Source organism: Streptomyces sp. Inha503 (assembly GCF_047215865.1).
Taxonomy (GTDB): Bacteria; Actinomycetota; Actinomycetes; order Streptomycetales; family Streptomycetaceae; genus Streptomyces; species Streptomyces lycopersici.
Map to the genome: position 1 here is coordinate 10207090 of NZ_CP178360.1, position 461373 is coordinate 10668462.

A 461373-nucleotide genomic window follows, 5' to 3' on the forward strand; every position below is an offset into this window, starting at 1 on the left:
ACCCGGCCGGGCTCGACGTCCGGCACCTCGCCGCGGAGGATGTGCAGATCGGTGCCGCAGATGGTCGTGGTGTCGATCCGGACGATCGCGTCGGTGGCGGCCTCGAGTTCGGGGTCGGGCACCTCCTGCCAGGAGGACCGCTCCGGCCCGTGGAAGACGAGTGCTTTCATGGCCGTTTCCCTTTCTCTCGGGTTGGGCTCATCGCTGGGGCACGACCGCGACCGGGCAGGCGGCGTGGTGCGCCACGGCCTGGGTGACCGGCCCCAGCCGGGGGCCGAACCCCACCCGGCGCGGACCGCGGCCCACGACCATCAGCGCCGTACCCGCCGCCGCGGCCACCAGCCGCCGGGCCGGGCTGTCCGACGCGACCTCCTCGAAGACCCGCACCTCGGGGTGGGTGTCCCGCCACGGCGCCAGCACCTCGCCCAGCGCGTGCTCCGCCTCCTTGCGCGCATCGCTCAGCCCCACGTCCACCACCCAGGGGGCGTCGCCCCGGATGGCGGGGACCCGGTCGGCGTAGACGGCCCGCAGCACACCGTCGCGCCGGGCCGCGGCGTCGAAGGCGAAGTCCAGGATGTCGTCGCACGGCTCGCGCGGCTCCACGCCGACCACCACATCGCCGCGCCGCTCCTCGTGCCCGTCCGCCCGCACCAGGACCACGGGGGTCATGGAGCGCGCGGCGAGCTCCAGGCCGACCGAGCCGAGGAAGAAGCCCGCGACCACGCCGATCGAGCGGGACCCCACCACCAACAGCTGGGACCGCTCCGCCTCGGCCAGCAGGACGGGCGCGGGCAGGCCGGAGATCTGAGCGGTGAGGATCGTCGTCTCCGGGTGGTCGGCGTCCAGCTCGGCGTGTGCCGAGCGCAGGGCGCGCTCGGACCAGTACTGCCAGGCGGCCTCCCGGCCCGGGGTCAGATCCTTCTGCTCGGGCCCCGGCCACGCGTTCACCAGCCGCAGTGGCGCGCCGCGCGAACATGCCTCATGGGCCGCCCAGCCGGCGGCGGCCAGACTCTCGTCGGAACCATCCAGTCCGACGGTGACGGGGCGCGCCATCGCTGTCTCCTTCCCGGCAGGGACGTGCCCGAGGCGCGGCGCCGGGGGCGCCCACTTCTCGCGGGCCCTGATTGCGCGGTGCACGGCAGTGGGATCTCCGCTTCTCCGCGTCTGCCGGTTGCCCCCGGTGCCATCTCCAGCGGACCATGACCGGGCTCCCGCCGACAGGGCCGACCGGTCCCGGGGAGGCCCCGGGGACCAGGCCTTACGGCCCTTTCCGCGCCCGGGTCGCCCCGGCGCCACCTGGACATCGCTTGATGAAACAGTTGCGCCAGATCGAGTGTTTTTCACAAGGGGGTACCGGACCCGCAGTCCGGAGGGGGCTTCGGCCACCGAGCCCCGAAGCCGCCACCGGCCCAGCCCCCACCGGCCCGGCGGCCGGCGGCGAGGCCCGAGCCCCCGCCCCCTGCCCCGCTGCTCAAAGGCGCCGAAGGCGCGAAACGAAACCGCACTCAACAACCGGGCCGGTGCCTACTCGACCGGCACCAAACGCGAAACGAAACCCGCACTCGACAACCGACCGGTGTCTACTCGACCGGCACCAGCACCACCGGACAGTGCGCATGGTGCAGTGCCGCATGCGTGACGGGACCGAGCTGCATGCCGAGCCGGGGTGTCCGCCGGTGGACGGCCAGCACCAGGACGTCCGCCGCCCGCGACGCCTCCACCAGGGCCTGCGCGGGGGCGCTGTGGGTGGTGTGCTCCCGCACCCGGATGTGGCCGAACTCCTCGCGCAGCCCGGCCACCATCCCGTGCGCCACCGTCTGCTCCCGCTCGGCGCGCAGCGCCACCACCTCGCGTGCGGGCAGGGCGTGATCGCCCGCGAAGACCCTCGGCTTCGGCCAGGCGTAGAGCACCCGCAGCCGGGCCCGGCGCCGGGCGGCCTCCTCGAAGGCGAAGCGGGCCGCCGCCGCGTCCGCGCCGGTCTCCACCCCGACCAGCACCTTGCCGTGGCCCTCGGGCCCGTACGCCCTCGTGGACCCGCCGCGCACCACCAGCAGCGGACGCCGGGTGTGGGCGGCCAGCCGCAGCCCGACCGAGCCGAGCAGCAGCCCGGTGAAGCCGCCGAGCCCCCGGGTGCCGATGACGATCAGCGAGGCGTCCTCGCCGATCCGCAGCAGCTCGGGCACCGCGTCCTGGGCCGTCAGGGTGGGCACGATCCGCAGGTGCGGATCCTGCTCCTGGGCCCGCGACATGGCCAGCCGCAGCACGGTCCTGGCGACCTCCACCGCGGGCCGCCGCGGCTCGCTGTCCGGGTCGAAGGCCAGCGGGTCGGTCCGGGCCCACGGCCAGGCGTGCACGATCTCCAGCGTGGCGTCACGCCGCCGCGCCTCGGCGACCGCCCGGTCCAGCGCGGCCCAGGCGCTGTCGGAGCCGTCCAGGCCCACCACCACCCGGCCGTCCCGCGACGGCTTGCCGGCCGGGCGGGTCATCGCCGCGCACCTCCCCGGCCCGCGGAGTCGTCGACCCGGTAGCTGAGCCGGTCGACCACCGCCACCACACCGTCCACCTGCCCGGTCATCCGGACCGCGATGGGGATCTCGCTGTGCCGGTCCAGCCGCCCCTCCAGCCGTACGACCCCGTCGGTCACGGTGACCGCGACGGACTGCGGGCCGAGCCACAGCGACCGGACCAGCACCTCGTCGATCACCTCGGCGCGAATCTCGTCGTCCGGGCGGAGGAAGACCCGCAGCAGGTCCCGGCGGGTGACGATGCCGATCAACCGGTCCTCCTCGTCGACGACGGGCAGCCGCTCGACGCGATGGCGGTCCATCGCGCGGGCCGCGTCCACGATGCTGTTCTGGGGGCGCACGGTGACCGCGGGGCGCGACATCAGCTCTCCGGCCGTCCGGGCGGGCTCGCTGAGATCGGTCCCGGTGATCATGCCGATCACCTTGTCGTCCTCGTCCACCACGGGCAGCCCGTTGAAGCGGTGCCGGGAGAGCAGCGCGTCGACCTCGTCGAACGACGTCTTGGAGCTCACCCGGATGACGTCGTCGGTCATCACATTGCCGATCTTGCGGTGCTTCATCCATGCCTCCCCGGTCCGCTCCCAGCGTGGGACGGCGCTTCCGCCCCCTTCTTGGGCTGCCCGGGGTGCGCTCGGGACCGTTCGGCCCGAACGGGTGCCCTGGGCCGAACGACCCCTGACAGGGCCGAAACGCCCCTCGCGTGGAATCCCGCACGGGCACGAGGGTGAAGGCGTCGGGACGGGGGGCGAAGGCGTGCGGAAGGTGGTGGCCATGGTGGAGCTCCCCCTCGTGGTGGGCGTCGACGGTTCGCACCACAGCCTCCAGGCGGTGGACTGGGCGGTGGACGCCGCGGCCCGGCACGCGGTGCCGCTGCGGCTGGTCCACGCCTCGCTGTGGGAGCGGTACGAGGGCATCGCGCCCGCCGCCGACCCCGAGCGCCCCTGGGAGCGGATCGGGGCCGAGGAGATCGCCGCGTCGGCCGCGGAGCGCGCCCGCCGCCGTGGCCCCGATGTGAAGGTCGCCGCCGAGGTGCTGCCGGAGGACCCGGTGGACGCGCTGCTGCGCACCGGGCGGGAGGCCTCGGGAGTGGTCGTCGGCTCCCGCGGCCGCGGTGAACTCGCCGGGCTGCTGCTCGGCTCGGTGAGCCTCGCCGTCGCCGCCCGCGCCACCTGCCCGGTGACCGTCGTACGGGGCGGCGAGCCCAACCGGGGCGGCGCCTTCGGCCGGATCGTGCTCGGCGTGGGCGAGGCGGGCGAGCCCGGCGAGGCGGGCGGTCCATCGGCCGCGGCCCGGTTCGCCTTCCGCGAGGCCGAGGCGGGCGGTCGCACGCTGGAGGCCGTACGGGCCTGGCGCGCGCCCGCCGGTGAGGTGACGGATGATCTGCTGCTGGAGGGGGACCCGGTGCGTGCCCACTGGGCACGGGCGGAGCGGACGCTGGAGGACGCCCTGCGGGCCCTCCGACGGGACCACCCCGAGGTCAGCGTGGACCACGCGACGGTCGAGGGAACGGCCCGCAAGGCGCTCCTCCACGCGGCCGCCACCGCCGATCTGCTGATCCTCGGCGCCCGCCGCGGCCACGGTCGCACCGCCGGGCTCCAGCTCGGCCGCATCGCCCACGCGGCCCTGCACCACGCGCCCTGCCCGGTGGTGATCGTGCCGGAACGGGACTGAAACGCGCCGGACCGGGACTGAACGGCACACGCACCCGCACACGGCACCCGCACACGAACACACGGCACGACCGGCGGCACGACCGGCGGGTACACAACCGGACACCACGAGACCGGCACGTCACCACAGACCATGAGGGAGAGAGGTCCATGCCAGACGCACCGACCACGACGGGCTCGCCGGGCGGCGGGCTCGCCGACGACCGGATCCGCGCCCTGGACGCCCACTGGCGCGCCGCCAACTACCTCGCGGCGGGCCAGATCTATCTGCTGGCCAACCCGCTGCTGACCGAGCCGCTGCGCCCGGACCACATCAAGCCCCGGCTGCTGGGCCACTGGGGCACCTCACCCGGACTCAACCTCGTCCACACCCATCTCAACCGCGTCATCAAGGACCGCGACTTGGACGCCATCTGCGTCTGGGGCCCCGGCCACGGCGGCCCCGCGGTGCTCGCCGGCTCCTGGCTGGACGGCAGCTACTCCGAGGTCTACCCGGACGTCAGCCGGGACGCGGCGGGCATGGCCCGGCTCTTCCGGCAGTTCTCCTTCCCCGGCGGGGTGCCCAGCCATGTGGCCCCCGAGACCCCCGGCTCGATCCACGAGGGCGGTGAGCTCGGCTACTCCCTCGCCCACGCCTACGGGGCCGCGCTGGACAACCCCGGGCTGCTGGTCGCGTGCGTCATCGGCGACGGCGAGGCCGAGACCGGTCCGCTGGCCGGCTCCTGGCACGCCAACAAGTTCCTGGACCCGGTCCACGACGGCGCCGTGCTGCCGATCCTCCACCTCAACGGATACAAGATCGCCAACCCCACGGTGCTCGCCCGGCTGCCCGAGCCCGAACTCGACGAACTGCTGCGGGGGTACGGCCACGAGCCGATCCACGTCGCCGGGGACGAACCGCTCCAGGTGCACCGGTCCATGGCGCACGCCCTGGACGAGGCGCTGGACCGGATCGCCCTGCTCCAGCGCACCGCCCGCGAGGAGGGCATCGCCGAGCGGCCGCGCTGGCCCGTCATCGTGCTCCGTACGCCCAAGGGCTGGACCGGTCCCGAGGAGGTCGACGGGCTGCCGGTGGAGGGCACCTGGCGCGCCCACCAGGTCCCCCTGCCGGGCGTCCGGGAGAACCCGGAGCATCTGCGGCAGCTGGAGCGCTGGCTGCGTTCGTACCGCCCCGAGGAGCTCTTCGACGCCGACGGGCGGCCCCGGCCGGACCTCCTGGCCGAGGTCCCGGAGGGCGACCGCCGCCTGGGCGCCAATCCGCACGCCAACGGCGGACTGCTGCTGCGCTCGCTGCCCGTGCCCGACCTGGAGCGGTACGCGGTCCCCGTGGACAAGCCCGGCGCGACCCTGCACGAGCCGACCCGGGTCCTCGGCGGGCTGCTGGAGAAGGTCATGGAGGACACCGCCGACCGCCGCGACTTCAGGGTGGTCGGCCCCGACGAGACCGCCTCCAACCGGCTGGAGGCCCTCTACCGCGCCACCGGCAAGGCGTGGCAGGAGTCCATCCTGCCCACCGACGAGCACCTCGGCCGCGGTGGCCGGGTCATGGAGATCCTCTCCGAGCACCTCTGCCAGGGCTGGCTGGAGGGCTATCTGCTGACCGGGCGGCACGGCCTCTTCTCCTGCTACGAGGCATTCGTGCACATCGTGGACTCCATGGTCAACCAGCACATCAAATGGCTGAAGGTGTCCCGCTCACTGCCCTGGCGGCGCCCGGTGGCCTCCCTCAACTACCTGCTGACCTCCCATGTGTGGCGCCAGGACCACAACGGCTTCTCGCACCAGGACCCCGGCTTCGTCGACCATGTGCTCAACAAGAGCCCGGAGGTGGTGCGCGTCTATCTGCCGCCGGACTCCAACACCCTGCTCAGCGTGGCCGACCACGTCCTGCGCAGCCGCGACTACGTGAACGTGGTCGTCGCGGGCAAACAGCCCTGCTTCGACTGGCTCGATCTCGACCAGGCGCGCGCCCACTGCGCCCGCGGCGCCGGGACCTGGGACTGGGCCGGTACCGAGAACGGCGCGGGGGAGCCGGATGTGGTGCTGGCCGCCGCGGGCGACGTGCCCACCCAGGAGGTCATCGCGGCCGCCGGGATCCTCCGCCGCCATCTGCCCGATGTGGCCGTGCGGGTGGTCAATGTCGTCGACATGACCCGGCTGCTGCCGAAGGAGGAGCATCCGCACGGGATGACGGACCACGAGTTCGACGCCCTGTTCACCCGCGACCGGCCGGTCATCTTCGCCTACCACGGCTATCCGTGGCTGGTGCACCGGCTGTCCTACCGCCGGGCCGTCCACCCCAACCTCCATGTGCGCGGCTACAAGGAGATGGGCACCACCACCACGCCGTTCGACATGGTGGTCCGCAACGACCTGGACCGCTACCGGCTGGTGATGGACGTCATCGACCGGACCCCCGGGCTCGCTGTGCGCGCCACGGCCGTACGGCAGCGGATGCAGGACGCCCGCACCCGCCACCAGGCCTGGATCCGCGAGCACGGCACCGATATGCCCGAGGTCGCCGAATGGTCCTGGACCGGCTGAACACCGGCCGGTGCCGGTCTCACCCTGTGCTCTCACCCGGTGGGGAAGTAGCCCTCCAGATAGGCGTTGCGGAACTTCCCCGCCGGGTCGTACTCGGCCAGCAGCCGCGCGAAGTCGCCGGCCCGGTCGTACGAGGAGAGGATCCGCTCCGGCGCGGCCGTCGTCAGCTTGCCCCAGTGCGGCCGCGCCCCCAGCGGCAGCAGCGCCTCCTCCATCGCGGCCACCACCTCGATCACCGCGTCGTGATCGGGGACCCAGGTGAAGTGGAAGGCCACGCTGTCCCGGCCGTACGCGGGGCTCAGCCACAGCTCGTCCGCCGCGACCGTACGGACCTCGGACACCTGCACCACGGGCGCGATCCGGTCGCCGAGGCCGCGCAGCGCGGCGAATGCCGCCGAGGCCGCTTCGCGCGGCAGCAGCAGCTCCGACTGGAGCTCATCGCCATTGCTCGGGGTGAAGTCCGGACGGAAGTGCGGCAGCCGCTCATGCCACGGCCCCGGCGCGCCCAGCTGCTCGGTGCAGTGCAGCGGTGGCATCGCGGGCACCGGGTGGTGGTGGCGGTTGGCCGGGCGGGCCCCCAGCCACGGCTGCCCGGGGTCGGGGGGATCGGGCAGATCGGTGCGGCACTTCAGCCACACCACGCCCTCGCCCGAGCGCCAGTCGGTGAAGACGCTGACGCTGTAGGCGGCGCCGAAGATCTCCTCGAAGCTGTCGTCCAGCCGGTCCAGCGGCAGCCCGGTCCACACCCACTGGGCCACGTCGAAGGTGGGCTCGATGTCCAGCGTCATGGCGGTGACCACGCCAAGACCGCCGAGCCCGACCACGGCCCCGTTCAGCCGGTCCGGGTCCTGGTCCCGGTCGATCCGGGTCACCTCGCCGTCGGGGCCGACGATCTCAAGACCCGCGACCCCCGCCGCCAGACAGCGCTGGTCGCTCCCCGAGCCATGGGTGGCGGTGGTACAGGCCCCCGCGACCGTGATGTGCGGCAGCGAGGCGAGGTTGGCCAGCGCGAAGCCCTCCGTGTGCAGGGCCTGGGCCACATGGGCGTAGCGCATGCCCGCCGCGACGGTCGCGGTGCCCTTCCCGGGGTCTATCTCCACCCGGTGCGGCATCCGGTCCAGGTTCACCAGATCGCCCTCGGTGTCGGCGATGCGGTTGAAGGAGTGGCCGGTGCCCAGTACCCGTACCCGGTCGGCGGAGCTGACGATCCGCCGCAGTTCGTCGACGCTGTCCGGGTGGTGGAGCCGGGCGGCGGAGAAGATGATGTTCCCGGCCCAGTTCGTCGGGGCTTGGGTGGTCGGCATCCGTGTCGTCCTGTTCCGGCTGGAGGGCGATGGGTGAGGGGAGGGCGATGGGTGATGTTGTCAGCACCTTCGTACAGGTCCGCACCCTGATCCGTACAGACCCGGATTCGCCGTCCATGACCCCGTCCACGTCCACGCCCTCGTCCACGACCCCGTCCATGACCCGGACGGCCCAGCAGGACGGGCCGCCGTGCCGAAGCGCCCCGACGATGGGCCCATGACTGCCCCGAGACCACAACGCCCGAGGTCGGTACTGCTCGGCGAGCTCTGTGCGGAGTTCGCGGGCACCATGGTGCTGATCCTCTTCGGCTGCGGTGTGGTGGCGCAGGTCGTGGCGGGCGGCGACCTCACCAAGCCCCCGGGCGCACTCGGCGACCACGACTCCATCGCCTGGGCCTGGGGGCTGGGCGTCACCCTGGGTGTGTATGTGGCGGCGCGGCTCAGCGGGGCCCATATCAACCCGGCGGTCACCCTCTCCCTGGCGGCCTTCAAGGGCTTCCCCTGGAGCAAGGTCCTGCCGTACACCGTGGCGCAGACGGTCGGCGCGTTCGTCGGGGCCCTGCTGGTGCGCTGGAACTACACCGAGGCGCTGGGCCACGCCGACCCACGGCACACCTTCAAGACCCAGTTCGTCTTCTCCACCCTCCCCGGCAACGGAGTCCTGCCGGTGAGCGAATGGGGCGCGCTGCGCGACCAGATCATCGGCACCGCGATCCTGATGCTGCTCATCTTCGCCGTCACCGATGTGCTGAACTCGGCCCCGAAGGCCAATCTGGGGCCCTTCGTCATCGGGCTGATCGTGGTCGCGATCGGCATGGCGTGGGGGGCCGACGCGGGGTACGCCATCAACCCGGCCCGTGACTTCGGCCCCCGGCTGGCCAGCTTCATCACCGGATACCGCAGCGCGTGGCGGGACCAGTACGGGGATCTGTACTTCTGGGTGCCGATCGTGGGCCCGCTGATCGGCGGGCTCGTCGGCGCCGCCCTCTACAAGGTCCTGGTCAGCCCCTTCCTCCCGGCGGCCGAAACGGAGGTGGGCCGCACCCCGACCCCCGAGTAGCCGATCCGGACCGTACCCCACCCACGAGAGGCGGCAGCATGCCGGAATTCATCGGTGCGGTGGACCAGGGAACCACCAGCACCCGTTTCATGATCTTCAACCACGACGGTGACGAGGTGGCGCGGTACCAGCTGGAGCACCGCCAGATCCTGCCGCGCGCGGGGTGGGTCGAACACGACCCGGTGGAGATCTACGAGCGCACCAACTCGGTGATGCAGAACGCCCTCCGCGCGGGCGGGCTGTCCCCCGCCGACCTGGCCGCGATCGGCATCACCAATCAGCGCGAGACCACGGTGATCTGGGATCCGCGCAACGGCCGCCCGTACTACAACGCCATCGTCTGGCAGGACACCCGCACCGACACCATCGCGGCCGCGCTCGAACGGAACGGCCAGGGCGAGGTGATCCGCCGCAAGGCGGGGCTTCCGCCCGCCACCTACTTCTCCGGCGGCAAGATCAAGTGGATTCTGGACCACGTCGAGGGCGTCCGCGAGGCCGCGGAGGCCGGTCACGCGCTCTTCGGCAACACCGACGCCTGGGTGCTGTGGAACCTCACCGGCGGCCCCGGTGCCGGTATCCACGCCACCGATGTCACCAACGCCAGCCGCACCATGCTGATGGACCTGGAGACGCTGGACTGGGACGACGAACTGCTGGAGATCTTCGGCATCCCGCGGGCCATGCTGCCGACGATCAACCCCTCCTCCCACCCCGAGGCATACGGCCAGGCCCGCACCTCCCGCCCGCTGCGCACCGCCACCCCCATCACCGGCGTCCTCGGCGACCAGCAGGCGGCCACGGTCGGCCAGGTCTGCTTCGCCCCCGGCGAGGCCAAGAACACCTATGGCACCGGCAACTTCCTGCTGCTCAACACCGGAGCGGAGCTGATCCGCTCGGCCAGTGGGCTGCTCACCACCGTGGCGTACCAGTTCGGCGACAGCCCTGCCGTCTACGCCCTGGAGGGCTCGATCGCCGTCACCGGCTCGGCCGTCCAGTGGCTGCGCGACCAGATGAAGATGATCGACGACGCCCCGGGCAGCGAGCGGCTCGCCCTCACCGTCGAGGACAACGGCGGGGTGTACTTCGTGCCCGCCTTCTCCGGGCTCTTCGCCCCGTACTGGCGCTCCGACGCCCGTGGCGCGATCGTCGGGCTCACCCGCTTCAACACCAACGGCCACATCGCCCGCGCCACCCTGGAGGCCATCTGCTACCAGAGCCGGGACGTGGTCGAGGCCATGGAGCGGGACGCCGACATCCACCTGGACGTCCTGCGGGTGGACGGCGGGGTCACCGACAACGATCTGTGCATGCAGATCCAGGCCGATGTGCTGGGCGTACCGGTCAGCCGCCCGGTCATCGCCGAGACCACCGCCCTGGGCGCCGCCTACGCCGCGGGGCTGGCCACCGGGTTCTGGCGGGACACCGATGAGCTGCGCTCCCACTGGAGCGAGTCCAGGCGGTGGGAGCCCCAGTGGGACGAGAGGACCAGGAAGGAGGGGTACACGGGCTGGAAGAAGGCCGTCCAGCGCACCCTGGACTGGGTCACGGTCGAGTAGGCCCGGCGGGGCCCGGGGCGAAACGACCGCGCCGGACCCGGTTGCGCCGGGCGTCCCGTGGCGGTTCGCTGGAAGTACCCGGTGGTGGCCGAGACACCCTGGGAACGGGCGTGTCCGCCACCACCGCCGCTTGTCAGCGATCGACGCGGAGGTGATCCAGGTGAAAGCCGTCGTCTATGAGAAGCCCTACTCGGTGGCGGTGAGGGACGTCGACGATCCTCGGATCGAGCATCCGAACGATGTGATCGTGCGCGTCACCTCAAGCGCGATCTGCGGCTCCGATCTGCATATGTACGAGGGCCGGACGGCGGCCGAGCCCGGCATCGTCTTCGGGCACGAGAACCTCGGCGTGATCGAGGAGACCGGTTCCGGCGTCGTCTCGCTGTCCAAGGGCGACCGCGTGGTCATGCCCTTCAACGTGGCCTGCGGTTTCTGCAAGAACTGCCTCGCGGGCGACACCGGCTTCTGCCTCACCGTCAACCCCGGCTTCGCGGGCGGCGCCTACGGCTATGTGGCGATGGGCCCGTACAAGGGCGGCCAGGCGGATCGGCTACGGGTGCCCTTCGCCGACTTCAACTGCCTGAAGCTGCCCCAGGGCGATGAGCTCGAGACCGACTTCATCCTGCTCGCCGACATCTTCCCGACCGGCTACCACGGCTGTGAGCTGGCCCAGGTCTCCCCGGGCGAGAGCGTGGCCGTCTACGGCGCGGGCCCGGTGGGACTGATGGCCGCCTACTCCGCGCTGCTGCGCGGCGCCGCCACGGTGTTCGTGGTCGACCGGGTCCCCGAGCGGCTGGAGAAGGCCAGGGAGATCGGCGCCGTCCCCATCGACTTCAGCAAGGGCGACCCGGTGCCGCAGATCATGGACCGCACCGGTGGCGAGGGCACCGACAAGGGCATCGACGCGGTGGGCTACCAGGCCCAGGCGCACGACGCCAGCCATGAGGAGCCCGCGTCGGTGCTCAACTCGCTGGTCGACACGGTGCGGCCGACCGGGCGGCTCGGCGTGCCGGGGCTGTACGTCCCGTCCGACCCCGGCGGCCCCGATGAGCACGCCAAGCGCGGTCAGCTGCTGGTCTCCATCGGCCGGATGTTCGAGAAGGGGCAGCGCATGGGCACGGGCCAGTGCAACGTCAAGCGCTACAACCGCCAGCTGCGCGACCTGATCATCGCCGGGCGCGCCCGGCCCAGCTTCGTGGTCTCCCATGAACTGCCGCTGGACCAGGCCCCGCAGGCGTACGAGAAGTTCGACAAGCGGGTCGAGGGCTACACGAAAGTGGTGCTGCATCCGGCGCTCGCCGCCTGACACATCACTGAATAGGGTGATATGCACCATACTTGGTCCTGTGCACCCGAACGGCTTTCTCGTTCAGCTCCGGGAGGAGGAGCGATCATGAAGAACTCCCGGGTGGCACTGGCCTTCGCCAGTGGCTATCTCTTCGGGCGCGGCCACAGGGGGACCTTGGTCCTCGGCCTCGCCGGTCTCGCCGCGGGCAAGCGCCTCAGCTCCGGCATCAGCCCATCGGGCGCCCAGCAGCTGAAGTCCTCCGAGCTCGGCAGGCTCGGCCAGGACATCGGCAGCCGGCTGGTCTCCGCGGGCCGGGAAGCGGCCATGTCGGCGGCCAGTAACCGCATGGACGCCCTGAGCGACCGGCTGGAGCGGCGCGCCGCGACCCTGCGCACCGGTGGTGCGGGGGACCGGGAGCCGGAGGCCGGGGAGCACGAGGAACCGAAGGAGAACGAGGAACGCGGCGAGCGCGAGGAGCGCGGGAGCGGACGGTCCCGCGAGGGCGGGCAGCGCGAGCGCGCCGGCAGACAGCGCAGGCCGACCGACCGTCCGGCGCAGACCAGCAAGCGGACCGGCTCCGAAAGGCCCGCGCGGCGAAGCCAGAGGTGAGGGCCATGGCTGAGGAAACCAAGGGGCGGGCCGGAGAGCTCGCCCGGGACCTGCCCACCGACCGTCTGCTGAAGGAGGCGCAGGGCCTGCTGGCGGCGCTGGGCGAACGGGCCCTGGAATCGGTCACCCATATGGGCAACCCCGGGACGGGCGCGCTGAAGGGCGGTCTCGAGCAGGTCAGGGACAAGGTCGTCGACACGGCCAAGGATCAGATGAAGGACCAGGTCAAGGGGAAGGTCAAGGAGAAGGTCGTCGACAAGGCCAAGAGCATCATCCCGGGCCTCGGCGGCGGTGGCGGCGACGGCGGGGGCAAGGGCGGAAAGAAGCTCAAGGTCACCAACATCGTGGAGCAGATGGACGTCGGCGCGCCCCTCTCCCTCACCTACAACCTCTGGACGGAGTGGGAGAACTTCCCCTCGTACATGAAGAAGGTCGAGGACGTCGAGAACGAGGCCGACGAGGACCGCGAGGACGAGGCCGGGACGGAATCCGAATGGAAGGCCCAGGTCTTCTGGTCGCACCGCAAGTGGCGCGCCGAGGTCATCGAGCAGGTGCCGGACAAGCGCATCATCTGGAAGTCGCGGGCCGACAAGGGCCATGTGGACGGCACGATCACCTTCCATGAGCTGGCCCCCGACCTCACCCGCATCCTGTTCGTCCTGGAGTACTGGCCGCAGGGCTTCATGGAGCGCACCGGCAACCTCTGGCGCGCCCAGGGCCGCCGGGTGCGCCTGGAGATGAAGCACTTCCGCCGCCACCTCATGCGCGAGGTGCTGCTCGACCCCGACGAGGTCGTGGGCTGGCGCGGTGTGGTGCGCGACGGCGAGATCGTCGAGGACGACGAGCGAGAGGGACGGGAGGAGCCCGAGGAGGAAGAGCCCGAGGAGCCCGAGGAGCGCGAGGAGCCCGAGGAGGGCCACGAACGCTACGACGAATACGGGGACGAGGAGCCCGAGGAGTACGAGGACGAAGAGCCCCGTGACGAATACGAAGAGGAGTACGAGGACGAGGAGCCCGCCCGGCGCCGCGTGCGCCGCTGACGGACCCCGCCCCCGGAACGGGTGAGCGCGGTGACCGTAGCACGGCAGCAGCAGAGCCAGTATCTGGACCGGGCGAGTTCCAGCGCCCTGGTCGACGTGGTCGACCTGATCCTGGACAAGGGCCTGGTCATCGACGTGTATGTGCGGGTGTCCCTGGTGGGCATCGAGATCCTGACCATCGACGCCCGTATCGTCGTCGCCAGCGTGGACACGTATCTGCGGTTCGCGGAGGCGACCAACCGACTCGACCTCGCCCGCAGCGGCACCGAAACCCATGGTCTGCCCGGCCTCATGGACCAGATCCAGGAGAGCGGCGGCAAGAAGAAGACCAAGGGCGCCCTGGAGGGCGTCAAGGAATCGGTCTCGGATCTGCTGCGGGACGATGACGACGAGGACCGGGAACCCGAGGCCGAGGAGCGGGAGCAGCCCCGGCGCACCAGGGGTTCCCACAGCCACAGGGAGCGCGAGCGGTGATGGCCGAGGACGAACGTGCCTGCTACGTGTACGGGGTCGTCACGGACGACCGGCCCGATGAGTCGGTCAAGGACCTGCCCGCCGTCGGGGATCCGGAGGCCCCGGTGACCCTGGTCCGCCGGGGCGGCCAGGCCGCGGTGGTCAGCGAGGTGCCCGTCGACAAGCCGCTGGGCACCCCGGAGGATCTGCGCACCCACGCCAGGGTGCTGGACCACCTGGCCGCGCAGGGTTCACCGGTGCTGCCGTTCCGGTTCGGCACCGTGGTGCGCGACACCGCGGCGGTGACGGACGAGCTGCTGGTCGAGGGGCACGACGACTTCGCCCGCGGCCTCGACCGGCTCCGCGGCCGTACGCAGCTCACCGTCCGGGCCCGCTATGACCAGGACGCCGTGCTGCGCGAGGTGGTGACGGAACAGCCGGAGGCCAGACGGCTCCGCGACGAGTTGCGGGGGCTGCCCGAGGACGCGGGCTACGAGCAGCGGATCGAGCTCGGTCAGCTCGTCATGGACAGCATCGCCGCGAAGCGGAGCGTGGACGCGCTGGAGCTCGACCGGCGGCTGGCGCCGTACGCGCTGGGCTCGGTGTCGGAGGAGCCGGCGTCCTCCGAAGGGCTGGTCAACGCCTCGTTCCTGGTGGAGGACGCGAAACGGCAGGCGTTCGAGGAGGCGGCCGAGGAGCTTGCCGCGCACTGGCACGGCCGGGTCCGGATGCGGCTGCTCGGCCCGCTGGCGCCGTACGACTTCGTGGCCGACGCGACGGCCGACGCGACGTTCGAGGGGAAGGAAGGCGACGAGTAGCCATGGGACTGTTCACCGGCCTGGCCACGCTGCCGCTGGCCCCGGTGCGCGGCGTCGTCTGGATCGCCGAGCGGATCCATGACGAGGCCCATCGGCAGCTGTACGACCCCGAGGTGATCAAGCAGCGGCTGGAGGAGGTCGCGGAGGCCCGGGAGAGCGGGGAGCTCACCGAGGAGGAGGCGGGCCGGGAGGAGGACGAGCTGGTGCGCAGGCTGATGTCCCAGGGGCCGCCCGGCGGGGGCCTGGAGGTATGAGCCGTGCCCCGCGAACGGCCCCGCGAGGAACGCCACCGCGAGGAGCGCGACCGGCGCGAGCCCGAGCGCGACCGGCGCGAGCCCGAGCGGGACCGGCGCGAGCCCGAGCGGGACCGGCGCGAGCCCGAGCCGGACCGGCACGAGCCCGAGCCGGACCGGCGCGACGGCAAGCCGGAGCGGCGCGAGCCCGAGCGGGAGCGCCCCGGCCCCCACCCCCGGCGTCCCGCCCTCGTGGCCCGCGACGCCGCGCGCAGCGCGGCCCGCCATGTGCGGGGGCTCACCGGGCGGACCCCGGAGGGCGTCACCTCGCTGGAGCGCACGGAGGACGGCTGGACCATCGGCATCGAGGTCGTCGAGACCCACCGGATCCCGGACTCCACCGACCTCCTCGCCGAGTACCAGGTCGAGCTGGACGACCGCGGCGAACTCCTCTCCTACCGCCGCACCGAGCGCTACTACCGGGGCAGGGCGGAGAACCGGACATGAACCAGAGCTCCGACTGGAACCCCCCGGTCCGGCGCACCGGCGCCGGGCGCGAACCCGCCCGCGGGGGCGCCGAGCCGTCCAGCCTGGCCGACATCCTGGAGCGGGTGCTCGACAAGGGCATCGTCATCGCGGGCGACATCCAGATCAACCTGCTGGACATCGAACTGCTGACGATCAAGATCCGGCTGCTGGTCGCCTCCGTGGACCGGGCCAAGGAGATGGGCATCGACTGGTGGGAGCACGACCCCTCACTGTCCTCCGGCGCCCGGGACGTCCTCGAGGAGAACGAGCGGCTGCGGCGGCGCGTGGGCGAGCTGGAGGACGGCCGCGGCGCACGCCGGGAGGACGACCACGGGACCCACGGCGCGGAGCGGGAGGACGGACGGTGAACGGTTCCCTCGCCACCTGGCTGTACGCGGTGACGGCCGCCCCGGAGGAGGGCACCCCGCCGAGGGAGCTCACCGGTGTGGCGGACGAGCCGGTACGCCTGGTGGAGAGCGCGGGGCTGGCCGCCGTCGTGGGCTCCGTACCGCTGGCGGACTTCGGCGAGGACGCGCTGCGCGACCATCTGGAGGATCTGGAGTGGCTGGAGCGCACCGCCCGCGCCCACCACCGGGTGATCAACGGCGCGGCCCGCCACGGCCAGGTCATCCCGCTGCGCTTCGCCACGCTCTACCACGACGACGACCGGGTCCGGGCGATGCTCCAGGAGCGCCGGGACGACTTCACGGCCACGCTGCGACGGGTGGCGGACCGCACCGAGTGGGGCGTCAAGGCGTATGTCGACCCCAGGTCCTTCCTGCCCGACCCGGACGAGCCCACCGACGGCGAGGAGAGCCCCGGAACCGCCTATCTGCTGCGGCGGCGGGCCCAGCGCCAGGACCAGGAGACCGCGCATCTGCGCGCGACCGAGCGGGCGGAGGAGGTCCATGCCTCGCTCGCCGCGCTGGCGGTGGCCACGGCCGCCCATCCACCGCAGGACACCGCGCTGGCCGCGTACGAGGGCTGGATGGTGCTGAACAACTCCTATCTGGTGCCCGACGCCCTCGGCGAGGAGTTCACCGCCCTGGTGGCCGACCTGGGGGAGCGCTACCCCGCCATCACCCTGGAGGTCAGCGGCCCCTGGCCGCCGTACTCCTTCACCGCCCCGCCGAAACCGGTGGAAGAGGCCCACCCGGAGGAGACGCCGTCGTGACCCGGGCGATCGAACGGCGGGAGGTGGCGCTGGTCGACCTGCTCGACCGGGTGCTCGCCGGAGGCGTGGTGATCGCGGGGGAGATCACCCTGAGCATCGCCGACATCGACCTGGTACGGATCTCGCTGCGCGCCCTGATCGCCTCCGTACGGGTGGAGAACGAGGAGGGGTGGGAGGGGGACCGCCATGATCGCCATGATCGTCACCAAGGGGACCGCGATGACGGATGACCGCGCTCCCCGGCGGCCCGGCCGGCGGATCGAGGTGGACGAGGAGTCGGTCCGCAGGAGCCTCGCCGGTCTGGTGCTCACCATCGTCGAACTGCTGCGGCAGCTCATGGAGCGGCAGGCGCTGCGCCGCGTCGAGCAGGGCGGCATCAGCGATGAGCAGATCGAGGAGCTGGGGCTGACGCTGATGGCCCTGGAGCGGAACATGGCCGAGCTGCGGGAGCACTTCGGGCTGACCGAGGACGACCTCAACCTGGACCTGGGCCCGCTGGGCCCCCTGCTGCCCCGGGACCGCTGACCGGACGGGTCGGTTCCCGCGGCCGCCGAGTAATGTGCGGGTGTGGGGATCACGCTCAACCTCCAGCGCGCCCAGCCGGCCGACGTGCACGTCGGCCGGTCATCGCTGGCCGAGCTCATGTCGGTGCTGCACATCATGGCCGAGCCCGACCACCACCCCGAGGCCCAGCGCTGGACGCGCAGGCTCGGGACGGCGCTCGCCCCCTCCCTCGCCCATGAGATGAGCGCACTGTCCCCGCTGTGGGCCCGGCTCCGCTGCCGGCTGCTGTTCCCGCTGGAGCTCCCGCTGGACCAGCCCTTCGAGGACGAGCTGCGCCATCTGGAGAAGCTGCCGCTCGAGGAGTTCGTGGGCCTGTGCTCCCAGGGGGTGCTCGGCTTCCGTGAGGCCGTCCCCCCGGCCGGAAGCCTGCTCACCGACCCCGGGGCCGCCGAGCGCTATGTGGAGCAGTGCGAGCGGCGCTCCTTCCGGCGGGGCGAGCTGGCCCACGACCTGGTGGCCTCGCCCGAGGGGCTGCGCGACCGGCTCCTGTGCTTCCTGGAATCCTGCGCCGAGGCGTTCTTCGCCTCCGAGTGGCGCACGGTCCGCGACCGGCTGGAGTCGGCCGCCGCCCGGGTCCGCGCCGACATCCGGCGGCGCGGTCTGGCCGAGGTGCTGGCCGGGCTCAGCCCCACCGCGGTGGTCTCCCGGGGCGGCTCACGGGTGCGCTACGACAAGCTGGCCGTCGCCGAGATCGAGATCGGCCCCCGCCCGCTCTTCCTGCTCCCCTCCGTCCATGTCTGGCCGCATCTGACCGTCAAGGACGAGGAGTGCCACCCCGTGGTGCTCCAGTTCGCCGCCCAGGAGGGCGGCACGGCCGATCAGCTGACCCAGGCCGAGCTGCGGGCCCGGATGTCCGCGCTGGCGTCCCTGGGCCGGATGGAGCTGTGCCGCCATCTGCTGGGCGAGCCCATCACCACCTCCGAACTGGCCCAGCGGCTGGGGCTCGCCGATACGCAGGTCTCCCGCACCCTGCGCCAGCTCAGGGACGCCGGGCTCATCGAGTCCGAGCGCGAGGGCAAGTACGTCTACCACCGGCTGGCCACCAGCACCCTGCTCCGGCTGGGGCAGGACGTGCTGACGACGATCATGCGGTGACGGCCCTACGCCGGCCGCCCATCAGCCCGGTTGGGTCCACAGCAGCACCGCCGAGGGGTGGTCCGCGTCCATGTGGACGCGGTTGGTCGCCACCACCTTGCGGCGGCTCACCGCCTCCGGCACCCCCGTATTGGAGTTGACGTCGAACCGGGGGAAGTCGCTCGAGGAGATGTCCACCCGCAGCCGGTGCCCGGCCTCGAAGCGGTTGGCCGTGTCCGGCGCCGGGATCTCGATCTCGTAGACCTCGCCCGGCTCCAGCGGCTCCGGGCGCTCGAAGGACTTGTGGAAGCGGCAGCGGAAGATGCCCTCGGTGAGGTTCATCGCGAAGCCGTGCGGATAGTCCTCGTTCGGCGGATGCACATCGACCAGCTTCACCGTGAAGTCGGTGTCCGGCGCGGACGAGGAGATGAACAGCCGCGCGGTGACCGGCCCGGCCACCACCAGCGGCTCCTCCAGCGGCGGGGTGGCCAGCGAGATCACATCGGGCCGGGAGTTCAGCGGCAGATACGGCGGGCGGGCACCGTAGAACCGCTCGTCCGGCACCTGGTCGAAGGCGCCGCCGACCATCACCGGCTCACCCGAGGTGACCTGGCCGCCGAGCGTGGGCACCGGGTCGTTCGGGTCGAAGTCGTACTCCACCCAGGCCCGTGCCGCCGTCGGCCGCTCCGGGCTCAGCTCGCCCGAGGGGTGGCAGTAGTACGCGGTCTCTCGGGTCCCGGCCGGGGGCCACTGGGTGTCGGTGTGCCACCGGCCGCCGTGCCGCATCCGCCCGGCCTCGTCCCGCCGGCCGTCCCCGCCGCCCATCAGGAAGTACTGGACCCGCGGGATCGACTCCGGGTCGCCGCCCCCCAGCACCGCGTCGAACCACCGCCGCCGGAACGACAGATACGAGGCGTCCACATTGCCACTGAGGGTGGCGGCGGGCCCGAAGTCCACGTCACCGGCGAAGGTGACACAGCGCAGCCCGTGTTTCCACGGCCCCATCACCAGATACGCCGGGGACCGCTTGAGCCGGCCCATGGCGGTGAAGTTCTCGATGGTGGAGCGGACATACGGGTCGTACCAGCTCGACATGTGCAGCGTCGGCACGTCCGGGAAGCGGTCGTAGTGGCCGCGCCCGTAGATGGCCGGCTGGCGCCAGTACGCCCCGAAGGCGTCATGGCGCCACTGGTCCAGCAGATAGCGCTCGTAACTGTCCACCTGGCGCAGCGGTGAGACGCCGGTCCGCCACGGCAGTACGGTGAACCAGTCGCGCAGATCCGTCCCCGCGAACGCCTTGCGCACCAGCGGGTCCCGCTCCGCCTCGGGGCTCTCCTCACCGTGCCGGAAGGCCCAGGTGATCTGCTTGAGCTCGAAGGCGCCGCCCATCCGCATCCCGGCCTCGTAGGCGCTGGCGAAGCCGCCGGAGTCCATGAACATCGCGGACAGCCCGGCGGGGGACTCGGCCGCGGCGGCCGTCTGGGCGTGGGCCGAGTAGGACACGCCCATCATGGCCACCCGGCCGTCGCACCAGGGCTGGGCGGCGATCCAGTCGATGGTGTCCGCCCCGTCAGGACCCTCGCCGAGGTACTTCACGAAGGTGCCCTCGGAGTCCCCGCGGCCCCGGCAGTCCTGCCGCACCACGTGGTACCCCGCGCGGACGAAGAACGCCGAGGTCTCCTCGGGCGTGGGCACCGGCTCGTCGTGGCGGCTGCGGTCGGAGTCGCGCATCTGCCGGCGGCCGTAGGGGGTCCGCTCCAGGATGACCGGGCGGGGGCCCGGCCGCTCCCGGTCGGTGAAGAGATCGGCGGCCAGGACGATCCCGTCCCGCATCGGGACGCGCAGAGTGCGTCGCCACACCCGCTCGTCCAGCGGGCGGGCGGGCTCCTCCCGGGCCGCCCGCCCTCTGTCGCCGGTCGTTTCGGTCTGACTGGTTCGTGCCATGGAAGATCTCACTGGGTCTGGGATTGCTTGGAGCCGTTGAGGGCGATCTGGTCCCGGGTGACGGTGGACAGCGGCAGCCCCCACTGGCCGAAGAGCTTGGCGTAGGTGCCCGATTCGTACAGCTTCCGCAGCCCCTTGACGATCACGGGCGCGAGCCCGACGCCCTTCTTGGCCTGGATGCCGTAGATGGCCGTCGCGGCGGGCAGGTCCAGCATGTCCTTCAGCTCGAGCGTCTCGAAGCGGTCGTGCGAGTTCTGGCTCACCGAGGTGTTGGAGGCGCTGGGCGCGGCCACCGCCTCCACCCGCTTGCTCTGGAGAGCCAGCGAGGCGGCGGGCAGATCGGTGTAGAGCTTCACGTCCACCGACGGCTTGCCCTTCGCGGCACACCGCTTGTTCTGCGCCGCGAGCACGTTCTGCGTTCCGGCGCCCTTCTCGACGCCGACCTTGTGGCCGCAGACATCGAGGCCGTTCTTGGGGCGGAAGGGGCCGTCCGTGAGCACCATCATCGTCACACTGCTCTGCGCGAAGTCGGCGAAGTCCACCTCCTTCTGGCGTTCGGTGAAGTCACCGGAGGGCGCGCTGAGGTCGATCCGGCCGGACTTCAGCCCCGGGATGACCGCGTCGAAGTTGGTCCGCTCCACCTTGATCTTTATGTCGAGCAACGAGGAGAGCTGCGCGGCCAGGTCGGGGACCAGCCCGGTGATCTTCCCATCGGACTCGAAGGTGACATACGGCGCGTACTCGCTGACGCCCATGACCAGCGTCTTCTTGGTGTAAGCCGGGGGCACCTCGGCGGCCAGCGCGCTGTCCTTGGGCTCAGGGGCGAGCGTGACCGCCGGACGGCTCTTGCTGTCCTTGCCGTCCTCGGGGGTGTCGTCCACCGAACAGGCCGACAGGCTGAGGGTCAGACAGGCCAGCAGGGCGCATGCGGCGACATGGGGACGGTTGCGCATGGGTGCTCCATTCCGGGAAGTGGGGGGTGCGGAGGTACGGGACCGGTCAGCGGCCCCAGACGGTTTCGGCGACGCGCCGTACGTTGCCCCCGGCCAGCTTGGCCACGTCCGCTTCGGAGTAGCCGCGGTCGAACAGCCACCGGATCATATTGCCGACGGCCTCCGCGGGGTTCTCACAGCCCCGTACGTACTCGACCTCCTCGTGCGGCGGCAGTTCGGGGGCCTTGCCGTCGTGCGCGTCGTCCTTGCCGAAGAGCGGGGCGAACGTCCGGTGCCAGGCCGTGTGATCGCCGAAGTTGGTGTCCGGCCCGAAGGCCACATGGTCGATGCCGACCAGATCGATACAGCGCTCGATGTGCTCCATCACCGAGTCCAGATCGTGCCGGGGGTGCCGGGCGGTGACGGTCGTGTGCGGCGCCGCCTCGACGCCGATGAACCCGCCGGACCCGGCGCAGGCCCGGATCACATCGTCGGGCTTCATCCGCGGGGTCGGCCACAGCGCCCGGGACCCGGCATGGGTGATCACCACGGGGGCGGTGGAACGGCGCACGGCGTCCAGGGCCGTCGCGTCCCCGCTGTGCGAGACATCGACGATGATCCCGAGGTCGTTCATCCGGCGCAGCGCCCGGCGGCCGAGCAGGGTCAGACCGGTGTCCCCGGCGTCGGCGAGCCCCGACCCCAGCTGGTTGCTCTCGCTGTAGACCAGGCCGAGCAGCCGTACGCCCAGACCGTAGAGCAGATCGAGCCGGTCGACGTCATTGCCGATGGGGGAGGCGGACTCCAGGGTCAGCACCACCCCCACCTGGTGGCCGGCCCGCGCCCGGTCGGCGTCCTCGAGGGAGCGGACGGGCGCCACCAGCCGCTGATGGGCGAGGTCCGCCTGGCGCATGGCCAGATCGCTGACCGCGTCGTCCCAGTCCCAGGGGGCATGGGAGCGGATCATGCTCACCGCGGCCGGGCCGCCGTCGAAGAACAGGTCCACCCCCGAGTGGGCGATGCCCTCGTAGGGGATCGACTCCCGGCCCTGGCGGCGGTACGCGGCGAAGTCGCCCGGATCGGCGGGGCGCAGCGAGAGGTGGTCATGCGCGGAGACCACCAGATGGCGCTCCTCGAAGTCCCGCGCGCGGACCTCGACGTCCTCGCTCCACTCCAGCGCGGCCCCGGGGACCCGTCCGAGCGCGGGCGCCAGCTCGAAGGCGTGGTAGTCCTCCCCGGCCGCCAGGTACTGGTACGAGCGGTAGGAGTCCCACAGCTTCAGGCGCCGGGCGGTCTTGGTGGGCAGGGGGAGTTCGGTGCTCATGGGCTGACCTTCGACAGGAACATGCGGGTGCGGTCGTGTGAGGGAGCGCGCAGCAGCGCCTCCGGGGTGCCCTCCTCGACGATCCGGCCGTCGTCCATGAAGACGATCCGGTCGGCCACATCGGCGGCGAAGCGCATCTCGTGGGTGACGACGACCAGCGTCATACCGTCGCGGGCCAGATCCTTGATGACGCTGAGGACCTCCTGCACCATCTCGGGGTCCAGGGCGGAGGTCGGCTCGTCGAAGAGCATCACCTTGGGGCGCATCGCCAGGGCGCGGGCGATGGCCACCCGCTGCTGCTGGCCGCCGGAGAGCTTGTCCGGATAGCTGTCCAGCTTGTGGGCGAGCCCCACCCGGGTCATCAGCTCCTCGGCCCGCGCGTCGGCCGCGGCCTTGGAGAGCCCGAGTACCCGGCGCGGGGCCTCCACGATGTTCTCGCGGGCGGTGAGGTGCGGGAACAGATTGAAACTCTGGAACACCATGCCCATCGCCGAGCGCTGGGCGGCCAGTTCCCGGGCGCCGAGGTCATGCAGGGTGCGCCCGCGCAGCTGATAGCCGATCACGCTGCCGTCGACCACCACCACGCCCTGGTCGGGCACTTCGAGGTGGTTGACACAGCGCAGCAGTGTGCTCTTCCCGGATCCGGAGGGGCCGATCAGGCAGACCGTCTCACCTCGGTGGATATCCAGGGAGATGCCGTGCAGCACCTCGGTGCCGCGGAACGACTTGCGGATCCCGCGCAGGGAGACGATGGCCTGCGATTCCATTTGCGATGCCGCGGTCATACCGAGTGCTCGATCCTCTTCACTTTCCCGACCTTGTCGGCCGAAATCAGGGTGTGTCGTCCCAGACGTCGTTCCAGGCGCTGCTGAAGAAGAGTAATGGCGCCGGTGATGATCATGTACCAAATGGCTGCCACGATCAACAGTGGAACGGTCTGGAAGTTCTTGGCGTAAATCAGCTGGACCGAGTAGAGCAGGTCGGCCAGGGTGATCACGCTGACCAGGGAGGTGGCCTTGAGGAGAGATATCAGCTCATTTCCCATCGGGGGGACGATCACCCGCAGCGCCTGCGGGAGGGTGATGCGGAAGAAGATCTGAGTCGGTGTCAGCCCCAGTGCGGACGCCGCCTGACGCTGTCCATCCGGCACGGACAGCAGTCCGGACCGGATCAACTCCGCGATGTAGGCGGTTTCGTGGAGGGTCAGGCCGATGATCGCGGCGGTCAGCGGGCCGATGACGCTGTTCGAATCGAAGGTGACGAAACGCGGCCCCCAGGGAATTCCCAGGGAAAGCGTCGGAAAGAGGGCCGCGAGGTTGTACCAGAAAAGCAGCTGCACCAGCATCGGAATGGAGCGGAAAACCCAGATGAAGGCGGCCGCGGCCATGGACATGAGCCGGGAATTTCCCATGCGCATCAAGGCGACCACGGTGCCGCACACCAAAGAGAGAACCATGGTCGCTGCGGTCATTCCAATGCTGACCCCGATGCCCTTCATCACCCGGATCTCGAAGAAGTATTTGCCGACGGTTTCCCACTCGAAACGGGGGTTGGTGATTATCGTGGTCACCGCCATCGCGGCCAGTACCAGCACGATCGCATTGGCCACCAGAAGTCCGGGACGCCGTCGCTTCGCGCGTTTGAGCACGGACGGCTCGGGTAGTGCATCGACGTTCAGGACTTTGGTCATGGCATGCCTTCGGACGGTCGGGTCGCGGCAGAATTACCGCATCCTAAAACCGCACCCACGGGCGCCCGGCAACAGTTGACACAGAACCGTCAACCGTAAACGGGGGGAATGCGTCCGTCCGCCCGGAGCGGCCGGGCGGACGGACGGACACGCGTTGGCGGAGGGCGCCTCCGCCGGGCCTAGAGCCCCTTTTCGAACGGGAGCGGACCGATGCTCTCCGGATCGGCCGAGACATCGAACAGCGGGGTGTAGCCGGTGGCCAGATACAGCCCGCGCGCCTCCGGCTGGCGGGGCCCGGTGGTGAGGTAGATCCGGCGGTAACCGCGCTCGGCGGCCGACCGCTCCAGCTCCGCCACCACCCGGCGGGCCAGCCCGCGCCGCCGGTGGCCCGAGTGCGTCCAGATCCGCTTGAGCTCCGCCGTCCGCTCGTCGTACCGCCGGTACGCGCCCCCGGCGACCGGCTCACCGCCGTCCAGCAGCAGGAGCAGCTCCCCGTGTGGCGGGGCGAACTCCTCGGGCGGATAGCGGTTCAGCTCACCGTCGGCCGCCCTGCCGTAGCGGGTGGAGTACTCATGCGCCAGCTCGCGCAGCAGCGGCTCGACCCGCGGGTCGTCCACGGTCACCCGGACCACCGTCAGCTGGGGCTGGGGCTGGGGCTGGGGCTGGGGTTGTGGCTGTGACTGTGGGCGTGGCTGCGGCTCGGCCACGGAGGTCATCAGCGCACCGCCGCGAGGGTCTGCGGGCCCCGGGCCGCGCGCTCGGCGTCCCGCTTGGCGACCTCTTCGCGGACGATCGGGATGACATGGCGGCCGAAGTCGATCGCGTCGCCGAGCAGGTCGTAGCCGCGCGCGGAGAGGATGTCCACGCCCAGGTCGTAGTAGTCCAGCAGCGCCTGCGCCACCGTCTCCGGCGTGCCCACCAGGGCGTTGGAGTTGCCCGCGCCACCGGTGGCGGCGGCGGTCGGGGTCCACAGCGCCCGGTCGTAGCGCTCGCCCGCCTCGGCGATGGAGATCAGCCGCTGAGAACCGGTGTTTTGAGGTGACGCGGCCTCCGGGGTGCCCCTGCGGTGGTGGCGCACGGTCGTCGCCTCGCCCCGCTCCTTGCGGGCGCGGATGGTGGCCACCGTGCGGTGCGCCTTCTCCCAGGCCAGCTCCTCGGTCGGGGCGATGATCGGCCGGAACGCCACCTGGATCCTCGGCACATCGCTCCGCCCGGCCGCGGCGGCGGCCGCCTTCACCGCCTCGATCTGCTCGGCGGTCCGCTCCAGCGGCTCGCCCCACAGGCAGTAGATGTCGGCCTCGGCCCCACCGGCCGCGTAGGCCGCGGGGGAGGAGCCGCCGAAGGAGACGCCCGGCCGTGGCCGCTGGACCGGGAAGACATCGCTGACGAAGTCGTGGAAGCGGTAGTGCTCGCCCTCGTGGTCGAAGGGCTCATGGGTGGTCCAGATCTTCTTGACGATCCGTATGTACTCGCGGGTGCGCGCGTAGCGCTCGTCCTTGGTGAGGGTGTCGCCCTCACGCCGCTGCTCGTGGTCGTTGCCGCCGGTGATGAAGTGCACCGTCAGCCGGCCGTCGCTGATCTGGTCGAGCGTGGCGAACGTCTTGGCGGCGTACGTCGGATAGGAGACGTTGGGCCGGTGGGCCAGCAGGAGCTGGAGCCGGTCCAGCCTGGCCGCGATGTACGCGGCGGCGGGCGCGGGATCGGGCGAGCCGGAGCCGTAGGCGAACAGCACCCGGTCCCAGCCGTGGTCCTCATGGGCCCGGGCGAGCCGCAGGGTGTACTCCTTGTCGAAGGCCGCGCCGGAGCGCGGCCCGGTCTCGGAGCCGTCGTTGGTGGCGGCGATGCCGAGGAACTCCACGGGCATGGGGTGACCTTTCGGAAGGCGGAGAAGCCGAGGAAGGTGGGAATGCGGGAATGCGGAATGCGGTATGCGGGAATGCGGGAAGCGCCACGGACCCGGAAGGGGCGTTGGCCCACCGGGGGTGATGGCGCGTCGGGCGCGGGAGGCGATGGGCGAGGGGCCCGTGATGGATCAGAGGAGGGCGGCCGGTTCGGCGGCCCGCTGCCGGGTCAGCCGGAACAGGAGGCGGACCACACCCGACCGAAGTCGATGTGGTCGCGGGTGACCAGGGGCAGCTCAGTCCTCACTCGCATCATTCAGCACCGCGTGGGCTCGTTCCGTCAACCGCTGTCCACATGATGGCTCCTATGCGCTCCCGTCACGACAAAGCCGCCCGTATGGCCTCGCTGTGGTGTGGGCGGGCGGATCGTGACGCCTGCGGCGGGCTGTTCCCCTCCCCGCCCCTTCCCGAAACTGGGGCTCCACCCCAGCCCCCGCTCCTCAATCGCCGGAGGGGCTGGAATGCGGGGCTCGGCTCCAGGCCGTGCTCCTTAGGTGCGAGGGGCTGGAGGGTGGGGCTCGGCCTCAGGCCGTGCTTCTTGAGCGTCGGAGGGGCTGGAAGTGGACCTCGGCTCCAGGTCCTGCTCCGTAGGCGCGAGGGGCTGGAGGGTGGGGCTCGGCTCCAGGCCGTGCTCCTTGAGCGCCGGAAGGGTTGGAAGGTGGGGCTCGGCTCCAGGCCCTGCTTCTCACGCGCCGGAGGGGCTGGAAGATAGTGCTCCGCCCGCAGGCCCCGGGGCCTGCGGGCGGAGCGACTGTCGCGCGGCGGAGCCGCGTATCGATGTTGCGTGGAGGGGGAAGCCGCGGTGTGCGGTTCCGTTGCGTGCGGGGCTTCGCCCCAGACCCCCGGGGGTCCAGGGGCGGAGTCCTTGGTATCGGGAAGGGGCGGGGAGGGGAACGTATCGACCTGGGCCGTCGGTCAGCGGCCCGCCACCGGCTCCGGTGTGCCCGGCCGCTCCGAAGTGGCCGTGAGCCGGTCCGGACCGCGGCCCGGCAGCAGCGCGGCGACCGCGAGCGCCACCAGCGCGGCGCCGCCGCCGATCGCGAAGGCGGTGCGGAAGCCGTCCAGGGACGGCAGCTCGACGGGCCCGAACGCGGTGGTCATATGGGCGAGGACGACGCCGACCACCGCACTGGCGGTCGAGGTGCCGATGGACCGCATCAGGGTGTTGAGCCCGTTGGCCGCGCCCGTCTCGGACACCGGCACCGCCGACATGATCAGCGCGGGCATGGCGGAGTACGCGAGGCCGATCCCGGCGCCGATCACACACGAGATGACCACGATCTGCCACACGGCGTCCATCAGGAAGATGCCCATGCCGTAGCCGACGGCGATCACCCCGGCGCCGAGCATCAGCGAGGTCTTGGGGCCCGAGGTGGCCGTGATCCGCGCGGACAGCGGGGAGATCGCCATCATCACCAGACCGGACGGGCCCAGGCACAGACCGGCGGTCATCATCGACTGGCCCAGTCCGTACCCGGTGGCCTCGGGCATCTGGAGCAGCTGCGGCAGCACCAGCGACATCCCGAACATCGCGAAGCCGATGACGATGGAGGCCAGATTGGTCAGCAGCACCTGACGGCGCACGGTGGTGCGCAGATCCACCAGTGGCCCGCTCACCCGCAGCTCCCACCGGCTCCACAGCAGCAGCACGACCACCGCCGCGGCGAACAGCCCGGTGGTGACGCCGCTGGCCCAGCCCCAGTCGGCGCCCTTGGAGATGGCCAGCAGCAGACAGAGCAGCCCGGCCGACAGCCCGAGGGCGCCCACCAGGTCGAAGCGGCCGCCGCCGCGTACCGGGGACTCCGGTACGACCGTCAGCACCAGCGCGATCACCACCGCGCCCAGGCTCGCCGAGACCCAGAACAGCACATGCCAGTCGGCGTGTTCGGCCAGCGCCGCGGCGCCGGGCAGACCGAGCGCGCCGCCGACGCCCAGCGAGGAGCTCATCAGGGCCATCGCCGAGCCGAGCCGTTCGGCGGGCAGTTCATCGCGCATGATGCTGATGCCCAGCGGGATCACACCCGCCGAGAAGCCCTGGAGCGCACGGCCGACGATCATCGGCGCGAGCGTGTCGGAGAGCGCGCAGACCACCGATCCGACCACCAGCATCGTCAGGCTGAGCAGCAGCGTCCGCCGCTTGCCGTACATGTCGCCGAGTCGTCCCAGCACCGGGGTGGCCACGGCGCCGGCGAGCAGGGTGGCGGTGATCGCCCAGGAGGCGTCCGAGGCCGAGGTGTGCAGCAGCTCCGGGAGGTCCGGGACCAGCGGCACCACCAGGGTCTGCATCAGGGAGACGACGATCCCGCCGAAGGCCAGGACGGCTACCACCGGGCCGGAGCGCGGTGGGTGGGCGGTCATCGCCGCTTCGGGGGCATCGGGGGTCGGAGGTGAGGAAGTCACGGTGGTCCTTCGTCGGGGCATGGCCGATTCACATCAGTGCAGCAGTGTCGCATAATTTTGTGTAACTGGTACGTCAAATATGGCCGCCCCGATCACCGGTCGGCTCCTCGGCCATGTCCCGGTAGATCTCCCGCAGTTCACCGCGGTCCGTCGACGACCGCCGTCCTGGCGGGCAGCCGGACCGCGGCGGCGTTCAAGGCGCCGCACGGTCATGAGGGGTTCAGGGCCCCGTACGGCCACGAGCGGCGCCCGAGCGACCTTGCGTAGCCTTGGGGCCTGGTACGACGGGGGCGAGCGAAAGGACACCGGATGGCCGGGACCGCGGAGGGTACCGTCCGCAGAGGACGTGGGCGCCCGCCCCGTCTGTCGCGCGAGCAGATCGTCCGCAGCGCCGCGGAGCTCGCGGTCCGCGAACCGGAGACCGCGCTGACCGTCAAGAGGGTCGCCGAGGCGGTCGGCTCCGCCCCCATGGCGCTCTACCGCTACTTCCCCGACCGCGACGACCTCCTCCAGGCCGTGGCCGACCGCGTCCTGGCCGAGGCCCAGCACAAGGACCCGCCGGGGGACACCTGGCAGGAGCGGCTGCGGGCCTGGATGCACAACAGTCGCGACTATCTGCTGCCCTACCGCCAGCTGCTCCCCTATATGGCCGCCACCCAGCAGCCCGCCCGGATCTCCTCCCTGGTGACCCTCACCCGGATGCTGCGCCCCCTGAAGCTGACCGAGGACGATCTCGCGCTGGCCGTGACCCTCATCGGCTCCACCGTCATCGGCCACGCGGTCTACGAGACCCACCGCGGCCCCGTCTCAGCCCGCAAGCTCGATGCCCTGAGCGAGGCGCTGGCCCTCTACCCCCCGGACGAGCGGGAGGTGGTGGCCCCGCTGCTGGCGCGGCTGCCGCGGGCGCACAGCAGGCTGTACGACGCGGTGGTGGACCGTACGGTGGCCGCCGTCGAGGCGCTGGCGGCGGAATGACCCGCCCCGGGGACCCACGCCCCGGAACGGGTCAGGCCGCGGAGCGCTCAGCCGGTGCACTCCATGGACGCCGGGTCCGCCGCGTCGCGGATCAGCGCCTGATGGGCCTGGCGCAGCCGCTTCACATCGGGCTTGATCTCCTTGCGGTCATAGGTGAGCAGCCCGTTGAGCTCGCCCTCCACATCCGTGATCTGGGTGTAGACGGCCCCGCTGCTGCCGTTGCACGCGACCAGCCCGCGCACCTTGTCCAGCAGCTTCAGATACTCGTCGGTGTACTGGTCCTTGTCCACGCCGACATAGGTGTGCTGCACGGGCCAGGCATGCCCCGGTACGGCCAGACCGAGACCGCCGTACTCGCCGGTGACCCCCGCCCGTGAGGCGTCCGGGCGCGGATCGCCCGGTCCGGGGTAGGCGTGGATGTCGGCGAGGTCGCCGTTGCCGGTGTCGTTCCAGCCGCTGGCGCCGTTGATGAGCCGGCTGGGGTCCCAGCCCTTCGCGAGCGCCGGCACCTTCGGGCCGCCGTACTGGCCCCAGCCCTCGTTGAAGGTCACCCAGATGACGATCGACGGACTGCTGACGTGCTGGTCGATCATCCGCTTCATCTCGTGCTCGTACTGCGCCTGCGCCTTCTCGGACGGGGTGACGGTGTTCATCGCGGGCATGTCCTGCCACACCATCAGGCCCAGCCGGTCGGCCCAGTAGTACCAGCGGTCGGGTTCGACCTTGATGTGCTTGCGCACCGAGTTGAAGCCCATGCTCTTGTGCATCTTCAGGTCGTACGCGAGGGCCTCGTCGGTCGGCGCGGTGTGCAGTCCGTCGGGCCAGAACCCCTGGTCGAGGGTGGCCATGGAGAAGATCGGCTTTCCGTTGAGCACGGTGCGCTTCTTGCCGTCCACCTCCTTGACGGCGATGCTCCGCATGCCGAAGTAGCTCTCCACCCGGTCCGCCGAGGCGCCCCGCCCGACCGTCACCTTCAGCTGGTACAGATGCGGATCGTCGGGGGACCACAGATGCGGGGAGGGCACGGGGACGGTCAGCGGCTTTCCGGTGCGCCCGGTGGCGGTGCCGACCACGCGCCGTCCGTCGTAGGCGGTCGCGGTGACCGGGACGCCGTCCCGCACCCCGCGGACCTCGGTGGTGAGGGCCTTGCCGGGGACGTCCGGGGTGAGCTTGAGGGTGTCCACGTGGTCGGTGGCGACCGGTTCCATCCAGACGGTCTGCCAGATCCCGGAGGAGGGGGTGTAGAAGATGCCGCTCGGGTCGAGGCGCTGCTTGCCCATCGGCGGGTTCTCGCCGTCGGCCGCGTCCGTCGGGTCGTAGACGCCGACGATCAGCTCCTGGGTGCGGCCCGGCCGCAGGGCGTCGGTGACATCGGCGCTGAACCGGTCGTAGCCGCCGCGGTGGTCGGCCACCCGGGTGCCGTTCACATAGACCTCGGCCTGCCAGTCGACGGCGTCGAAGTTCAGCCGCAACCGCTTGCCGTCGCCGACCTTCCAGTCGGCCGGGACGGTGAAGGTCCGCCGGTACCACATGCGGTCCTCATGGCGCTCCACCCCGGAGAGCTTGGACTCCACCGGGTACGGCACCAGGATCCGCTCCTTGAGCTTCTGCCCGACCGGGGGCTTCTGGCCCTCCTTCGCCGCGGCGAACTCCCAGCTGCCGTTGAGGTTGCGCCACTGATCGCGGGTCAGCTGGGGGCGCGGGTACTCGGGGTGGGCGTTGTCCGGGCCGACGTCCTTGGCCCAGGGCGTGCTCAGCTGATACGTCGACTTGTTGCCGCCGAAGGAGACATACGGGTCGATGGCGCCGTCGCCGTCCTCCAGGCCGCCCTCGCCGTCGTAGCGCACGACGGCCTCGCCGCCGCGGCCGACCACCGGCTCCTTCAGGGAGAGCAGCAGCCGGGACGGATCGGCCGCGTCCAGCCGGGCGCGCCCGAGCGGCCACTGCGCGCCGCCGATGACGGCGGACAGATGCGACGTCAGATCGGCCGGGGGAGTGGTCAGGGGCCGGGCGAAGTCCAGCAGCAGCGTCCGGCCGTCGGGCTGGACGGCGCTGGCCACCGGGCCGTCGTAGTCGAAGTCGGCGGGCAGCCGGAAGGCGGACGCGGGCACCGGCGCCTTGGCCGCGCCCGGCGGGGTCCAGGACAGGTGGAAGTTGGAGCCGCCGTAGTGCTCGAAGTACTCGACCTTGATGTCATACGCCTTGCCCGCGGTGAGCTCGACGGGCTGGGAGGTCTGCTCCTTGTCCCAGTCGTCCACCCAGTGGTCGATGACCGGTTTGCCGTCGATCCACAGCCGGAAGCCGTTGTCGGCGGTGATCGAGAAGGTGTGCGCACCGGAGCGCTCCGGTGTGATCTGGCCGGTCCAGCGGACGCTGACGTCGTCGGACCGTCCGGTGGTGGCCTGTAGCCGCGGCTCCAGATTGCCGAAGTCGAGGGCGGGGTCGAGGCTGGTGGCCTTCAGCTCGTGGAAGTCGAAGGCCCCCGGGGCGGACTGGAGGTAGTAGTCGCCGCGGAGGCCATGGACGATCGAGGGGTCGTCGGAGCGGGTGTCGGCCGCGGCCGGACCGGGGGCGGTCAGCAGACCGAGCGCGCCAAGCGCCAGGGTCACGGTCGCGACCACGGATCTGGCGAAAGATGAACGAAAACGCACATGTCCTCCTTGCTGGAACAGCTTTTGTGGCTGCTGCTGGGACAAGTGGGGCGCCGCCATTGCGCCATCTCCAACAGAACCTGTCAATAGTGAACGCAAGGCAACAGCCCGGCTGTTGGGTGCCGAGCCTTGACGGGAATGCGCTTTCTTCCTAGCGTGCTTGTTCATAGATGTGACCAATATTCAACAAGCTGCACTGAGGAGGCCCGTGATGGGGCGACGGATCGTGGTGTCGGGCGGCGGTACCGGCATAGGACTGGCGACCGCGGAGACCTTCGCCGCCGAAGGCGACCGAGTGGTCATCCTCGGACGCCGCGCCGAGGTGCTGCGCGCCGCGGCGGACAAGCTGAACGCCGCTCACGGCGCCGGCCTGGTCACCTGGACCAGCGCGGACCTCAGCGACCCGGAGCAGACCCGGCGCGCCGCCGAGTTCATCACCGCGGACGGTGGGGGCGGCGCTGTCGATGTCCTCGTCACCAACGCCGGCGGCAATGTCGCCCCCTCCAACGACGGCACCCTCGAGGGCATCGCCGGTCAGTACCAGCGGAACTTCGAGGCCAACGTGCTGACCGCCGTGCTGCTCACCGAGGCGCTGCTGCCCCACCTCACCCGGCCCGGCGGCCGGATCGTCCACCTGTCCTCGGTCGCGGCGCTGCGCGGCCCGGGGTCGTACGGCGGCACCAAGGCCGCGCTGCACACCTACACCTTCGAGCTGGCCAGGCGGCTCGGCCCGGAGGGCGCCACCGCCAACGCGGTGGCCCCCGGCTATGTCGAGGACACCGAGTTCTTCGGCGAGCGCGGCACCCCCGAGTTCATCGCCCAGCAGATCGGGCAGACGCTCACCGGGCAGCCCGGGACGCCCGTCGAGATCGCGGCCGCCATCCGCTATCTGGCCTCCCCGGAGGCCGCGTATGTCACCGGCCAGGTGCTGCACATCAACGGCGGGGCGCAGTACGGCCGCTGACCCTAGCGCCGGGAGCGGGGAATCGGATTCGCGCTAGGGCCGTTCGGCCCTGGAGCAGGGGCCGCGCAGCCCTGCCGCCGCCTTCCGGCCATGGTCCACTCTGGTCCTCCACACAGGTGGGGGGAAGACGGACGGACGGCCGCACCGAAGGAGTCAGCTCGCTGACTCCAAACCATCTTCGGGCGCGGCCGCCCGTCCGTCCTGCGTTGGAGCCGGGGATATGACACAGGCGCCAACCGCTGCTTCACCACGCACCAACGCAAGGGGGGACTCATGTCCGCACACACCGCCCGCATCGGCGCGGCGCTCGCCGCCGGCTGCGCGATCGCCCTGCTGTACCCGGCCACACCCGCCGGGGCCGCAGGCTCCGTACACCTTTCCAAGATCTACTACGACTCGCCCGGCACGGACAACCGGAGCAACTCCAGCCTCAACGGCGAGTACGTCCAGATCAAGAACTCCACCTCGCGCGGGGTCAGCCTCAAGGGCTGGGTGCTCGTCGACTCGAGCAACCACAAGTACACCTTCCCCGGCTACACCCTCGGCGCGGGCAAGACGGTGACCGTCCGGACCGGCTCCGGCTCCGACACCTCGGCCACCAAGTACCAGGACCGCCGGGCGTACGTCTGGAACAACGACCGCGACAGGGCCACCCTCCGCAAGACCGGCGGCTCCACGGTCGACACCTGCTCGTACAACAACAGCCGGGTCGACTACACGAACTGCTGAGCCGCGCGCCGCGCGGGGGCGCGGCGCAGCCGGTGAAGCCCTCCGGCCCGGACCACAATGGGGGTGTCGAGGAGGAGAGCCGGTGAGCGGCCGTGTCGGACTGGGTGTGGGAGTACGAGGGCTACGAGCCCGGCGAGGAGCGGTTGCGGGAGTCGCTGTGCGCGCTCGGCAACGGCTATGTCGCCACCCGGGGCGCGGCCCCCGAGACGGCCGCCGATGACACCCACTACCCGGGCACCTATGTGGCCGGCTGCTACAACCGGCTGACCTCGGTGGTCGGCGGGCGCCAGGTCGAGAACGAGGACATGGTCAACCTGCCGAACTGGCTGCCGCTGCGCTACCGCGTCCGCGACCCGGACCGGTCCGCGGGCCCCGGCGGCTGGCTCACCCCCGACGGGGACGAGCTCACCGGCTACCGGCAGACCCTCGACCTCCGGCACGGCACCCTCACGCGGCGGCTGCGGTTCACCCACGGCCACGGCCGGGTGCTCCACGTCGAGCAGCAGCGCCTCGTCCACATGGGGGATCCGCATCTGGCGGCCCTGCGCACCACCTTCCGGGCCGAGGGCTGGTCCGGCACCGTCGAGCTGGAGTCGGGGCTCGACGGTGCCGTGGCCAACACCGGTGTGGCCCGCTACGACGCGCTGGCCGGCCGCCATCTCGTCGACCACCGCACCGGTGCCGCGGGCCCCGACACCGTATGGCTGAGCTGCCGCACCACCAGCTCCGAGGTGCGCGTGGCCATGGCCGCGCGCACCCTGGCCGTACGCGGCGGAACGCCCACCGGCACCGGGCAGCGGCTCACCCACGGCGCGGCGATGCGCACCCTGGCCGTGCCGCTCGCGCCGGACGCCCCCGCCACCGTCGAGAAGACCGTGGCGCTGTACACCTCCAAGGACCCCGCGATCAGCGATCCGGTCCAGACCGCCCTCGACGGCGTGGCCCGGGCGCCGGAGTTCGGGAAGCTGCTCGCCTCCCACCGCACCGCATGGGAACACCTGTGGCGCGAGGCGGCGTTGGAGGTCTCCGGCGAGCCGGGCCGCATCCTGCGGCTGCACCTGTTCCACATCCTCCAGACGCTCTCCCCGCACACCGCGGAGCTGGACGTGGGCGTCCCCGCCCGGGGCCTGCACGGCGAGGCGTACCGCGGCCATGTCTTCTGGGACGAGCTGTTCGTGCTGCCGTATCTGAACCTCCACTTCCCCGAGGTGTCCCGGGCCCTGCTGCACTACCGCCACCGGCGGCTGCCCCAGGCGTGCCGCGCCGCCGCGGACGCCGGGCGGGCCGGGGCGATGTACCCCTGGCAGAGCGGCAGCGACGGACGCGAGGAGACCCAGACCCTGCATCTGAACCCGCGCTCCGGGCGCTGGCTGCCGGACAACTCCCGGCTCCAGCACCATGTGGGCTCGGCGGTGGCGTACAACGTGTGGCAGTACTGCCAGGCGAGCGGCGACACCGAGTTCCTGCACACCAAGGGCGCGGAGATGCTGTTGCAGATCGCCCGCTTCTGGGCGGACACGGCCGTTCTCGATCCGGAGCGGGGGCGGTACCGCATCCGCGGGGTGGTCGGGCCCGACGAGTACCACGACGGCTACCCCGGCGCCGACCGTCCCGGGATCGACGACAACGCGTACACCAACGTCACCGCCGCCTGGGTGCTCGACCGGGCCCTGGAGCTCGCCCGCACCCTGCCCGAGCCGCGCCGCCGCGAACTGTTCGAGCGGGTGGGCCTGGACCGCGCGGAGCCGGAGCGCTGGGAGGACGTCTCACGGCGGCTGCTGGTCCCCTTCCACCAGGGCGTCATCAGCCAGTTCGACGGCTACGGGGAGCTGGCCGAGCTCGACTGGGACGGCTACCGCGCCCGCTACCACGACATCCGCCGGATGGACCGGATCCTGGAGTTCGAGGGCGACTCCGTCAACCGCTACCAGGTCTCCAAGCAGGCCGACGCGCTGATGCTCGGCTATCTCTTCGGCCCCGCCGAGCTGGCGGGCCTCTTCCGGCGGCTTGGCTACGCCCTGGACGACGACATCTGGCGGGCCACGGTGGAGTATTACCTGGCCCGGACCAGCCACGGTTCGACCCTCAGCGAGCTGGTGCACGGCTGGGTGCTGGTGCGGGCGCGCCGGACCGAGGCATGGCGGTACTGCCAGGAGGCGCTGCTCGGCGATGTGGCGGACGTCCAGGGCGGCACCACCGGCGAGGGCATCCACCTCGGGGCCATGGGCGGCACCCTCGATCTGGTGCAGCGCGGGCTGACCGGTCTTGAGACCCGCGAGGACGCCCTGTGGCTGGACCCGGTGCCGCTGCCCGAGCCGTCCGGGCTGCCAGGGTTGTCGGAGTACCGGTTCTCGATGCGCTATCGCGGCCACTGGGGCGTCGCCCTGCGGGTGCGGTCCGGGCGGCTGTGGATCAGCGTGCCGGACTCGGAGGAGCGCCCGATCGAGGTGCGGCTCGCCGACCGTTCGCTGACCGTGGCCCCGGGCGAGTCCCACTGGGTTCCGCTGCCACCGGGCTGAACTCGCCTTTCCGCCCGGCCGGTTGCCCGTCGGTCCGCTCAGCCGAGGCCGGGGACCACCATCGCCAGCCAGACGACCGGCGGCACCGCCACCACCATGATCCCGCCGTAGATCATCAGCTGCCGGAAGAACCGGTCCCGGTCCACATCCGGCGCGTTGGCCAGCACCAGCGCCCCGTTGGTGGAGAAGGGGCTGACGTCGACGACGGTCGCCGACACCGCGAGGGCCGCGATCATCCCCACCGCCCCGATGTCGCCCTGGGCGAGGAAGGGAACGGCGAGCGGGATCAGCGCGCCCATGATGCCCACCGAGGAGGCGAAGGCGGAGACGATCGCGCCGATGTAGCAGAGCAGCAGGGCGGCGAGCAACGGAATCCCGATGTCGCTGACCGCCTTGCCCGCGTAGTCGATGGTGCCCATCTCGTCCAGCACCCCGACATAGGTGAGCACACCGCAGATCAGCAGCACGGTGGGCCAGGTGACCTCGTTCACCGCCTTCTTGCCGTGGTCCGGCCAGAAGACGCTCAGGGCCACGGCGAGGCTGATCGCGGTGAGCCCGGCGTCCAGATCGAAGGCGAGCACCGCGACCACCAGCGCCACCAGCGCGGCCAGCGTGGCGATACGGGCCGGGGTGAGACGGCCCTCCGCATCGGCCGGTGCCCCCTCCGACCCGTCTTCCCGCTTCTCATCTTCCCGCTTCTCATCGGCGGCGACGGCGGTCCTGGGGAGCTTCAGCCCGCCGCAGACGACGAAGACGACGGCGGCGATGATCAGGTTGACCACCAGGCTCGTGAGGAACAGCGTGATCTCGTTGCCGGGGAGCTTCTCCCGGTCCACGATGCCGTTGACGATCGATCCGTAGATGCTGATCGGGGAGAAGCCGCCGCCCTGGGAACCGTGCACCACCATGGCACCCATCAGCAGTGGGCTGATCTGGTACCGGGCGGCGAAGGAGAGCGCGAGCGGGGCGACGATCGCCACCGCCGCCGGGCTCACCGCGCCGATCGCGGTCAGCGCCCCGCTGATCGCGAACATCACCCACGGGATCAGCGCGACCCGCCCGCCCACGAGCCGGATCGAGGCGTGCACCAGCCAGTCAGTGGTGCCGTTGGCCCGGGCGAGGGCGAACAGATACGTCACCCCCACCAGCACCACGAACAGATCGCCAGGGAACCCGGCGAAGATGTGGTCCGCGCTGAAGTCGGCGACCAGCTCGCCCACGCCGAAGGCGGCGGCGAAGGACAGGGCGCCCATGTTGATCGACCGGGTGGTGGCGATGACGAAGACCACCACCAGCACGAGTATCGAGATCAATTCGTCGGACATCGAGCGCTCCCGTCACGGGGACCCGGTCGGCGGACCGGGGACGGTCGGGCCAAGTGGCCTGCTGGCTGACTCACGTTGCGGGCCGGGCGGTTCGGCCGTCAAGACATCGGTGGCAGATTGGCTCAGCCAATTGACCAATGCTCCACCGGACCACACAACCATCACACCGCCCGGCCACCCGGTGCTACGCTGCGAATCGGGGCCATCACAAACCGCGATGGGGGGAGCCCGTATGGCCGAGGACGCGCTGCGCCCGATGAACCGTCAGCGCCTGTACGAGCAGGTGCTGGAGAGGCTGCGCGCCTACGTCGAGGAGGGCGGCCTGAAGGCGGGCGACCGGCTGCCCACCGAGCGCGAGCTGGCCCAGCGCCTCGGCATCAGCCGCGCCTCCGTCAAACAGGCCATCGTCGTCCTCGAGGTGCAGGGGCTCGTCGAGGTGCGCCAGGGCGGCGGGATGTGCCTGCTGCGCGACAGCCTCGACACCGAGTCCGTCGAGCGGCTGGTGGAGCGCCGCCGCCGGCTGCCCGATGTGCTCGACGCCCGCGAGGCGTTGGAGACCAAGCTGGCCGAACTCGCCGCCGAGCGCCGCACCGACGACGATCTCATCGCCCTCCAGCAGGCCCTGCACTGGATGGAGGACGAGATCGAGTCCGACCGCCACGGAGTCGAGGGCGACCGCCGCTTCCACGCCGCCGTCACCGCCGCCGCGCACAGCCCGCTGCTCGCCGAGTTCATGCGCTCGATCGCCGACCAGATCGCCGAGAGCCGCGAGGAGTCGCTGCGCCAACCGGGCCGCCCCAGGCGCTCGCTCGCCCAGCACCAGCGCATCCTGGACGCCATCGCCGAGCGCCGCCCCAAGGCCGCCGCCGCGGCCATGCGCCGCCATGTCCGCACGGTCGCCCAGGTCCGGCTTCTCAACTGGAATCCGGACGAAGCCACTTGAGCCCGCGGCGGCCCCCTGCCCGACCTCCTGCCCGACCGTGACCGATCACGGCTTTGGTCTGGACTTTCCCCGGTGGCTCGCTAGGCTCTGCGCGATCGACACGTGAAAGCGCTCTCACCTGCTGAGCAGAAGGGGAACTTCCATGAGACGGAAGCCCGTTGTCCGTGCCGGACTGTCCGCACTCCTCGTCCTCGGCGCCCTCTCGGGCGCCGGCGGGGCCTTCTCGACCGCCGCCGCGGCATCCGGCGCCGACGCCCCCGCGGCGAAGCCGGCCGCCGCGTCGGCGCCGTCCGCCACCCTCGTCCGCGCGCTCGGCCGGGACCTCGGCCTGACCGCGGATCAGGCGCGGGAACGGCTGGGCCAGGAGGCCGCCGCCATGCGGCTGGAGCCCAAGGCCAAGCGCGCCGCGGGCGCCTCCTACGGCGGCTCGTGGTTCGACACGGGCAGCGGGAAGCTGGTCGTCGGCGTCACCAGCGCCGAGCGGGCCGCGTCGGTACGAGCCACGGGCGCCACCACCCGGATCGTCGAGCACAGCGCCGACGCGCTCGACGCGGCCAAGGCGCGCCTCGATGAGAAGGCCCGGAAGCAGGCCGCCCCGGCCGGGGTGAGCAGCTGGAGCACCGACCCCCGCGCGGGCGCCGTCGTGGTCCGGGTCCGGCAGGGGAGCGAAGGCGACGCCGCCGTGCGCGCGTTCCTCCGCGAGGCGAAGCGCTCGGCCTCCGTCCCGGTCACCGTCGAGAAGGCCCCCGCCCAGGCGCCGACGACCTTCGCCGCGGGCACGGTCGGCGGCGACCCGTACTACACCGGCAACGTCCGCTGCTCCATAGGCTTCTCGGTCCAGGGCGGCTTCGTCACGGCCGGGCACTGCGGTCAGGCGGGGGGCTCCGTCAGCGGCTGGGACGGCTCGTACATCGGCAACTTCCAGGGCTCCTCCTTCCCCGGCAACGACTACGCCTACGTCAGCGTCGGCAGCGGCTGGTGGACCGTGCCGGTGGTGCTCGGCTGGGGCACCGTCCCCGACCAGCTGGTCCGCGGCTCCGCCGAGGCCCCGATCGGCGCCTCCATCTGCCGGTCCGGCTCCACCACCCACTGGCACTGCGGCACGGTCCTGGCCAAGAACGAGACGGTGAACTACAGCCAGGGCGCGGTGTACCAGATGACCAAGACCAGCGTGTGCGCCGAGGGCGGCGACTCCGGCGGCTCGTTCATCAGCGGCGACCAGGCCCAGGGCGTGACCTCGGGCGGCTGGGGCAACTGCTCCAGCGGCGGCGAGACCTGGTACCAGCCGGTCAACGAGATCCTTTCGGTGTACGGCCTGCGGCTGCACACCGCCTGACGGGGGAGGGCGGCGACAAGGCGACGGGGCGGGCCCGGCGGCCCGCCCCGTCGTGTCGCTCCGGCGGCTACCCCGGGCGGTGCGCCGACAGCCGGTGCGGGTCGTAGCCGGGGATGGTGCCATCGGCCTTGGCGACCAGGAACAGCCCGGCCATGCCCATGTCGGAGTGGCTCTGGACGTGGCAGTGGTACATCCAGGCGCCCGCGCCGACGTTCTCCCCGGCGATCACCTGGAAGCCGAAGGAGTCGGCGGGCCCGGTGATCTTGTTGTCGATGACCCGGCTCACATCGTCCGGGCCCTCCAGCAGTCCGGTGCGGTTGTCCGCCCACCGGTGCCCGTGCATATGGAAGGTGTGGTAGTACTCGCCGTGGGTGATCATGATGATCTCGACGCGGTCGCCCACCGTGGCGCGGAACTCGGGGGCGTCATGCCCCGCCTTGTTGTTGATCGTCATGTCGTTGAAGACGATCGTGAACTGCTTGTCCGGCAGGATGTCGCCCGCCCGCCGCACCACCACCGGCCCGTACAGCCCCTTCCGGAGGCCGCCGGTGCCGTGCGGAGTGCCCACCGCGTGGTCGTGGTAGTGCCAGTAGCCCGCGCTGCCCGGCCGCCAGGTGCCGTCGGCGCGCTTGCCCGGGGCGTGGGTGCGCCAGGTGTAGGTGCGGGTGGAGCCCGGCTCCACGGCGCTGCGGTTGAGCTGGGTGCCGTCGCTGGCGACGTCGTAGTCCAGCCCGTGCACATGGAGGCTGGCCGTGACGTCCATGGTGTTCTCGAACTCGATGTGCAGGGTGTCGCCCTCGGTCAGCTCGATCAGCGGACCGGGGATGCTGGCCTTGCCCTTCTCGAGCCCGTACCCCATCGATCCGTCCGGCAGCTTCTCCGCGTAGAGCTTGAGATGGCGGACCGTACCGCCCGCGGCCGCCGTCTTGACCCCGCCGGACGGGGCCTTCGGCGCCTTCGCGGCGGCGGGGGAGGTGAGGGCCAGCGGTCCGACGGCCGCGGCGGCCGCGCCGCCGGTGAAGAGCCGTCTGCTGAGACCGCGTCTGGTGGTGAAGCCGGGTGCGTCGCTCATCGTTCTCCCAAATCGCTGTGGATCCCCTGCCGTTGACGATGCGCAGATGCCCCGGGGTGCTTTCACGGTAGCCGGGGGATGCCCGTTCATCCACACTCAGGACAAAGTTCGTTGAGTTGCGGTCATAGCTATTGGCGACTTGCGAAAAGCCGTCTAGCTTCCTTCAGCGGTGTTATCGGTACGTGGGAGGGATGGGTGACCAATGCGGGACATACCGTACCAAATGCCCTCAAAAAGGAGAGGACTGACAGTCGGTCGGCTGCGAAGGAGACGCGCGGGGGTGGCGGCACTGCTCTTCGGCGCCCTCACCGCGACCCTGCTCGGCGGGACCCCCGCCAGCGCCCGGCCCGAGGATCGTGCGCCACTCACGCTGCCGTCGCCGCCCGGCGGTGACAACGTCCGGGTCCTGGTGTTCCACGGTTCGGCCGGGGACGAGCCGGCCACGGTGAACGCGGGCATCGAGGCCATCGAGCGGATCGGCAACCAGGGCCCCGCGGCGACCCGGTTCACCGTCGACGCCACCGCCGACGCCTCGGTCTTCACCAAGCCCCGGCTCGGCAAGTACAACGCCGTGGTCTTCCTGACCGGTTCCGGCGATGTGCTCGACTCCGAGCAGGAGGCGGGGCTCGAGGCGTACATGGAGGCGGGCGGCGGCTTCCTCGGCATCCATGACGCGGCCCGCAACGAGCCGTACTCCGACTGGTACAGCGGGTTGATCGGCGCCCGCCCGGCCGCCACCAGCCCGGCCACCGCCCAGCGGGCCGTGGTGGAGGTCGGCGACCGCGTCCACCCGGCCACCAAGGAGCTGCCGCTGGAGTGGAAGCGCACCGACACCTGGACCAACTGGAAGGCCAACCCCTCCGGCACCGTGCACACCGTGGCCCGGGTCCGCGAGTCCAGCTACCAGCCGGGCGCCGGCGCCAACGGCGCGGACCACCCGGTCTCCTGGTGCCGTGACTACGACGGCGGCCGCTCCTTCTACACCGGCATGGGCGGCACGGTGTCCACCTTCCAGGAGACCGACTTCCGCGCCCATCTGCGCGGCGCGCTGCTGTGGACCACCCGGCTCTCCCGCGCCGACTGCAAGGCCACCATCAACGCGAACTACAAGGCCGAGCGCGTCACCAAGCCCAATCAGCCGGGCCAGTCCGACCAGATCGGCGAGCCGCACGGCCTCGTCGTCGCCAAGGACGGCCGGGTGCTGTACATCGGCCGGGGCGGCGGCGACAACAGCGCGCCCGTGGTCACCGACTGGAACGACCCGGACATCGGCAAGGGCCAGGGACAGATCCATGTCTACGACCCGGCCACCGGCAAGGTGACGCTCGCGGGCGCCCTGACCGTCTTCGGCAACAAGGGCGGCGGCGATGAGCTGATCAAGGTCGAGGAGGGGCTGCTCGGCATCGAGCTGGACCCGGACTTCCTCACCAACGGCTGGGTGTATCTGCACTACACCCCGCACTCCCGGATCAACCGGGACACCCAGATGGCCGAGCGCCGCGTCTCCCGGTTCACCCTGGACCTGAAGACCAACAAGCTGGACCTGGGCTCGGAGAAGGTCCTGCTCTCCTGGCCGGTCCAGATCCACAGCTGCTGCCACGCGGGCGGCGGGATGAGCTGGGACTCCAAGGGCAACCTCTACATCGCCACCGGGGACAACAACTCCTCCCAGTTCAGCGACGGCTACTCGGGCAACAACCCACAGCCGAACTACAAGGGCGTCTCCTTCGCCGACGCCCGCCGCACCGCGGGCAACACCCACAACCTCAACGGCAAGATCCTGCGGATCCACCCCGAGGACGACGGCACCTACACCCTCCCCGAGGGCAATCTCTTCACCGGCAAGGAGCCCGACGAGGGCGGTGGCAAGACACGCGGCGAGATCTATGTGATGGGGGTGCGCAACCCGGCCCGGATCTTCGTGGACCAGAAGACCGACATCCTCTACGCGGGCTGGGTCGGCCCGGACGCGGGCGAGCCCAGCACCACCTGGGGCCCGGCCAAGTACGACACCTTCGCCGCCATCACCAAGGCGGGTAACCACGGCTGGCCGTTCTGCATGGGCAACAAGCAGCCCTACCGGGACCGCAATCTGCCCGATCCGAGCAAGCCCCTGGGCTGGTACGACTGCGATCACCCCAAGAACGAGTCGCCCAACAACGACGGTCTGGTGAACCTGCCGCCCATCACCGGGAACACCATCTGGTACTCGCCCCAGGGCGGCGCCCCCGACTATCCGCGGGACGCGAACGGCATCCCCAGCTACAAGACGTCGGAGGCCAAGTACCTGCTGCCATGGCTCAAGGGCGGCGGCCAGGCAACCATGAACGGCCCGGTCTACCGGTACGACGCGACCAGTGACAGCACCGCCAAATGGCCCCAGTACTGGGACGGCAAATGGTTCGTCGGCGACTTCTACGACGCCGACCAGCCGCGCCACGCCGTGCTGACCGACCCCAAGACCGTCGGCAAGGGCGGGCTGCCGGTGCACGCCGAATCCCTCAAGAAGATCATCCCGGTGGGCGCGGACGGCATCCGCAACCTCATGGACTGGAAGTTCGCCCCGGACGGCTCGCTCTACGTCCTCGACTACGGGCGCGGCTTCTTCACCTCCGACTCCAAGTCGGCGCTGTGGCACATCACGTACAACGGCGGCGAGCCCACTCCGCTCGCCCAGGATCTGGCCAGGAAGGCGGAGTGACCGTGAAACGAAGGCGCCCCAAACCCATCAGACCCTGGCTGCCACTGCTCGCCGCGCTGCTCATGGTCCTCGGGCTGAGCTCGGCGACGGCGTCGGTGGCCTACGGCCAGGACGACACCCGGCAGGCCGCCCAGCAGACCCTCACCTGGACCGCGGGTGACGACATCACCAAGTACGCCTCGGCGCCCACCACCGCGGTCGCCGGAAAGACCACCATCGTCTTCGAGAACAGCACGGCCACCGGCAACACCATGGGGATGCCGCACACCCTGACCTTCGATGTCTCCGACCCCGAGTACAACAACGACGTCCCGCTGAACATCCTCGCCAACCCCTCGGACGACAGCGGCGGCAAGCACACCGCCGAGGTCACCCTCAGCCCCGGCCGCTACCGCTACCACTGCACCATCCCCGGCCACGGCCAGATGCAGGGGATCCTGGTGGTCACCGACGGCGGCGGGGGCGAGGACACCACCGCGCCCGAGGCCACGGCGAAGGTCGAGGGCGAGAAGAACACGGACGGCGCGTACATCGGGATGGCCACCGTCAGCGTGTCCGCCACCGACGAGGGCTCCGGTGTGGACCGGATCGAGTTCGCCGAGGGCGACGGGGCGTTCCAGCCGTACACCGCCCCGGTGATGGTCCACCAGGTCGGGCAGCACACCATCCGCTACCGGGCGGTGGACAAGGCGGGGAACGTGTCGGAGGTGAAGTCGGTGGACTTCACGGTGGTTTCGCCGCCGACGGACGACTCCACACCTCCGGAGACCTCCGCCACCGTCTCCGGCGAGAAGGACCCGTCCGGCGCGTACATCGGCATGGCCACCGTGACCGTCACCGCCTCCGACACCGGCTCCGGGGTCAACCGGATCGACTACGCCCTGGGCCAGGGGGAGTTCCAGCCCTACACCGGTCCGGTGATGGTCCATGACGCGGGCGCGCACACGGTGCGCTTCCGGGCGGTGGACAAGGCGGGGAACGTGTCGGAGGTGAAGTCGGTGGACTTCACGGTGGTGGTCCCGCCGGCCGAGGACACCATCCCCCCGTCGACCTCCGCGCAGGTCGACGGCACGAAGAACTCCGACGGCGCCTATGTGGGCAGCGCCAAGGTCACGCTCACCGCCGCGGACGACGACTCCGGGGTGGAGAAGGTCGAGTACTCCCTGGACAGCGGCCCGTATCTCGCCTACACCACCCCCGTGGTGGTGGACCGGGTGGGCCGTCACACCGTGGCGTACCGCGCCACCGACAAGGCGGGCAACACCTCCGAGGCGCAGGCGATCGCCTTCACCGTGGCCGAGGGCGGCGGGGTGCCCGCACCCGCGTGTCCGGAGTGGGACGAGCGCCTCACGGTGATCGTCGGCACGGTGGACACCGGGGTTCCCAACCGCATCACCCGCAGCCGCTGCACCATCAATGAGCTGATCGAGGACGAGAAGGACTGGTCCTCACACGCCCTGTTCCTCAAGCACGTCACCGCCGTCACCGACAAGCTGCTCGCCGACGGCGTCATCGACCAGCGCGAGTACCGGGCGATCAACAAGGCGGCCAAGCGGTCCGGGATCGGCAAGCCCGGTCAGGACGAGGGCTACCGCCCGCTGTTCGACGGCACCAAGAAGTCCTTCGACAAGTGGCAGCACGTGGGCGGCGGGGCCTTCGGTCTCAATGACGACGGCAGCATGACCAGCGACACCTCGGTCGAGGGCATGGGCATGCTGTGGTTCCCGCAGCGGACCTACGACGACTTCTCGCTGAAGCTCCAGTTCCGCGATGACGCACCCGGGACGGGCAATGCCAACGGAGGTGTCTTCGTGCGCTTCCCGTACGTCCATGACCACCCCGAGGAGTCCCGCCCGGAGTGGGTCGCCATCAAGTACGGGCACGAGGTGCAGATCCTCGACCGCCCGGACGGCGATATGTACAAGACCGGATCGATCTACGGTTTCGACCGGGTCGGGCTGGCCGGGGCGGGGGTCACCCCCAAGGGCAGCTGGAACGACTATGAGATCCGGGTGGTCGGTCAGCACTTCTCGATCTACCGCAACGGTGTGCTGCTCAATGAGTTCGACAACACCGGTGGCCAGGAGTTCACCCCGCCGCGCTCGGACGACCCCGGCACGGACGGCCGTCGGTACGACTCCGGGTACATCGGTCTCCAGGTCCACAGCACCGATGATGTGATCTCGTACCGCGACATCCGCATCAAGGAGCTGTAGGAGAGCTGTAGGAACCGCCTCGTACGGCATGAGGAACGGCGCGAGGGTGAGTGGCCGCCGGAGCACCCCAGTCCCCGGCGGCCACGGACCATGGGTCACGGGCCCTGACGTTACCTCAGGTAACACTCATCGGTAACCCCTGTGCTCCAGACCTGCCAAACCCCCGCTCCCGGCTTGCGGAAGCGGGGGTTTGACGTACCGTCAGTAGGTTGGAGCGGTCAGGACGCCAGGGTGTCCAGAATCCCCTGCCCGTACTTCACCAGCTTGTTCTCGCCGACCCCGCTCACCGTGCCGAGCTCCTCGAGCGTGGCCGGGGCACGGGTCGCGATCTCGCGCAGGGTGGCGTCGTGGAAGACCACATACGCGGGGACGCCCTGCTCCTTCGCGGTCGCCGCCCGCCACGCGCGCAGCCGCTCGAAGACCGGCACGGCCTCCTCCGGCAGATCCACCGGGGCCTTCTTGGCCTTCCCCGAGGCCCCCGTCTTCGCCTTCGCGGTGCGCGACGCCTTCTCCGGCTCGCGCCGCAGCCTGACCTCGCGCCGCCGGTTCAGCACCTCCGCGCTCGCGTCGGTGAGCACCAGCGTGCCGTAGTCCCCCTCGACGCCGAGCACCCCCTGGGCCAGCAACTGCCGTACCACCCCGCGCCATTCGGCCTCGCGCAGCTCGGTCCCGATGCCGAACACCGACAGCGCGTCATGGTCGAACTGGATGACCTTGGCCGTCTTCTTGCCGAGCAGGATGTCGATGATCTGCCCCGCGCCGAACTTCTGGTTGCGCTCCCGCTTGAGCCGCACCACCGTGGACAGCAGCTTCTGCGCGGGGATGGTGCCGTCCCAGGACTCCGGGGGCGTGAGGCAGGTGTCGCAGTTGCCGCAGGGGGTGGACCGCTGGCCGAAGTACGCCAGCAGCCCCACCCGGCGGCACTCCACCGTCTCGCACAGCGCCAGCATCGCGTCGAGATGGGCGCCGAGGCGGCGCCGATGGGTGTCGTCGCCCTCGGAGGTGTCGATCATCTTCCGCTGCTGGACCACGTCCTGGAGCCCGTACGCCAGCCATGCGGTGGAGGGCTGTCCATCGCGTCCGGCCCGGCCCGTCTCCTGGTAGTAGCCCTCCACGGACTTGGGCAGGTCCAGATGGGCCACGAACCGCACATCGGGCTTGTCGATGCCCATGCCGAACGCGATCGTGGCCACCACGACCAGACCGTCCTCGCGCAGGAAGCGCGCCTGGTGCTCGGCGCGGGTCCGCGCGTCCAGCCCCGCGTGGTACGGCACCGCGTCGATGCCCTGGGCCACCAGGAACTCGGCCGTCTTCTCCACCGAGGAGCGGGACAGGCAGTACACGATCCCCGCCTCGCCCGGGTGCTCGGTGCGCAACAGCTCCAGCAACTGCTTCTTCGGCTCGTTCTTGGGGGCGATCCGGTACTGGATGTTCGGCCGGTCGAAGCTGGCCACGAAGTGCAGCGCGTCCTGGAGCTTCAGCCGGGACGCGATCTCGGTGTGGGTGGCCTCGGTGGCGGTCGCGGTCAGCGCGATCCTCGGCACGGTGGGCCAGCGCTCGTGCAGCTCGGACAGGGCCAGATAGTCGGGCCGGAAATCGTGCCCCCACTGCGCCACACAGTGCGCCTCGTCGATGGCGAACAGCGAGACCTGGCCCCGGTCCAGCAGCCGCAGCGTGTGCTCGACCCGCAGCCGCTCCGGGGCGAGATAGAGCAGATCCAGCTCGCCCGCGAGGAACTCGGCCTCGACCAGCCGCCGCTCGTCCAGGTCCTGGGTGGAGTTGAGGAACCCGGCCCGCACTCCGAGGTTCCGCAGCGCGTCGACCTGGTCCTGCATCAGTGCGATCAGGGGGGAGACGACGACGCCGACGCCCTTCCGCACCAGCGCCGGGATCTGGTAGCACAGCGATTTGCCACCGCCGGTCGGCATGAGGACGAGCGCGTCACCACCGGCCACCACATGGTCGATGATCTCCTGCTGCCCTCCCCGGAACGAGTCGTAGCCGAAGACGCGGTGCAGAACGCCGAGCGCCTCGCTCGTCTCGGGGCCGGGCGCGTCGCTCATGTCGGGGCCGGTGCCGGGGTCGGTGCCGGGGTCGGTGTCGGGGAGAGCCATCCGGCGATTCTAGGGTGCCGGGAGGTACTCGCGGTGACCGCCTGTGGACAACCGGCCGGATAGGAGAAGGTGGGTGGGCACAGTGGCCGATGAGACGGCGACATGCCATGCTCATGCCCACTTGCTCCGTCCGTCCTTCCCCCACGAGGAGGCCGATCGTGAGATCCAGCAAGTTCGTACGCGCCTTACCCGCCGCGGTGACAGCGGTGCTCGCCCTGACGGCCGGGCAGGCCGTGGCCGCCCCCGCCCCCGCCGCCCCGGCGGAGCACACCGCCGCCGCGCGGACGGTGACGTACGACGCCAGCGGGGCCGCCGAGTTCAAGGACGCCGTGGCCAAGGGCGCGGCGATCTGGAACGAGAGCGTGGTCAACGTCCAGCTGAAACCGGCCACGTCCGGGCAGCGGGCCAACGTCCGCATCATCGCGGACAACGGCTGGCCCCGCACCCTCTCGACCGGTCTGGGCAGCGGCACGATCTACTTCGGCCGTGAGGCCGTCGACGAGGGCTACAACACGGTGCGGATCTCCTCGCACGAGCTCGGCCATATCCTCGGTCTGCCGGACATGAAGCCGGGGCCGTGCTCGAGCCTGATGTCCGGCTCCACCGCCGGGGTCTCCTGCACCAACCCCAACCCGAACGCCGCCGAGAAGGCCGAGGTCGAGGACAGCTTCGGCCTCGTGGGCGCGGGCGCGACGGCCGCCGCGACGCCGCGGATGTACCGGGACTGACCCGAGCGGGCCGGGAGCCAGGCTCCCGGCCCGCTCACCCCGTCGCCGTGGTGGTGTGCCGTCAGACGGTGATCACTTCGGTGTCGGGCAGCGCCCGGAACGGGCCGAGCTGGTCATCGGTGGCGCCGCTGTCGGTGACCAGCGTCCACGGCCGGTCCAGCGGGGCCCAGGCGGTGAACGGGGACTGGCCCAGCTTGCTGCTGTCGGCCAGGACGTACACCTCCTTGCCGCGGTCGGCCATCATCTCCTTGAGCGAGGTCTGCTGGAGGCTCGCCTCGCAGATCCCCAGCCGCGCGTCCAGCCCGTCGGCGCCGAGGAACACCTTGTCGGCGGTCAGCCGGGACAGGGTCAGCTCGGCGAGCGGCCCGACGAAGCCCTGGCTGACATGGCGCAGGGTCCCGGCGAGGGTGATCAGCTCTATGCCGTCCGCCTCGGCCAGTTCGCGCAGCGCGGTGAGCCCGCAGGTGATCACGGTCAGATCGCCGCGGGCGCGCAGATGGTGGGCGAGCCGTCCGGTGGTGGTGCCGGCGTCGAGGATGACGGTGTCGCCCGGTACGATCCGCGCGGCCGCCCAGCGTCCTATGCGGTCCTTCTCGGCGACCGCCAGTCCGCTGCGTTGCCCCAGGGTGGGCTCGGCGGTGTGACCCGCGCTCATCGCGCCGCCGTAGGTGCGGGCGATGGTGCCCTGTTCGGTGAGGAGCGCGAGATCCCGGCGGATGGTGGAGGGCGTCACCTCCAGCGAGCGGGCCAGCTCCTCCACGACGACCGTGCCATCGGTCTGGATCATCCGGGCGATCAGTTCCCGGCGGTCCCCGGCGCGCAGCCGCCTGCGCTCCTCCGCCCCGACCTCCTGACGCATCGCGGCCCCCATCCTTCCGTAACTCTGCGCGACTCTGCGCAGCCCTGAGCAACCTTATCAGTCTGCGCATTTCGCGCTGTCTCTCCGCGAATGCCGGGGGACTCTTGCGTGTTACGTGCAATCATGCGAGCGTGCCGCTCACAACGCGCATGGAGCGAAGAGGCCGCAACTCGCCGAACACAACTCGCCGAAGGAGAGAAGCCGACAGCATGAACACTTCCCCCGCCGACTTCGCGGACCGGCTGCGCGCCCGCAGGCGGATCATCGGCTACTGGGTCGTCCTCGACAATCCCGTCGGCACCGAGCGCCTGGCCGGGCTCGGCTACGACTACATCTGCGTAGACGCCCAGCACGGCCTCCTCGACTACAAGGGCACCCTCGGCGCGATGACCGCCATCGACGCCCGTGGCACCGCCGCCGGTATGGTGCGCGTCCCGGGCAACGACGGCTTCTGGATCGGCCAGGCCCTCGACGCCGGCGCCCGCGGGGTGATCGTCCCCCTGGTCAACACCGCCGAGGAGGCGGCCGCCGCGGTGAGTTACTGCCGCTACCCCCCGCTCGGGGTGCGCTCCTACGGTCCGATGCGCTCGGGTCTGCGCGTCGGCCCCGCCCCGGCCGAGTCCAACCGGCAAGTGGCCTGCGTCGTCATGATCGAGACGGCCCAGGGGCTGGCCAACACCGCGGAGATCTGCGCCACCGACGGGCTTGACGGCGTCTACATCGGCCCCTCCGACCTCACCATCGCGCTCGGCGGCCGCACTTCGACGGACACCTCGGTGGCGGAGAAGTTCGAGGCGGCGCTGGCGAAGGTCGCCGAGGAGGCACGGACCGCGGGCATCGCCGCCGGTATCCACTGCCCTGACGGGGCCACCGCCGCGGGGCGCCTGGCCCAGGGCTTCACCTTCGCCACGGTCAGCAGCGATCTGGCCCACCTGGAGCAGGCGGCGGCCGCGCATCTGCGCGACGCGACCGGCTGAGCGCACCCTCCCGGACGCCGTCCCGGGTCAGCTCTCCACCCGCAGCGGCGGTTCCGTCAGGCCCCGGGCCCTCGGCAGCAGCACCGTCCGCAGGGCGACCGAAGGGGACAGCAGCCGGGACGGGCCCGCCGCCAGAAATGTGACATCGCGGAACGCCGCGCCGACCACCGGGTCGATCGCCGCCCGGCCCGCCAGCCGCCCGAAGTACCAGCTCCGCAGCCGCTCGGCCGCCCCCGGCGGTGTGGTGTCCGCGTCCGTGGCGTACGGGCGGTCCGCGCCGACGGCGGTCAGCCAGGCGGTGTCGCCCGCCCGTGCCACGGCGCGCTGTGCCGCGGCCGCGAAACCGGGCCGCAGGCCCCCCTCGGCCAGGCAGCCGCGCAGGGCCAGCCCGCTGAGGGCGGCCACCGCCATGCCCTGACCGTAGATCGGGTTGAAGGTGCAGGCGGCGTCCGAGACCGCGAGGAACCCCTCGGGCACCCCGCCCGGGGCGTCGTAGTGGCGGCGGCGGTTGGAGGTGTCGCGGAAGCCGTACGGCGGGGACACCGGCTCACAGGTCAGCAGATGCTCGTACAGCGCGGGCTCGCCCAGGGACTTGACGAAGCCGGGCACCTCCGAGCTCTCGGTCGGCGGATGGTGACCGCGCACACCGCCCAGCGTCAGCAGCCAGGAACCGCCCTCGACCGGGCACCAGGCCGCGCCTCGCGGACAGTCGGGGCGCGGCTGGACGACCATCGCCATGGCCAGCGGCTCGGCGGGCCGGAACTCCTGGGTGCAGTAGCCGATCCCGGCGTCGACGACCTCCTCGCGCGGCACCGGAGCGCCCAGCTCCGCCAGCCACTTGGGAGCGCGCGAGCCGCGCCCCGAGGCGTCCACGACCAGATCGGCGGGCAGCTCCCGCTCGGCGCGCCCGGCGCCCCGCGCCCGCACCCGTATGCCGGTGACCCGGTCCGCGCCGCCGAGCAGCCCGACGGCCTCGGTGCCCTGGAGCACCTCCACCCGGGTCCCGGACCCCTCGGCCTCGGCGAGCACCCGCGCCCGTACGGTGGCGTCGAACAGCGCCCGGGTGCAGCTGGTGGTGGCGTGTCTGCCCTCGTGGAAGCGGCGCCGCCAGCCGCTGGGGCCCTTGGTGATCACATCCCGCGGTTCCTCCAGGCGGTGCGCGCCCGCCGCCTCCAACTCGCCGTTCAGCCCGGGGAACAGCCGCTCCAGGGCGCGCCGCCCGCCACTGAGGAAGACATGCAGATGGCGGCCCTGGGGCACGCCCTTGCGGAAGGCGGGCTGGTCCGGGTAGCGGTCGCGCTCCACGAGGGTGACCGTGTCGACGTGGCCGAGAAGCGCGCCCGCCGCCAGCGTGCCCGCTAAACCCCCGCCCACCACCACCGCGTCGCCCTTGCCCATAGTGCCCGCCCCTCCCGCCGACCGTGATCGATAACGGCCCAAGCCTGGTACCCCGGGCTTGGGCCGTCAACCACACACGGTTATGGGACGACCACGATCTTCCGGCCGACTCCCGCCTTGAACTGGTCGAGCGCCTTGGGGTACTCCTCCAGCGGCATCCGGTGGCTGATGAAGATCTTCGGGTCCAGCACCCCGCTCGCGAACAGCCCGGCGGCACGCTCATAGCTGTGCAGCACGGCCATCGAGCCGGTGATGGTGATCTCCTGGTTGTAGATCTTGTACGGCTCGATGGTGGCCCGCGTCGCGTAGTCGGAGACACCGAACTGAAGGAAGGTTCCGGCCTTGGCCACCCGGCCCAGGCCGTCCTGAATGGCGGCCTGGTTGCCGGTGGCGTCGATGACCACGTCCCAGCCCCGCGGCTGGTCCAGCTCGTCCGCCGAGGCGGCGGACCGGGAGCAGCCGAGCGTGGTGGCGGTGGACAGCCGCTCCGAGTTGACATCGAGCATGTCCACGCTGGTGGCGCCGGTCCGCTTGGCCAGCTCCAGCATCATCAGCCCCATGGTGCCGGAGCCGTAGATGAGCACCTCGGCGCCCAGGTTGCCGTTGAGCACGTCATAGCCGCGCACCGCGCAGGACAGCGGCTCGATCAGGGCCGCGTCGGCCACGTCCACCTGCTCGGGCAGCTTGACGCAGTTGGCCACCGGGGCCACCGCGAACTCGGCGGCCCCGCCGGGGACGCTGACCCCGATCGCGTTCCAGTTGTCGCACAGATTGCCCCGGCCGATCCGGCAGTAGCGGCACTCATGGCAGTGCAGGGAGGGGTCCACGGCGACCCGGTCGCCCACCGCCAGCTCGGTGACGTCGCTGCCGAGACCGACGACCTCACCGGCGAACTCATGCCCGGGGACGATGGGCAGCGTGGGCGCGAACTCCCCCTGGAGGATGTGCAGATCGGTGCCGCACAGCCCGCAGGCCGCCACATCCACCACGACCTCACGGGGGCCCGGGGTGGGGTCCGCGACGGTGGCGACGGTGACCTTCCCGGGGGCTTCGATGACTGCGGCCCTCATTTGACTGCTCCTAGCGAAAGGCCCTGGACCAGCTTGTCCTGGGCGGCGAAACCTGCGGCGAGCACCGGCAGGGAAATGACCATCGACGCGGCGCACACCTTGGCCAGGAACAGTCCCTGGCTGGTCACGAAGGTGGTCAGGAACGCCGGGGCGGTCTGGGCGACCACACCGGTGAGCACTTGGGCGAAGAGCATCTCGTTCCAGCTGAAGATGAAGCAGATCAGCGAGGTGGCGGCGATGCCCGGCCCCGCGATCGGGGCCACGACCCGCCACAGGATGGTGGGCAGCCGAGCCCCGTCCATCTGGGCGGCCTCGATGATCGACACCGGGATGTCGGCGAGGAAGGACTGCATCATCCACACCGCGATCGGCAGGTTCATCGAGGTGTAGAGGATGACCAGCAGCCAGACGTTGTCCAGGAAGTTGATGTCCCTGGCGAACAGGAACACCGGCAGCAGTCCGGCCACCACCGGCAGCATCTTCGTGGACAGGAAGAAGAACATCACATCCGTCCACTTGCGCACCGGCCGGATCGACAGCGCGAACGCCGCCGGAAGCGCCAGCACCAGCACGAAGCAGGTGGAGAAGATCGATGTGCCCACCGAGTTGAGCAGCGCGGGCCAGGGGCTCGCCCCGCCGCCCACACCGAAGAAGTCCTTGTACCCGTCGAGGGTCAGCGGGGCGGCCAGCGACGGCGGGTTGGTGGCGGCGTCGGCCTCGGAGTGGAACGAGGTCAGCAGCATCCACAGCACGGGCAGTACGAAGACGATGCCGACGAACCAGGCCAGCACGCCGAGCGCGGCGCCGCGCCGCTTGGCCCGGCGGGTGGCTTCCGGAACGGAGGTGATGGGCACCGGGGTGCTCACGGCGGTCATGCGCGGGACGCCTCCTCACGGAAGAGGGACGACACCACGCGCAGCGCGAAGGTGGCGATGATGATCGTGCCGATCACCACCACGACTCCGGCCGCCGATGCCAGCCCGTACTCGTGGGCGTTGTAGAAGGTTTCGTAGATGGTGTAGGGGAGGTTCGCGGTGTCCAGGCCACCGCGGGTCATGGTGAAGACGGCGTCGAAGTTCTGCACGATGTAGATGGACCCCAGCAGGGTGCCGAGCTCCAGATAGCGGCGCAGATGCGGAAGCGTCAGAAAGCGGAAGATCTGCCAGTTGCCGGCCCCGTCCAGCCGGGCCGCCTCGACCATGTCCAGCGGCTTGCTCTGGAGCCCGGCCAGCAGGATGAGCATCATGAACGGCGTCCACTGCCAGATCAGCGACGCCTCCACCGCGATCAGCGGCGTATCGGTGAGCCATTCCGGCTGGGGCCCGCCCAGCCAGTTGAGCACGCCGTTGAACAGGCCGTACTCGGGGTTGTACAGCGCGTGCTTCCACAGCAGCGCCGAGGCCACCGGCACCAGCAGGAACGGTGCGATGAGCATGGTGCGGACCACGCCCCGGCCGCGGAACTTGCGGTCCAGCAGCAGCGCAAGCAGCAGCCCCAGCACCACACTGACGATCACCACGGAGGCGGTCAGCAGCACGGTGGTGACGATGGACTCGCGCAGCGACGCGTCGCTGAGCACCGTCTTGTAGTTCTCCAGCCCCGCGAACGCGCGGCGGTCGGGCCGGAAGGAGTTCCAGTCGAAGAGCGAGATCACCAGCGTGGCCACGAACGGAAGCTGGGTGACCACGATCAGGAAGATCAGCGCGGGCAGCAGCGGTGCCCGGGTGGCCCACTCCCGGGCCCGGTTCCGGGTCGCCTTGGGGCGCCCCGCGGAGGCGGGGGCCGCGCTCGGTGGCCGCTGGCCACTCACGGGTACTGCCGTCGTCGGATTACTCATCGGTACTCCTCGCCGACCTTCTCGGCCAGCTTCTGCGAATTCTTCAATGCCGTCTCGACGGACTGCTTTCCGGCGATTGCGGCGCTGATCTCCTGGGCGACCTTGGTGCCGAGATCGGCGAATTCGGGGATGTCGACGAACTGGATGCCGATGGTCGGCCGCGGCTGCACTCCCGGATCACGCGGCTTGGCGCTGAGGATCGCCTTACGGGTCTCCTCGGAGAAGCTGCCGGCGGTCTCCCGGTACTCCGGAGTGGTGTAGGTGGACGACCGCTTTCCCGCGGGCACATTGGCCCAGCCGAAGGTCTTGCCGACCAGGGACTCGTACTTCTTGCTGGATGCCCAGGAGATGAACTTCCACGCGTTGTCGGGGTGGCGCGAGGCCTTCTGGACACCCCACGCCCAGGTGTAGAGCCAGCCCGAGCTCTGGGTCTTCACCACCGGTGCCTGGACATATCCGATCTTGCCCTTGACCGGGGACTTGCTCGCCTCCAGCGACCCGGCGGCCGAGGTGGCGTCGTACCACATGGCGCTCTTGCCCTGAGTGAGGTTGTTCAGGCACTCGGCGAAGCCCGACTGGGCCGCACCGGCCTCACCGTGCTTGCGCACCAGGTCGACATAGAACTTGGTCGCCTTGGTGAATTCCGGCGAGTCCAGCTTCGCCTTCCAGTCCTTGGTGAACCAGGTGCCGCCGAAGGTGTTGACCACCGTGGTCAGCGGGGCCATCAGCTCGCCCCAGCCGGGCAGTCCGCGCAGGCAGATGCCGTTCATCCCCTTGCGGGAGCCGTCCACCTTGGCCGCGATGTCCGCGACCTGCTGCCAGGTGGGCCGCTCGGGCATCTTCAGATGCTTCTCGGCGAGGACGTCCTTGCGGTACATCAGGAACGACGACTCCCCGTAGAAGGGCTCGGCGTAGAGCTTGCCGTCCTCGGCGGTCAGCGACTGCCGCATCGAGGGGAGGACGTCCTTCTGGTCGAATGCCTTGTCCTTGGCGGCGTAGCCGTCGAGCGGCATCAGCCAGCCGTTCTTCGCGTAGAACGGCACCTCGAAATTACTGATGGTGGCCACGTCATACTGGCGCGCCTGATTGGCGAAGTCCTGACTGATCTTGTCGCGGACCTCGTTCTCGGGCATCAACGTGAAATCGACCCTGATGCCCGTTTCCTTGGTGAAATACTTCTTGGTGAGCTTTTGCAGGTCCACCATCTGCGGGTTGTTCACCATCAGGACGCGGATGGTCTTGTCGCCTGAGCTGCCGCCCCCCATACCGGCGCAACCGGTCAGGAGCGCGCCCGCGGTCAGGGCCACCACCGGTATCCGGGCAGCACGAAGAGTCAGGACTGGCATAACGGGTCCAATCGAAGGGACGTGGGGAAGGAAAAACAGCGGGGGAAGGGCGTCAGACCCTGACGATCTGGGGGCCCAGCAGCGAATAGCGGTGTGCCTCGGTCAGCGGTAGACCCGTGTCGGTCACGATCGTTTCGAAGTCCGAGACATCTGCGAACCGGCAGAAGCTGACGGCTCCGAATTTGGTGTGCACCCCGGAGAAGATCTTCCGCCGGGACACCCGCACCACCTGCGCCTTGACCTCGCTGACCGCCGGGTCCGGGGTGGTCAGGCCGTACTGGCGGGAGATGCCGTTGGCGCCGATGAACGCCAGGTCGATGACGAAGCCCGAGAGCATATGCGTCGCCCAGTGGTCGACGGTGGCCATCGTGCCCCCGCGCACCCGTCCGCCGAGGAGCAGCACGGTGGTGTTGTCACGGGTGGCGAGGCCGGTGGCGGTCGTGAGGGACGCGGTGATCACGGTGAGCGGCCGGTCCCTGGGCAGGGCCTCCGCGATCAGCTGCGGGGTGAATCCCTCGTCGATGAAGACCGTCTCGGCATCGCCCAGCAGATCGGCCGCCGCGGTCGCGATCCGCGACTTCTCCGGTACGTGCATGGTGGTGCGGAAGGCGAGGGTGGTCTCGAAACCGGCGCTCTCCACGGGGTAGGCGCCGCCATGGGTGCGCCGCACCAGTCCGTGCTGTTCAAGGACCCGCAGGTCGCGACGGACCGTCTCCTTGGACACCCCGAGGTCGGCGGCGAGCTTGCCGACGTCGACGACGCCGGCACGGCGAGCCGTGTCGAGGATCTCCCGACGGCGTTCCTCCGCGTCCACGCCGCACCTCCTGCCTAGGTCTTTCGGCTTGCGTGGCAGTTTTACAAGCGTGCAACAGGGGAAGCCAGTCTTGGCACCACAGAGATCGTGACCGTATGCGCCCGTTTCACAACCGTTATAAGAGCAGGTCATGGCGGATGAGGCAACGGACGGTGAGGAACCCGGATGCCTGGTTGTCCACCCGGCGGGCCCGTTTCTCGCCCGTTTGCCGAAAGAGGGCGTGAACGGAGCCCGTCCGGGCGGGTTCAGATACTGGGGAATGCCCGAACGGACATGTGCTAAGAGCCGGTCAGCGCCCCGGAGGCGTCGAGAATCCGGCCCGCGACCTTGACCGAGTCCACCAGCGGGTGGAGCGCCAGGGCCCGCAGGGCCGCACCGCGGGCGATGCCCGAATCGCTGCCCGCTTCGGTCGTGGCCGCCTCGATGGCCGAGCGCTCCACCGCCTTGAGCGACAGCATCAGGCCGAGCTGGTCCGGTGCCACCGCGCCGGTCGCCAGCGGCCGCGCGCCGCCCGCGTCCACCAGGCAGGGCACCTCCACCACGGCGTCCTCATCGAGACCGGGGACGGAGTTGCGGTTGCGTACGTTGAGGATCAGCGTGGCGCGCTCATCGCGGGCGATGGCCCGCATGATGGCCAGCGCGATCCGGTCGTAGCCGCCGCCGTCCAGATCGCAGGAGTCGCGCTCCCAGCCACCGGTGGCCTCGCGGCTCTCCGCCATGTACGTGGCCTCGCGCTCCAGCCGGGTGCGCTCCCATTCCCTGAGCGCCCCGGGCGCGCCCGAGCCCGCCGTCTGGTAGAACCGGGCCTGCTGGTCGCGGAGGAACTCGCCACGGGTGGCCGGGGCCTGCCGGATCGAGGCCACCGCCTCCCGGTTGAAGTAGTAGTAGTGCAGATACTCGTTGGGCAGCGCGCCCAGCGCCCGCAGCCACTCGGCGCCGAAGAGCCTGCCCTCCTCGAACGACTCCAGGGCGCCGGTGTCGCCGAGCAGTTCCGGCAGCCGGTCCCGGCCGTCCACCACCAACCGGCGCAGCCAGCCCAGATGGTTCAGGCCCACATAGTCGTACGTGGCCCGGTCCGGATCGGCGCCGACCGCCCGCGCGGCGCGGCGGCACAGGCCGACCGGGGAGTCGCAGATGCCGATCACCCGGTCGCCGAGCACCCGTTGCATCGCCTCGGTGACCATGCCCGCCGGGTTGGTGAAGTTGATGACCCAGGCGTCCGGGGCCACGGTGGCGATCCGCTCGGCGATCCGCAGCGCCACCGGCAGGGTGCGCAGCCCGTAGAGCACCCCGCCCGCGCCGACGGTCTCCTGCCCCAGCACCCCCTCGCCGAGCGGAATCCGCTCGTCGTTCGCCCGGCCCTCCAGACCGCCGACGCGAATGGCCGAGAAGACGAAGTCGGCGCCGCGCAGCGCCTGGTCGAGATCGGTGGTGGCCCGGACCGCGGGGGCGGTGGGCCGGCCCGTGGCCTGCTCGGCCAGGACCGCGCGGATCGCGTCCAGCCGGCGCTGGTCGGTGTCGTACAGCACCAGCTCGGTGCAGCGCCCCGCCGCGTCCCCGGTGTCATCGAGCAGCGCCCGGTACACCAGGGGCATACGGAACCCTCCGCCGCCCAGCACGGTCAGCCTCATACGGTCACTACCTCCACATCGCCCTCGCGGAACACGGCGAGCGTCGCCTGGTCGGACGTCTTGTTGGTGATCAGGGTGTCGATGCCCTCCGGTCCGCAGATCCGGGCCAGGCCCGTGTCACCGGGGAACTTCCCCGCGGTGACCAGCAGCACCACCTCCCGGGCCGCGCCGAGCATGGCCCGTTTGACCGGCACCTCCACATGGGTGCTGTCCAGCACGCTGCCGTCGGGGAGCACGCCGCTCGCGCCGAGGAAGAGCCGGCCGACCCGCAGCTGGCGGATGTTGGACTCGGTGAGGAAGCCGACCACGGAGCGGTAGTTGGCGCGCACCTGTCCGCCCAGCAGGATCAGGGTCACCCGCGGGTCGTCGCGCAGCTCGTCGTAGACCGCGAGATTGCTGGTCACCACGGTGACCGGACGGCCGCGCAGCAGCTTGGCGAGCTGGAGGGTGGTGGTGCCGATGTCCAGTAGCAGCACATCGCCGTCCGCCACCAGCTCGGCGGCGGCGCGGGCCACGGCCTCCTTGTCGGCCAGGTCGTCGACCACCACCTCGCTGAACGGGCGCTCCTCGTCCTGGGTGGGCGCCGCCACCGCGCCGCCGTAGACCCGGGTGAGCCGCCCCGCCCGGCCCAGCTCGGTGATGTCCCGCCGGGCCGTGGCCTCGCTGACGCCGAGACGCGTGGCGATCTCCCCGATGGGCAGCACGCCCTCCTCGCCGAGGATGCTCAGCAGCTTCTCGTGGCGGCTCTCTCGCAGCATGGTGGCAACGTACTCCAGGTGAGCGAGTGTGCGCGACTCTGATCGACCTCTTGCATTCACCCCGGGTGAGGTGCAAGGTGTCGCTCACGCCACCAGGTCCTGGGCGCGAACAGAACCTGCCACACAAGGCGCGAACAGGCCCCGCCGCACAAGGAAAGGCACGTCGGTGAGCACCACGGCCGGAACCCCCGATCCGATCCACCCGATCGACCCGCTCGCGGCGCTGCGCGCCTCCACGGACCCCGAGCACGACGTCTACCTCACCGGCACCGTGTTCCTGGACATCATCTTCACCGGGCTCGACCACGCCCCCGTCCGCGGCACCGAGTCCTGGGCCCGCGGCATGGGATCCAGCCCCGGCGGCATCGCCAACATGGCCACCGCCCTGGCCCGGCTGGGCCTGCACACCACGCTCGCCGCCGCCTTCGGCACCGATGTCTACGGCGACTACTGCTGGGAGAGCCTGGCCCTCGGCGAGGGTGTGGACCTCACCCCCTCCCGCCGCGTCCCCGGCTGGCACTCCCCGGTCACCGTCTCCATGGCGTACGAGGGCGAGCGCACCATGGTCACCCATGAGCACCCGGCCCCGCCGCCCGCCGTCCGGGGCGCGCCGCCCCGCTCCCGCGCCTGTGTGGCCACCTTCGAACCGGGGCGCCAGGAGGACTGGGTGGGCCGGGCGCACGCCCAGGGCAGCGAGATCTTCGCCGATGTCGGCTGGGACGAAACCGGCCGCTGGGACCCCGCCGCGCTCCCCGATCTGCACTACGCCCACGCCTTCCTGCCCAACGCCGCCGAGGCCCAGCGCTACACCCGCACCGACAGCCCCGAGCGGGCGGTGCGCGCCCTGGCGGAGCTGGTGCCGATCGCCGTCGTCACCCGGGGCGCCGAGGGCGCCGTGGCCATCGACTCGCTCACCGGGGAGCGCGCCGAGGTCCCGGGGCTGCCCGTGGACGCGCTGGACCCGACCGGAGCGGGCGATGTCTTCGTGGCCGGATTCATGACCGGCACGCTCGCGGGCTGGCCGCTCGCCGACCGGCTCGCCTTCGCCAACCTCACCGCCGCCCTCTCCGTCCAGCACTTCGGCGGCTCCCTGGCCGCGCCCGGCTGGCCGGAGGTGGCCGCCTGGTGGAACCGTGCGCGCCGGGCGGCCGACGGCGGGGCGGAGGCGTCCGGACTCGCCCGCCGCTACGCCTTCCTGGGCGATCTGATCCCGGACCGGGTGCACGGCTGCCCACGGCTGCGGGCCCTGCCCACCATCGGCTTCCGGGTGCATGACAGCGCCCAACGGTCCTGACGGCCCTGATCACCGCATCGAGGAGAACCCCATGGAACTCGCCCGTACCGGGGCGCGCCGGACACGCGGCAGAGCCGTCCCGGCCGCCCTCGCCATCGGCGTCGTCCTGCTCGCCGCGGGGTGTGTCCCCGGCACCGACGGCTCGGGGGCCGCCGGTGCCGGGACCGGCGCGGCCACCGCCATACCCGATCCGGCGAAGGCCGGAAAGACCACGCTGACCGTGTGGGACCAGGAGATACGCGGCGGGACCAACGGCGAGATACAGCAGCTGAACCGGGAGTTCGAGCGGAAGTACCCCAATGTGCGGATCAAGCGGGTCGCCCGGAGCTTCACCGATCTGAAGACCACCCTGAAGCTGGCCGTCTCCGGTAACCATCCGCCGGATGTCATCCAGGCCAACCAGGGCTACCCGGACATGGTGGCCTTCGTCCGGGCCGGGCTGCTCGCCCCGCTGGACAACTACGCCGGGATCTACGACTGGAACACCCGCTACCCCGCCACCCTGCTGAACCTCAACCGGGTCTCCGCCGACGGCGACGACTTCGGCAGGGGGCGGCTGTACGGCATCTCCCAGACCGGCGAGTACATCGGCCTCTACTACAACAAGGGCGTGCTGAAGAAGGCGGGGCTCCAACCGCCGCGCACCTGGGGCGAGTTCACCGACGGCCTGGCCCGGCTCAAGGACCGCGGCGAGCTGCCGATCCAGTTCGGCAACCTCGACAAGTACCCCGCCATCCACACCTTCGGGGTGCTGCACGACCAGCTCGGCGCCGCCGACGCCCGCGACACCGTCCTCGGCCGCGGCGACGGCTTCGACAACGCCGCCGCCAAGAACGCCGCGGCCACCCTCGCCGACTGGGCGAAGCGCGGCTATCTGCCCGGTGGCGCCAACGGCCTCGGGTACGACGACGCGGCCAAGAAGTTCGCCTCCGGTGACGGCGCGTACCTGCTGACCGGCACCTGGCAGCTGGCCGATCTGAAGAAGCCCATGGGGGACAAGCTGGGCATCATGCCGCCCCCGCCCGCCAAGGCCGGCGGCGACCCCGTCACCACCGGCGGCCAGGGCCTCGCCTGGTCCATCACCTCCCGCTCCCGCCACCCGGAGGTGGCCGCCGCCTATCTGGACTTCCTCACCGACGCACACGCCGCGGACGTGATGACCCGGCACGGAGTGCTGCCCGCCGTCCCCGCGAAGGCCGCGGCGGGGGTGAGCCCGGACAGCGCCGACGGCCAGATGATCGCCGGTTGGAAGCGGCTGAGCGCCGCCGATGGACTCGTCCCGTACCTCGACTACTCCACCCCCACCTTCTACGACACCCTCTCGGCCGCCCTCCAGGGCGTGGTCAGCGGCAAGACCTCCCCGGACGGCTTCGCCGCGACCCTCCAGAAGGACTACGGGGCCTTCATGAAGAAGCAGCGCGAGCAGCACACCTCGGCGGGGCCCCGATGAGGCTCGCCGCCCTGACCAGGGCATACCGCCGCCGCGCGCCCGGTGAGCCGCGCGCCATCGGCTACCTCTACATCCTGCCCGCGGTGATCGTGTACGCCGTGTTCCTGCTCTACCCCTTCGGGCAGTCGGTGTGGCTGTCCTTCGTGCACTGGGACGGGCTGACGGTCGCCACCCCCGCCGGATTCGACAACTACCGCGCGCTGTTCACCGATCCGAGCCTGCGCGCCCCCTTCCTCCACGCGCTGCTGCTGCTCGTCTTCTACGCCGCCCTGCCGGTGGCCATCGGGCTGCTGCTGGCCGCCGTGATGTCCCGGGCCCGGGTCCGGGGGATGACCTTCTTCCGTACGGTCCTGTTCCTGCCGCAGGTCCTGGCGCTGATCGTGGTCGGCGTGGCCTGGCGCTCGATCCTCGCCCCGGACGGGCTGCTCAACGACGCGCTCCGCGCCGTCGGCCTCGGCAGCCTCGCCCGCCCGTGGCTCGGCGACTACACCTGGGCGCTGCCCGCCGTCGGCGTCGTCGGCACCTGGGTCGGCACCGGGCTGTGCATGGTCCTCTTCCTCGCCGGCGCCCAGCGCATCCCGCGCGAGCTGTACGAGGCGGCGCGGATGGACGGCGCAGGGCCGCTGCGCGAGTTCCGCACCGTCACCCTGCCCGGACTGCGGCCGCAGATCGCGGTGGCGCTGACCCTGACCATCGTGGCGGGGCTGCGCAACTTCGACCTGATCTACATCACCACCAGCGGCGGCCCCGGAAACGCCACCTCAGTCCCCGCCTACGAGGTCTACCACCGGGCCTTCGAGACCAACCAGGTCGGCTCGGCCGCCGCCGTCGGCGTGGCCCTCACGGTCCTGATCTTCGTCCTGACCGTCACGGTCTCCCGGCTCGTGGAAGGGCGGCGGGCATGATCACACGCCTGGAACGCAACGTCACCTACGGCATCCTCGCCCTCTTCACCGTCCTCGCCCTCACCCCCGTGATCGGCATCCTCTCCACGGCCTTCGGCTCACAGAACTCCCTGGACACCGGCTTCTCACTGCCCAAGGACGGGCTCCACTGGAGCAACTTCGCCGACGCCTGGAGCCGGGGCCACTTCGGCACCTATCTGGGGAACTCGGTGCTGGTCACGGCGGTCGTGGTGGCCGCCACCACCGTGCTGGCCATCCTCGCCGCGTACGCCTTCGGGGTGATGCGCTTCCCCGGCTCCACGGTGCTGTTCCACCTCTTCGTGATCGGGCTGACGCTGCCCCAGGAGGCACTGGTCGTCCCGCTCTACTTCGATCTGCGCTACGCCGAACTCACCGACAGCTACTGGGCGTTGATCCTGCCGCAGACCGCGCAGTCCCTGGCCTTCGGGGTCTTCTGGATGCGCACGTACTTCCGCGGCAGCGCCCGGGCGGTCATCGAGGCGGCCCGGATCGACGGGGCGAACACCTGGACCACGCTGTGGCGGGTGCTGGTCCCGATGGGCCGCCCGGCGATCTCCACCATGGTCGTGATCACCTTCATGTGGACCTGGAACGAGTTCCTGATGGCCCTGGTGATGGTCAGCGACGAGGCCCACCGCACGGTCCCCCTCGGCCTCGCCTTCTTCCAGGGGCAGCACAGCTCCGACGCGGCGCTGCTCGCGGCCGCCTCGGTACTCATCGCCCTGCCGGTGGTCGTGGTCTATGTGGCGCTCCAGCGCCGGTTCATCGAGGGCATGCTGGGCGGGGCGGTGAAGGAGTGAGTCCGGCGGGCAGCGGGCTCAAGCCGAGGGGGTGCGGCTGACCGGGCGGCCGAGGCTGGCCACGGCGCGGGCGAAGACGGCCGCGTCGTGCACCGCAGCCCCGCCCGTGTCGTTGTTGAAGTACGCGTAGACCTCCGCGTCGGCAGGCCAGGCGTCCCCGACCCGCCGCGCCCAGGTGGTCAGCGCCTGTCGCCCGTAGCGCGGGGCCGGGCGGGCGAGGCCGCCGTGGAAGCGCAGATACCCCCACCCGGTGGTCCGCCACAGTGGGGTGACCGGCCGGGAGCCGGAGTCGGCCCAGCACAGCGCGGCCGAGCGGCGCTCCAGCACCGCGCGGATCTCCTCGGTCCACCAGGAGGTGTGCCGCGGTTCGACGGCCACCCGCGTCCCTGAGGGGAAGCAGCCCAGACAGCGGTCCAGCAGCTCGCCGTCGGCCCGCAGGGTGGGCGGCAGCTGCACCAGCACCGGGCCCAGCCGGTCGCCGAGCCCGGCCGCGTGGGACATCAGCCGCTCCACCGGCTCCTCCGGATCGCGCAGCCGCTTGATGTGGGTGAGGTAGCGGCTCGCCTTGAGGGCCATCACAAAGCCCTCCGGCAGCCGCTCCCGCCAGGTGGCGAACTGGTCGTACGACGGCAGCCGGTAGAAGGCGTTGTTGCTCTCCACCGTGGCGAAGGCGCGGGTGTACTCCTCCAGCCACAGCCGCTGCGGACAGCCCTCGGGGTAGAGATCGCCGCGCCAGTCCCGGTACTGCCATCCCGAGGTGCCGACCAGGGCGGTCATGCCTCGCCCGGATGCCAGGGCGGCCACTGCCCGGGCCGGTCCTCCCAGTGCACCTGGGCCGGGTCGTCCAGGTCGATATCGGGGAAGACCTGCCGGACGCGCGGCTCGAACTCCTCCCGTTCCAGCGGTTCGCACCCCAAGCCACGCAGCCGCACCAGCCGGTAGCGGCCGTCGGCCTCGATTGACTCGACGAAGACGGGGTAACCGGACTCGTCCGGGCCGGTGGTGTTCTCCATACCTCCAGAGTGCCGGGTCTCCGGTATCCGCGCGCCCCGGCCGGCGGCCGGGAACCGCCGGTTCGCTGATGGGCGGACCGCCGACTCGATGGATATCGGCTTGATACGTGGACGAGTCCTTCAGGAGCGGGGGTGAGTCATGATCTTCACCGACCGGACGGACGCCGGGCGGCGCCTCGGCGAGGCGCTGCGCCCCTTGGCGGATGAGAAACCGGTCGTACTCGGGCTGCCGCGGGGCGGGGTGCCGGTGGCCTTCGAGGCGGCCAGGGCGCTCCATGCGCCCCTGGACGTGATCATCGTCCGTAAGCTGGGCGTCCCCTACCACCGGGAGCTGGGGTTCGGCGCCATCGGCGAGGGCGATGTACGCGTCATCCATGAGGCGATCGTCCGGATGAGCCGGGCCGATGAGAAGGATCTCGCCGAGGTGGAGCGGACCGAGCGGGAGGAGCTGGCCGGCAAGGCGCGCCGGTTCCGGCAGGGCCGCTCGCGGATCCCGGCCGAGGGCCGCACCGTGATCATCGTGGACGACGGCATCGCGACCGGCGCCACGGCCCAGGCCGCCTGCCGGGTGGCACGGGCCCAGGGCGCCGCGCGGGTGGTCCTCGCCGTGCCGGTGGCGCCGCCGGACGCGGTCGCCGCGCTGCGCGAGGACGCCGACGAGGTGGTGGCCCTCTCCACCCCGTCGGACTTCGCGGCGGTGGGGGAGTGGTACGAGGACTTCTCGCAGACCTCGGACGACGAGGTGGTGGAGTTGCTGTCCCGGTCGACCGGAGAGGCCGGTGAGGCGCATCCTGGAAGGTGATGCAGGAGGTGAGCGCGATGGAGACGATCGTGGGATGCGACATTCAGATGGAGTTCCGTGAGATCGGTCCGCTGACCGAAGCGGTCGTCCGGCTGAGGATGCACGACGGTACGGAGATGCTGGCCCAGGGCCGTGCCAACCGCAACCCCGACGACCCGGCACAGCCGAGGGTCGGCGAGGAGATCGCGGCGGCGCGGGCACTGACCAACCTGGCGCACCGGCTGATCGGCAAGGCGGGCGGCGACATTGAGGAAGTCACCCACTCCAAGGCGCATTTGGTGATGTAAGGCCGTTGAGGCGAAGGAGCTTCCGGCCGCGGTGGTCCACCGCGGGCGGAGGCTCCTGTGCGTATGCGCTGCCCGTGTGCGCTGTCCGGGTACGGGCTCGTTCAGCGGTGGCCGAGGGTGAGCTGCTGGCCGGGCCGGATCAGATCCGGGTCGGCGCCGATGACCTGGCGGTTGATCTCGTAGAGCCGTTCCCAGCCGCCCGCCACTCTCTCCCGGTCCGCGATCCGGGAGAGGGTGTCGCCGCGGACGACGGTGTACGACCCGGGCCCGGGCTGGGCCTTGGCCGGTGGTTCGGGCACGGCCTTCGGGACGATGAGCAGCGGCTCGGCCCTCGTGGTCGTGACCGCCGAGACGGTGGTGGCGTTCGGGGTCGGCGAGGTGGGGGTGGGGGCTGAGGCGGCGTTCGCCTGGCCGATGCCGATGAGCGGCAGGGCGACGCCGGCACCGCCCGCGGTGATCGCGAGCGAGGTGCGCGAGACACGGTGGGGCCGGGGCCGGCGATGACGTCCGCGTGCGGCCATGGAGTCCTTCTTCCTGTCCTGGTACGGCAGTTGGCGAGTGCGATGGCTGCCGAACAGTAATCCCAGGGTTCTGGCGTGGACAAGGTGTTCGGATGTTTGCGGTAGAGAATCCAATGTGAGGAATTTGAGCCCCGACGCGATCAATGTGCCCCGGACATAAGAGCCCGCGCGCGGGGAAGGGAGTCCCAGGGGGAATGCACCGGAGGCATCGGGGCACCCGCCCTCGATGCCGGTGGCCCCCGGCAGACGGCTGACCTCGGGAGGTCGCTCATGAGTCAACGGAACGGTTCGGCTCCTCGGCGCAGGACCCGGCGCACGACGGCGGCGCGGTCCCGGCCGCCCGTCTTATGCGCCCTGCTGATCGGCGCGCTGGCCACGGTCACCGCGTGCGGCAGCGACACCGGGGACGGGGACTCCGCGCGGCGCGCCTCGTCCGTTACCTCCGCCTCCGCCGCGCCACCCTCTTCCCCTTCGGCCGCCTCCTCGGCCTCGTCCGAGAGCGGCTCCTCCCGGAACGAACGGCCCGCCTCGCGGACCGCGCAGTCCCCTCCGCCCTCGCGCCCGTCCTCCTCGCAGCCCGCCGCCGCGTCCGGGGTGCGCCGCGTCTGCTCCAAGGCGCGGCTGACGCTGGCGGTCGGCCGGATGGACATCGGCGCCGGCAATGTGTACCTGCCCCTGGTGTTCACCAACAAGTCCGCCACGACGTGCACGCTCACCGGATACCCCGGTGTCTCGCTGCTCGACTCCACCGGCGCGGTGATCGGCGACCCCGCCACCCGGCGCGGTCCCACGCGCTCCCCGGTCTCCCTGCCGCCCGGCGGCAGCGCCTCGAGCAGTCTGCACACGCTCAACGAGGGCATGAACGACACCCCGTGCCGGCGCACCGCCGCGCGGATCCGGGTCTATCCGCCGGATTCCTTCGACGCGATGGACGTCTCGGCCCGGTCGTTCCGGGTGTGCGGAGGCGTGTTCGAGGTCGAGGCGATGCAATCCGGAACCGGGGGATGACACCGGCATATCGGGGGGCTCCGGGGCGCGCGCAAGTGTCCGAAAATCTTGACAACGCAGGCGTCGACTGGCCGTGTTCACTCTTTCGCAATCATTAGGGGTAGGCCACCATAGGGATGCCTCATATGAGCCGTTAGGGAGCGTCCGGAGGGGGACGGTGTCATGGAGCGGGTCGCGACCGAGGTCGAGACAGAGCTGCTGGACCTTTCGGGGGCGACACTCGAAGACCTCGATCGGTACGAAGGGCTTTCCGCGGTGACGGAGCGGCTGCTCGACCTCGTCCAGCGCCCGCCGACGATCGGCAACTCGTCGACGTCGGAACCCTGTGTGAGTTAGGCGGCTATGACGTCCTCCGTCACGTGGGGCCTCAACCATCGTTTATCGGCGGGGGGTTTCGCCGAGTTGGCGCGGGGTTCGGGCGGCCCCTCGGCCGTGGCCGAACTGAGGTCGGGGCAGCGCAGCCGGGCCATGCTGCTGCTGCGCGCCCTGGTGGACATCGCCTCCGCGGACCCCGCCCCGCTCGGCCCCCTTCCCCCGCCCCGGGACGCCTGGCACCTGCTGGTTCGGGCCGAGCGCAGCTCCCCGGCGGCCGTGGACAGGCTGCTGCTGCACCCTCCCATGGGCGTGTGGCTCAACCGCTCCCTGCGCAGGCTGCGCGGTCTGGAATCGGGGGACGAGCCGCTGTGGAGTGCGGTGGGTTATCTGCACGCCATAGCCGTCTCGGCCGCTCTTCTCGCGGGAATCGACTTTCGCGGCACCGTTCCGGTGCGCGAGGGCGGGGTGATATTGCCGGCTCTGGGAATCGCCCGCATTCCGGACACGACCGATGTCGCCGAGGTCGTCAGGAGCGGGCAGAAGGCGGCGGTGTTATCCGGCCCGTATTCGGTGACGCTGCCGGCCGACTTCTCCGAGGACGCTCCCGGTTGGCACGGACTGCGGAGGCTGCGCGGAGAGCACGAGGGGATTGTGTGTGCCCCCCTTGTCGACGACCTCGACCCCTATCGTGACTTTCTCCGGATCCGGGCCCCGGAGCGGCTCGGCGACGAAGAGTGGCAGGGCTGGCAGGAGAGATTCGGCAATGCGTGGCGGCTGGTCTCGGAACAGCGTCAGGTGGACCCGCGGGGGATCGGCGCCTGCCTGTCCTCCGTCGTGCCCGTGCCGTACGCCGCCTGGCCCGAACCGTTCAGCGCCTCATCGCCGGAGGCCTACGGCTGTGTGCTGCTCAACGGGGCCACGGACCCGCTCACCCTCGCCGCCGCGCTGGTGCACGAGGCCCAGCACATCAAGCTCAGCGCCCTGATGGACCTGGTGCCCCTGATCGAAGGGGGCCTGGAGGAGATCCACTACGCGCCCTGGCGGCTGGACCCGCGACCGCTGCGCGGGCTCCTCCAGGGGGTGTACGCGTTCCTGGGCGTGACCGGATTCTGGTGGGACCGGCTGCGGCGCGCCGAGCCCGGCCCGGCCCGGGACACCGCCGCGTTCGAGTTCGCCCTGCGCCGGGCGCAGACCGCATCGGGGCTGCGCACGCTCCTCGCCCACGCCGAACTGACCGCCAGGGGCGAGGAGTTCCTCCACCGGCTGGAGGACCGGCTGACCCTGTGGCTCGCGCAGCGGGTGCCCTCCGTGCCGAAGGGGCTGGCCTCGGACCTGATCCACGATCACCGGCTCGTCCACCGCATGCGCCACCTGGCGGCGGACCCGGAGCCGACCGCTCGGTGGGCGCGGGCCTGGCGGGAGCGGACCGACCCTCCCGGGGAGCTGCCGGGCACCTCGGTCCGGCCGACCCGTCCCGAGGCGCCGGCGCGCCCCGCGCTCGCCCGGCTCCGGCTCGCGGATCCGGCGGGGTTCGCCCGGCTGTGCGAGGGCGGGGGAGCGGGGCTGCCCGGGGGCGGTGACGCCCCCGACCGGGCCGATCTCGACTGGGCCGCGGGGGACACCGCGGCCGCGCTGCGCGGCTACCGGGCCCGCTTGGAAGCGGACCCGGACGACATCGCGGCATGGGCGGGACTCGCGCTCGGCCTGCCGGACGGCGCGGCCAGGACGACGCTGCTGAACCACCCCGAACTGGTCCTGTCCGTCCACCGGGAGCTGCGCACCGCGCCGGGCACGGATCCCGATCCGGTGGCGCTGGCGCGGTGGATCGGGACCCGTACCCACGGGTGAACGGCGCGCGGCACGGGCCCCGCGAACGGCGACGCGGACGCCGGTTCAGATGGAGATCGACTCCACATCGCAGTCCGCCCGGATGCCCCGGGCCGCCGCGACCGTCGCCGGGTGGTTGGCCGTCAGCACCCGGCGCAGCCGGCCGAGCGCGTCCTGGTGCAGCTCCTCCGCCTGCCTGCCCTCGCCCAGCGCGCGCAGATCCCCCGACAGATTGACCGCACACGCGAGCGTGGTGGGGTGGTCCTCGCCGAGCCGGGACCGGCAGGCCGCCAGGGTCGCGGTGTCCAGGTCGTGGGCCTCCTGGTAGTCCGCGAGGGTGTAGTGGTCGCTGGCCGTGTTGATGGCGCACGCCAGTGTCGTGGGATGGTCGGCCCCCAGCCGCTCGACGAGCACCGGCAGCGTCTCCTTGTTCAGCGCGAGCGCCTCGTCCGTCTCGCCCAGCAGCCGCAGCGTCACGGCGAGGTCGACCGCCGCGCCCAGGGTCGCCGGATGCCGCTCCCCCAGCAGGACGCGCATATCGTCGAGGCACTTCCGGCCCAGCTCACGGGCGCCTTCCAGATCGGCGGTCTGCCGCAGATCCATCGAGAGGGCCAGGGCCGAGTTGGTGATGTGGAGGTTGGGCTCGGTGTAGCGCAGCCGGTAGCGCTCCAGCACCTCCCGGCTGAGGTCCAGCGCGCCCTCGTGGTCCCCCGCCTTGCGGCGCGCCACGGCGAGGTTGCGCAGGGCGTAGACCACGGTGGGTGTGTTCGGCGGGAACAATTGGCGGGCGCGGGCGCAGGTCTGCTCCAGCATGTCGCGGGCGGCCAGGTAGTCCCCGCCCTCGCGGACGTCGATGCTGAGGTTGGCCTCCACCAGGATGGTGAGCAGGGCGTCCTCGCCGAGCACCAGACCGGTGGTGCGCCGGGCGCTCTCGTCCAGCTGCCGGGCGCGCTCGTAGTCCCCCGCCGCGCGCAACGCCACGGCGTAGTCGTTCGTCGCGGCGCTGGAGTACGGGTCCTCGTCCCCGAACAGCCGCAGGGTCCTGGTCCAGCGGTCCTTCTCCAGCTCCACATAGCGGGCGTAGTCGCCCTGGTAGCGGGTGTCGACGGCGACCGCGCCCTGAGTCACCAGGGTGTTCTCGTGGTCGTCGCCCTCCCTGGCGCGCTGGAGCTCCAGCGTCCGGCGGTTGAGCTCCCGGGCCTCGTTGAAGTGGCCGAGCACGGTCAGGACATGGCCCAGGGTCCGGGAGACGGCCAGCGTCTCCGCACTGTCCTCGCCGAGCGTCTCCACCCACTGCCGGCGCACCTGGGTGGCGAGCTCAAGCGCGCCCTCGTGGTCGCCCCAGACGTGGAGGAAGCGAACCAGGTTCCGCACCATCTGCCGCACCCATTTGTCATCGCACTCCATCGCGCGCGACGCCCGGACGTGGGAGAGGAGGTCGGCGTACCGCCCCCAGTTCGCGGGAGCGACATCATTGGGGTCGCCGAAGGCCAGCAGCACATGGGCGCTGTGCCGCATGTCCGCCTGCTGCTGCGTGGACATCTGGCCGATCAGCACGGCCTGCACCAGCCGGTGCATCTCGATCGTGTTGCTGCGGTGATTGATCTTGATCAGGGCGTAGCGGTTGATCTCACGGATCGCGTGACCGAGCTTGATCGGGTCCTGTAGCACCTCCGAGAGCTCGGGGGAGAGGGACACCCCGCGCACCCCGGAGAAGAGCCGCCGGGAAACCGGCTCGGGCGCGAAGAACGAGCACATCTGGAGGAGCTGGAGCGCACCGGGATGGGTTTCGGCCAGCCGCCGCAGCGACATGTTCCAGGCGGCGGCGACCGGTTCGGGGTAGTCCACCGGAACGCCCGCCGCCAGCAGCTCATTGCGGCGGGTCGAGACATCGGCCCGCTCGTCCTCGAAGACCTGGAGATACTCGTCGACCGGCATCCCCGTCTCGGTGAGCCACGCGGCCGCCTGCTCGATGGCCAGCGGAAGGTCCCCCAGGGCGTCGGCGACCCGGTCCGCCTGTTCGCGCGGCAGCTCCGGCCCCCGGCGGCGCAGCAGCTCGATGCTCTCCTCCCGCTCGAAGACGTCCACTTCGACGGTGCGGGCGGCGCGCGACCACTGGGCGTTCCTCGAGGTGACCAGGATCCGGCCGGGGCCGCCCGCGGGGAAGAACGGCCGAACCGTCTCCAGCTCCTCGGCGTTGTCGAAGACCAGCAGCCAGTTGCGGCACGGGCGTCCGGTGCGCAGCGCGTCCAGCACGCTGGGCACGGCCGTGTTGGCCTCCATGCCCGCGTGCAGCCCGAGCCGGTCGGCGAGCTGGACCAGCGCCTGGCGGATCTGCTCGGGGCGCTCGGCCGGGATCCACCACACCGCGTCGTAGTCGGCGGCGTGCTGATGGACGTACTCCAGGGCGATCTGTGACTTGCCCACCCCGCCCAGCCCGTGCAGGGCCTCGGGCAGCACGGCGGCGGTGCCCTCGCTCTTCAGCCGCTCGTGGAGAGTGTCGAGCAGCCTCTGCCGACCGGTGAAGTTGTTGTTCCGGGGCGGTACATTTCCCCAAATGGACGGGGGTTCCCCGGGCTGGCGCTCCTCCACGGTGGGCAGGGTCCGGGCAGCGGTCACGGACACGAATGTTCCTCTCAGATGCTCCCCCGCCGGGCCCGGCGTGCCGGGCGCCGGCGGGGATGGTGAATCGTCGGCCTGGGACAGCGGGTCTGGTCGGGGAGTCATGGAGTCAGTCATGGCCGCAACCGCCTCGGAGACCACATATTTTCCCCTGTGTGATGCGTCTTCAACTGGATCGGGCGGGCTTTCCCCCGAGCGGACGAGCGCCTGATGGGCCAGGACAAGGGCGCGAAAGGAGCGCGCACCCTCCAGGTACGGCCCAGAAAGAGCCTGGTAGACCTGCTCCTGGAGGCGGATGTAGGGCAGCAGCCGCTCCGTCCTGGGAAGGTCCCCCACCGAGCCCGAGGGGTGGTTGAGCAGATCCCGCAGCATCAGCAGCGGTTTCCAGCGGCGGCCCAGCCGGTCCAGGACGCTGCCGAGGATGTACAGCGACTCGTCCCGCATCCCGGCCGACAGCAGCAGCTCGCGCACCCCGTCGTGGAACTCGTAGCCGATACCCGTCTCGTCCAGCGGGTCGGCGGTCCCCACCTTGCGCAGCAGCCCGCCCAGCAGGATCTCGGCCAGATCGCCCGGAGCGCCCTCCGGCTGGTGGATGCCCTGCACGAACTCCATCACGGGAATGTTCAACGGGGCCGCGGCCAGCCGGGACGCCAGCCGGAAGGCGCTCGGCGAGGCGGTGGCGCGGAACCGGAAGACGCGGTCCCAGGCGCTCGGTTCCGGTTCGGGATCCCAGCGCTCGGCGGGCGCCCCGGGCAGCAGCGCCATCGTGTCCTCGCCGCGCGCCGACGGGCGGGCCACCAGCCGCGCCCAGTTGGCCATCCACCGCGCCTCCAGCTCCAGCACCGGGACCGGCGGCGCGCCGCCCGGCCAGGAGCCGCCGTCCGCCCGCCGCCAGCTGCCGTTGGGGGCGCCCGGCTCGGGGATCCGCACCCGCACCCGCTCCGGCGCCACCCCGGTGTGATGCCAGCGGCCCTGACGTAAGACGTGCAGCACCGCGACCGACGCCTGCCGCGCCCAGCCGGCCAGCGCGCGCTGGGCGCTCTCATCGGCCCAGGCCGCACCGATGCCGTCGGTCAGCACCAGCACCGTACGCTTGCCGCGCGGCGCCATCCCCGCCACCGGCGACCGGTCCTCCTCGGGTAACGGATGGTCGGTGTTCACCCGGTGCACCCGCACATCCCGGAAGGCGCCGGTGCGTCGCAACACGGTGACCAGATGCGCGGCCGTCCGCCGCCACACCACCATCGAACTGCCGGAGTCCACCACCAGGACGGCGTCCATCCAGCGCTCGCGCACCGGCACCAGGTCGGGCACCCACAGCCCGTCGCGCGCCGCGCGCTCTGCCGTGGCCTCCTCGTCGACCTCCGTCTCGACCGGCGAGGGCGCGGTGCGCTTGAGCGGCCGCAGCGCCCGGGACAGGGCGCGCTCTGGCAGCGGCGGCCCGTCGGCGGACGGCCGGCGCGCCGGCACGAAGGCCTCCGCGACGGTCACCGGCTCCGCCTCGCCGGGCGGCGCGGACACGCCGGCCAGCTCCGCGGGGAGCGGCGGTTCCGGCACCGGGGGCGCCGCCTCGGGCCCGGACGGGGGGCGCTCCCCCCGCAGGTCCTGCCGCGGCTCGTCCGACGGCTCGTCACCGGGCGGCGGGGCGTCCGCCTCCGGTGTCCCGGGGAGGGGGCCGGGGTCCGGCGGTCCCGGGCCACGGTCCGTCTCGGCCTTGCAGACCGCCAGCCACAGGGCGTCGGCGAGCTGCCGCCAGTCGAGGCCCCGTGGGCCCGGCCCGGCGGACCTGCCGCCTGGGTCATGTGTCATGTCGAGCCCGCTGCGCTGTCCAGCCGATGCCAGACGGCCTGGAGTAGCTCCTCCCACTCGGGCCCCGGAACATGTGACTGGGACGTCACCAGATACACCGCGTTGAGCAACTGGTCGGCGGCCAGGCCGCCTTCGCGCTCGCTGCGCTCGAGGAACATCTGGATCAGCTCCCGCGCACGCGGATCGTCGGCCCGCCCCAGATGCGCGGCCACGATCGCGGCGAGCCGGTCCGCGTCCGGGTCGGGCAGCCGCAGCTGGAGACAGCGCCGCAGGAACGCGGGCGGGAACTCCCGCTCGCCGTTGCTGGTGATGACGACGACGGGGAAGGCGCGGCAGCGCACCCGCCCCGAGGCGATGACGGTACTGCGCTCCGGGTCGTCGGTGAGGACCGATACGGCCGGACGGCGTCTGCGGATGCGCACCAGCTCGGGGATGGCGTACTCGCCGGCCTCGAAGATGTCGAGGAGGTCATTGGGCAGATCGATATCGCTCTTGTCGAATTCGTCGATGAGCAGGACGCGCGGCAGGCGGTGCGGGAGCATCGCCGTGCCCAGCGGCCCGAGTTGGAGGAAGTCGCCGATGTCCTCCGGTCCGGGTTCGTGCGTGTCCCCCTCCGACGCCTGGCCGGCCGCGGCGGCGTGCACACGGCCGACGGCATCGTAGCCGTAAAGCCCGGACCGCAGTGTCGAACGCGTGGTGATCGGCCAGCGCAGCACCCGGCCCAGGCCCAGCTCCCGGCTGATGCGGTACGCCAGTGTGGACTTGCCGGTGCCCGGGCGGCCGGTCACCAGGAGGGGACGCCTGAGGATCAGCGCCGCGTTGACGAGATCGGCCTCCTCCGGGTCGGAGCGCACCCCGAGGGGGGCCGCGCCCAGCCGCCGGGCGGCGTCCTGCTCGTCCTCCGACGGCGCCGGGGCCTCGGTCGGGGCGTCGTCCGCGTCCGATAACGCGCCGGACCGGCCGTTGCCCTCGACCGGGCGGGCCGAGACCCCGCCGAAGGCGCGCCACGGGGGCGGCGGCGGAAGGATTTCCTCCAGGCTCACATCGTGCAGCGGACGCCCGGTTCCCTGGTAGATCCACCAGGGGCGCGGTATCCCGGACGGCAGGGCGGCCGAGGCGGAACCGGAATCCTGGTGGATCCGTCCGTTGTGGCGCCGCGCAGGCTCTTCGTCGCTCATCGACCACCCACCCCCTCGTCCGGCCCCGTAATGCGCCCTTGCGGTTCCACGGGACGGGTCGGGTCGTCCCAAACGAGCACCACATGCTGCCCCAGGTGATGCTCCCGCTCCGCGGAATCGATCGTATGGGCGTCCAGACGTAACTCTGTCACGGCTTCGCGGAGCCGTGCCAGGTTCCCGCTGGCGTCGGCCTGATTTTGTCTCAGCTGCTGGACGAAGCCGGGGGTCCGGGTCGCCCGGCCGTCCCAGGAGACCACCGGAATCCCGGCCCGCCAGGCGGTCAGCGCCTCCGAGGTGCCCTCGGGCGTCATGCCCGGGGGCGAGGTCAGAACCAGCGCGACCACCTGCGGATCGGCCTTGAGCCGGGCCAGCAGGGCGGTGGGGTCGCCGGAGCGCGGGCTGTCCGGGTCCTCGCCGTCCACGACGAGCTGTTTGGCGCGCTCGGGCTGCTGGTCGAGGAGGTTCCAGCGGTGCTTCCACTCCCGGTGCCAGCGCCTGGTCCGGCTGCGCTCCAGGCTCCGTACGACCACCGGGTAGTGCATGTACAGCGGGATGGGCAGCTCGCTGTCGAGCTCCAGACGCCAGCGGTGGACCGGCAGATTCAGGTCATCCGGGCCGAGCATGAACTCGATGTGGATCGCGCGGGCGTCGTCCCACTCCTCGGCCGCCTGGTACACCAGCGTCTGGACCGCCCGCTCCGCGGTCTCCGCGGTGACCTGGGTGACCGGGCCGCGGACCGGATGCCAGCCGGTGGGGTCGTACTGGTGCCAGGACGAGAGCTCATAGGCCCCGGCCTCCTCCCGCGGCAGCAACCGGATCACCAGATAGGCGTCCACCGGACCGGCCGGGGCGGCATGCCCCACCTGCTGCCGCAGCGACCGCAGCTGGGGCGTCAGGCCCAGCTCCCGCGCCTGCTCATCGGCCCAGTCGCGCAGCGCGTCGGCCCGCTGAAGCGGACGCGCCGCCGCCGCGAAGTACTCCACGAGGGCGAGCTGCGGCGGCAGCCCGCCCGGCTGCGCGTTCATCCGGCTGAGCACCTCGAAGGCGTGCCACGGGCCGGTGACCGCGGGGACGTCCTGAAGCGGGCCCGCCGCCGTACGGCACAACTGGCCCAGCTGCTCGATCTCCAGCTCCTCCAGCAGCGGCCGCAGCTTCGCGACGGCGGTCTCGGGCAGCGCCGGACGGGCCGTCATCTGCTCCATGACCGAGTCGAGCCGCTTGATCGCGTCCTCGTCCGCCGCCGCCATCACCGCGAGGGACGCGCGTAGCGCGTGCATGATCCGCACGTTTTCCAGGCATTCGCGGGCCAGCTCCACCAGGAAGTAGTCGGTCACCCGGTGGGCGCGCACGGGGACGCTGGTCATCTCCAGCTCCATGGCGACCAGATCCAGACACAGCGTGCGCAGATCCGGATCCGTCAGACAGCGGAACTCCTTCAACGCCGTGACGAGGTTGCCGACCGATTTCAGGCCACCTTCCCCCATGGCCGCCATGCCGTGCCCTCCCCCGAGGCCGCATCACCGGTCCCCGCCGCCGATGATCTCCGCCGGAGACCCTGCCACACGCGGGTGCCACCCGCCGGGACTCCGGGACAACTTGTATGCCCCGCAAGCCTCTCGTGACACCCCTGGCGAGTATGTCCGTGGCACCGTCCGCCGCGCCCGGGGCGGGCTCAGGGCACGCCCGGGACACCTCCCGGCGGTGGGCCGGGGAGCCCGCGCCCACGGCGGTCGCGAGGCGGAGGGCCGTCCTCCTCAGGGGCCCACCTGGACGGTTCCGCCGAGCTCGGGCGCGGGGTGCCCTCCCGGGGTGGCTCGGAGTGGGTGCGGGGGAGGGCGGCCCGGGGCCGTCGCCCGCGGGGATGGGAGGGTGAGGAGGGTCACTCCAATCCGAGTTCCGCGACGCGCCGGGCGAGTTCGGCGGCCGCCGGATCGTCCGGCGCGAGCACCGCGACCACCTCCACCAGTTCGCCCATCGCCCGCCGCGCCTCGCAGACGCGCAGCAGGGACAGAGCCTCCGCGCGGCTCGCCGACTGACGGCCCACCGCGGTGCCGACGGTGGGCAGTTCGTCGAGCAGCTGCTGCCAGCGCACGGGGGAGGTCATCCCGGGCACGGCCAGCAGGGTGTCCGCGAGTGCGCCGAGGTCACGGATGGTCAGCCTGCGCCGCCGGGGGCCCTTGGGCGGCGTACCGGCGGCGAGGGATCGCGTACCGGCGGCAAGGGGTGGCGTACCGGCGGCGGGCGGTTGCGTGCCGGCGGCGGGCGGTCGGATCGTTGTCGGGGCGTCCGCCGCGGCCGGGATGCGGCCGATCAGCTCGAAGGCGAAGGCGGCGGCGTTCCGGGAGGCCACCGGCTGCCAGTGCTCGTCGTGTGCCTCGCCCTTGTCCCCGAGCAGATCCGAGATGCCGCGGATCACCAGCGCGTCCAGCTGCTGGTTGACATACGCCCCGGCGAGGAAGCCGAAGCCCTCCATGTCCACCGCGAGGGCGTCACCCGCACTGGCCGCGAGCCTGAGCCCGACGTCCGAGCGGTGGTGCGCCACCACCCGGCCGCCCGCCGCGAGGGGCTTCACATGGGCACGGGGGCGCGGCGCGTCGTCCCCCGGGCGGATCCGCTGCTGCCAGGTGTCGGCCGCCGCCGCCAGCCGGGCCAGCTGCACCAGCCCGTACGCGGACTGATAGGTCTTCTGCCGGGGCAGAAAACCGGTCTCGGTGTCCTTGCCGGTCTCGTAGTCGTACACCGCGTCGGCGGCCACCACATCGCCCAGCGCGACATCCTTACGGCCGCCCGCAACCCCCACGAACAACACCGCCCGGGGCGCGAAGAGCGCCGCCGCCCGCTCGACCGAGGCCGCGGCACCCGGATTCCCCGGACCCGTCATATGGATGGCGACCGTCCGCTCCTCGGACTCCTCGCGGAAGACCCCCAGCTCGAACAGCGCGCCCCGCTCCGCCCGGACCGGACGTGGATCCTCCAGATGGGCGCGCACCGCCCGGTACTCGACCTCCAGCGCGGTCAGCACCACCACATCGGCCCGCACCGCACCGCCATCGCCCTCAGCGCCCACGGTTCCCCCCGATCCCCCTAGGACTGCCCTTGCCGACACCTTACGAGCCTGAACGAACCCCACGGGTCATCCCACATCACGGCCGGTGCAGATCCGCGTACAGCACGATCTGCACCGCCAGTACGGTGACCAGCGCCACCTCCGCCACCGACACCGCCAGCAGCACCGCCCGCACCGGCTCCGACGTCCAGTACACGATGAGCGCGGCGATCGGCGCCACCGTGAACAGCAGCAGGTCCGCCGCGAGCTGAAGCCGCTTGCGGGAGACCCGGCGGCCGTCGTCGCGATGGGCCCGCTCCCAGCCGAACACCGGCGGTCGGCCCGGGGCGAGCGCCGTCAGCCGGGGCCCCAGATCCTCCCGGACATACCGTCCGATGGCCGATATCTTCTCGTCGTTGACCAGATAAGCCCACCCCAGCAGCGCCGACGCCGGGGGCAGCAGCAACAGCAGCTCCGGGCGTCCATGGCTCTGGAGGGAGAAGGTGATGATGGCGGCCATCGCGGCAAGCGTCGCGTAGAGCAGATTGTCGCGGAACCCGATCCGCGCCCGCTGCTCCTCCTTCACCTGCTCGTACTCCAGGATCAGCAGCCTGCCCGTGACCGCCTCGCTCTCGGCGCTGTTGTCTCGCGTCACCGTGCCCCCTCCGCGGCCCATGACCGGCTCCGGTGTGACCGGCCCCCTGGTGACTGTTTCCGCCGCTACGCCTGGTCCATTCCGTACGCCCGCAACTTCCGGTACAACGTGGCCCGGCCGATGCCCAGGGACTCGGCGGCCCGCGCCTTGTTGTCCCCGTGCCGGCGCAGCGCCTCCAGGATCGCGGTGCGCTCCGCACGTTCGATACCGCTCAGCCGGCGGGTGGCCGGTGGCACCCGCAGCCCGTACGGCAACTCCTCGCGCCGCACCGGCCCGGTGGCCCGGCGGCGCTCGGCCACCTCCCGTACGACATGGGCGAGTTCGGCCACATTGCCCGGCCAGGTGTGCTGCTCCAGCGCCCGGCGGGCGTCCAGGCTCCAGGTCAGCGGGGGACGCCCGGGGGAGGGGCGCCGGGCGAGGCCCGCCAGCAGCGCCGGGATGTCCTCGACGCGTTCGCGCAGCGGCGGCAGCGTCACCGACCGGGCCGCGAGAATGTCCAGCAGTCGGCTCAGACACGGACCGGTGGGCGTGCCCGGGGTGTGCGTCGCCACCAGCGGAACCGCGGGCCGCTCGGCCAGCAGCGAGAGCAGCGCGGCCACATCGGACTGACCCAGCCGCTCGGCGTGGCGCAGGAGCAGCGGCGGCGCGCCGCCGTCCGCCTCCGCCGCTCTCTCCGCCTCTGCCTCCGACTCCGGGAGCTCCGCGAGCGCGTGACACCAGCGCGGGACCTCGCCGGGCACCTGCTCGGCGGCGTCGACGACACGCGGCGCGGCCGTGCCCCGCAGGCCGAGCAGGGCGCGGGCCAGCGCGGTCTTGCCCACGCCCGGCTCGCCGATCAGCAGCAGCGGCTCCGCGGCCCGCGCCAGCTCCGTCGCCCGGGAGACGGTCAGCCGCCAGGGCCGGGACGTGCCCATGAGCCCCGGGAGCCGGTCATGGCCCCGCCGCTTCGCCGACCGCGCCCGCCGGGCCGCCGTGCACACCGTGGCCATGGCCCCGATGACCTCGCCCTCGTGCACGAGGCGCGTCATCCTTACGGTGAGCCCGGCGCCGTCCGGTACGGGGATCTCGCCGTCCGGTACGGGGATCTCGCCGTCCGGTACGGGGATCTCCTCCGGTGCGTGCTCCTCCGATCCCGTCGCCGGTCCCATGGCCGATTCCGTGGCCGGTCCCATGGCCGGTCCCGTATCCGCGTCCCTGAGGAGGGCCGTGGCATGCCGCTCCAGCCGCGCCAGCGTCTCGTGCGACAGCAGCCGCGCGGCCTCCGGGCTGACGAGGCGGCTGTTGCCGTCGAGCGCCACCACCGCCGCCCCCTCGGCCCGCTGCCGCAGATACGCGTCCAGCAGCACCCGCTCCGGCGGGCGCGCCCGGCCCCGTAGCTCCGTCTCGATCGCGTGCGCGGTGGCCTCGGCGAGCGCCGCGCCCGGGTGGGCGGTGCGGCCCTCGCCCAGCGGGACCACCACGGTGACGGTGCCGGCCGGGCGGCCCGCCGGCGGCTCGTACAGCGGAACGCTGACCGCCGACACCTCCTGCCACAGGTCGAGGAAGTGCTCGGGGCCGTGGACCTCGGCCCGGCGCCCCGTGCGCAGCGCGAGCGCGGCGCTGTTGTGCCCGACCGCCCTCTCCGACAGATCGAGACCGGCCATCCCGTCGGGCGCGGGCGTACCGGCGTAACGGCCGCCGCCCGACCACAGCGCCCGGCAGCGGGAGTCGACCAGCAGCAGCCCCATCGCGCCGCTCAGCGTGGGCGCCACGCGGTCCAGTACGGGGCGCGCGGTGGCCAGCAGCGGTGAGTCCAGCGGCGGCCGCACCCTGGGCGGGGCCGCCAGATCGCGTGGTACGCCGAAGAACCGCGCCCGCCGCCAGGCTTGGGCGAGATCCTCGGGGATCCCGTCGCCCGGTGGCCGTCCGCTGAAAAACCGGTCGCGCGCCCGGCGCAGCGACGAGAGGGCCGGGTCGGCGGGGGTGTCGTCGGTGGTCGTCACAGCCCCTCCACCGTATACGTCGCCACTGTTTCGAAATGAGACACCTGGGAGTCCGGGTTCTGGAACAAGATCATCAATGGCCGGTCGTCGATCACCGATCGGGCCGCGGACCGGCCACCACGGTGGAGCCGGGAGACCGGCCGTGGGCAGCGGCCCGCCCGCTGCCCGGCGCGCTACGGAAGACCTCGGCCACGGCTGACATCCACCCCCCATGCGTCCGGAGCCCGACCTGGGGCTTCATCATGGACACGCCCCCATCCCCAGAGAAACCGTTAGTGAGATGACTGCAATGCCCCTCGCACTGCTCCGGCGCATGCGGACCAAGCGTCCGGACCGCGGATCAGGACTCAGCATCCCCCTGCCCGTGGGTGCCGGAGCCTTCAGCTGCGAGGTCCTGGACCCCGTCGGCCAGGCCCTGGGCGGTGTGGAGGTCACCGTCACCGAGACGCGTGGCGCCGCCCGTACGGTGGCCAAGGCCACCACCGATCCGCATGGACTGTTCCTCGCCACGCTCGAGCCGGGGCAGTACACGGTGCTGCTCACCGGAAGCGGCCTCCAGCCCAACCGCCTCACCGTCGACATCGCCCCCGGCCAGAGCGAACCTCCCCGCAGGGTGCAGATGGAGCCCTCCCAGCAGCTCGAGCTCCCCCCGCCCGGCACCTGGCTCTTCGACCCGCCGCACACCGCCATCCGCTTCATCGCCCGCCACGTCGGCATGGCCAATGTGCACGGCCGCTTCACCCGTTTCCGGGGCGGTATCCACATCGCCGAGCGGATGGAGGACTCCCGCGTCGAGGTCGTCATCGACGCCTCCAGCATCAACACCGGCAACAACACCCGCGACGCCCACCTGCGCTCGGCCGACTTCCTCGACGTCGAGAACTTCCCGGAGATCCACTTCTCCAGCAACCGCTTCACCTGGCGCAGCGGCCCCAAGTGGACCCTCCAGGGCCCCCTCACGATGCACGGCGTGAGCCGCTCGGTGACCCTCGACACCACGTACCTCGGCGCCGTCAACGGCGGCTACGAACAGGAACTGCGCTGCGCCGCCCTCGCCACGGCCGAACTCCACCGCGAGGACTACACCCTGAACTGGCGCAATATGCTCGCCCGCGGCATCGCCGTGGTCGGCCCCACGGTCAAGCTGGAACTCGACATCCAGGCGATGTACCGCAACCACGACACGCCGACCCCGCCGGAGTAGGCAACGGGTGCCATGCGTTCCGGACAGCCGCTTCCTCGTCCGGCCCGGCCGACGCCCCTGTCCGGGTCCTGACCCGGACAGGACCCGGACAGGACCGGGACGGGGCGCCGCGTCCCTGTCGGCGCGGACTGCTTCATGTCCCGGTGTTGTCGGTGCCCCCTCCTAGCATGGGTTCATCGGCGGGCGGCAGCATCAGGGGGCGACGTGCGCGGCGATCTCGTGTGGTTCCTGATACTCCGGCTCCTCGAAGACGAGCTGACCTCTCAGCAGGCAACGCACGGCCCATGGCCACTGGCCTGGCATGGGCAGACCCTCCAGGTCTGTCGACGCGGCGAGGGGGCCCCGGTCGTCGCCGAGTTCACCTACGCCATCCCTGCCGGCGAGCCGGAGGTGCACGAGGCCCGAGCGGAGTGCGACACCCGGGACGCCGAGCACATCGCCCGCCACCATCCGACTCGCGTCCTCGCCGAGATCGAGGCCAAGCGGCGCCTGATGGCCGAGGTGTTCTCCTACGAGGCGAAGATCGATGGCGAGTGGGGATGCGGTCACAGCGCCGATGACATCGCTGCCGGGCTGTGCCCGGAGACCGATCCCAGCGAGATCACGGCACTCCGTCTGCTCGCCTTGTGTTACGCCGACCACCCCGACCACCGCGACGAGTGGCGGCCCTAGCACCCTGAACTGGCGCAAGATGCTCGCTCGCGGCATCGCCGTGTCAGATCACCGGTAGAAGACGGCGACACCACCGTGATGCGAGCACGCGCCCTGGTGGTGGGCGGCGTAGGAGTAGGTGCCGTCGTTGCAGAGCGCCGTGGCTCCGCTGCTCGATCCTCCCGTGCTGCTGGACGACGACCCGCCGGAAGATCCGCCGGACGACGAGCCGCCGGAAGACGACCCGCCGCCTCCGGAGCTCGACGAGGACGTCCCGCCGGATGACGTGCCGCCACCGCCGGCGGAGGAGGACGAGTCGTCCGCACCGCTCTCCTTCGGCTTCGCGGCGGGTTTCGGCTTCGGCTTCGCGGTGACGGTCTTGGTGACCGTCACGGTGGGGGTCGGTTCGGCGGTGTCCTTCACCCGGGCGGGCTTGGCCGTGACGGTGACCGTCACCTTGGGCGTGGGCTTGTCGCCGTCGGACGACCTCGTGTCGTCGCCCTGGGCCGACCCTATGCCGACTCCGGCGAAGAGCAGGATGGCCGCGACCGGGACGGCGACGCGCTTGCGTGCCCATCCGGGCCGTCTCGGTGCCGGTGATGGCTGGTTATTCCAGGACATGGTCCCCCCTTGAGTGATACGCGAGGAACCGACCTTAGCCGCGCCGATTGAAAAGTGAAGAGGTTGTGTGTGCTCGGTGTTCATATTGTGGTCCGGCGTCACTGGCCCGGGAGCACATAGATTTGGGCTCACCCATCGAACGACGAAGGCGGTAGATCCCATGAGCCTGTACGACATCCCCCTGCGCACCCTCACCGGCGAGCCGACCTCGCTCGGTGAGCATCGGGGTGCGGCGCTGCTGGTGGTCAATGTGGCGTCCAAGTGCGGTCTGACCCCGCAGTACGAGGGGCTCGAGCGGCTGCAACAGCGCTATGCCGGGCGCGGGTTCACCGTGCTGGGGGTTCCGTGCAACCAGTTCGCGGGGCAGGAGCCGGGGACGAGCGAGGAGATCCAGACGTTCTGCTCGACGACCTACGGAGTGTCCTTCCCGCTGCTGGAGAAGACCGATGTCAACGGCGAGCAGCGGCATCCGCTCTACGCCGAGCTGACGGGGACGCCGGACGCGCAGGGCGAGGCGGGCGATGTGCAGTGGAACTTCGAGAAGTTCCTGATCTCGCCGGAGGGTGAGGTCGTGGGCCGGTTCCGGCCGCGGACCGAGCCGGAGGCGGACGACGTCGTCGCCGCGATCGAGGCGCAGCTGCCCCGGTGAGGCGAGGGGAAGCGGGTGGGGCGAGGGGCTGGGAGGCGGCCCCTCGCCCCGCCCCACCCGGTCAGCCGCGTTCCGCGGCGAACGCGGCCAGCCACGCCAGCGGCGCGTTCCAGTTGATCGCCACCTCGTTCGTGGAGTACGAGCCGATGTCGTCGACGTAGCACGCCGCGGGCGCGCAGCCCGGGAGCTTCTCCTGCGCCACCGGGTCCTGCAACCCCGAGTTCGCGCCGCCCGCGATCGATCCGGCGGGCGGGTTCGGCAGCGAGGCGTCGTACTGGTGCGCCCAGAAGCGGTGGTGCTGGTTCTGCGAGGCGTGCTCGCCGTAGCCGGTGACATACGACTGGCCGAGCGCGTTCCGGCCGAGCAGATAGTCCAGCGTCTCCAGCGCCCCGGTGCGGTACCGCCGCTGCTTGGTGAGTTCGTAGGCGACGGCCATGACGGTCCCGTTGTTGGCCACCTGGCCGTTGGAGCCCCATACGTAGCCGTCCGCCGGCAGCGGCACCGCGTAGCCCTGACCGGCCATCGTGCTCAAGCGGGCGTCGGCCGCGGAGACCACGGAGGCGCGGACGCGGGCGCGGTCGGTGGCGGGCAGGCCGTTGGGGACCGTGGCCAGGACGATCCGCCCGAGGGGCCCGGTGTCCTGCCAGTTGAAGCCACCCGGGGTGAACACATCGCTCGCGGTGTGGTACGGCGAGGAGGTGACCGCGTCCCGGTACCGCGCCTCCCCGGTGGTCGCGTACAGCTCCGCCGCCGCCCAGTAGAACTCGTCGCCCACCTCGCTGTCCTCGTACGCCCCGCCGCCGGTGGAGTCGGAGGCCGGTGCGAGCACATCGGGGTTGGCCCGCGCGGCGGCCCAGGCGCGGCGCGCGGAGTCCAGGCAGCGGGCGGCGAAGGCGGCGTCGTACGGCGCGTAGACGCGGGCGCACTGGGCCGCCGCGGCGGCCAGGTTGAGGGTGGCGGCGGTGGACGGCGCGTGCAGCTCACGCGGCTCGGCGTCCTGCTCCGGCCGGGTGGGCAGCCCGGTCCAGGCGGCGTCATGGACCTTGTGGAAGGCCATGCCCGCCCGCGGCTTTCCCTCCGGGATCTGCATGCGCATCAGGAACTCCAGCTCCCAGCGCGCCTCGTCGAGCACATCGGGGATCCGGTTGCCGCGTTCGGGGACGCGCAGCGTGGAATCCCCGAGCGCGGCCGCGTGCCCCGTACGCTTCGCGCGCTCGAAGGAGTTGACCAGCTGCCAGACCGCGAGTCCGCCGTTGACCACGTATTTGCCCTGATCACCGGCGTCGTACCAGCCGCCGCTGACATCCCGGGCGTAGTCGCACACCCCGCTGACGCAGGGTACGGCGGTGTCGCCCCGGTTGGGGGCGACGCCCAGGTGGCCCGCCGGGCGTGCGTACGCGGCGCCGGCCAGCGACGCCTCGATGGGGATACCGCTGCGCTGCTGGTAGAAGAAGGACATCGCGTCCGCGCGCAAGCCCTCGTAGAGGTTCGCGCGGATGTCGAAGGGGTGGCTGCTCCGCCCGTCCACGGTGAGCGTGTAGCCGGTGCCCGTCCCCTGGTACGAGGAGAAGTCCACCAGATGGGCCGACTGCCCGGAGGCGGCGTCCGCGCCCCGTACGGCGGTGGTGCCCGAGGCGGCCGTCCGCCCCGCGGCGTCGCGCAGCTGCCAGGGCAGGGCGGTGGTGCTCGCGCTGACGACGGTGGCGCGTTTGGGGCCGTCCGGCAGATATCCCAGCTGATTGACCTGAACGGCGGAGGGCGCGGCAGCCGCAGGAACCGTGGGGGAGTCAGCTCCGGCGGGCGCGGACTGGGCCGCGATCAGCAGCAGCGCACCGGTGAGCAGCGCGGTGGCGGTCCGCGTCGCACCGCGCGGACGGCGTAACAGGGGCAGGGACATGAGGGACCCTCCTGGGGAGTGGGAGGCATGGGAGCGCTCCCAACTTGTGTAATGATGTGATCGCAGCGCGTCAAGGGACTGGACGGGTGCACGGTCCATCCAGCCCCTCTGTCACATCGCACCCGGCCCATCCGTCAGCACGGTGTGGCCTGCGACGGTACGGTCCGGACAAGGGGATGTGACCGATGAACGAGAACCACCTTCTGGCGGAGGGCTTCGAGGCCCACCGCGGCCATCTGCGCGCGGTGGCCTACCGCATGCTCGGCTCGCTGAGCGAGGCGGACGACGCCGTCCAGGAGGCATGGCTGAGGCTCAGCCGCTCCGACACCGGCGCGGTGGAGAACCTGGGCGGCTGGCTGACCACCGTCGTCGGCCGGGTCTGCCTGGACATGCTGCGCTCGCGCACCGCCCGGCGCGAGGAGCCCCTGGGGGTGCGCCTCCCCGACCCGGTCATCAGCCGTGCGAGCGGGCCCGGCCCCGAGGACCAGGCGCTGCTCGCCGATTCGGTCGGCCTCGCCCTGCTGGTGGTCCTGGAGACGCTGGCCCCCGCCGAACGGCTGGCCTTCGTACTGCACGATCTGTTCGCCGTGCCGTTCGACGAGATCGCCCCCATCGTCGACCGCACCCCGGCCGCCGCCCGTCAGCTCGCCAGCCGCGCCCGCCGCCGGGTGCGGGGAGCGGCCCCGGTCCCCGACGCGGACCTCGCCCGGCAGCGCGAGGTCGTGGGCGCCTTCCTCGCCGCCGCGCGCGACGGCGACCTCGAGGGGCTGATCGCCGTGCTCGACCCGGATGTCGTGCTGCGCGCCGACTACGGCCCCGCGCCCGCCCGCGCCCCGCGCGAGGTGCACGGCGCCGCGGCCGTGGCGGACCAGGCGCTCACCTTCTCCCGCCTCAGCGGCCCGGGGCTCCACGCCCGGCCGGCGCTCGTCAACGGGGCCGTGGGCGTGGTCAGTTCGCGGGAGGGGCGGCCGTACTCGGTGCTGGCCTTCACGGTCGCGGACGGCAGGATCGTGGCGATCGACATCCTGGCCGACCCCGAGCGGCTGAGCGGGCTCGATCTGGCGGACCTGGACTGACGGGCCTGGCGTGACGGGCCTGGCGTGACGGGCCTGGGCCGACGGGCCCGGCCCGATGGGCCTGGGCCGACGAAACAGCAAAGGCAGGGAGATAGTTCTCCCTGCCACTATCAACCTATAGCGCACCGGGGGGCTTGCGGCAAGACCCGGGGGGTGGATCAGGATGGGCGGCCGATGCCAGGACCTGGGGAAACGTGGGGTTTGCGATATGCGTGTGGTGTTGTCGTCATGGGGGTCGCGCGGGGACGTCGAACCGCTGGCGGGACTCGCGGTGCGGCTGCGGGAACTCGGCGCGGAGGCGCGGGTGTGCGCACCGCCGGACGAGGAGTTCGCGGCGCTGCTCGCCGGTGTCGGCGTGGAGCTGGTGCCGCTCGGCCCGACGGTGCGCTCGGTGGTGACCGGCGAGCGTCCGCCGTCCGCGTTCCGACTCGCACCCGAGCTGGTCGCCGCGCGGTTCGACACCCTCACCGCGGCGGCCGGGGGAAGTGACGTACTCCTCGCGACCGGCCTGATGCCGGCCGGCGCCCGCTCGGTGGCCGAGAAGCTGGGCATCCGCTATGTGTTCGCGTGCTTCCATCCGTTCGGACTGCCCTCGCGGCACTTCCGTCCGGGAAGGCGGCCCGGCACGCCGTCCCCGAAGGAGGAGACCGACCTCAAGGTGCTGTGGGAGCAGGACGCCCAGCGCGTGAACGAGCTGTACGCCGAGGCGGAGAACCGCCACCGGGCGGCGATCGGCCTGCCGCCGGTGGACAACGTCCGCGACTACGTCTTCACCGACCGGGCGCTGCTGGCGGCGGACCCGGTCCTGGGCCCGTGGCAGGACATGACGGAACTCGACCTCGTACAGACCGGCGCGTGGATCCTGCCGGACCAACGTCCGCTCCCGGATGAGCTGGAGGCGTTCCTGGACGCCGGTGAACCTCCGGTGTACGTGGGCTTCGGCAGCATGGCCATGCACACCTCGACCGACCTCGCCCGGGTGGCCGTCGAGGCGGTCCGTGCGCGGGGCCGCCGTGTGCTCCTCGCCCGTGGCTGGGCCGGACTGGCCCCGATCGACGACCGGGACGACTGCCTCGCCGTCGGGGAGGTCAACCATCAGGCGTTGTTCGGCCGGGTGGCCGCCGTCGTCCACCACGGTGGCGCGGGCACCACGACGACGGCCGCCCGGGCGGGCGCGCCCCAGGTGGTGGTCCCCCAGGTCGCGGACCAGCCGCACTGGGCCGCCCGGGTGGCCGAGCTGGGCATCGGCGCGGCACACGACGGTCCGGCCCCGACCCTCGACTCCCTGTCGGCCGCGCTGAAAACGGCCCTGGCCCCCGAGACCCGGGCGCGGGCGAGGGCCGTGGCGGGCAGGATGCCCACCGACGGGACGACGGTGGCCGCGAAGCTGCTCCTCGACCCCGGGGCGTCGGACGGTCAGGCGCGCGAATAGACCACGCGCGCAAACAGACGGCCACGCGCGCAAACAGACGGTCCGGCGCGTGGACAGACGGTCACGCGCGCAGATAGGTGAGCACCGCGAGGACGCGCCGGTGTCCGTGGCCGTCCAGGCGGAGGTCGAGCTTCTGGAGGATGGAACTGACGTGCTTGTTGACCGCGGCCTCGGTGACATAGAGGTCGCGGGCGATCTCGGCATTGGAGCGCCCCTCGGCCATGAGGGAGAGGACTTCGCGCTCCCGGGGCGTGAGCCGCCGCAGGGGGTCCTGCCGCCGCCGCAGGAGCTGGCGCACCACCTCGGGGTCCATGACCGTCGCCCCGGCGGCCACCTGCTCGACCGCGCTCGCGAAGTGGGCGACGGCGCTGACCCGGTCCTTGAGCAGATAGCCGATGCCGCTCTCGCTGCCCAGGTCGAGCAGGTGGGTGGCGTAGGACTGCTCGATGTACTGGCTGAGCACCAGAATGGGCAGACCGGCGCGGTGGCCGCGCAGCGCGACCGCGGCGCGGAGGCCGTCGTCGGCGTTGCCCGGGGGCATCCGTACATCGGTGATGACGATGTCGGGGTCGTGCTCATGGGCCGCGGCGATCAGCGCGTCGGCGTCGCCGACGGCCGCCGACACCTGGTGGCCGAACCGGGTCAGCACGCTGACCAGGCCGTCCCGCAACAGCGGTGAGTCTTCGGCGAGCACGATGTTCAGCGGCACGGGAGCTCCACGCGCAGCAGTGTAGGGCCGCCCGCCGGGCTGGATATCCGCAGTCTGCCGTCCGCCGCGGCGACGCGGTCGGCCAGGCCGACGAGACCGGTGCCGGCGGCCGGGTCCGCCCCGCCGACGCCGTCGTCCCGGACCGTCAGCGTCAGGACGTCCGCGTCCAGCCGGGCGTGGACCTCGGCCCGGGTGGCCCGGCTGTGCTTGGTGGCGTTGGCCAGGGCCTCGGCGACGACGAAGTACCCCGTGCTCTCCACGGCGGCGGGCAAGCGGTACGGAAGCCGGATGTCGACGGTGACCGGCAGGGCGGAGCGGGTGGTGAGGTTGTCCACGGCCGCGGCGAGGCCGTGGTCGGTGAGGGCCTTGGGGTGCACACCCCGGCTGAGCTCACGCAACTCGTTCACGGCGAGGGTGACTTCGCCCTGGGCCAGCGCGAGTTGCCGGGCCACCGGCGAGCCCGGCTCCGCGTCGAGACCGGCCAGGCCGAGCATGACGTTGATGGAGACCAGCCGCTGCTGGGCGCCGTCGTGCAGGTCCCGTTCGATCCGTCGGCGCTCCGCGTCGAAGGCGTCCACCAGACGCGCCCGGGAGGCCCGGACCTCGGTGAGCTCCCGGCCCAGTTCACCGTCGCGCGGCGCCAGGATCAGACGGGTCAGCGCGGCGCGGGCGCCGGCCCAGGCGGTGATGGTGTACGGCGCCGCGGGCAGCAGACACAGGCCGATGACCAGCCACGGCCAGGCGCCGGGGTCGTCCATCGGCGACGTCATGAGCAGGACGGGCAGGGCGAGGGCGAAGGCCAGGACGAGCAGGTCCATCCACCACAGGGCGGTCATCGACACCGCCGTGAAGCTCAGCTCCCGCCAGGTCGCGGGCTCCCGCAGCCGGGTCTCCAGCCACCCGCGCAGCCCGGGGCGCTCGGGGGCCCGGTGCGGATCCGGCGCCGGGTCCGGGTCCACCAGCCGCAGCCGCCGGCGTTCGATCCGGGTGACGACGATGCCGGACAGCGCCACGGCGAGGAGGAGGACGGCGCCCACCCCCACGATCAGCGACACCAGCCCGGCCAGGGCCATGGTCAGGAGCGTGACCATGGCTATCGCGCCGAAGACGACCCCGGACAGCAGATAGGCCAACGCCCGCCAGGGCCAGGCCGAGGCCAGGAACCCCAACGGACGCTGAGCGAGAGCCTGCCAGGCTGTTCGAGAAGGCACCCGCAGAAGATATGCGAGCCGTCCGTCCCCGGTCGGTAGTGCGCGCACTACCTCTGATCTCGTACGCACACCAATGCGGTGCCCGCCCCGCCCCCGGTGGGATGAGCGCCATGCCGACCCATGGATACAGACGTCTCTTCCACCTGGCGATCGCCCTGCTCATCGCCGCGACGGCGTTGGGTTGCCCGGCGACCGCGCACGCCACCGTCCCCTCCCAACCCACGCTGAACGCCGCCTCGATCGACGCCTACGTCAACGCCTATATGGAGCGGACCGATCTGCCGGGCGCCGTGGTGGCGGTCACCCGGGGCGACCGGGTCGTCCACGCGGCCGGATACGGGCACACCGCGGCCGGGAAGGCCATGACCGCGCGGACACCGGTGCCGGTGGCCTCGCTCTCCAAGTCCATGACCGCGCTGGCCGTCATGCGGCTGGTCGAGGACGGCCGGGTCGACCTGGACACACCGGCCCATCGCTATCTGCCCGAGTTCACGATGGCCGACCGGCGGGCCGAGAAGATCACCGTACGGCAGCTGCTGAACCAGACCTCGGGCATGGCCGACTCCGCCTACCCCGACCTCACCCGGCCCCAGCCACATACGCTCACCGAGGCGGTCGCGGACATGCGCGGCGCCCGGCTCGCGGCGCGGCCGGGCACCGAGTGGAACTACCACAACCCCAACTACTTCGTCGCCGCCCGGCTGGTCGAGGTCGTCAGCGGGCGGCCCTTCGCGGACTACCTGGCCGCCAAGGTCTTCCGGCCGCTGGGCATGACCCACACCGAGTCGGTCAACACCACCGATGACATGCCCGATCACGCCCGGGGCTACGTCCGCGCCTACGGCATGATGTTCCCGCGCACCCACCCCCGCTGGTTCACGGCCGGCGGCCACGGCGTCGTCACCACGGCGGACGACCTCGCCCAGTGGCTGATCGCCCAGAACGACCAGGGCGTGTCCGCGGCGGGGCGGCGCGTCGTCTCCGCACGGAGCATCGACATCACGCACACCCCACCGAAGGGTCGCGAGTACGCCATGGGCTGGTCCGTGACCCCGCCCGGGGAACAGCCCCGGCAGATCCGGCACACCGGGGAACTCCTGACCCACAACGCCATCCAGACGCTGCTGCCCGACAGCCGGACCGGCATCGCGATCGTGGCCAACACCGGCATGATCTCCGGGGACGACGCCGCCGTCATGCTCGACGGGCTGGTCGACCTGGCCCAGGGCAAGTCGCCGGCGGTGCGCACTCCGTTCACGATGAAGGCCGACTACGTCCTGGCGGCGCTGACCCTGTCGGCGATCGCCCTGGGCGTGCTCGGAGCCGTTCGGGCACGCCGCTGGGCGCGGCGCACCGCGGACCGGCCGCTGTGGCGAGTGGGCCTGCGCATGCTGCCCTGCGCTGTCCCCATCGTCCTCTTCGCCCAACTCGCCGACCTGGTGGGCCTGTCCATGAACCGCGAGGGAACCCTGGCCCAGCTCGGCTACGTCTGGCCCGCCCTCGTCATCTGCTCGGCCGCGGCCGCCCTGGCCTCGACCGTGGTGATCACCGCGCGGTCGCTCGCGGTGCTCCTGACCCGGAGGAGCCGTGTTCTGGCGGCGCCCGGCGCCCAGGACGAGCGGGTGGACGCAGAGCAGGTATTCGTCGGTGAGGCCCGCCGGGGAAAGTGACTGAATCAACGCGCCCGGACCTCTTTCCGGACGCACCGCTCTGGCTCCGATCCGGTTCCGGCTGGCCATCGCCGCCTGACGGCTCGGTGGGGTCCGGTTTCCAATCGGCTTGAGAACCGGAACCCCTATATGTCATGAGAATCCTGCATATTGAGATTTGGGTCGGTAACGAGTGGCAGCGTGTGCACAGGCTGTCCGCTAACGGGGCGAATTTCGAGCCCCCTGAGCAGGGCAGCCATGAGGGTCACTTGGCGGAGGAGCTGGAGAAGTTCTTGAGCAAGGCGCCCGATGTCTTCTGGGCCGAGACGGACCAGGTGCCGGACGGCGTTCTGTTTGGCCAAGGGGCAGCGCGGTTGTTCCGCTTACGCTCTGCCGACTGGCCCTTGCGGTGCCGAGAGCCCCGGAGCCCGTCGTGGGGTCTCTGGGGCTCTCTCGTATGTGCGGCGGGCCGGCGCCCGGGGGAGCGGTCTCGTGTGCTCCGAGACCCCGCGGAAGCCCGGGACGGCCTACGAGGGCGGGCGCGACTGCGATCCCTCCCGCTGGGCTGCCTCCCTCCGGGCACGCTTCAACTCCTGTTACGCCTCCCAGGCGCGCCGGATGGGAGCAAAGAGTTCGGGCAACTGATCGATGACCCCTTGAGGGCGAAGAGCGCGATCGACAGAATGCCGAATGCGCCGAGGATGGCGAGAAGCCCTGCGTCCCAGCGTTGCGTAGGACATCCTCTGGGGATCCAACAGAGATCTTTCCACCTCTGAATACGTCCACGTTAGCGCACCGCCCTAAGACAGGGTGTCAAGGCACAACTGAGCCCCACCCCAAATGTGACCGGGGTGGGGCTCAGGCGCTGGTCAGGCGGAGTCCGGATTTCCAAGGAGGAGTTTGTCACCGGCGGGGAAGCGCGCCGCGCCCCCTTCCTCCCAGGTGACCACGACGGCTAACCCGCCCATCGGCCCTTGGGCGGTCGACGCCTCCTTGACCGTGCGCCACTCGCCGTGATAGCCGATCACGTCACCCGGGCCGATCAGGGCAGCGCACTTGGTGGGCAGGCTTAACCGTTCTTGTCGTCGGTGGGCCTGATGCGGTCCAAAGGGGCTTCCCACTCAAAGCCACCTCCCCTCGGTCGCATGTACGCCGTTTGGCTGAACAGCTTTCCGGTGCCCTTGACTCGCTCCTCGATCACGCCTTGCAGTTCGCCCGTCTGACCGGTCTCGGCGTCTTCGACGAGTGTGCCTTTTGGATACGGCAGATCGCCGTGGCTGAGCACCGTCGGCGGCTTCTGTTCTGTCTGTGTCATGATCCCTCGTCCCACTTGGGCATATGTAGCTCACACAAGAGAACTGCCGCTGTGCAAAGGGAACTTGCACACCTCTTGCACAAGGCGCAAGCGCGTGAGTGCTGAGAGTGAGAAGATGGATCAGAGGTAACGGTAGTCGAGCGGGGAAGACGCACACCATGAGCGTGACCAAGATTCCCGGACCCGGTGCGAATGTGGCCGTTTGTCGCAAGGCGCGCGGCTTCAGCCAGGTTGCCCTTGCCCGGCGTGCTGGCGTGTCGGTTTCGCTGCTCAGCAAGATCGAGGTAGGCGACCGCGCGCTGACCCAGGGTATTGCCGCCGCTCTCGCTCATGCCATGGGCTTGACGCTGGATGAGCTGCTGGGCACGGCCCCCGTAGAGCGCGCCGACGAGAACAGCCTTGCTGCCCTCAATTACGCCATTCGGCGGTTCGACATTCCCGATACGCCGCCGTCACACCCTGAGGACCTTCCGCGCGAGCTTGCCGAGCTGAACGAGCACCGGTACCGGACCGAGCTGTCGGCGGTGTTGCGGAAGCTCCCGGGCGTGCTGGCAGACGCGACGAACTACGCGCACGCCACCCAGTCGCCCGATGCCTGGACCCGTGTCGCCGACACGTACTCGGTGGTCTACTGGCTGGCCGCCCGACACCGCTGGATGCACCTCGCCGAGCTGGCCGTCATGAAGCAGCGGTTGGCCGCCGAGCGTGCGCACCCCATCGCGGCCACGGTGGCCGCCCGGGACGAGGCCGGAGCCTTCCTGAACTCCGGGGACTTCGCGGGCGGGTTGGCGATTGTGGACCGTGCCGTTGTTGAGGCCGAGTCGACCTTGCGAGGCCATGACCGCGCCTATGGCCTGGGCATCCTGCACCTGCGCGGGCTGACGCTGGCCGGTCGGATCAAGGACAAGGCAACCGCCCAACGGCACATCGCGGCAGCGTGGCAGGTGGCCGAGAAGTTCCCTGAGGACGTCGAGGACCATGGCATCCACTTCGGGCCCGAGAACACAGCTGTGCATGTCATTTCGACGGCCTCTGACATGGAGGACTACCGCGAGTCTCTCAACACGGCGGACGACCTGATCCGGGGCGGGGTGACGCTTCCGGCCACGCGCGTTGGCCCGCTGCACATGAACATCAGCCGGTCAAAGCTCGCCCTGGGGGACCGTGACGGGGCTCTCGAATCGCTCGAAGCGGCTTGGGACGTCGCCCCGGAGATGGCCCGTGTCCATCCGACCAGCCAAGAGCTGATGCGTGTGCTCACGTCGCTGCACCGACGCAGCAACCCGAGGCTTACGCGGCTGGCCAAGCGCGCTGGCGTGCCCTTCTGAGGTCAGCCGTCATCGAGAGCAGGCACCCACTCCGGTGACTCCCGTTATGCTGGTGTGAGTTGGCTTTATGTCAGCTGCTGTGAACGGGGGGCTGAAGATGGCGGACACCACAGACGACGATGACGGCATCCCTGAGTCCGGGATCTCTGGTGGGATGGTGCACGGTTCGGTGGTGCAGTCGGGCGTCATCAGCAACATCCACATCGGAAGTGTCAATAGCGGGCATGTTTATCAGGCTTCTCGCGATCTAAGCCTTCCCGAACGGCGACAGAAGTTCCACTTCGACTTCCTGAACCACACGCTGAAGCAGGCAGAGTGGACGTTCCGCCTGAGCGTGTTGTTCATGACTGGCGGCTCCTTAATCATCCTTGCGGGAGGAGTGCTGGCGCTGGTTCACGCCGGTAACCCTGACCTCAGCTACCTGCCGTTGGTGACGAGCCTGACGGGTGCACTGATCACGGTCGGCGGCGGTGCGCTGGCGCTCCACTCGAAGCGAACCATGGCCAACCTGACGAAGGCGGCCGAGGACAACGAGAAGAAGATCGACATCGATCACAAGCTCGAAATCGCGACGACGTTCATCGACCGGGTTGCAGACTCGAAGCAAAGGGACGATCTCAACTCTGCTGCCGCCATGAAAGCACTCGGCATGGACGCGGCCCCGGAAATGATGGTCAACCGGCTGCTTCCGGAGCAGCCGAAGAAGGAGATAGAGCCGGGCGGCTCGACGAACTGAAGGCCCGGGACGGCGTCATGTTGAGGCCCCGGGAGCTCGCTGGCCTTACTTCGCGTGATCGGCCTCCTCAATACTTCTCGTGACAGCCGCGGAGAAGGCCGGCGGCCCCTACGGACCGTGCGCCATACGCAAATTGTGCAGCGCTCGGCCTGCGTGCTCTCCTGGAAGTAGCCGGGTGGTACAGCCCTCGGCCAGGGCCCCGCTTCGGCGGTGCGGCCCCAGGTTCCCCGCCGTGTTCGGCACCCGACGCAACGCCGACGACGGGAACCCCCAATGCATGCACCCACATTCAGCCCTGACGCGTTGGGCCAGATCCGGCGCGAGCGTGGTGTGACTCAGCGGAAGCTCGCCGCCGCGATCGACCGCAACTTCACCTCGATCTCGATGTACGAGAATGGCCGGTCGACGCCCCCGGTCGACGTGCTGGCGGTCATCGCCGATCTCCTCGGCGCCCACATGGACGACTTCGTCCGGACGGCAGCCTAGCTGGGCATCGGCGCGGCACACGACGGTCCGGCCCCGACCCCCGACTCCCTGTCGGCCGCCCTGACAACGGCCCTGGCCCACGGGACCCGGGCCCGGGCCAGAGCCGTGGCGGGCAGGATGCGCACCGACGGGACGACGGTGGCAGCGAAGCTGCTGCTCGTCGCCGGGGCGTCGGATGGTCAGGCGTGGTCTCCGAGGGGCCGATAGGTGGCGATGATGATGCCGGTGGCCGTCGGGGTCGCGTCGGCGAGACCGAACGCGACGGGACCGAAGCCGTCGGCGAACAGACGGCGCCCGGCGCCCAGGACGAGCGGGTGGACGCAGAGCAGGTATTCGTCGATGAGGCCCAGCGGGGAAAGTGACTGGATCAACGCGCCGCTGCCCATGATGTGCAGGTCGTCGCCCGGGGTCCGCTTGAGCTCGGCGACGGCCGCGGGGATGTCGCCGCTGAGCAGCGTGGAATTGGGCCACGGCAGGGGCTCGGCCAGGGTGTTGGAGGCGACGTACTTGGGGGCGTTGTTGAGGGCGTCGCGGAACGGGCTGTCCTGGGTGTTCCAGTGGGCCAGAACGTCCTGGTAGGTGCGGCGCCCCAGGAGATACCCACTGCTCGCCGCCAGCCGTCGCCCCCACTCCCTCCCGACGGCCTCGTCCCCACCCCGCTCGGCGGCCCAGCCGCCGAGGGCGAACCCGTCGCGAGTGTCCTCATCGGCCCGGCCGGGCCCTTGTGTGACACCGTCCAGGGTGACGTGGTTGATGACGACGATCCTCATGGCACTCCCGTCTCGCGGTCTCGCGGTCCCGCTTCTTCGCTCGGTGCCTGTCTACGACTCCGGACCACGGCGAAACTCATCGGTTTCGGCCAGCCTGACGGTCTGGGCGGGTAGAGGGGGCAGCGCGCTGCGGCTCTGGGGCGGGGCGGAGCCCCGGTTTCGGGGAGGGGCGGGGTGGGGGAGCGGTCCTCAGTCCCCTCCGTGGCGGGCCAGGGTCCGGCGGGCGGTGGCCGCCATCGCCTCGTCCACCATCCGCCCCTCGAAGCGCACCGCCCCCGCCCCCTCCGCCTGCGCCCGCTCCACCGCCGCGATCAGCCGACGGCAGCGGGCCAGCTCCTCCGCGTCCGGTGAGAACACCTCGTTGACCACCGGCACGTGTGACGGGTGGATCACGGCCATCCCCTCGTACCCCAGCGCACGGTTCTGCTCGGCGAAGCGCCGTAGCCCCGCGAGGTCCGCCACGTCCGCCCACAGCCCGGCCACCGGATGGGGGCGGTCCGCGGCGCGGGCGTCGAGCAGCACCCGGGCCCGTAGCTCGCGGGTCTCCTCGCCCTCCGGGCTCCAGCGGTAGCCGACCGCCCGTTCCACGTCCCCGCCCGGCGCGGCCACCGCGCCCAGGTGGGCGATCCGGGCGGCGGCCCGGCCGATGGCGTACGCCTCGCGCAGCCCGCGTGCCGTCTCCAGCAGCGGCAGCAGGGCGAAATGCCCTTCGGGCAGGCCGTGTTCGCGCTCGCACCAGGCCAGCAGCCGGTCGGCGGTGGTCACGTCATCGGGGCCGCTCACCTTGGGCAGCACGATGCCGTAGAGCCCGGGGCGGGCGACCGCTCGCAGCTCGTCGGCGCCCTGCCAGCCCGCCGCGCGGTCCAGCGCGTTGATCCGTACGAGCAGCCGCATCGGGCCGGGGGGCGTCCCGGCCGCCCGGTCGACGGCCGCGGCCACGGCCTCGCGCGCCGCCGCTTTGCCGTCCTCCGGGACCGCGTCCTCCAGGTCGAGGATGGCCGCGTCGGCGCCCGCCGCCTCCGCCTTGGGCAGCCAGCCGGTCCGGCTGCCGGGCACGAAGAGCAGGGAGCGCAGGGGGATACGGGGAGTCGTCACGCCGTCAGATGACACCCTCTGCCTCCAGCTTCGCCAGCCGTCCGCCGTCGATGCCCAGCCACTCCCCGTAGACCAGCGCGTTGTCCGCGCCGAGCGCGGGGCCGGTCCGCCACACCGCGCCGGGGGAGCGGTGGAAGCGCGGGATCACCGACTGCATTCGCACCGGGCCGAGGTCGGGGTCGTCCACCGTGATGATGTCCTCGCGTTCGGCGTAGACCGGGTCGGCGACGATGTCGGCGGCGGTGAACACCCGCGAGGCCACCACCTCGGCCCGCTCGAACGCCGCCAGGCACTCGGCAGCCGGGCGCGCCGCCACCCACTCCCGCAGCGCCGCGTCGAGCCGCTCGCGCCCCGCGTGCTGCTGCTCCACGGTGGTGAACTCCTCGTCGGGCAGGCCCAGCAGCCGCACCACATTGCGCACCGACCGGGTGGTGGCGGAGGTGACGGTGAGCCAGTCGCCGTCGGCGCTGCGGTAGGTGTTGATGACGGCGGCCGGGGCGACGGCCAGCTGGTTGCCCGCCCGCTCGGGGGCCGTACCGAGCTGGTCGTACGCGATGATCTGCCACTCCACCAGGCGGTACAGCGGCTCGAACAGCGCCAGGTCGATCCACTCGCCGTCGAAGGAGTCCGGATCGGTGTCCCGGCGGTGCAGCGCGGCCAGGACCGCGAACGCGCCCATCAGCCCGGTGACCGCGTCCCCGTGCGAGAAGCCGGTGTGCACGGGCGGGCCTTCGGGGAAGCCGGTCAGATGGACCACCCCGCTGCGGGCCTCGCCCATCTTTCCGAAGCCGGGGGCGTCGGCCCGCGAGGAGGTGGCGCCGAAACCGGAGATCTGGAGCAGGATCGCGGTGGGGTTGAGCGCGTGGACGGCCTCCCAGTCCAGGCCCCAGGCGCGCAGCCGGCCCGCCCGGAGCGTCACGATCACCACATCGGCCCAGGCGATCAGCTCCCGGGCGACCTCCCTGCCCTCCTGGTGGTGCAGATCCAGGGTCACCGAGCGCTTGTTGCGGCCCGCCACCTTGAACCACAGCGGTACGCCGTCGCGCCGCGGGCCCATCGCCCGCGCCGCGTCACCGGAGCCCGGCGGCTCCACGTGGACGACGTCCGCGCCCTGGTCGGCGAGCATCCCCCCGGCGAGGGGGCCCGCCACCACATGCGCGAACTCCACCACCTTCAACCCTGTGAGCTGTCCCTGCCCTGTGCTGGTCTGGTCCTCCATGCGGCCAGGCTGCGGGGCGGGGAGTATGCGCGTCCAGCAATGAAGGGGGATCAATTCATGCGGATCTCGCAAGGATCGCCGGACCCCGCATGAGCCGGGGCGGTGCCCCCGGGTCTCACCGGTCCTCGCCCGCCTCCTCCCACACCACCCCCGCCGGCAACGCGTCCGCCGCGGAGCGGAACTCCTCCAGCTGCTCCAGGAAGCGGCGGGCCCCCGGCGGAAGCGTGCGGCGCGTCGGCAGGACGACGTACAGCCGGCGCTCCACCACCGGCCCCACCAGCGGGCGCCGCACCAGCCGGCCCGGCCCCACCAGGGGATGGACCAGGGCGGGCAGCGCGGAGACGCCGAGCCCGGCCGCCACGAGACCGCCCACCGTGGCCACGTTCGACGCCTCGGCCGTCGGGTTCGCCTCCATCCCGGCCTGGGCGAAGGCCGCGTCGGTCATCCGGCGCACGCTGGAGTCGGTACCCACCGCGAGGAACGGCTCCCGCCCCAGCTCCTCCCAGGTCACCTCCGCCCGCGCGGCCAGCGGATGGTGCTCCGGGAGCACCGCGTCGAAGCGGTCCCGCACCAGCGGCCGCAGCGTGATGCCCGGGGCGCGCCGGGCCACCGTGCTGACCGCGAAGTCGGCGTCCCCGTCGATCACCCGGTCCAGCACCGAGCGCTCCAGCCCGTCCAGCAGCCGTACGGTCGTCTCCGGGCGCCGGGCGCGGAAGGCGGAGATCACCGGCGGCAGCAGCACGGCCGCGACCGAGGGCAGGGTCGCCAGGGCCACCGCCCCGCGCTCACCGGCCCCGTAGCGCCCCAGCTGGGCCAGGCCCGCGCGGTGTGCGGAGAGGATCTGGTCGGCGATGCGCAGCGCCTCGGCGCCCGCCGGGGTGAGCCGCACATTGCGGGTGTCCCGCTCCAGCAGCCGCATCCCCAGCGTCCGTTCCAGATCGGCGACCGCACGGCTCAGCGACGACTGGGACACATGCAGTTCGGCGGCGGCCGCGGTGAAGCTCACGGCGCGTGCGACCGCGGCGTACGCGGTCAGCTGGCGCAGGGTGACGTCCATGGTCCGTGAGCGTAGGCGCGGCGGCCGGGCAGGGGAACTGTTGCGCGAAACGCATGGATAGATCTGTGTTCGATGCTGGACGCGGATCTTTCCCCGCTCGGAAACTCTTCGGCAGCACCCGACCGGACGAGGAAGCGAGCGGCCATGCTGGCAGCACTGGGGTTCTGCACGATCGGCGGCTTTCTGCTGCTTACCATGACCAAACGGGTCTCGGTGCTGGTGGCCCTCGTCCTCACGCCGGTGGCCACCGCGGTCATCGGCGGATACGGCGACGACTTGGGCCCGATGGCGCTCGACGGGCTGTCCAAGGTCGCCCCGACCGGCATCATGATCGCCTTCGCGGTGCTCTACTTCAGCCTGATGATCGACGCGGGCCTCTTCGAGCCGCTGATCCGCGGCATTCTGCGCGCCACCAGGAACGACCCGGTACGGATCACGGTCGGCACCGCCGTTCTGACCGTATGCGTCGGGCTCGACGGCGACGGCGCCTCCACCTTCCTCATCACCATCTCCGCGCTGCTCCCCGTGTATCAGCGGCTGGGGATGAGCCGGTTGGTGCTCGCCGGGGTGGTCGGCCTGGGCGCGGGCGTGATGAACATGATCCCGTGGGGCGGGCCGACGGCCCGCGCCGCGGCGGCCCTGAAGATCGACACCTCCGACATCATCACACCGCTGCTGCCCGCCCTCGCCGCCGGTATCGCCTGGGTGCTGCTCGCCGCGTATCTCATCGGACGCCGTGAGCGGCGGCGGCTCGGCGGCCTCGAGCCCGCGCCACCGGCCGAGGTGGCGGTCGGGGACGGCCCCGGCACACCCCGGGTCGCCGCCCGTGCCGGTGTCGCGCTCACCGTCTTCAACCTGCTGCTCACCGTGGCGCTGTTGGTCTGCCTGGTGCTGGAGGCCATGCCGCTGCCCGTGCTCTTCGTCTTCGCCTTCGTCCTCGCGCTGCTGGTCAACCACCCCCGCTGGGAGGACCAGCAGGAGCTGCTGGAGAGGCACGGCAGGAGCGTGGTGCTCGTCATCACCATGATCTTCGCGGCCGGGGTGTTCACCGGCATCCTCGGCGGCACCGGGATGATCGGGAAGATGGCCGAGGCGCTGGTCGACATCATCCCCGACGGGCTCGGCGGCCATCTTCCGGTGCTCGTGGCCGTCACCAGCATGCCCCTGAGCCTCGTCCTCACCCCGGACGCCTACTACTTCGGGGTGCTGCCGGTGCTCGCCGGGACCGCCGACGCCTTCGGCACCGACCACGCCGAGATCGCCCGCGCCGCCGTCCTCGGCCAGATGACCACGGGCTTCCCGCTGAGCCCGCTCACCGCCGCGACCTTCATCCTCCTGAGCATGAGCGGCGTACAGCTCGGGGAGCACCAGCGCTTCATCTTCCGCTGGGCCTTCGGGACGACGCTCGTGATGACCGCCGCCGCCCTCGCGACGGGCGCCCTGCCGCTCTGACCCGGAAGGGACCGCCAATGCCTCACGGAGGTTGTGCAATGTCTACCCTTCTCGGCAACCGTCGTGCGCCACGTGCGTCATCGATGCTGACGCCGGCTCTCGGCACAGGGCCGGCCGCCCCGTTGACTTTGTTGTCCTGCGGCTCCAACCGCTCAGGTCGTTCCTACGGGGTTGTCACCGCGGCAGGACGGGTGGGGACACGACCGACGGTTATGTGATGGGCCGTACGTCCGCCGAGACCGAGCGGCTCCAGCTTGAGGCGCATATTCTCGCTCCGCACAGCGCGTACCTGTTCCGCCTGGCTGGGATCACCTCGGGCATGCGGGTGCTGGACGTCGGCTGCGGCGCGGGCGACGTGAGCATGCTGCTCGCCGAGTTGGTCGGGCCGGACGGCGCGGTGATCGGCGTCGACATGAACCCGACCATCCTGGAGTCGGCCCGCGCCCGCGCCACCGACGCCGGCCTGACCAACGTGTCGTACCTCGAGGCGGACCTGACCGACCTGCGGCTGGACGAGCAGGTCGACGCGGTGGTCGGCAGGCTGATCCTGCTCCACCTCGAGAAGCCGGCCGCGGCCATACGACGCCCTGTCCCGACTGGTCCGCACGGGTGGCGTGGTGTCCTTCCAGGAGTGCAATCTCACCCGCACCCGCTCCGTGCCGCCGACCCCGGTGGTCACCAGGAGCATGGGCTGGATGATCGATGCGCTGCGCGCTGCCGGTCTCACGCCGGACCTCGGCGAGCAGACCGCGTCGATCCTGCGTGTGCCGGCCTGTCCGTAGAGGGTGCGGCCACCACCGGGTCGTTCACGGTCTGCCCGTCCCCTCCACGTGGTGCTCCGTCGCCGGTGTCAGAGCCGCTGGGTTCCGGAGGCAGGCTCACAACCGGTTATCGCGGAGCCCGAAGCGATGGCCGGCAAGGACAAGACGCGGATCTCAGACGGACGGGGTCGGCAGGGGAATGGCGCGGAACACCCCATGAGGGTCGAATCGGTGCTTCGCCGCGAGCAGCCGTTCGGTGTTCGGTCCGTAAGCGTGTGCGATCTGCTGCGTCTCGTCGGGCCCTAGCAGGTTGGGGTAACCGCCCGGCATCGCCTCGGATTCCAGCACTGCGGACACGTCACGTGCCCATGCGCGGTGTTCCGGCTCCCGGGGGTCGCCCGGTTCCCAGCGGGCGATGGTCTCCACCATGAGGTGGGGGGTGCGGTTTCCGAATGCCGTGTACGTCGCGGGTATCCGGGACGCGACGCCGTGCAGACTGTGCAGGGAGACGGCGGACAGCGGCGAAGTCAGAGTGTCACCTGCGTCGAGGAGGGCTGCCCGCACAGCGGAAGTGAGCGCGGGGACGGTCCGCGTGCGGATCTCGACGTGCTTGCCGTACGGGAACATCGCGTCGGTGCTCGCCAGCATGTCGTGACCGGTGGTGGGGCCGAGTTGAGCGACCAGAGGCTCACCAAGGGCGGTGAGCCGCGCCAGCGTTTCCTCGCCGGCCCGCGCGTCGTCGCCGCTCCACGTCGGCATGACGAACACGGCGGGCGCTCCGTCCGGGCCGGCGAGGACGCCGCACTGCACGGTCAGCTCGTCGGGCCCTTCGGGCACGAACTCCGCCAGCCGGGCCAGCACCGCGGAGGCCTGCGCCCAGGGGAACAGGATTTGGCCGGACAGGAGCGTCGGCGTCCGGTGGAGCTGGACGCGCATCGCGGTGACCAGGCCGAAATTGCCCCCGCCGCCGCGCAGCGCCCACAGCAACTCCGGCTCCCGCTCGGCGTCGGCCGTGACCAGTGAGCCGTCGGCGAGCACCACGTCCGCGGACAGCACGTTGTCCAGCGCGAGCCCGAACCGGCCGCTCAACGGCCCGTAGCCGCCGCCGAGGCTCAGGCCCGCCATGCCGACGGTGCCGACGGTGCCGGTCGCCGCGGTCAGGTCGAAGAGCCGGGCAGCGCGGGCGAGGTCGGCGCCGGTCGCTCCTCCGGCCACCTCGGCCACCGCTGTGTCCGGGTCCACCCGCACTGCGCGCATGCCGGACAGGTCAATGGTCAGGCCGCCGTCGGTCAGCGCGCGGCCGGCCCAGTCATGTCCGCCGCCGCGCACCGAGAGCGGGACGCCGTGCTCCCGGGCGGCCAGGACTGCCGCCCGGGCGTCGGCGGGGGTGGCGCAGCGGACGACCACGTCGGGGCGGTGTGCGACCGCGCCGTTCCACACGTTCACGTCGGCGTCGTAGGCGGACCCGGAGGTGACGACCTGGCCGTTGTCGATCGTGCGGCGAAGGGTGTCGGCCAGGCGGTCGATCCGTTTGTCCGTCGATGTGGTCACGAGCTGCCTTTGCCTCGGAGATGGGTAGTTGATGCGTTCAGAATATGACTCTGTTCATCAGAGTCAATCTCTGATGAACAACTGAACGCTCTGAACTCGGCTTAACCGCTATGCTCACCAGGCCATGACGTCATCGCCCACGAGCCGCCGAGCCGAGTACGCGGAAGCCACCCGTGCCGCCATCGTCGACGCCGCCCGCCAACTGTTCGCCCAGCAGGGATACTTCGCGACCACCGTCGAGGACATCGCCAAAACCGCCAGGGTCGCGCCCGCGACCGTCTACGCGGTCGGCGGCGGCAAGCAGGGGTTGATCAGCACGCTCGTCGACCTGTGGAGCCAGGCCCCGATCGTCGAGGAGACACGCCGCCGCTGGGCGGAACTCACAGACGCGGACGAGATTCTGCGGAACGCGGCCGCCACCGTGCGGGGCATGCGCGAGGAGTACGGGGACATCATGCGGGTGGTGCTGGCCACCGCCCCGCACCACGCCGCGGTCGCCGAGGGTCTGCGCGTCGCGACCGGGCGGTACCGGGATGCCGTCGCCGCCCTCGCCAGGCGGCTGGACGAGGTCGGCGGCCTGCACCCCGACTGCACGGTGGAGCAGGCGACCGACGTGCTGTGGTTCTACTTCGGCTACGCGGGCTTCTTCACGTTGGTCGATGACAGCGGCTGGACCTTCGACCAAGCCGAACACTGGCTCACCCGACAAGCCGGTGCGGCCCTGCGCGCGGAACCCTGAGACCACAGGTACCGGTCGCGCACCGACGACGCGGTTGGCCCGCCGTCGTAGACCATCCGGTCAGGCAGCCGGATTGGTCGTGTCCAGGGAGATCGCCCCGATCACCCCCGTCGGCCTCCACACCAGTGCAATCGAAATGGCAACTTGTCAGTCGGCTGATTCCGCGAGCAGATGCAGTGTCTCGTGCGACCGGCTGCCCGCCTCTGCGGAGTAGACCACCAGCTGCTGTCCCGGTGCGGAGGGCACGGGAAACCGTTCGAGATCGAGCGTGAGGGTACCGGCCCGTGGGTGGGCGATCGTCACCCTGCCAAGGGTGCGGCCCCCGACATCGTGCCGGGCCCAAAGACGTACGAATGACCAGATCAGACCCATGCCTTGAAAGGTAGGACCGCCCATGCCATCCGCCGGCCGCCTGCCCGCCCTGTCCCTGCCCCTGGCCCTCGCCCTCACCGCGGCCCTCGTCTCCCCGCTCGCCCACGCCGCCGACCGCACCCCGTCCGCCCGCTCGGCGCTTCCCTCGTTCATCAGCGAGCTGACCGAGCGGCGGTACGACGGGCGGAGCGACGATCTGCTCACCGCGGGGCTCGGCTTCGCGGGGCTGCGCGGGCCCATGCCACGGGCCGCCGACCCCGACCGTCCCACCGCCGCCGAGCTGCGCCGCCAGGCCGTCTGGGCCTCCGCCGGGCTGTCCGCCGGATCCGGCGGCGGCCTCGGGAGGCTCTACGGCCCCGATGTGGACCGGGGCCGCCGCGTGCCCGGCGACGGGAAGGTCGCGGGGGTGGAGTACCGGGCCGTGGCGGGCAGCGGCGCCCACAGCGTGAGTTTCGTCGTCCAGGTCCCGGACGACGTCGACCGCGCCCGGCCGTGTGTCGTCGCCGCGCCCGCCACCGGGCTCGGCGGGGTCTACAGCATGGTCGGCACCGCCGGGGCCTGGGGTCTGCACCACCGCTGCGCGGTCGCCTACACCGACAAGGGGATGGGCCCGGCCTTCGACGATCTGCACTCGGGCACCGTCATGGGCTACGACGGAACGACCGGTCCGCGCACCCGACTCCACGGCCGCACCGCCTTCGACGCCGGGCTGAGCGACGCCGAGCGCGCCCGCTTCGACGCGGAGCACCCGTACCGCGTCGCCTACAAGATGGCCCACTCGGGGATGAACCCGCAGGCCACCTGGGGGCGCGACGTGCTGCGCTCGATACGGCTCGCCCTCGCCGTGCTGAACCGCGACTGGCGCGCCGGAGCCCCCGGCGGCGGCTACACCCCGGCCTCCACCACGGTCCTGGCCACCGGTGTCTCCAACGGCGGGGGCGCGGCCGTCGCCGCGGGCGAGGACGACCGCGGCGGACTCGTCGACGCCGTCGTGGCCTCCGAACCGCAGCTGAACCTGGCCCCGCTGAACGGCGTCCGGGTCCGCCAGGGCGGGCGGGCCGTGCCCGCCGCGGGGCTGCCGCTGATCCGCTACAACGCGCTGGCCTCGCTGCTCCAGCCGTGCGCCGCGCTCACCGAGCCCACCGCACCCGGCTACGCCACGCTGGACGTGCCCGCCGCCCGCCGCCGCTGCGCCGCCCTCGTCGGGGACGACCCCCGACTGATCCCGCGCCGGGACGCCGAACGGGCGGGCCCGGACGGGCTGCCGCGCCTCGCCCAGAAGGCCCTGGTACGCGCCGGGTTCCAGCCCCAGTCGGGGTATCTCCAGGTCTCGCACTACGACCCGCAGACCCCCGCCTCCTACGCGATGAGCCTCGCCCGCGCCTCGGTCGCCGACGGGCTGTGCGGGTACGGCTGGGCCCGCACCGACTCCTCCGGTTCCCCGGCGCCGTACCGCACGGCGGAGCTGGCCGGGGCCTTCGGCACCAGCTCCGGCCGGGCGCCCGCCCCGGGCGTGCTGATCGACGAGAACTCACCCGGCGGGCCCGTGGCCGACGCCCGCTCCGTCGGACCCGGCGGTGAGCACGACTACAACCTGCGGGGAGAGCGTTGCGTCTACCGGCTCGCCTTCCCCCGGCCCGGGGCGCCGAGCGCCGAGCGGGACTGGGCCGGGCGGCTCGCCGAGGGCCTGGACGAGACCCGGCGCGACGGCGATCTGCACGGCAAACCGGCACTGATCGTGCAGGGCCGCGACGACACCAGGGTGCCGGTCAACCACAGCTCGCGGCCGTATCTGGGGCTCACCTCGCGCGCGGACCACGGGCCGGGCACCGTCAGCTACGCCGAGATCACCCACGCCCACCACAGCGACTCCCAGGCCGCCGGGTTCGACAACCGGTACGTCCCGCTCGGCTACTACTACCAGCAGGCCCTGGACCTGATGTGGGAGCGGCTCCAAGGGCGGGCCGAAATGCCGCCCAGCCAGGTCGTGCGCACGGTGCCGCGCGGTGGTGAGCCGGGGCACGCCCCCGAGCTGACCCCGGCCAATGTGCCCCCCATCGCGGCCGACCCGGCGGCGGGTGACCGGATCCGGGTGACGGGCGGGACGGTGTGGGTGCCGTAGGAACCGCGCCGAAGCGGCCCGTCAGCTCCGGGTCAGGGGCGGGCGGTGCGGTTCGATGACCGTGACGCCGCCCCTGCCGCCGGACGCCATCGTGGACAGCGCCTCCGGGGCCGCGTCCAGCCCGATCACATCGGTGACCAGCAAATCCGGCCGCAGCGAACCCGCCTCGACCATCTCCATCATCGGACCGTAGTCGTGGGCGGCCATGCCGTGGCTGCCCAGCAGCCGCAGCTCCAGCGCGATGACCCGGTCCATCGGGACCATCGGGGTCCCGGCGGCCGGGGGCAGCAGCCCGACCTGGACATGGCGGCCGTGGCGGCGCAGGCTCTTGATGGACGCCGCGCAGGTCCGCGGGGAGCCCAGCGCGTCGAGCGAGACATGGGCGCCGCCGCCCGTCGCGTCCGCGACCGCCTCCGCCACCGAGCCCAGGGTGGACGCCACGTCCACGCACACCGCCGCGCCGAACCGGGCGGCGAGGGCGAGCGCCTGCGGCGAGATGTCCACCGCCACCACCCGGGCCCCGGCCGCGGCGGCGATCATCACCGCGGAGAGCCCCACCCCACCGCAGCCGTGCACCGCGACCCACTCGCCCGGCGCCACCCGGCCCTGGGCGACGACGGCGCGGAAGGCGGTCGCGAAGCGGCAGCCCAGGCCGGCGGCGGTGGTGAACGACAGCTCGTTGCGTATTCCGACCAGGTTCACATCGGCGTGTCCGATTCCCACGTACTCGGCGAACGAGCCCCAGTGGGTGAACCCCGGCTGCGTCTGCCGCTCGCACACCTGCTGGGCGCCCTCCGCACAGGCGGCACAGCGCCCGCAGGCGCATACGAACGGCACGGTGACCCGCTGCCCCGGGCGCCAGTTGAGGACGTCGGGGCCGACCTCCTCGATCACCCCCGCCAGCTCATGGCCGGGGACGTGCGGCAGCCGGATGTCCGGGTCGTGCCCCATCCAGCCGTGCCAGTCGCTGCGGCACAGCCCGGTGGCCTCGACGCGGATCACCGCGCCGCGCGGGGAGGGAGCGGGGTCCTCGACGCTCCGGACCTCGGGCCGGCGCCCGAACTCGTCGAACACCACAGCACGCATGGACACCGCTCCCTCGCTCGACCACATCCCCCATGGCCCGTGTGTCCAGGCGGGCCATAGAACCTACACCACAACCGGCCGGTATCAGCCCTTGCGGGTGGCGCCCACCGACGGCGGTTCCGCACCCCGGCCGGTGCCCCAGGACGACGGCTCGGTGGACAGCCGGTGGGCCAGCTTCCCGCCGTGGGCCACCTGGTCCCAGTCCAGCCAAGTCCGCGCCACGTCACGGCCGTTCAGCGCCACACTCCGGACATACCGCTTGGCGTCGCTCGCGCCCGGCGCGGTGACCGTGAGCGTGCCGCCCTGCCGGGTGCCGTACGTCCCGATGCGGACCACGGCCGAGGAGAACTGCGGGCTGGACAGGGCGAGGAAGTCCCCGCCGCTCATCGTCGGGTACAGGCCCAGCGAGGAGAAGACGTACCAGGCCGACATGGTGCCGAGGTCGTCATTGCCGGTCATCCCGTCCGGCCCGGTGGTGAACAGGGTCATCGCCGCCCGCACCACGGTCGCCGCCTTCGCGGGCGCGCCCGCCCAAAGATACATGTACGGGGCGTGCAGATCGGGCTCGTTGTTGGGGTTGTAGGTGGGCTTGCCGTAGTAGTCGTACGGGGCGGAGATCCAGTCCTTACGGGCGGTGCCCGCCGGGTCGGTGAGCAGCTTGCCGTAGGCGAAGAAGTCGTCCAGCCGCTTCTCGGTGGCGCTCCTGCCGCCCATCAGCCCCACGAGCCCGGCCGGGTCCTGCGGCACCAGCCACTGGTACTGGTAGGCGCCGCCCTCGTGGAACTGCCGGCCCGCCTCCACCGGGTCGTACGGGGTCATCCACGCGCCGTCGGCCGTGCGCGGCCGGAACTGCCCGATCGAGGCGTCCCACAGCGTGCGGTAGGTCTGGCCGCGCTCGGCGAACATCCGGGCGTCGGCACGGTGTCCGAGCCCGCGCGCCATCAGGGCGAGCGCGGCGTCCGCGGCCGAGTACTCCAGGGTGGCCGAGGCGGGGTGGACACAGTCGTTGTCGCCGCCCTTGTCGGCGCAGTCGGTGCCGAGCTTCAGCCCCGAGGGGACGTAGCCCAGCTCGCGGTAGTAGTCCACTCCGGAGCGGCCGTTGTAGGGCGAGTCGGCGGGCGGGGTGCTGGTGGCGTTCTTCTTCAGCAGCGCGTATGCCTCGTCCTCGTGCCCGGCCAGCAGCCCCTTGGACCACGCCTCGACGAGGAAGGGGGTCACCGGGTCACCGGTCATGATGTTGGTCTCGCTGTTGGCCAGCGCCCAGCGCGGCAGCCAGCCGCCGTCCCGGCCGATGGCGACCACCGACAGCGCGACATCGCGGGCCACCCCCGGCTCCACCATCTCCAGCAGCTGGTTCTGCGGCCGGTAGGTGTCCCACAGCGAGAAGTTCTGGTACGGGGTGTAGCCGGAGGCGGTGTGGACCGCGCCGTCGAAGCCGGTGTAGCGGCCGTCCACGTCGCCCGCCACATTGGGGTGCAGCTGGGCGTGGTACAGCGCGGTGTAGAACGCCCGCTGCCGCTCCTCGGTGCCGCCGCCGACCCGGATCGCGTCGAGCTTCTTCCGCCAGGTGTCGTGCAGCGCGGCGCGGGTGGCGTCGAAGTCGTAGGAGCCGCCGGTCTCGGCCGTGAGGTTCTTGCGGGCGCCCTCGGGACCGGTGTACGACAGCCCGACCTTGACCACCACATCCCGGTCCTGGGTCGCGTCGAAGGTGGCCCAGGCGCCGTTGCCGCCCTCGCCGGCCGCCTCGCGGGAGCCGGGGGTGGGGGTGGTGCCGCGCCAGGTGCCGTAGGAGGCGAAGGGGCGGTCGAAGGTGGCGGTGAAGTAGACGGTGTGCCGGTCCTTTCCGGCGCAGAAGTTCCCGGCCTCCACCCGGCCCTCGACGGTCCGGTCGCCGACCACGCGGACCTCGGAGCCGAAGACCTTCTGGTTGGCCTTGCCGGTGTTGAACAGCACATTGGCCGCGCCGGTGGCCGGGAAGGTGTAGCGCTGCCAGCCGGTGCGCTGAGTGGCGGTCAGCTCGGCGTCGATGCCGTAGGACTTCAGGCCCACGCGGTAGTAGCCCGGGGTGGCCTCCTCGTCGTCATGGCTGTAGGTGGAGCGGTAGTGCTCCGGGTCGACGTCGCTGACCGCGCCGGTCGTCGGCATGATGGGCAGCTCGCCCGCCACCCCGCAGCCGACCCCGGACAGATGGGTCTGGCTGAAGCCGTGGATGGCGTTCTGGTCGTAGTCGTAGCCGCCCTGGCCGCCGGTGTCCGGGCTGACCTGGACCATGCCGAACGGTGCGCTCGCCCCGGGGAAGGTGTTGCCGAAGTTCTCGGTGCCCACGAAGGGGTGGACCAGCGAGGTGGGGTCGGCCGGAGGGGACGCGGCCGAGGGGGCCGCCGCGGCGCCCGGTGGCCCCAGCAGACCGCCGCCCAGCAGCGCCGCCGCCATCACGCCCGCGACCGTGCCCGCAGCGCGCGCACGGATTCCACCGATCAGCGACCGCATGGGACGCACCTCCGTCTGACAACGTTGTCGACCAGGGTCGCGAAACTTTGGCACGGGGGCTGGGCGGTGTCAATGACCCGTGCGCGGGCGGGTCATCGACGGACAGGCCGATGACACCGCCCGCGCACCGGGCCGTGGCGTGCGGGCGTGCGGGCGCGAGGGCGCGAGAGCGCGGGAGCGCGGGAGGCCAACGCTTGTCGCGCGCTGCCCGTCTGCGAGCTATCGCTTGTCGCGCTGCCCGTCGGCGAGCTGACGGGACGTCTCGCCGGCGCCCGCGCCCCGCTGGGCCCGCTCGGCGATGCTCGGGAACAGCCCGCCGATGGCGCTGCCCAGGCGCAGCTCCAGCGGGGCCACGTTCACCTCGGCACGGTTCCGCTCGATCGCCCGGATCGTCGCGGCCGCCACCCGCCGGGAGGAGATCGTACGGACCCCGGTGGGCAGGGACGTGCCCGCGTCGGCGAACATCCCGGCGTCGCCCACGAATCCGGGCTGCACCAGCGAGACCCCGACCCCCGTGCCGTGCAGGTCCTGCCGCAGCCCGAGGGTGAAGCCGCGCAGCCCGAACTTGGCCGCGTTGTAGAGTGCCGCGCCGGGGGAGGCCGTACGGCCCGACAGCGAGCCGATCATCACCAGATGGCCGGAGCCCGCCTCCACCATGCGCGGCGCCATCAGCCTCGACAGCAGGATCGGCGCGCGCAGATTGACATCGAGGGCACGGTCCAGCTCCTCGGGCCGGTAGTCAAGGACCGGGCCGCTGGAGGGCAGCGCGGCGTTGGCGATGAGGATCCGGGCGTTCGCCGCCTCCTCGACGAGCCGCTCCACATCGGACCGTTCGGCCAGATCGGCGACGATCACCCGGCCGCCCAGCCGCTCGGCCAGCGGCCGCAGCACCTCCTCACGGCGCCCGGTGAGCAGCAGCTTGGCACCCTTGGCCGCGAACGCGCGGGCCAGTGTCTGGCCGATGCCGCCGGTGGCCCCGGTGAGCAGGACGGTCGTGCCGGCGATCCGCATGCGATCTCCTCCGGTTACGGTCGAGTACGTTCCGGGCACGGTACTGCGTATGCGCTCCGCGCATGGCATGGGCCCGCCCCCGTACGCACGCGCCGGCCCGCGACGGCGTGTCCCCCGGCCCGTACGCGTCGGCGGCCGTGGGTCTCCGGGCCCCCGGGAGCGGGCCGTTCCGGTGAGGTGCCGCATCGGGGTGGCTGGGGGTGTCCGGCGGGCCACGCGGCGGGGCAGGGGCTTCGCCCCTGGACCCCGGGGTCTGGGGCGGAGCCCCAGTTGAGGGAAGGGGCGGGTAGGGGAACAGCCCGCCGCAGGCGTCACGAGCCGCCGGACGCCCCTTACCCCTCGCGGGCGGCCGGGGTGCCCAGGCCGTAGACGCGGCGGGCGTTGTCCGCGCCCAGCAGCGCGGCCACCCGGCGGGCGTCGCGGCGCGACCAGGCGCCCTCCGCCACCCAGTGGGTCAGCAGCCCGGTCAGCGCCTCCCGGAAGAGCCGGGCCCCCACCACATACAGTTCGGGCAGCCCGTAGGCGTCGGTCGAGAAGAGCACCTTGCCGAACGGGGCGAGCTCCAGCATCTCGGCGAGTACGGCCCCGGCCCGCGCCCCGGTGTGCGACAGGGCCAGCCCCACATCGGCGTACACATGCGGGAAGACGGCGGCCAGATAGGCGGCGCCGCGGTGGTACGGATAGCCGTGCAGCAGGATCAGCGTGCAGCCCGTGGGGCGCACGGCGCGGATGAAGTCGGTGAGGGCGAGCGGATCGCAGCGGTCCAGCCGCAGATCGGGATCGCCGAACCCGGTGTGCAGCTGGAGCGGCAGCCCGGTGTACGCGGCCGACCACAGCAGATGGCGCAGCAGCACGGGGTCGCTGACCCGCGCGGCGGCGGTGCCGCCCTGGGCGCGCCGGGCGAGCCAGTGTTCGGCGGCGGTGTGGACGGCGCCGGGGCCCGGCGGATCGGGCTCGAAGTCCAGGCCGTATCGGTAGGCGGCCACCGACTTGAAACCGGCCGCCGTACGGGCCGCCTCCCGGATCCCGTCCGCCATCCCCGTCAGGAAGTCATCGGCGGTCAGCGAGGTGTCCGCGATCCGCTCCGCCAGTTGCTCCAGACGGACGATCTCATGGGCGGTGCCGCCCGCCGCGAGGGCCAGCTCCTGAGGGGTGGTCAGATTGCCCGGCAGCCCGGTGTCCACCAGGAACTCGCTGATCCCGACGGCGCTCAGCAGCCGCCGGTTCACCTCCCGCGCGCCCAGCTCACGCCGCCGGGCGAGATAGGGGGCGGGCGGGCAGTGCGGTTCGAGGTCCAGCAGCGGCGGACACCAGCGGCGCACCGCGAACCCCAGCTGGCTGTCGAAGAAGGTGGTGCCGAGCGCGGCGGGCGCGTCGGATTCGGTCAGGAACGCCTCGAAGTCGGCCGAGCCCAGCTCGGCGCGGGCCACCCCGTGGCAGTGGTGGTCCACCAGGGGCGGCAGCGGCGGCTCGGTCGGATCCGTCTGCTCGGCGGCCTCCATCGGTCAGTACCGCCTCCGGGTCGCGATGGCGATCTCGCGCGGGGACGACTTCTCGAACAGGGCGGACTCCGCCCGGCGCACCGCGGCGATGGACTCGAAGAGCGGATCGCCCAGCGCCTCGCGCAGCACGGTCGAGTCCTCGAAGTGCTCCAGCGACGTCAGCAGCGAGGTGGGCAGCCGCCGCTCGCGCCCCTCGACGGCCGGGTCCCCGGAGACGGGTGGGGGCAGCGAGAGCCCGGAGTCCATCCCGCCGAGGCCCGCGGCGATGACCGCGCCCGCCACCAGGTAGGGGTTGGCCGCCGGGTCGAAGGACTTGATCTCGGCGTTGGATGCGCCCGGGTCGTCCGGCGCGCCCGTGATGAAGCGCACCGCGGCCTCCCGGTTCTCCAGGCCCCAGCACTGGTACGCCCCGGCCCAGCGGGAGGGTTCGAGCCGGAGGTAGCTCGCGGGGGTGGGGGCGCCGATGGCGAGCAGGGCGGGCAGCTCGCGCAGCACCCCGGCGAGGAACGCCTCGGCCGTCGCGGTCATGCCGTGGGGCCCGTCGCCGTCCCGGCACAGATTGCGGTCGCCCTGCCACAGGCTCAGATGGAGATGGGCGCCGTTGCCGACCCCGCCCGGGTCCACCACCGGGCCGAACATCGGGTTGAGCCCGGCGCGCCCGGAGCACGCCCGGATCGTCTCCCGTACCAGTACGGCCAGATCGGCGGCGCGGACCGGATCGGCGGGCGCCAGGGACACCTCGAACTGCCCGGGGGAGTACTCGGGGTGGAGCTGGTGCACCTCGGCCTGCTGCGCGTCCAGCGCGCCGAGCAGATCGGCGAGGTAGTCGGCGAGGTCGACCACCCGCGCCATGCCGTAGGCGGGGCCCGCGGTGGGGTACCGCGGCGGGTCCTGGTCCGGGTCGCCCGTGGTGACGACCCACTCGGTCTCGAACCCCATGCGCACGGTCAGCCCCCGCTCCCGCGCCCGCTCGGCCATCCGCCGGGCGAACAGCCGCTGGCAGACGGGGTGCGCCCGGCCCCGCTGGTCGTACCGGTCGACCGGGGCCCAGGCCCAGCCGGGCTGCGCGGCCAGCGGGGTGAGCCGGTCCAGGTCGGGGAGGAGCCGCAGATCCCCGTCCGGGCCGCCGACATGGCGGCTGGTGGTCATGGAGTCGTCCACGAGATAGACGTCGAAGACGGGGGACATCCCGACCCCGCGCCGGGCGGCATGGGGCAGCCGCGCGGTGGGCACGGACTTCACCCGGGTCAGACCGGCGTTGTCCACCCAGGTCAGCGCGATGGCCTGGACGCCGTTCGCGGTGAGCCGCTCGGCCTCCTGCCGTGCCCGTGCGTATGCCTGCTCGCGTTCCCCGGTCCCCATGGGCGCCTCCTCAGCCACGTCCTGTACGCCGAGACTATTGCCTGCGGACGGTCTTGTGGTGACGCGTTGTCCCGATCGCATACGGGGTGTGACGGTGGCTTATGCCGGTCGGTGGTTGACACGACCGACCGGGGCGTAGAGGGGGTCGGCCCACCCGCCGAGGCGTCCGGTTTCGGCCACGTAGCGGAGACCGCCTACGTCACCTGGCCCCCTCCCGGAGGGTGTCCCCGAGGGAGGCGAGATACATCTCGATGGCCTGCCCGAGCTCGCGCACCCGGCGGCCCGACGACTTTCCGATCTTCTCCAGCCGGTACGGCAGGGCGTTCCGGTGGATGTGCGGCCGTTCGGCGACCCGGACCGGCGACAGGCCGCCTTCCGCCCAGCCGATCAGCGTCTCCCGCGCCGTCAGCCGGGACACCGGCGCGGGACCCTCGTCCGCCCGGTCCGGGGCGCCCGCCGAGCGCGCCTCCAGCAGCAGCGCGCTCCGGGCCGGATCGAGTCAGGACCTTGGCGGGCACTGCGGATCCTGGTATTTCCTCCACTTTTGGACCGGTACGGAGTGTTCGTCAGTATTCAGGGTAGGCTTGGCGTGGACATGGCGCCCAATGAGGCGCCTTGACACCCAAGGAGGGCTAAGTGATCAGTCGCAGAACCCTGCTCACGAGCACACTGGGCATCACCGGCGGCCTTCTCCTCCCGACGGCGGGCGCCGACGCGGCGCCCGCCGACTGGTCCCGGGCGGTGGTGGACTCCACCATCGCCCGCAAACCGGACCCCACGACCCTCGGCGGCTGGGGCTACACCCAAGGGCTCTTCCTGCTGGGCGCCTACCGCGTCTACCAGCGGGTCAAGGAGCCCTCCTACCTGGCGTACATCAAGGGGTGGGTGGACAACTTCGTCGACGCCGACGGCCATATGAGCCGGACCTTCGACAACCTGGACGCGATGCAGTCCGGCAATCTGCTGCTGATCCTCCACCAGGAGACCGGCGATCCGCGCTATCGGACCGCCGCCGACCAGATCCGGGACCGGATCACCACCTATCCGCGCACCGCCGACGGCGGGATGTGGCACGCCACCGGCAAGACCAACGAGCTGTGGGGCGACGGGGTCTTCATGGCCCAGCCGTTCCTGCTGCGCTACGGCATCGCCTACGGCGACGAGGCGTTCGCGTACGAGGAGGTCACCAGGAACCTCTCGGTGTACTTCCGCCACCTCAAGGCGGCCAACGGGCTGATCTACCACGCCTACGACGCCGACGGCGACGCCCCCTGGAAGCCCGACCCCACCACCGGCACCTCCGCCCACTTCTGGGCACGGGCCATCGGCTGGACCGCGATGACCCATGTCGAGGTGCTGGAACTGCTCCCCGCGAAACACCCGCGCCGTGCCGAACTGATCGGCAACATAAGACACTTGGCGAAGGGCTTCGCGCGCTACCAGGACCCGGCCACCGGCCGCTGGTTCCAGGTCGTCGACAAGGCGAGCGACCCCGGCAACTGGACCGAGACCTCCGCCTCCAGCATGTACACCCTGATGCTGCACGCCGCCCTGGAGCACGGCTGGATCAGCGGCGGCGGCTACGCCTCGGCGGCCCGCAGGGGCTATCAGGGCGTGCTGAAGAAGGTGTCGGTCGGCTCCGACGGGCTGACGAACATCACCGACATCAGCGAGGGCACCAACGTCGGGGACCTGGCCTACTACCTCGGCCGCAAGCGCAATACGAACGACCTCCACGGTCTGGGCGCCTTCCTGCTGATGAACGAGCGGCTCGCGCACTGACCCGGGCGTACGGGCGCGGTCCGCGGACCGCGCCCGTACCCACCCGCGCCCGCGGAGGCGCTACTTCAACTCGACCTGGAAGACCTTGTCCGCGCCGTCCGGCTCCCCGCCGTTGTTGTCCGCGTTCGTCGTGGACAGCCACAGGGCGTTCTTGCCCGGTACGGTCTCCACGGTGCGCAGCCGCCCGTAGGAGCTGGTGTAGTACGCCTTCGGGGTGCCCGCGTTCGTGCCGTCCACCGGGATCCGCCACAGCCGCTCACCGCGCAGCGCGGCGAGGTACATCGCGCCGTCGGCGTAGGTGACCCCGCTGGGCGAGGCGTCGCCGGTCGCCCACTGGCGCTTGGGGCTGGTCATCCCCGAGGTGGAGCACTCGCCCTCGCAGATCGGCCAGCCGTAGTTCTTGCCCGGTTCGATGAGGTTGAGCTCGTCGTACTTGCTGTTGCCGAACTCGGCCTCCCACAGCCGGCCCTGCGGGTCCCAGGTGATGCCCTGCGGATTGCGGTGGCCGTAGGAGTAGACGAGCGTGCCGAACGGATTGCCGGGGGCGGGTTTGCCGTCCGTGGTCATCCGCAGGATCTTCCCGTTGAGGGAGTTCTTGTCCTGGGCGAGGTCGGGTGTCTGCGCCTCGCCGGTGGTGGCGTAGAGATAGCCGTCCGGGCCGAACTTGAGGCGTCCGCCGTTGTGGTACTTGTTCTTCTTGATGCCGGTGACGAGCGCCTTGTAGCCGCCGAGCGAGGAGCCGTCGTAGGTCATCCGGGCGATGCGGTTGCCGTCGGACGCGGTGTGCATCAGGTAGATGGCGTGGTCGGTGTTCCAGTTCGGGGAGACCGCGATGCCCAGCAGCCCGCCCTCACCGTTCGTGGTCACCACATTGGGCACCGTGCCGACCTGTGTCCTGGTGCCCGACTGGGTGAGCTTGTAGAGCTTGAAGGAGTCCCGCTCGGTGATCAGCGCCGAGCCGTCGGGCAGCCAGCTGAGCCCCCAGGGGATGCTCCAGCCGGACGAGATGGTCTTGATGTCCGAGGGAGCCGAATCGGCCCGCCCGGGGGCGGCGGTTCCGGTGCCGGCCGTCCCGATCAGCAGTCCGGCGGCGAGTGCGGTGGCGGCCGCCAGGGCGGCGGTGGTCCGGTACCTCTTCATCGCGTTCTCCTGTCTGATCCCCGTTCACATGCGGGGAACCGTAAAGAAGGTTTCCTAATGCGTAAACAGTTTCGACGGGAGGAGCCAGTGCATCGCGGAAGGTAGGAGGTGTCTTATGGAGCGTCAAGGATTGGTATGGGCCAGGATATTGGCCACGTGGTCGGTTTCGCCCGTCCTGGGCTGCCGCACCATCAGAGGTCGGATGACCTTTTTGATGCACGCTTCTTGACCGCACCCGGACAGCTGGTAACCCTGCAACAGAACGGAACATCACCACGCTCCATCCCTCCATCGGCATTCACAGCTCGGAGAAGGAGCCCTCATGGGCCGCAGATCGCGCCGCCGCCCCGGCGCCTGGCTGGCCGTCGTGCTGTCGGCCGTCGTCACCCTCGCACTCACCGGCCCCACCCCGGCGCGGGCCGAGATCACCAACCCCCGGCAGCAGTGGCTGCGCCAGTCCCAGGCGGGGCTCTTCCTGCACTGGGGCATGCGCACCTCGCCCGGCTACACCAGCTGCTCAGCCTGGGAGAAGGCGGTCACCGACGGTGGCTGGGACGCGGACTACTGGGTGGCCCAGGCCAAGAAGCTGCACGCCTCCTATCTGGTGCTCGCCTCCTTCCACAGCCGATTGGGCTATGCGCGGGCCTGGCCGTCCGCCATCCCGGGAAGCTGCTCCACCAAGCGGGACTTCCTCGGTGAGCTGATCGACGCGGCGAGCGCCCAGGGGCTGAAGGTCATGCTCTATATGACCGACGATCCCCAGTGGCATGCCGAGGGCGGCCACGAATGGCTCGACTCGGCCGCCTACTCGGCCCACAAGGGCCATGACGTCGACCTGACCACACGCGACGGCTTCGGCGAGTACTCCTACGACAACTTCGTGGAAGTGATGCGGAAGTACCCCGAGCTGTCCGGGTTCTGGATCGACAACGACAACGACTACTGGATCGACCACGGGCTCTACGAGAAGATCCGCGCCGACCGTCCCGGCTGGCTGCTGAGCAACAACAACGAAGACACGCCGATCATGGACACGGTCAGCAATGAGCAGAAGACCGGGATGACCCCGGCCTATGACTACCCCCAGGCCATCTGGACCCCGCAGCCCCGGCTCACCGAGGCCTGCTTCAAGCTGCCCAGCAGCGGGGCCTGGTGGTACAGCGGCACCGATTCGGCGGTGGACCACGGACTCACCCTCGGCCGGCTGATCAGCGACTCGGGGTCTTCCGTCAAATCCCTCATGGCCGAGACCGCCCAGGTGAACGGGCGCTTCCCCAGCAAACAGGAGGCGTTCAACAACTACGCCAAGACCTACCTCGACAAAATCTGGGGCTCGCTGGGCGGCACCGAGGGCGGTGGCTACTCCTACGGCGGGCTCCAGCCCGGCGCCTGGAACGACGGCGCCCACGGGGTGACCACGGTGAGCACGGCCGACCCCGACCGCCACTTCGTCCACGTCCTCACCCGGCCCTCGGGCTCCACGCTGACCGTGCGGGACAACGGCTACAAGGCGACCGGTGTCACCGACTACCGCACCGGGAAGAAGCTCGACTTCCGCCAGGGCGACGGCCGGATCACCATCTCCGGCATCACCGACTGGGATGCGTACGACACCGTCCTCGCGGTCCGCACCGACGGCCGCCAGGGCATCGTTCCGCCCGGTTCCCTCACCGCGAGCGCCGACGTCTCCGCGAGCGGCCACCCCGCCTCCGCCGTACTCGACGGCGATCCGCGGACGTACTGGGACAACGACACCACCCTGCCCGCCTCGGTCACCCTCGATCTGCGCTCCGCCAAGAGCGTCCGCTATCTGGCCGTGAACCAGCGGGAGTGGTCGGTCTCCTACGCCCGCTCCGACACCGAGCAGTCCGCCCGCATCCGCGACTACCAGGTGCACGTCTCCGACAACGGACGCGACTGGGGCAGCCCGGTCGCCTCCGGAACGCTGCCCAGCGCCCGCGGGGTGCGGTTCATCGACATCCCCGCCACCACCAAGCGCTACGTCCGGCTCACGGTGAACAGCACCTGGGCCGCGGCCACCGACACCAAGCACTATCGCAAGCTGCTGCTGGACGAGGTGCGGGTCGGGTCCGCCTACCCCGGGAGCGGCCGCACCACCACCGACGGCGGGGCACCGCGGATCCGGACCGCCCGCTGACGGCCCGTCCGCCCCGTCCCGTTGATTCATCCCCCACCGAGATGGAAGGCAGGCAGAAGCCATGAACGACACCACACCCCACACGGCGCCCGAGGCGGCGGACCGCACCCGTACGGAGGCCGGCGAGACCGCCTGGCAGACTCCCGACTACGTGGTCGTGGAGACCGCGCTGGAGGTCACCGCCTACTCGCTGAACGCCCGCTGAGCTCCCCGCCATGCGCGTGCGCGTGCTCGGCACCGCGGCGGGTGGCGGCGTACCCCAGTGGAACTGCGCGTGCCCCGGATGCTCCGGGGCACGCGCCCACCCGGGGTGGCGCCGCCGCCATGCCTCGCTCGCCGTCCAGGCCGACGAAGGCCGCTGGTATCTGGTCAACGCCACCCCCGACCTCGGCGACCAGGTCGAGGGCTGCCCCGAACTGCACCCCGGGCCCGAACCGCGCCGGACCCCGCTGGCCGGGGTGATCCTCACCGACGCCGAACTCGACCACACCCTCGGCATCGCCCGGCTGCGCGAGGCGGACGGCATCGAGATCGTGGCCACCGCCCCGGTGCGGCACGCCCTGCTGACCGGGCTCCACCTGGGCGAGATCCTCACCCCCTACGCCCGGCTGGACTGGCGCCCCCTCGGCCCCGGGGACCGGCCGCTCGCCGAGGGCTCGCCCATCGCCGTCGGCGCCGTCCCCGTCTCCGCCAAACGCCCCCGCTACGCGGCCGGACTCGATGCCCCGGACGACGACGCCTGGGTGGTCGCCCTCCGGCTGACCGACCGCGCCACCGGCCGCTCCCTCCTCTACGCCCCCGCGCTCGCCGTCTGGCCCGACACCTTCCAACTCGCCGCCGAAGAAGCCGACTGCGTGATCGTCGACGGCACCTTCTGGTCCGATGACGAACCCCTCACCAGCGGCTTCGGCTCGCGTACCGCCACCGCCATGGGCCATCTGCCGATCGAAGGACCGGACGGCACGGCGCACCGGCTCGCCGCGCTCGGAGCGCGCACCCTGTACACCCACCTCAACAACACCAACCCCCTCAACGACCCGGCCGCGCCCCAGCACTCGGGCTTGGCGAGGCTGGGCGTCGAGGTGGCCGCCGACGGGATGGTGATCGACCTGTGAGCAGCCCACGGACACGGCTCGAGGAGCGGTTGCGCGCGGTCGCGCAGGAGCGCTACCACGACCGCCACCCCTTCAACGTACGGATGCACGCGGGCGAGCTCACCCCCGCCGAGCTGCGCCGCTGGATCCTCAACCGCTTCCACTACCAGCGCCATATCCCCGTCAAGGACGCGCTGATCACCGCCAAGCTCGACACCTCGCGGCTGCGCCGGATGTGGCTGCGGCGCATCCAGGACCACGACGGCGCCACCGAGGGCGAGGGCGGCATCGAGCGATGGCTGCGGCTCGGCGAGGCCGCGGGGCTGCACCGGGACCGGCTGCTGTCGGGTGATGAGGTGGTGCCCGGGGTGCGGCTCGCGGTCGACGGCTATGTCAACTTCTGCCGGCTGCGCGGGCCCCTGGAAGCCGTCGCAGCCTCGCTCACCGAGCTGTCCGCGCCCGGCATCATGCTCACCCGGATCGACGCGTTCGAGCGGTACTACCCATGGATCGAGCGCGAGGGCCTGGCCTACTTCCGCAACCGGGTCGACCAGGGGCGCCGGGACAGCACCGAGGCCCTTGACCTGGTCCTGACCTGGGCACGGACCCCCGAGGACGAGGACCGCGCGGTGGCGGCGCTCACCTTCAAATGCGATGTGCTGTGGTCGCTGCTGGACGCGGTCGACCACGCCGACACCAAGGACGGGCCGGGAGCCGACACCGAGGACGGCACGGAAGCCGACACCAAGGACGGCCCGGGGGAGGGCACATGACGACCGGACCCGGCACCCCGCCCGCCCCGGCCGGATGGCGGCCCGCGCTGTCCCCCGCGGTGAGCCTGCGCCACGACCGGGTGCGGGACGCCGATCTGCTGGTGCTGCCCGAGCGGGTGGTGGTGCTGCGCGGCAGCGCCGCGAAGATCCTGCGGCTGTGCGACGGCGACCGCGACCTCGACGCCATCGTGGCGGAACTCCAGAGCCGCTTCCCCGGAGCGCCCGTCGCCGAGGACGTGCCCGCCTTCCTCAACCGGATGCGCGGGGAGGGCTGGGTCCGATGACCGCCGCGCCCCGCCCCTGGGCCCTGCTCGCCGAGCTCACCCACGGCTGCCCGCTGCACTGCCCCTACTGCTCCAACCCGCTGGAGCTGGTCCGCCGCTCCCGTGAGCTGTCCACCGCCGAGTGGGCGGAGGTGCTGCGCCAGGCGGGGGAGCTGGGCGTGGTGCACACCCATCTCTCCGGCGGGGAACCGCTGTTGCGCGGCGATCTCGCCGAGATCGTCACCGCCGCCGAGTCCGCCGGGATCTACACCCAGCTCGTCACCAGCGGAGTGGGCCTGGACGGTGCCCGGCTGGCCACGCTGACCGCCGCCGGGCTGCGCAGTGTCCAGCTGTCCGTGCAGCACGCCGACCCGGCCGCCTCCGACCGGATCGCCGGACACCGCTCGTACGCCGCCAAGGAACGGGCCGCCGCGCTGGTGCGCGCGGCCGGACTGCCGCTCGGGATCAACGTCGTCCTGCACCGCGACAACCTCGACGCGCTCGACGCCATCATCCGACGCGGCCTGGAGTGGGGCGCCGACCGGATCGAGCTGGCCAACACCCAGTTCTACGGCTGGGCGCTGCGCAACCGGGACGCCCTGCTCCCCACCCGCGACCAGCTCGGCCGGGCGCGGGACACGGTCCAGCGGTGGCGGGACCGGCTGGGCGGCGCCACCGACCTGGTGTGGGTCGTGCCCGACTACTTCGACGGCGTGGCCAAGCCCTGCATGGGCGGGTGGGGCGCGGTCTCGCTGACCGTCGCGCCCGACGGCACCGTGCTGCCCTGCCCCGCCGCCGCGAGCCTGCCGGACCTGGACCCGCCCAACGTCCGTGACCACCCCCTGGAGTGGATCTGGGACCACTCGGGCGCCTTCAGCCGTTACCGGGGCGAGGACTGGATGCGCGAGCCGTGCCGCACCTGCTCCCGCCGCGCGGAGGACTTCGGCGGCTGCCGCTGCCAGGCGTACGCCCTGACCGGCGACGCCGCCCGCACCGACCCGGCCTGTGCGCTCTCCCCCGACCACGGTGTGATCCGCGCGCTGACGACGGACCCCGGACACCCGGCCGGAGCGGGCACCCCGGCGCCGACCGGCGGCTACGCCTACCGCAAGCCCGGAGGGTGAGGCCGGGCGCGGTTTGGCGCATACGCTCCCGCTTCCGTAAAGTTTCGCCGTTGTCCAGGGGAACAGGCGAACCAGAAAGCGGCAGCGGCGATGACGGTGATTGACGAAGGCCGGGCCGAGCGTGCCCCGGCCGAGGAGCCGGGCATCGACCCGGAGCGGCTGGCGACCTGTCTGAGCGTCCTCGCGGAACTCGACCGGCTGCCGGTCGACCACCCCGACGCGATCATGGTCCGCCGGGCCACCTCCGGGATCTACCGCAGCGTCAAGCAGCGCAGGCGCCAGGAGCGGCGGGCCGCGAAGACCGCGAACGACAAGGCCGTGACCGAGGCCACCGCCACCGGGGCCGCCGACCGGATCGACGACGAGACCCTGGGCCGCGCGCTCACCAGCTCCGTCACCACGGAGATCGCCGGCATCCTGAAGCGCCCCCGTTCCTGTTATGTCTGCAAGACCCGGTATGTCGAGGTCGACGCCTTCTACCACCAGCTGTGCCGCGACTGCGCCGCCGAGAACCGGGCCCGCCGCGACGCCCGCACCGATCTCACCGGGCGCCGTGCCCTGCTCACCGGCGGCCGGGCGAAGATCGGCATGTATATCGCTCTGCGGCTGCTGCGCGACGGCGCGCACACCACCATCACCACCCGCTTCCCGGTCGACGCCATCCGCCGCTTCAAGGCCATGCCGGACAGCGGGGAGTGGCTGCACCGGCTCAAGGTCGTCGGCATCGATCTGCGCGACCCGGCCCAGGTCATCGGGCTCGCGGACGCGGTGAGCGCCGCGGGCCCGCTGGACATACTGATCAACAACGCCGCCCAGACCGTCCGCCGCACCCCGCAGGCGTACGCGGAGCTGATAGCGGGCGAGTCGGCGCCGCTCCCCGCCGGGGAACTCCCCGAGTCCATGGTCCTCGGCGCCTTCGGCAGCGGCGCCCAGGCGGCCCTGCCGGCGCCCCGCGCGCCCCGGGACGGCGCCCTCACCCCGCAGGATCTCACCGCCCTAGCTCTCACCAGCGGCTCCGCCTCACCGGCCCGGATCGAGGCCGGGACCGCGATCGACGCGGGCGGTCTTGTGCCGGACCTGGACCCGAGCAACACCTGGGTGCAGCGGGTCAACGAGGTGGACCCGGTCGAAATGCTCGAGGTCCAGCTGTGCAATGAGACGGCGCCGTTCATCCTGGTGAGCCGGTTGCGCCCGGCGATGGCCGCCTCGCCCGCCCGGCGCAAGTACGTGGTCAACGTCTCCGCGATGGAGGGGAAGTTCGGCCGGGGCTACAAGGGCGCGGGCCATCCGCACACCAATATGGCCAAGGCCGCGCTGAACATGCTGACCCGCACCAGCGCACGCGAGATGTTCGAGTCCGACGCCATCCTGATGACGAGCGTCGACACCGGGTGGATCACCGACGAGCGCCCGCACCCGGACAAGATGCGGCTGGCGGCCGAGGGCTTCCACGCCCCCCTCGACCTGGTGGACGGCGCGGCGCGGGTCTACGACCCGATCGTCCGGGGCGAGGGCGGCGAGGATCTCTTCGGCTGCTTCCTGAAGGACTACGCCCCCACGTCCTGGTAAGGATTTCCAGCCCGTCCGGCGATTGAGGACCGGGGTCCGGGGCGGAGCCCCGGTCGGGGGTGTGGGGGCGGAGCCCCCCGGCACCCCCCGACCGGCGTCAGGTCACGCGCTCGCCTTGCGGCCCGCCGCCGGGGCGCGGCGGCCGGGCGAGAGGCCGAAGCGGCGGGCCAGCCGCCGCAGGCGGGCGCGGGCGGCGGTCCGGTAGCGCTCCCAGAGGCGGGCGGACCGGCTCGCGCGCAGCTCCTCGAAGAGCTGGTCGTAGCGCCGGGCGATCGGCTCCGGGTCATAGATCCGGGAGCGCTCCAGGGCGGCCGCGCCCATCGTCCGCCGGGCCGGGGCGTCGCCCATCAGCTCCATCAGGGCGCTCGCCAGCGCGTGCTTGTCCCCGGTGGGGACGAGCCGCCCGGTGACCCCGTCCTTGATGATCTCGGCGGGGCCGAGCGGGCAGTCGGTGCTCACCACCGGCACCCCACAGCGCATGGCCTCCACGATCGTCATCCCGAACGACTCGGCGTCCGAGGCGACCGCGACCAGCGACGCCTTGGCGAACTCCGCCTCGATGGGGGAGCGGGACCCCATCAGCTCCGCGCTCCCGGACAGGCCCAGGCGCTCGATGTGCTCCGCGAGCCGCTCCTTCTCCGCGCCCCCGCCGTAGATCCGCAGCCGCCAGGCCGGGAACTTCGCCGAGATCTCCGCGAAGGCGTCGATCAGCAGGTCGAAGCGCTTGCCGCGGACCAGCCGCCCGGCCGCGGCGATCACCGGCTCGGTGCCCTCGGAGGGGGCCACGTCGGGCTCGGGGACGCTGTTGGGTATCGCCAGGGTCCGCACCCCCGGCATCGGCATCTTCTTGCGGTAGACCGCGGCGTCCGCCTCCGTCGTGGTGACCACGGCGTCCAGCGCCCGGTAGAACGGGGCCAGCTCCGCCCGCAGCTTCTTGCTGTGCGCCTCGTACCGCAGATGCTCCTGGGCGATGCGCAGGGCGCGACGCGGGGCGAAGCGGGAGATGTAGACGTTCACCCCCGGCCGGGTGCCGACGATCACATCGGCGTCGCAGCCGCGCAGATACCCCGCGGCCCGCGTGTCCATCAGCCGGTTGTACTGCTTGATCCGCTTCTCGGCGGCCGGAAAGTCCCGGCTGGCCTCGAAGAACAGCGGGTCCTTCGCGTCCGCGCTCTCCGGACGCGTGTCCACCAGGGGGACCAGCCGCACCCGCGGGTCGAGGGCGAAACGCGGCGTCTCGCGGTGCCGCATCATCGAGACGATCTCGACCTCATGGCGGTCGGCGAGCGCCGTCGCGAGGTTCATGGTCGTCCGGATCGTTCCGCCGATCCCGTAGGCGTTGTGCAGCAGGAATGCGATCTTCATGCGGTATTTTCTCCGGCCGGGTGCGTCCCCGGGGCGAGTTTCCCCCGGAAGCTGGTCGACACCTTGTCGAGGTCCGGTAAGTCCACCGCTTGAAGAAGGTGAGAGCGGGGTAAGAAGCCCCGCTCAGGACCCCGCCCGCCGCGGGCACCGCTGCGGCCTTGGCAGACTCGGGGTGTGACCAACACCGTGCTGCTCGCCGAGGACGACCGTGCCATCCGCCAGGCCCTGGAACGCGCCCTGACCCTGGAGGGGTACCGCGTCATCGCCGTACCCGACGGGATAGAGGCGCTGGCGGCCATCCACCGCGAGCGTCCGGACGTGGTCGTGCTGGACGTGATGATGCCGGGCGTGGACGGGCTCCAGGTGTGCCGGGTGCTGCGCGCCGAGGGGGACCGCACCCCCATCCTCATGCTCACCGCGCGGGTCGAGACCGCCGACCGCATCGAGGGTCTTGACGCCGGCGCGGACGACTACGTGGCCAAGCCCTTCGAGGTCGAGGAGGTCTTCGCCCGGCTGCGCGCGCTGCTGCGCCGCGCCGCCCCCGCCGAACCGGCCGAACCGGCCGCGCCGGATGACGCCGCCATCGACGGGGTGCTGGAGGTCGCCGATCTGCGCCTGGACTCCTCGGCCCGGCGGGTCTGGCGCGGCGGTACGGAGCTGGAGCTGACCCGCACCGAATTCGACCTGCTGGAGCTGCTGGCCCGCAACGCGGGCATCGTCCTGGACCACACCACCATCTACGCCCGCATCTGGGGCTACGACTTCGGCCCCGGCTCGAAGAACCTCGCCGTCTACATCGGCTATCTGCGCCGCAAGGTCGATCCGGAGGGGCGCGCCCCGCTGATCCACACCGTGCGCGGGGTCGGATACAGCCTGCGGGAGGAGTGATGGTGCGGCTCCCCGCGCTCCGCCGTGGTCGCCCCAGTCTGCGGACCACCTTCGCCCTGTCGTTCTCGGCGGCGGCCACCGTGGTCACCCTCCTGGTCGGCGGGCTCAGCTATGACGCGGCCGCCGGGCTGGTGCGGGTGGACCAGCAGTCGTCGTTCGACGACATCATCCGCGATCTGCGCAGCGAGGTCCGCAGCGAGAAGGTGATCCTGCGGCAGTACCCCACGGAGTCCGTCGTGCCCGTCCCGTACGACCTGCGGGACGATCTGCGGCGGATCAGCCGGATGGACGTCCAGGTGATCAACGGCCGGGGCACGGTCTACGACGTGGGCAAGCCCCCGCTGCCGGTCGTCGACGACGACCGGACGGCCGCCGCCTCCGCCACCGCGGGCACCGTCGTACGGCGCGAGATCGGCATCGGCGGGGAGCAGTACCGGATGGCCACGGTCGCCGTGGGCGACGGCACCGGCGCGATCCAGGTGGCCCAGCAGATCAGCGACACCGAGGATCTGCTGCGCGAGCTCCAGAAGCGCACCGCGCTGTTCGTGGTCGCCGTCATCCTGGCCGCCGGGCTGGCCGGCTGGTGGCTGGCCGGGCGGATCACCCGGCGGCTGGTGCGGCTGACCCGGGTCGCCGAGAGCGTGGCCGCCACCGGCCGGATGGAGGTGGCGGTGCCGGTCGCCGGGGACGACGAGGTGGGCCGCCTCGGCAGGGCCTTCGACGGCATGCTCGGACAGCTCGCGCGCTCCAAGGACGACCAGCGGCGGCTGGTCCAGGACGCCGGACACGAGCTGCGCACCCCGCTCACCTCGCTGCGCACCAACATCTCCCTGCTGCGCCGCTTCGAGGAGCTGCCGGGGCCCGCGCGCGAGGATCTGCTGGCCGATCTGGCGGGGGAGACCCGGGAGCTGACCGACCTCGTCAACGAACTGGTGGACCTGGCGGCCGGGCAGCGGGACGACGAACCCCGTACCGAGGTCTCGCTGGAGGAGGTGGCCACCACCGCCGTGACCCTCGCCCGGCGCCGGACCGGCCGGGAGATCACCGTACGGGCCGAGGGCGACACCCGGCTGACGGGCCACCCGGCCACCCTTCAGCGCGCGGTCTCCAACCTGGTGGAGAACGCCGCCAAGTTCGACCAGGGCGGCACCGAGCCCGTCGAGGTGGTGATCAGCGGCCGCCGGGTGGAGGTCCTCGACCGGGGCCCGGGCATAGCCGAGGAGGACCGCGAGCGGGTCTTCGACCGCTTCTACCGCGCGCCCGGCGCCCGCAGTCTGCCCGGTTCGGGGCTGGGCCTGGCCATCGTGCGCGAGGTCGCCCTCGCACACGGCGGCACCGTCTTCGCCCGGCCGCGCCCGGGCGGGGGCGCGATCCTGGGCTTCACGGTCGGCGATGCCACGGAGGCCCCGTAACACCTTCCCTGAACTGGGGCTCCGCCCCAGGCCCCACGCCGCGAAGCCTCGGCCGCCAGGGGGCGTCCGGCGGGCCACGCGGCGGAGCCGCATATCGATGCTTTCCCGCCGCAGGCGTTAAGGCTTGCGGGCCACTCCCGCCCACATGTTGATGTCCGCGCTGCGGATGTCCTCCGGCCGGTCCTCGGGGTCCGGATTCCAGTGGTGGGGCTCCGACACACCCGGCTCGATCAGCTCCAGACCGTCGAAGAAGGCCCCGACCTCGCTCTGCGAGCGAGTGGTGAAGGAGATCCCGCTCTCCTTGTAGACCCGGATGACGTTCCGCCAGGTCTCCTGGGAGAAGTCATGCGTGGAGTGGGTCAGCATCAGAAAGCTGCCCGGGACCAGCGGAGCCATCAGCTCGTGGATGATCTCGTACGGCTTGTCCTCCTCCGGAATGAAGTGGAAGAGCGCGTTCACGGAGATCGCCACCGGCTGGTCCAGGTCCAGCGTCTCATGCAGCTCGGGCGCGCTCATGATCCGCTGGGGATCGCGCACATCCGACTGCACATAGGCCGTACGGCCCTCGGGCGTGCCGACGAGCAGCGCCTGGGCGTAGGCCAGCACGATGGGGTCGTAGTCGGTGTAGACCACCCGGGCCTCCGGGGCGACCGACTGGGCCACCTGGTGGAGGTTGGGCTCGGTGGGTATGCCAGTGCCTATGTCGAGGAACTGCCGGATCCCGGCCTCCCGGGCCAGCCAGCGGGTGGCACGGTGGATGAAGGCCCGGTTGACGGTGGCGTTGAGCCGGACGGTCGGATAGACCTCCAGCACCCGCCCGGCGGCCTCCGCGTCGACCTCGTAGTGGTCCTTGCCGTTGAGGTAGAAGTCGTACATCCGAGCCGGGTGCGGCTTGGTGGTGTCGATCTGGTCAGGGGCGAGCCCGTTGTCGGTCACGCGGCCCTCCGTTCCGATGCGGTACCCGCCGAGGTGGTCAGGTTTTCTGGGCGTGTGAGCAGGAAGTCCGCGGCGCCGGCCTTGGCACCCTGGATGAACTTCTCGATTTCGTGGTGGGTGTAGATCAGGGCGGGACCGTCCGGATCGGTCGACTGACGCAGGGCCACCCGCCCGTCGTTCAGCCGCATGACCTCCACGCAGGCACCGCCGTTGGGGCCACTCCAGGGCTTGGCCCAGCCTTCGGTTCCCAGATGTTTGGCGGGCATGCCGTTGTACACGTGTACCTGATCCACAGTCAGAGCTCCTTGCGAATCCCACGGAGAAAGTTCTCCGTCCGCCGCGCCGGTGTGGCCTGGGTGCCCATGCGGTCCAGGGCTTCCAGATAGGCGACCACATCGGAACGTTGGTCGAGATAGCCGGCGCCGGTCAGGCCCTCGGCATAGACGATGTCCGGCAGTTCCGGGATCTGGAACCGGAAGAGCTGGAAGGGTCCGCCCATGCCCGGGTGGGGGCCGGCGGAGAACGGCACCACCTGAAGGGTGATGTTCGGTCTTTGCACCGCTTCGATCAGACGGTCGACCTGGGCGCGCATCACCGCGGGACTGCCGATGGACAGACGGAGCACCGTCTCGTCCATCACGACCCACAGATGCGGTGCGTCCGGGCGGCTGAGCAGCTCCTGACGCTCCATCCGCAGCGCCACCCGGCGCTCGATCTCCTGGTCGGACCCGTGCGGGAAGCCGATGGAGAGCAGCGCGCGGGCGTAGTCCTCGGTTTGCAGCAGTCCGGGGATGAAGTGCGGCTCATAGGCGCGGATCCGGCTCGCGGCGCCCTCGAGGCTCACATAGAGGCTGAACCAGTCCGGCAGCACATCGCGGAACCGGTGCCACCAGCCTGGCCGGTTGGCCTCCTCGGCGAGTGCGAGGAAGGAGTCGATCTCCTGCTGCTCGGCGCCGTAGGTCTGTAGCAGCTTCTCGACGTAGGGGAGTTTCAGGCCGACTTCGGCCTTCTCCATCCTGCGCACCGTGGTCTGGTTGACGTGCAGCGCCCTGGCAGCCACGTCGTAACTGACGCCGGCTTTTTCGCGAAGGTCCCTCAGCCGCATGCCGAGGACCATCTGCCCGACGGTCGGGGCAGATCGCGCTTCACCCACGTCGTACCTCCTGGGACGGTCTTGTCGGGATCAGTGTGCCACGGACGAGGTGAGGACAACAGAGTGCTCTGGCTATTCTGCATTTTGCAGATCGCGCCTTGCCAACTGATGCTCGCAGCAACGATAGTGACGGGTGTGACCAGTCCAACGTGGCTGCTGTGTCGCGCACTTGCGGCATTCACGTACGGCATTCACGCCCCACAGGTAGGACGGACGGAAGGCACATGGCCGTGGCATTGCGTCAGCGCTCGACGATGGCCCACCACCCGAGCTCCGGGAGCGTTGACTCCGCCCTCCGCCAGGAGAGGTTCCAGCTGCCCGCCAGAGGCGCCTCGGTCGCGATCGCCCGGCACCGGGTGCGGTCCCGGGCGCCGGAGTGGGGCTTCGCGGAGGATGTCTGCGAGGCCGCCGAGCTGGTGATGTCCGAGCTGTTCACCAATGCCCTGGTGCACACCGGAAGCGAGCAGATCCTCTGTGTACTGCGCGCCCATGAGCGGCGGATGCTCTATGTCGAGGTCGCCGACCAGGGCGGCGGACCAGCCGTCCCCACACCCCGGGAGGCCGGTCTGGAGGATGAGTGCGGGCGTGGACTCGCACTGGTCCGCGCCCTGGCCGACGCGTGGGGGGACCGGTCGGGCGTGAATGGCGGACGGGTGGTCTGGGCCCAGATGAGCGTGACCGTCGGCCGCTGACGCCGGGACCGGCCCCTCGGTCCGTCACACCGCCGTCGTCCGCCGCTTCCCCGGGGCGGCCGGGTCGTCGGAGCGGCCCCGGGAGAGGGCGGCGTCCCGGGTCTCCCGCATGGTGAGGTAGACGATGAGCGAGACCGCGGCACACGCCGAGACGTACCAGTAGAACCCGGACTCCACACCGCCCTTCTTGAACCACAGCGCCACATACTCGGCGGTGCCGCCGAACAGCGCGTTGGCCAGCGCGTACGGCAGGGCCACCCCGAGCGCCCGGACATGGGTGGGGAACAGCTCGGCCTTCACCACGGCGTTGATCGAGGTGTAGCCGGTGACGATGACCAGCGCCGCGAGCGAGAGCAGCAGCGCCCCGGCGAAGCTGTCGGCGTGCGAGAGCGCGGTCATGATGGGAACGGTGCAGAGCATCGAGCCGATGCCGAAGGTGATCAGCAGCGGGCGGCGCCCGATCCGGTCCGAGAGCGATCCGGCCAGCGGCTGCAACAGCATGAACAGGAACAGGGCGCAGAAGCTCACCAGCGAGGCGTCGGACTTGCTCATCCCGGCCGTGTTCGACAGGTATTTGGTGAGATAGGTGGTGTACGTGTAGTACGCGACCGTGCCGCCCATGGTCAGCGCGATGACCAGCGCCGCCTCCTTGCGGTGGCGCAGCAGCTCGGCGATCGTCCCCCGCTCCTGGTCCTGGCGGTCCTCCTCCTCGGTGTAGACCTCGGTCTCCAGCAGATTGCGCCGCAGCCAGAAGACCACGGCCGCGCCCACGGCGCCGACGACGAACGGAACGCGCCAGCCGTAGGAGTGCAGCGCGTCGTCGGACATGGTGTGCTGGAGCAGGATCTGAAGGCCGAGGCCGATCAGCTGACCCGCCGTCATCGACACGTACTGGAAGCTGGAGACGAAGCCGCGGCCGCCGGGCAGGGACGCCTCGGTGAGATAGGTGGCGCTGGCCGCGTACTCACCGCCCACCGACAGCCCTTGCAGCAGCCGCGCCACCAGCAGCACGAACGCGCCGAAGTAGCCGACCTGGTCATAGGTCGGGGCGATGGCGATGAGCAGCGCGCTGGCCGACATCAGCGTCACCGTCAGGGTGAGCGCCGCCTTGCGGCCGCGCCGGTCGGCGAACCGGCCCAGCAGCCAGCCGCCGACGGGACGCATGAAGAAGCCCACCGCGAAGATCCCGGCGGTGTTGAGGAGCTGCGCCGTGTCGTTGCCCTTGGGGAAGAAGGCTCCGGCGAAGTAGGTGGCGAAACTGGCGTAGACGAACCAGTCGTACCACTCGACGAGATTTCCGATCGAGCCGCCGAACACGGCTCGCCAGGGGGTGCGTGGTTGGCTCCGGGGAGCGCTGTCGGTCACGGGGCCTCCAAGTGAGCGGGGTGAACTCCACACCCCTACCCCGCGGAGGGCCGGTTGGAAAAGAGATTCCGCGGGGCAGTCAGCCCTGCTCCGCATCCTCCAGCGCCGCCATCCGCCGCTTGCCCCACGCGCCCAGCGGGCCCAGCGCCGTATTCAGCTCGTCGCCCAGCTCGGTCAGCGAATACTCCACCTTCGGCGGCTTCACGTCGTAGCTCTCCCGGTGGACGATCCCGTCCGCCTCCAACTCCCTCAGCTGCTGCGTCAGCACCTTCTCGGTCACACCCGGAACCAGCCGCCGCAGCTCCCCGAAACGGCACCGTTGGTGATTGAGCGCCCAGATGATCAGGACTTTCCACTTCCCGTCGATCACATCCACGGCCGCGTCCAGACCGCAGACATAAGGCTGCTTTCCCAAAGCCCCGCCCGCCCCCACTGACCTCAAGGTAAGTACGCACTATTTAGTGCGTACTTGCCCACACTACCGCCGGGGAACGAGCCTGTGATCGGCGCGCCGGACCCCTACGACCAAGCGGTATCGAAACCCCTGGAGCAACCGAAATGAGCGAATCCCCCGTGACGGTGCTGGGCCTCGGCGACATGGGCACCGCCCTGGCCCGCGCCCTTCTGCGGGCCGGGCACCGGACGACGGTGTGGAACCGTACGGCGGCCAAGGCCGAGGCGCTCGCCGCCGAGGGCGCGCTGACGGCCGCCACGGCCGGTGCGGCCGTCGCGGCGAGCCCCCTGGTGGTGGTCTGTCTGCTCGACTACGACTCCGTACGGCAGGTGCTGGATCCCCTCGGGGACGCCCTGTCCGGCAAGGCCGTCGTCAACCTCACCAACGGCACTCCGCGGCAGGCCCGTGAGCTGGCGGCGTGGGCGGCCGGACACGGTGCCCAGTACCTGGACGGCGGCATCATGGCCGTCCCGCCGATGATCGGGACACCCGCCGCCTTCCTCCTCTACAGCGGCTCGCCCGCCGCCTTCGCGGACCACCGGGGGGTGCTGGACCTCTTCGGCGAGAGCCACCACCTCGGCGAGGACCCCGGCCGTGCCCCGCTGTATGACATCGCCCTGCTCAGCGCGATGTACGGGATGTTCTCCGGTGTGCTGCACGCCTACGCCCTCGTACGGTCGGACGGTGTGGCGGCGGCCGATGTCGCCCCGCTGGTGGGGCGCTGGCTGACCGCCATGTCCGGGGCGGTGGACGGCTACGCCCGGCAGATCGACTCCGGTGACCACGCCACCGGGGTGGTCTCCAACCTCGCCATGCAGTCGGCGGCGTTCGTCAACTTCACCGGCTCCGCGCGGGACCAGGGCATCAGCCCCGAACTGATCGCCCCGATCGGCCACCTCATGGCCCGCCGGGTCGCCGGCGGACATGGCCATGAGGGCCTCTCGGGGCTGGTGGAACTGCTCGGCCAGGGGCGGCCCGGCGCCGCCTAGGCGTGGTGCTGAAGGACGGCCTCGCCGCAGTCGGGCAGGCGCGGGTCGGACAGGTGGGGGTCGGGCTCGTCGTCGCCGGTGGGCTGGCGGGGGATCGGGTGGGGGAGACGGAGCGAGGGGCCGGTCTCGGCGGGCACGTCGGGGCCGAGCGGCACCCCGTGCGGGCCGGGTCCGCCGGACCCCTCCGGCCCGCCGACTCCACCGGCTCCACCCGCGGCATCGTGCCCGTCGTGGCCGGGGACGTCCGGCTGCTCGATGACCGCGGCCTCGGCCTCCTTGGCGGCCGCTTCCGCCTCGGCCTCCGCCTCGGCGTTGTGCACCGTCAGCATCACCAGACCAGTGCTCGCGACGAGGGCCGCCACCAGGGCGAGCAGCGTGCCGGGCGCGCCGTGCCGGAAGTGCTCGCCCAGCGCGGCGAGGCCGACGGCGGTGGCGACCACGGGGTTGACCACGGTCGCCGTCGCCAGTGGCGAGGCCAGTCCGGCGCCCCGGTACGACGCCTGGGACAGCAGCACCCCGCCCGAGGCCAGCAGCCCGATCGTGACCAGGCCGGGCAGGGCGTCCTCCCACGCGTCCCAGGTCCACTCCACCGCCACGTTCTTGGTGACCACCGACGAGACACCGAAGGCCGTCCCCGCGGCCGCCGCCAGCAGCACACTTCGGATCCCGGGCGACCGCATCAGACGGGCCGCCCCGGTCAGGACGGCGATGGCGGAGACCGTGATCACGATCAGCCAGAAGCCGTCCCGCTCGGCCAGTGCCTGGGCCCGCGAGGAGCCGGTCAGCGAGAGCAGCCCGGCGAGCCCCACGGTGGCGAGCAGCGCGCCCCGCCAGCCGGCCGCGCCGACCCGGCGGCGGACGAACAGGGCCGCCATCGGCAGGGCGAAGACGATCGTGAGAGCCCCTAGGGGTTGCACCACGCTCAGCGGGCCGTAGGCCAGGGCGATCACATGGAGGACCGCGCCCGTCCCGTTGAGGGTCACCGCGGTCCACCAACTCCCGCGCCGCAGCGGAGCGGACGCGAGGCGCGGCGTCGTGGCCGCGACATGCTCCTGGAGTATGGCTCCGGCGGCGTAGCAGACCGCCGAGGCCAGGGCGAGCAGCACAGACAGCGCGAGGGAGGTCACGTCGCGGCCCCCTGGGCCGATCGGTCTTCGTCCATGCCCTCATCCTTGACGGTGGGGTGTGCCCTCGTCGTCGTCCTTGAGCACAGACTTGTGAGTACTACTTGCGTAGTAGGGCCCTCCACCGATGGGGTGCCTTCGCGGCCGCCGTACGGGCCCTTTGGAGCAGCTCGTTCTGCGGCTCGGCGGGGCGGTAGACGGTGAGCGCCCCCGGCCACTTGTCGATGAACAGCTGCTCGGCGGGGTCGGCGGCCACTTCTCCATCGTAGGCACGGCTGTCCACGCTGTGGAGGCCCGACAGGCGCAGTTGGCGCATTCGCCGCGTCGTATAGACATGTGACCGGCCGAGGGTGCCGGTGAGCGCCGCGATCAGCAGCCGGGTGCGGGCCAGCCGCTCCTCGCCGTCGATCGCCCGCACATCGAGCAGCCCGTCGTCGAGCTGCTGACGGTAGGTGGGCGCGAAACCCTCCGGGGAGTAGACGCCGTTGCCGGCGAACAGCATCCACAGCCGCCGCGGCCGCCCGTTGACCTCGACCTCCATGGGACGGGCGGTGCGCAGCACCCGGGTGAGCGCGACGGCGGCCGCGGGCCACTTGCCGAGCCGGCCTTGCAGGCTCTCCCGGATCCGCACCAGCTCCGGGTAGAAGCCGAGGCTGAAGGTGTTGACGAAGTGGCTGGTCCCGCCGCCGCCGACGAGGGGCGTGGCGCGGCCGAGGTCCACGGCCACGGCGTCGCCCTCGGTCACCGCGTGCGCGGTGTCCTCGAAGGCCGGTACGCCGAGGTCCAGCGCGAAGTGGTCGAGGGTGCCGCCGGGGAACACGGCGAGCGGCAGCCCGCGTTCGGCCGCGATCGTGGCGGCCGCGTTGACGCTGCCGTCCCCGCCGCAGATGCCCAGCGCCCCGGCCCGCTCGGCGGCGCGCTGGGCGGCCCGCCGGAGCAGGCCCATGAAGTCGTCGTCGGGCCCGCACTCCACGATGTCCGCGGCGGGCAGCAGCACCCGCAGCTGCTCGGCGACCGTGAATCCGCCGGTGGGGGTTCCCGTACCGGCCCGCTGGTTGACCATGACGACCAGACCGTCGCCCTTGGGCAGGGCGGGCGCCGAGATCCGCGGCCGGGCCTGCGCCGGGACCTCGGGGCGCGGCGGCCAGTAGCGGCAGGTCAGCGCGGCGGCCCCGGAGCCGAGGGCGATACCGGCCAGCACATCGCTGGGGTAGTGGACGCCCACGTACACCCGGGAGGCGGCGACGGCGGCCGCGAGCGGGGCGACCAGCAGGCCGTACCGGGAGGACTCCAGGGCCACCCCGGTGGCGAAGGCGGCGGCCGAGGCCGAGTGCCCGGAGGGGAAGGAGCTGGTCCACGGCTGCCGGCGCAGCCGGCGCACCAGGGGCACCGAGTCCAGGACCGGACGCTTGCGTTCCACGGTCCACTTGACCACGACGTTCGACACGAGTGAGGCGGCGGCGAGTGAGCCCACACCGCGCAGCGCGGCCCGCCGCGCGGTGCGGCCGCCGACCGTGGCGAGCACCCCGGCCGTGCCGAACCACAGCCGGCCGTGGTCGGCGGCTCGGCTGAGCCGGGGCAGCAGCGGATGGGCACCGCGGAGCCGGCTGTCCGCCACCCGCGCGAACAGCCGGCGGTCGAGGTCACTGATGTGTCTCATGCGTGATGGGTAACCCGGAACGGCGGTCGGCACGCGTCATCCGTCGGCGACCGGGGCCCGGCCGGGGGACCGCGGGCGCGGTTCGGGGCGCCGTTCGGGACGCGGTTCAGGACGCGGGGAGCCCCCAGCGCGGCGCAGGCTCGCCCGCCTCGACCGGGCGGACCGTCAGATCCGGGCGGTCGCCGCGAGCGGTGATGATCGCCTCCTGGCCCCTGGTGAGTGCGATCCGGATCGTGCCCGCGCCCACGGTCTCGTACGGCAGCCGCCGCCCGCGCCCGTCCCGCACCTCGATGGGCCCGTCCAGGGAGTGCCGTACCACACAGGGCGCGCCCGCCTCGCTGCGCAGCCGCACCCAGCGGGTGCGGCCGCCCTCGCGGGCGGCGCTCAGCAGGAAGGCGCCCTGGGTGCGGAAGTCGTGGACCATCAGCTCATCCCAGGCGGCGGGCAGCGCGGGGAAGACCCGGATCACCCCGCCCCAGCTCTGGCACACCATGTCGTGCAGCGACTGCGCGGCGGACAGCGGCGTCTCGATGACCGGGCCGGACTCCTTGTACATGGTGTTCGGCTGGATGAAGCGGCGCATCAGCTCGCCCAGGTACTTCAGCGCGTCCTCACCGCGCCCCATCTGCGCGGACATCGAGGCGGCGCCGGTGAAGGTGTAGCCCTGGAGCGCGCCCTCGAAGCCGACCCAGTGGTTGAGGGAGGTCTCGATCAGCTCGCGTTTGGCCGGGTCCTCCCAGGTGACCTCGTACAACGGATAGACGGCGAGCATATGGGAGTAGTGGCGGTGGGACTTGGCGAAGGGCACCCCCGCGCCGATCATGAAGCCGTTCTCGTCGACGGGGTACGGGGTGAGCTTGGCCAGCACCTCCCGCCAGCGCGGCGCGGAGGGGTCCTTGACGCCGAGGATCCGGGCCGAGTCCAGCAGGGTGGCGCAGCCCCAGCGCAGCAGCATCAGGTCGTAGTTGCAGTCGGGCGCGTTGACGCCGTACTCGGGCGAGAAGGTGGCGGGCAGGTGCAGCTTGCCGTCGCTGCCGGGGGTGAGGAAGTGGAGGTAGTAGGCGATGGCCTTGCGCAGCAGCGGATAGACCACATCGCGCAGCACCGACTCGTCCATGGTGTGGCGGTACGTCAGCCACACGTTGTGCAGCGCCCAGGTGAGGTTGCCGACCTCGGGGGTGGGCGGGTCCTGGCCGGGGATGCCGACCGCGAAGCCGCCGTTTGCCACCGCGCCGCCGTTGATCAGGTGGATGTCGGTGGTGCGGGGGATGCCCGCCGAGTCCTTGCGGTACGGGGCGTCGAGCTGGTTGGAGAGGTTGTCGCGGAATTCGCCGAGCGCCCGTGTCACCGCGTCGAGTTCGAGGTGGTTGGAGCCGTGGATCAGCCAGTACTCCAGCTGCACATTGAGGTTCCACCAGGTGGCGGGCCACGGGGTGGACTCCAGCCAGGGCCCCGAGGTGGCCATCACGGGGGCGTCGGCGCGTGCGGCCGCGGCCACCTTGTACAGCTGGATCCAGTAGAAGCGCTGGAGCCGGGCGTCGGGGAGGGAGAGGAAGCTCTTCCGGTAGTAGGCGTGCCACCAGGCGCGATGGGTGGGCGCGAGGGCGTCGTAGGGGAGCGCCGAGGCGGACTCGATGTCCTTGAGCGCACGGTCGCGCGCGGTGCGCCTGGGGTGGGAGTGGGCCACGGTGACGTACAGCGTCCGCCGCCCGGCGCGGGTCCGCTCCCGCCAGGCCGTCACATGCTGTCCGCCTGCGAGCAGCGGCTGTACGGCGGCCCGGACGCCGTGGTGGTCCTCGACGACGGCCGGGGGGTTGCCGGTGTAGCCGTCGGGCACCGGTTTGAAGTCGACCCGCGGGCTGATGGCCTCGGCGGGGTGGAACACCCAGCGGAACGCGGCCTCACCGGCGCTCGGGGTCACCTCGATGGCCATGACGGAGCGGGAGTTGTGCACCAGGGCGCGGAGGGCGAGCGTGCCCTTGTCGGTGGTGATGGTCCCGGTCAGCTCGGCGTCGCGCAGCCGCAGCCGCCAGTCGACGGCGGTGATGGCGCCGACCGGCTCCAGGGTGAAGTACCCGATGGGCAGCCGCGCGAGCCCGAAGAGGGAGCCGAACTCCGGCCGGTGGTCCTGGACCTCGCTGTGCTGCACATTGAAGCGCACCGCGTGTCCGTCGCCCGGCTCGGCGTAGATGCCCGAGCCGAGCAGTGCGTTCCCGAGGAAGGGGCCCTCGTACCAGGTCTGCGGCATCTTCTGCCACACCATGTCGGCGTCGGCGAGGACCGTGGCCCAGGGGTCCCCCGCGGGGCGGGTGGCCGCGGCGGGGGTCCGCGGCTCGGCGGCGTACGCGGTGGCCGGGCCGGCGAGTCCGGCGGCGGCGCCCGCGGCCATGGCGGTGCCGACGACGGTCCTTCTGGTGGGTGCGGATGACATGACGCTCCAGGGGTGTGAACCGGGGTGCGGGCGTGCTTCGGCGGGGGCGGCGGGGCGCGGCGGTCACGTACATGCCTGAGGTTCCTCGATCTGAACCCCTCGGGCATGATGCAGCCCCTGTGGCGGAACCGGAACCCCTCGGGCGGCATAAACATCGGATGGACGGCGGGCCCGGCAGGCGGAAATGACGCCCGTACCGGCGCGGGCGCGGCGAGACCTCGGATCTCCTGGCCCGGGGGGTGTCTGGGTGCGTCGGCGCATCCCTCGCCGTGTCGCCTGGGATGCCGTGCCGCGCTGTCCACCAAGTGAGACGTATTCGGTGGATCCCGTACGTACCAGCTCACCCCGGACGGCCCCCCGCGGCCACCGGGCGCGGAACGCGGTCCGGGCGGCGGTTCGTTGTCCACTCCCTGAGAATCGACGCGCGGAGCGTTCAGGCGCTGGTTAATCTGACGACAGATCCGGTTCAGCCGACACGAGGGAGTGTGCGGTGACCCCCGAACAAACGCAGAGCGACGACGCGCGCGCCGATAACAGCGGGCGGTTCGTGCAGGCCGCCGAGGTGGGCAGTCTGGAGGTATGGGCGCGTTCCGCGCCGATCCGGCTCGCCGGTTACGAGGACGACCTCGCCGAGCCGCACATCCTCCAGAGCGTGGACTGATGACCCGGCGCATGCGCTGAGAGCGAGGGAGGAGACCGGTCGCCCGGCCGCGGACGCTGGCAACAAGCGGACATCCCGGCCGTCGACCGGTCGCCTCCCTCGCCCGATGGATCACTCTTCTGGCTCAGCTACCAACTGGTAGTTAAGTCCTCCACCCCCGCGATCCGGCACCGGGCTGGTGTGTCCCGCGAGACACATGGCAGGATGCATCGCGCGGCGTCGTCCGCCTTAACCAACCGTGAGGGCGTGCGAGCCCGGGAGCAGCCGTGAGGGGGCGCAGATGGCAGCGGGTGGAGACAGGTCACCGGACGCGCCCGGCAGCCCGCTGGCGGACCGGCTCAACTACCTGTTCACCACCATGCACCCGCCGGGCGCGCCGTACACCAACGCGTATGTCGCCGAGGAGATCAGCGGCGGCGAGGAGTACGGCGGGGTGAGCCTGACCGAGCAGTATCTGTCGATGCTGCGCAACGGCAGGCGCACCAACCCCAGCCCGGATGTGCTGCGGGCGCTCGCCAAGTTCTTCGCCGTGCCCGTCGGGTATCTGCTGGGTGATCTGTCGCCTGCGCAGGCGGAGCGGGTCGAGGAGGAGGTTCGGTTCCTCGTCGCCATGCGCGACAAGCGGGTCCGCAGCATCGCGCTGCGCTCCGTGGGCCTCCCGCCAGAGGTCCAGGACAGTCTCACCACGATCATCTCCCAGTTCCGGCAGCAGATGAACCTTCCGCCCGAACCGCCCGGTACGAACGGCGCCGGAGAGGCGGACGGCTCGGGCGGCCCGGACGGCGGGGCGACGAATGGCCATCGATGACCCGGAACTGTTCTCCTCCTGGCGACGGACCGGAAACGAGGGTGGTACAGGCATGCGAGTGGGCCGGATTCGGCGGCGGTGCAAGCAGCTCATCAAGGAGCTCGGGCTGCCCGCCTCGACCGATCTGCCCGGTCTGTGCGACCTCGTGGCCCGCCGCGTCGGACGCCCCGTCCATCTGGTGCCGATGAGCCTGGGCGGTGTGGTCTCGGGCATGACCGCCTCCACCGACGAGGACTACTGGATCTTCTACGAGCTCAGGACGTCCCCCTGGCACCAGATCCATATCGTGCTGCATGAAATCGGCCATCTGCTGCTCGGCCACGAGCAGGACCCGGCGGTCACCGAGGACGCGCTGCGGATGTGGACGCCGTCGGTCGATGTGACCACCGCGATGCGCCGGCTGGGGATGACCCCGGACTTCGCCCGCCACCACGCTTACGACAACCTCACCGAGCGCGAGACCGAGGTGCTGGGCACCCTCCTGATGGAGCGTGTGGTGCCGACCTCGCCGGACCAGGGGCTGCCGCTCCGGGGCCGGGCGGCCGAACTCGCCGCGGCGCTGGGCCCGGCGCTGCGCCATGTGCGCACCGACGGGGTGGACCGTGCCGATGGCGTACGCGCCGACCGTACCGATGGCGTGCGTACCGACCGTACCGACGGCGTACCCGGTGAACCGGGCGGTGACGCCGGTGTTTGACCTGGTCTATCTGTGCTTCGGCGCCGCCGCCTGGGCGATGGCCGGTTACAAGGCCCGCGCCTGGTTCCGCGACCGCGCCAACGCCGATCTCGGCCTGGCGTGTGTGATGACCGCGGCCGTGGCGAACGTGTTCCTGCTCTCCGCGCCCAGCGTCTACCGCTGGTTCGACGGGCTGGTGGGCGTCGCCAATCTCGCCATGGTCTTCCTGTACTCCTCCGTCGTGGTGTTCGCCACCGGCGCCCTGGTACTGCTGCTGCGCTGGACCGGCTCCGCGGTGCCGCCCCGCGCGGTGGTCGCCGCCGTGGCGGTGGCGTGGACGGTGGCCGTCGTCGGCTTCGCGGTGGGCCGCCCGGACGCCGTGGAGCACCCCCGCGACTTCAGCACCGCCTACGCCGACGCCCCCGGAGTGGTCCTCTTCCTGGTGCTGTATCTGGCCATTTTCGGAGCCGGTCTGGCGGGGCTCGGCATCCTGTGCCCGCGCTATGCCGCCAGCCTGCGCGGCTCATGGCTGGCCCGGGGGCTGCGGGTGCTGGCCGCCGGATGCTGGCTGGGACTGGCGTACTGCGCCTGCAAGCTGATCGGTTTCGTCTTCTCCTGGGCGGGCCATGAGCTGTACTGGCTCTCCAACGGAGTGGCCCCGCTGACCGCGTCCGTCGCGGCGCTCCTGGTGCTGGCCGGTTTCGCCATCCCCGCCGTGGGCCCGCGGGCCTCCGCGTGGCGCCGCTTCCGGAGGCTGCGGCCGCTGTGGCGGGAGGTCACCGAGCAGGCCCCCGAGGTGTCCATGGGGCAGTCCCGCTGGACCGGCTGGTGGCCGTTCGCGGACCTGGAGTGGCGGGCCAACCGTCAGATGGCGGAGATCCGGGACGTCCAGCGCGGCGTACGGCGTCATGTGGAGGCCCGCGCGCTGGAGATTGCGCATGTCAAGGGCGGCGCGGCGCGACTCGACGATTGGCAACTTGCTGCCGTAGTGGAAGCAGCGGCGCTCAGACGCGGTTTGCTGAATCAAGCAGACGGACATGTGCCGGAGTCCGCGGCGGACAGCGTGGTGGTGACGACAGGGGCCGAACTGGTGGCGGAGCACGAGCATCTGGCCCGCGTCGCCGACGTCTACCACCTGCCGCTGGTGGACGAGGTGCTCGCGGAACTGAGAGAGGAGACCGCCGCCCAGCGGCGGTGAACGGGGGGATCACAGACGAGGTGGCCCTGGACGGGGGTCGGGGCCGCCCGTGGCACAGGCGGCGCCGGGGAGATTCAGCCCCGGCGCCGCCTCCCGGCCACCACCATTCACCACCGGCGTGCACATCGCCTGGACGGGCTGGAATGGCCCACCCGTCCAGGCACCGCGGACGCCACGGCCTAGAGTCGGGATCCATGCAGAACACCGCGAACGCCGCCGGAACGGACGGCCCGGAGCTCGTTGACACCGCCCCGCTGATCGAGGACCTCTACCCGGCCCTGGCCACGCTGCGCGAGGCCGGCCCGGTCCACCGGATCGCCGGCACCGACGGACGCCCCGCCTGGCTGGTGACCCGTTACGAGGATGTGCGGCGGCTGTTCGCCGATCCGCGCCTCGCCCTGGACAAGCGCCACGCCGCGCCGGGCAACTACAGCGGCTTCTCCCTGCCGCCCGCCCTCGACGCCAATCTGCTCAACATGGACCCGCCGGACCACACCCGGGTGCGCCGGCTGGTGGTCAAGGCGTTCACCCCCGGCCGCGTGGAGAAGATGCGCGAACCGGTCCGGCGGGTCGCCGAGGAACTGCTCGACGCGATCGAGCCCGACGGCCGCGCGGACCTCCTGGCCGCCTACGCCGGGCAGTTGCCCATCATCGTCATCTGCGATCTGCTCGGCGTCCCCCAGCGCGACCGGCGCGACTTCCGGGCCTGGAGCGATGCCCTGATCACGCCCGATCCGGCACGGCCGCGGGCGGCGAAGGAAGCGGTCGGCAGCATGCTGCGCTTCTACACCGAGCTGATCGCGAAGAAGCGCGCCGAGCCCGCGGACGATCTGCTCTCGGATCTGATCCGGGTCCGTGACGACGAGGCCGGCGACGGCGGCGGCGACGGCGGCAGGCTCAGCGAGGACGAGCTGACCTCGCTCGCCTTCCTCATCCTCCTCGCGGGCTATGAGAACACCGTCCATCTCATCGCCAATTCGGTGCTCACCCTGCTCGACCACCCCACGGTCCTCCAGGAGCTGAGCGAGGATCCGAGCGGTCTCGCGGCCGCGTTCGACGAGCTGGCGCGGTACGAGGGCCCGGCGGCGCTGGGGATCCGCCGCTTCCCGCTGGAGGACATCGAGATCGGCGGTGTGACCATTCCCGCCGGGGAGACCGTGCTGCTGTCGGTGGCCTCGGCCCACCGTGACCCGGCCCAGTTCAAGGATCCGGACGAGTTCAATCCACATCTTGGCCGGTCCGGTCACCTTGCGCTCGGCCATGGCATCCACTATTGCCTCGGCGCGCCGCTGGCCCGAATGGAGATGGAAACCGCTCTGGCCGCGCTGCTTCGCCGTTTCCCGGGGCTGCGGCTGGACGTTCCGAGGGAGCGGCTCCGGTGGCGGCCGACGATCCGCGCGCGTGGCCTGATCTCGCTGCCTGTCGCATGGTGATCGGGGGAAGCGAACAGGTTTTTGATGCATAACCCCCCGCCGATGCGGTAAAAAGGTCTTCGAGCCCGCCCGGTGTGCATCCCCCGTCGCACCGGGCGGGCCTCTGCGTGCCCGGGGTGCCATGCGGCGCCACCCATGAAATCCCTAGGGCTCACCCCTGAGATCACTAGAGAGTAAGCTCACAGCCCTAACCACTGCTCCGGCTTTAGCGGACCCCATTAGCCTCCTCCTATGACGGTCCTGCCCGACGGGCTTCCCCTAGCCGACGATTTCCCGGAAGTGACGCGAGAACAATGGCGCCACCTCGTCGAAGGCGTGCTGCGTAAAACCGGCACTTCGGACGCCGTGGGTGCCGAGGCCGAAGAGGCCCTCGCGACCGCACTCGAGGACGGAATCACCGTCCAGCCCCTCTACACCGCCGACGACGCCCCCGGGGACGCCGGTTTCCCCGGCTTCGCGCCCTTCGTGCGCGGCGGCCGGGCCGAGGGCTCCGCCGTATCCGGCTGGGACGTGCGCCAGCGCCACGCCCACCCCGATCCGGCGCGCACCAACCAGGCGATCCTCGCCGACCTGGAGAACGGCGCCGGTTCGGTCTGGCTCGCGGTCGGCGCGGCCGGAGTGCCCGTGGACGCCCTGCCCGAGGCGCTGAAGGGGGTCTACCTCGACCTCGCCACCGTCGCCCTCGACGCGGGCGCCGACTTCGAGGACGCCGCCCGCGCCCTGCTGCGGCTCTACGCGGGCCGCGAGGTGCCGCCCGGCGCCGCGCTCGGCAACCTCGGCGCGGACCCGCTGGGGCTCGCGGCCCGCACCGGACGCGACGAGGGCCTGGCCGGGCGGCTGGCCGCCGCCGCCGACCTCGCGCTGACCTGCGACCGCGACCACCCGGGGGTGCGGGCCTTCGCCGTGGACGCGCTGCCGTACCACGAGGCGGGCGCCGGGGCCGCCGAGGAGCTCGGCTGCTCCCTCGCCGCCGCCGTGGCGTATCTGCGCACCCTCACCGGGGAGGGGCTGAGCGTCGAAGCCGCCTGCGCGCAGCTGGAGTTCCGCTACGCGGCCACCGCGGACCAGTTCCTCACCATCGCCAAGCTCCGGGCCGCCCGGCGCCTGTGGGCGCGGGTGGCGCAGGCGTGCGGCGCGCCCTCCGAGGCGCGCGCCCAGCGCCAGCACGCGGTGACCTCGCCGGTGATGATGACCCGGCGCGACCCCTGGGTGAACATGCTGCGCACCACCGTGGCCACCCTCGCCGCGGGCGTGGGCGGCGCGGACGCGGTCACCGTGCTGCCCTTCGACAGCGCCATCGGACTCCCCGACGACTTCGCCCGGCGCATCGCCCGCAACACCTCCACGATCCTGCTGGAGGAGTCGCATCTGGCCCGGGTGATCGACCCGGCCGGCGGCTCCTGGTACGTCGAGAAGCTCACCGACGACGTCGCCCGCGCCGCCTGGGCCTGGTTCCAGGAGATCGAGCGCGCCGGGGGCATGGCCGCGGCCCTCGCCTCCGGGCTGGTCCGCGACCGGCTCGCGGAGACCTGGGCCCGCCGCGGCCGCGCCCTCGCCCGCCGCAAGGAGCCGATCACCGGCGTCAGCGAGTTCCCGAACCTCGCCGAGCCGCCCGTCGAGCGCGAGCGCGCGCCCGAGCAGCCTGGCGGCGGACTGCCGAGGGTCCGCCGCGACGAGGCGTACGAGGCGCTGCGCACCCGCTCCGACGCCCATCTGGCGGCCGAGGGCGGCCGGCCCAGGATCTTCCTGGCCGCGCTGGGCCCCGCCGCCGCGCACACCGCCCGCGCCTCCTTCGCCTCCAACCTCTTCCAGGCGGGCGGCATCGAGGCCGTTCACGAGCCGGTCACCGTGACCGCGGAGACGGTCGCCGAGGCGTTCACCGCCAGCGGCGCCCGCGTGGCCTGCCTGTGCTCCAGCGACAAGCTGTACGCGGAGGAGGCGGCCGCCGTGGCCGAGCGGCTGAAGGCGGCCGGGGCGACCCGGGTCTACCTGGCCGGACGGCCGGGGGCACAACAGGACGAGTACGAGCGGGCCGGAGTGGACGGATACGTCTTCGCGGGCTGCGACGCGGTCGAGGTGCTCACCTCGGCTCTGGACACCATGGGGGTGGCGTGATGACGGGCTCTCCGGTGGAGCCCGGGAAGATCCCGGACTTCTCGGCGGTCGATCTGGACGGACCGGCCGAAGGCCCGGTGCCCAGCTCCGGTGACTGGGCCGCCGCGTTCCAGAACGGCGTGGGCAAGGGCGTGGAGGACCTGGTGTGGGACACCCCCGAGGGCATCGGGGTCAAACCGCTCTACACCGCCGAGGACCTCGAGGGCGTCGACTTCCTGGGCACCTACCCCGGCGCCGCGCCCTATCTGCGCGGCCCGTACCCGACGATGTACGTCAACCAGCCCTGGACCATCCGGCAGTACGCGGGCTTCTCCACCGCCGAGGAGTCCAACGCCTTCTACCGCCGCAACCTCGCGGCCGGCCAGAAGGGCCTGTCGGTCGCCTTCGACCTGCCCACCCACCGGGGCTACGACAGCGACCACCCCCGGGTCACCGGTGACGTCGGCATGGCGGGTGTGGCCATCGACTCCATCTACGACATGCGGCAGCTCTTCGACGGCATCCCGCTGGACCGGATGAGCGTGTCGATGACGATGAACGGCGCGGTGCTGCCCGTGCTCGCGCTCTACATCGTGGCCGCCGAGGAACAGGGCGTACCGCCCGAGAAGCTGGCCGGGACCATTCAGAACGACATCCTCAAGGAGTTCATGGTCCGCAACACCTACATCTATCCGCCGCAGCCGTCGATGCGGATCATCTCCGACATCTTCGCCTTCACCTCGCAGCGGATGCCGCGCTACAACTCCATCTCCATCTCCGGCTACCACATCCAGGAGGCCGGGGCCACGGCCGATCTGGAGCTGGCCTACACCCTCGCCGACGGTGTGGAGTACCTGCGGGCCGGGATGGACGCCGGGATGGACGTGGACGCCTTCGCGCCCCGGCTGTCGTTCTTCTGGGCCATCGGCATGAACTTCTTCATGGAGGTCGCCAAGCTGCGGGCGGCGCGGCTGCTGTGGGCCAAGCTGGTCAAGCAGTTCGACCCGAAGAACCCCAAGTCGCTCAGCCTGCGCACCCATTCGCAGACCTCCGGCTGGTCGCTGACCGCCCAGGACGTCTACAACAACGTGGCGCGCACCTGTGTGGAGGCCATGGCCGCCACACAGGGCCACACCCAGTCGCTGCACACCAACGCCCTGGACGAGGCGCTGGCGCTGCCCACCGACTTCTCCGCGCGTATCGCCCGCAACACCCAGATCCTGCTCCAGCAGGAGTCGGGCACCACCCGGGTCATCGACCCCTGGGGCGGCAGCGCGTACGTCGAGAAGCTGACCTACGACCTGGCGCGGCGGGCCTGGCAGCACATCGAGGAGGTCGAGGCGGCCGGCGGTATGGCCAAGGCCATCGACGCGGGCATCCCCAAGCTGCGCGTCGAGGAGGCCGCGGCCCGCACCCAGGCGCGCATCGACTCCGGGCGCCAGCCGGTGATCGGCGTCAACAAGTATCGGGTGGACAGCGATGAGGCGATCGAGGTCCGCGCGGTCGACAACTCCGTGGTGCGCGCCCAGCAGATCGAGAAGCTGCGGCGGCTGCGCGCCGAGCGTGACGAGGCGGCCTGCCAGGACGCGCTGCGCGCCCTGACCGCGGCCGCCGAATCCGGTCCCGGCACCGGTCTTGAGGGCAATCTGCTGGCGCTGGCCGTGGACGCCGCCCGCGCCAAAGCCACCGTCGGCGAGATCTCCGACGCGCTGGAGAAGGTCTATGGCCGCCACTCCGGCCAGATCCGTACGATCTCCGGTGTGTACCGAGACGAGGCCGGACCGTCGTCCGGCGTGGACCGCACCCGTACGCTGGTCGAGGCGTTCGAGCGCGAGGAGGGCCGCCGCCCGCGCATCCTGGTCGCCAAGATGGGCCAGGACGGGCATGACCGCGGCCAGAAGGTGATCGCCACCGCCTTCGCCGACCTGGGCTTCGACGTCGACGTCGGCCCGCTGTTCCAGACCCCCGAGGAGGTCGCGCGGCAGGCGGTGGAGGCCGATGTGCACATCATCGGCGTGTCGTCGCTCGCGGCCGGCCACCTCACGCTGGTCCCCGCGCTGCGTGAGCAGCTGGCCGAGGCGGGGCGTGAGGACATCACGATCGTGGTCGGCGGGGTCATCCCGCCGCAGGACGTCCAGACCCTGCACGAGGCCGGCGCGGCCGCCGTCTTCCTGCCGGGCACGGTCATCCCGGACGCCGCCCACGACCTGGTGCGGAAGCTGGCCGCCGACCTCGGCCACGAGCTGTAATGCCACGGACGATCGACATCGAGGAGTACGCCAAGGGTGTACTCGACGGCAAGCGCGCGTACATCGCGCGTGCGATCACGCTCGTCGAGTCCACCCGCCCCGACCACCACGACCTCGCACAGCGGCTGCTGGTCGAGCTGCTTCCGCACACCGGCGGGGCCCGGCGGATCGGCATCAGCGGGGTCCCCGGTGTCGGCAAGTCCACCTTCATCGACGCCCTGGGCACCATGCTCACCGGGGTCGGCCACAAGGTCGCGGTCCTGGCCGTCGACCCATCGTCGACCCGCACCGGCGGCTCCATCCTGGGCGACAAGACCCGGATGGAGCGGCTGGCGGTCGATCCAGGCGCCTTCGTACGGCCCTCGCCCAGCGCCGGGACGCTGGGCGGGGTCGCCCGCGCCACCCGCGAGTCCATGGTCGTCATGGAGGCCGCGGGCTATGACGTGGTGCTCGTGGAGACCGTGGGCGTGGGCCAGTCCGAGACCGCGGTGGCCAACATGGTCGACTCCTTCCTGCTGCTCTCCCTGGCCCGCACCGGCGATCAGCTCCAGGGCATCAAGAAGGGCGTCCTGGAGCTGGCCGACGTGGTCACCATCAACAAGGCCGACGGACCGCACGCGCGGGACGCCAAGTCGGCCGCCCGTGAACTGGCGGGCGCGCTGCGGCTGTTGCAGCCGCCGGACGCGCCCTGGAACCCGCCGGTGCTCACATGCAGCGCCCGCGAGTCCACCGGGCTCGATGTGGTGTGGGAGCGCCTGGAGCAGCACCGGCGGGTGCTGGAGGCCACGGGCGCGCTGCACGCCAAGCGGCGCGACCAGCAGGTGGACTGGACCTGGTCGATGGTGCGCGACCAGCTGCTCGCGCGACTGCACGCCCACCCCGAGGTGCGGCGGCTCGGGCCCGAGCTGGAGCAGCGGGTCCGTGAGGGCGCGCTGACGGCCACGCTGGCGGCGGACCGGCTGCTGGCGGCGTTCCAGGGCCCGGCCGAGGGTGGATGAGGCGCCGCTGCCGGACGCGGCGCTGGTCGGACCGTTCTTCGCGCTGCGCACCGGCGGCGGCGATCCGAGCGCGGAGGGGTACGCGCGGATCGGCGAGGCCTACCGGCTGACCGGCACGGGCGCCGCGGGACCGGTGCTGCGCGCCCGTGTCGAGGCGGTCGCCGCGAGCCTGGGCACCGATGAGTCGAGGGTCGCGGCCTCGCTCGTCTTCCAGGGGCTCGCCGCCCGGGTGTGGTCGCTCGCGCTCGGCCCGGCGGCCCTCTCCGGCGCGGTGCCCCACCTCCGGCCCGACCGGCTGTGGTGGAACCCCGGGCGTGTCGCCCCCGACGACCTGTGGTGGCCCGGCGCGCCGTCCGTGATGGGCGAACCGGGAGGACTCGCCGGTCAGCTGGGCACCGCGGCGTTCGTCCATCTGATGCCGCTGCACCGCGCCGTCGAGCGGGCGTACCGGGTCTCGGGGCGGCTGCTGTGGGGCAACGCGGCCTCGGCGCTGACCGGTTCGCTGCGGGTGCTGCACGACTGGTGCCGGGCGCGCGGCCGCGCCGAGGCGGCGGACCGGGCCGTCGAGCTGGCGCGCGCCCAACTCGACCACCCGCCGCTGCGCGACGTCGGCGCCCTGAGCACCGCGCCCCTTGGCTATCGGCGCCGCACCTGCTGTCTCTACTACCGGGTGCCGGGCGGCGGGTTGTGCGGCGACTGCGTCTTGCGCGAGGCGCCGGGGCGGGGGAGTGGGCGCGGGACGCCGGGGTGAGGCGGACGCTCTCCCGATGGGTCGATACGGTGGGCGAATGCCGAAGAAGGAGAACGTGTTCTCATCCTGGCGGGGCTGGTGCGGACGTGTCACTTCCCGGCTGGTCCACCGTGGATGGCGCGCCGTACAGCGGGCCGGCGCGGTGACCGCCGAGCGCCCCGGCCCGTACCGCTTCGGCCGCATCGGCGTCGGCACCCGGCTGGCGTTCCCCCAGGGCACCCTCTTCGGCGAACCGTGGATCGAGCTCGGCGAGCACTGCGTCATCGGCGAGCAGGTGACCCTCACCGCCGGCATGATGCCCGATGTGGACCTCGGCCCCGAACCGGTGCTGCGCATCGGCAACGGCGTGGTGCTGGGCCGGGGCAGCCATGTGATCGCCTCCGTGCGCGTGGAGTTCGGCGACGATGTCTTCTGCGGCCCGTACGTCTATGTGACCAGCGACAACCACTCCTACGACGATCCCGACCAGCCCATCGGCCGTCAGTGGCCACGCTCCGCGCCCGTCCGCATCGGCCCCGGCAGCTGGCTGGGCGCGGGCGCGGTGATCCTGCCGGGGGCGCGGCTGGGCCGCAATGTGGTGGTCGCGGCGGGCGCGGTCGTACGGGGCGAGGTGCCCGACCACGCCGTGGTGGCCGGGGCGCCGGCCCGGATCATACGGCGCTGGGCCCCGGAAGAGGGCTGGCAGCCACCGCTGCGGACTCCGGCGCCGGTGCCGATCCCCGAGGACATGACCGTCGAGCAACTGCTCGCACTGGCCGAGCTGGAGCGCGAGCGCGAGCGGGAGCCGGGGGCCGGGGCGTCGTAGCAGGTCAGTAGAGTTTCGTGGACCGTCCCCAGAGTTTCGCGGACCGTCCCCGGCCCCGAAGCCGCCCCCGACCCCGAAGGTGACCACCGTGAGCCCGCCGCCTCCCCCCGTGACCGTCATCGGGATCGGCGCCGACGGCTGGGAGGGGCTCGGCCCCGCCGCCCGCGAGGCGCTGCGCACGGCCGAGGTGGTCATCGGCGGACGGCGCCATCTGGGCCTGCTGCCGCGGGAGTGCCCCGGTGAACGGGTGGCCTGGCCGTCCCCGCTGCGCCCCGCCGTCCCCGGGCTGTTCGCCGCGCACACCGGGCGGCGGATCTCCGTGCTGGCCAGCGGCGACCCCATGTTCTACGGCATCGGCCGCACCCTGGCCGAGCTGCTGGGCGCCGAGCGGCTGCGGGTGCTGCCCCATCCGTCATCCGTCTCCCTGGCCTGTGCGCGGCTCGGCTGGGCGCTGGAGGAGACCGAGGTGGTCAGCCTCGTCGGCCGCCCCCTGGCCACGCTGAACCGTGAGCTGTACGCCGGACGGCGGCTCCTCGTGCTCAGCGCGGGCGCGGACACCCCCGCCGAGGTGGCCGGGGCGCTCGGGGAGCGCGGCTTCGGCCCGAGCCGGATGCGGGTGCTGGAACAGCTGGGGAGCGCGGAGGAGCGCTGTGTGGAGGGCACGGCCGAGGCGTGGCCCCACCCGCCCGGCGACCCCCTCAACGTCATCGCCGTCGACTGCGCCCCGGCGGACGGCGCCGCCCGGCCGCCGGCGCTCACGCCGGGGCTGCCCGACGCGGCGTACGACCACGACGGCCAGCTGACCAAGCGCCATGTGCGGGCCGCCACCCTCGCCGCGCTCGCCCCGGCCCCCGGGGAGCTGCTGTGGGACGTCGGCGGCGGCTCGGGGTCCATCGCCGTGGAGTGGATGCGCGCCCACCGCACCTGCCGGGCGGTCTCGGTCGAACGCGACGCGGTGCGCGCCGAGCGCATCGGCCGCAACGCCGCCGCGCTCGGTGTGCCCGGGCTGACCGTCGTCACCGGCGCCGCCCCGGACGCGCTGGCCGGACTGCCCGCCCCCGACGCGGTCTTCGTCGGCGGCGGCCTGACCGCCCCCGGAGCGCTGGAGGCGTGCTGGGCGGCCCTGCCGCCGGGCGGCCGGATCGTGGCCAACACCGTGACCCTGGAATCCGAGGCGCTGCTCGCCGACTGGTACCGCCGCCACGGCGGCGACCTCGTCCGCCTCGCCGTCTCCCACGCCACCCCGGTCGGGGCGTTCACCGGCTGGCGGCAGGCGATGCCGGTCACCCAGTGGTCCGCCACCAAACCGCTCGCTTCCCGAGGCCCTGGCGGGGACGCCGCCGATCCCGGGGGATCCGTCGAAGCCGCACAAGGAGAAACACGATGACGGTGTACTTCATCGGCGCGGGCCCCGGCGCCGCCGACCTGATCACGGTGCGCGGCGCCCGGACCCTGGCCCGCTGCCGGGTGTGCCTGTACGCGGGCAGCCTGGTGCCCCGTGAACTCCTCGCCGAATGCCCGCCGGACGCCCGCCTCGTCGACACCGCCCAGCTCGACCTGGACCAGATCACCGCCGAGCTGGTCGCCGCCCACGAGGCGGGCCACGATGTGGCCCGCCTCCACTCCGGCGATCCGTCGGTCTTCAGCGCCGTCGCCGAGCAGATGCGCCGCCTGGACGCGGCCGGCGTTCCGTACGACGTGGTCCCGGGCGTCCCCGCCTTCGCCGCCGCGGCCGCCGCTCTGAAGCGCGAGCTGACGATCCCGACCGTCGGCCAGACCGTCATCCTCACCCGCATCGCCCAGCAGGCCACCCCCATGCCGGACGGCGAGGATCTGGCCACCCTGGGCCGCGGCGGCGCCCTGCTCGTCCTGCACCTCGCCGCCCGCTATGTGGACCGCGTCGTCGCCGAACTCCTGCCGCACTACGGCGCCGACTGCCCGGCCGCCGTGGTCGCCATGGCCAGCCGCCCCGACGAACTGGTCCTGCGCGGCACCCTGGACGACATAGCGGCCCAGGTGAAGGCGGCAGGCGTGGTCCGCACAGCGGTCATCATCGTCGGCCGAACCCTGGCCGCCGCCCAGTTCCCCGACAGCCACCTCTACTCCCCGGCCAGGACCCGCCCCTGCGTCCCCGGCTCCCGGCCCACCAGCTGAGCCTCTCGCTCCCGGCAGGCGCCCGTGCGCGGTTTCGGGTGTGCCGTGCCGCGCGTGGCGCGCCGTGTCCGCGACGGTGAGGGAATCAGCGCCGCGCGTGGCGGACCGCGGAGTGGGCGCGATCCGCGCTCCTGTGCGGCATAGGGGACCGGGTGCGACAGGCGCCCGGCCCGGTGGCGTGCGGCGGGCTCATGCAGGCCATGCTGCCGTTGGCACGCCATGGCTGCGGTGGCGATGGCGGCGACGTCATGCGCGACGGCCCGCGGGTGAGCTCGGTGACCACACCCCTCGGCGTACGGGCCGCGCCATGACCAGCGCGCGGCGGGCCGTGTGCGGCCTCGCGTGGGCGGGGCGGCGCGTGGCGTGTCGCGTCCGGGGGCGAAGGCAGCGGCGCCGTGTGCCGGGGGACGAGCGGTGGGTGCCGCGATCCGCACGCCCGGCCCGGGGCACTGGGCGAGGAGGGTATCCGCCCGCAGTGGCGCGTGGCGGGCGCCGTACGCTTCTCCGGCGTGTCGTGCCGACGGCCGGAGCCGTCGGCACCGGCGGGCGGGGCGTGTCGCGCCTTGGCTGACCGGCGGCGGTACCGTGCGGTGCCGTGTGACGTCGCGTTGGGGTGTGTCGGGCTGAGGGGGGCGGTACACCGCCGCACATGGCGCGGCGCGCCACGCGCGACGACGGGGTCAGCGGGCCCGGGGGCCGCGTGGGTCGGCGCGGCCCACGATCGTGCCGGTGCGGTCGATGCAGATGACGTCCACCGCCACCGGTGCCCCGCGCAGCACCCCGAGGGCCGTGTCGCGGGCCGCCGCCGCGACCAGGTCGCCGAGGGGGACGCCGCGGGCGGTGCAGAGCTGTACGGTCTCCAGGCCGGTGTTGGCCGTCGCCACCGCCTCCGCGAGCTCCTCGTCGGCCCCTCCCCGGCGGGCCAGTTCCGCGAGGAAGCCCTTGTCCACCTGGGACCGGGAGGAGTGCAGGTCCAGATGGCCCGCGGCCAGTTTGGAGAGCTTGGCGAAGCCGCCGGCGACCGTCAGCCGGTCCACCGGGTGGCGGCGCAGATACTTCAGGACCGCGCCCGCGAAGTCGCCCATGTCCAGCAGCGCGTCCTGCGGCAGCCCGTGCACGGCCACCGCCACCTTCTCGGACGTCGAGCCCGTACAGCCCGCGACATGCGTGCGCCCCGCCGCGCGGGCGACATCCACTCCGCGCCGGATGCTGTCGATCCAGGCCGAGCAGGAGTAGGGCACCACGATGCCCGTCGTGCCGAGGATGGACAGCCCGCCGAGGATGCCCAGGCGTGGATTCCAGGTGGAGCGGGCGATCTCCTCGCCGTGGTCCACCGAGATCTCGATCTCGACGTCGCCGGTTCCGCCGTGCCGGGCCGCGACCGAGCCGATGTGGTCGCGCATCATCTGGCGCGGGACGGGGTTGATGGCGGGTTCGCCCACGTCGAGCGGGAGTCCGGGCCGGGTCACCGTGCCAACGCCGGGACCGGCCCGGAAGACCACTCCGCTGCCGGGCGGCAGAACCCGTACCGTGGCCCTGACCAGCGCGCCGTGGGTCACATCCGGATCGTCCCCCGCGTCCTTGACGACCGCGGCCATAGCGCGGTCCGCCGTCAGTTCCTCGGCGGCGAGCGCGAACGCGGGCCGCTGGCCCTTGGGCAGTTCGATGGTCACCGGATCGGGGAACTCCGCGCCCAGCAGCGCGGTGTACGCGGCCGTGGTCGCGGCGGTGGCACACGCCCCGGTGGTCCAGCCGTGCCGCAGCCCCGACCGCTCCAGCTGCGCGCCCCGCCCCCCGGTCGCCTCGGCCGTCGTCTCCGCCTCGGCCGTCGTCTCCGCCTCAGCCATGGGTGGGCCGCCGCGCATACGATGACGGGCGCACGGACGACGAAAGGCACCCGATCCCGATGAACAGCGCACCGGCGCGCCATGTGCTCATCCTCGGCGGCACCACCGAGGCGCGCCGCCTCGCCGAGGAGCTCGCCGACACGCCCGCGCTGCGCGTCACCAGCTCCCTCGCGGGCCGGGTCGCCGCGCCGCGGCTGCCGGTGGGGCGGGTGCGGATCGGCGGGTTCGGCGGCGCCGAGGGCATGGCCCGCTGGCTCCGCGAGCACCAGGTCGACGCGGTCATCGACGCCACCCATCCTTTCGCCGACACGATCAGTTCCCACGCGGCTCGGGCGGCCGCAGACGTCCATGTTCCCCTGCTCGCCCTGCGCCGCCCCGGCTGGGTACCCGGCCCGGGCGACCGCTGGCATTCGGCGGGCTCGCTGGCCGAGGCCGCGCGGCTGCTGCCCGGCCTGGGGGAGCGGATCTTCCTCACCACGGGACGGATGGGCCTGGCCGCCTTCGCCCATCTGACGGGGCAGTGGTTCCTGGTCCGCTCGGTCGACGCGCCCGAGCCGCCGGTCCCGCCCCGGATGGAGGTGATCCTCGACCGCGGCCCGTTCACCCTCGAGGGCGAGGCGGAGCTGCTGCGCCGCCATCGCGTCGAGGTGCTGGTCACCAAGGACAGCGGCGCCCACGCCACCGCCCCCAAACTCGCCGCGGCCCGCGCCGCCGCCCTCCCGGTCGTCATCATCCGCCGCCCACCCGCTCCCCAGGGCATCCCGGTGGCCGAAACCCCGGCCGAAGCCGCCGCCTGGCTGTGGACGACCCTGGCCTGAGCCGGGGCGCTCCGCGCCAGAAGCACGCCGGACGCTACGACTCCGGGTAGCGGCGCGGGGTCCAGACGATGTCGGTGCCGTCGCCGCGGCGGACCGTGCGGGTCTGGGTGGAGCCCACCAGGAGGATCGTGCGCATGTCGACCTGGGCCGGGTCGAGGTCGGCCAGCCGGACGATCCGCACGCGTTCCCCGGGGCCGCCGATGTCGCGGCCCAGCACCACGGGCGTGTCGGGGGCGCGGTGCTCCAGCAGGAGTTCGCGCGCCTTGCCCACCTGCCAGACACGGCTGCGGGAGCCGGGGTTGTAGAGGGCGAGCACCAGGTCGGCCGCCGCGGCGGCGCGCAGCCGCTCGGCGATGACCTCCCAGGGCTTGAGCCGGTCGGAGAGTGAGATCACCGCGTAGTCGTGGCCGAGCGGGGCACCGGCCCGGGCGGCGGCCGCGTGGGCCGCCGTCATACCGGGGACGATCCGCACCGGGACCTCGCGGTAGGGGTCCTCGCAGGCGGCCTCCAGGACGGCGGTGGCCATGGCGAACACGCCCGGGTCGCCCGAGGAGACCACGGCGACACGCCGACCCCGCCGGGCGAGGTCGAGGGCGAACTCGGCGCGTACGGCCTCGACCTTGTTGTCGGATGCGTGACGCCGCTGGCCCGGCCGTACGGGCACTCGGTCCAGGTACGTGGTGTAGCCGACGAGATCCTCGGCGGCGGCCAGCTCGCCGCGCGCCTCGGGGGTGAGCCACAGCGGACCGGCCGGGCCGAGGCCGACGACCACGACCTCGCCCGGACGGCCGGACGCACCGCTCGGCGCGTCCACGCGGTCACCGTATGGCGCGCCCTCGCGGTCACGGCTCGGCGCGTCACCGCGGTCGCCGATCGGCGCGTCGCCGTCGTCACCGCGCGCCGCGTCCACGTCGTCACCGCGCGGCGCGTCCACGCGGCTCGGCAGCACCGCCATCGAGAAGTACGGCACCGACTCCGGGTCGACCTCGGCCAGCGGGGCGGTCCGCTCCGCGTTCATCGTGGCGCGCTCCACATAGCGCGCGTCCGCGAGCCGTCCCGACCGCTCAAGCGCCCGGCGCACCGTCGGGAAGGTCCGGCCGAGCTTCATCACGGCCGCCGCGTCCGCCGTGGCCAGCCGGGCCGTCAACTCCTCCTCCGGCAGCGTGCCGGGGAGGACCGTCATCACCTCCTCGCCCTCCACCAGCGGTGTGCCGAGCCGTGCGGCCGCGGCGCTGACCGAGGTGACACCGGGGATGACCTCGGTGGGGTAGCGGTCGGCGAGCCGCTTGTGCATGTGCATGTACGAGCCGTAGAAGAGCGGATCGCCCTCCGCGAGCACCGCCACCGTGCGCCCCGCGTCCAGATGCGCGGCGAGCCGTGCGGCCGCGTCCGCGTAGAACTCCTCCATGGCGCCGCGATAGCCGCCCGGGTGGTCGGTGGTCTCCGTGGTGACCGGGTAGACCAGCCGCTCCTCGATGTGGTCGGGCCGCAGATGGCGCTCGGCGATGGAGCGCGCGATGCTGCGCCCGTGCCGGGCGCTGTGGTACGCGATGACGTCGGCCGCGGCGATGACCTCCACGGCGCGTACGGTCATCAGGGAGGGGTCGCCGGGGCCGAGCCCCACACCGTAGAGCCGGCCCGTCTGCTGCTCGCTCACTCTTCCTCGCTCGCTATCGCGTTGATCGCGGCCGCGGCGATGGCGCTGCCGCCGCGCCGGCCGTGCACCACCAGGTGGTCGAGCGCCGCCGGATGCCCGGCCAGCGCCTCCTTGGACTCGGCCGCGCCGATGAAGCCCACCGGCACGCCGATCACGGCGGCCGGGCGCGGCGCGCCCGCCCCTCCCTCTTCGATCATCTCCAGCAGCCGGAACAGCGCCGTGGGCGCGTTGCCGACCGCCACCACCGACCCCTCGAGCCGGTCCCGCCACAGCTCCAGCGCGGCGGCGCTGCGCGTGGTGCCCATGCGCCGCGCCAACTCCGGTACGGCGGGGTCCGCAAGGGTGCAGATCACCTCGTTGTCGGCGGGCAGCCGCTTGCGGGTGACCCCGCTGGCCACCATGCGCGCGTCGCAGAGCACGGGCGCGCCGGACCGCAGCGCGGCGCGGGCGCGGGAGACCACCTCGGGGGTGTACGCGAGATCCTTGACCAGGTCGACCATGCCGCAGGCGTGGATCATCCGCACCGCCACCTGGCTGACGTCGGCGGGGAGCCCCCCGAGGTCGGCCTCGGCGCGGATGGTGGCAAAGGACGCGCGGTAGATGGCCGCCCCGTCCTTCTCGTAGTCGAACACGGTGTCCTCGATCATGTCGTTCCACGGGCCGCCGCAACGGCGCCGGCCAACTGCTCTGCTGTCACTTCCACACCGTCCTCCGCCTCCGGCGTGTCGTCCTTCGCGCCGCCGCGCACGGTGACCCGATAATCCGTGTCGCCGGTCGCCAGCACGTCCACCCAGCGGCCCCCGGGGTGGCCGCAGCGCCGTTCACAGCCGGAGACGTACACCGGCAGCGGATCGGGCGCGCCCTGGCGCGCCGTGCCCGCGGCCATGCGTGTCGCGTGGGCCCGCACATCCGCCAGGGACTTGGCGCAGCCGGGGCGTCCCGTACACGCGCCGACCCCGAGCCACGGCGAGTCCGGCGTGGTCACCAGTCCCGCGTCGGACAGTTCCGACAAGGCGCCGCGCGTGTCGTCCGGGGCGAAGCCGGGGAGCACCACGCCGCGCCAGGGTGTCATACGCAGCTCATCCGCCCCGCTCCGGGAGGCGAGCCCGGTGAGCAGCCGCCACTGCGCGGCGCTCACCCGGCCCAGGGGGAGGGCGACGGACAGCGCGTGGCGCCCGTCCGGGCCGGGGACCAGGCCGGGGGCGGGTGGTGGTTGCGGCGGGCGCGGGCCCGGCGCGCCCGGGTGCGGCTCGGTGTGGATGTCCGCGTCGGCGAGTCGGGCCGCCAAGCGATCGGCGGTCACGGCGTGTTGCGCGGGCAGTTCCCGGACGCGCCACGCCCGGGTCCCGCTCTCCCGTGCCCGCGCCAGGAACTCCACCGCCGCCAGCGCGGCCGCCCGCGCCGCGTCCTCGCCGCGCACCCGCAGATCACCCCGTGCGGCCGCCCCGCCCGTGCCGACGCTCGCCACCCCCGCACCCGCCGGCGGCCCCCCGACCCGCAGCACCGCTCCACCACCAGGCGTTGCGATCAATGTCACATCCGCGCCCAACGCGGCCACATCGCCACGCCCATCGTCCAGCGCGAACAGAAACCTGCCCGACAAGCCCGACAATTCCCCGCGCCCCGCCAACGCGTCGACGCTTGCCTCAGCGCACAGCACGGCGTCCAACTCCCGTACCCACGCCACCACATCGGCGTGCCCCGCGCCGTCCAGGCCGGACAGCGGCGACGCCACGATGTTGCGCACCCGGTCATGGCGGTCCGACGGAAGCAGCCCGGCCGCCCGCAGCCGGGCCGCCAGCTCCCCGCCACACCCCGCCGCCAGGCCGCGCACCTGCGCGTTGCCCCGTGAGGTGATGTCCAGCCGCCCGTCGCCCAGCTCCTCGGCCACCCGCCCCAGCGCCCGCGCCTGACGAGCCGTCAACAGCCCGCCAGGCACCCGGATCCGGGCCAGCGAACCGTCGTCCGCCGGGTGCAGCCGCAGCGCGCCCGGACAGGCGTCATCGCGTCCGCGTACGGGGGTTTCATCCCCTGATGGGGTGGTTGTCGGGGGGAGGGACATGGCGGCGAGCATACCGACGATCCGGTCCGGCCCACCGCCCCGGCCAGCCTCCCCGGAGACCGGAACGCACCGCCCCATGGCAGGTCAGCAACGCTTACTATGCTCAGCGGCGGGTCGGTCCCGACCCGCGACACGCACAAGACGGCACTCACGGTAGGAAGCCGGTGGAAATCCGGCGCGGTCCCGCCACTGTGAGCGCGGCGGCTGCCGAACGGCAGCGGACGCGCGAGCCAGGAACTGCCGCCGTCTTCAACCCGCCCGGGGCGCGGACCCCGAGGAAGGCATGCGCCGCATGATTCTGCTGCTGTCGACGTCCGACACCGACCTGCTCAGCGCCCGTGCCGCCACGGGCCCGGTGCCGTACCGTCTCGCCAACCCGGCCCGCCTCGCCCTCGATGACCTCCCCGGCCTGCTCGACGGCGTCGAACTCGTCGTCGTACGGCTCCTCGGCGGCATCCGCGCCTGGCAGGAGGGGCTCGACACGCTGCTCGCGGGCGACCTCCCGGTCGTGGTCCTCAGCGGTGAACAGGCCCCGGACGCCCAGCTCATGGAGGCGTCCACGGTCCCGGTCGGCATCGCCGCCGAGGCCCACGCCTACCTCGCCCACGGCGGCCCCGCCAACCTCGATCAGCTGGCCCGGTTCCTCTCCGACACCGTGCTGCTCACCGGCCATGGCTTCGAACCGCCCGCGCCCGCGCCCACCTGGGGTCCGCTGGAGCGCACCGGCCACGCGGCGGCCCCGGGCGACGCCGCCGCCCCGACCATCGCGGTGCTCTACTACCGCGCCCACCACATGAGCGGGAACACCGCCTTCGTGGAGGCCCTGTGCCGCGCCGTGGAGGACGCCGGGGGCCGCCCGCTGCCGCTGTTCGTCGCCTCGCTGCGCGCCCCCGAACCCGAGCTGATCGAGGCCCTCGGCGCGGCCGACGCCATCGTCACCACCGTTCTCGCGGCCGGTGGCACCCGCCCCGCCGAGGCGTCCGCGGGCGGCGACGACGAGGCGTGGGACGCGGGCGCGCTCACCGCGCTCGACGTGCCCGTACTCCAGGCGCTGTGCCTGACCTCGCCGCGCGCCGCGTGGGAGGAGAACGACGAGGGTCTTTCGCCGCTGGACGCCGCGACCCAGGTCGCCGTCCCCGAGTTCGACGGGCGGCTCATCACCGTGCCGTTCTCGTTCAAGGAGGTGGACGAGGACGGTCTGCCGGTCTATGCCGCCGACGCCGAACGCGCCGCGCGTGTCGCCGGAATCGCGGTACGACACGCCCGGCTCCGCCATATCCCCGCCGCCGACAAGCGCCTCGCGCTCGTCCTCTCCGCCTACCCCACCAAGCACTCCCGGATCGGCAACGCCGTCGGACTCGACACCCCCGCGAGCGCCGTCGCCCTGCTGCGCCGACTGCGCGCCGAAGGCTACGACCTCGGCCCCGAGGACGGACCGGACGCGCTCCCGGGCCTGGTCTCCGGCGACGGCGACGAGCTGATCTACGCCCTCATCGAGGCGGGCGGCCATGACCAGGACTGGCTCACCGAGGAGCAGCTGGCCAAGAACCCGGTCCGCATCCCCGCCGCCGACTACCGCCGCTGGTACGCCACGCTCCCTCGGGAGCTCCGGGACGCGGTCGAGGAGCACTGGGGCCCGCCGCCCGGCGAGATGTTCGTGGACACCAGCCGCGACCCCGAGGGCGAGATCGTGCTGGCCGCGCTGCGCCGCGGCAACCTCCTGGTCGTCATCCAGCCGCCGCGCGGTTTCGGCGAGAACCCCATCGCCATCTACCACGACCCCGATCTGCCGCCCTCGCACCACTACCTGGCCGCCTACCGCTGGATGGCCACCGCGCGGACGGACGGCGGCTTCGGCGCCGACGCCATGGTCCACCTGGGCAAACATGGCAACCTGGAGTGGCTGCCGGGCAAGAACGCCGGGCTGTCCGCCGCCTGCGGCCCCGACGCCGCGCTCGGCGATCTGCCGCTGATCTACCCCTTCCTGGTCAACGACCCGGGCGAGGGCACCCAGGCCAAGCGCCGAGTCCACGCCACCCTGGTCGACCACCTCGTGCCGCCGATGGCCCGCGCCGACTCCTACGGCGACATCGCGCGGCTGGAGCAGCTGCTGGACGAGTACGCGGCCATCTCCGCGATGGACCCGGCCAAGCTTCCCGCCATCCGCGCCCAGATCTGGACCCTCATCCAGGCCGCCCGGCTCGACCACGACCTGGGCTTGGAGGAGCGGCCGGACGACGACGGCTTCGACGACTTCCTGCTGCACGTCGACGGCTGGCTGTGCGAGGTCAAGGACGCCCAGATCCGCGACGGACTGCATGTCCTGGGCGGCGCGCCGACCGGCCCCGAGCGCGTCAACCTGGTGCTGGCCATCCTCCGTGCCCGCCAGATCTGGGGCGGCACGTCCGCGCTGCCCGGTCTGCGCGAGGCGCTCGGCCTGGACGAGTCGGCCGCCACCCGCACCGGTGCCGACGAGGCCGAGGAGCGGGCCCGAGCGCTGGTCCAGGCGATGGAGGACGCCGCATGGGCCCCGGAGGCCGTCGAGAAGGCCGTCCTCACCCTGCCCGATGAGCAGCGCCCCGCCGTCTCCGCGGTCCTCGACTTCGCCGCCCGCGAGGTCGTACCCCGGCTGGCCGCCACGACGGACGAGATCGACCACGCCGTGCACGCGCTGAACGGCGGCTTCGTCCCGGCCGGGCCGTCCGGCTCGCCGCTGCGCGGACTGGTCAACGTCCTGCCGACCGGCCGCAACTTCTACTCCGTCGACCCCAAGGCCGTGCCCAGCAGGCTGGCCTGGGAGACCGGCCAGGCCCTCGCCGACTCGCTCCTGGAGCGCTACCGCGCCGACAACGACGGTCAGTGGCCGAAGTCCGTCGGCCTCTCGCTGTGGGGGACGAGCGCCATGCGCACCTCGGGCGACGATGTGGCCGAGGCGCTTGCGCTGCTGGGCATCCGCCCGGTGTGGGACGACGCCTCGCGGCGGGTGACGGGACTCGAACCCGTACCCCTCGACCAGCTGGGCCGTCCGCGGGTCGATGTCACCCTGCGCATCAGCGGGTTCTTCCGGGACGCCTTCCCCCACGTCGTCGGGCTGCTGGACGACGCCGTACGGCTCGCCGCCTCCCTCGACGAGAGCGACGACGACAACTACGTACGGGCGCACACCCGCGCCGACCTCGCCGCACACGGTGACGAGCGCCGCGCCACCACCCGGATCTTCGGCTCCCGCCCCGGCACCTACGGCGCCGGACTGCTCCAGCTCATCGACAGCCGCGACTGGCGCACCGACGCCGACCTCGCCGAGGTCTACACGGTCTGGGGCGGCTACGCCTACGGCCGCGGGCTTGAGGGCCGCCCGGCGCGGGCGGAGATGGAGAGCGCCTACCGCCGGATCGCGGTCGCGGCCAAGAACACCGACACCCGCGAACACGACATCGCCGACTCCGACGACTACTTCCAGTACCACGGCGGCATGGTGGCCACCGTGCGCGCGCTGAAGGGCACCGCGCCCGCCGCGTACATCGGCGACTCCACCCGTCCCGAGACGGTTCGCACCCGCACCCTCCACGAGGAGACCTCACGGGTCTTCCGGGCCCGGGTGGTCAACCCGCGCTGGATCGAGGCGATGCGCCGCCACGGCTACAAGGGCGCCTTCGAGCTCGCCGCGACGGTCGACTACCTCTTCGGCTACGACGCGACCACCGGCGTGGTCGCCGACTGGATGTACGACAAGCTCGCCCAGACCTATCTGCTCGACCCGGAGAACCGCGCCTTCCTGGAGGAGGCCAACCCCTGGGCGCTGCACGGCATGGCCGAGCGGCTGCTGGAGGCCGAGAGCCGCGGGCTGTGGGACGAGCCCGACCCGGAGGTGCTGGAGCGGGTGCGGGAGCTGTACCTGGAGACGGAGGGCGGCCTGGAGGGCGGGGACGACGAGTAGGCGCGTCCGCGGCTCAGCAGGCGCGTCGGCGGCTTGGCAGGCGCGTCGGCGGCTTCCCCGTGCGTCCGGCGGTGGCTCAGTCGGCGGACGGGCGTGCCGCCGGGCGGGTCGCCGCCCGGATCCGGTCCGGCCAGGGGGGACAGTTGACCAGTTCGGTCCACTCGCGGTCGTAGCGCCCGGGCACCGCGCGCCCCGCGGAGGCCCAGCGCTCGACCAGCGCCGCGTAGATCGGTACGGATGTGGATGTGTGAACGGTCTGATGAACCGTTCCGTCGCCTTCGGTGCTCCGGTCCAGCGCTCTGCTCGGCTGCGAGAGAGAACGGCGTCGCATCGTCGTCGTCATATTCGGACAACGCGCCGCGCCCCGCCGGGTCACCTTCCGCGCGCCGGTCTCACCCGCATCGGCGTGGTGTCGCACATGTCAGCGACTGCCTGGTGGCCCGGCCCGGCGGCGTCACCGATACCCGTCCCGGGCGACCGGTCCGTTCCCCTTTTCGCACGCTCAACGCGAAATGAAAAGCATTGCCGCATTCATAAAGCTCATTCGTCGCCGGGGCAAGAGTTTATTGATAACCGTGTCCATTGCAGCCTTTGGTGAATTCCCCTCGGGCCTGTTTCAATTGCGTTGTCCCGAAGACGATCCGAGGAGGAGCCGGTGGGAGCTCATGCGCACGGACCCGACGAGGGGCACGGCGGGCCTGGCCACGGCGGCCACACCCACGGGGTGGCGGAGAACGCCGACCGTCGGTGGCTGACCCTCGCCCTCGCGCTGATCAGCGGCTTCATGGCGGTGGAGGTCATCGTCGGGATCGTCGCCCGCTCCGTGGCGCTGCTGTCCGACGCGGCCCATATGCTCACCGACGCCGCCTCGATCGTTCTCGCGCTCATCGCGATCCGGCTCTCCGCGCGCCCCGCACGTGGCGGATACACCTACGGGCTCAAGCGGTCGGAAATCCTTTCCGCCCAGGCCAATGGGCTTTCCCTGCTGCTGCTCGGCGCCTATCTCGGCTATGAGGGCGTGGGACGGCTGATCGATCCGCCCGAGGTGACCGGTGGTCTGGTGCTGACCACCGCACTGGCCGGTGTGGTGGTGAATCTCGCGGCCGCGTGGTGCATGTCGAAGGCGAACCGCTCCTCGCTCAATGTCGAGGGCGCCTTCCAGCATGTGCTCAACGATCTCTACGCCTTCATCGCCACCGCCATCGCGGGACTGGTGGTGGTGACGACGGGCTTCGCCCGGGCCGACGCGATCGCCGGTCTGCTGGTGGTGCTCCTCATGATCAAGGCGGGCGTGGAACTGCTGCGGGCCTCCGGCCGGGTGCTGCTGGAGGCCGCCCCCGCCGGTGTCGAGCCCGATGAGGTGGGCGGCCGGCTGGTCGCCCATGGGCAGGTGGCCGAGGTCCACGATTTGCATGTCTGGCAGATCACCTCGGGCGAGGTCTCGCTCTCCGCCCATGTCCTGGTGGCGGCGGGCGGCGACTGCCACGCCGTCCGGGAGGACCTGGAGGCGGTGTTGAGCGGCGAGTACGGGATCACCCACACCACGCTCCAGGTGGACCATCTGGACGAGCCCGCCGAGCGGGGGCGCCCGGACGGGGAGCACTGTCCGACCGCCCACGGCCCGGTGCACAGGGCCGCGTCGTACGGCCGCTGAGCGGGGTCCGGGAGCGGGCGGTGGGGATCCGGGAACGGCTGGCGGCGCGGCCGTGTCAGGCCGCGGCCGGGGCGGCGGTCGGCCTGAGGGCGGCGGTCAGAAGCGTCTTCGCGAGCTGGGCGGCCAACGCCTCCAGCGCGAGCTGGGCCAGCTTGACCAGGACGGTCGTGAGAATGTCGGCCATGAGTACCTCACTGGATGGAACACGAGCGGAAGCGAGGCATCCGCTTCCAGTTCCATAGCCTGACCTGGGCCGGAAAGCGGGCGGCGTACATCGGGTGAGCGGCGGGTTAACGGACGGAAAGATCTGGGTGGGAAACGCCCGTGATGTCCGGTGTGGCCGGTGGGCGCACGGCACCCGCGCGTCGATCAGCACCGCCGACACGCGGTCCAGCAGCATCCACATGAGCCCGGCCCGGCTCCCTCACCTCCGTGGCGAGCCGTGGTCCTCCAGCCTGACCGGCGGCAGGAACTCGCTCAGCAGGGTGCGGTGCCACCAGGCCCCGGTGGCCCGCCGCTCCGCCCGGGTGGTGAAGCGGTAGAGATACAGCCGCGCCCGCAGATGGGTGGGCGGGGTCCCCGGGAACGGGTTCGTCCGCAGCAGCTTCACCGTCGCCCGGTCGTTGACCAGCAGCTTGCCGATCAGCGGGGTGAACCAGGACCCGGCGTAGCCCGGTGAGAGCCCCGCGAACCACATCATCCAGTCAAGCCGCAGATGGTACGGGGCGTACTGGCGCGGCAACCGGCGCACATCGCCCGGCTTGCCCCGGAACTCGTAGTCCTGCCAGATCGTGTCCGGGGTGAGGACCGCGTCGTCGGTGCCCTGGATCACCACCTCCTGCCGGCTGCGGTTGACGCTGCCGAACGCCCCGTAGGTGTTGACCAGGTGCACCGGATTGAACGAGAAGTTCATCAGCTGACGGCCCGACAGCAGATTGCGGGCCGGCCAGTAGCTGAGCACCAGCACCAGAGCGGTGGCGGCCAGCACCACCGCCTCGTACCAGACCGGGGGAGCGGCGAGGTCCGGCGGTCCGGGCAGCCCCAGCACCCCGGCGGCGCGGCGGCCGTCGACCGCCGGGAGCGCCAGCAGGATCGTCAGCCAGTTGAGCCAGGAGAAGTTCCCCGAGGCCACCAGCCACAGCTGGGTGACCACGACGATCCCCGCGGCCACGCTCGCGACCGGCTGCGGGGTGAACAGCACCACGGGCACGATCAGCTGCGCCACATGGTTGGCCGCCACCTCCACCCGGTGCAGCGGCTTCGGCAGATGGTGGAAGTACCAGCTCAGCGGCCCGGGCATCGGCTGGGTCTCATGGTGGTAGTACAGACAGGTCAGGTCCCGCCAGCAGCGGTCTCCACGGATCTTGATCAGCCCGGCGCCGAACTCCACCCGGAACAGCAGCCAGCGCGTCAGCCACAGGATGAGCACGGGCGGCGCGGTGTGCTCATTGCCCAGGAACACGGCGAGGAACCCCGACTCCAGCAGCAGGGACTCCCAGCCGAAGCCGTACCACACCTGCCCCACGTTGACGATCGACAGATAGAGCAGCCACAGCACCAGCCACGCCACCATCGCGACCGCAAGCGGCGCCCGGTCCGCCGCCCCCACCAGCAGCGCGGCCGACAGCGCGGCCCCCAGCCAGGCGCAGCAGACGAAGAACCGGTCGGAGTAGTGCAGATGGAACAGGCTGGGCGAGCGGCGGAACGGCACCCGGTCCAGGAAGCGCGGCACCGGCGTCAGCCCCCGCGCGCCGAGCAGCGCCCGCCCCTGCCTGGCCGCCACCAGAAAGGCGATCAGATAGACGGCGGCCAGCCCCCGTTGGAAGACCAGCCGGCTCAGCCAGTAGTCGGATGAGGTGAACCACTCCATGGGGACCGCTCCCTGGGCTGGTGCGCCTTCGGCCTGCATGTATCCGGTACCACCTCCGACGGGTGCCCGTCATGCGCCGCGTCATACGGCGGACCGGGTTCATTCGGTAGGGGGCCTAGGGGGGTGATGGGTTAGGGGTTATCCGTGCCGTGCCCGGTCCGTAGCGTCGAAGCCCGGTATGGACCCGGAGGGAACCCCCCCAATGCTTCTTCTCGAGCACCGCCACGCCGCCCTCCCGGACGCCGGGATCCGCGCCGATGTCCACCGGTCCGTGACCAACCCGGTCATATGGCGGGACGGCCACCGCGGTCCGTGACCAACCCAAGGTCCCAGCCAGCGAAAGGACTCATCGGCATGGCACAGCGCTTCCCCAGCGTCGCGGTGTTCGGGCTCGGCACCACCGGCCGCCACCTCGTGGACGCCCTGGTCCGCGGCGGTCGGCGGGTGATCGCCGTGGAGCGGGACGAACCGGCCCTGCGGCGCGGCCGGGCGGGGGTGGCCGCGCCGGAATCCGCCGTCGAGTTCACCACCGACCCGGCGGCCGCGGCCCGGGCCGATCTGGTGGTCGAGGCGGTCCCCGAACGGCTGGAGACCAAGCGCGAGCTGCTCCTCCGCGCCCACGCCGACTGTCCGCCGGAGACGGTGTTCGCCACCACGACCACCGGGCTGCCGGTGACCGAGATCGCCGTCGGCTCCGGGCGGACCGACCGCACGGTGGGGCTGCACCTCTTCCCGCTGGGCCCCGACCGCGAGCAGCGGGCGGTGGAGGTGGTGGGCACCCCGCTCACCGCGGACGAGGTCCTGGCCGACGTCCGGGAGCTGGTCCGCGACCTGGGCCGGATCCCGGTGCGGGTGGCCGACCGGCCGGGTTTCGTCGGGGGCGCGCTCACCATGGCGTACCTCAACAACGCGGTGGCCATGTACGAGCGGCGCTACGCCTCGCGCGACAGCATCGACACCGCCATGACCCTGGGCTGCGGGCTGCCGATGGGGCCGCTGGCCCAGCTGGACGCCATGGGCCTGGACACCGCGCGGGACTCCCTGGAAGCGCTGTACGAGCGCACCGGCGATCCGCGGTACGCGCCCGCGCCCACCCTGGCCCATATGGTGACCGCCGGTCTGCTCGGGGTGAAGGCGGGACGCGGCTTCTACGAGTACGGGGCGGGCGGCGCGGCCCGGGGCGGGGAGACGGACGGTCTGGGCGAGCCCGTACCGGCCCGCGCGGTGCGGCGGATCGGGGTGGTGGGCTCGGGCACGATGGCCGTCGGGATCGCGGAGGTGTGCGCGCGCTCCGGCTATCCGACGGTGCTGGTGGCCCGCGGCGAGATGCGCGCGAAGGAGGCCACGGCCGCCGTGGAGCGCTCGCTGGAGCGCGGGGTGCGCCGCGGCAAGCTGGCGCCCGAACTGCTCACCGAGGCGATGGACCGGCTGACCGCGGGCGGTGAACGCCAGGCGCTCGGCGCCTGCGATCTGGTGGTCGAGGCGGTGGCGGAGGACATCGACGTCAAGCGGGCCGTCTTCGCCGATCTGGACCGGGTGTGCGCACCGGGCGCGGTGCTCGCCACCTCCACCTCCAGCCTGCCCGTGATCGAGTGCGCGATGGCGACGCGGCGGCCCGAGGACGTCATCGGGATGCACTTCTTCAACCCCGCCCCGGTGATGCGGCTGGTCGAGGTGGTGCACACCGTGCTGACCTCCAAGGAGGCGCTCGGTACGGCGCACGCGGTGGCCGCGGCGCTCGGCAAGCGCGCGGTGGACTGTCCGGACCGGGCGGGCTTCATCGTCAACGCCCTGCTCTTCCCCTATCTGAACAGCGCGGTGACGATGCTCGAGGAGGGCTGGGCCACCGCCGATGACATCGACACGGTGATGGCGGCCGGGCAGGGCTATCCGATGGGCCCGCTGCGGCTGCTGGACGTGATCGGCCTGGATGTGTCCCTCGCGATCCAGCGCACTCTGCACGGCACCTTCCGGGATCCGGCCCTGACCCCGGCCCGTCATCTCCGGCGGCTGGTCGAGGCGGGTCACCTGGGCCGCAAGGGCGGAAGGGGGCTGCACCGCCACGAGCGATGACAGTGGGTGCGCGGATGCAGATGCCGTTGGAATAGTCCAACGGCAGGTGGATGGCCTCGGAATTCATCGTCGCGGGAATAGGTGTGGAATCTCGCTGTCCGCTTTATGGCAGGAGAATTCCTGGCGAATCGCTTGCGGTTACCGAGGGCAACAGACATAAGAATCGCATTAGCGATCAAAACGGGCAAATAAATGTTCGAAACGGATCCCGGCGCGTCCCTATCGATGACCACTTGGTGCCGCGGGCAAGGATGTTATGGATTACCCCGGGTATGGCTAGGGGGTCTCGTGTATGCTGGCCCCTCCGAACAAATGCCCACGTGAACGGGGGTGGCGCAGGTTGTCAGGGTGTCGGTGTACTTCGGCTTCAACGTGCTGCCCCACGTAGGGGCGTCCCGCTCGCATCGCCTTTGTCGATCGTCGGGCAGTCCGCTCAGAATTGGTAGTTCGTTAACGATGATTTTACGTGCGGCGATGGTGGCGTGACCGGTGGGCGTATAGCTTGCTGGGAGGCGTTCGGACTGCCGTGAGCAGTGCTTCGCGTCGCATTCGGGGGTGCGAGCAATGGTGTTTTCATCGGCCAGAGCCAGACAATTCGACGCGCAATTCGAGAGACTTCGGCGAGCGTTTTCCAGATGTCTGTCCGGGGAGGCGGGCATCGTACTCGTCGAGGGCGCGGTCGGTTGTGGCAAGACCCATACGCTCGAAGCCGTCACGGCCCATGCGGCGAAGGCCGGAGCCCTCGTCCTCAAGGCGTACGGGACCTCGGCCGACCGGGCTCCGCTCGGCACCCTGCGCCAGCTCCTGGACTCGCCCCGGCTGCCCAGGGCGACCGCCGACCAGCTGCGCCGGGCACTCGGCCATGGCGCCCTCGACGCCGCACCGCCCCGGGAAACCCCAGGTGGCGACCCCGTTGGCGGGAACCCCGCCCATGTCCAGGGAGCCCGCGAGTTCCGCGCCGCACTCCATGAACTCGCCTCCCGTGAACCGGTGGTGATCTGCGTCGACGAACTCCAGCTCGTCGACGCGGCGTCACTTCAGTACCTGCTGTACCTGGCGACCCGTTCGCGCTCCGCCAAACTCCTCATGGTGTTCGCGCAGGCGACGGACAGCGAACGACAAGACGCCGTCTTCAATACCGAACTGCTGCGCCAGCCCAATTTCCAGCGGCTGCGGCTGGAGCGGCTGCCCTGGGACGAGACGGCGCATCTGCTCACCACCCGTCTGGGACTTCCGGATTCCACCGATGTCGCCTACACCTGGTATGAGGTAAGCGGCGGTAATCCGTTGTTGCTACGCGCGGTGATGGACGATTACCGCACCGCGGGGGCGCCCCCACGGCGCAGCCGCGCAGTGGAGCCCGTGGTGGGCGACATGTTTGTGCAGGCCGTGCTCACCTGTGTCTACCGCAGCGGGCGCACCGTCTCCCGGCTGGCCGAGGGCATCGCGGTGCTCGGGGCGTCCGCCTCCCTCGAACTCCTCGGCCGGCTGCTGCGCATCGGCCCCGCCGGAACCCGGCGCGGAGTCGCCGCGCTGGACGCGGCGGGCCTCGTCGACGGTCTCGCCTTCCGCCACCCGTATGTCGAGGCCGCGGTGCTGGAGGACATGGACCCCGAGGTCCGGCTGGACATGAACCGGCGCGCTGCCGTCCTGCTGCACCAGGGCGGTGGGGCGACCCTCGCCGTGGCTCGCCATCTGCTCGCCGCCCAGGCGGCCGACGAGCCCTGGGCGGTGCCGCTACTGCGGGACGCCGCGCAGCAGGCGCTCGCCGAGGACGACGCCAAGCTGGCGGTGGCCTGCCTGGAACTGGCGTACGCGGCCTGCGCGGACGAGGAACTGCGGGCCGGGATCAGGATCGGCACCGCCGGGATCATGTGGCGGCTCAACCCCTCGGCGTCCGAGCGGATGCTGGAGGAGCCGCTGGCCGCACTGTGCTCCGACCGGCTGCCCGCCTCCCATATCGGGCGGCTGATCGAGCTGTTGCTCGCCCACGGCCGGATCGAGGAGGCCCGCGCCGCCATCGGCCGGCTCAACGCCGTCATGAGCAAGGCGGGACCCACCTCGATGTCCCAGTTCCGGCTGACCGCCCGCTGGGCCCAGGAGTCCGGCGCGCAGGACCGGGCCCCCGGAGCCGCGGCGCGCCAGGGCGAGGACGGCGCCTCCCGTACGCAGCTCAGGTCCCGCAGGCCCTCCTCGCTGTCGACGATCACCGCGGCGTTCAGCGGCTTCTTCGGGCGCGGGGGGAGTGAGGAGTCGCCGGTGGCGGCGGCGGAGAAGGTGCTGGAGGTCTCGCCGCTCACCGACGCCACCTTCGAACCCATCGTCAACTCGGTGAACGCGCTGGTGTACGCGGGCCGCCCGGACAAGGCGGCGCCGTGGTGCGACGCGCTGATGGAGGAGGCCGAGCGGCGCCGGGCGCCGGGCTGGCGGGCCATCTTCGCCTCGATCCGCGCCGAAATCGCCCTGCGGCAGGGCAATCTCGTGGAGTCGGCGGCCTATGCGACCACCGCCCTGGAGATCGTGCCCGGCCGCGACGGAAGCGTCTTCATCGGCGGCCCCCTGGCCAGCCAGATCCTGGCGTACACGGAGATGGGCAAGCACGACGCGGCGGCGCGGCATCTGAGCCGCCCGGTCCCCGAGGCGCTGTTCAAGAGCATCTACGGACTGGGCTACACCCGCGCCCGGGGCCGCTACTACCTCGCCACCAACCGCATCAACGCGGCGCTCGGCGAATTCCTGATGGCCGGCCGGCTCGCCCAGCTGTGGGAGCTCGACCAGCCGGCACTGCTGCCCTGGCGGTCGGACGCCGCCGAGGCATGGCTGGAGCTCGGCGACCGGGAGAAGGCCGCCAACCTGGTCTCCGAGCAGCTGGCCAGGAACGGCGCCGGGGACTCCCGGGTCCGCGGCGTCTCCCTGCGGTTACTGGCCGCGGCGGGAGACATCGAGAACCGGTCCCGGCTGCTCGGCCAGGCCGTCGAGGAGCTGCAATGCTCCGGCGACCGCCTGGAGCTGGCCCGGGCGCTGGACGATCTGGGACGTACGCTGCGCGGATCCGGGGAGCTGGGGCGGGCCGACGCCATCATGGGCCGGGCCTGGCGGATGGCCAAGGAGTGCGGTGCCGAGGAGCTGTGCGCCCGGATCCGTCTCGACTCCGGTCTGGAGGCCCGCGATCCACGGTCGGTGGTGCGGCCGGTGTCCGGACCGCTCGGCCCGAAACCGGCGGTGCCGCCGTCCCTGGGCACCAAGCTCAGCGAATCCGAGGCCCGGGTGGCCGCCCTGGCGGTGGACGGTTATACGAACCGGGAAATAGCCGCCAGCCTGTTCATCACCATCAGCACGGTGGAACAGCATTTGACGCGGGTGTACCGCAAACTGAATATCAGGAGTCGGCAGCAGCTGCCGACCGCGCTCCGGGCCCAGGTGGACGAAATCGCCTGAGCGATGATGGGGATCGCCTGAGCGATGACGGGGGCGATGTCCCGCGGAAGGGGTGGCCGCATGCGGCCACCCCTGTTCCATGCCCACCCCTGATTACCCCCCTATCGCGGCGGCAGACCTGGAGCGCGGGCTGACCGCGTTGATAGCTTCTGGCCGCATGAAGGGCATAGTCCTCGCCGGAGGAAGCGGTACCCGACTGCATCCTTTGACACATGCGGTGTCGAAGCAGATCCTTCCCGTCTACAACAAGCCGATGATCTATTACCCGCTGTCGGTGCTCATGCTCGGCGGCGTCAGGGAAATCCAGATCATCTCGACCCCGCTCCATGTGGAGCTGTTCCGCGCGCTTCTCGGCGACGGCGGCCGACTGGGTCTTTCGATCGAGTACGCCGAGCAGCCCGAGGCCAATGGAATCGCCGAGGCATTCATCATCGGAGCCGAGTTCATCGGCGACGACCAGGTGGCGCTGGTCCTCGGCGACAATATCTTCCACGGGCCCGGGTTTTCGAAGATGCTGCACCATGAGGCAAGCCATGTCGACGGCTGTGTGCTCTTCGGCTACGGAGTCAAGGACCCCGAGCGCTACGGCGTCGGGGAAATGGACGAACAGGGACGTTTGATCTCCCTCGACGAGAAGCCGACCGCCCCCAAATCCAATCTGGCCATCACCGGTCTGTATCTCTACGACAACGACGTCGTGGACATCGCCAAGAACGTACGGCCCTCCGCACGCGGCGAACTGGAGATCACCGACGTCAACCGCGTCTATCTGGAACGCGGAAAGGCCAGACTGGTGGGGCTCGGCCGCGGATTCGCCTGGCTGGACACCGGAACCCATGACTCGCTGCTTCAGGCGGGCCAGTATGTGCAGCTTCTGGAGCAGCGCCAGGGCGTGCGGATCGCCTGTCTCGAGGAGATAGCCTTCCGGATGGGGTTCATCGACGCCGCCGCCTGCTATGAGCTCGGTGCGGAGCTCAGCAAGACGGACTACGGACAATATCTGATGGATATCGCGGCCAATAACCGCTGAAGGGTTGTCTCCAGTGCGCATAGTTGTGACCGGCGGCGCGGGCTTCATCGGCTCCCACTTCGTCCGGCAGACCTTGACAGGGGCGTACGCGGCCTGGGCGGACGCCCAGGTCGTGGTGGTCGACAAGCTCACCTACGCGGGCAACGAGGCCAACCTGGCCGAGGTCGCCGACAGCCCCCGGCTGCGCTTCGTACGCGGTGACATCTGCGACGGCGAGCTCGTCGGCGAGCTGCTGCGGAACACCGATCTGGTGGTCCACTTCGCCGCGGAATCGCATGTCGACCGCTCGATATCCGGCGCCGAGGAATTCGTGCGCACCAATGTCCTGGGCACCCACACCCTCCTCAACGCGGCCGCGAACGCGGAGGTCGGAAAGTTCGTCCACATCTCCACGGACGAGGTCTACGGCTCCATCGAAAGGGGCTCCTGGAGCGAGGAGGAACCCCTCGAACCCAACTCGCCGTATTCCGCCTCCAAGGCGTCCTCCGACCTGCTGGCACGGGCCTTCCACCGCACCCATGGGCTGCCCGTCTGCGTGACCCGCTGCTCCAACAACTACGGCCCGTACCAGCACCCCGAGAAGGTCATTCCGCTCTTCGTCACCAACCTCATGGACGGCAAACCGGTGCCGCTTTACGGCGACGGCGGGAATGTCCGGGACTGGCTGCATGTGGACGACCACTGCCGCGGTATCGCCCTGGTCGCCGAGAACGGCCGCCCGGGAGAGGTCTACAACATCGGAGGCGGCACCGAGCTGACCAATGTGGAACTCACGGAACGGCTGCTCGAACTGCTCGGCGCCGACCGGTCCCTGATCGAGCGGGTGCCCGACCGCAAGGGCCACGACCGCCGTTACTCGGTGGACATCGCGAAAATCTCCAGGGAACTCGGCTACCGACCGGAGATGTCGTTCGAGACCGGCCTTGCGGAAACCGCCAAGTGGTACATGGCACACCGCGGTTGGTGGGAACCGCTCAAGAAGATGTGACCACCCCTACCGGGGTTAGGGGTGGATGCGGTTAGGGGTGGTTGAGTCGACTCCCGCCCCATACCGTCGACTTCCGGATCATGGTCAGTCCAGTCGCGTCGGAATCTCAACTGAGAGAAGAGTCTGAGGTCGTGATGTCGGAGAACTCCCTGGTGCGTGACGGGCACATCGCGGTCGTCGGTATGGCATGTCGCGTACCGGGCGCATCGACCCCGGATGAGTTCCGGCAGTTGCTGCGCAATGGAGAGAGCGCCATCACCCAGATCCCGGCGGACCGGTATGCCGATGAGCTCCGGGACGCCGGTATTCGATTCGGTGGGTTCGTCGAAAGGGCAGCCGAGTTCGATCCGGAGTTCTTCGGGATTTCACCCCGAGAAGCAAGGGCTATGGATCCCCAGCAGCGGCTCGCGCTGGAACTGTGCTGGGAGGCCCTGGAAAACGCCGGACTCGTCCCGGCCCGGCTCGAGGGCAGCCGCACCGGCGTCTTCATCGGCGCCATCGCCGACGACTACGCGGCCCTGGTCCACCGCGGCGAACCGGCCGACATCACCCAGCACACGCTCACCGGGCTGAACCGCGGCATCATCGCCAACCGGGTCTCCTACGCCCTCGGACTGCGCGGCCCGAGCGTGGCCGTGGACACCGGGCAGTCCTCCTCCCTGGCCGCCGTGCACCTGGCCTGCGAGAGCCTGCGGCGCGGCGAGACCGAGACCGCCGTCGCGGGCGGCGTCCAGCTCAACCTCGCCCCCGACGGCTTCATCGCCGCCTCCCGGTTCGGCGCCCTCTCCCCGGACGGCCGCTCCTTCACCTTCGACGCCCGCGCCAACGGCTATGTGCGCGGCGAGGGCGGCGGCCTCGTGGTGCTCAAGCGGCTCCCGGACGCGCTGCGCGACGGCGACCCCGTGCTGTGTGTGATCCGCGGCTCCGACGCCAACAACGACGGCGGCGGCGACAGCCTCACCACCCCCGCCGCCCACGGACAGGAGGCCATGCTGCGCGCCGCCTACGAGCGCGCCGGAGTCGACCCCGCCCGGGTCCAGTACGTCGAACTGCACGGCACCGGGACCAAGGTCGGCGACCCGGTCGAGGCCGCGGCGCTGGGCGCGGTCCTCGGCGCCGGCCGGGCGGCCGGCGCGCCCCTGCGGGTCGGCTCCGCCAAGACCAACGTGGGCCACCTCGAAGGCGCGGCCGGAATCACCGGCCTCATCAAGGCGGTGCTCTCGCTCACCCACCGCGAGCTGTTCCCGAGCCTCAACCACGAGACACCGAACCCCGCGATCCCCCTGGACACCCTGGGCCTCACGGTCCAGACCACGCTCGACGCCTGGGCCATGGAGGCGGACGCCCCACGGCTCGCGGGCGTCAGCTCGTTCGGCATGGGCGGCACCAATGTGCACATGGTGCTGGAGGAGGCACCCGCCGACGGCCCGGCCGAGGAACGCCCGACGGGCCTCGACACGGTGCCGTGGGTGGTGTCGGGCCGTACCGAGGGCGCGTTGCGGGCGCAGGCACGGCGGCTGCGGTCGTATGTGGCGGCACGGCCTGAGCTGGACCCGGTGGATGTGGGCTACTCGCTGGCGGTGACCCGGTCCGCCTTCGGCCACCGCGCGGCGGTCGTCGGCCGTGACCGTGAGGAGCTGCTGAACGGCCTTGACCAGCTCGCCACGGGCGTGGTCCCGGGCGCGGTGGCGGGCCGTGGCGGCACGGCGTTCCTGTTCACCGGGCAGGGCGCTCAACGTCTCGGTATGGGGCGGGAGTTGTACGCCGTGTTTCCGGTGTTCGCGGCGGAGTTCGATGAGGTGTGCGCCGGGCTGGACCGTCATCTGGATGGTTCGGTGCGTGAGGTGGTCTTCGGTGAGGACGCCGGGGTGCTGGACCGGACGGTGTTCACTCAGACGGGGCTGTTCGCTCTGGAGGTGGCGTTGTTCCGGCTGGTGGAGTCCTGGGGTCTCGCGCCGGACTTCCTGGTGGGTCATTCGGTGGGGGAGTTGGCGGCGGCGCATGTGGCGGGGGTGTTCTCGCTGGAGGACGCCTGTGTGCTGGTGGCGGCGCGGGGGCGGCTGATGCAGGCGCTGCCGGAGGGCGGTGCCATGGTGTCGCTGAAGGCTCCGGAGGCGGATGTGCTGCCGCATCTGGCCGGTTATGAGGACCGGGTGAGTGTCGCGGCGGTCAATGGCCCGGCGTCGACCGTGGTCTCCGGTGAGGAGTCGGCGGTGCTCGCGGTGGCGGGGGCGGTGGGGGTCAAGAGCAAGCGGCTGAGCGTTTCGCACGCGTTTCACTCGCCGTTGATGGAGGGGATGCTGGCCGAGTTCGCCGAGGTGGCGGGCCGGATCACCTATGCCGCGCCGCGTATCGCGCTCGTCTCGAACGTCACGGGTGAGTTGGCGGGCGAGGAGGTGTGCTCGCCGGGGTACTGGGTGCGTCATGTGCGTCAGGCGGTCCGCTTCGGGGACGGCATACGGTTCCTCGAAGGGCAGGGTGTCACCCGCTTTGTGGAGCTCGGCCCGGCCGGTGTGCTCTCCGCCATGGGCCGCGAGTGCGTCTCCGGTCCGGCTGCGTTCGTACCGCTGCTGCGCAAGGACCGCGACGAGACCGAGGCGCTGCTCTCCGGCGTTGCCCAGGTGCACGCTCACGGTGGTGAGGTCGACTGGGAGGCGGTGTTCGCCGGGCGCGGTGCGCGTCGGGTGGAGTTGCCCACGTACGCCTTCCAGCGACAGCGCTACTGGCTGGACACCGACCTCCCCGGCACCGAGGACGCCGCCACCGACGAACCCCTTTCGTGGCGTGAGGAGTTCGCGGCCCTGACCGACGCCGCCGAGCGCGAGCGCGTGGCGCTGGAGCTCGTCCGTACGCACACCGCCTGGGTGCTGGGCTCCCCCGGACCCGACGCCGTCGACCCCGAGAAGATCTTCAAGGATCTCGGCCTCGACTCGCTGATGTCCGTCGAGCTGTGCAACCTCCTCGGCACCGCCACCGGAACACGGCTCGCCGGGACCGTCCTCTTCGACCACCCCACCCCGCTGGCCCTCTCCTACCACCTCCGGGACGTGGTGGCGGGCTCCCCGGCGGCCGTGGCCCCGCGCCCGGCCGCCACCCGGGCCACCACGGGCGACGACGACCCGATCGCCATCGTGGCGATGAGCTGCCGCCTCCCCGGCGGGGTGCGCACCCCCGAGCAGCTGTGGCAGTTGGTCAGCGAGGGCCGGGACGCCATCGCGGGCTTCCCCGCCAACCGGGGCTGGGACCTGGAAGGGCTCTACGACCCGGACCCGGCCCGCCACGGCACCAGCTATGTGCGCGAGGGCGGATTCCTCCACGAGGCCGACCAGTTCGACCCGGCCTTCTTCGGCATCAGCCCCCGCGAGGCCCAGGCGATGGATCCCCAGCAGCGGCTGCTGATGGAGACCGCGTGGGAGGCGTTCGAACGCGCCGGGATCGACCCCACCACGCTCAAGGGCAGCGACGCCGGTGTCTTCGTCGGCGCCATGCCGCAGGACTACGGGCCGCGGATGGACGAGGCGTCGGAAGGGTTCGAGGGCTATCTGCTGACCGGCGGTACCACCAGCGTCGCCTCCGGCCGGATCGCCTACACCTGGGGTCTCCAGGGCCCGGCGGTCACCGTCGACACGGCCTGCTCGTCCTCCTTGGTGGCCCTGCACATGGCCGTACGGTCGCTGCGCCAGGGCGAGTGCTCGCTGGCGCTGGCCGGCGGTGCCACCGTGATGTCCAGCCCCGGGATCTTCGTGGAGCTGAGCCGTCAGAAGGCGCTGTCGCCCGACGGCCGCTGCAAGGCGTTCTCGTCCGACGCCGACGGCACCGGCTGGGGCGAGGGCGTGGGCATGGTGCTGCTGGAGCGGCTGTCGGACGCGCGGCGCAACTGCCACCAGGTGCTGGCGCTGGTCCGTGGCTCCGCCACCAACCAGGACGGCGCGAGCAACGGCCTCACCGCCCCGAGCGGCCCGGCCCAGCAGCGGGTCATCCGGCAGGCGCTGGCCGACGCGTGGCTGAGCACGGCCGATGTGGACGCGGTCGAGGCACACGGCACCGGCACCTCGCTCGGCGACCCCATCGAGGCGGGTGCGCTGCTGGCCACGTACGGTCAGGACCGCGCCGAGGACCGGCCGCTGTGGCTGGGCTCGCTGAAGTCCAACATCGGCCACCCCCAGGCGGCCGCGGGCGTGGCCGGGGTCATCAAGATGGTGCTGGCGCTGCGCCACGGCGTACTGCCCCGGACCCTGCACATACACGAGCCCTCGCCGCATGTGGACTGGTCGTCCGGGGCCGTGGAACTGCTGACCGAGGCCCGGCCGTGGCCGGAGCCGGAGAGCGAGCGGCCACGCCGCGCGGGCGTGTCGTCCTTCGGGATCAGCGGCACCAACGCACACGCCATCCTGGAGCAGGCCCCGGCCGAACCGGCCGCCGGCCACGACGAGCCGCGCCCGGCGGCCCCGGCGCTGCCCGTGCTGCCCTGGGTGCTGTCCGGGCGCACCGAACAGGCCCTGCGCACCCGGGCCGAGCAACTGCGGGACCATCTGGCCGACCATCCCGGCACCGACCTCGCCGCGCTCGGCCACGCCCTCGCCACCACCCGTACGGCCTTCGGCCACCGGGCGGTGGTCGTCGGCCGGGACCGGGAACGGCTCCTGGACGGCCTCGGCGCGCTCGCGCAGGGCACCCCGGCGCCCCATGTGGTCAAGGGCACGGCGGGCGGCCGGCGGAAGACCGTGTTCGTCTTCCCAGGGCAGGGCTCGCAGTGGATCGGGATGGCACTCCCGCTGCGGGACGCCTCGCCGGTCTTCGGGGAGCGGCTTGAGGAGTGCGCCGATGCCCTGGAGCCGTTCCTGGACTGGTCGTTGCGCGATGTGCTGCGCGGTGAGCCGGGCGCGCCGTCGCTGTCCCGTATCGACGTGGTGCAGCCCGCGCTGTTCGCGGTGATGGTGTCGCTCGCGGCGCTGTGGCGGTCGTACGGCATCGAACCGGCCGCGGTGGTCGGCCACTCGCAGGGCGAGATCGCCGCCGCGTACGTGGCCGGAGGGCTCTCCCTGGAGGACGCCGCGAAGGTGGTGGCCCGGCGCAGCCAGGCGTGGGCCGAGCTGAGCGGCAAGGGTGGCATGCTCTCGGTGCTCGCGTCCGCCGGGACGGTCGCGGAGCGGCTGCGGCCGTGGAGCGAACGGCTCGGCATCGCCGCCGTCAACAGCCCCGCCACCGTGACCGTCTCCGGCGACCCGGAGGCCCTGGACGCCTTCATGGCCGAACTCGCCGCCGACGGGGTGAAGTCCCGCCGGGTGCCGGGCGTGGACACGGCCGGACACTCCCCGCAGGTCGACGGGTTGCGCGAGCGGCTGCTGCGCGAAGTGGCGGGGGTGCGGCCGCGCGCCTCGCGGACCGCGTACTACTCCACGGTGACCGGCGGGCCGCTGGACACCGTCGAGCTGGACACCGACTACTGGTACCGGAACATGCGCGAGCCGGTGGACTTCGAGCGGGCCACCCGGGCGCTGCTGGCCGACGGCCACACGGCGTTCATCGAATGCGCCCCGCACCCCATGCTCGCCATGTCGCTCCAGCAGACCATCGAGGACGCGGGCGGAAGCGCGGCCGTCGTCGGCACGCTGCGCCGGGACGAGGGCGACCCGGAGCGCTTCGCCGGCTCGTTCGCCGAGGCGTACGTCCAGGGTGTCGAGCCGTCGTGGGACGTGGCGTTCGGGGGCGCGCCGGGGCGTGGTGAGCGTGCCCTGGAGCTGCCGACGTATCCGTTCCAGCGGCAGCGGTACTGGCTGGACAAGCCGGTCGCGGCGAGCGATGTGGCGTCGGCCGGACTCGACGCCGCCGGGCATCCGCTGCTCGGCGCGGCGGTCCCGCTGGCGGGCGCGGACGACCACCTGTTCACCGGCCGGATCTCCGCACAGGACCACCCCTGGCTCACCGAGCGCACCGTTCCCGACGCGACCGTGCTCCCCGGCAGCGCCCTCGCCGAACTGGCGATCCGGGCGGGCGACCAGGTCGGCTGCGACCGGATCGAGGAACTGTCCCTGGACGCGCCGCTGGTACTGCCCGAGAGGGGCGCCGCGGTGATCCAGGTGCGCGTCGGCGCCCCGGACGGCGGGGGCTCGCGCGCCCTCAGCGTCCACGCGCGCGCCGAGGGCGCGGACTCCGACGAGCCATGGACGCGGTACGCCACGGCGGTCCTGGGCACCGGTGTCCGGGCCGCCGACATCGGCCTCGCCGCGTGGCCACCGGCCGACGCCGTCCCGGCGGAGGTGGCGGGCGGCGCGGTCGCCGCCTGGCGGCTCGGTGAGGACCGCTACGTCGAGGTCGGGCTGACCGAGGCCGAGGAGGCCGACGCCGGGCGCTACGGACTGCACCCGGTGCTGCTGGAGTCGGCACTCGACGCGGTGGAAGCCCCGGTCGGCAGTGGCGGCGGTGGCGATGGCCATGGCAGCGGCGCCGATGGCGACGGTGGCGGTGGCGATGGCCATGGCGGCGGCGCCGATGGCGACGGTGGCGATGGCCATGGCGGCGGTGGCGGAGCGCGGCTGGCGGTCGCATGGAGCGGTGTCGCCCTGCACGCCACCGGCGCCACGGCGCTGCGGGTGCGGTTGACGCCGACGGGTCCCGATACGTATGCGGTCGTCGCGGCCGACCTGAGCGGCGCCCCGGTGGCCTCGGTGGACCGGCTCGTGCTGCGCGCGGTGGCCACGCCCGACCCGATCGGCGGCCACTCCGCCCTCCACCCGTCGCTGTTCCGCCTGGAGTGGCCCGCGGTGTCCGCCGCCGACACCACCGCGACCGGGACCCCGGCGGCCTGGGCGGTGCTCGGTGACGATCCGCTCGGGCTCTCCGCGGCCGTGGAGGCGGTGCCCTACGACGAGACGGCGGACGCACCGGACGCGGTGCTGGTGCCGTGCGTCGCGGAGGGCGACGTCGATGTGGCGGAGGCGGCCCACGCCGCCACCCACCGAGCGCTGGCGCTGATCCAGCGCTGGATCTCCGATGAACGCCTCGCCACCTCCCGGCTGGTGTTCGTCACCCGCGGCGCGGTCGCGGCCACCCCCGGCGAAGAGGTACCGGATGTGGCCCACGGCGCCGTATGGGGCCTGGTGCGCTCGGCCCAGTCGGAACACCCCGGCCGCTTCGTCCTCGTGGACCTCGACGCCGAGCCGGAGTCGGCGACCGCCCTCCCGGCCGCGATCGCCTCCGGCGAACCCCAGTGCGCGGTCCGCGAGGGCCGGGTGCGGGCGCCCCGGCTGGGTCGGGTGGCGAGGGGAACGGAGGCCGCCGAGGCCGCCACCGGGGCAGCCGGGCTCGTCGACAGCCGTCGGCCGCTGGACCCCGAAGGCACCGTTCTCATCACCGGTGCCACCGGGACCCTCGGGGGGCTCGTCGCCCGCCATCTGGTGGGTGAGCACGGCGTACGGCATCTGCTGCTGGTCAGTCGGCGTGGGCCCGCGGCCGACGGTATGGGCGAACTCCGCTCCGAGCTGGCCGAGTTGGGGGCCACCGTCACCGTCGCCGCATGCGATGCCGCCGACCGGGAAGCGCTCGCCGGGCTTCTCGGTGCGATACCCGCCGCGCATCCGCTGACGGCCGTGATCCACGCGGCGGGGGTGCTCGACGACGGCGTCGTGGACGCGCTGAACCCCGAGCGGCTGGACCGGGTGCTGCGGCCCAAGGTGGACGCCGCGTGGAATCTGCACGAGCTGACCGCGGACCACGACCTGGCCGCGTTCGTGCTCTACTCCTCCGTCGTCGCCACCATCGGCAACGCCGGACAGGCCAACTACGCCGCCGCCAACGCCTTCCTGGACTCCCTCGCCCAGCACCGCGGGGCCCGTGGCCTGGCCGCCCAGTCCCTCGCCTGGGGCCTGTGGGAGCAGCGCAGCGGCATGAGCGGGCATCTGGACGAGGCCGATGTGCGGCGCATGGCGCGCTCCGGTATCGGTCCGCTGCCCAGCGCGGAGGGCATGGAGCTCTTCGACGCGGCGCGGGCGGCGGGCGATGCCATGCTCGTGCCCGTCCGGCTCGACCTGGCCGATCTGCGCAAGCGCGCCGCGAGCGCCGCCGCCACCCCTGGCCAGGACGCCGTACCGGCCTATCTGCGCGGCCTGGTCCGGACGCCGGTCCGCCGCGTCGTACGGGCCGGTGGTGGCGGGGCCGCGGCCACCGACGAGAGCTCGTTCGGGCGGCGGCTGGCCGCACTGCCGGCGGCGGACCGGGACCCGTTCCTGCTGGACCTGGTGCGGGAACACGCGGCGGGCGTGCTGGGGCTCGCCGCCCCGGACGACATCGAGGCCACCCGCGCCTTCCGTGAGGTCGGCTTCGACTCCCTGACCGCCGTGGAGTTGCGCAACCGGCTGGGCGCCGCCACCGGGCTGCGGCTGCCGACCACCCTCCTCTTCGACTACCCGACCCCCGCCGTGCTGGTGGAACACTTGCGGCGCGAGGCACTGGGCGAGCGGGCGGAAGTGGCGGCCGTGGTGGCCGCCGTCCGCCCCGCCGACGACGATCCGATCGCCATCGTGGCCATGAGCTGCCGACTGCCCGGCGGGGTCCGCGGCCCCGAGGACCTGTGGGAGCTGGTGGCGGACGGCCGCGATGTGATCTCGACCTTCCCGACCGACCGCGGCTGGAACGTCGAGGAGCTCTACGACCCCAACCCCGATACGCCGGGCAGGAGTTACGCCAAGGAAGGCGGCTTCCTCTACGACGCCTACGACTTCGACCCCGAGTTCTTCGGGATCTCCCCGCGCGAGGCGCTGGCCATGGACCCGCAGCAGCGGTTGCTGCTGGAGACCTCCTGGGAGGCGCTGGAGCGCGCCGGGATCGACCCGCACTCCACGAAGGGCAGCACGGCGGGCGTGTTCATCGGCTCCACCGGCCAGGACTACGCCTCGCGGCTGGGCGAGATACCCGAGGACATGGAGGGGTATCTGCTGACCGGCAAGGCCGCCAGTGTGGTCTCCGGCCGCATCGCCTACTCCCTCGGTTGGGAGGGCCCGGCGCTCACCATCGACACCGCGTGCTCCTCTTCCCTGGTCGCCATCCACCAGGCGGCGCAGGCACTGCGCCAGGGCGAATGCTCGATGGCGCTGGCGGGTGGCACGACGATGATGTCGACGCCGAGTCTCTTCATCGAGTTCAGCAGGCAGCGCGGGCTCGCCCCCGACGGCAGGTCGAAGGCGTTCTCCTCCGACACCGACGGCACCAGCTGGGGCGAGGGAGTCAGCATGGTGCTCCTGGAGCGGCTGTCCGACGCGCGAAGCCACGGCCACGAGGTGCTGGCGCTGGTGCGCGGCTCGGCCGTCAACCAGGACGGCGCAAGCAACGGCCTGACCGCCCCCAACGGCCCCTCCCAGCAGCGGGTGATCCGGCAGGCGCTGGCGAACGCCGGGCTGTCGGCAGCCGAGGTGGACGCCGTCGAGGCGCACGGCACCGGCACCACGCTCGGCGACCCGATCGAGGCCCAGGCCATCCTCGCCACCTACGGCCAGGGCCGGGAGACCGAACGGCCGCTGAGGCTGGGCGCGTTGAAGTCCAACATAGGCCACACCCAGGGCGCGGCCGGTGGCGCCGGTGTGATCAAGATGGTCATGGCGATGCGCCACGGCCTGCTGCCCAGGACGCTCCACGTCAAGGAGCCCACCCCGCATGTGGACTGGTCGGCGGGGGCGGTGGAGCTGCTGACCGAGGCCAGGGAGTGGCCCACGGGCGAGCGGGTGCGGCGCGCCGGGGTGTCCGCCTTCGGCATCAGCGGCACCAACGCCCACCTCATCCTGGAGGAACCGCCCGCCGCCCCGGCCACCGAACCGTCCGCCGAACCGGAGGCGGAGCCGTCCGTGCGCACCGATGTGGTGCCGTGGGTGGTGTCGGGCCGTACCGAGGGCGCGTTGCGGGCGCAGGCGGAGCGGCTGCGGTCGTATGTGGTGGCGCGGCCTGAGCTGGAACCGGTGGATGTGGGCTACTCGCTGGCGGTGACCCGGTCCGCCTTCGGCCACCGCGCGGCGGTCGTCGGCCGTGACCAGCAGGAACTGCTGAGTGGCCTTGACCAGCTCGCCACGGGCATCACCCCGGGCACGGTGGCTGACGACGAGGGCAGGACGGCGTTCCTGTTCACCGGGCAGGGCGCTCAACGTCTCGGTATGGGGCGGGAGTTGTACGCCGTGTTTCCGGTGTTCGCGGCGGTGTTCGACGAGGTGTGCGCCGGGCTGGACCGTCATTTGGATGGTTCGGTGCGTGAGGTGGTCTTCGGTGAGGACGCCGGGGTGCTGGACTGGACGGTGTTCACTCAGACGGGGCTGTTCGCTCTGGAGGTGGCGTTGTTCCGGCTGGTGGAGTCCTGGGGTCTCGCGCCGGACTTCCTGGTGGGTCATTCGGTGGGGGAGTTGGCGGCGGCGCATGTGGCGGGGGTGTTCTCGCTGGAGGACGCCTGTGTGCTGGTGGCGGCGCGGGGGCGGCTGATGCAGGCGCTGCCGGAGGGCGGTGCGATGGTGTCGCTGAAGGCTCCGGAGGCGGATGTGCTGCCGCATCTGGCCGGTTATGAGGACCGGGTGAGTGTCGCGGCGGTCAATGGCCCGGCGTCGACCGTGGTCTCCGGTGAGGAGTCGGCGGTGCTCGCGGTGGCGGAGGCGGTGGGGGTCAAGAGCAAGCGGCTGAGCGTTTCGCACGCGTTTCACTCACCGTTGATGGAGGGGATGCTGGCCGAGTTCGCCGAGGCGGCGGGCCGGATCACCTATGCCGCGCCGCGTATCGCGCTCGTCTCGAACCTCACGGGCGAGTTGGCGGGCGAGGAGGTGTGCTCGTCGGAGTACTGGGTGCGCCATGTGCGTCAGGCGGTCCGCTTCGGGGACGGCATACGGTCCCTCGAAGGGCAGGGTGTCACCCGCTATGTGGAGCTCGGCCCGGCCGGTGTGCTCTCCGCCATGGGCCAGGAATGCGTCTCCGGTCCGGCCGCGTTCATCCCCCTCTTGCGCAAGGACCGCGACGAGACCGAGGCGCTGCTCTCCGGTGTCGCCCAGGTGCACGCCCATGGCGGAGACGTGGACTGGGAGGCGGTGTTCGCCGGGCGCGGTGCGCTTCGGGTGGAGCTGCCCACGTACGCCTTCCAGCGACAGCGCTACTGGTTCGGCCCCGCCACGCCGGGAACGCCGACCGTCGCCGCCACCACGGACGCGTCTTCCGTTGAGGCCCGCTTCTGGGAGGCGGTCGAGCGTGAGGATCTGGAGGCGCTGACCACCACCCTGGAGATCGACCAGCAGGCGCGGCTCGGTGAGTTGCTGCCCGCGCTCTCCTCCTGGCGCCGTGGTCAGAGCGACCGCGCCACCGTGGACTCCTGGCGCTACCGGATCACCTGGTCCCCGGTGGCCGTCGAGGAGCGTACGGCGCCGCTGTCCGGCACCTGGTGGGTGGCCGTGCCGGAGGGACGGGCGGACGGCGCGCGGGCCGCCACCGTGGCGGCCGCCCTCGACCGGCGCGGGGCGCGCGTCGTACCCCTCACCGTGGCCACCACCGGCCGTGACGCGCTCGCCGCGCGGCTGCGCCACGAGACGGACACCGGTGGCACACCGGCCGGTGTCCTCTCGCTGCTCGCCCTCGACGACGATCCGCACCCCGAACACACCGCGCTCACCACCGGTCTGGCGCTCAACGTCGACCTGATCCAGGCGCTGGGCGATGCGGGGATCGCCGCACCGCTGTGGCTCGCCACCACCGGTGCCGTCTCGGTGAGCGGATCCGATCCGCTCGGCCGCCCGGCACAGGCCGCCACCTGGGGCCTCGGCCGGGTCGTGGCCCTGGAGCACCCCCAGCGGTGGGGCGGTCTGGTCGACCTCCCCGGGGACCTCCACGAGCGCACGGCTGACCGGCTGTGCGCCGCGCTCTCCGGCATCGCAGGCGACGGCGGTCCGGAGGACCAACTCGCCCTCCGCGACGCCGGGGTGTTCGTCCGGCGGCTGGTCCGGGCGCCGCTGCGCACACCGGGCCGGGAGAGCTGGAAGCCGCATGGCACCGTGCTGATCACCGGGGGCACCGGCGGGCTCGGCGCCCAGGTGGCCCGCTGGCTGGCCCGCTCCGGTGCCGAACATCTGGTGCTGACCAGCCGCCGTGGCATGGCGGCGCCCGGAGCCGCCGAACTGCGCGACGAACTGATCGCGCTGGGCGAGGGCGGTGTCCGGGTGACGGTGGCGGCGTGCGACGTCCGCGACCGCGGCGAGGTGACGGCGCTGCTGCGCCGGATCACCACCGGGGGCGACCCGGTGCACGCCGTATTCCACGCGGCGGGCGTCGTGGAGTTCTCGCAGCTCGCCGACAGTACGGTGGCCGACTTCGCGGAGATGGCGGACGGCAAGGTGCTGGGCGCCGCCCATCTGGACGCGCTGCTGGACCAGGACCACCTCGAGGCGTTCGTGCTCTTCTCGTCCATCGCCGCCACCTGGGGGAGCGGCGGGCAGAGCGCCTACGCGGCGGCCAACGCCTTCCTGGACGCCCTCGCCGAGCACCGCGAGGCACGCGGTCTCCCCGCCACCTCGGTGGCCTGGGGCCCCTGGGCCGACCACGGCATGATCGAGCACGGCGAGGTGGCGGAGCACCTGAGCCGCCGAGGGCTGCCCGCGATGGCACCGGAGTTGGCGGTGGCCGCGCTGGGCGAGGCGCTGCACACCGGCGAGACCTCCCTCGTCCTCGCCGATGTGCGCTGGGACCGCTTCGTCCCCGGCTTCACCGCCGCGCGCCCCCGGCCGCTGATCGGCGAGCTGCCGGAGGTGCGCGACGCCCTCGCCACCGCCATCGCGGCCCCCGACGCCACCGGGCCGGACGACGTGGCGGACACCTTCCTGGCGAGCCTCGCGGGCCTGACGGGCGAGGATCTGGACCGGGCGCTGCGGGATCTGGTGCACGCCCAGGCGGCGGCCGTGCTCGGCCACTCCTCGTCCGACGCGGTCGCAGGCGGCCGCCCGTTCAAGGAGCTGGGCTTCGACTCGCTCACCGCCGTCGAACTGCGCAACCGGCTGGCCGCGGTCACCGGACTGGACCTGCCCGCCACCCTCGTCTTCGACTATCCGGCGCCCGCACCACTGGCCGAATACCTACGCGGCGAGCTGCCGTCGGCCCGCCCGGCGGACGCGCGCACCCTCCTCGACGACCTGGACCGGTGGGAGTCCGCGCTGCCGGAACTGATGGCCGACGACGGGGTGCGGGAGCGGCTGGCGGGGCGTCTGAACGACCTCATGGCGAAGTTGGGCGGCACGCCCGTGGAACACACCGGCGGGCCGTCCCCCGACACCGGCCTCCTCTCCGCCACCGCCGACGAGGTCTTCGACTTCATCGACAACGAATTCGGGGCTTCCTGATGGCGAACGAGAACGAAGAAAAACTCCTCACCTACCTCAAGCGGGTCTCCTCCGACCTCAAGCAGGCCCGTGACCGGCTGGAGCGGATCGAGGCCGACGAGCGGGAGCCGATCGCCATCGTCTCGATGGGCTGCCGCTTCCCCGGCGGTGTCCGCTCGGCGGAGGATCTGTGGCGGCTGGTGGCCGAGGGCCGGGACGCGATCTCGGAGTTCCCCGCCAACCGGGGCTGGGACGTCGATGGCCTCTACGACCCCGACCCGGGCCGGTCCGGCACCTGCAACACCCGCGAAGGCGGCTTCGTCCACGACGCCGACCAGTTCGACCCGGCCTTCTTCGGCATCTCCCCGCGCGAGGCGCTGGCCATGGACCCGCAGCAGCGGCTGCTGCTGGAGGTGTCATGGGAGGCGATCGAACGCGCGGGCATCGACCCGCTCTCGCTGAAGGGCACCAGGGCCGGGGTGTATGTGGGGCTCGCCTCGTTCCAGTACGGCGGGGACCCGCAGTACGCCCCGCGGAGCGTCGAGGGCCATCTGCTCATCGGCAACGTCTCCAGCGTGGCCTCCGGCCGGATCTCCTACACCCTCGGCCTCGAAGGACCGGCCATCACCCTGGACACCGCGTGCTCGTCCTCGCTGGTGACCATGCATCTGGCGGCCCAGGCGCTGCGCCGTGGCGAATGCTCGCTGGCGCTGGCCGGAGGGGCGGCGGTCATGGCCACCCCCGGTGTCTTCGTCGAGTTCAGCCATCAGCGCGGACTGGCCGCCAACGGCCGCTGCAAGTCCTTCGCCGCGGGCGCCGACGGCACCGGCTGGGGCGAGGGCGCGGGCATGGTGCTGCTGGAGCGGCTGTCCGACGCCCGCCGCAACGGACACCCCGTCCTCGCCGTGCTGCGCTCCAGCGCCATGAACCAGGACGGCGCCAGCAACGGCCTCGCCGCGCCCAACGGCCCCGCCCAGCGCCGGGTCATCGAGGCGGCGCTGACCGCCGCCGGGCTCACGGTGGACGACGTCGACGCCGTCGAGGCCCACGGCACGGGCACCGCGCTCGGCGATCCCATCGAGGCGGGCGCGCTGCTCGCCACCTACGGCAAGGGCCGCACCTCCGGCCGGCCGCTGTGGCTCGGCTCGCTCAAGTCCAACATCGGCCACACCCAGGCAGCGGCCGGGGTCGGCGGCGTCATCAAGACGGTGATGGCGCTGCGCCACGGCACGCTGCCGAAGACGCTCCATGTCGAGCAGGCGTCCCCGGCCGTCAACTGGTCCTCCGGCGCGGTGGAGTTGCTGACCGAGGCCCGGGAGTGGCCCGAGCGTGGCCGTCCGCGCCGCGCCGGGGTGTCCGCTTTCGGCGTGAGCGGCACCAACGCCCATGTCATCCTCGAACAGGCCCCGGCCGAGGGGGAGGACGACGAAGAAGGCACCCACGCCCTCGACGGGACCGCGCTCGGTGGCTCCGCCGTCCCCTGGGTGCTCTCCGGCAGGAGCGAAGCGGCCCTGCGGGCGCAGGCGGAGCGGCTGCTGGCCCATCTGCGCGAGTGCCCCGAGTCGTCCCCGGCCGATGTCGGCCACTCGCTCGCCACCGGACGGTCGGCCTTCGAATACCGCGCCGCGGCGGTGGGCGCGGACCGCTCTCAACTGCTGGGCCAGCTTGAGGTGTTGGCCTCCGGCGGGGTGTCCGCGGGCGTGGTGCGCGGCGAGGGCGCGGCGGTGCCGGAGGCCCGTCCGGTGTTCGTGTTTCCGGGGCAGGGGTCGCAGTGGGTGGGGATGGCGGTGGGGTTGCTGGGTGCTTCGCCGGTGTTCGCGGGTCGGTTGGCGGAGTGTGAGGTGGCGCTGTCGGGGTTTGTGGACTGGTCGTTGACGGATGTGCTGGGGGATGAGGAGGCGTTGGGGCGGGTGGATGTGGTGCAGCCGGCGTTGTGGGCGGTGATGGTGTCGTTGGCGGAGGTGTGGCGGGCGTGTGGGGTGGCTCCGGCCGCTGTGGTGGGGCATTCGCAGGGGGAGATCGCGGCTGCGGTGGTGGCGGGTGCGCTGTCGCTGGAGGACGGGGCGCGGGTCGTGGCGCTGCGCTCGCAGGCCATCGGGCGCGGGCTGGCCGGACAGGGCGGCATGATGTCCGTGTCGCTCCCGGCCGAGGAGGTGCGGGAGCGGATCGCCGCCTGGGACGGTCGTATCTCCGTGGCGGCGGTCAATGGTCCGGGTTCGATCGTGGTGTCCGGTGACCCGGAGGCGCTGCGCGAGCTCCAGGCGGAGTGCGAGGCCGAGGGCGTACGGGCGAAGCTGATCCCGGTGGACTACGCCTCGCACTCCGCGCAGGTGGAGAAGATCCACGACGAGCTGCTGCGGATCCTCGCCCCCATCCGCCCCCGCACCTCGCGGATCGTCTTCCACTCGACCGTGACCGGTGAACCCCTGGACACGGCTGGGCTCGACGCCGCCTACTGGGCGCGCAACCTGCGGGAGACCGTACGGCTCGAAGCGGCCACGCGGGCGCTGCTCACCAGCGGCCACCGGCTGTTCGTGGAGGTGAGCCCGCACCCCGTGCTGGCCGCCGCCATCGAGGCCACCGTCGAGGCCGCCGAGGGCTCGGCCGCCGTCATCGGCACCCTGCGCCGCGAGGAGGACGGCCCCGAGCGGATGCTGCTCTCGCTCGCCCAGGGCTACGTCCACGGCGCGGAGGTGGACTGGCGGGGGCTGTTCGCGGGGCGCGGCGCCAGGCGTGTCGACCTTCCCACGTACGCGTTCCAGCGCACCCGCTACTGGGTCGAACCCCAGACCGGGCCCGTCACCGAGGCGGCCACCGGCCCGGCGGAGACGGAATTCTGGACCGCGGTCGAGAAGGCCGACCTGGACGCGCTGACGGCCACATTGGGCGCGGCTGCCGACGCACCGCTCAGCGAGGTGCTTCCGCTGCTCTCGTCGTGGCGGTCCCGGCTGAGCGACCAGGCAATGCTCGACTCGTGGCGCTATCGCATCGGCTGGCAGCCGCTCGACGCCGAGCGAACCGCCACGCTCCCCGCCCGCCTGCTGGTGGTGCTCCCCGCTGAGGCCGGGGCCGCCGACACCGGGGCCACCGACACCGGGACCGCCGCGGCTGGGTCCGTCAGCTCGGGGGCCGCCGCGACCGGGGCCGCCGCGGCTGGATCCGCCACCGCCGAGCCCGCCACCGCCGGGGCCATCACCGCCGGGCTCGCCGCGCTCGGCATCGAGGTCGTTCCCCTACGCATCGGCCCGGACGACACCGACCGCGCCCCGCTCGCCACCCGTATCACCGAGGCCATCGGGGACGCCGGGGCGCCCGGCGGAGTGGTGTCCCTGCTCGCTCTCGACGAGGCTCCGCATCCGGAACACCCCGACGTCCCCACTGGGTTCGCCACCACCCTCGACCTGGTGCGGGCGCTGGGCGAGGCGGGTGTCGACGCGCCGCTGTGGTGTGTCACCCGCGGGGCCGTCTCGACCGGCGGCGCCGACCGCGTCGAAGCCCCGGCCCAAGCCCTCGTCTGGGGCCTGGGCAGCGCGGTCGCCCTGGAGCATCCACAGCGCTGGGGCGGTCTGATCGATCTGCCCGGCAAGCTCGACGAGGGTGCCTTCCTGGCCCTCGCCCGTGCCTTGACCGGCCGGGACGGCGAGGACCAGTTGGCCGTACGCGCCTCGGGCACGCTCGCCCGGCGGCTCAGGCGGGCCGGGACCAACCGCTCCGGTGAGCGCTGGCAGCCCTGCGGCACCGTCCTCATCACCGGTGGCACCGGGGGCGTCGGCGCCCAGATCGCCCGCGGGCTGGTCGACGAGGGCGCCGAACACGTGGTGCTCGTCAGCCGTCGCGGGCCCTCGGCCCCGGGCGCGGCCGAACTGGAGGCCGAACTGACCGAGCGCGGCGCCCGGGTGACCGTCGCCGCGTGCGATGTGGCCGACCGCGAGGCGCTGGCACATCTGCTGGACCAGGTCGCGGGCGACGGCGCGGACCACCCGCTCACCGCCGTGGTGCACGCCGCGGGCGCGCTGGACGACGCCACCGTCGACGCGCTCACCCCCGAGCGGATCGAGGCCGTACTGCGCCCCAAGGTGGCAGGCGCACGCCATCTGCACGAACTCACGCGGGACCGGGGCCGCGATCGGGGCCGGGGCCGGGGCCGCGATCGGGACCAGGGCCGGGACCTGGACGCGTTCGTCCTGATCTCCTCGATCGCGGGCACCGTGGGCGCTGCCGGACAGGGCAACTACGCGGCGGCCAGCGCGTATCTCGACGCGCTCGCGCAACTGCGCCGCGCGGACGGCCTGCCCGCCACCTCGGTGGCCTGGAGCGCCTGGGCGGGCGGCGGAATGATCGACGGCGAGGTGGCGGACCAGTTGCGACGCCGCGGCGCGCCGCCCATCGACGGCGCACGGGCGCTGGAGCTGCTGCGGCAGACGGTCGCGCGGGGCGATGGCTTCCTCGTCGCGGCCGACATCGACTGGGGCCGTTTCGCCCCCGCCCTGTCCGCCCTCCGCCCCCTGCCGCTGCTCGCCGACCTCCCCGAAGCGGGCGGCACCGGGCGGGGCCCGGCCGGGGCGGAGCGGGAGGAGGCCGGTGGCGCCGCCGCGCTGCGCACACGGCTCGCGGAGCTCAGCCCGGCCGACCGCCACACCGCCCTCGTGGAGCTGGTGAGCGAGCAGGCGGCCGCGGCCCTCGGCTACGCCGACGCGGGCGCGGTCGAGACCGGACGGGCCTTCAAGGAGCTGGGCTTCGACTCGCTCACCGCCGTCGATCTGCGCAACCGGCTGAACGCCGCCACCGGGCTGCGGCTGCCGGTCACCCTCGTCTTCGACTACCCGACCGCCGACGACCTCGCCGTGCTGCTGCGGGACGAACTCCTGCCATCGGGCGGGGAGTCCGTGGACACCGCCGCGCTCGCCGAGCTCGACCGCGTCCAGTCCACCCTCGCCGCCCTGGAGCTGGAAGACATCGAATCGGCCACCGACGACGAGATGTTCGAGCTGCTCGACGGGATGTTCGAGCTGCTGGGCCGGGATCTGACGGCCCCATGAACCGCCGCGCCACCGCCCCGGCCGCCACCGACGTTCCGGCCCTCTTGAGGAGCTGACGACCATGGACAACGAGAAGAAGCTGCGCGACTACCTCAAGCGGGCCACCGGCCACCTCCGCGCCGCACACCGCCGGATCCAGGAGCTTCAGGCCCCCGAGCCCATCGCCATCGTGGCGATGAACTGCCGCTACGCGGGCGACATCCGCTCCCCCGAAGACCTGTGGCAGGCCGTGGCCGAAGGCCGGGACGGCATGGTCGACTTCCCCGCCGACCGGGGCTGGGACCTGCCGAACCTCTTCGACCCGGACCCCGACCGCGAGGGCCGCACCTACGCCCGCCAGGGCGGATTCCTCCGGGACGCCGACCAGTTCGACCCGGCGTTCTTCGGCATCTCGCCACGCGAGGCCCTCACCATGGACCCGCAGCAGCGACTGCTGCTGGAAGTGGTCTGGGAGACCTTCGAACGGGCCGGAATCGACCCGGGCACCCTGCGCGGCAGCGACACCGGCATCTTCATGGGCGCCACCGACTTCGACTACGCCCGCGATCTGACCGAGCTCCCCGAGGGGCTTGAAGGCCAGATGTCCATGGGCGCCTCGGGCGCCATCCTCTCCGGCCGGGTCGCCTACACCCTGGGCCTGGAGGGACCGGCCGTCACGGTCGACACCATGTGCTCGTCCTCGCTGGTGGCGCTGCACATGGCCTGCCAGGCGCTGCGCCAGGGCGACTGCTCGATGGCGCTCACCGGCGGCACCACCGTGATGTCCACGCCGAGTGGCTTCATCGAGTTCAGCCGCCAGCGGGCGCTGTCCACCTCCTCCCGCTGCCAGGCGTTCTCCTCGACGGCCGACGGCACCGCCTGGGGCGAGGGCGTCGGAGTGCTGCTGCTGGAACGGCTCTCGGACGCCCGCCGCAACGGCCACACCGTGCTCGCGGTCGTACGAGGCTCCGCCATCAACCAGGACGGCGCCAGCAACGGCCTGACCGCGCCCAACGGCCGGGCCCAGCAGCGGGTGATCCGCCAGGCGCTGGCCAACGCCACCCTCTCCGGGACCGATGTGGACGTGGTCGAGGCACACGGCACGGGAACGTCGCTTGGCGACCCCATCGAGGCGAACGCCCTGCTCGCCACGTACGGCAGGAACCGCCCGGCGGACCGGCCGCTGTGGCTGGGCTCGCTGAAGTCCAACATCGGCCACACGGCCGCCGCCGCGGGCGTCGGCGGCGTGATCAAGATGGTGCAGGCGATCCGCCACGGGGTGCTGCCCAGCACCCTGCACATCCAGGAGCCTTCGCCCAACGTGGACTGGTCCTCGGGCGCCGTCGAACTGCTCACCGAAGCCCGGCCGTGGCCGGAGACCGGGCGGGTCCGCCGCGCCGGGGTGTCCGCCTTCGGCGCCAGCGGCACCAACGCCCACGCCATCATCGAGCAGGCCCCCGAGGCCCCCGGGCCCGCGGACACCTCGGCAGAGGGCGTGGCACCCGTGGGCGGCGCGGTGGTGCCGTGGGTGCTGTCGGCCAAGACCGAGTCGGGTCTGCGGGGCCAGGCGGAGCGGCTGCTGGCTCGCCTCGCGGAGGGTCCGGAGCCGTCCCCGGCGGATGTGGGCCTCTCGCTGGCCACCACCCGCGCCCGCTTCGACCACCGAGCGGTGGTGGTCGGTGGCGGCGTCGAGGACTTCCGCGCCGGACTCACGGCGCTCACCCGGGCCGAGCCCGGTGGCCTCGTGGCCCAGGGCGTGGCGGGCCACGCCGGGAAGCCGGTGTTCGTGTTTCCGGGGCAGGGGTCGCAGTGGGTGGGGATGGCGGTGGGGTTGCTGGGTGCTTCGCCGGTGTTCGCGGGTCGGTTGGCGGAGTGTGAGGTGGCGCTGTCGGCGTTCGTCGACTGGTCGTTGACGGATGTGCTGGGGGATGAGGAGGCGTTGGGGCGGGTGGATGTGGTGCAGCCGGCGTTGTGGGCGGTGATGGTGTCGTTGGCGGAGGTGTGGCGGGCGTGTGGGGTGGCTCCGGCCGCTGTGGTGGGGCATTCGCAGGGGGAGATCGCGGCTGCGGTGGTGGCGGGTGGGCTGTCGTTGGAGGACGGGGCGCGGGTCGTTGCGTTGCGCTCGCAGGCCATTGCCCGTGGGCTGGCGGGTCGTGGTGGGATGATGTCGGTTTCGGAGGGCGCCGGTCGGGTGCGGGAGCGGATCACCGCTTGGGGCGGCCGTATATCGGTGGCGGCGGTCAATGGTCCGGGTTCGATCGTGGTGTCCGGTGACCCGGAGGCGCTGTGTGAGCTCCAGGCGGAGTGCGAGGCCGAGGACGTACGGGCGAAGCTGATCCCGGTGGACTACGCGTCCCACTCGGCCCATGTGGAAGCGCTCCACGGGGAACTGCTCGACCTGCTCGCCCCGATCCGCCCGTGCACCTCGGACATCACCTTCCACTCCACCGTCACGGGCACCCCCCTGGACACCGCGGGTCTGGACGCCGGGTATTGGTACACCAATCTGCGGGAGACGGTGGAGCTGGAGTCGGCGGTGCGGGCTCTGTCGGCCGCCGGGTTCGGGACGTTCCTGGAGATGTCTCCGCATCCGGTGCTGACGATGCCGCTCCAGGCGACCGCCGAGGACGCGGTGGTCGTGGGGTCGCTGCGGCGGGACGAGGGTGGTCCGGAGCGGTTCCTGGCCTCGCTGGGCGAGGCGTTCGTCCGGGGCGTGGCCGTCGACTGGGCCGCGGTGTTCGCCGGGCTGGGCGCGTCCGTGGTGGACCTGCCCACGTACGCCTTCCAGCGGCAGCGCTACTGGCTGGAGCGGCCCGCGACGCCGGTGGCCGCCACCGGGGGCGACCCGGTGGACGCCGAGTTCTGGGACGCCGTCGAGCGTGAGGATCTGGCCGCGCTGACCGCCGCGCTGGAGGTGGACGCCGACGAGGAGCGGTCGTCGCTGCGGACCGTGCTCCCGGCGCTGTCCTCCTGGCGACGCGGCCGCCGTGAGCGGTCGGTACTCGACTCCTGGCGCTACCACGTCACCTGGAACCGGGTGCCGGACCCGGCGTCGGCGGCCCTGGCCGGCACCTGGCTGCTCGCGGTCCCGGCCGAAAACCTCGTCGGACACCCCGCCGAGTACCCGGCCGGACACCCCGGCCCCGAGCTCGTCGACGCCGTACGCCGTGGCCTGGAGACCCACGGCGCCACGGTCGTCACCGTCGAGGTGGCCGAGGCCGACCGCGCCGCGGTCGCCGCGCGGCTCGCCGAGGCCACCGCCGGGGCCGCCCCGGCCGGAGTGCTCTCGCTGCTCGGGCTCCCCGACGCACCGCACCCCGCACACACCGGCGTGCCCATGGGACTCGCGCTCACCCTCGCCCTCGTCCAGGCCCTCGGCGACACCGGGCTGGACGCCCCGCTGTGGCTGGCCACCCGTGGCGGCGTGTCCGTCGGCGGCACCGACGCCCTCGACAGCCCCGCCCAGGCGGCCGTATGGGGACTGGGCCGGGTCGCCGCGCTCGAACACCCCCAGCGCTGGGGCGGCATGGTCGACCTGCCGGACACCGTCGACGGCCGGGTGACCACCCGGCTGTGCGGTGTGCTCGCGGGCCGCCTCGACGACGAGGACCAGCTGGCCCTGCGGCCCTCCGGCGTGTTCGTCCGGCGGCTGGTACGGGCCGCGGGGCACCGGCGGAGCGGCCCCGCGTGGACCCCCGGGGGCACCGTGCTGCTCACCGGTGGCACCGGCGGCGTCGGAGCCCAGATCGCCCGCCGGCTGGCCCAGGCCGGTGCCGAACACCTCGTGCTCACCAGCCGACGTGGCCCCGAGGCGCCCGGCGCCGACAAGCTCAAGGCCGAACTGACCGAGCTCGGCGCCAAGGTCACCGTGGCCGCGTGCGATGTGGCCGACCGCGCCGCGCTGGAGGCGCTCATACGGCAGGTGGAGGCCGAGGGCCCGCCCATCCGTTCCGTACTGCACATCGCCGGAGCCGGTGTGCTCGTCCCGCTCGCCGACACCGATCTGGGGGAGTTCGCGGACACGGCGGAGGCCAAGGTCGCGGGCGCCGCGAACCTGGACGCCCTCTTCGACCGGGACACGCTCGACTCCTTCGTGCTCTTCTCCTCCATCTCGGCCGTCTGGGGCAGTGGCGAACACGGCGCGTACGCCGCCGCCAACGCCTACCTCGACGGGCTCGCCGAGCACCGCCGGGCCCGCGGCCTCACCGCCACCTCGGTGGTGTGGGGCATCTGGAGCCCCGAGGAGGGCGGGATGGCGGCCAACCTCGCCGAGGAGCAACTGCGCGGCCGTGGCATCCCGTTCATGTCCCCCCGGCTCGCCATCGACGCGTTCTGGCAGGTGATGGAGCGGGACGAGACCGTGGTCGTGGTCGCCGACGTGGACTGGGAGCGGTTCGTCCCCGTCTTCACCTCGGCCCGGCCCAGCCCGCTCATCGGCCAGGTGCCGGACGTGGCGCGGATCCTCGCAGCCGACGCCGACACCCGGGCGGACGCGACCGGCGAGTCCTCGTCGCTGCGCGACCGGCTGACCGAGTTGACCCCGGCGGACCGGCGGGCGGCCGTGCTGTCGCTGGTGCGCTCGCAGATCGCCACCGTCCTCGGCTACCCCGGCCCCGAGGCCGTCGATGCCACGCGCGCCTTCCGCGAGCTGGGCTTCGACTCCCTGAGCGCCGTCGACCTGCGCAACCGCCTGGGCACCGCCACCGGGCTCCGCTTCCCCGTCACCGTCGTCTTCGACTATCCGAGCGCGGAGGAGCTCGCCGGACACATCGGCGCCGAGCTCTTCCCCGATGACCCCGCCGACACCGCCGCCGCGACCGCCCTCGACCCCGAAGAGGCCGACGTCCGCGCGGCGTTGACCTCCATCCCCCTGCTCCGGCTCCGCGAATCCGGACTGCTGGACGAGCTGCTGCGGCTGGCCGGTTCCGACGACCCCGCCACCGCACCGGCGGACGAGGAGCCCGCCGAGTCCATCGACGACCTGGACGTGGATGACCTCGTGCGCATGGCCTACGACAAGAACGACCTCTGACGAGACTCGACTGCGGAGCTGACAATGGCAAACCCAACCGACAAGATCGTTGGCGCGCTGCGGGAGTCTCTGAAGGAGACCGAACGGCTGCGCCGGGTCAATCAGCAACTCACCGCCGCCTCCCGGGAACCCGTCGCCATCGTGGCGATGAGCTGCCGCTACCCCGGCGATGTGCGCGGTCCCGAGGATCTGTGGGAGCTCGTCACGGGTGGGCGCGACGCCATCTCCGGATTTCCCGGCAACCGCGGCTGGGACCTGGAGAACCTCTACGACCCGGACCCCGACCGGCAGGGCACCGTCTACGCCACCGAGGGCGGATTCCTCCACGACGCCGACCAGTTCGACCCCGCGTTCTTCGGCATCTCGCCCCGCGAGGCCACCGTGATGGACCCGCAGCAGCGGTTGCTGCTGGAGACCTCCTGGGAGGCGTTCGAGCGCGCCGGAATCGATCCGGCGGCGCTGCGCGGCAGCAAGACCGGCGTCTTCGTGGGCGCCGCCTACCAGGGTTACGTCCCCGACTGGCCCCATATGCCGGAGGGTCTTGAGGGCCACCTGGTCACGGGCATCTCCGCGAGCATCATGTCCGGCCGCGTCGCCTACACCCTGGGCCTGGAGGGCCCGGCCGTCACCATCGACACCGCCTGCTCGTCCTCGCTGGTCGCCCTCCACCTGGCCTGCCAGTCGCTGCGCCAGGGCGACTGCTCGCTCGCCCTCGCGGGCGGCGCCGCCGTGATGGGCGCCCCGATGGGGCTCATCGGCTTCGCCCGGCAGCGCGGGCTGGCACAGGACGGCCGCTGCAAGGCGTTCGCCGAGGGGGCCGATGGCATGGGCCTGGGCGAGGGCGTCGGCATGCTGCTGCTGGAACGCCTCTCGGACGCGCGGCGCAACGGCCACAAGGTGCTGGCCGTCGTGCGCGGCTCGGCCGTCAACCAGGACGGCGCCAGCAACGGCCTGACCGCGCCCAACGGCCGGGCCCAGCAGCGGGTGATCCGCCGGGCGCTCGCCAGCGCCGCACTCACGGCGGAGCAGATCGACGCGATCGAGACCCATGGCACCGGCACCCCGCTGGGCGACCCCATCGAGGCCGGCGCGCTGCTCGCCACGTACGGGAAGGACCGCGCGGCGGACCGCCCCGTGCTGATCGGCTCGCTGAAGTCCAACATCGGCCATCCGCAGGCCGCCGGTGGTGTCGGCGGTGTCATCAAGATGGTGCAGGCCATGCGCCACGGCCTGCTGCCCAGGACGCTCCACGCCGAGGAGCGCTCCTCGCGGATCGACTGGTCGGCGGGGGCGGTGGAGCTGCTGACCGAGGCCAGGGAGTGGCCGCGCGGCGAGGAGCCCCGCCGGGCCGCCGTCTCGGCCTTCGGGGCCAGTGGCACCAATGTGCACACCATCCTCGAGGAGGCGCCCGAGGAGGAGCATGCGGAGACCGCGGCCGAGGGGGACGCCCCGGTGGGCCGGGGAGTGGTGCCGTGGGTGCTGTCCGCGAAGAGCGCGGCGGGCCTGCGGGCGCAGGCCGAGCGGCTGCTGACGCATGTGACCGCGCGCCCCGGGCTGTCCCCGGCCGACGTCGGCCACTCGCTCGCCACCACCCGTGGCCGCTTCGACCACCGAGCGCTGGTTCTGGGCGGCGACCGCGACGAGCTGATCGACGCACTGGGCGCGCTGGCGTCGGGCGGCGAGTCCCCGCGTGTGGTGCGCGGCGACGGAGCGACGGCGACCGACACCCGTCCGGTGTTCGTGTTTCCGGGGCAGGGGTCGCAGTGGGTGGGGATGGCGGTGGGGTTGCTGGGTGCTTCGCCGGTGTTCGCGGGTCGGTTGGCGGAGTGTGAGGTGGCGCTGTCGGGGTTTGTGGACTGGTCGTTGACGGATGTGCTGGGGGATGAGGAGGCGTTGGGGCGGGTGGATGTGGTGCAGCCGGCGTTGTGGGCGGTGATGGTGTCGTTGGCGGAGGTGTGGCGGGCGTGTGGGGTGGCTCCGGCCGCTGTGGTGGGGCATTCGCAGGGGGAGATCGCGGCTGCGGTGGTGGCGGGTGGGCTGTCGCTGGAGGACGGGGCGCGGGTCGTTGCGTTGCGCTCGCAGGCCATTGCCCGTGGGCTGGCGGGTCGTGGTGGGATGATGTCGGTTTCGGAGGGCGCCGGTCGGGTGCGGGAGCGGATCACCGCTTGGGGCGGCCGTATATCGGTGGCGGCGGTCAATGGTCCGGGTTCGATCGTGGTGTCCGGTGACCCGGAGGCGCTGTGTGAGCTCCAGGCGGAGTGCGAGGCCGAGGGCGTACGGGCGAAGCCGATCCCGGTGGACTACGCGTCCCACTCGGCCCATGTCGAGGAGTTGCGCGCTGAACTCCTCGACGTCCTGGCCCCGATCGCCCCGCGCCGCGCCGAGGTGCCGTTCTGCTCGACGGTCACCGGCGGCACCATCGACACCACCGGACTCGACGCCGGGTACTGGTACACCAATCTGCGGGAGACGGTGGAGCTGGAGTCGGCGGTGCGGGCTCTGTCGGCCGCCGGGTTCGGGACGTTCCTGGAGATGTCTCCGCATCCGGTGCTGACGATGCCGCTCCAGGCGACCGCCGAGGACGCGGTGGTCGTGGGGTCGCTGCGGCGGGACGAGGGTGGTCCGGAGCGGTTCCTGGCCTCGCTGGGCGAGGCGTTCGTCCGGGGCGTGGCCGTCGACTGGGCCGCGGTGTTCGCCGGGCTGGGCGCGTCCGTGGTGGACCTGCCCACGTACGCCTTCCAGCGGCAGCGCTACTGGCTCGAAGGCTCCTCCGCACCCGCCTCCGCACCCGCCGAAGGCGAGGCGGTGGACACGGACTTCTGGGCCGCCGTGGAGCGCGGGGACCTGGCCGCGCTGGCCGCCGCGCTGGAGGTGGACGCCGAGGAGTCGTCCCTGGCCATGGTGGTTCCGGCGCTGGCCGCGTGGCGCCGGGCGCGCCGCGAGCGGTCCGTGCTCGACTCCTGGCGTTACCACGTCACCTGGAAGCCCCTGGGCGACGCTCTCACCTCCCCCCACGACCGCTCGTCGGCCGGTGCCGGCTGGCTGATCGCCGCGCCCGCCGGAGCGCCGGAGGGCCCGCGCGTCGCGGAGGCGCTACGGGAACGCGGAGCCCAGGTACGGCTGGTGGAGCTGACCGAGACCGACGCCGTACGCGAGGTGCTCGCCCGCGGGCTCGGCGAGGCCACGGCGGATGCGCCACCGACCGCGGTGCTCTCGCTCCTCGCGCTCGTCGAGGACCCGTACCGCGCGGGCACGGCACAGCCGCTCGGCCTGGCCCTCAACCTCGCCCTGCTTCAGGCGCTCGGCGACACAGGCGCCGACGTCCCGGTGTGGTACGCCACGCGCGGCGCGGTGTCCGTGGGCCGCGCGGACGCGCTGGACCACCCGTTGCAGGCGCTCAGCTGGGGCCTGGGCCGGATCGCGGCCGCGGAGTACCCGCGGCGCCGGGGCGGTCTGGTGGATCTGCCCGGCACCCTCGACGACCGCGCCATCGCGCGGCTGTGCGGTGTGCTCGCCGGCCGGCTGACCGATGAGGACCAGGTCGCGGTGCGCGCCTCCGGGGTCCACGGGCGCAGGCTGGTCAGGGCCTCGGCGGCACCGGCCGACGCCACCGCGCCGTGGCGGCCGCGCGGCACCGTGCTGGTGACCGGCGGCACCGGCGGCCTGGGCGCCCATGTGGCGCGCTGGCTGGCCCGCGGCGGCGCCGAACACCTGGTGCTCACCGGCCGCCGGGGCCCCGACACCCCCGGAGCGGCCGAACTCGCGGACGAGATAAGGGAGTCGGGGGTCCGGGTGACCGTGGCCGCGTGCGACGCGGCCGACCGGGACGCGCTGGCCGACCTCCTCGCCACGCTGGACGCGGACGAGGCACCGCTCGACGCGGTCGTCCACACCGCGGGCGTCCTGGACGACGGGGTGCTCGACACCCTCACCCCCGAGCGCGCCGACGGGGTGCTGCGCCCGAAGGTGGACGCGGCACTCCATCTGCATGAGCTCACCCGTGGCCGCGAGCTGTCCGCCTTCGTGCTCTTCTCCTCCTTCGCGGGCACGCTCGGCGGCCCCGGCCAGGGCAGCTACGCGGCCGCCAACGCCTTCCTCGACGCGCTCGCGTACGCCCGCCGCGCCCAGGGACTCCCCGCCACCTCCGTGGCCTGGGGCGCGTGGTCCGGCGGCGGGCTGGTGGACGAGGCCGTCGAGGCGCGGCTGCGCGCCACCGGTATGCCCGCGATGGCGCCCGACCTGGCGATCGCCGCCCTCCAGCGCGCCCTGGACGTGGCCGACACCCATGTGGCCGTGGCCGATGTCGAGTGGGACCGGCTCATCGCCGCCACCCCCTCCCTGGACGGGGCCGCCGTGCTCGGCGAACTCCCCGACGCCCGGCGGGCGGAGGCGGCGGCCGCCACCACGGGCGAGCGGGACACCCCGCTGGCCCAGCGGCTGGCCGGGCTGTCGCCGCAGGAGGCCGAGGACGCGCTGGCCGACCTCGTCAGCACCGAAGTGGCCGCCGCGCTCGGCTACGCCGACACCGCGGCCGTCGAGGCCGGGCGCGCCTTCCGCGAGCTGGGCTTCGACTCGCTGACCGCCGTCGATCTGCGCAACCGGCTGAACGCCGCCACCGGGCTGCGGCTGCCGGTCACCCTCGTCTTCGACTACCCGACCGTCACCGCGCTGGCCCGCTTCCTGCTGACCGAGAGCGGCGCGGGTGAGACCGCGGCCGCCGCCCCGGCGGGCCCGGTGCCCGCCGCCGTCGCGGTGGACGACGACCCGATCGCCATCGTGGCCATGAGCTGCCGCCTCCCCGGCGGGGTGACCACCCCCGAGGAGCTGTGGCGGCTGCTGATGGACGGCCGGGACGCCATCTCGGACTTCCCCACCGACCGCGGCTGGGACATCGAGGGCCACTACGACCCGGACCCCGACAAGCCGGGCACCTTCTACGCCACCGGCGGTGGCTTCCTCCACCAGGCCGACCACTTCGACCCCGAGTTCTTCGGGATCTCACCGCGCGAGGCGCTCGCCATCGACCCGCAGCAGCGGCTGCTGCTGGAGACCAGCTGGGAGGCGTTCGAGCGGGCCGGGATCGACCCGGCCTCGGTGAAGGGCGCCCAGGCCGGAGTCTTCATCGGCGCAAGCTACAACGACTACGGCTCGCGCTTCACCCGCGCGCCCGAGGAGTTCGAGGGCTATCTGGCCACCGGCAGCGCGAGCAGCGTGGCGTCCGGGCGCATCTCGTACACCTTCGGCCTCGAAGGGCCCGCGGTCACCGTGGACACCGCCTGCTCGTCCTCGCTGGTCGCCCTCCACCAGGCGGCCCAGGCGCTGTGCCAGGGGGAGTGCTCGCTGGCGCTCGCGGGCGGTGTCGTGGTGATGTCCACGCTGGACACCTTCATCGAGTTCAGCCGGCAGCGGGCCATGGCCCCCGACGGCCGCTGCAAGGCGTTCTCGGCGGACGCCGACGGCGCCGGGTGGGCCGAGGGCGTCGGCATGCTGCTGCTGGAGCGGCTGTCCGACGCGCGGAGAAACGGCCACGAGGTGCTGGCGCTGGTACGTGGCTCGGCCGTCAACCAGGACGGCGCAAGCAACGGCCTGACCGCCCCCAACGGCCCCTCCCAGCAGCGGGTGATCCGCCAGGCACTGGCCGGTGCGGGCCTGTCGGCCACCGATGTGGACGCGGTCGAGACCCACGGCACCGGCACCCGGCTCGGCGACCCCATCGAGGCGCAGGCCCTGATGGCCACCTACGGCCAGGGGCGGCCTGCCGACCGGCCGCTGTGGCTGGGCGCGCTGAAGTCCAACATCGGCCACACCCAGGCCGCTTCGGGCGTCGCCGGGATCATCAAGACGGTGCTGGCGCTGCGCCACGGCGTGCTGCCCAAAACCCTCCACGCCGATGAGCGCTCGCCCGACGTGGACTGGTCGGCCGGTGCGGTGGAGCTGCTGACCGAGGCCCGGGAGTGGCCCGAGACGGGACGGCCGCGGCGCGCGGGCGTGTCCGCCTTCGGCGTCAGCGGCACGAACGTCCATGTGGTGCTGGAGCAGGGCCCCGAGCACACCGCGCCGGTGGCCGAGCGGACGGTCGGCTCCGACGTGGTGCCGTGGGTGCTCTCCGCGCGCGGCGAGACGGCCCTGCGGGCGCAGGCCGGGCGGCTGCGCGCGCATCTGGAGGAGCGGCCGGAGCTGCGCCCGGTGGATGTCGGCTACGCGCTGGCGACGGGCCGCTCGGCCTTCGGCCATCGCGCCGTGGTCGTCGGCGCCGAGCGGGAGGAACTGCTGCGGGGCCTGGCGGAGCTGGCCTCGGGGGCGGCGCGGGCGACGGTGGCCGACGCCGGGAAGACCGCCTTCCTGTTCACCGGTCAGGGCGCTCAACGACCTGGCATGGGACGGGAGTTGTACGACGCCTTCCCGGTGTTCGCGGCGGCGTTCGACGCGGTGTGCGCGGAGCTGGACCGCCATCTGGACGGTTCGGTGCGTGAGGTGGTCTTCGGCGAGGACGCAGAGCCGCTGAACCGGACCGTGTTCACCCAGACCGCGCTGTTCGCCCTCGAAGTGGCGCTGTTCCGGCTGGTCGAGTCCTGGGGTTTGGCGCCGGACTTCCTGGTCGGCCACTCGGTGGGCGAGCTGGCGGCCGCCCATGCGGCCGGGGTGTTCTCGCTGGCGGACGCCTGTGCGCTGGTGGCGGCCCGGGGCCGGCTGATGCAGGCGCTGCCGGAGGGCGGTGCGATGGTGTCGCTCCAGGCGGCCGAGGCCGAGGTGCTGCCGCATCTCGAAGGCCACGAGGACCGGGTGAGCGTGGCGGCGGTCAACGGGCCGCGGGCGACCGTCATCTCCGGCGACGAGGACACCGTCCTGCGGATCGCGGAAGCGACCGGGGCCAAGAGCAAGCGGCTCACCGTCTCCCACGCCTTCCACTCGCCGCTGATGGACCCCATGCTCGCCGAGTTCGGCACGGTGGCCGCCGGGATCGGCTACTCCGCGCCGCGCATCGCGGTGGTCTCCAACGTCACCGGTGAGGTGGCGGGCGAGGAGCTGTGCTCGCCGGAGTACTGGGTGCGCCACGTCCGCCGGGCGGTGCGGTTCGGGGACGGCATCCGCTTCCTCACCGAGCGGAATGTGACCCGCTTCGTCGAGCTCGGCCCCGCCGGTGTGCTCTCCGCCATGGGCCAGGAGTGCCTGGCCGAGGCCGATACCGAGACCGACGCCGACAACGAGGCCGACACCGAGACCGCGTTCGTCCCGCTGCTGCGCAAGGACCGCGGCGAGGCCGAGTCGCTGCTGGCCGGGGTGGGCCGGGTGCACGCCCACGGTGGCGCGGTGGACTGGGAACAGGTGTTCGCGGGCCGTGGCGCCCACCGGGCGGAGCTGCCCACGTACGCCTTCCAGCGGCAGCGCTACTGGCTGGACGCGCCCGCCACCGTGGGCGACGTGGCCTCGGCCGGTCTCGGCGCCGCCGGGCATCCGCTGCTGGGCGCCGCCGTCGAACTCGCCGACAGCGACGGCCTGGTGCTCACCGGTCGGCTGTCCACGCGCGGCCAGCCCTGGCTGGCCGACCACGCGGTCTCCGGTGTGGTCCTCTTCCCGGGCACCGCGTTCCTGGAGCTCGCGGTCCAGGCCGGGGACCGGGTGGGCTGCGACCGCGTCGACGAGCTGACCCTTCAGTCGCCGCTCGTCCTCCCCGAGCGTGGCGCCGTCACCCTCCAGCTGGTGGTGGACCCGCCCGAGGAGGACGGCCGGCGCGCCCTGAACGTCTACTCCCGCCCCGAGGACACGGACCGTGAGCTGCCCTGGACCCGGCACGCCACGGGGGTGCTGGCGGACGGTGCCGCCGAGGGCTCGTACGACCTGGGCGGGGCGTGGCCGCCGCCGGGCGCCGAGCCGATCGAGGTCGAGGACCTGTACGAGCGGTTCGCCGCGGGCGGCTTCGGCTACGGCCCGGCGTTCCAGGGGCTGCGCGCGGCCTGGCTGCGCGGCGACGAGGTGTTCGCCGAGGTACGGCTGGCGCAGGAGCAGCAGTCCGCCGCCACCGGCTACGGACTGCACCCCGCCCTGCTGGACGCCGCGCTGCACACCATCGCGCTCGGCCCGATGCTCCAGGCGGGCGAGGGCCGGTTGCCGTTCTCCTGGAGCGGGGTGACGCTGCACGCCTCCGGCGCCGGTGAAGTACGGGTGCGGCTCACGCCGAGCGGCACCGACACGGTGGCCCTGACCGTGGCGGACACCATCGGACGGCCGGTGGCCACCGTCGAGTCGCTGGTGCTGCGCAAGCGGCCCGAACGGCTCGGCGACCCCGGCACCGGCGGCGACTCGCTCTACCGGCTGGACTGGGTGGTCGCCGACACCTCCGCGGCCACGCCCGAACCACCCTCCGGGCGCTGGGCACTGCTCGGCGACGACGACTTCAAGCTGGTCGGACTCGACGTGGGCACATACCCGAACCTGGAGGCGCTGCCCGCCGACCCGGCCGCCGTGCCCGCCACCGTACTGGTGCCCTGCGCACCGGAGCCCCAGGGCGTGGCCGACGCCGTACGGGCCGCGACCCACCGGGCGCTGGCGCTGCTCCGGGCCTGGCTGACCGAGGACCGGTTCGCCGACTCCCGCCTGGTGTTCATCACCCGGGGCGCGGTGGCCGCCACGCCCGGCGCGGACGTGCCCGATCTGGCGCACGCCGCCGTCTGGGGCCTGGTGCGCTCCGCGCAGTCGGAGAACCCCGACCGGTTCGTCCTCGTCGACCTCGACGAGCACGAGGAGTCGGCGCTCGCCCTGCCGACCGCGCTCGCCCTGGACGAGCCACAACTCGCCGTGCGCCAGGGCGACATCGCGGTGGCCAGGCTCGCCACCACCCCCGTCCCCGACACCGCCCCGCCCGCCTGGGACCCCGAGGGCACGGTGCTGGTCACCGGGGCCACCGGCACCATCGGCGGGGTCATCGCCCGCCATCTGGTGAACGAGGGCGGAGTGCGGCATCTGCTGCTCACCAGCCGCCGTGGCCCGGACGCGGAGGGCGCGGCCGAACTCCGCACGGAACTTGAGGAATCGGGCGCCCATGTCACCCTCGCCGCCTGCGATATGGCCGACCGGGAGGCGCTGGCCGCGCTGCTGGCCACCGTCCCCGCCGCACATCCGCTGACGGCCGTCGTGCACACGGCGGGAGTCCTGGACGACGGTGTGGTCTCCTCGCTCACCCCCGAGCGGCTGGACACGGTGCTGCGGCCCAAGGTCGACGCCGCGCTCACCCTGCACGAGCTGACCCGCGACCTGGACCTGTCCGCGCTCGTCCTGTTCTCCTCCATCGCCGGCACCTTCGGCGGAATGGGCCAGGGCAACTACGCGGCGGCCAACGCCTTCCTCGACGCCTTCGCCCAGCACTGCCGCGCCCAGGGCCGGCCCGTCCAGTCACACGCGTGGGGGCTGTGGGCCCAGCGCAGCGAGATGACCGGCAAGCTGGCGGGCGCCGATCTGAACCGGCTGGCGCGCGGTGGCATCGTCCCGTTCTCCTCGGAGGACGGCGCCGGGCTCTTCGACGCCGCACGCGCCGTGGACACCGCCGTCGTGCTGCCGATGCGGCTCGACACCGCGGGGCTCGGGGCGCGGCCCGGTGGCGTACCGGCGCTGCTGCGCGGGCTGGTGCGGGCCGCGCCCGCCACCAGGCCCGCCCGGCGGACGGCCGCCGCAGCCGGGGCCGCGCCCGTGCGGCCCGACGGGCTCAAGCGGCATCTGACGAGCCTGCCGGAGGACGAGCGCGGCCGGTTCCTGCTGGACCTGGTCCGCACCACCGTGGCCGGGGTGCTGGGCTTCGAGTCGGTGGCGGCCGTCGACGCGGAGCGCGGACTGCTGGACCTCGGCTTCGACTCGCTCACCGCGGTCGAACTCCGCAACCAGCTGGGCAAGGCCACCGGCCGGCGCCTGCCGGTGACCCTGCTCTTCGACTACCCCACCTCCACGGCGATCGCCGCGTACCTGGAAGCGGAAATCGCCCCGGAGGCATTCACCGCCGCGTCGATGACCTTCCCGGAACTCGACGCCCTGGAAGGCAACCTGGCGAAGGTCGCCGCCGACGACGAGGCCCGCACCGCGCTCGCCTCGCGCCTTCAGGACCTGCTGGTACGGCTCGGCCAGGGCCCGGAGGACGCGGAGGACGCGGTCGCCGGCCGCATCGACGCCGCCTCGGACGACGAGATCTTCGACTTCATCGAGAACGAACTCGGCCTGTAGCGCACGGAGTTGGAATTCACAGAGATGGGCGGTAAACGGTGAGCGAGGCAAAGCTCCGCGACTACCTCAAGCGAGTGACCACGGATCTGCACCGCACTCGCCAGCGCCTCCAGGAGGCCGAGACAAAGGACCACGAGCCCATCGCCATCGTCGGGATGGCCTGCCGCTACCCCGGTGGCGTGGCCTCGCCGGAGGACCTGTGGGAGCTGGTGGCGAACGGCCGTGACGCGGTCACCGGGTTCCCCACCGACCGGGGCTGGGACCTGGAGGCCCTGTACGACCCGGACCCGGACAAGCCGGGGACGAGCTACGCGCGCGAAGGCGGCTTCGTCACCGACGCCGACCACTTCGACCCCGCCTTCTTCGGCATCTCCCCGCGCGAGGCGCTGGCCATGGACCCGCAGCAGCGGCTGCTGCTGGAGACCGCGTGGGAGGCCATGGAGCGCGCCGGGGTCGACCCGGCCACGCTGCGCGGCAGCCGCACCGGGGTCTTCGCGGGCGTGATGTACCAGGACTACGCGACCCGGCTGCGCCAGGTGCCCGACGATGTCGAGGGGTACGTGGGCAGCGGTGGCTCCGGCAGCATCGCCTCCGGCCGTATCGCCTACACCTTCGGTCTCGAAGGGTCCGCGGTCACCGTGGACACCGCCTGCTCGTCCTCGCTGGTGGCCCTGCACCTCGCCGCGCAGGCGCTGCGCCGCCGGGAGTGCTCCCTGGCCCTGGTCGGCGGGTCGATGGTGATGTCCACACCGGTGGCCTTCGTGGACTTCAGCCGTCAGCGCGGGCTCGCCTCCGACGGCCGCTGCAAGGCGTTCGCCGCGTCCGCCGACGGCACCGGCTGGGGCGAGGGCGTGGGCATGCTGCTCGTGGAGCGGCTGTCGGACGCGCGGCGCGCCGGACACCAGGTGCTCGCGGTCGTCACGGGCTCCGCCACCAACCAGGACGGCGCCAGCAGCGGGCTCACCGCCCCCAACGGCCCCTCCCAGCAGCGGGTCATCCGGCAGGCGCTGGCCGACGCGGGGCTGACGACGGCCGATGTGGACGCGGTCGAGGCACACGGCACCGGCACCCCGCTCGGCGACCCCATCGAGGCGGGCGCGCTGCTCGCCACCTACGGCCAGGACCGCCCCGAGGACCGGCCGCTGTGGCTCGGCTCGCTGAAGTCCAACATCGGTCACACCCAGGCCGCCGCGGGTGTCGGCGGGGTCATCAAGACGGTGCTGGCGCTGCGCCACGGCGTACTGCCCAAGACCCTGCACGCCGAGGAGCCGACGCCCAACGTGGACTGGGAGTCGGGCGCGGTACGGCTGCTGGCCGAGGCCCGGCCGTGGCCCGAGCCGGAGGACGGACGGCCGCGCCGCGCCGCCGTGTCCGCCTTCGGCTTCAGCGGCACCAACGCCCATGTGATCCTGGAGCAGGCCCCCGCCGAGGACACCGCGGACGAAGCGCCCGCTGACGAAACACCCGCGGACACCGCGCCCGCCGCCGTGTCGTCCGACCTGGTGCCGTGGCCGCTGTCGGGGCGTACCGAGGAAGCGCTGCGCGCCCAGGCAGCGCGGCTGCGCTCCTACGTGGCGGGCGCGTCCGGGCCGTCCCCCGTGGACATCGGCTACTCGCTGGCGCTCACCCGCTCCGCCTTCGCCCACCGCGCGGTGGCCGTTGGAGCGAGCCGTGCCGAACTGCTCGGGGAACTCGACCAGTTGGTCTCCGGCGCCACCCCCGGCGCGGTGGCCGGTGCGGGCAGGACGGCGTTCCTGTTCACCGGGCAGGGCGCACAGCGGCTCGGCATGGGACGCGTCCTGCACACCGCCTTCCCGGTCTTCGCCGCCGCGTTCGACACCGTCTGCGCCGAGCTCGACCGCCACCTGGACGGCCATGTCGGGCACGCGGTGCGGGACGTGGTCTTCGGCGACGACGCCGAACTGCTCGACCGGACCCTCTACACCCAGACCGGTCTCTTCGCCGTCGAGGTGGCGCTGTACCGGCTGCTGGAGTCCTGGGGCGTGACCGCGGACTTCCTGGTCGGCCACTCGGTGGGCGAACTGGCGGCCGCCCATGTGGCGGGCGTGTTCTCGCTGGAGGACGCGTGTGCGCTGGTCGCGGCCCGGGGCCGGCTGATGGACGCGCTGCCCGCCGGAGGCGCGATGGTCTCGCTCCAGGCGGCCGAGGCCGAGGTGCTGCCCCATCTGGCGGGCGAGGAGGACCAGGTGTCCCTGGGCGCGGTCAACGGCCCGGCCGCCACGGTGATCTCCGGCGAGGAGAAGGCCGTACTCCGGATCGCGGACGCGGTCGGCGTCAGGAGCAAGCGGCTGCGGATCGGCATCGCCGCCCACTCGCCGCTGACGGAGCCCATGCTGGAGGAGTTCGCCAAGGTCGCCGGCGAGCTGACCTACGCCACTCCCCGGATCGCGGTGGTGTCGAATGTGACCGGCGAGGCGGCGGCCGAGGAGCTGTGCACGCCCGAGTACTGGGTGCGCCATGTGCGGCAGCCGGTGCGGTTCCGGGACGGGGTGCGGTTCCTCGAGGACCAGGGCGTGACCCGCTATGTGGAGGTGGGCCCGTCCGGTGTGCTGTCCGCGATGGGGCAGGAGTGCGTCGCCGACCCCGACGCCGCCGCGTTCGTCCCGCTGCTGCGCAGGGACCGCGACGAGGCCGAGTCGCTGCTGGCCGGGGTGGGCGGGGTGCACGCCCACGGCGGGGCGGTGGACTGGGAGAAGGTGTTCGCGGGCCGTGGCGCCCGCCGGGTCGAGCTGCCCACGTACGCCTTCCAGCGGCAGCGCTACTGGCTCGACGGCTCGGACCGGGCGGGCGATGTGACCTCGGCGGGTCTTGGCCCGGCCGGGCATCCGCTGCTGGGCGCCACCGTCGAACTCGCCGACACCGACGGCCTGGTGCTCACCGGTCGGCTGTCCCTGGCCGCCCAGCCCTGGCTGGCCGACCACGCCGTCTCCGGCACGGTCCTCTTCCCCGGCACCGCGTTCCTCGAGCTCGCCATCCAGGCCGGTGACCAGGTCGGCTGCGACCAGGTCGAGGAGCTGACCCTCCAGGCGCCACTGATCCTCCCCGCGCGCGGCGCGCTCGCCCTCCGGGTGACGGTCGGCGAATCCGACGAGAGCGGACGGCGCCCGCTGAACGTCCACTCCCGCCCCGAGGGCGCCGGATTCGGCGAGCCGTGGACCCCGCACGCCACCGGCACGCTGGCCACCGCCACGCCGGGTGCCCCCGCCGAACTGACCGCGTGGCCCCCGGCGGACGCCACCGAACTCGACGTCAGCGACATGTACGAGCGGTACGCGGCGGGCGGCTTCGGCTACGGCCCGGCCTTCCGGGGCCTGCGCGCCGCCTGGCTGCGCGGCGACGAGGTGTTCGCCGAGGTGCGGCTGGCCCAGGAGCAGCGGCCGGCCGCCGCCGGGTACGGGATCCACCCGGCCCTGCTCGACGCCTCCCTGCACGGCATCGCGCTCGGCACCCTCTTCGCCGGGGAGGACCCCGAGACGGCGCAGGGGCGGCTGCCGTTCTCCTGGACCGGGGTGTCGCTGCACGCCGCCGGGGCCGACGAGGTGCGGGTGCGGATCTCCCCGGCCGGGGAGGACACCGTGGCGCTCGCGGTGGCCGACCCCACCGGCCGCCCGGTGGCCACCGTCGAGGGCCTGCTGCTGCGGAAGATGACCGGCGATCAGCTCAGTGGCGCCCGCGCCGCGAGCAGCGAGTCGCTGTTCCAGCTCGACTGGCCCGCGCTCGCGGACTCCGATCGGCCCGTCCCGCTGACCCGGGCCGCGCTGGTCGGCGACGACGGTCTTGAGGTGACCGAGAGCCTGTTCGCGGCCGGGGCCCACCTGGAGTCGTATGTGGACCTGGAGTCGCTGGGCGCGGCCGTCGACGCCGGTACGGCCGCCCCCGCGGCGGTCCTGGTGTCCTGCGCCGCCGGGCCCGGCGCACCGGCCGACGCGGTGCGGGACTCCCTGCGCACCGCCCTGGAGCTGGCCCGGAACTGGTCGGCCGACGAGCGGTTCGCCGACTCCCGGCTGGTGTTCGTCACCCGTGGCGCGGTGGCCACCGCACCCGGCGCGGAGGTCACCGATCTGCCGGGCGCCGCCGTCTGGGGCCTGGTGCGCTCGGCGCAGTCGGAGAACCCGGACCGGTTCACCCTCGTCGACCTCGACGAGCACGAGGAGTCCGTACGGGCCCTCCCGGCGGTGCTCGCCTCCGGGGAGCCGCAGTTGGCGCTGCGCGCCGGACAGGCGCACACCCCACGGCTCGCCCGCGCCCAGGGCGCGGCCGGCGCGGCCGGCGCCACCCGTGCGCTGGACCCCGACGGCACCGTACTGATCACCGGTGCCACCGGTACGCTCGGCGGGCTGCTCGCCCGCCACTTGGTGACCCACCACGGCGTCCGCCATCTGCTGCTGACCAGCCGCCGGGGACCGGCCGCCGAGGGGGCCGGGCGGCTGCGCGAGGAGCTGACCGCGCTCGGCGCGACCGTGGCCGTGGCGGCATGCGACACCGCCGACCGGGACGCGGTGGCCGCCCTGGTCGCCCAGGTGTCCGCAGACCATCCGCTCACCGGGGTGTTCCACACCGCCGGGGTGCTGGACGACGGGGTGATCTCCTCGCTCACCCCCGAGCGGCTGGACACGGTGCTGCGGCCCAAGGTCGACGCCGCGCTCCATCTCCACGAGGCCACCCGGGAGCTGGACCTGGCCGCGTTCGTGCTCTTCTCCTCGGCGGCCGGTGTGCTCGGCGGCGCGGGCCAGGGCAACTACGCGGCCGCCAACGGCTTCCTCGACGCCTTCGCCCAGGCCCGCCGGGCCCAGGGGCTGCCCGCCCACTCCCTCGCCTGGGGGCTGTGGGCGCCTGCCGGCACGATGACCGGGACGGCGGACACGGCCGGGGCCGCCCGCTCGGGCGTGGCCGCGCTCTCCTCCGAACAGGGCATGGAACTGCTCGACACCGCCCTCGCCCTGGACACCCCGCTGCTGATCCCGATGCGGATCGACCTGGCGGCGCTGCGCGCGGGCGCCGGTTCCGGCTCGGTGCCGCTGCTGCTGCGCGGACTGGTGCGGACACCGGCGCGCCGGGCGGGCGCGACCACACGCGGTGGCTCGCCGGGCGGCGGCTCCGCGCTGCGGGAACGGCTCGCCGCGCTGCCCGAGGCCGAACAGGACGCCATGCTGGTGGAGTTGGTGTGTACGCAGGTGGCCACCGTGCTCGGCCACCCGGACCCGTCCGCCATCGGCCCGGCCCATGAGTTCGTGGACTCCGGCTTCGACTCGCTCACCGCGGTCGAGCTGCGCAACCGGCTGAACGCGGCCACCGGGCTGAGGCTGCCCGCCACGCTCGTCTTCGACCACGAGACGCCCACCGACCTGGCCGCCCGGCTCCGTACCGAACTGGCCGCGGCCCGGCAGCCGGGCCCGTCCGAGCAGGCGCCCGCGGACGCGGCGCCCGCCGTGGCGGGGGAGTCCACCACGCTGAGCACGCTGTACACCGAGGCGTTCGAGACCGGGAAATGGAAGGAGATCTTCGACCTGCTGCACGCCACGGCGGCGCTGCGGCCCCGGTTCAGCGGCCCCTCCGAGCTGGAGAGGCTGCCGATGCCGGTCCGGCTCAGCAAGGGCCCGGCCGAGCAGCACCTGTTCTGCTTCTCCTCGTGCCTGGCGGTCGCGGGCATCCACCAGTACGCGCGGTTCGCGGCCTCGCTGCGGGGCCGGCGCGATGTGTCGGCGCTCGCGCTGCCCGGCTTCGGCCGCGGTGAGCCCCTTCCGGAGACGGCGGACGCGGTGGTGGCCGCGCAGGCCGAGGCGGTGGCGAAGGCCGCCGACGGGCAGCCCATCGTGCTGCTGGGCTCCTCGGCGGGCGGCTGGTTCGCCCATGCGGCGGCGGGACATCTGGAGCGGATGGGCATCCGGCCGACCGCGGTGGTCCTGGTGGACACCTACGTGCCCAAGAGCAGCATCCTCAACCAGTTCGGGCTCTCGCTCATGGACGGGATGACCGAGCGCGAGGGCGTGTTCGTCACCATGGACGACGCCCGGCTGTCGGCCATGGGCTGGTACCTCAACCTCTTCGGCGCTTGGGACCCCGAGCCGATCGAGACCCCCACCCTCCTGGTGCGCGCGCTGGAGCCGCTGTCCACCGGATCGCTGAAGCTGGAGGAGCTGCCCGACTGGCGGTCCTTCTGGGAGCTGCCGCACGACATCGTCGATGTGCGCGGCAACCACTTCACCATGATGGAGGACCACTCCCTCCCCACCGCCCAGGCCATCGAGGACTGGCTGGAGCGACTGGAGCGCGACGCCGCCTGACCCCATCCGGACACCCCGCCCCAGGCGCCCTCCCCGCACCGCGAAAGGAATGACCATGGCGTTGCCCGTCACCGATGAGAGCCTGTGGTTCCGCAGGTTCCATCCGCGCCCGGAGGCCGAGGTCAGCCTGGTCTGCCTGCCGCACGCGGGGGGAGCCGCCAGCTTCTACTTCCCGATCTCGGAGCTGCTGCCGCCGACCGTGGAGGCGCTGGCCGTCCAGTACCCGGGGCGGCAGGACCGCCGCCATGACGCGCCCATCGAGGACATCCACGAGCTGGCGCGCGAGATCTACCAGGCGCTGAGGCCGCTCACGGCACACCGGCCGATCGCGCTGTTCGGGCACAGCATGGGCGCGAGCGTCGGATTCGAGCTGGCCAGACTGCTCGAAGGGGAGCTGGGGACCGTGCCCGTGGCGCTCTTCGCCTCGGGCCGGCCCGCGCCCTCCCACCACCGCAGCCTCGGCATCCACCGGCGCGACGACGCCGGGCTCATCGCCGAGCTCCAGCTGGTCAGCGGGACCGACTCCCGGATCCTCGGCGACACCGAACTGCTGCGGCTGGCCCTGCCCGCCATCCGCAGCGACTACAAGGCGGCCGAGACCTACGCATACCGGCCCGGCGCCCGGCTGGCCTGCGACATCGTGGGGCTCACCGGTGACAGCGACATCCGCGTCACCGCCCCGGAAGTGGCGGGGTGGCGGGAGCACACCTCGGGCTCCTTCCGGCTGGAGGTCTTCTCCGGCGGCCACTTCTACCTGGGTGAGCAGAAGGCAGCGGTGGCCGGAGTCATCACGGACACCCTGCGGGCGGCCACCGCCCGCCCCCGACGACCCATCGACTGAGAGAGAAACCGACGATGCGTATCCTTTTCGCGACGGTGTCCGAGAAATCGCACCTGTTCACCATGGTCCCGCTCGCCTGGTCGCTGGCCGCGGCCGGCCACGAGGTGCATGTCGCCAGCAACCCCGCGCTGACCGAGTCCATCAAGAGCACCGGGCTGACGGCCGTCTCGGTCGGCAAGGACCACAATCTCCACGAGATGCTGACGCAGAACCGCGAGTCGCTGGAGAACCCGCTCTCCGACTGGTCCACCCCCGAGCTCGATCAGCACTCCTGGGAACAGGTGCTGATGAAGTTCAAGATCAGCGTGATGTTCGCGTACCAGACCTACAACGACTGCATGGTGCACGAGCTGGTGGACTACGCCCGCCACTTCCAGCCCGACCTGGTCATCTGGGATCCGGTCACCTACGCGGGCCCGGTGGCCGCCCGCGTCGTGGGCGCCGCCCACGCCCGGCTGCTGTGGTGCGTCGACATCTACGCGAAGATGCGCGAGGTGTTCCTGGCCCGCCTCGCCGAGCAGCCCGAGGAGCGCCGCGAGGACCCGATGGCCGACTGGCTCGGCTCCATCCTCGCCCGCTACGACCGCACCTTCGACGAGGAGGTCGTGGTCGGCCAGTGGACCATCGACCAGATCCCCAGCAGCCTCCAGCTGCCGCTGTCCCTCCAGCGGGTCCCGGTCCGCTATCTGCCCTACAACGGCCCCTCCGACATCCCCGGCTGGCTGCGCGAGGCCCCTGAGCGGCCGCGGGTCGTGCTGACCTCCGGGGTCTCGGCGCGGGCGGCCCTGGGCGGTACCTTCATGCCGGTGGCCGACATGATCGACACCCTGGGGAGCATGGACATCGACGTGGTGGCCGCGCTGCCGCCCGAGGAGGTCGAGGCGCTGGAGGTCCCCGCCAACACCCGTATCGTCGACTTCGTTCCGCTGCACGCCCTGCTGCCCGGCGCCTCGGTCCTCATCCACCACGGCGGCTTCGGCTCCTGGGGCACCGCGCTGGCGAGCGGCGTACCGCAGTTCATCCCCACCATCCGCTACGCCGACTGGTGGAACAAGGGGACCACTCTGCACGAGGCCGGTGCCGGACTCGTCGTCCACGCCTCGGAGTTGACCGCCGAGGTGCTGCGGGAGAGCGTCGAACGGCTGCTGAAGGACGCGTCGTACAAGGAGGCCGCCGAGCGGCTGCGCGAGGAGAACCTGCGCACCCCCACCCCGCACGACGTGGTGCCGGTGCTGGAGAGGCTCACCGTGGAGCACGGCCGATGAAGGTGCGCGAGCTGGCGGTGTCCGGCGCCTACGAGTTCAGCCCGGACGTCCACCGCGACGAACGCGGCGCGTTCGTCGCCCACTACACCGAATCGGCCTTCTCCGCGGCCGTCGGCCATCCGCTGCGCCTGGGCCAGAACCACCACAGCGTCTCCCGGCGCGGCACCGTCCGCGGGGTGCACTACGCGGACGTACCCCCGGGCCAGGCCAAGATGGTGACCTGTGTCAGCGGCGAACTCCTCGACTTGGTCGTGGACTTGCGGGTGGGCTCGCCCACCTTCGGCCGCTGGGACAGCGTGCGTCTCGACCCCGTCTCGTACCGGGCGGTGTATCTGGAGGAGGGCCTCGGCCACGCGTTCATCGCGCTGCGGGACGACACCGTGGCGGCCTACCTCAACTCGGAGGAGTACAACCCGGGCGCCGAGCACGAGATCGACCCCTTCGACCCCGCGCTCGGCTTGCCCTGGCCCAAGGACCTGGAATACCTGGTCTCCGCGCGCGACCGGAACGCCCCCGGGCTGGCCGAGGCCGAACGGGCCGGTCTGCTGCCGTCCTACGAACTCTGCCGGGCGCTGCACACCCGGCGCGGCTGAGAGCCCGGCGTACCCCCATCCACCGATCGGTTGATGCGGCCGATCGGCCGGTCGGTGGAGGGAGGATCAGCCCGGTGGGCAGCCGATGGGCCGATCCCCCGGGGATATCCGCTTCCTACGGTGGAAGAGTGAAAGAACCGAGCGAGGAGGACCCGGGCCGATGCCGCTGATCGAGGTCAGTAACCTGCGCAAGGAGTACCGCAATCACGTGGCGGTACAGGACGTGTCCTTCTCCGTGGAGGAGGGCGAGATCTTCGGCATCCTCGGCCCCAACGGCGCGGGCAAGACCACCGCCGTGGAGTGCATCGAGGGCATGCGCAAGCGCGACGGCGGCGAGATCTCCGTGATGGGTCTTGACCCGCTGAAGGACAAGGACCTCGCCGAGCTGCGCGAGTCCATCGGCATCCAGCTCCAGCAGAGCGAACTGCCCCCCAAGATGAAGGTGTGGGAGGCGCTCGAGCTCTACAGCACCTTCTACCGCGACCCCGTCGACTGGCGCGAGCTCATCAAGGACTGGGGCCTGTCCGGCAAGGCCGACACGGCGTACGGATCGCTGTCCGGCGGGCAGCAGCAGCGGCTGTCCATCGCGCTCGCCCTCGTCGGCAAGCCCAGGATCGCCGTCTTCGACGAGCTGACCACCGCGCTCGACCCGCACGCCCGGCGCGAGACCTGGAAGCTGATCGAGAAGGTCCGGGAGCAGGATGTGACCGTGCTGCTGGTCACCCACTTCATGGAGGAGGCCGAGCGGCTCTGCGACCGGATCGCCATCATCGAATCCGGCCGGGTCGTCGCCCTCGACACCCCCTCCGGACTGGTGTCCCGGGTCGATGAGCAGCAGATCATCCGCTTCAAGCCGTCCGTCCCGATGGACGACGAACTGCTCGCCTCGCTGCCCGAGGTGAGCAGTGTGACCCGGTCCAAGTCCCAGGTGACGGTGGTCGGCAAGGGCAATGTGGTCTACGCCGTGATCTCCGTCCTGGCCCGCAATCAGATCGTGGCGAACGAACTCCGCCTGGAACAGGCGAGTCTCGATGACGCCTTCGTCGCCCTGACCGGCTCCAAGCCCGCCAACTAAAGCCGCCGAGGAGACTTCTGCCATGTCCGGGCGCACCAAGCTCACCTACGTCGAGAGCAAGCTGTTCCTGCGCGATCCCACCGCGGTGTTCTTCGTCATCGCACTGCCGATCATGCTGCTGGCCATCTTCCACTTCGTCACCACCAAGTCCGACGACGACGCCGCCACCAAGGCGTCGATGGCCGCGTTCGTCCCCGCGATGGCCATGTCGCTGTGTCTGACGATGCTGGCCCTCAACCTGCTGCCCACGACCCTCGCGACCTACCGCGAGAAGGGCATCCTGCGGCGCATGGCCGCCAGCCCCATCCACCCGGGGAACCTGCTGCTCGCCCAGCTCTTCATCAACCTGGTCACCGCGGCGGTCTCCGCGGTGCTGGTGCTCATCGTCGGCAAGACCGCCTTCGACACCAAACTGCCCGGTGACGTCCCCGCCTTCCTGGTGAGCTTCGTCCTGGGCACCTGGGCGCTGTTCTCCATCGGCCTGGTGATCGCGGCCGTGGCGCCGAGCAGCAAGTCCGCCACCGCGATGGGCCTGTCCCTGCTGTTCCCCAGCCTCTTCTTCGGCGGCGCCTTCCTCCCCAAGGAGGACCTGCCGGAGACGGTGTCCACCATCGGCGACTACACCCCGCTGGGCGCCGCGCTCCAGGCGCTGCGCGACTCCTGGGAGAACCAGTGGCCGCAGACACTGCACCTGACCGTCCTCGGAGTGATCGCGGTGGCCGCCACCGCGGCCGCGGCCAAGCTGTTCCGCTGGGAGTGAGGTGAGCGCGTCCAAGGACGACGGCGGACGGTGGGAGCGGCACTCCGACATCCTGTTCGGAGGGCTGCCCTACCTTCTGCTGTTCCTGTCCACGGCCCTGAGCCTGGTCCACGGCCCGCCACCGGCCCGGCGGCTGCTCACCACGCTCGGCCTCGCGGCCGTGGCCGCCGTCTGGATCCTGGGCACCTACACCCTGCCCACGGGCCGCCGCAGCAGACAGCCGTACGGCACGGTGCGCACGGCCGTCTACTTCGCCGGGCTGCTCGCCCTCTCCGCCGCGCTGATGGCGCGGGACCAGGTGTTCATGCTGTTCGCCGCCACCGGGTTCCTCCAGGCGCTGGTGCTGCTGCCGACCGTCTGGGCGCTGGTGTCCGTGGCGGCCACCTCGTTCGTCGTCAACACCGTGCCGGACGGCTTCCCCCGGGCCACGACCGGCGCGGTGGTCGGCTATCTCGCCGCCATCGTCTTCCAGACCGTGGTGATCGGCTGGATCAACCTGCTGTCGAGCCGGCTCAACGAACAGCACCAGCGGCGCAAACGGACCGTGGCCGAACTCCGCTCCGCACTCGCCGAGAACGCCGGACTCCACGCCCAGCTGATCACCCAGGCGCGTGAGGCCGGGGTGCTCGACGAGCGCCAGCGGATGGCGGGGGAGATCCACGACACCCTCGCCCAGGGGCTGGCCGGCATCATCCGGCAGCTGGAGGCCGCCGAACACGCCGAAGGCGACCGCGAGGTGTGGCGCCGCCATCTCGTCGCCGCCAAGGACCTGGCCCGGGACAGCCTCGCCGAGGCGCGCCGCTCGGTCCAGGCGCTCCGCCCCGAGCAACTGGAGTCCCGGACCCTGCCGGACGCCCTGGAGTCGCTGGTCGAGGGGTGGTCACAGGAGCGGGAGCCGAAGGTGGCGTTCGCGACGACCGGGGCCGCCATCCCGCTCCACGCCGAACTGGAGGCCACCCTCTACCGGGTGGCGCAGGAGGCCCTGGCCAACATCGCCAAGCACGCCCGTGCGTCGAAGGTGGGCATCACCCTGTCGTACATGGAGGACGTGGTGGTCCTCGACGTACTCGACGACGGCGTCGGATTCGACCCCGCGGCCGCCGAGGCCGAGGCGGGCACCTCCGGCGGCCACGGCCTCGGGCTGGTGGCGATGCGGCGCCGGCTGGGCCGGGTCGCCGGTACGTTGGACATCGAAAGCGCCCGTGGCGAGGGCACCGCCATCAGCGCGGCCGTCCCCGTGATCCCCCAGGAAGCCGGTGCATGAGCGGAAACACCCCCAGCGGAAACACCCATGGCGGCGACACCGCCGGCCCCATCCGCATCCTCATCGTCGACGACCACCCGGTGGTCCGTGACGGGCTGCGCGGAGTGCTGGAGCGGGACCCCGACTTCATGGTGATCGGCGAGGCCGGTGACGGCGCCGAGGCCGTCGAGCTGTACGAGCGGCGGCCGGCCGATGTGGTCCTGATGGATCTGCGCATGCCCCGGATGGGTGGGGTGGAGGCCATCAAACGGCTGCTGCGCGGCGACCCGGAGGCCCGGATCCTGGTGCTGACCACCTATGACACCGACAGCGACGTCATGGGCGCCCTGGCCGCCGGGGCGACCGGCTATCTCCTCAAGGACACCCCGCGCGAGGAGCTGACGCGCGCCGTGCGGTCCGCCTCCTCGGGCCAGTCCGTCCTCTCGCCCGCGGTCACCGGACGCGTTCTCGGCCAGGTCCGCAAACCCACCCAGGGCCCGCTGAGCGACCGTGAACTCCAAGTGCTCCGGCTTATCGCCGACGGGGCCACGAATCGACAGGCCGCGGCGGCATTGTTCATCAGCCAGGCGACCGTCAAGACGCATCTTCTGCATGTCTACGAGAAACTCGGGGTGAAGGATCGCGCGGCAGCGGTCAGCGAGGCCCATAAACGACATCTATTCGAATGACGCCGCAGGTCGGGGCCGTTATAGGGGTGCCCGATAGGGGTGGACGAGGGTAGGGGTTGTTCCGCTCGAAGCGGCGCCAATACGGTGGCGATATGGGCCACATCCGAGATCGGCAGGCCGTTGTCATCGGCGGCACCGGATTCATCGGGCGACATATCTGTAGAGCTCTCGCCAAGCGCGGATATGAAGTCCTGGCAATCGCGAGAAAACCCGCCGAACCCATTCCCGGAGTCGGTTTTTCGGCACTTGACGCGGTATCCGCGCCGAGCGAGGACATCGCCCGGGCGGCACGGTCCGCCGATCTCGTCGTCAACGCCGCGGGCGACAGCTGGGAGGGCGACGAGGCGAGCATGACGGCCTCGCACATCCCGCTCGTGGACCGGCTGGTGGACGCCGTGGCCACCCTCCCCAGACGGCCGCGGCTGGTCCATCTGGGCTCGGTGCACGAGTACGGCCCCGTCCCCGACGGCACGGCCATCGCCGAGGACCACCCCACCGCCCCCCGCACCCCCTACGCCCGCACCAAGCTCGTCGGCAGCCGGATCGTCCTCGGCGCCGCCGACGCGGGCCGTATCGACGGCTGCGTGCTGCGCGTCACCAACGTCTGCGGACCCGGCACCCCCCGGGGCAGCTTCCTCGGCGGGCTCGCCCACCGGCTGCGCCACACCACCGAGGACGCCCCGCTCGCCGTCACCCTCGTCGACGACCGGCGCGACTTCATCGACGTCCGGGATGTCGCCGAGGCCGTGGTGCTGGCCGCGAGCAGCCCGGTGACCGGCCGGGTGCTCAACATCGGGCAGGGCGACGCCTTCAGCATGCGCGAACTGGCCTGGCTGCTGATCGCCGCCTCCCAGGTCCCCGGCCGTCTGGTGCGCGAGGAGAGCGGCGCCGTGCACAGCAAGGGCGGCAGCTGGACCCAGGCCGACATCCGCCTCGCCCGGCGGCTCATGGGCTGGTCGCCGAAGGTGGCCCTCAAGGAATCCCTCCACGACCTGTGGGCCGCCTCCGCCACCTCGAGCCGACCGGCTGCCGCGGCGGCCCGTACCGAAGGACACTGATGCAGTACAGCTATCTCGGCCGCACCGCCCTCAAGGTGAGCCGACTGTGCCTGGGCACCCTGAACCTCGGGGTCAGGGCGAGCGACGAGGAGAGCCACGCGATCCTGGACACCGCCCTGGACCGCGGGGTCAACTTCATCGACACCGCCAACCAGTACGGCTGGCAGAAGCACAAGGGTTACACCGAGGAGTTCCTCGGCGGCTGGTTCGCCCAAGGCGGCGGCCGGCGCGAGAAGGTCGTACTGGGCACCAAGGTCTTCAACCCGATGACCGACTGGCCCAATGACTCGGGGCTGTCCGCCCGGCACATCATCGCCTCCTGCGAGGACTCGCTGCGCCGGATGGGCACCGACTGGATCGACCTGTTCCAGATGCACCACATCGACCGCCACGCCCCGTGGGAGGAGGTGTGGCAGGCGATGGAGACGCTGACCCGGCAGGGCAAGGTGCGCTACGTCGGCTCGTCCAACTTCGCCGGCTGGCACATCGCCGAGGCCCAGGAGGCCGCGGCCCGCCGCCACTTCCTCGGCATCGTCTCCGAGCAGAGCGTCTACAACCTCGTCACCCGCCATATCGAACTGGAGCTGATCCCCGCCGCCCAGCGGTACGGGGTCGGGGTGCTCGCCTGGTCACCGCTGCACGGCGGGCTGCTCAGCGGGGCGCTGCGCAAGCTCGCCGAGGGCACCGCGATGAAGACCGCGCAGGGCCGGGCCGCCCAGGCGCTGGAGGTCCACCGGGACGCCGTCGCCGCGTACGAGAAGCTGTGCGAAGGGCTCGGCGCCGACCCGGCCGAGGTGGGTCTTGCCTGGGTGATGGGACGCCCCGGCATCACCGCGCCGGTCATCGGGCCGCGCAGCCTGGACCAGCTGACCGGGGCCTTCAGGGCCATGGAGCTGACGCTGTCCGACGAGGTGCTGGCCGAACTGGACGTGCTCTTCCCGCCGATCGGCAACGGCGGCCCCGGACCGGAGGCGTGGGCGTGGTGAGCACGCTCCAGGAGCGGCTGATCCGCTCCGCCGCCACCGTCGACAGCTCGGTGACCCTGCTCGCCGACTTCCAGCGCTGGTTCCGCGAGCGCGTCGACGCCGACGAGTCCCGGATCGAGATCATCCCCTTCGAGGCGATGCGCGGCTGGGACTTCGCACCGGACAGCCACAACCTCGTCCATGAGACCGGCCGGTTCTTCACCGTCGAGGGCATCCGGGTGCGGATGCCCGGGGCGCCCGTGGAGGAGTGGCGCCAGCCGATCCTCCACCAGCCGGAGATCGGCATCCTGGGCATCCTGGTCAAGGACTTCGACGGCGTACCGCACTTCCTGATGCAGGCCAAGATGGAGCCCGGCAACCACGGCGGGCTCCAGCTGTCGCCCACCGTCCAGGCCACCCGCAGCAACTACACCCGGGTGCACAAGGGCCGGGCGGTGCCGTATCTGGAGTACTTCCAGCGGACCGAACGGCACCGGGTGCTCGCCGACGTCCGCCAGTCGGAGCAGGGCAGCTGGTTCTTCCGCAAGCGCAACCGCAACATGCTGGTCGAGGTGGCGCCGGAGACGGACGTCGAGGTGCGCGACGGCTTCCGCTGGCTGACGCTGGGCCAGCTGCACCATCTGCTGGCCGTGGAGGACCTGGTGAACATGGACGCGCGCAGCGTCCTGGCCTGTCTGCCGCACTCCCCGCTGGACCCCGGGGAGACCTTCCCGGCCGCCGGATCACACGGGACCGCCGAGCCGGAGCGGCAGGGGCGGCACACGCTCCACCGCGACGCCGACATCCTCAGCTGGATCACCGGACTGCGCACCGAGCGCGAGGTGTTCACCGAGCGGATACCGCTGCGGGAGACCACCGGCTGGCACCGCGGCGCCCACCGGATCTCCCATGAGAGCGGGCGCTTCTTCAGCGTGATGGCCGTGGACGTGACGGCGGGCGGCCGCGAGGTCGGCGGCTGGACCCAGCCCATGATCGAGCCCCATGGACCGGGCGTGGCGGCCTTTCTGCTGGCCCACGCCGACAAGGTGCCGCATGTGCTGGTGCAGGCCCGCGCCGAACCCGGCTATACGGACGTGGTGGAGCTGGCCCCCACCGTGCAGTGCACCCCGCGCAACTACACCCATCTGCCCGAGGGGGCCACCCCGCCGTTCCTCAAGGAGGTGGTGGAGGCACCGGCCGAGCGGGTGCGGTTCGACACCGTGCTCTCCGAGGAGGGCGGCCGCTTCTTCCACGCCTTCAACCGCTATCTGGTCGTGGAGACGGAGATGACCGCCGTCCCCGAGGAGCCGCCGCACTACCGTTGGATGGCGGTGCGTCAGCTGCTCGACCTGATCCGCCACAGCCATTACGTCAACGTCGAGGCCCGCACGCTCATCGCCTGTCTGCACTCCCTGGCCGTATAGGGGGGCGCCTAGGGGGCGCGACCCGGGCGGAGCTAGGGGTTATTCGGATCGTGGCCGCTGCCATAGCCTCCGGGACACAGAGTGCCCGGAGCGGTACATCGGAGGACATGTCATGCAGGACATCATCAGCGCCGTGCTGGCAGAAAACGCGGTGGCCGCGGACTTCGCCGCCTTGGACCTTCCCGAGTCCTACCGGGGCGCGGTGATCCTCAAAGAGGAATCCGAGATGTTCGAGGGCATGGCCACCAAGGACAAGGACCCCCAGAAGTCCCTCCACATCCGCGAGGTGCCCACGCCCGAACCGGGGCCGGGCGAGGCGGTCATCGCGGTCATGGCCAGCGCGATCAACTACAACACCGTGTGGAGCGCCATCTTCGAGCCGCTGCCGACCTTCGGCTTCCTGGAGCGCTACGCACGCACCGACGACCCCGGAGCGGCCCGCCACGACCAGCCCTACCATGTGCTCGGCTCCGACCTGGCCGGTGTGGTGCTGCGCACCGGGCCCGGGGTGCGCCACTGGAAGCCGGGCGACCGGGTGGTGGCCCACTGCCTGTCCATCGAACTGCGCTCACCGGACGGCCATGACGACTCCATGCTCGACCCCGAGCAGCGCATCTGGGGCTTCGAGACCAACTACGGCGGGCTCGCCGAGCTCTCGCTGGTCAAGGCCAACCAGCTGATGCCGATGCCCGCCCACCTCACCTGGGAGGAGGCCGCGTCCTCCGGACTGGTCAACTCCACCGCGTACCGGCAGCTCGTCTCGCGCAACGGCGCCCAGATGAAACAGGGCGATGTGACCCTCATCTGGGGCGCGGCCGGTGGCCTCGGCTCGTACGCGACCCAGCTGGCCGTCAACGGCGGGGCGATCCCGGTGTGCGTGGTCTCCGGGCGGCGCAAGGCCGAACTGGTCCGCTCCATGGGGGCCGAGCTGGTCATCGACCGGGCCGAGGAGGGCTATCGCTTCTGGAAGGACCCGACCACGCCCGACCCCAAGGAGTGGAAGCGCTTCGGGTCCCGGATCCGCGAACTGACCGGCGGCGAGGACCCGGACATCGTCGTGGAGCACCCCGGCCGGGAGACCTTCGGCGCCAGTGTGTATGTGGCGCGGCGCGGCGGAACGATCGTCACCTGTGCCTCGACGTCCGGCTACCGCCACGAGTACGACAACCGCTATCTGTGGATGGCGCTCAAGCGCATCATCGGCACCCACTTCGCCAACTACCGGGAGGCGTGGGCCGCCAACCGGCTGATCGAGAAGGGGATGGTGCACCCCACGCTCTCCAAGGTCTATCCGCTCGACGCGGTCGGTACGGCCACCCAGGACGTCCACCGCAACCGCCACTCAGGGAAGGTCGGCGTGCTGTGCCTGGCCCCGGAGGCGGGGCTGGGGGTACGCGACCCGGAGCTGCGCGAGCGCCATCTCCCGGCCATCAACCGCTTCCGGCGGAACTGAACCGGTTCAACGGGCGGTAACCGGGCGGTGGTTGGCAGGGCCAGGTTCAAGGCCGCGGCCAATGGGCGTCACGGCTCGCCCCGGCGCGGCGGGGCCGTGCTGCCCCGCGGAGTGAGCGCCGGGGTGGGGGCCTGATGGGCGCGGGGGGCCGCCTGGTCCAGGACTTCGAACAGGCGGTGCGCCACCTGCGCCCCGTAGCCGAAGACATCGTGGCTCATCGCCGACAGCGTGGGGTGCGTCAGCTGGCACAGCTGTGAGTCGTCCCAGGCCAGCAGCGAGACATCGGCCGGCACCGAAAGCCCCATCTCGGCGGCGACCGAAAGCCCCGCCACCGCCATGATGTCGTTGTCGTACAGGATCGCCGTGGGCCGGTCCGCCGAGGCCAGCAGGGCACGCGTGGCCCGTGCCCCCTCCTCGCCCGAGAAGTCCGTGGCCAGCGTGCGCCCCTCGCCCAGCCCGGCCTCCCGTACGGCGGCCTCGAAGGCGGCCTTACGGATCGTGGTGTGCCCCAGCCCGGGGGCCCCGCCCACCCGCGCGATCCGGCGGTGGCCCAGCGCCACCAGATAGCGCACCGCCTCGGTGACCGCCGTGGCGTCGTCCGTCCACACCGAGGTGAACCCGTCCGCGAGCGAGGGGTGCCCGGCCACCACGGCGGGCAGGCCGAGCCGCCGCAGCGCGGGGACGCGGGGGTCGCCGTCCCGCAGATCGACCAGGATGGACCCACCGACCTGCCGCCCCCGCCACCACGCCTCCTGGACCGCGATCTCCTCGCGCACATCCCGGACCAGCCGCAGCAGCAGCGAGCAGGACCGCTCGACCAGCACGCTCTCGATGCCCGAGACGAACTCCATGGACCACGGTTCGAGGCCCAGCGTCCGGGCCGGACGGGCGATGGCCAGACCGACCGTGTCCACGCGGGAGTTGGACAGCGACCGGGCGGAGAGATGGGGTGACCAACCGAGTTCCCGGGCGGCGGCGAAGATGCGGTCCCGGGTGGCCCGGGAGACCCCGGGCCGGTCGTTGAAGGTCAGCGAGACCGCGCCCTTGGACACCCCGGCCCGCGCCGCCACATCCCGGATGGTGACGCGCCGCGGCGGCTCCGTCCCGGCCTCGCTGTCCATGCCACCGCTCCCCGCCGTGTCCGTCCCCTGTGGACCGCCACACGATAGCGCGTCGGTAAACCGGTCCAGTCGGGTGCGGTCGGCTCGAAGAGCTCGGGTGCGGCGGTCAGGACCGGGACGGCACCACCGGCCGCCAGGGCGCGAACGGACCCGCCCCGCGCGGCAACACCCCGGCCAGCTGCGGGCAGTGCCAGACCGCTTCCAGCCGCACCGATTCCAGCCGCGCGACCGCGTCCGGGCCGGGGGCCAGCCCCTCGAAGGAGCGGAGCGGGGAGGTGCCCAGCCGGGCCCGGAAGTCGTCATACCGGGGCACGCCCCGCCGCCGGGCCCGCGCCAGATCCACCACGTGGTCGCACAGCTCGACGCCGTCCGGGAGCAGCGGATGCGTCCGGTAGACCGCCATGAACTCCTCGGCGAGCGCGAACGGCATCTCGGGGCTCATCCCGGTGGCGAGGATCTCCGTGATCCGCTCCACCGTATGGATCTTGGCGATGAGCGCGGAGACCACCAGCCGGGCCGCATGGTGCGCCGACTCCTCGCTCATCGTCGGATGGGTGCGGCACAGCGCCTCGCGGACCGCGTCGTGCTCACGGGCGAAGAGCGTGTGCATGGCGCCGAGCCCCAGCCACCAGGTGTTGGCCGGGCCGATCGGCGGCGCCCCGCCCCTGCCCGGCGGCAGATGGCCGTCCTTCAGGCGCAGCCCGCCGCCGGAGGCGGCCCCGGCCACGTCCCTCCGCGCCACGGCGGGATACGAGCGCGCCACCCGCGGTCTCTCCCCGGCCGGTGCCGGGCGCCGCGGCGCCTCGGGTGCGTCGTCCCCCTCGACGAGGCCGAACCGGCGCAGCGACCGGCCCAGCGCCGCCGCCGGGTTGAGCAGCCCCAGCGGCGCCGGCAGCCGATGCCAGGGCACCCAGCGGTCCACCAGGCCGAAGGCCGCCCGCACCGGCAGGTCGAAGGCGGCGCGCACCGGGACGGGCAGCAGCGCGGTGGGCCGCTGCTCGGCGGCGGGGAAGCGCGGGCCGAGCCGGTGCGCCGCGGCGGCCTCGTACGCGGCCTTGCGGGCCCGGTTGAGGTTGCCGAGCGGACGGAACTCCTCGGTGGTGTGCCAGGGGTTGAACGTCAGCTGTTCCACCCGGCGGGCCGTCGAGCGGGCCCGGGCGCCGTCCAGGTCCTGGCGCGGCACGGTGAGCACCGCGACCGGGACGACCGGCGCGTCGCTCTCCCGCCACTCCACCGAACCGTCCTCGACGGGGGTGCGGCGGTCGTCCAGATAGCGCTGTACGCACAGCTCGAAGGCGATGTCGCCGGTGGCCAGCCGCATCGCCAGCTCACGGTGGAGATAGTCGGGGTCGCCGCCGTCGGGCGGCGGAGCGGGGGTGCCGCCGGGAGCCGGACGCAGCTGGTAGCGCACCGGACCGGCCGGGCCCCACAGGATCGCGCCCCGGCTCCAGAAGGTCTCGCGGGCCAGCGAGCCCACCGTGTGGCGGGTGGCGATCCGCATGTTGCGGCGCATCCGGTCGGCGGTGGCCCAGCCGACTGCCAGCGGCAGCCGGACGAAGAGCCCGAACGCCTTCTCCACGGTGCTCCCCGCGCGCGCCGTGGCCTTGGCGAAGGCGACGAACTCATGCGCGTCGGCGGCGTGGGACACCGGGAAGCTGGTGGCCAGCAGATCGTGGGTCTCCTCCGGACCGGCCTGGACCCGTACCGCCAGCCGGCGCAGATCGGGCGTGGCGCCGTACCCCTCGGAGCCGCTCGCGCTGGACAGCCGCACCACGGCCGGGTACTCGGCGCCCGGCCGGGCGTATCCCACGCACAGCTCCGGCGGAAGGTCGTCACGGAACCGAAGCCGGGCGTTCTCCACGCCCAGCGCCGCCTCACCGTGGAAGGCGAGCGGCGGCCGCGGGGCGCCCGAGCCGTCGGTGCCGCCGGTGTCGCCGGAGTACCGCCGCATCCGCATCAGCTCGTGTGCCAGCTTCTGGAAGCGCAGCCACTCGGCCTCGGGGCTGCCGCCCTCGTACGCCTCATGGCCCTCGTACGCCGCGCATCCCGTCCCGCCCGCCACCCCGAGCCGTGCCGCCTCGCCGCGTACGGACTGCTGTCCGGTGTTGACCATGGGGAACGCTCCGTACGAGGCAGGCAGGGACGATGGGGAACAAATGAGACGCTAAGGGAGGGCGTGCGGGGCCGCAGCCCGGAGCGGTGCGCCGGGGGGAACCGGTCGCCCGGGGCGCCCCGGGTGGTTCCGCTCCGGCCTGCGGCACACTGGTGGCATGCCGGAGCTGCCCGAGGTGGAGGCCCTCAGCGCGATCCTGGCCGAGCGCGCCGCCGGCCGGGAGATCGCCCGCGTCCTCCCCGTCGCGGTGAGCGTCCTGAAGACCTACGACCCGCCGCTGAGCGCGCTCGAGGGCCGCACCGTCGCGGCCGCGTCCCGCCACGGCAAGTTCCTCGACCTGGCCACCGACGGTCCCCATCTGGTGGTCCACCTCGCCAAGGCGGGCTGGCTGCGCTGGCGGGACGGACTCCCCGAGGCCCCGCCCCGGCCCGGCAAGGGCCCGCTCGCGCTGCGGCTGCTCCTGGCCGGTCCTGAGCGCTCCGGCTTCGACCTCACCGAGGCCGGGACGCGCAAGGGGCTCGCGGTGTACGTGGTCCGCGACCCGCGGGAGGTCCCCGGAATCGCCCGGCTGGGCCCGGACCCGCTGGACGACTCCTTCACCCTTGAGGCGTTCGCCGGGCTGCTGCGCGGCGTACGCCACCGGATCAAGGGGGTGCTGCGCGACCAGAGCGTCATCGCCGGGATCGGCAACGCCTACTCCGACGAGATCCTGCACGCCGCCAGGATGTCGCCCTACCGGCTCGCCTCGGACCTCACCGAAGCGGAGATCGCCGGGGTGTACGAGGCGATGGGCGCCACGCTGCGCTCCGCCGTCGAGCGCTCCCGCGGCCTGGCCGCCACCGACCTCAAGGGGGAGAAGCGCGGCGGTATGCGGGTGCACGGCCGCGCCGGGCAGCCGTGTCCGGTGTGCGGGGACACCGTCCGCGAGGTGTCCTTCCGCGACTCCTCGCTCCAGTACTGCCCCACCTGCCAGACCGGCGGCAAGCCGCTCGCCGACCGGCGGCTGTCCCGGTTGCTCAAGTGACAGCTCAAATAGCTGCTCAAGCGGCAGCTCAAGCGGTTGCTCAAGTGGCTGGCTCAAGTGGCGTACCTGCCGGGTTCCGCCCCAAATGCCGCCCGGCGCCCGTTAGTTGAACCGCCGCTCTTGACCCGGGGAGCTCCGGGCCGCCATATGGTGCTGTCGCGAACCCACGACATGACACCCCACGCCACGTCACGGAGCACCATGACCACAGCCCTGATCATCGGTGGCGGCATCGCCGGCACGGTGACCGCGATGGCCCTGCGGAAAGCCGGGATCGACGCGGTCGTCTACGAGACGTACCCCACGGACGCCGTCGACGCCGGTGCGTTCCTCGTCGTCGCCGCCAACGGCCTGGAGGCACTGCGCACCATCGACGCCCATGAACCGGTGCTGAAGAACTCCTTCCCGGCCGGCCGCGTCGACTTCATCAGCAACACCGGCAAGCGGCTCGGCAACCGCCCCATGTCCGGATCGCAGGACGGTGGCCTCGGCTCCGTGACACTCAAACGCGCCACCCTCGCCCGGGTGCTGCGCGAGGAGGCGGTGCGCCGCGGAGTGCGCGTCGAGGGCGGCAAGCGGCTGCTCGCCGCCCACACCAGCCCCGACGGCCGGATCGTCGGCTCCTTCGCCGACGGCGGCCGCGCCGTGGGCGACATGCTGATCGGCGCCGACGGCATCCACTCGCTCGTCCGCAGGCTCATCGACGCGGCCGCGCCCCGGCCCCGCTACACCGGACAGCACACCGTCTGCGGCTACACCCGCGACGCCGACCCGCCGCCGGACCCCGACGCCTACACGATGATCTTCGGCAAGCAGGCGTTCTTCGGCTGCACCACCGCCCCGGACGGCGAGGTCTGGTGGTTCTGCAACGCCCCGGCCGAGGAGATGTCCAAGGCCGAGCTCGCCGCCGTCACCTCCGAGCAGTGGCGGGAGCGGCTGCTGACGCTCTTCGCCGAGGACAACACGCCCGCCGCCGACCTGGTGCGCGCCACCGGCGACACCATCGTGGCCACCGCCGCCTACGACCTCGTCTCCACCCCCACCTGGTCCGAGGAGGCCATGGTCATCGTCGGCGACGCCGCGCACGCCTGCGCGCCCAACGCCGCACAGGGCGCCTCGATGGCCATCGAGGACGGTGTCGTACTCGCCAAATGCCTGCGCGATCTGCGCACGCCCCAGTCGGCCTTCGCCGCGTACGAGGCGCTGCGCCGGGAGCGGGTCGAGAAGGTCGCCGCGGCCAGTGCGGGCATGGCCCGCCGCACGGCGCCGGGGCCGGTGGCACGCGCCCTGCGCGATGTCACCATGCCGCGCAAGCTGGACCGGGCGTCCAACGGCGCCTCGGACTGGCTGACCGGATACCGCATCGACTGGGACGAGCGGATCGACGCGCAGACGGCCCGCCGACGCCGCTGACATACCCCGGCCCCGCCCGGCCCCGCCCTTCCCGGGGGCGGGGCCGACCGGGCCCCACGTTTGGCCCGGACTCTCACGGGCACTTGGAGCTCCCTGGCCCCGTATGCCCGGGAGATTCGTGTGAGCCCAGTACGCATAGTGATCGTCGGTGCCGGATTCGCCGGTTATCAGGCCGCCCGTACGCTCTCCCGCACCCTGCGCGGCGCGGCGGACATCGTCCTGATCAATCCCAATGACTACTTCCTGTATCTGCCCCTGCTGCCCGAAGTGGCGGCCGGGGTCCTGGAACCCCGGCGTGTCTCGGTCTCCCTCACCGGCACCCTGCCGCACGTCCGGCTGGTGCTGGGCGAGGTCCACGGCGTCGACCTGGACGCCCGCAAGATCTCCTGGCGGGACCCGGACGGACGGTCCGGCGAGATGGACTACGACCGGCTCGTGCTCTCCGTGGGCAGCGTCAACAAACTGCTGCCGATCCCCGGTGTGGCCGAGCACGCCCACGGCTTCCGCGGCATGCCCGAGGCGCTCTACCTGCGCGACCACATCACCCGGCAGATGGAGATGTCCGGCACCGCCGCCGACCCCCGGGAGCGGGAGGCCCGCCGTACCTTCGTGGTGGTCGGCGCCGGCTACACCGGCACCGAGGTGGCCGCCCACGGGGTGCTCGTCACTGATTCGCTCGCGCGGAAGAACACCTCGCTGCGCGACGCGCCGCGGCCCCGCTGGATGCTGCTCGACATCGCCCCCCGGGTCCTTCCCGAGCTGGACAAGAAGCTGTCCCGCACGGCCGACCGGGTGCTGCGCAAACGGGGTGTCGAGGTCCGCACCGGCACCACGGTCAAGGAGGCCACCTCGGAGGGCGTACTGCTGGACAACGGCGAGTTCATCGAAACCCGGTCGCTGATCTGGTGCGTCGGGGTGCGCCCCGACCCGCTGGTGGAGCAGCTCGGGATGCCGACCGAACGCGGTCGGCTGAGGGTCGACCAGTATCTGGCCGTGCCCGGCTATCCCGACGTGCTGGCCTGTGGGGACGCCGCCGCGGTGCCCGATCTGACCCGGCCGGGCCAGTTCACCCCGATGACCGCGCAGCACGCCCAGCGGCAGGGGAAGGTCGCGGGCCACAACGTCCTGGCGTCCCTCGGGCGCGGCACCGCCAAGCCGTACAAACACCACGACCTGGGGTTCACCGTCGACCTCGGCGGGGTGCAGGCCGCCGCGGACCCGATGCACATCCCGCTGTCCGGGCCGATCGCCAACGCGGTCACCCGCGGCTACCACCTGATGGCGATGCCGGGGAACCGGGTCCGGGTCGCCGCCGACTGGCTGCTCGACGCGGTGCTGCCACGCCAGGGGGTACAGCTCGGGATGGTCCCGCCCTGGGCGGTGCCGCTGGACACCGAGTCGCCCGAAGTCGCGCAGACCGCCCGGGCGGCGGTCGACCGCCGGTGAAACCTGGAAGGAGAACAATGCGACACGAACAGCTCAGCGAGCTCGGGCAGCAGCTCCGTGTGGACTCGGTGCGTGCCGCCGCGACCGCCGGGTCCGGCCATCCCACGTCGTCGATGTCGGCGGCGGACCTGCTGGCCGTCCTGATGGGAAACCATCTGCGCTATGACTTCGAGCAGCCCGACCACCCGGGCAATGACCACCTGATCTTCTCCAAGGGCCATGCCTCCCCGCTGCTCTACTCGGTGTACAAGGCGGCCGGGGCCCTCCGCGACGAGGAGTTCATCACCTTCCGCAAGCGCGGCAGCAGGCTGGAGGGCCACCCCACGCCCCGGCTGCCGTGGGTGGACGTGGCCACCGGATCGCTCGGACAGGGCCTGCCGTACGGCGTGGGCATGGCCATGAGCGGCAAGCGGCTGGACCATGTGCCCTACCGCGTCTGGGTGCTGTGCGGCGACAGCGAGATGGCCGAGGGCTCGATGTGGGAGGCGTTCGAGCACGCGGGCTACGAGCGGCTGGACAACCTCACCGCCATCATCGATGTGAACCGGCTCGGCCAGCGAGGGCCCACCCGCCACGAATGGGACCTGGACGCCTACGCCCGGCGCATCCGCGCCTTCGACTGGCACACCATCGAGATCGACGGCCATGACATCGAGGCCATCGACCGCGCCTACGCCGAGGCGCTGTCCACCGTCGGCCGCCCCACCGCCATCATCGCCCGCACCATGAAGGGCCGTGGTGTGGCCTCGGTGGAGAACCGCGAGGGCATGCACGGCAAGCCGCTGAAGAACGCGGACGAGGCCATCGCCGAGCTCGGCGGCGTACGCAACATGGCCGTACCGGTGCTCGGCCCGCCCTCGGTCACCCCCACCCGGCCCGCGTCCGAGGGCCCGCTGGCGCTGCCGCGCTACAACACCGGCGACTCGGTGCCCAGCCGTGACGCGTTCGGCGAGGCGGTGGCCGCCGTCGGCACCGCCCGCGGCGATGTGGTGGCGCTCGACGGCGAGGTGGGCGACTCCACCCGGCTGGAGTACTTCCACAAGGAGCACCCCGAGCGGTACTTCGAGTTCTTCATCGCCGAGCAGCAGCTGGTGGCCGCGGCCGTCGGCATGCAGACCCGCGGCTGGAACCCGTACGTCTCCACCTTCGCGGCCTTCTTCACCCGGGCCTACGACTTCATCCGGATGGCCTCCATCAGCGACGCCGGCCTCAACCTCATCGGCTCCCACGCCGGGGTGGCCATCGGTGAGGACGGACCCTCGCAGATGGGCCTGGAGGACCTGGCCGCCATGCGGGCGGTGCACGGCAGCACGGTGCTCTACCCGTGCGACGCCAACCAGACCGCCCAGCTGACCGCGGCCATGGCGGAGCGGTCCGGCATCCGCTATCTGCGCACCACCCGCAGCGGAACGCCGGTCATCTACCCGCCCACCGAGAGCTTCCCCATCGGCGGCTCCAAGGTGGTGCGCTCCAGTGACGACGACCGGGTCACCCTGGTCGGCGCCGGGGTCACCCTGCACGAGGCCATTAAGGCCGCCGACCGGCTCGCCCAGGAGGGCATCCCGGCCCGCGTCATCGACCTGTACTCGCTCAAGCCGGTGGACGCCGAGACGCTGCGCGCCGCCGCCGAGGCGACGGGCCGGCTGGTCACCGTGGAGGACCACCACCCCGAGGGCGGACTGGGCGACGCGGTGCTCGAGGCGTTCGGCGACGGCCGTCCGGTGCCCCGGATGATCCGGCTCGCGGTGCGCATGATGCCGGCCTCCTCGACCCCGGAGGAGCAGCTGAGCGACGCGGGAATCGACGCGGACGCGATCGTCACGGCCGCGCGGCAACTGGTCGGCAAGGGCTGAGAACGACTGAGGGGCGGGATCGCCGAGAGCACGAAACGGCCGGAAGGAGCGGACACATGGGTGTCAAGCACGGAATGCGCGTGGTGGTGGTCGGGGCCACCGGCAACGCCGGTACGAGCGTCGTCCGCGCGCTCGGCGAGGCCCCGGACATCGAGTCGATCGTGGGCGTCGCCCGCAGGGTGCCCAGCTGGTCGCCGCCGAAGACCACCTGGGTACGCGCGGACATCGGGCGGGACGCGGGTGAGGAGGCCGACCTCGTACGGCACTTCGAGGGCGCCGACGCGGTCATCCACCTCGCCTGGCTGATCCAGCCCAGCCACCGGCCCGCCGTCACCTGGGCCACCAATGTCCTCGGCAGCAAGCGGGTCTTCGAGGCGGTGGCACGGGCCGAGGTGCCGGTGCTGGTGTACGCCTCCTCGGTGGGCGCCTACTCGCCCGGCCCCGAGGACGGCCGCCCGGTGGACGAGTCCTGGCCCACCGACGGCTGGCCCGAGGCCGCGTACTGCCGGGAGAAGGCGTATGTGGAGCGGGTGCTGGACGCCTTCGAACGGGAGCATCCGCAGGTCCGGGTGGTGCGGATGCGGCCCGGCTTCCTCTTCAAGGAGGAGGCGGCGGCCGAGCAGCGCCGGCTGTTCATGGGCCCGTTCCTGCCCCGGCGGCTGGTCCGCTCCACCTTCCTGCCCGCCGTCTTCGATCTGCCGGGACTGCGGCTCCAGGTGCTGCACACCGACGACGCCGCCGAGGCGTACCGGCTGGCGCTCGGCCGTCAGGTGCGCGGCGCCTTCAACCTCGCGGCCGAACCGCCGGTGGACGGCGAGACGCTGGCCGGGCTGCTCGACGCGCGGACGATGCGGATCCCGCGCTTCGCCGCCCGCTCGGCCATGGCCACGGCCTGGCATCTGCATCTGCTGCCGCCCTCGCCCCAGCTGTTCGACGCCGCCCTGCGGCTCCCGCTGATGGACACCACCCGCGCCCAGGAGGAACTGGGCTGGCGGCCCCGGCACACCGCCGTCGAAACACTCCACGAGTTCCTCACCGGGCTGCGGCGCGGCACCGGTATGGACCAGACCGCGCCGCTGGCCCCCAAGCTCCCCGGCGGACGGGCGCAGGAGGCCGCGACGACCGGCGTGGGGGAGCGGCCCTGACGGGCCCCCGGCCCCCTGAACGACCCCGGACCCCCAGCCGTGTGAGACGCGGCACATGACACGGGCTCAGCGGCAGCACGCCGCCGGGCCCGTACCGCTGTGACCCGTGGCCACTCGTAACGCATGACCCGACTCCCGTACGCTGCTGCCCAGTTGGTCGGGATGTCGACGAGGGTGGGGACACATGGGCAGGGTGGGGAGTCCGGCGCGCGGTCATGCCCGGCGCACGGGAACGGTGGCGGTCGCCGCGGCGGCCGCCGCACTGTGTCTGACGGCACCGGCCGAGGCCCGGCCCGCCACCGCCGACGATCCGTCCTACTCCGCCACCACCTCGGTGGGGGTGCACAACGCCTACGAGAAGGCCAAGTACCCCTACTTCGCCGACGCGCTGGACTCCGGAGCCTCACTCCTGGAACTCGATGTGTGGACCAACGCCTTCGGCGCCGGCTGGCGGGTCTCGCACTCCAACCCGCTCGGCAACGACAACAACTGCGAGAACGCGGCGGGCCCGGACGAGCTGCGCACCAAGCCCCGCGACCAGAGCCTGGCCGGCTGCCTCGCCGACATGCGGGCCTGGCACCAGGCCCATCCGGGGCACCGTCCCATCCTCGTCAAGGTGGAGATGAAGGACGGCTTCAACGGCAAGAAGGGCCGCGGCCCGGCCGACCTCGACGCCCTCCTCGGCGCCACCTTGGGCGACGCGGTGCTGCGCCCGGCGGATGTGGTGGGCGGCCATGCCACGCTCGACGAGGCGGTTCAGGCGGGTGGCTGGCCGTCCCGCTCGGCGCTCGCGGGCAAGTTCGTCGTCGAGCTGATACCGGGCACGGTCGAGGAGAACAACCCCCTCGACACGCTGTGGACCGACCGCGAGTACGCCACCCATCTGCGGGACCTGTCCGCCGCCGGGAAGCTCGGCCAGGCCGCCGCCTTCCCCGCCGTCCACGGCGCCGCCTCGGGCGACCCGCGCACCCGCTACACCGACGCCGCCCTCCGGCCCTGGTTCGTGCTCTTCGACGGTGACGCGTCCACGTATGTCACCAGCGGTATCGACACCGCCTGGTACGACGACCGCCACTACCTGCTGATCATGACGGACGCGCACAACGTGGCGCCCCCGATCGACGGCACCAACCCCACCGAGACCCAGGCGCGGAACCGGGTGTCCGAACTCGCCGCACGGCACGCCAGCTTCGCGACCGCCGACTGGTATCCGCTGCCGTCCGTGCTGTCCACCGTCCTGCCCCGTGGCTGAGCCGGGGTCAGCCGGGGCCGCACCCGGGACCGTGAGTTGTGAGAGCGGGTATTGCTCGGCGGGCGTGGGACAGGTTGCCCGCCATGACTGAACCAGGATCCGTCACCTGGCCACCTGCCCCGATACGGACCGAGCGGCTCGTGCTCCGCGAGCCCGAGGCCCGGGACCGTCCGGCGTTCATCGACCTGCTGGCGTCGCCAGAGGTGCACACCTACCTCGGCGGCCCCCGGCCGCGGGACGAGCTCGAGCGCGAGATGCCCGGGACGCCCGAGCGGCGGCCTGGGAGTTTCGTCGTTGATCTCGACGAGGCGATGATCGGCCAGATCCTGCTCAGGAGAGCGACGGGGCACCGCCGTCCGGCCGCCGTGGGGAAGGTCGAGCTCGGCTACCTGTTCCTGCCGCGGGCGTGGGGATTCGGGTACGCCGCCGAGGCGTGCGCGGCGGCACTCGACTGGTTCGACGGCGTCCTTCCCGGCGAGCCGGTGGTGCTCACCACCCAGACCGCCAACGTCGGCTCGATGCGCCTCGCGGCGAAGCTGGGGTTCACCGAGGTAGAGCGGTTCCACGCATGGGACGCCGAGCAGTGGCTCGGCCTGCGGTCCACGGTCACGCCGTCCGGCTGAGCTCGGCGCCTGCGTGAGGCAGGACATGTGGTTCGCGTTCTGGAGTGGATCAGCACACGTGGATCAGCACACGTGGATCAGCACACGAGGGAACGCGCGATGCGGAATCCCACGTCGTCGACCTGGAAAGTCGGGTGGCTGCGCCGCCGCGCGGAGGCCCGGCAGCTCCAGTGCTCGTCGAACCAGCCTCCGCCGCGTAGCACCCTGTAGGCGCCGTAGACCTCGGCGTCGTAGATGTCCCAGCACCAGTCCCAGACGTTGCCGAGCATGTCGTAGAGGCCCCACGGGTTGGGCCGTTTGCGGCCCACGTCGTGGATCTGCTCGTGGGAGTTGCCGCGATACCAAGCGATCTCGTCGAGAGGTCCGTAATGCGGTCCGGTCGTACCGGCGCGGCAGGCGTGCTCCCACTCGGCTTCGGTAGGCAGCCGGTACCCGTCGGCGGACGCGTCCCACTCGATGCCTTCGCCGTCGGCATGGAGGTGGTAGGCGGGCGCGAACCCGTCGCGTTGGGACAGGACGTTGCAGAAGTGGACCGCATCCCACCAGGAAACGCTCTCGACGGGCAGCGGGGTGCCCTGGGCGGTGCTCGGCCACAAGCCGGTGACCTGTGAGTACAGTGCCTGGGTGACTGGGAGAGCCGCGAGTTCGTAGGGCGCAAGCTCGACCGACCAGCTGCGCTGTGTCCGCCGGTCCGACAGCGTTACCTGCCCCGGCGGGATGGCGATCATCTTTCCCGCGCTCGCGTCCATGGACAGGTGATCATATCGGTACCCGTTCTGGACAACCCGTGTGGCCCTGTCCAAACGTCACCCCCGTGGCGCCGGGCGGGGCTGCTTTGCGTTCGCGGACGTTCCCGGATGACGCTGTAAAGTCGCGGGGGTGGATCGCGCGGTGCACGGTGGAGGGGGATTCCTGTTGAGGGGAGAGGCGTATGTCCGGCCACACATACCGGGTGACGGAACTCGTCGGCTCGTCCACCGAGAGCATCGACGACGCGATCAGGAGTGGCGTCGACCGGGCTTCGAAGACTCTTCGGGAACTGGACTGGTTCGAGGTCACGGAGATCCGCGGGCACCTCGAAGGCGGGCGCATCGCGCACTACCAGGTGGGGCTGAAGCTCGGATTCCGGCTGGAGGACACGACGTCCTGACGGACTCGAGCGCACGCTGCACGGTGCCTCACCGGGCCGGGCTCCGCGAGCCGGACGTGCGGCCTCTACGGCACCACGGTGACCGGCCAGCGCCCGGCCTTGACCAGCCGTACGGCCACCGAGCCGATGAAGCGGTGCCCGGCCTGCTCGGACGCGCCCACCACCACGGCGTCGGCCTTGAGCTCATCGGCCGCCTGGGCCAGGCCGTTGTACGGATCGCCCCGGAAGGTGTGGAACTCCCAGCGCACCTCGAAGACCCCGCGCAGCCGCTCGGTGGCCTCCCGCATCTCCCGCATCAGCTCCTCGGCCACCTCACCCGTGGTGTCGGACACCGAGGCACCGAGCGCCGCCCCCGCGGCCAGCACCGGCTGGATGTAGACCACGACCAGCAGCGCCTTCTGGCGTCTGGCCAGCCCGGCGGCGTAGGCCGTGGCGCGCCAGGAGGATTCGGAACCGTCCAGTCCGGCCACGATGACCTTCGGTCCGTCGGTTCCCCGTTCAAAAGACGGAGGGAGTTTGTCCACCACATCTGCGAGGCTAGCGCCAGGGACGGTCCGGTGATCACCCGGCCCGTCAAGCGGTGCTCGCGCACCGCGACCGCGTCATGACCGCCACCGTACGACAGGAGAGACAATGGGCGGCACCCACGGGGGCGAACTCCTCGCCATCAGCGACCTTCATGTGGCCTATCCGGAGAACCGGGCGATCGTCGAGCGGCTGCGGCCCGGCTCCGACGACGACTGGCTGATCGTCGCGGGGGACGTCGGCGAGGTCTTCTCCGAGATCGAGGAGGTTCTCGGCCTGCTGAGCGAGCGCTTCGCCAAAGTCATCTGGTCACCCGGGAACCACGAACTGTGGACCCATCCCAAGGACCCATTGGAAGTCAGGGGGGTGGCGCGCTACGAGGCGCTGGTGGAGATGTGCCGGGCGAAGGGCATCGTCACGCCCGAGGACCCCTATCCGCTCTGGGAGGGCGTCGGCGGGCCGCTGGTCATCGCCCCGCTGTTCCTGCTCTACGACTACACCTTCCGCCTCGACGGCCTGGCCACCAAGGAGGCCGCGCTGGCCCACGCCCATGAGGCGGGGGTGGTCTGCACCGACGAGCACTTCCTGCACCCCGACCCCTACCCCACCCGCGACGCGTGGTGCCGGGCCCGGGTCGCCGAGACCGAGGCGCGGCTGGCGGCCATCGACCCGGAGCTGCGGACCGTGCTCATCAACCACTGGCCGATGACCCGGCTGCCCACCCGGGTGCTGCGCTACCCCGACTTCGCCCTGTGGTGCGGCACCGAGCTGACCGCCGACTGGCATGTGCGGTTCCGGGCCGAGACGGTCGTCTACGGCCATCTGCACATCCCCCGGACGACGGTGGAGGACGGGGTGAAGTTCCAGGAGGTCTCGGTCGGCTACCCCAGGGAGTGGAAGGCCCACGGCCGGCTGCCCGAGGACCCGCTGCGCCGGATCCTCCCGGTGCCGGTGCCGTAGGGGGCCGCGCGGTGTCCGGTGGGCCCGGGGGCATCGCGAGGGTGCTGAGGGCATCGCGACGGTGCTCGGGGGCGTCGCGACGGTGCTCGGGGGCGTCGCGACGGTGCTCGGGGTGGCACTGGACCTTGTGGGGCGGCGCGTCCTGACGCGCGGGGTGTCTTGACGGGCCCGGAGGGCGGCGCCGTACGGTCTCGGCTGTGAACCCTGTCGAGGCGTTCCTCCCCGAGACCTACACCGCCGGTGTCCCGTACGCCCTGTTCGGCGAATTGCGGGCCACCCGCCCCGTCTGCCGGATCGACGAGCCCGCGGTCGGGGCCTGGCCGGCCGGCCCCGGCTTCTGGGCGGTGTTCCGGCACGCCGACGTCAAACACGTCCTGCGCACCCCCGAGGTCTTCTCCTCCCACCTCGGGGCCACCCAGATCCGGGACCCCGACACGCCCGCCGACCTGGAGTTCGTGCGGGCGATGATGCTCAACCAGGACCCGCCAGACCACTCCCGCAGCCGCCGCATCGTCGCCGCGGCCTTCACCCCTCGCGCCGTACGGGAGCTGGAGGCGGCCATCGAGGAGCGGGCCGCGGCGCTCGTGGACTCCGTGGCCGGGCGCGGCGAGGCCGACTTCGTGGAGCTCGCCGCCGATCTGCCGGTCTGGACCCTCGCCCAGGTGATGGGCGTCCCCGAGGGCGACCGACGGCTGCTGTTCGACTGGGCCGGCAGGGTGATCGGCTACCAGGACGCCGACTACGCCGGGTTGTCCACCGCGGCCCGCGAGGAGCTGAGCCCCATCGGGCGCGCCGCCCTCGCCCACCGGCCGTCCTCGGCGCCGCGCCGCCCCGACGGCCGGCCGATGAACCCGCGCTCCCGCGAGGCCCTGGCCGATATGTTCGCGTACGCCCACGCACTCGCCGAGCGGCCACGGCCGGGCAGTGTGATGGCGCGGATGCGGGAGGGCGGGCTGAGCCGGGACGAGTTCGAGAACATGTTCTTCCTCTTCGCCGTGGCGGGCAACGAGACGCTGCGCAACGGCATCCCCGGCGGGCTGCTCACCCTGCTCGACCACCCCGAGAGCCTGCGGCTGCTGATCGACCGGCCCGAGCTGACCGGCTCCGCGGTGGAGGAGATGCTGCGCTACTGGCCGCCCGTCATCGACTTCCGGCGCACCGCCACCCGCGATGTGGAGCTCGGCGGACAGCTCATCCGGCGCGGTGAGAAGGTCGTCGTCTTCCATGCCTCGGCCAACCGCGACGAGACGGTGTTCACCGACCCCGACCGGTTCGACATCACCCGCGCCCCCAACGACCATCTGAGCTTCGGCTTCGGACCGCATGTGTGCCTGGGTGCGCATCTGGCCCGGGTCCAGATGCGGGCCATGCTGCGCGCCGCCCTGGACCGGCTGCCGGGACTGCGCCGGGACGGTGAGCCGGTGCGGCTCACCTCCAACTTCCAGAACGGCCTCAAGACCCTCCCCGTGCGCTGGGAAACAGATCGGTGAAGGCCGTGGTCGAGTCGCCGACCGACCGTCCGAAGGGCTCGTCGAAGTCCCACACCAGGAACAGCAGGAAGACGATGAGCGCGGTGAACATCACCGCGAGCATCAGCTCCCGGGGCGAGCGGCGGATTTGCAGGGTGAAGACCAGTCCGATCACCAGCGCCGCGCCGAGCACCAGGCCGAACCAGACCAGCGGCGGCATGGTGGGCCCCGCGCTCTGCTGCCGGGCGCCGCGCGCGTCGTCCACGGCGGCCACCTGATCCACCATCGGCTGATACGCCTGCGACTGGAGGTCGTTGTGCGGGGCCGCGTGGGTGACATCGCGGCGCAGGGTGGTCAGCAGCTCGGTGCCGCGGTCGGTGAGCTCACCCTTGTCGATCATCACCTTCCACTCGGTGTGCACCACATGGTCCACATACGCGTCCACGTCGTCACGGATGCGGTCGCGCACCGGACCGGGGTAGATGCTCGCCCGCTCGGCCACCTCGTGCAGCGCCTGAGCCTCCGTACGGGCCCCGTCCTGCGCGGCGGAGCGCGCCTCCCAGACACCGGCGATGGCCAGGCCCAGCACGATCGCGTAGACCACGCCGATCATCATGATCATGTAGTCGAGGACATCGGGGGTCTCGTCCGGATCGTCGTCCTCCCCGAGTCTGCGGGAGTTGAGGACCGCCCCGGTCACCACGACCGCGCAGGTCCCGGCCATCACCAGGGTCATAATCAGCCATTCGGGCATGGATGAACCTCCCAAGCGGTTCGGCGGTGGGCCATCAGCCGCGCCGCCCGCCGCGCGCGCCGGAGCGCGAACGCGGACGGAGAGCGGCGGCCGCGAGGACCGCGGGCGCGGTGAGCAGCAGAGTGAAGGTCACCAAGGAGGTCCCGTCGTCGGGCTTCTTGCGCGCGGGTTTCTCATACGCGTGCATCTCGACGGCACGGGTCCTGGTCGGTGCGGGAGCCGGCGCGGGGGGTGATGCCGGAGGCTGGGTACGCGAGGGCGGGGACGGCGGCGGAAGCGCGGGCGCGCGTGTGGGCCCCGGCGCGGGGAGCCGCGGAGCGGGCGTGGGGGAGGGGGCCCGCGGCGTCGGGGTGGGGGGAGGAGTGGGGGTCGGCGTGGGCGTACGGCTCGGAGTGGCGGACGGACTGGGGGTGGGCGTCGAGGACGGCGTCGGCGTCGGGGTGGGCGTAGGAGTCGGCGACGGCGTGGGTGTCGGTGTGGGGGTGGGCGTGGGCGTAGGGGTCGGCGTCGGCTTGGGCGGTTTGGGGCACCAGCCGTATCGGGCGACGAGGCCGACCGGGCCCGCCGAGGCGGCGACGCACACACACAGGCCCGGACCGATCCGGATCCGCACCGAGGCGAACGGTCCGTCGTCCGGGCCCCCGGCCCAGGACCGGGTATCGGCCGTCGGCCGAGGGGAGGCGGGCGCGTTCGCCGGACCGTCACCGTCCCCGTCGGCCAGGGCTGTCGCCCCCGCCGAGGTGAGGACAAGGGCAGTGGCCAGGACCCCCGCACGCCATACGCGCTGCCATCGCTTCACGAGGAGATGTTCGGCCGAATGGGCGCCCGCCAGCCGTGTGACCACCGGAATTACCCCGAATAGGGGAACGGGCGGTGCTGACATTGGCGCATCGAGGTTCAGCCGAGGACATTCCCCTGTTCAGCCGAGGACATTCCCCTCATGCGCGCTCGGCTGACCGGGGCGGTGGGCCCCGGTCGCAGCCGAGCGCGCCGGTCACGGCTCGCCGAAGCTCCCATGCCGTCCCGCGCCCGCGGCGAACCGCGCCGCGCCGTCCAGCCCCTCGGCCAGCGCCGCCCGACCGTGGCGCAGCTCCCGCGCCATGGCCTCGTCCTCGGGCAGCCCCTCCTGCTCCAGCAGCGAGGCCCGGTCCGAGCGCAGACACGTCTGCGGAAAGCGGGCGATCTCGGCCGCCAGCCGCTCCGCCTCAGCGCGCGCCCGCCCCGGCGGTACGACGCGGTTGGCGAGCCCGATGGCGTACGCCTCGTCGGTCGGCACCGGCCGTCCCGTCAGCACCAGGTCCATCGCCCGGCCGGCGCCGATCAGCCGTGGCAGCCTTACCGTTCCGCCGTCGATCAGCGGGACGCCCCAGCGGCGGCAGAACACCCCGAAGACCGCGTCCTCCTCGGCGACGCGCAGATCGCACCAGAGCGCCAACTCCAGCCCGCCCGCCACCGCGTGGCCGCTGACCGCCGCGATCACCGGCTTGGACAGCCGCAGCCGGGTGGGCCCCATCGGGCCGTCGCCGTCCTCGGCCACCCGGTTGCCGCGCGGTGTGCCGACCGCCTTCAGATCGGCGCCGGAGCAGAAGGTGCCGCCCTCGCCCCACAACACCGCGACCCGCGCCTTCGGATCGGCGTCGAAGGCGCGGAAGGCGTCGGCCAGCGCCATGGCGGTCGCGCCGTCGACGGCGTTGCGCACCTCTGGCCGGGAGAGCACGACCGTGGTGACCGGGCCCGCCCGCTCCGTGCGAACCGTAAGGCGCGCACCGGCCGCGTCTTCCGCTGCCCCGGCGTCGGCCGCACCGCCCGTGGGCGTCACCGCGCGTCCTTCGGGCGGGCCCGCTCCAGGATCGGGCCGGTATCGGTGCCGGGCGGCAGGGTGCCGAAGGCGTGCCCCCAGTCCCCGTCGAGCCGCGAGGCGCAGAACGCGTCGGCGACCGCCGGATGGCTGTACCGCACCAGCAGGCTGCCCTGGAGCACCAGCGTCATCTGCTCGGCCAGCCGGCGCGCCAGCAGCTGCGCCCGCTCGGGGTCGGTGAGCTGCGGCAGCAGCCCGCGCAGCCGGTCCACGGCCGCGTCCAGCCGGGCGTCCGCCCCGGCCGCGGCGTCGACCTCGGCCAGGAACGCCTCCAGGGCGCCGTTCTCCCGGCCCAGCGCGCGCAGCACGTCGAGCGCCGCGACGTTCCCCGAGCCCTCCCAGATCGAGAGCAGGGGCGCCTCGCGATACAGGCGCGGCATCCCGGACTCCTCCACGTAGCCGTTGCCACCCAGGCACTCCAGGGCCTCGGCGGCATGGGTGGCGCCGCGCTTGCACACCCAGTACTTGCTCACCGCGAGCCCCAGCCTGCGCAGCGCCGCCTCGCTCTCGTCCCCGTCCTCGGCACGGTCCAGCGCGGACGCGAGCCGCATCGCGAGCGTGGTGGCCGCCTCCGACTCGACCGCCAGATCGGCGAGCACATTGCGCATCAGCGGCTGGTCGACCAGCTCGGCGCCGAACGCCCGGCGGTGCTCGGCGTGGTGCAGCGCCTGCCGCAGCCCGGCCCGCATGCCCGCCGCCGAGCCGATGACGCAGTCCAGCCGGGTGACGTTGACCATCTCCACGATGGTCCGCACCCCGCGGCCCGGTTCGCCGACCCGCCAGGCGAGGGCGGACTCGTACTCGATCTCGGCCGACGCGTTGGAGCGGTTGCCCAGCTTGTTCTTGAGCCGCATCAGCCGCAGCGGGTTGCGGCTGCCGTCCGGCAGCACCCGGGGCACCAGGAAGCAGGTGATCCCCTCCTCCGTCCGGGCCAGCGTCAGGAAGACATCGCTCATCGGCGCGGAGGTGAACCACTTGTGGCCGGTGAGCACGTAGCGGCCCTCGCCGTCCGGTACGGCCCGGGTGGTGTTGGCGCGGACGTCCGAGCCGCCCTGCTTCTCCGTCATCGACATGCCCGCGATCAGGCCCCGCTTGCCGAGCGGCGGGCGCAGCCCGAAGTCGTAGGCGCGGGCGGCCAGCAGCGGTTCGTACCCGGCGGCGAGCTCCGGCTCGGCGCGCAGCGCCGGGACCGCGGCGTACGTCATGGAGATCGGGCAGCCATGGCCGGGCTCGGCCTGTGCGAAGGCGTAGAACTTGGCCGCGCGCACCAGATGGGCGCCGGGGCGGGTCTCGGCCCACGCCGCCGCGTGCTGGCCGCTCTCCACGGCGACGCCCATCAGCTGGTGGTAGGCGGGGTGGTACTCGACCTCGTCGACGCGGTGACCGTAGCGGTCGTGGGTGTGCAGCACCGGGGGGTGCTCCTCGGCCATCCGCGCCCAGTCCTGCACCTCGGCGGAACCGGCCCGCGCGCCCAGGTCCCGCACCTCCTGTTCGCCCCAGCCGCCGCCGTGCCGCCGCAGGGCCTCCAGCAGAGCGGGGTCGTCCGCGGTGCTGAAGCCGATGAGCGGCGGGGCCTGGTTGAGGACCTCGTGCGTGGCGCTCATGGCAGACATCTCCTCGTTCGCGGTGGTCTCCCGGGCCCGGCCGGGTCTCATATTCCCGGGTCTTACACTTCCAGTATGCGCGACGTCGAACTGTAATGGATAGGGTTTCGCGTAACCATGGACGACACCGGAGCCCCCACCCTGCGGCCGCTGACCGCGCGCTCGGTCGTGCTCAGCACCCTGCTGGGCCTGCACCCGCCCCAGCTGCCCGCCCGCGCCCTGGTGCGCGTCGGCGCGCTCTTCGGCACCGCCGAGGGCACCATCCGGGTCGCGCTCACCCGTATGGTCGCCGCCGGTGACCTGGAGCAGAGCGGTGGCACCTACCGGCTCACCGACCGGCTGCTGGCCCGCCAGGCGCGACAGGACGAGAGCCGCGCCCCCCGCACCCGCCGCTGGGACGGCACCTGGGAGATCGCGATCGTCACCTCCGACCGGCGCGAGGCGGCCGAGCGCGCCGCCCTCCGCCAGGCCATGGCCGCCCTGCGCCTGGCCGAACTGCGCGAGGGCACCTGGATGCGCCCCGCCAACCTGGTCCACCCGCGCCCGGACGTCGCCGCCGAGCAGTGCGGCTGGTTCACCGGCGGGCCGGAAGGCGATCCGGCCGAGCTCGCCGCGCGCTTGTGGGACCTGGACGGCTGGGCCCACCAGGCCCAGCTGCTCGGCGCGGCGCTGGACGACGCGGAGGAACCGGCCGACCGCTTCACCGTGGCCGCCGCCGCCCTCCGCCACCTGCTCGCCGACCCCGTCCTCCCCGCCCGGCTCCTGCCGGAGGACTGGCCGGGTGCGGAGCTGCGCCGCCGCTACGACGCCTTCGAACGCGACTTCCGGGCGTGGCTGCCGCGATACGCGGGCGGCTGACCACGGCGGTGCCCCCTGGCGGTGGAGGCCGCCCCGCGCCCGGCTACGCCGATTCGCGGATCACCAGCTCCGTGGGGAGGACCAGCGCCGGTTCGATGCTCTCTCCCGCGGTCAGGCGCAGCAGCTGGCGGGCCAGACGGCGGCCGATGCCGCCTATCGGCTGGCGCACGGTGGTCAGCGGGGGTTCGGTGTAGCGCGCGGGCTCTATGTCGTCGAAGCCGACCACCGCCACGTCGTCCGGCACCCGCCGGCCGGCCCGGCGCAGCGCCCGCAGCACCCCGATCGCCATCAGGTCCGAGGCCACGAACACCCCGTCCAGCCGGGGCTCCCGGTCCAGCAGCTCCCGCATCGCCACCGCCCCCGACTCCTGGGTGAAGTCCCCGACCGCGACATGCGCCGCCAGCCGCGCCCCGTCCAGCGCGGCCCGGTAGCCCGACAGCCGGTCCATCCCGGCCACCATGTCCCGCGGGCCCGCGACCGTGGCGATATGGGTGCGCCCGGAGCGGATCAGATGCTCCACGGCCAGTGCCGCGCCCGCCGCGTTGTCCACCCCCACGTACGGCGGCGACGCCGGGCCCGGCACCCGCTCGTTGCAGACCACCGGGATGCCCATCCGGGTCAGCGCGGCGGGCAGCGGATCGGCGCCGTGCATCGACGCGACCATGACCCCGTCCACATGCCGGGCCAGCGCGAAGCGCTCGATGCGGTCACGGCTGGCGGCGGAGCGGGCCATCATCAGCACCAGCTGCTTGTCCGCGGCCTCCAGCTCCTGGCTCACCCCGCGCACCACGCCAGGGAAGAACCGGTCGTCGGAGAAGACCCGGCCCGGCTCCTCGGGGAGCACCAGCGCGAAGGAGTCGGTGCGCTGGGTGACCAGGCTGCGGGCCGCCTGGTTGGGGATGTAGCCCAGCTCCTGGATGGCGCTCAGGACCGCCTCACGGCTGTCCTCACCGACCTTGGTCGAGCCGTTGACGACACGGGAGACGGTGGCGCGCGAGACACCCGCGCGCCGCGCCACGCTCTCCAGGGTTGGCCGGGGCCGGTGCATCCGCGCATACCTCGCTGTTCGCTCACTGACGGGTCGATACAGCATGGATCAAGACCGGTCAGGGCGCGAGGACGCGGGCGCGGCAAACCGACGGGGAGCCCCAGGCGGAGCGCAGGGCGCGGGCCTTGCGGATCCACAGCGAGAGGTCGTACTCGTCGGTGTAGCCGAGCGCGCCGTGCAGTTGGAGGGCGGTGCGCGCGGCCGTGTACGCGGCCTCGCCGGTGGCCACCTTCGCCGCGGCGACCTCCGCCCGGACGTTACTCGTGGGCCCCGACGCGTGGGCGCCGCTCGTGGGCCCGGAGGTGTGCGTACCGCTCGTGGGCCCGGACGCGAGCGCGCCGCCCGTGGGCCCCGACGCGAGCGCCACCGCGGCCCCGTACAGCAGCGGCCGGGCGAACTCCAGGCCGATGAGCGCGTCCGCCAGCCGGTGCTTCACCGCCTGGAAGGAGCCGATCGGGCGGCCGAACTGGGTGCGCTGCCCGACATACGCCGCGGTGCGCTCCACCAGCGCGAGCCCGGTGCCGAGCGACAGCGCGGCCGTGGCGAAGGCGGCCCAGTCCGCGGCGCGCACGGCGGCCTCGGCCACGGCCGGGCCCCGGGCCAGCAACTCACCGCCGGGCAGCGGCCGGGCCAGCCGCCGGGCCGGGTCGAACGAGGGCTGGACCGGCCCGTGCCCCGGGGCCAGCCACAGCTCCTCGCCCGCGACGGCGAAGACGGCGTCGGCGGCGTCCGCGTCCAGCGCGTACGGCCCGCCGTCGGCCGCCGCGAGCGTCACCAGCGCCCGTCCGTCGGCGATCCGGGGCAGCCAGTCCTTGGCCACCTGACCGCTCCGCGCCGTGCCGCCCTCGGTGAGCGTCCCCAGCAGCACCGCGGCGGCGGCCGTCTCGGCCAGGGGCCCCGGCACGGCGTGCCGTCCCGCCGCGACGTACGCCACGCCCAGCTCGACGGGCAGCGGCCCGACGCCCTCGTACGCCTCCGGTACGGCCAGCCCGGTCACCCCGGCGTCGGCGAGCCGCCCCCACACCGCGCGCCCCGGCGCGTGCTCGCCGCGCCCCCAGGCCCGGATGGCGTGCGGCGTGTCGGCCCCGCCGAGCATCCGGTCCACGGTGCGGCCGAAGTCCGTCTGCGCCTGATCCAGCATGAACCTCATCCGAGCGTCCCCTCGTCAGCCAATGGGCTCGTCATCTGCCACGGGACGCCCCGCCTCGGCCTCGGCCACGGGCCCGTCACCCTCACCGGCGTCCCTTCGGCAGGCCCAGCAGCCGCTCGGCGATGATGTCGCGCTGGATCTCGTTCGTGCCCGCGTAGATCGGGCCCGCCAGGGCGAAGGTGTAGCCGTCGGACCACGGGCCGGGCGCGTCCGGGTCGTCGGCGGCGTCGGACAGTTCGCCGTGGGGGCCCAGCAGGTCCAGCGCCGTTTCGTGGAGGGCGATGTCCAGCTCCGACCAGAAGACCTTGTTCAGGCTGGACTCGGCCCCGAGCGAGTCCCCGGCGGCCAGCCGGGAGGCGCCCGCGTAGGCGAAGAGCTCATACGCGCGGGCGCGGATCACCGCGTCGGCGACCCGGTCGCGCAGCGCGGCCGCCTCGGTCCCCGCATCGCTCCCGGCCGCGTCCGCCCGCTCCCGCCACAGCGCCACCAGGCGCCGCGCCGCCGCGGTGAACCGGCCGGGGCTGCGCAGGGTCAGCCCGCGCTCGTTGCCCGCCGTGCTCATAGCGATGCGCCAGCCCTGCCCCGGCTCGCCGATGACGTCCTCGTCGGGGACGAACACCTCGTCCAGGAAGAGCTCGGCGAAGGCGGGCTTGCCGTCGATGCGGCCGATGGGGCGCACGGTCACACCGGGCGCGTCCAGGGCGAACATCAGATACGTCAGCCCCCGGTGCGGGGCGTCCGCCGCCGGGCCGCTGCGGAACAGGCCGAAGGCCCGGTCCGCGAAGGCGGCCCGGGACGACCAGGTCTTCTGTCCGCTCAAGCGCCAGCCGCCGTCGGTGCGGCGGGCGGTGGAGCGCAGCGAGGCGAGGTCGGAGCCCGACTCCGGCTCGGACCACGCCTGGGCCCAGATCGTCTCTCCGCGTGCCATCGGCGGCAGGATCCGGGCGCGCTGCTCGGCGCTGCCGTGCTCGAAGAGGGTGGGGGCGAGCAGGCTGATCCCGTTCTGGCTCACCCGGCCGGGCGCGCCCGCCGCGTAGTACTCCTCCTCGAACAGCAGCCACTCGATCACCGAAGCGCCCCGGCCGCCGTACTCCTCGGGCCAGGTCACCGCCGACCAGCGGTCGGCCGCGAGGGCGCGCTCCCAGGCGCGGTGCGCCGCGAACCCCTCGGCGGTCTCCAGGGAGGGGAGGGGAGCGGCGGGTGTGTGCGCGGCCAGCCACCGCCGGGCCTCGGCCCGGAACGCCGACTGCCGCTCGGTGAGATCGAGGTCCATCGGCGCCCCTCCATCGGCTCCGTGCGGGTTCCCTAACAAGTGTTTGGTAGGTTACCGTGGTGTCGTGATGGACAACAAGGCGCCGTACGTCCCCGGCCATGGCCTCCTTACCGGTCGCACGGCCGTCATCACCGCCGCCGCGGGCACCGGAATCGGCGGCGCCACGGCCCGCAGGTTCCTCGAGGAGGGCGCGCGCGTCGTCCTCGGTGACGCCCATGAGCGCCGGCTGAAGGAGACGGTGGCCACGCTCGCCGGGGAGTTCGGCGAGGAGCGGGTCGCCGGACGCGTCAGCGATGTGACCGACGAGGCCCAGATCACCGCGCTGTACGACCTCGCCGAGGAGCGCCACGGACGGCTGGACGCGGTGGTCAACAACGCCGGGCTCGGTGGCACCGCCCTGCTGACCGAGATGACCGACGAACAGTGGGACAAGGTCATCGACGTCACCCTGAACGGCACCTTCCGCTGCACCCGCGCCGCGCTGCGCCGGATGAAGGCGGGCGGCCACGGTGGCGTCGTGGTCAACAACGCCTCGGTCGTCGGCTGGCGTGCCCAGGCCGGTCAGGCCCACTACGCGGCGGCCAAGGCGGGCGTCATGGCGCTCACCCGCTGCGCCGCGGTCGAGGCCGCCGCGTACCGGGTGCGGGTCAACGCGGTCTCGCCGAGCCTGGCCATGCATCCGCATCTGGTGAAGGTCACCACCCCCGAACTGCTGGCCGAGCTCACCGAGCGCGAGGCCTTCGGCCGGTACGCCGAGCCCTGGGAGGTGGCCAACGTCATCGTCTTCCTGGCCAGCGGCTACTCGTCGTACATGACGGGCGAGACGGTGTCCGTGAGCAGCCAGCACCCATGAGGCGAGAATGAGAACGTGCCGAATTCCACCAGGAACCGCGCTTCCACCGGAAACAGTGCGAAGAACAGCGAGAAGAAGACGACCGTGACCCCGTCCCCCGAGCGACGGCGCGAACTGCTCTCGACCGCGGCGGAGGTCTTCGCCGCCCAGGGGTACAACGCGACCACCGTCCGCCGGATCGCGGACGAGGCGGGGATGCTCGCGGGCAGCCTCTACTACCACTTCGACTCCAAGGAGTCGATGGTCGACGAGATCCTCTCCACCTTCCTGAACGAGCTCTGGGCCGGGTACGACGAGGTGCTCGGCGCCGGACTCGGCCCCCGGGAGACCGTCGAGGCACTCGTCACCGAGTCCTTCCGGGAGATCGACCGGCACCGCGCCGCCGTCGCGATCTACCAGAAGGAGTCCAAACACCTGTCCACTCAGCCGCGCTTCCGCTATCTCACCGAATCGCAGGCGAGGTTCGAGCGGGCATGGCTGGGCACGCTCGAGCGCGGAGTGGCCGAGGGGGCCTTCCGCGCCGACCTCGACACCCGGCTGGCGTACCGCTTCCTGCGCGACACGGTGTGGGTCGCCGCCTCCTGGTACCGACCGGGCGGCGGGCACAGCGCCGAGGAGATCGCCCGGCAGTATCTGTCGATGGTCCTGGACGGCATCACACCGCGAGAAGAACGCCGGGACCCGGCACAACCGAAGACACAACGACCGTAAGACCGTCATGACCTGAGGGACCCCAAGGAGCTGCCATGCCCGAGGCATACATCGTGGAAGCGGTAAGGACACCGGTGGGACGGCGGAAGGGCGGGTTCGCCTCCGTCCACCCCGCCGACCTCGGCGCCCATGTCCTGCGCACCCTGATGGAGCGCTCGGGCGCCGACCCGGCCGCCGTCGAGGACGTCGTCTTCGGCTGTCTGGACACCGTGGGCCCGCAGGCCGGGGACATCGCGCGCACCTGCTGGCTGGCCGCCGGGCTCCCGGAGGAGGTCCCGGGCGTGACCGTCGACCGGCAGTGCGGCTCCTCGCAGCAGGCCCTGCACTTCGCCGCCCAGGCGGTGCTCTCCGGCACCCAGGACCTGGTGGTCGCGGGCGGGGTGCAGAACATGTCGATGGTGCCCATCGGCTTCGCGAGCGGCAAGGCCAGTGCGCCCCTGGGGCTGACCGAGGGCCCCTTCGCGGGCTCGGAGGGATGGCGGGCGCGCTACGGCGACCGGCCGGTCAGCCAGTTCTACGGCGCCGAGCTGATCGCCGAGAAGTGGGGCATCACCCGCGAGGCCATGGAGGAGTTCGCCCTGGGCTCGCACCAGCGGGCGCTGCGCGCCATCGACGAGGGCCGCTTCGACCGCGAGACCGTCCCGTTCCGGGACGTCTCGGTGGACGAGGGGCCGCGCCGGGACACCAGTCTGGAGAAGATGGCCGCGCTCAAGCCGCTCATCGAGGGCGGGCGGCTCACCGCCGCGCTCTCCTCCCAGGTCTCCGACGGCGCCGCGGCCCTGCTGCTCGCCTCCGAACAGGCCGTACGGGAGCACGGCTTGACCCCGCGCGCCCGGGTGCACCATCTGTCGGTGCGCGGCGAGGACCCGATCCGGATGCTGTCCGCGCCCATACCGGCGACCGCGCACGCGCTGAAGAAGACCGGGCTGACCATCGGCGACATCGACCTGGTCGAGATCAACGAGGCGTTCGCCCCCGTCGTCCTGGCCTGGCTGAAGGAGACCGGCGCCGACCCCGAGCGGGTCAACGTCAACGGCGGCGCCATCGCCCTGGGCCACCCGCTCGGCGCCACCGGCGCCAAGCTGATGACGACCCTCCTGCACGAACTGGAGCGCACCGGCGGCCGCTACGGCCTTCAGACGATGTGTGAGGGCGGCGGCCAGGCGAACGTCACGATCGTCGAGCGGTTGTAGGACTCCGACCGGACGCCTTCCCGTGGCGACCGTGCCCGGCCCCACAGATGATGGTGCTGCTCCGAGGGCGGGACCGAGGCCGGGAGGACAGTGCCATGGCGTGCGGATCGACCAAGCTCTGGAACGGCGAGGCCACGTGGTTCTGTTGTGGCAGCGCCTGGGGTCCGTGCGCCTCCGCGGGCGGCGGCGCGTGCGGCACCTGCCGGTCCAGCGCCTTGCAGGCCGCATGGCCCAACGCCTCCAAGGCGTGCTGGGACATCACCCGGCCGGACCTGTGCGGCGAGGCCATACCCCGGCGCGGCTGCGGCTCGGTGATGAAGGTGCGCCATGACTGCTCGGGCGCGAGCGTCTGTGTCACCGTCAGCGACTGCGGCCCGCGCACCCGCAGCTTCTGCTCCGAGTCCACCTGCTGCGACGGGGTCTGCCGCACCAACCGGGTCATCGACCTCACCCCCGCCGCCTTCTCCGCCATCGGCAGCCTGAGCTCCGGCACCCTGCCGGTCTCCATCTTCGAATGAGGCGGGCCCGGCCATGAGCGCGTACCGAACCGGCGACCCCCTCGACCGCCGTCGCTTCCTCACCACCGCCGCCCTCCACGGCGCCACCGTCGTCGGGGCGACCGCCCTGGGCGCCGTGGACGCCGACGCCGCCTTCGCGGCGCCCATGCGCCCCCTGGACCCCGCGGTCGCCGAGAGCGCCTTCGCCGAGGGGCGGATCACCGCGATCAACGATGACGTCCTGGCGGTCGCGGGCTCCTACGGCGACCACTCCCGGGTGCGGGTCACGGGCGCCACCAGCGTCTGGAAGGCCCGGGCCACCACCGCGGCCGACATCGAGACCGGCGACGGCCTCTACGCCCGTGGCGTCCCCCTGCCCGACGGCACCCTCGCCGCCGACGCGGTGTGGGTCAACATCGTGAACCTCCACGCCACCATCCGCGGCATCGAGAAGACCCGGCTGCACCTCGCCCACGGGCGGCACGAGATCGTCGGCAACCTCATGGCGGAGACCACCAGCGCCGCGTACGGCACCGCCTCGCCCACCGCCGACCTCTCCCGGCTCACCATCGGGCAGAGCGCCCAGGTGCTGGGCGCGTGGCGGCCGTCCGACGGCTCCGTGGACCTGGTCCGGGTCGCGGTCGCCCCCGGCGCGGGGAGGCGGCGGTGAGCGCCCTGGTCCGCGACCTCGACTCCCTGGTCCGCGACCTCGCCCCGCTGGTGCTCGCCGGGGTGCTGGGGCCGGCCGGTGCGGGCAAGCTGTTCGGCCGGGGCACCGCCCGGCAGGCGCCGCGTACCGCGCTCGCGCCGCTGCTGCGCGACGGCGGTCGGGCCGCGCTCGCCCTCCGCGTCCTCGGCGCGGTCGAACTCCTCCTCACCGCCGCGCTGTCGGCGCCGCCCCTCACCCCGCTCCCGGGGGCGGCGGCCGCCCTCCTCGGCGCGGGCTTCCTCTGCTACCTCGGCTACGCCCGCGCCGCCGCGCCCGGCTCCTCCTGCGGCTGTACGGCGCGGCGGGACGCCCCCCTCACCTGGCGCGCCTTCGCCCGCGCCGCCGCGGTCCTCGCGGGCGGGGTCGCGGCGGCCCTGGCCCAGCAGCCCTGGTGGACCGCGGCGGGCCGCCGTCCGGCCGTGGCGCTGTGCGTGGTCCTGGCCGCCGCGGCGGCCCTGACGGCCCTCTCCGCCGATCCGGACCGCCGCTGGCGGATGCCGCTGCGCCGGCTGCGGCTGCGGATCACCGGGCATCCGCTCGCCGCGACCGGAGCGCGGACGGCGGTCCCGGTCGCCGCGACCGTCGAACTGCTGGAGCGTTCGCGCGCCTGGCAGAGCGTCTCCCGCGTGGTGCGCTCCGCGCTGCTGGACCACTGGGACGACGGCGGCTGGCGCATCCTCCAGTTCGCCGGGGTGTACGGGGGCGGCCCGGCCGCGAGGCCCGTGCTGGTGCTCTTCGCGGTGGACGCCGGGGCCAGCCTGGACACGGTGCGTGAGCCCGCCGTCCGGGTCAGCGTCATCGACGCGGACAGCGGGGCCCCGGTCATGGCCACGGCGTGAGGCCCGCCGAACGGGCACCGACGGCGGTCCGGGCGCCGCACATGTGTTCCGCCGGGAGTCCCGGCGCAACTCCCGGCGGGACGTCACCACCCCGAGTAGTCTGGACGGCACTGCCCAGGTCGAGCCGGTGGCGCGAGTAGGGGAGTGGGTATGTCCGAGAATCGGACCGCGTCCGGCTCCCGAGGGCCCCGGTCCTGGTCCTGGTGGCAGCGGCTGGAGGACGCGTTCGACCGGTCCGCGATCGGACGCGGATGGCGCCGGGGCAGCGAATTCGAGCTGCTGCACCGCGCGATGGGCTTCGCCGCCCTGGGCTTTCTCACCCTGGTGCCCCTGCTGATCGTGGTCGCCGCGGCCGATCCGGTGAACCGGCTCGGCTTCGCCCAGTGGCTGGCCGAGGGCCTTGGGCTGACCTCGACCTCGCGGGACGAGGTGCAGCGGCTGTTCGCCCCGCCCAAGCAGGCGCTGGAGTCCACCACCGCCTTCGGTCTGGCCACGCTGGCCATCTTCGGACTGCGCTTCGGCACGGTGCTCCAGGTCGGCTACGAGAAGGTGTGGGAGCTGCCGGCCGGCCGCTGGCACACCGTCTGGCGCCATCTGGTGTGGCTCGTGGTGCTCATCTGCTATCTGCTGCTCTCCGCCCATCTGGAGCCCGGCCTCTCCCGGGTGCTGGTGGCGGTGCTGGGCACGCTGCTGTTCTTCTGGTGGTCGCAGCGGCTGCTGCTCGGCGGGCGGATCAGCTGGGGCGCCCTGCTGCCCGGCGCGCTCGCCACCAGCATCGGGCTGCTGGGGCTGCGGGTCTTCTCCCAGCTGGTGTTCTCCCCGCTGATCGCCTCCAGCACCGTCTCCTACGGCCCGGTCGGCACCGTCCTGGTCGTCCAGTCCTGGCTGGTCGGCGTCGGCTTCGTGGTCTTCGGCGGTGCGCTCGTCGGGCGGGTGCTGCACGAGGACTATCTGCGGATGGTGGCTTGGCGCCGCAAGCGCCGCCGCGACCGGACCAAGGCGGCCGGACCGCCGGAGTGACGCCCCGGCCCGCGCGCTCTTTCCCGAGACGGCCACGTGGCCGACGCGGGGTTGCCGCTGACCCCGAAACGCCGTCGCCCCGGGCCGGGGGCGGCTGGCATGCTGGCGGTGTGAATGGACCCGAGATCCACGTCAGCCTCGCCCCTGAACTGCGATTCTTCGCCGTTCCCGACCGGCGCCGCCCCTGGACGGCCGTCGCCACCGACGGCGTCTCCACCCTCGGCCATGTGGTCGAGTCGCTGGGGGTGCCGCTCACCGAGGTGGGCACGCTGCTGGTGAACGGCGAGGAGGCCGCCGTCTCGCATGTGCCGGGCGCGGGGGAGGCCGTGGAGGTCCGGCCGGTCGTCCGCCCGCAGCGGGTGCCGGGCGCGCCGCTGCGCTTCCTGCTCGATGTGCACCTGGGCACGCTCGCGCGGCGGCTGCGGCTGCTGGGCGTGGACGCGGCGTACGAGAACGAGGACATCGGCGACCCCGAGCTGGCCGCGCGCTCCGCCGCCCAGCACCGGGTGCTGCTCTCGCGCGACCGGGGGCTGCTGCGCCGCCGCGAGCTGTGGGCCGGGGCGTATGTCTACAGCGACCGCCCCGATGAGCAACTGCGCGACGTCCTCGGCCGGTTCACCCCGAACCTCGCGCCCTGGACCCGCTGCACCGCCTGCAACGGCCCGCTGGAGGACGCCGACAAGGAGGCGGTCCGGGAGGAGCTGCGGCACGGCACCCGGCGTACGTACGACGTCTTCGCCCGCTGCACGGTCTGTGAGCGGGTCTACTGGCGCGGTGCCCACCACGCCCGTCTGGAGGCCATCGTGGCCGGGGCGTTGGGCGAGTTCGGCGACGCGCGGGCCGCGCTGTCCTGAGCGCCGGGCCGTTCGCCGCGCCGCCGAGCGCGCTAACGGCCGCAGCGGGAGCACTGGAAGTCATGTCCGCCCGCGGCGATTCCCCTGCGGCCGGCGCCGTAGGGGACCAGGACCATCTGGAGCCGTCCGCAGGCGCAGCGGCTCCAGACGACGACGCCCTCGCTGGTGGTGTGCCGGGAAACGATGGTGTGCGTGTCGGTGTTCATGGCAGCAGGATGACGCCGGACGACCGTTGCGGTCCATTGCACGTTTTGCGGGTCCTATGTGCAAAATGATTTCATGATTGACCTGCGTCGGCTTCATATGCTCCGGGTGGTGCGCCAGCAGGGCACGGTCACCGCGGCCGCCGAGGCCCTGCACCTCACCCCGTCCGCGGTCTCCCACCACATGCGCGAGCTCGCGCGCGAGCTCAGGGTCCCGCTGCTGGAGCCGCACGGCCGCGGCGTCCGGCTGACCCCGGCCGGACACCTGCTCATCGAGCACGCCGACGCGCTGCTGGCCCGGTGGGAGGAGGCGCGGGCGGAGCTGGAGTCCTACCGGGCGGGCATGACCGGACCGCTGCGCATCGCGGGCTTCACCACCGCGATCAGCGGCCTGATCGCCCCCGCGGCCGGGCGGCTGCGGCACAGCCACCCCGACCTGCTGGTGCGGGTGCGCGAGTGCGACACCGAGGAGAGCATGGACCTGCTGGTGGCGGGCGAGGTGGATCTCGCGGTCGTGGAGCCCATCGAGGGCGGGCCGCCGCCGGATGACGCGCGGTTCGAGCAGAGCCCCCTCCTGGAGGAGCCGCACATCATGCTGGTGCCCGCCGACCACCGGCTGGCGGGGGCGGTGTCGGTGCGACTGGAGGACGCGGCGGCCGAGGACTGGATCGTCGCCGACCCGGGCACCTGCGACCACGCCCAGCGGGTGCGGATGCTGTGCGCCGCGGCCGGGTTCTCGCCGCGGATCGTGCACGCCGCCACCCACTGGTCGGCGGTCTGGTCGCTGGTCGGGAACGGGCTGGGCGTCTCGCTCATCCCGCGGCTTGCCGAGGGCCCGGCGGGCCAGGCGGTGGCGCGAGTGCCGGTGGCGGGCGAGAACATGCCGACGCGGCGGATCCTCACCTGCGTACGCCGGGGCAGCGGGCGGAACCCGCTGATAGCCCTCGGGAAAGCGGCGCTGGAAGAGGCGGTGCGCCACCACCAGAGCCTGGACGACTGGCCCCGAACCGCCGCCTGACGGCGCACCATGACGCCCGCTCAGGGCACCTGGACGTCCTCTCGGGGCCGGGGCCGCCTCGACGCCCGCTCAGGACACCTCGTCCTGGAGGGCCTCCGGAAGCGTGGTGTGGAAGGCCGGGTGGGCGTGCAGCCGCCGTACGTAGGCGCGCAGCTGCCCATGGCGGGAGACCCGGTCCGCCGCGTCGGCGTCCAGGAGGAGCCGGTGCTCGGTGTCCAGCTGGACCAGGGCCACCCACAGGTCCACATCGGCGGCGGTCAGTTCCTCGCCCAGGGCGTACGGCGCGGCCGTCAGCCCGCGGTCGAGGCGGCCGAGGGTGGTCAGCAGCCGCTCCAGCGCCGCGTCCCGGCACTCCGCCTCGGCCGCCGTCCCGGCCTGCCGGGCGGCGTGGATGAGGTCCGCGTCGATGAGGTCCCGGAGGGCGTCGATGTCCGTGGCGAGGGCCGCCGGGCGCAGCGGGGGGCGTCCGGTTCCGCTGTCGTCGCTCAGATGGCCGGCGAGGTCGCGCAGGATGTCGGGCGTGTGATTGCTGACGACACGTCCGGTCCAGCGGTCGCACAGCGCGGGCGCGTCCACCGGTCCGCCGTAGCGGTGCCAGGTGGCTTCGTAGGCCCCGCGCAGTGCGGCGTACGCCTCGGGGGTGTCGTCCGGGAGCCCGACGAGGGTGGTGGCCACGGTGTTCCGCAGCCCGAGCAGATCGAGGGTGATGGAGACGCGCAGTGAGAGCGGACAGCTCGCGGAGAGATAGAGCCGATAGCGATGCGGCACCGGATAGAAGCCACCGGCCAGGTCGACGCCGATGCGGCTGCGGAAGCGGTGCGGTGGCACGGGCGGGGCGATCCGGGGGCGGGGCGAGCAGGGGTCGGGGTCGAGAAGAGCGGCGGGACCTGAACTGACCGGAAACGTCTCGGACATGACTCTCCAAGGCAGTGGCGAAAAGCCCCGGCCACCGCCGGTCGGGGGCGGCGCCGATGGGGCGACGGAAGGGAAGCCCGCGCGGGGCGCCCGCCTGGACGGTGCCGGGACACACCCGACCCCCGGCGGCGCGGGACCGCGCTCGGTGACCGTGTCGACTCGGGCCGACTCAGAGAGCTGGACTGGAGGCGCTACAGATGCGCAGCAGATCGATGTGCAGCCGTCTGGTCAGGAGGTGGAGCCGGCGGAGCGGGGACAACGGACGGGGATACCGGCGGGCGCCGTCCCCGTGGCTGTCGGTCCTGGGCATCTCCACCGATCCCATCATCGGGGGCTCGCGAGGCAGCGAGACCGCGCCCGTTCAGTCTCGTCGCGCTCCGCGAGGGCGTCAACCCATGCCGGAGCGGCCAACACCGGCCCACGGCACGGCGGATGTACGGCGCCCGGGCACGACCGGCTCGGCGGTGGCGCGACCGGCTCAGCGGAACGGCCGGTCCGGGCCGCCGGGGTCCCGCTCGATGAGGACCATGGCCGCGTCGTCCGCCAGCCGTCCCTCGGTGTGCCGGATCAGGGCGTGGCGCAGCCCGTCCAGGTATTCGGACGGGGTGGCGCAGTCCAGCGTCTCCATGGTCCGGTGCAGCGGAAAGAACTCGTTGTCGTCGTTGCGGGCCTCGATCACCCCGTCGGTGTGCAGCAACAGCCGGTCACCGGGCAGGAACGGAAAGGTCTCGACGCCGATCGCGGGCGGGCCCAGGAACTCCTCGAGGCCGAGCGGCGGCAGCGGGCGCACCGGGTCCAGGGAGCGCACCTCGCGCTCGCGCATCACCAGGGGCGGCGGATGGCCACGGTTGATCAGCTGGATCAGCGACTCGTCCGTCACCTGGGCGAGCAGCACGGTGACGAACTGCTCCTCCAGCTCCCGCGGATCCTGAAGCTGGGAGCGGTCCAGCAGCTCGTACTCGCGCGCCAGCGCGGCCGCACAGCGGTGCATCACCTCGGCGAGGTCCTGCTCGTAGTGCACCGCCTCCCGGAAGGCGCCCACGACGGCCGCGGCGGACCGCACCGCGGCCAGTCCCTTTCCCCGCACATCGCCGACGATCAGCCGCACCCCGTAGCGGGTGCACATCGCCTCGTAGAGGTCCCCGCCGATCTGCGCACCGCGCTCGGCCGCCAGATAGACGCTGGCGGTGTTCACCACGCCCATCCGGGCGGGCAGCGGCCGCAGCACCACGTTCTGGGACACCTCGGCGATCCGGCGGATATGGGCCAGCTCGCGGTCCCGGCGCGCCCGCACCGCGCTGGTCGCCACGCTCGCCACCGCCACCACCAGCAGGGCCAGCAGATTCGTGTACACCTGCGGGCCGCCCCAGGCGTCGTTGTGGCTGGCGGTGATCGCGCTGACCACGCCCGCCAGCACCGCCACCCCGACGGTGCCGACCGGCCCCATGGTCACCGCCGCCAGCGCCGGCGCCGGGGAGAGCAGGGGGCCGGTGTAAAGGGTGTGCGCGGGGGAGAGCTCGATGCTGAGTACCGCGGCCAGCACCAGGAACGGCAGACACCGTGTGATCGCGAACAGCGTCTGGCTGCGACCGCTCACCCCCGGGGCGGCGCGCATGAATCGCATAATTGGGTACTTTATCCGATGAAGACCCCCGAACGGGGGTGCTCTCCACAACGCGCCACGGAAGCCCCGGGCGTAGCCTGACGCTATGCCCGAGCTTCCGGACGTCGAGGGGTTCCGGCGGACGCTCGCCTCCTGCGCCCAGGGCCACCGCGTCGAGCGGGCGGAGGTGGCCGACGCGGGGGTGCTGCACGGGGTGACCGCGCAGCGGCTGAAGCGCGACCTCAAGGGCCGCCGCTTCGCGGCACCGCGCCGCCACGGCAAGTGGCTGATCGCCCCCACCGACGGGCCCACCGTCGTACTCCACTTCGGCATGACCGGGCGGCTGGTCTGCGGGGCGGACTCCGAACCGGCCGGCCGGTTCCAGCGGGTCGCCTTCGACCTCGACGACGGACACCGCCTCGGCTACGAGGACCAGCGCAAACTCAAGGGCATCTGGCTCGCCGCCACCGACGACGACATCGACCGGATCATCGGCGATCAGGGCCCGGACGCGCTCTCGCTGAGCCGGGCCGAGCTGGACCGGCTGCTGGAGGGGCGGCGCGGACGCGTCAAGGCCACCCTCACCGACCAGGCCGTGATCGCCGGACTCGGCAATCTGCTCGGCGACGAGATCCTGTGGCACGCCCGGATCCATCCGCGGCGGCCGGTGAACGCGCTGACCGACGACGAGCGCGGTGGGCTCCACGGCGCGCTGCGCGAGGTGCTGCGCGCCTCAGTGCGGGCGGGGCGGGTGCCGGACGACCCGGACTGGCTCACCGGGCGGCGCGATGATCCGGATCCGCACTGCCCCCGCTGCGGCAATCCGCTGCGCCGCGGCCGGATCTCCGGGCGGACGAGCCTGTGGTGCCCCAACTGCCAGCGGGAGGACGCCTGACGCCCGACCGGGCCACCCGCGCCCCCGGGTACCGCCCGCCCCTCCCGACGCGGCCGGTGGTCAGGAGAGGTAGGCCGTGTAGGACATCACATCGCCCGCCTTCACCCGGTACTCGGGAGCGTCCTGGGTGAAGGTCTCCTCGACGTCCAGCACCCTGCCGTCGTCCGGGTCGAGGACGATCAGGTAACGGCTCCCGGGGGTGCCGGTGAACCGGAATCCCTGGCCCTCCCGGCCGAGCCGGTCGGTGACCTCGCCCGCCGGGCGAAGCCCCTCGATCCCGGACAGCAGGGTGGCGATGTCCGCCCGCTGGCGCGGTCCCGGCGTCCACACCGTGAGGAAGGACCGGACGGCCGAGAGCAGCTCCACCGGGTCGCGGTCCGCGTCCGGGGTCCAGACGGCGAGGTACGCGCGCAGCGCCGGGACACCGGCCGGGGGGTCCTCGAAATAGCTCTGGTTGGCGCCGTAGATCCCCGGCGGATAGCGCTCCTCGCTCAGCACCTTGCCGTCGTGGACCGTACGCGGCGGAGGGCCGTCCTCGATCACCGGGCGGCCCGGATGGCGCGGATCGGTGGCCACCTCCAGCGTGGAACCGCTGCCGTCCGCGTTCCAGCGGGTCAGCGACTCCCGGGGCAGCGTCACCGCGTCCTCGCCCGATTTCATGCTCAGCGCCCAGCTCTGGAAATGGCTGCCCCGCTCGCTCTTCCCCGGGGACTCCTCGGCCGCCGCCCGCGCCCGCCGGGCGATCTCGGCGATCGATACGTCCGCCCGGGAGACATGCGCCACCAGCGGCACCGGCCTGGGCGCGGCCACGGCGGGGGAGGAGCCGGTGCCCGAGACGGTCAGCGCCAGGGCGACGACCGTCGCGGCCGCCGCGGCCCCCAGGCTCCAGACCGCGCGCCGCCGGACGGTACGGCGCCGCCGGTCCCGGGACGGCAGCCGCCGCAGCAGCAGCTCGGCCCGCGCGTCCAGCGGCCGGTCCCGCCAGGGGCCGGTGTCGGCGGACACGGGGTCGGCCTCGCGGAGCAGATCCAGTTCGTCGGTCATGCGTGTCCATCCTTGCCGGCCCTGTCAGCCCTCTGGGACCTGTCGCCCTTGCCGCTCGTACACCCCAGCGAGACCCGGTCGTCCCGGCGCAGGGTCTCTATCTGCTCCCGCAGCCGCCGCCGCGCCCGGTGCAGCCGCATCGCGGCGGCGGACCGGCCGCACCCCAGCACGGTGCCGAGCTCCTCGACGGTCAGCTCCTCCCACGCCGTCAGCCGCAGCACCTCCTGGTCGGCCTCGGCGAGCCGGGACAGCGCGTCCAGCACCCAGGAGCCCGGCCGCTCCGCGTCCGGGCTCGCCACGGTGCGCCCGCCGCGCGTCACCTCGTGGTGGCCCAGCTTGAGCAGCAGTCTGCGGTAACGGCCCTTGCCGCGCACCGTGTTGGCCAGGCAGTGCCGGGCCACTCCGTACAGCCACGGCAGCGGTGTCTCGGGGAGTTCGGCCCGGCGCCGCCAGGCCACCGCGAAGACCTCGGCGACCACTTCCTCGACGTCCCATGCCTGGTCGTCGAGCCGCCGTGCCACAAAACGGCTGACCGCCCAGTAATGCTCACGGTAGGCGGCGTCGAAGGCGTCGTCGGTGCTCATGATCCGAAGGTGTCCGGCACACCACAGATCATCACACCTCACGGCGGGCAATCCTGACCGGCCGTCGGAGTGACGACCAACGGGGTGCCGGACACCTAGCGGTCATGAGGAACAACACCGTTGTCGTGGCGGCGTCGGCCGCCCCGCCGTCGCGCCGCCCCGGGCCGGGGGCCACGGCCGTGAAATGGCTGACCACCACCGATCACAAGACGATCGGCACGCTCTACCTGATCACCTCGTTCGCCTTCTTCTGCATCGGCGGGGTGATGGCGCTGCTGATGCGCGCCGAGCTGGCCCGTCCGGGTATCCAGATCATGTCGAACGAGCAGTTCAACCAGGCGTTCACCATGCATGGCACGATCATGCTGCTGATGTTCGCCACCCCGCTGTTCGCGGGGTTCGCCAACTGGATCATGCCGCTCCAGATCGGTGCGCCCGATGTGGCGTTCCCGCGGCTGAACATGCTGGCGTACTGGCTGTATCTCTTCGGCTCGCTGATCGCGGTGGGCGGGTTCCTGACCCCGCAGGGCGCGGCCGACTTCGGCTGGTTCGCCTACTCCCCGCTGTCGGACGCGGTCCGCTCACCTGGTGTCGGCGCGGACATGTGGATCATGGGTCTGGCCCTCTCCGGCTTCGGCACCATCCTCGGCTCGGTCAACTTCATCACCACGATCATCTGCATGCGCGCCCCGGGCATGACGATGTTCCGCATGCCCATCTTCACCTGGAATGTGCTGCTGACCGGTGTGCTGGTGCTGCTGGCCTTTCCGGTGCTCGCGGCGGCGCTGTTCGCGCTGGAGGCGGATCGCCAATTCGGGGCGCATGTCTTCGACGCGGCCAATGGCGGGGCGCTGCTCTGGCAGCATCTCTTCTGGTTCTTCGGCCATCCGGAGGTCTACATCATCGCGCTGCCGTTCTTCGGCATCATTTCCGAGGTCATTCCGGTGTTCTCCCGGAAGCCGATGTTCGGTTACATCTCCCTGATCGCCGCGACCATTTCGATCGCCGGTCTCTCGGTGACGGTGTGGGCGCACCACATGTATGTCACCGGCGGAGTGCTGCTGCCGTTCTTCTCCTTCATGACGTTCCTGATCGCCGTGCCCACCGGCATCAAGTTCTTCAACTGGATCGGCACGATGTGGAAGGGGTCACTGAGCTTCGAGACCCCGATGCTCTGGGCGGTCGGCTTCCTCATCACCTTCGTCTTCGGCGGTCTGACCGGCGTCATCCTGGCCTCGCCGCCGATGGACTTCCATGTCTCGGACACCTACTTCGTGGTCGCCCACTTCCACTACGTCATCTTCGGCACCGTGGTCTTCGCCATGTTCGCCGGATTCCACTTCTGGTGGCCCAAGTTCACCGGCAAGATGCTCGACGAACGGCTGGGAAAGATCACCTTCTGGACCCTCTTCCTCGGCTTCCACGGCACGTTCCTGGTGCAGCACTGGCTCGGCGCCGAGGGAATGCTGCGCAGAATTCCCGACTATCTGGCGGCCGACGGCTTCACCACCCTGAACACCATCTCGACCATCAGCTCCTTCGTCCTCGGCCTGTCGTTCCTGCCGTTCCTCTACAACGTCTGGAAGACTGCCAAGTACGGCGAGAAGGTCGTCACCGACGATCCCTGGGGCTACGGCCGTTCGCTGGAATGGGCGACCTCCTGCCCGCCGCCGCGCCATAACTTCGTCAGCCTGCCGAAGATCCGTTCCGAATCCCCCGCGTTCGATCTGCACCATCCCGATGTCGGCCAGAAGGAGAGTGTGGCGTGAGTATGGCCAGAGCCGCCGAGCCCCCAGGTATCGCCGCCGGAATCAACCAGATCGAGGGCTATCTGCTGCTGGAGGGCGAGCGGGACGCGGCCCGGGAGCGGGCCCGCCGTCTCACCGGCCGGCTCGACTGGCTGACCTCCGCCCAGCGGGCGGAGGTCGAGCGGGTCTACCTCCAGGACCAGCTGGCCGTCACCGAGCAGACCCTGCGTGCGGTGGTGCGGCGCTGCGAGGAGCTGCGGGCGGAGTACCAGGAGGTCTACCGGACGCTGCGCCGCCGGCTGCTGCTGGTCTGCCTCCTCGGCGCCGCGGCCCTCTCCGGCGGCCTCGCCACTGCCCTCACCGTGCGGTAGGCCCCGTCTGGGCCGGGACCGGAACCGACCCCGACCCGGGGCCGAAGTCGAACCAGGCCGGGGGCGCGTCGCCCAGCGCCTGGGCGGTGTAGTCGTTCCAGAGCTCGGCGACCCGCTGGACACGGGCGTTCTTCAGGGGGATCTGATTCCGCTTCTTGGCGTCCTCGCCGAAGAGGGCGACCGCGGTGACCAGGTCCGGGGTGTAACCGACGTACCAGGCCGCCCTCTTGTCGTCGGAGACCCCGCCCTTGCCCGCCGAGGGCCGTTTGACGGCGCGTACCGCGGTCGCTCCGCCGTCCCCGATGAGGTTCCGGGTGATCAGCTGGGCGGCCGCGGGGGCGATCGCCTGGTCGCCCACCGCCTTCGGCGGCCCGGCCGTCTCGTCGCCGCGCCGGGCGGACTTGACGATGCTCGGGGTGACCCGCTTGCCCTGGTGGTCGAACGAGGCGTAGACACCGGCCATCCTCAGCGGGCTCGAACCCATCAGCCCCAGCCCGACCGACTCCTTGGTGGCGAAGCCGCCGCCGTCGGTGTCCATGCCCAGCGCCCCGGCGGTGCGCTTGACCTCCGGCAGTCCGCCGGCGGTGGCCCCGTCCCGCATCTTGGCGTCCAGGGACGAGGCGGCGGTGACCGGTTCGAAGACGGGGCCCACCTGGTAGTCGCCGCGGGTCGCGTTGGACAGATAGTGCCGGGTGTAGTCCCGGCCGCCGTAGAGCGCGACGATCCGCCCGTTCCTCGGGTCCACCGAGACCGCGCCGCCCTGGGTGGCGGCCGCGTCCGCACGGGCCCGCCCGCCCTTGGCGGAGCCGTCGAGGCCCTGGTGCATCGCCTTCTCCAGCGCCCGCTGTTTGGCCGGATCGACGTTGAGGGTGATGGTCCAGCCACCCGCGGCGAGCTCCTGCTCGCTGACGCCCGAGGCGATCAGCTCATTGCGGGCCGCGTCCACGAGATACCCGGCCTGGCCGCCGAGACCGGGGGCGGGCTCGGGGGCCACCGGCACGGGGAAGCGCATCCGCTTCCGCTCCGCGGGGTCCAGCCAGCGCATGTCCACCATGTTGTCCAGCACGTAGTTCCAGCGCCGGGTGACCAGGCGCTTCGCCTTGGGGCTCGCGACGGCCCAGTCGTACTGGCTGGGGGCCTGCACCAGCGCCGCGAGGTACGCGCCCTCCTCGACGGTGAGGTCGTCCACGTCCTTGTCGTAGTACGCGCGGGCGGCGGCCTGGACGCCGTAGGCGACGCGGCCGAAGTAGCTGGTGTTCAGATACCCCGCGAGGATGTCCTCCTTGGAGTTGCGCTGGTCGACCTTGAGGGAGATCACCAGCTCCTTGATCTTGCGGGTGGCGGTCTGTTCCTGGCTCAGGTAGTAGTTCTTGACGTACTGCTGGGTGATCGTCGAACCGCCCTGGGTGCCCTTGCCCGTCACGGTGTTGACCAGCCCCCGCAGGATGCCCATCGGGTCCACGCCGGAGTCCTTGTAGAAGGACTTGTTCTCGGCCGCCACGAACGCGTGCTGCACACCGGTGGGCACCCGGTCGAGGGTGACCATCTCGCGGTTGATCTCGCCGGTGCGGGCGAGGATCGTGCCGTCGCTGAACTTGTAGACGTTGCTCTGCGCCTTCGCCTGCGCGTTGGCCTTGGGGACGTCGATCGAGTAGTAGAGCACCGTGAACGCCCCGATCAGCAGCGCGCACAGACCGGCCACATAGGCGAGCAGCTTCCGCCAGGTGAAGAACCGCCGGATGCCGGTGCGCTTCCTCTTGCCGCGTCCCCTCGCTCCGCGCCGCCGGCCCGGGGGTCTGGTGTCCCGCGGCATCTGCTCCGAGTCCGGTGTGAACCGTACGCGTAGTGCCGTCAGGGGACCTGCCATGCCGATTGCTCCTCAGTCGATCCCGGCCGCGAGGTTTCGCGCGGGTCGGCGCCATCCTCCTCAGCGAAGATCTTCGGAACCGCAACGGGCGGTCTCGGCGGGCGCTCGGCCGGGTCTCGACTTCCGCTCGACGGTGTATCAGCCGTGTATCGGTCCGGAATCCGGCGGTTCGGGCTGCTCGGGCAGGCGCAGCGTGGCGACTGCGCCGCCGTCCGGTGCGTTGCCGAACTCCAGCGTGGCGCCGATGACCTGAGCCTGGCCGGCCGCGATGGTCAGCCCGAGACCATGGCCCCGGCCCCGCTCCCGGACCCCGGTGCGGAACCGCTGCGGGCCCTTCTCCAGCAGATCGTCCGGAAAGCCGGTGCCGTGGTCGCGGACCGTCACGGTCCGGCCGTCCGCCGCCACCGTCACCTCGACCGGTTCGCGGCCATGGCGATGGGCGTTGACCACGAGATTGGCGACGATACGGGTCAGCCTGCGGGGGTCCGTCCACACCTTCGGGCCGTCCGTGACGTCCTGCTGCCCGGTGCCCTCGCAACCCTGCTGCCAGGCGTCCTCGCCGTCCTGCCGCCCGGTGTCCTCCGCCGCGCCGGTCCGCAGCCGTGCCGACAGCCCGGTGCCCGCGATGGCCTCCTCGAGCACCGGCCCCAGGGGGCAGGGGGACAGATCGGCCTCCTCCGCCCCCGCGTCCAGCCGGGAGATCTCCAGCAGCTCCTCGACCAGCGTGCTCAGTACCCGCACCCGGTCGCGCACATACCCGGCCGCCTCGCCCGGCGGGAGCAGTTCGGCGGCGGTGACCAGACCCATCAGCGGAGTACGCAGCTCATGCGCCACATCGGCGGTGAACCGCTGCTCGTCGAGCAGCCGCTCCTGAAGCGCGGCGGCCATCGAGTCCACGGCCCCGGAGATCTCGGCGATCTCGTCGTGCGGGCGGGTGGCGGGGGAGATCCGGGCGTCCAGGTCCCCAGCCGCGATCCGCCGCGCGGTGGCCGCCGCCAGCCGCAGCCGCCGGCTCATCCGCTCGGCGGTCAGCACGCCCAGCGGCAGCACCACGGCGGTGGTCATCAGCCCGGCCAGGATGATGTTGGTGTCCAGCGCGCCGATGTCGCGCATCGCGGTGCTCATGTCGAGGCGTACGGACAGGACTTGGTCGTCGGCGGGCCGGGCCGCCCACATCGCGGGGCCGCCCGGGCCGGTGGTGAACTCGGTGCCCTGATGCCCCTTTTCCACCAGGCGCCGCAGATCCCCGGGGAGCCCGGGCGCGTCCAGCACCGCCCCGGAGCCCTGGACGGCGCCGGTGCGGGCGTAGATGACCGCGGCGCGGTCGAGCGTGGTCCGGGCCCCGTCGCGCGCCTGGGACAGTTCGCGATCGCGTGAGGCGTGGTGCACCAGGACGCCCACCGCGGCCGCGGCGGCACAGGTCGCCGCCGCCACCAGGGCGACTATCCGCCATCTCAGCGTCATCGTCAGCGCCGCAGCTTGTAGCCGAAGCCGCGGACCGTCTCGATCCGTTCGGCGCCTATCTTGGCCCGCAGCCGCTGCACATGGAGGTCGACCACACGGGTGTCGCCCTGCCAGGCGTGGTCCCAGACCCGGCTGAGCAGCGTACGGCGCTCCAGCACCACACCGGGCGAGCCGGCGAACTCCAGCAGCATCCGCAGTTCGGTGGGGGTCAGGGCCAGCGGCTCTCCCGCGCGGCGCACCTCCATGCCGCGGGTGTCGATGGTCAGATCGCCGAAGACGAGGGTGTCGGAACCGGCCGCGCCATCCGTCTCCGGTGCCCCGCCGCGCGCCTCGGCGCGCGAGGCGCGGACCACGGGGGTGAAGGAGGCGCGGCGCAGCAGCGAGCGGATGCGGGCCACCAGGACCGCGCTCTCGCACGGCTTGACCACGTAGTCGTCGGCGCCCGCCTCGAGACCGGAGACCACGTCCAGGGAGTCACCGCGCGCGGACATCATCAGGATCGGCGCCAGGCTGAACTCGCGGACCCTGCGGCACAGTCCGATGCCGTCCAGCTCGGGCAGCATCACATCCAGCAGCAGCAGATCGGGCTGTCTCTCCCGGAAGATCTCCAGTCCGGTGAGGCCGTCGCCCGCGGTGGACACGGTGAAGCCGTACCGCTCCAGGGCCATCCGCACCGTATTGCGGATCACCTCGTCGTCCTCGACGAGCAGCAGATGCGCCTCGGTCGGGGAGCCGGCGCCGGGCGGGGTGAAGGCGGTGGTCATCGCGTCGTCCTCGTCTCCGTACGGGGAACGGTACGGGCCCCCGTGTCGGCGGCTGCGCCGGTGCCGCTCGGCACGGCCTCCGGTGCGGCGCCGGGGCCGGCGGTCCGGGCGGCCGCGCCCTCCCCCGGGACCGGCGGCCGGGAGGCCGCGCCGTCCTCCGGGACGGGGGTCCGGGTGGCCGTGCCGTCCTCGGGCGTGACGGCCGCCATGACGGTGCCGTTCCAGCGGAAGCGGGTGGTGACCCGGCCGTCCCCGCCGATCGCGGAGATCAGCAGATCACGGCCGAAGGTTTCGCCGGTGAGCCCGGGCGGGCCCCAGTAGATCAGTACGGGGCGGACCGTGCGGCCCGAGGCGGTGTAGACCTGGAGCAGCGTCCGCTCGAACGCCGGCAGATCGGCCGCCACCACCAGTTCGTCCCGGCCGTCACCGGTCAGATCGCGGTGGACGGCGTCCCGCAGCGGGCAGTGGCCGCCGTCCTGGCACAGCGAGATCTCCTTCTGCACCACCGCCGGCACATTGGGGTCGTGGAGCAGCAGGTTCTTCGCGGACAGGCCGGCCAGTCCGCCCGAGGGCACCTTGACCTCGTCCACCGGCAGATAGCGGGCGAAGTCGGGCTTCTCGCGGGGCGTGGTCACGGCCGAGGGGGTGTACCGGGGCCACAGCGGTACCGCGCTGGCCGGTGCCGAGAGCGAGGGCGCCGAGCCGTCGTCCCGCACTCCCGCCTGGGCCGCGCACCCCGCGGCGGTCACGGCGGCGCACGCGGCCACCACGGCGGGCAGGAGGGCGCGGGGCAGCCTGGGGCGGGGGCGTCGTCGCGCGGTGCTGCGCGATCCGGTGGGGAGTAAACGCATGGCCGTCTCAGCCTACTGAGGGACGTCAGGCGTGCCACGCGGGACCCGTGAGGTTCGGCCGGGTCGCCGAAGACGGCAGGCCCGGGGCGGCACTGCCCCGGGCCTGTTCGGTATGACGCGGCGTCACATGACGTGTGTCACTTGATGAATTCCGGGCGAACGCGGGCCGGCCAGGTGCCGACGGTCAGCATGCCCGCCGCGTAGGCGCGCGAGACCAAGGCCGCCCGGTTGGGTGCCTTCATCTTCCGCAACATGGATCCCACGTGGTATTCGACGCCCTGTCTGCTGAGATAGAGCTTGGCCGCCATCTGTACGGTCGACGCGCCGGTGGCCACGCCCTCGAGTATTCGGGCCTCCAGTGGCGACAGCAACTTCTGGCTGGTGGGGGTCGGTTCCTCCTCTGGTCGTTCGGCATCAGGCTTGACCATCACGACGATGGCCGCGAGTCGGTCGGACCGGCCCTGGATGGCCGTGCCGGTCAGCTTGCCCGAGAACACCTGGCCCCGTGAGTGGTAGCCGAGGACGCGCTCGGTGAAGCGGGTGCGCCGCCCGTCGTGCAGCCGCGAGAAGTGTTCCCGCAGGACGGAGGGGGTGCTGGGGTGCAGCAGGTCGAACAGGCTGCGGCCGCACAACTCGGCGGACGAGGCGCCGAAGTGTCGGAAGAAGTCCTCGTCCCCGGCCACCACATGGAGGTCGGGGGCGAGTGTGGCCATTCCGGTGGCATGCCGCGAGGCGGCGGGCACTGCCTGTCCGGGCACTCGAGGGGCACTCTGAGCGCTGTGGGGGAGGGCCAAGAGGAGTCACCGCTTTCGGTCGGTTCGTGACGGAGTGGTCAGTCCGTCTCGGGTGAACCCCCAGGTGACGGAGGGTCGGCGCATCGCGGCCACGCAATGCGCCGGACCCCAGGGGGAATTCAGTGACGGGTGTTAGGCCCGCTTCCTGGTGTATACCAACGCTACGGTGACTGTGGGGTGCCCGTTTCCAACAGAGTTGTGCCCGTTTTTTGACCGCTTTGCGGACGGGATCGATACGGCGCGAAGCCGCTGGTCGAAGCGTTACGCCGCGGCCTTGGCGGACCTGCGCGTTTGCGAACGGCTCCCGGAACGGGCGCTCTTCGAACTCGAGCGGCCCGCCGTACGGCCCCCGCCGCGGGCCGTGCCGCGCTGCTCGGACGGCTCGGCCATGATGCCGCCCTTGCGCAGCACCGCGTAACCGACCCCGATGCCGAGGGCCACCGGCCATTCGATGACCTCCACGGCGCCCAGCGCCCCGAGCCCCACGTACAGCGGGAGTCCGCCCTTGGCGGGCAGCACCCGGCGGGCCACCTCGATCGGCTTCATCGCCACCTTGGCCGCACCGCCGGTCGCCCGGGTGGTGGCGTGGCCGACCGTCCCGAAGGTCTCCATCGTGGCGTGGCCCACGGTGTCGAGGGTTTCCCTGGTGGCGTGGCCGACGGTGTCGAACCCCTCCTTCGTGGCGTGGCCCATGGCGTTGAACGTGGGCACCGTGACGGTCAGGCGGCGCCTGTCGTCGCTGCGCGATGTCTCCATGGGGCCCTTCGCGGCCTTCGCCGTCCGCTGCCGCTGTGTGGTCTTCGACGGCCTGGTGGACTTCGTCGCCCTCTTGGCCTGCGAGGGCTTCGAGGTGGCCGACGAGGTCTGGGACTTCGTCGTCGACTTGCCGCCGCGCGCCGGCGATGCCGTCTTCTTCGCGGCGGTCGAGGAACTGCGCTTGCGTGAAGTAGCGGGAGTGGTCACTGGTCTCACGTCCACACGGTGATTGGAATCTTCTTCCCTTTTCAGGGTAATCGTGATGAACCGGTCAGACCGCCCGGAGAGCGGAGGTCCCTCGATGTCACCGCTGCCCTCGCTGTCAGCACTGCGACTGTCCCTGCCGTCTTCGCTGCTGCTCGCGCCCATCAAGAGCGGTGTGGCCGCGGGCGTACGGGATGCCGCCGGGGCCGTCGGACGGCTGGTCCGGCCCTCCGAGCGCGGGATCTGGTCCTATCCGGGGCGGTACTACATCGAGGTCCGCGGGGTGCACGGGATCGGCGGCGAGCAGGTGGCCCGCCGGGTGGAGCGGGCGCTCGAGGAGCATCCGCGGGTGCGGTGGGCCCGGGTGAACGCGCCCTCCGAGCGGGTCGTGGTGGCCGTGGGCAAGCCGCCCCCGTCCGAACTGGACCTGATCGCCCGGATCGAGCGCGCGGAGGTCCAGGAGCCCGTCGGGCCCACCGAGGAGTTCGACGAATGGGCCCCCGAGCCGCGCCATCCCTCAGGCGGTGCCAGGGAGGCCCAGTCGCTGGCCGTCGTGGCCGCGGACGTCGTGGGCCTGAGCGTGGCCACCGTGCTGCGCGTGGTTCCCTGGCTCAAGCTGCCCACCGAGGTGGCCGCCGCCATGTCCGTCATCCAGAACCACCCCCGACTGCGGCGCCTCGCCCTGGCCGTCACCCGGGGCCGGCCGACCGAGTCGACGCTGCCGGTGCTGAGCGCGCTGACCCAGGGCGTGGCCACCCGGGGCGGGGGGCTCGCGCTCGACCTCATCCAGCGGGTGGCCCTGTGGCGGGAGGCGGAGGCGGAGGGCCGGGCCTGGGCCGCGATGGAGCCGCACCTGGTGCACGGCCCCCAGGACGTGGTGGCCGAGCCCATCGTGGTCGAGCGCCCCGGGCCGTCCCCCAAGGACGCCGTGGAGCGCTTCGCCGAGCGCTCCATGGCCGCGGGGGCCGTGGCCGGCGTCCTCACCGCGCCCTTCGCCGGCCCGCGCCGCGGGTTCGCCGTCGGGTTCTCCTCCGTGCCCAAGGCGCCGGGGGCGGGCCGGGAGGGGTTCGCGACCAGCCTCGGCCGGTTCCTGGCGCTGCGCGGCGTCCTGGCCATGGATCGCAGCTCGCTGCGGCGGCTGGGCCAGGTCGACACCGTGGTGCTGGACGAGGCGGCGCTGCGCGGCGACCGCTACGAGCCCATCGACCTGGAAATCCTCGGCGGCGCCGACCCCGAGCGGACCGCCGGGCGGCTCTTCGACCTCTTCGACCCCGATGAGCCCCTGGAGACCCGCCGCGCCGGCGGATGGGTGCTCGGCGCCCTGGACACGCTGGAGCTGACGGGCCGCACCGGGCAGCAGACGGCGGCGAGGCTCCGCCGCAGGGGCAGCGAGCGGACGCTCGGCCTGGCCCGGGGGAGCAAGCTCCAGGCGGTGGTGGGCCTCGCCCCGCAGACCGTGCCGGGCGCCGAGGCCGTGGCGGCCGCCGCCCGGCGGGCGGGGTCCCGCATCGTCCTGGCCACCGACCGGCAGCAGCCCACGGACATCACCTTCGCCGACGCGGTGGTGCCCGCCGGCGGCCGCCTGGTGGCCTCCGTACGCTCCCTCCAGGCCGACGGCGCCGTGGTGCTGCTGCTCTCCGGCAACCGCCGGGCCCTGGGGGCCGCCGACTGCGGCATCGGGGTGCACCGCGACGGCGAGCCGCCCGCCTGGGGCGCCCATCTGCTCGTCGGCGCCGACCTGGAGTCGGCCGGGCTCATCGTGGACGCCGTCGGCGTGGCCGCGCGGGTCGACCGGGAGAGCGCCCTGCTGTCCGCCGGCGGCAGCGCCATCGGCGCGGTGGCCGCCCTCCAGGCGCCCCCGGACCAGGCCACCGCGCGCGGCGCGGCGTCGGGCACCACCGCGGGGACCCTGGCCTTCGCCCTGGGCAACTGGCGGGCGCGCCAGCTCCTCGCCCGCCCCATGGACCCGCCGGTGACCACCACCCCCTGGTATCTGATGCCCGTCCCCCGGGTGCTGGAGCGGCTGCGCACCGGACCCGACGGGCTGACCCCGGAGGAGGCGGCATCACGCACCGCGCAGGGGCCGCGCCGGGGTGAGCCCACCGGCACCACCCTGCCCGCCGCGTTCATCGAGGAACTCGCCAACCCGCTCACCCCGGTCCTGGCCGCCGGGGCCGCCCTGGCCGCCGCCGTGGGCTCGCGCGCCGACGCCGTGCTGGTGGCCACCATCACCGGCGTCTCCGCGCTCGTCGGGGGATTCCAGCGGGTCAGGACCGAGCGGGCGCTGTCCGAGCTGTTCGCCCGGTCGGCGATCGGCGCCCGGGTCCGCAGGGGCGGTACGGAACGCCTGGTGACCGCCGGGGACCTCGTCCCCGGCGACATCGTCGTGCTGGGCCCGGAGGACGTGGTGCCCGCCGACTGCCGGGTGCTGGCGGCCGAGGGGCTCGAGGTCGACGAGTCCTCGCTGACCGGAGAGTCCCTTCCCGTGCACAAGTCCCCGGCGCCGGTCGTCGGCGCCCACATCACCCGGCGCCGGTCGATGCTCTACGAGGGCACCACGGTCTCCGCGGGGCGGGCGGAGGCCGTCGTCGTGGCCACCGGACCGGCCACCGAGGTCGGCCGCAGCCTGGCCACCGCCCGCCAGGCCGCCCCCGTCACCGGTGTCGAGGCCCGGCTGACCGCGCTCACCCGCTCCAGCGTGCCCATCGCGGTCGGGTCCGCCGCCGCGGTCGCCGGTGCCGGACTGCTGCACGGCCTGCCGCCCACCGAGAACCTCGCCTCCGCCGTCAACCTCGCCGTGGCGTCCGTCCCCGAGGGGCTTCCGTTCCTGGTCAACGCCGCCCAGCTGGCCGCCGCCCGACGGCTGGCCGACCTCGGCGCCCTGGTCCGCAACCCGCGCACCATCGAGGCGCTCGGCCGCGCCGACGTGCTGTGCTTCGACAAGACCGGGACCCTCACCGAGGGCACCCTCCAGCTCGCGGCCGTCAGCGACGGCGGCGGCCCGCTGCCCGCCGACCGGCTCGACGCGCCCCGTAAGGCCGTGCTCGCCGCCGCCCTGCGCGCGACCCCGCCGGCCCGCCAGGCCGAGCCCATGGCGCACCAGACCGACCGCGCGGTGAGCGTCGGGGCGCGCCGGGCCGGGGTCGGGGTGCGGCGCGGAGCGCCCCGCTGGCGCCGTACCGACTCGCTGCCCTTCGAACCCTCCCGCGCCTACCACGCCACCGCCGGGCGCACCTCGCACGGCGCGCTGCTCAGCGTCAAGGGGGCGCCCGAGGGCGTCCTGGAGCGGGTCGCCCGACGGCGCGAACCGGGCACCGGACGGGCCACGCCACTGGACGCGGAGGACATCAAGAAGCTGGCGGACGCCGCCGAGGAGCTGGCCGGAGCGGGGCGGCGGGTGCTGGCGGTGGCCGAGCGCCCGATGCGGGAGGGTGCGGACCTTACCGACGACACCGTGCGGGACCTGGACTTCCTCGGCTTCATCGCGCTCGCCGACCCCGTCCGCACCAGCGCCGGCCCGGCCACCGAGCGGCTGCGCGAGGCGGGCGTGCAGACGGTGATGCTCACCGGCGACCACCCCGCCACCGCGGACGCCATCGCGGCCACCGTCATGGACGTCCCCGAGCCCAAGGTGAGCACCGGTCCTGAGCTGGACGAGATGGACGACGAGCGGCTGGACGAACTGCTGCCCACGGTGGACGTGATCGCCCGGTGCAGCCCGCACCACAAGGTCCGCATCGTCCAGGCGTATCAGCGCCTCGGCCGGGTGGTGGCCATGACCGGCGACGGCGCCAACGACGCCCCCGCGATCCGGCTCGCGGACGTCGGGATCGCCCTCGGCCGGCGCGGCACCCCCGCCGCGACCGCCGCGGCGGACCTCGTCGTCACCGACGACCGCCTGGAGACCATCGTCTCGGCCCTGATGGAGGGGCGCGCCATGTGGGCCTCGGTCCGTGCCGCCCTCGCCATCCTCATCGGCGGCAACTTCGGCGAGGTCACCTTCAGCGTGGCGGCCTCCGCCCTGACCGGCACCACGCCGCTGAGCGCACGTCAGATCATGCTGGTCAACCTGTTGACCGACCTCGCGCCCGCGCTGGCCATCGCGGTGCGCGAGCCCACCGGGCACACCGGCGAACGGCTGCTCAAGGAGGGCCCCAGCCGCTCGCTGGGCGCGGCGCTCACCAAGGAGATGCTGTTGCGGGGCGTCATCACGGCCGCCGGGGCCGGACTGGCGTGGACCGGCGCCCGGGTCACCGGCCGGGGCCGCCGGGCCAGTACGGTGGCGCTCGCCGCCCTGGTCGGCACCCAGCTGGCGCAGACGCTGACGACGGGCGGCCTGGACCGGCACGTCCTGATCGCCGGCCTGGGCTCGGCCGCGGTGCTGGCCGCCATCATCCAGACCCCGGGCGTCAGCCAGTTCTTCGACTGCACCCCGCTCGGCCCGTTCGCCTGGGCCATCACCCTGGGCTCCATCACCGCGGCCACCCTGTTCGGCCCCATCCTCGCGCCGATGCTGCACCTCGACAGGACGCCGCCGGAGGAGGAGGCGGAGGAGGAGCGCACGGACGCCGCGGACCGGCCGACGGCCGCCGCACCGCGGTGAGCACCGAACCTCTTGCGCCGCCCGGCCCGAGCGATAGTGTTGAATGTCCCGGTTTGAGATGACGGGGGCGGGTCGGTGTGGAGGAGGGCGTGATGCGGAGCCGAGAGCGGTATGAGCTGGTCTTCCTGGATACGACCGCCCCGGACCCGGGAGCCGAGGACGTCGTGGTGGTGCACCGCACGGAGAGCAGCGGTCCGGGCGGCCACCCCGTGTACGTGGACGACACCGGCATCGTGCGGGCGGAGATCAGCGACCGTGCGGAGGTGCGGATGATCGCTAGCGGCGGTCATCAGGTGCACGCCGCCGCGGTCAGTGCCCGCCCGGTGTCCTGAGTCACCCGTCCGGCGCCCCGAGCCGTCTGTCGTTTGCGCAGGTCGGCGGCGTTGTCAGTGGGGCCCGCTAGGTTTGGCGCCGATGGGAGTCCGAAGAGCGGTCGAAGCGATCGAGGTGCGGCGATGAGTGATGTGGCGGCGGTGGACGGCGCGGCAGGTGTCGAGCTCCAGTTGGAGCCGTACCGCACGCAGCTGACCGGTTACTGCTATCGGATGCTGGGCTCGGCCTTCGAGGCCGAGGACGCCGTCCAGGAGACGATGGTGCGCGCCTGGCGGGGGCTGGACCGCTTCGAGGGCCGGTCCGCGCTGCGGTCGTGGCTCTACCGCATCGCCACCAATGTGTGCCTGGACATGCTCAGCGGAAGCAAGCGGCGGGCCCGGCCCATGGACCTGACCTCCGCGGCCACCCCGTTCCCGGCCACGCTCGCCGAGCAGCCGGAGGCCACCTGGATCGGGCCGGTCCCGGACGGCCAGGTGCTGCCGGACGGGGGAGACCCCGCCGAGGTCGCGGCCCAGCGGGACGCGGTGCGGCTCGCGTTCATCGCCGCGCTCCAGCATCTGGCGCCCCGCCAGCGGGCGGTGTTGATCCTGCGCGAGGTGCTGGCCTGGAAGGCGAGCGAGGTCGCCGAGCTGCTGGGCACCACCGTCGCGTCGGTCAACAGCGCGTTGCAGCGCGCCCGGGCCACCCTCGCCGCGAGCCAGGTCAGCGACTCCGACCCGGTCAAGCCGCTGGACGAGGAGCAGCGCGCGCTGCTGGCCCGCTATGTGGACGCCTTCGAGCGCTATGACCTGGACTCCCTCACCGCCCTGCTGCACGAGGACGCCACGCTCTCCATGCCGCCGTACGAGCTGTGGCTGCGCGGCCACGAGGACATCCGCCAGTGGCTGCTGGGCCATGGCATCGGCTGCCGCGGCTCCCGTCTGGTGCCGACCGTGGCCAATGGCATGCCCGCCTTCGGCCAGTACCGCCCGGGTGGCGCCGACGGCCGCCATGAGCCCTGGGCGCTTCAGGTCCTGGAGATATCAGGGGGCCGGATCACCGGGCTCAACTCCTTCCTGGACACCGAGCGCCTCTTCCCGCTGTTCGGCCTCCCCGCCTGGCTCGGGCCCGAGGGCGCGGCCTAATGTCGCGGGGGCCGTCAGGGCCTCGTCCAGCCCCGTCCAGGCGAGCAGCCGCCGTAGCTCGCCGCGGGCGTTGCGGAGCTGGATCCCGCGCCCCAGTCGGCCGGCGGTCAGCCGCAGCCGGGCCAGGGCCTCGACCACGGCCAGGTCCGGCCGCCCCACCCCGCCCACGTCCACGGTGACCGGCCCCGGACCGGCCCGCCGCGCCAGCGCGGTCAGCCGTTCGCACAGCCGCGCCACCTCGGCGCGGGTGACCGGCTGGACCAGCACCAGCACCAGCACGGCCGGGGACGGCATGGGCGGATTCTCGGGCTCGGGACCGGTCAACGTCCACCTCCTGTCGCGGCGTTCACCTGTGCAGACCGCCCGGCCCGGGAAAAATCATCGGGGAGCGCGCGGCCGTGCCGCACGTTCCCCGATGATGGCGGGTCAGTTGTTCTGGACGAACTGCTTCGCCAGCCCGTCGCCGACCGATACGGCCTTGTCGTGGTTCTCGATGGGGGAGACGGAGGAGTTCTTGAAGAGGATGTACGTCACCCCCGACTCGGCGCCGCCGGTCTCCGGGTCGGGGTCGATGCCGAGCGCGTTGGCCGTGGCGTAGGACGCCTCACCGATGATCTTGTTCGGCCCGGTGTCGCCCACCACCGCGTACTCGACCTTGTTGTTGTAGATGACCGCGACCACACCGCCGCCCTTAATGCCGGCCTGCCGGTAGTCCCAGGTGGAGCTAGGGCTCGGCACCACGACATACGGCAGCTTGTCGGCGATGAGGGGCTTGCCGTCCGACTGGTGGAAGGCGGTGTCGTCCTGGAACCACGGGTCGGTGTCCTCGTTGCACCGGGAGGTCACCTGGCCATCGCAGTCGACATCCATGTCGGCCTTCCAGAAGACCGCCCCATTGGCACCGCAGACCGGGACGGTGGCCGATGTCTCCTCGTCGGTGCGGTACTTGCCGCTGGATATCTGGGAACAGCTCTGCACCTTGGCGAGCAGCTGCGCCGCGGTGACCGTGCCCTCCTTGGTGGACGCGGGGGCCGGTGCGGGGCCCCGGGTGTTGGCGTGGGCGCCGGCGGTGACGGAGCCGGCCAGCAGACCGGCCGTGGCGATCACGAACGCGAAACGCTTGCGCATAGGACACCCCTTTGTTAGGAACCTTTCCTAACCTCGACTGGGGCATCTTGGGTGAGTTGATAAGCTCATGTCAATACCTATCAGGGCGTGGCCCGCACCAGCTTCAGCAGCCGCGTCACCTCGCGCGCCACCGCGTCCCGCGCGGCCGCGACATACCTGCGCGGGTCGACCACCTCGGGGTGGCCGGCCAGATGGTCGCGGATCGCGCGGGTGTAGGCCACGTTCAGATGGGTGGCGATGTTCACCTTCGTCAGCCCCGCCTCCACCGCCCGGGTCAGATCCGACTCGGGCACCCCGGAGGAGCCGTGCAGCACCAGCGGTACCGGCACGGCCGCGCGCAGCGCCGCCACCAGCGGCAGATCCACCACCGCGGCCTTGACGACCATGGCGTGCGAGGTGCCCACCGCGACCGCGAGCGCGTCCACGCCCGTGGCCGTCACATAGGCGGCGGCCTCGGCCGGGTCGGTCCTGGCGCCCGGCGCGTGGACGCCGTCCTTGCCGCCCACCTCGCCCAACTCGGCCTCCACCCACACCCCGTGGGCATGGCAGTCGGCCGCCACCTCCGCGGTCGCCGCCACATTGCCGTCGTAGTCCAGGGCCGAGGCGTCGAACATCACCGAGCCGAAGCCGAGGTCCACCGCCTCCCGCACCAGCTCCGGCCCGGTGGCGTGGTCCAGATGCACGGCCACCGGCACCCGCGCCGCGCGGGCCACCTCCACGGTCGCCCGCCCGATGGCGGCCAGGGCGCCGTGGTACCGCACCGCGTTCTCGCTGATCTGGAGGATCACCGGCGCGCCCGCCGCCTCCGCCCCGGCCACGATGGCCTGGGCGTGCTCGATCTGGATGACATTGAACGCACCCGCGCCGAGCCCGGCCCGCGCGGCTGCCCCGACGATCTCCCCGGTGGCCACCAACGGCATCTACCGGCTCCTTCCGCCCGTTTTCCGTAGTTCCGGCCTGTCCCGTATCCCGCGATCCGCCCACACCCGCGCGGACCGCCCGTACCCGCCCCCGCCCGCCCCCGCTCGGCTCTGCCCGGCTCTGCTCAGCCGAGGATCACCGAGCGGGTGAGATGGCGCGGCTCGTCGGGGTCGAGCCCGCGCGCCGCCGCGATCGCGACCGCGAGCCGCTGCACCACCACCAGTTCGGCCAGCGGGTCGCGGCCGTAGCCGGCGACCCGGCCACCGGTGCGGGTGATCTCCTCGTCCGCCACGTCCGACGCCCCCTCGCCCAGCCACCACACCACGCTCCGCGGGCCGGTCACACTGATCGGGCCGTGCCGGTACTCCTTGGCCGGATACGCCTCGGTCCACGCCCCCGCCGCCTCGCGCATCTTGAGCGCGGCCTCCTGGGCGACCCCGTAGGTCCAGCCCCGCCCGAGGAAGGTGAACTGCCCGGCGTCCACCAGCGGCCCGGGCAGCGGCTCGGCGAGCGCCGCCTCCCCGTCCGCCTCCAGATGGTCCAGGGGTGCGCCCAAGTGGGCGCGGAGCAGGGCGAGTTCGGTGGTGGCCCAGCGGGTCTGGACCACCGATCGCTCATCGGCGAAGTCCAGTACCACCGCGGCGTCCGCGGCGCCCACGACGGGTGAGTCGGGGACCGCCGTGACGACGGTGGTGGGCACCCGGCCGCGCACCGCGCCGAGCAGTTCGAGCACCTCCGTCGTGGTGCCGGACCGCGACAGCGCGACCACCCGGTCGTAGGCGCGGCCGAGGGGCGTCTCCGACGCCGCGAACGCGTCCGTCTCGCCCTGGCCCGCCGCCTCGCGCAGCGCCGCGTACGACTGGGCGATGAACCACGAGGTGCCGCAGCCGACGACGGCGACCCGCTCACCCGCCCGGGGCAGCGCCGCCCGTACGGGCCCCTCCGGATCCTGGGCCAGTGCGATGGCACGCCGCCAGCAGTCGGGCTGGCTCGCGATCTCGGCCTCGGTGTGGCTCATGGGGCTCCCCTCGTCGCACGGATGACCCGAGCAGTATGGATGCGCGGATGCGCGGAGTTGTTTCGTACGGGCTGATAATGCGCAGAATCACGCACGGAAGTCCAGAGCCGATGCATGCGGGGAGCGGGGTAGGGTGATCGGCGTGAAACGGCCCGAGCGCTGGAACGCCCTGCTGGATCTGCTGGGCAGGGACGGCAGAATCGATGTCGAGGAGGCGGCCGCCGAACTGGCGGTATCCGCCGCGACCATCCGGCGCGACCTGGATGAACTCGCTCAGCAGCAGATGCTGACGCGCACCCGTGGCGGCGCGGTCGCGCACAACCTCTCGTACGATCTGCCGCTGCGCTACAAGACCGCCCGGCGCGCCTCGGAGAAGCAGCGCATCGCCACGGCCGCGGCCCGGATGGCCGAACCCGGTTCGATCGTGGGGCTCAACGGCGGGACGACCACCACCGAGGTCGCCCGCGCCATCTCCATGCGCGGTGACCTTTCCACCTCGGGCGGCGGCCCGGCCGTCACGGTCGTCACCAACGCCCTGAACATCGCCAATGAGCTGGCGGTGCGCCCCCAGGTGAAGATCGTGCTCACCGGTGGGGTGGCCCGTCCGCAGTCCTTCGAGCTGATGGGGCCGCTGGCCACCGGAGTGCTGGACCAGGTGTCGCTGGATCTGGCGATCCTCGGTGTGGACGCGCTGGACACGGTCCAGGGCGCGACCGCCCACCATGAGGGCGAGGCCAGCATCAACCACCTCATGGCCGGCCGGGCCACCCGGGTGGTGGTCGTGGCCGACAGCTCCAAGCTGGGCCGCCGGGCGTTCGCCCGGATCTGCGCACTGGACGAGATCGATGTGCTGATCACGGACACCGGCGCCGATGAGGAGCTGGTCGCTCCGTACACCGAGGCCGGTGTCCGCGTGATCAGGGCCTGAGGTCTGATCAGGACCTGAGTCGCCGTATGGCTACGCCCTGGCGGCGGTCAGCAGGGCCGCCACCCGCTCGACGGCGAACGCGTAGCCCTGGACACCACAACCGGCGATCACCCCGCTGGCCAGCGCGGAGACATAGGAGTGGTGCCGGAAGGTCTCCCGCTGGTGGATGTTGGAGATGTGCACCTCCACGATCGGCAGACCGTCGCAGGTGGCCAGGGCGTCGCGCAGGGCGACGGAGGTGTGGGAGTACCCCGCGGGGTTGATGATGACCGCCGCGTGGCGCTCCCGGGCCTCATGGATCCAGTCGATCAGCTGGCCCTCGTGGTTGCTCTGCCGGCAGTCGGTCGTCAGACCGTGCGGCGCGGCCGTCTCGGCCACCAGCTTCTCGATGTCGGCCAGCGTGTCGGTGCCGTAGATCTCGGGTTGCCGGCGGCCCAGGAGGTTCAGGTTCGGTCCGTTGAGCACCATGATCGTGGAGCGGTCGCGCACGGGGGTGATGGCCATGGTGTGTGGTCCTTCCTGGGCGGTCGGCACTTCGAGGGGCGGTTCACCGGGGGCACCGACCCGCGAGGCATCGTAGATCAGGGATATGACACCACGGTGGACGGCACGGTGGAGGTGCCCGAGGTGGGAGATCCGGTGTCATTGATGACGCGCTCGTACTGGCCTTGGCCGCCGAGCGAGACGACCAGCAGATTGTGGAACTTCACCCCCGACGCGTTCGGCGCGGCGAAGCCGTGGTGTTGCACGATGCTCGGGTCGACGTTGTAGTAGCAGTAGCTGCCGAGCCCCCATCCCTCGTGCGTGGTCACCGCATCGGCCACCTTGTAGGCGGCGTAGCCCTTGATGGAGCCGTTCTGGATGGCCGCCTGGTTCGGGGCGTCGTACGCCTTCTCGTTCTGGAAGAAGATGGTCCGGCCCCGCTGCCCGAACCACTGCACGTCGTACTTGTTGAAGTGCTCCACGAAGAGCCCCGTGGCCAGCACGTCGTCGCCGTTGACCCGGACCCCGTAGTCGGCGCGGTTGGTCTCCCAGCCGACCCCGTCGCCGTGGTCGGCGCGCCAGACCCAGGTGTGGTCGACGATGGTGTGGCGGCTGTTGATCACCATGCTGGTGGTGGCCTTGCCGGGGCCCGCGCCGCCGATGCGGATGAACACGTCCTGGACGGTGGTGGGGTTGGCCGAGTGGTCGGCCGCGGCCCCTTGCGGGCCGACTTCCAGCAGCGTGGCGGAGTTGACCGGGCCGGCGTCGATGAGGAAGCCGGCCAGCCGCACCCCGTCGACATCGGCGACCTTCAGCGCGGTGACTCCGTTGTCGGGGATGAGCGTGGCGTAGCCGAGCCCCAGGACGACGGTGTTCGCGCGGTTCACCTGGACCGGCCGGTCGAGGTGGTAGATCCCCGGGGTGAGCAGCAGATGCAGCCCCTGGGTGAGCGCCTCGTTGAGGGTGGCCGCGGTGACGCCGGGCTTGGCCACGTAGAACTGCGACAGCGGCAGCGAGGTGCCTCTGGGGGTGCCGTTGCCCCAGGTGACTCCGCGGGCGTTGGTGCGCTTCTCGGGCAGGAAGACCCGGTACTCGCTGCCGTTGAGGTACAGGAAGGGCTTCTCCCGGGAGACGGGGGTGGTGTCGAGCGTGGTGTACGGCGGGTTGGGGAAGCTCTGCCCGGGCGCGCCCTCCACACCGGAGAACACCATGTTCCACACGCCGTTGAGCCAGCCGCCGATCGCGCTGTCGCGGGTGTACCACTGCTGCTGGGAGTACGGTCCGACCTGGCCGTCGATGCGGCTGTCCGCGATGTAGCCGCCGCTCGCCCAGCCGTAGCCGTCGGGGGCGAGGTTGAGCCCGCCGCGGACGTGCATCCGCCGGAAGGGGGCCGCCTGTGCCACGGCCCAGCGGTTGGTGCCGTTGACCGGTACGACCGCGAGGTTCTCCGCCGAACGCCAGAAGTTCTGGGTGGCGTTGCCGTTGAACCACCCGGCGTCCACCGTGATGTCGCCGTTGATGGTCGTGTCGTCGGGGGACAGCCCCAGCCCGGCGATGGAGGTGTAGAAGCCGATCTGGGCGTTGAGCCCGCTGTAGCTGCCGGGCTTGAACAGCAGGGCGTAGCGCCCGGTGCCGAACTGCGCCGACTCCTGCTTCTTGAACACCTCGTCCAGCTTGGCCTGGATGCCGGGCGTGGACGGGTCGAAGACGATGACGTTCGGGCCGAGGTCGCCGCCGCCGGGCAGGGCCTTGGGGCTTCTGCCCCGGCCCGAGGGGGCGGCGGCCGCGGGAGTGGCCAGGCCGCCGAGGGCGGGTGCCGATGCGACGGCGGCCGCGGCGCCGAGCACCGCCCGGCGGCCGACCGCGGAGCGGCCGGAGGAGGAAGACGTGGGGGAAGGCGTCATGGGGGCGTCTCTCCTGGTTCAGTAAATGAACGGGATGGGGGGTGAGGGAGCGCTCTCTTGCCGTCGCATGCTTCATCCATGTGAACGACTCGTCAAGAGTTGTGACCGCGGTCCTTACATGTTGTTGCCTTTTGAATGTCAACTGCCCTGGTGGATCCGGTGGTTCGGGGGAACTTGGGGAGATTTGTGGTCGGCCATATCTCTGGCCGTTGTGTTCAAGAGAGAAAGGGGGACCGGTGTCTGATCCTTTCCACTCGACGCCTCGACGCCTTCGCACTCCCGCCCGGACACTCCCATTTCGGAGAGCGCTCTCCCATTGTTGTCGCGAGCCGGTGACGGCCCGTCATACGGGCGGCCCGGCCCCCGTGGCACGGAGATCGAAGATCGTTTCATCCACTCTGATCGCGGGCGCGCTGCTGCTGACCTCGCTGGGGCTCGGCGGTATCGCGATGAGCGCCGAGACGCCCGCGGCGAGGTCCACGGGCGGCGGTGTCACGGCGGCGTACGCGGGGCATGCGGGGCACGCGGCCCATGCGGCCCACGTAGGGCACGCGGCCCACGCAGGGCACGCCATGGCGGCGTCCTCCGCCTCCTCGCCCGAGGACCCGGACGGCGACGGCTACATCCCCGCGAACCCGCCGGTCACCGGCGTCACCCCGTCCACCAAGGAGCCGCCCCACCCCTACTTCCACGAGTTCCAGGCCAACTGCTCGGTGAGCCACACCAAGCCGGACGACCCCATCGTGTATCCGCAGCGACCGGGCGCGTCCCATGACCACACCTTCATGGGCAACACCACGACCGACGCGGCCAGCACCACGGCCTCCCTCGACGCCGGCCGCACCACCTGCAAGGCGCCGGGGGACAAGTCCGGTTACGGCTACTCGCTCTACGAGTTCGTTCGGCGTCTACCACTGAGCCGCTGAGCCGCTGAGCGGCGGGAGAGCGCTCTATCCTCCCGGGACACGCTGCCACTAGGGTGCGGACATGAACCGACAGGCCCCGACCTTGGAGGATGTCGCCCGGGAGGCCGGTGTCTCCCGGGCGACCGTGTCCCGGGTCGTCAATGGCGTCCGCAATGTGGATCCGGCCATCCAGGACCTGGTCCGGCTGGCGATCGAGAGGACCGGTTACGCGCCCAACCGGGCGGCCAGATCGCTGGTGACCCGGCGCACCGGCACGGTGGCGCTCGTCGTCTCTGGGGCCGGGGACACCTCGGAGGAGGAGCAGAACGCCTTCGCCGCCCGGGTGTTCTCGGACCCGTTCTTCGGCCGGGTGGTCGGCGGTGTGGTGGGATTCCTGCGGCCGCGCTCGACGCACCCGGTGCTGATGTTCGCCGAGTCCCCCGAGGCCCGGGAGGAGGTGGTCAGGTATCTGCGGCAGGGGAACGCGGACGGGGCCCTCGTGGTGTCCACCCACCCCGACGATCCACTGCCCGCGCTGCTCGCCGAGGCCGGACTGCCCGCCGTGCTGTTCGCCCGGCCCGTACGGCCGGTGGCGCTCAGCCATGTCGACCTGGCGCACTGGGACGGTGGCCGCATCGCCGCCGAGCGCCTGCTGGCCCGGGGGTGCCGGAAGGTGGCCACCGTGTCGGGACCGTGGGCCGTGGCGGCGAGCCAGGAGCGGCTCGCCGGGTTCCGCGACACCATGGCCCGCGGTGGCCACCCGTACGTGCCGGTGGCCGAGGGCGGCTTCACACTGGACAGCGGGGTGGCCGCGATGACCGCGCTGCTCGCCGAACACCCCGATGTGGAAGGCGTGTTCGCGGCCAACGACCTGATGGCCCAGGGGGTCTGCCAGGTGCTGAGGGAGCGCGGCCGGCGGGTGCCCGACGATGTGGCGGTCGTCGGCTTCGACGACTCCAGCGTGGCCGCCACCTGTCGCCCGCCGCTGACCTCGGTGCGCCAGCCGGTGGAGGACATGGCGGCGGCGATGGCCCGGCTGCTCGACGAGCACGTACGGGGCCTGCGCACCGATCCGGTCGCGGTCCTCTTCGAACCGGAGCTGGTGGTACGGGAGTCGGCGTAGCGGCATGGAGTCGGCGAAGCGGCACGGATTCCGTAGTGCACGGGATTCGGCGCAGCCCCGCGCCGGACATGGGCGCAGCCCCGCGCCGGACGTGGGCGTAGCGTGTGCGCGACCCCCGCGCGGGCGCAGCGTGTGCGCGATCCCCGCGCCATGTGCGTGGGCGCCCGCCCCGCCCTACGCCAGCCGGGTGCCCAGGGTCGTGCGCCACGCCGGGGACGGCTCCGGGGAGGGCCCGGCGGGCAGGCGGCGCCCACCGCGGGCGAAGAAGTCGGCGAGCGGCAGGATCGCGGCGCCCACCGTCACCGCGTCCGGCCCCAGCGCCCCCAGGTCGATGCCGACGCGTCCGGACGGGTACGGCAGCGCGTACGAGAGCGCGTGGTGGCGTACCGAGTCCAGGAAGCGAGCGCCGAGCTGGAGCCCGGCCCAGCCGCCGACGAGGATGCGCTCGGGCTGGAAGAGGTTGATCAGGTCGGAAAGACCCGCGCCCAGGTACTCCGCCGTCTCGGCGAGGACGGCGGCCGCCACCGGGTCCGGATGGCCACCGTCCTCGGGGTAGGCGGCGGCCAGCATCGCCGTCAGGGCGGTCTCCTCGTCGGTGTCGGACGGCGGTTGCCCGCCCGCCTCCTGCCAGCGCTCCAGCAGAGCCTCCGCGCCCGCGTACGCCTCCAGGCAGCCCAGCGCCCCGCAGCGGCACCGGCGGCCCCGCACCCGCACCGTGAGATGGCCCCACTCCACCGCCCGGCCGTGCTCGACGTCCTCGGTGACGACGCAGGCGCCGACGCCCGATCCGAAGAGCACGACCACCGCGTTGCGCGCACCGCGCCCGGCGCCGAACCACATCTCGGCCTGCCCCAGCGTCTTGGCGCCGTTCTCGATGAAGTACGGGACCTCCGGGGGAAGACGGCCCGGCCCGCCGCGCAGCATCCGCTCCAGCGGGACCGCCTCCCAGCCGATCGGCTGGCAGTGCACCACCGCACCGCCCTCCTCCGCACCGCCCTCCTCCGAGTGTTCGACGATGCCGGGGACGCCGATGCCGACGCCGAGGAGCCGATCGGGCGCGAGCCCGGCCGCCGCCAGGACCTCGGCGACGCCGCCGCGGATATGACCCGCGATCAGCTCGCTGTCGTAGCGGTCCCGGTGCCCGGTGCCACGTGTGGGCAACGGCCGGTCCGCATGGGCCCGTTCGGCCAGTGCGAGGTCGAACAGCTCGACGCGGACCCGGGTCTCGCCGACATCCACCCCGATCATGTGGCCGCTGTGCGGGGCGATCCGCAGCAGGGTGCGGGGACGGCCGCCGTCGGAGTCGATGCTGCCCGCCTCCTCCACCAGCTCCTCGGCGAGCAGTTCGGCGGCCACGTTGCTGATGGAACCTGAACTCAGCCCGGTCGCGGGGGCCAGCGAATAGCGGCTCATCGGCCCGTCGAAGTACAACCGGCGCAGCACGGCGGCACGGTTCTCCCGCCGCAGGTCACGAACCGTACGGCCGTTGTTCGCCGTCACCTGGCCTCCTCAACTCCGGGCTCCGCGCCGCAAGATACCGCCGCCGGATCTCTTGACGCGACCTTCTCTTGAGGTTTAACTCACGTCCTAAATTAAGCCGTGAGAGGCTTCGGGAGTTGAACGCGGTCGCGTACCCGGGTCCTTCTTGGCGTTCACCACTCCCGGAAGGGACACCAGGAGCCATGCGCAGCATCCGGGTCGCGGCCATAGGCGCCGTCACCTTGTCACTCGCCCTCGCCGTCTCGGCCTGCGGAGGCGGTTCCTCGACGGCCGGTGGCGGCGGATCCAACGACTCGCCCAAGACGCTCACGTACTGGGCCTCCAACCAGGGCGCCAGCATCGCGGTGGACAAGAAGGTCCTGAAGCCCGAGCTCGACAAGTTCGAGAAACAGACCGGGATCAGAGTGAAACTCGAGGTCATCCCCTGGTCCGAACTGCTGAACCGGATCCTCACCGCGACCACCTCCGGCCAGGGCCCCGATGTGCTGAACATAGGCAACACCTGGAGCGCCTCGCTCCAGGCGTCCGGCGCGCTGCTGTCGTGGGACGACAAGAACTTCGGCGGCATCGGCGGCAAGGACCGCTTCGTGGACTCCGCCCTCGGCTCCACCGGGGTGAAGGGCGAGGACCCGGCCGCGGTGCCGCTGTACTCGATGGCGTACGCGCTCTACTACAACAAGAAGATGTTCGCCGACGCGGGCATCTCCAAGCCGCCCGCCACCTGGGACGAGGTCGTCGCCGCCGGCAAGAAGCTCTCCAAGGACGGCAAGTGGGGCCTCGGCGCCGAGGGCGCGAACCTCTCGGAGAACATCCACCAGGTCTTCGTCTTCGCCAAGCAGCACGGCGCGGACTTCTTCACCGCCGACGGCAAGCCCGACTTCACCTCGGACGGCGCGGTCTCCGCGATCAAGCAGTACGTCGACCTGATGGCGAAAGAGAAGATCATCGCCCCGGGCAACGCCGAGTACGCGCAGAACCAGTCCCTCAGCGACTTCGCCAAGGGCAAGACGGCCATGGTCCTGTGGCAGACCGCCTCCGCCACCTTCGCCTCCCTTGGCATGAAGGACGACGAGTGGGGCGTGGCCCCGGCGCCCGTACGCTCCGGCACCCCCGGCACCGGCACCGCCGTCAACTCGATGGTCGCCGGCATCAACCTGGCCGTCTTCAAGAACACCGACAACCACGACGGCGCGCTGAAGTTCGTGAAGTTCATGACCAGCGACGCGGAGCAGAAGATCCTCAACAAGGCGTACGGCTCCATCCCGCCGGTCAAGGCCGCCCAGTCCGACCCCGCGTTCAACACCCGGGCGACGGCCGCCCTGCGGGACACCCTCGCCAAGAGCGCCGAGGCGCTGCCGCAGGTGGCCGACGAGTCGCAGTTCGAGACGTCCGTGGGCACGGCCGTCAAGGAGCTGTTCGCGGACGCCGCCGGCGGACGCCCGGTGACCACCGCATCGGTGAAGGCCAAGCTGGAGAAGGCCCAGCAGCAGATGCCGGCGAAGTGAGCGCGGCCCCCTCATGACCACCACGACCGCCACCGCGAAGGCAGACCGGCGGACCGTGTCGGGGAGCGCCCCCGGGGCGGCGCGAGGCCCGCGCCGCCCCGGGCGGATCCGCCGCATCGGACTGCCGTATCTGCTGCTCCTGCCCGCCCTGGTCCTCGAGCTCCTGGTCCATCTGGTGCCGATGGTGATGGGCATCCTGATGAGCTTCAAGGCGCTCACCCGGTTCTCCATCCGGGACTGGAGCGCCGCCCCCTGGTCTGGTTTCGACAACTACAAGATCTCGGTCGACATCAACGCGCCGGCCGGTGAGGCGCTGCTCCACTCTTTCTGGGTCACCTGCGGCTTCACCGTGCTGTCGGTCGGGCTGTGCTGGCTGCTGGGCACCGCCACCGCCATCTTCCTCCAGGACACCTTCCGCGGCCGGGGCGTGCTGCGCACCCTGTTCCTGGTCCCGTACGCGCTGCCCGTCTACACGGCCGTCATCACCTGGGCGTTCATGTTCCAGCATGACAACGGGCTGGTGAACCACGTCCTCCACGACCAGCTGGGCCTCACCGACAAGCCCTCGTTCTGGCTCATCGGCGACAACAGCTTCATCGCCCTGCTCACCGTGTCGGTGTGGAAGGGCTGGCCGTTCGCGTTCCTCGTCGTCATGGCCGGTCTCCAGAACATCCCCAAGGAGCTCTACGAGGCGGCCGCCCTCGACGGCGCCGGGATGTGGCAGCAGATCCGCCGCATCACGCTGCCCTCGCTGCGCCCCGTCAACCAGGTGCTGGCGCTGGTGCTGTTCCTGTGGACGTTCAACGACTTCAACACCCCGTATGTGCTGTTCGGCAAGGCAGCGCCGGAGGCCGCGGACCTCATCTCGATCCACGTCTACCAGACGACGTTCGCCACCTGGAACTTCGGCACCGGGTCCGCCATGTCCGTCCTGCTGCTGCTCTTCCTGCTCGTGGTGACGGGCCTGTACCTCCTGCTGACCTCCCGAGAGAGGAAGACGGCCGATGTCTAGCACCTCCCCTGTGCGGCACCGCTCACCCATGGCCGCCCCCCGGTCCTTCCTCTGGGCCCGCCGGATCTTCCTCACCCTGCTCACCGGGTTCGTCCTGCTGCCGGTGTACGTCATGGTCTCCAGCTCCCTGAAGCCACTGGAGGACGTCTCGGGGACGTTCCGCTGGCTGCCGAGCGGGCTGACCATCCGCCCCTACATCGACATCTGGTCGACGGTGCCGCTCGCCAAGTACTTCATGAACTCGGCCATCGTGGCGGGCGCGGCGACCGTCTGCTCGGTGGTGATCGCCGTGTTCGCCGCGTACGCGGTCAGCCGGTACCGGTTCCGGGGCAAGCGGGTGTTCACCGTCACCGTCCTGTCCACCCAGATGTTCCCGGGGATCCTCTTCCTGCTGCCGCTGTTCCTCATCTACGTGAACATCGGCAACGCCACCGGCATCGCCCTCTTCGGCTCCCGGGGCGGCCTCATCCTCACCTATCTCACCTTCTCGCTGCCGTTCTCGATCTGGATGCTCATCGGGTACTTCGACTCGGTGCCACGCGATCTGGACGAGGCGGCGCTGGTGGACGGCTGCGGACCGCTGGGCGCGCTGTTCCGGGTCGTCGTCCCGGCCGCGATCCCCGGCATCGTCGCCGTCGCCGTCTACGCGTTCATGACCGCCTGGGGCGAGGTGCTCTTCGCGTCGGTGATGACCAACGACACCACCCGCACCCTCGCCGTGGGCCTCCAGGGCTACGCAACCCAGACCGAGGTGTACTGGAACCAGGTCATGGCCGCCTCGCTCGTCGTGAGTGTCCCCGTGGTCGCGGGCTTCCTGCTGCTACAGCGCTATCTCGTGGCCGGACTCACCGCGGGAGCGGTGAAGTGACCGGCCTCCCCACCTTGGGCCTCCCCACTTCGGGCCTCCCCGCCCCTGACCTTCCCACCTCTGAAAGGACGTACGTGTCCGAACTCCTGGACCTCACAGCCTTCCCGCACGACTTCCTGTGGGGCACGGCCACCTCCGCCTACCAGGTCGAGGGAGCCGTCGCCGAGGACGGACGGTCGCCCTCGATCTGGGACACCTTCTCGCACACCCCCGGCAAGGTGGCGGGCGACGACCACGGCGATGTGGCCTGCGACCACTACCACCGCTGGCGCCAGGACATCGGGCTGATGAAGCGGCTGGGCACCAACGCCTACCGGCTGTCCATCGCCTGGCCACGCGTGGTGCCGGGCGGCGACGGCCCGGTCAACGCCAAGGGGCTGGCCTTCTACGACGAGCTGATCGACGGCCTGCTGGAGGCGGGCATCACCCCGTCCGTCACCCTGTACCACTGGGACCTGCCCCAGGTGCTCCAGGACCGGGGCGGCTGGCCCGAGCGCGACACCGCGGAGCACTTCGCCGCGTACGCCTCGGTGGTGGCCGACCGCCTCGGCGACCGGGTACGCCACTGGACCACCCTCAACGAGCCGCTGTGCTCGGCCTGGATCGGCCACCTCGACGGCGTGATGGCGCCCGGGCTCACCGATCTGACCGCGGCGGTCCGCGCCTCGTACCACCTGCTGCTCGGCCACGGCCTCGCCGCCCAGGCGATCCGGGCCGCCGCGCCACGCGCCGAGGTCGGCATCGTCAACAACCTCAACACCGTGGAGGCGGCCACCGAACGGCCGGAGGACCAGGCCGCCGCGCGGCGCATGGACGGCCACACCAACCGCTGGTGGCTGGACCCGGTGCACGGCCGTGGCTTCCCCGCCGACATGCGCGAGGTGTACGGGGTCGAACTGCCGGAGCGCCCCGGCGACCTGGACACCATCGCCGCACCCCTGGACTGGCTGGGCCTGAACTACTACTTCCCGGCCACCGTCACCGACGACCCCACCGGCCCGGCCCCGCACGCCCGCGCCGTCCGGCGCCCGGACGTTCCCCGCACGGGCATGGGCTGGGAGGTCGACGCCGGTGGCATCGAAAGCCTGCTGCTGCGCCTGACCGGCGAATACGGCGCCCGCAAGCTGTACGTCACCGAGAACGGCTCCGCCTACCCCGATGTCGTACGGCCGGACGGGACCGTGGACGACCCCGAGCGCCAGGACTACCTCGTCCAGCACCTCGCGGCCTGCGCCTCGGCGGTCCGCAAGGGTGCCCCGCTGGCCGGGTACTTCGCCTGGTCGCTGCTGGACAACTTCGAGTGGGCGTACGGCTACGACAAGCGCTTCGGCCTCGTCCACGTCGACTACCGCACCCAGGCCCGCACCATCAAGGGAACCGGCCACCGCTACGCGGAGATCATCCGCGACCACCGGGGCCGGGCTCGCCGCGCCGCCTAGGGGGCGTCCGGGGGTTCCCGACGCCCGCGGCGGCCGTGTCCCCCTCCCCGCCCCTTCCCGAACCTGTGGCTCCGCCCCAGCCCCCAAAACCGGGGCTCCGCCCCAGACCCCGGACTGGGGGTTCTGTCCCGGGTCCCCGGAGCCGGGGGTTTGCTCCGGGCTTCGGGTCGGGCTTCTGCCCCAGGCTTCGGATTGGGGGTTTTGTCCTGGGGTTCCGGGGCGGGGGTTCTGTCTTGGGTCCTGGGCCGGGGTTTTGGCCAGGGCCCGAAACTGGGGTTCTGCCCCGGGCCCGAGACCGGGGTTGTGCCCCAGACCTCGGACTGGTGGTTCTGTCCCCGGGTCTCCGGGGCGGGGGGTTTGCCCCTGGCTCCCGGAACCGGGTTCTGTCCCAGGCCTCGGACTGGGGTTCTCGTCGGAGCAAACCCCCGGCCCGGGGGCCCGGGAGGCTTTGGGCCGGGGGTTTTGCTCCGGGCTTCGGGCCGGGGTTCTGTCCCGGGCCTTCGGGCCGGGGTTCCGCCCCCAGGGCCCGGGCGGCCAGGGGTGGCGCCCCTGTAGCGGGCGTGGTCGGTGGGCTGCTTGCCTTTCCGGGCGTTCCCGCGGCATCGATATGCGGTTCCGCGGCGTGACGGGGCTTCGCTCCAGACCCGGGGTCCAGGGGCGGAGCCCCTGGTAGCGGGAAGGGGCGGGGAGGGGAAAAGCCCACCCGCGGCACACAGCCACTACGCAAAGCACATCGGCACCACGGCACTACGGCACACCGGCACTTCGGCACTTCGGCACGAGCGCCTCCCTCGACCGCTCGAAGTGGCGTGTGGTGCGGACCGGCCAGGAGATGGGGTCGGTCAACGGCGAGTCGCAGGCGTACGTCGACTCCTCCGACAACATCCGCACCGAGAACGGCAATCTCGTCCTCAGGGCGAAGTACCGCAAGGGCTGTACCCAGACGGGTGGCGGCACGTACGACATCACCTCCGGACGCGTCGACACCCACACCAACCTGGACTTCACCTACGGGCGGGTCAGCGCCCGGATGAAGCTGCCGGTCGGCGACGGCTACTGGCCCGCGTTCTGGCTGCTGGGCAGCGATGTGGACGATCCCTCGGTGTCCTGGCCCGCCTCCGGTGAGACCGACATCATGGAGAACATCGGCTACGCCGACTGGACCAGCACCGCCCTGCACGGCCCCGGCTATTCGGCGGACGGCAACATCGGCGCCCGCCAGACCTACCCGGGCGGTGGCCGCCGACCAGTGGCACACCTACGCGGTGGAGTGGACACCCACCGGGATGCGCTTCCTCGTCGATGACCGGGTGGTTCAGGAGACGAGCCGCAACAAGCTCGAGTCCACCCGTGGCCAGTGGGTCTTCGGCCACAACCAGTACGTGATCCTCAACCTCACCCTGGGCGGGGCGTACCCGGCCGGGGGAGTGCAGGCGGAGGTGGGTGGACTGGGTGCGCGTCGAACAGAAGGGGTGAGCGCTGCATCATGGATCGTTGACGGGCGGCCACCGTGGCCGCCCGGCAGCGGAAGCAGCGGAAGAAGAAGGAGGAGCGCCGATGCGGGTGGCGTTGCACTCGGTTCTCAAGGAGGGCCAGGAGTCCGGTTATGAGCAGGTGCACGCCACGGTCCCGGAGGACCTGCTTGCGGCGCTGCGCCGGGCCGGGATCACCAACTGGCGGATCTGGCGCAGCGGACGCCATCTCTTCCACCTGGTGGACTGCGAGGACTTCGCGGCCGCGATGGCGGCGCTGGACGAGGACCCGGCCAATCAGCGCTGGCAGGAGTTCATCGGCGCGTACGTCGACCACTTCGAGGACACCGGCGGTTCCCCCGCCGAGGCGGAGCGGATGGCGCTCGACGAGGTGTGGGAGCTGCGCGCCCAGGCCGAGGCCGCCGAGCGCGGGTAGGGGGTGTCGGGCGGGTCGTCACGCCCGCGGCGGGCTGCTTTCCCCTACCCGCCCCTTCCCTCAACTGGGGCTCCGCCCCAGACCCCGGGGCCCAGGGGCGAGTCCCTGGTAGCCCGTAGCGGGGACGATCGGCCGAACCGGCGGAGCCTACCGGTCCGGATCGTTCGGCGCAGCCTTTCATCAGACCTTGAGTACGGGTGAGAGCGGGGCGAACGCGTCCACGTACGACGTGGTGGCCCCGCGCGGGGGCGTGGCGGAACGCGACAAGCGCTCCGCACACGTCTGCCGCGCATCCCCGACTGGAGGTCAGTGAGTTGAGCCACCGACGTGTGAACAAGCGGACCCTCGCCATTTCCGGAGCCGCCATCACCGCGCTCGGGGCAGCCGCCATTCTGCTGCCCAACGCGAACGCGAACCCGGACGAGTCGTCGGGAGCCAAGACCTTCTCGTCTCCGGCCGCCGTGAAGCTCGCGAGGAGTCTCGCCTCGGACCTCGGTGACAACGGCGCGGGCTGGTACTACGACAACGGCAACCGCCAACTGGTCATGAACGTGGTGGACGAGAACTCCGCCGAGTCCGTCCGGGCCAAGGGCGCCGTGGCGAAGGTCGTCCAGAACAGCATGGCCGATCTGAAGGCCGCCACCCAGACGCTGAGCAGCGACGCGTCGGTGCCCGGCACCGCCTGGTCGATCGACCCGATCACCAACAAGGTCCAGGTGACCGCCGACCGGACGGTGACCGGCACGAAGTGGGGCACGCTGACCAAGGCCACGGGTCAGATGGCGGACACGGTCAGCGTCAAGCGCAGCAAGGGTGAGTTCAAGAAGTTCGACGGCGAGGAGGCGGCTCAGCCCGGCGACAACGGCGGCGCGGGCGCCGGGGACGCGGCGGGTGACGCGGGCGATGCGGGCGATGCGGGTGACGCGGGCGCCGGGGACGCCGCCGGTGCGGCGGGCGGTGCTGGTGACGCGGGTGCTGGTGACGCGGGTGCGGGTGGCGCCGGGGACGCGGCGGGCGGCGCGGGTGATGCCGCTGGCGGGGCCGGGGATGCCGCTGGGGGCGCTGGTGGCGGCGGTGGCGGCGGGGACGCCGCGGCCGGTGGGCTCGACGGCGGCGATGCCATCTTCGGCGGTGGCGCCCGCTGTTCCCTGGGCTTCAACGTCAGCGTCGACGGCGCGCCGGGCTTCCTGACCGCGGGCCACTGCGGCAACGAATCCCAGACCTGGACCTCGGACGAGGCCGGGGCCCAGCAGGTGGGCACGGTGCAGGACTCCAAGTTCCCCGAGAACGACTTCGCGCTGGTGATGTACGACGACGCCACCACCCAGCCATCCAGCACGGTCGACCTCCAGAACGGCAACACCCAGGAGATCGGGCGCGCCGTCGAGGCGAGCGTGGGCCTGAAGGTGCAGCGCTCCGGCTCCACGACCGGGGTCACCGACGGCACGGTCACCGGCCTCAACGCCACGGTGAACTACGGCAACGGCGACATCGTCAACGGCCTCATCCAGACCGATGTGTGCGCCGAGCCCGGCGACAGCGGTGGCGCGATGTTCGCCGAGGACGCGGCGGTCGGGCTGACGTCCGGCGGCAGCGGCGACTGCACCCAGGGCGGCGAGACGTTCTTCCAGCCGGTGACCGCCGCGCTGGAGGCCACTGGCGCGGTCATCGGCGCGGACGGCGGCGGCGCCGGTGGCGGTGACGCGGCGGGTGGCGCTGGTGACGCGGCCGGTGGTGCTGGCGATGCGGCCGGTGGTGCTGGCGATGCGGCCGGTGGTGCCGGTGACGCGGCGGGTGGCGCTGGCGATGCGGCCGGTGGCGCTGGTGACGCGGCCGGTGGTGCTGGTGATGCGGCCGGTGGCGCCGGTGACGCAGCGGGCGGTGCTGGTGACGCGGCCGGTGGCGCCGGAGACGCCGCGGGCGACGCCGGAGCCGGTGACGCGGGCGCCGGTGACGCGGGTGACGCCGCCGGGGCCGGTGACACCGGCAGCGTCGCGGGCCAGGGCCTCAACTGATCCGGCCCACCCCATGAACGAGGCCCCGGGCGCCCTCCTGCCCCAGTGCCCGGGGCCTCCCCTTCTCCACGACCCCACGACCCCTCGGCCCCTCGGCCCCTCGGCCCCACGCTCCCATGGCCCCACGCTCCCATGGCCCCACGCCCCCACGGCCACCCTCCCGGCCCTAGCCGGAGACCGGCACCCCCGCCGCCTCCGCCGCCGCGCCGAGCACCTCGCGCAGCATGGCCGGGGTGAGCCGTCCGGTGAAGGTGTTCTGCTGGCTCACGTGGTAGCAGCCGAAGAGCGTGAGCGGCGGCCCGTCGTCGGCCGCCCGCAGCGTGGCCCGTGCGCCGTGGCCGAACACCGGCCGGGGCCGGGGTACGGCCCACCCGCCCGCCTCCAAGGCGGGCATCACCGCCTGCCAGCCGAACGCGCCGAGCACCACCGCGGTCCGCAGCGTCGGCCGCAGCAGCCGCAGCTCCCGGGCCAGCCACGAGCGGCAGGTGTCCCGCTCCTCGGGGGTGGGGCGGTTGGCGGGCGGGGCGCAGTGCACCGGCGAGGTGATCCTGACCCCGTACAGCTCCAGACCGTCGCCCCGGTGGGTGGCGGTCGGCTGGCTGGCCAGCCCCAGGTCGTACAGCGCCGCGTACAGGAAGTCACCGGCGCGGTCGCCGGTGAACATCCGGCCCGTGCGGTTTCCACCGTGGGCGGCCGGTGCGAGCCCCACGATCGCCACCCCGGCGTCCGGCGGCCCGAACCCGGGTACGGGACGCCCCCAGTACTCCCAGTCGGCGTAGGCCCGGCGCTTGGTGCGGGCGGCCTCCTCCCGCCACTGGACCAGCCGGGGGCAGGCGCGGCAGTCGATGACCCGTGCGTCCAGCTCGGCGAGGGTTTCGGCGCCGGGGGCCTGACGGGCGGGGTAGGAGCGGTCGGGTTCGGAAGTGGTCATGTTGGGGGCTGGTGCCCCGAGTCCTTGCGCAGGAAACGCCGCAGCCGGGTGAGCGACCAGGTGTTGATGACATCGTCCGGGGTCAGCCAGCCCCGCTGGGCCATGCCCACTCCGTACCGCATGTTGTCCAGGTCCCGGGTCGAGTGGGCGTCGCTGTCCAGGGCGAACACCACACCGTGCGACTTGGCCCGCAGGATGTTCTCGTCCGACAGATCGAGCCGGTCCGGATGTGCGTTGATCTCCAGCGCGGTGCCGGTGCGGGCGCAGGCGGCGAACACCTCGTCCAAGTCGGCGTCGATACCGGGCCGTTTGCCGATCAGCCGGGTGGTCGGATGGCCGATGACATGCACGTGGGGGTTCTCGCAGGCGCGCACCAGCCGCCGGGTCATGGCCTTGCGGTCCTGGCCGAACTGGGTGTGCACGGAGGCCACGCACAGGTCGAAGTCCGCGAGGAAGCCGGGCGGCCAGTCCACGTCCCCGTCGACGTCGATGTTCAGCTCCACACCGTGCAGCAGCCGGGTGTCCCCGCGGCCGCGCCCCCGGTCGAGCGCGCGCACCCGCTCCCGCTGGGCCAGCATCTTCTCCTCGGTCATCTGCTGCATGTACAGCTTGGGCGCGTGGTCGGTGATGGCGTAGTACGCGTAGCCGCGCCGCTCCGCCTTGGCGATCATGTCCTCCAGTGATTCCAGCCCGTCGGTGAGGTTGGTGTGGGTGTGCAGATCGCCCCGGAGGTCGGACTCCTCGACCAGCCGGGGGAGTTGACCTTCGAGGGCCGCCTTGACCTCGCCCCGGTCCTCGCGCAGCGCCGGTGGGATCCAGTCCATGCCGAGCCGGGCGTAGACGTCCTCCTCGCTCCGTGAGGCGATGGTCTTGCCGCTCTTGGTCTCGAAGAGGCCGTATTCGGAGAGTTTGAGGCCATGGCGCACCGCGATCGCGCGGACGCGGATGTTGTGCGCCTTGGAGCCGGTGAAGTAGAGCAGTCCCGCGCCCCAGGAGTCCAGCGGCAGGACCCGCAGATCCACCTGGAGCCCCTTGGTGGTGCGGATCGAGGTCTTCTTCTGGCCGTGGGCGATCACCTCGGAGGCCAGCGGCAGCCGGGTGAACGCCTCCATGAACGGGCCGGATTCCTCCGCCGCCACCAGGATGTCCACATCGCCCACGGTCTCCCTCATCCGGCGCAGCGACCCGGCGTACGCGCACCGCCGGCAGCCGGGCACCTTGGACAGGGCGGAGACGATGTCATCGGCCACGTCCATGGCCTCGTCGAGCGGGATGCGGTTGCCCGCGGCACGCATCAGCCCTATGCCGTGCAGGATGTTCTCCTCGGACTTCGGCCCGAAGCCCTTGAGGTCGCGCAGCTGGTGGCCCTCGATGGCCTGGGCCAGCTGGTCGATCGAGGAGATCTCCAGCTCCTCGTAGAGGATCATGGCCTTCTTCGGCCCGAGCGCCGGGATGGCGGTCAGCTCCCGCACCCCGGCCGGGATCGCGGCGCGCGCCTCCTCGACGGCGGGCATGGTCCCGGTGCGCAGGTACTCGACCACCTTGTCGGCGATCGACCGGCCCACATTGGGGATGTCCCGCAGCGCCTTCGCGTCGAACTGCGAGATGTCGGCCGCGTGGCCGCCGATCGCCCGGGCGGCCTTCTCGTACGCACGCGCCCGGTACGCGTCCCCGCCCGTGATCAGGAGCAGATCGGCGTATTCGCGCAGGAGGGCTTCGACCTCCTCGTTGGAGCGAGCCATGAGAGCGATTTTAGTCGGCTCTGGCGATCCCGGTGAGGTGGAGGGATCCTGGTGTCAGGAGCGAAACGGCGATCCGCGCGAGTCGGGTCGACCGGTTTCTTCCGTATGTTTCCCCGGGTTTGGGGGAGGTCATGGACGTTGGATTCCTGAAGCCGTTGTTCGACCGCCCCGGTCCATGGGCGGGCGTCTACATGGACACTTCCCGCAGTACGGAGGATGCGCCCAGGCGGCGCAGGCTGCGGGAGCGGTTCGTGGCGGATCAGCTGACCGGCCAGGGCGCCGACCGCGCCACCTGCGACGCGGTGATCGAGCGGCTGGCCGGTGAGCAATGGGCCAGGGCGTCCGCGGGTCGGGCGCTGTTCGCCACGGACGGCGAGGTGGTGCTCGACCTGCCGCTGGCCACGTCCCCGATCGACGTGGTGACGTCCTGGTCGATGCTGCCGCGAGTGGCGCCGCTGGCCGCGTTCCGCGGTGAGTGGCCGGCCTGTCTGGTGGCCTTCGTCGACCAGGCGGGGGCCGATCTGGAGCTGCGGGACGACACCGGTGCCCGCCCGGCCGGGCGCGCCGGGGGCCGCAGGGCGCATGGCCGGGGCCATCGGTCGGTGCCCGCCGACCGCTTCGAGTGGCACTACCGCAACCGGGTCGGGAACACCCTTGAGCAGACCGCCGACCGGGTGGCCGACGAGCTGATACGGCAGTGGACGGACACCGACGCCGACCTGCTGATCCTGGCCGGTGATCCGCGCGAGCGCCGGGCCGTGCGCGACCGGCTGCCCGAGCCGCTGCGGGCCAAGACGGAGGAGACCCGCCACGGCAGCAGGGCCGCAGGCTGCTCCGAGCAGCTGAACGCGGAGATCGACCACGCCCGGGCCGAGTACGCCCGCGCCCATCTGGTGACGGTCCTCGATCTCTTCCGCGCGGGGCGGGGCCGCCCCGGCGGACCGGCCCTGGGCGGACACGACGGCACCGGGCCGCCGAGCAGCGGTGCGGCGGAGGGCGTACCGGCGGTGGTGGAGGCCATGCGCCGCCACCAGGCGGCCACGCTGCTGCTGGGGCACGCGGGGGGCGATATGCGCCATGAGGTGTGGATCGGTCCTGACGCCGATCAGGTGGCCGTGCAGCGCTCCCAGGCGCGCGCCATGGGCGTCAGAACACCCGAACCCGCCCGCGCGGACGACGCGCTGATGCGGTCCGCGACGGTGGCCGACACCGAGGTGCTGGTGGTGCCCGAGGGGCTCCAGGGACCGGCCGGGGGCCTGGGCGCGGTGCTGCGCTGGCACGCCTGAACGAGACGCGGGGCCGGGCGCGGGACCAGGCGCGGGGACCGGGCGCTGAGCGTCAGCGCTCCGCGCCCGGCCCTTCCGTATGCGCACCGTACGCCCGGAAGGGCCATTTCCGGGCGGGGCTGGTTGACATGGCTCGCTCATCTCTCTACGGTCCGTTGGTTGTTAGGAAACCTACTTAACCAATGCCCTGCCTGCCCTCAGGGAGACATCCGTGGTCCTCCGTCCGGCACCATTCCGGCGGCGGGCGCGAGCCCGCGTCCGACGCGCCCTGACCGCCTCGCTCGCGGTCGGCGGCCTGCTCCTCACCGTCTCCCTCACCACGGGCGCCGCGCCCCCGCGCGGCGGACCGGCGGCGGGCGGCCCCACCCCGGTGACCCGGGTGGGCGCGGCCCCCGGCACCGCGACCCCGCTCGCGGGTTTCGCCACGCAGTCCTCGGCCAAGGTGTCCGACAGCCCGGCGGCCATCTCCACCCCCGGCTATCCCGCGTCCGGCTGGCACTCGGTGGGGCCCCGGTCGACGGTGCTCGCCGGGCTGCTCGCGGCTGGTGCGTACCCGGATCCGTTCTACTCGACCAACCTCGAGAAGATCCCCGCGGCCGACTTCGCCGTCCCCTGGTGGTACCGCGGCGACTTCACCGTGGCCGACCCCTCCCGCCGCACCTATCTGGACGTCAGCGGTGTGGTGTCCGCGGCCGATGTGTATGTCAACGGCGTCCAGGTGGCCACCAAGGACCGGATCGCCGGTGCGTACACCCAGCATGAGCTGGACGTCACCGACCTGGTCAGGGCGGGGACCAATACGGTGGCGTTTCGCGTCCAGCCCAACGATCCGCGCAAGAACCTCACGATGGGCTGGATCGACTGGCTTCAGCCCCCGCCCGACGAGAACATGGGCATCGTCCGCGATGTGCTGGTGCGCCGTGGCGGCCCGGTGGCCCTGCGCGACGCGCATGTGACGACCCGGCTGGACACCGAATCGCTCGCCTCCGCCGAGCTCACCGTGAAGGCGCGGGTCCGCAACGACTCCGCCTCGTCGGTCACCGCCACGGTCTCCGGCACGGCCGGCCCCGCGGCCGTCAGCCGCGCGGTCTCGCTCGCCCCGCACGAGACCAAGGCCGTCACCTTCACCCCCGCCGACTTCCCCCAGCTGCGCCTGGACCGGCCCAAGGTGTGGTGGCCCGCCGGGATGGGCGACCAGCCGCTGTACGACCTCGACCTCACCGCCACCGTCTCGGGCACCCCCTCCGACACCGCCCACCACAGCTTCGGCATCCGCGACGTCAAGGCGCCATTGAACGCCGACGGTGCCCGCCAGTACCGCGTCAACGGGCGCCCGCTGCTGGTCAAGGCGGGCGGCTGGTCCCCCGATGTGTTTCTGCGCTGGGACGCCCGCTCGGTGGAGGACCGGCTGAAGTACACCCTCGACCTGGGGCTGAACACCGTCCGCCTGGAAGGCCATATCGAGCCGGACGAGTTCTTCGACCTCGCCGACCGCTACGGCATCCTGACCCTCCCCGGCTGGGAGTGCTGCGACAAGTGGGAGGGCCAGGTCAACGGCGATGAGACGGGGGAGAAGTGGACCCCCGCCGACTACCCGGTCGCCAAGGACTCGATGACCGCCGAGGCCGCGCGGCTGCGCGACCACCCCAGCGTCATCTCCTTCCTCATCGGCAGCGACTTCGCCCCCGACGCCACCATCGAGAAGAACTACCTGGACGCCCTCCAGGCGGCCGACTGGCCGAACCCGGTGATCCCCGCCGCCTCCGCCAAGTCCTCCCCGCAGCTGGGGAAGTCCGGCATGAAGATGACCGGCCCCTATGACTGGGTCCCGCCGGACTACTGGTACGCCAAGCGCGAGGGCGGCGCCACCGGCTTCAACTCCGAGACCAGCGCCGGACCCGACATCCCCACCCTGGACACGCTCCGCCGCATGATGTCCCCGAGCGAGCTGGAAACCCTGTGGCGGGATCCGTCGGCCAAGCAGTACCACCGTTCCCCGTCCGGCACCTTCGGCGACCTCAAGCTGTTCGACAACGCGCTGATCGGCCGCTACGGAAAGCCGACCGGGCTGACGGACTACGTACGCAAGGCGGGGCTGGCGCGGTACGAGGCGGTACGCGCCCAGTTCGAGGCGTACGCGCGCAACTTCTCCGACACCTCCCGGCCCGCCACCGGTGTCGTCCACTGGATGCTCAACAGCGGCTGGACCTCGCTCCACTGGCAGCTCTTCGACCGCTACCTGGACCAGGGCGGGGCCTACTACGGCGCCAAGAAGGCCAATGAGCCGCTGCACATCCAGTACTCCTACGACTCCCGCTCGGTGGTCGTGGTCAACGGCGAACACACCGCGGCCACCGGTCTCACCGCCCGGGTCAGCCTCTACACCCCCGACGGCACCCGGAAGTTCGACAAGAGCGCCACCGGTCTCCGGGTGCCGGGCGACGGTGGCAAGGCCACCGCGCTCACCGTCCCGGCCGATGTGAGCGGGGTGTCCGGCGCCTATCTGGTCAAGCTCCAGCTCACCGATGGCGCGGGCAAGGAGGTCAGCCGCAATGTGTACTGGCTCTCCACCGAGAAGGACGTACTCGACTGGGACAACACCGACTGGTACTACACCCCCACCACCTCGTACGCGGATCTGACCGGGCTCGACGACATGGCGGATGCGCCGGTGTCCGCCACCGCCACCACGACCGGCGGGCCGGACTCCACCGCCACCACGACCGTCACCCTGCGCAACACCGGGAGCGGGCGCACACCGGCACTGCTGGTGGACGCCCATCTGGTGAACGGCTCGGACAAGCCGGTCCTGCCCGTTCGCTGGTCGGACAACGAGGTGAGCCTGTGGCCGGGCGAGTCGGTGACGCTCACCGCCACCTATCGCACCGCGGACCTGGGCGGCTCGGCCCCCTCGGTGCGGATCTCGGGCTGGAACACCGCCACCCGCACCGTCCCCGCGACCGCCAGGACCCGCTGACCGCCCACATCCTGAAATCGTGTCGAAAGGAATTTTTCCGGCGAGTCCGATGCATGGAGCAAGTTCACACTTTTGTATGCTTTCTCCAGCGCGTCGTTCCCCCGTGTCGGACAGTCACTGTCCGTACGCTCACGAAAGGGGCTCCATATGCACACCATGGAGGTTCGCCCGCCGGTACCCAGCCGTTCCAGCAGCAGATGGCGTCGATACGGCCGACTCGCCGCCGCCAACTTCGTCCGGGGTGCCTCGTATGCGTGCGGCACCGCGGCCATCGGGCTGATGGCGTGGTGGGTGCAGACCCGCTGACACCCCCCACCCCACCCCACCCCACCCCGCCATCCCGTCCCGAGCCGGAGCCCCTGACCCTGATCGTCCGCGGTCCGCCGCGACGGCCACTCACGGCCGTCGCGGCGGCGGGGACGGCGGCCGGGCTACGCCTGAGGATGCGGCTGCGAGCGGAAGCGCGGGAAGTGCATCCCCCGGTGCTCGGCGCGCGGGGCGCCGGGTCCGCCGAGACTGGTGCGCAGCTGGATGCCGTGCATGATCTCGATGATGCCCAGCGCGAGCAGCCAGATACCGGCCACCACGCTGAGCGCCGTGATCGAGCCGAAGGGCGCCACGATCAGGATGATCCCGCCGAGGATGGTGAGCAGACCGAGGAACACCTGCCAGCCCCGGGCGGGCAGGTCCTCACCGGAGACCGCCATGGCGGTCTGCATCACGCCCCGGATCAGCCAGGCGAAGCCGATCCACAGCGCGAGCAGCAGGATCGACTGGGCCGGTCCCCGGAAGCAGAGCAGCCCCAGCAGCACGCTCAGCGCGCCGGTGACGAAACTCAGCACCCGCAGATTCCTCGGAATATGCGAACCGAAGGCCCCGGCCAGCTGGAAGATCCCGCTGATCAGCAGATACGCGCCGAACAGGGCGCCGATCACCACCAGGGAGGGACCCGGCCACGCCAGCACCATGATACCGAGCGCGATCGCCACCAGACCCGCGGTCACCAGGACCTGCCAGGTGGTGTTGGACAGCATGTTCTGCATCGTGGCGTAGGGGTTGCCCTCGCCGGAGGGCCGCCCTCCCGGCCGGCCGTAGGGTTCCTCGCTCGGCCGCCCGGCGCCATGCGGACTGTCGGAGGAGTAAGTCATGGTCGTCCACCTCCTCGGGGGGACAAGATGGCCGTAGCCCACAGATCCATCGTCCCTCCGTGCCGGTTCCAGCGCCTCGCGGGCGGTGGAACCGCATGGCAAGGTGGTGGTGAGGCCGTGTCCTGGTGCGCGTCATAGGGAGGCCCGCATGGACGACCGGGAGTTCTTCCAGACGGTGGCGGACCGCACCCAGCTGTCACGGCAGGAGGCGGCGGACGTCACCCGCGCCACGCTCGAGACCCTGGCGGCCCGGCTGAGCGCGGGCGAGGCCCGCGAGCTCGCCCAGGAGCTGCCCGGACACCTCCGGGAGTCCCTTCGGCGCGGGCCGGGGGAGATGGAGATCTTCGACCCCGAGGAGTCGGTCCGCAGGGTGCACATGCGCACCGGGCTGTCCGAGCCGGAGGCCGACCGGGGTGTCCGGGCGGTCCTCGCCACGCTCCGGGAGGCCGTCTCCGCCGAGGAGTACGGCCACGCCATGTCCCAGCTGGGCAGCGAGTTCGCGAGGATGGCGGAGTCCGCGCGCTGACCCGCGCACGGGCGAACGGGCTCATCCGGCCCGCCAGCCGCTCCACCGCCCGACGGTGATCTCCACGACCGGTCCGCGCGGCGGCCGGCCCCCGTACTGGGCCGGGTAGGTGTCCACGAGCAGCCGGACGTGGTCCGCGGACACCGGCGACTCGTCGGCCGGTGGCAGGACGCGGGCCGTGCCGTCGGCGCGCGCCCACCACAGGTGGTCCCAGTTCTCGTCGTAGTCGTCCACCAGGAGGCATACGGCGGGGTGGGCGCGGATGTTGTCCAGGCGCTTCAGCCGTGTCGTCCGCTTCGGCTTGTGGTCGACGGCCGTCACCACCGTGTCGCCGGTCAGCGCGAAGACCACCGGCACCAGATGCGGACGGTCCCCGGCGCCGACCGTGGCCAGCCGGGCCAGCCTGGCCCGTGCGAAGCGCTCCCGCGCCTGCGCGCTCGTCAGCTGCGGCATCGCGACCCCCGGCAGCTCACTGGAACCGGGCGGCGATCCGGGCCATCGAGTCCAGCCGTGCGGTCGTCTCCGCCTCCGGCATCGTCGGCAGGTAGAACAGCACCCGCTCCACACCGATGCGCCGGTACCCCTCGGCCGCCTCGGCGTCCTCGGGCATCGCGTACAGCGTCACCGGCACCTCGCGGCCGGCCACCTCGCGCATCCGCTCGATCTGCGGGCGCAGCTCCTCGGGGGATCCGCTGTTGGCGAGCCAGGCGTCGCCGACGGCGGCGATCCGCCGGAACGCGGCGTCGCTGCCACCGCCCACATAGATCGGCGGATGCGGCCGCTGGACCGGCTTGGGCCACTGGAAGACGGGGTCGAAGTTCACGAACTCCCCGTGGAACTCGGCCTTCTCCTTCGTCCACAGCTCGCGGATCGCCCGCAGCCGCTCGTCCATCAGCCGGCCCCGGGTGGACGGATCCGTCCCATGGTTCTCCATCTCCTCGCGGTTCCAGCCCGCGCCGACCCCGAAGACGGCCCGCCCGTCCGAGATCAGGTCGAGGGAGGCCACTTCATTGGCGGTGGTGATCGGGTCCCGCTGCACCAACAGGGCGATCCCGGTCCCCAGCAGCAGACGCCGGGTGACCGTGGCGACCGCGGCCAGTGTCACGAACGGGTCCAGGGTCCGGTAGTAGACCTCCGGCAGGTCCCCGCCGCCCGGATAGGGGGTACGGCGGTCCACCGGGATATGGCTGTGCTCCGCGATGAAGAGCGCGTCGAAACCGCGCTCCTCCAGGGCCCGCCCCAAGGGGGCGGGCCGGATGCCCTGGTCGGTGACGAACGTGGATACGCCGAACTTCACTGCGGCTCCCTGGGACGGTGCGTGGATGACCTACGGGAACCACATGGGTACCCGGCCGTGCGGAATCCACAACGGTGCGCACGAGTGACACGGCCGGGTGGCGGCCGGACCGGGCGGCGCGAGTCCTACGGCCGGGACTCGCCCGGACCGAGCAGGACACCGCGCTCCGCGTAGAACCGCCCGAGGTCGCCCCAGGGGACCTCGGCGAAGCGCTGGGAGCCGTCCGGGAAGCCCGATGGATTGTGCACGAGGAGATGGTCCGGGGTGGCGCCGACGGCCAGCACCAGATGGCCGCCCCGGTGCGGCGGCCGCGGGTCCAGGGTGCGGAGGGAGGGGTGGACGGACAGCATCGCGAGCCGCCCGGCCGCGAGGTGTCCGGGCAGTTCCTCGGCCGGAAGCAGCGGCCGGGACTCGGCGAACAGCTCCCAGCGCCGTCGCGTGTACGCGGCGAACGGGGCGTAGACGAGCCCGTCCACCCGGTCCGGGTGGCGCACATACGCCCCCGCCCCGACATACTCCTCGGCGAGTGTCACCGCGGGTGGCGCGGTGCCGCGCCAGTGGTCCAGCGCCATGCGCAGACACGCCATCCCGCACAGCCGCCACGACCAGAACGCGTACTCCTCCGGACTCGCGGCCCCGGACTTCTGCCACAGCGGATCCTCGGCCGCCGACAGGGCGCCCGCGATGATGTCGGGCACCAGGCCGGGCGACTCCCACTGGGCGTAGTAGGGCACGGGGTGGATGAGGGAAACCGGGGTCTCGGGCATGCGCGCCAGTCTTCCCGAACTCCGCCCGCCGCGCCCCGGCCTCCGCTCAGCCGCCCGTGGCGAAGCCCGGGAAGAGGGTCATGCCGCCGTCGACGTAGAGGGTGGTGCCCACTACGTAGTCGCACAGGTCGGAGGCGAGGACGACGGCGGCGTTGGCGATGTCCAGGGTGTTGCCCACACGGCCGTACGGGATGAGCCGCAGGAGGGAGTCGCGCGCCTCGGGGGTCTGCCAGGCGCTGCGGTTGATCGGGGTCTTGATGGCGCCAGGCGCGATCGCGTTCACTCGGATCTTGTGGGGTGCGAACTCCTGGGCCAGGGTCTGCGTCAGCATCGCCACGCCGCCCTTGGACGACGCGTAGTTCACATGGCCGGCCCAGGGGATGGTCTGGTGCACCGAGCTCATGCAGATGACCTTCCCGGCCGCCCGCGACACCTCCGGCACCACACCGCGCCGCAGGAACTCCTTGATGGCCTCCCGGGCGCACAGGAACTGGCCGGTGAGGTTGACGGAGATGACCTTCTGCCACTGCTCGAGCGTCATCTCGGTGGTGGGCGCGTCCCGCTGGAGCCCCGCGTTGGCGACGAGGATGTCGATGGTGCCCAGGCGGTCGACCATGGTGGACACCAGGTCGGTGACCTGGTCCTCCTGGGACACATCGGCCTGATGGGCGTAGGCCCGCACACCATGGCTCTGGATCTCGGCGACGGCGGCCTCGGCGGCCGGCCGGTCGCTGGCGTAGTTGACCACCACATCGGCGCCGGAGCGCCCCAGCGCGATCGCGGTGGCCCTTCCGATCCCCGAGTTCGCCCCGGTGACCAGCGCCTTCTGCCCCTTGAGGAGTTCCGGGACAGGTACCGGAGGAGGACGATCGGGATTGCTGTTCACTGGTTCGGTCTCCTTCGTTGGTCCGTCACCCGCCGCCCCGACCCTCGCAGCCCGCCTGGGGAGCCGTAGCCCCCCACGGCGCCACGGTCACCCGCTAAGGCGATGCACATCGTTCCAGCGGCGCAACGTGGCGACCGGCTCAGTTGGCCTCCGCGAGCGCCTGTGCGCGCAGGGTGGAGCAGGTGCGGTTGATGAGCCGTGAGACGTGCATCTGGGAGATGCCCAACTGCTCGGCGATCCGGCTCTGTGTCATATCGCAGAAGAAACGCAGGTAAAGGATCTGCCGCTCCCGGTCCGGGAGCCTGCTGAGACCGGGGCGCACGGCCTCGCGGTCCACCACCCGATCGTACGCGGGCTCCTGGGCGCCGAGCGTGTCCGCCAGCGAGTAGCCGTCGTCGGCGCCGGTCAGCTGGGCGTCCAGGGAGAGCGGGGTGAAGCTGCCCATGGCCGCCATACCGGCGCGCACCTCCTTCTCGGTCAGCCCGGTGCGCTCGGCGATCTCCTGGGCCCGCGGCGGCCGGTCGTCCACCCCGTGGGACAGTTCGCGGTGGGCGGCCCGCACCCGGTTGCGCAGATCCTGGACCCGGCGGGGGACGTGCAGCACCCACAGATGGTCCCGGAAGTGGCGCTTGATCTCGCCGACGATCGTGGGCACCGCGAACCCGGCGAAGGCGGTGCCGTGTTCCGGGTCGTACCGCCTGACGGCCTTCACCAGGCCGAGCGCGGCCACCTGCTGAAGGTCCTCCAGGGATTCGCCGCGGTTGCGGTACTGCCGGGCCAGCCGTTCGGCCATCGGCATCCACGCCTCCACGACCCGGCGGCACAGCGCCTCCTTCTCCGGGCCGTCGGGGAGCCGGGCCATTTCCGCGAACTCGGCGCCGGTGTCCGGCGCGTCGTCATGCGGGTGCTTCGTGGGGCCGGTCTGGGGCCGTGTCATGTCCTGCGTGGCGGTCGTCATGGAACACACCTCCTGCGATGGGCTGACGGGTCACCTGGGACCGGGAGTGCATCGCGGGAGGTTCACGGGGACGTGCGGACCGGCGCGCCGCCGCGGTCTGGAGCGTCGCAGACTGCTCCCGCGGTGCGTGCCTACGGTCCGAAGCACGAATATCCGTCTGCCCTGGGCCTCCAGGGGCAAACAAAGTCCTTCAGCCGAGCAGCGCGGCCACCGTCATCAGCACCGGCGGCGCGAGCAGCGTGGACAGCAGGATCGACTCACGGGCCAGGACGGTGGCGGTCTGATACCGGGAGGCGTAGGTGAACAGGTTCTGAGCCGCCGGTAGCGCCGAGGTGACGACGGCGGCGAACAGCGCCGGGCCGCTCAGCCGGAACACACCCGCCGCGATGGCCCAGGCCACCACCGGCTGGGCGAAGGACTTCAGCGCCACCGACAGCAGCACCGGCCCGCGCTCCTCGCCGCGCCCGGGGAGCTGACTGCCCGGCAGCGAGATCCCGAAGGCCAGCAGTACGGCGGGCACGGCCATGCCGCCCAGCAGCGAGAGCGGTTCCACGACGGGCCCGGGGATCCGCCAGCCCGTGGCGGACACCAGGACACCGGACAGCGAGCCGATCACGATGGGGTTCCGGAACGGGCTGGTCAGTCTGCGGATCAACGAGGGGCGCGTATCGGGGCGGGAGAGGTCGATGACCGTCAGGGCGATCGGTGTCATGACGAGCTGCTGGAAGAGCAGCACCGGGGCGATCAGGGTCGCGTCGCCCAGGACGTACATCGCGATCGGGATGCCGAGGTTGCCCGCGTTCACATAGCTCGCGCACAGCGCGCCGATCGTCGTCCGGCCGACGCTCCACCGCCGTACGGCTCCGACGGCCACGAACGTGCCCGCGACCACGAAGGTGGACAGGGCCGTCACCAGCAGCGGTGTGGAGACGACGACGGAGAGGTCGGCCTTGGAGAGCGTGGTGAACAGCAGCGCGGGGGAGGCCACATCGAAGGAGAGCTTGGTGAGCACCTCGCGGCCGTGGGCGCCCAAGGAGCGGCGGCGCCCGATGACATAGCCGGTGACGATGATGGTCGCGATGACACCGAAGCCGGTGATCACACCGCCCACTGGGCCTCCACCCCACCGTGGCCGGTGCCGCCCGCGCGGGGTGTCGCGGGGTCTCGTCCGCTCGTCGTGGTGGTCGAGGGCCAGGGCGCGGCGGTCATCAAGGGCGTCTTCCGGGTGCGTAGGGTCAGCATGCACCCTACAAGTAATTCGGCCGCCGCGCTGTGACGTCGCTGACGAGCGGGGGTGTCCGGGCTCAGGTGATGGTGAGGGTGCGGCCCCGCCCGGCCAGCGAGCTGTTGCCCGCGAAGACCCGGATCTCGCCCTTCTGGAGCAGGAACCGGCCGTGCGGATCCTGGGTCCAGAAGCCCAGCTCCTCGGCGCTCAGCCGGAATCGGACCGTGGTGGCCTTCCCGGGGCCGAGGCTGACCCGGCGGAAGCCACTGAGCCTGCGCACCGGTTGCACGATGCTCGCCACCGGATCGCGGATGTACAGCTGCACCACCTCATCGCCCTTGCGGCGCCCGGTGTTGCGCACCGCCACCGCGACCTCGACGGTGTCGCCCTTGCGCAGCGCCTCGGCCCGGACGCGGCTGACGCTGAGCCGGGGTTCGCCGATGTCGAAGGTGGTGTAGCTGAGGCCGTGGCCGAAGGGGAACCGCGGTCCGTGGGCCAGGTCGAGGTACTTGGAGGTGTAGTGGTTGGCCCGGTCGTAGGGGCGTCCGGTGTTCTCGTGGTTGTAGTAGATGGGGATCTGCCCGACCGTGCGCGGGAAGGTCACGGGCAGCTTGCCACCGGGGTTCACGGTGCCGAAGAGGACATCCGCGATGGCGTTGCCGCCCTCGATCCCCGGATGCCACGCCTGGAGCACGGCGGGGGTACGGTCCAGCCAGCCCTCCATCGTCAGCGGACGCCCGCTGAGCAGCACCACCACGAACGGCGCGCCGGTGTCCGCGATCGCGGAGATCAGCCGCTCCTGCCGGCCGGGCAGGCCGAGGTCGCTGCGCACGGACGCCTCCCCGCTGAGCGTCGCCGCCTCCCCGACCACCACCACGGTCACATCGGTCGCCCTGGCCGCCGATGCCGCCCGTGCGATGCCGCGGGTGTTCCGGCCGGACGCGTCCACGCCCTCGACATGGCTGATCCGGGCCTTCGGCGCCGCGTCCTTGACCGCGTCCACCACGGTGACCGGGTGGAACTTCTCCGCCCAGGGCCCGGCCCAGGAGCCGCGCAGATCGGTGGAGTCGGCGAACGGCCCGACGACGGCGATGGAGCCCGATTTGTCCAGCGGTAGCGTCGACTTCTCGTTCTTGAGCAGCACCATGGTGCGCCCGGCCGCCTCCCTCGCCGCCGCCCGGGACGCCTTCGTGGGCCCGGCGATCGCCCTGTCCTCGTCCGCGTAGGGATGTTCGAAGAGCCCGAGCCGGAACTTCAGCCGCAGGATGCGGGCCACCGCGTCGTCCAGCCGCTCGGTGGTGATCTCACCCCTGCGCAGCAGCCGCTTGCCGTACTCGTTGATGGTGGTGCTGGCCATCTCCATGTCGATCCCGGCGTTGAAGGCGAGCCGGGCGGCGTCGGAGCGGTCGGCGGCATAGCCGTGGACGATCATTTCCTGAACGCCGTTGTAGTCGCTGACGACGAAGCCGCCGAAGTCCCACTCCTCCTTGAGGATCTCGGTCAGCGCATGCCGGTAGCCGTGGGCGGGGACCCCGCTGACGGTGTTGAAGCTCGCCATGACGGTGGCCACCCCGGCGTCCAGGGCCGCCCGGAACGGGGGGAGGTAGAAGTTGCGCAGCCGGGCCTCGGAGACATCCACCGTGTTGTAGTCACGGCCGCCCTCGACGCCCCCGTAGGCGATCATGTGCTTGGCGCAGGCCGCGAGGTGGCGCCGGGAGCGCAGGTCGTCGCCCTGGTAGGCACGGGTCTTGGCGGCCGCGAGCCGCGCCGCCAGATACGGGTCCTCGCCGTCACCCTCGGCGATCCGCCCCCAGCGCGGTTCATGGGTGACGTCCATCATCGGCGAGAACGCCCAGTGCACCCCGTTGGAGCGGGCCTCCCGCGCCGACACCTCAGCGTCCCACTCGGCCACCGCGGGATCGAAGGCGGCGGCCTGGGCGAGCGGGATGGGAAAGGTGGTCCACATGCCATGGATGACATCGAGCCCGAAGACCAGCGGAATGCCCAGCCGGGACTCCTCGACGGCCATCCGCTGGAGCGTGTTGGTGGTGCGGGCCCCGTAGATGTTGAGCACGGAGCCGAGCCTGCCCCTGCGGGCCGCCTTCTCCGCGGCGGCGGTCTGCCCGCCACCGGGCCCGGTGGCGCCGGTCCAGGCGAGCTGCTGGAGCTGGCCGAGCTTCTCGTCGATGGACATCCGCGCCATCAGGGCCTGGATCCTGGTCTCGTACGGACCGGGCTCGCGCCCCGGCCGGGCCTGGCCGGGGGAGGGCGGGGCCTGGGCATGGGCGGCCGCGGCCCTGCCCGCGACCGCCGTCCCCCCGGCGGCGGCGAGCACCGTACGTCTGCGCACATCGTTCATGGTCTTCGTCCTGGTCTTCGGCGATCGGTTCTCCCCGAGCCCGCTTTCCCCAAGACCATGCCGGTCACGACCCTGCGCGGGATGCGGCCGCCACCTGGGTCTTCTGCCAACGTACGACAGGATCGGCGTCCCGGCCCCCGGTACGTCCGGCGCCGAGTGCGCTCAGCGTGTCCGGACGGCCGCGCTCCGGCACCGCGGGAGTGAACCGCCTCGTCAGGCCCGGCGCTCGTCCATGCCCGCCATCAGGGCCTGGTGGCTCATCCGCACATGCTCCCGCATCACCCGCTCCGCGCCGTCGCCGTCCTTGGCCTGGATCAGATTGAGGACGCGATGGTGCTCATCGTCGGACTCGTCCAGCCGGCCGGGCCGGGACAGCGAGGTACGCACCAGCCGGGCATAGGCCAGCTGGTTCATCAGGGTGCGGTAGTGCGCCTCCAGCTTGCTGTTGTCCGCGCCCACCACGATCAGATCGTGGAACTCGTGGACCAGCGCCGCGTACTGCTCGGCGTCGCCGTCCCGGACGGCCGCGTCGGCCGCCTTCATATTGGCCGCGAGCCGGTCCACTTCCGGTACGTTCCCGCGGAAGGCGAGCAGCCGGGCGGCGGCGCCCTCCAGCAGCTCCTTCATCTGGAACAGCTCGGTGAGCTCGCGCCGGGACGGTACGGCGACGAATGTGCCGACCCGCGGCCGCACCTCGACCAAACCCTCGATCTGGAGCTGTTTGAGGGCCTCGCGGATGGGCGTCCGGCTGACGCCGAAGGTCTCGGACAGCGCCATCTCGGAGAGGCTGGAGCGGGGCGGCAGCTCACCACTGATGATCATCTGCCGCAGCTCTTCGGCGACCCTCGCCTGCATGCTGGTCTGCTGAAGCCGCTTCCCTGTGGGTCGTTGCATGGCACGGGACCCTAGGTGTGGCCATTGCTTCCCGTCAACTGTGGGAACGATGGTGTGTTGTGCCATACAACAACCCTTCCTCGGTCCGGAGGGCCGGGACTTCAGGAGCTCAGGCCCTCCGGAGCTCAGAGCTTCAGGGCCTCAGGACCTGAGAGTTTCAGGACCTCAGGATGAACGGATCCCCGGCGGGCTCCTCGCTGGTGTTGATCCAGACGCTCTTCAGCCGGGTGTACTCCCGGATCACCTCCGTGCCGTGCTCGGTCCCCATCCCGCTGGTCTTGAACCCGGCCCGGGGCGACATCGGCGACATCGAGCGATAGGTGTTGGCCCACACCGTCCCGGCCTCCAGCCGCGCGGCCATCCGGTGCACCCGGTTCACATCCCGGGTCCACACGCCCGCCGCCAGGCCGTACGCGGAGTCGTTGGCGATCGCCAGGGCCTCCTCCTCGGAGCCGAAGGGCATGACGGTCGCGACCGGCCCGAAGATCTCCTCCTGGCAGATCCGCATCCCGTTGTCGGTGCCGGTGAAGACGGTGGGGGAGTAGAAGTACCCGTCGAGACCGGTCTCAGGACGCCTGCCGCCGCAGACCACCTTTCCGCCCTCGGCCTGCCCCAGCTCGACATACGACTCGACCTTCTCCAACTGCTCGGCGATGGCGAGCGGGCCGAGTTCGGTGGTCTCCGCCAGCGGATCGCCGATGCGGATCGTGGCCGCCCGCGCCGTCACCCGCTCCAGGATCTCGTCGTACACCTCCCGGTGCACCAGCACCCGGCTGCCCGCCACACAGGTCTGGCCCGCGGCCGCGAAGACGCCCGCGATCACGCCCATGGCGGCCGAGCCCAGGTCGGCGTCCGGGAAGATGATGTTGGGCGACTTCCCGCCCAGCTCCAGGGTGCAGCCGATCAGCCGGTCGGCGCAGGTGCGGGCGATCCGGCGGCCGGTCCCGCTGGAGCCGGTGAAGGTCACCTTGGACACGCCGTCGTGTTCGGTCAGCGGCCCGCCCGCCTCCGGTCCGTACCCGGTGACCACGTTGACCACCCCCGGCGGGAACCCCGCCTCCTCGAAGAGCGGTGCGAGCGCCAGCAGCGAGGCCGAGGTGTGCTCCGAGGGCTTGACCACCACCGTGTTCCCCGCGGCCAGGGCCGGGGCCAGCTTGGTGGTGGTGAGCAGCAGCGGGGAGTTCCAGGGCGTGATGGCGCCGACCACGCCCACCGGTTCGCGCAGGGTGTAGTTGAGCGTCTCGCGGCTCGCCCCGGGGATCACCTCGCCCTGGATCTTGTCGGCGAGCCCCGCGTAGTAGTGGAAGTACTCGGGCAGCCCGGCGAGTTGGGCCCGCATCTCGCGCAGCAGCTTGCCGTTGTCGAGGGTCTCGGTACGGGCCAGCCGCTCCGCGTGCTCACCGATCAGATCGCCCAGGTTCCGCAGCAGCCGACCGCGCCGGGTCTGGCTCAGATCGCGCCAGCGCGGATCCTCGAAGGCGGTGCGGGCGGCGCCCACCGCACGGTCCACATCGGCGGCGGTGCCGCGCGCCGCCTCGTACCAGGGCTCGGCGGTGGCCGGGTTGACGCTCGCGAAGTAGCCGCCTTCGGCGGGGGCGGTCCACTCGCCCGCGATGTAGTGGTCATGGCGCGGCAGGGGGTTCATGAGCGGTGGGACTCCTGTCCGGTGGGGGTTCCGGGGTGGGTTCCGGTGTGGCTTCCGTGGGTTCCGGTCTGGCTTCCGGCGGTTCCGGTGTGGCTTCCGGTCTGGTTTCCGGCGTGGCCTCCGGTCTGGGTGAGGATCACGTCGGCGAGTTCCCGCGGGCATTCCAGCGGCAGCAGATGGCGGGCGCCGGGCACGATCACCGACCGGGCGCCCGGGATCCGCTCGGCCAGCCGGTGCGACATGGCCGGGGTCGAGCCGGGGTCCCGCTCGCCGGTCACCGCCACGGTGGGCGCGGCGATCCGGGGCAGCCACCGCCACAGCGCGGTGTCGGCGGTCGCGAAGACCCGGTAACAGGCCAGGTAGGAGGCCCGGTCGTTGGCCAGCAGCGTATCGAGCACCTGCCGCGCCAGCTCGGGGTCCTGGGCCCGCCAGGCGGGCGAGAACCAGCGGTCGACCGCCGCCCACGCGGACGCCCCGAAGTCCTGGGCGGCCAGCTCCTGGCGGCGGGCCACCGCCGCGCGCTCCTCATCCGACCGGCCCGCGACCGAGCTGACCAGTGTGAGCGAGGCGGTGAGCTCCGGCCGGTCAAGGCCCAGCCGCTGGGCGACCAGGGCGCCGAGCGAGAAGCCGACGACATGCGTGGGGCCGCTCAGCAGCGCCGCGACATCGGCGGCCAGCTCGGCGAGCGACACCCCGGCCGCCGCGGCCGGGGAGGCGCCGTGGCCGCGCAGATCGACCAGCGTCACCCGGTGCCGGGCCGCGAGGGCCGGGAGGCACCGGTCCCACATGCGGCGGTCGAGGCCGACGCCGTGCAGCAGCACCAGCTCCGGGCCGTCGCCGTGCGCTTCGTGGCTCAGCGCCACGGGCACCGGGGCCCCGGCCCGCGCCGACCGGCCGGGGCCCTCCGGTCGCGCTGAAGCACGGGGAGGGTCCGCGGGCGCGGCGGCGGCGTCCGCCTCCGGTGTGCGCTCCGACGGCTCCGTTCCTGCCGTGGCCGCGGCGCCGGGACTGCGCCCGGCCCGGGAGGCCGCGACGCGCGCCCGCGTACCCGAATCGAACCCGCCCGTATCACTCACCATGCGCTCACCGCTCCGTCGACAGCGGCGCCAGCCGGGCCTGGGGGCGGCCCTGCGCGGCCGCCGCGAGCCCCACGACGATCTCGTCGGCGCGCGGCCCGTCCGCCACCCGCACCTCGATGCTCTGGTGGTGCGAGCGGATGGTGGCGTCGGTGATGTGCTTGAGCGGGATGTCGAAGACCGTGCCCGCGGCGGCTCGCTTCTCCACGGCCGGGAGCAGGGTGGTGGCGTTCGCCGCGCGGCGGAAGTGGTCGCCGAACTTGAGGGTGTGGATCAGCGCGGAGCCATGCTCGACCTCCCCGTCGAGGCCCACGATCGCGGCCTTCCCGTACGCCTCCACCGGCGCGCCCAGGGCCTCGACCACGCGCGGCGCCAACAGCTCGCCCAGCTTCGGCGCCACCTCGTCGATCCCCGGCAGCAGATCAGCCACGAAGCCCTGCCCGGCCCAGGGGTTCTCGATGACGGCGAGCACCACGGCCGTACGGGCGGGCGGGTCCACCGGGCGGCCGCCCTCGCTGTGGATGTCCTCGGTGAAGGTGATGATCTTGCGGATGTTCACGTCACGGTCTCCAGGTCGTCCAGATCGGCGAGGCGGATGAGGGGGTCGGTGGCGCGGTCCCCGATCCGGGCGTTCGGGCGGGGGCCGGACGCCCCGGCCGCGATCACGACGATCTCGTCCGGGCGGGGCGCGTCGGGGATACGGATCTGGCAGGTCTGGTAGTGCGAGCGGGTCGCGGCCGCGGTCTTGTGCCACAGCGGCACGGTCAGCGGTTCACCGGCCGGCAGCCGGTCGTCGCTGAAGACGATGATCGAGGTGCCCTCGGTCAGCTCGCGGAAGACATTGCCGAAGAACGGGGTGTGGATCAGCGCGCCGCCGTGTTCGATCTCCCCGTCCAGACCGACGATCGCGGCCTTGCCGAAGGACTCGATCCGGTCGACCCCGCCCAGCGCCTCGCTGATCCGGTCGGTGAGCAGCCGGGCCAGCCCCGGTGCGATCCGCTCGACCTCCGGCCCCAGGTCGGCGACGAAGCCGCCGCCGGCCCAGGGGTTGCTGATCACCGCTGCCGCCGCGACCCGGCGCACCGGCGCCGCGACCGGGCGGCCGAGCTCCAGCAGCAGCTCATCGGCGACGGTGACGACCTTGCGCAGCCGTGCCTCAGCCATGACCGCCACCGGTGGTGAACCGCGGCATGACCTTCTCGGCGAACAGCTCCAGGCTGCGCATGGCGTTGCGGTGCGGCAGACCCGGGTGGGTGGTCCACAGCAGCAGGTGTTCCAGGCCCACCTCGTCGCGCAGCTCGGCGATCTTCTCCGAGACATACTCCGGCGTGCCGACCAGCAGATTGCGCTCGCGCAGGAAGTCGAAGGACAGCTCATGGGCGTCGGTGAGCTCCTCGCCCGCCTCCATGAGGTTGGACAGCCCCCGCCAGTGCATGATCCACCGGTAGGTGGTCATCAGCGCCTCTTCGAACTCGGCGCGCGCCTGCTCCATGGTGTCGGCGACATACACGTCGCGCACCAGGCCGATGCCCTCGCCCAGCGCGTACTCACGCCCGGACGCCTGGCTCGCGGTGTCCCGGTAGAGCTCGAACCGCTCCTTGAGCGCCGAGACCGGCGGGAGCCAGAAGAGCCCCTGGACACCGTCGGCCGCGGCCGACTTGATCGAGCGGGGGCTGTCGATCACCTGCCACAGCGGAGGGTGCGGCCGCTGTAGCGGAAACGGCGTGACCTGCATCTTCGTGATGACACCCGCATCGGTGTACTCCGGGGTGGCGGGGGAGAGGGGGTGGTTCCACTTCACCCCGGGGGAGGGGAACTCGTAGAACCGGCCCCGGTGCGAGAAGAACTCGCCGCTCCACGCCTTGCGCAGGACCTCCACGGTCTCGTCGTACAGGGCGCGGTTCTGCTCCTGGTCGCGCGGGTCGGCCAGGGCGTTGAGGTTGAGCGCCTCGCGGCCGTACAGCCCCCGGCCGAGGCCGACCTCGACCCGGCCCCCCGAGAGCTGGTCGAGCATCGCGATGTCCTCGGCGAGCCGCAGCGGATGCCAGAAGGTGGCGATCGAGGCCGCCTGGCCGATCCGGATGTGTTCGGTACGGGCGGCGATGTCCGCCCCCATCAGCACCGGGTTCGGGGTGATCTCGATCGCCTCGTGCCCGAAGTGGTGCTCGGTGTACCAGGTGGACCAGAAGCCCGCCCGGTCCGCGGTGACCGCGAACTCCCGGGCCTCGTTCATGACTTCGGCGTACTCACCGAGACGGCCCGGGGCACCGAGGTTGTGGAATATCGAAAAGCGCATGCAGCGTCCGTCCTGTTCTTCCGGCTCACGCTGTGCCATGGCAGGGAGGCTAGGAGTCCGTATCGGGCCCGTCAAGGGCCGACATTGGAAAAACAACCTTGACCTGTGGCTTTAGTGAGCGCTCGGAACTTTCTCGGCTCATCTGTCCCAAGGTGTTGACAGCCGCCGACGGCCTTTCTACGGTCCTCTGCCATACAAGAGCTGACTGAGGGAAGACGTCATGACGCACACTCTTGACCGCACCGCCCGCATCCGCTCCACCTGGCAGGCGGTCTGGGACCGGGGCGAGGTCGACGCGCTCGACCAGCTGCTCGGCCCCGCCTATGTACGCCGCCGCGGGCCCGCCGCGGCCCCCCAGGACCGAGAGCAGTTCAAGGAGTCCATCCGCGCCATCCGCCGGGCCTTTCCCGATCTCCGCACCGAGATCGAGGAGATCGTCGAGGACGGCGAATCGCTGGCGATCCGCTGGCGCAGCACCGGCAGCCACACCGGCGACTTCCTCGGAGTCCCGGCCACCGGCAGGCCGGTCGAGGTCTCCGGCGCCACCTTCACCCGCTTCGACCACGGTGTGGTCAGCGAGGAGTGGGTGACCTGGGACCCGCGCCAGCTGCTGGAGGCGCTCGGGATCATCACCACCACCCAGCAGGCGGCCGTGGACGCCGATGTGGTCCGTGGTGTGCACCGCAAGTTCATCACCGGTGTCACCGTCGTGACCTGCGACGACGACGGTAAGCCCCGGGGGCTCGCGGTGAACGCGTTCGCCAGCATCTCACTGGACCCACCGATGGTGCTGGTCTGCGTGCAGCGCACCTCCACGACCCATCCCGCGCTGCACCGGGCGAGCCATCTGGGGATCAACATCCTCGCCGCCGGTCAGCTCGATGTGGCCAAGACCTTCGCCTCCAAGGCCGACGACAAGTTCGCCGGGCTGTCCTGGACCCCCGGCGAGTTCGGCGTCCCGCTGATCGACCGGTCCTGCGCCCAGCTGGAGGTGGAGATCGGCGAGCGGCTGGAGGCCGGCAGCCACACCGTCTTCACCGGCCGGGTGGTGTCCGCCCGCCATGAGGAGCTGGCCCCGCTGGTCTACAGCGGCGGTGGCTTCTTCGACATCTCCCAGACCGCGCCGCTGCCGTGGTGAGACACCGCCGCCCCGATCCGCGGCGCCACCGGACCCCCGCCACCCCCTGACGCCCACTCCTCCCGTCCCAGGAGCACGCCCATGACCCACGATGACACGGCGCCGGTGTACGGCAGCGCGGTCACCAAGGTGGAGCCCTTCGGGGTCGACCACATCCCCGACAACGAGCGGCACGGCAAGCCCAGTTCGCAGTTCTTCGTCTGGTTCGCCGCCGGTCTCAACTTCCCCATCATCCTGCTCGGGTTCAGCGCGGTCGGGCTCGGCCTCAGCTTCGGCGCCGCCGTCGCCGCCATCGTGGTCGGCGCGGGTCTCGGCTCGCTGCTGATGGCCGTGATGTCCCGGATGGGGGTACGGCTGGGGGTGCCCCAGCAGATCCAGGCGCGGGGCCCGCTCGGCTTCTTCGGCAACTTCCTGCCGGTGGCGTACATCAATGTGTTCGCCGGGGTCGGCTGGGCCGCCGTGACCGTGATCCTCGGCGGCAAGGCCATCGCCGAGCTGACCCATCTGCCCTTCTGGGTCTGCGGACTGGCGCTCACCCTGGTCGAGCTGGTGGTGTCCATCTACGGCTACAACATGATCAATTTCCTCCAGCGGGTGCTGACCTACGTCCTCACCCCGCTGTTCGTGATGATCACGGTGGTGGCCCTGGTTCGGGGCGCGGGCACGTTCGACGCCGACCCGAAGGCGGCGGACTACGTCGGCTCCACCGGCGGCTGGATCACCTTCGGCGGCTGGTTCCTCTCCTTCCTCGTCGCCTGGGCGCCGTTCGCCTCGGACTACTCGCGCTATCTGCCGGACTCGCCGAGCGTGGTGAGGCGCACCGCCTGGTACACCGGGCTCGGTAACTTCGTCACCATCTGCTGGCTCGGCATCCTCGGTGTGCTCCTCGGCTCCAACGCCACCAGCACCGACTCCATCACCGCCCTGCACCAGCTGACCGGGCCGTTCGCCATCCCCGCGCTGATCGCCATCGGGCTCTCCGCGCTCGCGCAGAACTTCCTCAATGTCTACGGCGGCGCGATCTCCGTCCAGACGCTGAAGGTGCCGGTCACCAGGACCCAGGCCGTCACCCTCATCTGCGCGCTGGCGTATGTGATCAGCCTGTGGGGACACTCCGGGACCGAGGACAAGTTCTCGGTGTTCCTCAACCTCACCGCGTACTTCATCGCGCCGTTCGCCACCGTGCTGCTGCTCGACTACCACCTGGGCGGCCGCTCCGACCCCAACCGGATCGCCGAGCTGTACGACCGCGGGCGGGTGCTCTCCTGGGGCTTCGTCGCCTGGACCGGCGGGGTGCTGGCCTCGGTGCCGTTCTGGCAGTCCGACCTCTACACCGGGGCGTTCGCCTCGGCGTATCCACACGCGGGCGATCTGAGCATGTTCGTCGCGGCGGGCGCCTCGGCGGTGCTCTACCTGCTGACCTACCGGCTGCGGCCGCTGTGGACGCGGGACACCCCCGGCACGGCCGAGCCCCAGCAGCAGAAGACGGCGGCGGTGGCGGGATCCTGACGGAGCGTCAATGAGCCTGGGCGGGCGGTGTCGCGAACGGCGGCGCCGCCCGCCCTTCGGCGCGCCCTCACCCCTTCCCGCTATCGCCTCCGGCGCGAGGGCGCGGGGCGCTCGGCGGGTGCGGGGTCGATACAGCGCGACTGGGCGTGTTCGTACACCATCGTGCTCTGCACATCCGCCACCTCACGGCGCTCGGTGAGGCGGTCGATGACGAACGCGTACAGCCCATTGGTGTCCGGCACCGCCACATGGATGAGGAAGTCATGGGCGCCGGAGGTGACGAACAGCCCGATGGTCTCCGGCAGCTGGGCGGCCCATTCCCGGAACCCCTCGATGACCGGCCGGGACGGCGGGCGGATCCGCACCGAGATCAGCGCCTGCACGGGGCGGCCGACCGCCTCCAGGTCGACGGCGGCGTGATAGCCGCTGATGATGCCGCGCTCCCGCAGCGCCCGGACCCGCTCCAGGGAGGTCGACGGCGAGACCCCGGTGCGCAGGGCCAGCTCGCGATTGGTCTGCCGTGCATCGTTCTGAAGCTCCCGCAGAAGAGCGCGGTCGAGTGCATCAAGTTCCACGAAAGCGCTCCCTTGCCTGAGGAAATTCGGCGAGCCGTGCCCCGGCTCGGATGGATGGGTACCGTCCACCACATTAGCCATCGACAAGGAGTACCGCTCGTGTCCGTTCCCCAGCTGTCCGACGAGGACGTACGCACCGATCAGTCCACCCGGCAGGCGAAGCTCAAGTGGGTGATCGTCGTGAACGAGGAGCTGCCCGCGGGCCGGGCGGTGAACGCGGCCGCCTGCATGGCCGCCGCCGTCGGCCGGGCGATGCCGGAGCTGCTGGGGCCGGACGGCACGGACGGCTCCGGCGCCGGCCACCCGGGGCTGCCGTGGGCCGGCTGCTCGATCCTGGCGGCCGGCCCGGCGGCGCTGCGCGAGCTGCGGGCCAGGGCCGCCGAGAAGGACGATCTGTTCCTCGTCGACATGCCAGGGCAGGCCCAGACCTCACGGGTCTACGACGAGTACCTCGACAGCCTGGCCGGCACCAAGACCGAGGATCTCGACTATCTCGCGGTGAGCATCGTCGGCCCGCGGAACAAGGTGAGCAGGCTCATCGGGAAGCTCCCCCTGCTGCGCTGACCTCCGTGCCACCCGGCGTGGCCGGATCGCCCAGCGCGTAGGGGGCGAGGATGTCGGCGATGGCCCGGTTGCGCGGGGTGGCGACCCTCAGGTCGGCGCCGAGGTCGGCCACGGCCCCGCTGAGCCAGCCCAGTTCCAGGCGGTTGCCGCGCAGCAGGTCGTTGTGCATCGAGGACGTCATGGTGGCGGGCAGCGTGTCGCAGAAGGCGAGCCGGTCGTCGGCGAAACCGGGGTCCAGGTCCACCCCCTTGGCCCGTCCCACCGCGACCACCTCGTGCATCACATCGCGCAGCAGATCCCGTGACCCGGGATTCCCGCGGACCACGCCGATCGGCTGCCGCACCGCCGACGTCGTCCCGGAGAGGCCCACCAGGAAGACGAACTTCTCCCAGATGGTGCGCTCGATGTCCCCGCTGATCTCCGCGTCGACACCGGCCGCGAGACAGCGGTCGAGGAAGTGGCGGGCGCGCGGGGACTCCTTGCGGTCGTACTCCCCGAACACCAGCCGCTGCAAAGTGCCGTTGTGCACCACCACCCCCGGCTCCTCGATGAACGCCGAGATATAGCCGACCCCGCCGAGGACCGACCCCGCGGGCAGATGGCGCCGCAGCTCCGCGTCCTTCTGGACTCCGTTCTGGAACGACACGACCGCGGCGCCGCTCTCGGCGAGGGGTGCCAGCTGCCGGGCGACGTCCCCGGTGTCCCACAGCTTCACCGCCACCATGACGAGATCCGGGGCCTCGAGGTCGGAAACCGTCGGCACGACCGCCTCGGACGGCACCCGCAGGTCCCCCAGCGGGCTGCGCACCGTCAGCCCCTTCTCCCGGATCGCCGCGAGGTGGCGGCCCCGGGCCACGAAGGTGACCTCATCCCCCGCGGCGGCGAGCCGCGCACCGAAGTATCCGCCGACGCCACCCGCGCCGATGATCGCGATCCGCATGATGTCCCCTCGTCCTCAAGTTGGGCTTAGTAACCCTTCAGGCGGTTACTATATTCGCATGGATCCCTCGACGGAGCAGGTCCCGCGGCCGCGGGTCACCGCTCGGCTGCGGGCACTGCGCTTCGACGCCGGCAGCCTCGCCCTGAACCTCGTCGCCTCCCTCGGGCGGCGCGGCAGCACCCCGATCGAGCGCCTCGGCACCCTCGACCGGCTGCGGGAGTGGTGCGACGGCGTCGGGCTGCGGCTCCACGACGAGGCCGTCACCGAGGAGTTCCTCACCGAGCTGCGCACGCTGCGCGAGGCGGCGTACGACGTGGTGGCGGCGGCCGTCCACGGCCGGGCCCCGGCCGCCGCGTCCGTCGCGCTGCTCAACGACCGGGCGCGCCCCGCCCCACCGCAGCCGCTGCTGAGGGCCACCGGTGCCGGGGTCGAGGTGGACGGCGCCGATCGTCCGCTGTCCGGGCGGGAGCTGGAGTCGGCCGTCGTCCGCGACCTCATAGCGGTGCTCGGAGACCCGGAGCGGCGCGCGGCGCTGCGAGCGTGCGACTCCTCCCTGTGCACCATGATCTACCTCGACCCCACGCCGGGCAGAAGGCGCCGGTGGTGCTCCATGCGGCTGTGCGGCAACAGCGCCAAGGCCGCGAAACACCGGCGGCGGCAGGCGTCCGCCGCCCCGGCCGGGTCCTGACGCCCCCGTGTGCCGGGCGGGTGTTGCGGAAGCCCGGCGCTCCCAGGGCCGCTGTTTCCGGTGGGCGGCCCGGGGCACCCGAGGTGACCGGAGGATTGCCGATGGCCGAAGAGAGCGACACCGACCCCGCACCGAAAGCACGACACCCCGGCCGGGCCTGCGCTTCCGGGGGAGCGGTGGCCGCCGTCGCGCTGACCGTGGCGACCGGGGCGATGGACGCGATGAGCTTCCTGGCCCTGGGCGGCGTCTTCACCAGCGTCATGACCGCCAATCTCTCCCTGCTCGGCATGTCCACCGCGTCCCTGGACGCGACGCTCGCCCGGGACTCCGCGGTCGCCATGGGCGGATACATCGTGGGCGCGCTGGTCAGCGGCCGGATCGTGCGCGGCTCCCGGCCGGCCCTGCGGGCCCGGTGCGCGCTCACGGTGGAACTGTTCGCGCTCGGCGGGCTCTGGGCGGTGTGGGCGTCCGCCGGCGGCCACCCCGCCGGTGACCGGCAGCTCGGGCTGCTGGCGGTGGCGGCGCTCGCCATGGGAGGCCAGAGTGGTCTGGTGCGGGCCGTCGGGCCGCCCGGCTTCTCCACCACGTATCTCACCGGCACCCTGACCGGGGTGCTGGTCGACGCGGTGCGCAGCGGAACGCTGCGCCGGCTCAGCATCGCGCTGCTGGCGGGCCTGGTGGTGGGCGCCGCGGCCGGCGGGCTGCTGGTGGCCCACGCCGCGCGGGCCGCGCCCGCCCTGCCGACCGGGCTGGTCGGCCTCGTTCTGCTGGCGTCCCTGACCTCCCTGGCCCGGGATGCCCAGGGCCATCTCTGGCCCCACGCCGAGTAGTCCGCCCCAAGACCGCCCGCTCCGGGGCGGGTTGACCGGTGATTCACTCTTCCAGCGGGGCGTCATCCGATGTCAGACTCGGCCCGTGACCGACTTTGACATGCTTGTGATCGGGTCCGGGCCTGGCGGCCAGAAGGCTGCCATCGCAGCCGCGAAGCTCGGTCGCCGGGTAGCCGTCGTCGACCGTAAGGAGATGGTGGGCGGGGTCTCCCTGCATACCGGAACCGTCCCGTCCAAGACCCTGCGCGAGGCGGTGCTCTATCTCACCGGACTGACCCAGCGGGACCTCTACGGCCAGAGCTACCGGCTCAAGGAGGAGATCACCGTCGCCGATCTGACGGCCCGCACCCAGCATGTGGTCGGCCGTGAGGTGGACGTCGTCCGCAACCAGCTGTCCCGCAACCGGGTCGCGATGTTCTCCGGCACCGGGCGGTTCGTGGACGACCACACCGTGGCCGTCACGGACGCCACCGGCCAGGAGCAGCTGCTCACCGCCCGGCACATCGTGATCGCCACCGGCACCCGCCCGGCCCGCCCCGCGAGCGTGGAGTTCGACGAGCGGACGATCATGGACTCCGACAGCGTCCTCAACATGGAGCGGGTGCCACGCTCCATGGTCATCGTGGGCGCCGGGGTGATCGGCATCGAGTACGCCTCGATGTTCGCCGCCCTGGGCAGCAAGGTCACCGTGGTCGAGCAGCGCGAGGGGATGCTGGACTTCTGTGATGTCGAGATCGTCGAGGCGCTGAAGTACCGGCTGCGCGACCTGGCCGTCACCTTCCGCTTCGGCGAGACCGTGGCGGCCGTCGAGAGCCATCAGCGGGGCGCCCTGACCATCCTCGAGAGCGGTAAGAAGATCCCCGCCGACGCGGTGATGTACTCCGCGGGACGCCAGGGGCTCACCGACGCGCTGGACCTCGCCAAGGCGGGGCTCACCGCCGACCGGCGGGGCCGGATCGCGGTGGACGAGCACTACCGCACCGCCGTGCCGCACATCTACGCCGTCGGCGATGTGATCGGCTTCCCGGCCCTGGCCGCGACCTCCATGGAGCAGGGGCGGAGCGCGGCGTACCACGCCTGCGAGGAGCCGGTGAACCCGATCCACCACCTCCAGCCGATCGGGATCTACAGCATCCCCGAGATCAGCTTCATCGGCCGCACCGAGGACCAGCTCACGGACGAGAAGGTGCCCTTCGAGGTCGGGGTCTCCCGCTATCGCGAGCTGGCCAGGGGCCAGATCGTCGGCGACGGCCACGGCATGCTGAAGCTGCTGGTCTCCCCGGAGGACCGGCGGCTGCTCGGGGTGCACTGCTTCGGCACCGGCGCCACCGAGCTGATCCACATCGGCCAGGCCGTGATGGGCTGCGGCGGCACCGTCGACTATCTGGTGGACGCGGTGTTCAACTATCCGACCTTCGCCGAGTCCTACAAGGTCGCCGCGCTCGACGCCACCAACAAGATGCGCGAGGTGGACCACCTGCGGGACTGACCCCCGGCCCTCTTCCGCACTCCATCCCGGATATCCCTTTTGGGATACTGGGAGGCAGACCGGGAGGAGGGCTGAGATGACTCGCGCAGTCGGTATTGACCTGGGTACGACGAACTCGGTCGTATCGGTCCTGGAGGGCGGCGAGCCGACCGTCATCACCAACACCGAGGGCGCCCGGACCACCCCCTCGGTGGTGGCCTTCGCCAAGAACGGCGAGGTGCTGGTGGGGGAGGTCGCCAAGCGCCAGGCGGTGACGAACGTGGAGCGCACCGCGCGATCGGTCAAGCGCCACATGGGCGAGGACCGATGGCGGTTCCCGGCCACCGGCGACGTGGACGGCAAGCGCTACACCGCGCAGGAGATCTCCGCGCGGGTGCTCCAGAAGCTCAAGCGCGACGGAGAGGCGTACCTCGGCGAGGACGTGACGGACGCCGTGATCACCGTCCCCGCGTACTTCAACGACTCCCAGCGCACCGCCACCAAGGAGGCGGGCGAGATCGCCGGGCTGAAGGTGCTGCGGATCATCAACGAGCCGACGGCCGCCGCCCTGGCGTACGGGCTGGACAAGGAGAACGACCAGACCATCCTGGTGTTCGACCTCGGCGGCGGCACCTTCGACGTCTCGCTGCTGGAGATCGGCGAGGGGGTGGTGGAGGTCAGGGCCACCAACGGCGACACCCACCTCGGCGGCGACGACTGGGACCAGCGGATCGTGGACCATCTGGTCTCCCGCTTCAAAAACGGCTACGGCGTGGATCTGGCCCGGGACAAGATGGCGGTCCAGCGGCTGCGCGAGGCATCCGAGAAGGCCAAGATCGAGCTCTCCGCGGCCAGCGAGACCACGATCAACCTGCCCTACATCACCGCCTCCGACCAGGGCCCGCTGCACCTGGACGAGAAGCTCACCCGCTCGCAGTTCCAGCAGCTGACCGAGGACCTCCTGGAGCGCTGCAAGGCCCCCTTCCACCAGGCGATCAAGGACGCCGGGATCAAGACCTCCGACATCGACCATGTGATCCTGGTCGGCGGCTCCACCCGGATGCCCGCCGTGACCGGCCTGGTCAAGGAGCTGACCGGCAAGGAGCCGCACAAGGGCGTCAACCCGGACGAGGTCGTGGCGATCGGCGCCTCCCTCCAGGCCGGTGTCCTCAAGGGCGAGGTCAAGGACGTGCTGCTGCTGGACGTCACCCCGCTGTCCCTCGGCATCGAGACCAAGGGCGGCATCATGACCAAGCTGATCGAGCGCAACACCACGATCCCGACCAAGCGCTCGGAGGTCTTCACCACGGCCGAGGACAACCAGCCGTCGGTGCAGATCCAGGTCTTCCAGGGCGAGCGCGAGATGGCCGCGTACAACAAGAAGCTCGGGATGTTCGAGCTGACCGGGCTGCCGCCCGCGCCGCGCGGGGTGCCGCAGATCGAGGTGGCCTTCGACATCGACGCCAACGGCATCATGCATGTCTCCGCCAAGGATCTCGGCACCGGCCGGGAGCAGCGGATGACCGTCACCGGCGGCTCGGCGCTGCCGAAGGACGACATCGACCGCATGATGCGCGAGGCCGAGAGTTACGCGGAGGAGGACCACAGGCGCCGCGAGGCCGCCGAGACCCGCAACCAGGCCGAGTCGCTCGTCTACCAGACCGAGAGGCTGCTGCGGGACCAGGCCGACAAGGTGCCCGGGGACGTCCGGCAGGAGGCCGAGGTGGCGGTCGCGGATCTGAAGAGGACGCTCGAGGGCGAGGACACCAACGCGATCCGCGAGGCCACCGAGCGGACCGCCACCATCGGGCAGAAGATCGGCACCGCGATCTACGCCCAGGCCCAGCAGTCCGGCCCGTCCCCCGGCGGCGGATCGAGTGGCCCCTCCGGCGACGGAGAGGGCCGGGCCCACGCGTCCGAGGAGGACGTCGTGGACGCGGAGATCGTCGACGATGAGAAGACCGGGGACGAGCCCAAGGGCGGCGCCGGCTGACCGTCACCGCCTCCGGAGCGGCCCGACCGTCACCGCCTTCCGGAGCGGTCCGATCGTCACTGGCTTCCCGACCGTCACTGCTTCCTGGCCGGCTCGCCCCGGCGCGCCGACACCTCCACGAGTTCCGAGCGCCCCTTCGCGTTGAGATGCAGGATCGGAATGGCCTTGTTGCGCGGGTTGCCATTGTTCTGGAACGAGATGAACCCACTCGCCCCCGGTACCTGCTGACGGCTGTTCATCTGGTGGAACATCCGCGCCACCGATTCCCCGGTCACATCGCCCAGCGCCGCCATCTGGATGCCCTGGGCGGCGGTGAGCACCGCGTCATGCGCCATGATGGCCTGGCCGTCCTGGTGCTGGTCGTCGGGGAACCACTTGGCCAGCAGCCCGCCCGGCTGGAAGTGCTGGGCCGACGGGCGGGAGACGGAGTCGGGGTCCTCCTTCCACATATCGGGGTGCGCCAGGCCCGTGTAGAGCACCCGCACCTTGCTCTCGGCGGCGTGGGCCAGGTCATCGGCGGTGAGGTTGGTGGTGTCGTCGCCGGTGATCACCATGAACTCCCGGTTCTGGCACGGACGGTTGGCGATCGCGTCCAGGAACCGGGTGAGGTGCTTGCCGCGGCCCGCGAAGAAGACCGCCTCCGGCTTCTGGTCGCACAGCTGCCCCGGCATATAGCGCAGCTCGTTCTCCCAGGCGCCGCGCACCGAGGAGTCATAGGTCATCCTGTCCGCCACCAGCTCGTGGCCCTCGATGTCCTGGAAGACCTTGGTGAAGGCGTCACCGAGGGTCTTGGCGTAGTAGTTCTCCCGCGCGTCGTCCTGGACCACCACCGCCCGGCGGACCTTCTCCTTCTTGAGATACGCGGAGGCGGCGTACGCCTCGTCCACATTGGTCGGCGAGACCCGGACGAGCCCCTTGATGCCCTCTATGTTGGTGGCCGTCATGGTGCTGGCGACCAGGGCGAGACCGTTGTCGGACAGCCGCCTCAGCGCGTCGAGGTTCTGGGTGTCGCTGGGGCCGAGCCCGGTGACCGCGACGAGCTTGTCGTCGGAGGTCTTCCGGTCGATCAGCTCATCGACGGTGTGCTCCCAATGGGCCGCGCTGCTGCCCATGTTGGCGATCAACAGCTTGATCTTGGGGGAGGAGGAGAGATCGCCGCGGTTGTGCCGGTACTGCGCCAGATACGCGCCCTCGAGCTCATGCCGGACCGATTCCTCGGAGTTGCTGTCGTCTTCGGTCAGCGTGAACGAGGTCATATAGGCGACGCTGACGTACTTGTCACCGTGCTTCTCCACCAGTTCGTTCTCCGCCTTGATCTTCTTCTCCACGGGCGCCAGGTGGCCGGCGAAGGTGTACGAGCCGTCGGTGACGCCCACGCACTCGTGGTCGTCGCCCATCTTGACGACGCCGTCACCGCACCGGGCCCGCCTGTCCTCGATCCAGTTCACGGTGAGCGGGATCGCCACCGCGAGCACGGCCAGGACGATCACGCCGATCACCACTCGGCGCACGATGTGCAGCGGCCATTCCAGTCTCGGCACCGGTCTCACCCCTCGCTCGTCGACGTCAGCGGATGGCGCCAGTGGCGGTACCGCTCCGCCTCGTTGAACAGGGCCACGATGTCGTTCCTCCGCAGTCGTGAGAGCTGGTTGAAGCCGTCGGCGATCATGTCGTTCAGCCGCATCCCGGGGTCGGCCAGCGGATCGCTCCACACCCAGCGCACCGTGATCAGCTCCCGGATCACCGAGGCCGTGGTGACCGCCTCCGGGGGCTCGTCCGGGGCGAGGTCGGCGAGCAGCTCCAGCGGTCCGCCGGCCTGGCCCAGCCGGTTGGGGGCGGCCGTGATGGTGTTGAACTCGCTGATCCACTGCGCCGCGGGCACCGCCGGGAAGCGCTCCACCAGATACCCGGTCACCTCGTCGATCCGCTCCGCCGCCAGCCGGTGGTACATCTCCTGGACCGGGCGGCCCTCGGACCTGAAGTGCTCGGCCAGCAGCTCGTGCACCGCGTCCCAGTCGTCCGGACGCCCGGCCAGCCGCCACAGCAACAGCCGCCGCAGCCAGGGGTGCAGGGCCGGGGTCACGGTGCCCGGGCTGTGCAGCAGCCAGCGGCCGCGTACCTCGCCGAACAGCGAGTCGCCCGAGCCCAGCAGCCGGGTGCCGATGGACAGGTCGCGCGCCGCCGCGCACTCCTCGAGCGCCACCCGCCGCGCGGGGTCGAAATCGCGCAGCAGATGGTCCAGGGCGGCCTCCGCCAGCGTCCGGGTGTCCTCGCCCTCGCGCGGTGTGCGGTCCGGCAGGGTGCGCAGCCAGCGGTCCTGCTCGGCGCCGTCCTCGACCGGCACGGACGAGTGCCGGAGCAGCTCCAGGACCAGGCTGACCGCCCGGGGCAGCCCCGCGGTCAGCCGGTGGACGAAGGGCGCGAGCCGGGTGAACGGCGCGAGGTCGGGGTGGTGGCGCAGCTCCAGCTCGATCCGGATCCGCACCTCGTCCAGATTGAGGTCGCGCAGCCGCAGCGGATACCACCAGGTGTCATCGCTGTCCCGGCCCGGCCGGTGCTCGCTCCAGTCGGCCAGGGAGGCCCGGTCCGGGCCGCGCAGCCGCCACGGCCACTGGTCGCCGGTGGCCGGGCCCCAGCGGGGCAGCCACCGGTTGGAACTCGCCACGACGGTGAGCGGATCGCAGTCGGCGCCCGCCATCACGGCGTCGTCATGGCGGGTCCGGATCAGCAGATCGAGAAAGCGACGGCCGTACTCGGTATGGGAGTTGTCGAGCATCAGCAGATACGAGCGGGGCATGAACGAATGGCGCACATTGTCGCGCATGTCCTCCAGCAGGGCCGAGAACAGCACCCGGTCCAGCCGCTCCTGATCGTCCTCGTCCCCGTCGTGGCGCCACAGGTTGAGCTCGACCAGCGCCTCCCACGGATCCCGGCTCCGCAGCAGCGGATGGCCGCCGTACCAGGCCGCGCTGCTGGTGAACTTGCGGCCCGGCAGCCGCCTCCGGCCGCGCCGCAGCGCGTCCCGCAGCAGCGCGAGCGCCGCCGTGGAGGCGCCGTCGGGAGCGCCCACGGCGCCTCCGGCCACCTCGAAGAAGGCGGCGAGATAGTCGCCGTAGCGCGCCTCCGCCTGCTCCTGGAACGCGTCCAGCTCCCGCCGGATGTTGCGCCGCCCCTCCGCCAGGCTCGTCATCCGCAGCTGGTGGTCGGAGGCGAGCAGCCCGAGCGTCAGCCGCGGGAAGTGCGAGCGGCGGTAGCGCGGCAGCTTGCGCTCCAGCTGGCGCGCGAGCAGCGCCAGGGCGTACCGCGGCAGCAGGGCCTGCTCACCGCCGACATTGACATACGCGAACGGCGTCTCGGGGCCGAACTTCTCCATCAGCGCGCCATGGGCGTCGCTGGCCCCACTGCCGCGCGGCCCCAACAGCATGATCACCGGCCGCTCGTCCGTGGGCTCCAGTCTGAGGCACTCCCCGACCAGACTGATGATCCCGCTGCGGCCTCTTAAGCCCACACCCATTCCGGATTCCGCCACGTGCCCCCGTCCCCCCGTTCAGGCCCCCCGTCGGCAACTAGGGGTCCTTTACCCACATTCACCCCTTCGATAGCGGGCCGTTCCCCAACGTACTCCGGGTGCGGGCGGCACCGATATCCCTTTCCCGCCGTGAGGTTCCACCGGCCGCGAGGCGCCGCCCCCGCTCAGCGGGGGAAGACCTCAAGCCGGGTGGGCGCGGGCCGCCCCGGCGCGGGCAGACCGAGGCCGCGACGTCCCGGGGTGACCGACCCCAGCACGCTGGCACGGCGGGCACCGGTGCAGCTCGGCACCGTACCGGCCAGCCCATGGGCGGTCAGGAAGGCGAGGACGGCGAAGGCGTACGCCTCCTTCGCCGCCGCCGGAAGACCCAGGTCGTCGGAGGTCCGCAGCGCGATGGGGCCCAGTTCCCGGCGCAACGCTCCCATCAGGGTGGGGTTGCGGGTGCCGCCGCCCGAGGCGATCACCTCCGTGGCATGCACCGACCGCACCGCGTCGGCCACCGTCCGGGCCGTCAGCTCGGTGACGGTGGCGACCACGTCATCGTCCGGCACCGGGCCCGTGGCGGCCAGGGCAGCGCGCAGATAGGACACGTGGAACAGCTCCTTGCCCGTCGTCTTGGGCGCGGGCAGCGCGTAGTACGGCTCGGCCAGCAGCCGCTCCAGCAGCGGCTCGTGGACGGAGCCGCGCGCCCCCATGGCGCCGTCCGCGTCATGGTCAAGACGCCCGCCCGTCAGATCGCCGACCGCGGCGTCGATGAGCGCGTTCGCCGGGCCGGTGTCGAAGGCCAGCGGCTCCCCGGCGCCCGAGACCACCGTGATGTTGGCGATCCCGCCCAGGTTCAGGGCGGCGCACACACCGGGCCGCCCGCGCAGCCACAGGACGTCCACCAGGCTGACCAGAGGAGCGCCCTGGCCGCCCGCGGCCACATCGCGGGTGCGCAGATCGGAGACCACCGGGCAGCCGGTGGCCTCGGCGATCCAGGCGGGCTGGCCGAGCTGGAGCGTCCCGTGCACCCGACCGCCCTCGGCCCAGTGGTACACCGTCTGGCCATGGGAGCCGATGAGGTCCGTACGCCCCTGGCACAGCTCCCGGTCGGCGCGGACCGCGAGCGCGGCGAACGCCTGGCCGATCCGGGTGTCGAGCGCGCACACGTCCCGCATGGTGGTGGCCGCCGGGGGCAGCGCGGCGCTCAGCGCCGACCGCAGCGCCTCCGGATACGCCTCGCTGACCAGCCCCAGCGGCGCCAGCACCACGGTGTCGCCGTCGAGCACGAGATCGGCCGCCGCGGCGTCCACCGCGTCATGGGACGTGCCCGACATCAGTCCGATCACCCGCATGGTGTCTCCTCCTCCCGCTCGGCCCCCGTCGTGGGGCGCGCCGCGTCGGGCAGCGCGCCGCGGTGGTTCTCCCCGCGCAGGGTGAACAGGGCGACCACGCTGATGGCACAGGTCACCATCACGTAGTAGGCCGGGATGTCGACCTCGCCGGTGTGCTTGATCACCTCGGTGATGATGAGCCCGGCGCATCCGGAGAACACCGCGTTGGACAGCGCGTACGCCAGCCCGAGGCCCGTATAGCGGACCCGGGTCGGGAACATCTCGGCGAGCATGGCCGGACCGGGCCCCGCCACCAGGCCCACCACCACGCCCGCCACGAAGACCGCCGCCCCCTGGACCCAAGCCGAACTGCCCGGATCCTGTAGGACGTTGAGCAGCGGGAAGGCCAGCACCGCCACCAGCGCGGCCCCGGTCAGCATCACCGGCCGCCGCCCGATCCGGTCGCTGAGCAGCCCCGCCGGGAGGATGGCGAGCGCGAAGCCCGCGTTGGCCACCACGGTGGCGACCAGCGCCTGCTGGAAGGTGGCGTTCAAGGTGGCCTGGAGATACGAGGGCATGACGACCAGGAAGGTGTAACCGGCCGCCGCCCAGCCCATGATGCGCGCGGCCCCCATGACGATCGCCCCGGCCACCTCACGGGGGTCCGCCACCCGCTCCGGCCCGGCGGCCGACGCCGGGCCGGTGTCCCCGTCCGCCGCCGCGCGGAAGAAGGGGGTCTCCTCCAGCCTCAGCCGCAGCCACAGGGCCACCAGCCCGATCGGCAGGGTCAGCAGGAACGGCAGCCGCCACCCCCAGTCGCCCAGCGACTCCTCGCTCATCACGGTGGCCAGCGCCGCCGCCACCCCGGCCCCGGCCAGCAGCCCCAGCGCCACGGTGAACGACTGCCACGCCCCGTACAGCCCGCGGCGGCCCGGCGGAGCGAACTCCGTCATGATCGACACCGCGCCGCCGAACTCCCCGCCCGCGGAGAGACCTTGGAGGATCCGCAACAGGGTGAGCAGCCAGGGCGCGGCCGCGCCCAGCGTGTCGTACGTGGGCAGCGCCCCGATGAGCGTCGTGGCGCCGGTCATCAGCAGCAGTACGAGGATCAGCGTGGGCCGGCGGCCGATCCGGTCGCCGACCCGGCCGAAGACGGCGGCGCCGATGGGGCGGAAGAAGAACGCGATCCCGAAGGAGGCGTAGGTCTTGACCAGGCCCTCGAGCTCATTGCCGCCGTGCGGGGTGAAGAAGTTCGCGGCGATGATCGTCGCGAAGAAGCCGTAGACACCGAACTCGTACCACTCGATGAAGTTGCCGACCGAACCGGCCACCAGCGCACGGCGCGGGGCCCGCCCGGCGACACGCTCACTGGGATCCGCTGGGGACGTCGTCACATCCGGGCCCTTTCAGCCGTCACCGCCAAGGGGATGTGATGTCCGTACCCGTCAGGGAGCGCGGTTACCGGTGCGAGCCCGGCTCCAGCGGCGCCCGAGGTCCGGGCAGATCCCGTACGGCCCCGGGGGCCGGTCAACGCGGTGCCGTACGCGCCGTCAGCCGCGCAGCACCGCGTTGCACTCCCGCTGGAGCGCGATGTCCTGCCACATCGGATGCTGGGGCGCCGCGTTGGAGCACACCACCGCGCCCCACGCGCCCACCCGTGCCGACTCCTCTACGGCGCGGCGGCAGAACGCTGCCCCCACCGGGCCCTCCTCGAAGGTCCCGTGCAGCGGGGTGTAGCCGATCCAGCCCTCGCCGAAGACCAGCGGGACCCCGCTCGCGGCCGCCCAGTCCGCCGCCGCCTCGATCCAGGTGACCAGCCGCTGGTCCATCGCCAGCCGGTGCAGGGCGTAGCGGTCGTACAGCCAGGCGTCCCAGCGGTCGGGGTCGCACCAGTCGTGGACGTAGATCTCCCGGGGGCCGACCGTGGTGGCCTCCAGCCGCCAGCGATCGCCGGGCGGCGGGGCCCAGTCGGCCAGGTCGGGGGCGCCGGGGCGCAGCAGCTCCCGGCGGGCCGCCTCCTGGGGGAAGGGGCGGGCCCGGTCGCGGACGGCGAAGGTGGTCAGCAGCTCGTCCAGTACCCCGTAGACATAGGGGTGGAAGACCGCCACATCCACCTCGCGGGGGATCCCGCGCAGCGAACCGACCGGCACCTTCGCGTAGTTGACCGTGACCGGCCGGCTGGGGTGGCGCTCCTTGAACCGGGCGATGCCCCGCTCCAGCCGTGGCCGCAGGGCGACGACCTTGTCCACGCCGTCCAGCCCTTCGGCGAGCCGGCTGCCCTGGACCTCGTTGTGCAGCTCGGTGAAGGCGATCCGGTCGTCCAGACCGTGGATCACCAGGAAGTCGATCAGATCGGCCAGCGCGTCCGCGAGCGCCTCGGCGCGCCGCTCGGGATCCACGGCCATCAGCGCGTCGAACCAGGCGCGGTCCTCGCCGAACGACGGGCTCTGCTGGTACTCCCAGCTGGAGAGGATGACGAAGCAGTCATGGCGAAGAGCCGCCTCGAACAGCTCGCGCAGCCACGCCCGTCCGTCGATCTCGCCCCCGCCGCCCAGGTCGTACCAGCGCATCCGCTGCCCGTACGCGCCGCCCAGCGCCGACGGCCGCAGCTTGGTCGTATCGAGCCGGGAGCCGAAGAGCAGGAACGGCATGGCGCAGACGCGCACCGTGTTGTAGCCGCGGGCCACGGCGTCCGCGAAGGCGCGGTCGAGATCGGCGAAGGGCTCATCCGGGCCGGTGCGGGTGTACCAGCTGAAGTCCCAGAGTGAGATGGTCAGTTTGTCCGGCAGGTGCGGCGACAGCGTCACAGGGGGCTCCCCGCGGTCGGCGGCTCGGCGATGACAGAGACGAGAGATCGGTTCATCGTCCGGGGGTGCCCATGGGCTGTCAAGATGTATCCATAAATAATGGCCATTGCTGGTCGCGCCGACTATTGCGGGGCGGCCCCTCTTGTTGGGGGCGGCCCCTCCTATTGGGGACGGCCCCTCAGGCGATCCAGCCGTAACCGGGTCGTGGTCTGCGCGAGGCCGGGGGCGCGCCCACGCCCTCCAGGTCGTGCTCGGCGGCCCGGACCAGTTGCTGCCCCAGATCGCTGAGCGCGCGCCCGGCCGCGAGCTCATCGCCGATCACGGGCACGTCCTCGTCGTCCGGGTTGCACCGGGCCAGTCCCCGGCCGGTGAGCGCCGTGGACCCGGTGTCCAGCTCCACCCGCGCCCTGGTCCGCCCCTCGTCCTCGGAGAGATAGAGATGGACCTTCCACTCCACTGTGTGCGACATGGTCTGCTCCTCACCTTCTGGCGGCACCTTCTGGCCGCACCTTTCTGGCGGCACCTTCTGGCGGCCGCTTCTGGTGCCCAGAAGCGGCCGGACCCCGCGGCGGCGGCCGGAGCCCCGCTCAGCGGCGGTTCCTGCCGGACCACGCGGGCTCCACCACCTTCCACTCTGCCTCCCAGCGCGCGTAACGCCTGCGGTCCAGGGCCCGCCGGACCCGGGCCCGTCCCGTGAACGCGAGCGCGGCCACCGTCGCCGCGGTGATACAGCCGGTGAACCAGCCCATGGTCCGCGCGGTCGACGGGGAGGAGGGCGGCTGCGCCAGGGCGCCCTCGCGGTTCACCCAGACCCGTACCCGGTCCCCCGAGTCGCCGTCGCCCGCCACCGTGGCGGTGCCCGTATGGCGCTCACCGTCGTCCGCGACCCAGCGCACCCTCGCCTGCCGCGGCTCCCGCACATCGCTGTGGGCCGGGCCGGGGGTGGCATCGGCGAGCCGTGCGGTGATCTGGTGCCGGGCCGAGGTCTCGGCGGCCACGACGCGCATCTGGGAGGCGTGTGCCGCGTACCCCGCGCTGATCGCGGCGGCCGGCAGCCCGACCACGAGGATCAGCGCGAACAGCACGGTGCACCAGGTCTGGATCCGGTCCGTCCGGCGGCGCAGCGGGTTGGGCCCCTTGGTCGGACGCTTGAGCAGGGGCGGACGCGGCCCGAATACGCGTCGCGGTCCGTGGGTGTTCATGGTCTGGCCTCCAGCGGGTGCTGACGCCGGCGCGCGGTCGCGCGGGCGTCGGGGTCAGGTGCGCGGGGCGGGCTGATAGGCGCCGGGCACCATCCGCGCGCTGATCGCCGTGCGGTTGTAGGCGTTGATCACGACGGCGGCCCAGATCACGGCCGCCACCTGCGGTTCGTCGAAGACCTCGCGGACGGACGCATAGACCTCGTCCGGCACATGGCCGTCCTGGATCGAGGTCACCGCCTCGGTCAGCGCGAGCGCGGCCCGCTCCCGCTCGGTGAAGAACGGGGTCTCCCGCCAGGCGGCGAGGGTGTGGATCCGCTGCTCGGTCTCGCCCTGGGCGCGGGCGTCCTTGGTGTGCATGTCCAGGCAGAACGCGCAGCCGTTGAGCTGCGAGGCGCGGATCCTGACCAGTTCCAGTAGCTCGGGCTCGACCCCCGCCGCCCGGGCGGCCCGCACCGCCGCCCGGTGCAGCTCGCCCATCGCGGCGGACACCTCGGGGGCGAGGCCCTTCAGATCCAGCCGGGCGGTGGTGCGGGCCGGGGTGGTCGTCGTCATCGGTGAACTCCGTTCGTCGCGGTCAGTCGCGGTCGGTTGCGGTCGGTCGCGTTCGGTCGTGGTCAGGGGGTCGGGGCCATCAGGGCCTCGGGACCGTCAGGGAATCGGGGCGGTCAGGGGATCGGGAACGCCGTCGAGCCAGGTCTGCCAGGAGGCGGCGCGCAGCGCCGGGCCCGCCCGCAGCGGGCGGCCCAGCCACGCGGTCACCGGGCGGATCCCGTGCACCGCGTTGACCAGCCACACCTCACGGCCGTCCAGCTCCTGCACGGTGCGGCGGCGGTGCTCGGTGCGGACGCCAAGCTCGGCCGCCCGGTCCTGGATCAGGGCCGAGGTCACGCCCGCCAGCAGCGGAAGCTCCGGGGGCGGCAGACACAGCACGTCGTCCTCCCACCACAGGACGCTCGCCGCCGTGCCCTCGAGCACCAGCCCGGAGGGGGTGGTGAGCAGCAGCTCCTGCGCGCCGCGGGCCGCCGCCCGCTCCCGCAGATGCGCGAGGAGGGCGAGGTCGGGGCCGGTGCGCCGGGGATGCGACCGCGGATCGAACTCCTCGGTCAGGCATACGGTCACATTGACCGTCCGCGGCGGCGCGGGCCGGACCCGCAGGAACAGCCGGGCCGGTTCCGGACCCGCCAGCTCGACCCGGGGGAACCACCGCTCGGTGCGGGGCAGAGCGGCGATCGCGTCGCGCCAGAAGCTCTCGATCCGGGCGGGGGAGTCGCCGCTCGCCTCGACGCACGCGGCGACGAACCGGCGGCGGTGGCGGTCGAGCCCGCGCACCCGCCCGTCGTCGATCAGCCAGGAGTCGGCGGCCAGCAGCGCGCTGTCCGGCACCGCCCGGGAGGGCATCAGCCCGCCGTCCTCGCGCCACATCAGCGTCCACTGCTTATGGTCCGACGCGTCGGCGTGACCGACGTTCTGTGTGGCGACCATGTCCGCTTCCACGTCTCCGTCCCGATGTGCTCGACTTTCCCGATGTGCTCGATGTGCTCGATGTCCGACCGCACTGCCCCGGTGTCCTACGTCCGCGTTCCGTTGTTGCGTTTTTCCGTCGTCCGGCCGGGTTCCTAGCCGCGCTCGCTGGATTGCCGGTCAATAGCCGCGCGCCGGGCCGCCCCGGGGGCCGTAGGGGGCGCGTTCCAGCCACTCCCCGCAGCGGGGGACCACCGGGGACAGGGCCGCCGCCGCGCGCTGGGTCGCCCGCTTCCACGGCCGGGGCCGCAGATGGTCCAGGGCCGCCCCGGCGGCCTCGCTGTTGTAGAGGGCCGCGCTCCGGCGGGCGGAGGCGTACCCGGCCACCGTCGCGGGTCCCCGCGATGGCTCGGAGCATGCCGCCGACACCGCCTCCGCCGCCGCGACCGCGTCCGCGATCCCGCTGTTCATGCCTCGGGCCCCGAAGGGCGGGAAGAGATGCGCCGCCTCGCCCGCCAGCAGCACCCGGCCGGACGGATCGGCGAACGACGCGGCCACCTTGCGCAGGAAGTGGTACCGCGACACCCACAGCACCCGGTGGGCGCAGTCCTCGCCCACCAGCCGGGGCAGCCAGCGGCGCAGCGCCTTCTCGGTGGCGAAGGACTCCGGCGGATCGTCCGCGCGGCACTGGAGATCGATCTGGAAGCCCCCGGTGAACGGCACCCGCAGCACGGTGCGGCCGCCGGTACCGGGGTGCTCGTAGTGGAAGACCCGCTCGACCGGCAGGTCCCCGCCGGGCGGATCCGCCACGTCCACGACCACGTGATAGCCGTCGGACCGGGTGCCCTCCAGCGGGATGCCCAGCGCCTTGCGCACCCCCGAACGGGCCCCGTCGGCGGCGATGACATGGCCGGCCGTCCAGCTCCGGCCGGCCCCGTCGGTCACCGTCACCCCGTCGCCGTCCGCGCGCACCCCGGCCACCTCGGCGTCGAAGCGGAACTCCACGCCCGCCTCCGCACACGCCTCGTGGAGGAACCGCTCGGTGTCCACCTGACGCAGGCTGGTGAAGGCGGGCAGGGCCGCGGCGGCCCCGTCCCCGGAGGCCCGCGGAAAGGTCTGTACGAACACCTCGCGGCCGCGGTAGAGGGTGCGCCGGGTGCGCCAGGTGGTTCCGTACGCCGCGATCCGGGCGCCCAGTCCCGGGCGGGCCCGCTCCAGCAGCCGCAGCGACCTCCGGTGGACGAACAGCGCGCGGCTCCCGGGGCGCACCCGGTCCCGCGCCCCGGCCTCCAGCACCAGGACCGGCAGCCCGGCGGCGCGCAGGGTGAGCGCCGCCGTCATCCCGACCGGCCCGGCGCCCACCACCAGAACCGGCCCGCCGCCCTTGCCCGCCGCCATGTCAGCCACCGACCGGGGCGGTGGACAGGGTGGGCAGCTCACCCGCGGCGAGCTGCCGGGCGATCTCCAGCCGCTTGATCTTCCAGGTGGCGGTGCGCGGCAGATCCTCGAAGCGGCACTGCACCGGCTCGGCCAGCGCCGGGAGATCCTCGGTCGCCCGCCGCCAGCTGTCGGGGTCCAGCGGCTCGTTCCCCCGGGTGCACACCACCGGTACCGGCTCGCGCCCGGGACCGTGGACGATGATCACTTCCCGGAGGTCGGCGAACCGCGACAGCAGCTCGTCCTCCACCTCCAGCGTGCTGTCCACGGTGGAGATCTGGTCCACCTCGCGGTCCAGCAGATACAGCGCGCCCCACCGGTCGCGGTAGCCCATGTCGCCCATCCGCCACCAGCCCCGGTCCACCTGCCGGGCGTAACTCTCCGGCGCGCCGAGATAGGTGAGGATCCGGCCGCGGGTGCGGGCCTCGATGGCCCCCGTCGCACCCGGCGGGCACTTGCGGCCCCGCTCGTCCACCACCCGGATCCGGGTGAACCCGGGGATGCCGGTGCCCACCCGCCGTGCCTCCACCCGGTCCGCGCCCCGCCGGGTGTACCAGCCGAAGGCGACGGGCCCGGTCTCGCTCTGCCCGTACAGCTGCATCAGCCGGGGGTCGCGGCGCCGGGACGCGGCGAGCAGCCGCCGCACCGTACGGGGGTGGATGGCGTCGAACGTGGAGCCGTACGCCCGGACGTTGGACAGCGGGCCGTTCGGCCCGTCGGCCAGCTCCTCCCACAGCACATAGGTGTTGGGATGCGTCTCCACGATGCCGGGGCGGTGCGCCGCCAGCAGTGGACCCGCGTGGGCCGGGTCGGGGTCGACGAGCAGCAGCAGCGGGCTGCCGAAGTGCAGCAGTACGCCCAGCAGATGGTAGAAGCGGGAGTGGACGAACGACATGTGCAGCGCGGCCGCCTCCCCGCGGGTGGCCCGGCCCAGCGCCTGCTGGGGCACCAGCCGGTTCCACATGGCGTGCGGGCAGTGCACGGCCAGCTTCGGTATGCCGGTGGTCCCCGAGCTGTGGGTGATCAGCGAGGGCTCCCGGGGGTGGAGCCGGATCGCCGGGTGGCGCGCCACCCCGGCGAGCGCGGCCAGCGCGATGGTGTTCCCGGGCGCCTCGTCCACCGTCAGCACGCCCCGGGCCAGGGTGGTGTCCACCGTGCTCAGCGTGGACTCCAGCGTCGCCCGGTCGGTGATCAGCCAGGGGGCGTGCAGCCGGTCGAGCAGCACCGCGGCCACCTGTCCGTCCAGCGCGGGCGACAGCAGCGCCGGGACCGCGCCGATCCTGGAGACGGCACAGGTCAGCAGCACGATGTCGGCGTTGTCGCCCTTGAGGATCGCCACATGCTCACTCGGGCGCACCCCCGCCGACCACAGCCGGGCGGCCAGGTCGTCGACCAGATCGGCCAGTTCGGTGTAGCCGAGGTCGGTACCGGCGTCGGGGGCGACGTCCAGTGGCCGGTCCAGGGTCACCCTGACCCTGCCGTGCCGGGCCGCGGCCTCCTGGAACATCAGCCCCAGATAGAACCCGCGCTCGGGGAGCAGCCGCTGCAACATATCGAGTTCCTCATCGTTCGAAGTCGGTCAGGGGGCCGCGCGCTGCGGCGCGGCGGCAAGCCGGTTTGACCCGTCACCAGCGGCCCGTACGGACGACATGGCGCCGCAGCTTCCCCGTCGGGGTGCGCGGCAGCGAGGCCACCAGGCGTACGGTGCGCGGCGCCTTGTAGGCGGCGAGCCGCCGCCGGGCCAGCGCGATCAGATCGGCCGTCAGCCTCTCCTCGTCCACCGCAGGGCCGTCCGGGCCGCCGTTGCCGCCGGGGTTGCCGGAGCCGTCCCGGTCGTCCGTCCGGCCACCCGTATCGTCCGTCCGGCCAGCCGCGCCGGCCGCCGGTACGACATAGGCGCGCAGCCGGGTCGCGCCCCGCTCGTCGGGGACGGCCGCCACCGCCACCTCCCGTACCGAGGGGTGCTGCCGCAGCACCTCCTCGACCTCCAGCGGCGACACGGTGATCCCGCCGACCATCTCCAGGTCGTCCACCCGGCCCAGATGGCGGTACGTCCCGTCGCGCCCGCGCCGGGCCCGGTCCCGGGTGGCGAGCCAACCGCCGTCCTCCGGGCGGCCGGTGGCCACCGTCGGGCCCCGCACCCACAGCTCGCCCTCGGCCGAGCCGTCGGCGCCGTCCGCCACCACCGCGCCCTCGCCGTCCCGTAGCTCCAGCTCGAAGCGGGGCACCGGACGGCCGAGGGTGCCGGGGACGTTGTCCCACACCGTGTTGGCGCAGAAGGCGTGGCCCGCCTCGGTGGAGCCGATCTGCTCCAGCACCGGTGCGCCGAGCAGCTCACCGACCCGCTCACCGAGCGCGGGCGGCAGCCCCTCGCCCGCGCTGACCGCGGCCCGGACGGAGGTGAAGCAGGCCGTGTGGCCGGTGCCGCGCTCGTCCACCAGGGCGGCGTACGAGGACGGCACCGAGTACAGCAGGGTCACCCGGTGCCGGGCCACGAGGTCGTCGATGAGGGCGGGTCCGGGACGGTCCGCGGTGAGTACCGCGGCCGACCCCGAGAAGAGGGGGAAGGCGAAGGCGTTCCCGAAGCCGTAGGCGTAGAACAGCTTGGACACCGAGAACGACACGTCCGACGGGCCGATGTCCAGCACCTCCTGCCCGACCAGATCGTGATAGGCGGCCACATCGCCATGGCTGTGGACCACCGCCTTGGGGCGGCCGGTGGTCCCGGAGGTGTACTGGACGTACAGCGGGGTGGCGGCCGTCACCGGCTCCGCCGCCGGGGCCGGGGCCGCCGAGCCCGGCGTGGCGGGCGGGCCGGTCAGGGCCGACAAATGGTCGGCGCCGAGCCAGGGGACGCCGTCGAAGTGGTCCTGGAGACCGGGGCCGGAGACTGCCAGCGCGGCGCGCGAGTCCTCGGCCATGAAGCGGTGGTCGTCGGCGGTGAGCGCGGGGTTGACCAGCACCGCCACGGCGCCCAGCCGGGCGGCGGCCAGAAACGTGGTCACCCACATGATGCCGTCCGGCGACGCCAGCAGCACCCGGTCACCGGCCGCCACCCCCCGGCCCGCCAGCACGGTGGCCGCGCGCTCGGCGCGGTCGTGGACCTCGCCGTGGGTCCAGACCCGGTGGCCCTCGAAAAAGGCGGCCCGGCCGGACCAGCCGCGGCGGTCCGCGAGCGCCGCGAGATGCGCTGCCACGTTGGCCGAGACGGTGGGCCCGACGGGCATGGGCGGGGCGGACACCGATACGGCGGTCACCGGCCGAGCTCCTTCGCCGCGGGGGCGGGCGGCGCCGCGGCGGCGGCCACCAGCAGATCGCCGATCTCCCCGGCGGACGCGGGCTCCCCGCCGGACGCGGGCTCCACGGCCTGGTAGGCGCGCATGGTGGCGGCGGTCTTCAGCAGCATCTCCTCGTACTCCTCGGCCGGATCGGAATCGAGAACGATGGCGCCGCCCGCGCCGATGTGCATCCGCCCGCCGGTGAACACGGCCGTGCGGATGACGATGTTGAGGTCGGCCGCGCCGTTGCAGCTGAGGTAGCCGAGCGCGCCGGAGTACACGCCGCGGGCCCCGGTCTCCAGCGAGTCGATGATCTCCAGGGTGCGCAGCTTGGGCGCGCCGGTCATGGAGCCGCCCGGGAAACAGGCCCGTACGCAGTCGACGGAGGTGGTCTCCGGGCGCAGCCGGCCGCGCACGGTGGAGACCAGCTGGTGGACGGTGGCGTAGGTCTCGGTGTTCATCAGCCGCGGCACATACACACTGCCCGGCGCGCACACCCGGCCCAGGTCGTTGCGGAGCAGATCCACGATCATCAGGTTCTCGGCGCGGGCCTTGGAGCTGGAGGCGAGGGCGGCCAGCGTCCGCGCGTCCTTCTCCGGGCTCTGGCCGCGCGGGGCGGTGCCCTTGATCGGCTTCGCCTCGGCGGTGCCGTCGGGGGTGATGCGCAGAAAGCGCTCGGGGGAGGCGCAGGCCACATCCGTGCCGTCGAACCGCAGATAGGCGGCGTACGGCGCCGGGTTGAACCGCCGCAGGGCCCGGTAGAAGGCGTAGGAGTCGCCGGGGGCGGGCAGCCAGGCGGAGTTGGTCAGGCAGATCTCATAGCTCACCCCGGCGCGCAGCTCCCGCAGACACGCCTCGATCGAGGCCAGATACCGCTCCCGGTCCCGCACCAGCCAGGGCTCCACGGCGGCCGTGGTGGTGAGGGCGGGCGGTTGCGGGGCGGGTCCGGTGAGCGTCGGCACCCCGCTGAGCACGGTCACGGTGGTGTCCAGCCAGTCCTTCGCCTCCCGGTGGCCGTCGGGGGTGTCCTCGGCGAGGCAGCAGATGTAGGTGACGCCCTCCTGGTGGTCGACGGCGACGAACCGGTCGGCGAAGAGCCAGCAGGCGTCCGGGGTGGCGGCCCGGTGGCGGTTGGGGGAGCCGCAGTCGGCCTTGAGTTCGTAGCCGAAGTAACCCACATAGCCGCCGGTGAAGTCGAAGGGCAGATCGGGGGCCTTGATCCGGCGGCGGTTCAGCTCCCGCTTGAGGTAGTCGAAGACGTCGCCCTCGACCCGTACGGCGGGCCGTCCCGCCCGCTCGACCTCGCACCCGCCGGTGTCGGTGTCGTAGCGGACGAACTCGGCGAGCGGGCCGGTGCCGTCCCCGAGGAAGGAGAAGCGGGCCTCGCCGGACTCGGCGCGCGAGCTGTCGAGCCAGAACGCGTGCGGTGCCTCGGCGTACAGCCGGGTGAAGGCCGCCTCGGTGTCGGTGGCGTCGGCCAGCCAACGGGCGTGCAGCCGGTAGCCGGGGCCCTCCGGGGGTGGCTCCGCCGGAGCCTCCTTCTTGGGGGCGGGCCGGGCCAGTTCGGTTCGGGGGTCCGCTCCGGGGGCGGGCGGGGAGCCCGGCGCGGTGGCGTTCTTGGTCTTGTTGGCCGTCCTGGCCGCCTTCGCCGCCTTGGAGGCGGTACGGGCGCGGCGCGGCTCCTCGGCGGAGGCGGAGGCGGGGGCCACGGCGGAGGCGGGGGCCACGGTGGACGTCACCGACTCGCCGTTGGCGTGCTCGACGGTCAGATCGCGGAAGTTGCCGAGCATGCGGTGGCCGTATCCGGTCAGCACCGACTCCGGGTGGAACTGGACGCCCCACAGTGGCCGGGCCCGGTGCCGCAGCCCCATCAGCACACCGTCCTCGGACCAGGCGATGCCCTGGAGCCCCAGCGGCAGTGGCTCGGCCACGCACAGCGAGTGGTAGCGCACGGCCGTGAAGTCCTGTGGAAGGCCGCGGAACAGCCCGCGCCCGCCGTGTTTGATCCGGGACAGATGCCCGTGCTTGGGCTCGGGCGCGGACACCACCCGCGCCTGGGCGCCGAGCGCGATCCCCTGGTGCCCCAGGCACACCCCCAGCACCGGGATGGGCGACCGCTCGATCAGCCGGGCGGTGGCGCCGAAGTCCCGGGGGTCCGCCGGATGGCCGGGGCCGGGGGAGAGCACGATGTTGTCGAACGCGGAGAGATCGATGTCCGCGCACTCCGGCGCGTCATGCAGAAGCACCTCCGGTTCCTCGCCGTTGACCTCGGTCAGCAGATGAAAGAGGTTGTACGTGTACGAGTCGTAATGATCGACGAGGAGTGTCCTCAGCGATTCCATCCGGATTTGCCTCCTTGCGATGAGAAAACCGACCGGGTATCACCCGCCCCGGTCCTCGGGCCGCGAGGCCCCGCTCGCCTACCGGCGAGCGCGTGGGCCGTCGGCCGCCATCCGCCTGTGACGTCCTCGTATCGACTGAAGCGGTGGGTAGAGCCACTTCTTCAGAAGCCGTTGCAGCCGCGGCATGACCAGCCAGGTCACCATCGCGGTGACACCGAGACACAGGGCCAGTGTCCGCAGCAGGAAATTGGCGTCCTTGATGAACGGGATCACCAGCACATTGAAGATGAGAACCGGAGGGAAGACCGCGCTCAGATTCACCAGCCACAGCTTCCATTTGGGCGGTGGCGGCAGCGGCCGCACCGGCCCTTTGAACCAGTTCTCCAGTCCCGCGGTGCGCTGTGTTCCCTTTTCCTCGACGAAGGGCCCGGTACGGGACGCCAATCGTGCGCGCTCCAGCGAGGAATCCCATGCCCGAGCCGCGCCTTCCGCCTCGAACCGGTAGAGGACGTGCCACTCCGAGGAGGCCGAACCGGATCCCATCACCCCGCCTCCGAGATATCCCGGAAGGCTTGCCGCGGCATTGAGCATCTCGATCGCCCAGGCATAGAACTCGCTTTCGCGGCCGGGGTCCACCCGGTATGCGGCAGTCACCGTGACCGGTTCACTGTCCACTCCAGCCGCAACTCCTTTCCGTGCCGTTACCTTCGCCTGTTGTGCCCGGCGAGATGACACGAAGTGTTCCACACCGTGCGATCGGGAACAGTGGAATGCTCAACAACGTACATAAAAACCCGGATAGGCCGCCGTGACCTGGGCGTTACCTACGGTTCGGGGTTCTGACAGGACCGCGACGGGGCCGCCGATAAAGAATCTCCGAGCGCGATTGAACATGACGAAGCGCCGGGCCGTATGAAACATAATGCGGCCCGGCGCCTCGTGGTTTCGATCAATCGGTCGGCTCGATCGGCCGCGTCTCCGCGATCAGCCGAGTACCTTCTCCAGCGCCGCCAGCGCCCCCTCCAACTCGGCGCGGGTGATGGTCAGCGGCGGGGCCAGACGGATCGTCGAGCCATGGGTGTCCTTGACCAGGATCCCCTCGGCCATCAGCCGCTCGCTCACCTCACGGCCGGTGCCGAGCGCGGGGTCCACATCGACGCCCGCCCACAGCCCGCGGCAGCGGTAGCCCACGACGCCCTTGCCGGTCAGCGCGGCCAGCCCGTCCCTCAGCACCTCGCCCAACTCCCGTGCCCGGCGCTGGAATTCGCCGGTGCGCAGCAGATCGACCACGGCCGAGCCGACCGCCGCGGCCAGCGGATTGCCGCCGAAGGTGGAGCCGTGCTCGCCGGGGCGCAGCACCCCGAGCACCGCATGGTCGGCCACCACCGCCGACACCGGCACGATGCCGCCGCCCAGCGCCTTGCCGAGCAGCAGCACATCCGGCATCACCGACTCGTGCTCGACGGCCAGCGTGGTGCCGGTGCGGCCCAGACCGGACTGGATCTCATCGGCGATGAACAGCGTCCCGGTGCGCCGGGTCAGCTCGCGCACCCCGCGCAGATAGCCGTCATCGGGGATGACGACGCCCGCCTCGCCCTGGATGGGCTCGATGAGGACCGCCGCCGTGGTCTCGTCGACGGCGGCCTCCAGCGCCGCGAGGTCGTTGTACGGCACGACGCGGAAGCCGGGGGCGAACGGGCCGAAGCCGTCGCGGGCCACGGGGTCGGTGGAGAATCCGACGATCGTCGTCGTGCGGCCGTGGAAGTTGTCGGCCGCCACCACGATGGTGGCCTGGTCCGGGGCGACGCCCTTCACCTCGTACGCCCACTTGCGGGCGACCTTGATGGCGCTCTCCACCGCCTCCGCGCCGGTGTTCATCGGCAGCACCATGGAGAGCCCGGTGAGCTCCGCCACCCCCTCGGCGAACCCGGCCAGCCGGTCGTTGTGGAAGGCCCGGGAGGTCAGCGTGAGCCGGTCGAGCTGGCGGTGGGCGGCCTCGATCAGCGCCGGGTGGCGGTGGCCGAAGTTGAGGGCGGAGTACCCCGCCAGCATGTCCAGATAGCGGCGCCCCTCGACGTCCCGGACCCAAGCGCCCTCGGCGCCGGCGACGACCACGGGCAGCGGGTGGTAGTTGTGCGCGAGCGAGGTCTCCTCGGCGCGGATCAGCTCCTGGGAGGAGCGAGCCGCGCCGTTCGCCACGGCCGAGCCGGAACCGGAGGCGGAGGAGTCGGAGGCGATGGGGGTGGTGGCGGTCATCAGCGGATCTCCTGTGTGCAGCACTTGATGCCCCCGCCGGCCTTGTGCAGTTCCGACAGGTCGACGGGGACGGGGACGTAACCGCGGTCGGTGAGCTGGTCGATGAGCCCGGTGGCCTGGGGCGCGACGAAGACATGGCGGCCGTCGGAGACGGAGTTGAGCCCGAAGGCCATGGCGTCGTCGCGGGTGGCGATCAGCGCGTCGGGGTAGAGCCGCCCCAGCACCTCACGGCTGCCGGGGGAGAACGCCTCCGGGTAGTAGGCGATGTTCCGGTCGTCGAGGACGAACAGCGCGGTGTCCAGGTGATAGAAGTACGGGTCCACCAGCAGCAGGCTGATGGTCGGCACCCCGAAGAACTCCTGCACCTCCTGATGGGCCGCCCGGGTGGTGCGGAAGCCGGTGCCCGCCAGGACATAGGGCCCGGCCGGCACCAGGTCGCCCTCGCCCTCGCACACCGATTCCGGCGGATGGACGTCGAATCCCGCCGCCTTGAACCACCGTTCGTAGGCGAGCTGTTCCGGCCGGCGCTGCGGTGCGTGGAATCGTGAGCCGAAGACCCGGCCCTCCAGGACGAGGGCCGAGTTCGCCGCGAACACCATGTCCGGCAGGCCCGCCACCGGTTCGATGAATTCGACCCGATGACCGTGGTCGCGGTAGGCGCGGATCAGCGTCTCCCATTGCGTCTGGGCGAGGTCGGTGTCGACCTCGGTGTCCTCGCGCATCCAGGGATTGATGGCATACCGCACATCGAAATATCTGGGTTCACAGGTCAGGAAGCGCCTGGGGCGCGGCACACGCGTAAGGGGCAACGGAGGATTCCTCTCGCTTCCGCGGGCGACCGGGGGATGAATCAACGGTAGAAAGCGGAAGAGAGGGGAGACAAGGAAAGAAGACTGCGCGTCGGCGCACCGACGCTGCGTGCGGAGGCCGGTTCGCGGCGGTTCATTGCGTCACCGTGGCGGGAGGGGCCGCGCCGGCCTCCGCACTGCCCGTGAGCAGGTGCGACAGCACCATGTAGCTGATCGTCTGGCGGACGAAGGGCTCGGCCCGGATGCGCTCCAGAACCTCCTCGAAATGCTCCACATCGGTGGCCATGACATGCAGCAGGGCGTCCGCGCCGCCGGTCACCGTCATGGCCGCGATGATCTCCGGATAGTTGCGCACGACCTCCGCGAGGCGCCGGGGCGGCGCGGCGCTGTCGCAGTACACCTCGACATATGCCTCGGTCCGCCAGCCGAGGGCGGCCGGGCGCACGGTGGTGGTGAAGCCGGTGATCACATCGGTCTCCCGCATCCGGTCGACGCGGCGCTTGACCGCGGAGGCCGAGAGCCCGATCGCGGCGCCGATCTCCGTGAAGCTGGTCCTGGCGTTGGCGACCAGCGCCGCAACGATTTTGCGGTCCAGATCGTCGAACGGTACGGACTGATGTGTCATCGTCTATCACCCTTTGCGTCTTTCGTCCCCGGTGTGCGGGGTCTCTTCCCTATGCTCAAAACCGCCGCATACTCAGTGAGTGCCTGAGGCGTCCTTTTCTCTACGCTCTTTCAGAAAGATTCCACAAGAGGGGGCGTGAACCGGGGCGCGAGCCCCCTTTTCTCCGGGGTCGCGCGGTATGGGCTCCGGGGGTACAAGGGCGGTGCACCGCAACGGCCGAATCCACCGCGGTGATACGACACCACCTACCGGCCCCGGTCCCTCCAGGCGTAGCGTCAACTATTCCACCTGTCCTTTCCGGACGATGAGCGGCTCTCCCGACGGAGACGACTCACCATCCAACGGGGAAAGGCTTCGAGTACGTCCAACGCCGCGCCGCACGCGCCGAATTCACTATGAACCGATTCCGGAACACCGGCGGCCCCACCGTGCATTCGGCGACTCGCCGTACCGGCGGCCCCGTACTCCGGTGTGAGCGAAAGGGACCACCGTCATGACCCTCCTCAGATCCGGCAGGGCGTCGTGAGCCCGCGCCGGCACCCACCCCGGCCGGCCCCCGGGGGCCCCGGAAACCCCCGGGACGCCGTCGTCACCGGGCTGGGCTTCTGCCTCCCGGGCGGCGCCGAACCCGTCTTCACCACGGCCCAGGTGTGGGACATCGCCTCCCACGGCCGCACCGTCCTCGGCCGGCACGGCATCCACTACGGCTCGGTGCGCCTCAGCGCCGAGCAGTTCGCCGAACGCCTCCCCGACATCCCCGAATTCTTCTCCCGCCACTACACCAACGCCCACCGCTACGGCCTGGTCTCCCTCGTCGAGGCATGTGCCGACGCGGAACTGGACGTGACCGCCGGTGAGCTGGGCGAGGCGGCCGTGCTCGTCGGCCGGGGCGGCGTGGACGCCAATGTCGACAGCTATGTCAACCTGCTCGGCGCCGACCCCGACTCCGCCACCCCGCTCGACGCCGTGGAGACGCTCGTCGCGACCGAACAGGCCGTTTCGCCCTCCGACGTCGTCCTCGTCCAGGGAGCCCTGGCCCGGACCGTCGGACCCTGCTTCACCGTGTCCTGCGGCTGCGCGTCCGCCGCCGTGCAGATCGGCAACGCCCGTCGGCTCATCGCGGCCGACGAGACCGATCTCGCGCTGGTGACCGGCGTCGACGTCTTCAATGTCGGCCTGATCCAGAAGAGCCAGCGGCTGCTGCGCGGCGCCCAGCACGCCCACGACGCGACGGACGCCGTCGGCATGCCCGATCTGCTGCCCTCCATCGACTCCCTGATGCGTCCCTACGACCGGCGAGCGGACTGCATCAACCACGGCGAGGGATCCGCCACCGTGATCCTGGAGAGCCGGGAACACGCCCAACGGCGGGGTGCCCACATCTACGGCCAGGTGCTCGCCACCGCCCTGACCCGCGACGGCCTGGCCAACCCGCTCGCCGCCGACGACTCCGGCGCCCAACTGATCAGGGCCGTTCGCCTGTGCACGGGCGACCGCTGGGGGATCGAGCAGTTGCCGTACATCAACGGCGCGAGTGACGGCGACCCGGTCGTCACCGCCCTGGAGGCCAACGCCGTCCGCGAGCTCTACGGCCCCGACTCCACAGTGCTGATGTCCTCCCAGGAAGGATGCTTCGGCCACCTCGGATCGGCCTCGGGCTGCCTCGACCTCGCCCTCACCGTGATGATGATGGAGTACGGCGAGGTGTGCCCCACCGCCAACTGCGAACAACCCGCCGACGGGCTCCCCTTCGACCCCGTCCCCGGCACCCGCACCCGTCCCCTCGACTTCGACCACGCGCTCAGCTTCAACTACCAGATCGGTGGCGTGAAGCACGCGATGCTGCTGGGCGGCCCGGACGCCACCTGAGTCCGCAACCCCCGCGGCGATCTCCACCCCACGGCCCCTCACGGCCCCCACCCCGGGCCGAGCACCACCCACGGAGACCCCGATGCGTCAGCACACTCCTGCCCCCGGCCGTTCCCCCGGCCACATCGCCATCGTCGGCATGGGCTGCCGGCTCCCCGGAGACACCGACTCGCCCGCCGCCCTGTGGCGGCTGCTGGCCGACGGACGCGACGCCGTCGGCGAACCGCCCGCCGAACGCGCCGCGCTCTGGGCGGCCGACCCCGCCACGACCGCCCGGCCCGCCTCCGCACCGCCCGTACGCGGCGGATATCTGCGCGATGTGTCCGGCTTCGACGCCGACTTCTTCGGCGTCTCCGGACGCGAGGCCGATGTCCTCGACCCCCAGCACCGGCTGCTGCTCGAAGTGGCCTGGGAGGCCCTGGAACACGCCGGAATGCCACCCGACCGGCTCGGCTCCACCGACACCGGCGTCTTCGCCGGGATCAGCTACAACGACTACATGAACCGGCTCGACCGCCGCCCCCGGGAACGGGAGGTCGAGGGCTCCGTCCTGACCAACGGGCACTGCGTCGCCACCGGCCGGATCTCCTACCTCCTGGGCCTCCACGGCCCGTCGGTGGCCCTGGACACCGCGTGCTCCTCCTCCCTGGTCGCCATCCACCTGGCCGCCCAGGCGCTGCGCGCCGGGGAGTGCGAACTGGCCCTGGCCGGTGGGGTGACGCTGATGTTCGAGCCGCGGACCACCCGCTCGTTCGACCAGATGGGCATGCTCTCGCACACCGGCCACTGCCACACCTTCGACGCCGCCGCCGACGGTTTCGTCCGCGGCGAGGGCTGCGGCATCGTCGTCCTCAAACGCCTCACCGACGCGCTGCGCGACGGGGACCGGATCCTCGCCGTACTGCGCGGCTCGGCCGTCAACCAGGACGGCCACTCCGACGGGCTCGCCGCGCCCTCGGCCACCGCCCAGCGCGCCCTGTACGAGGAGGCGCTCGGCCGCGCCGGCGTCGACCCCGCCGACGTCGGCATGGTCGAGGCCCACGGCACCGGCACCCCCGTCGGCGACCCGGTCGAATTCACCAGCCTCGCGCAGGTCTACGGGACCGGCCGCGACCGCTGCGCCCTGGCCTCGGTCAAGACCAACCTGGGCCATCTGGAACCCGCCGCCGGTGTCACCGGGCTGATCAAGGCCGTGCTGTGCCTGGGCCGTGGACAGATCCCGCCCAATCTGCACTTCACCCGGTGGAACCCCGCCATCGCCGCCGAGGGAACCCGCTTCTTCATTCCCCGCGAGCTCACCCCCTGGCCGGTGCGGACCGGCCCCCGGCTGGCCGTCGTGTCGTCCTTCGGCTTCTCCGGGACCAACGCCCATATGGTCCTGGAACAGCCGCCCGCACCCGCGCCCCGCCCCACACCGCCACGGCCCCGGCCCGCCACCCGCGCCGTTCCGCAGGTGTTCCTCGTCCCGGCGGGCTCCCCGGCCGTGCTGCCCGGCGCCGCCCGCCGGATGGCCGACTGGCTGGAGGGCGACGGCGCGGACACCCCGCTGCGCGACATCGCCCACACCCTGGCGCTGCGCCGTGGCGCCGGCCGCGGGCGGCTCGGCGTCATCACCGCCTCGCGCGCCGAACTCGTGGACTCCTTGAGGGCGTTCGCCGATGGTCAGGCCCACCCCGCCGTGGTGAGCGGGGCCGTGGGCGCCGCGGTCTCCCGCCGGCCGATCTGGGTGTTCTCCGGACAGGGCTCCCAGTGGCCCGGCATGGGACGGCGGCTGCTGGAGACCGAACCGGTCTTCGCCGAGGCGCTCGCCGAGGCCGACGCATTCATCGCCGCCGAGTCCGGCTTCTCGGTGCTCGACATCGTCCGCCGCGGTGCGCCGGTGACCGGCTGCGACCGGGTGCAGCCCGTGCTGTTCGCCCTCCAGACCGCGCTCGCCGCCACCTGGCGCGCCCACGGCGTGGAACCCGCCGGGGTCATCGGCCACTCCATGGGCGAGGTCGCCGCCGCCGTGGTGGCCGGGGCGCTCTCCCTCGCCGACGGGGCCAAGGTGATCTGCCGCCGCTCCGCGCTGCTCACCCGCGTCGCCGGAAACGGCGCCATGGCCACGGTGGGCCTCGGCGCCGACGAGGTGCAGGCCGAACTCGACGGCGGCGGCGCCGAAGCCGTCACCGTGGCCGTCATGGCCGCGCCCGGCTCCACCGTGGTGGCCGGGGACACCGCACAGATCGAACGCCTCGTCGCCGGCTGGCAGGCCCGCTCCGTCCCCGCCGCGCCGATCGCCGTGGACGTCGCCTCGCACTCGCCCCAGGTGGACCCGCTCCTGGCCGATCTGCGCACGGCCCTCGCCGACCTCGAACCCCGCCGCCCGGAGGTGCCCTTCTACACCACCGTCCTGGACGATCCGCACACCCCGCCCGCCTTCGACGCCGACTACTGGTGCGCCAATCTGCGCCACCCGGTCCGGTTCTCCGCGGCCGTCGCCGCCGCCGCGGCCGACCGCCACCTGGTGTATGTCGAGATCTCCCCCCACCCGGTCATCACCCACCCCGTCCTGGCCGGTCTCGCCGGTCTGGTGGAGGACCCCGTCGTCCTGCCCACACTCCGCCGCGAGGCGGACGAGCCGACCACCTTCCGGACCCATCTGGCCGCGCTGCACTGCGCGGGAGTCCCCGTCGACTGGTCCGTGCTGTACGCGGACGCCGCACTCGCCGACGTACCGCCCATCACCTTCGACCGCACCCGCCGCTGGGCCGACGCCCCGCCCCCCGCCCCCTCCGACGCGGTCCCGGCCGGTGCGCTGCCCGGCGCGCACCTCGAGGTGCCCGGCGAACCCGTCCGCCACTTCTGGCGCGCCCGCACCGGTACCGCGGCCCTGCCCTGGCTCGACGACCACCGGGTGCACGACGCCCCCGTCCTGCCCGGCGCGGCCTCCTACGCCCTCGCGCTCACCGCCGCCTGCGAGGTGTTCGACGCCGGGCCCGAGGAGGTCGAGGTCACCGATCTGCACTTCCGTGAACTGCTGCGGCTCGCCGACCACACCGACCTGTCCACCACGGTGACCCTCGCCGCCGCCGACCGCGCCGAATGCGAGATCTTCGGACGCGACGAGGACGGCGCCTGGGTGCGGCAGGCCACGGCGGTGCTGCGCAGACTCGCCGTACCGCCCCGGTCCCGCGCCGCCTCCGTCCGTACGCTCGCCCTGCGCCATCCCGTGCCCGTGGAGGCCGAGGCGTTGTACGCCAGCCTGCGGGCCCGGGGCGTGGCACACGGCCCGGCGTTCCAGGGCATAACCGAGGTGTCCGCCTCCCGCCACGGCAACAGCTTCTGGGCCCGGGTGCGGGTCCCCGAGGCCGCCCGCGAGCCCGGACACGGGCTGCGTGTCCACCCCGTCCTGGTCGACATGTGCGCCCAACTCCTCATCGCCGGACTGCTCGACGAGGACGACCGGCGGCTGATGCTGCCCGCGCGGATGCGATGCGTACGCGTCCTCGGCGACCCCGGGACCGCCGTGTACTGCCACGCCAGGCTCGCCGAGACCACCGCCGGAGCCACCATCGGCCACGTCCGCCTGCTCGACGCGGACGGCCGGCCGGTCCTGGCCGTCGACGGGCTGCGGGTCGTCCACCGGGCCCTGGAGCGCACGGCCGAGGTCGACCAGTGGTTCCTGGAGGTCGGCTGGCGGCGCGCCGCCCGGCCCCCGGCCACCCGGCCCCCGGGACGGTGGCTGATCGTCGGGGAGGCGGACGGCCCCGCCCGCCCGGTGGCCGCCGCCCTGCGCGCCGCCGGTGCCACCGCCCGGGTGTGGCAGGTGCCCCTGGCCGACCAGGGGCTCGACGCCTTCCGCGACGCCCTCACCAGCCGGCTCACCCGCTCCGGGGAACGGCCGCGCGCCGTGGTGCTCGTATGCGGCCCGCCCTCCGCCGAGGGCGGCGCGGAGGACGGGCTGCGCCGCACCCGCCGGCTGCTCGCCGCCGCCCAGGCACTCACCGACCGCTTCCCCGAACCGCCCCGCCTCTACGCCGCCACCTCGGGCGCCCGCACCGTGACCCCCGGCGACCTGGCCGACCCCGGACAGAGCGCACTCCGCGGACTTCTGCGGGTGCTCGCCCTGGAACACCCCGAGCTGCGGGCCACATTGGTGGACACCGACCCGGCCGCCCCGGACCAGCTCGCGGACACCCTCGCCGCCGAACTCCTCGCCGACGCCCCCGAGGACGAGATCGCACTGCGCGACGGAGCCCGCTACACCGCCGAACTGGACCACGCGCCCCTCACCGACACCGAGCGCACCACCGCCGCCGCCCGCACCGCGCACTGCGGCACCGACGGCTTCCGGCTGCGCGCCGGCCGCCTCGGTGACCTCGGCAGCCTGGAACTCACCACCAACCCCCGCCGCCCGCCCGGACCCGGTGAGGTGGAACTGCGGGTGCTGGCCGCGGGGCTGAACTTCCGTGACGTCCTCACCGCCATGGGGCTGCTCCCCGGCGACGAGGACATCCGCTACCGGCTCGGCTTCGAATGCGCGGGTGAGGTGAGCGCGGTGGGGCCCGGCGTCGACCACCTCCGCGCCGGTGACCGGGTGGTGGCCGCCGATGTGCGCGGCGGCGCCTTCGGCTCCTTCACCGTCGTCCCCGCCGACCGCACCGCGCCCCTCCCCGAGGGCCTGGACCCGCACACCGCCGCCGGGCTGCCGATCGCGTTCCTCACCGCCTGGTACGCGCTGCGCCACATCGGCCGGGTGAGCGCGGGGGAGCGGGTGCTGATCCACTCGGCCACCGGCGGCACCGGGCTGGCCGCCATCGCGGTGGCCCGGCTGTTGGGCGCCGAGGTGCTGGCCACCGCGGGCAGCGAGGAGAAGCGGCGTTTCCTGCGGGGGATGGGCATCGCCCGGGTGATGGACTCCCGGTCGCTGGACTTCCGCGACGAGGTCAAGGCGGCCACCGGAGGCGAGGGCGTCGACGTGGTGCTCAACTCCCTCTCCGGGGCCGCCATCCGCGCCGGTCTCGAATGTCTGCGCCCCTTCGGCCGCTTCGTCGAACTCGGCGTCCGCGACATCCTCTCCGACGCCCCGCTCGGACTCTCCCCGCTGCGCCACAACATCACCTTCTCCACCGTGGACCTCAGGGAGCTCCAGCTGGACCGCCCGCGGGAGTACGCGGCGATGCTGCGCGAGGTGCTCACCGCGATCGGCGAGGGCCGCCTCAAGCCACTGCGCTGCACCACCTATCCGCTCGCGGCGGTCACCGACGCGTTCCGGCAGATGGCCGGCGCCCGCCACATCGGCAAACTCGTGCTGACCATCCCGCAGGAGGGCCAGGTCGACGCGGTGCTGCCCGACGGACCCCGCACGGTGCGGGACGGCGGGGCGTACATCGTCACCGGCGGCCTGCGCGGCCTCGGGCTCGCCACCGCCTGCTGGCTGGCCCGCCAGGGCGCGGGCCACCTGGTGCTCAACGGACGGACCGCGCCGGTCGGCGCCGCCGCGCGTACGCTCGCCGAACTCTCCGCCGCCGGCACCAGGATCACCGTCGTCACCGGCGACATCGCCCGCCCGGACACGGCCGAGCGGCTGGTGGCCGCCGCCACCTCCGACGAGGGGGCGTCCCTGCACGGCGTCGTCCACTCCGCGATGGTCCTCGACGACGCGGCCGTGGCCAACATCCGCGATGACCAGCTGCGCCGCGTATGGGCGCCGAAGGCCACCGGGGCGTGGCGGCTGCACCAGGCCACCGAGGGACACCGGCTGGACTGGTTCGCGGTGTACTCCTCGATGGCCTCCCTGCTCGGCAACGCCGGACAGGGCGCCTACGCGGCCGCCAACGCCTGGCTGGACGGCTTCGCCGCCTGGCGCTCGGCACGCGGCCTGCCCACCCTCGCGGTCAACTGGGGCCCGTGGGGCGAGACCGGAGTGGCCACCGGCTTCGCCGACCGCGGCTACCAGACCATCCCCACGGACGAGGGGCTGCGCGCGCTCGGCGCCCTGCTGGCCCATCGGCGGGTCCAGACCGGGGTGATCCCCGGCGAACCGGCCACCTGGATCCCCGCCACCGGCCGCCGGTCCCCGCTGTTCGCCGCGCTGCTCCCCGGCGACGACGCCCCGGCGGCCACCCGGGAGGGCACCGGCGACATCCGCGCCCGGCTGGCCGCCCTCCCGGCCGGTCCAGCCCGCCGCACCGCGCTGGAGTCCTATCTCACCGAGCACATCCGAGCCGTGCTGCGGCTCAGCGGCACCACCCTCGATCCCCGGACCCCGCTCAAGTCGCTGGGCTTCGACTCGCTGCTGGCCATGGAGCTGCGGGTGCGGCTGGAGACGGGGCTGAGCATCAAGCTCGCGGGCAACTTCGTCTGGCGGCACCCGACCGTGGAGGCCCTGGCCGCCGGGCTCGCCCAGCAGCTGGAGCTCGACCCGGCCGACCGGCCGGAGGAGCGGCTGGGCGCTCCGGGCTGACGGGAGCGCGGGACCTCATCGGCGCCACCGGCGGGCGGCTACGGGCGGGCGTCCGGGCGCTCCGGGGAATCCGGGGCCGGGCGGGCCCAGGCGCTCACGCCCAGCTTGCCGGTGGTGCCCAGGTCGACATGGTCGGGCACGGTCTGCGCGTCCTCACCCCCGCCGTTCGGCGCGATCTTCAGATAGCGCCCGTCGGCGGCGGGACGCGTCACGTCCGTCACCAGATTCCGCCACGCCAGCCGCGCCACCGCCCGTTCACCGGGCTTCAGCCGCACCGGCCCGGTGGCCGTCTCGAAGCCGTCGAGGGTGGCGATGGCCGAGGCCCCGTGGCTGACCGTGACCTCCAGCGGCTCCAGGTCCTCGTCCAGTACCTGGACGGATGGATGGCCGCTCACCGTATAGGCGCGCGTGCCGCAGTTCACCAGCTCGATCCGCTGCACCCGCAGCCCCATTGCCGCGTCGGCCTCCGCCGCCCGCAGCAGCACCCCCGAGTCGGGGCAGGCCGCGGGAGCGGTGGGGGAGGGGGTGTCCGGGGAGGGTGTCGGGCCCGCCGGGCGGGACGTGGCCTCGTCGGGCACCGCGGCCACTCCCGACGAGGACTGCGTACCGCACGCGGTGAGCAGCCCGGCCGCCGCGAGCGAGCCGAGCAGCCGTCTTCGGCGGTGCCGGGCGGCGCTCCGGGAGAGGGGCGCCCGGGGTGTGGTGATCCCATTCGTGTCCATGCGGCTCATCCTGCCCCAACGCCGGGCGGGATGAGCCGCGTTGGACCGAACGTCCCGGTTACGGCGTCACGACGTCCGCCGTGGCCACCGGCCTTCCGCTGACGAACGACTGGTTGGCCGCGAGCCCGGTCACCAGGGCGAGCGCCCCGTCCTCCTCGGTGGCCCGCCGGCGGGAGGCGTCCGAGGCGTCCACGGCCGCGGCTCCGGTGGCCGCCGCCGGATCCCCCGGGCCGTCCGCCGAATCCACCCGGCCGTCCCCCGGATCCACCGGGCCGTAGAGCACATCGAGCATCCGCTCGTCCCCGCCGCCGTGCCCCGCGTGGTCGAACGCCGGCAGCTCCACCTCCCGCGGCGGCTCCCACAGCGGCCGCAGCACCAGCCGCGGACCGCCCGCGTTGGCCAGGGCCTGGTCGCCGTGGATGGTGCCGCGGCCGGAGGCGGTGCCCAGCAGCGGCGGCTGCCACGCGCTCTCCTCGACCTCCAGCTCCAGCCGGCCCCGGGTGCCGTTGAACATCACCCGGTAGCCCTCCCAGGGGGAGTAGGCGGTCAGGTGGTACGTCATGGTGGCGCCGGTGTCATAGCGGACCAGCAGCGCCATGTCGTCCTCGATGGTGATGCCGTCGCCGAACACATTGCGGTCGCGGTGGTAGCCGTCCGCGCCCTCGGCGTCCAGGTACAGCGAGCGCATCGCGTCGTTCTCGGCGAGCTCCAGCGCGAACGGGTCGTCCCTGGCGGCGGCGGCGCCGTGGGCCCGCTCGTACTCGCGCCGGTAGCCGCTGCGCTCGCCCGCCGCGCGGCCGTAGAAGCCGAGCCGGCCGTAGCCGAACACCTCCTCCGGCCGTGCCCCCAGCCACCAGTTGACCAGGTCGAAGTGGTGGCTGGACTTGTGCACCATCAGCCCGCCGCTGTGCTCCTTCTCGCGGTGCCAGCGGCGGAAGTAGTCGGCGCCGTGCCGGGTGTCCAGCAGCCACTCGAAGTGCACCGACAGCACCTCGCCGATGGCGCCGCCGGACAGCTGCCGGTGGACCTCCTCGTGCACCGGGTTGAAGCGGTAGTTGAAGGCGACCGCCAGATGGTTGCCGGTCTCCCGGACCGTCTCCAGGATGCGGCGGCACTTGGCCGCGTCGGTGGTCATCGGCTTCTCGGTGACCACTCGGCAGCCGGCTCGCAGCGCGGGCACGATGTACGCGTCATGCAGCGCGTCCACGCAGGTCACCACCACCTCCTGGATATCGTCCGCGCGCAGCCGCCGCTCGAACTCCTCCGGGCTCCAGGCGGCGGCCTCCGGCTCGCCCGCCTCCTTCAGCAGCCGCTGGTGGTGGGCGATGCGCACCGGGTTCGGATCACACAGCGCGGCGACCCTCAGCCGTGGGCGGCGGGCCAGCGCCTCGGTGAACATCTGGGCCCGGGAGCCGGTGCCCACCACCACGGCCCGGGACGGGGTGCTGCCGACGGTCATGCGTCCTCCAGCGGAAGCAAACGATTCAATCCGAAGTCGATCAACGCCTGCGCAGGATAGGACGATCGGCGGCCCGCCACCACGGGGAGCGCCGCACGGCGCCGGGACGGCCGCGCGGAGGGTGCACGGGTGGACCCTGTGCAAGGATGAAATGAGTGGACATGACCTCCAGGGCCCCGGCGCGGTGGACGTGTCCGGCCGCTGTCGGCGCCCCCTCACAGCTCCCGGGAGGGCGACGGGCCATGACCGATATCCAAGAGTCGCTGAGCGAGATGATGGAGTGCGAGGGCGCACTCGCGGCCTCGGTCGTCGACTATCTGAGCCGGATCACCCTGGGCGCCGTCCAGACCTCGCAGGGACCGAACCTGGAGAAGGTGGCCTACGGGGACACTGATGTGCTGCGGGCCAAGCTGTCCACTCTGGAGTTTCTCGGCTACAGCCCGGAGCGGCTCGAGGACATCGTCGTCACGCTGGACACCGAGTACCACCTGATCCGTCCGCTCAGCCAGCGTGCCAGCCAGGGGGTCTTCATCTATCTGGTGGCCGACCGGGCGCGGGTGGATCTGGACGCCGCGAGGGCGACGATGCGCGATGTGGCCCTCCGGCTCGATGTGTGACCGTGCCCCCTCGCCCCGGGCGGGGCCGGTGATGCCCGCGGAAGAGGCCTGACGTTGCGTGGGTGAGGCGCCACGTACCGTGCTGACGTGTATCACGCATCGGGACGGCCGTGGATCGTGCGCGATGAGGCTTCCGGATCGGAGGGGGATAAATGGTAGGAAGGGTCCGTGGTCGGAGTTTTCGGTCGATCAAGGCTTGCCCCACACACCCCCTCCCGGACGCGTCTCCGCTCGCTCCTGCGCCTGCGCAGCCTGAGCGTGCGCAGCATCGCCGGGCAGGTTTTCGCTGTCCAGGTGCTGCTCGTGTGCCTGCTCATCGTGGCGGCCACGACGGCGCTCATCCTCCAGGCCCGGATCGACAGCGAGCAGGAGGCCCTCAACCGCGCCACCGCCGTCGCCCAGACCTTCGCCACCTCCCCGGGCACCGCGTCCGCGATGTACACCGAGAATCCGACCACCCTGCTCCAGCCCCGGGCCGAGAAGACCCGCCAGCGGGCGCATCTGGACTTCGTGGTCGTGGCGAACACCCACGGCATCCGCTACACCCACCCCAAGCCGCAGTACATCGGCAAGACACTGGTGGCCGACTGGCGGCCCGTGGTGAAGGGCAAGATCGTCACCGAGTCCGTGCAGGGGCCCCTCGGCCGTGAGGTCCAGGCCACCGTCCCGATCCCCAAGGGCGACGGCACCGTGGCCGGTGTGGTGTGCGCCGGGATGACCGCCGCCGATGTGAGCGGCCGGGTCGAGCGCCAGCTGCCGCTGGTCTTCGGCTCCGCCGCCGGTGCGCTCGCGCTCGCCACCGGCGGGACCGCGCTGGTCGGCGGGCGGCTGCGGCGGCAGACGCGAGGGCTCGGCCCCGCCCAGATGACCCGCATGTACGAGCACCACGACGCCGTTCTGCACTCCGTGAAGGAAGGCGTGCTCATCGTCGACAGCCACGGCCGCCTGGTCCTCGCCAACGACGAGGCCGGCCGGCTGCTCGACCTGCCGCCGGACGCCGAGGGCCGCCCCGTCACCGAGCTCGGCATCGAGCCGCGCACCGCCGAACTGCTCGCCTCGGGCCGGGTCGCCACCGACGAGGTGCATCTGGCCGGGGAGCGGCTGCTGGCCGTCAACCAGCGCCACACCCGGTGGGACGGCGGGATGTCCGGAAGCGTCGCCACGCTCCGCGACTCCACCGAACTGCGCGCGCTGTCCGGCAAGGCCGAAGTGGCGGAGCGGCGGCTGAGGCTGCTCTACGAGGCGGGCGCCAAGGTCGGCACCACCCTCGATGTCGTACGGACCGCCGAGGAGCTGACCCGCTTCGCCGTCCCGTGGTTCGCCGACTTCGCCACCGTCGACCTCGTGGACCCCGTGCTGCGCGGCGACGAGCCCGTGGGCAGCGCCATGCGCCGCACCGCCACCTGTGGCATCCGGTCCGACCATCCGCTGTGGCGGGTCGGCAAGATGATCACCTACAGCGGCACCGTGCCCCAGGCGCTGGGCTTCGGCGCGGGCCGGCCGGTGCTCGAGGCGGATCTGCGGACCTACGAGGGATGGCAGGAGCAGGACCCCGAACAGGCGACCAAGATCGTCAAGTATGGCATCCACTCGATGATCACCATCCCGCTGCGGGCGCGGGACGTCACCCTGGGCATCGCCACCTTCTGGCGCTCGGAGAAGTCCGAGCCGTTCGACGAGGACGACGTGGCGCTCACCGAGGAGCTGGTCGCGCGCGCCGCGGTCGCCATCGACAACGCCCGCCGCTACACCCGCGAACACGCGATGGCGGCCACCCTCCAGCGCAGTCTGCTGCCCCAGGGCCTGCCCGAACAGGACGCCATGGACGTGGCCCACCGCTATCTGCCCGCCCGGGCCGGAGTCGGCGGCGACTGGTTCGACGTCATCCCCCTGCCCGGCGCCCGGGTCGCCCTCGTCGTCGGCGATGTCGTCGGGCACGGACTGCACGCCGCCGCCACCATGGGCCGGCTGCGCACCGCCGTGCACAACTTCTCCGCGCTCGACCTGCCGCCCGATGAACTCCTGGCCCATCTCGACGAGTTGGTCAGCCGGTTCGACCAGGACCAGGCCGCCGCGGGCACCGACGCCCCGGGGATCAGCGGCGCCAGCTGTCTGTACGCCATCTACGACCCGGTCTCCGGCCGCTGCACGATGGCGGGCGCCGGCCACCCGGGCCCGGCGGTGGTCCTCCCCGACTCCACCGTGACCTTCCCCGACGTCCCCCTCGGCCCCCCGCTGGGCCTGGGCGGCGAGCCCATCGAGACCGTGGAGCTGGAACTGCCCGAGGGCAGCCGGCTGGCCCTGTTCACCGACGGGCTGATCCGGGACCGCGGCCGGGACTTCGACGAGGGGCTCGGCGTGCTGCGCACCACCCTCGCCGGACTGCCCGAGCGCACTCCGGAGGAGACCTGCCGGGCCGTCTTCGACACCATGGCGTCCTCCCACCCCGGCGACGACATCGCCCTCCTGGTGGCCCGCACCCATCTGCTGGACCCAGGGCACGTCGCCGAATGGGAGCTGCCCTCCGACCCCGCCGCGGTGGCCCGCATCCGCAATGAGGCCGCCGGGCAACTGAGCGCATGGGGTCTTGAGGAGGTCGGCTTCACCACCGAACTCATCCTCAGCGAGCTGATGACCAACGCCATCCGCTACGGATGCAGCCCCAGCCGGGTCCGGTTGCTGCGCGCCCGCACCCTCATCTGCGAGGTGGCGGACGGCTCCAGCACCTCCCCGCATCTGCGCCGCGCCGCCACCACCGACGAAGGCGGCCGAGGGCTCTTCCTGGTGGCCCAGTACGCCCAGCGCTGGGGGACCCGCTACACCCCCAACGGCAAGATTATTTGGGCCGAGCAGCCGCTGACCGCCCCGGTGCCCCCGGTGGGCGACGCCACGGACGACGACCTCCTCGACCAGTGGGCCGACCTCTCCGGCTGATCCCGATTGGCGCCGAAGCCCCGTCAGACGACACCCTCATGGCGTAAAGCGCCGCTCACCACGGGCCGTTGGGCCCGGCGGCGCGATGGGCTATGGAGGAATGCGGCATGCGCAAGAGGCTGCGGGAGCGGCTGCGGTACTGGTTCGACGGGACGATGGACCGTGGCACCCCGGCGCTGATCGGCTGGCTGGGGCTGGTCTCATTGGCCTTGATCACCCTGGTCTCCGGGGCGGCGGTCGCCTTCGCCCACCACGACACCAAGGAGAACGGCGGCTGGCCGGGCATCGTCTGGATGAGCCTGCTGCGCACCCTCGACCCGGGCACGATGGGCGGGGACAGCGGCCGGCCGCTGTTCCTCGTCCTCATGCTCACGGTGACCATCGGCGGCATCTTCATCGTCAGCGCGCTGATCGGTGTAATGACCACCGGCCTGGAGGCCCGGATCCAGCAGCTGCGCAAGGGCACCTCACGGCTGATCGAGCGCAACCACACCATTGTGCTGGGCTGGTCGGAGCAGGTGTTCACGGTGATAGCGGAGCTGGTGGAGGCCAATCAGAGCGAGCGGCGCTCCTGTGTGGTGATCCTCGCCGACCGGGACAAGGTCGACATGGAGGACGAGATCCGGCGCCGCATCCCGGACACCGGGAAGACCCGGGTGGTCTGCCGCTCCGGCAATCCGCTCCAGCGCGGCGACCTGGAGCTGGTGAGCCCGGACAGCGCCAAGGCCATCATGGTGCTCTCGCCCATCGGGGACGACAGCGACATCGACGTCATCAAGTCGCTGTTGCTGCTGAACAGCCGCACCTGGACCGGGACCCGGCCCAATGTGGTGGCCGCCGTGCAGAGTTCGGCGAACCTGGCGGCCGCTCGGCTCGCCGCGGGGGACACCGCGCTGGTGATCGACGCCGATGACATCGCGGTCGGGCTGATCGTGCAGTCCCACCGCCAGTCCGGTCTCTCCACCGTCTTCAACGAACTGCTCAGCTTCGTCGGCAACGAGATCTACCCCTGGGACGAGCCCGCACTGGCCGGCGCCACCTACGGTGAGTCGCTGAACGCCTTCGAGCTCGGCGCGCCCATCGGTGTGCACCGCGCCGACGGCGAGGTGCTGGTCAACCCGCCCATGGACACCGTCATCGGGCGCGGGGACCGGCTGCTGATGGTCGCGGAGGACGATCTGCTCATCAAGGCCGCGGCCACCCGGCCCCGTATCCTGCGCCCGGCGATGGCCATGGCCGAGTTCCGGCCACCGGTGCCGGACCGGACGCTGCTGATCGGCTGGAACTCCCGCGCGGAGAAGATCATCGCGCAGCTCGACCTCCTGGTGAAACCCGGGTCGGTGGTGGACATCGCCGCCCCGCGCCCGCCCCGGGAGGAGGCGAACCGGGAGCTGAAGAACCTCACGGTCGGCTTCAAGTACTGCGAACCCACCCGCCGTCCGTCGCTGGAGGCGCTCGGGCTGGACGGCTACCGCCACATCGTGGTGCTGACGGACGACGGGATCGACCCCGGACGCGCCGACGACCGCACCCTGGTCACCCTGCTCCATCTGCGCGACATCGAGATCCAGCTCGGCGATCCGTACTCCATCGTCACCGAGATGCACGACGACGCCAACCGCGAGGTCGCGCAGGTCACCAAGGCCGACGACTTCATCGTCTCCACCAAGGTGATCAGCCTGCTGCTGACCCAGCTCACCGAGAACCGCCATCTGTACGCGGTCTTCGCCGACCTCTTCGACCCGCAGGGCTCCGAGATCTACCTCAAACCGGCGCCCAGCTATCTGATACCCGGCGCGGAGGCCAACTTCGCCACCGTCATCGAGGCCGCCCGCCAGCGCGGTGAGACGGCCATCGGCTACCGGGTGGCCCGGCACAGCGACGAGCCACCGCTCTACGGAGTCCACCTCAACCCGTCCAAGTCCGCGCCGCTGACCCTGGAGGAGGGCGATACGGTCGTGGTCCTGGCCGAGGACTGAACGCGGGGCGCGGGGCGTCAGCCGAGCGCGCGATGGGCTCCTGGGGTGTGGCCGAAGGCCCGGCGGAAGACATCGATGAAGGCGCTGCTGGACGCCCAGCCGCAGCGATGGGCCACGGCCGTGACCGGGACGCCCTCGGCCAGCAGCCGCAGGGCGTGGTGCAGCCGCAGCTGGGTGCGCCACTGCGGAAAGGTCATCCCCAGCTCCGCCCCGCACAGCCGGGTCAGGGTGCGCTCGCCGACCCCGGCCGCGGCGCCGAGCTGCCGCAGGGTCCGGTTGTCCGCCGGGTCGTCGTGGAGCATGGAACACACCGCCGCCAGGCGCGGATCCCTGGCGGCGGGCACATACCCCGGCTGCTCGGCACACCGGCGGAGCTGATCGAGCAGTACGGCCCGCAGCCGGCGGCGCTCGGCGCCGAGGTCCGCCGGCCGCGCGGTGTACTCGATGATCAGCTCGCGCAGCAGCGGGCCGACGCCGAGGACCGCGGGCTGCTCCAGCCGCAGCGGGTTGTCCGCCACCGCCAGCCCCACCAGATGGAGGTCGGTGGCGCCGTACGCACGGTGCTCATGGACGGTCCCGGCCGGGATCCAGAGCGCCCGGTTGGCGGGCGCGATCCAGCTGCCCGCGTCGGTGGTGACCGCCAGCACCCCGCGTCCGGCGTAGACGATCTGGTGCTCGTCATGCCGGTGCGCGTCGATGCCACCACCGGCGGGCAGCGGGCGCTGGCCCGTCGTCGCCCGGGGAGTGTGGCGGATTCTCTCCATCGCGACCTCATGGTATCGGCCACCGGAGCCGGTGGCCGGGGCGTGGATTCCGCCGCGGCCGTCAGCGGACGGCCAGGGCGCCGTCCGCGTCGGCGCCGTCGAGGTTCATGATGGTGCCGGTGGTCCACCCGGCCCCGGGGGAGGCGAGGAAGGCCGCGGCGGCGGCCACCTCATGGGGTACGGCGCCGGGGTGGGCGAGGTCAACGCGGAGTCCGCGTACGGTGGTGCCGTGTCCGGCGAGGGTGTGGCGGGCGCGGTCGAGCTTGCCCGACCCCTGGCGCGGTTGTTCCTGCCGGAACGCGCGCCTCGGCGGGCATTCCGGCAGGGACAACCGGCTCCGTTCGCACGGCCGTGCCGCACACTGGGGTGTCGTGACTCCGCTCCCTCACCTGAAGGAGGGGGGCTTCCAACCCGAAGGTTGCGGTCCAGTCCGAACCGATCCCTTCCGGGACAAAGAGAAAATATCACGGTCCAGGGAAGCGATTCCCCCACCGGCCGAAGCCGGTGGTCCCCTTCGCTAGGAGACTGATGGAGCTCCAGATCACCGCCACCTCGCCCGAGCATCCGGCGTCCCTGCTCGATCTGCCGTGGAACGTCCCGCTGGCGGAGTGGCCGGAGGAGCACCTGGTCGCGCTCCCCCGGGGCATCTCCCGCCATGTCGTCCGCTTCGCGCGGGCGGGCGGCGAGATCGTGGCGGTCAAGGAGGTCGGCGAGTGGGCGGCGGTGCGGGAGTACGGGCTGCTGCGCGATCTGGACCGGCTCGCGGTGCCCGCGGTGGACGCGCTCGCGGTGGTGACCGGGCGCACCGACGAGCACGGCGATCCGCTGGAACCGGCGCTGATCACCCGCCATCTGGTGGGGTCGCAGCCGTACCGGTCGATGTTCCAGACGACCATGCGGCCCAGCACCATCAGACGGCTGCTCGACGCGCTCGCCGTGCTGCTGGTGCGGTTGCACCTGGCGGGGTTCGCCTGGGGCGACTGCTCGCTGTCCAACACCCTCTTTCGGCGCGACGCGGGCGCGTACGCCGCCTATCTGGTGGACGCCGAGACCGGGCAGATCCAGCCGAGGCTCACCAGTGGACAGCGGGAGTACGACGTCGAGGTGGCGCGGGTGAACATCGCGGGCGAGCTGATGGACCTGGAGGCCGGCGGTTCGCTGCACCCCTCGGTCGACCCGGTCCTCTTCGGCCAGGCCATCGTCGACCGCTACTGCGACCTGTGGCACGAACTGACTCGTCAGTCGGTCTATCCGCTCGCCCAGCGCCACGCCATCGACCAGCGGGTCCGGCGCCTGAACGACCTCGGGTTCGACGTCGCGGAGATGCAGATCGAGCGCTCGCCGGACGGCGACACCGTCACCTTCGTGCCCAAGGTCGTGGACGCGGGCCACCACCAGCGGCAGTTGCTGCGGCTGACCGGGCTCGACGCGGAGGAGAACCAGGCCCGCAGCCTCCTGAACGACCTGGAGACCTGGATGGCCACCCAGGACGACTACGCGCCCGGCGATCCGCTCGGCGCCCGCCCGGAGGTGCTGGCCCACCGGTGGGTCCGCGATGTCTTCCGGCCCACCGTGCGGGCCGTCCCCAAGGAACTGCGCGGTGCCACCGACACCGCGCAGATCTACTACGAACTGCTGGAACACCGCTGGCTGTTGTCCGAGCGGGCCGGCCGGGACGTGGGCCTGGACACCACCGTCGAGGACTACATACGGACCGTCCTGACCCACCAGCCAGGCGGCTGAACGCCCCGCGGCCGGGCGGGTGTTCAGGACTTCGAGGTCAGCACGTCCCGGATCGACGCGATCACCCGCGGCGCCTGGTCGTTGAGGTAGAAGTGGCCGCCGGAGTAGACCTGGAGATCGAAGCCACCGGTGGTGTGCTCGCCCCAGGCGCGGGCCTCCTCGACGGACGCCTTGGGGTCGTCGTCCCCCACATGCGCATGGATGGGCGTCGCCAGCCGCGGACCGGGGGTGTAGCGATAGGTCTCGGCCGCCTTGTAGTCGCTGCGGATCGCGGGCAGCACCATCCGGAGGATCTCGTCGTCGCCGAGCAGCGAGGTGTCGGTGCCGCTCAGGCCCTTCACCTCGGCGATCAGCCCGTCGTCGTCGCGGAGGTGGACGGACTCGTCACGGTGGCAGGACGGGGCGCGCCGCCCCGACGCGAACAGCGCCACCGGCTGCACGCCCTTCTGCTCCAGGCGCAGGGCGACCTCGAAGCTCAGCGTGGCGCCCATGCTGTGGCCGAAAAGCGCCATCGGCTTGTCCGTATAGGGCAGCAACTCGGGCACCAGCGCGTCGGCCAGTTCGGCGATGTTGTCTATGCACTTCTCGTTGCGCCGGTCCTGGCGCCCCGGGTACTGCACGGCGAGCACGTCGACCGTGGGCGAGAGTGCCTTGGAGACGGGGAAGTAGTAGGAGGCGGACCCGCCGGCGTGGGGCAGGCAGACGAGTCGCGTCGCCGCTGCCGGCGCGGGGTGGAACTGCCTGATCCACAGGCTTGTGCCGGTGGGGTTTGCGGTCACGTGATGTCCTTTCGTGCCGCTCGCTCTGGGCGGCTGTCGGGTGGCTGTCACGCGCGTGCCTCGGGTCGCGCGCAGACCAGTAGACCACCCTGCCCGTCCCATCCGACCTGCGGCCACCCCTATTTCGGCCGGGAGTCCCCTAGTATTTCCCTCGTGTCGGTCATGTGCGGGAGGCGGTGAGTCCGCCCCGTTCGGCCGTCCGCAGCGCCAGGGCCGCCAGCGCCTCGGGGGCCCCGGCCTGACCGCGGATGCCGGGGAAGGCGTTGATGTCCACGATCAGCGGCGCGCCGCCGCCCGCGTCGATCAGATCCACACCGTAGACGTCCAGCGAGAACACCGCACCGACCCGGAGCACCGGATCCAGCCAGCCCGGTGGCAGGGCGTCCAGGGCCAGCGGCAGGTTCGGACCGCGGCCGTCGGCGGCCAGCTCCGACCGGCGCAGCGCGGCGAACACCCGGCCCGCGACCACCCACAGCTTGTGGTCCCAGCCGTCGTTCGGGACGAAGTCCTGCACCACCACGGGCTCATCCGCCCAGTCCGCGGTCAGGGCACGCAGCCGTGCGGTGTCGTCCACGCGGGCCACCAGGTCATGGCGGCGGCTGTGACGGCTCTTGACGACGACGGGCCGACGCGGCGGCTCGGCCGCCAGTCCGGCGAGGGAGGCCACGGTACGGGTGGGGGCGAACGGCAGACCGGCGCGGAGCGCCCGTTCGGCCATCGCCGTCCGGTCCTGGCACCACGCGGTGGCGGCGGCGGAGTTCACCACCGGGGCGCCACGCCGCTCCAGGGACCGGGCGAGCGCCAGTGCGGGCGGTGTCCGGGCCTTCAGCAGATACACATCGGCGAGCTCCCCGGGGGAGGCCGGGCCCCGCGTCCCCGTTCCGCCGTGGCCACGCGGGTCGAGCGCCACCACCTCATGGCGAGGGGTGAGCAAGGCCGTGGCGTCGGCGAGGAGTTGATGGCCGGGGTCGGCGGTGATCAGGCCGATCCTCATCGGCCGCCACTCACCGCGGCGGTGGCCGGGACCGGCTCAGAAGCGGGTACCGGCGGCTCGGCTCCGGTGAGGGCGCCGACGAGCGCGGGCCCGGACCGGCCACCGCCCCCGCGGGCCAACTCCAGTACCGCGCGCCCCACCCGCGCCGCCGCGTCCGGCACCTCCTTGAAGCTGGGGAAGTCGTTCACATCGACGACCACCGGCCCGTCCGGGCCCAGCAGCACATCCACCCCGTACAGATCGAGGCCGTAGACCGCGCCGACCTCCGCGGCGATGGCCGCCACTTCGGCGGACAGCGGCACCCGCCGGCCGCGTGCGCCCCCGTCGGGGCCGAGCGGCGACTCCCGCTCGGTGGCGTACAACTCCCCGCCCACGCAGTACACCTTGAGGTCGACGCCCGAGTTCGGCACATACGGCTGGGCGATGAGCATGCCCTCCGCCGCCAGCTCGGCGCGCAGCGCCCGGAGCCGGTCCGGGGTCGGCACCAGCCGCACGGCCCGTCCCGAGCTGCCGTCCGCGGGCTTGACCACCAGCGGGAACTCGGCCTCCGGTATCTCCTCCAGCGCCTCGGGCCGGGCCGCCGCGTAGGTGGGCGGCATCGGCAGGCCACGGCTGCGCCCGATGGCGGCCGCCAGGGCCTTGTCCCGTACGCCGCGGATGGAGCGGGCGTCGTTGACGGTGGTCAGCCCGACCGCCGCCGCGGCCTCCAGCAGCATCAGCCCGGGGCCGCCGGACACCGTCTTGAGCACCCAGGCGTCATGGCTGCCCGCCCGCACCGCGTCGGACATCCGCAGCAGGGAACGACCCGGCCGGATCACATCCACCTGGTGACCCCAGGCGGAGAGCTGACGGATCACCTCACGCGGCATGCCGTCATGGCGATAGCGCTCCTCCACCAGAAAGCAGAGTCTCATCGGCCTTCTCCCTCGTCACCGGACAGGTTCCCGGGCCGCTGCCGAGAGTGTCCGGCGCGCCATGGCTCCTCAGGATGTCATCCGCCGTTCTTTCACGATCTCCTGGGCCAACCCATGGCCGTCAGCGGCCCGTTCACCGGCCCCCATGGGGCCTGTTTATCGGGCTAAGTTTGCTTTAGTCTGCTGAACATGACGCTGACGCGCAGGGAGCGGGAGATACTCGCGCTGCTGCGGCGGGACCCGCTGGCCGGCGCCCAGTCCATCGCCGACGCCCTAGGGACCACGCGGGCCGCGGTCAATGTGCACCTGTCCAACCTCGGCAAGAAGGGCGCCATCCTGGGGCGTGGCTACATCCTGCGCCAGGAGCACGCGGTGGTGGTCATCGGCGGGGCCAACGTGGACATCAAGGTGCGCAGCCTCGCCCCCGTGGCGTACCGCACCAGCAACCCGGGGCGGTCCCACACCAGCCCCGGCGGGGTGGCCCGCAACATCGCCGAGAACCTGGCCCGGCTGGGCACCCCCACCCATCTCATCGCCGCCGTGGGGCAGGACGCGGCGGGGGAGCGGCTGCTGAGCGAGACCCGGGCCGCCGGGGTGCGCGTCGAGCATGTGCACCGCGGCCCGCATCCCACCGGCACCTATACGGCGGTGCTGGACGCCGACGGCGATCTCGTCGTGGCCATCGCCGACATGGCCGCCACCGACGCGCTGGCCCCCGAGCACCTCCACACCGCGCGGGAACTCATCGGCAACGCCGGTCTGCTGGTGCTGGACGGGAACCTCTCCGCGCGGGTGCTCTCCTACGTCCTGGACATCGCCTCCGCCACCGGGGTCCAGACGCTGATCGACCCGGTGAGCGTCCCCAAGGCGGCCCTGCTGGCCCCGCTGTTCGCCGCCGGGCGGCCGGTCTTCGCCGTTACGCCGAACGTGGCGGAGCTGGGCGCGCTCGCCGGACGGGACCTCGACGGGGCCATGGACGCGGACGACCCGGAGCTGCTCCGGGCGGTGGCCGCCCTCCATGAGCGCGGGGCGCGGCATGTGTGGGTGCGGCTCGGCGCGCGCGGCTCCCTGCTGAGCACCCTCGACGAGGGCCGGGTGCCGCTGGAGGCGCCACCGGCCGAGGTGCGGGACGTCACCGGGGCCGGTGACGCGATGCTCGGCGCGTTCGCCCACGCCCTGCTCGGCGGCGCCGACCCGGTGGACGCCGCACGCTACGGCCACGTCGCCGCCGCGCTGACGGTGGCCACACCAGCCACCGTACGACCCGACCTGACCCCGCGTCTGATCGAGGACGCGCTCGACGCCCCGCTGCGGAGGACCACATGACCACCCCCCACCCCCGGCTGAACCTCACCGAGGAGGTCGCGGAGGCCCTGCTCGACGGCCGTCCCGTGGTCGCGCTGGAGTCCACGATCATCAGTCACGGCATGCCGTATCCGCAGAACGTCGAGATGGCCACCGAGGTCGAGGAGATCATCCGCGCCGAGGGCGCGGTCCCCGCCACCATCGCCGTCCTCCACGGCAGACCGCGCGCCGGTCTGGACCGGGCCGATCTGGAACTGCTCGCCACCAGCCCCGAGGTGGGCAAGGTCAGCGTGCGCGACCTCGCCCATGTCATCGCGCGCGGCGGCCATGGCGCGACCACCGTGGCGTCCACCATGCGGCTCGCCGCGCTCGCCGGGATCCGGGTCTTCGTCACCGGCGGCATCGGCGGTGTGCACCGGGGAGCGGAGCGGTCCTTCGACATCAGCGCCGATCTCACCGAGCTCGCCACCACTCCGGTGGCCGTCATCAGCGCCGGGGTCAAGAGCATCCTCGACATCGGGCTGACCCTGGAGAAGCTGGAGACACTGGGCGTCCCCGTGCTCACCTACGGCACCGACGACTTCCCCGCCTTCTACTCCCGGGTGAGCGGCTTCCGCTCCCCGCTGCGCGTCGACTCACCCGAGGAGATCGCCGCCACCATGCGGGCCCAGTGGGAGCTGGGCATGACGGCGGGGCTGAGCATCGCCAACCCGGTCCCCGAGGCCGAGGAGATCCCCGCGGACCGGATGGACGGCATCATCGAGCGGGCCCTCGCCGAGATGGCGGACGCGGGGATCGGCGGCAAGGACGCGACCCCGTATCTGCTGGGCCGGATCGTGGAGTTGACGGAGGGGGAGAGCCTGCGGACCAATATCGCCCTGGTCAAGAACAACGCGCGGCTCGGGGCGCGGATCGCGATCCACTACGCGGCCGGGGCGAAGGGCGGGTCGTAACGCGCCGACCTCGGCCCTCTCCGGGACCAGGCTGGACGAGGGGGCCGATAATCGATTGCCGCCGGACGGGCCCGGTGCTGGGGTGGGCGCATGGACCGTGATGTGGTGCGTGAGCTGTACGACCGGGAGATGAGACAGGGTGCGCGGGCCGACGGCCCCGGCGTCCGGGTCGAGCGCGTGGGCGGGGTGGTGCGGCAGACCGGCGGCCGCGACGACTGGAACGGCGTCCTGTGGTCGGATCTGGACGACGCCACCGCCGATGCGGCGATCGCCGCGCAGATTCGGCACTTCGGGGGCGCGGACCGCGCGTTCGAGTGGAAGCTGTACGCCCACGACCGCCCCGGCGACCTCGGTGAAAGGCTCCGGGCGGCCGGATTCGTCCCCGAGCCCGAGGAGACGCTGATGGTCGCCCACGTGGCGGACCTGGACACCGCCGTCGAACCGCCCCGGGACGTCCGGCTGCTCCCGGTGGCCGACGCGGCCGGTGTGGAACGGGTGGTGGACGTCCACGAGCGGGCGTTCGGCGACGACGGCGCCGCGCTTCGGCACCGGCTCCTCACCCAGCTCGCCGAGGAGCCGGACGCGGTCGTCGCGGTGGTGGCCATGGACGGCGACCGGCCGGTCAGCGCGGCGCGGATGGAGCTGCCGCCGGGGGCGCCGTTCGCCGGGCTCTGGGGCGGGGGCACCGTGCCGGAGTGGCGCGGCCGGGGCGTCTACCGCGCCCTGGTCGCGTTCCGGGCCCGTATCGCCGCCGACCGCGACTATCGCTATCTCCAAGTGGACGCGTCCGACCTGAGCCGCCCGATCCTGCGCCGGCTCGGCTTCGTGCCCCTGACCACCACCACGCCGTACGTGTACGGGGCGTGACGACAGCCGGGGCCGGGCGGAGGTGGCCAGGTGGTCTTGTCGGTCGGGTGTTCTACGGTCGGGCCATGACGACCTCCGATGATGTCCGTGCCATCGCCCTGTCGCTGCCGGAGACCACAGAGAAGATCGCCTGGTCGATGCCCACGTTCAGGGTCGCCGGGAAGATGTTCGCCACCTTGCCCGAGGACGAGACCTCGATGGCCGTCAGATGCCCCAAGGTGGAGCGGGAGGAGCTGGTGCTGGCGGAGCCGGAGAAGTTCTGGGTCGCCGCCCATGAGGCGAGCTCGGCCTGGGTGCGGGTGCGGCTCGCCGCGCTGGAGGACCTCGATGAGCTGCGGGACATCCTGCTCGACTCCTGGCGGCAGGCCGCACCGGCCGCATTGCTCGAATGATCACACCACGCGGCCCATGACTCCTCTGGCTCCTCTGGCCCTCGAAATGTGGCGTTATGGGTGTTCGAGTGGATAACCGACACGGGTGAAAGTCTGGACTTTTCCCGGTAATCGGAGTGCTGTCTTCCGCTGTGCGGGGTTCCCTGGAGGGGGATCAGCGAGGGAGGCCGCATGGTGCTCGGCGGCAGGACGAACCGCCCCGCGGTGTGCGGCGGCCCGTGCGCGGCCGCCGTCCTTCTGCTGCTGGCGGCCACGCTGCTGCACGCCGTGCTGGCCCTGGGGGCCGTCCGCGCCTCGCCGTCCATCGAGCCGGAGCGGTGCGCGGCCGGGAAGCCCGGGGCGGCCGGGGTGGCCGGGGTGCCGTACCGGTCCCCGGCCACGTCCGTGCCCGGTGGCGTCGGGGCTCCAGTCCCGGTCCGGGCCCTCCCCGCGCCCGCCCCCGCCGGTGCTCCCGCTCCCGTCACCCCTGTTCCGGTGGCGCCGGAGGCCGAGGACGAGCGCTCCGCCGCCTCGGCGTCGGCCGTGTTCTCCGCCCGGGACGGTGCCGGGCATCCGGCCCGGCACCGTCCCGGACGGGTGGCTCACGGTGCCTCGTGCGGCGCCCATCGGTCCCTCTCGACCTCCCTCGGCCCCCTCGTGCTCGGCGCGGTCCGCGGTCGCCCCGCCGACCCGGCGCCGGGCGTCGGCGCGTTCGGCGCCGGGGGCGACGTCCCCGCAGGCCGGCTCTCCTCGCGGTCCGTCGTGCTGCGCTGCTGACCGGGCCCGGCCGTCCGTCATCCCGTTTCCGCGTCCGTCGCGGATCCCGGATGCGGTCCGGCCTACCCGCTCAGCCGTAGGACGCCCGAGACCGCAGGAGTATCCGCATGCCCATCGATGTCTATGCCGCCATGCGCGCGATGCTGCGCGCGGAAGCCACCCGGCGCCCCGTCACCCCGCGGGCCGGCACCGCCGATCCGTCGCCGCCCGCGGCGGATCCGGCCGCTCCCGGCGAGGTGGCCGCCACCGTTCGGGACACGCCCCCCGAGAGGGCCGTACCGGCTCCGTCGACCGTACCGGCTCCATCCGCCGCACCGCGCCCCGTGCGCCGGGCCCGCCCGTCCCGGTACCTGTCGCGCTGCCGCGCGGTGCTGCGTGCCGTACGCCATGCCGTGTCGTCCTGCTTCGCCGGACGCGCGTCACGACAGGGCCGGTGACGCACCGGGCTGGTGACACCAAGGCCGGTGACACCCAAGCCCGGTGACGCACACAGCCGGTGACACAGGGCCGTTGACGCACGGCCGTCGACCGTTGACCGGCCGCCGAGGGAGAGGAGCCGGAAGTACGGGTGCCGGGAGGTCACACCGGCCCGTCGTTCCGCCCGCCCTCCGGTGAATCCCCGCTCGAGAGCAACCGCTCGCGCTGCGCCACGGCCCAGGCGTAGCCGGGGTTCAGTGCCACCGCACGCTCCAGATCCGCCAGCGCCTCCGCGCGTCTGCCCAGGGCCTCGTTGGCCATCGCGCGGCTCCCCAGGGCCCAGGCGTAGCCGGGGTCGAGGGCCAGCGCCCGGTCGTACACCGCGATGGCCTCCTCGTAGTGGCCCGCGAAGCGGTGGACATCGCCGCGTTCGCCGAGCGCTCCCGGAATGCCCGGCTCCAGCGCCTCCACCCGGTCCAGATCCTCCAGCGCGCCCGCCGTGTCCCCCAGGGTGCTGCGGACCCGGGCCCGCCGGAGCAGTGCCCAGGTGTAGTCGCCGTGTCGCTCGATGGCCCGGTCCAGGTCCGCCAGGGCCTCCTGGATCCGGCCGAGCGCCATCTTGGTCTGGCCGCGGCTGCCCAGGGCCACATGGTCCGCCGGGTCCGCCTCGATCACCGGGTCGAGCCGGGCCAGCGCCTCCTCGTACCGGCCCGCCCGGCGGCAGGTCTCCCCGCGCTCCCGCTGGACCCAGGTCGCGCCCGGCTCCAGCGCGTCCACCCGGTCCAGCGCGTCCATCGCCGCGGTGAACTCCCCGGTCGCCCGGTGGACCACGGCACGCCCGAAGTGCGCGCGCACATTCCCGGGGTCCAGCTCGATCGCCCGGTGGAAGTCCCCCAGCGCCCCGTCGAACTCCTCGACCGAACGGCGGTGCCAGCCCCGTACGACGAGGGCCGCGACCCGGGCGGTGGCGTCCAGCCCGGCCCGCGCCAGCAGCAGCCCCAGCGCCTCGATACCGCGCCGCCGTTCGTCCGCCAGCGCCTCCACCAGGTGCCGTCCCCAGGCGCGCACCGCGTCCGAGTCGGCGTCCTCGCCCGCCTCGACCAGGGTGGTCGCCCAGCGCCTGGCCACTGCGGGGCCCGCGTCGCAGGCGCCGATCCCGTCCCGCAGCGCCCCGGGCAGCGCCGCCGAAGGGCGTGCGCACAGCAGGTGGTACCACTCCTCCAGGCGCGGTCCGCTCCAGGTGTCCAGCCGCCATCCGTCGTGCGGGTCGAGCCCTCCGGCGGCCGCCTCCCGCCACCCGGCGAAGGCCTCCGCCAGCCGGGTGTGCGCCGCGCCCCACCGCTGCGGTGAGGTGGTCCGCTGGAGCCGCAGCATGGGGGCGCGGACCACATCGTGGTAGCGGGCCGCGCCATCGCGGTCGCCGATGAACGGCAGCGACCGCAGCCAGCCGAACAGCCCGGCCCCGTCGTCGTCCGCCGCCGCCCTGAAGACGTCCTCGTTGAGCCGCCGGGGCAGCGCGCCCGCCAGGGCGGCGGAGCGGCGCACCGGATCGCGCTCCCACTTCAGGAACCGGTCGACGGCGGTGGCGCTGGGGTCGTCCACGTCCCCGCCGGTCCCGGGGTTCTCGGCGAGGGTGGACACCAGGACCGGCAGCCGGCCGGAGAGCCGCAGCACCTCCCGTACCACCGGCTCCTCGGTGATCCCCTTGGCGGTCAGCAGCTGACGGGCCTCCGCGTCGGTGAACGGCTCCAGCGGCAGTTCCGCGACCACATCGGCCAGATCGCCCCAGCAGCCGGGGTCCAGCCGGGTCTGCCCGGCCAGTACCAGCACGGTGTTGTCGGGGAGGGTGCCGAGGCGTTCGGTGGTCAGCAGGGTGCGCAGCCAGGGGTCGAGCAGCGGTCCGAGACGCTCGTAGGTGTCGAAGAGCAGCACCAGCCACGGCACCGCCGCGGCCGCCTCCGACAACTCCCTGACCAGCAGCGGGGACAGCGTCTCCACCGGGTCCAGCACCAGCTGGACGTCCTTGTGGTCGCGGAACCGCGAGCTGAGCGCCGCCCGCAGCCGGTCGGTGCCCTCGGCCAGCGGCACCGGATCGACGGCGCCCGCCAGCGCCCCGACACCCGGCACCAGGCCGAGCCCCGCGAGACCCGCCCGCGCGGCGGCCATACTGCCGGTGCTGGGCCCCTGCCGCTCGCCCTCCGCCGGTACCGACTCCGCCTCGTGGCGGCGCTGCCGATAAGTGGCGAGCCGTCGGTCGAAGGACGTCAACTCCCGTCCCTGGCGGGCGAATTGCTCGCTGATCGCGGCCATTGCCTCGGGTACGGAACCGGCCGTCTCGTCGACGCGGGCGGTCAGCGCGCCGTACTCCTGACGGGCGGTCTGCTCCAGTCGTCGCGTCAGCCAGGTCTTGCCCACGCCCGCGTGGCCGTGCACATGGAAGACGAAGCGATGCCGCGCGTCCTCCGGCGGCAGCCCGAAATTGTCCCTGAACGCGTCGACTTCCCGGCGCCGGCCCACGAATCCGGCGTTCCTGCGCCGCTGGATCAGCTCCTGCATCGACGGCCGTGCCCGCCCCATCGGCCCCTCCTCCCCTTGGCGTCCAGTCTGCCAGTACGATCGGCGGACGGGCTTATTGCGTACGATGCGCAGGTGCCCAGCTACCGCATCAGGATCGCGACCCCCGACGACCTCGACGCCGCCCGTGGCGTGATGCTCGACACCGTCTACCGCGACTTCGGAACCGGCTATGTGCCGCGCTGGCACGCCGACATCATCGACCCCGCCGCCGCGTATCTGAACGGCGCGCGCCACACCCTGCTGGTCGCGGTGGACGATGGCGACGGGGCGGTCGTGGCGACCGCCGCGCTCGACTCCCGGGGCCCGGCCCATCCGCCCAACCCCCCATGGCTGGCCGCGCGTTATCCGCCGGGCGAGACGGCCCAGCTGCGCCGGGTCTATGTGCGCCCCGAGCACCGGCGCCACGGGCTGGCCCGGCGGCTGGTGCGCGCACTGCTCGACTTCGCCGCGGCGGACGGCGGCTATCGCGCGGTCTATCTGCACACCGATCCGGCGGTGCCGGGCGCCGAACCGTTCTGGCGCTCCCTGGCGAAGGTCGTCTGCGATGAGCGGGAGGCGCCCGGGGGCGGTCAGGGCATCGTCCACTTCGAGGTGCCCATGACCCCCGGGGCACCCTGAGCCTTATGGAAATGATTATCATCTAGCGTTTTGTGTTCGGCCGTCCCCGCGCAGCCCCTTGGAGAACCACGCCCATGCACTCTGCCCGCCGCCGCTGGGCCGCCGCGCTGCCGCTCCTCCCGCTGCTCGCCGGGTGTTTCGCGGCCCGCGACGGCTCGCCGTACGACGCCGGGGCCGAGGCGGGCGGCGGCCGCCTCCGGGTCGCGATGGCCTTCCCGCCCGCCGAGCGCTTCTCCCCGTACGGCGCCGACGCCACCCTGCTCAGCAGGCTCGGCGTCACCGAGGGGCTGACCCGGCTGGACGGCAACGGCGGCGCGGTGCCCGCCCTCGCCGAGTCCTGGACCCGGGAGAGCGGCCGGGGCTGGGTGTTCACCCTGCGCGAGGCGCGGTTCCAGGACGGCACCGAGGTCACCCCGGCGGCGGTGGCGGGCGCACTCACCCATGCCACCCGCGCCGATCCGCCGCCCGCCGCGCTCACCGGAGTCGCGCTCACCGCGGAGGCGGTGGGGGAGCGGCGGGTCCGGGTCACCACCGCGACCGCGGACTCCGCCCTGCCGCTGCGGCTGTCCAGCCCGAGCCTGGCCGTCCTCTCGCCCAAGGCGTACCGCACGAAGGGCGGTACGAGGCAAGGGAAGGCGGTGGGCGGGACCGCGGCGGTCGATCCGGCCGGCACCGCCACCGGTCCGTTCACCCTGGCCAAGGCCACCGGCACCACCCGCGCCACCCTTCACCGCTTCGACGACTACTGGGGCGGCCTGGCCCACGCCTCCGGCCTCGACGTCCGCTTCATCGCCGATGGCACGGCGCGCACCAACGCGCTGCGCGGTGGCGAGGTGGACATGGCCGAGGCGGTCCCGGTCTCCCAGGCGGCCACCCTCGACAAGGCCACTCTCCGCGAGGTGCCCACCGCCCGTACCACCGCCCTCTTCCTCAACACCCGCTCCGGCCCCTTCGCCGACCCCGCCGTCCGTGCCGCCGCCCGCGAGGCCGTCGACGCCTCCGCCCTCGCCGAGGACGTGTACGAGGGCCATGCCGACACCGGCCGCGGGCTGTTCGGCCCGGCCCTCACCTGGGCCGCGGGCGAGCGCCCCCGGCCGTCCGGCCGCGCCGCCGCCACGCGGGTCCGGAACACCTCGATCACCCTGGCCACTTACGACAACCGGCCCGAGCTGCCCGAGGTCGCGCAGGTGCTGCAACAGCGGCTGAGCAGGGCCGGGTTCGGTGTGAAGCTGGAGGTGCGGGAGTACTCCCGGCTCGAAAGCGACGCCCTGGCCGGGAAGTTCGACGCCGTGGTGGCCGCACGCAACACCATGCTCGACACCGGCGACCCGGTGTCCTATCTCGCCGACGACTTCACCTGCGACGGCGGCTACAACCTGGCGCGGCTGTGCGACAAGGCCGTGGACCGCGCGGTCGCGGAGGCGGGCTCCCGCGCCGACGGCGCCGCGCGCCACCGTGCCGCCCTGGCCGCGCAGACGGCCGTCCTGCGCACGGACGGGGTCGTCCCGCTGGTCCATCAGCGGATCCTCCACGGCGTCGGCGCCTCGGTGCGCGGTGTGATCCTCGATCCGTACGAGCGCACGCTCGTCGGCACCGGTACGCGGCGTTGAGCGGCGCACGGACGCGGTCCACCGGGCGGGACGCGGTACCGCCGAGCACTGGACCGACGGGGCCGAGCACCGCACGGTCCACCGGGCTGGTCGCGCTCTGGCGCGTCACGCTCGCGGGGGCGTTGCTGTGCGGCATCGGTCTGCTGCCCTGGCTGTCCCGTACCGACCCCGCCCGCACCGTCCTCAAGGCGCGCGCGGCCGACCGCGACCCCAGCCCCGAGCTCCTGGACTCCCTGCGCTCCCAACTCGGCCTCGACGATGGGCCGTTGCGGCTGCTCGGCCGGTGGCTCGCCGGGCTGCCCCACGGCGACGCGGGCGCGTCCTGGATCTCGGGGACGGCCGTGGCCCCCTCGGTGGCCGCGGCGCTAGGCGTGTCGCTGCTGCTCATGGGCGGGGCGCTGGTGGTCGCGGCGGCCACCGCGGGCGCGGTGTGCGGGCGCACGCTGTGGCTCGGGCCGCGGCGGCGGGCCGCCCGGCGCGGGGCCGGTGCGGGGAGCGGTGGCGCGCTGCTCGCCGCGCTGCCGGAGTTCCTGCTGGCGTCCGTGCTGGCCGCCGTGGTCGGGGTGCGGCTCGGCTGGCTGCCCGCGGTCGGCTGGTACGGGCCGCGGTGGATGGTGCTGCCCTCGCTCGCCCTCGGCCTGCCCGCGGGCGCCCTGCTGGGCCGGGTCCTGGACGACGCGCTGCCCGGCGCGTTCGCCGAACCCTGGGCGCGGGCCGCCGCCGCGCGCGGGCTGCCCGCCCGGCGGATCGCCCGCCAGGCGCTGCGGCGTGCCGTGCCAGGAGTGCTGCCGAACATCGGGCTGTTCGTGGTCGGGCTGACCGGAGGCGCGGTCGCCGTCGAGCAGGTCTTCGACATCCCCGGGCTCGGCCGGCTCTCCCTCCAGGCGGCCATCGCCCAGGACCTGCCGATGCTCCAGGCGTGTGCCCTCGTGCTGATCCTGCTCGCGGCCGTCGCCGGAGGTCTCGCCCGGCTCGCGGCCCGGCTGTCGCTCGGGCCCGCGCTGCGCGACGGGGCGCTGCCCTCGCTCGACCGGCCGACCGTCCCGTCCGCGCGCGCCATTCCGCTGCTCCACGGCGGGCTTCTGCTCGCCGTCGTGGCGCTCGGTGCCCTCCGGGACCCGCTGGTGGTGGACACCGCCGCCCGGCTCACCGCCCCGTCCTGGGCGCATCCGTTCGGCACCGACGCGCTGGGCCGCGATCTGCTGGCCCGGGTGGGACACGGAGCGCTGTCCACGCTCGCGCTCGCGGTGGCGGTGAGCGCCGCCGCGCTGGTGGCGGGCGTGGTGCTCGGGCTGGTGCCCCGGCTGTCCGGCGGACTCGCCGAGACGGTGAACGCGGTGCCGCCCGTGCTCGCCGGGCTGCTGGTCGCCGGGGCGGCGGGCCGCGGCCCGTACACCCCCGCGCTCGCCGTGGCCGCCGTCGCCTGGGCCCCGCTGGCCACGCACACCTCCGCCCTGCTGCGGCAGCAGCGCGCCGCCACGCATCTCGCCGCCACCCGCGCGCTGGGCGCCTCCCGCCGCCATCTGCTGCGCCGCCACGTCCTGCCCGCGGTCCTGCCCCCGGTCGTCCGCCACGCGTTGCTGCGTCTGCCGGCCGTGGCGCTCGCCCTGGCCGCGCTGGGCTTCCTCGGCCTGGGCGCCCAGCCGCCGTCCCCGGAGTGGGGCCGGCTGCTGGCCGAGAACCACCCCTACGCCGAACGCGCCCCGTGGGCGGTGCTCGCCCCCGCCGCCGCGCTGGCCCTGCTGGGCCTCCTGGCGGTGACGGCGTCCGGCGGGGTGCGGTGGCGCCGTCGGCGCCCTCCGCATTGACGACTGCCCGGGGTGCGTCGGAGACTGACGGTCCGCACGGAGTGAACCGAAGTTCACTGCGCGAACAAGCCCTTGGGGCGAGGGACCACAAAGGACATCCGATATGACCCTCCACCGTGATCTGTTGATAGATGGCAAGGACACCCCGGCCGTCTCGGGGCGCACCGCCGACGACCTCAACCCCTACACCGGGGAGGTGTTCGCCACCGTCGCGGGCGCCGGGGCCGAGGACGTGGCGCGTGCGGTGGCCGCCGCCGACGCCGCCTTCCCGGCCTGGGCGGAGCTGGCGCCGTTCGAGCGCCGTACGATCTTCCTGACCGCGGCGGACCTGCTGGAGTCGCGCGCCGCGCGGGCCGCCGAGATCATGGCCCAGGAGACCGGGGGCACCGCGCCCTGGGCGCACTTCAACGTGGGCCTGGCCGCGAACATCCTCCGCGAGGCCGCTGCCGCGATCACCGCCCCGCGCGGTGAGGTGCTCAGCGCCCAGGAGGCGGGCGCGCTCGGTCTCGCCGTCCGCGAACCGGCCGGTGTCGTCGCGGCCTTCGCCCCCTGGAACGCGCCGGTCATCCTCGGTGTCCGCGCCGTCGCGGCGCCCCTGGCGGCGGGCAATACGGTAGTGATGAAGCCCAGCGAGGACGCCCCGCTCGCCTGCGGGCTCTTCATCGCCGATGTGCTGCGCGACGCCGGGCTGCCCGACGGGGTGCTCAACGTGGTCACCAACGCCCGTGAGGACGCGGCCGAGGTGGCCGAGGCGCTCATCGCCGACCCCCGCGTACGGATCGTCAACTTCACCGGCTCCACGGGAGTCGGGAGGACCATCGGCTCACTCGCCGCGCGGCACCTGAAGCCTGCCGTGCTGGAGCTGGGTGGCAAGAACGCCATCATCGTCCTGGACGACGCCGATGTGGAACACGCGGTGAACGCCGCCACCTTCGGCGTGTTCATGAACTCCGGGCAGATCTGCATGTCGGGCGACCGGATACTCGTCCATGAGAGCCTCGCCGAGGAGTTCACCGCGAAGTTCACCGCCAAGGTGGCCGCCCTGCCGTGCGGCGACCCCGCCGTACCGGCCACCGTGGTCGGACCGCTGATCACGGCCGACTCGGCGCGCCGGGTGGCGGCCCTGGTGAAGGACGCGGTGGACAAGGGCGCCACGGTGCTGACCGGCGGTGGCGAACCGGACGGCGCGGTCCACCCGGCGACGGTGCTCAGCGATGTCACCCCGGACATGGACATCCACCACGCCGAGGCCTTCGGACCGGTCTGTGTGGTGGACACCTTCACCGACGACGATCGGGCCGTGGCCCTGGCCAACGCCACCGACCATGGCCTGACCTGCGGCATCATCACCGAGAACGGGACCCATGGGCTCAAGGTCGCCCGCCGTGTCCGGACCGGCATCGTGCACGTCAACGACCAGTCGGTGGCGGACGAGCCCCAGGCCCCGTTCGGTGGCGTCAAGCACTCGGGATACGGGCGGTTCGGCGGCCGGTGGGGCATCGAGGCGTTCAGCGACACCCGGTGGATCACCCTCGCCACCCAGCACGCGCGCTACCCGTTCTAAGGGGGTCCGGGGGCAAAGCCCCCGGTAACGGGAAGGGGCGGGCAGGGGGAAGCGTGCGGCTCCGCCGCGTGGCCCGCCGGACACCCCGTAGCGCGGGCGCCTGGCTCGGGCCGCTCCTCGGGCCCCTCAGCCGACCCCGGGTCCCCGGGCCCCTCAGCCGACCCCGGGAATGAGGGGCACGGCCCCGGGGCGGCGCGCCGCCAGCCGCAGCGCCCTCACCGTGGTCCGCACCACCTGCTCCTTGGCGCGCGCGGCCGCGCCACCGCGCAGCACCGTCTCGCGCGGGGAGTCGTCCGCCCGCACCAGCTGGATCAGCCCGTCCCGGCGGCCCAGGCTCACGCACTGCGCCACGTAGCGGAAGCGCAACGGCTTGGGCTCCCGCCCCCGCGTCTCGGCGATGATCGAGGAGGCGGCGTGTGAACCGGACGGGATCGCGGTGGCGCAGGCCATGCGCAGGGCACCGGCGGCCGGGGCGGTCATGGCCGCCGCGTCGCCCACCGCGTAGATCTCCGGATGGGACACCGAGCGCAGCGTGGCGTCGACGCGGACGCGGCCGCCCGGGTCGAGGGCGATCCCGGCGGCCTCGGCCGGCGCGGTGTTCGCGGTCATCGCGGTGGCCCAGACCACCGCGTCGGCGTCGATGTCCTCCGGGCGGGCCACCCGGCGGCCCTCCTCGATCCGGACACCGAGCCCGGTGAGCGTCGTACGGACATGGGCGCGGCCCTTCGCCGACAGCCCCGCGCCGACCTCCTCGCCCGTGACCAGCCGGACCCTCCAGGCGTCGTGGGACTCGGCGATCTCGGCCGCGAGCTCGATGCCGGTGAGTCCCCCGCCGACCACCGTCAGCTCACCCGGGCCGTCCAGCAGCCGCTTGTGCAGCTCGGCCGCCGTCTCCGGGGTGTAGGCGCGCTCACCGGGGTCGGCGGTGCGGCTGCCGAGCGCGTACACCAGCCGGTCGTACGGGAGCCGGCGGCCGTCGTCGGTGGTGATCCGCCGGGCGGCCGGATCGATTTCGGTGGCGCGGGCGGCCACGTGGACGATCCCGGCCCGCCGGGTCAGCGCGTCGAGCGGATGTGTGATGTCGGGCCGTCCGACGGCCCGCTCGTGCAGCCGCACGCGCTCGGTGAAGGCGGGGCTCGGATCGACCAGGGTGACACGGGTGTGCGGGGCCAGCCGCAGGGCGGCCATCAGCCCCGCATAGCCCGCGCCGAGCACTAGGACCTGCTGCTTCTCCATGTGGGCGGCCTCCTTGCCGGTCGGTGTTCACGCTTGCCGGTCGGTGTTCACGATGAGGACGACATGGCGGCCCGAGGTGTGACCGTGATGCCGGTCACAGGTTCGGCAGGTCGAGGTGGCTGAGCTTGTCGGGGTTGGCGATCGCGTCGATCTCGGTGATCACACCCTGGTGTACGGAGAACGCGAAGACCACGGCCTGCCCGCTCGCGCTGTCGACGATGACCAGGCCCGGGGCGCCGTTGACGTCGCGGTGGTGCACCAGCATCGTGGCCGGGTCGAATCCCCGGGCCAGCCGATGGGCGAAGCGGGCCACCTTCTCGTTCCCCAGCACCGGGAGCCGGGCCGCCGCCACCTTGCCGCCGCCGTCCGAACGCCAGACGACCTCCGGATCCAGGATCTCCAGCAGCCCGTCCATGTCGCCGCCCATGACCGCTTGGAGGAACGCGTCCACGGCCCGCCGGTGCTCCTCGCGGTCCACCGAGCGCCGTGGCGCCTCCGCCCGGACCCGCTTGCGCGCGCGGGAGGCCAGCTGCCGTACGGACTCCGGGCTCCGGCCCACCACCTCGGCGATCTCGGGAAACGGCACCGAGAAGACATCGTGCAGGATGAAGGCGGTCCGCTCCGCCGGAGTCAGCCGCTCCAGCACGGTGAGCAGCGCGAGACCCACCGACTCGTCCAGCGTCACCCGGTCCTCCGGACCGCCGGCCGCCACCACCGGCTCGGGCAGCCACGGGCCGACGTAGCGCTCGCGCCGCACCCGCGCCGAACCCAGCAGGTCGTAGCAGATGCGGCTGATGACGGTGGTCAGATACGCGCGGGGGTCGGCCACCTCGTCCGCGGACAGCGCCTGCCAGCGCAGCCAGGTCTCCTGCACCGCGTCATCGGCGTCGGCGACCGAGCCGGTGATGCGATACGCGACGGCCCACAGCCGGTCGCGCTGCTCTTCGAATGCGGTCAGCTCTGCCATGTCCCGATCCTCTCCTCGGCCTGAGAAGGAGGACGAGACAGCGGCCGGAAGTGTGACAACCGCCCCCGGGAGCGCGGTCGTGCCCCGGGCCGGCGGGTTGGCGCGGGGGCCACGGCAGGCGTAAGCAGTAGATGTGCACACGCGGCAAGGTCTCTCGGATCCGCGCCGGCCGAGGTGGCGGACCCGCTTCTTGGTCGTGATCCCCCTGCTCGCCATCGGGCTGATCACGCTCGGCGATGTGCTGTCCCCGGCAAACGTCCGGCTCAGCCCGCTGCTGATCGCGGCCCCCGCCATGACCGCCTCGTTCGCCGGGCCCCTGCTCACCGCGTGCGTCGGGCTGCTGGCCGTCGTCGCACAAGTCGCGGCCAACGCGTCGGAGGGGTTCCTCGGCCAGCCCGGCCGGCTGGCCGAGGTGATCACCCTGGTCCTGGTCTCGGCGATGATCGTGCTGTTCCGCGCGGTCCTCGACCGGCATATGCGCGAGCTGAACCGGGTGCGGGCGGTGGCCGACGTGGCGCAGCGGGTATTGCTGCGCCCGCTCCCCGTCAGGGTCGGCCCGCTGCTGATCGCCTCGGTCTACCTCGCGGCCGAGCCGGGGGCGGAGATCGGCGGCGATCTGTACGCGGCGGCACGCACCTCGAACGCCACCCGCCTGATCATCGGCGATGTCCGGGGCAGCGGGCTGACCGCCGTCGCGGACGCCTCCCTGGTGCTCGGCGCCTTCCGCGCGATCGCCCACTGGCCCGTACCGCTGACCGATCTGGCGTCCCACCTGGACACCGCGCTGTCCGCGGAGCGGACCGAACCCCGCGACAAGGCGCCCGGGGCGGGGGAGTCGTTCGTCACCGCCGCCGTGCTGGAGATCCCCGACGACCGGCCGGTGGTCCGCCTCGTCAACTGCGGGCACCCGCCGCCGCTCCTGCTGTGCGACTCCGGGGTCACGGCCCTGGAGGGCCAAGCGCCCGCACTGCCGCTGGGCCTCGGCCACCTGGCGGCCGGCAACTACCACACCGAGGACTTCCCGTTCGACGAGGGCGATCAGTTGCTGCTCTACACCGACGGGGTCATCGAGGCGCGGAACAGCGAGGGCACCTTCTTCCCGCTCGCCGAGCGGCTCCCCGGAGCGGACGGCGGCGGCCCCCAGTACCTCATCGACCGTCTGCGCCGCGATCTGCTCAGCCACACGGGCGGCCACCAGGGCGATGACGCCGCCCTGGTCGTCCTCGAACGCCACCGGGTGGAGCACTGACGCGGCCGGTGGCGCCGGGCGCCACCCGGAAGCCACAGCCGGGCCGCGGTGCCCGTTCGCGGAACCGCCCAGGAACGGACATCGGTCTCGATCGCTCGTAAACTGGTCATATGGGCAGCGGGAACGAGGGCCCGAATCAGGGCCCCGAGGACTTCGGGCCGGATCCACTCGGCGACTTCCTCGCACGCTTCCTCGGGACCGGGCCGGCCGGGCAGCGGCCCGATTCACGCCATGTCGACTTCGGCCGGCTGATGAGCGAGAACGCGCGCCATCTCGTCTCGGCCGCCGCCTCCTACGCCGCCGAACACGGCAGCACCGACCTCGACACCGAACATCTGCTGCGGGCGGCGCTCTCCGCCGAGCCCACCCGCACCATGGTCTCGCGTGCCGGAGCCGACCCCGACCGGATCGCCGCGCAGATCGACCGGGAGGCGGGGGGCGGGCCGCCGCGCAACTCGGTCGCCGTCACCCCGGCCGTCAAACGTGCGTTGCTCGACGCCCATGAGATAGCCCGCTCGCGCGGCTCCTCGTACATCGGCCCCGAACACGTACTGATCGCGCTCGCCGCCAACCGCGAGTCCACCGCCGGGCAGATCCTGGGCGCCGCCCGCTTCGAACCCCGCGCCCCCGGCCCGCCGACCGGCGGCCTCACCCCGAGCGCCCCCACGGCAGACCAGAGGCCCGTCATGGACCAGCGGAAGACCCCGAACCTCGACCGGTTCGGCCGCGACCTGACCGAACTGGCCCGCGAGGGGCGGATCGACCCGGTGATCGGCCGCGACGAGGAGATCGAGCAGAGCATCGAGGTGCTCGCCCGGCGCGGCAAGAACAACCCCGTCCTCATCGGCGAGGCCGGAGTCGGCAAGACGGCCGTCGTCGAAGGGCTCGCCCAGCGGATCACCGACGCCGATGTGCCGGACATCCTGCTCGGCCGCCGGGTCGTCCAGCTCGACATCGCGAGCGTCGTGGCCGGCACCCGCTTCCGCGGCGACTTCGAGCAGCGCGTCACCAGCATCGTCGACGAAATCCGCACCAACTCCGACGAATTGATCATCTTCATCGATGAGCTGCATACGGTGGTCGGCGCCGGCGGCGGTGGCTCCGAGGGCGGCCAGATGGACGCCAGCAACCTCCTCAAGCCCGCGCTGGCCCGCGGCGAACTGCATGTGATGGGCGCGACCACGCTCCGGGAGTACCGCCAGTACATCGAGAAGGACGCCGCGCTCGCCCGCCGCTTCCAGCCCATCATGGTCCCCGAGCCCACCCCCGCGGACGCCGTCGCCATCCTGCACGGCCTCCGTGACCGCTACGAGGCCCATCACCAGGTCCGCTACACCGACGAGGCGCTGCTCGCCGCCGTCGAGCTCTCCGACCGCTATCTGACCGACCGTTTCCTGCCCGACAAGGCCATTGACCTCATGGACCAGGCGGGGGCCCGGGTACGGCTGCGCTCCAGCGCCCGCGGCACCGATCTGCGCGCCCTGGAACGGGAGGTCGAGCAGCTCACCCGGGACAAGGACCAGGCCGTCGCCTCCGAGGGCTATGAACGCGCCACCTCCCTGCGGGACCGGATCGCCGAGCTGAACAACCGGATCGCGCAGGCGTCCGGAACGCAGTACCACGGCGGGCGCGTCGCCGAGGTCACCGTCGAGGACATCGCCGAGATCGTCTCCCGGCAGACCGGCATCCCCGTCTCCAGCCTCACCCAGGAGGAGCGCGAACGGCTGCTGAGCCTGGAGGAGCACCTCCACCGTCGGGTGGTCGGGCAGGAGGAGGCCGTGTCCGCCGTGGCCGACGCGGTCCTGCGCGCCCGCGCCGGACTCGCCGACCCCAACCGCCCCAGCGGCAGCTTCCTCTTCCTCGGCCCCACCGGCGTCGGCAAGACCGAACTCGCCCGCGCACTGGCCGAAGCGCTCTTCGGTAGCGAGGACCGCATGGTCCGCCTCGATATGAGCGAGTACCAGGAGAAGCACACCGTCAGCCGGCTGGTCGGCGCGCCACCCGGATACGTCGGGCACGAGGAGGCCGGACAGCTCACCGAGGCGGTGCGCCGCCAGCCCTATTCGCTGCTGCTCATGGACGAGGTGGAGAAGGCCCACCCCGATGTCTTCAACATCCTGCTCCAGGTGCTCGACGACGGCAGGCTGACCGACGCCCAGGGCCGCACCATCGACTTCAAGAACACCGTCATCGTGATGACCAGCAACCTCGGCTCGGAGGCCATCACCGGCCGCGGTGGCCCCCTGGGCTTCGGCGGCGGTGGCGAGGAGGCCGACGACGCGGCGCGCCGGGAGCGGGTGCTGCGCCCGCTGCGGGAGCACTTCCGGCCGGAGTTCCTCAACCGCATCGACGAGATCATCATCTTCCGCCGGCTCGCCGACGACCAGTTGCGGCAGATCGCCGATGTGCTGCTTGAGGAGACCCGGCGCCGGCTGCACGCCCAGGACGTCGGCGTGGAATTCACCCTGGCCGCCGTCGACTGGCTGGCCAAGCATGGACACCAGCCGGAGTACGGCGCCCGGCCGCTGCGCCGCACCATCCAGCGCGAGGTCGACAATCCGCTCTCCCGGATGCTGCTCGGTGGCGAGCTGCCCGCGCACAGCCAGGTCCGGGTCGATGTGCACGACGACCGGCTGACCTTCCACACACAGGAGGCCGACGAGCGGACGGGGCAGCCCGGTCCGCCGGGTCATACGGAGCAGCCGGGCGGGGCGGAGCGGCCGGAGCCGTAGCCCCACCCGGCGCGAGCCCGGTCAACGCCCCATGGACAGGCCGTCCTTCTTGCCGCCCCGGCTGAGCACCGCCTCCTGGATGGTGCTGAGCGCACTGGTGTAACCCGGGTTGCCGGGGCTCTTCTCCAGGGCCCGGGGGAGGTTCACCAGGGTGATCGGGTCGTTGTCCACGGCATGCGGGATGTACTCCGCCTTCTTCACCTGCCACGCCCTGCCCGGGGCGGAGGGCGGGGTGAAGGTGAAGCGCGCCGCCGAGCCCATCTGGCCCCGCTTGTCGGGCATGACCCCCGCGATCTGGTCGCCCATGCCGTAGACCACCCAGGTGCCGTTGACCTTCTCGTAGGCCTGGGGGATATGGGCATGGGTGCCGATGATCAGGTCGATGTCGCGGCGGCCGCCGTCCTTGGCGGCGGTGAGCTTCTTGGCGAGCGAGAGCTGGAGCTTGTCCGGCGCCTGCTGCCACTCGGTGCCCCAGTGCACGCTGACGACGACCACATCGGCCCCGGCGCGCCGCGCGGCCCGCGCGTCCTTGATGATCCGCGCCGGATCGATGAGGTTGACCAGCCACGGTTTGCCCTTGGGGACCGGGATGCCGTTGGTGCCGTAGGCGTAGGCGAGATGGGCCACCTTGGCGCTACCGGCCTCCATGATCGTGGGACGGACGCTCTCCGAGGCGGAGCGGGCCGATCCGGCGTGCTTGAGCCCGGCCTTGTCCATGGCGTCGAGGGTGCGGACCACCCCCTCGGGACCGGCGTCGAGGGTGTGGTTGGAGGCGGTGGAGCAGGAGTCGTAGCCGATGTCCTTCACGGCCGAGGCGAGCTGCGGAGGCGTCTTGAAGGTCGGATAGCCGGTGAACGGCCCCTGGGTGGCCCCGTAGACGGTCTCCATATGGCAGATGGCCAGGTCGGCCTGGGCGACGATGGGTGCGGCCGCCCGGATCATGCGCCGGAAGTCATAGCTCTCACCGCCCGAGTCCGCCTTCGCCTGCCGGATGACCGAGGCGTGTACCAGCAGATCGCCGGTGGCCACGAGGGTGAAGTTCTTCATGGACCCGCTCCTGGCCACCGCCGAGGTCTTCGAGGGCTTCGCCTCGGCCTTCGGGGCGGCCGATGTCCCGCTGCCGCACGCGGTGGCGGCGCCGAGCAGGGCGACGGCCAGGAGCGCCGTCCGATGGCGTGGGTGATGGGACACGGTGCACTCCGCACTGGTCCGGCCATGCCGGACCCTTTTGTTCTGATTGTCGGATTGTCATATTTATTGCACGACAACAGAGGGGCTTGCGGAGTGGTGGGGAGCTTCACCGGTTCGGCCGACAGGTTGCACCCGATGGGCCCGGTCAACCCCTCTCCGGAGCCCATCGATGGGACAATGCGCGCCCGCCGCGCGGCGCCGCCGGGGCGGTCCCGGACGGCCGTTCATCGCGTAACTCCCCTGTGAACAAGGGCCGTCAGCGGTGTGTGCGGGGCGCGGAGCTGACACCATGGAGGTGTCGCTCGCGGAATCCGCGGTGGGACCTCGGGGGAGGACGTTCCATGCAGATCGGCCGGCCCAGCATCACCGCCCGCGGCGCGGCCGCGTTCCGCGCGGCTCACCAGGAGCTGGAGTCCGGCCGGGTGTTCCACGACCCGCTGGCGCTCCGCATCCTCGCCGCCGACGCGGACGACCCCGTCCTCGAGGCGGCCTTCCACCCCGAGCGCGAGGATGTGCGGCTGTCCGTGGCCGCCCGTGCGCGGTTCGCCGAGGACGCCGTCGCGGCAGCCGTGGCACGCGGGGTACGGCAGGCGGTGGCACTCGGTGCCGGGCTGGACACCTTCGGCTGCCGCAATCCGTACGAGGCGGAGGGCCTGCGGGTGTTCGAGGTGGACCATCCCGCCACCCAGGAGTGGAAACGCGACCGGTTGGCCGCCGCGGGGATCCCCGTACCGCCGTCACTGACCTTCGCGCCGGTGGACTTCGAGCGGCAGAGCCTGGCCGACGGGCTGACGGCGGCGGGCTTCGACCCGGCCCGCCCGGCGTTCTTCTTCTGGCTCGGGGTGGTGCCGTACCTGACGTACACCGCCGTACTGGACACGCTCGGCTTCATCGCGGCCCTGCCGGGCGGCTCGGGCGTGGTCTTCGACTACGGTGAGCCGCCGGGCGCGCTGCCACCGGAGCAACGTGCCGTGCACGAGGCGCGCGCGGCGTGGGCCGCCGAGGCCGGTGAGCCCTTCCTCAGCTTCTTCACGCCGGACGAGCTCGCGGACGCACTGCGTCGGCTGGGCTTGTCCGCGAGGGAGGACATCCGCTACCGCGACCTCACGGCCCGGTACGAGAGCGGCCACCGCATGGCCGGGGGGTACGCGGACCTCGGCGCCCATGTGATCCACGCCTGGAGGCAGGGGTGAGGCGCGTGGACGCCGGGCCGGGTGCCCGGCTGTGGGACTGAGCCCGGACCGCCGGTGGCGGCGGCCCGGGCTGTCGTCAACGCGCCTGTTGGCGAAGGGAGTTGCGGAGCCCTTCGGTGGCGGTCACCGGTACGGTGACCCGGCTGCCACCCAGGTCCACCGTCACCTTCGCCCCGGTCGGGTCCTCGAAGTAGAGGAAGTCGGCGTCGGTGCCGCCGAGGACGAGTCCCAGCCGATGGCCCGGCTTGATCTCGTAGTCGCCCGGCAGGGTCTTCCAGGTGATCCGGTAGGACCGGCCGGGGGTGAGTGGCTCGGGGGTGGTGAGCGAGTGGCGGTTCTGGGCGTCCATCCAGCCCCGGGCGATCACCTCGGAGGATTTGCGCGCCGTCACATTGGCGGTCCGCTGGTAGCAGCCGTCGTCCTGGGCGGTGCTCTCCCCGTGGCAGGACTCCTCGTCCAGCCCCCGCAGACCGTCGTGGATCCGGTTCTGGGGCTCGTTGCGGTTCCAGTCGATCCGTTCGTCCTCGCCGTAGTCCACGAGCAGCGCGGTGAGGTTCGACGTCGGTTTGTCGAGTGTGACCCGCAGATCGGCGGTGGGTGTGCCGGACAGCCGTACCCCGGTACGCAGCGGCGGGGTACGGAAGGCCAGCCGGCCGGGGTGGTTCGCCGACGGGTCGGCGGTGAGATCCGCCTCGCTCAGCTTGGTGTCGATGAAGGATCCGGTGCCGCTCGCGGGGCTCAGCGCCAGTGAGCCGTCGGGCCCGGGGTGGAGGGGCACCGAGGAGGTGCCCGCGGGCCAGTCGGCCTGGGTGGTCCAGGTGTCCGGGCCGGTCTGGAGATCGACGCGGGGCTCGTCCATGATTCCGTTCCGGACGCCGTACAGCCAGTGGTCGAACCACCGGTGCACGGTGTCGACCCACTGCGCACGCCGACCGGGCCAGTCGAATGGATCGGTGTGGCCGTAGCGGCCCAGCCACAGCTTGCGCGGCACCCCGCGCTCGGCCAGCGCACCCCACCAGTTCGTGAGCTGGTCGATCCGGATGTTGTAGTCGCTGATGTCATGCGCGGCGAGTACGCTCGCGCGCACCTTGTCCGCCTCGGGCGCGGGCCGTGCGATGTAATCGCGCTCATTCCAGTGGGCGTTGTAGTTGCCGGTGGCGTCGTCCTCACCGGCCTGCAACCGCTCGCGCACCGCCTGGCACTTCTGGGGAGGGTCGGTGTCCAGCGCGGTGGTCAGATACGAGGCGAAACCGTTCCAGTGCTTGGCGCCGTTGGTGCGGGCGAACTCGTACCAGGAGCTGACCCCGGAGATCGGGACGATGGTCTCCAGCCCCTCCACCCCGGTGCCCGCCACCGCGTTGGCCAGCATGCCCTCGTACGAGTGGCCGATCATGCCCACTTTGCCGGTGGACCAGGAGGCCTTCACCTCGCTGCCGTCGGCCGCGTACGCGGTGGCACGGCCGCCCAGCCAGTCGATGGTGGCCTTGGCGGCCGCCACATCGGCGGCGCCGCCGACCGTCAGACACCCGTCCGATCTGCCGGTGCCGGTCACATCGACATCGACCACGGCGTAGCCGCGCGGTACGAAGTAATTGTCGTAGAAGAGAGGGAACTTGACCGGGTTGCCCTGGGCGTCGTAGGCCTTGCGCTCCGACTCGAAGCCACGGCCCACGGTGTCGTTGTACGGGCTGGACGACATGATGACCGGCACCTCGAGACCCTGCTGGGTCTCCTTGGGCCGGATGATGTCCACCGCGACCCGGTCCTTGTGGCCATCGCCGTCACTGTCGACCGGCGTTTGGACCATCAGATGCTCACGTACGGCGTCCGCGTAGGAGAACACCGGCTGAGTACGGCCGTCCACCACCTTGGTGGCGGGTCTGGCGGATGTCCGGGCCGACGCGGGCCCGGCGGGCAGTGTGGCAAGGGCTGTCGACATGGTGAGCGCGGCGATCACGACCCCGCTCCATCGTGAAGTGCGCATACGGACCTCCTGGCCACGGCCCCCGCCCCGGGACCGCCGGCCGGCGGTGGCCGGTCGGCGATCCCGGGGTTCCGGAGCCATGGAGGCTACTCGGCGATTTTCGTACGCATGGTCCAGCGGAAGACCGCTGTGGTGATGTCAGCGGAATCGTTGACGAGTTCGAAGTGCTCGTATCCATTGCGGTGCTGGATTTTGAGCTTCTTGCCGGTGAGCGTCGACCGCCCGGTCCGGAATGCCCGGGGCAGATCGTCCGGTCCGCCTTCGAGGACGACCTCGATCGGACTGCCCTCGGACAGATAACCGATGTGTTCGCTCAATGTCTCCACCTCCTTACGCGGTCCTCCTCAAACGGGAACATGCAGTTCCAGTCGGTCATCCGAGGTGAGGATGGCCTGCTGCATGTCTTGCAGGGCCCGGCACGGTTCGAGCCCGAGTTCCTCATTGAGCGTCTTGCGCGCCGCTTGATACACATGCAAGGCGTCCGCCCGGCGGCCACAGCGGTAGAGCGCCAGCATCAGCTGACGGTGCAGCGCCTCCCGTAAGGGATGCTCGGTGGTCAGCTGATACAGATCGCTCACCAGCTCGCGATGACGGCCGAGCATGAGCCGGGAATCCGTCAGCATCTCGATGCATTCCAGCCGGGCTTCCTTCAGCCAGGTCTGAAAGCCTTCGAGGATCGGCCCATGGCATACGTCGTCCAGCAATGGATCGCGCCAGAGATCGAGCGCGCTTTCGAAAGTCGCCGTCGCCTGCTGGTAACGCCGCTCCCGCAGATGGTCCCGGCCCTCGCACACCAGCCGCTCGAAGCAGTGGAAGTCGAGGCGGTCGTGGCCCAGCCGCAGGACATATCCCGGCGGGCGGGTGATAACGGGGCTTTCGTTCCGATCGGGCCGGCGCAGGAACTTACGGATCTGGGAGACATACACATGAAGCCCGGCGATCGCCCTGCGCGGCGGATCCTCTCCCCAGATCTCCGTGATGAGCTGGTCGATCGGGACCACCTGATCGGCGCGGACGAGGAGTACGGTCAACAGGACCTCGATCTTCCGCGCCCTGATAGTTAATTTCCTCTCCTCTTCCACTACGCGGAGAGGTCCCATGATCTCATATCGCACGATGTGCCCCATCCGAGTCGCCGACGAGTGCGGTCATGGGACAGTCGGCGCCTTTGCCGGAATTGCCCGCGGGGTTGTCTGTATGTTCTCTCGATTTCGAGGGCGGTCTGCTTCCGGAGGCGAACGCGTGTGCGGGTCGGGCTCTGGCGGTCCATGCGGATCGTCGACCCCTGCCGTCCGGGTGGCGCGCTGGAATTGTCACGTCCCCGGAGTCCGGCGACCCCGAAGGGGATGGGAAGTGGGCGCTTGCCGAGCCGCTTGCGTGTGGAAAGTGGTCCGACCGCGCCGCACTGGACGGGGACGGGCGGTGCCGCCGGATCCACTGACGCACGCCGTTCGCGACTGCCATTACTCACCCCTCTTTAATCGCGGGCCTGCCGAGGAATCAGAGGATGGACGAGATCGACGCCTTCGGCAGGTGCCCCACATCGTAAGCGAGTCCTATGACTACCCACCTCACCTAGAATCCGGATATACGCGCCCTCGAGGCGGCGTCCTCGACGGTGCGGAGCGGGTATTCGCAATACGGTCCGGAAGATCGGAGTCCGGATATCCCGCACTTGAGGTGTTGCAGTCCGCGAAAGAGAATACGCGGATCGCATCGACCGGGACAAGCGCATCTTGCGAGATCATGGGCCCCTTGGCGGCGCTTTGATGAGGAGCGGAGAATTCCGTCTGCGCGGGACCCATGAAGGATTCTCGAATAACCGTCAGGTTTCCCGCCGATTCAGGGCTTGTGGGCCACCACGATGGCACAGCCGGCGCTGGGCACGGTGGGCAGCGCCGACTTGGCGGCGTCCAGCACCTCCTGCACGCTGACCCCGTGGCGCGCCTCGAACTCCCGGCGACAGCGCAGGATGCCGTCGATCATGCGGTTGGCGGTGTCCTTGGTGTTCTCGGTGACATCGGTCAGCTCATCGAGCACCAGCCCGGCGTCACCGACCAGACCGGGCCAGTCCTCCAGCCGGGTCAGCGAGGTGACCACGGCGGGATCGTCGTCCGGCTGATAACTGCCGTCGCTCGGCGGGGTGACATCCGTGAGCACCACCCGGCCTCCCGGCCGCAGCACACGGGCCATCTCCCGCAGCGCCGTCGGCCGGTCCATGTGATTGATCGATTCGAATGCGAGTACGGCGTCGAAAGCCGCGTCGTCGAAAGGCATCGCCATGGCGTCGGCGTATTGGAATGCCACCCGGTCGGACAGCTCGGCCAGCCGGGCGGATTCGGTCGCCTGTTTGACCTGGAGCTCGCTGATCGTGACGCCCAGGACATTGGCGCCGGTGGCGGACGCCAGCCGCATCGCGGGTTTCCCGATACCACAGCCGACATCCAGCACCCGGTCTCCAGGCCCCACCCGCAGCCGTTCGATCAGCAGATCCGTGAAGCGATCGGTGGCCTCTCGCACCGAACGGGTATCGGACGGGCCGTCCCAGTAGCCGAAGTGGAAGTTGTCGTCCCACGCCATCTGGAGAAGCGGGCCCAGCGAGCTGTAGTAGTCCGACACCGTGCCGCCCGGGGGCACGGCCGAGGGAGAGGTCATGGCACTCCTCCTGTGTGCTCGAAAGATCGGGTCGGCCCAGGGCACATAAAGGCTCACCCGCTCAAGCGATCGTCCGGGGTTCCGGTAACGCGTCTCTAAAGTCACCGGCCGTGACCCATTTGGTCTTGCTTTAGAACCGCGCCCCACGATGGGCCACGTGCTCGCACCGATCATCAATCCGGAGCGGGAGTGCCGCCCATGACCACGAACACGCAGCCGTTCTCCGAGCGCCGTATGGGGTGCGATGGATAGCGACGAGCCCATCCGCACACCTCAGCACGCTGAGCCCATCGCCGTGGTGGGAATGGCCTGCCGCCTGCCGCACGCACCCAGCCCGTCGGCCTTCTGGCGACTGCTGCGGCAGGGCGGGGACGCCATCACCGCCATGCCGGACGACCGCCGCCGAACCGGCGCCTCCGCCACGGATGGCGCCGCCTCCGACGGTCCCCTCGGCGACGGTTCCGACCGGCCGGCGCCGACCTGGTACGGCGGCTTCCTGGACCGCGTCGACACCTTCGACGCCTCCTTCTTCGGCATCTCGCCCCGCGAGGCGACGGCCATGGACCCGCAGCAGCGGCTGATGCTCGAACTCGCCTGGGAGGCGTTCGAGGACGCGGGAATCCGGCCCGGAACGCTGAAGGACAGCCCGACCGGTGTGTTCGTCGGCGCCATCTGGGACGAGTACGCCGCCCTCCTGCGCCGGGACGACACCGCGGCCACCCGGCACGCCATGACCGGTGTCCACCGCAGCATCATCGCCAACCGGGTCTCCCACGGCTACGGTCTGCGCGGCCCCAGCCTCACCGTGGACACCGCACAGTCCTCCTCGCTGGTGGCCGTGCACACCGCCTGCGAGAGCCTGCGCCGCCAGGAGTGCGCCCTGGCCCTGGCCGGAGGCGTCAACCTCATCCTCACCGAGGACAGCATGGCGGCGGCCGCCGCCCAGTTCGGCGGGCTCTCCCCGGACGGGCGCTGCCACACCTTCGACGCCCGCGCCAACGGCTTCGTGCGTGGCGAGGGCGGTGCGGCGGTCCTCCTCAAGCCACTCGCCGCGGCGGTACGCGACGGCGATCCGGTGTACTGCGTCATCCACGCGAGCGCCGTCAACAACGACGGCGCCACCGACGGGTTGACGGCCCCCAGCCCGGCGGCCCAGGCGGACGTGGTGCGCACCGCCCACCGACGGGCCGGAGCCGCACCCGACGAGGTCCAGTACGTCGAGCTGCACGGCACCGGAACCCCCGTCGGTGACCCCGTCGAGGCGGCGGCGCTCGGCGCCGCGCTCGGGACCGTACGGACGGACGGCACACCACTGCTCGTCGGCTCCGCCAAGACCAACGTGGGTCACCTCGAAGGCGCCGCGGGCATCGTCGGACTGCTCAAGACCGCCCTCGGCATCACCCACCGACTGCTGCCGCCCAGCCTCCACTTCACCACCCCGAACCCGCGGATCCCGCTGGCCGAACTCGGACTGCGGGTGCAGGACCGGCTCGGCGAGTGGCCCCGTCCGGACCGGCCGCTGCTCGCCGGGGTCAGCTCCTTCGGCATGGGCGGCACCAACTGCCATCTCGTCCTCGGCGAAGCACCCGCGTCGGCGCCGGTGCCCGCAGGCGACGGCCTTTTGCCTCCCGTGGTGGGCTGGCCGATCTCCGCGAAGACCCCCGCGGCGCTGCGCGCCCAGGCCGGGCGGCTGCGGGACCATCTGGCGGACCATGACGGCCTCTCCCCGGCCGACATCGGACACTCTCTGGCCACCACCCGGACCGCCTTCGGCCACCGCGCCGTGATCCTCGGGGCGGGCGCCGACGAGCTACTGGGCGGGCTGGACGCGCTGGCCGACGGCACGGAGGCCGCCGGAGTGGTGCGAGGCAGCACCACGGAGGGCGGTCTCGCCGTCCTCTTCAGCGGCCAGGGCAGCCAGCGAGCGGCCATGGGCCGTGAACTGTACGCCGCCCATCCGGTCTTCGCGACGGCGCTGGACGAGGTGTGCGACTGTCTGGACGGGCAGTTGGCAGAGCCGTTGCGCGAGGTGATGTTCGCCCAACCCCCGTCCCCGCGAGCGGGGTTGCTCGACCGCACCTCGTACACCCAGCCCGCGCTGTTCGCCATCGAGGTGGCCCTCTACCGGCTGGCCGAATCCTGGGGGCTCACCCCCGGCCATCTGATGGGCCACTCGGTCGGCGAGATCTCCGCGGCCCATGTGGCCGGTGTGCTCACCCTGCCCGACGCCTGCGCCCTGGTGGCCGCCCGCGGCCGGTTGATGCAGTCGATCACGGCGACGGGTGCCATGGCCGCGCTCCAGGCCGACCCGGACGAGGCCGCCGGACTGCTCGCCGGGTGGGAGGACCGACTGGGCCTCGCCGCCGTCAACGGCCCATCCTCCGTGGTGATTTCGGGCGACCACGACGCCGTCCACACGACCGCCGCCGCATGGCGCGAGCGTGGCCGCAAGGCCCGGCTGCTGAAGGTCAGCCACGCCTTCCACTCGCCGCACATGGACTCCATGCTCGACGAACTGCGCGCCGTCGCCTCCGGACTGACCTTCTCCGCACCGGCCATCCCTCTCGTCTCCAATGTGACGGGACGGCTCGCCACCGCCTCGGAGCTCGCCGCACCGGACTACTGGGCCCGGCACGCCCGCCACGCGGTGCGCTTCATGGACGGTGTGCACACCCTCCTGGACGCCGGTGTCACCACCTTCCTCGAACTCGGGCCGGACGCCCCTCTCACCGCCATGACCCGCGAATGCCTCGCCGCGCGGCCAGGACCGGCCCCCGGGCGGCCGCGCCCGGCCGCCGTGGCGGCGCTGCGCCGCGACCGCCCCGAGGCGCGCACCTTCGCCGCCGCCATGGCCCAGGCGTACGTCCGCGGCGCCGAAGTGGCCTGGGACCGGGCCTGCGGCGGGCACCCCCGGCAGCGGGTCCCCCTGCCGACGTACGCCTTCCAGCGGGACCGCTACTGGCCCGGCGCCACACCCGGAACCACCGCGCCGGGCACTCACACCACCGGGCCGGAGGCCGCCCCGCACCGGGCGGCGCCCGCAGGAGAGACGGCCGAGCCCGGCGGCACGGGGCCGGACCTGGACCCGCTGGAGGTCGTACGGACCCAAGTGGCCCTCGTCCTCGGACACTCCGAGCCGGACGCCATCGATCCCGGCCTGACCTTCAAGGAGCTGGGCTTCGACTCGCTCGCGGCGACCGAGCTGAGCGAGCGGCTCGGCGCCGCCACCGGGCTGCCCCTGACCGCCACGCTCACCTTCGACCACCCCACGCCCCTGGCCGTCGCCGGCCATCTGCGGGCTCACACCAGCCCCGCCACCGGACCATCGGCGCAAACGACATCCGCACCGCGCGACGCCGACGAGCCGATCGCGGTGGTGGCCATGGGCTGCCGCTTCCCCGGCGGCGTCGACTCGCCCGAGGCGCTGTGGCGGCTGGTGGCCGAGGGCGTAGACGCGATCGGGGAGTTCCCCCGGGACCGCGGCTGGGACCTGGCCGGACTCTTCGACCCCGACCAGGACCGCCCCGGCACCAGCTACGCCCATGAGGGCGGCTTCCTCTACGACGCACCGGAATTCGACGCGGAGTTCTTCGGGATCAGCCCCCGGGAGGCGCTGGCCACCGACCCACAGCAGCGGCTGCTGCTGGAAACCGCGTGGCAGACCTTCGAACGGGCGGGCATCCGCTCCACCGCCCTCCGGTCCAGCGCCACCGGGGTGTTCGTCGGAGTGACGCCCCAGGACTACGGCCCCCGGCTGCACGAGGCGCCCAAGGGGCTCGACGGCCATCTGCTCACCGGCGGCACCCCGAGCGTGGTGTCCGGCCGGGTGGCGTTCACCTTCGGCCTGGAGGGGCCCGCGGTGTCGGTGGACACGGCGTGTTCGTCGTCGCTCGTGGCCATCCATCTCGCGGTGCGGGCACTGCGGCAGGGCGAGTGCGCGCTGGCCCTGGCCGGAGGGGTGACGGTGATGGCCGCACCCGGCATGTTCACCGGTTTCTCCCGCCAGCGCGGCCTGGCCCCGAACGGGCGGTGCAAGCCCTTCGCGGCCGCCGCCGACGGCACCGGATGGGGCGAGGGCGTCGGCCTGCTGCTCCTGGAGCGGCTGTCCGACGCCCGGCGGAACGGCCACCGGGTGCTCGCGGTGATCCGGGGCTCGGCCGTCAACCAGGACGGCGCGTCCAACGGCCTGACCGCGCCCAACGGCCCCTCCCAGCAGCGGGTGATCCGTCAGGCCCTCGTCGACGCCCGGCTGTCCCCGTCCGAGGTGGACGCCGTCGAGGCGCATGGCACCGGGACCACCCTGGGGGACCCGATCGAGGCGCAGGCCCTGCTCGCCACCTACGGGCAGCGGCGGCCGGAAGGGCGGCCCCTGTGGCTGGGCTCGCTGAAGTCCAACATCGGCCACACCCAGGCCGCGGCCGGCGTGGCGGGCGTCATCAAGATGGTGATGGCCATGCGGTACGGACTGCTGCCCGCCACCTTGCACATCGACGCGCCCAGCCCCCACGTCAACTGGGACGGCGGCGCGGTGCGGCTGCTGACCGAGCCGGTGGAGTGGCCGCGCGGCGGACACCCCCGCCGGGCCGGGGTGTCCTCCTTCGGCATCAGTGGCACCAACGCACATCTGATCGTGGAGCAGGCCCCCGAGCCCGAATCCGTCCCCAGCTGTCCGCGAGCGGACGAGGATGACCGGCCGGTGCCCTGGGTGCTGTCCGCCCGCGGTGCCGAAGCCCTCCGGGGGCAGGCCCGGGAGTTGGCCGCCCTCATGGCCGCCGACGACACACCGTCGCCCCGGGACGTGGGCTGGTCACTGATCACCACCCGGACGGCGTTCGACCATCGCGCGGTGGTGGTCGGCGGGAACGGCGACGAACTCACCGCCGCCCTCGCGGCGTTGGCGGCCGACGAGACGCATCCGGGTGTGGTGGGCCCGGGTGCCACTCGCTCCGGCGCGGCAGTGGACGCGGGCCCGGTGCTGGTGTTCCCCGGGCAGGGCTCGCAGTGGGCCGGGATGGGCGCCGGACTGCTGGACGCCTCACCGGTGTTCGCCGCCCGCGTGGCCGAGTGCGAACGAGCGCTCGCGCCCCACGTCGACTGGTCGCTCACCGATGTGTTGCGGGGAGCCGAAGGCGCCGCCGAGCTGAGCCGGGTGGATGTGGTGCAGCCGGTGCTCTGGGCGGCGATGGTGTCCCTCGCCGCCGTATGGGCCGAGTACGTGCGCCCCGCTGCCGTGGTGGGCCACAGCCAGGGTGAGATCGCGGCGGCAGTGGTGGCCGGAGCGCTGTCCCTGGAGGACGGTGCGAAGGTCGTGGCGCTGCGCAGCCGGGCCCTGCGCCGACTCGCCGGGGGCGGGGCCATGGCCTCGCTGGCACTGGGCGATGAGCGGGCCGAGGAGTTGCTGACCGGGCTCGGCGACCGGGCCGCCGCGGTCGTGGTGGCGGTGGTGAACGGGCCCGAGTCCACTGTGGTGTCCGGGCCGCCGGAGCAGGTGGCCACGGTGGTGACCGCGTGTCAGGACGCGGGCGAGCGGGCGCGGATGATCGAGGTGGACTACGCCTCGCACAGCCCCCAGGTCGATGAGATCGCCGAGGAACTCACCAGGCTGATCGGGGGAGTTGAGCCGGTCGAGGCGCCCGGAGCCTCCGAGGTGGTGTTCTACTCGACGGTGACCGGTGGCCGGGCCGAAGCATCCGCCCTGGACACGGACTACTGGGTGCGGAATCTGCGGGAGCGGGTGCGGTTCGCCGACGCGGTCGAGGCGTTGCTGTCGGCTGGGCATCGGGTGTTCATCGAGGCCAGCACCCACCCCGTTCTCACCATGGCGATGCGGGAGGGCTTCGAGCACGCCGAGATCGGCGCCGCCGCGGTGCCGACCCTTCGGCGGGGCCACGGGGACCTGGCCCAGTTGACGAAGTCGGTCGCGCAGGCGTTCGTCGCCGGGGCCGAGGTGGACTGGTCGGCCGCCTTCCCGGCCGACCCCACGCCCCGTACGGTCGATCTGCCCACGTACGCCTTCCAGCGCCGACGCTACTGGCTGGACGCCCCCGGCGGGCGCGCGGGGGACCCCGGCGCCCTCGGCCTGGTGGCCGCAGACCATCCGCTGCTTGGCGCCGCGGTGCGGCTCGCCGACGGCAGTGGCCATGTGCTGACCGGACGAATCTCCCCGCAGACGCACGGCTGGCTCGCCGACCATGTGGTGGCGGGCGTGGCCCTGGTGCCCGGAGCCGCGCTGGTGGAGTGGGCGCTGCGGGCGGCCGACGAGGCAGGCTGTGGCACGGTGGAGGAGCTCGCGCTGCGGCTGCCCCTGGTGATGCCCGCGACGGGCGGCCGATGTGTCCAGGTGGTGGTGGGCCCGCCTGCCGACGACGGACGCCGCGACATCGCGATCTACTCCCTCCCCGACGACGGCCTTCGCACGGATGGCGACACCGACTGGATGTGCCACGCCATGGGCGTCCTCGGCCCCGCCGTACCGGAAAGCCGGTCGGGGGAGTTGCCCGTGACCTGGCCGCCGCCCGGAGCCCGGCCGGTGGACATCGACGGGTTCTACGAACGGATCGCCACATCCGGATACGCCTACGGAGCCGCGTTCCAGGGGCTGCGCGCGGTGTGGCGGGACGGCGCGGATCTGCTGGCCGATGTGGAGCTGCCCAAGGCCGCGGGGGAGCCCGGTGGGTTCGGTATCCACCCCGCCCTGCTGGACGCGGTGCTGCATCCGACGCTGCTGATGGACGCGGTGGATGCGATGGACGCGGTGGACGCGGTGGACCGGATGGCCCGGACCCAGGGGGAGGAGGACAAGGGCCGGATGTGGCTGCCGTTCACCATCGGCGGAGTGTCCCTGTGGGCGGCCGAGGCCACCGCCGTACGCGTCCGACTCACCCCCCGTCCGCAGGCCACCGAGGCCGAGGCCGAGGGTGAGCGTGAACTGCGGGTCGTCGTCGCGGACGCCGTGGGCGCCCCGGTGCTGACGATCGACGTGCTGGTGCTGCGCCACGCCGACGCCGAGCAGCTGCGGTCCCTGAACACCGGCCGAGTGGCGACCGTGAGTGCCGGTGGCGGAAGCGTACGGCGGCGCGCCGCCGCTGCCGCCGGAGCCTCGTCCGTCGACTGGGCCGCCCGGCTGGCACGGCTGTCGGCCGTGGAGCGATATCGCACCCTCCTCGGCCTGGTGCGCGACCACGCCGCCACCGTGCTGGGGCACACCGATGCGGAGGCGGTGCACGCCGACGCCAGCTTCAAGGAGCTGGGTTTCGAGTCGCTGACCGCCGTCGAACTGCGCGATCGCCTCGCGGCCGCCACGGGTCTGCGGCTGCCCGCGGCCCTGATCTTCAGACATCCGACCCCGGAAGGCATCGCCCACCACCTTGTGCGACGGCTGACCTCCGACGGTACGGATGCCACCCCCACCGCGATCGTCCCTCCGAGCACGCAATTGCCACGGCAGCCGACGGATGAAATGAGCGCGGCCCAAAGGCTGGAGTCCGCCTCCGCGGATCAGGTCCTTGAGTTTATTGACAACGAGCTTGGTGTGTCCTGAATGTGCCGGGCGCGACGATCGCTGAAGGCCGGGTGACCCTCATGGCGAACGAAGAGAAGCTGGTCGAGTACCTTAAGCGCGTTTCCGCCGATCTGCACGATACGCGTCTGCGCTTGCGCGAGGTGGAGGAGCGTTCCCACGAGCCGGTGGCCGTGGTCGGCATGGCCTGCCGCTTTCCCGGCGGGGTCACCTCCCCGGAGGAGCTGTGGGAACTGCTCGTCTCGGGCATCGACGCGATCGGGGACTTCCCGACGGACCGTGGCTGGGACCTGGAGAACCTCTACCACCCCGATCCGGAGCACTACGGCACCAGCTGTGTCCGCCAGGGCGGATTCATCGAGGCGGACCGGTTCGACGCGGCGTTCTTCGGCATCAGCCCCAGGGAAGCGCTCGCCATGGACCCGCAGCAGCGGCTGGTGCTGGAGATGGCGTGGGAATCCCTGGAGCGGGCCGGTATCGATCCGGTGTCGCTGAAGGGGACCCGCACCGGTGTCTACGCCGGTGTGTCCAGCCAGGACTATCTGTCCAGGGCCCCGCGCATCCCCGAGGGATTCGAGGGCTACGCCACCACGGGCGGACTCACCAGTGTGATCTCGGGTCGGGTGGCCTACACCTTCGGTCTGGAGGGGCCGGCGGTGACGGTGGACACCGCATGCTCGGCCTCGCTCGTGGCCATGCATCTGGCGGTGCAGGCGCTGCGGCAGGGGGAGTGCACCCTGGCCCTGGCGGGCGGTGTCACCTCGCTCGCCACCCCCATCATGTTCACCGAGTTCTCCCGGCAGCGCGCACTGGCGCCGGACGGCCGGTGCAAGTCCTTCGCCGCCGACGCGGACGGCACCGGCTTCTCCGAAGGCGTCGGGCTGGTGGTGCTGGAGCGGCTTTCGGAGGCCCGACGCAACGGCCATCGGGTGCTGGCCGTGATCCGGGGCTCCGCCATCAACCAGGACGGTGCCAGCAACGGCCTCACCGCGCCCAACGACGTGGCCCAGGAGCGCGTCATCGGCCAGGCACTGGCCAACGCGCAGTTGGGGCCGGGCGATGTGGACGCCCTCGAGGCACACGGCACCGGCACCAAACTCGGCGACCCGATCGAGGCCGAGGCCCTGATCGCCACGTACGGCCGGAACCGCCCCGCCGACCGGCCACTGCTGTTGGGCTCGCTGAAGTCCAACATCGGCCATACGCATGCGGCGGCGGGCGTAGCGGGCGTGATCAAGATGGTGATGGCACTCCGGCACCCCGGACTGCCCGCGAACCTGCATCTGGACGAGCCCACCCCGCATGTGGAGTGGGAGGGCAGCGGGCTGCGGCTGCTGAATGAGCCGGTGAAGTGGCCCCACCTGGAGCGGCCCCGCCGAGCGGCGGTGTCGTCGTTCGGCATCTCCGGCACGAACGCCCATCTGATCCTGGAGCAGGCTCCTGAGGATGATGCGTCGGTGTCGGCTCCTGATGTGGGCGGGGTGGTGCCGTGGGTGGTGTCGGGGCGGAGTGTGGAGGCGTTGCGGGGGCAGGCTGCCGCGTTGGCTGAGCGGGTGGGCGGCGCGTCCGGGCTTTCGTTGGTTGATGTGGGGTGGTCGTTGGTTTCGTCGCGGTCGGTGTTTGAGCATCGGGCGGTGGTGGTGGGTGGTGATCGGGCTGGGTTGTTGGGGGGTGTGGAGGCGTTGGCGGGGGGTGTTTCGCATCCGGGTGTGGTGGAGTCGGGTGCGGTGGCGTTTGCGGGAGATGTGGGTCCGGTGCTGGTCTTTCCCGGTCAGGGTTCGCAGTGGGCCGGTATGGGTGCGGAGTTGCTTGGGGTGTCGCCGGTGTTCGCGGCGCGGGTGGCGGAGTGTGAGCGGGCGTTGGTGCCGTATGTGGATTGGTCGCTTGCGGATGTGTTGTGTGGGGTGGAGGGTGCGGCGGATTTGGGGCGGGTGGATGTGGTGCAGCCGGTGTTGTGGGCGGTGATGGTGTCGTTGGCGGCGGTGTGGGCGGGGTATGGGGTGTGTCCTGCGGCGGTGGTGGGTCATAGCCAGGGTGAGATCGCGGCGGCTGTGGTGGCGGGTGTGCTGTCGTTGGAGGATGGTGCGAAGGTTGTGGCGTTGCGGAGTAAGGCGTTGCGGCGGTTGGCCGGTGGTGGGGCGATGGCCTCCCTGGGCGTTGGCCAGGATCGGGCGGGCCAACTGCTCTCCGAGCTAGGAGACCAGGCCGCCGGAGTGGGCGTGGCAGCCGTCAATGGCCCCTCGTCCACCGTGGTTTCGGGTCCGCCGGAGCAGGTGGCCGCTGTCGTGGCCGGGTGTCAGGAGGTGGCGGAGCGGGCGCGGCTGATTGAGGTGGATTATGCCTCGCACGGTCCTCAGGTGGATGAGATCCGTGAGGAGTTGAACGAGGTCCTTGCTGGTGTCCGCCCGGTCGTCGGTGGCGGGGATGAGGTGGTGTTCTACTCGACGGTGACGGGCGGCCGGGTCGATGCATCTGCCCTGGATACGGACTATTGGGTGCGGAATTTGCGGGAGCGGGTGCGGTTCGCCGAGGCGGTCGGGGCGCTGTTGTCCGATGGGTATCGGGTGTTTATCGAGGCCAGTACCCATCCCGTGTTGACCATCGGTATGCAGGAGTCTTTCGAGCTGGCGGGTGTGGACGCGGTCGCCGTACCGACCCTGCGTCGTGACCATGGTGGTCAGGCTCAGCTCCTCCATTCCCTCGGCCAGGCGTTCATCGCCGGGGTGGAGGTGGATTGGAGGGCGGCGTTCCCGGCCGACCCCACCCCTCGTACCGTGGACCTGCCCACGTACGCCTTCCAGCACCAGCGCTATTGGCTCGACGGCCTCAGTGGCCGGGGAGCCGATCCCGCCGACCTCGGACTGGTCGCCGCGGGCCATCCGCTGTTGAGCGCAGCCGTTGAACTCGCCGACGGCCAGGGCCATTTGCTGACGGGACGCCTCTCGGCGCAGTCCCATGGCTGGCTCGCCGACCATGTCGTGGCGGGCGCGGTCCTGGTGCCCGGGACGGCCTTGGTCGAGTGGGCGTTGCGGGCCGCCGACGAGGTCGGCTGCGGTGGGGTGGAGGAGCTGGCGCTCCAGGTACCGCTCGTGCTGCCGTCCAGCGGTGGGGTGCGCCTGCAAGTGGTCGTCGGCGGGCCGGGCGCCGATGGTCGACGTGATGTGCGGATGTACTCGCGCCCCGACGACGGCGTCGGCACGGCGGCCGGGTGGGTGTGCCATGCGGAGGGCGTGCTCAGCCCGCCTCCCGACAGCTCCACGCCACACGAGGTGCTGGGCGGGGCGTGGCCACCGGCGGGTGCGAAGCCGATCGACCCCGTGGACTTCTACGCACACATCGCGGCATCGGGGTACGCGTATGGCCCCGCCTTCCAGGGGCTGCGCGCCGTGTGGCGGGACGGTGCGGATCTGCTGGCCGAGGTGGCGCTGCCCGAGGCCGCGGGGGAGCGGACGGGGTTCGGTATCCACCCGGCGCTGCTCGACGCCGCCCTGCATCCCGTCTTGCTGACCGATGGGTCACCGAGCGACGCCGGGTCGGCCGATGGCCGGGTGTGGCTGCCGTTCACCTGGAACGGGGTGTCGCTGTGGGCGGCCGGGGCGAACACGGTACGGGTGCGGATCTCTCCGTACGAGCCGAGCGCGGAGCGGGAACGTACGCTGCGGGTGACCGTGGCGGACGCCCTGGGCGCCCCGGTGTTGAGTGCCGACGCGGTGGTGTTGCGTTCCGCCCACGCCGATCAGCTCGGTACGGCCCAACGGCCGGGCGTGGACGGGCTGTTCGTCATGGACTGGGCCCCCTTGCCGGTCCCCGCACCGCCCAACGGCGACGGGCGGTCCGCGCGTCCCCCGGCCGTCGACGCCGACTGGGCGATCCTGGGGCCAGAGGACCGGGCTCCGGCCGGATCCGCCGCCGCATGCCATCCGGATCCGCAGGCGTTGATCAACGCGCTCGACGCGGGCGCCCCCTGCCCCGCCGTCGTCCTTGCCCTCGAGCCCGCCGAGGCGGTCCACGCCCGGGATGGCGGGATGGCGGCCGACGGGCTGGCCTCGGCGGAGCGGGTCCTGGAGCTTTTGCAGAGCTGGCTGGCCGAGCCGCGCCTGGCCGAGGCCCGGTTGGTGGTGGTGACGCATGGCGCCGTTGCGACCGGCGGCCCGGTTGGCGTTGACCCCATGGCCGAGAGCGTGGATGTGGCGGGCGCCGCGGTCTGGGGGCTGGTGCGCAGCGCCCAGGCCGAGAACCCGGATCGTTTCCTGTTGCTCGATCTCGACCCTCAGGAGGAGGCGTCCGCCGACCTCGTGGCCGATGCCGTGGCACGCGCCATCGAGATGGACGAGTCGCAGCTGGCCCTGCGCGCGGGGCGGGCGCTGATGCCCCGACTGGTGCGCGCCGCGCCGAGTGCGGGCCTGGCGGCCCCGGTGGGGCAGTCCGCGTGGCGGCTCGGGCTCGACGGCGCCGGGACGGTGGACGGCGTACGGCCGGTGGCGTGCCCGGAGGCGCTGGAGCCGCTGCGGGAGGGCCAGGTGCGCATCGATGTCCACGCGGCGGGTGTCAACTTCCGCGATGCGCTGATGGTGTTGGGGATGTACCCCGGCGACGCGGTGTTCGGTGGCAGCGAGGGCGCCGGTGTGGTGCGGGAGGTTGGCCCCGGCGTGTCCGGACTCGCCGTGGGCGACCGGGTGATGGGCCTGTTCGAGGGCGCGTTCGGCCCACTGGCCGTGGCGGACGCCCGTACGGTCGTACCCGTCCCCGAAGCCTGGACCTTCCGGCAGGCGGCCGCGGCACCCGTCGTGTTCCTCACCGCCTGGTACGGGCTCGTGGAGCTGGGCGGGCTCCAGGCGGGCGAGCGCGTCCTGATCCATGCCGCGACCGGTGGCGTGGGAACGGCCGCCGTGCGGATTGCCCGGCATCTCGGCGCGGAGGTCTACGCGACGGCGAGCCCCGGCAAGCACGGGGTGCTGGAGGAGATGGGCATCGACGCGGCCCACCGCGCTTCGTCGCGCGACCTGGACTTCGAGGAGGCGTTCCGTGAGGCCACCGGTGGCCGTGGTGTGGACGTGGTGCTCAACAGCCTCGCCGGTGAGTTCGTGGACGCCTCGCTGCGTCTCCTCGGCGAGGGCGGGCGGTTGCTGGAGATGGGCAAGACCGACATCCGCGATCCGGAGCTGATCGCGGCCGGGCATCCCGGAGTGACGTACCGGGCCTACGACCTGATCGCCGACGCCGGTCCTGACCGCATCGGCGAAATGCTGTGCGAACTGGGCGAGTTGTTCGCCTCCGGTGTGCTGGAGCCGCCCCCGGTACGGGCGTGGCCGCTCAGCCGGGCGCGTGAGGCGTTGCGGTGTCTCAGTCAGGCCAAGCACACCGGCAAGCTGGTCCTGGACGTCCCCGCCCCGGTGGATCCGGACGGCACCGTGCTCATCACCGGCGGCACCGGCACCCTCGGCGCACGCGTCGCCGAGCACCTTGTCCGTAGCCGGAACATCCGCCATCTACTGCTGGTGAGCCGCAGCGGCCCGGACGCGCCCGGGGCGAAGGAGCTGACGACCCAGCTCGCCGACCTGGGGGCCGACGTACGCATCGCCGCCCGCGACATCGGCGACCCTGCACAGGTGGCGGAAGTCCTCGCGGGCATCGACCCGGCGCACCCGCTGACCGGGGTCGTGCACGCGGCGGGGGCGCTGGACGACGCGATGCTTCCCGCACAGGATCCGAAGCGGCTGGCGCGGGCCTGGGCGGCGAAGGCCGCGGCGGCGGCCCATCTGCACACCGCCACCGAGCATCTGCGGCTGGGCATGTTCGTCCTGTTCTCCTCCTTCGCCTCCGACCTCGGTACGCCCGGCCAGGCCAACTACGCCGCCGCCAACGCCTTTTGCGACGCCCTGGCCGCTCGCCGCCAGGCGGCCGGGCTTCCCGGGCTGTCGGTGGCCTGGGGACTCTGGGCGGCCACCAGCGGCCTGACCGCACGGCTCGCCGATGCCGATCTGGCCCGGATCGCCCGCCTGGGCATCAAGGCCAACAGCACGGAGGAGGGGCTGGCGCTGCTGGACGCGGCCTGCCACCACGGCCATCCGCATCTGCTGGCGCTCCATCTGGACACCGGCTCCCTCGCCGCTCAGGCGCCCGCCACCCTCCCCGCCCCCCTGAGGGCTCTGGCCACCGTCGGCGGCGGCGGGCGGGCCCGGCCCACGGCGGCCGCCGGTGGACTGAACACCGACTGGGCGGGCCGGCTCGCGGGGCTGCCGCCCACCGAACAGCACCGGCTGCTGCTCAACCTGGTGCGCACCCAGGCGGCCACGGTCCTCGGCCACGCCGATCCCGGTGTGGTGCGGCCGGACGCGTCGTTCAAGGACCTCGGCTTCGACTCGCTGACCGCCGTGGAGCTGCGCAACCGGCTGGCCGCGGCCACCGGACTGCGGCTGCCCGCGGCGCTCGTCTTCGACCACCCGGAGGCGGCGGCGCTGGCCGAGCATCTGCGCGGGGAGCTCTCCCCGGACGGTGAGCCGGGCGCCCCGGACCCAGCCGTAGCCCAGCCCCACCCCGTCCTCAATGAGCTGGTCAGGCTGGAGAACAGCCTGTCGGCCGTCGGCGTCGAGGACGTGGACTCCGGGGCGGTCACCGTCCGGCTGGAGACCTTGCTGTCCAAGTGGAAGGCGATGTGCTCGTCGGCGCGGGCGGACGACGGCAACGCCGTGGAGCGGTTGCAGGTGGCGACCGCCGATCAGGTTCTGGAATTCATCGACAACGAACTTGGCCTGTCATGAACAACGTGGCGCGCCCTTCGCTGAAGGCCGGGTGATCCTCCGTGACGCACGCTAATGAAGAGAAGCTGGTCGACTATCTGAGGCGAGTGGCAGGCGATCTGCACGAAACGCGTCAGCGGCTGCGCGAGCTGGAGGACCGCTCCCAGGAGCCGGTGGCCGTGATCGGCATGGCCTGCCGCTATCCCGGCGGGGCCGACTCGCCCGAGGCGCTGTGGCGGCTCCTGGCCTCCGGGGCGCACGCGATGGGGGAGTTCCCCGACGACCGCGGCTGGGACCTGGAGGGACTGTTCCATCCGGACCCGGACCACCCGGGCACCAGCCATGCGCGCGAGGGCGGCTTCCTCTACGACGCCGACCGCTTCGACCCCGAGTTCTTCGGGATCAGCCCGCGCGAGGCGCTGGTGATCGACCCGCAGCAGCGGCTGCTGCTCGAGGTGTCCTGGGAACTGCTCGAACGGGCCGGAATCGACCCGGCCTCGCTGAAGGGCACCTCGACGGGCGTGTACGCCGGGACCGCGCTGCCCGGCTTCGGCACCCCGCATATCGAGAAGAGCGCCGAGGGCTATCTGGTGACGGGCAACGCGCCCAGTGTGCTCTCCGGCCGGGTGGCGTACACCCTCGGCCTGGAGGGCCCGGCCGTCACGGTGGACACGGCGTGCTCGTCCTCGCTGGTCTCGATGCACCTGGCCGGTCAGGCGCTGCGGCAGGGCGAGTGCACCCTGGCCCTGGCCGGCGGGGTGACGGTGATGGCCGTTCCGAACGTCTTCACCGAGTTCTCCCGGCAGCGGGGGCTGGCCCCCGACGGCCGGTGCAAGGCGTTCTCCGCCGACGCCGACGGCACCGCCTTCTCCGAGGGCGTGGGCCTGGTGCTGCTGGAGCGGCTGTCCGACGCCCGGCGCAACGGCCACCGGGTGCTGGCGGTGATCCGGGGCTCGGCCATCAACCAGGACGGCGCCTCCAACGGGCTGACCGCGCCCAACGGACCCTCCCAACAGCGCGTCATCCTCCAGGCGTTGGCGAACGCACGGCTGTCCCCGGACGAGGTGGACGTGGTGGAGGCGCATGGCACCGGAACCCGTCTCGGCGATCCCATCGAGGCCCATGCGCTGCTCGCCACCTACGGCCGGGACCGGACCGAGGACCGGCCGCTGTGGCTGGGGTCGGTCAAGTCCAACATCGGACACACCCAGGGCGCCGCGGGTGTGGCCGGTGTCATCAAGATGATCATGGCGATGCGGCATGAGACGCTGCCCGCCACCTTGAACGTCAACGAGCCCACGCCCCATGTGGCATGGGACCCCGGCGCCGTACGCCTGCTCACCGAAGCCGTCGAGTGGCCGCGTGGCGAGCGGCCCCGCCGGGCCGCGGTGTCCTCCTTCGGCATCTCCGGGACCAACGCCCATCTGCTGCTCGAACAGCCCCCCGCCGACGAACCCTCCGCGTCGGGCGGGACCCCTGAGCCGACCGCCGTGGAGGCGGCGACGCCGGACCGCCGCGTGGTGCCCTGGGTGGTGTCCGCCCGTACCGGCCAGGCGTTACGGGACCAGGCCGAGGCGCTGGCCGCCCACCTCACCGCCCACCCCGGGCTGCCCGTGGCCGATGTGGGCTGGTCGCTGGCCCGGACCCGCTCGGCCTTCGAGCACCGGGCCGTGGCCATCGGCGAGGACCGTGACGAGCTGCTGGCCGCCGTACGGGCCCTGGCCGACGACCGGAGCCACCCCGGGCTGCTCAGGGCCACGGCGGCGACCCGCTCCGGTGGCACCGCCATCATGTTCACCGGCCAGGGCAGCCAGCGGCCCGGTATGGGCCGTGAGCTGTACCGGACCTTCGAGGTGTTCGCCGCCACCCTGGACGAGGTCTGCGCCCATCTCGATCCGCTGCCCGGCCGGCCGCTCCGCGAGATCCTCTTCGCGGCGGAGGACACCGACCAGGCGCGGGCCCTGCACGGCACCGGTGTGACCCAGGCGGCCCTCTTCGCCCTGGAGACCGCGCTCTTCCGGCTGGTCGAGTCGTTCGGCCTCACCCCCTCGTTCCTGACCGGACACTCCGTCGGCGAACTGGTGGCGGCACATGTGGCGGGCGTGCTGTCCCTGCCGGACGCCTGCGAACTGGTCGCCGCCCGCGGCCGGTTGATGCAGGCGCTGCCCTCCGGCGGCGCGATGGCCGCCGTGGAAGCCACCGAGGAGCAGCTTCTCCCCCTGCTCGCGGGCCATGAGGACCGCGTGGCGCTCGCCGCGGTCAACGGCCCCACTTCGGTGGTCGTGTCCGGAGCCGCCGAAACCGTGGACGGGATCGCCCGCACCCTGAAGGAGCGAGGGCACCGCACCAAGCGGCTCCGGGTCAGCCACGCCTTCCACTCGCCCCTCCTGGCCCCCATGCTCGACGACTTCCGCGAGGTGGCGCGGCGGCTCACCTACCACGCACCGCGCATCCCGTTGATCTCCAACGTCACCGGTCGGCAGGCCGACCCCGAGCAACTGCGCGACCCCGAGTACTGGGTGCGCCACGTCATCGAGCCCGTACGGTTCCACGACGGACTGCGCACCCTGCACGGCGAAGGCGTGACGCGCTACCTCGAACTCGGCCCGGACGCCGTCCTCACCACCATGGCCCAGGACGCCCTGGCCGCCGACACCGCCGACACCGCCGACACCCCGGACCCCGCGCCCGTGTTCGCCACCGCCCTGCGTCCGGGCCGCGACGAACCCCGTACGCTGCTGACCGCCCTCGCCCTGACGCACATCGACGGCGGCACGGTCGACTTCGCCGCCGCCATCCCCGAGGACGCGGACCATGTGGACCTGCCCACCTACCGGTTCCAGCGGCAGCGCTACTGGCGGCCCGTCCAGAACGCCACCGCCGACGTACGCGCCGTCGGCCTCGGCGCCACCGGCCACCCCCTGCTCCAGGCCGCCGTGGAAACGCCCGACGGCGGGCTGCTGCTCACCGGACGGCTGTCCGCGCACACCCACGCCTGGCTCGCCGACCACACCATCGCGGACAGCGTCCCCCTGCCCGGCACGGCCCTGCTGGAGCTGGGCCTCCTCGCCGCCGCGCACACCGGCTGCGAGCTGATCGACGACCTCACCCTGGAGGCCCCGCTGATCCTGCCCGCCTCCGGCGCGGTACGGATCCAGCTCGCCGTCACCCCGCCCGACGAGGCCGGACGACGGACCGTCACCATCGCCTCGCGCCCCGCCGACGAGGGCGGCGACATCCTGGATGCCCCGGCCGCCTGGCGCCACCACGCCACCGGCCTCCTGTCCGACGCGGCCACGCCACCGCCCGACGACGAGCCGTCCGCCACGGCCTGGCCACCCGCCGAGGCCGTCCCGGTGGACGTGGCGGACCTGTACGAGCGCCTGGCCGCGCAGGGGTACGCCTACGGGCCCGCCTTCCGCGGACTGCACACCGCATGGCGGCTCGGCGACGAGATGTTCGCCGAGGTACGTCTGCCCCCCGAACAGCGCGGCGAGGCCGACGGCTACGGGCTGCACCCCGCTCTGCTCGACAGCGCACTGCACCCGGTGGAAGAGCTCTTCGGCGGCTTCGGCAGTTCCGGCGGCTCCGGTGGCACGGGCCGCCTCAGCGGCGACCACGCGCCGGACGGCGCCGAGGGGACCATCCGGCTGCCGTTCTCCTTCGGCGGGGTGCGGCTCTTCGCCACCGGTGCCACCCGGCTGCGCGTACGCATCACCCCCACCGCCCCGGACACCATCACCCTGAGGCTGACCGACGACCACGGCGCGCCCGTGGCCAGCATCGACGCCCTCGGGTTGCGGGAGATTCCCGCCGACCGCTGGCGCTCGGCCCGCGCCGCCGCTGCCGACGCCCCGCTGTACCGCCTGGACTGGCAGCCGTATCCGGTCCCCGCCGACACCGCCCCGCCCCCGGCGAGTTGGGCGCTCGTCGGATCCCAGGACCCGGACCGGGCCCTCCCGGCACACCCGGACCTGGCCGCACTACAAGCCGCCCTGGACGGCGGACGGCCCGCCCCCGACATCGTCATCCTCGAATGCCCCGGCGCACTCTCCACGCGCCCGGACGAAACGCCCGCCCGCGTACGCGCGGCGGTCCAGCACGTCCTCGACGCGCTGCGCACCTGGCTGATGGACGAGCGGTTCAGCGGGTCCCGGCTGGTCGTCGCCACCCGTGGTGCGGTCGCCACCGGCCCCGGGGACGGGCCCGCCGACCTGGCCACCGCGCCCGTATGGGGCCTGGTCCGCGCCGCCCAGGCCGAACACCCCGAGCGCGTCCTGCTGCTCGACCTGGACGACGACCCCGCCTCGCGCGATGCCCTGCGCACCGTCCTCCCCGCCGCCGTCGCGGGTGCCGAATCCGAGGTGGCGGTGCGGGCGGGAACGGCCCATGTGCCCCGTCTGGTCACCGTCCGCCCTGACCAAGACGGACCGCCCCGCGCCCTCGACCCGGACGGCACCGCACTGATCACCGGTGGCACCGGAGCGCTGGGCCGGCTGGTCGCCCGCCATCTGGTCGCCGCACACGGCGCCCGCCATCTGCTGCTGGTCAGCCGGCGCGGTGGCATCACGGAGGACATCGACGCGTTCGCGGACGAACTGACCGCGCTGGGCGCGGCGGACGTACGCGTCACCGCGTGTGACGCCGCCGACCCCGAGGCGCTGGCCGCCCTGCTCGCCACGCTCCCCGAAGCCCATCCGCTGACGGCGGTCATCCACGCCGCGGGGGTGCTCGACGACGGTGTGGTCACCGCCATGACCCCCGAGCAACTCGACACCGTACTCGCCCCGAAGCTGGATGCCGCGTGGCATCTGCACCGGCTGACCCGGGACATGGATCCGGCCGCGTTCGTGATGTTCTCCTCCGCCGCCTCCATCATGGGCAACGGCGGCCAGGCCAACTACGCCGCGGCCAACATGTTCCTCAACGCCCTCGCCGAGCACCGCTGCGCCGAGGGGCGGACGGCCCACACGCTGGCCTGGGGGCTGCTGGCGTCCGCCGGTGGCATGACCGGCCACCTGGACGACGCGGACCTCGCCAGGATGGCCCGCTCCGGTGTCGCCGCCGTCTCCAACGAGCAGGCGCTGGCGTCGCTCGACGCGGCGCTCACCACCGACCACCCCACGCTCGTCCCCGCGCGCTTCGACCTCGCGGCGCTGCGCACCCGGGCCGCCGCCGGGCCACTTCCGCCCGTACTCCGGCGGCTGGTGCACATCCCCACGCGGGCCGCGCGGCCCACCGGTTCGGGCTCCTTGTCCGGGCGGCTCGCCGGGCTGTCCACCGAGGAGCAGGACCGGCTCGTCGGAGAGCTGGTACGCGACCAGGTGGCCACCGTGCTCGCCCATCCCGCACCCGAGGCCATCGACCTGGGCAGGGCCTTCCAGGACCTCGGCTTCGACTCGCTCACGGCACTCGACCTGCGCAACCGGCTCAACGCCGCCACCGGCACCCGGATCCCGGCCACCGTCATCTTCGACTATCCGACCCCCGACGCCCTGGTGCGCTTCGTGCGGGAGCGGCTGGTCGGCGCACCGGCCGGGACACCGCTCCCGACGGCGCCGGCCGTCGTGGCCACCGACGACGACCCGATCGCCATCGTCGGCATGGCCTGCCGCTATCCGGGCGGCGTCGGCTCCCCCGAGGAGCTGTGGCGGCTGGTGGCCGAGGGTGTGGACGCGATCGGGGAGTTCCCCGCGGACCGCGGCTGGGACCTCGGGGGCCTCTTCGACCCCGACCCGGACCACACCGGTACCAGCTACGCACGCGAGGGCGGATTCCTCTACGGGGCACCGCGGTTCGACGCGGAGTTCTTCGGGATCTCGCCCCGCGAGGCGCTGGCCACCGACCCGCAGCAGCGGCTGCTGCTGGAGACGGCGTGGCAGGCGTTCGAGAGCGCGGGCATCGACCCGGTGAGCCTGCGCGGCAGCCGCAGCGCGGTGATCACCGGGGTGATGTACGACGACTACGGAAGCCGCTTCCTGGGCCGTACCCCCGAGGGTGTCGAGGGCCGGCTGATGACCGGCAGCACACCGAGCATCGCCTCCGGCCGGGTGGCGTTCACCTTCGGCCTGGAGGGACCGGCGGTGACGGTGGACACGGCGTGTTCGTCCTCGCTGGTGGCGATGCATCTCGCGGCGCAGGCCCTGCGGCAGGGCGAGTGCACCCTGGCCCTGGCCGGTGGCGTCACGGTGATGGCCACACCGAACACCTTCGTGGAGTTCTCGCGGCAGCGCGGACTGGCCCCGGACGGCCGCTGCAAGCCGTTCGCCGCGGCGGCCGACGGCACCGGCTGGGGCGAGGGCATCGGGCTGCTCGTCCTGGAGCGGCTGTCGGACGCGCACCGCAACGGCCGTGAGGTGCTGGCGGTGATCCGTGGGTCGGCGGTCAACCAGGACGGCGCGTCCAACGGTCTGACCGCGCCGAACGGGCCGTCCCAGCAGCGGGTGATCCGGCAGGCCCTGGCCACCGCACGGCTCTCCCCGGCGGACGTCGACGTGGTCGAGGCCCACGGCACGGGCACCACACTCGGCGATCCCATCGAGGCGCAGGCGCTGCTGGCCACGTACGGGCAGGAGCGGCGGGAGGGGCGTCCGCTGTGGCTCGGCTCCATCAAGTCCAACATCGGTCATACGCAGGCCGCCGCGGGCGCGGCGGGTGTGATCAAGATGGTGATGGCGATGCGGCATGGCCTGCTGCCCGCCTCGCTGCACATCGATGAGCCGAGCCCGCATGTGGAGTGGGACGACGACGGAGTGCGGCTGCTGACCGAGGCGGTCGAGTGGCCGGCGGACGAGCGTCCGCGCCGGGCCGGTGTGTCCTCCTTCGGCATCAGCGGCACCAACGCCCATGTGATCCTGGAGCAGGCCCCCCACCAGCGTACGGAGTCCGAGCTCGAGTCCGATGGCCCCCGAGTGGTGCCCTGGGTGCTGTCCGCGCGGGGCGCGGGCGCGCTGCGGGACCAGGCGCGGGCGCTGGCCGCGCGGCTGGCCACCGGCCCCTCCGCCCCGCCCGTCGAGGTGGGCTGGTCCCTCATCCGCTCCCGTACCCTGTTCGACCACCGCGCCGTGGTGGTCGGCGAGAGCCGCGCCGAGCTGATGGCGGCCATCGAGGCGCTGGCGGCCGACGAGACACACCCGGGCGTGGTGCACACCGGCACGGCCGCCACCACGGGCGGCGCGGGTCCGGTGCTGGTCTTCCCCGGGCAGGGCTCGCAGTGGATCGGGATGGGCGCCGGACTGCTGGACGCCTCACCGGTGTTCGCCGCCCGGGTGGCCGAATGCGAACGAGCACTCGCGCCGCACGTCGACTGGTCGCTCACCGATGTGCTGCGCGGCGTGGACGGCGCGGGCGATCTGAGCCGGGTGGACGTGGTGCAGCCGGTGCTCTGGGCGGTGATGGTGTCCCTGGCCGCCGTATGGGCGGGCCACGGGGTGCGGCCCGCCGCCGTCGTGGGCCACAGCCAGGGCGAGATCGCCGCCGCCTGTGTGGCCGGGGCGCTCACCTTGGAGGACGGCGCCCGGATCGTGGCCCTGCGCAGCCGGGCGCTGCGCCAACTGGCCGGTGGCGGGGCCATGGCCTCCCTCGGCGTGGGTCAGCAGCAGGCCACGGATCTGCTGTCCGGCCTCGGCGACCGTGCCAACGCCGTGGTCGTGGCCGCCGTGAACGGCCCCGCCTCCACGGTGGTGTCCGGCCCGCCGGAGCAGGTGGCCGCGGCCGTGGCCGCCTGCCGGGACACCGGGGAACGGGCCAGGACGATCGAGGTGGACTACGCCTCGCACAGCCCCCAGGTCGATGAGATCGCCGACGAACTCACCCAATTGCTCAGGGGAGTTGACCCGGTCGGCACACCCGGATCCTCCGGATCCTCCGGGGTGGTGTTCTACTCCACCGTGACGGGTGCCCGTGCCGACGGCTCCGTCCTGGACACCGGCTACTGGGTACGGAACCTGCGGGAGCCGGTACGGTTCGCCGAGGCGATCCAGGCGCTGCTGGCCGATGGCCACCGGGTGTTCATCGAGGCCAGCACCCATCCCGTCCTGACGGTGGGCATGCAGGAGAGCTTCGAAGAGGCGGGCGTGCCCGCCGCCACCGTCCCCACCCTGCGCCGGGACCACGGCGGTCTCGCCCAGTTGGTGCGATCGCTGGCCCAGGCGTTCACCGCTGGGGTCGACGTCGACTGGACCACGCTGTTCCCCACCGACCCCGCGCCCCGCACCGTGCCGCTGCCCACCTACGCCTTCCAGCGCGAGCGCTACTGGCTCGAGGGCGCCGCGGGCCGGGGCGGCGACCCCACCGACCTCGGCCTGGTCTCCGCCGAACACCCGCTGCTCGGCGCGGCCGTGGAGCTCGCCGACGGCAGCACCCATCTGCTCACCGGACGGCTGACCGCCGGTGGCGGCGAGGGCTGGCTCGGCGAACACGTGGTGGCGGGCGCCCGGCTGGTGCCGGGCGCGGCCCAGGTCGAATGGGCGCTGCGGGCCGCCGACGAGGCGGGCTGCGGCACGGTGGAGGAACTCGCCCTGCGAGTCCCGCTCGTCCTCCCCGACACCGGTGGGCTGCGCGTCCAGGTGGTGGTGGGCGAGGCCGCCGACGACGGACGCCGCGACGTACGGGTGTACTCCCGGCCCGACCGCGACGCCGAAACCACCGCCGACCCGGTCTGGGTATGCCATGCGATCGGCGTACTCTGCCCCCAGGGCGAACCGGCACCCCGGCCCGCCGGGACCTGGCCCCCGGCGAGCGCGGAGGCGCTGGACACGGACGGCTTCTACGAGCGTGCCGAGGCCGCCGGATATGGATACGGCCCCGCGTTCCAGGGCGTCCGGAAGCTGTGGCGCGACGGCGCGGATGTACTCGCCGAGGTGGCGCTGCCCGAAGCCGCGGGCGACCGGGCAGGATTCGGCATTCACCCGGCGCTGCTGGACGCCGCGCTGCACCCGGCGTCCCTCCTCGACCGGTCCGGTCGAACCGACCGGACCGACCGGACCCACCGGACCGACCGGGTTGACCAACCCGACCAACCCGACCAACCCGACCGGCCCGAGGAGCAGCACGACGACGGCCAGGTGTGGCTGCCGTTCGCCTGGAACGGCGTGTCCCTGTGGGCCGCCGGAGCGACCACCGTACGCGTCCGGCTGTCCCCGCGTGAGCAGGGCGCGGACGGCGAGCGGGCGCTGCGTATCGCCGTGGCCGACGCCGTGGGAGACCCGGTTCTGACGGTTGACTCGCTGGTGCTGCGCCCGGCCCGTACGGATCAGCTGCGGACCGCCGGACGAGGCGCCGTGGACGGGCTGTTCACCCTGGACTGGATCCCGCTCCCCGAGCCGGCACCCGGCGCGGACACGGGCCTGCCACGGCCGGTGGCCGGGGACGGCGGCTGGGTGGCGCTGGGCTCCGAGGGCCTGGACTGGGCCCCCTCGGGCGTGGTCCGCCACCCGGACCTGGAGTCGCTGGTCGCGGCGATCGACGCCGGGACCCCCGTGCCCTCGGTGGCGCTGACCGCCGTACCGGCCTCGACCACCGCCGCCGTGGACATCGGGACCGCCGAGGCCGATGCCCTGGCGGCCGTACGGCGAACCCTGGACCTGCTGCGGGGCTGGCTGGCCGAACCCCGGCTGACCGACAGCCGCTTGGTGGTGGTGACACACGGCGCGGTCGCGTCCGGTGGCCCGGTGGCGGAGGACCCCGGCTCGGGGGCCGTGGACACGGCCGGTGCCGCGGTGTGGGGGCTGCTGCGCAGCGCACAGGCGGAGAACCCGGACCGGTTCATCCTGCTCGACCGCGATCCGCACGGCGCGCCCGACCCCGACGAGATCGGCGCGGCGGTGCTGGACGGTGTGCGGAGGGCCGTCGCCCTGGACGAACCGCAGGTGGCGGTGGGCTCCGGCCGGGTACGGGCACCCCGCCTGATGCGTGCGGGCGGCCCTGGCAGCGGTGGTCTGGTGGGCCCGGTGGCACAGTCCGCGTGGCGGCTCGCCGTGGCGGGCGCGTCCACCGTGGACCATGTGACGCCCGTCCCGTGCCCCGAGGTGTTGGAGCCGCTGGGGCCGGGAGAGGTCCGGATCGCGGTGCACGCGGCGGGCATGAACTTCCGCGATGCGCTCATCGTCGTCGGGATGTACCCCGGGGGCGGGGTGTTCCGCGGCAGCGAGGGCGCCGGAGTGGTCGTGGACATCGGCCCGGAGGTGACCGGGCTCGCGGTGGGCGACCGGGTCATGGGCCTGTTCGAGGGCGCGTTCGGACCGTGGGCGGTGGCGGACGCGCGCATGGTCGTGCCGATCCCCGACGGCTGGAGCTTCCGGCAGGCGGCCGCCGTACCGGTGGTGTTCCTCACCGCCTGGTACGGGCTGGTGGACCTGGCCGGGCTGCGGAGCGGCGAAACGGTGCTGATCCACGCCGCCACCGGCGGCGTCGGCATGGCGGCGGTGGGGATCGCCCGCCACCTGGGCGCCGAGGTCTATGCCACGGCGAGCCCCGGCAAGCACGGTGTGCTGGAGGAGATGGGCATCGACCAGGCGCACCGGGCCTCGTCGCGCGATCTGGACTTCGAGGAGGCGTTCCGCGAGGCCACCGGCGGACGTGGTGTCGACGTGGTGCTCAACAGCCTCGCCGGGCCGTTCGTGGACGCCTCCCTTCGGCTGCTGGCCGACGGTGGACGGCTCTCCGAGATGGGCAAGACCGACATCCGCGGTCCTGAGCAGCTCGCCGCCGTGCGTACGGGCGTCCGCTACCGCGCCTTCGACCTGGTCCCCGATGCCGGGCCGGACCGCATCGGGGAGATGCTGCACGAGTTGAGCGAGCTGTTCGCCGCCGGAGTGCTGCGGCCCGCACCCGTACGGCCCTGGCCGCTCAGCCGGGCGCGGGACGCGCTACGGCAGCTGAGCCAGGCCAAGCACACCGGCAAGCTGGTGCTCGACGTACCCGCCGCGGTCGACCCGGACGGCACGGTCCTCATCACCGGCGGCACCGGCACCCTGGGCGGCTACATCGCCGAACACCTCGTCCGCGCCTGGGGCATCCGCCATCTGCTGCTGGTGAGCAGGCGGGGGCCGGACGCCCCGGGCGCCCGCGACCTGACCGCCCGGCTGGAGGAACTGGGCGCGCGGGTGCGCGTCGCGGCGGTGGATGTCACCGACGCCTCGGCGGTGGCGGAGCTGGTGGCCGGGGTCGACCCCGAGCATCCGCTGACCGGGGTCATCCACGCCACCGGCGTGCTGGACGACGCGGTGGTGACCTCACAGACCCCCGAACGGCTGGCGCGGGTCTGGACGGCCAAGGCCACGGCCGCGGCCCAACTGCACACGGCGACGGCGCATCTCCGGCTCGGCATGTTCGTCCTCTTCTCCTCCGCCGCGGGCACACTCGGCAGTCCGGGACAGGCCAACTACGCCGCCGCCAACGCCTTTTGTGACGCCCTCGCCGCCCACCGCCGGGCCCTCGGGCTGCCAGGCGTCTCGATCGGTTGGGGCCTGTGGGCCGACGCGAGCGGCATGACCGGACACCTCGCCGAGGCGGATCTGGCCCGGATGTCCCGTACCGGCGTGGCCGCCCTGAGCACCCGGCACGGTCTGGCCCTGCTCGACGCCGCCCTCCAGCATGGCGGCGCCCATCTGATCGCCGCCCAGGTGGACCCGCGTACCCTCGCCGGACTGCCCGCCGACAGCCTGCCCGCGACGCTGCGCGCCCTGGCCGCCACGGGCGGCGGTGGCGGTGGCGGCGCCGGGCGGCGCACCGCGGCGGCGGCCGGGGAGGACCGGCAGGTCGACTGGGGCGCCCGGCTCGCGGGCCTGTCCACGGCCGAACGACACCGGCTCGTCCTCAACCTGGTCCGTGGCCACGCCGCCACGGTGCTCGGACACGCCGACGTGGACGCCGTGCAGGCAGAGGCCAGCTTCAAGGAGCTGGGCTTCGACTCCCTGACCGCCGTCGAACTGCGCAACCGCCTCGCCGCCGCCACCGGACTGCGCCTGCCCGCCGGGATGGTCTTCGACTACCCGGAGGCGGCCGTACTCGCCGACCACCTGCTGGAACGGCTGGCCCCCGGCGACGGGGCCACACCGGGGCGGGACGCCGTCGACCCGGTCCTGGGCGAGCTGGCCAGGCTGGACACCACCCTGGCCACCCTCGACACGGACGACGAAGGCCGACAGCGGATCGCCCAACGGCTGGGCGCCCTGCTGGCGAAGTGGAACGGCGCCGGGTCAGGCGACCCGGCCGGCGCGACCGGCTTCGACACCCTCGAAGCCGCCTCGGACGACGAGATGTTCGAGCTCATTGACCGTGAACTGCCCTGATGGAGGCTCGGAACTGATGTCGGGTACCGAAGAGAAGCTCCGCCAGTACCTCAAGAAGGTCACGGCCGATCTGGGGCAGACACGTCGGCGGCTTCGTGAGATGGAGGAGCGTTCCCAGGAGCCGGTGGCCATCGTCAGCATGGCCTGCCGGTTTCCCGGCGGAATCACCTCGCCCGAAGACCTGTGGCAGCTGGTCGCCTCGCGCGGGGACGCGATCGGCGAGTTTCCCACCGACCGCGGCTGGGACCTGAACGGGCTGTTCCACCCCGACCCCGACCACTCCGGCACCAGCTATGTACGCCACGGCGGATTCCTCGACCGGGCCGACGGCTTCGACGCCACCTTCTTCGGTATCAGCCCCCGCGAGGCCCTGGCGGCCGAGCCCCAGCAGCGCCAACTGCTGGAGGTCTCCTGGGAATTGATCGAACGCGCCGGAATCGACCCCGCTTCGCTGAAGGGCACCCCCACCGGGGTCTACGCGGGCGCCGGAATCCTCGGCTTCGGCACCCCGCAGATCGAAAAGAGCGCGGAAGGATATCTGCTCACCGGAAACACCCTGAGCGTCGTCTCGGGCCGGGTGGCCTTCACCCTCGGGCTGGAGGGGCCCGCTGTGACGGTGGATACGGCATGTTCGTCGTCGCTGGTCGCGATGCATCTGGCCTGCCAGGCGCTGCGGCAGGGCGAATGCACCCTGGCCCTGGCCGGTGGCGTGACCGTGATGACCACCCCGAACGCCTTTGTGGAGTTCTCCCGCCAGCGCGGTCTCGCCCCCGACGGCCGCTGCAAGCCCTTCGCCGCCGCCGCCGACGGGACGGGCTTCTCGGAGGGCGTAGGACTTCTGCTGCTGGAGCGGCTGTCGGACGCGCGGCGCAACGGCCACCAGGTGCTTGCGGTGCTCCGGGGCTCGGCCGTCAACCAGGACGGCGCGTCGAACGGGCTCACCGCGCCGAACGGCCCCTCGCAGCAGCGGGTGATCCGCCAGGCGCTGATCAACGCACAGTTGTCGTCCGCCGAGGTGGACGCGGTGGAGGCCCACGGTACGGGCACCACGCTCGGCGACCCGATCGAGGCCGAGGCGCTGCTCGCCGCGTACGGCCGGGACCGGCCGGAGGACCGGCCGCTGTGGCTCGGCTCGCTGAAGTCCAACATCGGCCATACGCAGGGTGCGGCGGGTGTGGCCGGAGTGATCAAGATGGTGATGGCCCTCCGCCATCAGCTGTTGCCCGCCACACTGCATGTCGATGAGCCGACCCCACACGCGGACTGGTCCGGCGGGGCGGTGCGGCTGCTCACGGACCCGGTGGCGTGGCCGAGGAACGAGCGGCCCCGCCGGGCCGGGGTGTCCGCGTTCGGGATCAGCGGCACCAATGCGCATGTGATCGTGGAGCAGGCTCCTGAGGATGATGCGTCGGCGTCGGCTCCTGATGTGGGTGGGGTGGTGCCGTGGGTGGTGTCGGGGCGGAGTGTGGAGGCGTTGCGGGGGCAGGCTGCGGCGTTGGTTGAGCGGGTGGGTGGGGGTTCGGGGTTGTCGTTGGTTGATGTGGGGTGGTCGTTGGTTTCGTCGCGGTCGGTGTTTGAGCATCGGGCGGTGGTGGTGGGTGGTGATCGGGCTGGGTTGTTGGGGGGTGTGGAGGCGTTGGCGGGGGGTGTTTCGCATCCGGGTGTGGTGGAGTCGGGTGCGGCGGCGTTGGCGGGAGATGTGGGTCCGGTGCTGGTCTTTCCCGGTCAGGGTTCGCAGTGGGCCGGTATGGGCGCCGAGTTGCTGGAGGCGTCGCCGGTGTTCGCGGCGCGGGTGGCGGAGTGTGAGCGGGCGTTGGTGCCGTATGTGGATTGGTCGCTTGCGGATGTGTTGCGTGGGGTGGAGGGTGCGGCGGATTTGGGGCGGGTGGATGTGGTGCAGCCGGTGTTGTGGGCGGTGATGGTGTCGTTGGCGGCGGTGTGGGCGGGGTATGGGGTGTGTCCTGCGGCGGTGGTGGGTCATAGCCAGGGTGAGATCGCGGCGGCTGTGGTGGCGGGTGTGCTGTCGTTGGAGGATGGTGCGAAGGTTGTGGCGTTGCGGAGTAAGGCGTTGCGGCGGTTGGCCGGTGGTGGGGCGATGGCCTCCCTGGGCGTTGGCCAGGATCGGGCGGGCCAACTGCTCTCCGAGCTAGGAGACCAGGCCGCCGGAGTGGGCGTGGCAGCCGTCAATGGCCCCTCGTCCACCGTGGTTTCGGGTCCGCCGGAGCAGGTGGCCGCTGTCGTGGCCGGGTGTCAGGACGCTGACGAGCGGGCGCGGCTGATTGAGGTGGATTATGCCTCGCACGGTCCTCAGGTGGATGAGATCCGTGAGGAGTTGGACGAGGTCCTTGCTGGTGTCCGCCCGATTGTCGGTGGCGTGGATGAGGTGGTGTTCTACTCGACGGTGACGGGCGGCCGGGTCGATGCATCTGCCCTGGATACGGACTACTGGGTGCGGAATTTGCGGGAGCGGGTGCGGTTCGCCGAGGCGGTCGGGGCGCTGTTGTCCGATGGGTATCGGGTGTTTATCGAGGCCAGTACCCATCCCGTGTTGACCATCGGTATGCAGGAGTCTTTCGAGCTGGCGGGTGTGGACGCGGTCGCCGTACCGACCCTGCGTCGCGACCATGGTGGTCAGGCCCAGCTTCTCCACTCCCTCGGCCAGGCGTTCATCGCCGGGGTGGAGGTGGATTGGAGGGCGGCGTTTCCGGCCGACCCCACCCCCCGTACCGTGGATCTGCCCACGTACGCCTTCCAGCACCAGCGTTACTGGATGAACGCCTCGGGTGCGACCGGTGACCCCAGCGGGCTCGGCCTGGTCGCCGCGGGCCATCCGTTGCTGGGCGCCGCGGTGGAGCTGGCCGATGGAAGCACCCATCTGCTCACCGGGCGCATTGCGGCCGGTGGCGGTGATGGCTGGCTCGGCGAGCACATCGTGGCGGACGCCACCCTGGCCCCGGGCGCGGCCCTGGTGGAGTGGGCGTTGCGAGCGGCCGACGAGGTCGGCTGTGGTGGGGTCGAGGAGCTGGCGCTCCAGGTCCCGTTGGTGCTGCCCGAGTCGGGCGGGCTGCGTGTCCAGGTGGTGGTGGGCGCCGCGGCGGAGGACGGGCGGCGCGATGTGCGGATCTATTCCCGTCCGGATGGCGAGGCCGACCCGGGCGCCCACGTGGGCTGGGTGTGCCATGCCGAGGGGGTGCTGAGTCCGGCGCCGGAAGGCACGGACCGGTCGGCCGAGGGGCTGGGCGGCACATGGCCTCCGGCGGGTGCGCAACCGGTTGATCTGGAGGGGTTCTACGAGCGCTCCGCGGCGGCGGGTTATGCGTACGGGCCGTCGTTCCAGGGATTGCGCGCGGTGTGGTGGGACGGCGCGGACCTGCTGGCCGAGGTGACGCTGCCCGAGGTGGCGGGCGACGCGGACGGGTTCGGTATCCACCCGGCGCTGCTCGACGCGGCCCTGCACCCGGCCCTCCTGCTCGACACCGGGTCTGACCAGGAGCGGGACGGCGACCAGGTGTGGCTGCCGTTCGCCTGGAACGGAGTGTCGCTGTGGGCCGCTGGAGCCAGCACCGTACGCGTTCGGCTGTCCCCGCATCGGGGCGGTGCCGAGGGCGAGCGCGGGCTGCGGCTGGTGATGGCCGATGCCGTGGGCGACCCCGTTCTGACGGTCGACTCCCTGGTGACGCGACAGGCTGTCGTAGAGCAGTTGCGGGCCGGGGCGACGCGTGGTGTGGACGGTCTGTTCGTCCTGGACTGGACCCCACTGCCGCAGCCGACTCGAACCGACGGGCCGGTGGCCGATCGCGATGGCTGGGTGGTGTTGGCCACCGAGGGCGCTCGCCCGAATCTGGAGACGTTGCTCGCGAGGCTCGATGACGGGGGGCCGGTTCCGGCCGTGGTGCTCGCCGAGTTCCCGCGCCAGGACGCCGAGGCCGACGCCAATGCCGACGCCGTGGCCGACTTGGCGACTGCTGGTCTGGCGACTGCCGGTCTGGCGATGGCACAGCGGGCTCTGGCACTGGTGCAGAAGTGGCTTGCCGAGCCACGGCTTGCCGATGCCCGGTTGGTCGTGGTCACGCGTGGCGCGGTCACCGTCGCCGATGCCGAGGGCGGTACGGATGTGGCCGCCGCCGCGCTCTGGGGGCTTCTGCGGAGCGCTCAGGCGGAGAACCCGGGGCGCTTCCTGCTGCTCGACCTCGACCTCGACACCGACACCGACCTCAACCTTGACACCGACCTCGACCCGGCAGCCGACGCGAGCGCGGACAATGTACGGGGGGCCGTCGCGCGAGCGGTGGACCTGGACGAACCGCAGCTGGCCGTGCGGGATGGGCAGGTGTGGGTGCCACGGCTGATCCGTGCCTCCGCCGACAGCGGTCCGGAGGGGCGGGACGCCCCGGTGGCGCTCGATCCCGACGGCACCGTACTGGTGACGGGCGGCACCGGCACCCTCGGCGGCCTGGTGGCCGAACATCTGGTGCGCACCTGGCAGGTCGGCCATCTCCTCCTGGTGAGCCGTCGCGGGCCGGACGCCCCGCGAGCCGATGAACTGGCGGCGCGCCTGGAGGAGTTGGGCGCTCGGGTGCGGATCGCCGCCGTGGACGTCACGGACGCGTCGGCGGTGGCCGAGCTCGTGGCGGGGATCGACGCCGATCATCCGCTGACCGGTGTCATCCATGCCACGGGGCTGCTCGACGACGCGGTGGTGACCTCCCAGACGCCCGAACGGCTTGCCAGGGTGTGGGCGGCCAAGGCGATGGGCGCGGCGCATCTGCACACCGCCACTGCCGATCTTCCGCTGTCCCTGTTCGCGATGTTCTCGTCGGCCGCCGGCGTCCTGGGCAGCCCCGGTCAGGCCAACTACGCTGCGGGGAACGCCTTTTGTGACGCCCTTGCCGCCCACCGTCAGGCCCATGGACTCCCTGGATTGTCGGTGGCCTGGGGCCTGTGGGCCCAGTCAAGCGAGCTGACCGGAAAGCTCGCCGCGACGGACCGGGCCCGGATGTCCCGCTCGGGCATCACCGCGATGTCCAGCGAGAAGGCGCTGGGCCTGCTCGATGCCGCCTGTGCGCGGGGCGGCCCCTTCTGTGTCGCCGCCGCCGTCGACCCGGCCGGGGTGGCTCGTCAGGACCTTCCGGCGGTGCTGCGGGGGTTGGTGTCCGGCCGTGCGCGGCGGCGGGCCGCGGAGGGTGGTTCGTCGGCTTCGGGGTTGGCGGCTGAGTTGGTGGGGTTGGATGCGGCTGGTCGGTTGGGTGTGGTGGTGGATGTGGTGCGGGGTGGTGTGGCGGTGGTGTTGGGGTTTGGTTCGTTGGGTGAGGTGCGGGTGGATGCGGCGTTCAAGGAGTTGGGTTTTGATTCGTTGACGGCGGTGGAGTTGCGTAATCGGTTGTCGGTGGTGACGGGGTTGCGGTTGCCGGCGACGTTGGTGTTCGACTATCCGACGCCTCGGGCGCTCGCGGAGTATCTGTGCACCCGGCTGACCGGCACGACCGCGGGCTCCCGCGCTCCCCTCGCCGCGAGGGCCGACGCGGACGAGTCGATCGCGATCGTCGCGATGACCTGCCGCTTCCCGGGCGGGGTCAACTCGCCGGAGGAGCTTTGGGATCTGGTCGCCTCGGGTCGTGACGCCATCGGCGAGTTTCCGACCGGCCGGGGCTGGGACCTGGACGGGCTCTTCCACCCCGACCCCGATCACCCCGGTACCTCGTACGCGCGTGAAGGCGGGTTCCTTTATGACGCCGACGCGTTCGATGCGGCGTTCTTCGGGATCAATCCGCGGGAGGCGCTGGCGACGGATCCGCAGCAGCGGTTGCTGTTGGAGGCGTCGTGGGAGGTGCTGGAGCGGGCGGGGATCGACCCTGTGTCGTTGAAGGGCAGCCCGACCGGTGTCTACGCGGGCGTGATGTACCACGACTACGCCGCCGGGCTCAGCGGCGGCGACGCGCGGCTGGAGGGCTACGCCATGCTGGCCAGTTCGGGCAGTGTGGTTTCGGGTCGGGTGGCGTACACGCTGGGCTTCGAGGGTCCGGCGGTGACGGTTGATACCGCGTGTTCGTCGTCGTTGGTGGCGATGCATCTGGCGGCGCAGGCGTTGCGGCAGGGGGAGTGCACGCTGGCGTTGGCCGGTGGGGTGACGGTGATGGCCACCCCGGATGTGTTCACCGGTTTCTCCCGTCAGCGTGGCCTGGCCCCCGACGGCCGTTGCAAGCCCTTCGCCGCTGCGGCCGATGGCACCGGTTGGAGCGAGGGCGTGGGTGTTCTGCTGTTGGAACGGCTGTCGGACGCCCGCCGCAACGGCCATGAGGTGCTGGCGGTGATCCGTGGCTCCGCCGTCAACCAGGACGGCGCGTCCAACGGGCTCACCGCGCCCAACGGCCCCTCCCAGCAGCGGGTGATCCGGCAGGCGCTGGCGAGCGCCGGGTTGTCGGCGTCGGATGTCGATGCGGTGGAGGCGCACGGTACGGGTACGACGCTGGGGGATCCGATCGAGGCGCAGGCGCTGCTGGCCACGTACGGTCAGGAACGCCCGGCCGAGCGGCCGCTGCTGCTGGGCTCGATCAAGTCCAACATCGGGCATGCCCAGGCGGCGGCGGGTGTCGCGGGCGTCATCAAGATGGTGCAGGCGATCCGGTACGGAACGCTGCCCGCCTCGCTGCACATTGACGAACCCACTCCGCATGTGGACTGGGAGAGCGGTGCGGTGCGGCTGTTGACCGAGGCGGCGGAGTGGCCGAACGGTGAGCGGCCGCGCCGGGCCGGGGTGTCCTCGTTCGGCGCCTCCGGAACCAACGCCCATCTCCTTCTTGAGCAGGCCCCCGAGCCGGTCGAGCGCGTCACGACCGAGCCCGTGGCCTCGCCCGACCACCTACCGGCCGTGCCATGGCTGCTGTCCGCCCGGAGCGCGGAGGCGCTGCGCGGCCAGGCCGCCGCGCTGGCCGAACGGGCGGCCGGGCACCCGGAGATGTCGGCGGCCGATGTGGGCTGGTCGCTCGCGACCACCCGGGCGCTCTTCGAGCACCGGGCGGTGGCGTTGGCCGATGACCGTGCCGAGCTGCTGGCCGCCGTGGAGGCGCTGGCCACCGGTGAGCCTCATCCGGGTGTGGTGCTCCCCGGCAGTGGAGCGGCGGTGGCGGGCAAGACGGTGTGGCTCTTCAGTGGTCAGGGCAGCCAACGCCAGGGGATGGGGGCCGGGCTGTACGACCGGTTCCCGGTGTTCGCCACCGCGTTCGACGAGGTCTGCGGGCTGCTCGACCCCCATCTGGAACATCCCCTCCGCGATGTGGTCTTCCACGGTGTGGCCGAGCGGCCGGGGCTGCTGGACCACACCACCTACGCCCAGGCGGGGCTGTTCGCGCTGCACATCGCCCTGGCGCGGCTGCTCGACTCGTTCGGCGTAGGCCCCGACGCCGTCATCGGACACTCCATCGGAGAGATCGCCGCCGCCCATGTCGCCGGGGTCTTCGACCTCCCCGACGCCTGCCGACTCGTGGCCGCCCGCGCCACGCTCATGGGTCAACTCCCCAATGGCGGAGGCATGGCCACTATCGCCGCCACGGCCGACGAACTCGCCGAGGATCTGGTGGCGTACGACGGCCAGGTGGGCATCGCCGCCCTGAACACCCCCGGCAACACCGTGGTCTCCGGCCCGGTCGAGCTGGTCGCCGACATCCGCGCCACCTGGGCGGCGAAGGGCCGCAAGACCAGAACGCTGACGGTCAGCCACGCCTTCCACTCCCCGCTGATGGACCCCATCCTGGAGCCGTTCGCGCGAGCCATCGACGGCCTGACCTTCCACCGGCCCACCCTTCCGGTGCTCAGCAACCTCACCGGTGAGCCGGACGATGAGGAGATGGCCACGCCGGACTACTGGGTGCGGCACATCCGCCAACCCGTACGCTTCCATCCCGCCGTCACCCGTATCGCGCCCGAAGCCGGTGTCTTCCTCGAGCTCGGCCCCGACCCCGTCCTGGCCACCGCGACCCAGCACACCCTCCAGCACCTCGCCACCGATGAGGCGACGGCCGACACCGATGAGGCGATGGCCGCCACCGACGAGGCGGCGGCCGCCACCGACGAGGGCGAGGGCGAAGGCGAAAGCGGGACCGGGCGGCCGAGCCCGCTGGTGGCGGCCACTTTGAGCCGCAAACGCCCCGATGTCCACGCGCTCGGCCACGCCCTCGCCCAACTGCACACCCATGGCGCGAACGTCGACTGGGCCCACTGGTTCCCGGCCGATCCGGCGCCCCGGACGGTCGATCTGCCGACGTACGCCTTCCAGCGCGAGCGCTACTGGCTGGCGGCGGGCGGTGGCGTCGGGGACGTGGCGGCCGCCGGGCTACAGCGCGTTGAGCACGCGCACCTACCGGCGGCCGTCGGACTCGCCGATGGCGGGCTGGTGCTGACCGGCCGGGTTACGGCCGGGGGCGCCGGGGGCTGGCTGGCCGAGCATGTGATGGCGGGCGCCGCGCTGGCGCCGGGCGCGGTGCTGGTGGAGTGGGCACTGCGGGCCGCCGACGAGGCGGGCTGTGGCGGGGTGGAGGAGCTGGCGCTCCAGGTCCCGCTCGTCCTGCCCGCGTCCGGCGGGCTGCGCGTTCAGGTGGTGGTCGGCGTGGCCACCGAGGACGGGCGGCGCGATGTGCGGGTGTACTCCCGGCCCGACCGCGATGTGGAGCCCGGCACCGAACCGGGCTGGGTGTGCCACGCCGAGGGCATCCTGGGCCTGCCGTCTCCGCGGAGCCCCGCGCGGGGCGCGGTCGGTGAGCCGGGTCCGGTGTGGCCTCCGGTGGGCGCGGAGCCCGTACGGCTGGACGGGTTCTACGAGCGCGCCGAGGCGTCCGGGTACGCGTACGGGCCGTCGTTCCGTGGACTGCGGGCGGTATGGCGGGACGGCGCCGAGCTGCTCGCCGAAGTGGCGCTGCCCGAGGCCGCCGGAGACCCGGACGGGTTCGGGATCCACCCGGCGCTGCTGGACGCCGCGCTGCATCCGGCGTTCCTCCTGCACCGGCCCGAGGAGGACCACGACGACGGCCGGGTGTGGCTGCCGTTCGCCTGGAACGGCGTATCGCTGTGGGCGGGCGGTGCCACGACGGCACGGGTGCGGCTCTCGCCCCGGCGGCAGGAGGCTGGTGGCGCCGAGGGCGAGCGCGGGCTGCGGGTCGAGGTGGCGGATGCCGTGGGCGGTCCGGTGCTGACCGTCGACTCGCTGGTGATGCGACCGGCTGCCGTCGACCAACTGCAAACCTCCGGTGGGCCGCGGGTGGACGGGCTGTTCACCCTGGAGTGGACGTCCCTGCCCATTCCCACACAGGACACCGATACGGAGGGCCAGGAGCCGGATCCGGCGGACGGCGGCGGTTGGGTGGTTCTGGGGCCGGACGAGTGCGGGCCGGTCGTGCCGGGCGCGGTACGCCATCCGCACCTGGAGGCGTTGGTGTCCGCACTCGACGATGACGGCACCGTTCCCTCGGCGGCCATCGCGTATCTGCCCGCACTTGGCGACACGTCCGAGAAGCACATCGGCACAGACCTGGCGGCCGACGCTCTGGCGGCCTCGGAGTGCGTGCTGGAGTTGGTGCGGGGCTGGCTGGCCGAACCTCGGCTGGCCGACGCCCGGCTGGTGGTGGTCACGCGGGGGGCCGTCGCGATCGACGCACCCGAGGCGGAGGCCCCCGGAGGCGGCGGCGTGGACATGGCCGGGGCCGCCGTGTGCGGACTGGTGCGCAGTGCGCAGGCGGAGAACCCGGGGCGGTTCCTTCTGATCGATCTCGACCCGGAGGATGTGCCGCTCCCGGAGGACGAGCCGTTCGCGGAGTACGTGCCGCTCGCGGAGGATGTGCGCAGCGCGGTGGCGTGGGCGGCGCATCTGGACGAGCCGCAGATCGCGCTGCGGGCGGGGCGGCTTCGGGTGCCCCGGCTGATGCGTGCCGGTGGCGCGAGCAGCGGCGGTGTGGCTGCGCTGGTGGGACAGCCCGCGTGGCGGCTGGAGCTGACCGGCGCGGCCACGCTGGAGAACGTGAAGCCGGTGCCGTGCCCGGAGGTGCTTGAGCCCCTCGGACCACACCAGGTGCGGGTGGCGGTGCACGCGGCCGGTATCAACTTCCGTGACGCGCTGATCAGTTTGGGCATGGTCCCGGGCCAGACGGGGCTCGGTGGCGAGGGCGCCGGCGTGGTGCTGGGCCACGGCCCCGAGGTGACCGGGCTCGCCGTGGGCGACCGGGTCATGGGGGTCTTCGACCGCGCGTTCGGCCCGACGGCGGTGACCGACGCCCGCATGGTGGCGCCCATTCCCGCCGGGTGGACCTATCCGCAGGCGGCCTCGGTGCCGGTGGCGTACCTGACCGCCTGGTACGGGCTCGTGGAGCTGGCCGGGCTCCGGGCCGGGGAGTCGGTCCTGATCCATGCCGCGACCGGCGGTGTGGGCATGGCGGCCGTACGGATCGCCCGCCACCTGGGGGCGGAGGTCTACGCGACGGCGAGCCCGGCGAAACACGGTGTGCTGGAGGAGATGGGCATCGACGCCGCCCACCGGGCCTCGTCGCGCGATCTGGAATTCGAGGAGCTGTTCCGCGAGGCCACCGGCGGACGTGGCGTCGATGTGGTGCTCAACAGCCTCACCGGGTCGTTCGTTGACGCCTCCCTGCGGCTGCTGGCCGAGGGCGGTCGGCTGATGGAGATGGGCAAGACGGACCTCCGTGACCCGGGGCATGTCGCGGAGGAGCACCCTGGGGTGACGTACCAGGTCTACGACCTGATCACCGACGCCGGACCCGAACGCATCGGCCGGATGCTGGGCGAACTGGGCCGGCTGTTCACAACCCGAGCCGCCGAGGCCGACGAGGCCGCCGGAGCTACCGGGGCCGCCGGAGCTACCGGGGCTCCCGGGGCCGCCGAGGCCGCCGGAGCCGCCGAAGCTACCGAGGCCGCCGTAACCACCCGAGCCGCCGAGGCCACCGGACCCACCGGAGCGCCCGGATCCACCGGAGCGCCCGGATCCACCGCGGCCCTGCCGCCGCTGCCGGTGCGGACCTGGCCGCTGAGCAGGACACGTGAGGCGCTGCGCCACCTCAGCCAGGCCAAGCACACCGGCAAGCTGGTCCTGGACGTCCCCGCCCCGGTGGACCCGGACGGCACGGCCCTCATCACCGGTGGCACCGGCACGCTGGGCGCGCTGGTCGCCGAACACCTCGTACGGGTCTGGCGGATCGGGCATCTGCTGCTGGTGAGCCGCCGGGGCCCGGACGCGCCCGGCGCCCAGGGTCTCGCCGCCCGGCTGACCGCCCTGGGCGCGCGAGTACGCATCGTCGCGGCCGATGTCACCGACGCGACAGCCGTGGCCGATCTGGTGGCCGGGGTCGATCCCGCGCATCCGCTGACCGCGGTCATCCATGCCGCGGGTGTGCTGGACGACGCCGTCGTCACCGCGCAGACCCCCGAGCGGCTGGCGCGGGTCTGGGCGGCGAAGGCCACCGCCGCGGCGCATCTGCACACCGCGACGGCACATCTGCGCCTGGGCGCGTTCGTGCTGTTCTCGTCGGCCGCCGGGGTCATGGGCAGCCCGGGACAGGCCAACTACGCGGCGGCCAACGCCTTCTGCGACGCGCTGGCGGCCCACCGCCGGGCGCTGGGCCTGCCGACGGTCTCGGTGGCGTGGGGCCTGTGGGCCGAGGCCAGCGAGATGACCGGCGGCCTCGCCGACGCGGACCTGGCGCGGATGTCCCGCTCGGGCGTCAGCGCGATGGCCGCGGACCACGCCCTCCGGCTGCTCGACGCGGCCTCCGAGCACGGCGGCCACCAGCTGATCGCCGCGGATATGAACCCCCGTGTCCTCGCCGCCCAGCCCGCCGACAGCCTCCCCGCCACGCTCCGCGCCCTCGCGGCCTCCGGTGCCGGTGGCGCGGCGTCGCGGCGCACGGCGGCGGCAGCCGACACACGGTCGGACGACTGGGCCGACCGGCTGGCGGGCCTGTCCGCCGCGGAACAGCACCGCGCCGTCCTCCAGTTGGTCCGTGGCCATGTGGCCACCGTGCTCGGACACGCCGACGCCGAAGCGGTGCAGGCGGACACCAACTTCAAGGAGCTGGGCTTCGACTCGCTGACCGGTGTCGAACTGCGCAACCGGCTCGCCGCCGCCACCGGTCTGCGCCTGCCCGCCGCGCTCGTCTTCGACCATCCGGACGCGGCCGTGCTCGCCAGCTACCTCCTGGGGCGCATCGCGCCTGCCGTCGGTGCCACACCGGGCCGGGGAGGCGCCGATCCGGTCCTCAACGAACTGGCCAGGCTCGAAACCACCCTGATCGGCCTTGAGATGGAAGACGACGACTCGGGGGCGGTCACGGCGCGGCTCGAAAGCCTGCTGGCGAAGTGGAAGGCGACACGAAAGCCGGCGGAGGAAGAGATGACCGCCGCGGAGAGGCTGGAGTCCGCGTCCGCGGCCCAGGTTCTCGACTTCATCGACAACGAACTGGGCGTGTCCTGAATGTGCCGGGTGCGACGACCGCTGAGGGCCGGGTGAAACCTCATGGTGAACGTGAATGAAGAGAAGCTGGTCGAGTATCTCAAGCGCGTGTCCGCGGATCTGCACGATACGCGCCTGCGTTTGCGTGAGGTGGAGGAGCGATACCAGGAGCCGATCGCGGTCGTGAGCATCGCCTGCCGGTTCCCGGGCGGGGTGAACACACCCGAGGACCTGTGGCGGCTGGTCGCGGACGGTGTGGACGCCATCGGGGACTTCCCCACCGACCGCGGCTGGGACCTCGACAGCCTCTATCACCCGGACCCGGACCACCCCGGCACCACGTACGTCCGCCGGGGCGGATTCCTCTACGACGCCGACCGATTCGACCCGCGGTTCTTCGGCATCAGCCCGCGCGAGGCGCTGGCCACCAGCCCCCAGCAGCGGCTGTTGCTGGAAACCGCCTGGGAGGCGTGCGAACGGGCGGGAATCGACCCGGTGTCCCTCAAGGGCTCCCGGACGGGCGTCTACGCCGGTACGGCCACCACCGGCGGCACCACATCGGGTGACCTTCCCCAGAAGGGATCCGAGGGATACGCGGGCAACGCACCGAGCCTGCTCTCGGGCCGGGTGTCCTACACCCTCGGCCTGGAGGGACCGGCCGTCACGGTGGAGACGGCGTGCTCGTCGTCGCTGGTCGCGATCCATCTGGCCTGCCAGGCGCTGCGGCAGGAGGAGTGCGCCCTGGCCCTGGCCGGCGGGGTGACGGTGATGACCACCCCCGAGGTGTTCACCGGCTTCTCCCGGCAGCGCGGGCTGTCCCCGGACGGGCGCTGCAAGGCGTTCTCGGCGAACGCCGACGGCACGGGATGGGGCGAAGGCGTCGGCCTGGTGCTGCTGGAGCGGCTGTCCGACGCCCGGCGCAACGGCCATCGGGTACTGGCGGTCATCCGCGGTTCGGCCATCAACCAGGACGGCGCCAGCAACGGCTTCACCGCGCCGAACGGCCCCTCCCAGCAGCGGGTGATCCGCCAGGCCCTCGCCAGCGCCCGGCTGGCTCCGTCCGAGGTGGACGCGGTGGAGGCGCATGGCACGGGCACCAAGCTGGGTGACCCGATCGAGGCCGACGCGCTGATCGCCACGTACGGCCGGGACCGGCCGGAGGACCGACCGCTGTGGCTCGGCTCACTGAAGTCCAACATCGGCCATACGCAGGGCGCGGCGGGCGTGGCCGGTGTCATCAAAATGGTGATGGCGCTGCGGCACGGCGTACTCCCGGCCACCCTCCACGCCGAGGAACTGACGCCCCATGTGGAGTGGGACGGGGGCGGTGTACGGCTGCTGACCGAGCCGGTGGAGTGGCCGAACGGTGAGCGCCCGCGCCGGGCCGGTGTGTCGTCCTTCGGGATCAGCGGCACCAATGCCCATGTGATCGTGGAGCAGGCTCCTGAGGATGATGCGTCGGCGTCGGCTCCTGATGTGGGTGGGGTGGTGCCGTGGGTGGTGTCGGGGCGGAGTGTGGAGGCGTTGCGGGGGCAGGCCGCCGCGTTGGCTGAGCGGGTGGGCGGCGCGTCCGGGCTTTCGTTGGTCGATGTGGGGTGGTCGTTGGTTACGGCGCGGTCGGTGTTCGAGCATCGGGCGGTGGTGGTGGGTGCTGACCGGTCCGGGTTGTTGGGGGGTGTGGAGGCGTTGGCGGGGGGTGTTTCGCATCCGGGTGTGGTGGAGTCGGGTGCGGTGGCGTTGGCGGGAGATGTGGGTCCGGTGCTGGTCTTTCCCGGTCAGGGTTCGCAGTGGGCCGGTATGGGCGCCGAGTTGCTGGAGGCGTCGTCCGTGTTCGCGGCGCGGGTGGCGGAGTGTGAGCGGGCGTTGGTGCCGTATGTGGATTGGTCGCTTGCGGATGTGTTGCGTGGGGTGGAGGGTGCGGCGGATTTGGGGCGGGTGGATGTGGTGCAGCCGGTGTTGTGGGCGGTGATGGTGTCGCTTGCGGCGGTGTGGGCGGGGTATGGCGTGCGTCCTGCGGCGGTGGTGGGTCATAGCCAGGGTGAGATCGCGGCGGCTGTGGTCGCTGGTGTGCTGTCGTTGGAGGATGGTGCGAAGGTTGTGGCGTTGCGGAGTAAGGCGTTGCGGCGGTTGGCCGGTGGTGGGGCGATGGCCTCCCTGGGCGTTGGCCAGGATCGGGCGGGCCAACTGCTCTCCGAGCTAGGAGACCAGGCCGCCGGAGTGGGCGTGGCAGCTGTCAATGGCCCCTCGTCCACCGTGGTTTCGGGTCCGCCGGAGCAGGTGGCCGCTGTCGTGGCCGCGTGCCAGGCCGCTGACGAGCGGGCGCGGCTGATCGAGGTGGATTATGCCTCACACGGCCCTCAAGTGGATGAGATCCGCGATGAGTTGACGCGGGTGCTGGACGGTGTCCGTCCGCTCGATACATCCGGTTCGGATACGGCGTTCTACTCGACCGTGACTGGCGGCCGTGCCGTCACCACCGACTTGGACGCCGCCTACTGGGTGACCAATCTCCGTGAGCGGGTGCGGTTCACCGATGCCGTTCAGGCGCTGCTGGCGGATGGGCATCGGGTGTTCATCGAGGCCAGCACCCACCCCGTGCTCACCCTCGGCTTGCAGGAGACCTTCGAGGAAGCCGAGATCCCGGCCGTCACGGTGCCCACCCTGCGCCGCGATCACGGCGGGCAGGACCAGCTCCTCCACTCGCTCGCCGAGGCGTTCACCGCCGGGGTCGACATCGACTGGAGGGCCGCGTTCCCGGGTGACCCCACCCCTCGTACGGTCGATCTGCCCACGTACGCCTTCCAGCGCCGACGCTACTGGGCCACTGCCACCGGCGGGGTCGGTGATGTGGGTGCCGCGGGGCTCCAGCGGGTGGAGCACCCGTTGTTGCGCGCGGCGGTGGGCCTTGCCGATGGCGGGCTGGTGCTGACCGGACGGGTGTCGGCCACCGGCGGTGACGGCTGCTGGCTCGGTGACCACGTGGTCGCGGGAGCGTCGCTGGTGCCGGGCGCGGCGCTGGTGGAGTGGGCGTTGCGGGCGGCCGATGAGGCGGGCAGTGGCGGCATCGAGGAGCTCGCGCTACAGGCGCCGTTGGTGCTGCCGGAGTCCGGCGGGCTGCGGGTGCAGATCGTGGTGGGCGAGGCCGCCGAAGACGGGCGGCGCGATGTGCGGGTGTACTCCCGGCCCGACCGCGATGCCGAGCCCGGCGCGGACCCCGACTGGGTGTCCCACGCCGAGGGCGTCCTGAGCCCACCGACCGCGGCGACCGCGCCGAGCGCGGGCGAGGAGCTGACGGGAGTATGGCCTCCCGAGGGCGCGAAGCCGATGGACGTCGAGGACTTCTACGAGCATGCCGCGGCGGGGGGCTACGCGTACGGGCCGTCCTTCCAAGGGGTACGCGCGGTGTGGCGGGACGGGGCGGACCTGCTGGCCGAGGTGGTGCTGCCCGAGGCGGCCGGGGACGCGGAGGGATTCGGCATCCATCCGGCACTGCTCGACGCCGCCCTGCACCCCATGCTGCTCGCCGTCGACATCGAGTCGGCCGACGATGGGGGGCTGCGGCTGCCGTTCGCCTGGAATGGCGTGTCCCTGTGGGCCACGGAGGCGACCACGGCCCGGGTCCGGCTCTCGCCCCATCAGCACGGTGCGGCGGGTGAGCGCGGGTTGAGGGTGGTCGTGGCCGATGGCATGGGCGGCCCGGTGCTCACGGTCGACTCCCTGACGATGCGCCCCGCCGACCCCCGTCAGCTGCGATCCGTGGGCGGACGTGGCGTCGATGGGCTGTTCACGCTGGACTGGATCCCAATCCCCGACCTGCCCGACGCGGACGCCTCCGACACCACGGGCTGGGTCGTACTGGGCGAGGACGCGCTCCACCTGGCGGAGGAGCCCGGACTCGGCGGCGGGGGAGTGGTGTGCCATCCGGGTCTCGAAGGGCTGGTCGCCGCCCTCGACGACGGTACGCCACCTCCCGCCTTCGTCGTGACCTGTCTGCCCGCCGACGGTGGTCCGGCGGAGGCCGGAGCCGTGGCGAGGGCGGCCGATGGCTTGGCTGCCGTCGGCCATGCGCTGGAGCTGGTGCAGGGGTGGCTGGCCGAACCACGGCTGGCCGACGCCCGGTTGGTGGTGGTGACACGCGGCGCGGTGTCGATCGGGAACCCTGAAGGCGGAACCGGCGGCGGAGAGCTGAATATGGCCGCCGCGGGGCTGTGGGGTCTGCTGCGGAGTGCGCAGGCGGAGCACCCGGACCGATTCGTTCTCCTCGATCTCCACCGGGCCATCGATCCGGCCGCGGGTGAGGTGGCGGATGCCGTGGTCCGTGCCGTACGGGCGGATGAGCCACAGGCGGCGCTGCGCACCGAGGGGCCGGTGGTGCCCCGGCTGATGCGCGCGCATGACACCGGCCGTGACACCGACGGTGCCGACGAGGCGGGATCCGGCGGGCTGACCTCTGGTGGGCTCGACCCGGACGGCACGGTGCTGATCACCGGTGGTACGGGTCTGCTGGGCGGTCTGGTGGCCGAGCATCTGGTACGTACGTGGCAGGTCAAGCATCTGGTCCTGGTCAGCCGACGCGGCTCGGACGCGCCCGGCGCACCGGAGTTGGCCGAGCGGCTGAGCGATCTCGGTGCGCGGGTGCGGATCGCCGCGGTGGACGTCACGGACGCGGACGCGGTGGCCGAGGCGGTGGCCGGTATCGATCCGGCGCATCCGCTGACCGGTGTCATTCATGCGGCAGGGCTGCTGGATGACGCGGTGGTCACCTCGCAGACGCGGGAACAGGTGGCGGCGGTGTGGGCGGCGAAGGCAACGGCGGCCGCCCATCTGCACACCGCCACGGCGGATCTTCCGCTCCGCATGTTTGTGACGTTCTCCTCGGCCGCCGGAGTCGTGGGCAACGCGGGTCAGGCCGGATACGCGGCGGCGAACGCGTTTGTCGACGCGCTGGTGGCCCATCGGCGGGCGCTCGGGCTGCCCGGGCTCTCCCTGGCCTGGGGGCTGTGGGCGCGGGCCAGCGAGATGACCGGGCATATGGGCCGGGCGGATCTGACGCGGCTGCGCGGAATGCGGCCGTTGGCGTCCGAGCGTGGGCTGGCCCTGCTGGACGCCGCGTGCCGGTTCGCGAACCCGCTGATGGTGGCCGTGGACTTCGACCCGGCCGGGGTGGCCGGGGAGGGGCTTCCGGCGGTGCTGCGGGGGTTGGTGTCCGGCCGTGTGCGGCGGCGGGCCGCGGAGGGTGGTTCGTCGGCTTCGGGGTTGGCGGCTGAGTTGGTGGGGTTGGATGCGGCTGGTCGGTTGGGTGTGGTGGTGGATGTGGTGCGGGGTGGTGTGGCGGTGGTGTTGGGGTTTGGTTCGTTGGGTGAGGTGCGGGTGGATGCGGCGTTCAAGGAGTTGGGTTTTGATTCGTTGACGGCGGTGGAGTTGCGTAATCGGTTGTCGGTGGTGACGGGGTTGCGGTTGCCGGCGACGTTGGTGTTCGACTATCCGACGCCTCGGGCGCTCGCGGAGTATCTGTGCACCCGGCTGACCGGCACGACCACGGGTTCCCGCGCTCCCCTCGCGGTGCGGGCCGATGCGGACGATCCCGTGGCGATCATCGGCATGACCTGCCGCTTCCCGGGAGGTGCGGACTCCCCCGAAACGCTGTGGGACCTGGTGGCCTCGGGGAAGGACGTGATCGGGGAGTTTCCGACCGGCCGGGGCTGGGACCTGGACGGGCTGTTCCATCCGGACCCCGATCACCCGGGCACCAGCTATGCGAACGAGGGTGCCTTCCTCAATGACGCCGATGCGTTCGATGCGGCGTTCTTCGGGATCAGTCCGCGGGAGGCGCTGGCGACGGATCCGCAGCAGCGGTTGCTGTTGGAGGCGTCGTGGGAGGTGCTGGAGCGGGCGGGGATCGACCCGGTGTCGTTGAAGGGGAGCCCGACCGGTGTCTACGCGGGCGTGATGTACCACGACTACGCGGCCGGGCTCGGCGGTGGCGGCGCCGATGTGAAGCTCGAGGGCTATGCGATGCTCGCGGGGTCGGGCAGTGTGGTTTCGGGCCGGGTGGCGTACACGCTGGGCTTCGAGGGTCCGGCGGTGACGGTGGATACCGCGTGTTCGTCGTCGTTGGTGGCGATGCATCTGGCGGCGCAGGCGTTGCGGCAGGGGGAGTGCACGCTGGCGTTGGCCGGTGGGGTGACGGTGATGGCCACCCCGGATGTGTTCACCGGTTTCTCCCGTCAGCGTGGCCTGGCCCCCGACGGCCGCTGCAAGCCCTTCGCCGCTGCGGCCGATGGCACCGGCTGGGGCGAGGGTGTGGGCGTTCTGCTGTTGGAACGGCTGTCGGACGCCCGCCGCAACGGCCATGAGGTGCTGGCGGTGATCCGTGGTTCGGCGGTCAATCAGGACGGCGCGTCGAATGGGTTGACGGCACCGAACGGTCCGTCCCAGCAGCGGGTGATCCGGCAGGCGCTGGCGAGCGCCGGGTTGTCGGCGTCGGATGTCGATGCGGTGGAGGCGCACGGTACGGGTACGACGCTGGGTGACCCGATCGAGGCGCAGGCCCTCCTGGCCACGTACGGTCAGGAACGCCCGGCCGAGCGGCCGCTGCTGCTGGGCTCGATCAAGTCCAACATCGGGCATACGCAGGCGGCGGCGGGTGTCGCGGGTGTCATCAAGATGGTGCAGGCCATGCGCCATGGAATGCTGCCCGCCTCGCTGCATATCGATGAGCCGAGCCCGCATGTGGACTGGGAGAGCGGTGCGGTGCGGCTGTTGACCGAGGCGGCGGAGTGGCCGAACGGCGAGCGGCCGCGCCGGGCCGGGGTGTCCTCGTTCGGCGCCTCCGGAACCAACGCCCATGTGATCCTGGAGCAGCTTCCTGAGGAGCGGGTTCCTGAGGAGCGGGTTCCCGAGGAACGAGTTCCCGAGGCGGACGGGCCGGAGACGGGGCCGGTCTCCTCCGGCATGGGCATGGTCCCGTGGGTGCTCTCGGCGCGGAGCGCGGAGGCGCTGCGCGGACAGGCCGCCGCCCTGGCCGACCGCGTGGGCGGCGCGTCCGAGCTCTCGCCCGTCGATGTGGGGTGGTCATTGGTCACCACGCGATCGGTGTTCGAGCATCGAGCGGTGGTGGTGGGCGATGACCGCGCGGAGTTGTTGACCGCCGTGGAGGCGTTGGCGGGGGATGTGTCGCATCCGGGCGTCGTGCGGTCGGGAGCGGCGGCGCCGACGGGAGACGTAGGCCCGGTGCTGGTCTTTCCCGGTCAGGGTTCGCAGTGGGCCGGTATGGGCGCCGAGCTGCTGGAAGCGTCGCCCGTGTTCGCGGCGCGGGTGGCGGACTGCGAGCGGGCGCTGGCGCCCTACGTGGATTGGTCGCTCACGGATGTGTTGCGCGGTGCGGAGGGTGCGGGGGATCTGGGGCGGGTGGATGTGGTGCAGCCGGTGTTGTGGGCGGTGATGGTGTCGCTAGCGGCGGTGTGGGCCGGACACGGGGTACGTCCTGCGGCGGTGGTGGGCCACAGCCAGGGTGAGATCGCGGCGGCCGTGGTGGCCGGGGCCCTGTCGTTGGAGGACGCTGCCAAGGTCGTGGCGTTGCGGAGCAAGGCGTTGCGGCGGCTGGCCGGTGGTGGGGCGATGGCCTCCCTCGGCGTTGGTCAGGAGCGGGCGGGCCAACTCCTCTCCGATCTGGGAGACCAGGCCGGAGGCGTAGGCGTCGCAGCCGTCAACGGTCCCTCGTCCACGGTGGTTTCGGGGCCGCCCGAGCAGGTGGCCGCTGTCGTGGCCGCGTGCCAGGACGCGGGGGAGCGGGCGCGGCCGATCGAGGTGGACTATGCCTCGCACGGCCCTCAAGTGGACGAGATCCGTGAGGAGTTGAACGAGCTCCTCGCCGGTGTCCGTCCGCTCGACACGTCCGGTTCGGGCACGGCGTTCTACTCGACCGTGACCGGTGGCCGGACCGACGGCTCCGCCCTGGATACGGACTACTGGGTGCGGAACCTCCGTGAGCGGGTCCGGTTCACCGATGCCGTTCAGGCCCTGCTGTCCGATGGCCATCGGGTGTTCATCGAGGCCAGCACCCACCCCGTGCTCACCCTCGGATTGCAGGAGACCTTCGAGGAAGCCGAGACCCCGGCCGTCACCGTGCCCACCCTGCGCCGCGATCACGGCGGGCAGGCCCAGCTCCTCCACTCGCTCGCCCAGGCGTTCACCGCCGGGGTCGACGTCGACTGGACCACCCTGTACCCGGACTCCCCGGCGCCCCGCGTGGTCCCTCTGCCCACCTACGCGTTCCAGCGCGAGCGCTACTGGCTCGACGGCCACGGCGGACGCGCCGGCGACCCGGCCGACCTGGGGCTGGTCTCCGCCGGACATCCGCTGCTGGGCGCCGCCGTGGAACTCGCCGATGGCCGTGGCCATGTGCTGACGGGCCGGATTTCGGCGCGTAGGCACACATGGCTCGGTGAGCATGTGGTGGCGGACGCGGTGCTGGTCCCCGGCGCGGCGCTGGCCGAGTGGGTGCTGCGGGCGGCCGATGAGGTCGGCTGTGGCGGCGTGGATGAGCTGGCGCTGCATGTGCCACTCGTCTTGCCGCCGTCGGGCGGGCTACGGGTCCAGATCGTCGTGGGCGAGGCGGCCGCCGAGGACGGGCGCCGCGAGGTGCGGGTGTACTCCCGGCCCGCCGCCGGTGAAGGAGACTCCGGCACCGGCTGGATCTGCCATGCGGAGGGTGTGCTGAGCCCGCCCACGGACCGTTCCGACGAGGCGCCGGGACTGGGCGGGGCGTGGCCTCCGGCCGGTGCGGCACCGCTCGGCGTCGAGGGGTTCTACGACCGGGTCGCGGCTTCGGGCTATGCCTACGGGCCGTCCTTCCAGGGGCTGCGGGCCGTATGGCGGGACGGGGCCGACGTGTGCGCGGAGGTGGTCCTGCCCGAGGCCGCAGGGGAGCAGACCGGATTCGGCATCCACCCGGCGCTGCTGGACGCCGCGCTGCATCCCGCGCTGCTGATCGACCAGCTCGACACGCGCGATGACACCGGGACGACCGGTGACGAGCCCACCGATGGCCGGGTCTGGCTGCCGTTCGCCTGGAACGGTGTGACGTTGTGGGCGGCCGGGGCGACCACGGTCCGGGTACGTCTCTCTCCCCACCAGGAGACCGCCGAGGGCGAGCGTGCCCTGCGGCTGACCGTGGCCGACGCCGTCGGCGCTCCGGTGCTGACCGTCGACTCCGTGGCGATGCGGCCCGCGAGCGTCGATCAGCTGCGGGTGGCGGTGGCCCCCGGCGGCCATGCCACGGACAGTCTGTTCACCGTCGAGTGGACTCCTCTGCCGTTCGCGGCAGGGGCCGGAGAGGCGGTGGCAGGGGCCGGAGAAGCGGTGGCCGGGGACGATGGCTGGGCGGTCCTGGGGGCTGGCGGCCACCCGGATCCGGCCGCGCTCGTCGCGGCACTCGATGACGACGAGCCCGTACCGCCCGTCGTTCTCGCCGACCTGACCGACCTGACCGACGTGGCCAGCCTGATCAGGCCCACCGGTGAGGGCGTCGAGGAGGCGTCGGCCGAGGCGCTGTCGGCGACCGGACGGGCGCTGGAGCTGGTACGGGGCTGGCTGGCCGAACCACGGTTGGCGGACGCCCGGTTGGTGGTGATCACGCGGGGCGCGGTGGCGGTGGACGGCCCCGAGAGCACCGCCCGGGTGGACCTGGCCGGGGCCGCCGTATGGGGCCTCGTACGCAGCGCACAGTCGGAGCACCCCGGCCGCTTCGTCCTCCTCGACCGCGACGATGAGCCCAACTCCCAAGCCGACCCGTACACCGACGCCGTGCGCACCGCCGTGGCGCGCGCCGTGGAGATGGACGAGCCCAAGCTGGCCCTCCGCGCCGGTCGGGCCCTCGTGCCCCGTCTGGTCCATGCCGGTACCGGTGGCGCGGGGCTGGTGGGCCCCGTGGCGCAGCCCGAGGCATGGCGGCTGGACACGGCGGGCACGGCGACCCTGGAGAACGTCGTACCGGTGCCCTGCCCCGAGGTGCTGGAGCCCCTGGGCGCGGGCCAGGTGCGGATCGCCGTACGCGCCGCCGGTGTCAACTTCCGTGACGTCATGGTCGGGTTGGGCATGGTGCCCGGCCAGACCGGACTCGGCGGCGAGGGCGCCGGAGTCGTGGTGGACATCGGCCCCGAGGTGACCCATGTGGCCGTGGGCGACCGTGTCATGGGCGTCCTCGACCAGTCGTTCGGACCGCTCGCGGTCACCGACGCGCGGTTGTTGGCGCCGATCCCGGATGGCTGGAGCTTCCGGCAGGCGGCGGCCGTGCCGGTGGCCTGTCTGACCGCCTGGTACGGACTGACGGACCTCGCCGGGGTACGGCCCGGAGAGTCGGTGCTGATCCATGCCGCGACCGGTGGCGTGGGGACGGCCGCCGTGCGGATCGCCCGGCGTCTCGGCGCGGAGGTCTACGCGACGGCGAGCCCGGCGAAGCACGGGGTGCTGGAGGAGATGGGCATCGACGCGGCCCACCGGGCCTCGTCGCGCGACCTGGACTTCGAGGAGGCGTTCCGTGAGGCCACCGGTGGCCGTGGTGTGGACGTGGTGCTCAACAGCCTCGCCGGACCCTTCGTCGATGCCTCGCTCCGTCTCCTCGGCGCGGGCGGGCGGTTGCTGGAGATGGGCAAGACCGACATCCGCGACCCGGAGCTGATCGCGGCCGAGCATCCCGGAGTGACCTACCGGGCCTACGACCTGATCACTCACGCCGGCCCTGACCGCATCGGCGAAATGCTGTGCGAGCTGGGTGAGTTGTTCGCCTCCGGTGTGCTGGAGCCGCCTCCGGTACGGGCCTGGCCGCTCAGCCGGGCGCGTGCGGCGTTGCGGTGTCTCAGTCAGGCCAAGCACACCGGCAAGTTGGTCCTGGACGTCCCCGCCCCGGTGGATCCGGACGGCACCGTGCTCATCACCGGCGGCACCGGTACCCTCGGCGCGCTGGTGGCCGAACATCTCGTCCGCACCTGGAACATCCGCCATCTGCTGCTGGTGAGCCGCGGCGGCCCCGGCGCGCCCGGGGCCAAGGAACTGGCGGCCCACCTCGCCGACCTGGGGGCCGAGGCCCGGATCGAGGCGGTGGACGTCACCGACGGCGGCGCGGTGCACGACCTCATCGCGGGCATCGATCCGGCACACCCCCTGACCGGGGTCGTGCACGCGGCGGGTGTGCTGGACGACGCGGTGGTCACCTCGCAGACCCCGGAGCGTCTGGCGCGGGTGTGGGGGCCCAAGGCCACGGCCGCGGCCCATCTCCACGCCGCCACCGCGCGTCTGCGGCTCGGCATGTTCGTGATGTTCTCCTCGGCCGCGGGCGTGATGGGCAGCCCTGGCCAGGCCAACTACGCGGCTGCCAACGCCTATTGCGACGCCCTGGCCGTCCACCGCCAGGCCATGGGCCTCCCGGCGGTCTCGGTGGCCTGGGGACTGTGGGCCGATGCCAGCGGTATGACCGGGCATCTGGACGAGGCGGACCTGGCCAGGATGTCCCGCTCCGGCATCGCCGCCATGTCCGGCGAGCAGGCGTTGGGGCTGATGGACGCCGCGTGCTGGCACGGCGCCCCGCAACCCGCGGCCGTACGGCTCGACCTCCGGACCCTGGCCGCCCAGCCCGGCGACACCCTGCCGGCCCTGCTGCGCACGCTCCTCGACAGCGGCACGACCACCCGTCGTACCGCCGCCACCGGGGCGCCCGCCGCCGGGTTGGTCGCCCAGCTCATGGCGGTGCCCGCGGAGGAGCGGCACCGGATCCTGCTCACGCTGGTGCGCACACAGGCCGCGGCGGTCCTGGGCCACACCGATGCCGGGGCGGTGTCCGGTGACGCCCCCTTCAAGGACCTGGGCTTCGACTCGCTGACCGGTGTCGAACTGCGCAACCGGCTCGCCGCCGCCACCGGGCTGCGGCTGCCCGCCACCGTCGTCTTCAGGCATCCGACGCCCTCGGCCATCGCCGCCGAACTGCGGACGCGGCTGTGCCCCGCGCAGGCGGACACCTCGGCGCCCGTCTTCGGCGAGCTGGAGCGGCTGGAGGCGGCGATGGCGGGGCTCGGTGCCCACGACGAGGCCCGCGGCCGGCTGGCGAAGCGCCTGGAGGCGCTGCTGTGGCGGCTCAATGACGACACACCGGCTGAGGCCACCGGCGAGCTCCGCCCCGCCGCGGACGACGGCGCCCTCGACTCCGCGTCGGACGACGAGTTGTTCGAGTTCATCGACAGGGAACTGCCCTCTTGAGCGTGAGTGAGGACTGATGTCGGGTACGGAAGAGAAACTCCGCCAGTATCTGAAGCGGGTCACGGTGGACCTCGGGCAGGCCCGTCAGCGGCTGCGCGAGATGGAGGAGCGGTCCCAGGAGCCGGTGGCCGTCGTGAGCATGGCCTGCCGCTATCCGGGTGGGGTCGGCTGCCCCGAGGAGCTGTGGGAGCTGGTGGCCTCCGGTGGCGACGGCATCACCGCGTTCCCCACCGACCGCGGCTGGGATCTGGACGGCCTCTACCACCCGGACCCCGACCACCCCGGTACCAGCTATGTCCGGCACGGCGGATTCCTGGACGGCGCCGACCGCTTCGACGCGGAGTTCTTCGGGATCAGCCCGCGCGAGGCCCTGGCGATGGATCCGCAGCAGCGGTTGCTGCTCGAAGTGGCCTGGGAGCTGTTCGAGCGCGCGGGCATCGACCCGGTGACGATGAAGGGCAGCCGGACCGGTGTGTACGCGGGTGTGTCCAGCCAGGACTATCTCTCCCGGATGCCCCAGGTGCCGGAGGGGTTCGAGGGCTATGCCACGACCGGCAGCCTGACCAGTGTGGTCTCCGGCCGGGTGGCGTACACCTTCGGTCTGGAGGGCCCGGCGGTGACGGTGGACACGGCGTGTTCGTCGTCGCTGGTGGCCATGCATCTGGCGGGTCAGGCGCTGCGCCAGGGCGAATGCGATCTGGCGCTCGCGGGCGGGGTCACCGCGCTCACCACACCCACCGCGTTCGCCGAGTTCTCCCGGCAGCGCGGGCTGGCCCCGGACGGCCGCTGCAAGTCCTTCGCGGCCGCCGCGGACGGCACGGGCTTCTCCGAGGGCGTCGGCCTGGTGCTGCTGGAGCGGCTGTCGGACGCGCGGCGCAACGGCCATCGGGTGCTGGCCCTGATCCGGGGCTCGGCCGTCAACCAGGACGGTGCCAGCAACGGATTGACCGCGCCCAACGACGTATCGCAGGAGCGGGTGATCCGCCAGGCGCTGGCCAATGCGCGGCTCGCCGCCGATCAGATCGACGCGGTGGAGGCCCATGGCACGGGCACATCCCTCGGCGACCCGATCGAGGCACACGCGCTGCTGGCCACCTACGGCCGGGACCGGCCCGGTGAACGACCCCTGTGGCTGGGGTCGCTCAAGTCGAACATCGGCCATGCCCAGGCGGCCGCCGGGGTGGCCGGTGTGATCAAGATGGTGATGGCGCTTCGCCACGAGACGCTGCCGGTGACCCTGCATATCGATGAGCCGACCTCGCATGTGGACTGGGAAGGCGGCGGGGTACGGCTGCTGACGGAACCGGTGGCGTGGCCGAGGGGTGAGCGCCCCCGCAGGGCCGGGGTGTCCTCGTTCGGGATCAGCGGCACCAATGCCCATCTGATCCTGGAGCAGGCCCCCGAGCCGAACCCCCCTGCCGGGCAGGAGGAGCCCGCCGACCGCGATTCCACGGCGGGGCCGGCGGTGGCGACGGCGGTGGTGCCCTGGGTGCTGTCCGCCCGTAGTGCCCAGGCCCTGCGGGGGCAGGCCGCCGCGCTCGCCCGGCGGATGGCCGCCGACCCGGGGCCGTCCATCGCCGAGGTGAGCTGGTCGCTGGCCACCACCCGCTCGGTGTTCGACCACCGGGCCGTGGCCGTGGCCGAGACCCGCGAGGAGCTGATGGCGGCCGTGGAGGCACTGGCCACCGGCGGGACGCACCCGGCCCTGGTCCACCCCGGTGGCGCGGCCGTGGCCGGGGGGCTGGGCCCGGTGCTGGTGTTCCCCGGTCAGGGCTCGCAGTGGGCGGGCATGGGCGCCGAACTGCTCGACGCCTCACCAGTGTTCGCCGCCCGCGTTGCGGAGTGTGAACGCGCCCTGGCGCCGTACGTCGACTGGTCCCTCACCGATGCGCTGCGCGGCGCCGACGGGGCGGGCCACCTGGGCCGTGTCGACGTCGTACAGCCCGTCCTGTGGGCCGTGATGGTGTCACTCGCCGCGGTGTGGACAGGCCATGGCGTACGTCCAGCGGCGGTGATCGGGCACAGCCAGGGCGAGATCGCGGCGGCCGTGGTGGCCGGGGCCCTGTCGCTGGAGGACGGCGCCAAGGTCGTTGCGGTGCGCAGCAAGGCGTTGCGGCGGCTGGCCGGTGGCGGGGCGATGGCCTCCCTGGGAGTGAGCCGCGAGCGGGCCGAGAAGCTGCTGGCGGGGCTTGGCGAGCAGACGTCGGCCGTGGGCGTGGCGGCCGTCAACGGCCCATCGTCCACGGTGGTTTCCGGACCGCCCGAGCAGGTGGCGCATGCCGTGGCGGCGTGTCGCGAGGCGGGTGACCGGGCCCGGCCGATCGAGGTGGACTACGCCTCGCACAGCCCCCAGGTGGACGAGATCGCCGACGAGCTGACGGAGGCCCTGGCCGGTGTCCGACCGGTCGCGTCCACGGTGGCGTTCTACTCCACGGTCACCGCAGGCCGGATCGACACCACCGCGCTGGACACCGGCTACTGGGTGACCAACCTCCGTGAGCCGGTGCGGTTCGCCGACACCGTCCGGGCGCTGCTGGCCGACGGCCACCGCGTGTTCATCGAGAGCAGCACCCACCCCGTACTGACCGTCGGCATGCAGGAGAGTTTCGAGGAGGCCGGAGCCGAGGCGGTCACCGTGCCCACGCTCCGGCGCGACCACGGCGGCCCGGCGCGGCTGATCGAGTCCCTCGCGCTGGCCTTCACGGCGGGCGTCGCGGTCGACTGGGCCACCCTCCACCCCACCGGACCCGCCGCCCCGCGCACCGTCGAACTGCCCACCTACGCCTTCCAGCGGGAGCGGTACTGGCTGGCCGACTCGGTGTCCTTCGACCCCCGGCCCGCGGCGGACGAGGAGGAGTCCCGGTTCTGGGCCGCCGTGGAGGGCGAAGACCTCAGCGCGCTCTCCGAGACGCTGAGCCTCCCGGACGACACCGGCCACCGGGCCTCGCTGGGCACCGTGCTCCCCGCGCTCTCGACCTGGCGCCGCGCCCGGCGTGAGCGCTCCGCCGTGGACACCTGGCGCTACCGCGTCGAGTGGCGGCCCGTCGCCGACGACAGGCGGCTCGTCGCCGATGCCGCTCCCGCTGCCGGGGGCCCCTGGCTCGTGGTCCACCCGAAGGGCACCTCCGACGGTTGGACCGACGCCTGCGTACGGGCGCTGGGCGCGGACGGCGGCCAGGTGCGGCGGCTGGAGGTGGCCGAGGACACCGACCGCGAGCGGCTGGCCGAGTCGCTGCGCTCCCGGTGCGCCGAGGAGCCGTCACCGACGGGCGTCCTGTCGCTGCTGGCCCTGGACGACGACGCGCCGCCGCTGCCCGGTGTGGCCCCCGGTCTCACCGGCACGCTCACCCTGCTCCAGGCGCTGGTGGACGCCGCCGTCACCGCGCCCCTGTGGTGCGCCACCCGCGGCGCGGTCGCCATCGACGACTCCGACCCGCTGGACGCGCCCCACCAGGCTCAGCTGTGGGGGCTCGGCCGGGTGGCCGCCCTCGAACACCCCGACCGCTGGGGCGGGTTGGTGGACCTGCCCATGAGCCCGGACACCCTCGACGCGGAGCGGCTGCGCGCCGCGCTCACCGGGGCCCGGGGCGAGGACGAGGTGGCGCTGCGCCCGGCAGGTGCGTATGTTCGTCGGCTGGTGCCCGACCCGATCGGCGGCCGTGCCCCGCGGCGCACCTGGAGGCCCAGGTCCACCGTGCTCATCACCGGAACCGCCGACGGGCCCGCCGCCCAGGTCGCCCGCCACCTGGCCGCGGACGGGGCGGAACACATCGTGATGCTGTGCCCTGGAGGTGGCGATGCCCCCGGCGCCGTGCAGCTGAAGGCCGAACTCGACGCGTTCGGCACCGGACTCACCGTGGCCGACCACGCGCCCGCCGACCGGGAAGGCACCGCGCGCCTGGTCGAGCGCGTGGCGGAGGCGAGCGGACGGATCGGGACCATCATCCACACCTCGGCCTCCGGTGAGCTGGCCCCGCTGATGGAGCTCACCCCGCGGCGGCTGGCCCGGGAGATCCGCGCCCATCTGGACGACACCGGGCGCCACCTGGACGAACTCTGCGGCATGGGCCCCGAGGACACCGTGGTCTACTTCTCCACCGTCGCCGCGTCCTGGGGCAGCAAGGACCACGGTTCCTACGCGGCCGCCACCGCCTGCCTCGACGCGCTGGCCCGGCGCGACCGGGCCGAGGGCCGGTCCACCGTCTCGATCGCGTGGGGGCTGTGGGACCTGTCGTACGGCGGTGAGGCGGCGGACGCGACGACGCCCTCGCACACCGAGCGCGCCCGGCGGCAGGGCCTGCCCCCGCTGGACCCCCGGCCGGCGCTGACCGCACTGCGCCAGGCGCTCGACCACGACGATCCGGGCGTCACCATCGCCGATGTGGCATGGGAGCGCTTCGCGCCGCTGTTCACCCTCGCCCGCCCCAGCAGGCTCTTCGACGGTGTCCCGGCCGCCCGCCGGGCCATCGAGGCCGCGCGGGGACCCGCGGCGGACACCGGCACCGACGAGGCGTCCGCCCTGCGGCGGGAGCTGGCCGCCCTGCCCGGGGAAGAGCGGGTCGAGCGGCTGCTGGCGCTGGTACGCGCCCATGTGGCGGCCGTACTGCACTATCCGGCGCCGGAGGCGGTCGAGCCGGACCGCCCGTTCAAGGAGCTGGGGTTCGACTCCATCGCGGCCGTGGAGCTCAGGAACCGGCTGCGCGCCGCCACGGGGCTGAGCCTGCCGACCACGGTGGTCTTCGACTATCCGACGCCTCGTACGCTGGCGGGCCAGCTGCTGGCCGAGGTGGACCCGGGGGAGGCCGACGCGGCACATCCGGTGTCCGGACACCTCGACGAGCTCGAGGCCGCACTGGCCGGGCTGCCGACCGGCGACCCGCGCCGCGCCGGTCTGGTGAACCGGTTGCAGGCCCTGGTGTGGAAGTACACCGCAACCGCGCAGGAGGCCGAGGCGCCCGCGGGCGAGCAGGATCTGGCGGCGGCCACCGCCGATGAGGTGTTCGCCCTCATCGACCGGGAGCTCGGGGTCTGACCGGGAGCTCGGGTCTGACCGGGCGGTCGCGGGTCCCGGCCCCGCGACCGCCGGTGCGTCAACCGCCGTGCTCCCGGCGTCGGCTGCTGATCGAGTCGGGGTCCCAGCCCGGTCGGGGAACGGACGCCAGCAGAAGCTGTGTGTAGGGGTGTCCGGGGTCGCCGAGGAGGTCCGCGACGGGGCGGTGTTCCATCGTGCGGCCCCGGTACAGAACGAGCGCGTCGTCGCACACGTATCGCACCACGGCCAGGTCGTGGCTGACGAAGACCAGCCCGACACCGGTGTCGCGGCGGATGTCCCACAGGAGGTTGAGCACCTGCGCCTGTACGGACACGTCGAGGGCCGACACCGCCTCGTCGAGCACGAGCACGGCGGGTTGCACGGCCAACGCCCGTGCGATCGCGGCGCGTTGGCGCTGGCCGCCGGAGAGCCCGCGGGGGAGCGCGGCCGCCTCGCGCTCTCCGAGGCCGACCTGGGCGAGCAGTTCCCTGGTGCGGGCGGCCCGGTCCGCCCGGTCCGTCAGGCCGTGCAGCCGCAGCACCCCGTCGATGGTCGCGCGGACGCTGATGCGCGCGTCCAGCGAGAGGTACGGGTCCTGGAAGACGATCTGGACCGCCTTGGCCCGGGCGAGGCGGGCCGCCCTGCCGCGTACGGTCGCGGTCAGTGGCTCGCCCTGGACCAGGATCCGTCCCGCGTCGGGGCGTTCGAGGCCGATCAGCATCCGGGCCGTGGTCGTCTTGCCGGAGCCCGACTCCCCTACGATGCCGAGCGCGCCGCCGGCCCGTACGGAGAACGACAGGTCGTCGACCGCGACGACCTCCGCCCTTCCCGTCCGGTAGGTCTTGCGCAGCCCGCTCACTTGGAGCAGCGTGTCCGTCTCGCTGGTCAACCGTCCTCCAGCTGGGGTGAGTTGGGAGCGGTCACCGTCGTGGCGAGCGCGTCGGGTACGGAGGTGAGGTCGTCGGCGCGGTGGCAGGCGACCAGGCCCGTGCCGTGCCGCTCCAGGGGCGGTGGTGACTGGTCGCAGACGCCGGGGCGGGCGAAGCGGCAGCGGGCCGCGAAGGAGCAGCCCGGGGCGGAGTCGAGCAGACCCATCGGGGCCCCGGGGATCGGAGTCAGCCGGGCCGGCGGGCCGTTCGGCGCCGACAGGGGAGGGGAGGAGCCGAGCAGGCCCGCGGTGTACGGGTGGCGGGGCGCCGCGAAGAGTTCGGCGGTGGGCGCCGTCTCCACGATCCGCCCGGCGTACATCACGTAGACGCGGTCGCAGGTGGCGGCCGCGAGTTCGATGTCGTGGGTGATGAGGAGCAGGCCCAGGCCGCGTTCGCGTTGCAGCCGTCCCAGGATGGCCATGATCTCGGCCTGGGTGCTGACGTCGAGGGCGGTGGTCGGTTCGTCGCACAGCAGCAGCCGGGGTTCGCCGGTGAGCGCTCCGGCGATCATGACGCGTTGGAGCATGCCGCCGGAGAGCTGGTGCGGATACTGCCTCAGGTGCCGGGCCGGGTCCGGGAGGCCGACCGCGGCGAGCAGTTCGGCGGCCCGGACGTTGGCTCGGTCCTTGGTCCAGCCGTGGCTGACGCGCAGCGATTCGGTGAGGAAGTCCCCGACGCGGCGCACCGGGTTGATGCCCGCCCGGGGGTCCTGGAAGATCATCGACGCCTTGGCCGTACGGATGGTCCGCAGACCGGTGGCGTCGGCACTCACCAGATCCGCTCCATCGACCCGGACCCGGCCTTCGACTTCGGCCCTCGCGGGGAACAGGCCGAGGGCGGCGCGCGCGGTGACCGACTTCCCGGAGCCGGACTCACCGACCAGGGCGACGACCTCACCGGCGGCCACGGTCAGATCGATGCCGTCGAGGACCGGGCGGGCCATGCCGGGCAGGGCGATGCTCAGCGCCTCGTATTCCAGCAGTGCCATCAGGAATCCCTCCCCGCGAGCCGGTCGCCGAAGTTCTCTCCGACCACGTTGAAGGCGACGACGACCAGGACGACCGCGACCGCGGGCACGATCGACGACAGTGGCCGCCCTTGCAGCACCGCGGCCTGGCTCTGGTTGATCATCGCGCCCCAGTCGGGTGTCGGCGGCTGAACGCCGAGGCCCAGGAAGGACAGGGCGGCGAGGTCGAGCAGCGCGTAGCCGAAGTTGACGGTCGACTGGGCGAGCACGGTCGGGCCGATGTTCGGCAGCAGTCGGCGGACCGCGACGAACATCCCGGAGTGTCCTTGCACACGGTAGGCGGCGATATAGGGCCTGGCCCGCTCCCGCAACGCGAGGCCGCGCACCAACCGGGCGGTGTACGGCATGTACGCGAGGGACATGGCGATCACCGGTGCCGTCATCCCCTTGCCGAAGACCGCCACCGCGAGGATCGCGACGAGCAGTGCGGGGAAGGCGAACAGGACGTCGATCAGCCGCCCGATCACGGTGTCGGCCCAGCCGCCCCGCCAGGCGGTGAACAGGCCGACGGCGATGCCCGTAACGGTGGAGAACAGCACCACCGTGAGCGGCCCGACCAGGCTCGTACGGCTCCCTTCGACGAGGGCCGAGAACGTGTCGTGCCCACCCTGGTCCGTGCCCAGCCAATGCTCGGCGCTCGGGCCCACGAGCCCCGAGCCGAGGTCGCCGTAGGTCGGATCCTGCGGCGCGAGCCACGGAGCGAACACCGAGACCAGGACGAACAGGACCAGAAGCAGCAGGCACAGGTTCTGCGACCACCCGCCGCCCAAGGACCGCGGCCGGGCGACCGGACCGCGCGTCACACCTGGGATCCGTACGCTCATCGTGCGCTCCCCGCTGCCGCCACCCGCGGATCGATCAGCGGATGTGCCACGTCCACCAGGGCGTTGACCACGACGAACGCGGCCACCACGAGCAGCACGATCGCCTGCACCACCTGGAAGTCCATCTGGTTGACCGACTGCACGAGCAGCGATCCCACGCCCGACATCCCGAACGCGGTCTCCACGATCGAGGTGCTCACCAGCATTCCCGAGATCAGGAGCGCGGAGACGGTGACGATCGGCCCGAGCGCGTTCCGCAGCACATGACACCGGATCACGGTCCACCGCGGTGTGCCACGGCTCACCGAGACCTCGACGTGCTCACGGCCCAGCTCCTCCAGCATCGCCGAGCGGGTCACCCGGGTCACCAGCGCCATGAACGTCACCGACAGGGCCACCGCCGGAAGCACCACATGATGCAGCCGGTCGAGTACGCCGGTGCCGTTGCCGATGGTCGGGAACCAGCCGAGCCGCACCCCGAACTGCGACCTCAACAGCACCGCGACGACGAAGGCGGGGGCCGCGGCCCCCACCGTCACCAGAAGCATCAGCGCGGAGTCGGTCCGCGTACCGCGGCGCAGCGCGCCGACCGTGCCCGCCGCGATGCCCACCACCGCGATCAGCAGCGCCGACACCCCGACCAACAGCAGCGTGGCCGGCAGGCGCGACCAGATGACCGAGCTGACGTCCTGGTGGAAGACGTAGGACCGGCCGAAGTCGCCGTGCGCCACCTGGTCCAGCCAGTGTCCGTACCGGACCAGGAACGGCTGGTCGAACCCGTACTGGTGCCGGATCTCGGCGAGTTCCCGCGGACTCGCGCTGCGGCCGCGCACCAGGAAGCTCGCCGGGTCGCCGGGCGCCAGGTACAGCGAGGAGAACACCAGGAACGAGGTGACCAGGAGGGTCGTGGCCATCCCGGCCAGTCTGCGCAGACCCCCGAGCGCCCGTGTCGCCGTGCGATTCATCCCTTCGCTCCGATCTCGGCCGCCCACGGGTAGTACAGATAGGCGATCGACGGCTGGACGCCGGTGATCCGGTTGCCGAGGAAGACGCTCACGGGCTGGGTGTGCAGGGGCAGCCAGGGCAGTTCCCGCAGGGCGATCCGCTGCGCCTCCGCGTTGGCCTCCGCGTGCGCGGCCGGTTCGTAGGTGCCGATGGCCCGCTCGACGGCCCTGTCGAAGTCCCTGTTCGACCAGCCCCCGTAGTTGGTGGACGCGCCGGTCTCCAGGGAGGTGTACATGTCCAGCGGGTCGGTGATCGACGTGTACCAGAAGGTGAGGAAGAGGTCGATGCCCTTGCGGGCGGCGGGGTCGGTGAAGAGCGTCGAGTACTTCTCCGGGGGAAGCGTGTCGATCTTGGGGTCGAGCCCGATGTCCCTGGCCGCCTGGGCGACAGCCTGCGTGGTGATCGTCGACTGGGAGTCGAGCGGGCTGGTCGCGATGGTGATCCGCCGGCCCCGCACTCCGGCCTGCTCGGCGAGCTCCTTGGCCTTGGCCGGGTCGTACGGATAGCGCGGCAGATCCTCGCGGAGGGCCTTGCGGGTCGCGGCGGGCGCCCCGTTCCACACGTTGTCGGTGACCAGCGAGTCGGCGACCTCACCGACTCCACCGGCGCCCGCCTTGACGATGCCCTCGCGGTTGATGGCCATGAGCAGGGCCCTGCGCACCCGGGTGTCGCCCAGCGGGCCCTTGAGATCGCCGACCACCTCGTCCGCGACGGTGGTGTTGCGGCCGAAGTAGAGCTTTCCCGCCCGGGACGAGCGGAGTTGGGCGTAGGAATCGGTGGGGACCATCCAGCCGCCGTCCACCTCACCGCTCTGGAAGGCGCTGACGCGGGTCGTGGCATCGCTCAGGAACACGAACTTGACCTGGCCGGCCTTGGCCTTGAGCTTGGGGTTCCAGTAGCCGTCGAACTTCTTGAGCACAAGCGACTGGCCCGGGTTCCAGGACCCGAACGAGAACGGCCCGGTGCAGTTCACACCGCCCTTGGGGCCGCCGTAGTCCTTGCCCTCCTCGGCGAGCGTGGCGGCGGACTCGACGGTGCCGGGGCTGGCCGCCATCTCCTGGTTGAAGGTCGAGTCCGGCCTCTTCAGCCTGACGGTGACTTCCAGCTCACCGGACTGGTCGATCGACTTCACATTGCGGAAGGAGTTGGCCCAGGCGCTGCCCACGGCCGGGTCGAGGTGGCGGCGCAGCGAGGCGACGACGTCGTGCGCGGTGAGCACCGTCCCGTCGTGGAAGCGCACATGGGGGCGGATCTTGTAGACCCAGGTGGTGGGCGTCGGATTGCGGTACGAGGACGCGAGGTTCGGTGACGTCGTCAGATCCGGGTTCCAGCGCAGCAGGCTCTCACAGACGTTGGAGAGGATCTGGTTGGGCGGGTAGTCGAAGGCGTAGGCGTAGTCGATCGAGGTGGGCTCGGCGAAGATCGACCAGCTGAAGGAGTCAAGTGCCCCTGTGGCGGCCGGAGTTCGATCGGTGAGTCGGTACGCGGCACTCGTGCCGCCGCCCTTGTCCGAGTGCGCGGTGCCGCTGCACGCACCGGTGGTGAGCACCGCGGCCACGGTGAGGAAGGTCCCCACGGTGCGCCGCGATGGCCGTGTCCGTCGTCTCGTTCCTGCGCTCCCTATGGGCATCGGCTGGCTCCGTCCGGGGTGGGCTCGGTGAAGGGGAGGGGATACGTCAGTCGGTCGCGGCGAAGACGAGCCGACCGTCGACATAGGTCCGGCGCACCCGGGCGTCGGCGATCTCCTGGGAGGGGCCCGCGAACGGATCGCGGTCGAGCACCACGAGATCCGCGTACTTGCCCTCCTCGATCGTGCCGGTCATGTCGTCGAGGTGGTTCACCCAGGCGCTGCCCGCGGTGTACGCGGTGAGCGCCTCGGCCAGGGACAGGGCCTGCTCGGGGTGGAACGGCGGGTACGGCGCGCCGGGGGCCTCCTCCGGCGGCACGGTGCGGTTGACCGCGACATGGATGCCCCACAGCGGGTTGGGGCTGCTCACCGACCAGTCGCTGCCCGCGACCAGGCGGGCCCCGGCGCGCCGCAGATCCCCGAACGGATATTGCAGCGCGGCCCGTTCGGGGCCCAGGAACGGGATCGTCAACTCGTCCATCTGCGGTTCATGCGCTGCCCACAGCGCCTGGATGTTCGCGGCCACGTTCAGGCTCGCGAAGCGTCCGATGTCGTCGGGGTGGACGACCTGGAGGTGGGCCATGTGGTGCCGGTTGTCGTTGACGCCATTGGCGGCGCGGGCCGCGGCGAGCGCGTCGAGGGCCTCACGGACGGCGCGGTCGCCGAGCGCGTGGAAGTGCACTTGGAAGCCGGAGCGGTCGAGCGCGCACACCGCCTCGATGAGCAGGGCGGGGTCGACGAAACTCAGCCCGGAGTTGGCGGTGGGGCAGCCGCAGCCGTCGAGGTAGGGCTCCAGCATTCCCGCGGTGAAGTTCTCCGCCACGCCGTCCTGCATGATCTTCACGCTGGTGGCGTTGAAGCGGCCCACCTGTCCGGTGCGGCGGTGCTCCACCAGCTCGGGAAGTTGTTCCAGGCCGCGTTCGCGGTCCCACCACAGGGCGCCGACGACGCGGGCGAGCAGCGAGCCTTCGCGGGCCGCGCGCAGATAGACATCGAAGTTGTCGGGGTTGCCGGGGAAGGTGCCGATCATGGCGTCCTGCCAGCCGGTCACTCCCAGCGAGAACAGGTACTCCTGCGCGGCGAGCAGACCGGCGTACGCCTCGTCCGGTGTCGCGATCGGCATATGGCGGGCCACCAGCTCCACGGCGCCCTCGTGCAGGGTGCCCGCCGGGAACCCGTCCGGCTCCCGCTCGATCCGGCCGTCCAGCGGGTCGGGGGTGTGGCGGCCGACCCCCGCGAGGTCGAGTGCGCGGGTGTTGGCCCAGGCGCCGTGGCCATCGCGGTTGGTGAGCAGGACGGGCCGGTCCGGCACCACCGCGTCGAGCGTGCCGCGCGTCGGCGTACCCCCGGGGAAGCTGTCCATGGACCAGCCGCCGCCGCGGATCCAGGCCGCGTCCGGATGGTCCTCGGCGTACTGGGCCACCACCGCGAGACAGTCTTCGGCGGTGCTCCGCCCACCCAGGTCGCAGCCGAGCATCAAGGATCCGCCCACCACGGGATGGACATGGGCGTCCTGGAACCCGGGGACGAGCAGTCCGCCCTCCAGGTCGACGACCTCCGTGGCGGCGCCGGCGAGCGACCACACCGCGCTCGCCTCGGCGACGGCGAGGATCCGGCCTCCCCCTACGGCGACGGCGGCGTCCACCGGGGTGGGCCTTGTTCCGGCCCCGGTGAAGACCCGGCCACCCACGAAAACGGTGTCGGCCTGTTGGCTGCGGTGTGCCATCGAAGCAACCTCCGGCTCGGCGGGCTGACCCGCTGGCTTGTTCGTTGTGGAGGAGTGAACGGCAGCGCAATGCTGTTGTCAACGGTATTGCGCTGATCGTTTCCTGGATCGATACACTGGCCGCACCATGCCGAAGTCACCCGCCAACACGGCCCGGAGCAAGCGCGCAGGCAGTCAGCTGACGCCCGACGCGATCATCGACGCGAGCCTGCGCATCGCGGCCCGCGGCAGCGAGGACGCCTTCACCGTCCGGCGCCTGGGCGAGGAGCTCGGTGCCGACCCGACCGCGATCTACCGGCACTTTCGCGACAAGGACGAGCTGCTGCTGTCCGTCGCGGACCGTACGCTCGGGGAGGTGCTCGACAGCATCCCCGAGGGCCTCGACTGGAAGGGGCGCATCCGGGCACTCGCCGACGGCTCGCTTGCGGTCGCCCTCAAATACCCGGTGGTGGGCTCGGCCATGGCAAGCCGGACCACCCGGCGGCCCAACGAGTTCCGGGTCGTCGAACTCATCCTCGGCGCCGTCATGGAGGCCGGGCTCGAGGGCGCCGAGGCGGCCCTCCACTACCGGATGGTCGCGGACTCACTCCTCGCCTACGTCGGTCAGCAGGCCGCCTATTTCCTGTTCGACGCGGAGGCCCGCGCGGCTGACGAGTCCGCCTGGACCCGCGAGTACCGGCTGGTCGACCCGCGGGCACTCCCGAACATCACCCGTCTGAGCGCCGAACTCGCCGAGGTGACGGACGAGCAGATCTTCGAGACCACGGTCGGGGCGCTGATCTCGGCGATCGAGAAGCGAGCCGAGACCCTGCGGGGGGCCCAGGGGGTGTCCGACGGATCTTGAGGCCTACGGCGGGCCGCTCCCCTGGCCCGCCCCTTCCCGCGGTATCGATCTGCGGCTCCGCCGCGTGGCAGGGGCTTCGCCCCTGGACCCCGGGGTCTGGGACGAAGCCCCAGTATTCGGGAAGGGGCGGGCCAGGGGAAAGATCCACCGGACAGGGCCTCGCCGCCGGTGGCGGAGCGGCCGTGCCGGTCAGCGGGCGATGCCGGCCGGGCGGAGGCCGCGGGCCAGGTCGAGCAGGTCGTCGGCCACCCGCCGGGGGTGCTGGGCATGCAGATCGTGCTCGGAGTCGAGATATTCACGCATCGTCGCATGGCGCAGATCGGCCGTGGTCTCCCTGATGCGGGAGCGGATGCGGTCCGCCCACTTCGCGTCCGCGCCCTTGGGGATGGCGGGCATCAGCAGGGTGGGCACGTC

The 461373-nt window shown here is 72.3% G+C and carries 323 protein-coding genes, 7 pseudogenes and 1 riboswitch (2 of these 331 cut by a window edge); of the genes and pseudogenes, 173 read left to right on the forward strand and 157 right to left on the reverse strand.

The window, feature by feature from the left end; translation table 11 throughout:
- The 4 genes from ACJX2R_RS42880 to ACJX2R_RS42895 all read right to left on the reverse strand — a co-directional run.
- Window positions 1–170, reverse strand: partial view of an alcohol dehydrogenase catalytic domain-containing protein gene (locus ACJX2R_RS42880; protein WP_413104473.1) — the start only. It extends 898 nt beyond the left edge of the window; 170 of the gene's 1068 nt are visible here — the first part of the coding sequence; it begins with the start codon at window positions 168–170; its stop codon lies off the left edge, out of view.
- Window positions 171–198: 28 nt separating this feature from the next.
- Window positions 199–1053 carry a universal stress protein gene (locus ACJX2R_RS42885; RefSeq protein ID WP_413104474.1) on the reverse strand — a complete coding sequence of 285 codons (855 nt, stop codon included), beginning with the start codon at window positions 1051–1053 and terminating at the stop codon, window positions 199–201.
- A gap of 527 nt (window positions 1054–1580) precedes the next feature.
- Window positions 1581–2486, reverse strand: coding sequence for a universal stress protein (locus ACJX2R_RS42890; protein WP_413104475.1), 906 nt, complete (start codon window positions 2484–2486; stop codon window positions 1581–1583).
- Window positions 2483–3085 (reverse strand): CBS domain-containing protein, encoded by a 603-nt coding sequence (locus ACJX2R_RS42895; protein ID WP_413104476.1) that lies wholly within the window; start codon window positions 3083–3085, stop codon window positions 2483–2485. Before ACJX2R_RS42895 ends, ACJX2R_RS42890 begins: the two co-directional genes overlap by 4 nt.
- Window positions 3086–3299: 214 nt before the next feature.
- On the opposite strand from ACJX2R_RS42895, the gene ACJX2R_RS42900 reads away from it, so the two are divergent.
- Window positions 3300–4196, forward strand: a complete 897-nt coding sequence (locus tag ACJX2R_RS42900) for a universal stress protein (protein WP_413106097.1) — start codon at window positions 3300–3302, stop codon at window positions 4194–4196.
- Between the two features lie 149 nt (window positions 4197–4345).
- Window positions 4346–6739: a phosphoketolase gene (locus tag ACJX2R_RS42905; RefSeq protein ID WP_413104477.1), complete on the forward strand. Its 2394-nt coding sequence runs from the start codon at window positions 4346–4348 to the stop codon at window positions 6737–6739.
- 32 nt (window positions 6740–6771) lie between these two features.
- Here ACJX2R_RS42905 and ACJX2R_RS42910 read toward each other — a convergent pair whose 3' ends face one another.
- The gene (locus ACJX2R_RS42910; RefSeq protein WP_413104478.1) at window positions 6772–8043 is read right to left on the reverse strand and encodes an FAD-binding protein; all 1272 of its coding nucleotides are present in this window, start codon (window positions 8041–8043) and stop codon (window positions 6772–6774) included.
- Between the two features lie 217 nt (window positions 8044–8260).
- On the opposite strand from ACJX2R_RS42910, the gene ACJX2R_RS42915 reads away from it, so the two are divergent.
- The 14 genes from ACJX2R_RS42915 to ACJX2R_RS42980 all read left to right on the forward strand — a co-directional run bounded on the left by ACJX2R_RS42915 (window position 8261) and on the right by ACJX2R_RS42980 (window position 18461).
- Window positions 8261–9103, forward strand: coding sequence for an MIP/aquaporin family protein (locus ACJX2R_RS42915; RefSeq protein ID WP_413104479.1), 843 nt, complete (start codon window positions 8261–8263; stop codon window positions 9101–9103).
- A 38-nt stretch (window positions 9104–9141) separates the two neighbouring features.
- Window positions 9142–10659 (forward strand): glycerol kinase GlpK, encoded by a 1518-nt coding sequence (gene glpK, locus ACJX2R_RS42920; protein ID WP_413104480.1) that lies wholly within the window; start codon window positions 9142–9144, stop codon window positions 10657–10659.
- A 160-nt stretch (window positions 10660–10819) separates the two neighbouring features.
- Window positions 10820–11965, forward strand: coding sequence for a glutathione-independent formaldehyde dehydrogenase (locus tag ACJX2R_RS42925; protein ID WP_086882271.1), 1146 nt, complete (start codon window positions 10820–10822; stop codon window positions 11963–11965).
- Between the two features lie 87 nt (window positions 11966–12052).
- On the forward strand, window positions 12053–12556 hold the full coding sequence (locus ACJX2R_RS42930) for a hypothetical protein (protein WP_413104481.1): 504 nt from the start codon (window positions 12053–12055) through the stop codon (window positions 12554–12556).
- 5 nt (window positions 12557–12561) lie between these two features.
- Window positions 12562–13596, forward strand: a complete 1035-nt coding sequence (locus ACJX2R_RS42935) for an SRPBCC family protein (protein ID WP_413104482.1) — start codon at window positions 12562–12564, stop codon at window positions 13594–13596.
- Window positions 13597–13626: 30 nt separating this feature from the next.
- Window positions 13627–14070 (forward strand): gas vesicle protein GvpJ, encoded by a 444-nt coding sequence (gvpJ, locus tag ACJX2R_RS42940; RefSeq protein ID WP_413104483.1) that lies wholly within the window; start codon window positions 13627–13629, stop codon window positions 14068–14070.
- Complete coding sequence (locus ACJX2R_RS42945) at window positions 14070–14867, forward strand: GvpL/GvpF family gas vesicle protein (RefSeq protein WP_413104484.1); 798 nt, start codon at window positions 14070–14072, stop codon at window positions 14865–14867. The genes gvpJ and ACJX2R_RS42945 overlap by 1 nt, the downstream gene beginning before the upstream one ends.
- A gap of 2 nt (window positions 14868–14869) precedes the next feature.
- Window positions 14870–15121 (forward strand): gas vesicle protein GvpG, encoded by a 252-nt coding sequence (locus ACJX2R_RS42950; protein WP_262701262.1) that lies wholly within the window; start codon window positions 14870–14872, stop codon window positions 15119–15121.
- Window positions 15122–15124: 3 nt separating this feature from the next.
- Window positions 15125–15607, forward strand: a complete 483-nt coding sequence (locus ACJX2R_RS42955) for a gas vesicle protein (RefSeq protein ID WP_413104485.1) — start codon at window positions 15125–15127, stop codon at window positions 15605–15607.
- Window positions 15604–15996 carry a gas vesicle protein gene (locus ACJX2R_RS42960; RefSeq protein ID WP_262701259.1) on the forward strand — a complete coding sequence of 131 codons (393 nt, stop codon included), beginning with the start codon at window positions 15604–15606 and terminating at the stop codon, window positions 15994–15996. Before ACJX2R_RS42955 ends, ACJX2R_RS42960 begins: the two co-directional genes overlap by 4 nt.
- Complete coding sequence (locus ACJX2R_RS42965) at window positions 15993–16802, forward strand: GvpL/GvpF family gas vesicle protein (protein WP_413104486.1); 810 nt, start codon at window positions 15993–15995, stop codon at window positions 16800–16802. Before ACJX2R_RS42960 ends, ACJX2R_RS42965 begins: the two co-directional genes overlap by 4 nt.
- A complete protein-coding gene (locus tag ACJX2R_RS42970) occupies window positions 16799–17032 on the forward strand; it encodes a gas vesicle protein (protein ID WP_413104487.1) in 234 nt (77 codons plus the stop codon). The genes ACJX2R_RS42965 and ACJX2R_RS42970 overlap by 4 nt, the downstream gene beginning before the upstream one ends.
- A complete protein-coding gene (locus ACJX2R_RS42975) occupies window positions 16998–17327 on the forward strand; it encodes a gas vesicle protein K (RefSeq protein ID WP_413106098.1) in 330 nt (109 codons plus the stop codon). The genes ACJX2R_RS42970 and ACJX2R_RS42975 overlap by 35 nt, the downstream gene beginning before the upstream one ends.
- Window positions 17328–17369: 42 nt before the next feature.
- Window positions 17370–18461 carry a DUF5937 family protein gene (locus ACJX2R_RS42980; protein WP_413104488.1) on the forward strand — a complete coding sequence of 364 codons (1092 nt, stop codon included), beginning with the start codon at window positions 17370–17372 and terminating at the stop codon, window positions 18459–18461.
- 21 nt (window positions 18462–18482) lie between these two features.
- Here ACJX2R_RS42980 and ACJX2R_RS42985 read toward each other — a convergent pair whose 3' ends face one another.
- The 8 genes from ACJX2R_RS42985 to ACJX2R_RS43020 all read right to left on the reverse strand — a co-directional run bounded on the left by ACJX2R_RS42985 (window position 18483) and on the right by ACJX2R_RS43020 (window position 28586).
- A complete protein-coding gene (locus ACJX2R_RS42985) occupies window positions 18483–20384 on the reverse strand; it encodes a CocE/NonD family hydrolase (RefSeq protein ID WP_413104489.1) in 1902 nt (633 codons plus the stop codon).
- Between the two features lie 8 nt (window positions 20385–20392).
- Entirely contained in the window at window positions 20393–21337 is a 945-nt protein-coding gene (locus ACJX2R_RS42990; protein ID WP_413104490.1) for a transporter substrate-binding domain-containing protein, read from the reverse strand.
- Window positions 21338–21383: 46 nt separating this feature from the next.
- A complete protein-coding gene (locus ACJX2R_RS42995) occupies window positions 21384–22637 on the reverse strand; it encodes a dipeptidase (protein WP_413104491.1) in 1254 nt (417 codons plus the stop codon).
- On the reverse strand, window positions 22634–23422 hold the full coding sequence (locus tag ACJX2R_RS43000; RefSeq protein ID WP_317259559.1) for an amino acid ABC transporter ATP-binding protein: 789 nt from the start codon (window positions 23420–23422) through the stop codon (window positions 22634–22636). Before ACJX2R_RS43000 ends, ACJX2R_RS42995 begins: the two co-directional genes overlap by 4 nt.
- Window positions 23419–24327, reverse strand: a complete 909-nt coding sequence (locus tag ACJX2R_RS43005) for an amino acid ABC transporter permease (protein WP_413104492.1) — start codon at window positions 24325–24327, stop codon at window positions 23419–23421. Before ACJX2R_RS43005 ends, ACJX2R_RS43000 begins: the two co-directional genes overlap by 4 nt.
- A 179-nt stretch (window positions 24328–24506) precedes the next feature.
- Window positions 24507–25043, reverse strand: a complete 537-nt coding sequence (locus ACJX2R_RS43010) for a GNAT family N-acetyltransferase (RefSeq protein ID WP_413104493.1) — start codon at window positions 25041–25043, stop codon at window positions 24507–24509.
- Window positions 25043–26191, reverse strand: coding sequence for an LLM class flavin-dependent oxidoreductase (locus ACJX2R_RS43015; protein WP_413104494.1), 1149 nt, complete (start codon window positions 26189–26191; stop codon window positions 25043–25045). The genes ACJX2R_RS43010 and ACJX2R_RS43015 overlap by 1 nt, the downstream gene beginning before the upstream one ends.
- Before the next feature lie 952 nt (window positions 26192–27143).
- Window positions 27144–28586 carry an MFS transporter gene (locus ACJX2R_RS43020; protein WP_262701378.1) on the reverse strand — a complete coding sequence of 481 codons (1443 nt, stop codon included), beginning with the start codon at window positions 28584–28586 and terminating at the stop codon, window positions 27144–27146.
- A gap of 351 nt (window positions 28587–28937) precedes the next feature.
- On the opposite strand from ACJX2R_RS43020, the gene ACJX2R_RS43025 reads away from it, so the two are divergent.
- The gene (locus ACJX2R_RS43025) at window positions 28938–29603 is read left to right on the forward strand and encodes a TetR/AcrR family transcriptional regulator (protein ID WP_413104495.1); all 666 of its coding nucleotides are present in this window, start codon (window positions 28938–28940) and stop codon (window positions 29601–29603) included.
- Between the two features lie 47 nt (window positions 29604–29650).
- On the opposite strand, the gene ACJX2R_RS43030 is transcribed toward ACJX2R_RS43025, so the two are convergent.
- On the reverse strand, window positions 29651–32314 hold the full coding sequence (locus ACJX2R_RS43030) for a PA14 domain-containing protein (RefSeq protein WP_413104496.1): 2664 nt from the start codon (window positions 32312–32314) through the stop codon (window positions 29651–29653).
- Between the two features lie 151 nt (window positions 32315–32465).
- Here ACJX2R_RS43030 and ACJX2R_RS43035 point away from each other — a divergent pair, with 151 nt between their 5' ends.
- The 3 genes from ACJX2R_RS43035 (at window position 32466) to ACJX2R_RS43045 (ending at window position 36466) form a co-directional block, all read left to right on the forward strand.
- Entirely contained in the window at window positions 32466–33218 is a 753-nt protein-coding gene (locus ACJX2R_RS43035; protein ID WP_413104497.1) for an SDR family NAD(P)-dependent oxidoreductase, read from the forward strand.
- Between the two features lie 273 nt (window positions 33219–33491).
- Window positions 33492–33947 carry a lamin tail domain-containing protein gene (locus ACJX2R_RS43040; protein ID WP_413104498.1) on the forward strand — a complete coding sequence of 152 codons (456 nt, stop codon included), beginning with the start codon at window positions 33492–33494 and terminating at the stop codon, window positions 33945–33947.
- A gap of 92 nt (window positions 33948–34039) precedes the next feature.
- Window positions 34040–36466 carry a glycoside hydrolase family 65 protein gene (locus tag ACJX2R_RS43045; protein ID WP_413104499.1) on the forward strand — a complete coding sequence of 809 codons (2427 nt, stop codon included), beginning with the start codon at window positions 34040–34042 and terminating at the stop codon, window positions 36464–36466.
- A gap of 38 nt (window positions 36467–36504) precedes the next feature.
- On the opposite strand, the gene ACJX2R_RS43050 is transcribed toward ACJX2R_RS43045, so the two are convergent.
- Window positions 36505–37791: an SLC13 family permease gene (locus ACJX2R_RS43050; RefSeq protein WP_413104500.1), complete on the reverse strand. Its 1287-nt coding sequence runs from the start codon at window positions 37789–37791 to the stop codon at window positions 36505–36507.
- A gap of 232 nt (window positions 37792–38023) precedes the next feature.
- On the opposite strand from ACJX2R_RS43050, the gene ACJX2R_RS43055 reads away from it, so the two are divergent.
- Together ACJX2R_RS43055 and ACJX2R_RS43060 are read left to right on the forward strand one after the other, a co-directional pair.
- Complete coding sequence (locus ACJX2R_RS43055; RefSeq protein WP_413104501.1) at window positions 38024–38734, forward strand: FadR/GntR family transcriptional regulator; 711 nt, start codon at window positions 38024–38026, stop codon at window positions 38732–38734.
- Between the two features lie 142 nt (window positions 38735–38876).
- A complete protein-coding gene (locus tag ACJX2R_RS43060; protein ID WP_413104502.1) occupies window positions 38877–40070 on the forward strand; it encodes a S1 family peptidase in 1194 nt (397 codons plus the stop codon).
- Window positions 40071–40137: 67 nt separating this feature from the next.
- Here the strand turns inward: ACJX2R_RS43060 and ACJX2R_RS43065 are convergent, their stop codons facing one another.
- A complete protein-coding gene (locus tag ACJX2R_RS43065) occupies window positions 40138–41142 on the reverse strand; it encodes a multicopper oxidase domain-containing protein (RefSeq protein ID WP_413104503.1) in 1005 nt (334 codons plus the stop codon).
- Between the two features lie 223 nt (window positions 41143–41365).
- Here ACJX2R_RS43065 and ACJX2R_RS43070 point away from each other — a divergent pair, with 223 nt between their 5' ends.
- Complete coding sequence (locus ACJX2R_RS43070) at window positions 41366–43843, forward strand: ThuA domain-containing protein (protein ID WP_413104504.1); 2478 nt, start codon at window positions 41366–41368, stop codon at window positions 43841–43843.
- Between the two features lie 62 nt (window positions 43844–43905).
- Complete coding sequence (locus ACJX2R_RS43075; RefSeq protein WP_413106099.1) at window positions 43906–46059, forward strand: OmpL47-type beta-barrel domain-containing protein; 2154 nt, start codon at window positions 43906–43908, stop codon at window positions 46057–46059.
- Between the two features lie 218 nt (window positions 46060–46277).
- On the opposite strand, the gene recQ is transcribed toward ACJX2R_RS43075, so the two are convergent.
- Complete coding sequence (gene recQ / locus ACJX2R_RS43080) at window positions 46278–48122, reverse strand: DNA helicase RecQ (protein ID WP_413106100.1); 1845 nt, start codon at window positions 48120–48122, stop codon at window positions 46278–46280.
- A 209-nt stretch (window positions 48123–48331) separates the two neighbouring features.
- Between recQ and ACJX2R_RS43085 the strand changes: the two genes are divergently transcribed.
- The gene (locus ACJX2R_RS43085; RefSeq protein WP_413104505.1) at window positions 48332–48901 is read left to right on the forward strand and encodes a snapalysin family zinc-dependent metalloprotease; all 570 of its coding nucleotides are present in this window, start codon (window positions 48332–48334) and stop codon (window positions 48899–48901) included.
- 61 nt (window positions 48902–48962) lie between these two features.
- On the opposite strand, the gene ACJX2R_RS43090 is transcribed toward ACJX2R_RS43085, so the two are convergent.
- On the reverse strand, window positions 48963–49760 hold the full coding sequence (locus tag ACJX2R_RS43090; protein WP_262701239.1) for a DeoR/GlpR family DNA-binding transcription regulator: 798 nt from the start codon (window positions 49758–49760) through the stop codon (window positions 48963–48965).
- Between the two features lie 209 nt (window positions 49761–49969).
- Here ACJX2R_RS43090 and ACJX2R_RS43095 point away from each other — a divergent pair, with 209 nt between their 5' ends.
- Window positions 49970–50737, forward strand: coding sequence for an HpcH/HpaI aldolase family protein (locus tag ACJX2R_RS43095; protein ID WP_262701238.1), 768 nt, complete (start codon window positions 49970–49972; stop codon window positions 50735–50737).
- Window positions 50738–50764: 27 nt separating this feature from the next.
- Here the strand turns inward: ACJX2R_RS43095 and ACJX2R_RS43100 are convergent, their stop codons facing one another.
- The 8 genes from ACJX2R_RS43100 to ACJX2R_RS43135 all read right to left on the reverse strand — a co-directional run bounded on the left by ACJX2R_RS43100 (window position 50765) and on the right by ACJX2R_RS43135 (window position 59591).
- Window positions 50765–52135 carry an NAD(P)/FAD-dependent oxidoreductase gene (locus tag ACJX2R_RS43100; protein ID WP_413104506.1) on the reverse strand — a complete coding sequence of 457 codons (1371 nt, stop codon included), beginning with the start codon at window positions 52133–52135 and terminating at the stop codon, window positions 50765–50767.
- An 80-nt stretch (window positions 52136–52215) separates the two neighbouring features.
- Window positions 52216–53205, reverse strand: coding sequence for a zinc-dependent alcohol dehydrogenase family protein (locus tag ACJX2R_RS43105; protein ID WP_262701236.1), 990 nt, complete (start codon window positions 53203–53205; stop codon window positions 52216–52218).
- Window positions 53202–54080: a carbohydrate ABC transporter permease gene (locus tag ACJX2R_RS43110; protein ID WP_413104507.1), complete on the reverse strand. Its 879-nt coding sequence runs from the start codon at window positions 54078–54080 to the stop codon at window positions 53202–53204. Before ACJX2R_RS43110 ends, ACJX2R_RS43105 begins: the two co-directional genes overlap by 4 nt.
- Entirely contained in the window at window positions 54077–55042 is a 966-nt protein-coding gene (locus ACJX2R_RS43115; RefSeq protein ID WP_413104508.1) for a carbohydrate ABC transporter permease, read from the reverse strand. The genes ACJX2R_RS43110 and ACJX2R_RS43115 overlap by 4 nt, the downstream gene beginning before the upstream one ends.
- Window positions 55039–56388 (reverse strand): ABC transporter substrate-binding protein, encoded by a 1350-nt coding sequence (locus ACJX2R_RS43120; RefSeq protein WP_413104509.1) that lies wholly within the window; start codon window positions 56386–56388, stop codon window positions 55039–55041. The genes ACJX2R_RS43115 and ACJX2R_RS43120 overlap by 4 nt, the downstream gene beginning before the upstream one ends.
- A gap of 52 nt (window positions 56389–56440) precedes the next feature.
- Window positions 56441–57202, reverse strand: coding sequence for a DeoR/GlpR family DNA-binding transcription regulator (locus ACJX2R_RS43125; protein ID WP_020866433.1), 762 nt, complete (start codon window positions 57200–57202; stop codon window positions 56441–56443).
- Window positions 57203–57480: 278 nt separating this feature from the next.
- Entirely contained in the window at window positions 57481–58833 is a 1353-nt protein-coding gene (locus ACJX2R_RS43130; protein WP_413104510.1) for a 6-phospho-beta-glucosidase, read from the reverse strand.
- Window positions 58830–59591, reverse strand: a complete 762-nt coding sequence (locus ACJX2R_RS43135; protein ID WP_413104511.1) for a DeoR/GlpR family DNA-binding transcription regulator — start codon at window positions 59589–59591, stop codon at window positions 58830–58832. Before ACJX2R_RS43135 ends, ACJX2R_RS43130 begins: the two co-directional genes overlap by 4 nt.
- A gap of 166 nt (window positions 59592–59757) precedes the next feature.
- Here ACJX2R_RS43135 and ACJX2R_RS43140 point away from each other — a divergent pair, with 166 nt between their 5' ends.
- Genes ACJX2R_RS43140 through ACJX2R_RS43155 form a run of 4 tightly spaced genes read left to right on the forward strand, consistent with a single transcriptional unit; the run spans window position 59758 to window position 64061 of the window.
- A complete protein-coding gene (locus ACJX2R_RS43140; protein ID WP_413104512.1) occupies window positions 59758–60885 on the forward strand; it encodes a carbohydrate kinase family protein in 1128 nt (375 codons plus the stop codon).
- A gap of 31 nt (window positions 60886–60916) precedes the next feature.
- Window positions 60917–62335, forward strand: coding sequence for an extracellular solute-binding protein (locus ACJX2R_RS43145; RefSeq protein WP_413104513.1), 1419 nt, complete (start codon window positions 60917–60919; stop codon window positions 62333–62335).
- Window positions 62332–63240 carry a carbohydrate ABC transporter permease gene (locus ACJX2R_RS43150; RefSeq protein ID WP_262701228.1) on the forward strand — a complete coding sequence of 303 codons (909 nt, stop codon included), beginning with the start codon at window positions 62332–62334 and terminating at the stop codon, window positions 63238–63240. Before ACJX2R_RS43145 ends, ACJX2R_RS43150 begins: the two co-directional genes overlap by 4 nt.
- Complete coding sequence (locus ACJX2R_RS43155) at window positions 63237–64061, forward strand: carbohydrate ABC transporter permease (RefSeq protein WP_413104514.1); 825 nt, start codon at window positions 63237–63239, stop codon at window positions 64059–64061. Before ACJX2R_RS43150 ends, ACJX2R_RS43155 begins: the two co-directional genes overlap by 4 nt.
- A gap of 18 nt (window positions 64062–64079) precedes the next feature.
- Here ACJX2R_RS43155 and ACJX2R_RS43160 read toward each other — a convergent pair whose 3' ends face one another.
- Window positions 64080–64838, reverse strand: coding sequence for a DUF72 domain-containing protein (locus tag ACJX2R_RS43160; protein ID WP_413104515.1), 759 nt, complete (start codon window positions 64836–64838; stop codon window positions 64080–64082).
- Window positions 64835–65074, reverse strand: coding sequence for a hypothetical protein (locus ACJX2R_RS43165; protein ID WP_262701225.1), 240 nt, complete (start codon window positions 65072–65074; stop codon window positions 64835–64837). The genes ACJX2R_RS43160 and ACJX2R_RS43165 overlap by 4 nt, the downstream gene beginning before the upstream one ends.
- A gap of 139 nt (window positions 65075–65213) precedes the next feature.
- Here ACJX2R_RS43165 and ACJX2R_RS43170 point away from each other — a divergent pair.
- Together ACJX2R_RS43170 and ACJX2R_RS43175 are read left to right on the forward strand one after the other, a co-directional pair.
- Window positions 65214–65861 (forward strand): annotated as a pseudogene (locus ACJX2R_RS43170) (phosphoribosyltransferase); the annotation flags it as partial.
- A gap of 14 nt (window positions 65862–65875) precedes the next feature.
- Window positions 65876–66163 (forward strand): DUF1876 domain-containing protein, encoded by a 288-nt coding sequence (locus ACJX2R_RS43175; RefSeq protein ID WP_020866423.1) that lies wholly within the window; start codon window positions 65876–65878, stop codon window positions 66161–66163.
- Window positions 66164–66264: 101 nt separating this feature from the next.
- Here ACJX2R_RS43175 and ACJX2R_RS43180 read toward each other — a convergent pair whose 3' ends face one another.
- Window positions 66265–66684: a LysM peptidoglycan-binding domain-containing protein gene (locus ACJX2R_RS43180; RefSeq protein ID WP_413104516.1), complete on the reverse strand. Its 420-nt coding sequence runs from the start codon at window positions 66682–66684 to the stop codon at window positions 66265–66267.
- A 275-nt stretch (window positions 66685–66959) separates the two neighbouring features.
- Window positions 66960–67334 (reverse strand): hypothetical protein, encoded by a 375-nt coding sequence (locus ACJX2R_RS43185; RefSeq protein WP_413104517.1) that lies wholly within the window; start codon window positions 67332–67334, stop codon window positions 66960–66962.
- Between ACJX2R_RS43185 and ACJX2R_RS43190 the strand changes: the two genes are divergently transcribed.
- From ACJX2R_RS43190 to ACJX2R_RS43200, 3 genes are all read left to right on the forward strand, one after another.
- A complete protein-coding gene (locus ACJX2R_RS43190) occupies window positions 67327–67692 on the forward strand; it encodes a DUF4232 domain-containing protein (RefSeq protein ID WP_413104518.1) in 366 nt (121 codons plus the stop codon). The two genes, ACJX2R_RS43185 and ACJX2R_RS43190, sit on opposite strands and share 8 nt — an antisense overlap.
- Before the next feature lie 162 nt (window positions 67693–67854).
- On the forward strand, window positions 67855–68028 hold the full coding sequence (locus ACJX2R_RS43195) for a hypothetical protein (RefSeq protein ID WP_413104519.1): 174 nt from the start codon (window positions 67855–67857) through the stop codon (window positions 68026–68028).
- 96 nt (window positions 68029–68124) lie between these two features.
- Window positions 68125–69855 (forward strand): HEXXH motif domain-containing protein, encoded by a 1731-nt coding sequence (locus ACJX2R_RS43200; protein ID WP_413104520.1) that lies wholly within the window; start codon window positions 68125–68127, stop codon window positions 69853–69855.
- Window positions 69856–69900: 45 nt separating this feature from the next.
- Here ACJX2R_RS43200 and fxsT read toward each other — a convergent pair whose 3' ends face one another.
- The 6 genes from fxsT to ACJX2R_RS43230 all read right to left on the reverse strand — a co-directional run bounded on the left by fxsT (window position 69901) and on the right by ACJX2R_RS43230 (window position 81126).
- Entirely contained in the window at window positions 69901–74265 is a 4365-nt protein-coding gene (fxsT, locus tag ACJX2R_RS43205) for an FxSxx-COOH system tetratricopeptide repeat protein (RefSeq protein ID WP_413104521.1), read from the reverse strand.
- On the reverse strand, window positions 74262–75443 hold the full coding sequence (locus ACJX2R_RS43210; RefSeq protein ID WP_413104522.1) for an AAA family ATPase: 1182 nt from the start codon (window positions 75441–75443) through the stop codon (window positions 74262–74264). Before ACJX2R_RS43210 ends, fxsT begins: the two co-directional genes overlap by 4 nt.
- Window positions 75440–76936: an effector-associated domain 2-containing protein gene (locus ACJX2R_RS43215; protein ID WP_413104523.1), complete on the reverse strand. Its 1497-nt coding sequence runs from the start codon at window positions 76934–76936 to the stop codon at window positions 75440–75442. The genes ACJX2R_RS43210 and ACJX2R_RS43215 overlap by 4 nt, the downstream gene beginning before the upstream one ends.
- A 386-nt stretch (window positions 76937–77322) precedes the next feature.
- The gene (locus tag ACJX2R_RS43220) at window positions 77323–78510 is read right to left on the reverse strand and encodes an effector-associated domain 2-containing protein (protein WP_413104524.1); all 1188 of its coding nucleotides are present in this window, start codon (window positions 78508–78510) and stop codon (window positions 77323–77325) included.
- Window positions 78511–78586: 76 nt separating this feature from the next.
- Window positions 78587–79144, reverse strand: coding sequence for a hypothetical protein (locus ACJX2R_RS43225; protein WP_413104525.1), 558 nt, complete (start codon window positions 79142–79144; stop codon window positions 78587–78589).
- A gap of 65 nt (window positions 79145–79209) precedes the next feature.
- A complete protein-coding gene (locus ACJX2R_RS43230; protein WP_413104526.1) occupies window positions 79210–81126 on the reverse strand; it encodes a helix-turn-helix domain-containing protein in 1917 nt (638 codons plus the stop codon).
- 289 nt (window positions 81127–81415) lie between these two features.
- Between ACJX2R_RS43230 and ACJX2R_RS43235 the strand changes: the two genes are divergently transcribed.
- Window positions 81416–82330 (forward strand): YceI family protein, encoded by a 915-nt coding sequence (locus ACJX2R_RS43235; protein ID WP_413106101.1) that lies wholly within the window; start codon window positions 81416–81418, stop codon window positions 82328–82330.
- 204 nt (window positions 82331–82534) lie between these two features.
- Window positions 82535–83002 (forward strand): DUF6221 family protein, encoded by a 468-nt coding sequence (locus ACJX2R_RS43240; protein WP_413104527.1) that lies wholly within the window; start codon window positions 82535–82537, stop codon window positions 83000–83002.
- Between the two features lie 48 nt (window positions 83003–83050).
- On the opposite strand, the pseudogene ACJX2R_RS43245 reads toward ACJX2R_RS43240, so the two are convergent.
- Window positions 83051–83119 (reverse strand): annotated as a pseudogene (locus ACJX2R_RS43245) (flagellar motor protein MotB); the annotation flags it as partial.
- Between the two features lies 1 nt (window position 83120).
- Between ACJX2R_RS43245 and ACJX2R_RS43250 the strand changes: the two are divergent.
- Both ACJX2R_RS43250 and ACJX2R_RS43255 read left to right on the forward strand, forming a co-directional pair.
- Window positions 83121–83615, forward strand: a complete 495-nt coding sequence (locus tag ACJX2R_RS43250) for a hypothetical protein (RefSeq protein ID WP_413106195.1) — start codon at window positions 83121–83123, stop codon at window positions 83613–83615.
- Between the two features lie 147 nt (window positions 83616–83762).
- Window positions 83763–84251: a glutathione peroxidase gene (locus ACJX2R_RS43255; RefSeq protein ID WP_262701213.1), complete on the forward strand. Its 489-nt coding sequence runs from the start codon at window positions 83763–83765 to the stop codon at window positions 84249–84251.
- 61 nt (window positions 84252–84312) lie between these two features.
- Here the strand turns inward: ACJX2R_RS43255 and ACJX2R_RS43260 are convergent, their stop codons facing one another.
- Complete coding sequence (locus tag ACJX2R_RS43260; RefSeq protein ID WP_413104528.1) at window positions 84313–86148, reverse strand: glycoside hydrolase family 9 protein; 1836 nt, start codon at window positions 86146–86148, stop codon at window positions 84313–84315.
- Window positions 86149–86333: 185 nt separating this feature from the next.
- Here ACJX2R_RS43260 and sigJ (ACJX2R_RS43265) point away from each other — a divergent pair, with 185 nt between their 5' ends.
- Window positions 86334–87224, forward strand: coding sequence for an RNA polymerase sigma factor SigJ (gene sigJ / locus ACJX2R_RS43265; protein ID WP_413104529.1), 891 nt, complete (start codon window positions 86334–86336; stop codon window positions 87222–87224).
- A gap of 208 nt (window positions 87225–87432) precedes the next feature.
- Window positions 87433–88656: a glycosyltransferase gene (locus ACJX2R_RS43270; protein WP_413104530.1), complete on the forward strand. Its 1224-nt coding sequence runs from the start codon at window positions 87433–87435 to the stop codon at window positions 88654–88656.
- A gap of 61 nt (window positions 88657–88717) precedes the next feature.
- Here the strand turns inward: ACJX2R_RS43270 and ACJX2R_RS43275 are convergent, their stop codons facing one another.
- Window positions 88718–89365, reverse strand: a complete 648-nt coding sequence (locus tag ACJX2R_RS43275; RefSeq protein WP_262701210.1) for a response regulator — start codon at window positions 89363–89365, stop codon at window positions 88718–88720.
- Window positions 89356–90576, reverse strand: coding sequence for a sensor histidine kinase (locus ACJX2R_RS43280; protein WP_413104531.1), 1221 nt, complete (start codon window positions 90574–90576; stop codon window positions 89356–89358). The genes ACJX2R_RS43275 and ACJX2R_RS43280 overlap by 10 nt, the downstream gene beginning before the upstream one ends.
- Before the next feature lie 110 nt (window positions 90577–90686).
- On the opposite strand from ACJX2R_RS43280, the gene ACJX2R_RS43285 reads away from it, so the two are divergent.
- Window positions 90687–92246, forward strand: a complete 1560-nt coding sequence (locus ACJX2R_RS43285; RefSeq protein WP_413104532.1) for a serine hydrolase domain-containing protein — start codon at window positions 90687–90689, stop codon at window positions 92244–92246.
- Between the two features lie 1048 nt (window positions 92247–93294).
- Here the strand turns inward: ACJX2R_RS43285 and ACJX2R_RS43290 are convergent.
- Window positions 93295–93540 (reverse strand): hypothetical protein, encoded by a 246-nt coding sequence (locus ACJX2R_RS43290; RefSeq protein WP_069860386.1) that lies wholly within the window; start codon window positions 93538–93540, stop codon window positions 93295–93297.
- Window positions 93541–93698: 158 nt separating this feature from the next.
- Here ACJX2R_RS43290 and ACJX2R_RS43295 point away from each other — a divergent pair, with 158 nt between their 5' ends.
- From ACJX2R_RS43295 to ACJX2R_RS43310, 4 genes and pseudogenes are all read left to right on the forward strand, one after another.
- The gene (locus ACJX2R_RS43295) at window positions 93699–94868 is read left to right on the forward strand and encodes a helix-turn-helix domain-containing protein (protein ID WP_413104533.1); all 1170 of its coding nucleotides are present in this window, start codon (window positions 93699–93701) and stop codon (window positions 94866–94868) included.
- 97 nt (window positions 94869–94965) lie between these two features.
- A complete protein-coding gene (locus tag ACJX2R_RS43300) occupies window positions 94966–95604 on the forward strand; it encodes a TRADD-N-associated membrane domain-containing protein (RefSeq protein ID WP_413104534.1) in 639 nt (212 codons plus the stop codon).
- A gap of 273 nt (window positions 95605–95877) precedes the next feature.
- Complete coding sequence (locus ACJX2R_RS43305; protein ID WP_413104535.1) at window positions 95878–96090, forward strand: helix-turn-helix domain-containing protein; 213 nt, start codon at window positions 95878–95880, stop codon at window positions 96088–96090.
- A pseudogene (locus ACJX2R_RS43310) lies at window positions 96091–96297 on the forward strand (glycosyltransferase); the annotation flags it as partial.
- On the opposite strand, the gene ACJX2R_RS43315 reads toward ACJX2R_RS43310, so the two are convergent.
- The 4 genes from ACJX2R_RS43315 to ACJX2R_RS43330 form a co-directional block, all read right to left on the reverse strand.
- Window positions 96270–96860: a dihydrofolate reductase family protein gene (locus ACJX2R_RS43315; protein WP_413104536.1), complete on the reverse strand. Its 591-nt coding sequence runs from the start codon at window positions 96858–96860 to the stop codon at window positions 96270–96272. The pseudogene ACJX2R_RS43310 and the gene ACJX2R_RS43315 overlap by 28 nt on opposite strands.
- Window positions 96861–97049: 189 nt before the next feature.
- Window positions 97050–97955, reverse strand: a complete 906-nt coding sequence (locus ACJX2R_RS43320) for an HpcH/HpaI aldolase/citrate lyase family protein (protein WP_413104537.1) — start codon at window positions 97953–97955, stop codon at window positions 97050–97052.
- A gap of 4 nt (window positions 97956–97959) precedes the next feature.
- Window positions 97960–99174: a CaiB/BaiF CoA transferase family protein gene (locus ACJX2R_RS43325; protein WP_413104538.1), complete on the reverse strand. Its 1215-nt coding sequence runs from the start codon at window positions 99172–99174 to the stop codon at window positions 97960–97962.
- 115 nt (window positions 99175–99289) lie between these two features.
- Window positions 99290–100231, reverse strand: coding sequence for a LysR family transcriptional regulator (locus ACJX2R_RS43330; protein WP_413104539.1), 942 nt, complete (start codon window positions 100229–100231; stop codon window positions 99290–99292).
- Between the two features lie 144 nt (window positions 100232–100375).
- On the opposite strand from ACJX2R_RS43330, the gene ACJX2R_RS43335 reads away from it, so the two are divergent.
- Window positions 100376–101683 carry a CitMHS family transporter gene (locus ACJX2R_RS43335; protein ID WP_413104540.1) on the forward strand — a complete coding sequence of 436 codons (1308 nt, stop codon included), beginning with the start codon at window positions 100376–100378 and terminating at the stop codon, window positions 101681–101683.
- Window positions 101684–101900: 217 nt separating this feature from the next.
- Window positions 101901–102209 (forward strand): annotated as a pseudogene (locus tag ACJX2R_RS43340) (class I SAM-dependent methyltransferase); the annotation flags it as partial.
- 409 nt (window positions 102210–102618) lie between these two features.
- On the opposite strand, the gene ACJX2R_RS43345 reads toward ACJX2R_RS43340, so the two are convergent.
- Complete coding sequence (locus ACJX2R_RS43345) at window positions 102619–103995, reverse strand: FAD-binding oxidoreductase (protein ID WP_413104541.1); 1377 nt, start codon at window positions 103993–103995, stop codon at window positions 102619–102621.
- Window positions 103996–104119: 124 nt separating this feature from the next.
- Between ACJX2R_RS43345 and ACJX2R_RS43350 the strand changes: the two genes are divergently transcribed.
- Complete coding sequence (locus ACJX2R_RS43350; protein WP_413104542.1) at window positions 104120–104734, forward strand: TetR/AcrR family transcriptional regulator; 615 nt, start codon at window positions 104120–104122, stop codon at window positions 104732–104734.
- Between the two features lie 147 nt (window positions 104735–104881).
- Here the strand turns inward: ACJX2R_RS43350 and ACJX2R_RS43355 are convergent, their stop codons facing one another.
- Entirely contained in the window at window positions 104882–105130 is a 249-nt protein-coding gene (locus ACJX2R_RS43355; protein WP_413104543.1) for a hypothetical protein, read from the reverse strand.
- On the opposite strand from ACJX2R_RS43355, the gene ACJX2R_RS43360 reads away from it, so the two are divergent.
- On the forward strand, window positions 105129–107228 hold the full coding sequence (locus ACJX2R_RS43360) for a 3-hydroxybutyrate oligomer hydrolase family protein (protein ID WP_413104544.1): 2100 nt from the start codon (window positions 105129–105131) through the stop codon (window positions 107226–107228). The two genes, ACJX2R_RS43355 and ACJX2R_RS43360, sit on opposite strands and share 2 nt — an antisense overlap.
- Before the next feature lie 21 nt (window positions 107229–107249).
- Here the strand turns inward: ACJX2R_RS43360 and ACJX2R_RS43365 are convergent, their stop codons facing one another.
- The 6 genes from ACJX2R_RS43365 to ACJX2R_RS43390 all read right to left on the reverse strand — a co-directional run bounded on the left by ACJX2R_RS43365 (window position 107250) and on the right by ACJX2R_RS43390 (window position 115097).
- Window positions 107250–108314 carry a zinc-dependent alcohol dehydrogenase family protein gene (locus tag ACJX2R_RS43365; RefSeq protein ID WP_413104545.1) on the reverse strand — a complete coding sequence of 355 codons (1065 nt, stop codon included), beginning with the start codon at window positions 108312–108314 and terminating at the stop codon, window positions 107250–107252.
- 84 nt (window positions 108315–108398) lie between these two features.
- The gene (locus tag ACJX2R_RS43370) at window positions 108399–110804 is read right to left on the reverse strand and encodes a GH92 family glycosyl hydrolase (protein WP_413104546.1); all 2406 of its coding nucleotides are present in this window, start codon (window positions 110802–110804) and stop codon (window positions 108399–108401) included.
- Between the two features lie 219 nt (window positions 110805–111023).
- The gene (locus tag ACJX2R_RS43375; RefSeq protein WP_413104547.1) at window positions 111024–111815 is read right to left on the reverse strand and encodes an SDR family NAD(P)-dependent oxidoreductase; all 792 of its coding nucleotides are present in this window, start codon (window positions 111813–111815) and stop codon (window positions 111024–111026) included.
- Window positions 111816–112147: 332 nt separating this feature from the next.
- Window positions 112148–113317: an amidohydrolase family protein gene (locus ACJX2R_RS43380; RefSeq protein ID WP_413104548.1), complete on the reverse strand. Its 1170-nt coding sequence runs from the start codon at window positions 113315–113317 to the stop codon at window positions 112148–112150.
- A 3-nt stretch (window positions 113318–113320) separates the two neighbouring features.
- On the reverse strand, window positions 113321–114679 hold the full coding sequence (locus ACJX2R_RS43385; protein ID WP_413104549.1) for a glutamine synthetase: 1359 nt from the start codon (window positions 114677–114679) through the stop codon (window positions 113321–113323).
- Between the two features lie 199 nt (window positions 114680–114878).
- Window positions 114879–115097, reverse strand: a complete 219-nt coding sequence (locus tag ACJX2R_RS43390) for a helix-turn-helix domain-containing protein (protein WP_413104550.1) — start codon at window positions 115095–115097, stop codon at window positions 114879–114881.
- 218 nt (window positions 115098–115315) lie between these two features.
- Between ACJX2R_RS43390 and ACJX2R_RS43395 the strand changes: the two genes are divergently transcribed.
- Window positions 115316–116461 carry a glycoside hydrolase family 88/105 protein gene (locus ACJX2R_RS43395; protein ID WP_413104551.1) on the forward strand — a complete coding sequence of 382 codons (1146 nt, stop codon included), beginning with the start codon at window positions 115316–115318 and terminating at the stop codon, window positions 116459–116461.
- Between the two features lie 60 nt (window positions 116462–116521).
- Here the strand turns inward: ACJX2R_RS43395 and ACJX2R_RS43400 are convergent, their stop codons facing one another.
- The gene (locus ACJX2R_RS43400) at window positions 116522–117601 is read right to left on the reverse strand and encodes a PQQ-dependent sugar dehydrogenase (RefSeq protein WP_413104552.1); all 1080 of its coding nucleotides are present in this window, start codon (window positions 117599–117601) and stop codon (window positions 116522–116524) included.
- Window positions 117602–117923: 322 nt separating this feature from the next.
- Here ACJX2R_RS43400 and ACJX2R_RS43405 point away from each other — a divergent pair, with 322 nt between their 5' ends.
- The 7 genes from ACJX2R_RS43405 to ACJX2R_RS43435 all read left to right on the forward strand — a co-directional run bounded on the left by ACJX2R_RS43405 (window position 117924) and on the right by ACJX2R_RS43435 (window position 124582).
- On the forward strand, window positions 117924–119759 hold the full coding sequence (locus ACJX2R_RS43405; protein ID WP_413104553.1) for a discoidin domain-containing protein: 1836 nt from the start codon (window positions 117924–117926) through the stop codon (window positions 119757–119759).
- A gap of 61 nt (window positions 119760–119820) precedes the next feature.
- Window positions 119821–119964: a pyrroloquinoline quinone precursor peptide PqqA gene (gene pqqA / locus ACJX2R_RS43410; RefSeq protein WP_262701194.1), complete on the forward strand. Its 144-nt coding sequence runs from the start codon at window positions 119821–119823 to the stop codon at window positions 119962–119964.
- Between the two features lie 10 nt (window positions 119965–119974).
- Window positions 119975–120874, forward strand: a complete 900-nt coding sequence (gene pqqB, locus ACJX2R_RS43415) for a pyrroloquinoline quinone biosynthesis protein PqqB (RefSeq protein WP_413104554.1) — start codon at window positions 119975–119977, stop codon at window positions 120872–120874.
- Entirely contained in the window at window positions 120871–121626 is a 756-nt protein-coding gene (pqqC, locus tag ACJX2R_RS43420) for a pyrroloquinoline-quinone synthase PqqC (RefSeq protein WP_413104555.1), read from the forward strand. Before pqqB ends, pqqC begins: the two co-directional genes overlap by 4 nt.
- Complete coding sequence (gene pqqD / locus ACJX2R_RS43425) at window positions 121623–121910, forward strand: pyrroloquinoline quinone biosynthesis peptide chaperone PqqD (protein ID WP_413104556.1); 288 nt, start codon at window positions 121623–121625, stop codon at window positions 121908–121910. The genes pqqC and pqqD overlap by 4 nt, the downstream gene beginning before the upstream one ends.
- A complete protein-coding gene (pqqE, locus tag ACJX2R_RS43430; RefSeq protein ID WP_413104557.1) occupies window positions 121907–123013 on the forward strand; it encodes a pyrroloquinoline quinone biosynthesis protein PqqE in 1107 nt (368 codons plus the stop codon). The genes pqqD and pqqE overlap by 4 nt, the downstream gene beginning before the upstream one ends.
- 90 nt (window positions 123014–123103) lie before the next feature.
- Window positions 123104–124582, forward strand: a complete 1479-nt coding sequence (locus tag ACJX2R_RS43435) for an SDR family NAD(P)-dependent oxidoreductase (RefSeq protein ID WP_413104558.1) — start codon at window positions 123104–123106, stop codon at window positions 124580–124582.
- A 102-nt stretch (window positions 124583–124684) separates the two neighbouring features.
- On the opposite strand, the gene ACJX2R_RS43440 is transcribed toward ACJX2R_RS43435, so the two are convergent.
- A complete protein-coding gene (locus ACJX2R_RS43440; RefSeq protein ID WP_413104559.1) occupies window positions 124685–125947 on the reverse strand; it encodes a glycosyltransferase family 4 protein in 1263 nt (420 codons plus the stop codon).
- Window positions 125948–126121: 174 nt separating this feature from the next.
- Between ACJX2R_RS43440 and ACJX2R_RS43445 the strand changes: the two genes are divergently transcribed.
- Together ACJX2R_RS43445 and ACJX2R_RS43450 are read left to right on the forward strand one after the other, a co-directional pair.
- Window positions 126122–126835 (forward strand): response regulator transcription factor, encoded by a 714-nt coding sequence (locus ACJX2R_RS43445; RefSeq protein WP_262705716.1) that lies wholly within the window; start codon window positions 126122–126124, stop codon window positions 126833–126835.
- Complete coding sequence (locus ACJX2R_RS43450; protein WP_413104560.1) at window positions 126835–128247, forward strand: ATP-binding protein; 1413 nt, start codon at window positions 126835–126837, stop codon at window positions 128245–128247. Before ACJX2R_RS43445 ends, ACJX2R_RS43450 begins: the two co-directional genes overlap by 1 nt.
- Window positions 128248–128364: 117 nt before the next feature.
- On the opposite strand, the gene ACJX2R_RS43455 is transcribed toward ACJX2R_RS43450, so the two are convergent.
- Genes ACJX2R_RS43455 through ACJX2R_RS43465 form a run of 3 tightly spaced genes read right to left on the reverse strand, consistent with a single transcriptional unit; the run spans window position 128365 to window position 130336 of the window.
- A complete protein-coding gene (locus ACJX2R_RS43455; protein WP_413104561.1) occupies window positions 128365–129183 on the reverse strand; it encodes an SAM-dependent methyltransferase in 819 nt (272 codons plus the stop codon).
- Complete coding sequence (locus ACJX2R_RS43460) at window positions 129180–129476, reverse strand: DUF397 domain-containing protein (RefSeq protein WP_037958038.1); 297 nt, start codon at window positions 129474–129476, stop codon at window positions 129180–129182. The genes ACJX2R_RS43455 and ACJX2R_RS43460 overlap by 4 nt, the downstream gene beginning before the upstream one ends.
- A 2-nt stretch (window positions 129477–129478) precedes the next feature.
- Window positions 129479–130336 (reverse strand): helix-turn-helix domain-containing protein, encoded by an 858-nt coding sequence (locus ACJX2R_RS43465; RefSeq protein ID WP_262705713.1) that lies wholly within the window; start codon window positions 130334–130336, stop codon window positions 129479–129481.
- Between the two features lie 224 nt (window positions 130337–130560).
- Here ACJX2R_RS43465 and ACJX2R_RS43470 point away from each other — a divergent pair, with 224 nt between their 5' ends.
- Window positions 130561–131028, forward strand: a complete 468-nt coding sequence (locus ACJX2R_RS43470; protein ID WP_413104562.1) for an ATP-binding protein — start codon at window positions 130561–130563, stop codon at window positions 131026–131028.
- A 24-nt stretch (window positions 131029–131052) separates the two neighbouring features.
- Here the strand turns inward: ACJX2R_RS43470 and ACJX2R_RS43475 are convergent, their stop codons facing one another.
- A complete protein-coding gene (locus tag ACJX2R_RS43475; protein ID WP_413104563.1) occupies window positions 131053–132393 on the reverse strand; it encodes an MFS transporter in 1341 nt (446 codons plus the stop codon).
- Between the two features lie 79 nt (window positions 132394–132472).
- Window positions 132473–132808, reverse strand: coding sequence for a winged helix-turn-helix transcriptional regulator (locus ACJX2R_RS43480; RefSeq protein WP_413104564.1), 336 nt, complete (start codon window positions 132806–132808; stop codon window positions 132473–132475).
- A 143-nt stretch (window positions 132809–132951) separates the two neighbouring features.
- Here ACJX2R_RS43480 and ACJX2R_RS43485 point away from each other — a divergent pair, with 143 nt between their 5' ends.
- Window positions 132952–133836 carry an NAD(P)-dependent oxidoreductase gene (locus ACJX2R_RS43485; RefSeq protein ID WP_413104565.1) on the forward strand — a complete coding sequence of 295 codons (885 nt, stop codon included), beginning with the start codon at window positions 132952–132954 and terminating at the stop codon, window positions 133834–133836.
- On the opposite strand, the gene ACJX2R_RS43490 is transcribed toward ACJX2R_RS43485, so the two are convergent.
- From ACJX2R_RS43490 to ACJX2R_RS43500, 3 genes are all read right to left on the reverse strand, one after another.
- Entirely contained in the window at window positions 133833–134963 is a 1131-nt protein-coding gene (locus ACJX2R_RS43490; protein ID WP_413104566.1) for a DMT family transporter, read from the reverse strand. The genes ACJX2R_RS43485 and ACJX2R_RS43490 overlap by 4 nt on opposite strands.
- 97 nt (window positions 134964–135060) lie before the next feature.
- Window positions 135061–136620 (reverse strand): bifunctional phosphatase PAP2/diacylglycerol kinase family protein, encoded by a 1560-nt coding sequence (locus ACJX2R_RS43495; protein WP_413104567.1) that lies wholly within the window; start codon window positions 136618–136620, stop codon window positions 135061–135063.
- 106 nt (window positions 136621–136726) lie between these two features.
- On the reverse strand, window positions 136727–139051 hold the full coding sequence (locus ACJX2R_RS43500) for a glycosyl hydrolase family 95 catalytic domain-containing protein (protein WP_413104568.1): 2325 nt from the start codon (window positions 139049–139051) through the stop codon (window positions 136727–136729).
- A gap of 490 nt (window positions 139052–139541) precedes the next feature.
- Between ACJX2R_RS43500 and ACJX2R_RS43505 the strand changes: the two genes are divergently transcribed.
- The 13 genes from ACJX2R_RS43505 to ACJX2R_RS43565 all read left to right on the forward strand — a co-directional run bounded on the left by ACJX2R_RS43505 (window position 139542) and on the right by ACJX2R_RS43565 (window position 153189).
- Window positions 139542–139712, forward strand: a complete 171-nt coding sequence (locus tag ACJX2R_RS43505) for a hypothetical protein (protein ID WP_020866352.1) — start codon at window positions 139542–139544, stop codon at window positions 139710–139712.
- A gap of 280 nt (window positions 139713–139992) precedes the next feature.
- Window positions 139993–140520 (forward strand): helix-turn-helix domain-containing protein, encoded by a 528-nt coding sequence (locus tag ACJX2R_RS43510; protein ID WP_262705705.1) that lies wholly within the window; start codon window positions 139993–139995, stop codon window positions 140518–140520.
- Window positions 140521–140572: 52 nt separating this feature from the next.
- Window positions 140573–141217, forward strand: a complete 645-nt coding sequence (locus tag ACJX2R_RS43515; protein ID WP_413104569.1) for an ImmA/IrrE family metallo-endopeptidase — start codon at window positions 140573–140575, stop codon at window positions 141215–141217.
- Complete coding sequence (locus tag ACJX2R_RS43520) at window positions 141210–142394, forward strand: MAB_1171c family putative transporter (RefSeq protein WP_413106102.1); 1185 nt, start codon at window positions 141210–141212, stop codon at window positions 142392–142394. The genes ACJX2R_RS43515 and ACJX2R_RS43520 overlap by 8 nt, the downstream gene beginning before the upstream one ends.
- 194 nt (window positions 142395–142588) lie before the next feature.
- Window positions 142589–143827, forward strand: coding sequence for a cytochrome P450 family protein (locus ACJX2R_RS43525; RefSeq protein ID WP_413104570.1), 1239 nt, complete (start codon window positions 142589–142591; stop codon window positions 143825–143827).
- 231 nt (window positions 143828–144058) lie between these two features.
- Window positions 144059–145942, forward strand: a complete 1884-nt coding sequence (gene mutA / locus ACJX2R_RS43530) for a methylmalonyl-CoA mutase small subunit (protein WP_413104571.1) — start codon at window positions 144059–144061, stop codon at window positions 145940–145942.
- Window positions 145942–148170, forward strand: a complete 2229-nt coding sequence (gene scpA, locus ACJX2R_RS43535) for a methylmalonyl-CoA mutase (RefSeq protein WP_262705700.1) — start codon at window positions 145942–145944, stop codon at window positions 148168–148170. The genes mutA and scpA overlap by 1 nt, the downstream gene beginning before the upstream one ends.
- Window positions 148170–149168, forward strand: a complete 999-nt coding sequence (gene meaB, locus ACJX2R_RS43540) for a methylmalonyl Co-A mutase-associated GTPase MeaB (protein ID WP_413104572.1) — start codon at window positions 148170–148172, stop codon at window positions 149166–149168. The genes scpA and meaB overlap by 1 nt, the downstream gene beginning before the upstream one ends.
- Window positions 149161–149919: a (2Fe-2S)-binding protein gene (locus tag ACJX2R_RS43545; protein WP_413104573.1), complete on the forward strand. Its 759-nt coding sequence runs from the start codon at window positions 149161–149163 to the stop codon at window positions 149917–149919. The genes meaB and ACJX2R_RS43545 overlap by 8 nt, the downstream gene beginning before the upstream one ends.
- A gap of 37 nt (window positions 149920–149956) precedes the next feature.
- The gene (locus tag ACJX2R_RS43550) at window positions 149957–150724 is read left to right on the forward strand and encodes an acyltransferase (RefSeq protein ID WP_413104574.1); all 768 of its coding nucleotides are present in this window, start codon (window positions 149957–149959) and stop codon (window positions 150722–150724) included.
- An 88-nt stretch (window positions 150725–150812) separates the two neighbouring features.
- Window positions 150813–152111 carry a precorrin-6y C5,15-methyltransferase (decarboxylating) subunit CbiE gene (gene cbiE / locus ACJX2R_RS43555; protein ID WP_413104575.1) on the forward strand — a complete coding sequence of 433 codons (1299 nt, stop codon included), beginning with the start codon at window positions 150813–150815 and terminating at the stop codon, window positions 152109–152111.
- Window positions 152108–152878 (forward strand): precorrin-4 C(11)-methyltransferase, encoded by a 771-nt coding sequence (cobM, locus tag ACJX2R_RS43560; RefSeq protein ID WP_413104576.1) that lies wholly within the window; start codon window positions 152108–152110, stop codon window positions 152876–152878. The genes cbiE and cobM overlap by 4 nt, the downstream gene beginning before the upstream one ends.
- A gap of 152 nt (window positions 152879–153030) precedes the next feature.
- Window positions 153031–153189 carry a hypothetical protein gene (locus ACJX2R_RS43565; RefSeq protein WP_413104577.1) on the forward strand — a complete coding sequence of 53 codons (159 nt, stop codon included), beginning with the start codon at window positions 153031–153033 and terminating at the stop codon, window positions 153187–153189.
- Window positions 153190–153558: 369 nt separating this feature from the next.
- Here the strand turns inward: ACJX2R_RS43565 and ACJX2R_RS43570 are convergent, their stop codons facing one another.
- Window positions 153559–154725, reverse strand: a complete 1167-nt coding sequence (locus ACJX2R_RS43570) for a cobalt-precorrin-5B (C(1))-methyltransferase (RefSeq protein ID WP_413104578.1) — start codon at window positions 154723–154725, stop codon at window positions 153559–153561.
- Window positions 154726–154784: 59 nt separating this feature from the next.
- Between ACJX2R_RS43570 and ACJX2R_RS43575 the strand changes: the two genes are divergently transcribed.
- A complete protein-coding gene (locus ACJX2R_RS43575) occupies window positions 154785–155543 on the forward strand; it encodes a cobalt-precorrin-6A reductase (protein WP_413104579.1) in 759 nt (252 codons plus the stop codon).
- A gap of 34 nt (window positions 155544–155577) precedes the next feature.
- On the opposite strand, the gene ACJX2R_RS43580 is transcribed toward ACJX2R_RS43575, so the two are convergent.
- From ACJX2R_RS43580 to cobG, 3 genes are read right to left on the reverse strand one after another with little or no spacing between them, the layout of a single operon-like run.
- On the reverse strand, window positions 155578–157200 hold the full coding sequence (locus tag ACJX2R_RS43580; protein ID WP_413104580.1) for a precorrin-2 C(20)-methyltransferase: 1623 nt from the start codon (window positions 157198–157200) through the stop codon (window positions 155578–155580).
- Complete coding sequence (locus ACJX2R_RS43585; RefSeq protein ID WP_262705691.1) at window positions 157197–157847, reverse strand: precorrin-8X methylmutase; 651 nt, start codon at window positions 157845–157847, stop codon at window positions 157197–157199. The genes ACJX2R_RS43580 and ACJX2R_RS43585 overlap by 4 nt, the downstream gene beginning before the upstream one ends.
- Window positions 157844–159262, reverse strand: a complete 1419-nt coding sequence (gene cobG / locus ACJX2R_RS43590) for a precorrin-3B synthase (RefSeq protein WP_413104581.1) — start codon at window positions 159260–159262, stop codon at window positions 157844–157846. The genes ACJX2R_RS43585 and cobG overlap by 4 nt, the downstream gene beginning before the upstream one ends.
- A gap of 155 nt (window positions 159263–159417) precedes the next feature.
- Window positions 159418–159501: riboswitch (cobalamin riboswitch) on the forward strand.
- 53 nt (window positions 159502–159554) lie between these two features.
- Here cobG and cobN point away from each other — a divergent pair.
- Window positions 159555–163199, forward strand: coding sequence for a cobaltochelatase subunit CobN (gene cobN, locus ACJX2R_RS43595; RefSeq protein ID WP_413106103.1), 3645 nt, complete (start codon window positions 159555–159557; stop codon window positions 163197–163199).
- A 76-nt stretch (window positions 163200–163275) separates the two neighbouring features.
- Here the strand turns inward: cobN and ACJX2R_RS43600 are convergent, their stop codons facing one another.
- Entirely contained in the window at window positions 163276–163530 is a 255-nt protein-coding gene (locus tag ACJX2R_RS43600; protein WP_201848074.1) for a hypothetical protein, read from the reverse strand.
- A 324-nt stretch (window positions 163531–163854) separates the two neighbouring features.
- Between ACJX2R_RS43600 and ACJX2R_RS43605 the strand changes: the two genes are divergently transcribed.
- Window positions 163855–164853: a cation diffusion facilitator family transporter gene (locus tag ACJX2R_RS43605; RefSeq protein ID WP_413104582.1), complete on the forward strand. Its 999-nt coding sequence runs from the start codon at window positions 163855–163857 to the stop codon at window positions 164851–164853.
- Between the two features lie 55 nt (window positions 164854–164908).
- Here ACJX2R_RS43605 and ACJX2R_RS43610 read toward each other — a convergent pair whose 3' ends face one another.
- Complete coding sequence (locus ACJX2R_RS43610; RefSeq protein WP_413104583.1) at window positions 164909–165037, reverse strand: hypothetical protein; 129 nt, start codon at window positions 165035–165037, stop codon at window positions 164909–164911.
- Window positions 165038–165277: 240 nt separating this feature from the next.
- Window positions 165278–166723 carry a lipase maturation factor family protein gene (locus ACJX2R_RS43615; protein ID WP_413104584.1) on the reverse strand — a complete coding sequence of 482 codons (1446 nt, stop codon included), beginning with the start codon at window positions 166721–166723 and terminating at the stop codon, window positions 165278–165280.
- A gap of 354 nt (window positions 166724–167077) precedes the next feature.
- On the opposite strand from ACJX2R_RS43615, the gene ACJX2R_RS43620 reads away from it, so the two are divergent.
- The 20 genes and pseudogenes from ACJX2R_RS43620 (at window position 167078) to ccrA (ending at window position 225504) form a co-directional block, all read left to right on the forward strand.
- Window positions 167078–168796 (forward strand): 3-hydroxyacyl-CoA dehydrogenase family protein, encoded by a 1719-nt coding sequence (locus tag ACJX2R_RS43620; RefSeq protein ID WP_413104585.1) that lies wholly within the window; start codon window positions 167078–167080, stop codon window positions 168794–168796.
- Window positions 168797–169360: 564 nt separating this feature from the next.
- The gene (locus tag ACJX2R_RS43625) at window positions 169361–172234 is read left to right on the forward strand and encodes an AAA family ATPase (RefSeq protein WP_413104586.1); all 2874 of its coding nucleotides are present in this window, start codon (window positions 169361–169363) and stop codon (window positions 172232–172234) included.
- A gap of 157 nt (window positions 172235–172391) precedes the next feature.
- On the forward strand, window positions 172392–173264 hold the full coding sequence (gene rfbA, locus ACJX2R_RS43630) for a glucose-1-phosphate thymidylyltransferase RfbA (RefSeq protein WP_262705683.1): 873 nt from the start codon (window positions 172392–172394) through the stop codon (window positions 173262–173264).
- A 13-nt stretch (window positions 173265–173277) separates the two neighbouring features.
- Window positions 173278–174252 (forward strand): dTDP-glucose 4,6-dehydratase, encoded by a 975-nt coding sequence (gene rfbB, locus ACJX2R_RS43635; protein ID WP_413104587.1) that lies wholly within the window; start codon window positions 173278–173280, stop codon window positions 174250–174252.
- 134 nt (window positions 174253–174386) lie between these two features.
- Window positions 174387–187595: a type I polyketide synthase gene (locus ACJX2R_RS43640; RefSeq protein ID WP_413104588.1), complete on the forward strand. Its 13209-nt coding sequence runs from the start codon at window positions 174387–174389 to the stop codon at window positions 187593–187595.
- A complete protein-coding gene (locus tag ACJX2R_RS43645; RefSeq protein WP_413104589.1) occupies window positions 187595–192613 on the forward strand; it encodes a type I polyketide synthase in 5019 nt (1672 codons plus the stop codon). The genes ACJX2R_RS43640 and ACJX2R_RS43645 overlap by 1 nt, the downstream gene beginning before the upstream one ends.
- Window positions 192614–192674: 61 nt before the next feature.
- Window positions 192675–197624 (forward strand): annotated as a pseudogene (locus ACJX2R_RS43650) (type I polyketide synthase); the annotation flags it as partial.
- Window positions 197625–197648: 24 nt separating this feature from the next.
- Window positions 197649–207833, forward strand: coding sequence for a type I polyketide synthase (locus ACJX2R_RS43655; protein ID WP_413104590.1), 10185 nt, complete (start codon window positions 197649–197651; stop codon window positions 207831–207833).
- Between the two features lie 38 nt (window positions 207834–207871).
- Complete coding sequence (locus ACJX2R_RS43660) at window positions 207872–214138, forward strand: type I polyketide synthase (protein ID WP_413104591.1); 6267 nt, start codon at window positions 207872–207874, stop codon at window positions 214136–214138.
- A gap of 55 nt (window positions 214139–214193) precedes the next feature.
- Window positions 214194–214979 carry a thioesterase II family protein gene (locus ACJX2R_RS43665; RefSeq protein ID WP_262702426.1) on the forward strand — a complete coding sequence of 262 codons (786 nt, stop codon included), beginning with the start codon at window positions 214194–214196 and terminating at the stop codon, window positions 214977–214979.
- Window positions 214980–215014: 35 nt separating this feature from the next.
- Window positions 215015–216244 carry an activator-dependent family glycosyltransferase gene (locus tag ACJX2R_RS43670; protein WP_413104592.1) on the forward strand — a complete coding sequence of 410 codons (1230 nt, stop codon included), beginning with the start codon at window positions 215015–215017 and terminating at the stop codon, window positions 216242–216244.
- Window positions 216241–216837 (forward strand): dTDP-4-dehydrorhamnose 3,5-epimerase family protein, encoded by a 597-nt coding sequence (locus ACJX2R_RS43675; protein ID WP_413104593.1) that lies wholly within the window; start codon window positions 216241–216243, stop codon window positions 216835–216837. Before ACJX2R_RS43670 ends, ACJX2R_RS43675 begins: the two co-directional genes overlap by 4 nt.
- A gap of 160 nt (window positions 216838–216997) precedes the next feature.
- The gene (locus ACJX2R_RS43680; RefSeq protein WP_413104594.1) at window positions 216998–217912 is read left to right on the forward strand and encodes an ABC transporter ATP-binding protein; all 915 of its coding nucleotides are present in this window, start codon (window positions 216998–217000) and stop codon (window positions 217910–217912) included.
- Between the two features lie 22 nt (window positions 217913–217934).
- Complete coding sequence (locus ACJX2R_RS43685) at window positions 217935–218672, forward strand: ABC transporter permease (RefSeq protein WP_037962594.1); 738 nt, start codon at window positions 217935–217937, stop codon at window positions 218670–218672.
- 1 nt (window position 218673) lies between these two features.
- The gene (locus ACJX2R_RS43690; RefSeq protein WP_413104595.1) at window positions 218674–219936 is read left to right on the forward strand and encodes a sensor histidine kinase; all 1263 of its coding nucleotides are present in this window, start codon (window positions 218674–218676) and stop codon (window positions 219934–219936) included.
- Complete coding sequence (locus ACJX2R_RS43695; protein WP_413104596.1) at window positions 219933–220604, forward strand: response regulator; 672 nt, start codon at window positions 219933–219935, stop codon at window positions 220602–220604. The genes ACJX2R_RS43690 and ACJX2R_RS43695 overlap by 4 nt, the downstream gene beginning before the upstream one ends.
- 92 nt (window positions 220605–220696) lie before the next feature.
- Window positions 220697–221662, forward strand: a complete 966-nt coding sequence (locus tag ACJX2R_RS43700) for an NAD-dependent epimerase/dehydratase family protein (protein ID WP_262702422.1) — start codon at window positions 220697–220699, stop codon at window positions 221660–221662.
- Complete coding sequence (locus ACJX2R_RS43705; RefSeq protein WP_413104597.1) at window positions 221662–222648, forward strand: aldo/keto reductase; 987 nt, start codon at window positions 221662–221664, stop codon at window positions 222646–222648. The genes ACJX2R_RS43700 and ACJX2R_RS43705 overlap by 1 nt, the downstream gene beginning before the upstream one ends.
- A complete protein-coding gene (locus ACJX2R_RS43710; RefSeq protein WP_413104598.1) occupies window positions 222642–224051 on the forward strand; it encodes an NDP-hexose 2,3-dehydratase family protein in 1410 nt (469 codons plus the stop codon). The genes ACJX2R_RS43705 and ACJX2R_RS43710 overlap by 7 nt, the downstream gene beginning before the upstream one ends.
- Window positions 224052–224163: 112 nt before the next feature.
- A complete protein-coding gene (gene ccrA / locus ACJX2R_RS43715) occupies window positions 224164–225504 on the forward strand; it encodes a crotonyl-CoA carboxylase/reductase (protein WP_413104599.1) in 1341 nt (446 codons plus the stop codon).
- Between the two features lie 68 nt (window positions 225505–225572).
- On the opposite strand, the gene ACJX2R_RS43720 is transcribed toward ccrA, so the two are convergent.
- Both ACJX2R_RS43720 and ACJX2R_RS43725 read right to left on the reverse strand, forming a co-directional pair.
- On the reverse strand, window positions 225573–226625 hold the full coding sequence (locus ACJX2R_RS43720) for a LacI family DNA-binding transcriptional regulator (RefSeq protein WP_413104600.1): 1053 nt from the start codon (window positions 226623–226625) through the stop codon (window positions 225573–225575).
- 106 nt (window positions 226626–226731) lie between these two features.
- A complete protein-coding gene (locus ACJX2R_RS43725; protein ID WP_413104601.1) occupies window positions 226732–228738 on the reverse strand; it encodes a peroxidase family protein in 2007 nt (668 codons plus the stop codon).
- Between the two features lie 157 nt (window positions 228739–228895).
- Between ACJX2R_RS43725 and ACJX2R_RS43730 the strand changes: the two genes are divergently transcribed.
- From ACJX2R_RS43730 to ACJX2R_RS43760, 7 genes are all read left to right on the forward strand, one after another.
- A complete protein-coding gene (locus ACJX2R_RS43730; RefSeq protein ID WP_413104602.1) occupies window positions 228896–229762 on the forward strand; it encodes an Fpg/Nei family DNA glycosylase in 867 nt (288 codons plus the stop codon).
- 201 nt (window positions 229763–229963) lie between these two features.
- Window positions 229964–231175: an FAD-dependent monooxygenase gene (locus tag ACJX2R_RS43735; protein WP_413104603.1), complete on the forward strand. Its 1212-nt coding sequence runs from the start codon at window positions 229964–229966 to the stop codon at window positions 231173–231175.
- A 120-nt stretch (window positions 231176–231295) separates the two neighbouring features.
- Complete coding sequence (locus ACJX2R_RS43740) at window positions 231296–232621, forward strand: NAD(P)/FAD-dependent oxidoreductase (RefSeq protein WP_413104604.1); 1326 nt, start codon at window positions 231296–231298, stop codon at window positions 232619–232621.
- A 17-nt stretch (window positions 232622–232638) separates the two neighbouring features.
- Window positions 232639–234474: a transketolase gene (locus tag ACJX2R_RS43745; protein ID WP_413104605.1), complete on the forward strand. Its 1836-nt coding sequence runs from the start codon at window positions 232639–232641 to the stop codon at window positions 234472–234474.
- Window positions 234475–234530: 56 nt separating this feature from the next.
- Window positions 234531–235619, forward strand: a complete 1089-nt coding sequence (locus ACJX2R_RS43750) for an NAD-dependent epimerase/dehydratase family protein (RefSeq protein WP_262702412.1) — start codon at window positions 234531–234533, stop codon at window positions 235617–235619.
- 184 nt (window positions 235620–235803) lie between these two features.
- Entirely contained in the window at window positions 235804–236871 is a 1068-nt protein-coding gene (locus tag ACJX2R_RS43755; protein ID WP_413104606.1) for a phosphatidylinositol-specific phospholipase C domain-containing protein, read from the forward strand.
- An 83-nt stretch (window positions 236872–236954) separates the two neighbouring features.
- Window positions 236955–237494: a GNAT family N-acetyltransferase gene (locus ACJX2R_RS43760; RefSeq protein ID WP_413104607.1), complete on the forward strand. Its 540-nt coding sequence runs from the start codon at window positions 236955–236957 to the stop codon at window positions 237492–237494.
- Between the two features lie 77 nt (window positions 237495–237571).
- Here ACJX2R_RS43760 and ACJX2R_RS43765 read toward each other — a convergent pair whose 3' ends face one another.
- Complete coding sequence (locus ACJX2R_RS43765; RefSeq protein WP_413104608.1) at window positions 237572–238243, reverse strand: formylglycine-generating enzyme family protein; 672 nt, start codon at window positions 238241–238243, stop codon at window positions 237572–237574.
- A 182-nt stretch (window positions 238244–238425) separates the two neighbouring features.
- Here ACJX2R_RS43765 and ACJX2R_RS43770 point away from each other — a divergent pair, with 182 nt between their 5' ends.
- Window positions 238426–238644, forward strand: a complete 219-nt coding sequence (locus ACJX2R_RS43770) for a dodecin (RefSeq protein WP_262702409.1) — start codon at window positions 238426–238428, stop codon at window positions 238642–238644.
- Between the two features lie 65 nt (window positions 238645–238709).
- Here ACJX2R_RS43770 and ACJX2R_RS43775 read toward each other — a convergent pair whose 3' ends face one another.
- The gene (locus ACJX2R_RS43775) at window positions 238710–239171 is read right to left on the reverse strand and encodes a universal stress protein (RefSeq protein ID WP_413104609.1); all 462 of its coding nucleotides are present in this window, start codon (window positions 239169–239171) and stop codon (window positions 238710–238712) included.
- A 106-nt stretch (window positions 239172–239277) separates the two neighbouring features.
- On the opposite strand from ACJX2R_RS43775, the gene ACJX2R_RS43780 reads away from it, so the two are divergent.
- Window positions 239278–240129 (forward strand): metallophosphoesterase family protein, encoded by an 852-nt coding sequence (locus ACJX2R_RS43780; protein ID WP_413104610.1) that lies wholly within the window; start codon window positions 239278–239280, stop codon window positions 240127–240129.
- 197 nt (window positions 240130–240326) lie between these two features.
- The gene (locus ACJX2R_RS43785) at window positions 240327–241619 is read left to right on the forward strand and encodes a cytochrome P450 (RefSeq protein ID WP_413104611.1); all 1293 of its coding nucleotides are present in this window, start codon (window positions 240327–240329) and stop codon (window positions 241617–241619) included.
- On the opposite strand, the gene ACJX2R_RS43790 is transcribed toward ACJX2R_RS43785, so the two are convergent.
- The 5 genes from ACJX2R_RS43790 to ACJX2R_RS43810 all read right to left on the reverse strand — a co-directional run bounded on the left by ACJX2R_RS43790 (window position 241582) and on the right by ACJX2R_RS43810 (window position 245814).
- Window positions 241582–242352 (reverse strand): DUF4239 domain-containing protein, encoded by a 771-nt coding sequence (locus tag ACJX2R_RS43790; protein ID WP_413104612.1) that lies wholly within the window; start codon window positions 242350–242352, stop codon window positions 241582–241584. The two genes, ACJX2R_RS43785 and ACJX2R_RS43790, sit on opposite strands and share 38 nt — an antisense overlap.
- Before the next feature lie 34 nt (window positions 242353–242386).
- Window positions 242387–242539 (reverse strand): hypothetical protein, encoded by a 153-nt coding sequence (locus ACJX2R_RS43795; RefSeq protein WP_020866297.1) that lies wholly within the window; start codon window positions 242537–242539, stop codon window positions 242387–242389.
- Window positions 242526–242882, reverse strand: coding sequence for a hypothetical protein (locus ACJX2R_RS43800; RefSeq protein ID WP_413104613.1), 357 nt, complete (start codon window positions 242880–242882; stop codon window positions 242526–242528). The genes ACJX2R_RS43795 and ACJX2R_RS43800 overlap by 14 nt, the downstream gene beginning before the upstream one ends.
- Window positions 242883–243346: 464 nt before the next feature.
- Window positions 243347–244171: a crotonase/enoyl-CoA hydratase family protein gene (locus tag ACJX2R_RS43805; protein ID WP_413104614.1), complete on the reverse strand. Its 825-nt coding sequence runs from the start codon at window positions 244169–244171 to the stop codon at window positions 243347–243349.
- Complete coding sequence (locus ACJX2R_RS43810) at window positions 244168–245814, reverse strand: acyl-CoA dehydrogenase family protein (protein ID WP_413104615.1); 1647 nt, start codon at window positions 245812–245814, stop codon at window positions 244168–244170. The genes ACJX2R_RS43805 and ACJX2R_RS43810 overlap by 4 nt, the downstream gene beginning before the upstream one ends.
- Before the next feature lie 117 nt (window positions 245815–245931).
- Here ACJX2R_RS43810 and ACJX2R_RS43815 point away from each other — a divergent pair, with 117 nt between their 5' ends.
- Entirely contained in the window at window positions 245932–246672 is a 741-nt protein-coding gene (locus ACJX2R_RS43815; protein ID WP_413104616.1) for a PaaX family transcriptional regulator C-terminal domain-containing protein, read from the forward strand.
- Between the two features lie 43 nt (window positions 246673–246715).
- Here the strand turns inward: ACJX2R_RS43815 and ACJX2R_RS43820 are convergent, their stop codons facing one another.
- From ACJX2R_RS43820 to ACJX2R_RS43830, 3 genes are all read right to left on the reverse strand, one after another.
- Window positions 246716–247720, reverse strand: coding sequence for a LacI family DNA-binding transcriptional regulator (locus ACJX2R_RS43820; RefSeq protein WP_413104617.1), 1005 nt, complete (start codon window positions 247718–247720; stop codon window positions 246716–246718).
- 58 nt (window positions 247721–247778) lie between these two features.
- The gene (locus tag ACJX2R_RS43825; RefSeq protein ID WP_413104618.1) at window positions 247779–248870 is read right to left on the reverse strand and encodes an acyl-CoA dehydrogenase family protein; all 1092 of its coding nucleotides are present in this window, start codon (window positions 248868–248870) and stop codon (window positions 247779–247781) included.
- Between the two features lie 82 nt (window positions 248871–248952).
- Window positions 248953–250143: an acyl-CoA dehydrogenase family protein gene (locus ACJX2R_RS43830; RefSeq protein WP_413104619.1), complete on the reverse strand. Its 1191-nt coding sequence runs from the start codon at window positions 250141–250143 to the stop codon at window positions 248953–248955.
- A 67-nt stretch (window positions 250144–250210) separates the two neighbouring features.
- On the opposite strand from ACJX2R_RS43830, the gene ACJX2R_RS43835 reads away from it, so the two are divergent.
- From ACJX2R_RS43835 to ACJX2R_RS43870, 8 genes are all read left to right on the forward strand, one after another.
- Window positions 250211–250996 (forward strand): SDR family oxidoreductase, encoded by a 786-nt coding sequence (locus ACJX2R_RS43835; protein WP_413106104.1) that lies wholly within the window; start codon window positions 250211–250213, stop codon window positions 250994–250996.
- Between the two features lie 84 nt (window positions 250997–251080).
- Window positions 251081–251707 (forward strand): TetR/AcrR family transcriptional regulator, encoded by a 627-nt coding sequence (locus tag ACJX2R_RS43840; RefSeq protein WP_262702433.1) that lies wholly within the window; start codon window positions 251081–251083, stop codon window positions 251705–251707.
- Window positions 251708–251742: 35 nt separating this feature from the next.
- Window positions 251743–252900 (forward strand): acetyl-CoA C-acetyltransferase, encoded by a 1158-nt coding sequence (locus tag ACJX2R_RS43845; RefSeq protein WP_262702395.1) that lies wholly within the window; start codon window positions 251743–251745, stop codon window positions 252898–252900.
- 95 nt (window positions 252901–252995) lie between these two features.
- Window positions 252996–253418: a septal ring lytic transglycosylase RlpA family protein gene (locus ACJX2R_RS43850; RefSeq protein ID WP_413104620.1), complete on the forward strand. Its 423-nt coding sequence runs from the start codon at window positions 252996–252998 to the stop codon at window positions 253416–253418.
- A 13-nt stretch (window positions 253419–253431) separates the two neighbouring features.
- Window positions 253432–254067: a cell wall protein gene (locus tag ACJX2R_RS43855; RefSeq protein WP_413104621.1), complete on the forward strand. Its 636-nt coding sequence runs from the start codon at window positions 253432–253434 to the stop codon at window positions 254065–254067.
- Window positions 254064–254945: a MauE/DoxX family redox-associated membrane protein gene (locus tag ACJX2R_RS43860; protein WP_413104622.1), complete on the forward strand. Its 882-nt coding sequence runs from the start codon at window positions 254064–254066 to the stop codon at window positions 254943–254945. The genes ACJX2R_RS43855 and ACJX2R_RS43860 overlap by 4 nt, the downstream gene beginning before the upstream one ends.
- Before the next feature lie 150 nt (window positions 254946–255095).
- Entirely contained in the window at window positions 255096–255965 is an 870-nt protein-coding gene (locus tag ACJX2R_RS43865) for a ribonuclease BN (protein WP_413104623.1), read from the forward strand.
- A 110-nt stretch (window positions 255966–256075) separates the two neighbouring features.
- Window positions 256076–256819, forward strand: a complete 744-nt coding sequence (locus ACJX2R_RS43870; RefSeq protein ID WP_413104624.1) for a Mut7-C RNAse domain-containing protein — start codon at window positions 256076–256078, stop codon at window positions 256817–256819.
- 32 nt (window positions 256820–256851) lie between these two features.
- Here the strand turns inward: ACJX2R_RS43870 and ACJX2R_RS43875 are convergent, their stop codons facing one another.
- On the reverse strand, window positions 256852–257025 hold the full coding sequence (locus ACJX2R_RS43875) for a hypothetical protein (RefSeq protein WP_413104625.1): 174 nt from the start codon (window positions 257023–257025) through the stop codon (window positions 256852–256854).
- Between the two features lie 73 nt (window positions 257026–257098).
- Between ACJX2R_RS43875 and ACJX2R_RS43880 the strand changes: the two genes are divergently transcribed.
- A complete protein-coding gene (locus ACJX2R_RS43880) occupies window positions 257099–258040 on the forward strand; it encodes a LysR family transcriptional regulator (RefSeq protein ID WP_413104626.1) in 942 nt (313 codons plus the stop codon).
- A 69-nt stretch (window positions 258041–258109) separates the two neighbouring features.
- Here ACJX2R_RS43880 and ACJX2R_RS43885 read toward each other — a convergent pair whose 3' ends face one another.
- On the reverse strand, window positions 258110–258955 hold the full coding sequence (locus ACJX2R_RS43885; RefSeq protein WP_413104627.1) for a glutathione S-transferase C-terminal domain-containing protein: 846 nt from the start codon (window positions 258953–258955) through the stop codon (window positions 258110–258112).
- A gap of 478 nt (window positions 258956–259433) precedes the next feature.
- On the reverse strand, window positions 259434–260579 hold the full coding sequence (locus tag ACJX2R_RS43890; protein WP_413104628.1) for a PP2C family protein-serine/threonine phosphatase: 1146 nt from the start codon (window positions 260577–260579) through the stop codon (window positions 259434–259436).
- Window positions 260580–260664: 85 nt separating this feature from the next.
- On the opposite strand from ACJX2R_RS43890, the gene ACJX2R_RS43895 reads away from it, so the two are divergent.
- Window positions 260665–261453 carry an Fpg/Nei family DNA glycosylase gene (locus tag ACJX2R_RS43895; protein ID WP_413104629.1) on the forward strand — a complete coding sequence of 263 codons (789 nt, stop codon included), beginning with the start codon at window positions 260665–260667 and terminating at the stop codon, window positions 261451–261453.
- A gap of 60 nt (window positions 261454–261513) precedes the next feature.
- On the opposite strand, the gene ACJX2R_RS43900 is transcribed toward ACJX2R_RS43895, so the two are convergent.
- Both ACJX2R_RS43900 and ACJX2R_RS43905 read right to left on the reverse strand, forming a co-directional pair.
- Window positions 261514–262497 carry a CU044_5270 family protein gene (locus ACJX2R_RS43900; RefSeq protein WP_413104630.1) on the reverse strand — a complete coding sequence of 328 codons (984 nt, stop codon included), beginning with the start codon at window positions 262495–262497 and terminating at the stop codon, window positions 261514–261516.
- Window positions 262494–263081, reverse strand: a complete 588-nt coding sequence (locus tag ACJX2R_RS43905) for an RNA polymerase sigma factor (RefSeq protein WP_413104631.1) — start codon at window positions 263079–263081, stop codon at window positions 262494–262496. Before ACJX2R_RS43905 ends, ACJX2R_RS43900 begins: the two co-directional genes overlap by 4 nt.
- 104 nt (window positions 263082–263185) lie before the next feature.
- Here ACJX2R_RS43905 and ctaD point away from each other — a divergent pair, with 104 nt between their 5' ends.
- Window positions 263186–264850: a cytochrome c oxidase subunit I gene (ctaD, locus tag ACJX2R_RS43910; protein ID WP_413104632.1), complete on the forward strand. Its 1665-nt coding sequence runs from the start codon at window positions 263186–263188 to the stop codon at window positions 264848–264850.
- Between the two features lie 2 nt (window positions 264851–264852).
- Entirely contained in the window at window positions 264853–265200 is a 348-nt protein-coding gene (locus tag ACJX2R_RS43915; protein ID WP_413106105.1) for a hypothetical protein, read from the forward strand.
- Here ACJX2R_RS43915 and ACJX2R_RS43920 read toward each other — a convergent pair.
- From ACJX2R_RS43920 to ACJX2R_RS43945, 6 genes are all read right to left on the reverse strand, one after another.
- Window positions 265187–267067 (reverse strand): transglycosylase domain-containing protein, encoded by a 1881-nt coding sequence (locus ACJX2R_RS43920; protein WP_413104633.1) that lies wholly within the window; start codon window positions 267065–267067, stop codon window positions 265187–265189. The genes ACJX2R_RS43915 and ACJX2R_RS43920 overlap by 14 nt on opposite strands.
- A 138-nt stretch (window positions 267068–267205) precedes the next feature.
- Entirely contained in the window at window positions 267206–268531 is a 1326-nt protein-coding gene (locus ACJX2R_RS43925) for a sensor histidine kinase (protein ID WP_413104634.1), read from the reverse strand.
- Window positions 268532–268533: 2 nt separating this feature from the next.
- Complete coding sequence (gene cseB, locus ACJX2R_RS43930) at window positions 268534–269295, reverse strand: two-component system response regulator CseB (protein WP_413104635.1); 762 nt, start codon at window positions 269293–269295, stop codon at window positions 268534–268536.
- Window positions 269292–270146, reverse strand: a complete 855-nt coding sequence (locus tag ACJX2R_RS43935; RefSeq protein ID WP_413104636.1) for a hypothetical protein — start codon at window positions 270144–270146, stop codon at window positions 269292–269294. Before ACJX2R_RS43935 ends, cseB begins: the two co-directional genes overlap by 4 nt.
- Window positions 270147–270283: 137 nt before the next feature.
- Window positions 270284–270859, reverse strand: coding sequence for a LuxR C-terminal-related transcriptional regulator (locus ACJX2R_RS43940; protein WP_262702376.1), 576 nt, complete (start codon window positions 270857–270859; stop codon window positions 270284–270286).
- Between the two features lie 342 nt (window positions 270860–271201).
- Window positions 271202–271633: a hypothetical protein gene (locus ACJX2R_RS43945; RefSeq protein ID WP_413104637.1), complete on the reverse strand. Its 432-nt coding sequence runs from the start codon at window positions 271631–271633 to the stop codon at window positions 271202–271204.
- On the opposite strand from ACJX2R_RS43945, the gene ACJX2R_RS43950 reads away from it, so the two are divergent.
- The 4 genes from ACJX2R_RS43950 (at window position 271632) to ACJX2R_RS43965 (ending at window position 277960) form a co-directional block, all read left to right on the forward strand.
- Complete coding sequence (locus ACJX2R_RS43950; protein WP_413104638.1) at window positions 271632–271925, forward strand: hypothetical protein; 294 nt, start codon at window positions 271632–271634, stop codon at window positions 271923–271925. The two genes, ACJX2R_RS43945 and ACJX2R_RS43950, sit on opposite strands and share 2 nt — an antisense overlap.
- A 72-nt stretch (window positions 271926–271997) precedes the next feature.
- A complete protein-coding gene (locus ACJX2R_RS43955; RefSeq protein WP_413104639.1) occupies window positions 271998–276503 on the forward strand; it encodes an HAD-IC family P-type ATPase in 4506 nt (1501 codons plus the stop codon).
- A gap of 92 nt (window positions 276504–276595) precedes the next feature.
- Complete coding sequence (locus ACJX2R_RS43960) at window positions 276596–276835, forward strand: DUF6296 family protein (protein ID WP_262702372.1); 240 nt, start codon at window positions 276596–276598, stop codon at window positions 276833–276835.
- Between the two features lie 123 nt (window positions 276836–276958).
- Complete coding sequence (locus ACJX2R_RS43965; RefSeq protein WP_413104640.1) at window positions 276959–277960, forward strand: sigma-70 family RNA polymerase sigma factor; 1002 nt, start codon at window positions 276959–276961, stop codon at window positions 277958–277960.
- Here the strand turns inward: ACJX2R_RS43965 and ACJX2R_RS43970 are convergent.
- The 4 genes from ACJX2R_RS43970 to ACJX2R_RS43985 all read right to left on the reverse strand — a co-directional run bounded on the left by ACJX2R_RS43970 (window position 277859) and on the right by ACJX2R_RS43985 (window position 281027).
- Window positions 277859–278284 (reverse strand): STAS domain-containing protein, encoded by a 426-nt coding sequence (locus ACJX2R_RS43970; protein ID WP_413104641.1) that lies wholly within the window; start codon window positions 278282–278284, stop codon window positions 277859–277861. The two genes, ACJX2R_RS43965 and ACJX2R_RS43970, sit on opposite strands and share 102 nt — an antisense overlap.
- A gap of 102 nt (window positions 278285–278386) precedes the next feature.
- The gene (locus ACJX2R_RS43975; RefSeq protein ID WP_413104642.1) at window positions 278387–279088 is read right to left on the reverse strand and encodes a glycoside hydrolase family 75 protein; all 702 of its coding nucleotides are present in this window, start codon (window positions 279086–279088) and stop codon (window positions 278387–278389) included.
- Between the two features lie 80 nt (window positions 279089–279168).
- The gene (locus ACJX2R_RS43980) at window positions 279169–280008 is read right to left on the reverse strand and encodes a class II fructose-bisphosphate aldolase (RefSeq protein WP_262702368.1); all 840 of its coding nucleotides are present in this window, start codon (window positions 280006–280008) and stop codon (window positions 279169–279171) included.
- 125 nt (window positions 280009–280133) lie between these two features.
- The gene (locus ACJX2R_RS43985; protein ID WP_413104643.1) at window positions 280134–281027 is read right to left on the reverse strand and encodes an SIS domain-containing protein; all 894 of its coding nucleotides are present in this window, start codon (window positions 281025–281027) and stop codon (window positions 280134–280136) included.
- Between the two features lie 142 nt (window positions 281028–281169).
- Here ACJX2R_RS43985 and ACJX2R_RS43990 point away from each other — a divergent pair, with 142 nt between their 5' ends.
- Window positions 281170–281955, forward strand: coding sequence for a DeoR/GlpR family DNA-binding transcription regulator (locus tag ACJX2R_RS43990; protein ID WP_413104644.1), 786 nt, complete (start codon window positions 281170–281172; stop codon window positions 281953–281955).
- Between the two features lie 30 nt (window positions 281956–281985).
- On the opposite strand, the gene aroQ is transcribed toward ACJX2R_RS43990, so the two are convergent.
- Window positions 281986–282459, reverse strand: coding sequence for a type II 3-dehydroquinate dehydratase (gene aroQ, locus ACJX2R_RS43995; RefSeq protein ID WP_262702365.1), 474 nt, complete (start codon window positions 282457–282459; stop codon window positions 281986–281988).
- Between the two features lie 77 nt (window positions 282460–282536).
- Window positions 282537–284342 carry a coagulation factor 5/8 type domain-containing protein gene (locus ACJX2R_RS44000; protein WP_413104645.1) on the reverse strand — a complete coding sequence of 602 codons (1806 nt, stop codon included), beginning with the start codon at window positions 284340–284342 and terminating at the stop codon, window positions 282537–282539.
- A gap of 365 nt (window positions 284343–284707) precedes the next feature.
- Between ACJX2R_RS44000 and ACJX2R_RS44005 the strand changes: the two are divergent.
- Window positions 284708–285220: pseudogene (locus ACJX2R_RS44005) on the forward strand (DUF1996 domain-containing protein); the annotation flags it as partial.
- A 109-nt stretch (window positions 285221–285329) separates the two neighbouring features.
- The gene (locus ACJX2R_RS44010) at window positions 285330–286370 is read left to right on the forward strand and encodes a LacI family DNA-binding transcriptional regulator (protein ID WP_262702361.1); all 1041 of its coding nucleotides are present in this window, start codon (window positions 285330–285332) and stop codon (window positions 286368–286370) included.
- 174 nt (window positions 286371–286544) lie between these two features.
- Here ACJX2R_RS44010 and ACJX2R_RS44015 read toward each other — a convergent pair whose 3' ends face one another.
- Window positions 286545–287870 (reverse strand): ROK family protein, encoded by a 1326-nt coding sequence (locus tag ACJX2R_RS44015; RefSeq protein WP_413104646.1) that lies wholly within the window; start codon window positions 287868–287870, stop codon window positions 286545–286547.
- Between the two features lie 182 nt (window positions 287871–288052).
- On the opposite strand from ACJX2R_RS44015, the gene ACJX2R_RS44020 reads away from it, so the two are divergent.
- From ACJX2R_RS44020 to ACJX2R_RS44050, 7 genes and pseudogenes are all read left to right on the forward strand, one after another.
- Window positions 288053–289375: an ABC transporter substrate-binding protein gene (locus ACJX2R_RS44020; RefSeq protein ID WP_413104647.1), complete on the forward strand. Its 1323-nt coding sequence runs from the start codon at window positions 288053–288055 to the stop codon at window positions 289373–289375.
- Between the two features lie 13 nt (window positions 289376–289388).
- Window positions 289389–290387 carry a carbohydrate ABC transporter permease gene (locus ACJX2R_RS44025; RefSeq protein WP_262702358.1) on the forward strand — a complete coding sequence of 333 codons (999 nt, stop codon included), beginning with the start codon at window positions 289389–289391 and terminating at the stop codon, window positions 290385–290387.
- On the forward strand, window positions 290380–291255 hold the full coding sequence (locus ACJX2R_RS44030; protein ID WP_413104648.1) for a carbohydrate ABC transporter permease: 876 nt from the start codon (window positions 290380–290382) through the stop codon (window positions 291253–291255). The genes ACJX2R_RS44025 and ACJX2R_RS44030 overlap by 8 nt, the downstream gene beginning before the upstream one ends.
- Window positions 291256–291329: 74 nt before the next feature.
- Window positions 291330–292694, forward strand: coding sequence for a GH1 family beta-glucosidase (locus ACJX2R_RS44035; protein ID WP_413104649.1), 1365 nt, complete (start codon window positions 291330–291332; stop codon window positions 292692–292694).
- A 778-nt stretch (window positions 292695–293472) separates the two neighbouring features.
- A pseudogene (locus tag ACJX2R_RS44040) lies at window positions 293473–294170 on the forward strand (glycoside hydrolase family 16 protein); the annotation flags it as partial.
- Between the two features lie 81 nt (window positions 294171–294251).
- A complete protein-coding gene (locus ACJX2R_RS44045) occupies window positions 294252–294602 on the forward strand; it encodes an L-rhamnose mutarotase (RefSeq protein ID WP_413104650.1) in 351 nt (116 codons plus the stop codon).
- A 329-nt stretch (window positions 294603–294931) separates the two neighbouring features.
- Window positions 294932–296617 carry a S1 family peptidase gene (locus tag ACJX2R_RS44050; protein WP_413104651.1) on the forward strand — a complete coding sequence of 562 codons (1686 nt, stop codon included), beginning with the start codon at window positions 294932–294934 and terminating at the stop codon, window positions 296615–296617.
- Between the two features lie 166 nt (window positions 296618–296783).
- On the opposite strand, the gene ACJX2R_RS44055 is transcribed toward ACJX2R_RS44050, so the two are convergent.
- Together ACJX2R_RS44055 and polX are read right to left on the reverse strand one after the other, a co-directional pair.
- Window positions 296784–297548: a uracil-DNA glycosylase gene (locus ACJX2R_RS44055; protein WP_413104652.1), complete on the reverse strand. Its 765-nt coding sequence runs from the start codon at window positions 297546–297548 to the stop codon at window positions 296784–296786.
- Window positions 297545–299290, reverse strand: coding sequence for a DNA polymerase/3'-5' exonuclease PolX (gene polX, locus ACJX2R_RS44060; RefSeq protein ID WP_413104653.1), 1746 nt, complete (start codon window positions 299288–299290; stop codon window positions 297545–297547). Before polX ends, ACJX2R_RS44055 begins: the two co-directional genes overlap by 4 nt.
- 131 nt (window positions 299291–299421) lie before the next feature.
- Here polX and ACJX2R_RS44065 point away from each other — a divergent pair, with 131 nt between their 5' ends.
- The 3 genes from ACJX2R_RS44065 (at window position 299422) to ACJX2R_RS44075 (ending at window position 303859) form a co-directional block, all read left to right on the forward strand.
- Entirely contained in the window at window positions 299422–300576 is a 1155-nt protein-coding gene (locus ACJX2R_RS44065; RefSeq protein ID WP_413104654.1) for a hypothetical protein, read from the forward strand.
- A 211-nt stretch (window positions 300577–300787) separates the two neighbouring features.
- Window positions 300788–303553 (forward strand): glycoside hydrolase family 2 protein, encoded by a 2766-nt coding sequence (locus tag ACJX2R_RS44070; RefSeq protein WP_413104655.1) that lies wholly within the window; start codon window positions 300788–300790, stop codon window positions 303551–303553.
- Window positions 303554–303700: 147 nt separating this feature from the next.
- Window positions 303701–303859 carry a hypothetical protein gene (locus tag ACJX2R_RS44075; RefSeq protein WP_164502469.1) on the forward strand — a complete coding sequence of 53 codons (159 nt, stop codon included), beginning with the start codon at window positions 303701–303703 and terminating at the stop codon, window positions 303857–303859.
- Between the two features lie 125 nt (window positions 303860–303984).
- Here the strand turns inward: ACJX2R_RS44075 and ACJX2R_RS44080 are convergent, their stop codons facing one another.
- Window positions 303985–304701, reverse strand: a complete 717-nt coding sequence (locus ACJX2R_RS44080; protein WP_413104656.1) for an HdeD family acid-resistance protein — start codon at window positions 304699–304701, stop codon at window positions 303985–303987.
- A gap of 148 nt (window positions 304702–304849) precedes the next feature.
- Between ACJX2R_RS44080 and ACJX2R_RS44085 the strand changes: the two genes are divergently transcribed.
- The gene (locus tag ACJX2R_RS44085; RefSeq protein ID WP_262702349.1) at window positions 304850–305227 is read left to right on the forward strand and encodes a DUF2267 domain-containing protein; all 378 of its coding nucleotides are present in this window, start codon (window positions 304850–304852) and stop codon (window positions 305225–305227) included.
- A 21-nt stretch (window positions 305228–305248) separates the two neighbouring features.
- On the opposite strand, the gene ACJX2R_RS44090 is transcribed toward ACJX2R_RS44085, so the two are convergent.
- The 13 genes from ACJX2R_RS44090 to ACJX2R_RS44150 form a co-directional block, all read right to left on the reverse strand.
- Window positions 305249–305680, reverse strand: coding sequence for a TIGR03668 family PPOX class F420-dependent oxidoreductase (locus ACJX2R_RS44090; protein ID WP_413104657.1), 432 nt, complete (start codon window positions 305678–305680; stop codon window positions 305249–305251).
- 16 nt (window positions 305681–305696) lie between these two features.
- Window positions 305697–306524: an LLM class F420-dependent oxidoreductase gene (locus ACJX2R_RS44095; protein ID WP_413104658.1), complete on the reverse strand. Its 828-nt coding sequence runs from the start codon at window positions 306522–306524 to the stop codon at window positions 305697–305699.
- Between the two features lie 125 nt (window positions 306525–306649).
- Complete coding sequence (locus ACJX2R_RS44100) at window positions 306650–307291, reverse strand: C39 family peptidase (RefSeq protein WP_413104659.1); 642 nt, start codon at window positions 307289–307291, stop codon at window positions 306650–306652.
- A 46-nt stretch (window positions 307292–307337) separates the two neighbouring features.
- Entirely contained in the window at window positions 307338–308177 is an 840-nt protein-coding gene (locus tag ACJX2R_RS44105) for an SDR family oxidoreductase (RefSeq protein WP_262702344.1), read from the reverse strand.
- A gap of 139 nt (window positions 308178–308316) precedes the next feature.
- A complete protein-coding gene (locus tag ACJX2R_RS44110; RefSeq protein WP_413104660.1) occupies window positions 308317–309135 on the reverse strand; it encodes a SigB/SigF/SigG family RNA polymerase sigma factor in 819 nt (272 codons plus the stop codon).
- 190 nt (window positions 309136–309325) lie between these two features.
- On the reverse strand, window positions 309326–310246 hold the full coding sequence (locus tag ACJX2R_RS44115) for an AEC family transporter (RefSeq protein ID WP_262702343.1): 921 nt from the start codon (window positions 310244–310246) through the stop codon (window positions 309326–309328).
- A gap of 193 nt (window positions 310247–310439) precedes the next feature.
- A complete protein-coding gene (bglX, locus tag ACJX2R_RS44120) occupies window positions 310440–312719 on the reverse strand; it encodes a beta-glucosidase BglX (protein ID WP_413104661.1) in 2280 nt (759 codons plus the stop codon).
- Window positions 312720–312932: 213 nt separating this feature from the next.
- Window positions 312933–313613 carry a GntR family transcriptional regulator gene (locus ACJX2R_RS44125; RefSeq protein ID WP_262702341.1) on the reverse strand — a complete coding sequence of 227 codons (681 nt, stop codon included), beginning with the start codon at window positions 313611–313613 and terminating at the stop codon, window positions 312933–312935.
- Window positions 313614–313770: 157 nt separating this feature from the next.
- A complete protein-coding gene (locus ACJX2R_RS44130; RefSeq protein WP_413104662.1) occupies window positions 313771–315258 on the reverse strand; it encodes an aldehyde dehydrogenase in 1488 nt (495 codons plus the stop codon).
- Window positions 315255–316337 (reverse strand): alpha/beta fold hydrolase, encoded by a 1083-nt coding sequence (locus ACJX2R_RS44135; RefSeq protein ID WP_413104663.1) that lies wholly within the window; start codon window positions 316335–316337, stop codon window positions 315255–315257. Before ACJX2R_RS44135 ends, ACJX2R_RS44130 begins: the two co-directional genes overlap by 4 nt.
- 4 nt (window positions 316338–316341) lie before the next feature.
- Window positions 316342–316893: an amino acid synthesis family protein gene (locus ACJX2R_RS44140; RefSeq protein WP_020866230.1), complete on the reverse strand. Its 552-nt coding sequence runs from the start codon at window positions 316891–316893 to the stop codon at window positions 316342–316344.
- A complete protein-coding gene (locus tag ACJX2R_RS44145) occupies window positions 316890–317498 on the reverse strand; it encodes an amino acid synthesis family protein (protein ID WP_044580908.1) in 609 nt (202 codons plus the stop codon). Before ACJX2R_RS44145 ends, ACJX2R_RS44140 begins: the two co-directional genes overlap by 4 nt.
- On the reverse strand, window positions 317491–318630 hold the full coding sequence (locus ACJX2R_RS44150; protein ID WP_413104664.1) for an LLM class flavin-dependent oxidoreductase: 1140 nt from the start codon (window positions 318628–318630) through the stop codon (window positions 317491–317493). Before ACJX2R_RS44150 ends, ACJX2R_RS44145 begins: the two co-directional genes overlap by 8 nt.
- Window positions 318631–318850: 220 nt before the next feature.
- Here ACJX2R_RS44150 and ACJX2R_RS44155 point away from each other — a divergent pair, with 220 nt between their 5' ends.
- Both ACJX2R_RS44155 and ACJX2R_RS44160 read left to right on the forward strand, forming a co-directional pair.
- Window positions 318851–319768 (forward strand): flavin reductase, encoded by a 918-nt coding sequence (locus ACJX2R_RS44155; RefSeq protein WP_413104665.1) that lies wholly within the window; start codon window positions 318851–318853, stop codon window positions 319766–319768.
- Window positions 319769–319849: 81 nt separating this feature from the next.
- Window positions 319850–321277, forward strand: a complete 1428-nt coding sequence (locus tag ACJX2R_RS44160; protein WP_413104666.1) for a purine-cytosine permease family protein — start codon at window positions 319850–319852, stop codon at window positions 321275–321277.
- Window positions 321278–321357: 80 nt separating this feature from the next.
- Here ACJX2R_RS44160 and ACJX2R_RS44165 read toward each other — a convergent pair whose 3' ends face one another.
- On the reverse strand, window positions 321358–321852 hold the full coding sequence (locus tag ACJX2R_RS44165; protein ID WP_059144620.1) for an Lrp/AsnC family transcriptional regulator: 495 nt from the start codon (window positions 321850–321852) through the stop codon (window positions 321358–321360).
- A gap of 99 nt (window positions 321853–321951) precedes the next feature.
- Here ACJX2R_RS44165 and ACJX2R_RS44170 point away from each other — a divergent pair, with 99 nt between their 5' ends.
- Complete coding sequence (locus ACJX2R_RS44170; RefSeq protein WP_413104667.1) at window positions 321952–322416, forward strand: DUF2000 domain-containing protein; 465 nt, start codon at window positions 321952–321954, stop codon at window positions 322414–322416.
- On the opposite strand, the gene ACJX2R_RS44175 is transcribed toward ACJX2R_RS44170, so the two are convergent.
- Window positions 322388–323356, reverse strand: coding sequence for a ketopantoate reductase family protein (locus ACJX2R_RS44175; protein ID WP_413104668.1), 969 nt, complete (start codon window positions 323354–323356; stop codon window positions 322388–322390). The genes ACJX2R_RS44170 and ACJX2R_RS44175 overlap by 29 nt on opposite strands.
- 58 nt (window positions 323357–323414) lie before the next feature.
- On the opposite strand from ACJX2R_RS44175, the gene ACJX2R_RS44180 reads away from it, so the two are divergent.
- The 4 genes from ACJX2R_RS44180 to dnaK all read left to right on the forward strand — a co-directional run bounded on the left by ACJX2R_RS44180 (window position 323415) and on the right by dnaK (window position 328335).
- Window positions 323415–324044 (forward strand): CGNR zinc finger domain-containing protein, encoded by a 630-nt coding sequence (locus ACJX2R_RS44180; RefSeq protein WP_413104669.1) that lies wholly within the window; start codon window positions 323415–323417, stop codon window positions 324042–324044.
- Between the two features lie 101 nt (window positions 324045–324145).
- Complete coding sequence (locus ACJX2R_RS44185) at window positions 324146–324874, forward strand: YoaK family protein (protein ID WP_413104670.1); 729 nt, start codon at window positions 324146–324148, stop codon at window positions 324872–324874.
- A gap of 85 nt (window positions 324875–324959) precedes the next feature.
- The gene (gene sthA, locus ACJX2R_RS44190; RefSeq protein ID WP_262702331.1) at window positions 324960–326363 is read left to right on the forward strand and encodes a Si-specific NAD(P)(+) transhydrogenase; all 1404 of its coding nucleotides are present in this window, start codon (window positions 324960–324962) and stop codon (window positions 326361–326363) included.
- A 76-nt stretch (window positions 326364–326439) separates the two neighbouring features.
- Window positions 326440–328335, forward strand: a complete 1896-nt coding sequence (gene dnaK, locus ACJX2R_RS44195; protein WP_413104671.1) for a molecular chaperone DnaK — start codon at window positions 326440–326442, stop codon at window positions 328333–328335.
- Window positions 328336–328409: 74 nt separating this feature from the next.
- Here dnaK and ACJX2R_RS44200 read toward each other — a convergent pair whose 3' ends face one another.
- The 17 genes from ACJX2R_RS44200 to ACJX2R_RS44280 all read right to left on the reverse strand — a co-directional run bounded on the left by ACJX2R_RS44200 (window position 328410) and on the right by ACJX2R_RS44280 (window position 349397).
- Window positions 328410–329876, reverse strand: coding sequence for an ABC transporter substrate-binding protein (locus ACJX2R_RS44200; RefSeq protein WP_413104672.1), 1467 nt, complete (start codon window positions 329874–329876; stop codon window positions 328410–328412).
- A 5-nt stretch (window positions 329877–329881) separates the two neighbouring features.
- Window positions 329882–331864 (reverse strand): hypothetical protein, encoded by a 1983-nt coding sequence (locus ACJX2R_RS44205; protein WP_413104673.1) that lies wholly within the window; start codon window positions 331862–331864, stop codon window positions 329882–329884.
- 164 nt (window positions 331865–332028) lie between these two features.
- A complete protein-coding gene (locus ACJX2R_RS44210; RefSeq protein ID WP_413104674.1) occupies window positions 332029–333201 on the reverse strand; it encodes an anhydro-N-acetylmuramic acid kinase in 1173 nt (390 codons plus the stop codon).
- Window positions 333192–334574 (reverse strand): MFS transporter, encoded by a 1383-nt coding sequence (locus ACJX2R_RS44215; RefSeq protein WP_413104675.1) that lies wholly within the window; start codon window positions 334572–334574, stop codon window positions 333192–333194. Before ACJX2R_RS44215 ends, ACJX2R_RS44210 begins: the two co-directional genes overlap by 10 nt.
- 156 nt (window positions 334575–334730) lie before the next feature.
- Entirely contained in the window at window positions 334731–335987 is a 1257-nt protein-coding gene (locus tag ACJX2R_RS44220) for a cellulase-like family protein (RefSeq protein ID WP_413104676.1), read from the reverse strand.
- A gap of 178 nt (window positions 335988–336165) precedes the next feature.
- Window positions 336166–336456 (reverse strand): DUF1876 domain-containing protein, encoded by a 291-nt coding sequence (locus ACJX2R_RS44225; RefSeq protein WP_262702324.1) that lies wholly within the window; start codon window positions 336454–336456, stop codon window positions 336166–336168.
- A 118-nt stretch (window positions 336457–336574) separates the two neighbouring features.
- Window positions 336575–337189 carry a hypothetical protein gene (locus tag ACJX2R_RS44230; protein ID WP_413104677.1) on the reverse strand — a complete coding sequence of 205 codons (615 nt, stop codon included), beginning with the start codon at window positions 337187–337189 and terminating at the stop codon, window positions 336575–336577.
- Window positions 337190–337243: 54 nt separating this feature from the next.
- Window positions 337244–337741, reverse strand: coding sequence for a carboxymuconolactone decarboxylase family protein (locus tag ACJX2R_RS44235; RefSeq protein ID WP_413104678.1), 498 nt, complete (start codon window positions 337739–337741; stop codon window positions 337244–337246).
- 96 nt (window positions 337742–337837) lie between these two features.
- Window positions 337838–338671 carry an aminotransferase class IV gene (locus tag ACJX2R_RS44240; RefSeq protein WP_413104679.1) on the reverse strand — a complete coding sequence of 278 codons (834 nt, stop codon included), beginning with the start codon at window positions 338669–338671 and terminating at the stop codon, window positions 337838–337840.
- A gap of 159 nt (window positions 338672–338830) precedes the next feature.
- Complete coding sequence (locus ACJX2R_RS44245; RefSeq protein ID WP_413106106.1) at window positions 338831–340048, reverse strand: FAD-dependent monooxygenase; 1218 nt, start codon at window positions 340046–340048, stop codon at window positions 338831–338833.
- Between the two features lies 1 nt (window position 340049).
- On the reverse strand, window positions 340050–341639 hold the full coding sequence (locus ACJX2R_RS44250) for a class I adenylate-forming enzyme family protein (RefSeq protein WP_413104680.1): 1590 nt from the start codon (window positions 341637–341639) through the stop codon (window positions 340050–340052).
- Window positions 341640–341712: 73 nt separating this feature from the next.
- On the reverse strand, window positions 341713–343314 hold the full coding sequence (locus ACJX2R_RS44255) for an AMP-binding protein (RefSeq protein WP_413106107.1): 1602 nt from the start codon (window positions 343312–343314) through the stop codon (window positions 341713–341715).
- A 26-nt stretch (window positions 343315–343340) separates the two neighbouring features.
- Window positions 343341–345707, reverse strand: a complete 2367-nt coding sequence (pabB, locus tag ACJX2R_RS44260; protein WP_413104681.1) for an aminodeoxychorismate synthase component I — start codon at window positions 345705–345707, stop codon at window positions 343341–343343.
- A 78-nt stretch (window positions 345708–345785) separates the two neighbouring features.
- Window positions 345786–346382, reverse strand: coding sequence for an antibiotic biosynthesis monooxygenase (locus ACJX2R_RS44265; RefSeq protein WP_262702318.1), 597 nt, complete (start codon window positions 346380–346382; stop codon window positions 345786–345788).
- A gap of 309 nt (window positions 346383–346691) precedes the next feature.
- Window positions 346692–347963, reverse strand: coding sequence for an ornithine--oxo-acid transaminase (rocD, locus tag ACJX2R_RS44270; RefSeq protein WP_413104682.1), 1272 nt, complete (start codon window positions 347961–347963; stop codon window positions 346692–346694).
- Window positions 347963–348772, reverse strand: coding sequence for a dimethylargininase (gene ddaH / locus ACJX2R_RS44275; protein WP_262702316.1), 810 nt, complete (start codon window positions 348770–348772; stop codon window positions 347963–347965). Before ddaH ends, rocD begins: the two co-directional genes overlap by 1 nt.
- A gap of 133 nt (window positions 348773–348905) precedes the next feature.
- A complete protein-coding gene (locus ACJX2R_RS44280; RefSeq protein WP_413104683.1) occupies window positions 348906–349397 on the reverse strand; it encodes an Lrp/AsnC family transcriptional regulator in 492 nt (163 codons plus the stop codon).
- Between the two features lie 522 nt (window positions 349398–349919).
- Here ACJX2R_RS44280 and ACJX2R_RS44285 point away from each other — a divergent pair.
- Together ACJX2R_RS44285 and ACJX2R_RS44290 are read left to right on the forward strand one after the other, a co-directional pair.
- A complete protein-coding gene (locus ACJX2R_RS44285) occupies window positions 349920–351266 on the forward strand; it encodes a beta-ketoacyl synthase N-terminal-like domain-containing protein (RefSeq protein WP_413104684.1) in 1347 nt (448 codons plus the stop codon).
- Window positions 351267–351348: 82 nt separating this feature from the next.
- A complete protein-coding gene (locus ACJX2R_RS44290; RefSeq protein ID WP_413104685.1) occupies window positions 351349–357714 on the forward strand; it encodes an SDR family NAD(P)-dependent oxidoreductase in 6366 nt (2121 codons plus the stop codon).
- A 38-nt stretch (window positions 357715–357752) separates the two neighbouring features.
- Here the strand turns inward: ACJX2R_RS44290 and ACJX2R_RS44295 are convergent, their stop codons facing one another.
- Window positions 357753–358436, reverse strand: a complete 684-nt coding sequence (locus ACJX2R_RS44295) for a DUF4232 domain-containing protein (RefSeq protein WP_413104686.1) — start codon at window positions 358434–358436, stop codon at window positions 357753–357755.
- A gap of 58 nt (window positions 358437–358494) precedes the next feature.
- Entirely contained in the window at window positions 358495–359895 is a 1401-nt protein-coding gene (locus ACJX2R_RS44300) for a Gfo/Idh/MocA family protein (RefSeq protein WP_413104687.1), read from the reverse strand.
- Window positions 359896–360137: 242 nt separating this feature from the next.
- Here ACJX2R_RS44300 and ACJX2R_RS44305 point away from each other — a divergent pair, with 242 nt between their 5' ends.
- The 3 genes from ACJX2R_RS44305 (at window position 360138) to ACJX2R_RS44315 (ending at window position 365425) form a co-directional block, all read left to right on the forward strand.
- Window positions 360138–360512 carry a hypothetical protein gene (locus ACJX2R_RS44305; protein WP_262702311.1) on the forward strand — a complete coding sequence of 125 codons (375 nt, stop codon included), beginning with the start codon at window positions 360138–360140 and terminating at the stop codon, window positions 360510–360512.
- Between the two features lie 258 nt (window positions 360513–360770).
- Window positions 360771–363446 (forward strand): SpoIIE family protein phosphatase, encoded by a 2676-nt coding sequence (locus ACJX2R_RS44310; protein ID WP_413104688.1) that lies wholly within the window; start codon window positions 360771–360773, stop codon window positions 363444–363446.
- A gap of 107 nt (window positions 363447–363553) precedes the next feature.
- Window positions 363554–365425, forward strand: coding sequence for a CASTOR/POLLUX-related putative ion channel (locus tag ACJX2R_RS44315; RefSeq protein WP_413104689.1), 1872 nt, complete (start codon window positions 363554–363556; stop codon window positions 365423–365425).
- A gap of 17 nt (window positions 365426–365442) precedes the next feature.
- Here the strand turns inward: ACJX2R_RS44315 and ACJX2R_RS44320 are convergent, their stop codons facing one another.
- Window positions 365443–366189, reverse strand: a complete 747-nt coding sequence (locus ACJX2R_RS44320; RefSeq protein ID WP_413104690.1) for an AraC family transcriptional regulator — start codon at window positions 366187–366189, stop codon at window positions 365443–365445.
- A gap of 61 nt (window positions 366190–366250) precedes the next feature.
- Window positions 366251–366520 (reverse strand): hypothetical protein, encoded by a 270-nt coding sequence (locus ACJX2R_RS44325; protein WP_413104691.1) that lies wholly within the window; start codon window positions 366518–366520, stop codon window positions 366251–366253.
- A 197-nt stretch (window positions 366521–366717) separates the two neighbouring features.
- Between ACJX2R_RS44325 and ACJX2R_RS44330 the strand changes: the two genes are divergently transcribed.
- Window positions 366718–367932 (forward strand): DUF4032 domain-containing protein, encoded by a 1215-nt coding sequence (locus ACJX2R_RS44330; RefSeq protein ID WP_413104692.1) that lies wholly within the window; start codon window positions 366718–366720, stop codon window positions 367930–367932.
- 23 nt (window positions 367933–367955) lie between these two features.
- On the opposite strand, the gene ACJX2R_RS44335 is transcribed toward ACJX2R_RS44330, so the two are convergent.
- The 3 genes from ACJX2R_RS44335 to ACJX2R_RS44345 form a co-directional block, all read right to left on the reverse strand.
- Window positions 367956–368711 carry a thioesterase II family protein gene (locus ACJX2R_RS44335; RefSeq protein WP_413104693.1) on the reverse strand — a complete coding sequence of 252 codons (756 nt, stop codon included), beginning with the start codon at window positions 368709–368711 and terminating at the stop codon, window positions 367956–367958.
- A gap of 160 nt (window positions 368712–368871) precedes the next feature.
- Window positions 368872–369705: an ATP-grasp domain-containing protein gene (locus ACJX2R_RS44340; protein ID WP_413104694.1), complete on the reverse strand. Its 834-nt coding sequence runs from the start codon at window positions 369703–369705 to the stop codon at window positions 368872–368874.
- Complete coding sequence (locus ACJX2R_RS44345) at window positions 369702–370619, reverse strand: ATP-grasp domain-containing protein (RefSeq protein ID WP_413104695.1); 918 nt, start codon at window positions 370617–370619, stop codon at window positions 369702–369704. Before ACJX2R_RS44345 ends, ACJX2R_RS44340 begins: the two co-directional genes overlap by 4 nt.
- A 189-nt stretch (window positions 370620–370808) precedes the next feature.
- Between ACJX2R_RS44345 and ACJX2R_RS44350 the strand changes: the two genes are divergently transcribed.
- From ACJX2R_RS44350 to ACJX2R_RS44375, 6 genes are all read left to right on the forward strand, one after another.
- The gene (locus ACJX2R_RS44350; protein WP_413104696.1) at window positions 370809–371945 is read left to right on the forward strand and encodes a PfkB family carbohydrate kinase; all 1137 of its coding nucleotides are present in this window, start codon (window positions 370809–370811) and stop codon (window positions 371943–371945) included.
- Window positions 371942–372877 (forward strand): pseudouridine-5'-phosphate glycosidase, encoded by a 936-nt coding sequence (locus ACJX2R_RS44355; RefSeq protein WP_413104697.1) that lies wholly within the window; start codon window positions 371942–371944, stop codon window positions 372875–372877. Before ACJX2R_RS44350 ends, ACJX2R_RS44355 begins: the two co-directional genes overlap by 4 nt.
- Window positions 372878–372967: 90 nt before the next feature.
- The gene (locus ACJX2R_RS44360; RefSeq protein WP_413104698.1) at window positions 372968–373744 is read left to right on the forward strand and encodes a GNAT family N-acetyltransferase; all 777 of its coding nucleotides are present in this window, start codon (window positions 372968–372970) and stop codon (window positions 373742–373744) included.
- 65 nt (window positions 373745–373809) lie between these two features.
- Window positions 373810–374136, forward strand: a complete 327-nt coding sequence (locus ACJX2R_RS44365; RefSeq protein WP_256649826.1) for an MmcQ/YjbR family DNA-binding protein — start codon at window positions 373810–373812, stop codon at window positions 374134–374136.
- Window positions 374137–374307: 171 nt separating this feature from the next.
- Window positions 374308–374892: a hypothetical protein gene (locus ACJX2R_RS44370; protein ID WP_413104699.1), complete on the forward strand. Its 585-nt coding sequence runs from the start codon at window positions 374308–374310 to the stop codon at window positions 374890–374892.
- A gap of 107 nt (window positions 374893–374999) precedes the next feature.
- Window positions 375000–375329, forward strand: a complete 330-nt coding sequence (locus tag ACJX2R_RS44375; protein ID WP_413104700.1) for a hypothetical protein — start codon at window positions 375000–375002, stop codon at window positions 375327–375329.
- A gap of 142 nt (window positions 375330–375471) precedes the next feature.
- Here ACJX2R_RS44375 and ACJX2R_RS44380 read toward each other — a convergent pair whose 3' ends face one another.
- The gene (locus ACJX2R_RS44380; protein WP_413104701.1) at window positions 375472–377886 is read right to left on the reverse strand and encodes a tetratricopeptide repeat protein; all 2415 of its coding nucleotides are present in this window, start codon (window positions 377884–377886) and stop codon (window positions 375472–375474) included.
- 72 nt (window positions 377887–377958) lie between these two features.
- On the opposite strand from ACJX2R_RS44380, the gene ACJX2R_RS44385 reads away from it, so the two are divergent.
- From ACJX2R_RS44385 to ACJX2R_RS44400, 4 genes are all read left to right on the forward strand, one after another.
- Window positions 377959–378504, forward strand: a complete 546-nt coding sequence (locus ACJX2R_RS44385) for a GNAT family N-acetyltransferase (protein ID WP_413104702.1) — start codon at window positions 377959–377961, stop codon at window positions 378502–378504.
- Between the two features lie 74 nt (window positions 378505–378578).
- On the forward strand, window positions 378579–380114 hold the full coding sequence (locus tag ACJX2R_RS44390; protein WP_413104703.1) for an ABC transporter substrate-binding protein: 1536 nt from the start codon (window positions 378579–378581) through the stop codon (window positions 380112–380114).
- Between the two features lie 86 nt (window positions 380115–380200).
- On the forward strand, window positions 380201–381922 hold the full coding sequence (locus tag ACJX2R_RS44395) for an ABC transporter permease subunit (protein ID WP_413106108.1): 1722 nt from the start codon (window positions 380201–380203) through the stop codon (window positions 381920–381922).
- A gap of 103 nt (window positions 381923–382025) precedes the next feature.
- Complete coding sequence (locus ACJX2R_RS44400; protein ID WP_413104704.1) at window positions 382026–383486, forward strand: aldehyde dehydrogenase family protein; 1461 nt, start codon at window positions 382026–382028, stop codon at window positions 383484–383486.
- 153 nt (window positions 383487–383639) lie between these two features.
- On the opposite strand, the gene ACJX2R_RS44405 is transcribed toward ACJX2R_RS44400, so the two are convergent.
- Window positions 383640–384722, reverse strand: coding sequence for an NAD(P)/FAD-dependent oxidoreductase (locus ACJX2R_RS44405; protein WP_413104705.1), 1083 nt, complete (start codon window positions 384720–384722; stop codon window positions 383640–383642).
- 94 nt (window positions 384723–384816) lie between these two features.
- Entirely contained in the window at window positions 384817–385689 is an 873-nt protein-coding gene (gene sigJ / locus ACJX2R_RS44410) for an RNA polymerase sigma factor SigJ (protein ID WP_413104706.1), read from the reverse strand.
- 196 nt (window positions 385690–385885) lie between these two features.
- Here sigJ (ACJX2R_RS44410) and ACJX2R_RS44415 point away from each other — a divergent pair, with 196 nt between their 5' ends.
- Both ACJX2R_RS44415 and ACJX2R_RS44420 read left to right on the forward strand, forming a co-directional pair.
- Complete coding sequence (locus tag ACJX2R_RS44415; RefSeq protein WP_413106109.1) at window positions 385886–386938, forward strand: PP2C family protein-serine/threonine phosphatase; 1053 nt, start codon at window positions 385886–385888, stop codon at window positions 386936–386938.
- Between the two features lie 110 nt (window positions 386939–387048).
- Window positions 387049–389670, forward strand: coding sequence for an ATP-dependent Clp protease ATP-binding subunit (locus ACJX2R_RS44420; protein ID WP_413104707.1), 2622 nt, complete (start codon window positions 387049–387051; stop codon window positions 389668–389670).
- Window positions 389671–389691: 21 nt separating this feature from the next.
- Here the strand turns inward: ACJX2R_RS44420 and ACJX2R_RS44425 are convergent, their stop codons facing one another.
- A complete protein-coding gene (locus tag ACJX2R_RS44425) occupies window positions 389692–390717 on the reverse strand; it encodes a CapA family protein (RefSeq protein ID WP_413104708.1) in 1026 nt (341 codons plus the stop codon).
- Here ACJX2R_RS44425 and ACJX2R_RS44430 point away from each other — a divergent pair.
- Both ACJX2R_RS44430 and ACJX2R_RS44435 read left to right on the forward strand, forming a co-directional pair.
- A complete protein-coding gene (locus ACJX2R_RS44430) occupies window positions 390716–390853 on the forward strand; it encodes a hypothetical protein (RefSeq protein WP_413104709.1) in 138 nt (45 codons plus the stop codon). The two genes, ACJX2R_RS44425 and ACJX2R_RS44430, sit on opposite strands and share 2 nt — an antisense overlap.
- 349 nt (window positions 390854–391202) lie before the next feature.
- A complete protein-coding gene (locus tag ACJX2R_RS44435) occupies window positions 391203–392054 on the forward strand; it encodes a class I SAM-dependent methyltransferase (protein WP_413104710.1) in 852 nt (283 codons plus the stop codon).
- A 76-nt stretch (window positions 392055–392130) separates the two neighbouring features.
- Here the strand turns inward: ACJX2R_RS44435 and ACJX2R_RS44440 are convergent, their stop codons facing one another.
- From ACJX2R_RS44440 to ACJX2R_RS44455, 4 genes are all read right to left on the reverse strand, one after another.
- Window positions 392131–394038, reverse strand: a complete 1908-nt coding sequence (locus ACJX2R_RS44440) for a Xaa-Pro dipeptidyl-peptidase (protein ID WP_413104711.1) — start codon at window positions 394036–394038, stop codon at window positions 392131–392133.
- Window positions 394039–394124: 86 nt separating this feature from the next.
- Window positions 394125–394355 carry a DUF5988 family protein gene (locus tag ACJX2R_RS44445; protein ID WP_413104712.1) on the reverse strand — a complete coding sequence of 77 codons (231 nt, stop codon included), beginning with the start codon at window positions 394353–394355 and terminating at the stop codon, window positions 394125–394127.
- Between the two features lie 27 nt (window positions 394356–394382).
- Window positions 394383–395153, reverse strand: a complete 771-nt coding sequence (locus tag ACJX2R_RS44450; RefSeq protein ID WP_262702284.1) for an AfsR/SARP family transcriptional regulator — start codon at window positions 395151–395153, stop codon at window positions 394383–394385.
- Window positions 395154–395880: 727 nt separating this feature from the next.
- Entirely contained in the window at window positions 395881–396693 is an 813-nt protein-coding gene (locus ACJX2R_RS44455; protein WP_413104713.1) for an SAM-dependent methyltransferase, read from the reverse strand.
- A 244-nt stretch (window positions 396694–396937) separates the two neighbouring features.
- Here ACJX2R_RS44455 and ACJX2R_RS44460 point away from each other — a divergent pair, with 244 nt between their 5' ends.
- The 6 genes from ACJX2R_RS44460 to ACJX2R_RS44485 are packed head-to-tail and all read left to right on the forward strand — an operon-like array spanning window position 396938 to window position 452977.
- A complete protein-coding gene (locus ACJX2R_RS44460) occupies window positions 396938–404233 on the forward strand; it encodes a type I polyketide synthase (protein ID WP_413104714.1) in 7296 nt (2431 codons plus the stop codon).
- A gap of 41 nt (window positions 404234–404274) precedes the next feature.
- Complete coding sequence (locus tag ACJX2R_RS44465) at window positions 404275–410973, forward strand: SDR family NAD(P)-dependent oxidoreductase (protein ID WP_413104715.1); 6699 nt, start codon at window positions 404275–404277, stop codon at window positions 410971–410973.
- A 41-nt stretch (window positions 410974–411014) separates the two neighbouring features.
- Complete coding sequence (locus tag ACJX2R_RS44470) at window positions 411015–423245, forward strand: SDR family NAD(P)-dependent oxidoreductase (RefSeq protein ID WP_413104716.1); 12231 nt, start codon at window positions 411015–411017, stop codon at window positions 423243–423245.
- Between the two features lie 16 nt (window positions 423246–423261).
- Window positions 423262–435714 carry an SDR family NAD(P)-dependent oxidoreductase gene (locus tag ACJX2R_RS44475; RefSeq protein WP_413104717.1) on the forward strand — a complete coding sequence of 4151 codons (12453 nt, stop codon included), beginning with the start codon at window positions 423262–423264 and terminating at the stop codon, window positions 435712–435714.
- 42 nt (window positions 435715–435756) lie between these two features.
- On the forward strand, window positions 435757–447945 hold the full coding sequence (locus ACJX2R_RS44480) for an SDR family NAD(P)-dependent oxidoreductase (RefSeq protein ID WP_413104718.1): 12189 nt from the start codon (window positions 435757–435759) through the stop codon (window positions 447943–447945).
- 16 nt (window positions 447946–447961) lie between these two features.
- Entirely contained in the window at window positions 447962–452977 is a 5016-nt protein-coding gene (locus ACJX2R_RS44485; protein ID WP_413104719.1) for a type I polyketide synthase, read from the forward strand.
- 58 nt (window positions 452978–453035) lie between these two features.
- Here ACJX2R_RS44485 and ACJX2R_RS44490 read toward each other — a convergent pair whose 3' ends face one another.
- The 6 genes from ACJX2R_RS44490 to ACJX2R_RS44515 form a co-directional block, all read right to left on the reverse strand.
- Complete coding sequence (locus tag ACJX2R_RS44490; RefSeq protein ID WP_413104720.1) at window positions 453036–453866, reverse strand: ATP-binding cassette domain-containing protein; 831 nt, start codon at window positions 453864–453866, stop codon at window positions 453036–453038.
- Window positions 453863–454894, reverse strand: coding sequence for an ABC transporter ATP-binding protein (locus ACJX2R_RS44495; RefSeq protein WP_413104721.1), 1032 nt, complete (start codon window positions 454892–454894; stop codon window positions 453863–453865). Before ACJX2R_RS44495 ends, ACJX2R_RS44490 begins: the two co-directional genes overlap by 4 nt.
- Window positions 454894–455757, reverse strand: a complete 864-nt coding sequence (locus ACJX2R_RS44500) for an ABC transporter permease (RefSeq protein ID WP_413104722.1) — start codon at window positions 455755–455757, stop codon at window positions 454894–454896. The genes ACJX2R_RS44495 and ACJX2R_RS44500 overlap by 1 nt, the downstream gene beginning before the upstream one ends.
- A complete protein-coding gene (locus ACJX2R_RS44505; protein ID WP_413104723.1) occupies window positions 455754–456722 on the reverse strand; it encodes an ABC transporter permease in 969 nt (322 codons plus the stop codon). Before ACJX2R_RS44505 ends, ACJX2R_RS44500 begins: the two co-directional genes overlap by 4 nt.
- On the reverse strand, window positions 456719–458338 hold the full coding sequence (locus ACJX2R_RS44510) for an ABC transporter substrate-binding protein (RefSeq protein ID WP_413104724.1): 1620 nt from the start codon (window positions 458336–458338) through the stop codon (window positions 456719–456721). The genes ACJX2R_RS44505 and ACJX2R_RS44510 overlap by 4 nt, the downstream gene beginning before the upstream one ends.
- Window positions 458339–458438: 100 nt before the next feature.
- Window positions 458439–460115: an amidohydrolase gene (locus ACJX2R_RS44515; protein ID WP_413104725.1), complete on the reverse strand. Its 1677-nt coding sequence runs from the start codon at window positions 460113–460115 to the stop codon at window positions 458439–458441.
- Between the two features lie 127 nt (window positions 460116–460242).
- Between ACJX2R_RS44515 and ACJX2R_RS44520 the strand changes: the two genes are divergently transcribed.
- Window positions 460243–460959 carry a TetR/AcrR family transcriptional regulator gene (locus ACJX2R_RS44520; protein ID WP_413104726.1) on the forward strand — a complete coding sequence of 239 codons (717 nt, stop codon included), beginning with the start codon at window positions 460243–460245 and terminating at the stop codon, window positions 460957–460959.
- Between the two features lie 189 nt (window positions 460960–461148).
- Here the strand turns inward: ACJX2R_RS44520 and ACJX2R_RS44525 are convergent, their stop codons facing one another.
- A protein-coding gene (locus ACJX2R_RS44525; RefSeq protein ID WP_413104727.1) for an alpha/beta fold hydrolase crosses the window boundary here: on the reverse strand, window positions 461149–461373 show its final stretch. It continues 642 nt past the right edge of the window; only the last 225 of its 867 coding nucleotides appear in the window; the start codon falls outside the window, past its right edge; its stop codon occupies window positions 461149–461151.

Bases quoted from the DNA above. Each gene is read 5' to 3' on its own strand.
- ACJX2R_RS43370 (WP_413104546.1), bottom strand. From the start codon at position 110,804: ATGCGGTCGCTGATCGGTGGAATCCGTGCGCGCGCTGCGGGCACGGTC.
- ACJX2R_RS44225 (WP_262702324.1), bottom strand. From the start codon at position 336,456: ATGTCGCACACAGTGGAGTGGAAGGTCCATCTCTATCTCTCCGAGGAC.
- ACJX2R_RS44500 (WP_413104722.1), bottom strand. From the start codon at position 455,757: ATGAGCGTACGGATCCCAGGTGTGACGCGCGGTCCGGTCGCCCGGCCG.
- ACJX2R_RS43470 (WP_413104562.1), top strand. From the start codon at position 130,561: ATGGCCGTGGCATTGCGTCAGCGCTCGACGATGGCCCACCACCCGAGC.
- ACJX2R_RS43295 (WP_413104533.1), top strand. From the start codon at position 93,699: ATGAGCGTGACCAAGATTCCCGGACCCGGTGCGAATGTGGCCGTTTGT.
- ACJX2R_RS44455 (WP_413104713.1), bottom strand. From the start codon at position 396,693: ATGACCTCTCCCTCGGCCGTGCCCCCGGGCGGCACGGTGTCGGACTAC.
- ACJX2R_RS43980 (WP_262702368.1), bottom strand. From the start codon at position 280,008: ATGCCGTTGGTGGCCACCGGGGAGATCGTCGGGGCAGCCGCGCGGGCC.
- ACJX2R_RS43655 (WP_413104590.1), top strand. From the start codon at position 197,649: ATGGCAAACCCAACCGACAAGATCGTTGGCGCGCTGCGGGAGTCTCTG.
- ACJX2R_RS44020 (WP_413104647.1), top strand. From the start codon at position 288,053: ATGCGCAGCATCCGGGTCGCGGCCATAGGCGCCGTCACCTTGTCACTC.
- ACJX2R_RS43985 (WP_413104643.1), bottom strand. From the start codon at position 281,027: ATGAGCCACACCGAGGCCGAGATCGCGAGCCAGCCCGACTGCTGGCGG.
- ACJX2R_RS44080 (WP_413104656.1), bottom strand. From the start codon at position 304,701: ATGACTTACTCCTCCGACAGTCCGCATGGCGCCGGGCGGCCGAGCGAG.
- ACJX2R_RS43260 (WP_413104528.1), bottom strand. From the start codon at position 86,148: ATGTCCCTGCCCCTGTTACGCCGTCCGCGCGGTGCGACGCGGACCGCC.
- ACJX2R_RS43105 (WP_262701236.1), bottom strand. From the start codon at position 53,205: ATGAGGGCCGCAGTCATCGAAGCCCCCGGGAAGGTCACCGTCGCCACC.
- ACJX2R_RS44055 (WP_413104652.1), bottom strand. From the start codon at position 297,548: ATGACCACTTCCGAACCCGACCGCTCCTACCCCGCCCGTCAGGCCCCC.
- ACJX2R_RS44075 (WP_164502469.1), top strand. From the start codon at position 303,701: ATGCACACCATGGAGGTTCGCCCGCCGGTACCCAGCCGTTCCAGCAGC.
- ACJX2R_RS44375 (WP_413104700.1), top strand. From the start codon at position 375,000: ATGCCCATCGATGTCTATGCCGCCATGCGCGCGATGCTGCGCGCGGAA.
- ACJX2R_RS43850 (WP_413104620.1), top strand. From the start codon at position 252,996: ATGGCGTGCGGATCGACCAAGCTCTGGAACGGCGAGGCCACGTGGTTC.
- glpK (WP_413104480.1), top strand. From the start codon at position 9,142: ATGCCGGAATTCATCGGTGCGGTGGACCAGGGAACCACCAGCACCCGT.
- ACJX2R_RS43440 (WP_413104559.1), bottom strand. From the start codon at position 125,947: ATGAAGATCGCATTCCTGCTGCACAACGCCTACGGGATCGGCGGAACG.
- ACJX2R_RS44110 (WP_413104660.1), bottom strand. From the start codon at position 309,135: ATGACGACCGCCACGCAGGACATGACACGGCCCCAGACCGGCCCCACG.
- ACJX2R_RS42910 (WP_413104478.1), bottom strand. From the start codon at position 8,043: ATGCCGACCACCCAAGCCCCGACGAACTGGGCCGGGAACATCATCTTC.
- ACJX2R_RS43925 (WP_413104634.1), bottom strand. From the start codon at position 268,531: ATGACGCTGAGATGGCGGATAGTCGCCCTGGTGGCGGCGGCGACCTGT.
- ACJX2R_RS43835 (WP_413106104.1), top strand. From the start codon at position 250,211: ATGGACAACAAGGCGCCGTACGTCCCCGGCCATGGCCTCCTTACCGGT.
- ACJX2R_RS44390 (WP_413104703.1), top strand. From the start codon at position 378,579: ATGCACTCTGCCCGCCGCCGCTGGGCCGCCGCGCTGCCGCTCCTCCCG.
- ACJX2R_RS44135 (WP_413104663.1), bottom strand. From the start codon at position 316,337: ATGGTGAGTGATACGGGCGGGTTCGATTCGGGTACGCGGGCGCGCGTC.
- ACJX2R_RS43130 (WP_413104510.1), bottom strand. From the start codon at position 58,833: ATGAGGCTGACCGTGCTGGGCGGCGGAGGGTTCCGTATGCCCCTGGTG.
- ACJX2R_RS43355 (WP_413104543.1), bottom strand. From the start codon at position 105,130: ATGGGCGGTCCTACCTTTCAAGGCATGGGTCTGATCTGGTCATTCGTA.
- ACJX2R_RS43485 (WP_413104565.1), top strand. From the start codon at position 132,952: ATGAGCGAATCCCCCGTGACGGTGCTGGGCCTCGGCGACATGGGCACC.
- ACJX2R_RS44370 (WP_413104699.1), top strand. From the start codon at position 374,308: ATGGTGCTCGGCGGCAGGACGAACCGCCCCGCGGTGTGCGGCGGCCCG.
- ACJX2R_RS44315 (WP_413104689.1), top strand. From the start codon at position 363,554: ATGCGCAAGAGGCTGCGGGAGCGGCTGCGGTACTGGTTCGACGGGACG.
- ACJX2R_RS43235 (WP_413106101.1), top strand. From the start codon at position 81,416: ATGCCCCTCGCACTGCTCCGGCGCATGCGGACCAAGCGTCCGGACCGC.
- ACJX2R_RS43510 (WP_262705705.1), top strand. From the start codon at position 139,993: ATGGCAGCGGGTGGAGACAGGTCACCGGACGCGCCCGGCAGCCCGCTG.
- ACJX2R_RS44345 (WP_413104695.1), bottom strand. From the start codon at position 370,619: ATGAGACTCTGCTTTCTGGTGGAGGAGCGCTATCGCCATGACGGCATG.
- ACJX2R_RS43450 (WP_413104560.1), top strand. From the start codon at position 126,835: ATGGTGCGGCTCCCCGCGCTCCGCCGTGGTCGCCCCAGTCTGCGGACC.
- ACJX2R_RS43645 (WP_413104589.1), top strand. From the start codon at position 187,595: ATGGCGAACGAGAACGAAGAAAAACTCCTCACCTACCTCAAGCGGGTC.
- ACJX2R_RS44150 (WP_413104664.1), bottom strand. From the start codon at position 318,630: ATGCGCTTTTCGATATTCCACAACCTCGGTGCCCCGGGCCGTCTCGGT.
- ACJX2R_RS44505 (WP_413104723.1), bottom strand. From the start codon at position 456,722: ATGAATCGCACGGCGACACGGGCGCTCGGGGGTCTGCGCAGACTGGCC.
- ACJX2R_RS42950 (WP_262701262.1), top strand. From the start codon at position 14,870: ATGGGACTGTTCACCGGCCTGGCCACGCTGCCGCTGGCCCCGGTGCGC.
- mutA (WP_413104571.1), top strand. From the start codon at position 144,059: ATGACGGTCCTGCCCGACGGGCTTCCCCTAGCCGACGATTTCCCGGAA.
- ACJX2R_RS43615 (WP_413104584.1), bottom strand. From the start codon at position 166,723: ATGGAGTGGTTCACCTCATCCGACTACTGGCTGAGCCGGCTGGTCTTC.
- ACJX2R_RS44210 (WP_413104674.1), bottom strand. From the start codon at position 333,201: ATGCGGGTGATCGGACTGATGTCGGGCACGTCCCATGACGCGGTGGAC.
- ACJX2R_RS43895 (WP_413104629.1), top strand. From the start codon at position 260,665: ATGCCCGAGCTTCCGGACGTCGAGGGGTTCCGGCGGACGCTCGCCTCC.
- ACJX2R_RS43875 (WP_413104625.1), bottom strand. From the start codon at position 257,025: ATGAACACCGACACGCACACCATCGTTTCCCGGCACACCACCAGCGAG.
- ACJX2R_RS43215 (WP_413104523.1), bottom strand. From the start codon at position 76,936: ATGGCGGCCATGGGGGAAGGTGGCCTGAAATCGGTCGGCAACCTCGTC.
- ACJX2R_RS44100 (WP_413104659.1), bottom strand. From the start codon at position 307,291: ATGCCCGAGACCCCGGTTTCCCTCATCCACCCCGTGCCCTACTACGCC.
- ACJX2R_RS44495 (WP_413104721.1), bottom strand. From the start codon at position 454,894: ATGGCACTGCTGGAATACGAGGCGCTGAGCATCGCCCTGCCCGGCATG.
- ACJX2R_RS43165 (WP_262701225.1), bottom strand. From the start codon at position 65,074: ATGGAGAACACCACCGGCCCGGACGAGTCCGGTTACCCCGTCTTCGTC.
- ACJX2R_RS43015 (WP_413104494.1), bottom strand. From the start codon at position 26,191: ATGCCCGTGGAGTTCCTCGGCATCGCCGCCACCAACGACGGCTCCGAG.
- ACJX2R_RS44175 (WP_413104668.1), bottom strand. From the start codon at position 323,356: ATGCGGATCGCGATCATCGGCGCGGGTGGCGTCGGCGGATACTTCGGT.
- ACJX2R_RS44420 (WP_413104707.1), top strand. From the start codon at position 387,049: ATGGGCAGCGGGAACGAGGGCCCGAATCAGGGCCCCGAGGACTTCGGG.
- ACJX2R_RS43790 (WP_413104612.1), bottom strand. From the start codon at position 242,352: ATGCCCGAATGGCTGATTATGACCCTGGTGATGGCCGGGACCTGCGCG.
- ACJX2R_RS44465 (WP_413104715.1), top strand. From the start codon at position 404,275: ATGGCGAACGAAGAGAAGCTGGTCGAGTACCTTAAGCGCGTTTCCGCC.
- ACJX2R_RS43735 (WP_413104603.1), top strand. From the start codon at position 229,964: ATGACCACAGCCCTGATCATCGGTGGCGGCATCGCCGGCACGGTGACC.
- ACJX2R_RS44125 (WP_262702341.1), bottom strand. From the start codon at position 313,613: ATGCAACGACCCACAGGGAAGCGGCTTCAGCAGACCAGCATGCAGGCG.
- ACJX2R_RS43920 (WP_413104633.1), bottom strand. From the start codon at position 267,067: ATGGCAGGTCCCCTGACGGCACTACGCGTACGGTTCACACCGGACTCG.
- ACJX2R_RS43585 (WP_262705691.1), bottom strand. From the start codon at position 157,847: ATGATCGAGGACACCGTGTTCGACTACGAGAAGGACGGGGCGGCCATC.
- ACJX2R_RS42985 (WP_413104489.1), bottom strand. From the start codon at position 20,384: ATGGCACGAACCAGTCAGACCGAAACGACCGGCGACAGAGGGCGGGCG.
- ACJX2R_RS43955 (WP_413104639.1), top strand. From the start codon at position 271,998: ATGTCACCGCTGCCCTCGCTGTCAGCACTGCGACTGTCCCTGCCGTCT.
- ACJX2R_RS43600 (WP_201848074.1), bottom strand. From the start codon at position 163,530: ATGCGACGCCGTTCTCTCTCGCAGCCGAGCAGAGCGCTGGACCGGAGC.
- ACJX2R_RS43620 (WP_413104585.1), top strand. From the start codon at position 167,078: ATGGCACAGCGCTTCCCCAGCGTCGCGGTGTTCGGGCTCGGCACCACC.
- ACJX2R_RS43570 (WP_413104578.1), bottom strand. From the start codon at position 154,725: ATGGCTGAGGCGGAGACGACGGCCGAGGCGGAGACGACGGCCGAGGCG.
- ACJX2R_RS43575 (WP_413104579.1), top strand. From the start codon at position 154,785: ATGAACAGCGCACCGGCGCGCCATGTGCTCATCCTCGGCGGCACCACC.
- ACJX2R_RS43330 (WP_413104539.1), bottom strand. From the start codon at position 100,231: ATGGACGTCACCCTGCGCCAGCTGACCGCGTACGCCGCGGTCGCACGC.
- ACJX2R_RS44355 (WP_413104697.1), top strand. From the start codon at position 371,942: ATGACCACCCCCCACCCCCGGCTGAACCTCACCGAGGAGGTCGCGGAG.
- cobN (WP_413106103.1), top strand. From the start codon at position 159,555: ATGATTCTGCTGCTGTCGACGTCCGACACCGACCTGCTCAGCGCCCGT.
- scpA (WP_262705700.1), top strand. From the start codon at position 145,942: ATGACGGGCTCTCCGGTGGAGCCCGGGAAGATCCCGGACTTCTCGGCG.
- ACJX2R_RS42930 (WP_413104481.1), top strand. From the start codon at position 12,053: ATGAAGAACTCCCGGGTGGCACTGGCCTTCGCCAGTGGCTATCTCTTC.
- ACJX2R_RS43820 (WP_413104617.1), bottom strand. From the start codon at position 247,720: ATGCACCGGCCCCGGCCAACCCTGGAGAGCGTGGCGCGGCGCGCGGGT.
- ACJX2R_RS43115 (WP_413104508.1), bottom strand. From the start codon at position 55,042: ATGAGTAATCCGACGACGGCAGTACCCGTGAGTGGCCAGCGGCCACCG.
- ACJX2R_RS43010 (WP_413104493.1), bottom strand. From the start codon at position 25,043: ATGACCTCCGTGGCCGAGCCGCAGCCACGCCCACAGTCACAGCCACAA.
- cseB (WP_413104635.1), bottom strand. From the start codon at position 269,295: ATGACCACCGCCTTCACCCCGCCCGGCGCCGGCTCCCCGACCGAGGCG.
- ACJX2R_RS43350 (WP_413104542.1), top strand. From the start codon at position 104,120: ATGACGTCATCGCCCACGAGCCGCCGAGCCGAGTACGCGGAAGCCACC.
- ACJX2R_RS43500 (WP_413104568.1), bottom strand. From the start codon at position 139,051: ATGTCATCCGCACCCACCAGAAGGACCGTCGTCGGCACCGCCATGGCC.
- pqqE (WP_413104557.1), top strand. From the start codon at position 121,907: ATGACCGCCGCGCCCCGCCCCTGGGCCCTGCTCGCCGAGCTCACCCAC.
- ACJX2R_RS43750 (WP_262702412.1), top strand. From the start codon at position 234,531: ATGGGTGTCAAGCACGGAATGCGCGTGGTGGTGGTCGGGGCCACCGGC.
- ACJX2R_RS43375 (WP_413104547.1), bottom strand. From the start codon at position 111,815: ATGCGGATCGCCGGCACGACCGTCCTGCTCACCGGGGCCACCGGCGGC.
- ACJX2R_RS43765 (WP_413104608.1), bottom strand. From the start codon at position 238,243: ATGGACGCGAGCGCGGGAAAGATGATCGCCATCCCGCCGGGGCAGGTA.
- bglX (WP_413104661.1), bottom strand. From the start codon at position 312,719: ATGAACGATGTGCGCAGACGTACGGTGCTCGCCGCCGCCGGGGGGACG.
- ACJX2R_RS44380 (WP_413104701.1), bottom strand. From the start codon at position 377,886: ATGGGGCGGGCACGGCCGTCGATGCAGGAGCTGATCCAGCGGCGCAGG.
- ACJX2R_RS43945 (WP_413104637.1), bottom strand. From the start codon at position 271,633: ATGGGCCACGCCACGAAGGAGGGGTTCGACACCGTCGGCCACGCCACC.
- ACJX2R_RS43665 (WP_262702426.1), top strand. From the start codon at position 214,194: ATGGCGTTGCCCGTCACCGATGAGAGCCTGTGGTTCCGCAGGTTCCAT.
- ACJX2R_RS44320 (WP_413104690.1), bottom strand. From the start codon at position 366,189: ATGGAGAGAATCCGCCACACTCCCCGGGCGACGACGGGCCAGCGCCCG.
- ACJX2R_RS43400 (WP_413104552.1), bottom strand. From the start codon at position 117,601: ATGAAGAGGTACCGGACCACCGCCGCCCTGGCGGCCGCCACCGCACTC.
- ACJX2R_RS43515 (WP_413104569.1), top strand. From the start codon at position 140,573: ATGCGAGTGGGCCGGATTCGGCGGCGGTGCAAGCAGCTCATCAAGGAG.
- ACJX2R_RS43640 (WP_413104588.1), top strand. From the start codon at position 174,387: ATGTCGGAGAACTCCCTGGTGCGTGACGGGCACATCGCGGTCGTCGGT.
- ACJX2R_RS43075 (WP_413106099.1), top strand. From the start codon at position 43,906: ATGGTCCTCGGGCTGAGCTCGGCGACGGCGTCGGTGGCCTACGGCCAG.
- ACJX2R_RS44090 (WP_413104657.1), bottom strand. From the start codon at position 305,680: ATGCCGCAGCTGACGAGCGCGCAGGCGCGGGAGCGCTTCGCACGGGCC.
- ACJX2R_RS43720 (WP_413104600.1), bottom strand. From the start codon at position 226,625: ATGGACAGCGAGGCCGGGACGGAGCCGCCGCGGCGCGTCACCATCCGG.
- ACJX2R_RS43695 (WP_413104596.1), top strand. From the start codon at position 219,933: ATGAGCGGAAACACCCCCAGCGGAAACACCCATGGCGGCGACACCGCC.
- pqqD (WP_413104556.1), top strand. From the start codon at position 121,623: ATGACGACCGGACCCGGCACCCCGCCCGCCCCGGCCGGATGGCGGCCC.
- ACJX2R_RS43135 (WP_413104511.1), bottom strand. From the start codon at position 59,591: ATGCTGCGAGAGAGCCGCCACGAGAAGCTGCTGAGCATCCTCGGCGAG.
- ACJX2R_RS43025 (WP_413104495.1), top strand. From the start codon at position 28,938: ATGGCCGGGACCGCGGAGGGTACCGTCCGCAGAGGACGTGGGCGCCCG.
- ACJX2R_RS44305 (WP_262702311.1), top strand. From the start codon at position 360,138: ATGACCGATATCCAAGAGTCGCTGAGCGAGATGATGGAGTGCGAGGGC.
- ACJX2R_RS44300 (WP_413104687.1), bottom strand. From the start codon at position 359,895: ATGACCGTCGGCAGCACCCCGTCCCGGGCCGTGGTGGTGGGCACCGGC.
- ACJX2R_RS44030 (WP_413104648.1), top strand. From the start codon at position 290,380: ATGTCTAGCACCTCCCCTGTGCGGCACCGCTCACCCATGGCCGCCCCC.
- ACJX2R_RS43180 (WP_413104516.1), bottom strand. From the start codon at position 66,684: ATGGCCGCACGCGGACGTCATCGCCGGCCCCGGCCCCACCGTGTCTCG.
- ACJX2R_RS44250 (WP_413104680.1), bottom strand. From the start codon at position 341,639: ATGTTGCAGCGGCTGCTCCCCGAGCGCGGGTTCTATCTGGGGCTGATG.
- ACJX2R_RS44400 (WP_413104704.1), top strand. From the start codon at position 382,026: ATGACCCTCCACCGTGATCTGTTGATAGATGGCAAGGACACCCCGGCC.
- ACJX2R_RS44180 (WP_413104669.1), top strand. From the start codon at position 323,415: ATGGATCCCTCGACGGAGCAGGTCCCGCGGCCGCGGGTCACCGCTCGG.
- ACJX2R_RS43290 (WP_069860386.1), bottom strand. From the start codon at position 93,540: ATGACACAGACAGAACAGAAGCCGCCGACGGTGCTCAGCCACGGCGAT.
- ACJX2R_RS44520 (WP_413104726.1), top strand. From the start codon at position 460,243: ATGCCGAAGTCACCCGCCAACACGGCCCGGAGCAAGCGCGCAGGCAGT.
- ACJX2R_RS44245 (WP_413106106.1), bottom strand. From the start codon at position 340,048: ATGGCGGCGGGCAAGGGCGGCGGGCCGGTTCTGGTGGTGGGCGCCGGG.
- ACJX2R_RS43100 (WP_413104506.1), bottom strand. From the start codon at position 52,135: ATGGGCAAGGGCGACGCGGTGGTGGTGGGCGGGGGTTTAGCGGGCACG.
- ACJX2R_RS44295 (WP_413104686.1), bottom strand. From the start codon at position 358,436: ATGGACACGAATGGGATCACCACACCCCGGGCGCCCCTCTCCCGGAGC.
- sigJ (WP_413104529.1), top strand. From the start codon at position 86,334: ATGAACGAGAACCACCTTCTGGCGGAGGGCTTCGAGGCCCACCGCGGC.
- ACJX2R_RS44290 (WP_413104685.1), top strand. From the start codon at position 351,349: ATGCGTCAGCACACTCCTGCCCCCGGCCGTTCCCCCGGCCACATCGCC.
- ACJX2R_RS42960 (WP_262701259.1), top strand. From the start codon at position 15,604: ATGAACCAGAGCTCCGACTGGAACCCCCCGGTCCGGCGCACCGGCGCC.
- ACJX2R_RS43360 (WP_413104544.1), top strand. From the start codon at position 105,129: ATGCCATCCGCCGGCCGCCTGCCCGCCCTGTCCCTGCCCCTGGCCCTC.
- ACJX2R_RS43755 (WP_413104606.1), top strand. From the start codon at position 235,804: ATGGGCAGGGTGGGGAGTCCGGCGCGCGGTCATGCCCGGCGCACGGGA.
- ACJX2R_RS43155 (WP_413104514.1), top strand. From the start codon at position 63,237: ATGATCACACGCCTGGAACGCAACGTCACCTACGGCATCCTCGCCCTC.
- ACJX2R_RS43685 (WP_037962594.1), top strand. From the start codon at position 217,935: ATGTCCGGGCGCACCAAGCTCACCTACGTCGAGAGCAAGCTGTTCCTG.
- ACJX2R_RS43975 (WP_413104642.1), bottom strand. From the start codon at position 279,088: ATGCGCAAGCGTTTCGCGTTCGTGATCGCCACGGCCGGTCTGCTGGCC.
- ACJX2R_RS43190 (WP_413104518.1), top strand. From the start codon at position 67,327: ATGGACATCGGCGCCGGCAATGTGTACCTGCCCCTGGTGTTCACCAAC.
- ACJX2R_RS42990 (WP_413104490.1), bottom strand. From the start codon at position 21,337: ATGCGCAACCGTCCCCATGTCGCCGCATGCGCCCTGCTGGCCTGTCTG.
- ACJX2R_RS43935 (WP_413104636.1), bottom strand. From the start codon at position 270,146: ATGCGTTTACTCCCCACCGGATCGCGCAGCACCGCGCGACGACGCCCC.
- ACJX2R_RS43270 (WP_413104530.1), top strand. From the start codon at position 87,433: ATGCGTGTGGTGTTGTCGTCATGGGGGTCGCGCGGGGACGTCGAACCG.
- ACJX2R_RS43005 (WP_413104492.1), bottom strand. From the start codon at position 24,327: ATGACCAAAGTCCTGAACGTCGATGCACTACCCGAGCCGTCCGTGCTC.
- polX (WP_413104653.1), bottom strand. From the start codon at position 299,290: ATGGCTCGCTCCAACGAGGAGGTCGAAGCCCTCCTGCGCGAATACGCC.
- ACJX2R_RS43070 (WP_413104504.1), top strand. From the start codon at position 41,366: ATGCCCTCAAAAAGGAGAGGACTGACAGTCGGTCGGCTGCGAAGGAGA.
- ACJX2R_RS43725 (WP_413104601.1), bottom strand. From the start codon at position 228,738: ATGGTCAACACCGGACAGCAGTCCGTACGCGGCGAGGCGGCACGGCTC.
- ACJX2R_RS42995 (WP_413104491.1), bottom strand. From the start codon at position 22,637: ATGAGCACCGAACTCCCCCTGCCCACCAAGACCGCCCGGCGCCTGAAG.
- ACJX2R_RS43845 (WP_262702395.1), top strand. From the start codon at position 251,743: ATGCCCGAGGCATACATCGTGGAAGCGGTAAGGACACCGGTGGGACGG.
- ACJX2R_RS43065 (WP_413104503.1), bottom strand. From the start codon at position 41,142: ATGAGCGACGCACCCGGCTTCACCACCAGACGCGGTCTCAGCAGACGG.
- ACJX2R_RS43255 (WP_262701213.1), top strand. From the start codon at position 83,763: ATGAGCCTGTACGACATCCCCCTGCGCACCCTCACCGGCGAGCCGACC.
- ACJX2R_RS42905 (WP_413104477.1), top strand. From the start codon at position 4,346: ATGCCAGACGCACCGACCACGACGGGCTCGCCGGGCGGCGGGCTCGCC.
- ACJX2R_RS44045 (WP_413104650.1), top strand. From the start codon at position 294,252: ATGCGGGTGGCGTTGCACTCGGTTCTCAAGGAGGGCCAGGAGTCCGGT.
- ACJX2R_RS43325 (WP_413104538.1), bottom strand. From the start codon at position 99,174: ATGGAGGACCAGACCAGCACAGGGCAGGGACAGCTCACAGGGTTGAAG.
- ACJX2R_RS43890 (WP_413104628.1), bottom strand. From the start codon at position 260,579: ATGCGATTCATGCGCGCCGCCCCGGGGGTGAGCGGTCGCAGCCAGACG.
- ACJX2R_RS43780 (WP_413104610.1), top strand. From the start codon at position 239,278: ATGGGCGGCACCCACGGGGGCGAACTCCTCGCCATCAGCGACCTTCAT.
- ACJX2R_RS44085 (WP_262702349.1), top strand. From the start codon at position 304,850: ATGGACGACCGGGAGTTCTTCCAGACGGTGGCGGACCGCACCCAGCTG.
- ACJX2R_RS43680 (WP_413104594.1), top strand. From the start codon at position 216,998: ATGCCGCTGATCGAGGTCAGTAACCTGCGCAAGGAGTACCGCAATCAC.
- ACJX2R_RS43610 (WP_413104583.1), bottom strand. From the start codon at position 165,037: ATGGCCGACATTCTCACGACCGTCCTGGTCAAGCTGGCCCAGCTCGCG.
- ACJX2R_RS43300 (WP_413104534.1), top strand. From the start codon at position 94,966: ATGGCGGACACCACAGACGACGATGACGGCATCCCTGAGTCCGGGATC.
- ACJX2R_RS44430 (WP_413104709.1), top strand. From the start codon at position 390,716: ATGGACCCGCTCCTGGCCACCGCCGAGGTCTTCGAGGGCTTCGCCTCG.
- ACJX2R_RS44485 (WP_413104719.1), top strand. From the start codon at position 447,962: ATGTCGGGTACGGAAGAGAAACTCCGCCAGTATCTGAAGCGGGTCACG.
- ACJX2R_RS43940 (WP_262702376.1), bottom strand. From the start codon at position 270,859: ATGGCCACACTCGCCCCCGACCTCCATGTGGTGGCCGGGGACGAGGAC.
- ACJX2R_RS44025 (WP_262702358.1), top strand. From the start codon at position 289,389: ATGACCACCACGACCGCCACCGCGAAGGCAGACCGGCGGACCGTGTCG.
- ACJX2R_RS43525 (WP_413104570.1), top strand. From the start codon at position 142,589: ATGCAGAACACCGCGAACGCCGCCGGAACGGACGGCCCGGAGCTCGTT.
- ACJX2R_RS43315 (WP_413104536.1), bottom strand. From the start codon at position 96,860: ATGAGGATCGTCGTCATCAACCACGTCACCCTGGACGGTGTCACACAA.
- ACJX2R_RS43830 (WP_413104619.1), bottom strand. From the start codon at position 250,143: ATGGACCTCGATCTCACCGAGCGGCAGTCGGCGTTCCGGGCCGAGGCC.
- ACJX2R_RS42935 (WP_413104482.1), top strand. From the start codon at position 12,562: ATGGCTGAGGAAACCAAGGGGCGGGCCGGAGAGCTCGCCCGGGACCTG.
- ACJX2R_RS43195 (WP_413104519.1), top strand. From the start codon at position 67,855: ATGGAGCGGGTCGCGACCGAGGTCGAGACAGAGCTGCTGGACCTTTCG.
- ACJX2R_RS43880 (WP_413104626.1), top strand. From the start codon at position 257,099: ATGATTGACCTGCGTCGGCTTCATATGCTCCGGGTGGTGCGCCAGCAG.
- ACJX2R_RS44475 (WP_413104717.1), top strand. From the start codon at position 423,262: ATGTCGGGTACCGAAGAGAAGCTCCGCCAGTACCTCAAGAAGGTCACG.
- ACJX2R_RS43060 (WP_413104502.1), top strand. From the start codon at position 38,877: ATGAGACGGAAGCCCGTTGTCCGTGCCGGACTGTCCGCACTCCTCGTC.
- ACJX2R_RS43120 (WP_413104509.1), bottom strand. From the start codon at position 56,388: ATGCCAGTCCTGACTCTTCGTGCTGCCCGGATACCGGTGGTGGCCCTG.
- ACJX2R_RS44440 (WP_413104711.1), bottom strand. From the start codon at position 394,038: ATGCGCACTTCACGATGGAGCGGGGTCGTGATCGCCGCGCTCACCATG.
- ACJX2R_RS43185 (WP_413104517.1), bottom strand. From the start codon at position 67,334: ATGTCCATCCGGCCGACCGCCAGCGTCAGCCGCGCCTTGGAGCAGACG.
- fxsT (WP_413104521.1), bottom strand. From the start codon at position 74,265: ATGACACATGACCCAGGCGGCAGGTCCGCCGGGCCGGGCCCACGGGGC.
- pabB (WP_413104681.1), bottom strand. From the start codon at position 345,707: ATGGAATCGCTGAGGACACTCCTCGTCGATCATTACGACTCGTACACG.
- ACJX2R_RS44185 (WP_413104670.1), top strand. From the start codon at position 324,146: ATGGCCGAAGAGAGCGACACCGACCCCGCACCGAAAGCACGACACCCC.
- cobM (WP_413104576.1), top strand. From the start codon at position 152,108: ATGACGGTGTACTTCATCGGCGCGGGCCCCGGCGCCGCCGACCTGATC.
- ACJX2R_RS43055 (WP_413104501.1), top strand. From the start codon at position 38,024: ATGGCCGAGGACGCGCTGCGCCCGATGAACCGTCAGCGCCTGTACGAG.
- rfbA (WP_262705683.1), top strand. From the start codon at position 172,392: ATGAAGGGCATAGTCCTCGCCGGAGGAAGCGGTACCCGACTGCATCCT.
- ACJX2R_RS43495 (WP_413104567.1), bottom strand. From the start codon at position 136,620: ATGAGACACATCAGTGACCTCGACCGCCGGCTGTTCGCGCGGGTGGCG.
- ACJX2R_RS43950 (WP_413104638.1), top strand. From the start codon at position 271,632: ATGGCGTTGAACGTGGGCACCGTGACGGTCAGGCGGCGCCTGTCGTCG.
- ACJX2R_RS42915 (WP_413104479.1), top strand. From the start codon at position 8,261: ATGACTGCCCCGAGACCACAACGCCCGAGGTCGGTACTGCTCGGCGAG.
- ACJX2R_RS44405 (WP_413104705.1), bottom strand. From the start codon at position 384,722: ATGGAGAAGCAGCAGGTCCTAGTGCTCGGCGCGGGCTATGCGGGGCTG.
- ACJX2R_RS43335 (WP_413104540.1), top strand. From the start codon at position 100,376: ATGCTGGCAGCACTGGGGTTCTGCACGATCGGCGGCTTTCTGCTGCTT.
- ACJX2R_RS43030 (WP_413104496.1), bottom strand. From the start codon at position 32,314: ATGGCGGCGCCCCACTTGTCCCAGCAGCAGCCACAAAAGCTGTTCCAG.
- ACJX2R_RS42945 (WP_413104484.1), top strand. From the start codon at position 14,070: ATGGCCGAGGACGAACGTGCCTGCTACGTGTACGGGGTCGTCACGGAC.
- ACJX2R_RS43915 (WP_413106105.1), top strand. From the start codon at position 264,853: ATGGCCAGAGCCGCCGAGCCCCCAGGTATCGCCGCCGGAATCAACCAG.
- ACJX2R_RS44360 (WP_413104698.1), top strand. From the start codon at position 372,968: ATGGACCGTGATGTGGTGCGTGAGCTGTACGACCGGGAGATGAGACAG.
- ACJX2R_RS43050 (WP_413104500.1), bottom strand. From the start codon at position 37,791: ATGTCCGACGAATTGATCTCGATACTCGTGCTGGTGGTGGTCTTCGTC.
- ACJX2R_RS43770 (WP_262702409.1), top strand. From the start codon at position 238,426: ATGTCCGGCCACACATACCGGGTGACGGAACTCGTCGGCTCGTCCACC.
- ACJX2R_RS43285 (WP_413104532.1), top strand. From the start codon at position 90,687: ATGCCGACCCATGGATACAGACGTCTCTTCCACCTGGCGATCGCCCTG.
- ACJX2R_RS43040 (WP_413104498.1), top strand. From the start codon at position 33,492: ATGTCCGCACACACCGCCCGCATCGGCGCGGCGCTCGCCGCCGGCTGC.
- ACJX2R_RS43435 (WP_413104558.1), top strand. From the start codon at position 123,104: ATGACGGTGATTGACGAAGGCCGGGCCGAGCGTGCCCCGGCCGAGGAG.
- ACJX2R_RS43700 (WP_262702422.1), top strand. From the start codon at position 220,697: ATGGGCCACATCCGAGATCGGCAGGCCGTTGTCATCGGCGGCACCGGA.
- ACJX2R_RS43865 (WP_413104623.1), top strand. From the start codon at position 255,096: ATGTCCGAGAATCGGACCGCGTCCGGCTCCCGAGGGCCCCGGTCCTGG.
- ACJX2R_RS44065 (WP_413104654.1), top strand. From the start codon at position 299,422: ATGGACGTTGGATTCCTGAAGCCGTTGTTCGACCGCCCCGGTCCATGG.
- ACJX2R_RS44480 (WP_413104718.1), top strand. From the start codon at position 435,757: ATGGTGAACGTGAATGAAGAGAAGCTGGTCGAGTATCTCAAGCGCGTG.
- ACJX2R_RS43160 (WP_413104515.1), bottom strand. From the start codon at position 64,838: ATGACCGCCCTGGTCGGCACCTCGGGATGGCAGTACCGGGACTGGCGC.
- ACJX2R_RS43405 (WP_413104553.1), top strand. From the start codon at position 117,924: ATGGGCCGCAGATCGCGCCGCCGCCCCGGCGCCTGGCTGGCCGTCGTG.
- ACJX2R_RS43810 (WP_413104615.1), bottom strand. From the start codon at position 245,814: ATGAGCGCCACGCACGAGGTCCTCAACCAGGCCCCGCCGCTCATCGGC.
- ACJX2R_RS44515 (WP_413104725.1), bottom strand. From the start codon at position 460,115: ATGGCACACCGCAGCCAACAGGCCGACACCGTTTTCGTGGGTGGCCGG.
- ACJX2R_RS44330 (WP_413104692.1), top strand. From the start codon at position 366,718: ATGGAGCTCCAGATCACCGCCACCTCGCCCGAGCATCCGGCGTCCCTG.
- ACJX2R_RS43745 (WP_413104605.1), top strand. From the start codon at position 232,639: ATGCGACACGAACAGCTCAGCGAGCTCGGGCAGCAGCTCCGTGTGGAC.
- ACJX2R_RS43305 (WP_413104535.1), top strand. From the start codon at position 95,878: ATGCATGCACCCACATTCAGCCCTGACGCGTTGGGCCAGATCCGGCGC.
- ACJX2R_RS44000 (WP_413104645.1), bottom strand. From the start codon at position 284,342: ATGACGCCTTCCCCCACGTCTTCCTCCTCCGGCCGCTCCGCGGTCGGC.
- ACJX2R_RS42895 (WP_413104476.1), bottom strand. From the start codon at position 3,085: ATGAAGCACCGCAAGATCGGCAATGTGATGACCGACGACGTCATCCGG.
- ACJX2R_RS43150 (WP_262701228.1), top strand. From the start codon at position 62,332: ATGAGGCTCGCCGCCCTGACCAGGGCATACCGCCGCCGCGCGCCCGGT.
- ACJX2R_RS44155 (WP_413104665.1), top strand. From the start codon at position 318,851: ATGACGCACACTCTTGACCGCACCGCCCGCATCCGCTCCACCTGGCAG.
- ACJX2R_RS43795 (WP_020866297.1), bottom strand. From the start codon at position 242,539: ATGCACGCGTATGAGAAACCCGCGCGCAAGAAGCCCGACGACGGGACC.
- ccrA (WP_413104599.1), top strand. From the start codon at position 224,164: ATGCAGGACATCATCAGCGCCGTGCTGGCAGAAAACGCGGTGGCCGCG.
- ACJX2R_RS43965 (WP_413104640.1), top strand. From the start codon at position 276,959: ATGAGTGATGTGGCGGCGGTGGACGGCGCGGCAGGTGTCGAGCTCCAG.
- recQ (WP_413106100.1), bottom strand. From the start codon at position 48,122: ATGAGCGACGCGCCCGGCCCCGAGACGAGCGAGGCGCTCGGCGTTCTG.
- ACJX2R_RS44280 (WP_413104683.1), bottom strand. From the start codon at position 349,397: ATGACACATCAGTCCGTACCGTTCGACGATCTGGACCGCAAAATCGTT.
- ACJX2R_RS43960 (WP_262702372.1), top strand. From the start codon at position 276,596: ATGCGGAGCCGAGAGCGGTATGAGCTGGTCTTCCTGGATACGACCGCC.
- ACJX2R_RS44425 (WP_413104708.1), bottom strand. From the start codon at position 390,717: ATGAAGAACTTCACCCTCGTGGCCACCGGCGATCTGCTGGTACACGCC.
- ACJX2R_RS43705 (WP_413104597.1), top strand. From the start codon at position 221,662: ATGCAGTACAGCTATCTCGGCCGCACCGCCCTCAAGGTGAGCCGACTG.
- ACJX2R_RS43760 (WP_413104607.1), top strand. From the start codon at position 236,955: ATGACTGAACCAGGATCCGTCACCTGGCCACCTGCCCCGATACGGACC.
- ACJX2R_RS43090 (WP_262701239.1), bottom strand. From the start codon at position 49,760: ATGCGTCAGGAGGTCGGGGCGGAGGAGCGCAGGCGGCTGCGCGCCGGG.
- ACJX2R_RS44460 (WP_413104714.1), top strand. From the start codon at position 396,938: ATGGATAGCGACGAGCCCATCCGCACACCTCAGCACGCTGAGCCCATC.
- ACJX2R_RS43210 (WP_413104522.1), bottom strand. From the start codon at position 75,443: ATGAGCGACGAAGAGCCTGCGCGGCGCCACAACGGACGGATCCACCAG.
- ACJX2R_RS44010 (WP_262702361.1), top strand. From the start codon at position 285,330: ATGAACCGACAGGCCCCGACCTTGGAGGATGTCGCCCGGGAGGCCGGT.
- ACJX2R_RS44160 (WP_413104666.1), top strand. From the start codon at position 319,850: ATGACCCACGATGACACGGCGCCGGTGTACGGCAGCGCGGTCACCAAG.
- ACJX2R_RS43675 (WP_413104593.1), top strand. From the start codon at position 216,241: ATGAAGGTGCGCGAGCTGGCGGTGTCCGGCGCCTACGAGTTCAGCCCG.
- aroQ (WP_262702365.1), bottom strand. From the start codon at position 282,459: ATGGCCATCACCCCCGTGCGCGACCGCTCCACGATCATGGTGCTCAAC.
- ACJX2R_RS43825 (WP_413104618.1), bottom strand. From the start codon at position 248,870: ATGAGGTTCATGCTGGATCAGGCGCAGACGGACTTCGGCCGCACCGTG.
- ACJX2R_RS44435 (WP_413104710.1), top strand. From the start codon at position 391,203: ATGCAGATCGGCCGGCCCAGCATCACCGCCCGCGGCGCGGCCGCGTTC.
- ACJX2R_RS43550 (WP_413104574.1), top strand. From the start codon at position 149,957: ATGCCGAAGAAGGAGAACGTGTTCTCATCCTGGCGGGGCTGGTGCGGA.
- ACJX2R_RS43175 (WP_020866423.1), top strand. From the start codon at position 65,876: ATGCAGGAGGTGAGCGCGATGGAGACGATCGTGGGATGCGACATTCAG.
- ACJX2R_RS44365 (WP_256649826.1), top strand. From the start codon at position 373,810: ATGACGACCTCCGATGATGTCCGTGCCATCGCCCTGTCGCTGCCGGAG.
- ACJX2R_RS43625 (WP_413104586.1), top strand. From the start codon at position 169,361: ATGGTGTTTTCATCGGCCAGAGCCAGACAATTCGACGCGCAATTCGAG.
- rocD (WP_413104682.1), bottom strand. From the start codon at position 347,963: ATGACCGCCACCACCCCCATCGCCTCCGACTCCTCCGCCTCCGGTTCC.
- ACJX2R_RS43855 (WP_413104621.1), top strand. From the start codon at position 253,432: ATGAGCGCGTACCGAACCGGCGACCCCCTCGACCGCCGTCGCTTCCTC.
- ACJX2R_RS43885 (WP_413104627.1), bottom strand. From the start codon at position 258,955: ATGTCCGAGACGTTTCCGGTCAGTTCAGGTCCCGCCGCTCTTCTCGAC.
- ACJX2R_RS44240 (WP_413104679.1), bottom strand. From the start codon at position 338,671: ATGGTCGCCACACAGAACGTCGGTCACGCCGACGCGTCGGACCATAAG.
- ACJX2R_RS43905 (WP_413104631.1), bottom strand. From the start codon at position 263,081: ATGAGCACCGACGACGCCTTCGACGCCGCCTACCGTGAGCATTACTGG.
- ACJX2R_RS44255 (WP_413106107.1), bottom strand. From the start codon at position 343,314: ATGCCCGTCGGGCCCACCGTCTCGGCCAACGTGGCAGCGCATCTCGCG.
- ACJX2R_RS44235 (WP_413104678.1), bottom strand. From the start codon at position 337,741: ATGACGACGACCACCCCGGCCCGCACCACCGCCCGGCTGGATCTGAAG.
- ACJX2R_RS44130 (WP_413104662.1), bottom strand. From the start codon at position 315,258: ATGAACCCCCTGCCGCGCCATGACCACTACATCGCGGGCGAGTGGACC.
- ACJX2R_RS43035 (WP_413104497.1), top strand. From the start codon at position 32,466: ATGGGGCGACGGATCGTGGTGTCGGGCGGCGGTACCGGCATAGGACTG.
- ACJX2R_RS43380 (WP_413104548.1), bottom strand. From the start codon at position 113,317: ATGGAGGCCGCCGAGCAGACGGATCCGACCGAGCCGCCGCTGCCGCCC.
- ACJX2R_RS43815 (WP_413104616.1), top strand. From the start codon at position 245,932: ATGGACGACACCGGAGCCCCCACCCTGCGGCCGCTGACCGCGCGCTCG.
- pqqA (WP_262701194.1), top strand. From the start codon at position 119,821: ATGAACGACACCACACCCCACACGGCGCCCGAGGCGGCGGACCGCACC.
- ACJX2R_RS43385 (WP_413104549.1), bottom strand. From the start codon at position 114,679: ATGGGGACCGGGGAACGCGAGCAGGCATACGCACGGGCACGGCAGGAG.
- dnaK (WP_413104671.1), top strand. From the start codon at position 326,440: ATGACTCGCGCAGTCGGTATTGACCTGGGTACGACGAACTCGGTCGTA.
- ACJX2R_RS42885 (WP_413104474.1), bottom strand. From the start codon at position 1,053: ATGGCGCGCCCCGTCACCGTCGGACTGGATGGTTCCGACGAGAGTCTG.
- ACJX2R_RS43095 (WP_262701238.1), top strand. From the start codon at position 49,970: ATGAACACTTCCCCCGCCGACTTCGCGGACCGGCTGCGCGCCCGCAGG.
- ACJX2R_RS44230 (WP_413104677.1), bottom strand. From the start codon at position 337,189: ATGAACACCCACGGACCGCGACGCGTATTCGGGCCGCGTCCGCCCCTG.
- ACJX2R_RS43020 (WP_262701378.1), bottom strand. From the start codon at position 28,586: ATGACCGCCCACCCACCGCGCTCCGGCCCGGTGGTAGCCGTCCTGGCC.
- ACJX2R_RS43110 (WP_413104507.1), bottom strand. From the start codon at position 54,080: ATGACCGCCGTGAGCACCCCGGTGCCCATCACCTCCGTTCCGGAAGCC.
- cobG (WP_413104581.1), bottom strand. From the start codon at position 159,262: ATGTCCCTCCCCCCGACAACCACCCCATCAGGGGATGAAACCCCCGTA.
- ACJX2R_RS44350 (WP_413104696.1), top strand. From the start codon at position 370,809: ATGACGCTGACGCGCAGGGAGCGGGAGATACTCGCGCTGCTGCGGCGG.
- ACJX2R_RS43900 (WP_413104630.1), bottom strand. From the start codon at position 262,497: ATGACCGACGAACTGGATCTGCTCCGCGAGGCCGACCCCGTGTCCGCC.
- ACJX2R_RS42975 (WP_413106098.1), top strand. From the start codon at position 16,998: ATGATCGTCACCAAGGGGACCGCGATGACGGATGACCGCGCTCCCCGG.
- ACJX2R_RS44145 (WP_044580908.1), bottom strand. From the start codon at position 317,498: ATGGCTGAGGCACGGCTGCGCAAGGTCGTCACCGTCGCCGATGAGCTG.
- ACJX2R_RS43730 (WP_413104602.1), top strand. From the start codon at position 228,896: ATGCCGGAGCTGCCCGAGGTGGAGGCCCTCAGCGCGATCCTGGCCGAG.
- ACJX2R_RS43145 (WP_413104513.1), top strand. From the start codon at position 60,917: ATGGAACTCGCCCGTACCGGGGCGCGCCGGACACGCGGCAGAGCCGTC.
- ACJX2R_RS42890 (WP_413104475.1), bottom strand. From the start codon at position 2,486: ATGACCCGCCCGGCCGGCAAGCCGTCGCGGGACGGCCGGGTGGTGGTG.
- pqqB (WP_413104554.1), top strand. From the start codon at position 119,975: ATGCGCGTGCGCGTGCTCGGCACCGCGGCGGGTGGCGGCGTACCCCAG.
- meaB (WP_413104572.1), top strand. From the start codon at position 148,170: ATGCCACGGACGATCGACATCGAGGAGTACGCCAAGGGTGTACTCGAC.
- ACJX2R_RS43000 (WP_317259559.1), bottom strand. From the start codon at position 23,422: ATGACCGCGGCATCGCAAATGGAATCGCAGGCCATCGTCTCCCTGCGC.
- ctaD (WP_413104632.1), top strand. From the start codon at position 263,186: ATGAGGAACAACACCGTTGTCGTGGCGGCGTCGGCCGCCCCGCCGTCG.
- ACJX2R_RS44340 (WP_413104694.1), bottom strand. From the start codon at position 369,705: ATGAGGATCGGCCTGATCACCGCCGACCCCGGCCATCAACTCCTCGCC.
- sigJ (WP_413104706.1), bottom strand. From the start codon at position 385,689: ATGGCAGAGCTGACCGCATTCGAAGAGCAGCGCGACCGGCTGTGGGCC.
- ACJX2R_RS43365 (WP_413104545.1), bottom strand. From the start codon at position 108,314: ATGCGTGCTGTGGTGTTCGACGAGTTCGGGCGCCGGCCCGAGGTCCGG.